Here is a 461373-nt window from a genome sequence, read left to right on the forward strand (position 1 = left end):
ACGCGTTCTGCACGGGCGAGCCGGTGACCGTCGCCGCGAACAGGGTCTCCCGCAGCACCTCCCGCACGTCCAGCGAGGACCGGCCGCGCAACTCGTACTCGGTGTGTGCGAGATGGGCCATCTCCTTGAGCCGCGGCCCGACCACCACGCCGCCCATGTCGCCGACGGTGCACATCATCTTCAGTTCCTCGTCGACGACCATCGAGAGCTCCTCGATCTCCTTGCCGTCGGAGAGGAAGGCGAGCAGGTCCTCGGGCGTCGGGCCGCCGGCCGGGTAGCGGTACGTCCCGCTGATCGGGTTCATCACCACGGTCCCGCCGGACATCCGCACGTGCACCTCCGGGCTCGCCCCGACCAGCGTCCGCTCCCCGGTGTGCACGACGAACGTCCAGTACGCGCCGCGCTCGCCCTCCAGCAGCCTGCGGAACAGGGCCAGCGCGTCCGCCCGCCCGAACCCCGGGATCCGCCCCTCGTACGTCCGCCGGATCACGAAGTTCGCGCCCTCGCCGCTGCCGATCTCCTCGCGCAGCACCCGCCCGACGATCCGGGAGTACTCCTCGTCGCCGACGTCGAAGCCGCCGCCCTCGACCCGCACGTCGTGCGCGGGCAACTGCTCCAGCACCTGCCCGAGCGGCAGTTCGTGGCGCTCCTCGGGGACCAGCACGGCGAGCGGGGTGCCGTCGTCGCGGACGTCGAATGCGCGCTCCCGGATCTGCCGGAACGGGATCAGCGCGAGGCACTCGTCGGGGAGGGCGGCGAGGTGCTCCACCTCGCGCACCGGCCCCAGCAGCAGCTCCACGACGTCGTGGTCGTGGCCCGGGGTGCGACGGCGCAGGAGGGCGAACGGGCGGGGATCGTCCAGCAGCTCGTGCAGGTTCATGCGTGCGGTCCTTCTCTCGGATCGTGCATCTCGGAGAGGAACGACCCGGGTCCGCAAACACCGAAGGCCGCCCCTCGGGCGGCCTTCGCGAAGTGGTGCGTACGCGCAGTCAGTGGGCCGCCGGATGAGCGGTCCACCACCAGTTCTGGTTCGTCGGCGCGTACATGCGCCGCACTTTACCCGACGCCCCGGAACGGGCAACAGCGTGAACCGCTTCCGCGCGGCGTTCCGAGAAGGCGGTCACCGGCCATGGATGGCCAGACAGAAGAACCGACCGAGGAGCGCCCGCCATGCCCCCTGCCCGCTCGCCACAGTCCCGCCGGACCGGAGCCCGCACGCTGACCGTGCTGCTCGCGGCCGCCGCCCTCGCCGCCGGGCCGCTCGGCGCCGCGCGGTCGGCCCCGCGCCCGACCGACTCCGAGGACGTCACCCAGGTCTCCTACCGCGGTCACGCCTTCACCGTCCCCGCCTCCTGGCAGATCGTGGACCTGGAGAAACATCCCGACGCCTGCGTCCGCTTCGACCGCCACGCCGTCTACCTCGGCACCCCGGGCGGCAACCAGAAGTGTCCGGCCCGGGCCAGCGGCCGGACCGAGGCCCTGCTCGTCCAGCCCGCCCGGGCCGCGGCGAGCGCCGTCAGCGAGAACCCCACCGCCCGCACCTACCGGGCCACCGCCGACCGCATCACCGTGACCGCCGCCTACGGCTACGACCGCACCCGCATCCAGGACATCCTGCGCAGCGCCGGGCTGCCCGTCACCGCGACCCCCGGCGCCCCCGCCGCGCTGCCCGCCGTCGCCGCGCTGCCCGCCGACGCGACCTCCTTCCGCGGCGAGGGCTTCGACGCCTGCACCGCCCCGAGCCAGTCCGCGATGGACGCCTGGCGCGACAACTCCGGCTACGGCGCCATCGGCGTCTACATCGGCGGCCTCAACCGCGCCTGCGCCCAGCAGCACCTCACGGCCGACTGGGTGCGCACCCAGTACACGCGCGGCTGGCGGTTCTTCCCGCTCTACGTCGGCCGCCAGCCCTCCTCGGACGGCGGCAGCTGCGGGGGCGGCTGCGCGGCCATCACCAGCCCGGTCGCGCAGGGCACCGCCGCCGCCGACGACGCCGCGGCACAGGCGGCGGCGCTCGGCTTCGGCAAGGGCACGGTGCTCTACAACGACCTGGAGCACTACGAGCCCGGCAAGACGGTCACCGCCCAGGTGCTCGGCTACATCGACGCCTACACCGAGCGCCTGCACGCGCTGGGCTACCGCTCGGGCGCGTACGGCAACACCTCGTCCCTCGTCGCCGACCTGATCGCCAACCGGGCCGACGTCACCCTGCCCGACGTGATCCACTTCGCCCGCTGGAACGGCACGTCGACCACCTCCGACGCGTCGATCTCCTCGACCCTGTGGGCCAAGCACCAGCGCATCCACCAGTACGTCGGCGACACCACCGAGACCCACGGCGGCGTGACCATCTCCATCGACCGCGACCGCCTCGACGTCGACTAGCCCTCCCGTCGGACCGGCTCCGGGGGGCCGCCGCGAGGCGCGTACGGCCACCCGGAGCCGCTCCGATCGAGCGGGGTTCGTCTCAATTGATGAGCATGTGAATGGACGCCCGACACGACCCCGTAATGTTGTGGGGGTGACCGTGAACGCTAAGTCCAGCGCGAGCGCTGGCAACACCTGGCGAGACCTTCCCGCGGCGCAGCAGCCCGAGTACCCCGATGCCGAGGCTCTGCGCGATGTGATCGCGGACCTCGAGTCGTATCCGCCGCTCGTCTTCGCGGGCGAGTGCGACCAGCTGCGCGCCCGGTTGGCGTCCGTCGCCAAGGGAGAGGCGTTCCTTCTCCAGGGCGGCGACTGCGCCGAGGCCTTCGACGGCGTGTCGGCCGACCAGATCCGCAACAAGCTCAAGACGCTGCTCCAGATGGGCGCCGTCCTCACGTACGCCGCCTCCGTGCCGGTCGTGAAGGTCGGCCGGATCGCCGGCCAGTACTCGAAGCCGCGCTCCAAGGGCACCGAGACCCGTGACGGAGTGACCCTGCCGACCTACCGGGGCGACTCGGTCAACGGCTTCGATTTCAACGAGAAGGCCCGCATCCCGGACCCCGAGCGCCTGAAGCGGATGTACAACGCGTCCGCCTCCACGCTCAACCTCGTGCGCGCCTTCGCCACCGGTGGCTACGCGGACCTGCGCCAGGTGCACGCCTGGAACCAGGACTTCGTGAAATCGTCCCCCTCGGGCCAGCGCTACGAGCAGCTGGCGCGCGAGATCGACAACGCGATGAACTTCATGCGGGCCTGCGGCACCGACCCGGAAGAGTTCAAGACCGTCGAGTTCTACGCCTCCCACGAGGCGCTGCTCCTCGACTACGAGTCGGCGCTGACCCGCGTCGACTCGCGTACGGGCCGCCTGTACGACGTGTCGGGCCACATGGTCTGGATCGGCGAGCGCACCCGTCAGCTGGACGGCGCGCACATCGAGTTCGCCTCGAAGATCCGCAACCCCATCGGCATCAAGCTGGGCCCGACGACGACGGCCGAGGAGGCGCTCCAGTACATCGAGCGTCTCGACCCCGACCGTGAGCCGGGCCGGCTGACCTTCATCGTCCGCATGGGCGCCGACAAGGTCCGGGACAAGCTGCCGGAGCTGGTCGAGAAGGTCACCGCCTCCGGCGCGACCGTGGCCTGGGTGACCGACCCGATGCACGGCAACACCTTCGAGGCGGCCTCGGGCCACAAGACCCGCCGCTTCGACGACGTGCTCGACGAGGTCAAGGGCTTCTTCGAGGTCCACAAGGGTCTCGGCACGCACCCGGGCGGCATCCACGTCGAGCTCACCGGTGACGACGTCACCGAGTGCGTGGGCGGCGGCGACGAGATCTTCGTCGACGACCTGCACCAGCGCTACGAGACGGCCTGCGACCCCCGCCTGAACCGCAGCCAGTCCCTGGACCTGGCCTTCCTCGTCGCCGAGATGTACCGCGACCAGTAAGAGACCGGCCCCGTTCGGGCCTGTTACCAGCGCAGAGGGTGGGGCGCGGATCACATACGATCCGCGCCCCACCCCACTTTTATGGCTCTGGCATGCCGGGTAAGGTTAGGTTAGCCTCACCGATTATCGGGACGGCAGTGCCCCATCCATTCGGCGGGAGGTGAACCGCGTGTACGTCTGCAGTTGCTTCGGGATCACCGAACAGCAGGTGAAGAAGCACGCGGAGGACGGCGCCTGCACTCCTCGCCAGATAGCGTCCGCCTCCAAGGCCGGCACGGACTGCGGGTCCTGCGTCCGCCAGATCCAGGCGCTGCTCGGCAGGGGCTCCTGCCCGCGCCGTCAGCTCGCCGACCAGGGCATGCCGGTACTCGCCGAGGTGCGCAGCGCGGTCGAGGCCGCTCAGCACGAAGCCGTCCTGCAGGAGACCGCGCTGCACGACACCGCCGGGCGCGAGGCCGCCTAGCCCGTCCGGCCCTAGCTCTCCGGCTGCTCGATGAGCTGCGCGATGTAGAGCGCCTCGCCGAGCTTCTCGACCAGTTCCAGCTGGGTGTCGAGATAGTCGATGTGGTGCTCCTCGTCCTCCAGGATCGACTCGAAGATGTTCGCGGACGTGATGTCGCCCTTGGCCCGCATCACCTCGATGCCGCGCCGCAGCCGGTCGATCGCCTCGACCTCCACCTGACGGTCGGCCTGGAACATCTCCGTGACCGTCTGCCCCACCCGCACGTGGAAGAGCCGCTGGTAGTTCGGCAGGCCGTCCAGGAAGAGGATGCGGTCGGTGAGGACCTCCGCGTGCTTCATCTCGTCGAACGACTCGTGCCGCGTGTACTTGGCGAGCTTCGTCCAGCCGAAGTTCTCCTGCATCTTCGCGTGCAGGAAGTACTGGTTGATCGCTGTCAGCTCGCCGGTCAGCTGCTCATTGAGGAATTCGATGACCTCGGGGTCGCCCTGCATCGCAGAGGCTCCTTCCAAGCGGGGGGAGGGGCAAGGTTGCGCCGCATCTTTGCACCGGCCACGGAAAACCGTCCAGTAAGTGCACGCTTAGTAGTAGTTGCCCGAATCGACGACCCGCTGGTCATGGGCACGGCCCCCGGTCTGTCAGGATGGAGACATGGGTCAGCCGGCAAAGCGGGAAACAGGAGAATCGGCACTGTCGGAGCTACCGCCGGGACAGCGACTCCAGCGCGGCTGGCCGGTCACCCACTACGGACCCGTCCCCAAGTTCCGCCCCGAACGCTGGGAGTTCCGCGTCTTCGGGGCCACCGCCGACGGTGACAAGCGCTGCTGGACCCATGAGGAGTTCGCCGCCCTGCCGTACGCCTCCGTCGTCGCCGACCTGCACTGCGTCACGAAGTTCAGCATGCTCGGGGCCGAATGGGGTGGTGTCCCCGCCCGCACGATCCTGGAGATCGCCCCGCCCGCGCCCACCGTCACCCACGTGATGGTCTGGGCCGAGTACGGCTTCAGTTCGAACCTGCGCCTCGCGGACTTCGCCTCCGAGCGCACCATCTTCGCCACCCACAAGGACGGCGAACTCCTGACGGCGGAGCACGGTTTCCCGCTGCGCCTGGTGATCCCGCAGCTGTACGCGTGGAAGGGCCCCAAGTGGGTCCGCGGCATCGAGTACATGACGGCCGACCGGCGCGGTTTCTGGGAGGAGCGGGGCTACCACAACGTCGGCGACCCCTGGCGTGAGCAGCGCTACTCCTACCAGGAGGAGCCCGGGGACGGCCCCGAACTCTGAGGTCCGGCGCCGCCTTCTCCGGCGGGGTCAGTGGTAGGCGTGCACCACGGCGTGGCCCTTGCCGCGGCCGATCATCCACTTGTTCACGGGCGTGGTGACCACGAAGGCGATCGCCAGCGAGACCGCCAGCGACACCCAGAACAGGGCGTCGGCCAGCTCCGCGTCCATCGCGGCCGGCCACAGCGCGATCACCCCGTTGTCGATCAGCTCCATCACCGCGATCGACAGGGTGTCCGCGGCCAGCGCCACCCGGAACGCCGTCCGAAAGGCGACGCCCGCCTTCAGGATGCCGCGCAGTGTGAGCGCGTAGCCGAAGAAGAAGGCCAGCACGATCGCGAGGACCGTGGTCGGCACATTGCCCCAGCCGAACGCGGTACCGATCACCATGCCGAGCACCTCGCCGATGGCGCAGCCCGTGAGGCAGTGCAGCGTGGCCTGGGCGGCCGTCTGCCAGCTCGCCCCTGTGTGCGTGTGCGATCCGTGATCCATGAGGGCCCCCGGCGTCCGGTAGCGGTTCCTGTACCTCACCGGAACCGTATACCCCCCAGGGGTATTCCCTCCCGCGTGTCTCAGTTGTCGCGCAGCTTCTTCAGCCGTTCGACGTCCGCCGCGTGCCCCTCCTTGCCTCCCGGCGTCTCGATGATCAGCGGGACGCCCTCGGTGGCGGGGTGGGTCATCAGGGCGCGGAAGGGGTCCTCGCCGATGTGCCCGGAGCCGATGTTCTCGTGCCGGTCCTTGTGCGCTCCGACGACGTCCTTGGAGTCGTTGGCGTGGATCAGCTTGAGCCGGCCCTCGCCGACGGTGTCGACCAGCAGGTCGAGGGTCTGGTGCATACCGGTCGGGCCGGTCAGGTCGTGGCCGGCCGCGAAGATGTGGCAGGTGTCCAGGCAGACGCCCAGCTTCGGGTGGGCGTCGAGGGCCTCGAAGTACGGTCCGAAGTCCCAGGTGCGCGAGCAGAGGGAGGCGCCCTGGCCCGCGGTCGACTCCAGCAGGAGGAACGGGTCGTCGTCGTGGGTCAGTTCGTCGAGCAGCGGCAGCAGATGGGTCCGTACCTGCCGGAGGGCGACGGACCGTTCCCGGCCGCCGGTGGCGCTCCCGGTGTGCACGACGACGCCGAGGGCGCCGATCTCCCGGCCGCGGCGCAGCGAGTGCCGCAGCGACTCCACCGACTTCTCGACCGTGGCCTCGGTGTGCGAACCGAAGTTGATCAGGTACGGCGCGTGGACGTAGGCGGGGATCGACGCGGCGGCGCAGGCGGCGCGGAACTCCTCGTCCTGCTTCGGGTTCCCGACGGGGGTCGCCCAGCCGCGCGGGTTGGCGACGAAGACCTGAACGGTCTCGGCCGCGAGGTCGCGCGCGTAGGACAGGCCGACGGAGCTGAGGCCGCCGGCCACCGGGACGTGGCCGCCGACGGGGTTGCGGAGCTGCTTGCTGGTCACGCCCATCAGGGTGTCACGCGCCGTCGGCCGTCCCGCGGGCGGTCCTCGGGCACCCCCGACGCCACCGCTCCGTGAGCCGCGGGCGCTCGTGGCTCAGCGGATCTGGATCGTGACGGTCGAGCCCTTGGGCGCGGTGTCGCCGCCGTCCACGGACTGTTTCTTGACCGTGTCGCCGAAGAGTCCCAGGAGGCCGCGGTCCTCGTCGACCTCGAATCCGGCGTCCTTCAGCTTCTGCGTCGCGTCGTTCACGCTGTCGCCCACGACGTCGGGGACCTCGATCATCTCGGGCCCCTTGGAGACCGTCAGCGTCACCGTGTCGCCGGTGGCGGCCTCGTGCTCCGGGTTCGGCGACTGCTGGGCGACCTGGCCCTTGTCGAACTCGGAGTTGACCTGCTGCGTGGCGATCTTCACCTTCAGGCCGGCGTCCTCCAGCTCCGCCCTGGCGTCCTCGACGGACGAGCCGGTGACGTCGGGCACCTCCACCGGGCTGCCCTTGCTGACCACGAGCGCGATCGCCGAACCGGCGTGCCGCGAGGTGCCCGTGTCCGGGTCCGTGCTGATCACGGAACCCCGGGGGACGTCCTCACTGAAATCCCGGGTGACCATGCCCGCGGCGAGCCCGGCGTCCTTGAGCTGAGCCCGCGCCTTGGCCAGCGCGACGCCCGACAGATCGGGCACCTTCACCGTCTTCGGCCCGTCCGACACGGTCAGCGTCACCGCGTCGTTGTCACGGATCCGCTCACCGACCCCGGGGTCGGTGCTGATGACGCTGCCCCGCTTCACGGTGTCGCTGTAGGCGTGCTCGACCCGCTTGACGTCCAGCCCGGCGTCCTTGAGATGGTCCCTGGCCTGCCCCTCGGTCTGCGTCAGGACGGGCGGGACCTTCGTGAACTGGCCGGAGTTGATGTACCAGACACCGGCGCCCAGGCCGAGCACCAGCACGAGGGCGGCGACGACGAACAGCATGCCCCGCCGCGGACGCGTGCGTGCAGGCCGCGAGGGTGCCTCGGGCGGGGCCTGGAGGTAGCCGGTGCTCTCGAACCGGCTGGTCCGGTTGACGCCGTGGCCCTCGTCCTCGTTCACCGGCAGCGGGCGCTGCATGGACAGCGAGCGCGGGATCACGCTCGTACGGTCGTGGGCGTTGTCGTGGCCCACGGCGAGCGCGCCCGGCGGTACGGCGTCGAGCTGGTCGGCGGTGAGGGCGGCGCGCGCTTCGAGGACCCGCCCCAGCAGCGCCACGGCGTCGGCCGGGCGCACCTCCGGATTGCGGGCGGTGGAGGTGGTGACCAGCTCGTCCAGCTCGTACGCCATCCCCGGTACCCGGGCCGACGGCGGCGGCACGTCCGCGTTGAGGTGCTGGTAGAAGACCTGGGCGGGGGAGTCCCCGGTGTGCGGCTTGGCGCCGGTGAGCATCTCGTGGAGGACGATCCCGCAGGCGTAGACGTCGACGCGGGGGTCGGCGGTGCCGTGCTCGATCTGCTCCGGTGCCAGGTACGAGACGGTGCCGAGGACGGCGCCCGTCGTGCTCGTCACCGTGTCGATCCCGCGCACCAGACCGAAGTCCGCGACCTTGACCCGGCCGTCGTCCCCTATCAGGACGTTCTCCGGCTTCATGTCGCGGTGCACGAACCCGGCGCGGTGCGCGGCGCCGAGCGCGGCGAGTACCGGTTCCAGGATGTCGAGCGCGGCCCTCGGCTGGAGCGCGCCGCGGTCGCGCAGCACGTCCCGCAGGGTGCAGCCGGCGATGTACTCCATCGCCAGGTAGACGTACGACCCGTCGGTCCCCTGGTCGAAGACCTGCACCACGTTGGGGTGCGCCAGCCGGGCCACCGACTTGGCCTCGCGGATGAACCGGTCGACGAACGAACCGTCCATGGCCAGCGCCGGGTGCATCACCTTGAGCGCGACCACGCGGTCGAGGCGGATGTCCAGGGCCCGGTAGACCGTGGCCATCCCGCCGACCGCGATGCGCGCGTCGACGCGGTAGCGGCCGTCGAGCACGTGTCCGACAAGGGGGTCCTGAAGGGTCGTATCCACGCAGGTGAGTCTACGAGCCACCACCGGCGGACCGCCCCGTTCGGCCGATACCGGGGCATGACTGCGACCGACCTGTGACGCGCACCGCGCGCACCGGGACCCCGCTCTCGCACAGGCGTCCGGCCCGCGCGTGTCCGCTCCGGCGGGCCCGTGACCCGCCGCGCCGAGGCACACATCACATGGTGCGCACCGGGCGGCGTCCCCGCCGAGGGAGCGGGTGCGCGCATGTCCCGGAGGTCAGAACGCGGGACGCTCCGGGTCCAGGGCCGCCATGCCGTCGGTGGGGGAGGACGCCGAGGCGAAGTGCCGGCGCGGGATGCGGCCGGCCCGCCGCGCCAGGCGTCCGCCCTCCACCGCGTGCCGCATGGCCTCGGCCATCAGCACCGGCTCCTGCGCGCGGGTCACCGCCGAGGCGAGCATCACCCCAGCGCAGCCCAGTTCCATCGCGAGCGCCGCGTCCGACGCCGTACCGGCCCCGGCGTCCAGGATCACCGGCACGCGCGCGTGCTCGACGATCAGCTGGAAGTTGTGCGGGTTGCGGATGCCGAGCCCCGACCCGATGGGCGAGCCGAGCGGCATGACCGCGGCGCAGCCGACGTCCTCCAGTTTGCGCGCGAGGACCGGGTCGTCGTTCGTGTACGGCAGCACGGTGAAGCCGTCGTCGACCAGCGTCTCCGCCGCGTCCAGCAGCTCCACCGGATCGGGCAGCAGGGTGCGCTCGTCGGCGATGACCTCCAGCTTGACCAGGTCGGTGCCGAGCGCCTCGCGCGCGAGGCGGGCCGTCAGGACGGCCTCGCCCGCGGTGTAGCAGCCGGCCGTGTTCGGCAGGACCCGGATGCCGAGGCGGTCGAGCACCGACAGGACCGAGCCGTGCACGGAGGCGTCCACGCGCCGCATCGCGACCGTCGTCAGCTCCGTGCCGGACGCCACGAGGGAGCGCTCCAGGACGTCGAGGCTGGGCGCCCCGCCGGTGCCCATGATCAGCCGGGAGCCGTAGGTCGTGCCCCCGAGGACGAAGGGGTCGTCGGCCATGGTTCAGCCTCCTTGTACGGCGGTGAGGACCTCGACGCGGTCGCCCTCGGCCAGCGCGGTGGACGACCACTGCCCGCGCGGGACGACGGTCTCGTTCAGGGCGGCCGCCACCCCCGACGGTGCCGGCGTGAGCGTCGCGACGAGGGTGTCGAGAGCGGTTCCGGCGGTGATCCGCCGCCGCTCTCCGTTGACGACGATGTTCATGCGGGCTGCTCCGTGAAGGCGGTGGCGGCGAAGCGCCGCGGGCTGAAGGGGCGGGCTTCGTCGGGGAGTTCGCCGGTGGTCAGGACGTGCGCCATGGCGTCACCGGTGACCGGCGTGAGGAGCACCCCGTTGCGGAAGTGCCCGGTGGCCAGCAGCAGCCCGTCCAGCGCGGTCGGGCCGAGCAGCGGCGCGTTGTCGGGGGAGCCGGGGCGCAGTCCCGCGCGGGTCTCGGTGAGCGGCAGCTCGGTGATCCCGGGCACCAGCTCGTGGGCGTCGCGCAGCAGCTCGTACACGCCGCCCGCCGTCACCGTGGTGTCCCAGCCGAGCTCCTCGCTGGTCGCGCCCACGACGAGTTCGCCGTTCTCGCGCGGCACCAGGTACAGGTGGCCGCCGCGCACCACGGCCCGCACGGTGCGGTTCAGGAACGGCGCGTACCGCTGCGGCACGGTCAGCCGCAGCACCTGCCCCTTCACCGGGCGCACCGGCGGCAGGACGTCGTCGGGGACACCGGCCAGCTGCCCGCTGAGACTGCCCCCGGCCAGCACCACCTGGCCGGCGCCGCGTTCGGTGCCGTCCGAGGTGACCACTCCGGCGGCCCGGTCACGGACGACCGTCAGACGTTCCGCCCAGGTCCGGTGGATGCTCACCCCGGCCCGCTCGCAGGCCGTGAGCAGGGCCGCCGCGAGGCGTCGCGGGTCGATCTGGTGGTCGCCGTCGACCCGCAGGCCGCCGCGCACCCCGGGGGCGAGCATCGGTTCGAGGCGACGGCACTCCCGGCCGGTCAGCCACTCCGAGTCGAGCCCCGAACGGCTCTGCAGCGCGTGCAGTTCCCGCAGGTGGGCGCGGTCGTCGGCGTCCAGCGCGACGGCCAGCGTGCCGCACCGGCGATAGCCCAGGTCCTGGCCGGTCGCCTCGGTGAGTTCGGCGGCGAAGTCCGGATAGCGGCGCGCGGAGGCGAGGTTGAGGCCGAGCAGGGTCTCCTCGCCGTAGTGCAGCTCGGTGACGGCCGCGAGCATCCCCGCCGCGACCTGAGCGGCCCCGCCACCCGGCTCGGGGTCGACGAGCGCGGTGGTGAACCCGCGCTGCGCGGCCCGCCAGGCCGTGACCAGACCGATGATCCCGCCCCCGATGACGAGGACGTCGGACGAACGTGCAGGCGACATGGGCGTCCAGCCCCTCCCTTCGCCGGCATGACCCGGATCAGGTTCGTACGGTCGGAGGCCGCCCAGCCTCCCTCTCAGCCCGTTGCGTACGGGCTCCCGCGAGTGCTTTACGGTGGCCACCCTAGCCCGCCCTCCCCCGACTCGGTAAGGGAGCCTCCGCCCATGGCACGCTCGCTCGACGGCCTCGTCCTCGCCCCGGTCGCCGACCAGGCACCGGGCCAGGTGGGCACCCGCACCCGCTTCGCCTACCGGGAGCAGGACGGCACGGTCTGGGCCGACTACACGGGCGGCGACGTCGTCCGCGGACACCTCGTCGGGACCCGCGAGGGCGACCGCCTCGACTTCCGCTACGTCCAGCTCAAGACCGACGGCACCACCTCGTCCGGGCACTGCGTGTCGCTGGTGACCGAACTGTCCGACGGCCGGGTGCGGCTGGTGGAGACCTGGGCCTGGGAGTCGCAGGCCGGGTCGGGCACCAGCGTCGTCGAAGAGGTCCCGGAGACGGCCGCTGTGCAGCAGATCACCGAGCACGTCCGCTGACTGACGAATTGTCAGGTGTCTATGGTGATCAGGTGAGCGAGCAGACGCAGGCGAAGGCGCAGGGGTCCCCCGCACGGCGGGTCGTCGTGGTGGGCGCGGGCATGGCCGGGGTGCAGACGGCGGTCGCCCTGCGCGAACAGGGCTTCACGGGAACCGTCACGCTGATCGGCGCGGAGCCCCATCAGCCGTACGACCGGCCACCGCTGTCCAAGGCCGTCCTGCTCGGCAAGGCCGAGGGCTCCGCCTTCGACGTCGACTTCGAGGCCCTCGACATCGACCTGCGGCTCGGCCTGGAGGCCCTCGGCGTGCGCGCCGGGGACCATGAACTCGACACGGCCGGCGGACCCGTCCCGTACGACGTCCTGGTCGTCGCCACCGGCGCCGAACCGATCCGGCTTCCCGGCGCCGAGGGCGTGCCGGGGGTGCATCTGCTGCGCACGCTGGACGACGCCGACCGGCTGCGGCCGGTCCTGCTCCAGCAGCACGACATCGTGGTCGTCGGCGCCGGCTGGATCGGCGCCGAGTTCGCCACCGCCGCCCGCGAGGCCGGCTGCGCGGTCACGGTCGTCGAGGCCGCCGACCGGCCGCTCGCCGCCGCGCTGCCCGCCGAGGTGGCCGCGCCGATGGCCGCCTGGTACGCGGACAGCGGCGCCACGCTGCGCACGCACACGCGCGTGGAGCGCGTCGAGCCCGGCGCCGTGGTCCTGGACGACGGTTCCCGGGTGCCGGCCGGCGCCGTGGTCGTCGGCATCGGGGCGCGGCCCGCGACCGGGTGGATCGCCGCCTCCGGCATCACGCTCGGCGCCGACCGGGAGATCCTCGCCGACGACCACCTGCGCACCTCGCTGCCGGACGTCTACGCCGTCGGGGACTGCGCCTCCTTCCCGTCGGGGCGCTACGAGGACCGCCTCCTCGTCCACCACTGGGACAACGCGCTCCAGGGACCCCGAACCGTCGCCGCGAACATCGTCGGCGAGACGCCCGCCGCCTACGACCCGGTGCCGTACTTCTGGTCCGAGCAGTTCGGCCGCTTCGTGCAGTACGTCGGCCACCACACCCCCGACGACACCCTGGTGTGGCGCGGCGACCCCTCGGGCACCGCCTGGTCGGTGTGCTGGCTCCGCGAGACACGCCTGGTCGCCCTCCTGGCGGTGGGCCGCCCGAGGGATCTCGCGCAGGGCCGCCGGCTCATCGAGGCGGGCGCCCGCATGGATCCGCTGCTGCTCGCGGACCCGTCGAGGCCGCTGAAGACCGCCACGGTCTAGGGCCGGGACACGGGCCGTCGCCCCAGGTCGGACGCCCTCGGCTTCCGACTGTCGGTCCGGGATGGCAGGCTTGTCCCGTGACCGAGATTGACGCAAAGATCGATGCTCTCGTCCCCGCCTGGCTCACCCTCCCCGACATCGCCGAACAGTTCGGCGTCGAGGTGACCCGCGTCCGGCAGCTGGTCAAGGACGGCCAGCTGATCGCCGTACGCCGTGGTGAGAACCGCGCGCTGCACGTCCCCGCCGCCTTCATCGACGTGGACGAGCAGAAGGTCGTCAAGGGCCTGTCCGGCACCCTGACGCTCCTGAGGGACGACGGCTTCTCCGACGAAGAGGCCCTCGAATGGCTCTTCACCCCCGACGCGACCCTGCCCGGTACCCCCGCGCAGGCTCTGAGCGAGAATCGCGGCACGGAGGTGAAGCGCCGCGCCCAGGCGCTCGCCGTCTGACCTGAAACGAGACAGTCCGGCGCGGGGAGAGCGCGGCGGCCCGGGACGAACCCGGCCGTCATGCCTCCCCGCGCACCGACCCCGGGGGATCCACGCATGCCCGCAGCAGCCGCCACTTCCGCCCGCGCCCGGCTCGCCGACGCCCGCGTCTACCTCTGCACCGACGCCCGCAGGCGCCAGGGAGACCTCGCCGACTTCCTCGACACGGTCCTCGCGAGCGGGGTCGACATCGTGCAGCTGCGCGACAAGGGCATGGAGGCCGCGGAGGAGCTGGAGCACCTCCGGATCCTCGCGGACGCGTGCGCCCGCCACGGCAAGCTCCTCGCGGTCAACGACCGGGCCGACGTGGCACACGCCGTCGGCGCCGACGTGCTGCACCTGGGCCAGGGCGACCTGCCGGTCCCCGCGGCCCGCGCCATCCTCGGCGACGAGGTGCTGATCGGCCGCTCCACGCACTCCGGCGCGGAGGCCGAGGCCGCCGCCGTCCAGGACGGCGTGGACTACTTCTGCACCGGCCCCTGCTGGCCCACCCCCACCAAGCCCGGCCGGCACGCACCCGGCCTCGACCTGGTCCGGCACACCGCCGCCCTCGGCACCGACCGCCCCTGGTTCGCGATCGGCGGCATCGACCTCGGCCGCCTCGACGAGGTGCTCGAAGCGGGCGCCCGCCGCGTCGTCGTCGTCCGTGCGATCACCGAGGCGGACGACCCGGGCGCCGCGGCGTCCGAGTTCGCGAAGCGGCTGCGCCAGGCATGACCCCGAGGGGCGGAGCCCCAGCGGCCCCGGGGTCGTCGCGGCCGGGAACGGACGCCCCCGCAGGCCGAGACCAGCCCCCTTGTCCGAGGGGTGGACAAGAAACCGGCAGATGGGACAAATGGCAGCGGTTCGGTTGGGGGAGAGGCACCCTCTGACTAACCTGCGAGTATGGCCCTCGGATCTGCTTCCACCAGGACTGATCGCGCACGCACCGTGCGCGACATGCTCGCGACCGGCAAACAGACATGCTCGTTCGAGTTCTCCGCGCCCAAGACCCCGAAGGGTGAGCGGAACCTGTGGAACGCCCTGCGACGGGTCGAGGCCGTGGCGCCCGACTTCGTCTCGGTGACCTACGGGGCAGGCGGCTCCACCCGGGCCGGCACGGTCAAGGAGACCGAGCAGATCGTGCTCGACACGACGCTCACCCCGGTCGCCCACCTGACCGCCGTCAACCACTCGGTCGCGGAACTGCGCAACATCATCGGGCAGTACGCGGACGCGGGCATCCGCAACATGCTGGCCGTGCGCGGCGACCCGCCGGGCGACCCCATGGGCGACTGGGTGCCGCACCCCAAAGGCCTGACCTACGCCGCCGAACTGGTGCGCCTCATCAAGGAGTCGGGCGATTTCTGCGTCGGGGTGGCGGCCTTCCCCGAGATGCACCCGCGCTCCACGGAATGGGACCTGGACGTCTCCCACTTCGTCGACAAGTGCCGCGCCGGCGCCGACTACGCGATCACCCAGATGTTCTTCCAGCCCGAGTCCTACCTGCGGCTGCGCGACCGCGTGGCCGAGGCCGGCTGCGACACCCCGGTCATCCCCGAGATCATGCCGGTGACGAGCGTGCGGATGCTGGAGCGGCTGCCGCAGCTCTCGAACGCCTCGCTCCCGGACGCCCTGAAAGAGCGCATCCTCACAGTCAAAGACGATCCGGCGGCTGTACGCTCCATTGGCATCGAGTTCGCGACGGAGTTCTGTGCGAGGCTGTTGGCCGAGGGAGTCCCCGGACTGCACTTCATCACGCTGAACAACTCCACGGCGACGCTGGAAATCTACGAGAATCTGGGCCTGCACCACCCACAGCAGGCCTAGACCGGTCGCACCCGCGTACGACAGACTGCGTGCGGCCACTGGGAGAGGGGCGTACATGGGCTTGACGGTCCTCTATCTTGCATTCGGCATCGTCGCGCTGTGGCTGCTCGGCGAGGTGCTGTTGCAGTACAAGGCGCGCCTGCGGTTCCGGCTGCTCGCCTTCGTCGGCTTCCTCGGTGTCGTCCTCGGCGTCCTGATGCACTCCGTCGTGGTCATCGGTCTGGGCGCGATCGCGTTCACCGTCGGCCAGACGTACGTGACGCTCTCCTTCCGCAAGGGCTTTGCCCAGGGCTGGGCCATCAACGGCCGCTCCGCGCAGGAGAAGCCCGCCAAGCCCAGCAAGCGTCGCCGCGGCGAGCCGGACCTCGCGGACCCGCCGCCGGAGGTCTCCGACCTCGAATCGACCGGTGGGCGGTCCTACGCCCACGAGGACCCGTACCCCGGCGAGGACGACGTCTTCACGCCCGCCCAGTCCGACCGGTTCATGCCCCCGGGTGCCGAGCCCACGGCCGCCGAGTCCACCGCGGTCTACGAGCCGCAGCCCCTGCCCGAGGACACCGGCTCCTACGGCGTCTACGACGCCAACGCCTACGCGGCCGCCGCCGACCAGTCCTACACCGGTGCCTCCCAGGACCAGCAGGCGTACGCGCCGACGGCCCAGTCCCAGGACCAGCAGGCCTACGCGTACGACGGCTACACCGGCTACGACCAGCAGCAGTACGGCTACGACAACGGCCAGCAGCAGTACGCCGCCTACTCCGACCCGTACATCGGCACGCAGACGTACTCCGGCGCCTCGTACGACACCACGGGCTACGGCGACCAGCAGCAGTACCCGCAGCAGGGCTACGGCCAGGACCAGTACGGCAACGGCACGTACGGCGGTGAGACCCCGGCCGGTGGTGTCTGGGTGCCGCAGCAGCGCAACACCGACGAGTCCTACGGCGGCGAACTCCCGCCCGAGCAGCAGCAGTACCCCTACCAGGGCAACGGCGGCGGCAACGGCAACACCGGGTACGACGAGCAGTACCGGTACTGACCGGCGCACCGCGCGCGAAGGCCCGTACGGACGCCGGCCCCGACCGGGGTCCCGGCGGCTCCGGTCACTGCGAGCCCTGGAAGTCCGGTCCCTCCACGATCAGTCCCGCCACCAGGGCGCCCGACATGCCCGCGTGCGGCAGACCGCCGCCGGGATGTGCCCACCCCCCTGCCGTGAACAGCCCCGGCAGCCGCGTGCTGTTCGACGGGTGCAGGAGCAGCCCGTCCGCCGCGGCGAGGGCCGGGGCGGGAACCGCGCCCCCCGTGGCACCGGTCGCCCGGGCCACATCGGCGGGTGTCCGGACCTCGTGCCACAACAGCCGGTCCCGCAGGCCCGGCAGGGCCCGCCCGGCGGTGTCGAGAACCCGCTCCACGTCCGCCTCGCGGACCGGAGCGCCCGAGGCCACCGTGACGGTCAGCGTGACCGCCTCGTGGCCGCTGTCGGGCACCAGCGCCGGATCGTCGGGCCGCGAGACCACGACGGTCGGCGCCACCGGGGGACCCGGGCGCTCGCCGAAGATCGCCTCCAACTCCCCGTCCCTGTCGGCCGTGTGGACCACCGTCCGGTGCGCCGTTCCCTCGGGACGACCGCCGCGCAGCGCCAGCAGGACGGTCAGCCGGCTCGCACCCCCGGATCGCGCCGGCACGTCGTCGCCGTTCCGGATCACCGTGCCGTGCAGCAGACCTTCGAGGACCCCGGGGGCCACACCGGCGACCACGAAGTCCGCCTCCTCGAACGTGCCCGTGCCCGGGCCGGAAGCACCGGCGCCGTCCGGGGACACCTCCACGCCGACGGCCCGGCCGTCCTTCTCGACGATCCGCCCGACCGGTGTCCCGAACCGGAACTCGACCCTGCGGGCCACGCACCGCTCGTACACCGCGCGCGCCAACTCCCGGACACCGCCGCGCACATACCAGGTGCCGAAGGCGTGCTCCATGTACGGCAGCACCGCGGCGCTCGCGGGCGTGACGCGCGGGTCGAGCCCGTACGCCAGGGCGTGGCTCTCCAGGAGGGCCGCCAGACGGGCGTCGCGCAGCTCCCAGGCGGCGACCTCGGCGAGCGTGCCGGCCCGGCGGGTGCGCAGCAGCTTCTTGTGCGGCACCGACGGATACGGGTCGCGCTCGGCCAGCACCGGCCAATTGGGCCACAGGGGCTCCTCCAGGAGCGGTCTGCGCGCGCGGTCCCACGCCTCGCGGGCCCGCACCAGGAAGTCGCCCCACCGCGCGCCGACGCCCGCGCCGAGCGCTTCGTCCAGCGCCGAGAGCACCCCCGCGCGCGATGCGTTCGGGAGGGACACCCGGGTGCCGTCGGCGAAGACGTGGTGCGCCGACGGATCGACCTGCACCAGGCCGACGGACTCCTCCAACGGCTGCCGGCCCGTCTTGACGAACAGATCGCGGTAGACCGCGGGCAGTGTCAGCAGGGCGGGGCCCGTGTCGAAGGCGAAGCCGTCGCGCTCGAAGCGGCCCACGGCGCCGCCGTAGGTCTCCGCCCGCTCGTACACCACCACCCGGTGGCCCGCGACGGCCAGCCGGGCGGCGGCCGCCATCGCGCCCATCCCGGCGCCGATCACCGCAATCCGTCCCATGCCGGCGACTTTATCGGCCGCCACCGACAGCCCTCTCCAGGAGGTCAGTCCCGGTGGACGGGCCCGGTCCTGTCGGGTGGCTGCCCGACCCGTTCCGCGAGCCGTCTCTCCTCCCGGCGCTGCGCCCTGCGGCGCATGAACCGCCGGATGCGCGAGACGAGGAAGTAGACCACCACGAGGCCGCTGAACAGCAGAACCGCGGCGATGATCGCCGCCGCCTCCGGATGGAACATGGCGAACGTGAGGATGCCCGCGACCCCGAGATCCTCGGCGGTGCTCATCACGAAGTTGCTGAACGGCTCGGGCGAGGTGTTGATCGCCATCCGGGTCCCGGCCTTGACCGTATGGCTCGCCAGCGCCGTGGAACCGCCGAGCACCCCCGCCCACAGGTCGGAGACGGAACCGCTCTGTCCGGCGAGCAGCGCCCCGACCCAGGCGCCCGCGGCGGGCCGGACCACGGTGTGCACGGAGTCCCAGACCGAGTCGACGTACGGGATCTTGTCCGCGACCGCCTCGAAGAGGAACAGCACGCCGACGGTGATCAGGATCTCGGGGCGCTGGAGCGTCTCCGGGACCTCGTCGGTCAGCCCGGTCGCGCCGAAGATGCCGAGGAGCAGCACCACCGCGTACGCGTTGATGCCGCTGGCCCAGCCGCTGGTGAAGACCAGGGGGAGTACGGACACGGACGCGATCGTAGCCACTCGGCGGGCGCACGTCCTGGGCATCCGTGCGCAGGCCTGAGTATCCGTACCCAGACGTCGATATGAGTAGGCGTACGGATGGGTTCCGACCTGCGGGAACGAGAGAGTGGAGGCACGGAGGGGGCGCGGCTCCGGTACCGCCGACACGGGGCGGCGGAACGGAACACGCGCCCTTGGCCGCTCCTTCCGCCGGCAGGCTCGGCGGGAGTGAGGCACGGGGGAGCCCGGAGGACGACCGAACGGGGTCTCGTCGGGGAACGCACGGGGGAGCACGACGGAGGCGCCGGTTCGCAGGGCCCGCGGGGGACGCGGCCACTGCGGACCGGCGCCTTCGTGTGCTCGTCGGTGGCGGCCGCCCGTCCCCGGAGGGGTCAGCCCCGGCCGCTGACGCGTCCCTGGAGGAGCCGGGAGAGCGCCGCGTGGACGTCGTCCAGGGAGCGCTCCGGCTGGAACGCCTGCCAGTCCAGGGCCGCCACCAGGACCATCCCGACCAGCGCCGCCGCGGTCAGCGGGATGTCGATCTCGTCGCTCAGCTCGCCCTCGGCGACCGCGTCGCGCAGCACGCCCTCCACGACGGCGACCGCCTGCTGCCGCACCACCATCAGCGTGGACTGCCACGCGCGGTTGGTGCGCCACAACTCGGCCACGTACAGCTGGGTGAAGGCCGGGTAGCGGTCGATGAAGACGAGACCGGCGCGGATCATCGCGTCCAGCGCGTCGACCTTGCTGCCGCCGTCCCGCGCGGTGCCCTCCGCCGCCTCCCGCAGCGAGGCGGTGAGGAGTCCCACCCCGTGCCGCAGCAACTCCTCGAAGAGGACGGACTTGCTCGCGAAGTTGTAGTAGACCGTGCCTTTCGCGACCCCGGCACGCTCCGCGATCTCGTCCACCGTGGTGGCGGAGAAGCCCTGCTCGGCGATGAGGGTGACGGCCGCCTCGTAGAGCTTCTGCCGGGTGGCCTCGCGGCGGCCGCCGCCGGCCGCCGTGGTGCTGCTGCTTTCCATGGCCCCGATTCTCACAGGAGCGCCCGCGTGCCGGGTCACAGGCTCAGCTCCGGGTGCAGCCGGTCGAGGGTCCACACCTGTTTGCGACGGGCCGAAAGGGCGGTCAGGGCGAGGGCGCCCGCGGTGAAGGCGGTCAGGACGGCGCAGGCCGGCCAGACGGGTCCCAGGCCGCCGCCGGTGATGAGCCGGCGCAGCGCCTCGACCACGTAACTCATCGGCAGGAAGGGGTGGATCGCGTTGAAGAAGCCCGGACTGGTCTGGACGGGGTAGGTGCCGCCCGCGGACGTCAGCTGGAGCATCAGGAGGGCGAGGACGAGGATCCGTCCGGCCGCTCCGAAGCGCGCGTTCAGCCACTGCACGATCGCCGCGAAACACGCCGTGACGAGGAACAGGAACCCGACCGTTCCGCCGGCCCGCACCATCTGGAGGCCGATCCCCCAGTGCAGCACCGCCATCAGGGCGGCGGTCTGGAGGACGCCGACGGCGACGACCGGGAGCCAGCCGGCCAGCGCGATGCGCCAGGCCGAGGCACCCGCGGCGAGCGCGCGCCGGTTCAGCGGCTGGATCAGCATGTACGCCACCATCGCGCCCACCCACAGCGACAACGGGATGAAGTACGGGGCGAATCCGGTGCCGTAGTTGGGCGCCTTGTGCAGGTCCCTGGAGGCCAGTTGGACCGGGTCGGCCATGACCTGGGTCCGCCGGTCGCGGTCGTCCTTGTCGTAGTCGGGGATCTTCTTGGCGCCGTCGTGCAGCCCGCCGGCCAGTTTGTCGGAGCCGCCGACGAGTTTGTACAGGCCGCCGTCGAGCGTGGTCGCGCCCGTCTTCAGGCGGCCCAGGCCGTCGTCGAGGTCGGCGGCGCCGGTCTCGGCGGTGCCGAGCCCGGAGTGCAGCCGCTTCGCCCCCTTGGCGACCTTCGCGGCGCCGTCGTTCAGCTTGTTGATCTTGGAGACGGCGTCGTCGAGGTCCTCGGAGAGGTGCGGCGAGCGGTCGGCGAGTGCCTGGGCCTGCTTCCCCAGTGTCTTCAGGTTCTTGTCCATCGCGGCGAGGTCGCCGTCCTGGTCGTCGATCAGCGTGTCGAGGTCGTCGGCGACCTTCACGACGTCGGAGGCCGCCTCCTTCGCCTTCTTCAGCTCGGGACACGCCGGGTCGGGGACGGGCAGCGTCGTGCACCGCGCGCGGTAGACGCCGTCGAGCGCGTCGGACGCCGCGTGGGCGCCCTTGGCCGCGAGCGGAGCCGTCGTCACCAGGGTGTCCAGGTTGTGCCGGATCCCCGAGGTCGAGTCGGCGACGAGCTGCGCGGTGTCCCCGATCGACTTCTCGTTGTCCTTCAGGAACGGCCCCACCTTGTCCGCGACCCCGTTGACCTTGTCCGCCAACTGCTGGGTGCCGTCCGCGACCTGGCGCGAACCGTCCTCCAGGTCGCCCGCGCCCGTGGTGAGCTTCTTCAGGCCGCCGGAGAGCTTCCCACTGCCCTTCTTGGCCTCCTTCAGACCGTCGGCCAGGTCCTTGGAGCCCTTCTTCGCCTTGCCGAGGCCGCCGTTGAGCTCGTCGGCCCCCTCGGCCGCCTGCACGGTCTTCCCGTGGATGTCCGAGAACGAGATGAAGATCTTGTCCAGGAACGAGCGCGAGGTCTTCGTGGACGCCGCCGTGCGGACCTCGCCGAACACCGTCCGGGAGATCTGCCCGACGATGTAGTTGTTCGCGTCGTTGGTCCGCACCTGGAGAGCGCTCGTCTCCGGCGAGCTGCCGGAGCTGGACGCGATCCGCTCGCTGAAGTCGCCCGGCATCGTGAGCGACAAGTAGTACGTGCCGTCCTCGACACCCCGGCGCGCCTCGGCCGAACTCACCTCGTGCCACTCGAAGGTGTCGCTGTCGTGCAGCCCCTCGGTGATGTCGTCGCCGACCGCGATCTTCCGGCCGGCGGCCGTCGCGCCCTTGTCGTCGTTCACCAACGCCACGGGTATGCGGTCGAGTCGGCCGTACGGGTCCCAGAACGACCACAGGTAGAGGGCGCCGTACAGCAGGGGCAGCAGCAGGAGAGCGACCAGCGCGGCACGGGGGAGCTTGCCCCGGCCGAAGCGGCGGAGCTCAAGAGCGGCCAGTTTCGGCGAGCGCATCGGCCGACTCCTTGTCGTCGTCGTTGTCTTCGCTGTCGCTGTCGCTGTCGCTGTCGCTGTCGCTGTCGCCGGTGGCCGGGGTGTGGGCGTCGACGGGGGTGTCGGTGTCCGCCGGCGTGGTGGTGGACACGACCGGGACGCCTTCAGGGGCCTCGCTGCACACGGCGAACACCGTGACGCCGGACGCGGCGAGCGAGGACAGCAGGGCCCACGCCTCGGCCCGTTCGGCGTCCGAGAGCTTGAGGTCGGTGTCGTCGACGCCGAGCAGCAGGGGACGGCCGATCAGGGCCAGCGCGATCTCCAGCCGCAGGGCTTCGAGGCGCTCCAGATCCCGTACGGCGGTCCTGGCCCCCTTGGGGAGCGCCTCCGGGTCGAGCCCCGCGGCGGCCAGGGCGGCCTCGATCCGCAGCGCGGCCCCGCGCGCCCGCTCGCCGCGCGGCCGCAGCAGGGACCGCAGCGAGCCGCCGAACCTCCGCTGCAGCAGGGCCCGTTCACGCAGGTGCTCCCCGACGGTCAGCGCCGGGTCGAGGTCCGTGACCCCGGGCACGTGCGCGACCGCGCTCACCCGGCGCACCGCGCCCAACTGCTTCGGCAGCCTCGACGGACCGACGGCCGCCGTCCCCTCGGTGGCCTTCATCCGTCCCGTGAGCGCGAGCAGCAGGCAGGTACGGCCCGACCCGGACGGTCCCTCGATCGCGACGAGCGATCCCGGCTCCACGTCGAACCGGACCCCTCGGAACGCCCAGCCGCGGGGTCCCTTGAGCCCGAACTCCTCGGCCGTGACGCCCAGTCCGTGCGGACCGTCCACAGCTTCCCCATCCCCTGGAACATCGAACTACTTTTGAACTGACTGGTCAGTGCAAAAACTACTCCGAACCTTCGATCGAAGCAAAATCCCAGGTCAGAACGGATTGTCAGTGCCATACCGCACGATGGGCACATACGGCCACAGTGCCGTCACACGACGACAGGAGGTTCGTCATGGCCAGCTCGTCCGCAGCCGCCGCACGCCGGCGCCGCGCCACCGGCCCTGCCCCCTCACTGACCGGCCCCGCCGGCGACGTGCATCCCGTGCTCCGCCGGGCCACCGCGCCACCCGCCGCTCTCGACCTGCTCGCCCAGGCCCGCGCCGGCCTCGACGAGGCGACAGCGCTGGAGACATCGAACGAGCGCTATGCGACTGCCCACTTGGCGGCGCTTCGAACAGCCGCCGCCGTACTCGCCGCCCGCGGCCGTCCGGAGCCCACGTCCCGCCGCAGGGCCCGCATCCGCAGCGCCTGGGAGGTCCTCCCGGAGATCGCACCCGAACTGACCGAGTGGAGCGCGCTGTTCGCCTCGGGGGCGACCCGCCGCGCCCGCGCCGAGGCGGGCATACGGGGAGCGGCCACGACGCGTGACGCCGACGACCTGATACGCGACGTCGCCGTGTTCCTGCGTCTCGTCGAACGCATGCTCGTCCTGCAACCCGTGCTGCCCCAGCCCCGGCAGGACCAGGAGGCCGAGCCGGGGGAGGGGCGGGAGTGGGGGAACCGGAGGAGCCGCGGGGATCAGGTCGGCACCTGATCGGCGTCCGATCCGCACCCGATCCGCCTCCGACCGGTGTCCGATCCGCACCCGGCGGGCGTCCCCCGGGCACGGGATCGGCACCCGGTCGGCACGTGGTCCGGCGCGCGTGAGACGGGGGATCGGCCACGGCGGCGGAGGCAATAGGGTGGAGGCGCCTGCTGCCTCCCGCCGGGGGGCCCGAAGATCGCTCCGCCGTTCACGAGGCGGTGCCGCGCCGAGGAGTCAACTGCCGTGTCGGACCCGATGCGCCCCCGCGCTTCTCTCCGTACCGCCGTGGTCTGGGAGGTCCTCAAGGACGCCCTCGACCGCCGGGTCAAGGCCGCCGGGCGGGAGTCGCTCGACGTCCTGGATACTGGAGGCGGCAGCGGCAACTTCGCCGTGCCGGTCGCCCGCCTCGGACACCGGGTCACCGTCGTCGACCCCAGCCCGAACGCGCTCTTCGCGCTGGAGCGCCGCGCCGCCGAGGCCGGCGTGGACGACCGCGTGCAGGGCGTCCAGGGCGACGCGCACGGACTCTTCGACGTGGTCGACCGCGGCGGCTACGACGCGGTGCTGTGCCACGGCGTCCTGGAGTACGTGGACAGTCCGGCCGAAGGCGTCCGCAACGTGGTGGACGCCCTGCGGCCCGAGGGTGTCCTGAGTCTCCTCGCCGCGGGGCTGGGCGGCGCCGTGCTCTCCCGTGCCCTCGCCGGTCACTTCAAGGAGGCGCGACACGCCCTGGACGACCCGGACGGACGCTGGGGTGAGGGTGATCCTGTTCCGCACCGTTTCACCGCCGAACAGCTCACCGCTCTGGTCACCGGCGCGGGCCTGCACGTGGCCGCCGTGCACGGGGTCCGGGTCTTCGCGGACCTGGTCCCGGGAGTCCTGGTGGACACCGAGCCGGGCGCGCTGGAGGCGCTTCTGAAGCTGGAGGCCGCGGCGGCCGAACTCGCCGCCTTCCACTCCGTGGCCACACAGCTCCATGTGCTCGGTGAGGCCCGCGGGGCCGTCGAGGGCTGAGTGCCGCCCGTGGTGCGCCGCTGATCAGGGGCTCGGCGTCAGATGGAGTACGCCACAGACCACCCGATCGTGTGCTCGGCGCCGTATGATCGAGGGAGACCGTCCGGCATGACGGACCGTTCGCTGGGGAATGCACGCCTCAGTGGATCGGGGTGCCATGGCGGGTTCCGGTTGGCGGATTGGCGTAGAGGGGCGGGTTTCACGGGGGCGATTCCCTGCCTATCCTGAAGGGGACCCCCGGTCGCCCCGGCGACTGCACGATGAGGAGGACTCCGTGCCGCTCTCGGAGCACGAGCAGCGAATGCTCGAGCAGATGGAGCGAGCGCTGTACGCCGAAGATCCCAAGTTCGCGACAGCGCTTGAGGGAAGCGGGCTGCGTACGTACACCCGGCGACGGGTCTACCAGGCGGTCGCGGGCTTCCTGGTGGGTATCGCGCTCCTCATGGCTGGAATGGTCGCAGTTCAGATCTGGCTGAGCGTGGTGGGCTTCCTCGTCATGCTGGGCTGCGCGGTGCTCGCCGTCACCGGCTGGCGCAAAGCTCCCAAGCCGGGTGAACAGCCGACCGCTGCGGGTTCGCCCGCCGCTCGCCGTCAGGGCCGGCAACGCCGGTCCGTGATGGATCGGATCGAACAGCGCTGGCAGCGTCGTCGCGACGAACAACAGGGCGGTCAGTAGACCTCCGGTGTCGTAGCCGAAGACCTTGTACGTGAGGGGGCGTCCACCCGGTCGGGTGGACGCCCCCTCAGGCATGCGTTCACGGCACCTTCCACGCCCCGCGCTGCGGACTCACGGGGGCGTTCTTCCGGCCCGGGCCGGGCCTCGCGACCCCGGCCCACGCCGGGCTCTGGACTCCTGCGCCGATGATCGACGGCCTGTGCGGCCCGCCGCCGAGTGGGGCGCCGCCCTGAGGGCCCACGGGCCACCGCCGTGGGACGCGCGACAGACCGGAGCCCGGCCGCAGATCGTGCGAGATCTGCGGCCGGGCTCCGGTCTGTCGATCAGGGATTCTGGCCCGACGGGCGGGGGCGACGGAGGACGGTGTCCAGACGGGCCGACAGGCGCGTTCTGAACGTGGTCCAGGCTGCCGCCGTGGACCAGGCCACCCGGACGGCCGAACGCGGGGCGAGAAGAGCACGCAATCGTGCGGGACGGCTGGCGGAGGCTCTCAAGGCCCCCTCGATCCGGCGCGCGTCCTCCGCGAGACCCGTCACCGGCCGGGGACGCGGAGCGTAGAGCACCTGCTCCACGGCCGCGGCCAGCCGGTGCACCGAGGCCGAGGCCTCCGGTCCGAACTCGCCCAGCCGGGCGATCCGCTCGGCGGCCTTTCTCGGGGTCTGCGACTCCTCCGGCGGGATCCCGTGGTCCCACGCCGTGTCCGTCACCTCCAGCCAGGCCGCCAGCGTGTACGCCGGGACATCGGCCTCGGTGCGGCCGTGGCCGCCGAGCCGGACGGCACGGACTCTCATCCGCCAGAGCATCGGCAGCAGCGGCAGCCCCAGGACGAGAAGGCCGGCCAGGGTGAGCCCGAGGATCTTGAACCAGGGCCAGTCGTCGTCGGACGGGCCGACCGCCGCCGCCGAGGACTCGCTCGGGCAGGCCTGCAGCTTCCGCAACTGCGTCGAGCAGCTCTCGCTGGCCGACGGGGCCGTGGAGGGTGCCGCGGACGCCGAGTCGGACGGCCTCGGCACCACCGGCAGGTCATTGCCCGGGGTGTCCGACTGCGTGTACGCCGGCACCGTGCCCCGGCTGGGGGTCGGCTCGAAGCGGGTCCAGCCCACCCCCTCGAAGTACAGCTCGGGCCAGGCGTGCGCGTCCCGCAGCCCCACCGACATCGATCCGTCGGCCTGCGGGGTGCCCGGGGTGAAACCGACCGCCACGCGGGCCGGGATCCCCAGCGTCCGTGCCATCGCCGCCATCGCGAAGGAGAAGTGGACGCAGAAGCCCTCCTTCTCCTTCAGGAACCGTGCGATCGCGGCGGAGCCGCTGCCGGCCTGCACCTGGGTGTCGTACCGGAAGTTGCCGCTGACGGCGAAGTAGTCCTGGAGTTTGACCGCTTGCTCGTACTGGTTGGCCGAGCCCCGGGTGACCTTGCGGGCCGTGTTCGCGACGACCGCGGGCAACGACTCCGGCACCTTCGTGAACTCGCGCTTCAGGGAGGCCGGAGGCGGCGGCGCGTCCGCCAGCTGCTGCGCCGTCGGCTGCACCATCAGGCTCGTCACCTGGTACTGCACCCCGCGGGTGTTCTGGCCGTGGTCGCCGACGAGGGTGCGCCCCACGGGCTCGTACCGCCAGGAGCCGCTGATGTCGACCTTGCTGGCCGGGTAGGGCATCGGCAGCCAGTCCTGCCCGTACCACTCGGCCGCCGAGATGCGGGTCTGGATCGCGGACCGCCGGACGTCACCGCCGAGGCCGATCGGCGCCGGGAACGTCTTCGGCACCTCCTGGATGTGCCGCTGGGCCGGCTTCCAGGCCGTGCCGTCGAAGTCGTCCAGCGAGACGATCCGCAGATACAGGTCCTGGGTCTCGTTCGTGTTGGTGCGATAGGTCATGACCGTGCGGTCCTCGTCCACGTTCAGACTGTCGCGGAGCGAGACCAGCGGGTTCACCGCGGAGATGGTGCCGCCGCCTCCGGGGCCGTTCCCCACGCCCCGCCCCGTGCCGTCCAGCAGACCGCCGTCCAGGGAGGGCAGGGCGAGCGGCACGACCAGGGCGATGCCCAGCGCGACCGCGCCGATCCGCCGCCCCGTCCTGACGGGTGCGACGGCGCCGGTGGCGAGGTCCGGGCCGGGCGCGCGCGGGGCCCCGCCGAAGACACGGCCCCACTGCGAGAGCCGGTCGCGGCCCTCGGCCAGCAGAAGCATCAGATAGCCGGCCGCGGCGAGCAGGAACCACAGCCAGGCCGCGCCGCCACCGGCGAGACCGGCGGCGACCGAGTACAGCGCGAGCAGCGGCAGTCCGGCGGGCGCGGCGCTGCGATAGGTCACCGCGAGGGCGTCCACCGCGAGCCCGATCACCAGGACACCGCCGACCAGCATCAACCGGATGCCGTCCGACAGCGGGGCCGGGATCGAGTACCTGCCGACGTCGTCGGTGCCCGCCTGGAGGAGGGTTCCCAGGTGCTGGAACGCCTCCGGGCCGGGCACGATCAGGGCGACGGCCTGCTGGCGGGCGAAGACCAGGGTCAGCATCATCAGCGTCACCAGCGCCTGCGCGGCCACGGTCAGCGGCCGGGCCAGCGGAACCCGCCGCGTCAGGGCACCCACACCGCTCTGGACGGCCAGCAGGAACGCGGCCTGGAAGAGCCAGGTCGCCGGGTCCACCAGCGGCAGCAGCGCGCAGGAGGCCATCAGTGTGGCCGCGGTCGCGCACACGGCCAGTCGGGCCCGCCCGCTCATATGCCACCCCCCGTGGTCGTCCCCGTCGACGCCATGTGCGTGCGCAGGCGGTCCGCCTCCCGCCACAGCTCGGCCAGGGGCACCCCCCGCGGCACCGTGACGGCGGTCCAGCCCGCCTCACGCAACATGCGCAAGCGGTCCTCGCTCCTGTCCAACGGGCCGGACACGTCGGAGGGTTCCCGCACCCAGGACTCACTGTCCAGCAGGAACGCGACGGCCCCACCGCTGCGTTGGCGCATCTTGCCCAGCACCGAGGCCTGTTCCTCGTCGAGGTCCCCGAGGAAGGCGATCAGCAGCCCCTCGTTCCCGCCGCGCAGCACGTCGTACGCGGGGGACAGGCCCGTACCGTCCGAGTGGTCGATCACGGCGAGTGTGTCCATCATCATCCCGGCGGCGTCCGCGGACTCCTGGCTGGCGCCCGTGAAACCCTCGGCGCCCTCGCCGGGGACCGAACTGCCGGTGTCCGTCAACAGCCGCACGGAGAAGCCCCGTTCGAGCATGTGCACCAGCGTCGACGCCGCGCCCGCGACCGCCCACTCGAAGGCCGAGTCGGGGCCCGCGCCGCGGAAGGCGACGCCCCGGGTGTCGAGCAGCACCGTGCAGCGGGAACGCTGGGGCTGCTCCTCGCGACGGACCATCAGCTCGCCGTAGCGCGCGGTGAGCCGCCAGTGCACGCGGCGCAGGTCGTCGCCGTAGCGGTACCCGCGCGGGATGATGTCGTCCTCGCCGGCGAGCGCCAGCGACCGCTGCCGTCCGTCGCCGTACCCCTTGGCCTCGCCGGTCAGCCGCACCGGCGGCAGCGCCTCCACACGGGGGATGACCGTCAGGGTGTCGTACGTCGAGAAGGAACGGGTCAGCTCGCACATCCCGAACGGGTCCGTCAGCCGCAGCTGCAGCGGACCCAGGGGGTACCTGCCGCGCAGGTCCGAGCGCACCCGGTAGGACACCTCGCGGCGCCCGCCCGCCTCCACCCGGTCCAGCACGAACCGGGGGCGCGGACCGAGCACGTACGGCACGCGGTCCTGGAGCATCAGCAGTCCCGTGGAGAGCCGCGAGACGTTCTCCATGCGCAGATGGACGCGGGCCTCCGAGCCGGCGGGCACGCGCGCGGGGGAGAGCCTGCGGCTGCCGGCGACCCGGTAGCGGGTGCGGTACAGCACGGTGGCGCAGACCAGCGGCAGCACGGCGAGGAGCAGGCCGACCCGGAGCAGGTCGCTCTGCCCGAGGACGTAGGCGCAGATCGCGGCGGCCACACCGGCGGCCAGAAAGGACCGCCCGCGTGTGGTGAGCCCGGCGAGCGCGGTGCGCAGCCCGCCCTTGTCCTCCTCGGCGGTGTGCTCCGTGCCCCCGTGGCTCATCACAGCCTCCGGGGCGGCTGCTGGCCGAACGTGGGTGCCCCCCGGCCCATCGTGAGACCGGACTGCTGCTGGGGTGCGGCAGGAATGGCGGTGTGCTGGAGGATCTCCAGGACGACCTGCTCGGCCGTTCGGCGGTTCAGCTGCGCCTGGGCCGTGGGCAGCAGGCGGTGCGCCAGGACCGCGACGGCGAGCGCCTGCACGTCGTCCGGCAGGGCGTAGTCACGGCCGCTGAGGGCGGCGGACGCCTTGGCGGCGCGCAGCAGGTGCAGCGTCGCACGCGGCGAGGCCCCGAGTCTGAGATCCGGATGGGTGCGGGTGGCGGCCACAAGGTCCACCGCGTACCGGCGGACGGGGTCGGCGACGTGGACCGTGCGGACCGCGTCGATCAGCTTGACGATGTCGTGCGCGTGGGCGACGGGCTGGAGGTCGTCCAGCGGGTTCACCCCGCCGTGCACGTCCAGCATCTGCAGTTCGGCCTCGGCGCTCGGGTAGCCGATGGAGACGCGGGCCATGAAGCGGTCCCGCTGGGCCTCCGGGAGGGGGTAGGTGCCCTCCATCTCGACCGGGTTCTGGGTGGCGACCACCATGAAGGGGCTGGGCAGTTCGTAGGTCTGCCCGTCGATGGTGACCTGCCGCTCCTCCATCGACTCCAGGAGCGCGGACTGCGTCTTGGGCGAGGCGCGGTTGATCTCGTCGCCGATCACGATCTGCGCGAAGATCGCACCCGGCTTGAACTCGAAGTCACGCCGCTGCTGGTCCCAGATGGAGACACCGGTGATGTCCGACGGCAGCAGGTCGGGTGTGAACTGAATGCGCCGCACCGAGCAGTCGATGGACCGCGCCAGTGCCTTGGCCAGCATGGTCTTGCCGACGCCGGGGACATCCTCGATCAGGAGATGTCCCTCGGCGAGCAGCACGGTCAGCGAAAGCCGTACGACCTCAGGCTTGCCTTCGATCACTCCTTCCACCGAACTGCGGACACGCTCCGCAACGGCGGTCAGATCAGTGAGGCTCGCTCGATCGTCATAGGTCGTCACCCGGCCCTCCTCGGCCCTTTCACGGGCCGACGCCCTGTGCGGACCGGCCCACCCCGAAACACGGACACCACGCGCGAACAGTTCCGCGTGACGCCACACCCGCATTCTTGTTGCCGTTACCGGTTCGTGTCACTCGCCTGTGGACAACTGGCCGCGATATGTCAGCTCTTACGGTCCTTTGGGCACCGTGAGGCCGGGGTTTTTCGTGAAGAGAGGGTCCCACGCGGTGACGACCGCGGCGACCTGGGGCTTCGCGGGCCGAGGGTCAGGCGGGGTCGATCTCGCGGAGCAGACCCGTGGTCACGTCGAAGACGAAGCCGCGCACGTCGTCGGTGTGCACCAGGAACGGGGAGGTGCGCACGCGCTGCATCGACTGGCGTACGTCCTGGTCGACGTCCCGGAAGGCCTCGACCGCCCACGCGGGGCGCTGGCCGACCTCCATCTCCAGGTCGTGCCGGAATTCCTCGGTGAGGGATTCCAGGCCGCAGCCGGTGTGGTGGATGAGGACCACGCTGCGGGTGCCGAGCGCCCGCTGGCTGATGGTGAGGGAACGGATCACGTCGTCGGTGACCACGCCGCCCGCGTTGCGGATGGTGTGGCAGTCGCCGAGTTCCAGGCCGAGCGCGGCGTGCAGGTCCAGCCGGGCGTCCATGCACGCGACCACGGCGACGTGCAGCACGGGGCGCGCGTCCATCCCCGGGTCGGTGAACGCGGCGGCGTACTGCCCGTTCGCGTCGACGAGCCGGTCCGTGACGGTGCGGTCCGCGGCTATGGCGCCTTCGGGTTCGGTGGGAACGGATGCAGAAGTCGTCATAGCCACGACGTTACTGGTCACGTGCGGAGTAGTCCTGCTGTGAGAGGGGACAAAGAACGCCATCGCGGCTTGTTGTGAGCTAATCCACACGGGCGGTGACGGTCGGCCCGTACGGGTGATTCGTGCCGATATGCGGCTTCGTTCCGAGCGGTGCCCGCGACGCGCAGGCCGGTTGATTGACCGCGCGACACCGTGGACTAAAGTGACGCGAAGCGGGAGGCGAGGCTCTCCCCGCTGGACTGACTTCCCTGGAGACCCGGCGACTTTCCGGCGTCTCCCCACGTGCGCGGCGCGTACGTACGGCTCGGCCTCCTCCCGCTCCCGGTCGGCTGACGCCTCTCATCCGGCGCCAGCAGGCCTCCCCTTCCCGAGCGGGTGGGGACCCGGCGGTGCGTATCGCCGCGCCGGACCTGAGAGGGCCCGGAATGCAAGGGCGCGAAGCGCTTCCGACCGAGGACGGCAGCGGGCGACCGGAGGGACAGCGGCACGTCCCGGTCATGCTCCGGCGGTGCCTGGACATGCTCGCCCCGGCCCTCACCGAGCCCGGAGCCGTGGTCGTCGACTGCACGCTGGGCCTCGGCGGTCACAGCGAGGCACTCCTCACCCGGTTCCCCGACGTACGGCTCGTCGCCCTGGACCGCGACAAGGAGGCGCTGCGCCTCTCCGGGGAACGCCTCGCACCCTTCGGTGACCGGGCCTCCCTGGTGCACGCCGTCTACGACGAACTCCCCGACGTGCTGGACCGCCTGGACATCCCGCGCGTCCAGGGCGTCCTGTTCGACCTCGGCGTCTCCTCCATGCAGCTCGACGAGGCGGACCGCGGGTTCGCGTACGCGCAGGACGCGCCGCTCGACATGCGCATGGACCAGACGACCGGCATGAGCGCCGCCGAGGTCCTCAACACCTACCCGCCCGGCGAACTCGTGCGGATCCTGCGCGCGTACGGCGAGGAGAAGCAGGCCAAGCGGATCGTCTCCGCCGTCGTGCGCGAGCGCGACAAGGACCCCTTCACCAACAGTGCCCGCCTCGTCGAGCTGATCCGTGACGCGCTGCCCCAGGCGGCCAAGCGCACCGGCGGCAACCCGGCCAAGCGGACCTTCCAGGCGCTGCGCATCGAGGTCAACGGCGAACTGAGCGTCCTGGAGCGGGCCGTCCCCGCGGCGGTGAAGACGCTGGCCGTCGGCGGACGCATCGCCGTGCTGTCGTACCACTCGCTGGAGGACCGGCTCGTCAAGCAGGTGTTCGCGGCCGGCGCCGCCAACACCGCGCCGCCCGGACTGCCCGTCGTCCCCGAGCGGTACCAGCCCCGGCTCAAGCTCCTCACCCGCGGTGCCGAACTTCCCACCGAGGAAGAGGTCGCCGAGAACCGGCGAGCGGCACCCGCCCGGCTGCGGGGAGCGCAACGCATCCGTGAGGACGCCGCCGAGTGAGGCGCGGGGAGAAGGAGGGCGAGTGAGCGGAAAACCCGAACTCAGGGGGAGGGCCGCCCGGCTCGCACGGCTTCTGCCGGCCGGCGCCGGACAGGCCGCCCGCACCCCCTTCGTCCTGCTGGTCGTCCTGCTGCTCGGGGGCGGCCTCATCGGACTCCTGGTCCTGAACTCGGCGCTCAGCGAGGGCGCGTTCCGCCTCGACGACCTGCAGAAGGACACCAAGAGCCTGACCGACGAGGAGCAGGCACTGCAGCGCGACGTGGACGCCTACTCCGCTCCCGACGCCCTCCAGCGCCGCGCCCGCGAGCTCGGCATGGTCCCCGGCGGCGACCCGGCCTTCCTCAACCCCGACGGCACGATCCTGGGTGTCCCCGGATCCGCCGCCCGGCAGTCCGCCGCGCGGACGCCGGTGACCCCGCCGCCCGAGGTCCTCGCCCCGGTCGCGGCCGCACCGGCGAGCCCCGCGGCCCCGCCCGCCCCCGGGCAGTCCTCCCCGGGCCCGCTCACCACCCGGGCCCCCGCCCCGTCCACACAGCCCTCCACGATCCCCGGCAGGTGACGGAAGTGTCCGACAGGGAACCGCCCCGCCGCCGTGTGCCCGGCCCCGCCCGGCCCGTGCCCCCCGGCGGCCGGCGCCGACCGGGCCCCGGCGGCCGGCCCGTGCGCCGGCCGGCCTCGCGCCGCCCCGCAGGACCGCGCGTCATCCGGCTCGGCAGCCCGCGCCCCCGGCTGCGCATGGTGAGCCTCGCGCTGACGCTCGTGATGATCGCCTTCGTCGTACGGCTCCTCCAGGTCCAGGCCGTGGACGCGAGCACCTACGCGGCGAAGGCCGAACAGAACCGGTACGTCGGGCGCACGCTGGCCGCCGTACGCGGCGGGATCACCGACCGCGACGGCATCGAACTGGCCACGAGCGTCGACGCGTACGACATCACCGCGGACCCGACGATGTTCACGCAAGCGGCCACCAAGGTGACGGACGCCCCCGAGCAGGCCGCGGCGCTGCTCGGTCCGATCATCGGCCAGGACACCGACACCGTCGCGAAGAAGCTGCGTGCGAAGAACACCCGCTACACCCTCCTCGCGCACCGCCGCACCCCGCAGGTCTGGCAGCAGATCAAGGACCTGAAGAGCACGCTCGCGACCAAGGCGGAGACAGACAAGGGCACCGTCAACGTCCTCGCGGGCGTCCTCGCGGTGCCGGCCAGCAAGCGCGTGTACCCGAACGGCGCTCTCGCCGCCGGGATACTGGGCTGGGTCAACGCCGACGGCAAGGGCGGCGGCGGCATCGAGCAGCAGCTGAACAAGGAGCTCTCCGGCAAGGACGGCAAGATCCGCTACGCCCAGTCCGGCGGCCGTCAGGTACCGACCGTGGGCTCCACCGAGACGCCCGCCGTGGCCGGCTCCGACGTCGAGCTGACCATCGACCGCGACATCCAGTGGGCCGCGCAGGACGCCATCACCGAGCAGGTGAAGAAGTCCAGGGCGGACCGCGGCTACGTGATAGTGCAGGACACCCGCACCGGCCAGGTCCTCGCCATGGCCAACTCGCCCGGCTTCGACCCCAACGACCTCACCCAGGCCAACGCGGCGGCCATGGGCAACGCGGCCCTCCAGGACGCGTACGAACCCGGCTCCACCGCCAAGCTGATGTCGATGGCCGCCGTCCTGGAGGAGAACGCGGCGACGCCGACCACGCATGTCGTGGTGCCCAACCGGCTGCACCGCGGCGACCGGCTCTTCCAGGACGACATCGACCACGCCACCTGGTACCTGACGCTCAACGGCGTCCTCGCCAAGTCCAGCAACATCGGCACCATCCTGGCGACCGGTCAGCTCGGCAAGACGCAGAAGCAGGCCAACCGGGTCCTCTACTCGTACCTGCGCAAGTTCGGCATCGGCAGCCACACCGGGCTCGCCTTCCCCGGCGAGACGGCGGGCATCCTCGCGCCCCCGGACACCTGGTCGACCTCGCAGCAGTACACGATCCCCTTCGGCCAGGGCGTCTCCATCAACGCGATGCAGGCCGCGTCCGTCTACTCGACGATCGCCAACGGCGGCGTCCGGATCGAGCCGACGCTGGTGCGCGGGGCGAAGGGGCCCGACGGGCGCTTCACCCCCGCCGCCGAGCCCAAGAAGACGAGGGTCGTCAGCGAGAAGACGGCGAAGACCCTCGCCCAGATGCTGGAGTCCGTGGTGGACGACGAGCAGGGCACCGGCATCAAGGCGCGCATCCCCGGGTACCGGGTCGCGGGCAAGACGGGTACGGCCAACCGCGTGGATCCCGCCACCGGCAAGTACCACGGCTACACCTCGTCGTTCGCCGGGTTCGCCCCCGCGGACAAGCCCCGCATCACCGTGTACTGCGCGATCCAGAACGCCACCAAGGGCAGCTACTTCGGCGGTCAGATCTGCGGGCCCGTCTACAAGCAGGTCATGGAGTTCGCGCTGAAGACCCTCCAGGTCCCGCCCACCGGCGCCCAGGCCGCCCGGCTGCCCGTCACCTACACGCCGTGACCACCCCCGACCGCACACCCTGATCAGCCCCCACGCACAACGGACCAGGAACCACTCGTGACAACGATCACCCCGGACCCCGGGAACCGCTCCTCGGCGCAGGGCCCGCCCCCGCCCTCGCTTCGCCCCGGCGGGGGTGCGCCCGGTACGCTCACCGCCGTGCCAACCGCTGATCAGTCCCAAACCACCCAGAAGGGCGTTCCTGTGACATATCCGGGGCCGCCGCGACCGGTTCACGTCTCCGCCACACATCTCGGAGAACTGGCCGATCAACTGGGCGCCGAGAAGCCGGGAAGCGACGCGGAGGTCACGGGCATCACCCATGACTCCCGCGCGGTGCGCCCCGGTGACGTGTACGCCGCCCTGCCCGGCGCGCGTCTGCACGGCGCCGACTTCGTGACCCAGGCGGCCGGACTCGGTGCCGTCGCCGTCCTCACCGACCCGACCGGCGCCGAGCGCGCCGCGGCCACCGGTCTGCCGGTCCTCGTCGTCGACGACCCGCGCGGATCGATGGGTGAGCTGGCGGCCACCATCTACGGCCACCCGGGGCGCGATCTCCTGCAGATCGGCATCACGGGCACCTCCGGCAAGACCACGACCGCCTACCTGGTCGAGGGCGGCCTCAAGACCGTCCGCTCCACCGGGCTCATCGGCACGGTCGAGATGCGCATCGGCGACGAGCGCATCAAGTCGGAGCGCACCACCCCCGAAGCCACCGACCTCCAGGCCCTGTTCGCCGTCATGCGCGAGCGCGGGGTCGACTCGGTCGCGATGGAGGTCTCCAGCCACGCGCTGGTCCTCGGCCGCGTCGACGGCTGCGTCTTCGACATCGCCGTCTTCAACAACCTGAGCCCGGAACACATGGAGTTCCACTCCGGCATGGAGGACTACTTCCAGGCCAAGGCTCAACTGTTCACACCGGAGCGCAGCAGGCTCGGTGTGGTCAACCTCGACGACGAGTACGGCCGCCGGCTCACCGTGGAGGCCGGTGTCCCCGTCGTCACCTTCTCCGCCGAGGGCCACCCGGACGCCGACTGGCGCGCCGAGGACGTCGAAGTCGGCCCGATGGACTCGACGTTCACCGCGGTCGGCCCCAAGGGCGAGCGGATCACCGCGCGCTCGCCGCTCGCCGGCCCGTTCAACGTGGCGAACACCCTCGCCGCGATCGTCGCCCTCGCCGTCGCGGGGATCGACCCGCAGACCGCCGCGGACGGCGTCGCCGCCGTCCCGGGCGTCCCGGGCCGTCTGGAGCGGATCGACGAGGGCCAGCCGTACCTCGCCGTCGTCGACTACGCCCACAAGACGGATGCCGTCGAGTCGGTCCTGCGCGCCCTGCGCAAGGTGACCGAGGGCGAGCTGCACGTGGTGCTCGGCTGCGGCGGCGACCGGGACAGGACCAAGCGGATGCCGATGGGCGCGGCCGTGGCCCGGCTCGCCGACACCGCCGTCCTCACCTCCGACAACCCCCGCTCCGAGGACCCGCTGGCCATCCTCGCCACGATGCTCGCGGGCGCCGCCGAGGTGCCGGCGCACGAGCGCGGCGAGGTCCAGGTGTTCGAGGACCGGGCCGCCGCCATCGCCGCGGCCGTCGCGCGAGCAAAGCCGGGCGACACCGTGCTGATCGCCGGCAAGGGACACGAGCAGGGCCAGGACATCGCCGGGGTGGTGCGTCCCTTCGACGACCGCCAGGTGCTTCGCGAAGCTATCCAGCAGACCCAGGGATGAACTTGTGATCGCCCTCTCCCTCGCCGAGATCGCAGCTGTCGTCGGCGGGCAGACGTACGACATACCGGATCCGGCGGTACAGGTCACCGGACCGGTCGTCAGGGACTCCCGTGAAGTGGAGCCCGGCAGCCTCTTCGTCGCCTTCGTCGGCGAACGCGCGGACGGCCACGACTTCGCCGAGGCGGTGGTCGGAGCCGGCGCGGTCGCCCTCCTGGCGTCCCGCCCCGTCGGCGTGCCCGCCATCGTGGTCGACGACGTGCAGGCCGCTCTCGGCGCCCTCGCCCGCCATGTGGTGGAGCGCCTCGGCGCGACCCTCGTCGCCCTCACCGGCTCCGCGGGCAAGACCAGCACCAAGGACCTCATCGCACAGGTGCTGCGGACCAAGGCGCCGACCGTCTTCACGCCCGGCTCCCTCAACAACGAGATCGGACTGCCCCTCACGGCGCTCAGCGCCACCGAGGAGACCCGGTTCCTCGTCCTGGAGATGGGCGCCCGCGGCATCGGGCACATCCGCTACCTCACCGGACTCACCCCGCCGAAGATCGGTCTCGTCCTCAACGTCGGCACCGCCCACATCGGGGAGTTCGGCGGCCGCGAACAGATCGCGCAAGCAAAGGGCGAGATGGTCGAGGGCCTTCCCGAGGAAGGCGCCGCGATCCTCAACGCGGACGATCCCCTCGTCCGCGCGATGGCCTCCCGCACGAAAGCGCGCGTGATCCTCTTCGGAGAGTCCGACGAAGCGGACGTACGGGCCGAGAACGTCCGCCTCACGGAGAACGGACAGCCCGCCTTCAGCCTTCGCACACCCTCCGGGTGCAGTGATGTGACCATGCGCCTGTACGGTGAGCACCACGTGTCGAACGCGCTCGCCGCGGCCGCCGTCGCCCATGAGCTGGGCATGTCCGCAGACGAGATCGCCCGTGCGCTCTCCGAGGCGGGCTCCCTCTCCCGCTGGCGGATGGAGGTCACCGAGCGTCCGGACGGCGTGACGGTCGTCAACGACGCCTACAACGCGAACCCCGAGTCCATGCGAGCCGCCCTGCGCGCGCTCGCGTCGATGGGCAAGGGGAGGCGGACCTGGGCGGTGCTCGGTCAGATGGCCGAGCTCGGGGACGAGGCGCTCGCCGAGCACGACGCGGTCGGACGGCTTGCCGTCCGGCTCAATGTCGGCAAGCTCGTCGCGGTCGGGGGCAGGGAAGCGTCCTGGCTGCAACTGGGCGCATATAACGAGGGTTCGTGGGGTGAGGAGTCGGTGCACGTGTCCGACGCACAGGCGGCTGTCGACCTGTTGCGCAGCGAGCTGCGCCCGGGAGACGTCGTACTCGTGAAGGCGTCCAGGTCCGTCGGGCTGGAACGGGTGGCGCTGGCGCTGCTCTCCGACGGTGCCGAGGGTGAGGTTTCCGCCCGATGATGAAGCAGATCCTGTTCGCGGGAGTCATTGGCCTGTTCCTGACTCTGGTCGGCACTCCGCTGCTGATCAAGCTGCTGGCCCGCAAGGGCTACGGCCAGTACATCCGCGACGACGGCCCGCGCGAGCACGCCAGCAAGCGCGGTACGCCGACCATGGGTGGTATCGCCTTCATCCTCGCGACGATCATCGCGTACTTCCTGTCGAAGGTGATCACGGGTTACACGCCCACGTTCTCCGGCCTGCTGGTGCTCGGCCTGATGGCGGGCATGGGCCTGGTCGGGTTCCTGGACGACTACATCAAGATCATCAAGCGGCGTTCGCTGGGCCTGCGGGCCAAGGCGAAGATGGCCGGACAGCTGATCGTCGGCATCAGCTTCGCGGTGCTGGCCCTGATGTTCGCCGACAACCGCGGCAACACCCCGGCCTCCACGAAGCTCTCCTTCGTCCAGGACTTCGGCTGGTCCATCGGCCCGGTGCTGTTCGTGGTCTGGGCCCTGTTCATGATTCTCGCCATGTCGAACGGCGTGAACCTGACGGACGGTCTGGACGGTCTCGCCACCGGCGCCGCGACGATGGTCTTCGGTGCCTACACCTTCATCGGCGTCTGGCAGTTCCAGGAGTCCTGCGCCAACGCGGCGACCCTGACCAACCCGGGCGCCTGCTACGAGGTACGCGATCCACTCGACCTCGCGGTCGTCGCCTCCGCCCTCATGGGCGCCTGCTTCGGCTTCCTGTGGTGGAACACCTCGCCCGCCAAGATCTTCATGGGCGACACCGGTTCACTGGCCCTCGGCGGCGCGCTCGCCGGTCTCGCGATCTGCTCCCGCACGGAGATCCTGGTCGCCCTGCTCGGCGGCCTCTTCGTCCTCATCACCATGTCGGTGGTCATCCAGGTCGGCTCCTTCAAGCTGACCGGGAAGCGCGTCTTCCGCATGGCCCCACTGCAACACCACTTCGAACTGAAGGGGTGGTCCGAAGTCCTTGTCGTGGTCCGCTTCTGGATCATCCAGGGCATGTGCGTGATCGTCGGACTCGGCCTCTTCTACGCAGGATGGGCAGCCAAGAAGTGACCAACTGGCAGGGCAGGAACGTCACCGTCGCCGGCCTCGGCGTCTCGGGCATCCCGGCGGCCAAGGTCCTGCACGGCCTCGGCGCGGTCGTCACCGTCGTCAACGACGGCGACGACGAACGGGCCCGGGCGCAGGCCGCGGAGCTGGAGGCGCTCGGCGTCGCCGTGCGCCTCGGTGACGGCGCGACCCTGCCCGAGGGCACCGACCTCGTCGTGACGGCCCCCGGCTGGCAGCCCGGCAAGCCGCTGTTCGCCGCCGCCGAAGCGGCGGGCGTCCCCGTCTGGGGCGACGTCGAACTGGCCTGGCGGCTGAGGGACCTGGACGGCCGGGAGCCCGCTCCCTGGCTCGCCGTCACCGGCACCAACGGCAAGACCACCACCGTCCAGATGCTCGCCTCCATCCTGAAGGCGGCGGGCCTGCGCACGGCCGCGGTCGGCAACATCGGCGTCTCCCTGCTCGACGCGGTCCTCGGCGAGGAGAAGTACGACGTCCTCGCCGTCGAACTCTCCAGCTACCAGCTGCACTGGGCACCCTCGCTGCGCGCCCACTCCGCCGTGGTGCTCAACCTCGCGCCGGACCACCTCGACTGGCACGGCTCCATGGAGGCGTACGCCGCCGACAAGGGCCGCGTGTACGAGGGCAATCGGGTCGCCTGCGTCTACAACGTGGCCGACAAGGCCACCGAGGACCTGGTGCGCGAGGCGGACGTCGAGGAGGGCTGCCGGGCGATCGGCTTCACCCTCGGCGCGCCCGGGCCCTCCCAACTCGGCGTCGTCGACGGCATCCTGGTCGACCGCGCCTTCGTCGAGAACCGGCAGAAGAACGCGCAGGAGCTGGCCGAGGTCTCCGACGTCCGGCCGCCCGCCCCGCACAACATCGCCAACGCCCTTGCCGCGGCGGCCCTGGCACGCGCCTACGGGGTACCCGCCCGGGCCGTACGGGACGGGCTGCGGGACTTCACCCCCGACGCCCACCGCATCGCGCACATCGCCGACGTGGACGAGGTCGCCTACGTCGACGACTCCAAGGCGACCAACACGCATGCCGCGGAAGCCTCCTTGGCGGCCTACGAGTCGATCGTGTGGATCGCCGGCGGGCTCGCCAAGGGCGCGACCTTCGACGAGCTGGTCGCCAGGTCGGCGAAGCGGCTCCGCGGCGCCGTCCTGATCGGGGCGGACCGCGCGCTGATCCGCGAAGCCCTGGCGCGACACGCCCCGGAAGTACCCGTCGTCGACCTCGACCGGACCGACACTGGGGCGATGCTCGCGGCTGTCCAGGAGGCCAAGGGGCTCGCCGAGCCCGGGGACACGGTGCTGCTCGCGCCGGCCTGCGCGTCCATGGACATGTTCGCCAACTACAACAAGCGCGGTGACGCGTTCGCGGAGGCGGTTCGCGAACTCGGCGCCTGACCCGGCCGGCTCGCCGGGCGAACCTGGGAGGGACGGACGCGTGACATCGCTGTGGCCCGGAGACGCCGATGCCGACTAGCCGTACCGGACGACCTCCCGTGCAGCGGGCGGCCCGGCGCCCCGCCCTCGCCCGCACCCCCCACGACAACCCTGCGGGCCGGTTCGTCACCCGCGCCCGCAGGGCCTGGGACCGGCCCCTGACGGCCTACTACCTGATCCTCGGCGGCAGCCTGCTGATCACCGTGCTGGGCCTCGTGATGGTCTACTCGGCCTCGCAGATCACCGCGCTCCAGCTGTCGTTGCCCGGCTCGTACTTCTTCCGCAAGCAGTTCCTGGCCGCCGTGATCGGCGGGGTGCTCATGCTGGTCGCCTCGCGGATGCCGGTGAAGCTGCACCGGGCCCTCGCCTACCCGATGCTGGCGGGCGCCGTCTTCCTGATGGCCCTGGTCCAGGTACCCGGGATAGGGGTCGAGATCAACGGCAACCAGAACTGGATCTCCCTCGGCGGCTCCTTCCAGATCCAGCCCAGCGAGTTCGGCAAGCTCGCGCTCGTCCTGTGGGGCGCCGACCTGCTCGCCCGCAAACAGGACAAGCGGCTGCTGACCCAGTGGAAGCACATGCTGGTGCCGCTCGTCCCCGCCGCCTTCATGCTGCTCGGCCTGATCATGCTCGGCGGCGACATGGGCACGGCGATCATCCTCACGGCCATCCTGTTCGGCCTGCTGTGGCTGGCCGGAGCCCCCACGCGGCTGTTCGTCGGTGTGCTCTCCGTCGCACTCGCCATCGGCTTCATCCTCATCAAGACGAGCCCCAACCGCATGTCCCGGCTGGCGTGCATCGGCGCCACCGAACCGGGCCCGCACGACACCTGCTGGCAGGCCGTGCACGGCATCTACGCCCTCGCCTCCGGCGGGTTCTTCGGCTCCGGCCTCGGAGCCAGTGTGGAGAAATGGGGCCAACTGCCCGAAGCGCACACCGACTTCATCTTCGCCATCACCGGGGAGGAACTGGGCCTCGCGGGGACGCTGTCGGTCCTCGCCCTCTTCGCGGCTCTAGGCTATGCGGGTATCCGCGTGGCCGGACGCACGGAGGACCCCTTCGTGAGGTATGCCGCGGGAGGCGTGACCACCTGGATCACGGCGCAGGCCGTGATCAACGTCGGTGCGGTGCTCGGTCTGCTGCCGATCGCCGGTGTCCCGCTCCCGCTGTTCTCCTACGGGGGTTCCGCCCTGCTGCCGACCATGTTCGCCGTCGGGCTCCTGATCGCCTTCGCGCGTGACGACCCCGCCGCGCGGGCGGCCCTCGCCATGCGGCAACCCCGCTTTGGCAGAAAGCGTGCTGCGGTGAGAGGCTCCGCGGGGGCCGCGGGGCCTCGGAGATGGAACACGATGCGACGGCGTGCCTCGGCGGCGCGTTCGTCCGGAGAGCGGTGAATTTCGGTGCATGTCGTACTCGCCGGCGGGGGGACCGCCGGCCACATCGAGCCCGCGCTCGCCCTCGCGGATGCCCTGCGGAGGCAGGACCCGACCGTGGGGATCACGGCCCTGGGCACGGAACGCGGACTTGAGACCCGACTCGTACCCGAGCGCGGCTACGAACTCGCGCTCATTCCCGCCGTACCGCTGCCGCGCAAGCCCACCCCCGAACTGATCACGGTGCCCGGACGGCTGCGCGGCACGATCAAGGCCGTCGAGCAGATCATGGAGCGGACCAAGGCGGACGCGGTCGTCGGCTTCGGCGGCTACGTGGCCCTGCCCGGCTACCTGGCGGCCAAGCGCCTCGGCGTGCCGATCATCATCCACGAGGCCAACGCGCGCCCCGGCCTGGCCAACAAGATCGGCTCGCGGTACGCGGCCCAGGTCGCCGTCTCCACGCCCGACAGCAAGCTCCGCGGCGCCAGGTACATCGGCATCCCGCTGCGCCGCTCCATCGCCACCCTCGACCGTGCCGCGGTACGGCCCGAGGCGCGCGCCGCGTTCGGGCTCGACCCGAACCTGCCGACGCTCCTCGTGTCGGGCGGCTCGCAGGGCGCCCGCCGCCTCAACGAGGTGGTGCAGCAGGCCGCTCCGTACCTCCAGCAGGCCGGAATCCAGATCCTGCACGCGGTCGGCCCGAAGAACGAACTGCCGCAGGTGCACCAGATGCCGGGGATGCCCCCGTACATCCCGGTACCGTACGTGGACCGGATGGATCTCGCGTACGCCGCGGCCGACATGATGCTCTGCCGCGCGGGCGCGATGACCGTCGCCGAACTCTCCGCCGTCGGGCTTCCCGCCGCCTACGTCCCGCTGCCCATCGGCAACGGCGAACAGCGGCTGAACGCCCAGCCGGTGGTCAAGGCCGGCGGCGGACTGCTGGTCGACGACGCGGAACTGACCCCGCAGTGGGTGCAGCAGAACGTGCTGCCCGTGCTCGCCGACCCGCACCGGCTGTACGAGATGTCCCGCGCCGCCAGCGAGTTCGGCCGCCGGGACGCCGACGACCTGCTCGTCGGCATGGTGTACGAGGCGATCGCCTCGCGCCACCGCTAGGACCGCATGAGGGAAGGCAGGGAGCGTGGCCGGACCGACGACCGCCGAGCGCGGTGAACGGCAGAAGCTGGAATCCGGCCCGCCCCGGCCGCCCTTCCTCGGGCGGCTCCGCCGCCCTCATAGGCTCATCATCCTTATCCTCGCGCTGGTGTTGGCCGGTGCCGCGACGCTGTGGGTTCTGTACGGTTCGCCCTGGTTGCGGCTGGAGCACGTATCGGCCTCCGGCACAAAGGTCCTGACACCCGGGCAGGTGCGGAACGCGGCCGACCTCCCGGTCGGATCCCCGCTGATCTCCGTCGACACGGGCGCGATCGAGGCGCGGTTGCGCCGGAAACTGCCACGGATCGACTCCGTCGACGTCGTCCGGTCCTGGCCGCACGGAATCAGCCTGAACGTCACCGAGCGGGCCCCGGTCCTGCTGATCGAAAAAGGGCCAAACTTCATCGAAGTGGACGACGAGGGCGTGCGATTCGCCACCGTCCCCGACGCCCCGAAGAACGTGCCCTCGCTGGAATTGGCCGTGTCCCGCCCCGAGTCGCTGCGCCGTTTCCCCGCGGACCGGCTGGTGCGCGCGGCGGTCCGGATCGCCGGGGACATTCCGCCCTCCGTCGCCCGGGACACCCGCGCGGTCAAGGTCCGTTCCTACGACTCCGTGTCGCTGGAGTTGAAGGACGGCAGGACCGTGGAGTGGGGCAGCGGCGAGAAGGGCCGCGCGAAGGCCAGAACACTCACCGCTCTCATGAAAGCCGCTCCGAAGGCCCGGCACTTCGACGTGAGTGCTCCCACCGCCCCTGCCTCGTCGGGGAGTTGACGCACATCTGTGCAGGCCAGCACCCTGGTTGGGCAGTGACATGCCTGATCACATAGGGTGAAAAGAAAAACGGGAGGTTCGGCGTGTTCGTTGAACGTGCGCCACTTGTCGACTTAGTGTCCTGTTCGGAAGAGTCCAAGGAACAGACACACTGGTAACCCTAAACTTCAGCGTTAGGGTTCGGGTCGGCGTTCGGACCGTCCCATTCGGCATCAGTCGTCGGATCGCGAACACCGCGAGGCGACGACACGTAACTCGAGGCGAGAGGCCTTCGACGTGGCAGCACCGCAGAACTACCTCGCAGTCATCAAAGTCATCGGTGTCGGCGGCGGTGGTGTCAATGCCATCAACCGGATGATCGAGGTCGGTCTCAAGGGCGTCGAGTTCATCGCCATCAACACCGACGCACAGGCGCTGTTGATGAGCGACGCCGACGTCAAGCTCGACGTCGGCCGGGAACTCACGCGCGGCCTCGGGGCCGGAGCCAACCCGGCAGTCGGCCGCAAGGCCGCCGAGGATCACCGCGAGGAGATCGAGGAGGTCCTCAAGGGGGCCGACATGGTCTTCGTGACAGCCGGTGAAGGCGGTGGCACGGGCACCGGCGGCGCTCCGGTGGTGGCGAACATCGCCCGCTCGCTGGGCGCCCTCACCATCGGCGTGGTCACCCGCCCGTTCACCTTCGAGGGCCGGCGCCGCGCCAACCAGGCGGAGGACGGCATCGCCGAGCTCCGCGAAGAGGTCGACACCCTCATCGTCATCCCGAACGACCGGCTGCTGTCCATCTCGGACCGCCAGGTCTCGGTCCTCGACGCCTTCAAGTCGGCGGACCAGGTCCTGCTCTCCGGTGTTCAGGGCATCACCGACCTCATCACCACCCCCGGCCTGATCAACCTCGACTTCGCCGACGTCAAGTCCGTGATGTCCGAGGCGGGTTCGGCCCTCATGGGCATCGGCTCGGCCCGCGGGGACGACCGCGCGGTGGCCGCCGCGGAGATGGCGATCTCCTCGCCGCTCCTCGAGGCCTCCATCGACGGCGCCCGTGGCGTCCTGCTCTCCATCTCCGGTGGCTCCGACCTCGGCCTGTTCGAGATCAACGAGGCCGCCCAGCTGGTGAGCGAGGCCGCGCACCCCGAGGCCAACATCATCTTCGGCGCGGTCATCGACGACGCCCTCGGCGACGAGGTGCGGGTCACCGTCATCGCCGCCGGCTTCGACGGCGGCCAGCCGCCGGCCAAGCGGGACAACGTCCTCGGTTCGACCTCGGCCCGACGTGAGGAGCCCGCCCCGGCGCGCGCCGCCGAGAGCCGCCCGTCCTTCGGGTCGCTCGGCAGCGTCACCCCGAAGGAGGCCGCCCCGGAGCCCGCTCCGGAGCCGGTCAACGAACTCCCCGTCTCCCCGCCGGTCCCGCCGTCCCGTTCCTACTCGGACAGCGCGGCCGAGGAACTGGACGTGCCGGACTTCCTGAAGTGATAGGACAGCGCTCCGCAACGAGCGATGCGAGCGGCGCCCACTTCGCCTTCACCGACCGGTGGGGCGGGGTGAGCGCCGTTCCGTTCGAGGAGCTCAACCTCGGCGGAGCGGTCGGCGACGACCCCGGGGCGGTACGCGCCAACCGGGACCTGGCCGCCAAGGCGCTCGGGCTCGACCCGGCCGGGGTCGTCTGGATGAACCAGGTGCACGGTGCGGACGTCGCGGTGGTCGAGGGACCGTGGGACTCCGCGGACATCCCGTCCGTCGACGCCCTCGTCACGACGCGGCGGGGACTGGCACTCGCCGTCCTCACCGCCGACTGCACCCCCGTTCTGCTGGCCGACCCGGTCGCCGGGGTGGCGGCCGCCGCTCACGCGGGCCGGCCGGGCATGGTCGCCGGCGTGGTCCCCGCCGCCGTGCGGGCCATGGTGGAACTCGGTGCCGATCCGGCCCGGATCACCGCCCGCACCGGCCCCGCGGTCTGCGGCCGGTGCTACGAAGTACCGGACGCGATGCGCGCCGAGGTCGCCGCCGTCGAACCGGCGGCGTACTCCGAGACGAGCTGGGGAACTCCCGCGGTCGACGTGACCGCCGGGGTGCACGCACAGTTGGAACGGCTCGGCGTGCGCGACCGGGAGCAGTCGCCGGTCTGCACGATCGAGTCGGGGGACCACTTCTCGTACCGACGGGACCGCACCACCGGGCGGCTCGCGGGCTATGTCTGGCTGGACTGATGGGGCATGACGGACCGTAAGGCTCAACTCGCCGAAAACCTGGCGAAAGTGGAAGACCGCATCGCGACGGCGTGTACGGCGGCCGGTCGTAAGCGGGAAGAGGTGACCCTCATCGTGGTCACCAAGACGTATCCGGCGAGCGATGTGCGGATTCTCTCGGAACTCGGTGTGCGGCACGTCGCCGAGAACCGGGACCAGGACGCGGCGCCCAAGGCGGCGGAATGCGCCGATCTGCCGCTCACCTGGCATTTCGTCGGGCAGCTGCAGACCAACAAGGTGCGTTCCGTGGTCGGTTACGCGGATCTCGTGCAGTCCGTCGACCGTGCCCGGCTCGTCACGGCCCTCTCGAAGGAGGCGGTGCGGACCGAGCGTCGGATCGGATGCCTGATCCAGGTGGCGCTGGACGCGCAGGAGAGCGGTCGCGGCGAACGCGGAGGCGTGGGAACCGGCGGGATCGAGGAGTTGGGCGAACTCGTCGCCGGGGCTCCCGGGCTCCGGCTCGACGGACTGATGACCGTCGCCCCGCTCACCGGTGAGTACGCGGGCCGGCAACAGGCGGCGTTCGAGCGGCTGATGGATTTGTCGACTGTCCTGCGCCGCGCGCATCCGGCTGCGAACATGGTCTCGGCAGGGATGAGCTCGGACCTCGAACAGGCCGTGGCAGCCGGAGCGACACATGTACGCGTCGGTACTGCGGTACTCGGAGTCCGACCCAGGCTCGGGTAACGTCGCCAAGAAGTCGGACCACAGCAGAAAATATGGTCATTTCCGCCGCAGGCGGGCATAACGACCTCGTGGATCGCAGGCACTTGGCAGTTCGTCAGCCGATCCACCACAGAGCGGAGGACTCAGAGCAATGGCCGGCGCGATGCGCAAGATGGCGGTCTACCTCGGCCTCGTGGAGGACGATGGGTACGACGGCAGGGGATTCGACCCCGACGACGACTTCGAGCCCGAGCTCGACCCGGAGCCCGAGCGGGACCGGCGACGGCACGAGCCGCCCCACCAGTCACATCAGGCGCACCAGTCCCAACGGGACGAATCGGTACGAGTGGTACAGCCCTCGGCTCCGCGCGATCCGGTGCCCCATTCCGCTTCGCTGGCCGCGGAGTCCGGGCGTCCGGCACGGATCGCCCCCGTGGCATCCATCACACAAGAACGTCAGCCCCTGGAGAAGAACGCCCCGGTGATCATGCCCAAGGTCGTGTCGGAACGAGAGCCTTACCGGATCACCACGCTGCACCCCCGGACCTACAACGAGGCCCGTACCATCGGGGAACACTTCCGTGAAGGCACCCCGGTGATCATGAATCTCACCGAGATGGATGACACGGATGCGAAGCGACTTGTCGACTTTGCGGCCGGTTTGGTGTTTGGTCTCCACGGCAGCATCGAGCGGGTGACGCAGAAGGTGTTCCTGTTGTCGCCTGCTAACGTCGATGTCACGGCGGAGGACAAGGCCCGCATCGCAGAGGGCGGGTTCTTCAACCAGAGCTGAGACGCGGGACCGGAACACCGCAGGGAAAACAGGGGAGAGGGAAGCACGGGATCATGAGCGTGGTCGGGCAGGTTCTCTACATCGCGCTGATGTGCTTCCTCATCGTGCTGATTTTCCGGTTGGTCATGGACTACGTCTTCCAGTTCGCCCGCTCATGGCAACCCGGCAAGGCGATGGTGGTCGTTCTGGAGGCCACCTACACTGTCACCGATCCACCGCTCAAGCTTCTGCGGCGGTTCATTCCGCCGCTGCGTCTCGGGGGCGTGGCGCTTGACCTGTCCTTCTTCGTACTGATGATCATCGTCTACATCCTGATCTCCGTCGTGAGCCGGCTGTGAACGATACGGTCTTGCCGAATGCCGACGACTACGTTGAGGTGAAGAGATGCCGTTGACCCCCGAGGACGTGCGGAACAAGCAGTTCACGACCGTCCGCCTCCGAGAAGGCTATGACGAGGACGAGGTCGATGCCTTCCTCGATGAGGTCGAAGCCGAACTGACGCGCCTGCTCCGCGAGAACGAGGACCTGCGCGCCAAGTTGGCCGCTGCCACGCGCGCGGCCGCGCAGAACCAGCAGCAGCAGGGGATGCGCAAGCCGCCCGAGCAGCAGGACCAGCAGCAGCAGGGTCCCCCGCAGGGTATGCGCGGTGGCCCGGGTGCTCCCGTGCCCGCGGGCATATCGGGCCCGCCGCAGCAGCAGATGGGCGGCCCCATGGGTGGCCCGCCCCAGCTGCCCAGCGGTGCGCCGCAGCTTCCCGCCGGTCCCAGCGGCCAGGGTGGCCAGCAAGGTCAGGGCGGTCCGATGGGCCAGGGCCCCATGGGTCAGGGTCCGATGGGCCAGGGCCCCATGGGCCAGGGCGGTCCTATGGGTCAGGGTCCGATGGGCCAGGGTCCCGGCCAGATGCAGCAGATGCAGCAGATGGGCGGCCCGATGGGCGGTCCCATGGGTGGCCCCATGGGCGGCCACGGTCCGCAGATGCCGCAGCAGGGCCCCGGTGGCGACAGCGCCGCCCGTGTTCTCTCGCTGGCTCAGCAGACCGCCGACCAGGCGATCGCCGAGGCCCGTTCCGAGGCCAACAAGATCGTCGGTGAGGCCCGCAGCCGCGCCGAGGGTCTGGAGCGCGACGCCCGTGCCAAGGCCGACGCCCTGGAGCGGGACGCGCAGGAGAAGCACCGCGTCGCGATGGGCTCCCTGGAGTCCGCCCGCGCCACGCTGGAGCGCAAGGTCGAGGACCTGCGCGGCTTCGAGCGCGAGTACCGCACGCGTCTGAAGTCCTACCTGGAGTCGCAGCTGCGCCAGCTGGAGACGCAGGCGGACGACTCGCTCGCCCCGCCGCGCACCCCGGCCGCGGCCTCCCTGCCGTCGTCCTCCGCGCCCTCCATGGCTCCCGCGGGCGCCGGTGCCCCGTCCTACGGCGGCGGCAACCAGGGCATGGGTGGTCCGGCTCCGGCCGCGCCGTCCTACGGCGGACAGCAGCAGATGTCGCCGGCGATGACCCAGCCGATGGCTCCGGTGCGGCCCCAGGGCCCGTCGCCGATGCAGCAGGCGCCCTCGCCGATGCGCGGGTTCCTCATCGACGAGGACGACAACTGACGGCCTTGCGTACGCCTTAGGCGTCGGCAGCGTTCAGGGCGGAGCCCCCGGATCATCCGGGGGCTCCGCCCTTTTGCGCTGTCCGTGAGGCGCCGGCGGCGCGGCGGCTCCCGGGCGGGCGCGCGGGAGCCGCACGGCGGGGGCATGTGCGGGGAGGCGCCGGGACGAGGGTGCCTGAGCGGCAGTGGTCGTCCGCGCGTCCTGAACGGGCGTGCGCGCGCGGGCACTTGTGCGGGGGAGGCAACGCCGAAGGCCCGGGGCCGCCAGGAGATCCTGGCGGCCCCGGGCCTTCGGTCCGTACGGTCCCGGCGGGCCGGTGCCGCGGTGTTACGCCTTGCGGAGGCGGAACGTGAGGGACAGGCCCTCGTCCGTGAACGGCTCACCGTAGGCGCCGTCGGCCTCGCCCTGCGCGAAGTCCGTGGCGAGCACCTCGTCGGAGATGAGCGTCGCGTGCTCGGCGAGGGCCGCGGCGACCGCCGGGTCCGTGGAGGACCAGCGGAGCGCGATGCGGTCGGCGACGTCCAGGCCGCTGTTCTTGCGGGCCTCCTGGATCAGCCGGATCGCGTCACGGGCGAGGCCGGCCTGGCGCAGCTCCTCGGTGATCTCCAGGTCGAGGGCGACGGTGGCGCCGGAGTCGGACGCGACCGACCAGCCCTCGCGCGGGGTCTCCGTGATGATGACCTCGTCCGGCGCCAGCGTCACGGTCTCGCCGTCCACCGTGACCGAGGCGTCGCCCTCGCGCAGGGCGAGCGACAGCGCGGCGGCGTCCGTCTCGGCGATGGCCTTCGCGACCGCCTGGACGCCCTTGCCGAACCGCTTGCCCAGCGCGCGGAAGTTCGCCTTGGCGGTCGTGTCGACCAGTGAGCCGCCGACCTCGGAGAGCGATGCGAGGGAGCTCACGTTCAGCTCCTCGGTGATCTGAGCGTGCAGCTCGCGGTCGAGCGTCTCGAAGCCGGTCGCGGCGACCAGCGCGCGGGACAGCGGCTGACGCGTCTTGACGCCCGACTCCGCGCGGGTGGCCCGGCCGAGCTCCACGAGACGGCGGACCAGGAGCATCTGGCGCGACAGCTCCGGGTCGATGGCGGACAGGTCCGCCTCCGGCCAGGACGACAGGTGGACCGACTCGGGGGCGTCCGGGGACACCGGGACGACCAGGTCCTGCCAGACCCGCTCGGTGATGAACGGGGTCAGCGGGGCCATCAGCCGCGTGACCGTCTCCACGACCTCGTGCAGGGTGCGCAGCGCGGCCCTGTCGCCCTGCCAGAAGCGGCGACGGGACCGGCGCACGTACCAGTTGGAGAGGTCGTCGACGAACGCCGAGAGGAGCTTGCCGGCGCGCTGCGTGTCGTAGGCCTCCAGGGCCTGCGTCACCTGGTCGGTGAGCGCGTGCAGCTCGGAGAGCAGCCAGCGGTCCAGGACCGGGCGGTCGGCGGGGGCCGGGTCGGCCTCGCTGGGGGACCAGTCGGCGGTGCGGGCGTACAGCGCCTGGAAGGCGACGGTGTTCCAGTACGTGAGGAGCGTCTTGCGGACGACCTCCTGGATCGTGCCGTGGCCCACGCGGCGGGCCGCCCACGGGGAGCCGCCGGCCGCCATGAACCAGCGCACGGCGTCGGCGCCGTGCTGGTCCATCAGCGGGATCGGCTGCAGGATGTTGCCCAGGTGCTTGGACATCTTGCGGCCGTCCTCGGCGAGGATGTGGCCGAGGCACACGACGTTCTCGTACGAGGACTTGTCGAAGACCAGTGTGCCGACGGCCATCAGCGTGTAGAACCAGCCGCGGGTCTGGTCGATGGCCTCGCTGATGAACTGCGCCGGGTAGCGGCTCTCGAACAGTTCCTTGTTCTTGTACGGGTAGCCCCACTGCGCGAACGGCATCGAACCCGAGTCGTACCAGGCGTCGATGACCTCCGGGACGCGGGTCGCCGTCAGACCGCAGCCGCCCTCCGGGCACGGGAAGGTGACCGCGTCGATGAACGGGCGGTGCGGGTCCAGGTCCGACTGGTCGGTGCCCGTCAGCTCGGTCAGCTCGGCGCGCGATCCGACACAGGTGACGTGGCCCTCCTCGCAGCGCCACAACGGGAGCGGTGTGCCCCAGTAGCGGCTGCGGGAGAGCGCCCAGTCGATGTTGTTGTTCAGCCAGTCGCCGAAGCGGCCGTGCTTGACGGACTCCGGGAACCAGTTGGTCCCCTCGTTCTCCTCCAGGAGACGGTCCTTGACGGCCGTGGTGCGGATGTACCAGGACGGCTGCGCGTAGTACAGGAGCGCGGTGTGGCAGCGCCAGCAGTGCGGGTAACTGTGCTCGTACGGAACGTGCTTGAAGAGCAGGCCGCGGTTCTGGAGGTCCTCGGTGAGCTTCTCGTCCGCCTTCTTGAAGAAGACGCCGCCCACCAGGGGGACACTCTCCTCGAAGGTGCCGTTCGGGCGGATCGGGTTCACCACGGGCAGGCCGTACGCGCGGCAGACCTTGAGGTCGTCCTCACCGAAGGCGGGGGACTGGTGGACCAGACCCGTACCGTCCTCGGTCGTCACGTACTCGGCGTTGACCACGAAGTGCGCGGCCTCGGGGAACTCGATCAGCTCGAACGGACGTTGATACGTCCAGCGCTCCATCTCGGCGCCCGTGAAGGACTCGCCCGTGGTCTCCCAGCCCTCGCCGAGCGACTTCTCGACGAGCGGCTGCGCGACGACGAGCTGCTCCTCGCCGTTCGTCACGACGACGTAGGTGACGTCCGGGTGCGCGGCGACGGCGGTGTTGGAGACCAGGGTCCACGGCGTGGTCGTCCACACCAGGAGCGCGGCACGGCCGGCCAGCGGACCGGAGGTGAGCGGGAAACGGACGTAGACGGAAGGGTCGACGATCGTCTCGTAGCCCTGCGCGAGCTCGTGGTCCGACAGGCCCGTCTCGTCGCGCGGGCACCAGGGGGCCACGCGGTAGTCCTGGACCAGCAGGCCCTTGTTGAAGATCTCCTTCAGCGACCACCACACGGACTCGATGTACTCGGGGTCCATGGTCCGGTAGGCGTCGTCCAGGTCGACCCAGTAGCCCATGCGGTTCGTCAGCTCGGTGAACGCGTCGGTGTGACGGGTCACCGACTCACGGCACTGCGCGTTGAACTCGGCGATGCCGTACGCCTCGATGTCCTGCTTGCCGGTGAAGCCCAGCTCCTTCTCCACCGCCAGCTCCACGGGCAGGCCGTGGCAGTCCCAGCCGGCCTTGCGCCCCACGTGGTAGCCGCGCATGGTGCGGAAGCGCGGGAAGACGTCCTTGAAGACGCGCGCCTCGATGTGGTGGGCGCCCGGCATGCCGTTCGCGGTGGGCGGGCCCTCGTAGAACACCCACTCGGGGCGGCCCTCGGACTGGTCGAGGCTCTTGGCGAAGATCTTCTGCTCGCGCCAGAAGTCGAGCACGGCGTGCTCGAGGGCGGGCAGGTCGACCTGGGCGGGCACCTGGCGGTACGTCGGCGCTGTCATCGGCGAGCTTCCTCCAACGGACTTTCTGCCTTCCGTCGGAGGGACGAGAGCGTTGCTGCTGCGGACGCCGTGTTCGGCGCGCTCCCGCGGTACCACCCTCCTTGGCCCGCCCGTGCGCCGTTCGCACCGGTGAGCCCCCTCATTGGGGTCGCGATGCCGGGTCTACTGGCCCCTCAGGGGTGTTCTGCCGGCGGCTCCGGGGTGATCTTCACGTCGCGCTGGCCCCCGGGCTTCCACCGTCCCCGGGTCGCTCCTGGCCGCGTACGCCGTTACTCGTCCCCATCCACGCTTCTCGCTGCGCCCAGTGTACGGCGCCCCGGGGACAGGGGCCGACCGGATTTCCCGGGCGCCGCCGTGGCCTGCGCGGTGACCCGAATGGCGCGGGGCGCGCGTCCGGATCCCGGGACGGTGGTCCCGGCGGATTACCCGGCGGGGAGCTGGGCACAACGCTTGCATGCCTGCCACGCGGGACCCGCGGGGCGGGCGATGTGCGGGCGTGCCCCGTTGCCGCGGGCCAGAAGTCGATTTATCGTCCCAGCACGACGCGCGAGCAAGATCACAAAATGTGAAGGGGCCGCGGCCATGGTGGCGAAGAAGACCGCCGTACAGCAGTCGGCGTCCGGCAGATCCACGGGTTCGGCGGCCAAGAATGTGGGTGGGAAGAAGAGCGCACAGGGGGCTTCCGCGACGAGCGAGGCGAAACCGGTGAAGACGACCTCCAGGACAGCGACCCCGGCCGCGACGGTGACCGCGAAGACGGTGACGGCCGAGACCGTCACCGCGAAGACGGCCGACGGGGCCGTCGCCGGGAAAGCCACCGACAAGAAGACCACGGCCAAGAGGAGCACCTCCAAGGCGGCCGACAAGAAGGGCACCTCCGAGGCGGCCGACAGCGGGAAGGCCACCGAGGCCGCTGCCGCCACGACCGCCGCCAAGAAGGTGCCTGCCAGGAAGGCGGCCACGAAGGCCACCGCCAAGAAGGCCGCGGCGAAGAAGGCTCCCGCCAAGAAGGCGGCGGCCGCGGCGAAGAAGCAGGCGTCCGGGAAGGCCGCGGCGAAGAAGACCGCGGGTACGGCGCGGAAGAGCACCAGCACGGCCAAGAAGACGGCCGCGTCCGCGGCCGAGGGCGCGGCGGAGGCCGCGGAGACGACGGGAGCCACGACGGTGGTTGCGAAGAAGACCCCTGGCACGGCCACGGCCGCCAAGAAGGCCACCGCGGTTCCCAAGGCGCGGCCCGCCGCGGCGGAGTCCGGCGAACTCGCCGTGCGCCCCGGTGAGGACCCCTGGACCCCGGAGGAGGTCGAGGAGGCCCGTGCGGAGCTCCAGTCGGAGGCGCTGCGGCTGAGCGCCGAGATCGCGACCTCCGAGGCCGCCCTCGCCGGCCTGATGCGGGACTCCGGTGACGGCGCGGGCGACGACGAGGCGGACACCGGCACGAAGAACATCACGCGCGAGCACGAGATGGCCCTGAACTCCAACGCGCGCGAGATGCTGGAGCAGACCGAGCGCGCCCTGCACCGGCTCGACGCCGGCACGTACGGGCTCTGCGAGAACTGCGGCAACGCCATCGGCAAGGCCCGGATGCAGGCCTTCCCGCGCGCCACGCTGTGCGTCGAGTGCAAGCAGAAGGAGGAGCGCCGGCACTGAACCGCCGGCCGGTCCTCAGGGCGCCGCGCCGCCGTCCCTGTGACGACCGGGGCGGACGGTCCCGGCGCCGCGCAGGAGGTCTCCGCCCGCGCGGCGCGGGAGGCCTCCTGAGCACGGGGGCCCGCGGGGGTGTGCCGTACCCTCGTCCTCAGTCAGGAACCTAGGTCGAGGGACTCACTCACGTGGCAGAGGCGGAGCGCATCATCGGTACGCCGGGCATCCCAGGGGCGGCGTCTGCCGAGCCGGAGCAGTCCGACGGGACCTCCGACGGGAACACGGCGTCGGGAGACCGGTCCGGCGGCGACGGGCAGAGCCCGGCCGAGCGGCCCTCCGGGGACTCCGCCCCGGCGTCCGCGGCGGACGGGACGGGCGAGCGGCCCAGGGGCAGGCGCAAGATCGCCGTGCTCTTCACGGTGGCCGTTCTGGCGTACGCCCTCGACCTGATCAGCAAGATGATCGTCGTGGCGAAGCTGGAGCACCACGACTCGATCGAGATCATCGGGGACTGGCTCAAGTTCGAGGCCATCCGCAACGCGGGCGCGGCCTTCGGCTTCGGCGAGGCGTTCACGATCATCTTCACGGTGATCGCCGCCGCGGTGATCGTCGTCATCGCCCGGCTCGCCCGCAAGCTGTACAGCGTGCCGTGGGCCATCGCCCTCGGGCTGCTGCTCGGCGGCGCGCTCGGCAACCTGACCGACCGGATCTTCCGCTCGCCGGGCGTCTTCGAGGGCGCGGTCGTGGACTTCATCGCCCCCAAGCACTTCGCCGTCTTCAACCTCGCCGACTCGGCGATCGTCTGCGGCGGCATCCTGATCGTCCTGCTGTCCTTCCGGGGCCTCGACCCGGACGGAACGGTCCACAAGGACTGACCGCACGGCCCGACGGCGGGCCGGGGGAGCGCCCCGGCTCCGCTCGTCGCAGGGGGTCGGGAACCGGCGGTGAACCGTCCCCGGAACCGCTTCCACCGGGGCTCCGGGGGTACGCGTGTTCGGGCCGTGGTCCGGGGGTGTCCGGGGCGTCCGGCATACTCGACGGGTGAGCACCATTCCCGAGATCCGCACCCTGCCCGTGCCCGACGGCCTGGAGGGCGAGCGTGTCGACGCCGCCATCTCCCGCATGTTCGGCTTCTCCCGTACGAAGGCCGCAGAGCTCGCCGCGGCGGGGAAGGTCTCGGTCGACGGCTCGGTGGTCGGCAAGTCCGAGCGGGTGCACGGCGGCGCCTGGATGGAGGTCGAGATGCCGCAGGCCCCCGCGCCCGTGCAGATCGTCGCCGAACCCGTCGAGGGCATGGAGATCGTCCACGACGACGACGACGTGGTCGTGATCGTCAAGCCCGTCGGCGTGGCCGCCCACCCCAGCCCCGGCTGGACCGGCCCGACCGTCATCGGCGGTCTCGCCGCCGCCGGCTACCGGATCTCCACCTCCGGCGCCGCCGAGCGCCAGGGCATCGTGCACCGCCTCGACGTGGGCACCTCGGGCCTGATGGTCGTCGCCAAGTCGGAGTACGCGTACACGTCGCTCAAGCGCCAGTTCAAGGAGCGCACGGTCGACAAGCGCTACCACGCGCTCGTGCAGGGCCACCCGGACCCGACCAGCGGCACCATCGACGCGCCCATCGGACGCCACCCGAACCACGACTACAAGTGGGCGGTCACCGCCGAGGGCAAGCCCTCCGTCACGCACTACGACCTGATCGAGGCCTTCCGCGCCGCCTCCCTGCTCGACATCAAGCTGGAGACCGGGCGCACCCACCAGATCCGCGTCCACATGTCGGCCCACCGCCACCCCTGCGTCGGCGACCTGACCTACGGCGCGGACCCCACCCTCTCCAAGCGCCTCGGCCTCACCCGGCAGTGGCTGCACGCGAAGCGGCTCGGCTTCGAGCACCCCGGTGACGGGCAGTGGGTCGAGTTCGAGAGCGGCTACCCCGAGGACCTCCAGCGGGCCCTCGACAAGGTGCGTGAGGAGAGCTACGCGTGACGGGCGCGGATGGGACGGCGGCGGGTTCCCCGGCGACCCCGGGCACCTCGTACGTGGTGAGGGTCGCCGAGGAGGCGACCGACCGCGAGGCCTGCTTCAGGGTCCGCAAGGACGTCTTTGTCGGTGAGCAGGGCGTACCGGAGGACATCGAGTACGACGCGTACGACGCCGGCGCCCTGCATGTGCTGGCGGTCCGCGAGGACGGCGTACCGCTCGGCACCGGGCGGCTCCTGCACGGCGAGGCGGCCGCGGCGAAGACCGGCGGGGACCCGGCCGTGGGTTCCCTCGGACGGCTCGCCGTGACGCGCGAGGCGCGCGGGCTCGGCGTGGGCGCGGCGCTCGTCGGAGCCATCGAGCGGGCCGCACACGCGCGGGGCCTGACCGCTGTCGACCTGCACGCCCAGACCCACGCCCTCGGCTTCTACGAACGGCTCGGATACGCGGCCTACGGCCCGGAGTTCCCCGACGCCGGAATCCCGCACCGCGCGATGCGCAAGGCCCTGTGAGCGGGGTTTGTCCTAGCGGCATGGCACGCTTGAGGTCCGGATCGACCTTGATCGCCTAGACCCCGCCGGAGCGCTGACCGTGGATCAGTTGGCCCTGCTGTTCGTGCTGTTGCTCGGGGCCGTGATCAGCGTCCCGGTGGGAGACCGGCTCGGGCTGCCCTCGCCGGTCCTCATGACGCTGCTCGGCATCGCCCTGGCCCTGCCCAAGTTCGTCCCGAACGTGGACATCCCGCCGGAGCTGATCCTGCCCGCGCTGCTGCCGCCGCTGCTGTACGCGGCGGTGCGGCGGACCTCGTGGAGACAGTTCGCTGCCAACCTGCGGCCGATCTTCCTGCTCGCCGTGGCCCTGGTGTTCGTCACCACGCTCGTCGTGGCGGCCGTCGCCAGCTCCATCGTGCCCGGCCTGCCGATCGCCGCCGCCATCGCGCTCGGCGCGCTCGTGGCACCTCCCGACCCGGTCGCGGCGACCGCCGTCGCCGGTCAGCTCGGCCTGCCCCGCCGGCTGGTGTCGATCCTGGAGGGGGAGGGGCTCTTCAACGACGTGACGGCCATCGTGCTGTACCACGTCGCCATCGCCGCCGCGGTCAGCGGGACCTTCTCGCCCTGGCGGGCCGGCCTGGACCTGGTGCTGTCCGCGGTCGTCGCCGTCGTCATCGGCGTCGCGCTGGGCTGGGCGACGAACAAGCTGATGACCCTGCTCGACGACACCACGCTGCAGATCGGCCTGACCCTGCTGGTGCCGTTCGCCTCGTACGTGCTGGCCGAGGAACTGCACGGCTCCGGCGTGCTCGCGGTGCTCACCACCGCCCTGTTCCTGTCGGAGTACGCGACCGACGCCGACGACGTCATGACCCGGCTCGCCGGTTCCACCGTCTGGGACGTGGTCGACACGCTCGTCACCGGGGTCGCCTTCGGCCTCATCGGGCTCGAACTGCACAACGCGCTCCGCACGGCGGCCGGGCGGTGGGGCGAGATGCTCGGCTGGGCCGGTGCGATCGTGGCCGTGGTCGTGCTGGTCCGCCTCGCCTGGCTGCTGCCCGCGACCTGGCTGACCAAGCGGCTGCACGCCAAGCGGGACTACGACGAGGAGATCCCCACGTCCTGGCGGGAGACCGTGGTGATGTGGTGGGCCGGGATGCGGGGAGTGGCGTCCGTCGCCCTCGCCCTCGCCATCCCGCTGGAGATGGACGACGGTTCACCGTTCCCCGACCGCGACGAGATCGTCTTCATCGCCTTCGGGGTGATCATGGCCACGCTGCTGATCCAGGGACTCACGCTGCCGTGGCTGGTCAGGAAGCTCGGGGTGCGGGCCGACGAGGACGTCGAGAAGGCCTTCGAGAAGGAGCTGGCGCTGCGGGCCGCGAAGGCGGCGAAGAAGCGGCTCCGGGAGATCGAGGACGCGGAGGAGCTCCCGGAGGAGGTCTCCGAGCAGCTGCTGCGCCGGGCCTTCGAGATCGGGGTGCGGATCAGCCCCGACCTGGGGGACGAGGAGCGGCGCGAGGGGCACGAGAAGCGCGTCCGGCGGATCAAGCGGATGCGGCGCATCCAGGCGGAGATGATGAGCGCGGCCCGGCACGAGGTGCTGTCCGCGCGCAGCGAGCCCGGGGCGGATCCGGAGATCGTGGACCGGGTCCTGCGGCATCTCGACGTACGCAGCCTGCGCTGACCGGGCAGGACCCCGCACCGCCTTCTCCGCAGGGCTTTCTCCGGAGGCTCGTAGACGGGGGCCCGTACCGCGTTTTTCCCGGACGGGCGTGGGCAGGCCCGGGCGGCCTGCTCCGAACGGCCGTGGACCCGTGGGCCCGAACAGGTCCGGGCCGCCCGCACGCTTCGGTGCGGGCGACCCGGACCGGGCTCGCGGAGTGGAGAGGGCGGCGCCCCGGGGGTCACCCCCGGCCGGGACCCGTCCTGGGCGGCTCCTTGGAGTACGCGTTGGCGAACGAGTACGAGTAGCGGCTGCGGTGCAGGCGGGACGGCACGCCGTCCCCGCCGTCCGCGCCGTCCCGGTCCTCGTGCCCGGCGCGGCGTCCCTGGCCGGGCGTGAGCACCGCCTCGGCGGTGTTGACCCGGGGCAGCGCGTAGGGGTGCTGTTCGGTCAGCCAGCGCATCATCTGCTCGCGGACCGTGACCCGTACCGTCCAGATGTCGTCCGCGTCCTTCGCGGTGACCAGAGCGCGGACCTGCAGTGTGTTGGGCGTCGTGTCGGTGACGGCGAGACCGTAGTCGCGGCCGTCCCAGGCCGGGCACTCGCGCAGGATGTCGCGCAGCTTCCCGCGCATCGCCTCCACCGGGGCGGAGTGGTCGAGGTGCAGGAAGACGATCCCGGTCATCTGCGGAGTGCCTCGGGACCAGTTCTCGAACGGCTTGGACGTGAAGTACGACACCGGCATGGTGATCCGGCGCTCGTCCCAGGTCCGCACCGTGAGGAAGGTCAGGGTGATCTCCTCGACGGTGCCCCACTCGCCGTCGACGACCACGGTGTCGCCGAGCCGCACCATGTCGCCGAAGGCGATCTGCAGTCCGGCGAAGAGGTTCGACAGCGTGGACTGGGCGGCGACACCGGCGACGATGCCGAGGATTCCGGCCGAGGCCAGCAGCGAGGCGCCCGCCGCCCGCATCGCGGGGAAGGTCAGCAGCATCGCGGAGACGGCGACCACGCCGACGACGGCGGTGACCACGCGCTGGATCAGCGCGACCTGGGTCCGGACCCGGCGCACCCGCGCCGGATCGCGGTGCGCGTTCGCGTAGCGCGAGTACGAGGTGTCCACGATCGCCGTCGTGACGCTCACGACCAGCCAGGCGGCGGCACCGATGAGGATCAGGGTCAGGGTTCTGCCGATGCCGACGCGGTGCTCCATCAGCAGCTTCGCCTGGTCGAAGGAGCCTCTGAGCAGTGCCGCGAACAGGACCAGCTGGAAGGGGATGCGGCCACGGCGGAGCAGACCCCACAGGGAGGTCTCTCTGTGCCGGTCGTCCACCCGACGCAACAGGAGGTCCACGGACCACCCGATGAGCAGTGCGAGCACGACCGAGCCGCCGACGACGATCACCGGGCGCAGTACGTTCTCCATGCCAAGGAACGTAACCGGCTCGCGGCGCTCATGAACATGTGATCTCCGGGCGAAACGGGGTATGCCGCGAGGGCGCCACCGCGTACGCCGCCCGATCAGCGGTGCCACGACGTCGATGTGACACGGGGCACGGCCTCCGTTCTGGGCTGTCGGTCCCGGCTGGCACCATGGAACCCATGGACATCATGCTTTTCCACTCGACGTACGGTCTGCGCCCCGCGGTGCGCGCGGCGGCGGACCGGCTGCGGGCCGCGGGACACGAGGTGTGGACGCCCGACCTCTTCGAGGGGCGCACCTTCGACACCGTGGAGGAGGGCATGGCCTTCAACGAGGAGATCGGCAAGGTCGAGCTGCTCAAGCGCGCCGTGCTGGCCGCCGCGCCCTACTCCGACCGGGGCCTGGTCTACGCGGGCTTCTCCCTCGGAGCCTCCGTCGCGCAGACCCTGGCCCTCGGCGACGAGAAGGCCCGCGGGCTGCTCCTGCTGCACGGCACGTCGGACATCGCGGAGACCGCTTCGGTGGACGACCTGCCCGTCCAGCTCCATGTCGCCGAGCCCGACCAGTTCGAGACCGACGACTGGCTGAGCGCCTGGTACCTCCAGATGCAGAGAGCCGGCGCCGACGTGGAGGTCTACCGCTACGCGGGCGCCGGCCACCTCTACACCGACCCCGACCTCCCCGACTACGACGCCCAGGCGGCCGAGGCCACCTGGAAGGTGGCACTCGGCTTCATCGACAGTCTGTAGCTGTTGCCGGAGGCAGGGGTCTGCGACCCGGTGCTACACCGGGTCGTAGGTGCGCTCCATCGTCTGGGTGCCGCTGCGGGTCCGGTACGAACGGGCCCAGGACGAGGTCGCGTTCGGGTTCGTGCGGTCGGACGTGACGTAGAAGTCCATCTGCGCGCGGGCGGTCGTGATGTCCAGGACGCCGTAGCCGTGGCGGTCGGTGTCGATCCAGTGGACGTGGCGGTTGGCCGCGCGGATGACCGGTGACGCGAGGGCGGAGACGGTGCCCTCGGGGACCTTGACGATGTCGTCGAGGTTGTCGGAGGTCATCGAGGTGACCACGAACTCGGTCGCCGCGGAGGCCGACAGTGGGTACGTGCCGGCGTCCACCGGCACGTCGTTGGCCCAGGCCATGTGGATGTCGCCGGTCAGGAACACCGTGTTGCGGATCGCGTTGGAGCGCAGGTGCGCGAGCAGTTCGCGGCGGTCGTCCGTGTAGCCGTCCCACTGGTCGGTGTTGAGGGCGATGCCCTCCTGCGGCAGTCCGAGCAGCTTGGCGAGCGGCTTGAGCAGGTCGGCGGAGAGCGCCCCCACCGCGAACGGCGAGATCATCACGGAGTTGCCGACCAGCCGCCAGGTGGTGTCCGAGGCCTTGAGCCCGGTCTTCAGCCAGTCGAGCTGCGCGCGGCCGGTGATCGTACGGTCCGGGTCGTCGACCGAGCCGCTGGCCGTGGCCGCCTGCTGCGAGCGGAAGGAGCGCAGGTCGAGCAGGGAGAGGTCCGCGAGCTTGCCGAAGCGCAGCCGGCGGTAGGTGGTGCCGGCGATCGCCGGGCGGACCGGCATCCACTCGAAGTACGCCTGCTTGGCGGCGGACTGACGGGCCGACCAGGTGCCCTCGGCGCCCTCGGTGTGATTGACGGCGCCGCCCGACCAGGCGTTGTCGGCGAACTCGTGATCGTCCCAGATCGCCACGACGGGCGCCTTGTGGTGCAGGGCCTGCAGGTCCGGGTCGGTCTTGTAACGGCCGTGCCGGGTGCGGTAGTCGGCGAGGGTGATGATCTCGTTGGCCGGGGCGTGCGGCCGGACGACCGTGCCCCGGGTGCCGTACTCCCCGGACTTGTACTCGTAGATGTAGTCGCCCAGGTGCAGCCAGGCGTCGAGGTCGCCGCGGGCCGCGAGGTGGCGGTACGCCGAGAAGTAGCCCGCCTCCCAGTTGGCGCAGGAGACCACGCCGAAGCGCAGACCGGGGACCGCCGCGTCCGCCGCCGGCGCGGTGCGGGTGCGCGCCGCCGGGGAGTCGGTGCCTCCGGAGGAGAACCGGAACCAGTAGTCGGTGGCGGGCCGCAGGCCGCGGATGTCCGCCTTGACGGTGTGGTCGGAGGCGGCCGTCGCCACGGTGGAGCCCTTGGCGACGACCGTGGTGAACGCCTTGTCCGTGGCGACGGTCCAGCTCACCTCGGTGTCCGCGCCGAGCCCGGAGCCCGGTACGGCACTGGACTCGGGGGTCACCCGGGTCCACAGGAGGACGCCGTCGGGCAGCGGGTCGCCGGAGGCGACGCCGTGCAGGAAGGCGGGGGCCTCGGTCGCGGCCCGCGCGGGCAGCGCGGCGGCGAGCGGGGCGGCGAGGACGGCGGTGGCGGCCGCGGCCTTGACGACCGAACGGCGGCTGGGGGCACGGGAGTCGAGGACGCCCGCGGAGTCGGATGATCTCTGTCGACTGGTCACGGCCGATCAGGTTACCGACCGGTACAGCCAAAAAGCGGGCGAACTTGTGAAAGTTCGCCCGCTCTTCGCCTACCGGCCGCTCAGATCACCTGGGTCGCCGGGTTACCTGCGGCGGTCAGCCCTTGAGAGCCGCTTCCATCGCCTTGGTGTAGTCGGCGACGGACATCGGCGCGGCCTGGCCGTCCGCTCCGGTGAGCTTCTTGCCGTCCATCACCAGGCTCGGGGTGCCGTTCACGTCGTCCTTGTTCGTGTTGAACGTCTCCGACATGGCCAGGCCCCAGGCGTCGTACTTGCCGTCCTTGACGGCACTCTGGAACGCGGTGTTGTTCTTCAGTGCGGCGACCGTGTTCGCGACCTTGATCAAGTAGGCGTCGCTCTTGAACTTGTCGTCCGTCTCCTCGGGGTGGTACTTCGCCGAGTAGAGCGCGGTCTTGTACTCCAGGAAGGCCTCGGGGCTCACGTTCAGCGCGGCGCCCAGGGCGCTCATGGCGTTCTTGGAGCCCTCGCCGCGGGAACCGATCTGGATCTTGCCCTTGTCGTCGGTGTCGCCGTCGAGGAACGTGCCGCCGATGTACTGGATCTTGAACTTGCCGGCGTCGAAGTCCTTCTTCAGGGTCGGGCCGACGGTCTGCTCGAAGGAGGCGCAGATCGGGCAGCGCGGGTCCTCGTACAGCTTCAGGGTCTTCTTGGCGGTGCTCTTGCCGAGAACGACCGTGGTGCCGTTCGTGCCGGTGGTGTTGGCCGGGGCGACGACCTTGTCGCTCGCGACGGCCTCCCACTGGGACGGCTTGTTGTTCTGCACGACCGCGTAGCCGATGCCGCCGGCTATCGCGAGGACCGCGACCAGGGAGCCGGCCACGATCGCCTGGCGCTTGACCTTGTCGCGCTTGGCCTGACGCTCGCGTTCGACGCGCAGGCGCTCGCGGGCCGCCGTCTTCGCCGACTGGCTGTTCCGCTTGCTCATAGTGGTGATCTCCAAGGGGGACGCGCACGGGTCGTACGCGGAATACGTGAGGGGGACTGCCGGCGCTCGGGGAGCCGTGGCGCGGGGCGGTTGCGGGGAGCCGCCGCTCGGGAGGCGTTCCTCGGGAGCGGTCGCTCAGGCGAGAGCGGCGGCGACGGGTGGTCCGCGTCGGCCCAGGGAGTGCACGAACAGGAGGGTGCGGGCGGCGGTCGTCCGGCGCGGGGCCCGCGGCAGCGGACGGGCCGGGGCGAGCCGGACGGTCACCGCGGCGACCGCGAGCAGCAGCGGCCGGAACGTCGAGGCGGCCACCGCGCGGAGGAGCTGGTCCAGGGCGCGCTCACCGCGCCGCAGCCAGGCGGCCGCCAGCAGGCCGACGGCGAGGTGGGCGCCGAGCAGCAGCCAGGCGGCGGCCGGGTCGGCGTGCGCGATCAGGACGCCGGCGTGGTCGGGCGCCCCGCCGGTCACCCGGGAGAGGGGCGTGCCCACGCTGCCGCCGCCGCACAGGACGTCCAGGCCCACGGCGCGCAGGGGACCGGCGACCGGGCCGCCCGCGCTGCCGTAGCAGACGTGCTGGCCCGTGGTGAAGACCGTGTCGGCGGCCAGCTCCAGCGGGATCAGCAGGGCCGCGATCCGGCCGAAGCCGCGCTCGCGGCCCGCCAGCGCGAAGGCGACGGCGAAGACGGCGGCGGCGATCGCGGCCACGGTCGTCAGCGGCAGCGGGACCCGGGACAGCAGCACGTGCGACGCGGCGGACAGCGTCACGACGACAGCCGTGAACACCGCCGCGCGCACGGCTCTGAGCTGGATCCCGGATATGTCCATAGCGGAGGAGAGTCTCCCACGCGCTGCCGTAAGAGCCCCCTAAAGGGTGCCTGTGCGTTACGGGAGCGTTGTGGTGCGGAGACCCCGCGTGGCCGCCGGGCTACAGGCCCGGGATCCGTCCGTTGCGGAACAGGTCCACGAAGATCTGGTGGTCGGTGCGCGCCCGGGAGCCGTAGCTGTGGGCGAAGTCGACCAGGAGACCGGCGAAGCCCTCCTCGTCACCGGCGATCGCGGCGTCGATGGCCCGCTCGGTGGAGAACGGCACCAGCTCCGAGTGGCCGCTGTCGTCGTCCGCCGCCGCGTGCATCGCCGCGGTGGCCCGGCCGAGGTCCGCGACGACCGAGGCGATCTCCTCGGGGTCGTCGAGGTCGCTCCAGTCGAGGTCCACCGCGTACGGCGAGACCTCGGCGACGAGCTGGCCCGCGCCGTCCAGCTCGGTCCAGCCGAGCCACGGGTCCGCGTGCGCCTGGAGGGCACGCTGCGAGATCACCGTGCGGTGGCCCTCGTGCTGGAAGTAGCCGCGGACCGCGGGGTCCGTGATGTGCCGGGAGACGGCCGGGGTCTGGGCCTGCTTGATGTAGATCACCACGTCGTTCTCCAGGGCGTCGCTGTTGCCCTCCAGGAGGATGTTGTACGACGGGAGACCGGCCGAGCCGATGCCGATGCCGCGGCGGCCCACGACGTCCTTCACGCGGTAGGAGTCGGGGCGGGTCAGCGAGGACTCCGGGAGGGTCTCCAGATAGCCGTCGAAGGCCGCGAGGACCTTGTAGCGGGTGGCCGCGTCCAGCTCGATGGAGCCGCCGCCCGGGGCGAAACGGCGCTCGAAGTCACGGATCTCGGTCATCGAGTCGAGCAGTCCGAAGCGGGTGAGCGAGCGGGCCACGCGCAGCGCGCCCAGCAGCGGGCCGTCGGCGGTGTCCAGCGTGAAGGGGGGCACCTCGTCGTTCTTGGCGCCCGTCGAGAGGGCGTGGATGCGCTCGCGGTAGGCACCCGCGTAGATCCGGACCAGCTCGGTGATCTGGTCGTCGCTGAGCGCCTTCGCGTAGCCGATCAGGGCCACGGAGGCGGCGAAGCGCTTGAGGTCCCAGGTGAAGGGGCCGACATAGGCCTCGTCGAAGTCGTTCACGTTGAAGATCAGGCGGCCCTGGGCGTCCATGTAGGTGCCGAAGTTCTCCGCGTGCAGGTCGCCGTGGATCCACACGCGCGAGGTGCGCTCGTCCAGGTACGGGCCGCCCCGCTTGTCCTGTTCGAGGTCGTGGTAGAACAGGCCGGCCGTGCCGCGGTAGAACGCGAAGGCGGACGCCGCCATCTTGCGGAACTTCACGCGGAACGCGGCCGGGTCGGCGGCCAGGAGCTCGCCGAAGGCGGTGTCGAATACGGCGAGGATCTGCTCGCCGCGTTGCTCGTCGCTGAGCTGCGGGACCGACATCGCTGGGTGCCTCCTGGTGCAGGTGGTGCGGGACATGAGGGAGCGGACGCGCCGCACCCGGGACAAGGGTGTCCGTCCACTTCCAACGGACGAAGATACGCCGGAGTGCCCGGCCTCCGGCGGCGAACGCACACCCCCGGGCCCGGGGCCCCGCCTGAAGGTACGGGTGATGCTCCGCGGAGTGTCAGTCGGGCGTCATAGACTTCGACGCTGTCCCCCCAGACTGTCCGCAGCCTGTCGCCGATCGTTCTTCTTGGAGGCCGCAACCGTGTCGAAGCCGCCGTTCACGCACCTGCACGTCCACACCCAGTACTCGCTGCTGGACGGTGCCGCGCGGCTCAAGGACATGTTCGACGCGTGCAACGACATGGGCATGACCCATATCGCGATGAGCGACCACGGCAACCTGCACGGGGCCTACGACTTCTTCCACACGGCCAAGAAGGCGGGCGTCACGCCGATCATCGGCATCGAGGCGTACGTCGCGCCCGAGTCCCGGCGCAACAAGCGCAAGATCCAGTGGGGCCAGCCGCACCAGAAGCGCGACGACGTGTCCGGTTCGGGTGGTTACACGCACAAGACGATCTGGGCGGCGAACCGGACGGGCCTGCACAACCTCTTCAAGCTCTCCTCGGACGCGTACGCCGAGGGCTGGCTCCAGAAGTGGCCCCGGATGGACAAGGAGACGATCTCCAAGTGGTCCGAGGGACTCATCGCCTCCACCGGCTGCCCCTCCGGCGAGCTGCAGACCCGGCTACGCCTCGGCCAGTTCGACGAGGCACTGAAGTCGGCCGCCGAGTACCAGGACATCTTCGGCAAGGACCGGTACTTCCTGGAGCTGATGGACCACGGCATCGAGATCGAGCGCCGGGTCCGTGACGGGCTCCTGGAGATCGGCAGGAAGCTCGGCATCCCGCCCCTGGTGACGAACGACTCGCACTACACGTACGCGCACGAGGCGACCGCGCACGACGCCCTGCTGTGCATCCAGACCGGCAAGAACCTCTCCGACCCGGACCGCTTCCGCTTCGACGGCACCGGTTACTACCTGAAGTCGACGGACGAGATGTACGCCGTCGACTCCTCGGAGGCCTGGCAGCAGGGCTGCGCCAACACCCTGCTGGTCGCCGAGCAGGTCGACACGGCCGGCATGTTCGAGGCGAAGAACCTCATGCCGAAGTTCGACATCCCCGAGGGCTTCACCGAGATCACCTGGTTCAAGGAGGAAGTCCGGCTCGGCATGGAGCGGCGCTTCCCCGGCGGCGTCCCCGACGACCGCCAGAAGCAGGTCGAGTACGAGATGGACGTCATCATCCAGATGGGGTTCCCGGGGTACTTCCTCGTCGTCGCCGACTTCATCATGTGGGCCAAGAACCAGGGCATCGCGGTGGGCCCGGGCCGTGGCTCGGCGGCCGGTTCGATCGTCGCCTACGCCATGGGCATCACCGACCTCGACCCGATCCCGCACGGCCTGATCTTCGAGCGGTTCCTGAACCCCGAGCGCGTCTCCATGCCCGACGTCGACATCGACTTCGACGAACGTCGGCGCGTCGAGGTGATCAGGTACGTGACCGAGAAGTACGGCGCCGACAAGGTCGCCATGATCGGCACGTACGGCAAGATCAAGGCGAAGAACGCCATCAAGGACTCCGCGCGCGTGCTGGGCTACCCGTACGCGATGGGCGACCGGCTCACCAAGGCGATGCCCGCCGACGTCCTCGGCAAGGGCATCGACCTCAACGGCATCACCGACTCCTCGCACCCCCGCTACGGCGAGGCGGGCGAGATCCGCGCGATGTACGAGAACGAGCCGGACGTCAAGAAGGTCATCGACACCGCCAAGGGCGTCGAGGGCCTGGTCCGGCAGATGGGCGTGCACGCGGCCGGCGTGATCATGTCCAGCGAGCCCATCGTCGACCATGCCCCGATCTGGGTGCGGCACACCGACGGCGTGACCATCACGCAGTGGGACTACCCCCAGTGCGAGTCGCTGGGCCTGCTGAAGATGGACTTCCTCGGCCTGCGCAACCTCACGATCATGGACGACGCCATCAAGATGGTGAAGGCCAACAAGGGCATCGACCTGGAGATGCTCGCCCTGCCGCTGGACGACCCCAAGACCTTCGAACTGCTCTGCCGCGGTGACACCCTCGGTGTCTTCCAGTTCGACGGCGGCCCGATGCGCTCGCTGCTCCGCCAGATGCAGCCCGACAACTTCGAGGACATCTCCGCCGTCTCGGCCCTCTACCGGCCGGGCCCGATGGGCATGAACTCGCACATCAACTACGCGGAGCGCAAGAACGGCCGCCAGGAGATCACGCCGATCCACAAGGAGCTGGAGGAGCCGCTCCAGGAGGTCCTCGCGGTCACCTACGGCCTGATCGTCTACCAGGAGCAGGTCCAGAAGGCCGCCCAGATCATCGCCGGGTACTCCCTCGGCGAGGCCGACATCCTGCGCCGCGTGATGGGCAAGAAGAAGGCCGACGAGCTGGCGAAGAACTTCGTCCTCTTCCAGGCGGGCGCCCGCGAGAACAACTACAGCGACGAGGCGATCCAGGCCCTGTGGGACGTGCTGGTCCCCTTCGCCGGCTACGCCTTCAACAAGGCGCACTCCGCCGCGTACGGACTCGTCTCGTACTGGACCGGCTACCTGAAGGCGAACTACCCCGCCGAGTACATGGCGGCGCTGCTCACCTCGGTCAAGGACGACAAGGACAAGTCGGCCGTCTACCTCAACGAGTGCCGGCGCATGGGCATCAAGGTGCTGCCGCCCAACGTGAACGAGTCCGAGCAGAACTTCGCCGCCCAGGGCGACGACGTGATCCTCTTCGGCCTCTCCGCCGTCCGCAACGTCGGCACGAACGTGGTGGAGTCGATCATCCGCAGCCGCAAGGCCAAGGGGAAGTACGGCTCGTTCCCCGACTACCTCGACAAGGTCGAGGCCGTCGCCTGCAACAAGCGCACCACGGAGTCGCTGATCAAGGCGGGTGCCTTCGACACGATGGGGCACACCCGCAAGGGCCTCACCGCGCAGTTCGAGCCGATGATCGACAACGTGGTGGCGGTCAAGCGCAAGGAGGCCGAGGGCCAGTTCGACCTCTTCGGCGGCATGGGCGACGAGGCCACCAGCGAGCCCGGCTTCGGACTCGACGTGGAGTTCACCACCGACGAGTGGGACAAGGTCTATCTGCTCGCCCAGGAGCGGGAGATGCTCGGCCTGTACGTCTCCGACCACCCGCTCTTCGGCCTGGAGCACGTCCTGTCCGACAAGGCGGACGCCGGCATCTCGCAGCTGACCGGCGGCGAGCACGGGGACGGCGCGGTGGTGACCATCGGCGGCATCATCTCGGGCCTCCAGCGCAAGATGACCAAGCAGGGCAACGCGTGGGCGATCGCCACCGTCGAGGACCTCGCGGGGTCCATCGAGTGCATGTTCTTCCCCGCGACCTACCAGCTGGTCTCGACCCAACTCGTCGAGGACGCCGTGGTCTTCGTCAAGGGACGCCTCGACAAGCGCGAGGACGTGCCGCGCCTGGTCGCGATGGAACTCCAGGTCCCCGACCTGTCCAACGCCGGGACCAACGCGCCCGTGATCCTCACCATCCCGGCGCTGAAGGTCACTCCGCCCATGGTCAGCCGGCTCGGCGAGATCCTCAGCCACCACAAGGGCGAGAGCGAGGTCCGCATCAAGCTCCAGGGCCCGCGCAAGACCACGGTGCTGCGGCTCGACCGGCACCGGGTGAAGCCCGACCCGGCGCTCTTCGGCGACCTGAAGGTGCTGCTCGGCCCGTCCTGCCTGGCGGGCTGAGCGCCCACCGGCCCCTTTGCGGCCGGACCAAGTGACCTGCGCGAGGGGCGCATCCGCATGCGGATGCGCCCCTCGGGTCATGCCCGGGCTCGATCGCCCGGTGGGTCTTGCCACGGACCCTGGACCTCAACGGCCCACGCAGCGACCTCAGTTGTGGCCGAAGCGCTTCTGATGCTTACGGGCGACATCGGCGGGGCTGCCCTGCGCCTGCGATATCGGCGACTGTGCTTCGGTCGACGACCGCTGCGCCTGCTCCTGTGCACGCTCGGCCTGCGAGGAGCGGTCCTGCTGCCCGCCCTGCTTGCGGTTCTTGTTCTTCGCCATGGTGATCAGCCTCCTGAGGGGGATGTAGGGGCCAGGGCCGCGACCAGATTCACATAGGCTGGCAAGTGGCGCATTTCGTAGAATTACCGTGCGTAATAAGCCCTGTCGGTACGTGCTCGCCCGATCCGCCACGCCGAAGATCGAGTTCCGGCCGTTAACCTCCGCACGGTCGGGCAGACTCCAAGGAAGCCCGAAGCAAACCTCCCGGAAAGAGGGTGGACCGCGTGGACCGCTGCATCGTCCTGGTGGACGCCGGGTATCTGCTCGGGGCTGCTGCCAGCCTTCTCGCCGGGGAGCCCTCGCGCTCCCGGATCACGGTCGACCACGCCGCCCTCATCCAGGGCCTGCGCGAGCGCGCCGAGTCCGACACCGAGCGGCCGTTGCTGCGCATCTACTGGTTCGACGGCGCCCCCGACCGCGTACCGCAGCCGGAGCACCGCAGGCTGCGGGTGATGCCCAGGGTGACCGTGCGCCTGGGCGCGCTGACCCGCAGCGACGGACGCTGGGCGCAGAAGGGCGTGGACGCCGCGATGCACGCCGAACTGACCGAACTGGCCCGCAACCGCGCCTGCTCCGACGTGGTCCTGGTGACCGGCGACGGGGATCTACTGCCGGGCATGATGGCCGCCAAGGAGCACGGCGTCGCCGTACACCTGTGGGCCGTGCAGGCCGCTGACGGCGACTACAACCAGTCCGAGGACCTGGTGGCCGAGGCGGACGAGCGCCGGGTCCTCGACCGTGTGTGGATCACCAAGGCGGTTCGCGCGAAGGACTTCGGCGGCGTGTGCGCGCCGCCGCCGGTGCCGCGTCCGGAGATCGCCGCGATCCTCTCCGCGCCGCTGCCCGAGTCGGCTCTCGCTGCGGCGGCCGAGCACTCCGCGCCGGAGCCCGAGCACCATCAGGCCGCCGAATCGCAGAACGGCGTCCAGGAGCGCGTGCCCGCCCCCAAGGGCGTGCCGACCCCCAAGGACCTGGCCGCGCTGCGCGGACCGGGCACCCAGGCCGCCCAGCACCCCACGAACGCCACCCTGCGCTGGTCCTCGGACAAGGGCTGGGTCGACCGGCCCGGGGGAGTGGCGGAGCCGGCCGAGGCCGCCGCGCTGCCCACCCTCGCGCAGCTCACCTCCGCCGAGCAGCGCTGGGCGGACCGCGAGGAGGACATCACCACCGTCGGCGGCGATCCGTACGAGGTCGGTCAGGTCTTCGCCCGCCGCTGGATGGCGCGGCTCACCGACGCGGGTCATCTGCAGAAGCTGTCGGCGATGTACCCCCGCGTCCCGCACCGGGTCGACGGTGAACTGCTGCGTTACGCGGCCCGGTTCGGCCTGCTCGCGCACAAGGACGACCAGATCGACGAGCACGACCGGTACGCGATCCGGGCCGGCTTCTGGCGTGAGATCGACGTGCGCACGACCGCCGAGCACGCGCCCGCAGGGGAGTGATCGCAAGCCTCTGGAGGGCCCTCGCGAGGGCCCTGCCACGGCCCCGGGCGCATAACGGGGCATCGGACCCCGTACTCTCGTCCTTCGTGAGTACGCGCACGGCACAGGCGGTCCGGATGGGGCACAGGGGCGATGTCGTGTGCGCCGTGCGCGGTCTGACCAAGACCTACCCGGCCGTCCGCGGCCGTCGGGGCACCCCGGCGACGCCCGAGGTCAGGGCCACCGACGACGTACGCCTCGACATCCGCCGCGGTGAGATCTTCGGGCTCCTCGGCCCGAACGGCGCCGGCAAGTCCACCCTGGTCCGCCAGCTGACCGGGCTGATGCGCCCCGACAGCGGCAGCGTCGAGATCCTCGGGCACGACATCGTGCGCCACCCCGAACGGGCCGCGCGGATCCTCGCCTACCTCGGGCAGGAGTCCACCGCCCTCGACGAGCTGACCGTCTCCCTGGCCGCCGAGACCACCGGACGGCTGCGCGGACTCGACCTGCGCACGGCCCGGGCCGAGCGGGACGCCGTCCTCGACGAACTGGGCCTGACCGCGCTCGCCTCCCGCCCCCTGAAGAAGCTGTCCGGCGGACAGCGCAGGCTCGCCTGCCTCGCCTCCGCGCTCGTCGGGCGGCGCCCGCTGCTCGTGCTCGACGAGCCCACCACCGGCATGGACCCGGTCGCCCGGCGCGCCGTCTGGGCCGCCGTCGACCGGCGCCGGGTGGACCAGGGCGCCACGGTCCTGCTCGTCACCCACAACGTCATCGAGGCCGAGACCGTCCTCGACCGGGTCGCCGTCATGGACGAGGGGCGGGTCATCGCCTGCGACACCCCGGCCGGCCTCAAGGAACGCGTCGCGGGCGAGGTGCGGGTGGAACTCGTCTGGCGTACGAGCGCCCCGCTGCATGTCCCCGAGGTCGCCGCGCTGCGCGACCGCGCGGTCGAGTCCGGCCGCCGCTGGACGCTGCGGCTCGCGCCGGAGGAGGCCCGCGCGGCCGTGGCCACGGTCACCGGAGGCGCCGCGTTCGCCGCCCTCGACGACTTCACCCTGGCCACACCGAGCCTGGAGGACGTCTACCTCGCCCTCGGCGGGCACGCGACGCAGGGACTGGTGAAGGCGTGAGTGTCCGGGGCGTGGAATCCGTACGGGAGGAGGGCGTCGTACGTGTGCCGAACAGGACGGCTGCCGGAGTGAAGGGAAGCAGCTCGACGTGAGTGTCGTACCCGCCGGAGTTCTGCCGGGCAGTGCGCTGCCGCTGGCAGCGGACACCGGTGCCGCGGAACTGGGGCCGCCCGCGCGGCTCTGGCCGTCGCTGGCCGCCGTGTACCGGGCGCAGCTCTCCCGGGCCCGTGTCGCGCGGATCCCGCTGCTGTTCGTGGCCACCTTCCAGTCCGTCGGCATCATGATCATGATGCGCGGCGTGGTGGACGGCGGCGCCGAGGCGCGGGCCGTGGTGGCCGGGTCGACCGTCCTGGTCGTCGCGTTCGTCGCCCTCAACCTGCTCGCGCAGTACTTCGGACAGCTCCGGGCGAGCGGCGGGCTCGACCACTACGCGACGCTGCCGGTGCCCCCGGCGGCCGTGGTGCTCGGAGCCGCGGGCGCGTACGCGTCCTTCACCGTGCCCGGCACCCTGGTCACCGCCGTCTTCGGCTGCGTGCTCTTCGGGCTGCCGCTCGCCCATCTGTGGGTGCTCGCCGCGGTCGTCCCCCTCGCGGGCGCCGCGCTCGCCGGTCTCGGGGCCGCGTTCGGGCTGCTCGCGCCCCGTCCCGAGCTGGCCACCCTGCTCGGTCAGCTGGGCATGTCGGCCGCGCTGCTGCTGGGCGTGCTGCCCGCGGACCGGATGCCGACCGTGGTCCAGTACGCCCGCGATCTGCTGCCCTCGACCTACGGCGTCGAGGCGTTCGCCCGCACCTTCGGCGCCCATCCCGACTGGGCCGCCGTCCTCGGCGATCTGGCCGTCTGCGCCGGGGTCGGGGTCGTCTCGCTGGCCCTGGCGACCTGGGCCTACCGCCGGGCAGCCGTCCGGTGACGCGGGTGACAGCGGGGCCTGGCACGATGTCAGGGTGACCGCTCCGCTGACTCCACCTCCGCCGCCGCACGAACAGTCCCCCCAGGACCGGCAGCAACCGCACCATGCCTGGCAGGCCCCGCAGACGCACGGACCCGCGGCGCACCCCGCGTACCCGGCGGCGTACGAGGCCTCCTACGGACAGGACGGACCCGGGATGAAGACCGAACTGCGGGAGGCCGCCGTGATCACGGTGGCGGTGGCGCTCGCGGGGGCGCTCCTCGGAGTGCTCTGGTGGTGGCTGGCGCCCCACGTGCCGCTGATCGCGGACGACACCACGGTGTACATCAAGGACACCGAGGGGGAGCAGGCCATCGGCGTCGATGGAACGTTCACTCTTCTCGCCCTGGGCTTCGGGGCCCTGAGCGCGCTGGTCGTGTTCCTGCTGCGCCGGCGCGGTGGTGTGCCGCTGGTGGTGTCGCTCGCCCTCGGCGGTCTGCTGGGCTCGCTGCTCGCCTGGCGCATCGGCGTCTGGCTCGGTCCGACGCAGAACGTGGTCGCGCACGCCAGGGCCGTCGGCAAGGGCGTCACGTTCTCCGCGCCGTTGAAGCTCGGCGCGAAGGGCGCGCTGCTCGCGTGGTCGCTGACCGCTCTGGTGGTCCATCTGGCCCTCACGGCCCTGTTCGGTCCCCGGGACCCCGATCCGTACCAGCAGAGCCCGTACCAGTCGACGCCCTCAGGGCCCCCCGTCTAGTCGTACGGGTCCCCGGGCGGTGGCCGGACCGGCCGGTCCCGGAGTCCCGTGGGGAGACCGGTCCCGGCCGGCGGTGCCGTGCTGCGGGGCGTGGGTCATGCCGGGCGGCGGCCGTGGTTCGGGCGGCCCTTTCTGGTGCGCCACTTGCGTTTGCGCGTTCTCTTCGACATGTCCCTCGTGCTTAACCGAGGACGGGACATCCGTCGAGGGCGCGCGCACGGCGCGTCCGCTGGGGCCTCGCCGAGCGGCACGCGCGCGTGGCCGCGACGGGGACGGCCGGGCAGGCGCGTGCCGGTGTCAGGGGGTCACGCGCGTCCGACGGGCGCGGACACCGCCTCCGTGAGCTGTGCCAGGTCGGCCGGGGACAGTTCGACCTCCAGGCCGCGACGGCCCGCCGAGACACAGATGGTGGCGTGGGTGGCCGCGGAGGCGTCCAGCACCGTGCGGAGCCTCTTGCGCTGGCCGAGCGGCGAGATGCCGCCCCGGACGTAGCCCGTCGTGCGCTCCGCCGCCGCGGGGTCGGCCATCGCGGCCCGCTTGCCGCCCACCGCCGTCGCGAGGGCCTTCAGGTCGAGCGAGCCCGCCACCGGGACCACCGCGACCACCAGCGCGCCGTCCACGTCCGCCACCAGGGTCTTGAAGACCCGCTCGGGGGAGACGCCCATGGCCTCGGCGGCCTCCTCGCCGTAGGACGGGTGGGAGGGGTCGTGCTCGTACGCGTGGACCGTGTACGGCACCCCCGCCTCGGTCAGTGCCACCGTCGCCGGGGTTCCTCCGGGCTGCTGCTTCTTCGCCTTCTTCGCCATCGGCCTTCCCGCGCGCGTCAGTTCAGGCTCGTCGGGCCGCGCGTCAGTTCCGACGCGGGCAACGACGGCAGATTACGGATGATGGCCGTCTCCGTGCGCAGCAGTTTCAGCTCCTCGCGCAGCCGGGACGCCGTGTCGGGGGCCTGGAGCAGGCTCTGCCGGGCCGGGACGTCCAGCATCACGGCGGCGGCGACGAGGTAGGAGACCACGGCCGGCTCGTCCGGCAGGTCCGCCCCGGTCGACAGCGAACGCTCCCGCGCTCCGGCCAGCCGCTTCTGGTACTGGCGGAAGGCACGCAGTACGCCCTCGGCGAGCGCGCCCGCCTCCTCGCCCGGTTCCTCCGGCAGTTCCTCCAGCTCGGCCGTCAGATACGGCCCGGAGGCGTCCACCGAAAGGAGCCGGACGCGGGTCGTGCCGGTCGCCAGCACCTCGAAGCTGCCGTCGGCGCGCTCCCGGACGGTCGCCGCGTCCGCGATGCAGCCGACCGTGTGGAAGGCCTTCACCGGGTCGTCGCCGAAGCCGGCGGCGGGCCCGCGCTCGGGCACGGCGGTCTGGTCCGGCATGCCGGGAGCGGTGGGCGAGACCTCGTGGCCGTCGCGGATGGCGACGACCGCGAAGCGGCGCGGTTCGTCCTCGGCGATCTTGAGCAGATCGCGCATCATCGCGCGATAGCGCTCCTCGAACACGTTCAGAGGAAGCACGAGCCCGGGGAACAACACCGAGTTCAGGGGGAAGAGCGGGAGCCGGACGGTGGTCACGACGCGAAAGCCTAATGGTCGCCGGAGCGATCACGTCCGTCGTGCCCACCGACTGGATGCCGATCAGGGCGCGGAGCCCGCAGCGGAAGCCCCGCCGCGACCTCCAGACGGACGCCGTCGCGCATCTCCAGGAACTGGCCGAGCGGGTCGTCGGAGACCCGGTCCCAGGGGAACGAGGTCGCGTACGGGCCGATGAGGCGCAGCTGTTCCAGGGCGTCCCGCCAGCGGTCGAGGCGGATGAGGACGTAGGTCAGCAGGTTGCGCACCTCGGCGGGCCACGGGTCGGCGGCGGCGTAGGTCGCGGAGAGCTCGATCGCGAGGTCGGCGGCCGCGTCCAGCCGCTTCCGCGGGACGCCGGGACCGCCGCCCTCGGTGAGGTACGCGAAGGCGGCGCGGACGGGCAGCGCCTGGACGAGGGAGCCGGGCAGCGCGTCCGTCGCGGCGGGCTCGGCGAAGTCGAAGCACTCCTGATGCGAGCCGTACCAGGCGGCCGACAGGTACTGGAGGGCTGCGACGTGACAGCCGTAGTGGTGCGGTGAGCGCCGGACGGCCTCGCCCCACAGCCGCTCGAACCCGGTGTGCCCGAGGTTCGTGCCGCGCGCGTGGTCGAGCGCGATCCGCCACGGCACGGGGTCGCGCGGATCGCCCTCGGCCGCGGAGGTGATCAGCGGGCTCGCCTCACGCAGCAGCTCGGCCCGCGCGGGCGACTCCCAGCCGCGTCGCACCGCCAGCTCCGCCCTGACGAGCAGCGCGTCCGGATCGTGCGGGTCGGCGGCCCGCCACTCCCGCAGCCACTGGTCGCGGGAGCGTGCGAAGGCCGCCAGGCGCAGGGCGTACCGGTCGCGGCTCTCCCACTCGGCGGATTCACGGGTGGCGGCGAGCAGCTTCGCGGCGGGGGCGTACTCGCCGCGGCCCGCCGCGACGAGCGCGGGGCCGAGACGTTCGTCGGGCGCGTCGAGCAGCACCTCGTCGTCGGCGGGCAGCCCGACGGCGAGGCGGGAGGTGTTCCGTGCCATCCGGGCCGTACGGATGAGTGCGCGCAGCAGTGCCATGGTGTCGACCATTGAAAACCGCAGGTCGGGGCTGCACCAGAGGGACGCGGTGACGCTTTCGTAACCGTCGATCGGTTGCTTCCGGACCGGTCAAGGACGGGCAAAGAGTGGCTCGTTCCGGTGCTCGGCCTCCGTGCGGGGGCCTGACCTGCTCCGGGACCGTCCCAGGGGTGCCCACGCCGAGTGGCGCGGACGAGGCGGCCCGTGGCGGCACGAAGGGCCCCGGGCGGTACGGGCCGCCGTCTCAGCCGCGTCGCAGCAGCCGGGTCGCTCCGGCCGCCACCGTCGTCGCCAGGATCCAGCCGAGGAGGATCACCGCGGCGGACAGCCACTGCCAGCCGCCGCGCAGCTGCCAGGCCCCGACCTGGCCCAGGTCGATCACCGGCAGCAGCAGGTCCAGGGCGAAGAGCGAGGCGTTCCACTGGGGATGCGAGCCCGCGTCGACCGGCGGATGGTCGGCGTGCGCGAAGGCGACCGACGCCGCCGCCCACAGCACCGCCATCCACAGGGCGGCCCGGCCCGGCCGGTACCCGTAGGCGACCGTCCAGTCCTGCGCGTACCCCCAGAGTTTCGCGGCGAGGGGCAGGGTCTCGCGGCGGCGGCGCTGCTTGGCGAGGAGCACCTCGCGGGCGTCCTCGTCCTCGCCTGAGCCGCGCAGCACGGCGGCCAGCCGCTCGTACGGCTCCGGGTTGTACTCGGCGGTCGCCGCCGCCACCCACTCCAGGCGCCGGGTCAGCGGGAAGGCGCCCTGCGGCACCAGGCTCTCGTAGGCGAAGCCGCCCATGTGCAGCGCGCCGGGGGCGGGCCAGCTGGACGCCCGGTCGACCAGGGTGACGATCCGCGCGCCGGACAGCACGACCTTGCCGCGCTCCGGCGCCTCGCCGAGGAAACGCAGCTCGGGCGTCTGCACCCGGCGCAACGACAGCTCCTGGTCCTCGCCGAGGACGAAACGGGCCCGTTCCAGGTCGAGCGCGTCACCGAACCGTCCGTCGTCCAGGCGGACGCCGCCCTGGCACTCGAACCGCTGCACCAGCGTGCCGCGCGCCGGGGTGGTGCCGCTGGTCAGCACCGGATTGCCCAGGCCGGCGGGGGTCAGGTACACCGTGCGGTTGACGGTCAGCTGGGGGGCGTTGAGGGCGAGCCGGGAGTACGGGTTGCTGAGCCGGCTGCCGCGCAGGCTCAGCGAGACGCCGACGCTGGCGCCGCGCAGACTCAGCTCGCCGTGCGACTCCAGCATCTCCGCCTGGAGGTCCTGCCCGACGGTCATCCCGTCGCCCGTGATCGAACGCCCGCGCCGGTCCCGGTAGACCACGGCCTGGTTCAGCAGCAGGTCCGTACCGATGTGCGCGTCGGTCAGCCGGACACCGTTGTGGAAGCGGCAGCGGGGCAGATGCAGATCACCCTCGGTGTGCAGCCGGGCCGCCTCCAGACGCGGCACCGCGCAGTCCACCAGCCGTACGGTCGTGAAGCGGGACTCCGGCAGCAGGACCTCCTTCTCGAAGCGGCACCCCTTCAGCTCCACGTACGGCACCACCGTGCCGCCCGCGAGGTCGAGCACTCCGGTGATCAGCACGCCGGCCAGCTTCAGGGAGGCGACCCGGCCCTGCAGGGGCGGCGGCCCGTCGAGCAGGAGCCAGGCGACGATCCGGGCCCGCACACTCCGCTCGGGACCCCAGGGATGGCCGCCGTGCGGATCGTCGGCGGTGCCGTCCCCGCACCGCAGGTCGTACACGCTGCCGTTGCGGAACGCCTGCCACATCCCGGCCTCGGCGGCGGTCAGTTCGTCCGGCAGGTCCCCGGTGCGGACGCCGGCACCCTCGGTCACGGCACGTCCCTTCCTCCCCGGCTGTTCGCGGGTTTCGTACATGCGTGCAATGCCCGCTCAGTGACCGCCCGAACGCTATCGGTGAAGGGGATCTTCCGGTGAACCGAAGGTGGCTTGTATCAGCCATTGATACAGGCGTCCGGCGCCTCCGTGCCGTCTGAGAGAATTGTCCCCGTGATCTCTCGAATCGATCTGCGCGGTGACGCCCTCCCCGAGGGCACCGCCCTGCGCGACCTGCTGCCCCGAGCCGACTTCGACGTCTCGGCCGCCCTGGAGAAGGTGCGTCCGATCTGTGAGGCCGTGCATCATCGGGGCGACGCGGCGCTGATCGACTTCGCGGAGAAGTTCGACGGGGTCCGGCTGGACTCCGTACGGGTCCCGGCCGAGGCGCTCACGGACGCGCTGGAGCAGCTCGACCCCGCCGTGCGCGCGGCCCTGGAGGAGTCCATCCGCCGCGCCCGCCTGGTCCACCGCGCACAGCGCCGGACGACGCACACCACCCAGGTCGTGCCCGGTGGCTCGGTCACCGAGAAGTGGGTGCCGGTCGACCGCGTCGGGCTGTACGCGCCCGGCGGCCGCTCGGTGTACCCCTCCTCCGTGATCATGAACGTGGTCCCGGCGCAGGAGGCCGGCGTCGGGTCCATCGCGCTCGCCTCCCCGGCCCAGTCCGCTTTCGGCGGCCTGCCGCACCCCACGATCCTCGCGGCCTGCGCCCTCCTCGGCGTCGACGAGGTGTACGCGGCGGGCGGTGCCACGGCCGTCGCGATGTTCGCGTACGGCACCGAGTCCTGCCCGTCCGTCGACATGGTGACCGGCCCCGGCAACATCTGGGTCGCCGCCGCCAAGCGCTACTTCACCGGCCGCATCGGCATCGACGCGGAGGCCGGACCGACCGAGATCGCCGTCCTCGCGGACGACACCGCCGATCCCGTGCACGTCGCCTCCGACCTGATCAGCCAGGCCGAGCACGACCCGCTCGCCGCCGCCGTCCTGGTCACCGACTCCGTCTCCCTCGCGGACGCCGTGGAGAAGGAGCTGGAACCGCAGGTCGCGGCCACCAAGCACATCGAGGACCGCATCGTCCCGGCCCTGAACGGCCGGCAGTCCGCCATCGTCCTGGTCGACGGCGTCGACGAGGGCCTGCGCGTGGTGAACGCGTACGGCGCCGAGCACCTGGAGATCCAGACCGCGGACGCGGCGGCCGTCGCCGACCGGGTCAGGAACGCCGGAGCGATCTTCGTCGGTCCCTGGGCCCCCGTCTCGCTCGGCGACTACGCGGCCGGCTCCAACCACGTCCTGCCCACCGGCGGGTGCGCCTGCCACTCCTCGGGCCTGTCCGTCCAGTCCTTCCTGCGCGGCGTCCACATCGTCGACTACACGAAGGACGCCCTCGCCGACGTCGCCCACCACGTGGTGACGCTCGCGGAGGCGGAGGACCTGCCCGCGCACGGCGCGGCGGTCAAGGCGCGGTTCGGATGGAAGGTACCCGAGGGCAAGTGACCGGCATCGACGATCTCCCCGTCCGGGACGAGCTGCGCGGCAAGTCCCCCTACGGGGCGCCCCAACTGGACGTCCCCGTACGGCTGAACACCAACGAGAACCCCTACCCGCTGCCCGAGCCGCTCGTCGAGCGGATCGCCGAGCGGGTCCGGGACGCGGCCCGCGGGCTCAACCGCTACCCCGACCGGGACGCGGTGGAGCTGCGCACCGAGCTGGCCGCCTATCTGACGAAGACCGGCGGGCACCCGGTCGGCACCGAGAACGTGTGGGCGGCCAACGGCTCGAACGAGGTCATCCAGCAGCTGCTCCAGACCTTCGGCGGGCCCGGCCGCAGCGCGATCGGCTTCGAGCCCTCGTACTCGATGCACGCGCTCATCGCGCGCGGCACGGGCACGGCCTGGATCCCGGGCCCGCGCACCGCGGACTTCACCATCGACGTCGCCGCCGCCGAGCAGGCCGTCGCCGAGAACCGGCCCGACGTCGTCTTCATCACCACCCCCAACAACCCCACGGGCAACGCGGTCCCGCGCGAGACGGTCCTCGCGCTGTACGAGGCCACGCAGCGGGCCAAGCCGTCGATGGTCGTCGTCGACGAGGCGTACGTCGAGTTCAGCCACGGCGACTCGCTGCTGCCGCTGCTCGAAGGACGGCCGAATCTCGTCGTCTCCCGCACGATGTCGAAGGCCTTCGGCGCTGCGGGACTGCGCCTCGGCTACCTCGCCGCCCACCCGGCCGTGGTGGACGCCGTCCAGCTCGTCCGGCTGCCCTACCACCTGTCGGCCGTCACCCAGGCGACCGCGCTGGCCGCCCTGGAGCACACCGACGTCCTGCTCGGATACGTGGAGCAGCTGAAGGCCGAGCGGGACCGGCTCGTCACCGAACTGCGCGCCCTCGGCTTCGAGGTGACCGAGTCCGACGCCAACTTCGTGCAGTTCGGCCGGTTCGCCGACTCCCACGAGGCCTGGCGGCACATCCTCGACCGGGGCGTCCTGGTCCGGGACAACGGCGTACCGGGGTGGCTGCGGGTCTCCGCCGGAACCCCGGAGGAAAACGACGCGTTCCTCGACGCGGTACGTGACTTGAAGAAGGAGCAGAGCGCATGAACCGCGTAGGACGCGTGGAGCGGGTGACGAAGGAGACGTCCGTCCTCGTCGAGATCGACCTCGACGGATCGGGCAAGGTCGACGTGTCGACCGGCGTCGGCTTCTACGACCACATGCTCGACCAGCTCGGCCGGCACGGCCTGTTCGACCTCACGGTGAAGACCGAGGGCGACCTGCACATCGACTCCCACCACACCATCGAGGACACCGCCCTCGCGCTGGGCGCCGCCTTCAAGCAGGCGCTCGGCGACAAGGTGGGCATCTACCGCTTCGGCAACTGCACCGTCCCGCTGGACGAGTCGCTCGCCCAGGTGACCGTCGACCTGTCCGGCCGCCCCTACCTCGTGCACACCGAGCCCGAGAAGATGGCGCCGATGATCGGCGAGTACGACACGACGATGACCCGGCACATCCTGGAGTCCTTCGTGGCCCAGGCCCAGATCGCCCTGCACGTCCACGTGCCGTACGGGCGCAACGCGCACCACATCGTGGAGTGCCAGTTCAAGGCGCTGGCCCGGGCCCTGCGCTACGCCTCCGAGCGCGACCCCCGCGCCGAGGGCATCCTTCCTTCCACCAAGGGCGCACTGTGAGCGACGCACGCGCGGCCACCGGGCCGCAGACAACGACGATGGCCGCACCGCTGCGCCGTGCGGGCGGAGAAGCGAACGGGACAACACTGTGACCGGTCTTTCCAGCATTCTCATCGTCGTCGGTCTCTTCCTCCTCGGCGGTATCTACTCCTTCGTCAAGCAGCAGATGCCGAAGAGCCTCATCGTGCTGCTCTCCTTCGGTGCCGCGATGTGTCTGGTCGCGGGCGTGATGCGGCTGGCGGTGTGGGCGTGAGCGCGGCCGCCAAGAAGGTCGTCGTCTTCGACTACGGGTTCGGCAACGTGCGTTCCGCCGAGCGCGCCCTGGCCCGCGCCGGAGCCGAGGTGGAGATAACGCGCGACTTCGACACCGCGATGAACGCGGACGGACTGCTGGTGCCCGGCGTCGGCGCCTTCGCCGCCTGCATGCGGGGCCTCAAGGAGGCCCGCGGCGACTGGATCATCGGCCGCCGGCTGGCCGGCGGACGCCCGGTGATGGGCATCTGCGTCGGCATGCAGATCCTCTTCACACGGGGCATCGAGCACGGCGTGGAGACCGAGGGCCTCGACGAGTGGCCCGGCACGGTCGGACCGCTGGAGGCCGACGTCGTGCCCCACATGGGCTGGAACACCGTGGAGACCCCGGCCGGCTCGCGGCTCTTCGCGGGGCTCGACGCCGACGCGCGCTTCTACTTCGTCCACTCCTACGCCGTCCACGACTGGTCCCTGGAGGTCGGCAACCCGCTGATGCGCGCGCCCCTGGTGAGCTGGTCCACGCACGGCAAGCCGTTCGTGGCGGCCGTCGAGAACGGCGCCCTGTGGGCCACCCAGTTCCACCCCGAGAAGTCCGGCGACGCCGGAGCCCAGCTCCTCACCAACTGGATCGGAACACTGTGAGCAAGCTCGAACTCCTCCCCGCCGTCGACGTCCGCGACGGCCAGGCCGTCCGCCTCGTGCACGGCGAGTCCGGGACCGAGACCTCGTACGGCTCCCCGCTGGAGGCGGCACTCGCCTGGCAGAGCGCGGGCGCGGAGTGGCTGCACCTCGTCGACCTGGACGCCGCGTTCGGCACCGGCGACAACCGCGACCTCATCTCCGAGGTCACCCGCGCGATGGACATCAAGGTCGAGCTGTCCGGCGGCATCCGCGACGACGCCTCCCTGGCCGCCGCCCTCGCCACCGGTTGCACCCGCGTGAACCTCGGCACCGCCGCCCTGGAGACCCCCGAGTGGGTCGCCAAGGTCATCGCGGAGCACGGCGACAAGATCGCCGTCGGCCTCGACGTCCGCGGCACGACGCTGCGCGGCCGTGGCTGGACCCGCGACGGCGGGGACCTCTACGAGACGCTGGAGCGCCTCAACTCCGAAGGCTGCGCCCGCTACGTGGTGACGGACATCGCCAAGGACGGCACCCTCCAGGGCCCCAACCTGGAACTGCTGCGGACCGTCTGCGCCGCCACCGACCGCCCGGTGGTCGCCTCCGGCGGAGTGTCCTCGCTGGACGACCTGCGCGCCATCGCCGAGCTGGTGCCGCTGGGCGTCGAGGGCTCCATCGTGGGCAAGGCGCTGTACGCCAAGGCGTTCACCCTCGAAGAGGCCCTGAAAGCGGTGTCCGAGTGAGCGCCGTACGCCGGGTGAACACCGGAGCGCCCTGGGAGGACGCCTTCGGGTACTCCCGCGCGGTGGAGCTGCCGAACGGCCTGGTGCTGGTCTCCGGCTGCACGTCCGTGCTCGACGGCGAGATCACCGAGGGCGGCCCGTACGACCAGGCGATCACCTCCTTCAACGTGGCCTTCGCGGCGCTGGAGCAGCTCGGCCTCGGCCGGGAGGACGTCGTCCGTACGCGCATGTACATCACGCACGCCCGGGACGTGGAGGACGTCGGCCGCGCCCACAAGGAGCTGTTCGACGCCGTCCGTCCCGCCTCGTCGATGATCATCGTGTCCGGGTTCGTGGACTCGCGCCTGGTCGTCGAGGTCGAGGTCGAGGCGTTCCGTCCGGGCGGCCCGGTGGACGAGGAGGCGTCGTGAGCCTGGCGGTTCGGGTCATCCCCTGCCTGGACGTGGACAACGGCCGGGTCGTCAAGGGCGTCAACTTCCAGAACCTGCGCGACGCGGGCGACCCGGTCGAGATGGCCAAGGTGTACGACGCCGAGGGCGCCGACGAGCTGACGTTCCTGGACATCACCGCGTCCTCGGGCAACCGCGAGACCACGTACGACGTGGTGCGCCGCACCGCCGAGCAGGTCTTCATCCCGCTGACGGTCGGCGGCGGTGTCCGTACCGCCGAGGACGTCGACAAGCTGCTCCGGGCCGGCGCCGACAAGGTGGGCGTCAACACGGCCGCGATCGCCCGGCCCGACCTGATCCGCGAGATCGCGGAGCGGTTCGGACGCCAGGTGCTGGTGCTCTCCGTGGACGCGCGCAGGACCGAGAGCGGTTCGTTCGAGGTCACCACGCACGGCGGCCGGCAGGGCACCGGCATCGACGCCGTCGAGTGGGCGCACCGGGCCGCCGAGCTGGGCGCGGGCGAGATCCTGCTCAACTCGATGGACGCCGACGGCACGAAGGACGGCTACGACATCGAGATGATCGAGGCCGTACGCAAGCACGTCACCGTTCCGCTGATCGCCAGCGGCGGGGCGGGCCGGCTCGACCACTTCCCGCCCGCCGTCGGAGCGGGCGCCGACGCCGTACTGGCCGCGTCCGTCTTCCACTTCGGGGATCTGCGGATCGGCGAGGTCAAGGAGACCCTGCGGGAGGCCGGACACCCCGTCCGCTAGTTCCGCTCACCGGACGCCGTACGACGTCAACGGCCCGCACCCGGGCAGCACTTGCTGCCGGGTGCGGGCCGTTCTCGTGCTGCGGCCGTGGGGCGCGGGGGCCCGCCCGGCGGTGACGCCGATCGTGCGTGGACCGATCCGGCCGCTCCCCGGCGTGGGTGGTGCCGGTTCCGTCGGGTGAGGACGCGGCGGGAGTCGCCGTCGCCCGGTCGGACGGGTGCGGCCGGGTGCAAGCCAAGGCCGGTGATTCTGCCGATGTGCGCGGGCGGTCGAGGGCCGGACAGTTGCCCCCGCAACCACCGAGACGGACCCCGCCGTTCCGCGGCGTGCGCCATCCGACACCCACGCCACGGCAGCGCCGTGACGCGGCGCGGGTCCGTCGTCCCTCACCGAGAGGATGCACCCACCGTGCAGCAGAACCGCGCACTCCCCGCCGCTCCCGGCGGCCCCGCCTCGTCCGGACACCGGCCGCACCGGCTCACGAGCCGTCTGGTGCGGGCCGGTCTCGCGGCGCTCCTGGCCGCGGGCGGACTCGTCGCCGCCCAGGCCACCGGAGCGCAGGCCGCCCCGGAACCGGCCGTCGCGGCGCAGCTCGCCGCGAACCCCTACGAGCGCGGCCCCGCCCCCACGACGGCCAGCATCGAGGCGACCCGCGGGTCGTACGCCGTCTCGCAGACCAGCGTCTCCTCGCTGTCGGTGTCCGGCTTCGGCGGCGGCACCATCTACTACCCGACCTCGACGAGCGACGGGACCTTCGGCGCGGTCGCCATCTCCCCCGGATACACCGCGTACCAGTCGTCCATATCCTGGCTCGGGCCGCGGCTCGCCTCCCAGGGCTTCGTGGTCTTCACCATCGACACCCTGACCACCCTCGACCAACCCGACAGCCGCGGGCGGCAGTTGCTCGCCGCACTCGACTACCTGACCCAGCGCAGCTCCGTGCGGACCCGGATCGACAGCACCCGGCTCGGCGTGATGGGACACTCCATGGGCGGTGGCGGCACGCTGGAGGCGGCGAAGAGCCGTCCTTCGCTCCAGGCGGCCATCCCGCTCACCGGCTGGAACCTCGACACCACCTGGCCGGAGATCAAGACGCCGACCCTGGTCGTGGGCGCCGACGGTGACACGATCGCGCCGGTGGCCACGCACTCCGAGCCCTTCTACCAGAGCCTGCCGAGCACCCTCGACAAGGCCTACCTGGAACTGCGGGGCGCCACCCACTTCACGCCCAACAGCTCGAACACCACGATCGCGAAGTACAGCATTTCGTGGCTGAAGCGGTTCATCGACGACGACACCCGCTACGAGCAGTTCCTGTGCCCGCTGCCGCAGGCGTCCCTGACGATCGCCGAGTACCGGGGCACCTGCCCGCACACCTCCTGACCCCGACCCGCACAACCCCGTGCGCGGGTGACGGCCACCGGAAGCGGTGGCCGTCACCCGCGTCCGCGCCCCACCTCGGGAGGGGTGCGACCGCCGGGGTTCCTTGGCGCGGCGGCACTTGTGCCGGTGCACAAGCCTTGCCCCCCAGGCCTGGGAGCCCGCCCAGCCGGCACCCCGTCGGCGCCCTGTCCTTCCTGGTCACAGCGGGTTTCCGGGGTGAGTCGGGCAAGTGAACGCGGGTCTTCCGCCTTCGTTTACGCGGAAGTAACGTGACGGTCGTGACGGGAAACGCGACTGCGCGAAGTCCACTCCGGACAGCGGGCCGGAGCGCCTTACCGCCGCCCTCGCACGGGGCGGCACACGAACCGGGCCGGAGCCGCGACCCCGGCCGCCCCACTCCTCCCGGGTGCCCGGCGGATCCCCCCGACCTGCCGGGCTCCACACCGCCCCGGGCCGCAGCGACCGTTCCCGAGCCGCGCGACCGCGCCGACGACGCCGGTACCGGACCGGCCGCACGCCGTCCCGGGAGCCCCCGGAGCCGGGACCCGCAGGACGGTTCCGAACACCGGGTGCCGCCGGGCGACCCGCGTCGAACGGCGGCCGTATACGACCCCGGCCCGCGGGGCCCCGCCCGGTCCGGTGGACGCTCGGGGCCCGGAGGAGCGCCGGGGGGCGTGCCGACCACCACCGGCGAACTCCCAGGCTCCACAACGGAGTCCGTTACCGGGTCCGCCCGTCCCGGCGAACCGGCGGCCGTGCCTCCGGCCGCCGACGGGCGTACCCGAGCCGCCGAACCTCCGGGCCCCACAGCGCGCCCCCGTGCCGGGTCCGCCCGCCCGGGCGAACCGTCGACTGTGCCTCCCGTCGATGCCGGATGCACGGAATCCGCCGGACTCGCCCTCCCCGCCGGGGGAGCCGAAGCGGGGCCGGCCGGCGGCGACGGGTTCGCGGGCGCGGATTCCGCCGGTCCCGCATCCGGGCCCGGCTCGGGAACCGCCGACGGAACCGCCGACGGAACCGTCGTCGGGACCGGAAGCGCCCTCGGGATCATCGACGCGGCGGAGCGGGCCCGTCTCGCCGGACGTCCGGCCCGGGCGCGGGAGTTGCTCGCGCGCGCCGGGTACGAGGGGGCGCCCGACGTGGTCCGCGGGGCGGCCCAGTTGGTGAACGGGCAGCTCGGCCTCCAGGACGGTCCCGTCGCCGACGCCCGCGAAGTGCTGCTGCTGGCGGCCGAGTTGCTGGCCGAGGCCGAGCCCGCCCGCGCCCTGGCCGCCCGGCTCGCCGCGATGGAGGCCGCCTGGGCGATGGGCGACGCGGCGGCCTGCCTGGAGGCCCTCGACCCCGGGCCCGGACGGCGCGGATCCGACGACGTGAACCCCGTTGCGGGGGCCACGCGTTCCGGGGCACCGGGCCACGTGGCCGGGCCGCCGGAGGGCGACGGCGGGGTCGCCGCGTACCGGGCGGGGATGTCGGCGGTCATGCGGGGCCGGCTGGACACCGGACGGACGCGGCTGCGGGAAGTGGTCGACGGGGCGGGGGCCGCCGGGGTCCCCGACGGTCCCGAGTCCCTGCTGCTGGCCGGGGGAGCCGCGCTCGTGGCCGGGGACCTCGCCGCCGCCTGCCGGGCCAGCTCCCGTGCGCTGGCCGTGGCCAGGGCGCGCGGACCGCGCATCCTGGTCGCCCAGGCCCTGGAACGCCTTGCCTACGGGGAACTGCGGGCCGGCCGGCACGCGCGCGCCCGCGCCCACGCCGAGGACGGCCTGCGCACCGCGCTCGCGGCCGGGCAGAGCAACCTCGTGGCCCACCATCACGCGATCCTCGCGCTGGCGGCGTCCGTCGAGGGGTCGCAGGAGGCCGTCGCGGAGCACGCGTCCGCCGCCGAGCGCATCGCCGCACCGCACGGCCTCGCGCAGGCGGCCACCCTGTCCCAATGGGCGCGGGCCCGTGCCGATCTGGCCCGTGGCCGGCTCCCGGAGGCCGCCGCGCGGCTCGGACCGCTGGTCGGCGCCGGGCCCCGGCACGGGCACTTCGCCCTGCGGATGCTCGCCGTCCCCTGCTTCGTCGAGGCGGCCGCCCGCACCGGCCAGGCGGAGGCCGCCCGGTCGGCGCTCGCCGAGTTCACGCACTGGGCCGCGCAGGGCGCCGATCCCCAGGCACCCGCACAACTGGCCCGCTGTCAGGCGCTGTTGAGCGACGGTGACAGCTGCGAGCCGCTGTACGCCGCCGCGCTCGCCCACCACGAGGAAGCCGGCGGCGACTTCGAGCGCGGCCGTACCCAACTCCTCTACGGCGCATGGCTGAGGCGGCGCCGCCGCCCGGGGGAGGCCCGCGGGCGCCTTCGGGACGCGCTCGTGTCCTTCGAGCGGGGCGGCGCGCTGGGCTGGGCCGCGCAGACGAGAGCGGAACTGCGGGCCACAGGCGACGCTGCCCCTGCCGAACCGGTGGGTCCACTGGCCCTCCTGACACCCCAACAGCTGCGGATCGCCCGCTGTGTGGCGGAGGGAGCGACCAACCGCGAGGTGGCGCTGCGTCTGTCGGTCAGCCCCCGCACGGTGGACCACCACCTGCGGAATGTCTTCGCCGCCCTGGGGGTCCGCTCCCGGGTGGAACTCTCCCGCTGGGTGGACCGCGCGGAGAAGACCACCGCACACCCCTAGGTACCGACTGGGCGGTATGTCATCCTGCGGGATCAGGAGGTCCGGAGCACCCGTGTGCCGCGCGTCGGCCGCCGGGACCGGCCGGACCGAGCCGACTCCGGTGGAGGACAGCGATGCAGCACCTCGTACCCGCCCACGGCCGGCCCCTGCCCGGACGGCGGCCCCTGGTACCGGCCGCGCGCTCCGCCGTCGACGCGGAGGCGCTCTCGGTCCTGCACCGCGCCGCCCGGGCGCTGATGGCGGGCCTGCCCGAACTGACCGAGCGTCTGATGACCCTGCTGAGGGAGCGTGAACCCGCCTACCGCACGGCGATGGAGGCCGACGCGGACGGTGTGCGCGACGAGGTGCAGCGTTCGTTGCGGCTCAACGTCGGCTCCCTGATCCGGCCCGGCGAACTGCGCGAGGACGCCCAGCGCTGCTCCTGGGCCATCGGCAGGGCGCGGGCCGAACGCGGACTCCCGCTGGACGCCCTGCTGCGCGCCTTCCGTCTCGGCGGCGGCATGATCTGGCAGGAACTCGTCGACGAGACGACCCGCCGGCATCCCGCCGACGCCCGTCTGCTCGTCCATGTGGCCGCGGATGTCTGGAACTTCGTCGACGACCACTGCGCCGTGGTGGCCGACGCCTACCGGCAGACCGAGCGCGAACTGATGTGGCGCCGCGAGAACAGGCTGCGCCTGATGACGGCCGCGCTGCTCGACGGCACCGCGCGGATCGCCGACCTGCCCGCCACCGCGGCCGCCCTCGGCCTCCCCGAACAGGGGAGATACGCGGTCGTCCTGGCCCGTCTGCCGGCCGGCCGGGCGTTCGCCGACGCACGGAGCCAGGTGCGCCTCTCGGGCCTGCGGGTCCTGTGGTACCGCGACCGTGACCGCGACGGCGCGGGCAGCTACGGCATCGTGCTGCTCGGCGGCCACCCCCACGACGGGGACGGACCGGGCCACGGCCACGAGAGCGGACTCCTCGACACCGGCGCCGGACCGGCGTACGGCACGGAGGAGCGGCCCTCGGACAGCGGTGACGCCGGCGACGGACCGGACGAGGGGCGCCCATGGGCGTACGGACTCGACGTGGACGCCGGGGAGATCGCCCGTCGGCTGACCGCCCCGCCGGTGGCCCGGATCGGGGTCAGCCCGGTGGTGGAGGGACTCGCGGCGATCGGTGACGCCCGCCGCCTGGCCGACACCGCCCTGCGGGCCTGCCCCCGGTCCGGCGGCACCGTCGTGCTGGAGGAGCACCTGCCCGCGGCGCTCGTCGTCTCCGCGCCGGCCCTCGGCGCCGCGCTCGCCGAGCGGGTCCTCGGGCCGCTGCTGCGGCTGGACCTGTCCGACCGGGACATCATGCTGGACACCCTCACGGCCTGGCTCGCCTGCGACGGCTCCGCCCAGCGGGCCGCAGGGCGGCTCTACTGCCACCGCAACACGGTCCTGAACCGGCTGCGCCGCTGCGAGCAGCTCACCGGCCGCTCGCTGACCCGCCCGGCGGACGTGGTGGAGCTGTCCCTGGCGCTGGCCGCGCACACGCTGCTCGACCCCTGAGCGGCGCCCGGCGTCCTGTCGCGAGCGGAGCCCCGCCCGCGGCGTGAAAGGAAAGTTGCGCAATTTTTATTGCGCAACTTTCCTTTCGTGTCTACGCTGGCGGCATGCCACGCAAGGAAGACCGGCGGATCAGCGACATGGGGACGCTCAAGGCGATCGCCCACCCGCTCCGCATGCAGCTGTACCGCGCCCTGCACGTCGCCGGCGCGGCCACCGCGTCCCAGCTCGGTGAGCAGGTCGACGAGGCGCCCTCGCTCGTCAGTTACCACCTGCGCAAACTCGCCGAGCACGGCCTGATCGAGGAGGCCGAGCCGCGCAGCGGAGACGGCCGTGAACGCTGGTGGCAGGCGGCCTCGGAAGGCGTGAGCGTCCACGACGAGGACTTCCGGAGCGCCCCCGAGAAGGCCGCCGCCCACACCGCCTTCGCCCGGCTCCTCGTCGATCAGCGGGCCGCCCAGTACCGGCGCTTCCTGGACGAGCGGCACGCCTGGGGCGCCGCATGGGGCGACGCCGCGTCCGACTCCGAGTCCAACCTGCGTCTGACACCGGCCGAACTGAGCGCGCTCAACAAGGAGTTGCTCGACGTCATCCGGAAGTACGACGAGAAGGGCCGCACGGACGAGGCGGCAGGCGACACCGAGGGGCGCGAGCACGTCGCGCTGCACACGTACGGCTTCCCGTTCCGCGCCTGACTCCGAGAGGACCCGGTCCGTGACCACGACCGTCATACCGCCCGCCGTCCGGCCCCCCGCCGGGCCCGCCCACCGCGACGGCAACGTACTGCGCTGGCTCGGTGCCTACACGGCCTCGATGATCGGCGACAACGTCTTCTACATCGCCCTGTCCTGGGCGGCCGTCCGGTCCGGCACGCCCTCGCAGGCGGGGCTCGTGATGGCTGTCAGCGCCGTGCCGCGGGCCCTGCTGATGCTGGGCGGGGGAGTGGTCGCCGACCGGTTCGGGCCGCGCAGGGTGGTCATCGGGAGCGACGCGGTGCGGTGCGCGGCCGTCCTGACCGTCGCCGCGCTGCTCTTCGTGGCGCATCCCGGGCTGTGGCTGCTGGCGCTGCTCGCCGTGGTCTTCGGCATCGTCGACGCCGTGTTCATGCCCGCCGTGGGCGCCCTGCCCGCCCGGGTCACCGGCCGGGACCAGCTCGCCCGGGTCCAGGGCATGCGCGGCCTCGCCGTCCGTTTCGCCAACGTGGTGGGCGCGCCCCTCGGCGGACTCGGCGTTGCCCTCGGCGGCTCGGCGACGGCGTTCGCGCTCGCCGGCCTGCTCATCGCGGTCTCGGTGCCGCTGCTGATCTCCGTACGGATGCGGGAGACGCCGCCGGCCGGCGGCGCGAACACGGCGAACACGGCGGACGCGGCGAACACGGCGCCCGCTGGTGCCGAGGCCGTCGGCCCGCCCGGGGACCCGGACGGCAGCCCGGACGGCGTCCCCGCGCGCGGGGACGCGTCCGGCCCGCACGCGCGCGTGCCCGACGCCGAGGACGGTGCGGCCGCGGTACCGGAGCGACCCGCCACCGCGTGGCGCGATCTGCGCGACGGACTGCGCTACATCCGTGGCCACCGGGTGCTCGCCCCGCTCATCGTCACCATCGCCCTCGGCGACCTCGGCTTCGTCGGCCCCCTGAACGTGGGACTGGCCCTGCTCGCCGACCGGCGAGGATGGGGCGCTTCCGGCATGGGCCTCGTGGTCGCCGCCTTCGGCGCCGGCGCGGGAGCCGCCGCGCTGCTGCTGGCCTGGCGCGGCACCCTGCCGCGCGCCGGGAGCGCCGGCGCCGCGGCCCTCCTCGGCGGCTCGGTCGCCATCGGCGCCCTCGCCCAGGTGCCGGGCGTGGGCGCGGCCGTCGGTGTCGCCCTCGCCATCGGACTGCTCGCCGGACTCAGCGGGGCCCTGTGCGGAGCACTCCTGCAGACCCAGTCCGACCCCGCCTACCTGGGCCGGGTCACCGCCGTCGCCGGCATCGTCAGTCTCGGCCTCGCCCCGCTCAGCATGCCGCTGACCGCCGCCGCCATCGGCTGGTGGGGCACCGGACCGGTCTTCGCCGGCAGCGCGGTCGTGTGCGGCCTCGGCGGGGTCGTCGCGCTGGCCGTACGGGACCTGCGGCGGGCCGAGCTGCCCCGCTGACGGGTTCGCGACCGAACGAGCCGGGAGCCCACACCGTCGGCCGGCGAACGACGACCGCCGAAGCGGGGGACTCCCGGCCCGGTGTCCTCAGATCCCCAGCTGCTTCCCTTCCTGAAGCCTGGTGATCGCCTCCTTGTCGCCGTCCAGCTCGACGTCCGCGACGGCCTGCCGGCCGAACGCGAACATCAGCAGCTCGGAGGGCTCGCCGGTCACCGTCACGACCGGCGTGTTCTTGTTCAGGACCGTCGTCTGGCCGTTCGGACGGCGCAGCACCACGCCCGTCGGGGTGCCGCGCCCCATCAGCCGTGCCGTGCGCTCCAGACGCGACCAGAGGGCCTCCTGGAACACCGCGTCCAGCGGGCGCGGAGTCCAGCCGGGCTGCGCCCGCCGCACGTCCTCGGTGTGGACGTAGAACTCGACCACGTTGGACGCCTCGTCGATCTGCTTCAGCGAGAACGGCGAGAACCGCGGCGGGCCCGTACGGACCAGCTGGATCAGTTCCTCGTACGGCTTCGTGGCGAACTCGGCCATCACCCGGTCGAGGCGCGGGGCGAGCTGCTTGACGAGGAGGCCGCCGGCCGCGTCGGGGCGGCGCTCGCGGACCACCACATGGGCCGCGAGGTCCCGGGAGTTCCAGCCCTCGCAGAGGGTCGGGGCCTCCGGGCCCACGGCTTCCAACAGGTCGGCGAGAAGGAGTCGTTCACGCTTCGCATGGGTCGACATGCCAGCCAGCCTACGACCGGGTAGCCGGTCCGCCCAGTGGAGAACAGGGCGGATCCGGCCAGGCGTGCCCCGGGGACGGCCATCAGGTCCGGCCTGTGGACAACGGGCGGGTACGTCCGCCGGGCGCGGCACAATGGCACGCATGACCAGCACGCCTCCGCCCAGCAGCCTCGACCCCGAGATCGCCGCCCGCCTCAAGCGCGGCGCCGACGGACTCGTCCCCGCCATCGCCCAGCAGTACGACACCGGTGAGGTGCTGATGCTCGGCTGGATGGACGACGAGGCGCTGCATCGCACCCTCACCACGGGCCGCTGCACCTACTGGTCGCGCAGCCGCCAGGAGTACTGGGTGAAGGGCGACACCTCCGGCCACGTCCAGCACGTGAAGTCCGTGTCCCTGGACTGCGACGCGGACACCGTCCTGGTGCGCGTCGACCAGGTGGGCGCCGCCTGCCACACCGGAGACCGCACCTGCTTCGACGCCGACGTGCTGCTGAAGGACGCGGGGACCGCACCCGAGGGCGCCGATTCCGGTGCACCCGCCCGGGATCAGTAAGGTCAGCCGCCATGGACCTCGAGACGTTCCGCAAGCTGGCCACCGACCGCCGTGTCATCCCCGTCAGCCGCAAGCTGCTCGCGGACGGCGACACGCCGGTCGCGCTCTACCGCAAGCTGGCCGCCGAGCGCCCCGGCACGTTCCTGCTCGAATCCGCGGAGAACGGCCGCACCTCCCTGTCCTGGTCCCGCTACTCCTTCGTCGGCGTCCGCTCCGCCGCGACCCTCACGGAGCGGGACGGACAGGCGCACTGGCTCGGCACCCCGCCGGTCGGCGTGCCCGTGGACGGCGACCCGCTCGTCGCCCTGCGCGCCACCATCCAGGCGCTGCACACCCCGCACGGCGAGGGCCTGCCCCCGTTCACCGGCGGCATGGTCGGCTATCTGGGCTACGACATCGTGCGCCGCCTGGAGAAGATCGGCCCCGGCGAACGCGACGACCTGAAGCTGCCCGAGCTGACCATGCTGCTCACCAGCGACCTGGCCGTCCTCGACCACTGGGACGGCTCGGTCCAGCTCATCGCCAACGCGATCAACCACAACGACCTCGACACGGGTGTCGACGAGGCCTACGCCGACGCGGTCGCCCGCCTCGACGCCATGGAGGCCGACCTCTCGCGCGCGGTCTCCCAGCCGCCCGCCGCGCTCCCGCCCTCGGAACTGCCGGAGTACACCGCGCTCTGGGGCGGCCCCGACTTCCGGGCGGCCGTCGAGGACGTCAAGGAGCGCATCCGGGCCGGCGAGGCCTTCCAGGTCGTCCCCTCCCAGCGCTTCGAAACGCCGTGCACGGCCAGCGCGTTGGACGTCTACCGCGTGCTGCGGGCGACCAACCCCTCCCCGTACATGTACCTGTTCCGCTTCGACGGGTTCGATGTCGTCGGGTCCTCCCCGGAGGCCCTCGTCAAGGTCGAGGACGGGCAGGCGATGGTGCACCCCATCGCGGGCACCCGGCCGCGCGGCGCCACCGTCCAGGAGGACCAGGCCCTCGCCGACGAGCTGATCGCCGACCCCAAGGAGCGCGCGGAGCACCTCATGCTCGTCGACCTCGGACGCAACGACCTGGGACGGGTCTGCGAGCCGGGCTCCGTCGAGGTCGTCGACTTCATGTCCATCGAGCGGTACTCGCACGTGATGCACATCGTGTCCACGGTGACCGGCCGCGTCGCCGCCGGCCGCACCGCGTTCGACGTGCTCACCGCCTGCTTCCCCGCCGGCACCCTGTCCGGCGCGCCCAAGCCGCGCGCGATGCAGATCATCGACGAACTGGAGCCCTCCCGGCGCGGGTTGTACGGCGGCTGCGTCGGCTACCTGGACTTCGCGGGCGACTCCGACACCGCCATCGCCATCCGCACGGCCCTGCTGCGCGACGGCACGGCGTACGTCCAGGCGGGCGCCGGCATCGTCGCCGACTCGGTCCCGGAGGCGGAGGACGAGGAGTGCCGCAACAAGGCGTCGGCGGTACTGAGGGCGGTCCACACGGCGAACCGCCTCGGCACCTGACCCCCGCGGCCCGGCTCCGCCCCCGGGACCCGGAGGGCGAGCCCCGGGCGTCACGCAGGCCGTGCGCCGCGGTCGTCGCCCCCGGCAGGCCCGGGGACGGCCCACCCGGCGGTGCCGCTCGCGCGCCCGGACCGGCCCCTGGAGCGGTCGGGCAGCGGGCAGTTGAAGGACGTCCGGCCGGGGGCGCGGCCGGGCCGGTGCGGGCAATAGGACGAGGGTCACGTGTGCCCCGGGTGACGGTTCGCCCAGGGTTCAGGCGATAGTGGAGTACGTGACTGCTGTACCTCACCCCCGATCCGAAGCCGCCGGACCCTCCCGGTCCGGCCGCCGCAGCCTTGGCGTGGCCCTGCTGAGCGGTGCGCTCGGCGCGGCCGTGGCCCTGCTGTCCACCCGGCAGAGCTGGGCGGAGGGGACCGCGACCGTGGCCGGCGGCGCCTTTCCGCTGACCGCCAAGGGCAGCGACGTCACGGGTGTGCCCGCGGCGCTCGCGATAGTCGGCCTCGCCGCGCTCGTCGCCGTCTTCGCCGTCCGCCGCTCCGGCCGCCTGCTGGTCTCCGTGCTGCTCGCCCTCTCCGGCGCGGGCACGGTCGTGGCGGCCGTCCTCGGCGCCGGCGACAGCTCCGCCCTCGACGAACAGGCCGCCGCCGCCTCCGGCAACACCGCCGCCACCGCGGTCGGACTCAGCCACACCGCCTGGCCGTACGTGGCCGCGGCGGGCGGCGCGCTGATCCTGCTGGCCGGCCTGCTCGCCGTGCGCTACGGCCGGCTGTGGCCCGCCATGTCCGGCCGCTACGAGCGCGACGGCGCCCCCCGGCCCCGCAGGACGAAGCCGGTGGACCCGGACCGCCCCGAGGACCTCTGGAAGGCCCTGGACCGCGGCGAGGACCCGACCGGCCCCGACCCCGCCGGGACCTGAGCCCCGCCCCGGCAGGCCCTGCGTCCCCGCCCGGCCGGGCCATCCGCCCCGGGCCGTACGTCCCGACCTGGCCGGACCGACGCGCGAGCGGCGACCCCCGGCTCACGGCGGACCCGTCCGTACGGGACAATGGACGGTGAGCGTCCGACTCACACACGCACACAGCAACGAGGAGCAAGTCATGGCGGGCAGCAGCCACGGTCACACCCCGGCCGCCTGGACCGGTGTCATCATCGCCTTCATCGGTTTCTGCATCTCGGGTGCCTTCATGGTGATGGCCGACCCGCTGGGCTTCTGGGCCGGTCTGGTCGTCGTCGCCCTCGGTGGTGTCGTCGGCATGGTCATGCGGAGCATGGGCCTGGGCCAGCCGAAGACCTCCTCCCAGCAGGTCGCGCGCGCCCGGGAGACCGTGAGCGCCGACGCCTGATCCGCGAAGGTCTTCGCCGATAGGCGGTCCCGGCACATCCGCCGGGGCCGCCTTTCGCGTACCGGGCGAGCGTCCGCCCCGCGCGCGGGGCAGAATGCGTCGGGTGAACGCCGAATCCCAGAGGGTGACGCAGACCGGGGGCCCCGCACCCTGGAGCACGTCCGCCACGGAGCCGCACACCGGTCGTGCCGCGCAGGCGCACACGGTCCCCGCTCCGGCCCCGGCGGCCCCCGCGGGCCCCGCGGGCCCCGCGGGTCCTTCCACGGGGACGGGCACCGGCGCGGTGCTGTGGCGGCTCGCCGTCCCGGCCGGGATGCTCGCGGCCGTCGTCGGCGCCTTCGCCTACGTGGGGGCCGTCGATCCCAACCAGCCCGGCCACTACCCGGTCTGCCCGCTGCTGCGCCTCACCGGCGTGTACTGCCCCGGCTGCGGCGGTCTGCGCAGCGCGCACGCCTTCGTCCACGGAGACATCGCCGCCGCGCTCACGGACAACGCTCTCGCCGTCGCCGGCTATGTCGTCTTCGCCGCCGTGTGGGCCTTCTGGGTGATCCGTGTCGCGCGCGGGCGGCCCGCCCGGCTCGACCTCGGACCGGTCCACCTGTGGAGCGTGGGCGCGTTGGTGCTGGTCTTCACGGTTGTCCGGAACCTGCCCTTCGGCGGCTGGTTGCATCCTTGATCAAATGACAAATGTCCAGGTAGTGGGACCGGCGTCAACCGGATGCGAGGGCTACGCCTTCCTCCGGATACCATCGCAGTGACCCACTTTTCCGTCAGCGACGGAGAACCCGGGTCGACTGCTCCACCGCTTCAACCGTCCACCGCAGGGAAGGGGGCCGCTCGCGTGAGTGTGCTCGACGAGATCATCGACGGAGTCCGTGCCGACCTCGCGGAGCGGCAGGCGCGCGTCAGCCTCGACGAGCTCAAGGAGCGCGCGGCGAAGGCTCCTGCGGCCAAGGACGGCGTCGCCGCCCTGCGAGGCGACGGCGTCAAGGTCATCTGCGAGGTCAAGCGGTCCAGCCCCTCCAAGGGCGCGCTCGCCGCGATCGCCGACCCGGCGGCCCTGGCGGCCGACTACGAGGCGGGCGGCGCGGCCGTCATCTCCGTCCTCACCGAACAGCGCCGCTTCGGCGGTTCGCTCGCCGACCTGGAGGCCGTCCGCGCCCGCGTGGACGTCCCGGTCCTGCGCAAGGACTTCATCGTCACGTCGTACCAGCTCTGGGAGGCCCGCGCGTACGGCGCCGACCTGGCGCTGCTCATCGTCGCGGCCCTCGACCAGCCCGCCCTGGAGTCCCTCATCGAGCGCGCCGAGTCCATCGGACTCACGCCGATCGTCGAGGTGCACGACGAGGACGAGGTCGAGCGGGCGGTGGACGCCGGAGCGAAGATCATCGGTGTCAACGCGCGCAACCTCAAGACGCTGAAGGTCGACCGCACCACCTTCGAGCGCGTCGCACCCGAGATCCCCGACGACCTCGTCAAGATCGCCGAGTCCGGTGTCCGCGGCCCGCACGACCTCATCGCGTACGCCAACGCGGGCGCCGACGCCGTCCTCGTCGGCGAGTCCCTCGTCACCGGCCGCGACCCGAAGACCGCCGTCTCCGACCTCGTCGCCGCCGGTGCCCACCCGGCGCTGCGGCACGGACGGGACTGACCCGCCGGTGACCACCCCGACCCTCGCCGCCGCCGTACCCCGTCCGGGCTCCCGCCCCGACGGCGTACCGGCGCGCGCGGGGTCGGCCCTGCCGGACCGGTCCGGCGATCTTCTCCGGTCTCCCGTCGGATCGCCCGTACCGCGCACGGACGACGGGGACTCCGTCCCGTCCGCCGCGCCGGACGGGCCCCTCGACCTTCCCGGCCGCTCCGGGACCGGGCGGCCCCTCGTGCCGTCCGGCGCGGCGCTCCCCGCCGCCTCCTCGGCCCGCGATCCCTACGCGCGGCTGGCCCGCGGCTGCCGTCCGCGCGGCTGCCGGGCCCCCGCCCGCCGCGTCCACGGACGCCGCGTCCGCTACGTCATCGGCGACGAGCCGGGTCAGGTCAACGGCATGCGATGGCCCGAGCGCGTACGCGCGCTCCCGCCCCGTCCGGCCGGCCCCACCTCACAGGCGGGCTGAACACGGTCCTCCCCTCGGGCGGACCGGCCGGTACCGCCACCCCCGTTCCCGTGACAGCACGTCCGTCGCGGTCCGGAGGGACACGCGGCGGGGCGGCGGTGTCACCGACGAGCACGTCGGTGACGGCGGAGCGCGGGTGCGTCCGGCTGCCGTGACCCCTGTCCGACCCGAAACCGGGGCTGTCGCCCCTGCGAGGTAACCGCATGCCCAGCGAGTTCTTCATTCCCGACCCCGAGGGTCAAGTCCCCACCGCCGAGGGCTACTTCGGCGCGTTCGGCGGCAAGTTCATCCCGGAGGCGCTGGTCGCCGCCGTGGACGAGGTCGCCGTCGAGTACGACAAGGCGAAGTCCGACCCCGAGTTCGCCCGCGAACTCGACGACCTGCTCGTCCACTACACCGGACGCCCCAGCTCCCTGACGGAGGTGCCGCGCTTCGCCGAACACGCGGGCGGCGCACGCGTCTTCCTCAAGCGCGAGGACCTCAACCACACCGGCTCGCACAAGATCAACAACGTGCTCGGCCAGGCCCTGCTCACCAAGCGCATGGGCAAGACCCGCGTCATCGCGGAGACCGGCGCCGGCCAGCACGGCGTCGCCACGGCCACCGCCTGTGCGCTGTTCGGCCTCGAATGCACCATCTACATGGGCGAGATCGACACCCAGCGCCAGGCGCTGAACGTGGCCCGGATGCGGATGCTCGGCGCCGAGGTCATCGCCGTGAAGTCCGGCTCGCGCACCCTCAAGGACGCCATCAACGAGGCGTTCCGCGACTGGGTCGCCAACGTCGACCGCACCCACTACCTCTTCGGCACGGTGGCGGGCCCGCACCCCTTCCCCGCCATGGTCCGCGACTTCCACCGCGTCATCGGCGTCGAGGCCCGCCGGCAGATCCTGGAGCGCGCCGGACGGCTGCCCGACGCCGCCATCGCCTGTGTCGGCGGCGGCTCGAACGCCATCGGCCTCTTCCACGCCTTCATCCCCGACAGCGACGTCCGCCTGATCGGCTGCGAACCGGCCGGCCACGGCGTGGAGACCGGCGAGCACGCGGCGACGCTGACCGCCGGCGAGCCCGGCATCCTGCACGGATCGCGGTCGTACGTCCTCCAGGACGAGGAGGGCCAGATCACCGAGCCCTACTCGATCTCGGCCGGACTCGACTACCCCGGCATCGGCCCCGAGCACGCCTACCTCAAGGACAGCGGCCGCGGCGAGTACCGCGCGGTCACCGACGACGCGGCGATGCAGGCCCTGCGGCTGCTCTCCCGCACGGAGGGCATCATCCCGGCCATCGAGAGCGCCCACGCCCTCGCCGGGGCCCTGGAGGTCGGCAGGGAGCTGGGCAAGGACGGGCTGATCGTCGTCAACCTGTCCGGGCGCGGCGACAAGGACATGGACACCGCCGCCCGCTACTTCGGCCTGTACGAGACCGGGGCCGACGCCGTCGTCCCCGCGGACGCCGAGGGCGAGCACGCGGAGATCGAAGGGGACGCCAAGTGAGCGGCAACATCCAGCTGTTGAGCGACACGCTCGCCGCCGCGAAGGCCGAGGGCCGGTCCGCCCTCATCGCCTACCTGCCGGCCGGGTTCCCGACCGTCGACGGCGGGATCTCCGCCGTCAAGGCCGTCTTCGAGGGCGGCGCCGACATCGTCGAGGTCGGGCTGCCGCACAGCGACCCCGTCCTCGACGGGCCCGTCATCCAGACCGCCGACGACATCGCCCTGCGAGGCGGCCTCAAGATCGCGGACGTGATGCGGACGGTCCGGGAGGCCTTCGCGGCCACCGGCAGGCCGGTCCTCGTCATGACGTACTGGAACCCCATCGACCGCTACGGCGTCGAGCGGTTCACCGCCGAGCTCGCCGAGGCGGGCGGCGCGGGCTGCATCCTGCCCGACCTGCCCGTGCAGGAGTCGGCCCTGTGGAGGGAGCACGCCGAGAAGCACGGCCTCGCGACCGTCTTCGTCGTCGCGCCCAGCAGCAAGGACGCCCGGCTCGCCGAGATCACCGCGGCGGGCAGCGGCTTCGTCTACGCGGCCTCGCTGATGGGCGTCACCGGAACGCGCGCCTCGGTCGGGGCGCAGGCCCAGGAACTGGTCGCGCGCACCAAGGCGACCACCGACCTGCCCGTCTGCGTCGGCCTCGGCGTCTCGAACGCCACCCAGGCCGCCGAGGTGGCCGGCTTCGCCGACGGCGTGATCGTCGGCTCCGCGTTCGTGAAGCTGATGCTGGACGCCCCGGACGAGGCGGCCGGTCTCGACGCCGTCCGCGCGCTCGCCGGCGACCTCGCGAAGGGCGTGCGCGGAACGGCGTGACGCCGGAGAGCGTGTCCGTACGTAACGGACAATACGCTCACTCGAACGGGTGGACCTTGGACCGGGGAGGCGCGCTGCGCCTCCCCGGTTCGTTCTGCCGGATGTGAGCGAGAAGAACCGTGACGGAAAGCGCAGCGCCCGCGAGCGGATGGCGGCGGAGCGAGAGAAGCAGAAGACCTCGGAGAAGCGCCGGCGCGCGCTGATCGTGGGGGCCTCGGTGGTCTGCGTGCTGGGTCTGGCGGCCGTGATCGGCGTGGTCGCCGCCAACTCGGGCAAGGACAAGAAGAGCGACGCCGCGGGCCCGGTCGTGACGCCCTCGGGCGCCACCGGCAAGGACAGTCTCGCCATCCCCGTCGGCAAGGACGGCGCCAAGTCGACCCTCACGGTCTGGGAGGACTTCCGCTGCCCGGCCTGCCAGGCCTTCGAGACGACGTACCGCCCGACCATCCACGAGCTGGTCGACGCCGGTCAGCTCAAGGTGGAGTACCACCTCGTCACGCTGATCGACGGGAACATGGGAGGAAGCGGCTCCCGCCAGGCGGCGAACGCCGCGGCCTGCGCCCAGGACGCCGGCAAGTTCAGCGCGTACCACGACGTGCTCTACGAGAACCAGCCCCAGGAGACCGAGGACACCTTCGCCGACAACGCCAAGCTCATCGAGCTCGCCGGCAAGGTCGACGGCCTGGACACCCCCGCGTTCCAGAAGTGTGTGAACGACGGGACGCACGACAGCTGGGTCACGAAGTCGAACGCCGCGTTCCAGAGCAGCGGCTTCAACGGCACGCCGACGGTGCTCCTCGGCGGCAAGAACATCTACGCGGACCAGTCGATGACCCCCGCCAAGCTGAAGCAGATGGTCGAGGCCGAGAACAAGGGCTGAGCCGCCCCTCGGCCCAGGTGCCCCGGCCTGTCGGACGGGCCGGGGGCACCGGCCGTCGGGGGCCCGTGGGTCACAGCACGTTATGGACCCGTTGCAGGGCTGCCCGCCGTCGGTGGCGTCCGGCACGGTAGCGTCGACCCTGCCATGGAACTTGCCTTCATCCCCAGCCCGTCGCGCGGTGTGCTGCACCTCGGCCCCATTCCGCTGCGCGGCTACGCGTTCTGCATCATCATCGGCGTCTTCCTCGCCGTCTGGCTCGGCAACCGGCGCTGGATCGCCCGGGGCGGCCGGACCGGCACGGTGGCGGACATCGCGGTCTGGGCCGTGCCGTTCGGCCTCGTCGGCGGCCGCCTCTACCACGTGATCACGGACTACGAGCTGTACTTCAGCGCCGGCCGTGACTGGGTGGACGCCTTCAAGATCTGGGAGGGCGGCCTCGGCATCTGGGGCGCGATCGCGCTCGGCGCGGTGGGCGCCTGGATCGGTTGCCGCCGCCGGGGCATCCCGCTGCCCGCGTGGGCCGACGCCGTCGCACCCGGTATCGCCTTCGCGCAGGCGGCCGGACGCTGGGGCAACTGGTTCAACCAGGAGCTGTACGGCCGGGCGACGGACCTCCCGTGGGCGCTGCACATCACGTCCTCGACGGACGGCCGCGTCCCCGGCTACTACCACCCGACGTTCCTGTACGAGTCGCTGTGGTGCATCGGCGTCGGCCTGCTGGTCATCTGGGCCGACCGCCGCTTCACGCTCGGCCACGGACGCGCCTTCGCGCTGTACGTCGCCGCCTACTGCGTGGGCCGGTTCTGGATCGAGTACATGCGCGTCGACGACGCCCACCACATCCTGGGCCTGCGTCTCAACGACTGGACCGCGATCGGCGTCTTCCTCCTCGCGGTGCTGTACATCGTGCTCTCGTCCCGGATGCGTCCGGGCCGCGAGGCGGTCGTGGAGCCCGGCGCCGGTCCGGACGCCCCCTCCGACGCCGACACGTCGACGGCCCCCGCCGGGACGGAGGGCGAGACCGGGACGGACGCCGAGAAGGCCGACAGCAAGGACGCGGCCGACGCCGGGGCGGTCGGCCTCGACAAGCCCGCCGCAGAGGACTCCGCCGGTTCCGGGGAGCCCACCGACGCCGACGCGTCCGCCGCTCGGACGGAGTCCGCGACGGAGCCCGACGAGGCGTCCGACGCCCCGTCCGCGTCGTCGGCCTCGTCCCGGGACGAGGCCGGGTCGGCCAAGAAGAGCTGAGTTCCGCCCGTACGCCGAAGGGGGCGCCGCGTTCCAGGACGCGGCGCCCCCTTCGCGTCGTTCAGACCGTGCGCCGGGCCAGGGCGAGGGTGCGACGGGCCCCCGTGACCACCGCAGCGTCGATGAAGCGGCCGTCCGGCAGCGCCTGGGCGCCCGGTTCCGCGGCGGCGGCCGCGACGACCGCCTCGGCCGCGTCGATCTCGGCGGGAGTGGGGAGGTAGGCCCGCTCGATGACGGGGAGCTGGCGGGGGTGGATGGCCGCGCGGCCGAGGAAGCCGAGCGCGCGCCCGTGCGCGCAGGACGCGGCGAGGCCCTCCACGTCGCGGATGTCGGGGTAGACCGTCTGGACGGGCGGCGGCAGTCCGGCCGCCCGGGCGGCCACGATCACCCGGGCCCGGGACCAGTCCAGGCCCGTCTCGCCGCGGATGCCGAGGTCGGCGCACAGGTCCGCCTCACCGATCGCGATGCCCCGCAGCGCCGGGTGCGACGAGGCGATGTCGAAGGCCTGCTCGACGCCGAGGGCCGTCTCCAGCAGGGCGTACAGCGGGATCGCGCCGCCCTCCGCCGGGGTCGCGCTCTCCGCGACCCGGACGACGTCGGAGCGCGAGGTGACCTTCGGCAGCCGCAGACCGGACAGGCCGGGCAGCGGCGAGAGGGTCTTCAGATCGGTGTCGGCGAACGGGCCGTCGAGGGCGTTGACCCGCACGTGCACCGGGACGGGGGGCCGCTGCGCGAGGAGCTCGGCGGTGGCGGCACGGGCGTACCCCTTGCGGTCCGGGGCGACCGCGTCCTCCAGGTCGACGAGCACGACGTCCGCACCGGAGGAGAGGGCCTTGGCCACCACCTCGGGGCGGTCACCGGGCGCGTACAGGTAGGTGAGGGGCGGCAGCTCCGCCGTCACAGCGCGCCCTCCGCTCTGAGCGCCTCGATCTCGGGCCCCGTCAGGCCGAGTTCGGTGAGCACGGCGTCGGTGTCCGCGCCGTGCGGGCGGCCCGCCCAGTGGATCGCGCCGGGCGTGGCCGAGAGCCGGAAGAGGACGTTCTGCATGCGCAGCGGGCCCAGCTCGGGATCGTCGACGGTGGTGACGGAGTCCAGGGCCTGGTACTGCGGGTCGGTCATGACGTCCCGGACGTCCTGGACGGGGGCCACCGCCGCCTCCGCCTTCTCGAACTCCGCGAGGACCTCGTCCCGGCTGTGCCGGGCGATCCAGGCGCCGACCGCCCCGTCGAGGACGTCCGCGTGCCGGGCCCGCTCCGCGCCGGTCGCGAACCACGGCTCGTCGATCACGTCCGGACGGCCGACGAGCCGCATCACCCGCTCGGCGACCGACTGCGCCGACGTCGAGACGGCGACCCAGGAGCCGTCCGCCGTGCGGTAGGTGTTGCGGGGCGCGTTGTTCGCCGAGCGGTTGCCGGTGCGGGCCTGTACGTGACCGAGCTGGTCGTACCAGATGGGCTGCGGGCCGAGCACGGTCAGGATCGGCTCGATGATCGCCATGTCGATGACCTGGCCCTCGCCGGTGCGGTCGCGGGCGTTGAGCGCGGTCAGCACGGCGTACGCGGTCGCCAGCCCGGCGATCGAGTCGGCCAGGCCGAACGGGGGCAGGGTCGGCGGCGCGTCCGGTTCGCCGGTGATCGCCGCGAAGCCGCTCATCGCCTCGGCGAGCGTGCCGAAGCCGGGACGGCGCGCGTAGGGGCCGAACTGGCCGAAGGCGGTGACCCGGGCGAGGATCAGCCGGGGGTTCGCCGCGGACAGCTCCTCCCAGCCGAGGTCCCACTTCTCCAGCGTGCCCGGACGGAAGTTCTCGACGATCACGTCGGCGTCCGCGGCGAGCCGGAGCAGGGTGGCCCGGCCGCCGGGTTTCGACAGGTCGAGCGTGATCGTGCGCTTGTTGCGGCCGAGGAGCTTCCACCACAGACCGATGCCGTCCTTGGAGGGGCCGTGGCCCCGGGACGGGTCCGGCTTGCTCGGGTGCTCGACCTTGACGACCTCGGCGCCGAAGTCGCCCAGCAGGGTGGCGGCGAGCGGGCCCGCGAACAGGGTCGCGAGGTCGAGGACGCGCAGGCCGTCGAGGGAGCCCCCCTCCGGTCGGGCGCTCACGAGCCGGACCGGACGGCGTCGATCTGCGAGCGGTACGGCATCGACGACGTCGCGCCGTGCCGCTGCACCGACAGAGCGGCGGCCGACGACGCCCAGGAGAGCGCCTCCGGCATCGCCCGGCCCTCGGCGAGTGCCACCGCGAGGGTGCCGACGAAGGTGTCGCCGGCGCCTGTGGAGTCCACGGCGGTCACCTCCGGGGCGGGCACGGTGAGGGGTTCGGCGCCCCGGGCCGCGTAGAGGCAGCCGGCCGCGCCCAGGGTGACGACGACCTCCTGGACCTGTTCGAGAAGGGCGGCGGCGGCTCCGGCCGGGTCGGTGAACCCGGTGAGGGCGGCGGCCTCGTGCTGGTTCGGGACCAACAGGTCGACGGAGGACAGCAGCCGGGGCGGCAGGAACTGGGCGGGGGCGGGGGTGAGGATGGTGCGCACGCCGTGCTGCCGGGCGGCCTCGGCGCCCGCGACGACGGCCTCCAGCGGGATCTCCAGCTGCAGCAGGAGCGCGTCGGCGCCGGCGATGAGCCCCTCGTCGCCCGGCGCGAGGGCGGTGATGGTGCCGTTGGCGGCGGGGATGACGACGATCGCGTTGGCGCCCTCGTCGTCCACCACGATGTGGGCGGTTCCGGACGGGCCCTCGATGGTGCGCAGACGGTCGGTGTTCACGCCGAAGTGCTCCAGCGTGGAGCGGAGTTGGGTGCCGAAGGCGTCGGCGCCCACCGCGCCGATCAGCGAGACGTCGGCTCCCGCGTGGGCGGCCGCCACCGCCTGGTTCGCTCCCTTGCCGCCGGGGATCGTGCGGAACTCGCGGCCCGTCACCGTCTCTCCGCGCTGCGGGGCTTTGGCGACGTACGCGACGAGGTCCATGTTCGTGCTGCCGAGCACGGCGATATGGGTCATGGGCGAACGGTCTCCCGTTGTGTGAGGTGGGCGAGGGCGTCGAAGCCGACGCCGTCGAAGTCGCCGATGGAGGTGGCGAGCCGGTTCTTGAGGGGGCTCGTCCACCGGTCGGGCAGGGCGGCGGGGTCACCGGCGAGCAGGCCCGCGACACTTCCGGCCGTCGCGCCGTTCGAGTCGGTGTCCAGGCCGCCGGAGACGGCGCGGCACACGGAGGCGCCGAAGTCGCCGTCCGCGTGGGTGAGGGCGGCGGCGATCAGCGCGGTGTTGGGCACGGCGTGCACCCAGTGGTAGCCGCGGTGGGTGGCGTGCAGTTCGTCGACGACGGCATCGAAGTCGGCCGCGGCGTAGGCCAGTCGGACGGCGTGCCGGACCGCCCGGGCGAGCCGGGAGGCGGGCGGGACGACGGTGAGCCCGGTGCGCAGGCAGGTGTGGACGTCGCTCGCGCCGCCGGCGGCCTCGGCGATGACGGCCGCGATGAACATGGCCGCGTAGACGCCGTTGGCGGTGTGGGTGAGGACGGCGTCGCGGTGGGCCTGTGCGGCGGCCCCGGCCGGGTCGCCGGGGTTGGTCCAGCCGTGCACGTCGGCGCGGATCAGGGCGCCGATCCACTCCCGGAAGGGGTTGCGCCGGCGGGCGGTGTCCGGGGGTTCGACGCCGGCCAGCAGATTGCCGTAGGCGACGCGTTCGGCGGTGAAGGTGCGGCCGGCGGGGAGTTCGTCCAGCCAGAGCCGCGCCACGTCCGCCGTGCTGAAGTCCCTGCCGTGGCGCTGGAGCAACAGGACGTTCAGCAGCGGGTAGTTGAGGTCGTCGTCCTCCGGCATGCCGTCGATGTTCTCGGCGAGGGAGGTGGGGGCGGAGCGCCGGTTCCAGGGGTGCTCGTCCAGCAGGTCCCGCGGGACGCCCCGTGCGGTGAACCAGGAGTCGAGGGGCCAGTTGCCCGCGGCCCGGGCGAGGGCCCGGATGCCGTCGAGGGGGAGTTTCTCCACGGGTTTGCCGAGCAGACAGCCCACGGCCCGGCCCAGCCAGGCGGCCTCCAGCCGGGCCGGGCCGGGAGGGGGCGCGGGTGGGGACGGCGGGGCCGGCCACTGCGGGCAGCGGGCCCTGATCAGGGGCAGTTCCGTCGGCTCGTCGTCGGCCGACGGGGCGGGCAGCGCGTCGAGTTCGTCGAGCAGGTCGAGGGCCAGCCGGCGCAGCGACGGCGATGCCGGGACCGCCGAGGCGCCCGCGCGCGGCGGGGCCTGTCCGCCGCCCGCGGCGCCCCAGCGAGCGGCGACGGAGGTGGCGTCGCGGCCGTCCTGGGCAGCCTGGTGGAGCTCGTGGCCGAGGAGGTCCTCGGGCTGCACCCAGGTCAGCCGGAGCACGGGGTTCCCGTCAGCGTCGCGTACGCCGCCTCGTGGGCCCGGCGGCGTTCGACGTCACGGCCGAAGATCTCCCGCGTCACCTCGGTGAGGGTGCGCGCCGGGGCGTCCAGGTCGAGACGGCTGGCCTCCGCGACCGTCTTCGCCCAGTCGTGCGGAACGGTGGAGCCCAGCGCTCCGGCGACGGCCCCGGCCATGGTGGCGATGGAGTCGCAGTCGCGCCCGTAGTTGACCGAGCCGAGCACCGCGTGCCGGAAGTCGCCGCCGGAGACGATCAACATGCCGAGCGCGACGGGGAGTTCCTCGATGGAGTGCAGGCGGGAGGGCCGTCGCGCGCCGAGGGAGGGGGCCCGGTAGTCGGGGCCGACGGTGTCGTAGGGGGCCACCGCCCGGCGCAGCGGGACGAGCGCCGACTCGAAGTCCGTGTACCGGGACGCGACTTCGCACACCGCCTCGACGGCGTCGCGGGTGCCGTCCTTGGCCAGGGACAGACACGCGGCGACGACCGAGTCGGGGGTCGCGCCGGGTGCGCAGGCGGCGGCGACGGCGGCCGCGAACACCCCCGCCGCCTCGCGTCCGTACGAGGACTGGTGGGCGCCTGCGACGTCCAGCGCCTCCGCGTACGCGCCCGCCGGGTTCGCCGCGTTGACCAGGCCGACCGGGGCCATGTACATCGCGGCACCGCAGTTGACGATGTTCCCCGAGCCCGCCTCGCGGGGGTCGACGTGGCCGTAGTGCAGCCGGGCCACCAGCCACTTCTCGGCGAGGAAGATCCGCTGGAGGGGGAGCGCCTCGGCCTCCAGCTCCGGGATCCAGCGCGGGGTCGTCATCAGGTCCGGGACCAGGTGGGTGGCGACGGAGTAGGCGTCGAGGTGGTCGCGGACGCCGGCGTAGACCCGGACCAGCGCGTGGGTCATGAGGGTGTCGTCGGTGACGTGTCCGTCGCCCTTGTGGTACGGGGCGATGGGGCGGGCGGTGGGCCAGTCGTCGCCGTTCCAGGGGCCCACGACACCGTGCACGCGGCCGCCGTGGCGCTCGGCGATCTGGTCGGGGGAGTACCCCTCGACGGGACCGCCGAGCGCGTCGCCGACGGCGGCTCCGACGAGGGCTCCGGTGATCCGCTCGTCGAGGCTTCCGGTTCCTACTCCTTTGGGCGTCATGCCCGAATCATCCCTCTGGGGTGGCCAGTTCCGGGGAATCGAGCGGGTCGGCGCGTCCCGCCGCTTCGAGGAGTTCGGCGAGCCCGATCAGATCGGTGCCGGTCAGTCGCGGAAGGGCGCAGCCGGAGAGGGTGCGGCAGGCCTCGCGCCAGGAGACGGGGAGCGCCGCGCCCCCGCCGAGCGCCCCGCAGAGCGCCCCGGCGAGGGCCGGGGCCGAGTCGGCGACCCGGGACAGACAGGCGGCGGCCGGTACCGCCTCGGCGATCCGGCCGCGCGAGGCGATCGCGAGGGCCAGCGCGACGGGGACGGTCTCGGCCGCCGCGATGCCGTAGCTGTAGACGTGGTCGACGATCTGGTGCTCCAGCAGGGGCACCAGGGCGAAGGCGTTCTCGCTGCCCTCGGCCAGGGCGAGGGCGTGCCGGGCGTTGCGGCCGATCTCCGTACCGGCCGGGAGTTCGGCGAGGGCGGCGTCCACGCAGGTCTCGACGCGATGCCCGGCGAGCGCGAGGGACACCGCGGCCGCCATCGCGCGGGCTCCGTGCACCCCGTCGCCGTCCTGGGTGTAGCGGGCGTCGAACTCGGCCAGTTCCGCGGCGAGTCGGGGCTCTCCCGGATGGGCGACGGCGAGCACGCAGGCCCGGACGCAGGCGGCGTCGTCGAAGTAGTGCGGGTTGTCGTGACCGGTGGCGGGCGGGCGCAGCCCGGTGGCGAGGTTGCCGAGTCCCGCCCGTACCGAGATGCGGGCCCGCAGGGGGAGCAGGGCGGACTCGACCTCGGGGGCGCGGTCCGCCGCGGCGGCGACCTCGCTGGCCACGGCGTTCCAGGACAGGTCGATGGACGCGCGCATCCGGCGCTCGTGGCCGATGTCGCCGAGGGCCGCGGTCTCGCCGGCCCGCAGTACGGCCTCCGCCGCGAACGCCGCCCACTCGGCGTCGTCCGAGGGTCCGAGCCGCAGCGGCTCCGGGGGCTGGTTCAGGGCGATCGGCACGGGGAGGGTCGTCGTGGCGTTCTGCTCAGCGAAGGTGTCGAGTTCGCGGGTCAGCCGCCGCGTCCACTCCGGCATCCGCGCGGCCCGGTGCCGGGCGGCGGGCCACCCGGCGGCGTCACCGGCGGCCAGCCCGAGCAGCAGCCCCTCGATCCGCCGGGGCGGCTCACCGGGCGTGCCCGGCCCGGCCGGCGCGTCGCCGGTGACCTCCTCCGGGCGAGTCACCCGGTTCCGGGCGTCGCCGGCGTTCGTCGGCGGCTCGGGAGCGCGCAGGGGGGACACCGTATCCGCGGTGAATCCGACCGTCCCGGGCTCGGCACCACCGGCCGGAGCCACCGTCGGCGGGTTCCCCGCGAGGAGGGTCGGCGTCTCCGCCTCTCCCGCCGCGACGGACGGCGGCAGGAAGGCGGCGGCCCCCGCCGGCGCCGCTCCCTCGCCCGCGTGCTCACCGGAGGCGTCCCCGGCCGGGCGGGGCCTCACGACCGCACCTCGCCGTCGAAGGCCGCGTCAGGGGTGCGCGCGCCGGCCCCGGTGCCGAGGAGAGGGGGCCCCGGGGGAGTCGCGGGCGCGCAGGCGTCGGGTGGTCGGGCCACATGAGGGTCGGCGGCCGGAGCGGCCCGCCACTTCTCCCCGGACTCCGGGGTCAGGAGTTCGGCCACGTCCAGGATGTGGTGGCCCTCCATCGAGGGGAGGCAGCTGCCGCGGGCCGGTCCGATGGCGGACGCCCAGGCCGCCGGGATCGCCGACGCGCCCCGGGTCGCGCCCGCCAGCGCCCCGGCGACCGCGGCGGTCGTGTCGGCGTCGCGGCCCATGTTCACCGCGGTGAGCACGGACTCGGTGAACTCGCCGTCCGCGGCCGCGTACGCCCCGAAGGCGAGGGCCACCGCCTCGGGCGCGAGGTCGGTCCAGGGGTAGCCGCCGATCACCACCGCGGAGCGCACCGCCCGTTCGCCGCGGTGGGCCACCGCGACCGCGCGGCGCAGCGAACGGGCCGTCCACGAGTCGTCCGGGATGACGGCCAGCGCGGAGGCGACGACCGAGATCGTGGGAGCGCCGGCCATCGCGGCGGCGACGCCCGCGGCGACGGCCTGGCCGCCGTAGATGCCCTCGCCCTCGTGGCTCACCGAGCCGTCGATCGCCACGAGCCGCGCGGCCTCGGCGGGCCGCCCGGCCGCGAAGACCCCGAAGGGGGCCGCGCGCATGGCCAGACCGTCGCTCCAGGCGTGCCGGTGCTGGGCGGAGATGGGTGCCGCCAGCCCCCGGCGGAGGTTCTCCAGCGTGCCGCGCTCGCTGAATCCGGCCCCGCGGAACGGGCCCTCGTCGAGGTCCGCGATCCACTGGTGCCAGGCGGACTCGACGTGCGCCACGGTGAGCGCCGACCCGTGCCGGGCCAGCAGGAGTCCCGAGAAGATCGCGTACTCGGTGTCGTCCGTGCCGGCCGGATGCTCGGCGACGTACCCGGTGATCCGGCCCCACCGGGCACGGATCTCCGACGGCTTCATGTTCTCGGCGGGGGCGCCCAACGCGTCCCCGACGGCGAGTCCGAGCAGTGCGCCGCGGGCCCGGTCACGGAGACCGGCGGCGCTCCCGGGAACCGGGGCCGAGGGAATGCAGGCGATGGAAGCCATACGTGCCTCTCCTCTCAGGGCCCCTGCAGGTGCGCGGAGTGCGGGCGCGGAACCCTTTGCGGATCTGTCCCACCTTGGCGGTTGACAAGAGCCTCGCGCGCCCCACTGTCACCCGGTCGACATCTGTGCATGTCATGCCACGGATGAGCGGAAAAGGGTAAAGCCCCAGGTTAGCGCAGCCTTTCCTTGCTGGCGGGATGGAATGGCGCGGCGTACTTTTGGGGTTGTCAAAAAGTGGAAGACGTCCAATCAAGCTTTCAGGGGGACCACCGTGGCGATCATCGAGACCGAGGCGACGCTGCACGAGGCGCACCGCGACAACCACACCCACCGCGACGTCAACGGCGGATGGCTGCGCCCGGCCGTGTTCGGCGCGATGGACGGCCTCGTCTCGAACCTCGCGCTGATGACCGGCGTGGCCGGCGGGAACGTCTCGCACCAGACGATCGTCATCGCCGGACTCGCCGGCCTCGCGGCAGGCGCCTTCTCCATGGCAGCCGGCGAGTACACCTCGGTCGCCTCGCAGCGCGAGCTCGTCCAGGCGGAGCTGGAGGTCGAGCGCCGGGAGCTGCGCAAGCACCCCCAGGACGAGGAGCGCGAGCTGGCCGCGCTGTACGAGGGCCGCGGCGTCGAGCCCGAGCTGGCCCGCGAGGTCGCCCGGCAGCTCTCCCGCGACCCCGAGCAGGCGCTGGAGATCCACGCGCGCGAGGAGCTCGGCATAGACCCGGGCGACCTGCCCTCCCCGACCGTCGCCGCCGTGTCCAGCTTCGGCGCGTTCGCCCTGGGCGCCCTGCTGCCCGTCCTGCCGTTCCTGCTCGGCGCGACCGCCCTGTGGCCCGCGCTGCTGCTCGCGATGATCGGCCTCTTCGGGTGCGGCGCCGTGGTCGCCAAGGTGACCGCCCGCAGCTGGTGGTTCAGCGGGCTGCGGCAGCTCGCTCTCGGCGGTGCCGCGGCCGGTGTGACGTACGCCCTGGGCAGCCTGTTCGGTACGGCCGTAGGATGACGCGACGAGCGCTTATGCAAGGGACTGCATAAGTAGTTGTTACTCAGCGGTTTCGATTACTTGACCACTGGGAATGAGCCGTAAGCACCGCAGGCAATGACGCCTGCGCAGCACCCCGTGACAGGCCACGAAGCCTGCCGCGACCAGGTCCGACGAGCAACGATCTGTCCGTCGAGGCCCCATATCTTCCACCGCCGAGCGCGGTGCCGCCGCAACCCCCGCGGTGTCCGCATGCTGGAACGAAGTATCCGGTTCCCGAGAACCGCTCCATCATGTAACCTGCACGAAATTTTGCACCCAGCAGAGGGCCAACGTCGTCCCTCGGCATCAGTCATATGCCACGACGACGACGGGAGAGCCGATGCGTACGCCGCGCCAGCCGTCCCAGCACTCCGTGAACGGCCAGAAGTGGTCCTTCATGGATGCTCGCCCTGCTGCCCAGGGTATGTACGACCCCCGCAACGAGCACGACGCCTGCGGCGTCGGCTTCGTGGCCACCCTCACCGGTGAGGCGAGCCACGCGCTGGTCGAGCAGGCGCTCACCGTTCTGCGCAACCTGGAACACCGCGGTGCCACCGGCTCCGAGCCCGACTCGGGCGACGGTGCGGGCATCCTGTCCCAGGTCCCGGACGCCTTCTTCCGCGAGGTGGCCGATTTCGAACTTCCCGCAGCCGGTGCGTACGCGGTAGGCATCGCCTTCCTGCCCGAGGACGGCACCGACGAGGCCGTCTCACGGATCGAGACGATCGCCGCCGAAGAGGGCCTCACCATCCTCGGCTGGCGCGAGGTCCCGGTCGCCCCCGGACTCCTCGGCGCCACCGCCCGCTCGACGATGCCCGCCTTCCGCCAGATCTTCGTGAGCGACAACGCGAGCGAGGGCATCGCCCTCGACCGCACCGCGTTCGTGCTGCGCAAGCGCGCCGAACGCGAGGCCGGTGTCTACTTCCCGTCGCTGTCCGCGCGGACCATCGTCTACAAGGGCATGCTGACCACCGGCCAGCTGGAGCCCTTCTTCCCGGACCTGTCCGACCGCCGCTTCGCCTCCGCGATCGCGCTCGTGCACTCCCGCTTCTCCACCAACACCTTCCCGAGCTGGCCGCTCGCCCACCCGTACCGCTTCGTCGCGCACAACGGCGAGATCAACACGGTCAAGGGCAACCGCAACTGGATGGTGGCCCGCGAGTCCCAGCTCGCCTCGGATCTGTTCGGCGACAAGGGCCTGGAGCGGATCTTCCCCGTCTGCACGCCGGACGCCTCCGACTCGGCCTCCTTCGACGAGGTGCTCGAACTCCTGCACCTCGGCGGCCGCTCGCTCCCGCACTCCGTGCTCATGATGATCCCGGAGGCGTGGGAGAACCACGACTCCATGGACCCGGCCCGCCGCGCCTTCTACCAGTTCCACGCCACGATGATGGAGCCCTGGGACGGCCCGGCCTGCGTCACCTTCACCGACGGCACCCAGGTCGGCGCGGTCCTCGACCGCAACGGTCTGCGCCCCGGCCGCTACTGGGTCACCGACGACGGCCTCGTCGTCCTCGGCTCCGAGGTCGGCGTCCTCGACATCGACCCCGCCAAGGTCGTCCGCAAGGGCCGCCTCCAGCCCGGCCGCATGTTCCTCGTGGACACCGCCGAGCACCGCATCATCGAGGACGACGAGATCAAGGCCGGCCTCGCCGACGACCTGCCCTACGCGGAGTGGCTGGAGGCCGGCGAGATCGAGCTCTCCGACCTGCCCGAGCGCGAGCACATCGTGCACACCCACGCCTCGGTCACCCGCCGCCAGCAGACCTTCGGCTACACCGAGGAAGAGCTGCGCATCATCCTCGCGCCGATGGCCAAGGCCGCCGCCGAGCCGATCGGCTCGATGGGCACCGACTCGCCGATCGCCGCGCTCTCGGCGCGCCCGCGCCTCCTCTTCGACTACTTCACCCAGCTGTTCGCGCAGGTCACCAACCCGCCGCTGGACGCGATCCGCGAAGAGCTGGTCACCTCCCTGCGCTCCTCCCTCGGCCCGCAGGGCAACATCCTCGAACCGACGGCCGCCTCCTGTCGCAGCGTCACCCTGCCCTTCCCGGTGATCGACAACGACGAGCTGGCCAAGCTCATCCACATCAACGCCGACGGCGACATGCCCGGCATGAAGGCCGCGACCCTCTCCGGCCTCTACCGCGTCTCCGGCGGCGGCGACTCGCTCGCCGCCCGGATCGAGGACATCTGCGTCGAGGTCGACGCCGCCATCGAGAACGGCGCCCGGCTGATCGTCCTGTCGGACCGCCACTCCGACGCCGAGCACGCGCCGATCCCGTCGCTGCTGCTCACCGCGGCCGTCCACCACCACCTCATCCGCACCAAGCAGCGCACCCAGGTGGGCCTGCTGGTCGAGGCCGGCGACGTCCGCGAGGTCCACCACGTCGCCCTGCTCATCGGCTTCGGCGCCGCGGCCGTCAACCCGTACCTCGCGATGGAGTCCGTCGAGGACCTCGTCCGCGCCGGCACCTTCCTCCAGGGCATCGAGGCCGAACAGGCCATCCGCAACCTGATCTACGCGCTCGGCAAGGGCGTCCTGAAGGTCATGTCCAAGATGGGCATCTCGACCGTCGCCTCCTACCGCGGCGCACAGGTCTTCGAGGCCGTCGGCCTGGAGCGGGCCTTCGTCGAGAAGTACTTCAACGGCACCACCACCAAGATCGGCGGCGCCGGCCTCGACATCATCGCCCAGGAGGTCGCCGCCCGGCACGCCAAGGCCTACCCGGCCTCCGGCATCGCGCCCGCGCACCGCGCCCTGGACATAGGGGGCGAGTACCAGTGGCGCCGCGAGGGCGAACCGCACCTGTTCGACCCCGAGACGGTCTTCCGCCTCCAGCACTCGACGCGCTCCGGCAGCTACGAGATCTTCAAGAAGTACACGGACCGGGTCAACGAGCAGTCCGAGCGCCTCATGACGCTGCGCGGCCTGTTCGGCTTCACCTCGGACCGCACCTCGATCCCCCTCGACGAGGTCGAGCCCGTCTCCGAGATCGTCAAGCGCTTCTCCACCGGCGCGATGTCGTACGGCTCCATCTCCAAGGAGGCGCACGAGACCCTCGCCATCGCCATGAACCAGCTGGGCGGCAAGTCCAACACCGGTGAGGGCGGCGAGGACGCGGACCGGCTGTACGACCCGGCCCGCCGCTCCAGCATCAAGCAGGTGGCGTCCGGCCGCTTCGGCGTGACCAGCGAGTACCTCGTCAACGCCGACGACATCCAGATCAAGATGGCCCAGGGCGCCAAGCCCGGCGAGGGCGGCCAGCTGCCCGGCCACAAGGTCTACCCGTGGGTCGCCAAGACCCGTCACTCCACACCGGGTGTCGGTCTGATCTCCCCGCCGCCGCACCACGACATCTACTCCATCGAGGACCTGGCTCAGCTGATCCACGACCTCAAGAACGCCAACCCGCAGGCCCGCATCCACGTGAAGCTGGTCTCCGAGGTCGGCGTCGGCACGGTCGCCGCCGGTGTCTCCAAGGCCCACGCGGACGTCGTCCTCATCTCCGGCCACGACGGCGGAACGGGCGCCTCGCCGCTCACCTCCCTCAAGCACGCGGGCGGCCCCTGGGAGCTCGGCCTCGCCGAGACCCAGCAGACCCTGCTGCTCAACGGCCTGCGCGACCGCATCGTCGTGCAGACCGACGGCCAGCTCAAGACCGGCCGCGACGTCGTCATCGCCGCGCTGCTCGGCGCCGAGGAGTTCGGTTTCGCGACCGCGCCGCTCGTCGTCTCCGGCTGCGTCATGATGCGCGTCTGCCACCTGGACACCTGCCCCGTCGGCATCGCCACGCAGAACCCGGTGCTGCGCGAGCGGTTCGCCGGCAAGGCCGAGTACATCGTCAACTTCTTCAAGTTCATCGCCGAAGAGGTCCGCGAGATCCTCGCCGAGCTGGGCTTCCGCACCATCGAGGAGGCCGTCGGCCACGCCGAGAACCTCGACGTGGAGCGCGCCATCACCCACTGGAAGGCGCAGGGCCTGGACCTGTCCCCGCTCTTCTACGTGCCCGAACTGCCCGAGGGCGCGGCGCTGCACCAGGTCATCGAGCAGGACCACGGTCTGGAGAAGGCGCTCGACAACGAGCTGATCAAGCTGGCCGCCGACGCGCTCGCCGCGGACTCCGCGACCGACGCCCAGCCGGTCCGCGCCCAGGTCGCGATCCGCAACATCAACCGCACGGTCGGCACCATGCTCGGCCACGAGGTGACGAAGAAGTTCGGCGGCGCGGGCCTGCCCGAGGACACCGTCGACATCACCTTCACCGGCAGCGCGGGCCAGTCCTTCGGCGCCTTCCTGCCGCGCGGTGTCACGCTCCGCCTGGAGGGCGACGCCAACGACTACGTCGGCAAGGGCCTCTCCGGCGGCCGGGTGATCGTCCGTCCCGACCGGGGCGCCGACCACCTCGCCGAGTACTCGACCATCGCGGGCAACACCATCGCGTACGGCGCGACGGGCGGCGAGCTCTTCCTGCGCGGCCGCACCGGTGAGCGCTTCTGCGTCCGCAACTCCGGCGCGACGGTGGTCTCCGAGGGCGTGGGCGACCACGGCTGCGAGTACATGACCGGCGGTCACGCGGTCGTCCTCGGCGAGACGGGCCGCAACTTCGCGGCCGGCATGTCCGGCGGCGTCGCCTACGTCATCGACCTCGACCGCGACAACGTGAACGTCGGCAACGTGGACGCCGTCGAGGAACTCGACGACACCGACAGGCAGTGGCTGCACGACGTCGTGCGCCGCCACGCCGAGGAGACCGGCTCGACGGTCGCCGAGAAGCTGCTCGCCGAATGGCCCGTGGCCGTGGAGCGCTTCAGCAAGATCATCCCCAGCACGTACAAGGCAGTGCTCGCCGCCAAGGACGCCGCCGAGCGAGCCGGACTCGACGAGTCCGCGATCACCGAGAAGATGATGGAGGCGGCGACCAATGGCTGATCCCAAGGGCTTTCTGAACCACGGCCGTGAGGTCGCCACCTCCCGGCCGGTCGAGGAGCGCGTCAAGGACTGGAACGAGGTCTACGTTCCGGGCTCGCTGCTCCCGATCATCTCCCAGCAGGCATCGCGCTGCATGGACTGCGGCATCCCGTTCTGCCACAACGGCTGTCCGCTCGGGAACCTGATCCCCGAGTGGAACGACTACGCGTACCGCGAGGACTGGCAGGCCGCGTCCGAGCGACTGCACGCCACGAACAACTTCCCGGAGTTCACGGGCCGCCTGTGCCCGGCCCCGTGCGAGTCGGCGTGCGTGCTCGGCATCAACCAGCCCGCCGTGACCATCAAGAACGTCGAGGTCTCGATCATCGACAAGGCGTGGGACAGCGGCAGTGTCGCGGCCCAGGCCCCGGAGCGCCTCTCCGGCAAGACGGTCGCCGTCATCGGGTCCGGCCCGGCCGGCCTCGCCGCCGCCCAGCAGCTCACCCGCGCCGGCCACACGGTCGCCGTGTACGAGCGTGCCGACCGCATCGGCGGCCTGCTGCGCTACGGCATCCCCGAGTTCAAGATGGAGAAGCGGCACATCAACCGCCGCATCGAGCAGATGCGCGCGGAGGGCACCCGCTTCCGCACGGGCGTCGAGATCGGCCGCGACCTCAAGGCGACGGACCTGCGTAAGCGGTACGACGCCGTGGTCATCGCCGCCGGTGCGACCACCGCCCGTGATCTGCCCGCCCCCGGGCGGGAGTTGAACGGCATCCACCAGGCCATGGAGTACCTCCCGCTGTCCAACAAGGTGCAGGAGGGTGACTTCGTGGCGCCCCCGATCACCGCCGAGGGCAAGCACGTCGTGGTCATCGGCGGCGGCGACACCGGCGCGGACTGCGTGGGCACCGCCCACCGTCAGGGCGCGGCCTCGGTCACGCAGCTGGAGATCATGCCGCAGCCTGGCGAGGAGCGGAACCCGGGCCAGCCCTGGCCCACGTTCCCGATGCTCTACAAGGTCACCTCCGCGCACGAGGAGGGCGGTGAGCGGGTCTACTCCGTCAACACCACCCACTTCGAGGGCGACGAGGACGGCAACGTCCAGTGGCTGCACCTCGTCGAGGTCGAGTTCGTCGCCGGGAAGCTGACCCAGAAGCCGGGCACGGAGCGCAAGATCCCCGCCCAGCTCGTCACGCTGGCGATGGGCTTCACCGGCACCGACGTCGAGAACGGCGTGGTCTCCCAGTTCGGTCTGGAGCTCGACGAGCGCGGCAACATCGCCCGCGACGCCGACTTCGCGACCAACGTGCCCGGCGTGTTCGTCGCCGGTGACGCCGGCCGCGGCCAGTCCCTCATCGTCTGGGCCATCGCGGAGGGCCGCTCGGCCGCCCGCGGTGTCGACCGCTTCCTCACCGGAGCGAGCGACCTGCCCGCCCCGATCCGCCCGACGGACCGCTCGCTGATGGTCTGACCCGGCGGATCGGTGACCCCGATCGCGTGACCCGACGGTCACTCAAGAACGTCCCGCACAATGGCGTGCGGAACACGAGACGGCGCCTGCCTCCCTGTCCCCGACCGGACGACCTGGCAGGCGCCGCCGCATGCCCGCACAACGGCGGCCCCACGCCGCCGTGTTCGCGCGGACGCCACCGGACTAGGGCACCCGGTACGTCTCGCCGTACACCTTCCATACCAGCGGCGTGTCCAGACCGAGGTTCCCCTCGCGCAGGAACACGCGCTGCGCCGTGTCGATGCGGGTGGTGTCGCGGTGCGCGTCCCGGGACCGCATCGCCGCGCGGCGCACGTCCAGGAACGTGTCGAGGTACGCCTTCTCGTCGCCGCCCCGCGAGGGGGGATCCGCCTCGCGCAACGCACGGTCGCGCAGGCCGTAGAAGCCGTAGTCGCCGGTGCCGGGGCCGTGCATGACCATCGCGTCGTAGTAGATGAACTGGCCGAGGGTGCCCAGGCCGTCGCGCCGCGCCTGCCGGACGGCGGGGTCGAAGTAGACCCGGTCGCGCTCGGCGTCCTGCGCCGCGCGGAACGCGGGCACCGTCGCCTCGTGGCGCCAGGCCGCCGGGAAGCCCGGGTCCAGGCCCTCGTGCGAGTCCGACCCGTCCACCCTGCGCAGCGCCGGGAGGTAGCGGGCGAGCCCGTTGTCCGGATGCTTCCTCGTGTAGGACTCCACGAGCGTGAGCAGGTCGTGGGTGCCGGTGCAGAAGCCGATGACGCCCGCCGTGTACCCCTGGCCGTCACCGATGTCCTCGACATAGGCGTACGCCTCACGCCAGTCGAGTGTCGAGTTCTCGGCACTGGCCACCAACTGCTGGGCCAGCTCCTTCTTGCCGGGGGCCGCGAGACCCGCCGGCACGGCGGCGGCCCTCCGGTCGTCCGTGCCGCGCTCGGCCGTCGCTCCGGACCGCCCGGTGGCCTGCCGCGACGCCGGCGCGGACGGCCCGGCATCGGCTCTGGCCGGGTGCTCGGGCAGCGCGCAGTACACCGCTGTCGTGACCAGGACCGGAACAACCGCCAATAACAGGAAACCCGCACGTTTCATGACGGACAGGGTACGCAGGGACGGTGCGCGCGGGGACGGCGTACGGGTGTGCCGCACCCGAAGTTCACGCGCGCACCCGCCCCGGTGGGCACCGTCCCGGCCCGGGGCCGTGACGTAACCTCGGCGTACCGCAACCCTCGTACGACGGGAGCCCCCGCATGGCCGGAATCAGCCTGACCAAGGTCGAGGAGACCGCGCCCGCGCTCGTCGACCTGTACAAGAGCGCCGGGGTCTCCCTCACCAAGCACGGGCTGAGCGGGCAACGGGCCGCCGTCTACCTGGTCGTCGACTACTCCGGGTCGATGAAGCCCTACTACAAGGACGGCAGTGTGCAGGCCCTCGCCGACCGGGTGCTCGGGCTGTCCGCCCACCTCGACGACGACGGCACCGTCCCCGTCGTTTTCTTCTCCACCGACGTGGACGCCGTCACCGACATCGCGCTCGACAACCACGACGGACGGATCGAGCGGATCGTGGCCGGGCTGGGCCATATGGGCAAGACCAGCTATCACCTCGCCATGGACGCGGTCATCGACCACTACCTCGACAGCGGCTCCAAGGAGCCCGCTCTCGTCGTCTTCCAGACGGACGGCGGACCGATCAACAAGCTCGCCGCCGAACGCTACGTGTGCAAGGCGGCCCGGCTTCCGCTGTTCTGGCAGTTCATAGGGTTCGGTGACCCCGCCAGCAAGCAGTTCGAATTCCTGCGCAGGCTGGACGAGTTGGCCGTCCCGCAGAAGCGGGCCGTCGACAACGCCGGGTTCTTCCACGTCGGTTCGGAGCCGCGGAAGCTGACCGACGGGGAGCTGTACGACCGGCTCGTCGCGGAGTTCCCGCAGTGGCTGGCCGCCGCCCGGGCCCAGGGGATCCTCACGTGAGCGTCCAACTCCTGCCCGCCGCCGGGCGGACCGCCGTGCCCTGGAAGAACGGCGGCGGAGTCACCCGGGAGATCCTCGTCCGTCCCGAGGGCGCGGACATGTCCGGCTTCGCGTGGCGGGTCAGCCTCGCCGACGTCCGCGCGGACGGGCCCTTCTCCGCCTTCGCCGGCGTGGACCGGATCCTCACCATGGTCGAGGGCGCCGGGATGGACCTGACGGTCGGGGACGCGCGCCGGCTCGTCGACACCCGGTACGTTCCGCAGCGCTTTCCCGGTGACCTGCCCACCGGGTGCCGGCTGCTCGGGGGGCCTGTCGTGAACCTCAACGTCATGTGGAACCGGGGTGGTTCGGTGGCGCCGGGCGTCGAGGTCCTGCTCCCCGGCGACGGGGTGGCCGTCCCGGCGGGGCCGGCCGTACTGGTCGTGGCACTCGGCTCCTCCGCGGAGCTGGCGGGGCTGTCCCTGGGGTGTTACGACGCCGCCGTGCTGACGGCGCAGCCGGTGACTCTCCGGGGGGCCGGGCCGGTCGCGGTGATCCGGGTGGACGCGTAGACGTTTCTTCGCCCCCTCCGCCCCTTCCCGTCCCGTTCCCGGGGGCGCTGCCCCCGGACCCCCGCTCCTCAAGCGCCGGAGGGGCTGTCACTCGGCCCTTTCTGGTCGCATCAACTCCCCAGTGGCGACGCACCGTTGGCTTGGCGGGGAGGGCGTGGCACCCTGGGGCCGAGGGGGCTGCGTATGAGCGTGCGTGAGGGGCGGCGGGCCGAGACGGCCAAAGGCGAGCGGCTGGCGGACTGGGCCGACGGCCGGCTCGGGATCTACTCGCTGGCCAAGGCCAACATGCGCAAGGTCTTCCCGGACCACTGGTCGTTCATGCTGGGCGAGGTCTGCCTCTACAGCTTCATCGTCCTGATCATCACGGGCGTCTACCTCACCCTGTTCTTCGAGCCCAGCGGGGTGGAGGTCGTCTACCACGGCTCGTACGAGCCGCTGAACGGCATCACCATGACCAGGGCCTACGAGTCCACCCTGGACATCAGCTTCGACGTGCGCGGCGGACTCCTGATCCGGCAGATCCACCACTGGTCGGCGCTGGTCTTCCTCGCCGGGATGCTCGTGCACATGATGCGGGTGTTCTTCACCGGCGCGTTCCGCAAGCCGCGCGAGGTCAACTGGCTGTTCGGCTGGACCCTGTTGATGCTCGGACTGCTCACCGGGCTGACCGGCTACTCGCTCCCGGACGACCTGCTCTCCGGCACCGGCGTCCGCTTCGCGCAGGGCGCGATCCTCTCCATCCCGGTCGTCGGGACGTACATCTCCTTCTTCCTGTTCGGCGGCGAGTTCCCGGGGCACGACATCATCCCGCGGTTCTTCCCGATCCACGTGCTGCTGCTGCCGGGCATCATGCTCGGGCTGGTCGTCGCCCATCTGATCCTGGTCTTCTACCACAAGCACACGCAGTACCCGGGGGCCGGAAAGAACCAGACGTCCGTCGTCGGCATGCCGTTCATGCCCGTCTACATGGCGAAGGCCGGCGGCTTCTTCTTCCTGGTCTTCGGCGTACTGTCGATCATGGGCGCGATCGCCACCGTCAACCCCGTGTGGGCGTTCGGGCCCTACCGCCCCGACCTGGTCACCACAGGCGCCCAGCCCGACTGGTACCTCGGGTTCTCCGAGGGACTGATCCGGGTGATGCCGGGATGGGAGATCAACGCCTTCGGCCACACCCTCCAGCTGGGTGTCTTCATCCCGTTCTCGCTGTTCCCGCTCATCATGGCCGCCATCGCCGTCTACCCGTTCATCGAGGCGTGGATCACCGGCGACCGGCGCGAGCACCACATCCTGGACCGGCCGCGCAACGTCCCCACCCGCACCGCGCTCGGCGTCGCCTGGCTGACGCTGTACGCCATCCTGCTGGTCGGCGGCGGCAACGACCTGTGGGCCACCCACTTCCACCTCTCGATCAACGCGATCACCTGGTTCGTCCGCGTCGGCGTGTTCGCCGGACCCGCGCTGGCCTTCGTCGTCACGCGACGCGTCTGCCTGGGACTGCAACGCGCCGACCGGGACAAGGTGTTGCACGGCCGGGAGTCCGGCACCATCAAGAGGCTCCCGCACGGCGAGTACGTCGAGGTCCACGAACCCCTCACCCCGGCGCAGCGGTTCACCCTCACCCAGCACGAGCAGGCACCGCCCTTCGAGGTCGGCCGGCTGGTCGACGCGAACGGCGTGGCCCGCCGGGCCGGTCCCACCCGGCGGCTGCGGGCCCGGCTGGCGCGCGGTCTCCACGGTCCCGCCGCCCACGTCCCGAAACCGACGGCCGAGGAGTACCGGGAGATCACGAGCGGGGACGATCACCACTGAGACCGGCCAGCACCCGCTCCCGGCACTCGGCCGGAGTACCCCACGCGGTGCGCAGGGCGCGCGCCTTGGTGAGCCAGAGCGACAGGTCGCACTCGGCGGTGTAGCCGATCGCGCCGTGCAGCTGCAACGCGGTCCGCGCCGTGGCGTACGCCGCCTCGACCGCCGTGACCTTGGCGGCGGCCACGTCCGCGGGCGTCATCGACAGGGCGGCTCCGAACAGCAGGGGGCGGGCGAACTCCAGGGCGATCTTCGCGTCCGCCAACCGGTGCTTGACCGCCTGGAACGAGCCGACGGGCACACCGAACTGGGTGCGCTGCCCGACGTACGCGACGGTCCGGTCGAGGAGAGCGAGGCCGACGCCGAGCGCCTGGGCGGCCGTCGCGAGCCGCGCCCACGTCACCGCGTCCCGCGCGGCGCGGACGACCTGCGGCCCGCGCGCCAGGAGTTCGCCGCCGGCCTCCGGCCGGGCCAGGCGCCGGGCGCGGTCCATGGACGCGCGCACGGGGCCGTGACCGGACGCCCGGTACAGGCTCTCGCCCTCCATGGCGAGCAGCACGGTCGCCGCGTCGGCGTCGAGCGCGTACCCGCCGTCCATGGCGAGCGTGGCGACGCTCCCGCCCGCGGCCAGCCCCGGCAGCAGCCGTTCGGCGGGCCCGGTCTCGCCGCGCTCGCCCAGACCGTTCAGCAGAGCGGCCGCCGCCACCGTCTCCACCACCGGACCCGGTACCGCGTGGCGGCCCAACTCCACGTAAGCCACGACGAGTTCGACTGGGAGGGGGCCGACACCTTCGTACTTCTCCGGTACCGCCAGCGCGAAGACCCCGGCCTCGGCGAGGCGCGACCACAGGGCCGAGCCGGGCGCGCGATCGCCCTCGGCCCAGGCCCGCACCGCCGACGGGGTGTCCGCGGCGGACAGCATCGCGTCCAGGGAGGCGGCGAAGGCACGCTGTTCGTCGTCGAGCAGGAAACGCATCAGCGGCGCCCCTTCGGAAGGCCGAGCAGCCGCTCGGCGACGATGTCGCGCTGGATCTCGTTCGTGCCCGCGTAGATCGGCCCCGCAAGCGAGAAGACGTACCCCTCGGACCACGCCGTGTCCGCCAACTCGCCGCCCTCGCCGAGCAGATCGAGGGCCGTCTCGTGCAGCGCGATGTCGAGCTCGGACCAGAACACCTTGTTCATACTCGACTCCGGACCGACGCCCTCCCCGTCGAGGAACCGGGAGGCACCCGCGTACGTGAACAACTGGTAGGCGCGGGCGCCGATCACCGCGTTCGCCACCCGGTCGCGCAGCGCCCGGTCCGCCCGGTCGCCGACGTCGCACCACAGTGCCACCAGCCGGTCGGCGGCCGCGAGGAAGCGGCCGGGTGAACGCAGCGTCAGGCCCCGTTCGTTGCCCGCCGTCGACATCGCGACCCGCCAGCCCTGCCCCGGCTCGCCGATCACGTCCTCGTCCGGGACGAACACGTCGTCCAGGAAGAGTTCCGCGAACGCCGGTTTCCCGTCGAGCCGGCCGATGGGACGCACGGTGACGCCGGGCGCGCGCAGGTCGAACATCAGGTACGTCAGGCCCTGATGGGGTTTCGGCAGGCCGGGCTGGCTGCGGAACAGGCCGAACGCGCGGTCGGCGAACGCCGCCCGCGACGACCAGGTCTTCTGCCCGTTCAGCCGCCAGCCGCCGGCCACCCGCACCGCGCGCGAGGACAGCGAGGCCAGGTCGGAACCGGCCTCGGGCTCGGACCACGCCTGCGCCCAGACCACCTCGCCCGTCGCCATCGGTGGCAGCACCCGCGCCCGCTGCTCCGCGGTGCCGTGGTCGAAGAGGGTCGGCGCGAGCAGGCTGATCCCGTTCTGCCCGACCCGGCCCGGCGCGCCCGCCGCGTGGTACTCCTCCTCGAAGGCCAGCCAGTGCATCAGGTCCGCGTCCCGGCCGCCGTAGGCCGCGGGCCACGACACCACCGACCAGCGGTCCGCCGCGAGTTCGGCCTCCCAGACGCGGTGCGCGGCGAAGCCCTCCTCGGTCTCCAGCGAGGGCAGCGGGACCGTCGGGACATGCGCGCCCAGCCAGGTGCGGGCCTCGGCGCGGAACGCCTCGTCGGCGGGGGAGGGGGTGAGATCCATCGGCTTCACCTCTCGGCTGATGCTGCGACTGCGACTGCGACTGCGACTGCGGGCTGCGGCTGCGACTGCGACTGCGGCTGCGACTGCGACTGCGGCTCTGGCTGTGCCTGCGCCGGCGGGGGCACGGGGGCTTCGCCGGGTGACGCGGCGCTTCCCTAACAAGTGTTTGGTAGGTTAGCTTGGGGTCATGAGCGACGTCGAGAGTCCGGCGTACGTCCCCGGACACGGGCTGCTGCAGGGCCGAACCGCGGTCATCACCGCCGCGGCCGGGGCCGGCATCGGCGGCGCCACCGCACGCCGGTTCCTGGAGGAGGGCGCGCGCGTCCTGATCAGCGACGCGCACGCACGCCGGCTCAAGGAGACCGCCGCGGCCCTGGCCGGGGAGTTCGGTGCCGCCCGGGTCGCCGCACTGCCCTGCGACGTCACCGACGAGGACCAGGTCCAGGCCCTCTTCGACACCGCCGTCCGGCTGCACGGCCGCCTGGACATCGTCGTCAACAACGCGGGCCTGGGCGGGACATCGGCTCTCGTCGACATGACCGACGAGCAGTGGTCCCGCGTACTGGACGTGACCCTGAACGGCACGTTCCGGTGCACCCGGGCCGCCCTGCGCAGGCTCCGGGACCAGGGCGGGGGCGGGGCCGTCGTCAACAACGCGTCCGTCGTCGGCTGGCGGGCCCAGTCCGGGCAGGCCCACTACGCCGCCGCGAAGGCCGGCGTCATGGCGCTCACCCGGTGCGCGGCGATCGAGGCGGCCGCGTACGGGGTCCGGGTCAACGCGGTCTCGCCGAGCCTCGCCATGCACCCCCACCTCGTGAAGGTCACCACGCCCGAACTGCTGGAGGAACTCACCGCCCGCGAGGCCTTCGGCCGGTACGCCGAGCCCTGGGAGATCGCCAACGTGATCGTGTTCCTCGCCTCCGGCTACTCCTCGTATCTCACCGGCGAGGTCGTGTCCGTGAGCAGCCAGCACGCATAGGACGACAATGACCGTGTGCCTACCAAGAAGAAGCCCCAGGTGACCGCCACTCCGGAGCGCCGCCGCGAACTGCTCGGCACCGCCGCCGAGGTCTTCGCCGAGCAGGGCTACAACGCCACCACCGTCCGCAAGATCGCGGACGAGGCCGGAATGCTCGCGGGCAGTCTCTACTACCACTTCGACTCCAAGGAATCGATGCTGGAGGAGATCCTGCGGACCTTCCTCGACGAGCTCTGGGACGGCTACGACACCGTCCTGGAAGCCGGACTCGGCCCCCGCGAGACCCTGGAGGCCCTGGTCACCGAGTCCTTCCGGGAGATCGACCGGCACCGCGCGGCCGTCGCGATCTACCAGAAGGAAGCCCGCCACCTCGCCGTCCAGGAGCGCTTCGCGTTCCTCGCCGAGTCGCAGCGCAACTTCGAGAAGGCCTGGCTGAGCACGCTGGAACGCGGCGTCGACGCCGAGGTCTTCCGCGCCGACCTCGACATCCGGCTGACCTACCGCTTCGTCCGGGACACCGTGTGGGTCGCCGCGTCCTGGTACCGGCCCGGTGGTCAGCACAGTCCCGAGGAGATCGCCCGGCAGTACCTGTCGATGGTGCTCGACGGGATCTCCGTCCGCACGTAGCCGCACGCGAACCACTCATCCTCGCGAGGGAGTCGTCATGGCCGAGGCCTACATCGTCGAAGCGGTCCGCACACCCGTCGGGCGGCGCGGAGGAGGGCTCGGCGCGGTCCACCCGGCCGACCTCGGCGCGCATGTGCTCACCACGCTGGTCGAGCGGTCCGGGGTGGACCCGGCAGCCGTCGAGGACGTCGTCTTCGGCTGCCTGGACACGGTCGGGCCCCAGGCCGGCGACATCGCCCGCACCTGCTGGCTGGCAGCCGGACTGCCCGAGGAGGTGCCGGGCGTCACCGTGGACCGGCAGTGCGGATCCTCGCAGCAGGCCGTGCACTTCGCGGCCCAGGGCGTCCTGTCCGGCACCCAGGACCTGGTGGTCGCCGGCGGCGTGCAGAACATGACCCAGATCCCCATCGCCTTCGCCTCCCGCCGGGCCGCCGAACCGCTCGGCCTCACCGAGGGCCCCTTCGCGGGCAGCGAGGGCTGGCGGGCCCGCTACGGCGACCGCCCCGTCAACCAGTTCCACGGCGCCGAACTCATCGCCGCGAAGTGGAGCATCACCCGCCGCGACCAGGAGGAGTTCGCCCTGCGCTCGCATCAACGCGCGATCCGCGCCGCCGACGAGGGCCGCTTCGACCGCGAGACCGTTCCGTTCGGCGAGGTCACCGTCGACGGGGGGCCGCGCCGCGACACCACGCTGGAGAAGATGGCGGGCCTGAAGCCGGTCGTCGAGGGCGGCACCATCACCGCCGCCTGCTCCTCCCAGGTCTCCGACGGCGCCGCCGCGATGCTGCTCGCCTCCGAGCGGGCGGTCCGCGAACACGGCCTCACCCCGCGCGCCCGGGTCCACCACCTCTCCGTACGGGGCGAGGACCCGATCCGGATGCTCTCGGCGCCCATCCCGGCCACGGCCCACGCCCTGAAGAAGACCGGCATGTCCATCGGCGACATCGACCTCGTCGAGATCAACGAGGCGTTCGCCCCGGTCGTCCTCGCCTGGCTGAAGGAGACCGGTGCGGACCCGGACCGCGTCAACGTCAACGGCGGCGCGATCGCCCTCGGTCACCCGCTCGGCGCGACCGGCGTCCGGCTGATGACCACCCTGCTCCACGAACTGGAGCGCACCGGCGGCCGGTTCGGCCTCCAGACGATGTGCGAGGGCGGCGGCCAGGCCAACGTGACGATCATCGAACGGCTCTGACGACGGCCTCGGGGGACGGTCTCACGACGGCCTCTGAAGATGGCCTGGCGACGGCCTCCGGGGACGGCCTTTGACGGCGGCGGCTGGGGGCGTCCGCCGAGCTCGGCCCGGTGAAGCCCGGACGCGTGACGTCCGGGCCCCGGGGCCGTGGCTGTGCGCGTCAGTCCGGTAGGGAGACTCCCAGGTCCGCGAGCCGGTCGAGGGTTTCCCGGGCTTCTCTCATCACCCTCGCGATCAGTTCCTCGCACGACGGCAGGTCGTCGATCACCCCGGCCACCTGGCCCGATGCCATCACCCCGAGGTCCGTGCGGCCGTCGACCATGGACGATCTGAGGAGCATCGGGGTGTTGGCGGCGAGCAGGACCTGGCTCCAGGTCAGGTCCCTGCCGTGCTTCATGGCGAGGCCGTCGCGGATCATCCGCGACCAGGTCAGGCCGGACAGGCGCCGGAAGCCGGCGGCCCGGCGCACGGCACGGGCGAGGGTTCTCGCGCGACCCGCCCGCTCCAGGGCCTCCACGAGGTCGGTGCGCAGCATGCGGTGCGGCATCCCGTCGACGGCCGTCGTCACCGTGACGTCCTTGACCGTCGCCGCGAGATAGCGCGCCTTGACCGCGTCCGGCACCGTCGAGTCGGAGGTCAGCAGGAACCGCGTGCCCATCGCGATGCCCGCCGCCCCGTAGGCCAGCGCCGCCACCAGCCCCCGCCCGTCGTGGAAGCCGCCCGCCGCGACCACCGGGATGTCCACGGCGTCGACCACCTGCGGCGCCAGCACGCTCGTCGCCACCTCCCCGGTGTGCCCGCCGCCCTCGCCGCCCTGCACGATCACCGCGTCCGCGCCCCAGGCGGCCACCTTCTCGGCGTGCCGCCGTGCTCCGACGGACGGCACGACGACCACGCCCGCCTCCTTCAGCTCGGCGATCAGCTCGCGGGAGGGGGCGAGCGCGAACGACGCGACCCGCACCCCTTCCTCCACGATGATCCGCACCCGGTCGCCCGCGTCCCCGGCGTCGGCCCGCAGATTCACGCCGAACGGCGCGTCGGTGCGGGACTTGACCTCCCGGACGGCGTCCCGGAGGTGGTCGAGGGTCATCGTGGCGGAGGCGAGGATGCCCAGCGCCCCCGCGTTCGCCGTCGCGGAGACCAGGCGGGGACCGGCCACCCAGCCCATGCCGGTCTGCACGACGGGATGCCGGACGCCGACGAGGGCGGTCAGCGCGGTCTCCATCAGCGGCCGTCCCCACGCGCGGGGGACCTGCTCTCGCGGGCCCGCTCGTCCCGGCCCCCGTCGTCCCGGGCCCGGTCGGCGCGGCCTCCGTCGTCTCTCACCGGGGTGCTTGCCGGGTCCGGCACCTCCCGGTCCCGCAGCCCCTTCGGGTCGAGCACCGTCCTGATCAACGCCAGCTCCGCGTCGGTCGGTTCGCGGGTGAACGGCACCTCGTCCGGGATCGTCAGCTCGAACCCCGTGGCCGCGCGGACCTGCTCGACCGTGACGCCCGGGTGGACCGAGGCGAGCCGCATCGAGTGGTCGCGGGACGCGAAGTCGAGGACCGCGAGGTCGGTCACCACGCGGGGGAGGCGGTGGAAGCGGGTGGCGCTCGGGCCCGCGGCGGCCGCCCGGTCGTACCCCACCCCGCACACCACGTCGACCTGCTCCACGAAGACCCGCGGGGAGTGCTTGGGGATCCAGTAACTCGTCGGATTGTTAAGGGTGTTGACCGGGGCCCCGCGCATTCCGAGAAGCTGGCGCCGGGGCCGGGACCAGTCGCCGATGCAGGAGATGTTCTGGTTGCCGAAGCGGTCGATCTGGCTCGCGCCCATCATCACGTGCCGCCGCCCGCCGGTGACCGTCGTCAGATGCCGGCGGTAGGGCAACCAGCCCTCCGTGCTGCCGTCCGGGCCGACGAGCAGTGCCTCGCCGTCGGTCAGCAGCAGGTCGGGCGCGAAGGTGTGCCGGGCCAGGCGGGCCCCGACGGACGGGACGAGGCCCATGGGGCTGGCGAGCACCTCGCCGTTGTCCCGCCAGGCCTCGGCGCAGGCGATCACGCAGTACTCGGCTCGGGTGACGCTCACTGGTCCCGCTCCTTCCGCCAGGCCTGGACGGCGCTCTGATAGGCATGCTCGTCGCCGGAGAGGAAGCGCTCGGCGAACTCCTCGTACGGCGTGGTCGCGTACAGCTTCTGGAAGGCCTCGTCGCGTCCGTGGTCCGGGGCGCAGGAGGTGAAGTGCGCGCCGTTCGGTGTCTCCACCACGCCCGTGACGGCCGACCGCTGGAGGAGCAGGGTCTGCGGCGCGGCCTCCTTGGTCAGCTCCGCCGTGTCGACGATCCGCTCGCACGAGACGTACGCGGCGTCGGCGGCCTCGCAGAACAGGTCGTCGAAGTACGGGTCCGGGCCGAGGTACTGGCCGTTGCCCGCGCGGTCGGCGCGGTTCATGTGGACCAGCGCCGCGTCCAGACGCAGGGCGGGCATGGCGACGAGCTCCTCCCGTACTCCCGACGACGGGTCGGGGTAAGGCGAAGTGACCGTCCTGAGACCTGGGTTGACGCGCATGACGTCGGAGCCGATGCCGGCCCGCACCGGGAGGAACGGCAGCCGGTTCGCGGCGGCGTGCAGGCCCCACATGAACATCGCCTCGTCGACCTCCGTGAGCTCGAACGCGCCGTGCTCGCGGGCCGCGCGGTAGTGCGGTTCGAGCGGGATCGAGTCGAGCGTCGCGAAGGCGGTCACCAGCTTGCGGATCCGCCCGGCCGCCGCGAGCAGACCGACGTCCGGCCCGCCGTACGCGACGACCGTCAGGTCGGTGATGTCGGTACGGAGCAGCGCTCTCACCAGGGCCATCGGCTTGCGCCGCGAACCCCAGCCGCCGATACCGAGCGTCATCCCGCTCTCCAGCCGGCCGACGACGTCCTGCGCCGACATGGTCTTGTCGCTCACCGGGGGGCCTCCTTGCCGAAGGTGTCGCGGACGCGGCCGGCCACTCCGCCGAAGCCGGCCTCGTAGGTGAAGCCCTGCTCGAAGCGGTAGCTGCGGCGCACGTCGACGGGGTCGATGCCATTGATGGCGGCCTTGGCGAGACGGATCAGCCGCCCGTCCTTCGCGGCGATCTCCCGCGCCAACTCCAGCGCCGCCGTGCGGAGTTCCTCGCGCGGGACGACCTTCCAGACCGAGCCGTGCGCGTGCAGCTCGGCGGCGGTGGCCGTGCGCGAGGTGTAGTACAGGGCCCGCATCAGATGCTGGGGGACGAGCCGGGCCAGGTGGGTGGCCGCGCCGAGGGCGCCGCGGTCCAGCTCGGGCAGGCCGAAGGTGGCGTCCTCGCTCGCCACGATCACGTCCGCGTTCCCCACCAGGCCTATGCCGCCGCCCAGGCAGAAGCCCTGCACCGCCGCGACGACGGGCACCTCGCACTCGTACACCGCCGCGAAGGCCTCCGCGCAGCCCTGGTTGGCGCCGATCAGCGCTTCGTGGCCGGTGGGGTCGCGCTGGATCTCCTTGATGTCGACGCCCGCGTTGAAACCGCGTCCCTCCGCCGCCAGGACGACACAGCGGACCCCGGGGTCGCGGCCCGTCGCGCGGACGGCGTCGGCCAGCTCGAACCAGCCGCGCACCGGCAGCGCGTTCACCGGCGGGTAGTCGGCCGTGATGACGGAAATCCCCTTTTCCGGGGACGAGGTGGAGACACCCATGGGCACATCAGCTACCTTTCCACCAAACGTTTGTTAGGTGTGATGCGAAGCTAGCAGCGATCGCGGCCGGGCGGGAGGCCCTGTGGACAACCTGGACACCACCGGCGGCGACGGCGCCGTGGCGGACCTCGACGGACGGACGGTCGTCGTCACCGGCGGCACCCGCGGCGTCGGCGCAGGGATCGCGCGGGCCTTCGCCCGGGCGGGCGCCCACGTCGTGGTCTGCGCGCGCAGACCCCCCGAAGTCCCCCTGGAGAAAGCCCACTTCGTGCCGGTCGATCTGCGGGACCCGGCCGCCGTGCGGGACTTCTTCGCCGCGCTGCCCCGGCTCGACGTCCTCGTGAACAACGCGGGCGGCGCCCCCTACCGGTCGCTCGCCGGGGCGGACGCCGCACGGCACGCCCGGGTCATCGAGCTCAACCTCACCGCTCCGCTCACCGCGTCGCTCGCCGCGTACGACCACCTCAGGCGGGTGCGGGGGTCGATCGTGATGATCGGGAGCGTGAGCGGGTCCCGTCCCTCGCCCGGGTCGGCGGCCTACGGGGCGGCGAAGGCGGGGCTGGAGAACCTGGCCCGTTCCATGGCCGTCGAGTGGGCACCGGAGGTCAGGGTCAACACCCTGGTCGTCGGCATGGTCCGCACCGAACTGGCCCCTCTCCACTACGGCGGCGAGGACGGGGTGGAGGCCGTCGCCCGTACGGTCCCGCTGGGCCGTCTCGCCCGGCCCTCCGACGTCGGCGCGGCCGCCGTCTTCCTCGCCTCGGACGCGGCCGCCTACATCAGCGGAGCGTCGATCCTCGTCCACGGAGGCGGCGAGCGGCCCGCCTTCCTCGACGCCGCGACCGTCAACAAGGACCAGCAGGGAGAACCGTCATGAGCGCACCGTTGCTGTGCCAGGGACGTGTCGTGATCGTCACGGGCGCGGGCCGCGGACTCGGCAGGGCGCACGCCCTCGCCTACGCCGCCGAGGGCGCCCGGCTCGTCGTGAACGACCTCGGGGTCGGCCTCGACGGCGTCCCCGGTCCGGACAGCCCGGCCCGCCGGGTCGTCGAGGAGATCCGCGCGGCCGGCGGCGAGGCGGTGGCCCACGGCGGCGACATCGCGACCACCGACGGCGCCGCGTCCCTCGTCCGCACCGCCCTGGACACGTACGGCCGGCTCGACACCCTGGTCAACAACGCCGGCTTCCTGCGGGACCGGATGCTCGTCAACCTCGACGAGGAGGACTGGGACGCCGTCATGCGGGTCCATCTGAAGGGGCACTTCCTGCCGCTGCGGCACGCGGCCGCGCACTGGCGCTCGGAGGCCAAGGCGGGCCGTACACCGGAGGCCAGGGTCGTCAACACCAGCAGCGGAGCGGGCCTGTCGGGGTCGGTCGGGCAGGGTAACTACAGCGCGGCCAAGGCGGGCGTCATCGGCCTGACCCTGGTCGCGGCCGCCGAGATGGGCCGCTACGGCGTGCAGGTCAACGCCATCGCCCCGGCCGCCCGCACCCGGATGACCGAGCGGACCTTCGCCGGGACGATGACGGCGCCGGACGACGGTTTCGACGCCATGGCCCCCGAGAACGTCTCGCCGCTCGTGGTCTGGCTGGGGTCGGCCGCGAGCGCCGGGGTCACCGGCCGCGTCTTCGAGGCCGAGGGCGGCCGGATCACCGTGATGGAGGGCTGGCGCCCCGGCCCGAGCGCGGACGGGGGAGCGCGCCGGACCCCGGCCGAGGCGGGCGACGCGGCCCGGAAACTCCTGGCGGAGGCGGGGACACCGAGGCCGGTGTACGGCGCGCGGTAGGCGGTAGGCGGTAGGCGGTGGGCGGCAGGGGCGGAGCAGGACGGAGCCGACGTGAGGGGACGTGAGGGGACGTGACGGGGAGGGGAGTGCGGGCACGGGGTGGCCGGGAGCCGCCTTCAGCGCCCGGGCCGTTTCGGGGCAGCCGTCAGCAGCGCGAGGATCGCGGCGTGCCCCGTCTGGAGTTCGTCGCCCGCGAAGGGACTGCCCTGGGCGTCCAGGAGTTCCACCTCGATGGTGATGCCCTCGGCGGATCCGTGGCGGCGGGTGACCGAGCGGTGCCCGGTCCCGTGCGTGCGGGCCAGACCGGCCCGCAGCTCGGCCTCGACACCGACGGTGAGCAGACGGCGCGCCTCCGCGAGTGCCTCGGCCCGTGCTCCCGCGCCGCGCGCGAGCAGAGCCCGCACGCAGCCGACGGAGCCCCGGCGGGCCGCTGTCACCAGCGGCGCCTCGCCCGACGGGCCCGGCCGGTCCGGGTCCGCCCCCGCCCCGAGGAGCAGTTCCGCGACCGTGGTGTGGCCGCACCGCAGCGCCCAGGTCAGCGCGGTGAAACCGAACGCCTCCACCGTGTCCGGCCCCGCCCCGGCGCCGAGCAGGGCCCGCACCACCTCGACGTGCCCGCCGCAGGCCGCGCCGCACAGGGGAGCGTCCGTGCCCAGACTGAGCCGGTCGGGGTCGGCGCCGCCGGCCAGCAGGAGCCGCACGATCCCGGCCCGGTCGCTCACCGCCGCCGCGTACAACGCGCTCTGGCCGTCCTCGTCCACGCTCTCGGCGCTCACCCCGGCGCGCAGCAGCCGTACGACCGTGTCCTCGTCCCCCTCGTAGACGGCGGTGAAGAGGGCGGCGGCCGGGTCGTTGGTGCTCATCCCTCGACCCTCGCCCGCCAAGGACACGCGAGGCAAAGGCTTTTGGAGTGTCCTCTCTCACCCCTTGCCTGCCGGGGCTCCTTCGTGTCCGGGCTCGTCCGCCGACGGTCCCGACCGGTGCGTGCGTCAGGTGTCGCACTCCAGCACCGTCCGGCACAGCCCGCAGCGTGCGCGGACCCGGCCGCGTACCGGTACCCGGATCCGCTGGTGGCAGGTCGGGCAGGGAAACGACACGCGCAGCGGGCCGCCGGCGTCGGGGGCGAACGCGTAGGGAACGCCCGCGAGGTCGGGGGAGTGGTGCTCCTGGGCCTGTCTGCGGTCCTTGGCGTAGCGACGGCGGCCCGCCCAGCCGGCCGCGGTCAGCGGGGGCTGCCGCTCGTCGCGGCGGGCCTGCGCCATGCCCTTGGTGTACGCGGTGTACGCCTGGGGGCTGGTGAACCACACGGACGGGTCCTCGCCGAACACCAGGGCCCGCTTGGCGAGGACGTACCCGAACTCCTCCGGGGTCAGGTAGCCGAGTTTCTGCGAGGAGGCGGCGTCCTCGCGGTAGGCGTCGAGGAGCAGCCAGCCGGCGCCGAGGTAGGCCGCGGCGGTGTCGGTGAGGATCTCGGTGTCGCGGGTGCCGGGGAAGGCGAGGTCGAGGCGGTGCAGGTAGACGTGCATCACCTCGTGGGCGAGGGCGGCGCCGATGTCCCTGCGGTGGGTCCGGAAGCGGTCGTTCAGCTCGATGAAGTACTCGGGCCCGGCGGCGAGTTCGACGTTCGCCGCATGCGTCATCTCGCGGAAGCCGATGATCATCCGGGCGTCCGGGAGCCGGTAGTGCCGCACCATCTCACGGGCCACGCGCTGGGCACCGAGGTGCAGGTCGTCCAGGTCGGCGAAGGCCACGTCGGCGGGGGCCACGCTGGCCGAGAAGGTGTGCACGGTGTCGTACGAGAGCCGTTTCCAGAGCGCGGTGATCGACGCCCGCACCGTGTCCAGGTGAGGGAAGCCGTGCTCGACGGGTCCGCCGTTCGCCACGTCAGCACCCCCTGAAAGCGCCGGAACTCCCCTCCACTGTAAGCGGGCTTCCACCCGGCGGCCGGGGACGCGGTGAGGCCCCTGGCGTGTCTGGCCGGATCGCGGCTCTTGCCCGCACCCGGCGGCGGTCCCCATAATCCCCACCAGCTTGGCAGGAGCATGCCAGCAAGCGTTTCTGTGTCCCTGCCCGGCGGACAACCCCCCACGAAAGGAAACGCGTTGAAGTCTCCGAAGAAGTCCGCTCTCGTCCGAAGACTGCTCGCCGTCGCCGCGGTCGTCCTCGCCGCCGTCTCGCTCCAGCCGCTGACCGCGCAGGCCGCCCCCGCACCCGTCGTCGGCGGCACCCGCGCCGCGCAGGGCGAGTTCCCGTTCATGGTCCGCCTCTCCATGGGCTGCGGCGGCGCCCTCTACACCAAGAGCATCGTCCTCACCGCCGCACACTGTGTGAACGGCTCCGGCAACAACACCTCCATCACCGCCACCGCCGGCGTCGTCGACCTGCAGAGCGGCAGCGCCGTCAAGGTCAAGTCCACGAAGGTCCTCCAGGCTCCCGGCTACAACGGCAAGGGCAAGGACTGGGCGCTCATCAAGCTCGCCAAGCCGATCGAACTGCCCACCCTGAAGATCGCCACCACCACCGCGTTCAACAACGGCAACTTCACCGTCGCCGGCTGGGGCGCGGCCCGCGAGGGCGGCGCGCAGCAGCGCTACCTCCTGAAGGCCACCGTCCCCTTCGTCGACGACGCCACCTGCAAGCAGGCGTACGGCAGCGACCTCGTCCCCGGTGACGAGATCTGCGCCGGATTCGTCGCGCAGGGCGGTGTCGACACCTGTCAGGGCGACTCCGGCGGCCCCATGTTCCGCAAGGACGACACGGGCGCCTACCTCCAGGTCGGCATCGTCAGCTGGGGCGAGGGCTGCGCCGAACCCGGCTACCCCGGCGTGTACAGCGAGGTCTCGACCTTCGCCGCCGACATAGCCAGGGCCGCGGCCGGGCTGTAGCCACCGCCTCCGGTACCGGGGTTCCACCGGCACCGGTACGCGTGGCGCCCGCGGCCCCCCGGTCGCGGGCGCCGTCACGCGCGCCCCGGGGCCCACACCGCGGGGCGCCCGCACGGCGTCAGCCGGCCAGCACCTTGTGGAAGTGAACGTCCTCGTGCCCGCCCGGGATGCCCTCCGTGCGGCCGGTCTCCCGGTAACCGTGCCCGCGGTAGAAGTCGGGGGCCTGGAAGGTGAAGGAGGAGACGATCACCTCGGTGCAGCCGCGCCGGGCGCCCTCCTCCTCGGCGGCCCGGAGCAGCGTGCCGCCCCAGCCCGCGTGCCGCTGGTCGGCCCGCACCCACAGCATGTCGACGGCGCAGCAACTGCCCCACACCCACGCGGTGAGCCCGCCGACGAGCGCCCCCTCGGCGTCGGTCACCCGCACCGAGAGCGGCTCGGGCGCGCCCGCCCCGGTCGCCGCCGCGTTGAAGGCGGTGAGTTCGTCGTCGAGCCGCTGTTCCAGCTCGGCGTCCTTGCCGTCGATCCGCAACGAGGTGCTCACGGGCTGCTGGTCTGTACCGGTCATGCCGGGAGTATGCCAACGCCCTCGCGGAGACCCGAACCGTTTTCCCCCGGCGGGCCGGACCGGCGGCCGTTAGTCCAACTGCTCCCCCTCCTTTGTCCATGGGCACACCGGCCCCGCGCGGCGCAGTCTGGCGCCCCGGAACGTCGCCCCCCAGGAGGAGAGCCTTGCAGCCCTCAGACACGTTCACCCCCACCCGTCGCACCGTCGTCGCGGCCGGAGCTGCCGCCGGGATCGGCGCCGTGCTCGGTCTGCCCGCCGCGGCCTCGGCCGCCCCCGGCGACGACACGGTCACCCTCCGCTCCGCGCACCTCGACGTCCGCGTCGCCACCGCCTTCCCGCAGGTCGTCACGTACACCGACCGCGCCACCGGCGCCGTGCTGCACGCCCAGTCCGACCCGGTCGCCTCCGTCCTCGTCGACGGCACCGCGCACACCCCGGCCGTCACCGTCACCGCGGGCGCCGCTTCGGCCGCCTACCGCCTGGCCTTCACCGGCGGCACCACCATCGACGTGGAGATCGCCGTCACGGACCGGCACGTGACCTGGCGGGTCACCGCCGTCGACGACACGGACACCCTTCCCGTCGGCACCCTGGAGATCCCCGACCTCGCCCTGCTCGCCGTCCGCAGCGACCAGCCCGGCGCCCAGCTCCTCGCCGCACGCGTCCAGCTCGACCAGGCCAAGAGCGGGGACACCCTGGTCACACCGGCCGCGGACACCCCGGCGGAAGCGGCCACCGGATGCGCGTACGCCGTCGTCGCCCACCACGGCCTCGCGGGCGCCCTGGAGACCAACACCGTCTACGACAGGCCCGACTCCAGCACCTCCTGGGAGAACGGCAGGCTCTGGCGCCGCACCGTCCGCAAGGACGGCTTCACCGAGGCCCGCCTCGCCCCCGGCCAGTGGACCCACCGCGCCGCCGGCGCCACCGACACCGAACCGCTCCCGTACGCCACCGTCGTCGTCACCGGCGACCGCAACGGCGACGGGGTGATCGACTGGCAGGACGCGGCGATCGCCTTCCGCGACATCATGGTCACCCCGCTCGGCGCCGAGGACACCTGCCTACGGGTGGTGCCGCACATCCCCTTCAACTTCGCCTCGCAGGCCACCAACCCGTTCCTCGCGACCCTCGACAACGTCAAGCGGATCTCCCTCGCGACCGACGGGCTGCGGCAGTTCACGATCCTCAAGGGCTACCAGTCGGAGGGCCACGACTCCGCCCACCCCGACTACGCGGGCAACTACAACGAACGCGCCGGCGGCCTCGACGACCTCAACACCCTGGTCCGGGCCGGAAAGAAGTGGAACAGCGACTTCGCCGTCCACGTCAACGCCACCGAGTCCTACCCCGTCGCCCACGCCTTCTCCGAGACGCTCGTCGACAAGAACGACCAGCAGTGGGACTGGCTCGACCAGAGCTACCGCATCGACGCCCGCCGCGACCTGGTCTCCGGCGACATCGTCCGCCGCTTCGCCGCCCTGCGCCGCGACGCCGACCCGGCCCTCAACTCGCTCTACATCGACGTCTTCCGCGAGTCCGGATGGAACTCCGACCGCCTCCAGCGCGCCCTGCGCGACCAGGGCTGGCACGTCACCTCCGAATGGGGCCACGGCCTGGAGCGCTCCACCCTGTGGTCGCACTGGGCGACCGAGACGGACTACGGCCCGGACACCTCCCGCGGCATCAACTCACGGCTCATCCGCTTCGTCCGCAACCACCAGAAGGACGTCTTCGCCGACAAGTGGCCCACCCTGCTGGGCGTTCCCCGCATGGGCAACTTCGAGGGCTGGACCGGCAAGACCGACTGGACCGCCTTCCACGACCTGATCTGGACCCACTCCCTGCCCGCCAAGTACCTCCAGGCGTACCCGATCCGCACCTGGGGTGAGCACGAGATCACCTTCGGCACGACCACCACCGTGACCGCCGTGTCCGACACCGACGGCACCCGCCGCATCACCACCGACGGACGCCTCGTCTACGACGGCGGCACCTACCTGCTGCCCTGGGACCCCAGGAAGGCGACCAAGCTCTACCACTACAGCCCCGACGGGGGCAGCAGCAGCTGGCGCCTTCCGAAGACCTGGGAGAGCCTGTCGCGGGTCGCTCTGTACCGGCTCTCCGACCAGGGGCGGGCCTTCCAGGCGTACGTCCCGGTGCGCGCGGGCCGGATCACCCTCGACGCGGACGCCGGACAGCCGTACGTCCTCCACCGCACCCGGGTCGCCGACGCCGCCGACCCCGACTGGGGCGAGGCCACCCCGCTCCACGACCCCGGCTTCAACTCCGGCTCCCTCAAGGGCTGGACGGTCGCCGGACCCGCCTCCGTCGAGCTCAACGCCCTCGGCGACCATGAGCTGGTCGTCGCCGCCGGTTCCGCCGCCACCGTCTCCCAGCGGCTGACCCGCCTCAAGCCGGGAACGTACGCGGCCTCCGTCCAGGTCGAGGTCGGCGTGAGCGCCGACGACCGCCGCGAGGCCTCGCTCCGGGTCCGTACCGCCGACGGTGTCACCGCCGCCAACACCACCAGCACGTCCACCGCCGGCAACTACGTCGCCGCCGACCGCAAGCACGACACCCGGTTCCAGCGGATGTTCACCCACTTCACCGTCCCCGAGGGTGGCGGCCCCGTCCACCTCACGCTCGGGGCGGCGGCCGGACAGGCGCGCGTCCGCTTCGCCGACGTCCGCGTCGTGCCCGCCGTCCGCGCCGCCACCCCGCCCGGCACCCTCGTCCGCGAGGACTTCGAACACGTCCCGCAGGGCTGGGGCCCCTTCGTGAAGGGCGACGCGGGCGGCGTCACCGACCCGCGCACCCACATCGCCCAGCGGCACGCGCCGTTCACCGGACGCGGCTGGAACGGCAAGGTGATCGACGACGTCGTCGACGGCACCCAGTCCCTCAAGTCACGCGGCGAGAACGACGGACTGGTCTACCGGACCGTGCCCCACACGGTCCGGTTCCAGCCGGGCAGGCACTACCGGGTCACCTTCCGCCACGAGAACGAGAAGGCCGGACAGTACGCCTGGATCACCGCCGTCGACGAGGGCACGGTGACCCGCGAACTCAGTCGCACCGACCTCCCCGTCGCGGCCCGACCCGCCACCCACTCCTACGCGTTCACCGCACCCGCCACCGGCGAGGCCTGGGTCGGCCTGCGCAAGACGGGCGACGACGGCACCGCCGAGTTCACCCTCGACTCCTTCGAGGTGACCGAGACCGGCTGACCCGCCGCCTCCAGCTCCAGCACCCACACCTCGTTCACGCCCTCCCGCAGGACCGCACCGGGCACGTACAGCGCCCGCTGCGGTCCCGCGGACCAGTACCGGCCCAGCCCGAACCCGTTGACCCAGACGAACCCCCGCGTCCAGCCCGGGAGTTCGAGGAAGGCGTCCCCGGCCCCCGCCACCTCCGCGGTGCCGCGGTACAGACCGGGGGAGCCGTCCGTGGGCACCTTCCCGAACGGCACCCGCCCCACGTCCCCGTCCAGCGCGTCCAGCCGCAGCGCCCGCGCCCGCACCCCGTGCAGATACTGCCGCTCGTGCAGCACACCCCCGGTGACGCCCTTCGGCTCCCCGGTGCGCGGACCGTAGTTGACCCGCCCCAGCGACTCCACCCACAGCTCCACCCGCGCCGGACCCGCCACCGGCTCCTTCAGCCGCGGCTCGTCCTCGGTGAGCACCCCCGCCCGCACCCCGTCCACCGACACCACCGCCAGATCCCGCAGCCCGCTCACCGACAGCGGATACGGCTGCCGCGGCCCCGGCACGTCCACCACGTACTTCACCAGACCCCGGTCCACGTCCAGTTCCTCGAACGTGGGCGGCACCGCGTACTCGGCCTCCGCGCCGCCCACCGCGTCCAGCACGGTGTCCAGCGACGCCCAGCCGCCGAACCCGGCCTCCACATCCGCGCCCAGCACCTCGGGAGCGGGCGGCACCTCGGGCAGCGGCCCCTCCGCGTACGCGGCGAGGATCTCCCGGAAGAGCCAGAACTTCTCGGTCGGACGCCCCAGTTCGTCGATCGGCGCGTCGTAGTCGTACGACGTCACGTCCGGCTCCAACGGCCCCTCGTGCAGCTCACCGCCCCGGTTGGCGCCCGCCCAGCCCGCGAAGCTCGTCCCGCCGTGCGCCATGTACAGATTGACCGAAGCCCCGCACTCCAGGATCTCCCGCAACGCGTCCGCCGCGTCCCGCGGATCCCGCACGACATGCTCAGCACCCCAGTGATCGAACCACCCGCACCAGAACTCCATGCACATCAGCGGACCCGACGGCCGGTGCCGGCGCAGCGTCGCGAACGCCTCCCGCGCCCCCGACCCGAAGTTCGCCGTCGCCAGCACCCCCGGCACCGACCCGCCCGTCAGCATGTGGTCCTCGGGCCCGTCCGACGTGAACAGCGGCACCCGCACGCCCTCCGCCCGCAACAGGTCCGCCAGCCACCCCAGATACACCTGGTCCGAGCCGTAACTGCCGTACTCGTTCTCCACCTGCACCATCAGCACCGGCCCGCCGCGGTCGACCTGCCGCGCCACGATCTCCGGCAGCAGCACCCGGAACCAGCGCTCCACCTGCCGCAGATACTCCGGATCCCGCGTCCGCGCCCGCCCCGACAGCCAGTGCGGCAGCCCGCCGTTCTCCCACTCGGCGCAGATGTACGGGCCCGGCCGCACGATCGCCCCCAGACCCGCCGCCCGGACCGCGTCCAGAAAACGGCCCACCTGCTCCACGTCGCGCACCTCACCGGGACGCGGCTCGTGGAGATTCCACGGCACGTACGTCTCCACACAGTTCAGCCCGAGCGCCCGCAGCATCCCCAGCCGGTGCGCCCACTGCCCCTCGTGCACCCGGAAGTAGTGCAGCGCCCCCGACAGCAGCCGCACCGGGCGCCCGTCCAGCAGAAAATCGGTGTCCCCCACCGTGAACTCGCTCATGGCCACACGATCACCCCTGGCGGCGGCCGCGTCCATGGACAAAGATCAGCGCTGATTGGACGCAACGCAAAGGAACGACCGGGCGGGACGAAAACGGATGTACCACACCTGGATGCGCTATTTCACCCCCGGGCCCGCGCACCTCCGGCTCGGCCTCGCCTGCCTCGGCGTCGGCCTCCAGCACGGCGAACTGCCTCCCGTCGGCCCCCGCACCCTCGACCACCACGTCGCCGTCGTCGTCAGCGCCGGCAGCGGCTGGTACCGCACCCCCGACGGCCGCCGCCACCCCGTCACCGCCCCCGCCCTCCTCTGGCTCACCCCCGGCACCCCCCACCACTACGGGCCCGACCCCGGCTGGGACGAGTGCTTCGTCGACTTCACCGGCCCCGCCACCACCACGTACACCGAACTCGGCTACATCGAACCCGGCCGCCCCGTCGTCCCCCTCTCCGACGCCGCCGCCGCCCGCGCCGTCGTCGCCCGCATCGCCCGCGCCGCCCGCCGCGGCAACCCCCTCCTGGAGGTCGAGACCGGCGCCGCCGTCCACGAACTCCTCGTCACCCTGCGCCGCGCCCGCGCCGACCTCGCCCCCGACGGCGACGAGGTCCTCCAGGCCCTCGCCCGCGACGCCTTCCAGGCGATGTCCGTCGCCGACCACGCCGCCCGCCACGGCATGACCCCCGCCGCCCTGCGCACCGCCGTCCGCCGCGGCGCCGGCTGCAGCCCCAAGGACTACCTCCTCGGCATCCGCCTCGGCCGCGCCAAGGAACTCCTCGCCGCCACCGACCTGCCCGTCGCCGCCGTCGCCCGCCGCGTCGGCTACGACGACCCCGCCTACTTCTCCCGCCTCTTCACCCGCCGCGTCGGCATCCCACCCGTCCGCTTCCGCGAACAACAGGGCCGCACCGTCCCCGGCGGCTGGAGCAACCGCGTCCCCGACCCCGACGATCCACCCATGATCGAACCCCCGCCCGCCCCGTAGGGTTGGCTCACATGACCACCAGCAAGCCCCAGGAAACCGACCCCGCCGTCCGTGCGGAACTCGCCCGGCTGCGCGACAGCATCGACAACATCGACGCCGCCGTCGTCCACATGCTCGCCGAACGCTTCAAGTGCACCCAACAGGTCGGCCACCTCAAGGCGGCCCACCAGCTGCCGCCCGCCGACCCCTCCCGCGAGGCCCACCAGATCGCCCGGCTCCGCCGCCTCGCCGAGAACGCCAAACTGGACCCGGCCTTCGCCGAGAAGCTCCTCACCTTCATCATCGCCGAGGTCATCCGCCACCACGAACGCATCGCGGACGACGCCGGCACCACCACCCCCGAACCGGGGGAGTGAGACCGGGCGACCGGAGCGGACGGACCCCCGCGGCACACACCGCCCGGCGGACACCGAAAAGGCGCGTTCCCCACCGGAGTGAGAACCACTCTCCCGGAACGCGCCGCGCACGCCCCGCGCACTCCCGCACGAAACTGCCCGACGCATCGCGCCCTCACGGGCATATGCTGGTACGTCCAAACGAGGGGACGCCGGGCCATGCCGTCGGATGCCAAGATCCTCATCGTCGACGACCACGAGGACACCCTGTACGCCCTCGAAAGCGCACTGGCCCCGCTCGGCTACCCAGTGGGCCGCGCCACCGGCGGCGACGAAGCACTGAAGGAAGTCCTGCGCGGTCAGGTCGCCCTGCTCCTCCTCGACGTCCGCATGCCCGGCGTCAGCGGCCTCGACGTCGTCCGCTACATGCGACGCGTCGAACAGACCCAGCACATCCCCGTCATCCTCCTCACCGGATTCGGCCCCGACACCGAACTCACCGCCACCGCCTTCGCCCTCGGCGTCGCCGACCTCCTCATGAAACCCGTCGACCCCTGGGCCCTTCGCACCAAGGTCCGCTACCTCTACGAGGCCCAGCAGCGCCACCACACCCTCGAACGAGAACTGCGCGACCTCCGCGCCCTCGTCAAGGAACACCTCCCCGACACGGCCCCCGCCGACCCCGCCGCCGCCCGCATCCCCGAACAGCCCCGCCGCCCCTCCACCCGCGACGGCGACCGGCTGGAACAGGGCCGCACGCCGTAACAGCGGCTCGTGACCGGACGACGACAAAGCGTACGAACGGGACCACCTCTGTGACCCGGCGACACCATCGGGCAGCATGTCCCCATGTCCGTACTGACGCGCGACGAAGCGCAGACCCGTGCCCAGCTCCTCGATGTCCACCACTACGGGATCGAACTCGACGTGACCCGAGGGGACGAGACCTTCGACTCCCTGACCGTCATCCGGTTCACCGCCCGCGACGACGCGGACACCTTCGTCGAACTGAAGCCCGCCGAACTGCGCTCCGTCACCCTCGACGGCCGGCCCCTCGACCCCGAGACCCTCGACGAGAACCGGCTGCCCCTCAAGGGCCTCACCGCAGGCGAGCACGAACTGCGCGTCGACGCCGCCATGCGCTACTCCCGCACCGGCGAGGGCATGCACCGCTTCACCGACCCCACCGACGGCGAGACCTACCTCTACACCCAGCTCTTCATGGAAGACGTCCAGCGCGTCTTCGCCGCCTTCGACCAGCCCGACCTCAAGTCCGTCTTCGAACTGACCGTCACCGCCCCCGAAGGCTGGACCGTCCTCGCCAACGGCGTCACCGAACACCTCGGAGACGGCCACTGGAAGGCCGCCCCCACCCCCCTGATCTCCACCTACCTCGTCGCCGTCGCCGCCGGCCCCTGGCACTCCGTACGCACCGAACACGCCGGACTGCCCTTCGGCCTGCACTGCCGCCGCTCCCTCGCCCCCCACCTCGACGCCGACGCCGACGAGATCCTCGACGTCACCCGCGCCTGCTACGACCGCTACCACGAGAAGTTCGACGAGCCCTACCCCTTCGACTCCTACGACCAGGCGTTCGTCCCCGAGTTCAACGCCGGAGCCATGGAGAACCCCGGACTCGTCACCTTCCGCGACGAGTTCATCTACCGCTCCGCCGTCACCGACACCGAACGCCAGACCCGCGCCATGGTCATCGCCCACGAAATGGCCCACATGTGGTTCGGCGACCTCGTCACCCTGCGCTGGTGGGACGACATCTGGCTCAACGAGTCCTTCGCCGAGTACATGGGCTACCAGACCCTCACCGAAGCCACCCGCTTCACGGACACCTGGGTCGACTTCGGCGTCGCCCGCAAGTCCTGGGGCTACGACGCCGACCAGCGCCCCTCCACCCACCCCGTCGCCCCCGACCCGGACGCCGTCCCCGACACCGCGTCCGCCATGCTCAACTTCGACGGCATCTCCTACGCCAAGGGCGCCTCCGCCCTGCGCCAACTCGTCGCCTGGCTCGGCGAGAAGGACTTCCTCGCGGGCATCAACACCCACTTCGCCCGCCACAAGTTCGGCAACGCCAGCCTCGCCGACTTCATCGACAACCTCGCCTCCGCCACCGAACGCGACGTCCACGCCTGGGCCGAGGACTGGCTCCGCACCACCGGCGTCGACACCCTCACCCCCACCCTCCGCGAAGCGGACGGCGCATGGCAGCTCACCGTCGACCGCGACGGCAGCCGCCCCCACCGCATCGCCGTCGGCGCCTACGACACCGTCCCCGGCGACGACCGCCGCCTCACCCTGCGCGAGCGCTTCGAACTCGACGTCCCCCAGAGCGAGAGCACCCACTCCGCCCCCGGACGCCGCCCCGCACTCCTCGTCCTCAACGACTCCGACCTCACCTACGCCAAGGTCCGCTTCGACACCGAGTCCTTCACCACCGTCGAAGCCGCCCTCTCCGGCATCCCCGACGCCCTCACCCGCGCCGTCGTCTGGAACGCCCTGCGCGACGCCGTACGCGACGGCGAACTGCCCCCCATGGCCTACATCGACGCCGCCCGCACCCACCTCCCGCACGAGACCGACCTCGCCCTCGTCCAGGGCGTCCTCACCTTCGCCGCCACCCACGTCGCCAACCGCTACCTCGGCCCCGAGCAGCGCCCCACCGCCCTCGCCACCCTCACCGACCTGTGCCGCGACCTCATCCGCCGCACCGAGGACGGCTCCCACCCCGGCCTGCGCCTCATCGCCGTACGCCACCACATCGACGTCGCCGCCCACCCCGACACCATCAGCGCCTGGTTCTCCGAAGGCACCGTCCCCGGCGGCCCCGAACTCGACCCCGAACTGCGCTGGCGCATCCTCGGCCGGCTCGCCGTCCTCGGCGCCGTCGACGACGCCGTCATCGAAGCCGAACTCGTCCAGGACCCCAGCGCCACCGGCCAGGAAGGCGCCGCCCGCTGCCGCGCCGCACTGCCCGACCCCGAGGCCAAACGCGCCGCCTGGGACGCCATGTTCGCCACCGACGACCTCTCCAACTACCTGTTCACCGCCACCGCCCAGGGCTTCTGGCAGCCCGAACAGACCGACCTCGTCGGCGGCTACGTCGAGCGCTACTGGGCCGACGCCGTCGCCGTCGCCGAACGCCGCGGCCCCGCCATCGCCGACGCCGCCGGCCGCTGGGCCTTCCCCGCCCACGCCGTCACCGCCGACACCCTCACCCTCGGCGCGACCTGCCTGCGCGACGCCGGCCCCATCCCCGCCCTGCGCCGCAAACTCACCGACCAGCTCGACGACCTCGCCCGCGCCCTGCGCGTCCGCCAGGCCTGACACCACCAGCGATCCCAGCAGTCCCGACACGCCCACCGGGCCCCGGTTCCCCGTCGCTCACCGACAGGGAACCGGGGCCCGACGGCGTCAGCGGAAGCGGCGCGGGAACGGCGCGGGAACGGGTGCGGGGAAGCGCGCGGGGCGCGCCAACTCCCGCCGCACCACCCCCTAGCACCCCCGTCCGTCCCCCACATTTCCTCCGCACGGCAGTACCCCCTTTTGGGTCGAATCGTTGTCCTTGGCGGGCGCACCTGCCCGAAACGCGTACACGCTGGGACGTACCCCGCCGCGCGTCCACCGGAGGACATCCATGAGCACGCCGCCCCTCGCCTCAGGCCCCGAAGGCCCCGACGCACTGCGGCCGTTGCTCCACACCGTCCTCGACGCCCTCACCCAGGGCGCCGCCGCGCGCGGCGGACCCCTCCCCGCCGGCGGACCCCGACACGTCGCCCGCACCCTCCGCGACCAGGCCGGCGACCTCCTGCCCCGCCACGGCGACGCAGGCGCCCTCCACGACCTCGTCCGCGCCCTCGCCGAAGGCGCCGCCGACCCCGCCGACCCCCTCTGCGCCGCCCACCTGCACTGCCCACCCCTCGCCGTAGCCGTCGCCGCCGACCTCGCCGCCTCCGCCCTCAACCCCTCCCTCGACTCCTGGGACCAGGCACCGGCCGCCTCCGAACTCGAAACACTCCTCACCCGCACCCTCGCCCACGAGGTGTACGGCACCCCCCACAGCGACGCCCTCGTCACCACCGGCGGCACCGAGTCCAACCACCTCGCCCTCCTCCTCGCCCGCGAAGCCCACGGCGGCATCCAACTCGTCCACGGAGCAGGCGCCCACCACTCCCTCCACCGCGCCGCCTGGCTCCTCGGCCTCCCCGAACCCGTCGTCGTCCCCGCCCCCGCCGGCACCCTCGACCCCGCGGCCCTCGACAACGCCCTCACCGCACTCCACGGCCCCCTCCTCGTCGCCGCCACCGCCGGCACCACCGACGCCGGACTCATCGACCCCCTCCCGGACATCGCCGACCTCTGCGCCACCCACGGCGCCCGCCTCCACATCGACGCCGCCTACGGCGGAGGCCTCCTCCTCAGCGACCGGCACCGCCACAAACTCGACGGACTCACCCACGCCCACACCGTCACCCTCGACCTGCACAAACTCGGCTGGCAGCCCGTCGCCGCAGGCCTCCTCGCCGTCCGCGACCCCGCCGACCTCACCCCCCTCGCCCACCGCGCCGACTACCTCAACGCCGACGACGACACCGAAGCCGGCCACCCCGACCTCCTCGGCCGCTCCCTGCGCACCACCCGACGCCCCGACATCCTCAAGATCGCCGTCACCCTCAAAACCCTCGGCCGCGACGGCATCGGCGCCCTCGTCGACCAGGTCTGCGCCCACGCCCACGAACTCGCCGACCTCATCACCGCCCACCCCGGCTTCGAGCTCTACGACCGGCCCACCATCAGCACCGTCCTGTTCCGGCCCACCGGCGCCACCGACGACACCGTCGCCGCCGTCCGCCGCACCCTCCTCGACCAAGGCCTCGCCGTCCTCGGCCGCGCCACCCTCGACGGCCGCCGCTGGCTCAAAGCCACCCTCCTCAACCCCCACACCCGGCCCGGCGACCTGGCCACGCTCCTGAAACTGGTGGAAGGACACACCCCCCGATGAGCCCGACGCCCCACACCCCGCGCCCCGCAGCCGAAGCACCCCGCGACCTGGTCGGCATCGGCATCGGCCCCTTCAACCTCTCCCTCGCCGCCCTCGCCCACCCCCTGACCGAACTCGACACCGTCTTCTACGAACAACGCCCCGGCTTCGACTGGCACCCCGGCATGCTCATCGACGGCGCCACCCTCCAAGTCCCCTTCCTCGCCGACCTCGTCACCCTCGCCGACCCCGCCAACCCCTGGTCCTTCCTCAACTACCTCAAAGCCCGCGAACGCCTCTTCCCCTTCTACTTCGCCGAGCGCTTCCACATCCAGCGCGCCGAATACGACGCCTACTGCCGCTGGGTCGCCGACAACCTCCCCGGACTCCGCTTCGCCCACCAGGTCGACGCCGTCCGCTGGAACCCCGAACGTGACGTCTTCGAAGTCGACTTCACCCAACTCGACACCGACGGCGAAGCCGAAGCCCTCGGCCGCTCCTACACCCGCAACATCGTCCTCGGCGTCGGCACCGCCCCCCACATCCCCGAACCCCTCAAACCCCTCGTCGACGCCCCCGGCGTGCCCGTCATCCACGCCGCCGACTACCTCAAACACCGCGAACAGTTCCTCACCGCCGACCACATCACCGTCATCGGCGCCGGCCAGTCCGGCGCCGAGATCTTCCTCGACCTCCTCCGCAACCGCCCCACCGGACACGAGAAGATCCACTGGCTCGCCCGCACCGAAGCGTTCGCCCCCATGGAGTACTCCAAACTCGGCCTCGAACACTTCACCCCCGACTACACCCGCTACTTCCACGCCCTCACCGAACCCGTCCGCGACCGGCTCGTCGCCGCCCAATGGCAACTCCACAAAGGCATCGACGCCGACACCATCGCCGCCATCCACGACGAGCTCTACCGCCGCACCCTCCACGGCGGCTGGCCCGACGCCGTCCTCACCCCCGCCGTCACCGTCCGCACCGCAGGACGCGTCGCCACCACCAAAGTCGAACTCCACCTCGAACACGTCCAACAAGGCGCCCGCTCCCGCCTCACCACCGACGCCGTCGTCCTCGCCACCGGCTACCGCGAACGCCCCATCGGCCCCCTCCTCGCCGGACTCGACCCCTACCTCCGCCGCGACAGAGCCGAACGACCCGCCATCGACGACCAGTTCCGCCTCGTCCTCGACCCCGCCGTCACCGGACACGTCTACGTCCAGAACGCCGAACTCCACACCCACGGCGTCGGCACCCCCGACCTCGGCCTCGCCGCCTGGCGCAGCGCCACCATCCTCAACACCCTCACCGGCAAGGACCCCTACCCCCTCCCCACCCGCACCTCCTTCACCACCTTCGGCCTCGAACCCACCCCCCGCGTCCCCGCCGCCCGCAAGGAAACCCGCACCCTCACCCCCCTCGTCGACGGCAGATGACCCCTCACCGACGCCGCACGACCCCCCTCATCGACGGCTGAAAAAAGAAGCGGCGCCGACGCGAAACACCGCGCCGACGCCGCACACCCCCACCCGCCGTACTAGAACACCGGCGTGCCCTCACGCGTCAGCTTCCAGTCCACCGAGGCGAACTCCGCCGGGTCCAGCGACCCCTTCGCCGTCACCCACTCCGCGATCCGCGTCCGGATCTCCGTCGACTCCGACCACACCTCGGGCGCCGACGCCACGAACGGGAACGCACCCCCGCCGTTCGCCCGGTAGTTGTTCACCGCGAACACGAACTGCTGCGCATCGTCCAACGGCGCCCCGCCGTACGTCAGGTTCTTGATCCGCGAACCCTCCGCCTGCGCGATGTCGATGTCGTACCGCAGACCCGACACATAGTCGTAGTTGTAGTCCGGCCGGCTGTTCGCGTTCGTCAGCTTCTCCGTGTCGACCACCGCACCCGCCGGCGTCCGCACGAAATAGTTCGCCGAGTACTCCAGATACGCCCGCACCTGAGCACCCGTCAGCACCTTCGCCACCAACGTGTTGTCGTACACGTACAGACTCGACAGATCCCGGATCGTCACATCCCCCGCCGGAATCTCCGACGTCCGCGAGAACGGCGACGCCTGCGCGATCACCGGCAACGACGCATACTGCGTCCCCACCAACGCCGCCCGCACCACGTCCTCCTGGACCTTGGTGATCAGATCGATGATCGGCGCGTCCTTGTACCGCGCCTCCACCGTCGTCAACGTCTCCGTCGCCGACCCCACCACCTGGTTGACATACGCCACGACCACATCGTGCTCGTCCTTCAACAACCGCGTGATCCTCGGATCGTCCGCCACCGCGTTCGTGTTCCGCACCGACGCCGCCACCGACTCCACCCGCCAGCAACCCCGCTCGAAGACCAACTGGAAGTCGAACACCGACATCCGCTCCGCGAACGCCAACGGCTCCGACAACACCACCGTCTTCCCCGACGCCGCGTTCGTCACCTTCAGCTCCGGGATCTCCAGATGCGCGTGACCCACCAGAATCGCGTCGATCCCCGGCACCTGCTGCGCCACCAGCGCCGCCGAGTTCTCCACGTACGGCACCTGGTCACCGTACGACGACGTCCCCGACGCACCCGAATGCGCCGACACCACAACCACGTCCGCACCCATCGACCGCAGCTTCGGCACCCACTTCGCCGCCTGCTCCTCAAGCCCCGGGAACGTCAACTTCCCCTGCACATACGCCTTGTCCCAGATCGCGATCCCCGGGTTCGTCAACCCCAGCACCGCCACCTTCACCGGCGGCGCCCCATGAACGCGGAACGTCTTCATGAAGTACGGGGGGAACGCCGGCTTCAGCGTCTTCGCGTCCAGCGCGTTCGCACCGAGCAGCGGGAAGTCGCACTGCGACTCGAACTTCCGCAGCGTCTCGATCCCGTAGTTGAACTCGTGGTTCCCCAGCGCCACCGCGTCATAGCCGATCGCGTTCATCGCCTGCGCCATCGGATGCACCGGACCACCCTTGGCGGTGATCGGATCCACCTTCGCGTAGTAGTACGTCAACGGCGTGCCCTGGATCGTGTCACCCGCGTCCAGCAGCAGGGTGTTGGCGCGGCCCTTCTCCTTGCGGATCGCGTTCACCAGCGTCGAGATCCGCGCCAGACCCTGCGCGTTCCCCGCCGCGTCCGCGTACTCCGCGTCCTTGAAGTAGTCCCAGTTGAACACGTGCCCGTGCAGATCCGTCGTGCCCATCACCGTCAGCGCGTACCGCTTCACCGGCCGATGCCCCTTCCTCGCCTCCACAGCCTGCGCCGCGGGCGCGCCGACCGCACCCGCGAACGCCACCCCCGCACCCGTCACGGCGGACTTCTTCAGGAACTTACGACGGTTCAACGGCATGTCCGGAACTCCTCGAGAAAGGGTCAACGACGCGCGTAGATTCTGGCCCAACAACCGCCCCCGCAACAGACCCAGAAGGTTTCCATCCGATGACCCGCACCCATCACACACCCCCCGCCCCGGTGACAGAGTGGGACACATGACCCCCACCACCGAAACCGCCACCCCCTACGGCACCCCCGACACCCCCCGCCTCGCCGTCCGCGGCGAAGCCCACCTCGAAGTCGACCCCGAGATCGCCCGCATCGGCATCACCGTCACCGCCCGCGGCAAGGACCGCCGCGAAGCACTCGCCGACCTCACCCGCCGCAACACCCTCGCCCTCGACCTCGTCAAAACCCACGGCGACAGCGTCGAACGCGTCGAAACCGGCCACTTCTCCATCAGCCCCGAACTCGGCCGGCACGGCCGCGGCGAACGCGTCCGCGCCTACCACGGCCACGTCCACATCACCGCCGAGCTCAACGACTTCACCGCCCTCGGCGAACTCACCACCGCCCTCGCCGACCTCGACCTCACCCGCGTCGACGGCCCCTGGTGGGACCTCCGACCCGACTCACCCACCCACCGCGCCGCCCGCCGCCAAGCCGTCCACGAAGCGGTCCGACGCGCCCGCGAATACGCCGAAGCCCTCGGCACCACCCTCGCCGCCCTCGTCGAACTCGCCGACACCGGAGTCGAACCCCCACCCCTCCCCGCACCCGGCGGCGCCCGCTTCCGACGCGCGGCCTTCGCCGCCGACCCCACAGACGACGAACCCGCCCCCCTCGACCTCGAACCCCAGCGTCAACACGTCCACGCCCAGGTCGACGCCCGCTTCACCATGGCCCCACCCCAGCTCTGACCCACGCCCTCCCACGAGCCCGGCGCCCCTCGCCCCGCCCCCTGCGCCGACCCCCAACACGCCACGCACCGTCACCGTCCACATCCGCCCCGCCGCCACCGAATGACCGTACGGACCCCGAATCCCCGCCCACCCGCACCCCGAACCTGCTCATCGGAGCACCCCCGCGCACAATTCAACACTTGTCAAGAGCCCTTCACGCAAAGGTTGTTGAGTAGTCATGCGCGACCAATTCGCTACCCACCGGTAAGGCCTAGGCTCAAACCATGCGCCGAGCAAAGATCGTCTGTACATTGGGCCCCGCCACCGACTCGTACGACCAGATCAAAGCCCTGGTCGAAGCCGGAATGGACGTCGCCCGCCTCAACCTCAGCCACGGCACCCACGCCGAACACGAGGAGCGCTACCAGCGCGTCCGAAAGGCCTCCGACGAAACCGGCCACAGCGTCGGCATCCTCGCCGACCTTCAAGGCCCGAAGATCCGACTCGGCCGCTTCACCGAAGGCCCCGTACTCCTTGAACGCGGAGACACCTTCACCATCACCGTCGAAGAAGGCGCCGAAGGCGACCGCCAGTCCTGCGGAACCACCTACGACGGACTCGCCGCCGACGTCACACCCGGTGAACGCATCCTCGTCGACGACGGCAAAGTCTCCCTCGAAGTCACCTCCGTCGACGGCCCCCGCGTCCACACCACCGTCATCGAAGGCGGCATGGTCTCCGACCACAAAGGCCTCAACCTCCCCGGCGTCGCCGTCTCCGTCCCCGCCCTCTCCGACAAGGACGAAGCAGACCTCCGCTGGGCCCTCCGCTCCGGCTGCGACGTCATCGCCCTCTCCTTCGTCCGCAGCGGACGCGACATCGAAGACGTCCACCGCATCATGGACGAAGAAGGCCGCCGCCTCCCCGTCATCGCGAAAATCGAAAAACCCCAGGCCGTCGACAACATCGACAACATCGTCGCCGCCTTCGACGGCATCATGGTCGCCCGCGGAGACCTCGGCGTCGAAATGCCCCTCGAACAAGTCCCCATCGTCCAAAAGCGCGCCATCAAACTCGCCAAGCGCAACGCCAAACCCGTCATCGTCGCCACACAGATGCTCGACTCGATGATCGACAACTCCCGGCCCACCCGCGCCGAAGCCTCCGACGTCGCCAACGCCGTCATCGACGGCACCGACGCCGTCATGCTCTCCGGCGAGACCAGCGTCGGCAAATACCCCATCGAAACCGTCAAGACCATGGGCCGCATCGTCGAAGCAGCCGAAGAAGACATCCTCGCCAAAGGCCTCCCACCCCTCACCGACCGCAACAAACCCCGCACCCAAGGCGGAGCCGTCGCCCGCGCCGCCGCCGAAATGGGCGACTTCCTCGGCGCTAAATTCCTCGTCGCCTTCACCCAGTCCGGCGACACCGTCCGCCGCCTCTCCCGCTACCGCTCACCCATCCCCCTCCTCGCCTTCACCCCCACCCCCGCCACCCGCTCCCAGCTCAACCTCACCTGGGGCGTCGAAACCTTCCTCGGCCCCCACGTCGACTCCACCGACGCCATGGTCGACCAGGTCGACGAACTCCTCCTCAAATACGGCCGCTGCGCCAAGGGCGACATCGTCGTGATCACCGCCGGCTCCCCGCCCGGAGTCTCCGGCTCCACGAACCTCGTCCGCGTCCACCACATCGGCGAGGACGACAGCCCCAAGTAGCACCCCACCAACGCCGGGCCCCTCCGAGCCGCCAGAGGGGCCCTTTCCGGTACGGGGTCAGTATTTGGGGCCGACGTGGGCGTCGAGCAATGCCACGGAAGCTCTCCGTGCGACCGAGATGTTGTACGGATTCCCGTGGCGGGTGCAGTGCGTCCACGCGACACCGAGCCTGTCCAGGGTGTCGGTGAACAGCTGTCGGATGTCGTCGGAGACGTTGGTGAAGAAGTACCGCGGGTACTCGTAGCGCTTCCGCTCGCCGCCGACGAGCCGCGTCGTCCAGTTGGTGATCCGGCAGCCGTCGGAATGGATGAGACCTCGGACGAAGTCCCACGGGCACGCGTCGACGATGTCCCGCTGCCAGGGTTCGAGCACGATGGGGCGCTCGTGTTTCCTTCCGGGGCCGTGCTGGGGGAAGAGGCACACGAGGTGCTTGAAGTAGACCTTGATGTTGTGCGCTCCCACGGTGCGCACTCGGCATGTGGCGTTGTGGGGGAACACGGCCCGCAGCGCGCGCTCCGCACTGTCCTGGATGCCCGGCCACGCGTCATCCAGAGTGATCACGAGGCTCGGCACTCTGTGCTTCGCGTAGTGACTGATGTGTCCGTCCCCCAGGTAAAGACCGAGGAGGTAGCTGTATGCGGCCTCGTCGAGCTCGCGGCTGTCGCACCGGGGACAGAGGAGCGAGGGGCGGACGGCGACCGGTTCGCCGCGCTTCGCTCTGTCCATGTGCTTCCAGTAGCCGACCGTGCCGAGCGGAATCCCGAAGCGGCGTGCCACCTCGGTGTTCCGGGCGCCGTCGCGCAGGAGGGCCAGCGCCCTCTGTCGTACTTCTGTGCCGTGGCCGTACATGTGACCACTCTGAGTCAATGACCATCACTGAACGCAGCAAAAAGCGGAGGATCACGCGAACGTGGGCCTCCGCTTTGCGGTCGTTGTGCCGGGTGCGGGATTCGAACCCGCAAGCCCTCTCAGGCAGAGGTGTTTGAGACCTCCGTGTATACCGTTCCACCAACCCGGCGTGAAGGAGCTGAGCGGAAGCATACCGGGTCATCACAGCGTGCCGCCGCTAGGTAGTCTTCTTAAGCAGCACTACCTGCCCGGCCCGTAACGAGGAGCCCCCGTGACCGCCCCCGAGTCGCCCCAGCCCGTAGACGCGCCCGACGACGACAAGTCGCACGTGCCTCCGCTGACGACCCGTGTCGTCATCGCCGAGGACGAGGCGCTGATCCGTCTCGACCTCAAGGAGATGCTCGAGGAGGAGGGCTACACCGTCGTCGGTGAGGCGGGTGACGGTGAGCAGGCCGTCGAGCTGGCCCGTGAGCACAAGCCGGACCTGGTGATCCTCGACGTGAAGATGCCGAAGCTCGACGGCATCTCGGCGGCGGAGAAGATCGCCGAGGAGTCGATCGCTCCGGTGCTGATGCTGACGGCGTTCTCGCAGCGCGACCTGGTGGAGCGTGCGCGGGACGCGGGCGCGATGGCGTACCTGGTGAAGCCGTTCAGCAAGAGTGACGTGGTGCCGGCCATCGAGATGGCGGTGTCGCGGTTCACGGAGCTGAAGGCGCTGGAGCAGGAGATCGCGGATCTGACGCAGCGGCTGGAGACGCGGAAGCTGGTGGACCGTGCGAAGTCGGTGCTGCAGACGGAGTACGGGCTGACGGAGCCGGCGGCGTTCCGGTGGATCCAGAAGACGTCGATGGATCGTCGGATGTCGATGCAGCAGGTCGCCGAGGCGGTCATTCAGGACGCCGAGGAGAAGAAGGCGTCGAAGGGCTAGTCGTCGGTTCCTAGGTTCCGAGGCTCCGGGGTTTCGCCGGGAGTACGGAGAGGCCCGCACCCCCCGAGGGTGCGGGCCTCTGCGTGTGTGCGGCGGGGCCGCGTGGGTCAGTCCTCGCCGAGGTAGGCCTTGCGGACGGACTCGTCGTGGAGGAGGTCCTGTCCGGTGCCGGAGAGGACGATGTTGCCGACCTCCATGACGTGTCCCTGGTCGGCGAGGGAGAGCGCGGCCTGGGCGTTCTGCTCGACGAGGAGGATGGTCGTGCCGGACGCCTTGAGTTCGGCGATGGTGGCGAGGATCTTCTGCATCATGATCGGCGAGAGGCCCATGGAGGGTTCGTCGAGCATGAGCAGTTTGGGCTGGGACATGAGGGCGCGGCCCATGGCGAGCATCTGCTGTTCGCCGCCGGAGAGGGTTCCGGCGGCCTGCTTGCGGCGTTCCCCGAGGATGGGGAAGAGGTCGTAGGCGCGCTGGATGTCCTTCTCGATGCCCGCCTTGTCGGTGCGGAGGAAGGCTCCGAGCTGGAGGTTCTCCGCGATGGTGAGGCGGGGGAAGATGTGGCGTCCCTCGGGGGAGTGGGCGAGTCCGAGGGCGACGATCTTGTGGGCGGGGACGCTGGCGAGGGGTTTGCCGTCGAAGGTGATGCGGCCTCCGCTGGGCTTGAGGAGCCCGGAGAGGGTGCGCAGGGTGGTCGTCTTGCCGGCGCCGTTGGTGCCGATGAGGGTGACGATCTGGCCTGCTTCGACGGTGAAGGAGATGCCCTTGACGGCTTCGATCTTGCCGTAGGCGACCTTGAGGTCTTCGACCTCGAGCAGTGCGGTCACTGGGCGTTTCCTTCCTTGCTGGTGGTGCTGCCGTGCGCGTCGGGCTCGTCGGCGTCGGCCGGGGTGACGGCGGGGGCTTCGGGAGCGGTGGTCGCTTCGTCGGCGGTGTCGTCGGTGGGGTCTGCCGCGGGGGTGGCGGGGGTTTTCGTGGCCTCGGTGGTTGCCGGGGTCTCGGTTTCCGCCGTTGCTTCCGTCGGCTCCGTCGGGTCGGCGGCCGGGGTGGTGTCCGCTGCCTCGGTGACCGGGGTGGTCGTCGTGGCGGGGGCGGTTCCGGCGGCTTCGGCTGCTTCGACCTCGGCGAGTTCTTCGTCGCCGGGGGCGCCTTCGAAGGGGGTGCCGAGGTAGGCGGCGATGACGCGTTCGTCGCCCTGGACGACCTCGGAGGTGCCTTCGACGAGCTTCTCGCCCTGGACGAGGCAGGCGACGCGGTCGCTGAGGTTGAAGATGAAGCGCATGTCGTGCTCGATGACGAGGACGGCGATGCCGCGGTCGCGGATGGCGAAGACGAGGTCTTCGGTGGCGCGGGTCTCCTGCGGGTTCATGCCGGCGGTGGGCTCGTCGAGGAGGAGGAGTCCGGGTTCGCTGGCCATGGCGCGGGCGATCTCGAGCTTGCGCTGTTCGCCGTAGGGGAGGTTGCGGGAGAGGTGGTCGGCTTTGTGTTCGAGGCCGATGAACTCCAGCAGTTCCATGGCGCGTTCGCGGGAGGCCGCTTCGGCCTTGCGGAAGCCGGGGCCGCGCAGGAGGGCGGACCAGAGGCCTTCCTTGGTGCGGGTGTGGCGGCCGACGAGGACGTTTTCCAGGACGGTCATGTTGGCGAAGAGCCGGATGTTCTGGAAGGTGCGGGCGATGCCGGCGCTGGTGACGAGGTGGGGCTTGGGGGGCAGGACGGTGCCCTTGTAGGCGACTTTGCCCTCGGTGGGGACGTAGAGGCCGGTGAGGCAGTTGAAGAAGGTGGTCTTGCCGGCGCCGTTGGGGCCGATGAGGCCGACGATCTCTCCGGCGTTGACGGTGAGGTCGACGTTGCGGACGGCGGTGAGGCCGCCGAAGCGCATGGTGACGCCGGTGGCTTCGAGGACGGGGCTGGGGGCCGTGGTGGTGGTCATGGTGGTTACGCCCCTGCCTTTGTGACGCCGACGGTGGAGTCGGGCAGGCCTTGTTCGGGGATGTGGATGGTGTCGTCGCTGTCGTGGAACTCGAGCTGGCGGCGGCGGTTGGCGATGATGCCTTCGGGGCGGAAGCGCATGAGGAGGACGAGCGCGATGCCGAAGGCGAGGAGCTGGTACTCCTTCAGGAAGCTGAGCTTCTCGGGGAGCATGTAGAGCAGGGTGGCGCCGAGGATCGGCCCGTTGACGGTGCCCATGCCGCCGAGGACGACGGCGGCGAGGAGGAACGCGGAGTTCGGGGGCACGGAGCCGGCGAACTGGTACGGGGCCGGGTTGACGCTGTAGCCGACGTGGGCGCTGACCGTGCCGGCGAGGCCGGCGAGGGAGGCGCCGAGGGCGAAGGCGATGAGCTTGACGCGGAAGCCGTTGATGCCCATGGCGGTGGCGGCGGTCTCGTCCTCGCGGATGGCGATCCAGGAGCGGCCGATCCGGGAGTCGGCGGCGCGGTTGAAGACGAGGACGACGATCGCGGTGATGAGCAGCATCAGCAGGAAGTAGTTCGCGAAGCGGCCGAGGGAGAATCCGCCGATGTCGTGGTTGCTTCCGAAGTTGAACCCGAAGATGTTGAGGTCCGGGATCATGGAGATGCCGTTGGGGCCGTTGGTGAGGTTGGGGCCGGAGGTGCCGTCGAGGTTGTTGACGGTGATGCGGAAGATCTCTCCGAAGCCCAGGGTCACGATGGCGAGGTAGTCGCCGCGCAGTCGCAGGGTGGGGGCGCCGATGAGGACGCCGAAGACGAGCGACGCGAGCATGCCGGTGAGCATGGCGGCCCAGAAGGGGAACTGGACGCCGGCGAAGCGGGAGAACTCGGAGCCGGAGACGAGGGCTGCGGCGTAGGCGCCGACGCCGAGGAAGGCGACGTATCCGAGGTCGAGGAGTCCGGTGAGGCCGACGACGATGTTGAGGCCGAGGGCGACGGTGGCGACGACGAGGATGTTCACGCCGAGGTTGGAGTTGTGCTCGTTGTTCTCGACGAAGGGGAAGAGCGCGGCGGCGAGGAAGGCCATGGAGGTGGCGAATCCCTTGTGGCCGGCGTTGAGCTGGGCGAAGCGGTCGAAGAGTCCCGCGGTGAACAGGGACCAGGTGCCGAAGACGACCAGGAGGATGTAGCCCAGGAACGTTTCGCTGGCGTCGGGGTCGACGCCGACGCCGTACGCGAAGACGATCAGCGCGAGGGCGGTGGCGGCGGTGATGACGAGGCGTTCGCCCCAGGCCGGGAGCTTGGCGGCCGGGGGGATGCGTCCGGGCTTGGTGACGAAGTCCTTGAAGGTGTCACCGGGCTTGGGGAGCGCGAGGGCGCCGACCAGGGCGATGGCGGAGCCGACGGCGGCGACGTAGGCGCCGGGATCGAGTGCGACGAGGCCCTTGAGGTCGACGGCGATGGCGATGGCGCTGAACCAGCTGACGGCGAACGCGGCTGCGGTGGCGAGGAGCACGGGCTGGGTGGCGCGTGCGGGGTTGAGCCAGCCGAGGCCGCGGACGTCGAAGAGGGTCAGGGCGAACAGGAGGGTGAGGGCGCCTGCGACGAGGTCGAGGATCTGGAGGCCGGCGGGGGAGCCGTAGTAGGTGAGGTCCCCGGGGAAGTCGGCCGTGTAGGTCCAGGACATGAACGTGCTGGCGATGGTGGCGACGGCGCCGACGGCGATGAGGGCGCGGGCGGCGGTCTGGGGGAGCGCGACGAGGCCGCGTGCGGGGGTGGTGTCGATGGTTGCCATGGTGCTCACGCCCTGTCCGCGACGCGTTCGCCGATGAGGCCTTGTGGCCTGAACAGCAGTACGAGGATGAGGAGTACGAAGGCCCAGACCGCGGACCAGCCGCCGCCGCCGAGCTGCTGCATGCCGGGGATGCCGTCGATGTAGCTGGTGGCCATGGTCTCGGCGAGGCCGAGGACGAGGCCGCCGATCATGGCGCCGTAGATGTTGCCGATGCCGCCGAGGACGGCCGCGGTGAAGGCCTTGAGGCCCATCTGGAAGCCCATGTCGTACTTGACCGTGCCGTAGCGCAGGCCGTAGGAGACGGCTGCGACGGCGGCGAAGAAGCCGCCGATGGCGAAGGCGATGACGATGATGCGGTTGGTGTCGATGCCCATGAGCTGTGCGGTGTCAGGGTCCTGCGCGGTGGCCTGCATGGCGCGGCCGGTGCGGGAGAGGCTGACGAACAGGGCGAGGGCCGCCATGCAAAGGGGGGCGGCGATGATGACGAAGACGCTGCCGCTCTGGATGCTGACGGAGCCGATGTGCACGGGCCCGAAGGGGAGTTGCGGGAACTTGATGTCGTTCTTCGCTTCGGGGTACCAGTTGAAGACGAGTTGCTGGAGCGCGAGCGAGAGGCCGATGGCCGTGATGAGCGGGGCGAGGCGTGGTGCTCCGCGCAGTGGTCGGTAGGCGAAGCGTTCGGCCCCGACGGCGATGAGGACGGAGACGATTCCGCCGCCTATCAGCATCGCGGGGAGGGCTATCCACATGGATGTGCCGTTGGGCAGAACGTAGAGGTAGACCGTGAGTGCGCCGAAGCCGCCGGTCATGAAGATCTCGCCGTGGGCGAAGTTGATGAGCTGGACGATGCCGTACACCATCGTGTAGCCGATGGCGATCAGCCCGTACATCGAGCCGAGGAACAGCCCGTTGGCCAGCTGCTGCGGCAGGGTGTTCACCGCATGGCCTCCATGTGGGTGGGGAGAGGTTGGGCAGGGCGTATGGAGCGGGCCGCGCGGTGACGTGTGGTCATGGCCGCGCGGCCCGGGGGTGGTGCGGGGGCCTGTCCCGGTGGTGTGGACCGGGTCGGCGGTTCGGTCGGGCCGTGGCCCTGGGTGACCGAACCGCCTGATGGCCCGGGGTGGTGCTGATCAGCCGCTGAAGGTGCCGCTCTTCACGGCCTTCCACTTGCCGTCGACGACCTGGTAGACGGTGAGCTGCTTGTTGGTGGTGTCGCCGTACTCGTCGAAGGAGACGGGGCCGGCGATGCCGTCGAACTTGGTCTTCTGGACCTCGGCGACGATCTTGGCGCGGGCGTCGTCCGGGACCTTTCCGTCCTTCACGACGGCGCCGATCGCCTTGATGATGGCGGTGGCGGCGTCGTAGGAGTAGCCGCCGTACGTGCCGTAGTCGCCCTTGAGGCCGGAGGCCTTGTACTTCTTGATGAAGTCCGCGGCGGAGGGCAGGGAGTCGACGGGCTGGCCGACCGAGGTGACGAGGTCACCGGCGGAGGTCTTGCCGGCGGTCTGGATGTAGGTGTCGCTGAACATGCCGTCGCCGCCGAACAGCGGGACCTTGGCGCCGCCGTCCTTGAGCTGCTTGGTGAGCTTCTCGGACTCGTCGTACTGGCCGCCGTAGTAGACGAGGTCGGCCTTGGAGTTCTTGATCTTGGTGACGAGGGCCGAGAAGTCCGTGTCGCCGGTGTTGACGTGGTCCTCGCCCGCGACCTTGCCGCCGGACTTGGTGAAGCCGGCCTTGAAGAGCTTGGCCAGGCCGGCGCCGTAGGTCTGCTTGTCGTCGACCACGAACACCTTGCGCTTCTTCAGGGTGTTGTACGCGTAGTCGGCCGCGAAGCCGCCCTGGAGGGCGTCGGTGGTGGCGGTGCGGAAGTAGGTCTTGAACGGGCGGGACTTGGAGGTCTGCCAGTTCTTGCCCTGGGTCAGCTCGGGCGCCGTGTTGGACGGCGAGATCTCGACCAGGTTGGCGGTGGCGAAGACCTGCTGCATCTGGGTCGCGACACCGGAGTTGAGCGGGCCGACGACGCCGAGAACCTTGTCGTTCTGGACGAGCTGGGTGGCGTTCGACTGACCCTGGGCCGGGATGGCCTTGTCGTCGAGGGCCTGGACCTTGAAGGTCACGCCGGGCACGGTGTTGTTCTTGTTGGCGTCGTTGACCGCGATCTGGACACCGCCCTGGATGCCGAGGCCGGTGGCCGAGTTCTGGCCGGTCAGCGGCGCGTCGACGCCGATGATGATCTCGGTCTTCTTGCCGCTGTCCTTGCTGTCGCCGTCGTCGTCGCGCGAGCCGCAGGCGGTCAGCGTGAGTGCTCCCGTAGTGAGCACGGCGGTGAGTATGACCATGGAACGCTGTCGCACGTTGAATCCTCTCCCTGGCGCGGCACCCCAGGGTGGGGGCCGTGTGTCTCGCCGGGCCGTACTGGATGTAGCAGGGCCGTGCAGTAGACGCGCCCGGCGGCGCGGTGACTGGCCGTGACTATAAGCGCAGGTAGGGGGAGTGGGCAGGAGCGTGGGGAAGGCTGTGACGCTCTTGTTATGCGGGGGCTGCTCTCGCGGGTGTGGGGCGGACGATCGGAGCATTTCGGTGTGCGGGTCGGTGGTGACTGCGTGTTCGCATGGTGAGAACGCCCTGATCCGGGTTCGTGGCGGGGGGCGGCGGGTGTGGGGGAGGTGTCGGGGCGGAGTCGTGCCGGGGGCGTGAGATGTGGCGGCTCGCGGTGCGCGCATTGATTCGTTACGGCAGAGGTAACCGAGTGTTACTGCCGTGTGAGATCGCTCGGGGCCTCTCGTCCGGGTGAAGTGGACGCGGGGGAGGGCGGGTTGGGGTGGCGGAGGGCGTGCGGGCCGCTCCACGGGGCGCGGGGGTGGGTGCCGCCCACGAGAAAACTTTGCTGCTGCTGTGCGGTCCTGTTGCTGATGAGCAGGCCGGGGCGGGGGAGGCCGAGGGCGGGCCGGAGTGTGGCGCACTCGTATACGGAGATACGGACGGTGATCGTCCGGGGCGCGCCCGCCCTCACTGTCCGTGGCAGCCGGGGAATGGTGGCGGCGGTCAACTCGACCTTCCCAGAGCTGATTTGGCGGACGGTGAGGGGCTGCCGCGGGCGACGCCGACTGCGAGGCGGTACGAAGTGGGGTGCGGTGCAGGGCCCTTGCGGTACGGGGAGGTGACGTCGGCGGGTCACGGTGCGGGGCTCGGCAGGGAGCGGCCGGGGAGGGCCGCGGGGCGATGCGGCCGATGGTTGCGGTCGCGACGGCGGCCAGGGGGCGGGAGAGGGGCCGGGAGAGGCGCCGGTGCGTGCGGGAGGTCGGCTCAACGGGCGCCGAGGCGTGCGGGGTTGGACGTCGGCAGGTCGTCGGGCGTGCCCTGGTGAGGGCGGCGGGCCGCGTCGGGGCGGTGGCTCGACGGGCCCGGTGCCGGTCGTGTCGCGGGCTGCGCCTGAGCGGACCGCTCCGTCAACGGGCCGGTGGTCCAGGGGGGTTGGAGGAGGCCCGGCGGTGGTCCGGGAGCGCTCGGCGGGCGTTCCGGTCGTGGGGGGCCGCGGCGCTGTGCCGCGGCCGTCTCGCGTCGGTGCCCGCCCCCCGCCGGTCCGGAATCCGGCGGGCCGTGGTGTGTCAGCTCTGGGGTGCGTCCTTGAGGATGCAGGTCAGGCGGGCGCTGCACACGCGCTTGCCGTCCTCGTCGGTGATGACGATCTCGTAGGTGGCCGAGGTGCGTCCGCGGTGGACGGGGGTGGCGACGCCGGTGACGAGGCCGGAGCGGACGCCGCGGTGGTGGGTGCAGTTCAGGTCGACGCCGACGGCGATCTTGGTGATGCCGCCGTGGAGCATGGCGCCGACGGAGCCGATGGTCTCGGCGAGGACGGCGGAGGCGCCGCCGTGGAGCAGGCCGTAGGGCTGGGTGTTGCCTTCGACGGGCATCGTGCCGACGACGCGGTCCGCGGAGGCCTCGATGATCTGGACGCCCATGCGGTTGCCGAGGTGGCCCGCGGAGAAGAGGGCGGGCAGGTCGACGCCGAGCGCCGCGTACTCGTCGATGACCTCTTGCGGGAACGTCGGGGTGTGCTGTTCGCCCATCGGGTCCTGCTCCGTTCGTCGTGGACCACCGCGTCGTGGCCGCCTCGCTGAGCGAACGCTCAGTCGGCTGTCGATTGTTCCAGACGGACGACCACGGACTTGCTGGCAGGGGTGTTGCTGGTGTCGGCGGTCGCGTCCAGGGGGACCAGCACGTTGGTCTCCGGGTAGTAGGCGGCCGCGCAGCCCCGGGCGGTGGGGTAGTGCACGACGCGGAAGCCGGGCGCGCGTCGCTCCACGCCGTCCTTCCACTCGCCGACGAGGTCGACGTACGAGCCGTCGGCGATCTTCAGTTCGCGGGCGTCGTCGGGGTTGACGAGGACGACGCGGCGGCCGTTCTTGATGCCCCGGTATCGGTCGTCGAGGCCGTAGATGGTGGTGTTGTACTGGTCGTGCGAGCGCAGGGTCTGGAGCAGCAGACGGCCCGCGGGGAGCTCGGGGTACTCGACGGGCGCGGCCGTGAAGTTCGCCTTGCCGGTGGCCGTCGTGAAGCGGCGCTCGTCACGCGGGGCGTGGGGGAGCGCGAAGCCGGCGGGGTCGGCCACGCGCGCGTTGAAGTCCTCGAAGCCGGGGATCACGCGCGCGATGCGGTCGCGGACGCTCGCGTAGTCCTTCTCGAACTCCTCCCAGGGGGTGGCGCTGCTCTCGCCGAGGACCTGGCGGGCGAGGCGGGCCACGATGGCCGGCTCGGACAGCAGGTGCGTGCTGGCGGGCTCCAGGCGGCCACGGGAGGCGTGCACCATGCCCATGGAGTCCTCGACGGTCACGAACTGCTCGCCGCTGCCCTGGAGGTCGCGTTCCGTGCGCCCGAGGGTCGGCAGGATGAGGGCGCGCGCGCCGGTGACGACGTGCGAGCGGTTCAGTTTGGTCGAGACGTGGACGGTCAGCCGGGCGCGCCGCATGGCCGCCTCGGTGACGTCGGTGTCGGGGGAGGCGGAGACGAAGTTGCCGCCCATGGCGAAGAAGACCTTGGCCTCGCCGTCGCGCAGGGCGCGGATGGCCCGGACGACGTCGTAGCCGTGTTCGCGGGGCGGGGCGAAGCCGAACTCCTTCTCCAGGGCGTCGAGGAACGCGGGCGCGGGGCGTTCGAAGATGCCCATCGTGCGGTCGCCCTGCACGTTCGAGTGGCCGCGGACCGGGCAGACGCCGGCGCCGGGGCGGCCGATGTTGCCGCGCAGCAGGAGGAAGTTGACGACCTCGCGGATGGTCGGCACGGAGTGCTTGTGCTGGGTGAGGCCCATCGCCCAGCAGACGATGGTGCGCTTCGAGGCGAGGACCATCCTCAGGGCCTCGTCGATGCTGTCGCGGGTGAGGCCGGTCGCGGTGAGCGTCTCGTCCCAGTCTGCGGCCCGGGCGGCCGCGGCGAACTCCTCGAATCCGTGGGTGTGTTCGGCGACGAACGTCTCGTCGACGGCGCCCTCGGTGGCGAGGATCAGCTTGTTGAGGAGGCGGAAGAGGGCCTGGTCGCCGCCGAGGCGGATCTGCAGGAAGAGGTCGGTGAGCGCGGCGCCCTTGAGCATGCCCTGGGGGGTCTGCGGGTTCTTGAAGCGCTCCATGCCCGCTTCGGGCAGCGGGTTGACGGTGATGATCTTCGCGCCGTTGGTCTTGGCCTTCTCCAGGGCGGAGAGCATGCGCGGGTGGTTCGTGCCGGGGTTCTGTCCGGCGACGATGATCAGGTCCGCTTGGTAGAGGTCGTCGAGGAGGACGCTGCCCTTGCCGACGCCGATGGTCTCGGAGAGGGCGGAGCCGGACGACTCGTGGCACATGTTCGAGCAGTCGGGCAGGTTGTTCGTGCCGAGCTCGCGGGCGAAGAGCTGGTAGAGGAACGCGGCCTCGTTGCTGGTGCGGCCCGAGGTGTAGAAGACGGCCTCGTCGGGAGAGGCGAGGTCCTTCAGTTCCCCGGCGACGATGTCGAAGGCGCGCTGCCAGTCGACCGGCTCGTAGTGGTCGCCGCCCTCGGGGAGGTACATGGGGTGGGTGAGGCGGCCCTGCTGGCCGAGCCAGTAGCCGCTGCGGCCGGCGAGGTCGGAGACGGGGTGCGCGGCGAAGAAGTCCGGGGTGACCCGGCGCAGGGTGGCCTCCTCGGCGACCGCCTTGGCGCCGTTCTCGCAGAATTCCGCTGTGTGCCGGTGCTCCGGCTCGGGCCAGGCGCAGCCGGGGCAGTCGAAGCCGTCCTTCTGGTTGACGCGGAGCAGGGTGAGCGCGGTGCGGCGGACACCCATCTGCTGCTGGGCGATGCGCAGGGTGTGTCCGATGGCGGGCAGTCCGGCCGCGGCGTGCTTCGGCTCGGTGACCTGCGGCGCGTCCTGGACCGGATCGCCGGCCGGCGGCTTGCTGGCCATCGCTGGACCCCCTTCGCGTGCGCACCTCGGTGTGCGTCTCCTGGTAGCCCTCGATCCTCGCACGCGCTGTCGAAGAGGAGACTGGCGGGCCGGGGGATTTCCGGCCGGGGACGGCTGCGGCGGGCCGGGGCGGCTCTCGATGTCAGTGGACCGTGGCAGGATCGGGGGTGTGGCAGAGACAGCATCGAAGAAGACCGAGAAAACCGCAGGTACGGGCCGCCCGCGCCTGATGCTCATGGACGGGCACTCGCTGGCCTACCGGGCGTTCTTCGCGTTGCCCGCGGAGAATTTCACGACCGCGACCGGCCAGCCGACGAACGCCATCTATGGGTTCGCGTCGATGCTGGCGAACACGCTGCGCGACGAAGCGCCCACGCACTTCGCGGTGGCGTTCGACGTGTCGCGCAAGACGTGGCGCTCCGAGGAGTTCACCGAGTACAAGGCGAACAGGTCGAAGACCCCGGACGAGTTCAAGGGGCAGGTCGAGCTGATCGGCGAGCTGCTGGACGCGATGCACGCGCAGCGGTTCGCGGTCGACGGCTTCGAGGCCGACGACATCATCGCGACGCTGGCGACGCAGGCCGAGGCCGAGGGCTTCGAGGTGCTGATCGTCACCGGTGACCGCGACTCCTTCCAGCTGGTCTCCGAGCACACGACGGTGCTGTACCCGACGAAGGGCGTCTCCGAGCTGACCCGGTTCACCCCGGAGAAGGTCGTCGAGAAGTACGGGCTGACGCCCGCGCAGTACCCGGACTTCGCCGCGCTGCGCGGCGACCCGTCGGACAACCTGCCGGGCATCCCCGGCGTCGGTGAGAAGACGGCCGCGAAGTGGATCAACCAGTTCGGTTCGTTCGCGGACCTCGTCGAGCGGGTGGACGAGGTCAAGGGCAAGGCCGGGCAGAACCTCCGCGACCACTTGGAGGCGGTGAAGCTCAACCGCCGGCTGACCGAGATGGTCAAGGACGTCGAGCTGCCTCGGACGGTCACCGACCTGGAGCGCGCCGCGTACGACCGCACGGCCCTCGCGATGGTCCTGGACACCCTGGAGATCCGGAACCCGTCGCTGCGCGAGCGGCTGCTGGCGGTCGATCCGGGTGCGGAGGAGGCCGAGGAGAAGCAGCCGGCCGCCCCGGGCGTCGAGGTCGACGGCGCGGTACTGGGCGCGGGCGAGCTGAAGCCGTGGCTCGCCGAGCACGGCACGGCCGTCCTCGGCATGTCCACGGTCGACACCTGGGCGCTGGGCACCGGCTCCGTCGCCGAGGTGGCTTTGGCCGCGGGAGCGGGCCCTGCCGTCTGGTTCGACCCCACGCAGCTCGACGCCGCCGACGAGAACGCGTTCGCGCAGTGGCTCGCCGACCCCGCGCACCACAAGGTCCTGCACAACGCCAAGGGCGCGATGCGGGTCTTCGCCGAGCACGGCTGGACCATCGAGGGCGTGACGATGGACACCGCGCTCGCCGCCTACCTGGTCAAGCCGGGCCGTCGCTCCTTCGCGCTGGACGCACTGTCCCTGGAGTACCTGGGGCGCGAGCTGGGGCCGGCCGCGGCGGTCGACGGGCAGCTCGCCTTCGGTACGGACGAGCGGGCCGAGGCCGACGCGCTGATGACGCAGGCCCGCACGATCCTCGACCTGGGCGAGGCGTTCGAGGGGAAGCTCCAGGAGGTCGGCTCGGCCGACCTGCTGCGGGACGTGGAACTGCCCACCTCCAGCCTGCTGGCCCGTCTGGAGCGGCACGGCATCGCGGCGGACAGGGCCCATCTGGAGGCCATGGAGCAGATGTTCGCGGGCGCCGTGCAGCAGGCGGTGAAGGAGGCGCACGCGGCGGCCGGGCACGAGTTCAACCTCGGCTCGCCCAAGCAGCTCCAGGAGGTCCTCTTCGGCGAGCTGGCCCTGCCGAAGACGAAGAAGACGAAGACGGGCTACACGACGGACGCGGACGCGCTGGCCTGGCTGGCCGCGCAGACCGACAACGAACTGCCCGTGATCATGCTCCGGCACCGCGAGCAGGCGAAGCTGCGCGTCACGGTCGAGGGCCTGATCAAGACGATCGCCGCGGACGGCCGGATCCACACGACGTACAACCAGACGGTCGCGGCGACCGGCCGCCTGTCGTCGACCGATCCGAACCTGCAGAACATCCCGGTGCGCACCGACGAGGGCCGCGCGATCCGCCGGGGCTTCGTGGTCGGCGAGGGCTTCGAGTCCCTGATGACCGCCGACTACAGCCAGATCGAGCTGCGGGTGATGGCCCATCTGTCCGAGGACGAGGGCCTGTTGGAGGCGTTCGCCTCCGGCGAGGACCTGCACACCACGGTGGCCTCCCAGGTGTTCTCCGTGGAGCGGTCCGGTGTCGACGCGGAGATGCGCCGCAAGATCAAGGCGATGTCGTACGGCCTGGCGTACGGGCTGTCGGCGTTCGGACTCTCCCAGCAGCTGAACATCGAGGCGGGCGAGGCCCGTGCGCTGATGGACACGTACTTCGAGCGGTTCGGCGGAGTCCGGGACTATCTGCGCCGCGCGGTCGACGAGGCCCGTGCCACGGGCTACACGGCGACGCTCTTCGGGCGCCGCCGCTATCTGCCCGACCTCAACAGCGACAACCGGCAGCGCCGGGAGGCGGCCGAGCGCATGGCGCTCAACGCCCCCATCCAGGGCACGGCCGCCGACATCGTCAAGATCGCGATGCTGAACGTGGACCGCGCACTGCGCGAGGCGGACCTCAGATCCCGCATGCTCCTTCAGGTCCACGACGAAATCGTCCTGGAGATCGCACCCGGGGAGCGTGAGCGGACGGAGGAGCTGCTGCGCCGCGAGATGGCGTCCGCGGTCCAGCTCCGCGCCCCGCTCGACGTGTCGGTCGGCTCGGGCCCCGACTGGGAGTCCGCGGCCCACTGACCGACCCTGCGACCGACGGCTGCGGGCCCGGCACCTCCCAGGTGCCGGGCCCGTCCTCGTCGGCCGCCCGACCCGGCCGGGCGCGGCGCCCGCCCCGAGGACAGGGCGCACGGGGGACCGGGCCACCCCGCACTCCACGGGTGCCGCCCCCGTCACCCGCGTTGCCCACAGCCGCCGGCCGTGCTGTCACTCGCGTGGCTCTCGCAGCGGGCCCACCGCGCGGGAGGCCCGTAAGGATGCGGGCATGGGTATACGCACGCTCCACCGCCGCACGGCCATGTCCGCGACCGTCGTGGTCGCGACCGTGACGGTGACCGCGGCCGTCGTCCCGGTGCTGCTCGCGCCGGTGCCCGCGGTCGCCGCGAACGCCGGCACCGCCCAGGTGCCCGCCGTCTGCCGTGCCCCGCGCGATCCCGACCTGGCGGCCCGGATGTCCCGCGACCTCCAGGCGGCGCTGTCGGCCCGCCGGGGCGCGGTGTCCGTCGCGGTGCACGACGACAGGACCGGGCTCAGCTGCGCGCTCGCCGGCGACCGGCAGTACGACGCTGCCAGCGTCGCCAAGGTGATGATCATGGAGGGTGCGCTGCGCCGGGCGGAGACCCTGCGGCGCAGGCTCACCCGCTGGGAGCTGGCCAACGTCCGCCCGATGATCACCCGGTCCGACAACGACTCCGCCGTGCGCCTGTGGTCCGACCTCGGCCACGGATACCTGTCGCGCTTCCTGGGCCGTGCCGGGACGAGCCGCACGGTCCTCGGTCCGAAGGGCTACTTCGGCCTGACCCGCACCACCGCCGACGACCAGATGCGCCTGCTGGACGTGCTCACCGACGCCCACTCGTTCCTCAAGACCCGCGGCTACGGCCTGCGGCTGCTCACCGAGGTGCGGGGCGACCAGCGCTGGGGGGTGCCCTCGGGTATGCCGCGCGGTCTGACCGCCCACCTCAAGAACGGCTGGCTGCCCCGCGCCACGCACGGCTGGCGCGTGCACAGCGTCGGCGCCTTCACCGGACCCGCCCGCACCTACCGCATCGTCGTCCTGACGCACGACAACCCGACGATGGCGTACGGGGTCCGCACCATCGAACGCATCGCGCAGGCCGTGCACCGGGGCCTCGCCCGGGGGCGCGGCCTGCCCCCGGCCCCCGCCCCCGGGACGGCGGTCAGCGAACGGTCGGACGGCTCGGCTCCGTACGGGCCGCTGCCGGGCTGGGACGAGCCGGAGCGGGGCGCCACACCCTGACTCCCATGCTGTACAGACCGAGGCCGAGGACCAGTCCGGCGCCGCCGCCGAAGCACAGGGTCGGAATCAGCTCCCACGGCTTCGCGACAGGCCCCCGGTACGCCCACCAGCGCGACGCCCGCTGCACGCCGCCCGCCAGCGCACAGCCCCCGACGACCCCGCAGGCCAGCCACCGGTCGGCGGCGGACAGCACCGGCACCCCGAGAGCCGGGCCGGCCGGAGTGCGGCGCAGCGCGGCCACCGTGAAGGCCGTGATCACGACGGCGGCCACCGCCGAACTGCCGTACTGGAGGTACCAGTAGAGCGGTGCGCCCGCCAGGTCCCGGCCGAGGACGGGGAGGAGCCGCGTGCCCCACCTGTCGTGATGCGTGAACGCGTCCCACACCACATGGGTCAGCGCGCCGAGCGCGGCCGAGACGTACCACCACAGGGCCGGCCCCGGGCGCGGCCGTTGCCGCGGAGCCCCGCAGCGTGCCAGCCGGGCCGGCCGCCCCTGCACGGCCGCCGGAAGGAGCGCCACGAGCGGTTCCCGCACGCCCAGCCACGCGCCGACCAGGACCCACGCGACGAGGACGTCGACGGTGAACACCCCGGTGAACGCGTGGGTGAAGGAGCCGAACTCCATCGCGCCGGGCAGCACACCCGCCGCGTAGTAGGTCAGATCGGGGGAGAAGGAGCCGGCCACCAGGACGGCGGGAACCAGTCGGCCGCGTCCCGTCCCGTCCCCGCGCAGGCCGGGAAGGACCGCCGCGGCGTGACTGAGCGTGAAAGGCAAGTCGTCCCCCTGTGGCGACTGTTGGACCGGTATGTCCGGCCGGTTGATCACCGACGGCCATTATGGAGGACGGCGGGACATGGCCAAGTGGTGAATATCGGGCGCGAACGGGTCCCCGCGCGACGGAAGTTGACGTAGGGTCGCCTGGGTCGACGTGCCGGGGAGCATGGTCGAACAGCGGACGAACATACGAGAGCGGCGGGACGCGCACCGGGACCTGGAGCGCACGGACATCGGAGAGACGGCGGGCTCGCCCGGTCGTCGGTGGGAGGGGTTCACTCAATGGCGGCGCAATTCGGCAGGAGGCTGCGCACAGGCGCGGCTACCACCGCTGTGGCCGCGGTCGCGGTCGCTGCTCTGTCCGCGTCGCAGGCGCCCGGAGTGACCGCCGACGACCACGGAAGACAGACCACCGGAGCCGACGTCGGCCAGGACGCGAGCGCCACGGGTGGCGACGGCAGCGCGACCGGCAACTCCCGCTACTACACGGACCTGCCGCCGCTCGACAGCCCGAACCCCTCGCCGACCGTCGGCAGCGGGACGCCCGCCGCCACGGGCGACGCCGAGGCGGGCATCCCCGCGAGCGTCCTCGACGCCTACAAGAAGGCCGAGGAGTCGCTGCGCGCGTCCAAGCCCGGCTGCAACCTGCCCTGGCAACTGCTCGCCGCCATCGGCAAGGTCGAGTCCGGCCAGGCCCGCGGCGGCCGCGTCGACGCGAGCGGGACGACCCTGTCACCGATCCTCGGCCCCGTCCTGAACGGCAACGGCTTCGCCAGCATCAGCGACACCGACCACGGCGCGTACGACGGCGACAGCACGTACGACCGTGCGGTGGGCCCCATGCAGTTCATCCCCTCCACCTGGGACTGGGCGGGCCGCGACGGCAACCACGACGGCAAGAAGGACCCCAACAACATCTACGACGCGGCCTTGGCCGCCGGGCACTACCTGTGCCGCTTCGACCACGACATGTCGGTCCCGTCGCAGATGAACCAGTCGATCCTCAGCTACAACAACTCGACGGCGTACCTCAACACCGTCCTGTCGTGGCTGCAGTTCTACCGCAAGGGCACGCACGAGGTGCCGGACGGCACCGGCACGCTGCCCACGCACCACAGCGACGACGCGACCACGCCGAGCCCGGGCACCACGCCGCCCGCCTCCTCGCGCCCCGGTCACCCGTCCAAGCCGTCCAAGCCCACGCAGCCCCCGACGGCGCCGCCCACCACGCCTCCCACCACCCCGCCGACCACGCCCCCCACCACGCCGCCTCCCACCAAACCGCCGACGCCCACCGAGACGGTGGACCACCTGGCGGACGGGGGCAGCGGGAAGCTCACCGCGACCGCCGGGGACACCTTCGCGCAGAAGATCGTGGTGCGGACCGAGGACAAGGCCGACAAGGCCGTGGCGCGGGTCCGGGTCCGCTTCACCATCGTCGGCGACACGGACACCACCTTCACCGGCGGCGAAAGCGTCGCCGTGGTGATGACGAACGGGCTCGGCGCGGCCACCGCCCCCGCCCTCGTCGCGGGCGAGAAGACCGGCGGCTTCACCGTCCGCGCCACCGTCGTGGGCCGCACCCTGGCCGGCCTCGACCACACCGCGACCGTCACCGCCCGCCAGGCCGACGCCCTCGCCCGCACCGCCGACACCGCGCTGACCTGCGTACCCGGCGGCGAGTTCACCGACCAGGTGGAGGTGAAGGCCACCTACAAGGGAGCCGTCGCCGGCAAGGTCGCCGCCACCGCGACCCTCGTGAAGTCCGCCGACGACGCCACCGAGAACGACAAGGGCGCCTTCTTCAAGGATGCCGACGGCAAGACCGTCCGCACCCTGAAGGACCTCACCACGGACGCCGACGGCCTGCTCAAGCTGCCGAAGCTGTACGCCGACGACACCACCGGCACCTTCCTGCTCCGCATCACCACCACGGGCGGCGCGACACTGACCGTCGAACTGACCGTGGCCGCCGCACCCGAGGCGTCCGAGACGCCCGCCGCCTGACCCGGCGCGGCCCGCTCACGCGTTCAGGGCGCCCCTCCGCCATCGGCGGAGGGGCGCCCTGCTGCGTCGAGCGCGTGCGGTGCTGTGCGACGTGTTCTCATCTCGCGCGCCCGTTGCTACGGTGCCGGACCTGACGATGTATCAGCTCCTGGCCCTCGGGAGGCCCGCATGCGCGCCCTCATCGCCGCCGCGACCGGCTTCGCCCTGGCGCTCGCGCTGGTCCTGACCATCACGGCCATGGGCTCGCCGGCCGGCCAGACCTCGCCGAAGCCGATGCTCACCACCGTCCCCAAGCACCCCTGACCAACGCACCGGGAGGGCCGTCGAGATGCGCCGCAAGGCAAGCCTGATCCTGCTCGCGCTCGCCGTGTTCTTCACGGCACTGTCCCCGCTGCTGCGCTGGTACGCGTTCCCGCGGCTGGCCAAGGTCCCCGCCGGCCAGTACCAGGACATGGTCCTGGAGGCGAAGGACGCGACCCTCCTCGACTACGGCACCATGCAGGCGAAGAAGGTCCCCGAGGTCACCATCGTGCAGACCCTCAAGGGCAACGTCGCCGCCTCCGAGCGGATCGAACGCACCGCGGGCCGCGACGTCGTCGTCTGGGACTCCCTCTCCTACGTCCAGGGTCCCGACGGGAAGATGGTCTCCAAGCTTCCCGAGCGCTACATCTTCGACGCCCACAGCCAGGACCCCGTCCACGCCACCGGCGAGTCCGTCGACGGCGACCCTGTCACCCGCGAGGGCATCGAGTTCAAGTGGCCCTTCCGGACGGAGAAACGGGACTACGAGTACTTTGACGCGCAGACCCGCACCTCGGCGCCCATCCACTACAAGGACACCCGGACCTTCCGGGGCGTCACGGTGTACTACTTCGAGCAGACCATCCCCTGGACGAAGGTGACGTTCCCCAAGATCATGCCCGTCCAGGGCATCACCCCGGAGTCCGTCGCCAAGACCGGCACCACCCGCTGGTACACCACCGTCCGCAAATTCTGGGTCGAACCGCTCACCGGAGCACCCGTCTACGGCGAGGAGATCCACAAGGAGGAGCTGCGCGGCGGCACCCTCCTCGGCGGCCGGGACAAGGTGACCGCCTTCTCCGGGCACGTGAAGATGCGCGAGGACTACATCGAGCACACCGTCGACCTCGTCAAGTCCAACCGCACCCTCATCCTGCTGCTGACCTCGTACCTCCCCTGGGGCTTCCTCGTCCTCGGTATCGCCCTGCTGGCCCTGTCCCTCTACCTGGAAGCCCGTGGACGCAGGCCCGGCGACGCCGCACCGGCCCCGGTCACCGACCCCGAACCCGTCAGCGCCTGAGCCGCGCGTTCGTGTACCGCGTCGGCTCCGCCGTCGCCGGGTCCTCGGGCCACGGATGCTTCGGATACCGGCCCCGCAGCTCCGCCCGTACGCCCTTGTACCCGTCCTTCCAGAAGGAGGCCAGGTCCGCCGTCACCGCGGCGGGCCGGCCGGCGGGGGAGAGCAGGTGCACCAGCACGGGGACCCCGGCGACCGCGGGCGACGCCTGCAACCCGAACATCTCCTGCAACTTCACCGCGAGCACCGGCTGTTCGGGATCGCCGTAGTCGACGCGGATCCGTGAACCGCTCGGCACCCCGATCCGCTCGGGGGCCAGCTCGTCGAGTCGGCCCGCCTCGCCCGTGGACCACGGCAGCAGCCGGTTCAGCGCCTGCCCGGCGTCGATCCGCGCAAGGTCCGCCCGCCGCCGCGCCCGGCTCAGCTCCGGCTCCAGCCACTCCTCCACGCGCCCGTGCAGCGCCTCGTCACCGACGTCGGGCCACGGGGCGCCGAGCCGCCGGTGCACGAACGCCAGCCGCTGCCGCAGCACTTCGGCGTCCGCCGACCACCGCAGCAGCCCGAACCCCTCCTCCCGCAGCCCCTCCAGCAACGCCTCCCGTACGAGCCCGGAGCCGGCGTTCCGCAGCGGTCGCACCGCCAGTTCCACCGCACCCAGCCGCTCCACCCGCCGCGCGACGACGTCACCCTGCGCCCAGTGGACCTCGTCGCCCTCGGAGTGCAGCCCGGCGGCGGCCCGCCGTGCCGTGCCCTCGTCCGTGACGGCGGCGAGCCGCACCCGCGCGTGGCCGCTCCCGACGGGACGGTCGGCGACGGCCACCGCCAGCCAGGCAGCACCGCGCAGCGAGGAACCCTCCCCGACATCGGCACGGGTGCCGTTGACCATGAGATGCGAGGCGCCCTGCACGCGCGCGAGGCGCTCGGGGAACGCCAGCGCCGCGACGAGCCCGACCACCCGGTCGTCCCCGGGCGCCCCCTGCTCCGCACCGCCGGACCTCTCGGACCGCTCCCCGTCGCCGCGTTCGGCTCCCGCCCGCGAGGGCACGCCGCCGGACGACGGCCCGCGGCCCGTCGCGGAGCCCGCCTCCGCCGCCGCCGAGCGCAGCCGGCGGGACTCGGTGCGCCAGCGGGACGCGTAGGCGTCACCGCCGCGCCGGGCCGCGCGCCAGGCCGCGGCCAGGTCGTCGCCGTACTCGCGCGGCGGCTCCTCGCTCAGCAGCGCGACCACGTCGGCGGCCCGCGCCGCGCCCACCTCCGGTGCCGCGTCCAGCAGGGCCCGCGCGAGCCGGGGATGCAGGCCCAGCCGGGACATACGGACACCGCGCTCGGTGGCCCGCCCCGAGGCGTCGACCGCGCCCACGGCCGTCAGGACGGACCGGGCCGCCGCCATCGCCCCGCCCGGCGGCGGATCCAGCAGGGCCAGCCCCGTCGCCTCCGGATCACCCCAGCAGGCCGCCTGGAGCGCGAACGCCGTCAGGTCGGCCACCTTGATCTCCGGTGCGGGGAAACGCGCCAGCCGGCCGTCCTCCGCCTCCGCCCAGCACCGGTACACCGCGCCCGGCGCCTCCCGGCCGGCCCGCCCCGCCCGCTGCCGTCCGGCCGCCTGCGAGGCCCGCACGGTCGTCAGCGCGCTCAGCCCGCGCGCGTGATCCACCCGCGGCTCGCGCGCCAGCCCGGAGTCCACCACCACGCGCACCCCGGGAACCGTCAGTGACGACTCGGCCACCGACGTCGCGAGGACCACCCGGCGCCGGGCGGCCGCCGTGAGCACCGCGTCCTGCACGGCCGCAGGCGCCCGCCCGTGGACCTGGAGGACGTCGACGTCGCCGAGACCGCCCAGCTGTCCCGCGACCCGCGCGATCTCCCCGACGCCGGGAAGGAAGCACAGGACGTCACCCGTCCGTTCGGCCAGCGCCCGCCGTACCGTTGACGCCACGTGCGTCAGCAGTGCCGGGTCCACCCGCATCCCGTGCGGCGGCCGGACCGGACGGGCGGGCGGGGCCCACACCACCTCGACCGGATGGGAGACGCCCTGCGCCTCGACGACCGGTGCGTCTCCGAGCAGCCGGGCCCAGCCTCCCGCGTCCGTCGTCGCGGACGCGGCGACCAGCCGCAGCTCGGGACGGAGCGCGGCCCGCACGTCGAGCAGGAACGCGGCCACCGTGTCGGCGTCCAGATGGCGCTCGTGACACTCGTCGAGCACGACGACGTCGACGCCCGACAGCTCCTGGTCCCGCTGGAGACGCTGGAGCAGGACACCCGTCGTGACGACCTCCACGCGTGCGTGGCGACCGACGACGCGCTCCCCGCGCACCGTGAAGCCGATGCTCCCGCCGACCTGCTCGCCCAGCAGCCACGCCATCCGCCGCGCCGCCGCCCGGGCCGCGATCCGCCGCGGCTCGGCCACCACCACCCGGCGCGGCGGGCGCCCGTCGCCCAGCAGCCCGGCCAGCGCCAGCGGCACCAGGGTCGTCTTGCCGGTGCCGGGCGGCGCCACCAGCACCGCCCCGCCGTGCCCCTCCAGGGCGTCGTCGAGACCGGGCAGGGCACCGCGTACGGGCAGGACGTCCAGGGCGTCGTAACGGATCACGCACCCAGTCTCGTACGCGCGTCAAACCGGGTGCTCACGCGCGCGGGCGCTGCGTGTGCGCCCACGCGCGTGCGCGTTCTCCCCTATACAGAGGCCGGCCTCTGTATAGGGGAGAACGCGCGCACGCGGCGGTCTCCTCGTCCCGCCCGGCTCAGTCCCGTTCGCACACGAAGATCGCCGTGCCCGGGATGAGGTTGCCGCGCAACGGGGACCAGCCGCCCCACTCCTGGGTGTTCCAGGCGGGCCATTCCGGTTCGACGAGGTCGACCAGACGGAAACCGCCGGCCACCACGTCCCGGACCCGGTCGCCGACCGTCCTGTGGTGCTCGACGTAGACCGCGCGGCCCTCGTCGTCCTGCTCCACATAAGGGGTGCGGTCGAAGTAGGACGCGGACACCGACAGCCCCTCGGGGCCCGGCTCGTCCGGGAACGCCCAGCGGATCGGGTGGGTGACGGAGAAGACGAAACGGCCGCCGGGGCGCAGCACCCGGCGCACCTCGCTCAGCACCAGCACCTGGTCGGCGATGAACGGCAGCGCCCCGTACGCCGAGCAGGCGAGGTCGAAGGAGGCGTCCGCGAAGGGCAGCGCGCAGGCGTCCGCCTGCACCAGCGGCACCCCGCCGCCGATCCGCAGCGCGTGCTGGAGCTGGCGGTGGGAGAGGTCCAGGGCGACCGGGCGCGCGCCCTGGCCGGCCAGCCAGCGGGAGCACTGCGCCGCACCGGCGCCGATCTCCAGGACGTCCTTGTCCTTGAGGTCCTCCGGCGGGCCGAGCAGTTCGGCCTCCACCTCGTCGAGGCCCTCGGGACTCCACACGAACCGGTCGTCACCGAGGAACGTGCCGTGTTCGATCTGGTACTCGTCCGCGTTCCGGTCCCACCAGCCCCGGTTCGCCCGCGAACTCTCGGTGAGATCGGCGGCGCGTCGGGTGGCTTCCGGTTCGAACGGTTCGGGCTCTTGGATGATCGGCTCCCTCGTCGTACTCTTCCGTCCAACCCGTCTCGGGCGTGTCACGGCAGAGGTGTTCGGCTGCCCGCGTGGCCTCGTGAGACAGGTCTTGTGCCGGGATTGCGGCGATCCGCCCCGGGTGTGCGCCTTCGCGCATTGACCCTGCCCGGCTGCCCCCGTATGCTACAAGTTGCGCTGCGGGCCTGCGCTCCTCAGACGTAGCAGGTAACGCTCGCATCTGTATGTATGTCCCCTCGGTTCTCGAGGCGCCACCGGGTTTTTCCGGTTCGGCGTTTCTTTGGCTGTCCGGCTTCTACAGGGCGAAACGGGCTCCCGGCGTAAGCAGTACCTACGACTCACTGTCCGTACCGGAGCCCTTTCCCACATGACGAGCAGCACCGAGACCACCTCTACCACGCCGCAGGTAGCGGTCAACGACATCGGTAACGAGGAAGCTTTCCTCGCCGCGATCGACGAGACGATCAAGTACTTCAACGACGGCGACATCGTCGACGGCGTCATCGTGAAGGTCGACCGGGACGAGGTCCTGCTCGACATCGGTTACAAGACCGAAGGTGTCATCCCGAGCCGCGAGCTCTCGATCAAGCACGACGTCGACCCGAACGAGGTCGTCAAGGTCGGCGACGAGATCGAAGCCCTTGTTCTCCAGAAGGAGGACAAGGAAGGCCGCCTGATCCTCTCGAAGAAGCGCGCCCAGTACGAGCGCGCCTGGGGCACCATCGAGAAGATCAAGGAAGAGGACGGCATCGTCACCGGCACCGTCATCGAGGTCGTCAAGGGTGGACTCATCCTTGACATCGGCCTCCGTGGCTTCCTGCCGGCTTCCCTCGTCGAGATGCGCCGTGTCCGCGACCTCCAGCCCTACGTGGGCAAGGAGCTCGAGGCCAAGATCATCGAGCTGGACAAGAACCGCAACAACGTGGTCCTGTCCCGCCGTGCCTGGCTGGAGCAGACCCAGTCCGAGGTTCGCCAGACGTTCCTCACGACCCTGCAGAAGGGTCAGGTCCGCTCCGGCGTCGTCTCCTCGATCGTCAACTTCGGTGCCTTCGTGGACCTGGGTGGCGTCGACGGTCTGGTGCACGTCTCCGAGCTCTCCTGGAAGCACATCGACCACCCCTCCGAGGTTGTCGAGGTCGGCCAGGAAGTCACCGTCGAGGTCCTCGACGTCGACATGGACCGCGAGCGTGTCTCCCTGTCGCTCAAGGCGACGCAGGAAGACCCGTGGCAGCAGTTCGCCCGGACGCACCAGATCGGTCAGGTCGTCCCGGGTAAGGTCACGAAGCTCGTCCCGTTCGGTGCGTTCGTCCGCGTGGACGAGGGCATCGAGGGTCTGGTCCACATCTCCGAGCTGGCCGAGCGCCACGTGGAGATCCCGGAGCAGGTCGTCCAGGTCAACGACGAGATCTTCGTCAAGGTCATCGACATCGACCTCGAGCGCCGCCGCATCAGCCTCTCGCTGAAGCAGGCCAACGAGGCCTTCGGTGCCGACCCGGCGTCGGTCGACTTCGACCCGACCCTGTACGGCATGGCCGCGTCGTACGACGACCAGGGCAACTACATCTACCCCGAGGGCTTCGACCCGGAGACCAACGACTGGCTCGAGGGCTTCGAGTCCCAGCGTGAGGTGTGGGAGACGCAGTACGCCGAGGCGCAGCAGCGCTTCGAGCAGCACCAGGCCCAGGTCATCAAGTCCCGCGAGGCCGACGCTCAGGCCGAGGCCGAGGGCGCCAGCACCTCCACCGCGGCTCCGGCCGCGTCCGGTGGCGGCGGCGGTTCGTACTCCTCGGAGTCGGACGACAACTCCGGCGCCCTGGCGTCGGACGAGGCCCTGGCGGCTCTGCGTGAGAAGCTCGCCGGCGGCCAGAGCTGAAAAGCTCCCCGCTAGGCAGTAGCTGAAAGAAGTGGGCCCGCACCGATTCGGTGCGGGCCCACTTCCATGGGGGTCCTGTCGTTCGGGCAGGGTCAGGGCGTCACCGTGACATTGGTGAGCCCCTTGCCGCCCGTCACCATGTTCGACGCGTACACGGTGGTCCGGCACGACGTGCTGTAGTTCGTGACGTTGACCGCGAGCTGCTTGTCCCCGGTGGCGCCCCGCAGGTCCGAGGTGTTGCCGCGGAACACGGTGCCGCAGCCCCAGCCGGACTGCTGGGTGTGGGTCTCGTACCCGTCGTTCGTGGTCGCGGTTCCCTTGTTGTTCTCGACGAGGACGTCGTTGCCCTTCACATCGACCCAGGAGTCGTCGAAGTTGGCGCCGGTCAGCCCGCTGCCGTCGAAGGTGTTGCCGGTGATGCGCGCACCCGTCGTGCCCTCCTTGATGTCGACGTTCTCGCCGCCCACGTCCGGGCCGATCGTGTTGCCGCTGATCTCGATACGGTCGCTCCTGTCCGAGGTCCCGCCGGCCGTGCCCACGTAGACGCCCTCGCCCATACCGCGGCCGTCGTTGCCGGTGTCGTAGATCTTCGAGTTCCTGATCGCGCCGTCCGTGCTGGAGTTGCGGAAGTGGACGCCCTCCATGTCGAGCCCGTGGACGGTGACCGTGTCGACGACGACGCCCTTCGCCGAGTCGATCATGATGCCCTTCTGGCCGCCGGTGACGGTGATGCCCCGGACCGTCCAGTACGAGGCGCCGTTGAGGTGCAGCCCGTAGCCGCCGCCCGCCGTCAGGACGGCCTTCGCCGAGCCGGTGAGCGTGATGCGGGAGCCCGAACTCGCGGCCGTCGTCGTCTTGAAGTTGCCGGTGTACGTGCCGTCCGCGAGGTGAATGGTGTCGCCGGGCGCGGCGGAGGTGAGCGCCGACTTCAGCTGGGCGGCCGTGGCGACCTCGATGGTCTGCGCCGCGCTCGCGGTGGAGGCGGACACGAACACTCCGCCGGTGGCCAGTGCCGTGCCGAGCAGGGGGAGAAGTGTGCGTCGCATACGCATGTGGGGGTGACCTTCCCGTCGGTTCGCAAGAAGACAGTTCTTGTACATGAACGTTGGGCGCCCACATGAACGTAAGGGTGCTTCGGGGTCGCGTCAAGGTCCGTACCAGGCCGGTGTGCGGGGAGGGAAACGTGGCGGATACACGAGTAACCGCCGGGCTGTAACCGGCCGTTGCCAGGATCCCCGGGTCATCCAAGATCGAGAGGGGAGCCGAAGGCATGGCAGCACAGGAGCGATCGAGTGCGTCGAGCCGGCGCGCGTTCTTGCGCACCGTCGGTCTGACCGGCGGTGCGGGCGCGATGTTCGCGACCATGGGAGCCCTCGGCCTCGCGCCGACCGCGCAGGCCGCCCAGCGTGAACAGCCGTACCGGGCGCCGAAGTCGGGCGATTTCACGCTCACCGGGAGAGGTGCCGCAAAGGTCGTGATCGTAGGCGGCGGCATCGCCGGACTCGCCTCCGCCTACGAACTCGGCAAGGCGGGCTACGACTGTACGGTCCTGGAGGCCAGGGACCGCGCCGGTGGCCGCAACTTCACCGTGCGCGGCGGGGACACGACCACCGACCTGTACGGCAACACCCAGACGGCGCGCTTCAGCGACGGCCAGTACATGAACGCCGGACCGGCCCGCATCCCGCAGTGGATGGTCACCCTCGACTACTGCCGCGAACTCGGCGTCCCCGTCGAGGTGTTCACGAACACGAACGCGGATGCGTACATGTACAACGAGTCGTCCGGCATGACCAAGCCGGTCCGTCATCGCACCGCCAAGGCCGACGTGTACGGCTACGTCTCCGAACTGCTCGCCAAGGCCACCGACAAGGGGGCCCTCGACAGGGAACTGACCGCCGCCGACCAGGACCGGCTCGTCGAGTTCCTCAAGGACTTCGGCGAACTCGGCGACAAACTCGCCTACGAGGGCGGACCCCGCCGCGGCTACACCACCGTGCCCGCCGCCGCCGGAACCCCGGGGACCGTCCTCGGAGACGTACCCACCGCCTCCGAGGTCTTCGCGAGCGGCGTCGGCCGCTACTTCTCCTTCGAGTTCGAGTACGACCAGGCCATGCTGATGTTCCAGCCGGTCGGCGGCATGGACCAGATACCCAAGGCCCTCACCCGGGCCGTCGGAGCCCACCGCGTCCGCACCGGAGCCGCGGTCACCCGGATCACCGACAAGGGCCACGGCGTCACCGTCACGTACACCCAGGGCGGCCGGACGAAGTCCGTCGACGCCGACTTCTGCATCGGCGCCCTGCCGCCCAACATCCTCGCCAAGGTCCCGCACAACCTCGACTCCGGCGTCCAGAGCGCCCTGGAGGCGATCACCCCGCAGTCCGCGGGCAAGATCGGCCTCGAATACCGCTCACGCTGGTGGGAGCTCGACCACCGCATCTACGGCGGCATCACCGAGACCGACCAGGACGTCACCCACATCTGGCACCCCTCCTACGGCTTCAACGGCCGGCGCGGCGTCATGATCGGCTACTACAACTACGGCTCCGACGCCGACGCGTACGCCAAGCTCGCCCCCAAGGACCGGGAGAGGCGCGCGGTGGCGGCGGGCGTCAAGATCTACGGCGAGAAGTACCGGACCGAACTCGACTCGTCCTTCTCCCACCACTGGCGCCAGACGCCGCACCTCGAAGCCGCCTGGCACGACACCCCCGGCGGACCCGACGACCCCCGCTACACGCCCCTGAACCGGCCCGCCGGACGCGTCTTCTTCGCGGGCGACTGGCTCAGCTACACCGACGCCTGGCAGCACGGCGCCTTCACCTCCGCCCGCAACGCCGTCAGCGCGCTCCACGCGCGCGTGCTGTCGTCGTGACGCTCCACGCGCGCGTGCCGTCCTCGTAACACGCGTGTGCTGTGCTCGTGGCGGACGGGGAACGCGGCCGGGCGACGGTGCGGAGCACGGAACGGGAATGTCCGTGCTCCGCACCATGTTGTCGAGTACGAACACGAGGAGGAGCGGTCACAGTGCTTGATCCGCAGGGTTTGTACGCATGGGAGCCGAAGGGGCTGGCCGTGGTCGACATGGCACTCGCCGAGGAGTCGGCCGGTCTTGTCATGCTCTACCACTTCGACGGATACATCGACGCGGGTGAGACGGGCGACCAGATCGTCGACCGAGCCCTCGACTCGCTGCCCCACCAGGTCGTGGCCCGTTTCGACCACGACCGGCTCGTGGACTACCGGGCCCGCCGCCCGCTGCTGACGTTCAAGCGCGACCGCTGGACGGAGTACGAGGAGCCGACGCTCGACGTCCGCCTCGTCCAGGACGCCACCGGCGCGCCCTTCCTGCTGCTCTCCGGCCCCGAGCCGGACGTCGAGTGGGAGCGCTTCGCGGCCGCCGTCCAGCAGATCGTGGAGCGGCTCGGCGTCCGCCTCTCGGTGAACTTCCACGGCATCCCCATGGGCGTCCCGCACACCCGCCCGGTCGGCCTCACCCCGCACGGCAACCGCACCGACCTGGTGCCCGGCCACCGCAGCCCCTTCGACGAGGCGCAGGTCCCCGGAAGCGCCGAGTCCCTCGTCGAGTACCGCCTCATGGAGGCCGGACACGACGTGCTCGGTGTCGCCGCGCACGTGCCCCACTACATCGCGCGGTCGCCGTATCCGGACGCGGCGCTCACCGTCCTGGAGTCCATCACGGCCGCGACCGGCCTGGTGCTTCCCGGGATGGCGCACGCCCTGCGGACCGAGGCGCACCGCACCCAGACCGAGATCGACCGGCAGATCCAGGAAGGCGACGAGGAGCTCGTCGCCCTCGTCCAGGGGCTCGAGCACCAGTACGACGCCTCGGCCGGTGCCGAGACCCGCGGGAACATGCTCGCGGAACCGGTGGACATCCCGTCCGCGGACGAGATCGGTCAGGAGTTCGAGCGCTTCCTCGCGGAGCGTGAAGGCGACTCCTGACACCGCCGCCCGGCCGCCGGAACCCGGGTCCCCGGACCGGGGGCCTCCCGGCCCGGCGCGCTGTCGGTGCCAGGCCCTAAGCTGCCAGGCATGCTGAAGGTGGGCCTGACCGGCGGTATCGGCGCCGGCAAGAGCGAAGTGTCCCGGCTCCTCGTCGAGCACGGGGCGGTCCTGATCGACGCGGACCGCATCGCACGCGAGGTCGTCGAGCCCGGAACTCCCGGGCTGGCGGCGGTCGTCGACGCCTTCGGCGAGGACGTGCTGACGGCCGAGGGCACACTCGACCGGCCCCGGCTCGGCTCGATCGTCTTCGCCGACCCCGAGAAGCTCGCCACCCTGAACGCGATCGTGCACCCGCTCGTCGGCACCCGCTCGCGCACCCTGGAGGACGACGCCCCGGCGGACGCCGTCGTCGTGCACGACGTGCCCCTGCTCGCCGAGAACGGCCTGGCCCCGCTGTACGAGCTGGTGATCGTCGTGGACGCCCGCCCCGAGACCCAGCTCGACCGCCTCGTCCGTCTGCGCGGCATGACCGAGGACGACGCCCGCGCCCGTATGGCCGCGCAGGCACCGCGCGAGAAGCGGCTGGCCGTCGCGGACATCGTCATCGACAACGACGTGCCGCTCGCGGATCTGGAGCGACGAGTGGCGGACGTATGGGGCGATCTCGTGCGCAGAGCCCGGCAGCCCCAGGAATAGCGTCCCGCGCGCGGGGCGTTGAACCGTTGCAGCGAGGGAAGGACTCTGCCGTGCCCGAGACCAGCGGACCGACCGGACGCACTCCGGAAACGCATGTCATCGACTTCCGTGCCGCCGAGCAATTGCTCGGCGCGCGTGACCCGCAGGGCGCGGTGAAGCTGCTCGACCGTGTCATCGCCGCGCACCCCGAGAACACGGCAGCGCGGCTGCTGCGCGCGCGTGCCTTCTTCGCCGCCGCGCAACTGCGCCCCGCGGAGCTCGAGTTCACGATCGTCCTGGAGCGCGAACCGGACAACGCGTTCGCGCACTTCGCGCTCGCCCGGACCTACGAGCGCCAGCGGCGCCCCGAGCAGGCGAAGCGCCACTTCAGACTGGCGGCCGCACTCGACCCGAACCCGCAGTACCTGGAAGCGGCACGGTTCGACTCCTAGGACGACGCCCGGCGCTCTCCGTCCGCGTCCGCCCCGCTTCGGGGGCGCGGAGGAGGGTCCCTCAGGGATGCGACGGCTTCGAGTGGCGCTGCGTCGGCGGGCGGGGAGGAGGGTTCGGAGGCGGCGCCGACCGCTCGTCGACCGGTTCGTACGGCGGGACGTCACGGCCCGGCTGGTAGTGCGGCCCCTGCCGGATGTGCCGGACGATCATCACCATGTCGACGGTGACGAGCAGCCACAGCACCGCGCAGGCCGCCGCCCAGCCCGGCCGTCCCGCCAGGACGAAGGCCACGGTTCCGGCGACGGCCCAGACCAGGCCCCACGCGCTCAGCCAGAACCGCAGCCGCAGAGCACTGCGTGCTGTCTCCGGTTCACTGCCCGTACGCATCAGGATCACCGTTCCTATGGGGAAACGTACTCTTCGTGGTGCACGTTCACCAAAGGAGAGCGGCCCCGACGGCGGCCGCCGGGGGAGGCGACAGTGCTGCTGAAGGAGCTGCGGGCGGACGCGAGGCTGGCCGAGTGGCTGAAGGACCTGGAGCGTGAGGGTCCGCCCCGGGAGGCGGTGCCGCTCCCGGACGCCGACGAGCTGCCCGAGGTCCTGCTCGACCTGTCCGTGCCGCACGAACACATCAACGAACTTGTCTCCCTCCGAGGGCAGTTGGCCGCCGACCCGGAGGCCATGACGCTCCTCGCGCGGTGCGTCACCCGTTTCGTCCGCGACATGGGGGAGATCGGCACGGCCTGGGAGCCGCCCGTTCTCCCGGCGTCCACCGGGGCCCTCGGCCGCTGCTTCCCCCTGTTCGTCTTCGTCGCCACCCTCCCGTACGTCCGCGCGCACCACCGGGAGCGCGGCATCCCGGAGGACGTGTCCCGGCGCACCCTCGCCGACCTGGGCCGGCACGTCTCCGTGCACCACCGGCGCGCGGGCGGCCCCGGACTGCTGTTCCCCTGGTGGATAGCCCTGCACTTCCACGGCGAACTGTTCCAGCTGGGCCGGCTCCAGTTCCAGCGGGCGGTGCTGGGGCAGCGCACCGGCCGTGCCGTCGTGGCGGCGGGCCTCGGAGCGGGCCCCGGCGACGTCTGCCTCAGCCTTCACATCACCGACTTCCGCGGCCCGCTCTCCCCGGCCGCCTGCGACCGCTCGCTCACCCTGGCCCGCGCGTTCTTCGCCCGCCACTACCCCGAAGAGCGCCACGAGATCGCCACCTGCCACTCCTGGCTGCTCGACCCGCAGCTCAAGCGGTATCTGCCGGCCGCATCCAACATCATCCGCTTCCAGGACCGCTTCGCCGTCGAGTCCGAGGAGACCGGCGCGGACGACGGGGTGCCGGTCGGATTCGTCTTCGGCGACCCGGATCTGCCCGTCGACACGCTGCCGCGGCGCAGCAGCGTCGAGCGCGCGGTGGGGGACCATCTGCGCGCGGGCGGCCACTGGTACGGGGGAAGCGGCTGGTTCGCGCTGTAGGGCACGAGTCCGCGCCCGTGCGACAACCCCGTGCGGGCTCTGCGCGAGGCCCCGCGTCGGCTCCGCGCAGGCCGTCCCCCACCCCCATCGGGCTCGTCCTGGAGAGCGCGAGGGTGACCCGAACGAGTGACGGGGGAGGGGAACGGCCGTACGCCCGCCGTCCGTTGGACGGACATGAGGATCGAAAAGCGTCAGGGATACGAGGGCACGGGACCCGGGGCCATCACCCCGGACGGCTGCGCGGTCGAGCTCTACGCCCGGCTGCCCGTCGGGAGCGAGCCGGACATCATCACCGCGGCGGTGCCGCCGGCCGCGCGCATCCTCGAACTGGGCTGTGGCGTCGGACGGATGACCCACCCGCTGCTGGAGCTCGGGTTCGCGGTCACGGCGGTGGACGAGTCCGCCGAGATGCTGGAGCACGTCCGCGGCGCGCGCACCGTGCACAGCACCATCGAGGATCTCGACCTCGGCGAGACGTTCGACGTGGTGATGCTGGCGTCGTTCCTCGTCCATGCCGGGGACCTCCGGGTGCGGCGCGCCCTGCTGGACACCTGCGCCCGTCATGTCACCGGCGAGGGCCGCGTGTTGATCCAGCGTGAGGGCCTGGACTGGCACAGCGACGTCCCCCGCGAGCGCGTCGACCCGGCCGGCTTCGTCGCCCGCATCCTGTCCGCCGACCCGGTGGGCGACGGAGTGGACTCGGTGCGCGCCGAGTACGCGTTCCCGGACGCCACCTGGACCCAGACGTTCTTGTCCCGACCGTTGACCAGGGCCGCGTTCGAGGAGGCGCTGGGCGAGGCCGGCCTGAGAGTGGACCGGTACCTGACGGACGACGGGATGTGGGTGAGGGCCGTGAAGGGGTGAGGCGGGCGAGGCGCTGGGAAGGGAAGGACGTGGAAGGGGCCGGGGGGCGAAGGGTGGGGGCGAAGGGCGCGAGCGGGAAGTGCCGGCGGTGGCGAGGTGAAAGCGGTGGCGGGGGACGCGTCGTCACTCCATGCCCTGGGTGAGCGGGAAGGGGTGAGCGGGCCGCGGTGACGGGGTGTCCGGTGTCCTGGGCGAGGGCGGAAGCAGAACCCCGCTCCGCACCGATGAGTTCCCGGTGCCCCCACGGTCTATCTCCTCGAAAGCAGCAACCACCGCTTCCTCCCAGGAGACCACCGTGTCCGAGACCACCCTCCCCGCCGCCACCTCCGCCCCGGCCGCCGCCACCCCGCGCTCCCGCCGCGCCCGCATCGCCCTGACTGCCCTGCAGGTGGTGCTCGGTCTCTTCTACGCGATCGCCAGCGCCCTGCCCAAGCTGATCGCCCACCCCTCGGCGGTCGAGTCGTTCGACAAGCTCGGCTGGGGCCACACGGGCATGTACATCATCGGGGCGCTCGAACTCGCCGGTGGTATCGCCCTGATGGTCCCGCTCCTGGACTCGGTGGCGGCGGTGGCCCTCATGGCGCTGATGGCCGGCGCCTTCATCGTCAACGTCGTCGTCGACGGCCCGTACCCGGCGACCCCGCTCATCCTGATGCTGCCGCTCGCCCTGATCGCCTGGGCCCGGCGCGGCCACACGACCGAGCTGCTCCACCTGGTCCGACGACGGGTGGGACAGCGCGCGTGACGACGGTCCGCGGACGGAGGGCTCCCCCTGAGCAGGGGGAGCCCTCGTCGGCGTGCGGTGGCAGGTGGCAGGTGCGGGCGGCAGCACGCCCGAGCCGCCTCGCCCGGAGGTGACGGAGTTGAGCCGTCTTGCCCGGAGGCGAAGGAGCCGAGCGGCCTCGCCCGGAGATGAAGGAGCCGAGCCGCCTCGCCCGGAGGTGGCGGAGCCGAGCCGCCTCGCCGGAGTTGGAGGGGAGCCGGGTCGCCGAAGCTGTGTGAACCAGGCGGCCCGGCTTCCCGACCCGTTTCTACGATTCGGACGGGCGGCGGCCGGAGGAACGGCGGGACGCTCCCGCGGATCCCGTGGGACCGCCCGCTCCCGTGGCGGGGCCGGAGGACTTGACGGGCCCGGACGAGCCGGCCTCCATGCCCCGCAGGCGTTCCATGTCGCGACGGTCCCGCTTCGTCGGGCGGCCCGCTCCCCGGTCCCTGATACCGGCCGGGGCCACGGCCTCGCGCGGCGGGGGCGGCGGGCTGTTGTCGACGTAGCACTCGACGGCGACGGGCGGCCCGACCCGTTTGCGGATCACGCGCTTCACGACGACGACCCGTTCACGGCCCTCGTGGCGCAGTCTGACCTCGTCGCCGACGCGCACGCCGTACGCGGGTTTGACGCGTTCACCGTTGACCCGCACATGACCGCCGCGGCAGGCGGTGGCGGCCACCGCGCGCGTCTTGACGAGCCGGACGGACCAGATCCAGGCGTCGATCCGCACACTCTGGCCCGCGGCGGGACCCGCACCCGCGGCGGCGATCACGGCGGCGGCCTTCGCGGCCGCAGCGGAATCGGCAGCCGAATCGGCGGGGCGGTCGGACGGGGGACCGGCGTCAGGATCCGGGCCGACGGTGTCCCCGTCGCGTACGCCGTCACGCACCCCCTCGCGTACGCCGTCGTGGCTCGTGGGGCGTCCGGCTGCCGAGCCCGAGCCCGCGCTCGTCGCACCAGCCTTGCCCGCGGCCTGTGCGTCGGCCCTGTCCGCGCCTGCCGAACCGCCCGTGCCCTTGCCGCGAGCGGCGCGCCCGCTTGTTCTCCGCGCGTCGGTGCCGCCGCGGCCGCTGCCGTGGCCCGGGTCGCCGTCGTGCGCTGCGCGCGCGGAACGGCCGCCGCGTCCGGTGCTGCCGCCCGTGCCGGAGCGGGCGTCGGCGCCACGTCCTGTTCGTGCGGCGGTCGCGCCGTCCATCTCCCCGTCAGCGTCCTGAGAAGCCATGTCCCGACTCTAACGCCCGTCGTCCGGGGCATCGCTCGGCTTTTCCGTCGCACGGACCACCCCGGATGCGGCGGCCAGGGAGTGCGCCGAGGCTGGCGGGTGAGGCCGGCCGGTGAGCGACAGAGGGGACCGCGGTGGACACAGCAGCGAAGGTCGACGCGTTGATGGACGGCCTCCGCGCCGATCTGGAACGGCTCGCCGCCATCCCCTCCGTCGCGTTCCCGGGGTTCCCCGCCGAGCCGGTGCGGCAGGCCCACGACCTCCTCGTCGGAATGCTGCGCGACGTCGGGGTCGAGCGCGTCGAGCGGATCGACCTCCCCGACACGGCCCCCGTGATCTTCGCGGAGATCCCGCCGCCGAGCCCCGACGCGCCGACGGTCCTCCTCTACTCGCACTACGACGTGCAGCCGCCCGGCGACGAGAAGCTGTGGCTGTCACCGCCCTTCGAGCCGACCCCCGTCGAAGGAGGCCTGCGGGCGCGCGGTATCGCCGACGACAAGTCCAACGTGATCGCGCACCTGGGCATGCTGCGGGCCTACGAGGGGCGGCCACCGGTCGGCGTGAAGATCGTCTTCGAGGGCCAGGAGGAGTACGGCAGCCCCTTCGACGACTATCCGCCGAGCGACCCCGAACGATTCGCGTGCGACGCGATGGTCATCGCCGACCTGGGCAATCTCCGCCCCGGCACTCCCACCCTCACCACCGGTCTGCGCGGCGCGTCCGAGGTCGTCGTCGAGGTGCGCACCCTCCAGGAACCCCGGCACAGCGGGGAGTTCGGAGGAGCGGCGCCGGACGCCCTGCTCGTGCTGCTGAACGCGCTGTCCACGCTGCACGACGAGCACGGCGACGTGGCCGTGGCGGGGCTGCGGCGCGAGGAGTGGAGCGGGACGACGTACACCGAGGACGAGTTCCGCGACCTCGCGGGGGTGCGCGACGGCGTGCCGCTGATCGGCGGCGGGAGCCTCGGGGAGCGGCTGTGGAGCGGTCCCGCGATCACGGTGATCGGACTGGACGCGCCGAGTGTCGAGCACGCGGCGTCGGCCGTCGTGCCGTACGCCCGCGCCAAGCTCAACCTCCGCTTCCACCCGCGCCAGGACGCGAAGGAGGCGCAGAGTCTGCTGGTCGAGCATCTGCGCGGGCTGCGGCCGTTCGGCGTCCCGCTCACCGTCACTCCGGGCGACACCGGACCCGGCTACGAGGCGTCGACCGGCGGTCCCGCCTACCGGGCGGCGCTCACCGCGCTGCGCGAGGCCTGGGGCGAGGACGCGTCGTACGTGGCGACCGGCGGGTCCATCCCGCTGGTCAACGGGCTCGCGCGGGCCGCTCCGGGCGCCGAGGTGCTGCTGTTCGGCGCCCAGGACAGCATGTGCAACCTGCACGCCCCCAACGAACGCGTCCTCTTCTCGGAGCTGCGCAACACGGTCGTCGCCCTGTGCGCGTTCGTACGGGAGTACGCGGCGGACTTCCGGCCGGGAGCCGCCTCATGACCGCGGGTGCGCCCGGCCCGGCCGCCGGTGACCCTGTCGGCACCGCCGCGTCGGGGGAGGTGGCCGCGCGATGAGCACCCCCACCGAGACCAAGCCGTCGGACACCGAAGAGCCGCCGCACAGACGCAGGTTCACGTTCCCGAGCGCGCTGACCGTCCTCGCGATCGTCACGATCGCCGTGTGGGCGCTGGCGTTCCTGATCCCCGCCGGGCAGTACGACCGCACGCCCGAGGGCAGGCCGATCCAGGGCACCTACCACCGCGTCGACTCCGGCCAGAGCTTCGTCGACCGTCTCAACGACCTCTTCCTGTCACCCGTCAACGGCCTGTACGGCATCCTGGACGAGAAGACGGCGCGGGTCGGGCCCGATTTCGCCGGTGAACTGTACGGCAGCGCGGGCGTGTTCCTCTTCGTGCTCGCCATCGGGGCGTTCATCACCGTGGTGTTCGCGACCGGCGCGCTCGACCGGGGCATCGGTCTGCTCGCCCACCGGCTCAGGACGCGGGGAGCGTTGCTCATCGCGGGCATCATGGTGGTGTTCTCGGTGCTCGGCACGGTCGAGGGATTCGCCGAGGAGACCCTCGGGTTCTACGGCCTGATCGTGCCGTTGATGCTGGCGCTCGGCTACGACCGGATGGTCGCGGTCGGCACGATCATCCTCGGTGCCGGCATCGGCGTGCTGTGCTCGACGGTGAACCCCTTCGCGACGGGCGTCGCCTCGTCCGCCGCCGACATCTCGCTCGGCGACGGCATCGTGCTGCGGTTCGTGATGTGGGTCGTCCTGACGGCGGTCACCGTCGCCTACGTGATCCGGTACGCGCGGCGGGTGCAGAAGCGCCCCGAGCGGTCGATCACCGGCTTCCTGCCGGGGGACCGCGAGCACGCGGCGGACGCGGCCGGTGAGGTGCCCGAACTGACCGGCCTGCACAAGGCGGTCCTCGCCACCACGGTGCTGGTCTTCGCCTTCATGATCTTCTCGGTCGTGCCGTGGTCCAGCGCGCTCACCGGCAAGGCGGACGCGCGCCCCTACGGATTCGAGCTCGGCTGGTCCTTCCCCGAGCTGGCCGCGCTGTTCCTGTGCGCGGCCGTGCTGGTCGGGGTGGTGGCGCGGATGGGAGAGCAGAAGCTCAGCGCGACGATCATCCAGGGCGCCGCGGACTTCATCTCACCCGCGCTGGTGATCGTGCTGGCGCGTGGGGTCACCGTGATCATGAACAACTCGAAGATCACGGACACGGTGCTGCACTCCATCGAGGGGGTCGTGCAGGGCACCTCCTCCAGCCTGTTCGCGATCATCGTGTTCGTCGTGAACCTGCCGCTCGCCTTCCTCATCCCCTCGACCTCCGGCCACGCGACCCTCGCCATGCCGATCCTCGCCCCGCTCGCCGACTTCGCGGGCGTCTCCCGCGCCGTCGTCGTCACCGCCTGGCAGTCCGCCAGCGGCTGGATGAACCTCTGGGTCCCCACCACCGCCGTCACCATCGGCGGCGTCGCCCTCGCCAAGGTCGGCTACGACAAGTACCTCCGCTTCGTCTGGCCCCTCCTCGCCATTCTCTTCCTGCTGATCTGCGGCTTCCTGGCCGTGGGGGCGGCGATCACCTAGGCGCCGGGACGGGTCCGGCGGTCGTACGGTGGAGGCATGGTGATCGGTGATCGCGGGCCGGACGGGGTGGGCGTTGCGGGCGGACTGGAGCGGCTCGACGCGCGGATCGCCGGCTGCCGGGCCTGCCCGCGGCTCGTCGCCTGGCGCGAGGAGGTGGCCGCGACCAAACGGGCCGCCTTCGCCGACGAGACGTACTGGGGGCGTCCGGTGCCCGGCTTCGGACCGGCCGACGCGTCCCTCCTGGTCGTCGGACTCGCACCCGCCGCGCACGGCGGCAACCGCACCGGCCGGATGTTCACGGGGGACCGGTCGGGCGACGTGCTCTACGCGGCCCTGCACGACATCGGCCTGGCCTCGCAGGGGACCTCGGTCCACGCGGACGACGGCCTGGAGCTGTACGGCGTCCGCATCACCTCACCCGTGCACTGCGCGCCGCCCGCCAACAAACCCACGCCCGAGGAGCGGGACACCTGCCGTCCCTGGCTCGTACAAGAGCTGGAGCTGATGCGGCCCACGCTGCGGGCCGTGGTCGTCCTCGGCGCCTTCGGCTGGCAGGCGGCGCTGCCCGCCTTCGCCGCGTCCGGGTGGGAAGTCCCCCGTCCCCGGCCGGTGTTCGGCCACGGGGCCCACGTCACGCTGGACCGGCCACCGGGCCCGGACGGCGCCGGCCCCCTCGAACTCTTCGGGTGCTTCCACGTGAGCCAGCGGAACACCTTCACCGGAAAGCTCACCCCCGCCATGCTCCGGGACGTCCTGCGCACGGCGGCCCGCACGGCGGGGCTGCCGACCCTGCCCGACCCGGGTTAGCCTCGCGCGATGCCCCTGTATCCGGAGACCGAACCGTACGACCACGGCATGCTCGACGTCGGGGACGGCAACCGCGTGTACTGGGAGGTCTGCGGCAACCCCGACGGCAAGCCCGCCCTCATGCTGCACGGCGGGCCGGGGTCGGGCTGTGCTCCGTCCTTCCGGCGCTTCTGCGATCCGGCGAAGTACCGCATCGTCCTGCTCGACCAGCGGGGCAGCGGCCGCTCCACCCCGCACGCGAGCGATTCCGCCACCGACATGTCCGTCAACACGACCGCGCACCTGATCGGCGACCTGGAGGCGCTGCGCGCCCACCTCGGGGTCGACCGCTGGCTGGTGTGGGGTGTGTCGTGGGGGTCGGTGCTGGGACTGCGGTACGCCCAGACCCGTCCGCACGCCGTGTCCGAGCTGGTGCTGACCGGGGTGGCGACCGGCTCCGACGCCGAAGTGGCCCTGCTGACCAGGGGACTCGGACGGATCTTCCCCGAGGCCTTCGACCGGTTCCTCGCCGGGCTGCCCGAGCACGGACGTGCCGGGAACCTCGCCGCCGCGTACAACCGGCTGATCGAGTCGTCCGACCCCGAGGCGCGGGAGCGGGCGGCCCGGGCCTGGACCGACTGGGAGACGGCGACCGTTCCCGCGCCGCCCCGCTCGGTCGAGCGGTACGAGGACCCCGTCTTCCGGATGGGCTTCGCCCGCACCGTCACCCACTACTGGGGCAACGGCCACTTCCTCGGGGACGGCGGCGACGAGGGGGTCGTCCTGCGGGACGCGCCCCTGCTCGACGGCGTTCCCGGCACGCTGGTCCAGGGCAGCCTCGACTTCGGGAACCTGCTCGGCATCGTGTGGCGGCTCCATCAGGCCTGGCCCGGCAGTGAGTTGGTGGTCGTCGACGACGCCGGACACGGCGCGGGCGCCGCCGGCACGGTGGAGGCACTGATCGCGGCCACGGACCGGTACGCGGCCGGGGTGTGACACCGGGCGCGCGGAGCCCGTCCCGCGACCGCCCGCCGCGCTCCGGCCGCCTTCGGCGGTGATCGCCTCAGGCGTCCTCGCCGAACAGATGGCGCACCGTCGAGCGGTAGTTGGCCTGGACGTGGGTGAGGGCCTGGGCGCGGGCCCGTTCCGGGTCGCCGGACGCCACGGCCTCGTACAGCTCGCGGTGCTCGGTGAGGAGTTGGGGCCATTCCTCGTTCTGCCGGGTGAGCCAGCGCAGCCTGCCGTCGACGGGTTCCATGACGGAGATCAGCAGGCTGTTGCCGGCCATCGCGAGAATCCGGTCGTGGAACGCGGTGTTGATGTCCGTGACGGCCTCCGCGTCGTCGGCGTGGGTCGCGACGGCAGCGCGGTCGAGCAACGCCGCGAGGTCGGCCAGCGACTCGGGGGTGGCCCGTGCCGCCGCGAGGCCGGCCGCGTAGACCTCCAACGCCTCGCGCAGCTCGAAGAGTTCGGCGACGTCCGTCGGGGTGAGCCGGCGCACCACGGTACGGCGCGGGGTCTCGAAGAGGACGAAGCCCTCGGCGACCAGCGCGCGGATCGCCTCGCGGACCGGGACCCGGGAGACCCCGAACCGCTCGGCCAGTTCGCGCTCGACCAGCCGGTCGCCCGGACGCAGCCGCCCGGCGATGATCTCCTGCCGCAGGGTCGCCAGGACCCGCTCGCGCACGGCTCCGAGGGGCTCCCGCTCCCCGCCCGTGGGGGGCCGCGCCGACTCGGCACCCGCGGGCGCCTCGCCGGAGCGTTCCGGGCCCGTGCCCAGGGGGTCGATCTTCGTCATGGGCCCATCTTCGCCGACTCCGGGGGTGTTTTACGGAGCCGTAACCGCAAGGACATCGGTCGGAACGGTTGACGGCGGGACCATGTCGGCAGTTTGGTATACCAAACACGCCTCGCTCGGATGCCCGCACCCGCACAGCCACCCTCCGTCCCCTCGTCCATGGAGGCCCCGTGTCCCTCGCCGACCGCGCCGAAGCCACCGGCGCACCAGCGTTCGTCCCCGACCCCCGGCTCACCAACGAAGACCTCGCCCCCGCCGAGAAGCGGAACTGGAAGGTCTTCGACCTCTTTGCCATGTGGATGTCCGACGTCCACAACCTCGGCAACTACACGTTCGCCGCGGGCCTGTTGGTCCTCGGCATGAACGTCTGGCAGATCTTCACCTCCCTGCTCGTCGGCTTCGTGATCATCTACGCCGGGATGAACCTGATGGGCCGCGTCGGACAGCGCACCGGCGTCCCCTTCCCGGTCGTCAGCCGCATCAGCTTCGGCGTCTGGGGCGCCAACATCCCCGCGCTGATCAGAGCCGTCATCGCCATCATGTGGTACGGAATCCAGACCTACCTGGCGTCCGTCGCCGTCAACGTCATGCTGCTCGCGGCGTGGCCCGGCCTGGAGTCCTGGACCCACCACTCCTTCCTCGGCCTGGACGCGCTCGGCTGGACGTCCTTCGTGTCCCTCTGGCTCGTCCAGGCGCTGATCATCAGTCAGGGCATGGAGTCCGTCCGCAAGTTCCAGGACTTCTGCGGCCCCGCGATCTGGCTCGTGATGATCGCGCTCGCCGTCTGGGTCCTGGCGAAGGCCGGCTGGAGCATCTCGCTCACCGCGACCCCGCACCCCGTGTCGGCCGGCGAACAGTGGCGGCAGTGGTTCGGCGCGGTCGGACTGATCCTCGCCACCTACGGCACGCTGATGCTCAACTTCTGCGACTTCTCCCGCTTCGCGCCCAGCTACAAGACCGTGCGGCGCGGCAACTTCTGGGGCCTGCCCATCAACTCCACGGCCTTCGTGATCGTTTCCGTCATCGTCACCGCCGGCTCCATCGAGGCGTTCGGCGAGGCCATCACCGACCCGGCGCTGCTCGTCGCCAAGGTGGGCAACACCTGGGTCCTCGTCCTCGGCGCCCTGACCTTCGCCATCGCCACCATGGGCGTCAACATCGTCGCCAACTTCGTCTCCCCGGCGTACGACCTCGCCAACGTCTGGCCACAGAAGATCACGTTCAAGGTCGGCGGCATGATCAGCACCGTCGCCGCCCTGGTCGTCACCCCCTGGAACCTCTTCTCCAACCCCACCGTCGTCAACTACTTCCTCGGCGGCCTCGGCGCCTTCCTGGGACCGCTGTTCGGCGTGATCATGCTCGACTACTACTGGGTCAAGCGCGGCAACGTCGACGTCGAGCAGCTCTTCAACGCCCAGCCGGGCAGCCGCTACTACTACCGGCGGGGCGTCAACCCCAAGGCACTGTGGGCGTTCCTGCCCTCGGCGGCGGTGGCCGCGGTCCTCGCCCTGGTGAAGGACTTCAGCGACGTCGCCCCGTACTCCTGGTTCATCGGCACGGCGATGGCGGCCGGCCTGTACGCGCTGCTGTGCCGCGCCGAGCGGGCCGCCACCGAACCGGCTCCCGCCTCCGACACCGTTCCCGTGGAGGGCTGAGCGTGCGGATCGTCGTCACCAACTGCAACACGACGCAGGAGATGACCGAGGAGATCGTACGAGGTGCCCGGGCCGCCGCAGGCCCGGGCACCACCGTGCTCGGCCTCACCCCCGCCTGGGGGCCCGAGTCCGCGGAGGGCTGGCTCGACAGCTACCTCTCGGCGGCGGCCGTCCTCGACACCCTGCGCACCTACGAGGGCCCGTACGACGCCGTCGTGCTGGCCGGCTTCGGAGAGCACGGCCGGGAGGGGGCACGCGAACTCCTCGACGTCCCGGTCGTGGACATCACGGAGGCCGCGGCGCACCTCGCCTGCCTGCTGGGCCGCCGCTACGGCGTCGTCACCACCCTGGAACGCTCCCGGGGTCAGATCGAGGACAGCCTGCACGCCGCGGGAGTCGCCCAGAACTGCGCCGCCGTCGTCGGCACCGGCCTCGGCGTCCTCGACCTGGGCGACACCCAGCGCACCCAGGACGCCTTCGTGACCGCGGCGGAACGGGCCCGGGAGGCCGGTGCGGAGGTCCTCGTCCTCGGCTGCGCCGGGATGACCGGCCTGCAACAGGCGGTCGGCGCGAAACTCGGGATCCCCGTGGTCGACGGCGTCGCGGCGGCGGTCAAGCTCGCCGAGTCGCTGGTGTCCCTCGGGCTGACCACGAGCCGGGCGGGCGGCTACGCGCGACCGCTGCCCAAGCGCCGCACCTGGGGCCGTCCGGCGTCCGGAGACCCCCCTCCGTCGGGGTGATCCCGCGGCGACCCGGCGGGCACCGGGCGGCCGGGGGCGGATCCCGGCCGCAGACTCACCGCAGGGCCGGAGACCGGTCCGACGGCCGGACCGGTGACCGCACCGGCGCCACGGAACGGAGCTGCTCGTGCCGCTGGTCAGAGCACTGGTCGCCGCCGCCGTCCTGGCCACGGTGTGCGGCACCGGCGCGGCCTGCGCCACGGCCTCCGGCACCGGACACCGCACGGCCGGGCAGACCGGCACCGGTGACGGAACCGGCCACGACGCCGCCGGACCCACCCGCCCCGAGGCCGCCGGACCCACCCGCCACGACGCCGCCGGACCCACCGGCCGCGGCGGCGCCCCCGACGACGAACCCTTCTTCGTGGCACCCGGCTCGCACGCGGCACGGCAGGCGACCGCGTGGCGCGCCGCCGGTCGCACGGCCGACGCCCACCTGATGGACCGCATCGCCGCCCGCCCGCAGGCGGAGTGGCTCACCGGTCCCCATCCCGAGGCGGCCGTCCGGGACCGCACGACGGCCGCCGCGCGCCACCGGCGCACGGCCGTCCTCGTCGCCTACTACATCCCGCAGCGCGACTGCGGCGCCCACTCCGCCGGGGGAGCCCCGAGCGCGGCGGCCTACCGCGCCTGGATCGACGCCTTCGCCGCGGGCCTCGGCGACCGGGACGCCTACGTCGTCGTCGAACCCGACGCCGTCCCCCACACCGTGGCCGGCTGCGCCCAGGTCGTCCCGGCCGAGCGGTACGCGCTGCTGGCGTACGCCGTCGACCGCCTCGGCCGGCAGTCCGGTACCCGCGTCTACCTCGACGCGGGCAACCCCGGCTGGATCCCGGACCCCGCCCGACTCGTCGGCCCGCTGCGGTCCTCGGGCGTGACGCGCGCGGACGGCGTCACCCTGAACATCTCCAACTTCCATACGGACAGGACGACTTCGTCGTACGGGAAGCGGCTGTCGGGCCTGCTCGGCGGCACGCGTCTCGTCATCGACACCAGCCGCAACGGCAACGGACCCCACCTCGGCCCCGGAACCGACCTCTGGTGCAACCCGCCGGGCCGGGCCCTCGGCCGGCCGCCGACCCGGCGCACCGGAGACCCGCTGATCGACGCCTACCTGTGGATCAAACGGCCGGGCGAGTCCGACGGCACCTGCCGCGGCGGACCCGCCGCGGGCCGCTGGTGGCCGTCCTACGCGCTGGACCTGGCCGCGAACGCGCACGACTGACGGCGCTACAAGCTGTCCGGTACGACCGCGGTCGCCGTGATCTCCACCAGCTGTCCGGCGTAGCCGAGGCAGGCGACGCCGAGCAGGGTCGAGGAGTGCGGGCCGACACGGAGCCCGGACTCCTGGACGACCTCCCATACGGCGGACAGCGCCGCCGTCTCGCCGCTCACGACATAGACGTCGGTCGACACGACGTGGGCCATGTCGCTCCCGACAGCGCGCAGTTGCTCGTCGAGGTTGGCCAGCACCTGCACGGCCTGCCGCACGGGATCGCCCGGCCCGACCAGCTTTCCGTCGACGTCGAGCGGCACCGACCCGGCGAGAAAGGCCAGCCGTGTCCCGGCCTCGACGACGGAGGCGTGCGCGTAGACGGGCGGCGCGAAGAGGGTCGGGACGGTGACACGCTGGATCATGGGGGCTCCGGTCGAGGAGGTGGGGGCGACGGACGAATGCGGTGGTGCCGCGGGGCGCCAGGCCGATGATGCGCCGCGGACCGGGGATCCCGCAGCCGGTTTCCCGGGGATATCCACTCGACGGAGAGGCCGGCGGTGCGCATCCTCGATGCCATGCACACCGAGAACGGGAGGCCGGATCGGCCGACCACGGATGACGACGCGTTCCTCGACCGGGTCGCCGACCGGCTCTTCGCCCTCCCCAGCGTCCGGTCCGTCGCGCTCGGGGGGTCGCGCGCGCAGGGCACGCATCGGCCGGACAGCGACTGGGACCTCGCGGTCTACTACCGGGACGCGTTCGACCCCGAGGACCTCCGGGCCGTCGGCTGGCCGGGAGAGGTCTCCGAGATCGGCGGCTGGGGCGGCGGTGTCTTCAACGGCGGCGCCTGGCTGACCGTCGACGGGCGCCGGATCGACGTCCACTACCGCGATCTCGACGTCGTGGAGCACGAGGTGACGCAGGCGGAGGCGGGCCGGTTCGCGATCGAACCGCTCCTCTTCCACCTCGCGGGCATCCCCACGTACCTGATCGTCGCCGAACTCGCCGTCAACCGTGTCCTGCGCGGTGACGACATCCCGCGCCCCCACGGCTACCCGGCCGAACTCCGCGCGCACGCCTCGGCACGCTGGTTCGGCAGTGCGCGCGCCAACCTCTCCTACGCGCTGGCCAACCACGCCCCCGTCGGCCGCCTCACGGAGGCGCTGGGCGCCCTGGCGACGGCCGCCGTGCAGACCGGCCACGGCGTCCTCGCGGCGCGTGGAGAGTGGGTGACGAACGAGAAGCGGCTGCTGGAACGAGCCGGGCTCAGGGGCGTCGACGAACTGGCCGAGCACGCGCGGCGGGACCCCGAGGCGCTCACCGCCACCCTCACCGCCGCGCAGAGGCTGTTCGCCGCCGCCGAACAGGCCGCACCGCACCCTCCGTACGAATAATGCGTCGAACAAGCCCTGTCGGCGCTGCTACGGTCACCGACGTGGCGAAACTCAATCAGATCATCGCAGTCGAGAAGGGCATCAAGTCCAAGTCCCACCAGGACCTGACGGCTGCTCACCACGGGCTCCAGAAACCGGCGTTGCTCGCCGGTATCTCGCGGACCTACCAGCCGAAGGACGAGGAGGGCGAGCAGCTCCCGCCCGAGTCCACCCGGGTGCAGGTGCAGGCCGAGGACGTGCTGCGGGACACCGCGGCGACCCTGACCCGGCTGTTCGACGTGACCGCCACCAAGGACTGGGCCAACTGCACCGCGCGGGCCGACGTGAAGGTCGACGGACGCGTGCTCGTCCCCGGCGTACCGGTGTCGTACCTCCTCTTCCTGGAGAAGCAGCTCACCGACCTCAACACGTTCGTGCGCAAGCTGCCCGTCCTCGACGCCTCCGAGTCCTGGGTGCGCGACCCGTCCACCGACGCCTGGAAGACCGAGCCGGTGCGGACCCTGCGCACGAAGAAGGTCCCCCGCAACCACGTCAAGGCCGAGGCCACCGAGAAGCACCCGGCCCAGGTCGAGGTGTACTACGAGGACATCCCCGTCGGCTACTGGACGACCGTCAAGTTCTCCGGCGCCCTGCCCGCCCGCCGCGTGAACCAACTCCTGGACCGCGTCGAGAAGTTGCAGCAGGCCGTCAAGTTCGCCCGCGAGGAGGCCAACGGCGAGGACGTCGTCGACCAGCGGGTGGGGGACGCGGTGTTCGGCTACCTGTTCGCACAGGAGTAGCCTCTGAAACTCCCCGGCCAAGGCATCACGGCCGGGGTGCGCGAGGAGCGCAAGCTGAACCTGAAGCTTGTCGTGAATGCACGGTTCCAGTGGAGGTTCGAGTCCTCCCCGCGGCACCAGCGGCACTCCACCGAGTGCCCACGAGCCGCGGTAGCCCAATCGGCAGAGGCAGACCGTGATCAATCTCAGACTCTTGCTCCAGACTCAGCATTCGCCGCCGATCGCCGGATCGACCGGGCCCGGGCCCCAGACGTCGAAATGCTGGTTCAAGTCCAGCCCGCGCAGCTCGATGCGTGGTGGTCCAAAGGCAGGACGCGGCGACATGACACTGACCTGGGTCCTCAAGCGTGCCGGCGTGCGACATGGTGGCACTTCCAGGGTCCGGGGGCCGGCTACGCCCTCGGACCCGCTCCTGCTCCCGCCTCCAGGCCGATCGCGTTCCTGAAGAATCCGGCCCTCCCGTGAACCGTCACACCGCGGACACGTACGCGATCACCTTCCACCGGCCACGCGCAGTACCGTAGACAGCGCACCAGCCCGGCCGACGTCGCCCGCAGGCACCCGCCTCGCCCGACAGGAGCCCCGTGCGCCCCACCCGCGTCGCCGTACCGCTCTGGCTCGCCCACACCCTGCGCGCACAACGCGGACCCGTGCCCTGGAGCGCGGTCCTGCGCGGCGCGCTCACCGCCGGGCCGCTGCTGCTCGCGGCCGTCCTGAGCGGCCGTACCTCCCTCGGAGTCGTAGCCGCCCTCGGCGCCATGTTCGCCGGGATCAACGACCGGCCGGGCAGCCGGCGTGTCGCCGTCGAACGGCTCGGCGTCCCCGCCCTCGCCGGAGCCGCCGGGCTCCTCGTCGGCTCGTGCACCGGACAGCACACCGGCGCCGTCACCCTCACCCTCGTCCTCACCGCGCTCGGACTGCTCGCCGGAGCCGTCAGCGCGATCGGACCCGTCGCCTCCGGAGCCGGGACCCAGCTCCTCGTCGCCTCGGCCATCGGCGCCGGCATGCCGCTCCCCGAACCGGGATGGCAGCGCGCCCTCCTCTACCTCGGCGGCGCGGCCTGGCTCCTCGGCCTGCGCCTCGCCCTGCCGACGACCGCCGTGAACGCGGGCGACTACCGCTTCGACGGCGAGCGGCACGCCGTCGCGGGTGTGTACGACGCCGTCGCCCGGCTGCTGCTCGCCGCCGGGGGACCGGACGCACCGCGGGCCCGTGTCGCGCTGACCGCCGCCCTCGACCAGGCTCAGGACGCCCTCACCGGACCCCGGCTGCGGCGGTACGCGAGCTCCGCCGCCGAACGGCGCCTGCACGCGCAGTACGCCGCCGCTCTGCCCCTCGCCGAAGCCGCCACCGCCCTCGCCTGGGCGGACGAACCCCTGCCCGGACGGGCCGCGGAAGGACCCCGGCGGCTCGCCGACGCCGTCCGCACCGGCGCTCCCACCGGGCCGCTGCCCGCGCCCGCCGTCCCCGGCAGCCGCTCCCGCCCGCGGCACGACACCGCCGTCGCCCCCGCGCTGCGCGCACTCCACGACGCCCTGCTGCACGCCGCCGACTCCTTCGACCGGGGCTCCGGGGCAGCCCTGCACGCCCGGCACCGCACCGCCGTCTCCCACCTGCGCACCGCTCTCGGCTCCGGCGGTCGCGAGTACGGGCTCCGCGTCGCCCTCGGCTTCGGGGCCGCCGTCGCGGTCGCCCAGGCGCTGCACCACGCCCGCTGGTACGGCAACCATCCGCACTGGTACTGGCTCCCCGCGACCGCCGTCTTCCTCGTCAAGCCGGACCTCGGGCCGCTCGCCTCCCGCGTGCTGTGCCGCGCGGCGGGCACCGTGCTCGGCGCGGTCGCCTTCGCCGGCCTCGCGGCCCTGCTGCCCCGTCCCGAGGGGCTCGTCGCCCTCGTCGCGCTCAGCGGCGCCCTCATCCCCGTCGCCACCCGGCACTTCGCCGCCCAGACCGCTGTCGTCACCGTCCTGGTCCTCGCCCTCGTCATGGTCGGCGGGGAACCCCAGGCCTCCTGGAACCGCCTCGGCGAGACCCTGCTGGCCTGCGCGATCGTGCTGGTGGTCGGGCACCTGCCGGCCCTCGGGCAGCGCGGCGGCACCGTACGGGCCCGGCTCACCCGGGCCACCCAGGCGGCCGACGACTACCTCGCCCACGTCCTGGACGACGGAACGGCCGACGACCGCACCGGCCGCTGGGTGCTGCGCCGTGAGGCCTACCGCGCCCTGGCCGAGGCCCGTGCCGCCATCGAACTGGCCGCCGCCGAACTCCCCGCCCTGGCACGGCACTCCGCGGGCACGGACGACGTCGCGGCCACCCTGGAACGCCTCGTCGACACCGCGACCGCGTGCGCCGTGCAGCTCGACGACACCGGCCGGCTCGCACCCCACCACATCGAGCGCGTCACCCAGCTCCTCGGCGAACTGGCCGAGCACCGCGAGCGCGTGGGCCTGCGGCCCGCCCCCACACGGCCGGCACCGGTGACCGCCGGCGGCTGACCTTTTCGGAGAACGGCCTCGCGGAACCACGGAAAGAAATCCACGGAACGCCGATGAGTTCCGCTCCTCCCGCCGGTCACCACAGAGCAGGCACCGTTCCGTTGGAGGGGCACATGACGCTTCCGGAGATCGTCTCGCGCGAGGAGTGGCGCGCCGCACGCGAGGAGTTGCTGGTCAGAGAGAAGGCGGCCACCCGCGCCCGGGACGCGCTGAACGCGGCGCGGCGCGGCCTGCCGATGGTCGAGATCGACAAGGAGTACGTCTTCGAGAGCGGCGACGGCAAGGCGACCCTGCTCGACCTCTTCCGCGGACGGGACCAACTCGTCGTCCAGCACTTCATGTTCGCGCCCGACTGGAACGCCGGCTGCCGCAGCTGCTCGGGATTCCTCGACCAGATCGGCCACCTCGCCCACCTGCGGGCCCGCGGCACCGAGTTCGCCGTCGTGTCCCGGACGCCGTACACGAAGATCCTTCCGTTCAAGGCCCGAATGGGCTGGACGGTGCCCTGGTACTCGTCGTACGACAGCGACTTCAACTACGACTTCCAGGTCTCGTTCGGCGGCGACGAGCCCTTCGAGCGGCCGGGGGTGAGCTGCTTCCTCCGTGACCGGGACCACGTCTTCCACACGTACTCCACGTACGAGCGCGGCCTCGACGGGCTCGGCTCCACGACCTCCCTCCTCGACCTCACCGCGCTGGGGCGTCGGGAGGAGTGGGAGGAGCCCCGGGGGCGCGCGTCCGCACTGGGGGCGCCCGCAGGGAGTGAACGCATCCGGTACCACGACGAGTACGACGACTGATACCACCGGCTCCACCCGGTGGACGAGGCGCCTCCACCCCGCTGAGCTGGGACTTTCGCCCATCCGGTGCTGTGTCGCAGGCCACATCGGGCTCCGTGACCCGGTGTCGGCTTCGTCTCAGTACTGTCACTTCCCGAGTCGTTCACCCCCTGGCAGGCGTTTAACTCTTGAAGAGCAGCGCGACATGGAGGTACAGGGTGAACGGGCGAATGGTGCTGGAGCGCTTTCCGGCCGGCGGACCGCGCGGGTCGTGGCCCGCGGAGGAGTTCGCGCAGGCGCGCCGCAAGGAGGGCCAGACCGTCGAGGTCGTCATGGACCTCACCTCCGACACGTTTCTCGTCGTCGTCGGCGGGAGCGACCTGGGCGAGTGAGGGGGACCGACGTGAGGGACGTGAGCGGGACGCCGGGCGTGCTCCGTACCGGCCGGGACCGTGACGGTCAGCCGCCCCTGGGGGCGGGCAGCTTCACCGTGAACTGGTCGGCCTGCAGCGCGTACAGCTCCGCGTAGACCCCGCCCGTGGCCAGCAGCTCGTCCGGGGTCCCGGACTCCACGAGCCGGCCCTGGTCCAGGACGTGCACGAGATCGGCATGGCGTACGGACGCCAGCCGGTGCGTGATCAGGACGACCGTCTGGCCGGTTCCCGCCAGGGCCCTGATCTTCTCGAACACCTCCAGCTCGGCCCGCGCGTCGAGCGCCGCCGTCGGCTCGTCCACGATCAGGATGCGGCCGCGCCGGTACGCGGCCCGGGCGATGCCGAGCCGCTGCCACTGCCCGCCCGACAGCTCGTGCCCGCCGCTGAACCCGCGGGCCAGCAGGGTGTCCAGGCCCCGCGGCAGGTCCGCGACCACGTCCTCGGCGCCCGCCTCCGCCACCGACGACGCGAGCCGCTCGTCCGTCAGCGGAGCCGACGCACGCCCCACCGCCACGTTGACGCGCGCCGTGAACGGCCACCGCTTGAAGTCCTGCGCCACCATCGCGATGCGCTCCGCGAGCTGCCGCCGGTCCGCCGTCGCCGCGTCGACGCCGTCCCACAGGATCCGCCCGCCGTCCGGCTCGTACAGCCCCGCGAGCAGCTTCACCAGAGTCGTCTTGCCCGAACCGTTCTCCCCGACGAGGGCCACGATCCTGCCGAGCGGCAGACTCAGCGTGACGTCCGCGAGCGCCGGCCTGCTCGCCTCGCCGGGATAGCTGAAGGTGACGTTCTCGAAGCGGATCTCGCTCGGATCGTCGGGCAGCGGAGCCCCGCCCGTGGGGATGGCCCGCTCCGCAGCCTCGACGTGCAGCCGGTGCAGATCGCCCACGAACAGGGCTTCCTCGTGCAGGGAGTTGATCTCCAGGACGAGGGTGTCGAGGCTGGCCGAGCCCGTACGGATCGCGATCACGGCGGTCCCGGCGACGGAGAGCGCCATCGCCCCGCTGAGCAGCAGGCCGCCGAGCGTGGCGTACGTCCCCACCGTCGCGAGCCCGGTCCAGGCGGCCGCGACCAGCCCCGTGCGGGCCGAGAGCCGGGCGAGCCGCGTCTGTTCCGCCTCCGCCGTCTCCGCCATCTCGTGGAAGTGCCGCAGCAGGAACGGCCCGACGTCGTGCACCCGGATCTCCGGCGCCGCCGCGGGCTCCGTCAGCAGATTGCCGATCAGATGTCCGGCACGGGCGTGCTGCACCCACGTGTGGAACGACGCGTAGCGGCGGCGAGCGATGGTCAGCGCGCTCCACGCACTCGGCAGCGTCATCGTCACGAGCAGCGGCAGCAGGGCGGGATGCAGCACGGTGAGGACACCGGCCGCCGCGCTCAGCGACATCAGCGCGTTGACCACCCGGGTGGCGACGCCGATCATGCGGCGGGCGGACTGGGCACCGAACTGCGCGGTGTCCAGCAGCTTGTGGAAGGCGTCGTCCTCGATCGCCGACAGCTCGACCGCCGCCGCCCGCTCCAGATACAGCTCGGTCGCCACCCGCTCGACCTTCGGCTCCAGTCGGCCGGTGGCGTACGTGGAGGCGGCCCGCAACAGCGTGCCGACCAGCATCACGAGCGCCATCGTGACCAGCGCGGGGAGTGCTCCCCGCAGCCGCTCGTCGACCGGACCGCTCGCCGTCAGCCGCCCCAGCACGCTGTTGACGGCGAGCAGACCGACGGCCTGGACGGCGCCCCGCGCCAGCTCGGCCGTCACCACCACCCGGGCCGCGCGCGGATCCGCCGTCCAGGCGAGGCGGAAACTGGACGCGAGCAGCGACGGCAGCCGCGCCACCATCGCCCGGAGGTTCAACTCGAGGAAGCCGTGCTCGTGTTGGGTCCGTCCCAGGTCGTAGCGGAGCGGCCCGCCGAACAGCAGGCGCTCGGACGCGGACGACGGCGTTTCCTCGTCACCGCGTTTCCGCTTCCTTGCGGACCGCCTTCGCCTCGTGCCGCGCTGGGGTGCGGGATTCTCCACCAGTGGCCTCCCGGGGGCTGCGGGCACGACCCCTCCCGGGCAGGCCCGCACGGACCCTTCCCAGGGAACGCGCCGCTCCATCCGCGCGGCCGGTGGCATTCGACTGCGGTCGGCGCACTCCGGGCGCACCCGTGACACCGGGGTCGGTCCCCGCGAGCCCCCGGACCGCAGGGCGGACGGCTGGACCGACGGACGGACGGGTCCACGGAGATGGATCGACGGACGGGTGGACCGGCGGACGCGTGGACCCTGCGACCGAGCGGCTTGCGGTCTGTGGCGTGGTCAGGCGCTGATCGGACGCGACCAGACGGGTGTCGTCCCCGTCACCCGGCACACGGCCAGATACAGGGGGATCGGCGGCGTGTACGGAAGCGTGCCATCCGGTTTGTGGATGAGCCCGGGAATCTGCGGGGCGTCGGGCACGACGGCCCCCGTGGCGTAGTGGGCGGGCGCGGGCCATTCCAGGGCGACGTCGGAGTCGGAAGGAACGATCCACCACCAGTGGGCCGGGTCCGCGTAGACACAGCCCACGCGCGGCAGCCGTGGCAGCAGCAGCGGTCCGAGGCGGGCCGGCACCGACACCGCGTCACAGCCCAGCGGCACCGTCATGCCCTCGGGGACCGGGAGACGTCTCGACGGCCCGGGCACGCGTTGCCCGCGCTTCATCCGGACCAGCGTGTCCAGGCTCATCGCCTGCGTCACGAGTCCCGCCGTCGACGTACGCCTCACAGACTCCTCCGATCCCGATCCCGATCCCGATCCAGGTCCTGATTCCGGCCGTGGGCGGAGGGGTCCCGGGGAACCCCCACGGTTCCTGTCCTCCAGGACCCCTCCGCCTCCTCCGCCCCGGTCCCCCGACCGTCGTTCGGCGGCTTCTTCGCGCTCCAGCCCAGATCGGCCCGCGGGCGGGTGTCCGCGTCGGGCGAGCCGTCCTCCGGACGCGTGTGGTCCGGGCGGGTACGGCCGGGAAACGCCTCGTCCGGCCGGGTGTGGTCCGGCTCCGCGCCGGCCTCCCGCGGATCGCGGGGCCCGGTGTGCGCTGTCGGTGCGGAACCGGTCTCGAAAGCGGCTTCGAGCCGGTCCAGATCGTCCAGGCTGACGTGGTCGGCCGCCTCCGGCACCGCCTCCACGTCGCCCTCGGCGTTTTTGTGGGCCCGGTCTGCCGAGCGCGCGAGCTCCGCCCACACCAGCAGGCCGGGCCCGGTGTCCTGGGCCCCCCAGGCCCTGGACACTGCCGCGACGAGAAGCAATCCCCTCCCGTGCTCCTCGTCCGGCTGGTTCGACGAGGGGCGCGGTTCACCCGGCGCACATCCCTCGTCACACACGGCTATGCGCACCAGGTCGTCGGCGTCGTGCAGCTCGCACACGACGCGTTGCCCGGCGGCGTGCACGATCGCGTTGGTGACCAGCTCGGAGACCACCAAGGCCGCCGTGTCGCAGGTGTCCTCGCACACCGACCAGCCGGACAGACGCGACCGGGTCAGGCGTCTCGCCTGGGCCACGGAGCCGGGATGTGCGGCCAGCTCGAAGCGGAACCGCCGTTCGGCGGCCGCGCCGGGGCGATGCCCTCGGGCGGCACGGAGACCGAACCGGTCTTCGGCGGTGTCTGTTCCTAACGGCGCGGACGGAATCACGCTTGCCACTATCGCCCCGCCGTGAACACTTGGCAAGTGTCACTCTGAAAAATGCAGAGTGCTGTATGACGCCGTGGAGGCGCGTGGCACACTGCTCGCAACAGCATCCCGAGCGGCGCCAGTTGGGATCGTCGAGGAAGACGAGGAAGAACCCGATCGGCGCCGCCCGGGCTGTCCGGATTCAGTGGAGGTGGACGTGAGCGAACCGCGGTCCGCGCCGACGGTCGGCCAGGTCGTCCTCGGTCGGCGACTGCTGGACCTGCGGGAACGCGCGGGTCTCAAGCGTGAGCAGGCCGCACGCATCCTGCGTGTCGCCCCGGCCACGGTCCGCCGGATGGAGATGGCGGAGGTCTCCCTCAAAATTCCGTACCTCCAGCTGCTGCTGAAGTCGTACGGCGTCAGCGACGAGGAGGCGGAGGCCTTCGTCCAACTGGCGGAGGACGCCAACAAGCCCGGCTGGTGGCAGCGGTTCCACGACATCCTGCCGGACTGGTTCTCCATGCACGTCAGCCTGGAGGGCGCGGCGGCCCTTCTGCGGTCCTACGAACCGCACTTCGTGCCCGGCCTGATGCAGACCGAGGACTACGCCCGCGGCGTCATGAAGGCGGGTGCCATCGGGCAGACCCGCCCCGAGGACATCGAGCGCCATGTGGCCCTGCGCATGCAGCGCCAGGACCTCCTCGTCCGGGAGGACGCGCCCCGGATCTGGGCCGTGATGGACGAGACGGCGCTGCTCCGCCCCATCGGCGGCCCCGAGGTCATGCGGGCGCAGATCGACAAGCTGCTGGAGGTCACGGAGCTGCCCAACGTGACGTTGCAGGTGATGCCGTTCTCCAACGGCCCGCATCCCGGCACGTACGGGCCGTTCGTGCTGTTCCGGTTCGCCATGCCGGAACTCCCGGACATGGTCTACAGCGAGTACCTGACCGGCGCCGTCTACCTGGACGCGCGTTCCGAGGTGGCGACCCACCTGGAGGTCATGGACCGCATGGCGGCGCAGGCCGCCACGGCACATCGCACGAAGGAGATCCTCCGGGACCTCCGCAAGGAGCTGTGAATGGAACGCCTCAAGCCGGAACGCCTGCACACGCGGACAGGCCAGTCGCGCATCTACAACGGAATGCCCGCCCGCGAACTGGGCAGCGAGGGCTGGCACAAGCCGTGGAGCGGCGGCAACGGCGGGAACTGCCTGGAGGCGATGAAGCTCGCCGACGGGCGGATCGCCGTGCGTCAGTCGGCGGACCCGGACGGTCCCGCCCTCATCTACACGCCGGGTGAGATGACCGCGTTCATCCAGGGCGCGAAGGCCGGAGAGGCGGACTTCCTTCTCTCCTGAACGACTTGGGTTCTCTTTTCTCCGAACTTCCTGAATGTGATGCCGACATGATCCGTCACCGAGACGCGGACACCTGGAGACTCCGCGACGCACGCAGTCCGTAGCAGCAGGAGCCGCGCGCCCGCCCGTATCGCGGGCGCGCTCACCCCGGCGGCAGCGCGCCGCACAACGCCTCCAGTGCCGCCCCGTAAGCGTGTTCCGCGGGGGTCGCGTACCCCACCACCAGCCCGTCCGGCGCGGACGTCACCGCCTCCGGGTGCCGGAATCCGGCGAGCCCGTCGAGCGCGACTCCCCTCCGTGCCGCCTCCCGCACCGTCGGTCCCTCCGTTCCCGGCGGCAGCCGCAGCACCGCGTGCAGGCCCGCCGCGATTCCCGTGACCGCGACGTGCGGAGCCCGCTCGGCGAGCGCGGCGACGAGCCGGTCGCGCCGCCCCCGGTACCGCTGCCGCATCCGCCGCACATGCCGGTCGTAGGAACCCGAGTCGATGAAGTCGGCGAGGGCCAGCTGTTCCAACGCGCTCGCCCACGCCTCCCGTTCCCCCTTGACGTCCAGTACGGCGTCCACGTACCGCTCCGGCAGGACCATCCAGCCGAGCCGCAGCGCCGGCGACAGGCTCTTGCTGACCGAGCCGATGTGCACGACCCGCTCCGCGTCCAGCCCCTGCAGCGCGCCCACCGGCCGGCGGTCGTAGCGGAACTCCCCGTCGTAGTCGTCCTCCAGGATCACCCCGTCCCGCGCCCGGGCCCAGTCGATCACCGCCGCGCGGCGTTCGGCGTGCAGCGGTCCGCCCGTCGGGAACTGGTGCGCGGGCGTGAGCAGCACCGCCCGCTCCCGGCCCAACGCGCCCACCTGGGCGCCGTCCTCGTCCAGCGGCAGCGGGACGGTCCGCACGGAAGCGGCGGCCAGCAGCTCACGGTGGAAGCCCAGGCCGTACGACTCGACGGCCAGCGGGCCCCGCAGGACCTGGGGGAGGAGCAGCCGCAGGGCGTGCGCGAACCCCGAGCAGATCACGATCCGTCCGGGCTCCGCACGCACCCCACGCGCGCGTGCCAGGTACTCGGCGAGCGCCTCCCGCAACTCGATCCGTCCGGCCGGATCGCCGGGCCCGAAGGCCTCGTTGGACGCCTGTTGCAGTGCCCGGCGGTAGGACGCCAGCCAGGCGGCACGCGGGAACGACGACACGTCCGGGGTGCCCTGCCGCAGGTCGTGCCGGGGTCCCCGCGCACGGGACGCGGCCTTCTCCGGTACGGGCACCGGTGCGTCCCGGCGCCGTCCGCCGGGCGGGGGAGTGACACCGGCGGCGACCCGGGTGCCCGAGCCCTGCCGGGCGGTCAGCCAGCCCTCGGCGACGAGTTCGGCGTACGCGTCGGCGACCGTGTTGCGCGCGACCCCGAGGTCCGCGGCGAGCGAGCGGTACGGCGGCAGCCGGGTGTCCGGCGCGAGCCGCCCGCTGCGCACGGCCTCGCGCAGCGCCCGGGTCAGCGCGGCCCTGCGCCCGCCGGGGCCCGACAGTTCGAGATGCAGGTCGGCGCCGATCCGTTCCGCGGAATTGACCCACGAATCCGTCATGGAAATGCACCCTACCGCCGGTCTTTCCGCCCCGTAGATTCATGGTCATGACGACGAACACGAACACCGCGGCGACGACCGGCACGACCACCACGGGGGCCACCACCACGGGGGCCACCACCACGGGGGCCGTCACCCCGGCCGGGACCGGCGGGGACGCCGGCGGCGGGACCGGGCGGATCGACTTCGCCAAGGCCGCGCCGAAGGTCTTCCGCGCCCTCGTCGGCTTCGACGCGGCGGCCCGGGAGGGCCTCGACCCGGCGCTCGTCGAGCTGATCCAGATCCGTGCCTCACACCTCAACCACTGCGCGTACTGCCTCCACATGCACACCAACGACGCCCGCAAGGCAGGGGAGAGCGAGGACCGGCTGCACATGGTCGCCGTATGGCGCGAGGCCCGTCACTTCTTCACGCCGAAGGAACAGGCCGCGCTCGCCCTGACGGAGGCCGTGACGCGTGTCGCCGACGCGGGCGTGCCCGACGACGTCTACGCCGAGGCCGCCGCCCACTTCGACGACGCCGAACTCGGCCACGTCCTCGCCCTGATCCTCACCATCAACACCTGGAACCGGGTCGCCCTGTCGACGGCCAAGGTGGCCGGAACCGACGAACGCCGCTGAGGCGCGGCATGGTCGTGGTGACGGCCGTGGCCGCGCGGCACCGCCGCGGCCGCACACCGAGGAGCCACGCATCCGCCGCTCACGCGGTCATCGGGCGGTCGTACGGGCCGATCGGAGCCGGCAGGCGCAGGTGGTCCGACCCACTCAGCACACGGTCCACGGCCGCGGCGACCGCCCTGCCCTCGGCGATCGCCCACACGACGAGGGACTGGCCGCGTGCCGCGTCACCGGCGGCGTACACACCCGGGACGTTCGTGGCGAAGTCGGGGCCCCGCGCGATCGTGCCGCGCGGCTCGAGTGCCAGGCCCAACTGGTCGATCAGGCCGTCGTGCCGGTCGGGTCCGGAGAAACCGAGCGCGAGCAGGACGAGGTCGGCGGGCAGCACCCGGTCGGAACCGGGGACCGGCCGGCGCCGCGCGTCGACCTCGACGAGGTGCAGCGACCGCACCCGGCCGCTCTCGTCCCCGGTGAAGCGGAGCGTGGACGCCGCGAAGAGCCGCGCGTCCGCGTGCGCGGTGGGCGCCGTCCCCAGTGCGCCGGCCTCCTCGTGCGCACCGGACAGCCGGTAGATCTTCGGATACGTCGGCCACGGCTCGACGTCCTCGTCGCGCGCGACCTCCGGCTGCGCGTAGATGTCGAGCTGTGTCACCGAGGCGGCTCCCTCGCGCACCGCCGTCCCCAGACAGTCCGCCCCGGTGTCACCGCCCCCCACGATCACCACGTGCCGGCCCGCCGCCGACAGCGGGGAGACCTCCAGATCCCCCTCGCACACCCGGTCGGCCAGCGGCAGATACTCCATCGCCTGATGGATGCCGGACAACTCCCGCCCCGGTACGTCGAGATCACGCCAGGCGGTGGCGCCCGTCGCCAGGATCACGGCGTCGTAGCGGGACACGAGGTCGCGGGCCCCGAGATCGGTGCCGATGACGGTCGACGTCCGGAACTTGGTCCCCTCCGCCCGCATCTGGGCCAGTCTCCGGTTCAGCTGCCGCTTCTCCATCTTGAACGCGGGGATCCCGTACCGCAGCAGTCCGCCGACCCGGTCCGATCCCTCGTACACGGCGACGGTGTGCCCGGCCCGCGTCAGCTGCTGCGCGGCGGCGAGACCGGTGGGCCCCGAACCGACGATCGCCACGGTCCTGCCCGAGAGGCGGTCCGGCGGCCGCGGCGGGGTGAGCCCGTCCTCCCAGGCGCGGTCGGCGATGGCGACCTCGACGTTCTTGATGGTCACCGCGGGCTGGTTGATCGCCAGGACGCAGCCCGCCTCGCACGGCGCGGGGCACAACCGCCCGGTGAACTCGGGGAAGTTGTTCGTGGCGTGCAGGCGATCGCTCGCCGCCCGCCAGTCGTCGCGGGAGACGAGGTCGTTCCACTCGGGGATCAGATTGCCCAGCGGGCACGCTTCGTGGCAGAAGGGGACACCGCAGTCCATGCACCGGTCGGCCTGCCGGCTGACGATCGGCAGCAGGGCCCCGGGGACGTACACCTCGTTCCAGTCCCGCACACGCTCTTCCACGGGCCGGCGCGGGTACTCCTCGCGCGGTGTGGTCATGAACCCCTTGGGATCGGCCATGGCCGTCTCCGTCACGTACGCGGACCGGTGCGGGACCGCACGACCGCAGGGCGTCATCGGCCACGGAAACGGGCGGCACTCCTTTCCCACCACGGTACGTCGCCTCCGCACACCCCGCCGCCCCACTCGGGCGCGGGGACATCGGACGGCTGCCGTGGGGACGGGACCGCGACGGCCGGTTCAGGTGAGGGCGAGGGTGTAGGCCACCGCCGCGGCCGCCGAGGCGATCGTGCGTATGTGGTTCCACATCGTCCACTCGCGCACATAGGTGGGCCACAGCGCTGTCGCCTCGGGCGTCCCGGGGTCCAGCTTCATCAGCGCCTCGTTGCGCGGGACGTTCGCCGCGATCGTCACCCCGAACGACCCGAACAGGTACAGCGCGCTGCCGAGCAGCAACTCCACCGTCGCCCCGCCCGGCCACACCACGAACGTCACCACGGCGAGCACCGCGCACAGCACCGCCGTACCGGCGAACACGAACATGAACGGCGGCCGCACCGCCGCGACGTTGATCGCCTGCATCGCGGCGACCCCCTGCGCGGGAGGCAGCTGGGCGAGCGCCCGCATCACGAACGTGGAGAACCCGCAGAACACCCCCGCCACGAGTCCGCAGCCGAGCACCCCCAGCAGCGTCAGCACGAAATACGGTCCGTCGATCATGTCCACTCCCCGTCACCCGCCACTCGTCGAACCCCCGTCACCAGTCACCAGTCACCCGTCAGCAGTCACGGTCACCCGTCCCCCGTAACCGCCGACACGGTCACGTCACCGCCGCGTCCGCGTCGACGCCGCGCCACAGCTGCGGCGCGCCCGGCCCGCCGCCGAACAGCCGTCGAGACGGCCGAGGTCGAGCCAGTGATCCTGCACAGCGTGGGCCCACATCACAAGTGAAATCCGCCCGGACGACCACGCCCATGGCCGAGTCCCGCACACCCATGCGCGAGCCTCCAGCACCTCCGCGCCGCACCCCGCACCCCCGTTGTCCGAGCCCTCACTCCGCCCCTTCTCCCACGCCCTCCGGCTCCTCGCCGCGCCACTCCCGAAGCCTCGCGTCCACGACGGAGGCGATCCGGCGACGCGCCTCGTACCGCGGCACCCCGTCCATCAGCAGTTCGTCGTACGGGGTCTCCGTGTGCCGGACGGCCGCGCGGACCGCCGCGGTCACCGCCGCCTCGGACAGCGCGCGGCCCGCCGAGCTGCGCCCGACCCGCCCGCTTCCCCGCACCGAGGCGTGCGCGGCGATCGCGTGGGCCCGGTCGGCGGGACAGCCCGGAAACAACCTGCCTGTCTCCCGTGCGAACGCGTCCGTGAACCGCACGTCCTCCGCCTGCCGGCGTCGCGCGTCCCGGGCCCGGCGCCGCCGTCGCGCCTCGGCGTCCGCCAGGCACCGCTGCTCGGCACGGGCGAGCGCCGCCTCCTCGACCAGCAGGCCCTGCCGCTCGTACCGGCCCCGCCGCCGGTGGAACCGCACCACCACGGCACTCAGACCGCTGTCCTCCCTCGATCTGCGTGTCAGCGCGGTGTCACCCCGCGGTAGGAACACCAGGTGACCGAGATCCGCACAGTCCAGACAGCGCGGCGCGCCCTCCTCGAGGACCAGCAGCGCGAGCGGGCCGCTCCGGCACTCGGCACAGTGCCGCTTTCCGAGCGGCTGGACGACGAGCAGGGCACTGGCGAGAAGCGCACCCCTGCTCCGGTGCGGGGGTGTGGCGAACCGTGCCATGTGGAGATCCTTCCCCGCCCCCGACCGCCGTCCACGCGGCGGATCAGGCGGATCAGGTGGTTCGGGTGGCTCCTCCCGTCCGCCCTCCCCGGCGGCCGATGCATCATGGGCCCTGTGCGACTCGAAGCGATCACCTGGGAACGACTCGGCGACCTCCTCGCCGACCGGCTGCTCGACCTGAAACCGGCCGACGGCGGTCCCTGGCCCCGCGTCGCCTTCGACGGAGCCCCGGCCGCCCTCCCCGGTGACCTCGCCCAACGCGTCTCCGAGGCGCTGCGCGTCCGCGGTCGTCCGTCGCTCGTCGTCGGCACCGAGGGCTTCCTGCGGCCCGGCTCGCTCCGGTTCGAATACGGGCACCAGGACGTCGACGCCTACTACGACGGCTGGTTCGACACCCGCGCCCTGTGGCGCGAGGTCTTCGGCCCCCTCGAAACCGGGGGCGACGGCCGGGTCCTGCCCGACCTCTGGGACCCTGCCACCGACCGCGCGACCCGCAGCGCGTACGTCCAACTCCCGCCCGGTGGAATCCTGTTGCTGCACGGCCCCCTCCTCCTGCGCCACTGGTTCCCGTTCGACCTCAGCGTGCACGTCCTCCTCTCCCCGGGAGCCCTTCACCGCCGTACCCCCGAGACGGAGCACTGGACCCTGCCCGCCTTCGCGCGGTACGAGGACGAGGTCGATCCGGCCGGCACGGCCGACGTCCTGGTCCGTGCCGACGATCCCCGCCACCCGGCGTGGAACGGCTGACCCGGCCGGGCATGAACCGCTGGGCGGAGTCCGCCGCACCGGCCCCACCCCCGCGGCCCGCACGGCCGAGGCGAGCCGATCTCCAGGTGCGTAGCCCCTGAAGCGCGGCGAGAATATAGGGCGCCGGGACTAGCGGTGTGTTCGGCGCCGCGCCGGCCGTCCGGCACCGGGAGGTACTCCATGACCACCGCCGGAGACATCATGCACCGTGGTGCCCAGTGGATCCCCGCTCACGAGACCCTGGACCGCGCCGCCCAGCTCATGCGAGAGCTGAACGTGGGGGCGCTGCCCATCAGCGACGAGAACGAACGCCTCTGCGGCATCCTCACGGACCGCGACATCGTCGTCGGCTGTGTGGCCATGGGCCACGACCCGGCGCGGGTGACCGCGGGCGACATGGCCCACGGCACACCCCGCTGGATCGAGTCCGACGCCGACGTCGGCGAAGTGCTCACGGAGATGAAGGGCAATCAGATCCGGCGGCTTCCCGTGATCGAGAACAAGCGGCTCGTCGGCATGATCAGCGAGGCCGACCTCGCCCAGCATCTCAGCGACGAACAACTGGCCGCGTGGGTGGAGAGCGTCTACGCGAGGAGTGCGACGGGCTGAGCCGTCCCCGCGTACGTCCGTCCTCCGCGGCGCGCACTCTCGTCCGGCCGGCCGTGCCGGGCGAGAGGTGTGTCAGAGCCAGCCATTGCGCCGGAAGCCCCGGTAGAGGACGAGACAGGCGACGGATATGACGCCGATGACGATGGGATAGCCGAACCTCCAGTGCAGCTCGGGCATGTTGTCGAAGTTCATGCCGTACACCCCGCAGACCATCGTCGGCACGGCGATGACCGCGGCCCACGCCGTGATCTTCCGCATGTCCTCGTTCTGCGCGACCGTCACCTGTGCCAGGTGGGCCTGCAGGATCGAGTTGAGCAGTTCGTCGAAGGCGGCTATCTGTTCGGTGGCCCGCAGCAGATGGTCCGAGACATCCCGGAAGTACGCCTGTATCTCCGGGTCGACCACGCGGATCGGCCGGGTCGCCAGCTCCTGGACCGGGCGGGCGAGCGGCACCGCGGCCCGCTTCAGTTCGAGCAGTTCACGCTTGAGCTGGTAGATGCGGCCCGCGTCCGTGCGGGCGCCGTTCTCGGCGAACACGTCGGCCTCGACCTGGTCGATGTCCGCCTGGACCGAGTCGGTGACGCTCACGTAGTCGTCGACGACGTGGTCCGCTATCGCGTGCAGGACGGCGGCCGGCCCCTTCGACAACTGCGCCGGATCCGACTCCAGTTCCTCCCGCAGCGGGCCCAGTGAGCCGTGCCGGCCGTGGCGCACGGTGATGACGAAGTCCGGCCCGACGAACACCATGATCTCGCCGGTGTCCACCACCTCACTCGTCGCCGTCAGCTCGGTGTGCTCCACGTAGCAGACCGTCTTGAACACGGCGAACAGCGTGTCGCCGTACCGCTCCAGCTTCGGACGCTGGTGGGCCTCCACCGCGTCCTCGACGGCCAGCGGGTGCAGGTCGAAGAGGTCGGCGATGCCCGCGAACTCCTGCTCCGTCGGCTCGTGCAGTCCGAGCCAGACGAATCCCTCGTCCCGCTTGCGGATCCGCTCCAGGGTGTCGACCAGGTCCCGCCCCTCCGGGACCCGGGCGCCTCCCTGGTAGGCCACGCAGTTCACCACCGCGGAGCCCAGCGGTGACCGGGCGTGGTGACTGAGGTCGACACGGGGCCGCCGCCGCGTCAGCCGCGCCACCTTGCGGAGGCCGCCGACGGCACTCAGCGCCGTCACCCTCCGCAAATTCCCTGCCATGGACATGGGATCTCCTCGTGGAACTCCTCGGGCCGCGATCTGCGCCTGGCGAGCCAGTCTGCCAGTCCCGCTCCGCCACCGGAAAAGGCTGTGGGAATGGAGGATTCCGTTCCGCCGTGCGGGGTGGCCGACCCCTCCGCCCGGCGGGATGGACGGCCCGACAAGCCGGTCAACTGGGAGGATCCCCCCATGACGCGAACCGACGGGTATCTCCTCGACAACCAGCAGGACGAGGCGGGACAGCGCTTCCAGGCCTTCGCCACCCTCTTCGACCCCACGACGTTCCGGCACATGGAGCGCTTCGGCATCGGATCCGGCTGGCGCTGCTGGGAGGTCGGGGCGGGCGGCACGTCCGTGGTGTCCTGGCTCGCCAAGAAGGTCGGGCCCACCGGCAAGGTCGTCGCGACCGACATCGACACCTCGTGGGCGGCCTCGGCGGCCCGTCCCCCGGTCCAGGTCCGCGTCCACGACGTGGGTACCGAGGAGCCGCCCGGCGAAGGTTTCGACCTTGTGCACGCCCGGCTCGTGCTGGTCCATGTGCCGGACCGGGAGCGGGCGTTGCGGTCGATGATCAAGGCCCTGCGGCCCGGTGGCCGACTCCTCGTCGAGGACGCCGACCCGGCGCTCCAGCCCCTCCTCTGCCCCGACGAGCACGGCCCCGAGCAGCAGCTCGCGAACCGGCTGCGCCAGGGGTTCCGCAAGCTCCTCGCCGACCGGGGCGCCGACCTCTCCTACGGCCGCAAACTCCCGCGCCTGCTGCGTGAGGCGGGGCTGCGCGGCGTCGAGGCCGACGCGTACTTCCCCGTCGCCTCTCCCGCCTGCACCGTCCTGGAAGCGGCGACGGTCCGTCAGATCCGCGACCAGCTCGTCACGGCGGGCCTCGCGACCCAGGACGAGATCGACCAGCACCTGGCGAACGTCGCCGCCGGCTCGATGGACCTGGCGACGGCACCCATGATCTCGGCCTGGGGGCGCAAGGGCTGAACGGCCGCCGGCGCCGGGCAGCGACTGCCGCGGTGGTCCGTCCCGATGGCGCCGTCCAGCGACAACGGAGACAGCCGTGACGACCCGTCCCTGCGGGAAGGCGATCCGTGGGGCCGCCCTGTCGTCCGAGGCGTTGACGGCCGCACGTCAACAGTGCGCCGGTGGCCTCCCTCCGACCCGTTCCACCGCCTTCGCTCCCGCCGCGCACCCGGCGACCGCGGCGGACTCCGGCGCGGTTCCCGCGAGCAGTGCGGCGAGGAACGCGCCGGTGAAGGCGTCACCGGCGCCCGTCGTGTCCCGGGGCGTCGCCGACCGTGCCGGGACACGTGCCCGGACGGTCCCGGACCGGGCCACCAGGGCACCGGCACCGCCCTGCTTGACGACGACCAGCGGGAACTGACGGCTCAACTTGGCCGCCGCGTCCGCCGGATCGGGCAGCCCCGTCAGCAGACAGGCCTCGTCCCGGCTGGGCAGCAGCACGTCCGCCCCCGCCGCCAGTTCCAGGAAGCGGTCCACACCCAACGCGGTGAGGAAGCCGGCCGACGCGGGGTCGACGCTCACCGGCACACCGGCCGAGCGGGCCGACTCCAGCACCACCGACACCAGCGCCCTGCTCGGCTCGGAGAAGAACAGATATCCCGACAGATGCAGCCGCCCGACCCCGGCGAGCAGTGCCGGCGACCAGTCCTCCGGAGCGAGCCGCAGCGACGCCCCGCTGTCCGTGAGGAACGTACGCTCCGCCGACGCGCCGGAGTCCACGAGACAGACGACCGTCCCCGTCGGCGCCTCCGGGTCCGTGACCAGGAGCGGCCGCACGCCGCTCGCCAACAGCTCACGCCCGTGCCACTCCGCCGCGTCGGCACCGACCCGGCCGAGCAGCCGTACGTCCGCACAGCCCTCGAACGCGGCCCAGCACGCGACGTTGGCGCCCGCACCGCCCGGCACGGTGCGGATGGCGGCGACCGTGTCCGTGCCGGACGCGAGCGGTCCGCGATGCCGCGCCACGACATCGGTGACCACGTCCCCGACGACGAGCAGGGCGCCGCCATCGGGACGCGAACCCTGGCCGGGTTCCGCGCTGTCCACACCCGCCGGAGGGCGTTCGTGAGCGTCCCGGCCCGCGCCGCTCACGCGCTCGCCCAGGCCGCCGCGATCCGTCCCGCGAGGCGGACGTTGCCCCGGACCGCCGCCAGATTGGCGCTGAGTGAGGCGCCGTCGGTGTGCCGGACCAGATAGCCGAGCAGGAACGGCGTCACCGCCTGCCCGGTGATCCCCTCCGCCTCGCACGCCAGCAACGCGTCGGCGAGCACCCGCGCGTGCAGGGACGGATCGAGCTGCTCCTCCCGCGGAACGGGGTTCGCCACGATCAGCGACGACTCGGGGGAGTCCAGCGCGTCCTGGGCGCGCATCACCTCCGCCACCTGCTCCGGGGACTCCAGCGTCCAGTCGACGGGGTGTCCCGAGTCGGACAGGTAGAAGCCCGGGAACCGGTCCGTGCCGTACCCGGCGACCGCCACGCCCAGCGTCTCCAGACGTTGCAGCGTCGCCGGCACGTCCAGGATCGACTTGACGCCCGCGCACACCACCGTGATCCGGGTGCGTGCCAGCAGCCCCAGATCGGCGGACTCGTCCTGGGTCACCGTCCATTCACGGTGCACACCGCCGAGCCCGCCCGTCGCGAACACCCGTACCCCGGCGCGCGCCGCGAGCAGGGCCGTCGCGGACACCGTCGTCGCCCCGCTCGCCCCCGAGGCAACGGCGAGCGGCAGATCACGGTGGCCCAGCTTGCGGATGCCGTCCTCGTTCGCGACCCGCTCCACCTGCTCCTTGTCCAGGCCGACATGGGGCCGGCCGTCGAGCACGGCGATCGTCGCGGGTACGGCGCCCTGCTCCCGGACGACATCCTCCAGTTCGAGGGCGACCTGCAGATTGCGCGGACGGGGCAGCCCGTGCGCGATGATCGTCGACTCCAGGGCCACCACCGGCCGGCGCGCGTCGAGCGCCTCCCGCACCTCTTCGGACACCACGATCACGCGTCTGTCTCCTGTCGGTCGAGGTTCCCCGTCCCTGGATCTCTGGCGGGCGACGCGTCCTCCCAAACCACCAGGACCCGCGGTGTACGACACCCGGGCGGGCGCCGAGGGCGGACACCGGCTCCGCCGACGGGAGCAGGACAGGGGGAGGGGGTGCTCCCACGCGGGGGAGCACCCCCTCCCCGACGAGATCAGACGGGCCGTACGCCCGCGAGTGCCCCATGGGGATCGATGACGTACTTGCGGCCGGCGCCCTGGTCGAACTCCGCGTAGCCGCGCGGTGCGTCGTCCAGGCTGATCACGGTCGCGTTGACCGCCTTGGCGATGTGTACGCGCTCGTGCAGGATCGCCTTCATCAGCCCCCGGTGGTACCGCATCACCGGGCACTGACCTGTAGTGAACCGGTGGCTCTTGGCCCAGCCCAGACCCAGGCGCACCTTCAGCGTCCCGGTCCGCGCGTCCTGGTCGATCCCTCCCGGGTCGTCCGTCACATAGAGACCCGGAATGCCCAGGGACCCGCCCGCGCGCGTGACGCCCATCAGCGAGTTGAGGACGGTCGCGGGCGCCTCCTCGGCGTCCCTGCCGTGTCCCCGCGCCTCGAAGCCCACCGCGTCGACCGCCGCGTCGACCTCGGGTTCACCCAGGATCTGCGCGATCTGGTCCTCCACACCGCCCTGCGACACGTCGACGGTCTCGCAGCCGAAACTCCGCGCCTGGGCGAGGCGCTCGGCGTTGAGGTCCCCGACGATGACGACCGCGGCGCCCAGCAGCTGCGCCGACGCCGCCGCGGCCAGTCCCACCGGGCCCGCGCCGGCGACGTACACCGTCGAACCCACTCCGGCGCCCGCGGTGACCGCACCGTGGAACCCGGTCGGGAAGATGTCCGACAGCATCGTCAGGTCCAGGAGCTTCTCGAGGGCCTGCTCGCGATCGGGGAACTTCAGCAGGTTGAAGTCCGCGTACGGGACCATGGCGTACTCGGCCTGGCCGCCGACCCAGCCGCCCATGTCGACGTAGCCGTAGGCCGCCCCGGGTCGCGCCGGGTTGACGTTCAGACAGATGCCGGTGTTGCGCTCCTTGCAGTTGCGGCACCGGCCGCAGGCGATGTTGAACGGCACCGAGACGATGTCCCCGACCTCGATGAACTCGACGTCCGGGCCGCGCTCCACCACCTCTCCGGTGATCTCGTGTCCGAGGACCAGTCCTTCCGGTGCGGTCGTACGGCCGCGCACCATGTGCTGGTCACTGCCGCAGATGTTGCTGGCGAGCACCTTGAGAACGACTCCATGCCGGCACATGCGGCCGACGTTGTCGGCAGCCACCCCCGGCCCGTCCTGCAGTTCAAGCGTCGGATGGTCGATGGTCCTGACCTCGACCGCACCCGGCTTGAGATACGCGACTGCCCTGTTTCCGCTTCCGCTCATGCCTGTTCGCCGTCCCTTCGGCTCCGTGACGTCGGACGCCAGCGGCTGTGCGCAGGGCGGAGTCTGCTACCGGGCGGGCCTCCCGGCCACCCCGCGCGTCGGGACTTTCTCGAACGGCAGCGTGACCACCCATGGGCGGGGGAGACCCTCCTCGTCCCGGCGAGGCGACCCTCCTCGTTCCGGCGCGCGGGCGTGCCCTTAGGGTGTGCGCTCATGACCACGAACTCCCAGGCCACCCCGTCCTTCGCCGTCCACATTCCCGACGCCGAACTGGAGACCGAGCCGCTGGACCCGGCCCAGATCGTCTCCGGCGAGCCCGTCGTGACGGGCAAGGTGCTGTGGGAGTCCGCCGACGGCAAGCAGCTGCGCGGCATCTGGCAGATCACGCCGGGCGTGGTGACCGACACCGAGGCGAACGAGCTGTTCGTCGTCGTCAGCGGGCGCGCCACCATCGAGGTCGAGGGCGGTGACGTCATCGAGGTGGGACCCGGCGACGCGGCGGTGCTGCGCGAGGGCGACCGCACGACGTGGACCGTCCACGAGACGCTCCGCAAGGCGTACCACATCAGCCTCTGAGCACCGGAACAGCGGAGAGGATGACGCCGGCCTCAGCAGGGGGACAACGGCGACGGCGGCGTCAGAACAGCGGCTCGGGGAGGACCCCCTCCAGGGCCAGCAATTTCCGCTTGGTCTCCAGACCGCCCCCGAACCCGCCGATCCCGCCATCGCGCTCGACGACGCGGTGACAGGGCACCACGACCGGCAGCGGGTTCGAGCCCATCGCCACCCCGACGGCCTGCGCCGCGCCCGGCTGGCCGACCCGGCCGGCCAGGTCGCCGTACCCGACGACGGAACCGAACGGAACGCCCGAGTTCAGCTCGCGCAGCACCTGGCGGTTGAACCCGGAGATCAAGGACCAGTCGAGCGCCAGGTCGAAGTCGCGGCGTGTTCCGGCGAAGTACGCCTCGACCTGGCGTATCGCCTCGGCGAGCAGCGGGGAGTCCGGTGCCTCGACGGGCGCGCTGCCCAGACGGGACGCGAGCCGGTCGAGCGCCTTGTCCCGAACCGCGTCCGAGGCGTGGAAGACGACGTTCACCAGGCCGTCGCGGGTCGCCGCGAGGAGCAGCGGGCCGATGTCCGTGGCGACGACCGCCCACACGACCTGCTGCCCGTCGGGCCCATGGCTGTTCATGCGCTCCACGGTACGGCCGGCCACTGACAACGCCCGTGGCGGAGCCGGAGGTACCGGTCCACGCCACGGGCGTCGTGCCCTGGGGCCCGCCGCTCCGATCAGCCTCGGGCGTGCGGCCGTCGCGGTACGTCCAGGGTTCTGCTCACCACGTCGGGCACGTTCGTGATGACGCCGTCCACCCCGAAGCCCGCCACGCGGCGGGCGGCGGCCGCGTCGTCCACGGTCCAGGCGAACACCTTCATCCGGCCGTGCGGCCCGTGCAGCGCGTGGACCGCGGAGACGTAGTCGGCCGAGAGCGAGGTGTGGTCCGGGTTGATCTGGTCGGCGAACCGGGCGTACCGGGGCAGGTTCGCGACCGCCGGTGTGCCCAGGAGCGCCGTCGTGATGCCCGGTCGCAGGTCGTGCACGATCCGCACGCTGTCGGCGCTGAAGCTCTGCACGATCAGACGGTCCCTCAGGTGCACCGGGTCGAGCCAGCCCTCGTTGCTCAGGAGCTTGAGGGTCTGCCGCTCGATGCCCGGATACAGCTCGGGGTTCTTGATCTCCAGGACGAGCTTCTGGTGGTTGTGCGAGACACGCTCCATGTACTCCTTCAGCGTCGGCACCCGCACGCCCGCGTACCGGGCGCCGAACCAGCTCCCGGCGTCCAGGCGGGCGATCTCCGCCGCGGTGAAGTCCTTGACCTTCCAGGGGGCGCGGTCGGGGTAGACCTCCTCCACATCGGTCGTACGGGCCAGTGAGTCGTCGTGCAGGACGACCAGTTGCCCGTCCTTCGTGCGCTGGACGTCGTTCTCGACCCAGTCGAATCCCAGCTCGGCGGCGTGGTCGATGGCGGCCAGGGTGTTCTCGGGCGCGTAGGCGGAGGCGCCCCGGTGGGCGACGACCAGCGGGGTCGTGGTCCGGTCGCCGGCCTTGGCGTGCGGGCTGGGCAGTATCAGAACGGCTCCCCCGAGAAGCGCGGCGGTCGTGGCGGCGGCAACGCGCGCAAGCATGCGTACTCCTTGCTTCGAGAGATAACGGACAGCAACAGAGTGACAGCAGAGAGTCAACGAATGTGGTTAGCGAGATGGCCGTGAATTGAATGGAGTTGCCCAAGTCCGCTCACTTGCGCCGCACAGGTGGGGGGAGGTCGTGTTTCTTTGCCGGAAAATCGTTCGACCATTCCGGTGGGGGTCATACTCTCTGCCTCAGCCCGGTCCGCTCCCGCGGTCCCGAGGGTGGGGGCGTTTCGGAGAGTTCACAGAGCGACAGCGGAAGGGCAGCCGCGCATGCAGGGCACGGTCGACGGCTTCAGTTACGGACTCGTCACACCGCTGGTGGCGTACTTCATGGCCTGCCTGGGCGGGGCACTGGGACTGCGCTGCACCACCCGGTCGATACTCGTCGCCGGTCCGTGGCGGGCCGGCTGGCTCGCACTCGGCTCGGTCGCGATCGCATCCGGCATATGGACGATGCACTTCATCGCGATGATGGGGTTCACGGTCGACGAGACCCCCGTCCACTACGACCGGCCGACGACCTTCGCGAGTCTGGGCGTCGCGATCGTGATGGTCGGCATCGGGATCTTCATCGTCGGCTACCAGGGCGCCACCGGGACGGCCCTCTTCACCGGCGGGACCATCACCGGTCTCGGCGTCGCCTCCATGCACTACCTGGGCATGGCCGGGATGCGGCTCAACGGGAACCTCGAATACAACACGTTCACCGTGTCCGCCTCGGTCGTCATCGCCGTGGTGGCCGCGACCGCGGCCCTCTGGGCGGCCGGACAGGTGCGCGGATTCCTGTGGAGCGTGGGAGCGAGCCTCGTCATGGGACTCGCCGTCAGCGGGATGCACTACACGGGAATGGCCGCCCTCAGCGTCCACCTGCACGGCTCGGCGGGCGCCAGCCCCGCCGGGGACTCGGCGGCCTCCCTGCTCGCGCCCATGATGATCGGCCCCCTGGCCTTCCTCTGCCTGGCCGGCGTCGTCGTCCTGTTCGACCCGCTCATGGTCATGGGCAGGGCCGACTGGACCCCCGCGGAGCGCCGGCGACCCGGCATCCCGGCCCACCCGGTCACCGCACGCCCCGCCCGCAGGACGGCCGTCCGCTCCGGACCGGACCGCGGACGCCGCTCCGGAGCCCCGCAGAGCCGCTGATCCGACCCGGTTGTCAGTGCGGGGTCGTACGGTGGATTGCATGCGGCCCGTATCCAAGATCGAACGTTCGGTGGCGCCCTTCGAGGTCGTCAGCTCCTTCCAGCCCGGCGGTGACCAGCCCACGGCCATCGCCGACCTGGAGAAGCGCATCACCGCAGGTGAGAAAGATGTCGTGCTCCTGGGCGCGACCGGCACCGGCAAGTCCGCCACCACCGCGTGGATGATCGAGAAGCTCCAGCGCCCCACGCTCGTCATGGCCCCGAACAAAACCCTGGCCGCCCAGCTGGCCAACGAGTTCCGCGAGCTGCTGCCGAACAACGCCGTCGAGTACTTCGTCTCGTACTACGACTACTACCAGCCCGAGGCCTACGTCCCGCAGTCGGACACCTACATCGAGAAGGACTCCTCGATCAACGAGGAGGTGGAGCGGCTGCGCCACTCCGCGACCAACTCGCTGCTGACCCGCCGCGACGTCGTCGTGGTCGCCTCGGTCTCCTGCATCTACGGCCTCGGCACGCCGCAGGAGTACGTGGACCGCATGGTCAACCTCAAGGTGGGCGACGAGATCGACCGCGACGACCTGCTGCGCCGCTTCGTCGACATCCAGTACACGCGCAACGACGTGGCGTTCGCCCGCGGCACCTTCCGCGTCCGCGGCGACACCATCGAGATCTTCCCGGTCTACGAGGAGCTCGCCGTCCGCATCGAGATGTTCGGCGACGAGATCGAGGCCCTCTCCACGCTCCACCCGCTCACCGGCGAGGTCATCAGCGACGACGAGCAGGTCTACGTCTTCCCCGCCTCGCACTACGTGGCCGGACCCGAGCGCATGGAGCGCGCGGTGAACGACATCGAGAAGGAGCTGGAGCAGCGCCTCGCCGAGCTGGACAAGCAGGGCAAGCTCCTGGAGGCCCAGCGCCTGCGCATGCGGACGACGTACGACATCGAGATGCTCCGCCAGATCGGCTCCTGCTCCGGCGTGGAGAACTACTCGATGCACTTCGACGGCCGCGAGCCCGGCTCCCCGCCTAACACCCTCATCGACTACTTCCCGGACGACTTCCTGCTCGTCATCGACGAGTCGCACGTCACGGTCCCGCAGATCGGCGCGATGTACGAGGGCGACGCCTCCCGCAAGCGCACCCTCGTCGACCACGGCTTCCGGCTGCCCTCCGCCCTGGACAACCGCCCGCTGAAGTGGGAGGAGTTCCAGAAGCGCATCGGCCAGACCGTCTACCTCTCGGCGACCCCCGGACAGTACGAGCTGTCCCGCTCGGACGGCCACGTCGAGCAGATCATCCGCCCCACCGGCCTCATCGACCCCGAGGTCGTCGTGAAGTCCACCGAGGGCCAGATCGACGACCTGGTGCACGAGATCCGCAAGCGGACCGAGAAGGACGAGCGCGTCCTGGTCACCACGCTCACCAAGAAGATGGCCGAGGACCTCACCGACTACTTCCTCGAACTGGGCATCCAGGTCCGCTATCTGCACAGCGACGTCGACACCCTGCGCCGCGTCGAGCTGCTGCGCGAGCTGCGCGCGGGCGAGTTCGACGTCCTGGTCGGCATCAACCTCCTGCGTGAGGGACTCGACCTTCCCGAGGTCTCCCTGGTGGCGATCCTCGACGCCGACAAGGAGGGCTTCCTGCGCTCCGGGACCTCACTGATCCAGACCATCGGCCGAGCGGCGCGCAACGTGTCCGGTCAGGTCCACATGTACGCGGACAAGATCACCCCGGCGATGGCGAAGGCCATCGACGAGACCAACCGGCGCCGCGAGAAGCAGACCGCGTACAACAAGGAGAGGGGCATCGACCCGCAGCCCCTCCGCAAGAAGATCAACGACATCGTGGCGCAGATCGCCCGCGAGGACGTCGACACCGAGCAGCTCCTCGGCTCCGGGTACCGCAAGTCGAAGGACGGCAAGGGCGCCAAGGCCCCCGTGCCCGCGCTCGGCGGCAAGGCCGGCAAGGCGGCCAAGTCCGCGAAGAACGCGGACACCGTGCCCACCGACCGCCCGGCGGCCGAACTGGCCGGGCAGATCGAGGAGCTGACGGAGCGCATGCGCGCGGCCGCCGCCGACCTCCACTTCGAGATCGCGGCCCGTCTGCGCGACGAGGTCTCCGAGATGAAGAAGGAACTGCGACAGATGAGGGAGGCGGGCATGGCCTGACGGCCACGCCGACGGCGCCGGACCTCGGCGGATGCGCTCTGTGTTGCAAGACCGACACAAAGTACGTCCCGGGGTTCGGCGCCGTCACCGCCGCTGCGTAGGGTGCTGCTCATCCGCGGAGTCCGCGGCAACAGGGGACAGTTCGAGAGGGGAACAGCGCGTGACGGTCAACATGACCAAGGGTCAGGCCATCAGTCTGCAGAAGAACGACGGGGGCACGCTGACCGCGGTCCGCATGGGTCTCGGCTGGCAGGCGGCTCCCCGGCGCGGCCTGTTCGGCTCGCGCACCCGGGAGATCGACCTGGACGCCTCCGCCGTGCTGTTCGCGGACAAGCAGCCCGTCGACGTGGTGTTCTTCCGGCACCTCGTCAGCGACGACGGCTCGGTCCGGCACACCGGTGACAACCTGGTCGGCGGCGTCGGCCAGGGCGGCGACGACGAGGCCATCCTCGTCGACCTGCAGCGCATCCCGGTCCACATCGACCAGATCATCTTCACCGTGAACTCCTTCACGGGCCAGACCTTCCAGGAAGTGCAGAACGCGTTCTGCCGTCTCGTCGACGAGACCAACGGCCAGGAGCTCGCCCGCTACACCCTCGCGGGCGGCGGCCAGTACACCGCGCAGATCATGGCGAAGGTGCACCGCGCGGGCAGCGGCTGGCAGATGACGGCGCTCGGCACGCCGGCCAACGGCCGCACGTTCCAGGACCTGATGCCGGCGATACTGCCGCACCTGTAGGCCGGTCGGCACGCCACGCACGAAGCGACATAGGGGGACAGGCGATGACGGCCGAGCTGGTCCGGGGGCAGAACCATCCGCTCTCCCAGGTCCGACTCGAGGTCCGGGTCTCGGCCGGGAAACCGGTCGTGGCGGGGGCCACGCTCAGTGACGAGCAGGGCAGGGTCCGCGGTGTCGAGTGGGTGGCCCATCCGGGCGCGCCCACCCTGCCCGGGCTCGAGGTCTCCCAGCAGGCGGCGGCCGACCACCGTCTCGCCTTCGACCTGGACGCCCTGCCGCCGGCCGTGCACCGGGTCAGCGTGCTGCTCGCGCTGCCCACGGCGACCGGCGGCCCCGTCCGGTTCGGGGCCGTCGCCGCCCCCTTCGTCGCGGTCACCGGTCTCGACGGCGCCGAGATCGCCAGCTTCACCCTCACGGGCCTCGACGCCGAATCAGCCGTCGTGGCCCTGGAGCTCTATCGCAGACAGGACGCCTGGAAGGTCCGCGCGGTCGGCCAGGGGTACGCGGGCGGCCTCGCCGAACTGCTCGGCGACCAGGGCCTTCCCGAGGCCCGGCAACTCGCCGGGACCATCAACGAAGCGGTGGCCCAGGGCGTCGCCCGTTCGGTCGCGGCACCCCCGCCCCGCACACCCGACGGCGACCGTTCCCGGCAGGCGGCCACCTCGGCCCCGAGCCCCGACCAGCCACGCACGGGTCCTGGAGCGCAGGGCGCGCCCGGCGGCACGACTTCGCCCCAGTCCCCGTACGACCTCGCCGGCCCCGGGAGCGCCACCCCGGCCCCGACGGGATATCCGGGCGGCTCCGCGCAGCCCGACCCCTCCGCCGTCACCCAGCCGTCCTCGCCGGCCGGCGGCCCGATCGACTACAGCCACCCCGGCCGCCGGACCTCCGCTCCGCCACCGCCCCCGCCGACCGCGCCGCCCGCCGAGCCGGGCCGGCCGGCCCAACCCGTCGCGGGTGACGCGACCGGCTGGTCCATGGACGAGCGCCTGTACAACCAGGTGTGGGGCATGTTCGAGGACCTGGCGCGGGCCGTCGCCGCGTACCGCAGTGCTGTGGACTTCGCCGACTCGCGCATGGAGAAGGAGCTCGACCACGCCCTGTCCGACCCGCGCAGCCGGATCGGCGGCCAGGGTGACGCCGCCCGCGAGGCCGCCCGCGCCAAGCACGCGGATCTCGTCGACCAGGCCCGCGTGGCCCTGGACCGGGACCTCGCCCAGCTGACCGCGGAGGCGGAGGTCGTGGAGCCCGCGCTGCCCACGGCCTACGCGAGCTGGGACAACCCGGTCTGGCACGGCTACCGGCCGCCCATGGAGATCCCGATGGCGGTCCGCCTCGGTGACCTCTCCCTGCCCGAGAGCGGCACCCTGAGCATTCCGATGCTGATGCGGCTGCCGCTGGAGCGCGGACTCTGGATCGACAGCGGTCGCGCCGCGCTCGACGGCACGCTCGCCGACTCCGACCAACTGCGCCGCCTCGCCATGGACACGGCGGTGGCGCACGCGGCCCGGCTGCTCGCGGTCTATCCCGCGAGCGAGTTCACGGTTCATGTCATCGACGCGGCCGGCGCAGGAGCGTCCTCGCTCGCCCCGCTCGTTCGGTCCGGGGTGCTCGCGGGTCCACCGGCGGTCGGTGCCGCAGGCGTCACGGACGTACTGGCCCGGCTCACCCAGCGCGTCGACCTGGTCCAGATGGCGTTGCGCGGGGGAGCGGCCGACTCGCTGCCGCCGGGCCTCGACACCGCCGAGCAATTGCTGATCGTCAACGACTTCCCGCACGGCTTCGACGACCGCGCTGTGACCCAGCTCCGCTACCTGGCGGACGAGGGCCCGTCCGTGGGCGTCCATCTGATGATGGTGGCCGACCGGGAGGACGCGGCCGCCTACGGGCCGCTGCTCGACCCGTTGTGGCGGGCGCTGCTGCGGATCACCCCGGTGCCGGACGACCATCTCGCCGACCCCTGGGTCGGGCACGCGTGGACGTTCGAGCCCTCACTGATGCCCGCCGGCAGCCAGGTGCTGGAGCGCGTCCTCGCGCAGGTGGCCTCGGCCCGCCGCCCCTGGGACCGCTGACCCGCATCACCCCTCCAAAGCCTTTTACCAAGCATCAGTAAAGGTCTCTGACCTGCACACTTGGTCTTTCTTTTACTCAGCCCTTTACCTTTCCTTGGTGATTCGGGTACTGTCTTTCCATACGGAGGGGAGTACTCCCTACCTGCTGCGGCGTACCCGTCAATACGGATCAGGCCAGATCCCGGGGCGTCGGCCCGCAGGCTCCGGGCGCACCCAGCGTCCCGGCGGCCTCGGGTGGAAGAGACCTCCGGTAGCGACGACGCTGAAATCTGCCGTTACGTACTGCCGGAGGCGCAGTGAATGTTTCCCTGACCCTGTGGGTCCTGACCATCGTCGGGCTTGCCGCACTCATCGCGGTCGACTTCTTCATCGGTCGAAAGCCGCACGACGTATCGATCAAGGAAGCCGGTATCTGGACGGTCGTCTGGATCGCCCTCGCCGGGCTGTTCGGACTCGGCCTGCTCCTTTTCTCCGGAGGCCAGCCCGCCGGAGAGTTCTTCGCCGGCTTCATCACCGAGAAGTCGCTGAGCGTCGACAACCTCTTCGTCTTCGTCCTGATCATGGCCAAGTTCGCCGTGCCCTCGAAGTACCAGCAGCGGGTGCTCCTCGTCGGTGTCCTCATAGCCCTGGTCCTGCGCACGATCTTCATCGCCGCGGGCGCCGCGATCATCGCCAACTTCGCGTGGGTCTTCTACATCTTCGGTGCCTTCCTCATCTACACCGCCTGGAAGCTGATCCAGGAGGCGAGGGCGGACGAGGAGGACGAGGAGTTCGAGGAGAACAAGCTGCTCAAGGCGGCCGAGCGCCGCTTCGGTGTCGCCGACCGCTACCACGGCACCAAGCTGTGGATCCGGGAGAACGGCAAGCGTGTCATGACGCCGATGCTGGTCGTCATGCTGGCGATCGGCACCACCGACGTCCTCTTCGCGCTCGACTCGATCCCCGCGATCTTCGGCCTGACCCAGGACCCGTACATCGTCTTCACGGCCAACGCGTTCGCGCTGATGGGTCTGCGGCAGCTGTACTTCCTCATCGGCGGCCTGCTCAAGAAGCTGGTCCACCTGAGCTACGGCCTGTCGGTCATCCTCGGATTCATCGGCATCAAGCTGGTCCTGCACGCGCTGCACGAGTCCGGCGTCCATGTCCCCGAGATCTCCATCCCGGTCTCCCTCGGCGTGATCTGCGCCGTCCTCGTGGTCACCACGATCACCAGCCTGATCGCGACCAAGAAGCAGGCGCGCGAGGAGGCCGAGCAGACGGAGAAGGACAGCATCGACGTCTGACCCGGCCGACCGACCGACCGCAGGAACCACCAGATCGGGAGCGGTACACCGTGAACTGCCGTCCATCGTCCCCGGCGTCCGCCACCCGGATACCGAGCACCTCCTTCCCGGAGGTGTCCGGCCCGGGCGGCGGGGCCCGCCGGACCGGGCCCGAGCGGCATGTCGCCGGAGTGCGGGGCACGCTTCCGACTGGGACGATCGCGGCATGATCGTTCGGCTCCGGTCACTTCTCACGCAGTGGACCGCCGTGGTGCCCGTCGCCGCGGTGGTGTTGCTGGCCCTCACATGGGGCCGCGACCTGCCCGCCGCGGTCGTGGCGCTGGTGACGCTGGTCCTCGCCGGCGCCGTGCTCGCCGCGGTGCACCACGCAGAGGTGGTCGCGCACCGGGTGGGGGAACCCTTCGGATCCCTCGTCCTCGCCGTCGCGGTCACGATCATCGAAGTCGCCCTGATCGTGACCCTGATGGCGGACGGCGGGGACAAGAGCTCGACACTGGCCCGCGACACGGTGTTCGCCGCCGTGATGATCACGTGCAACGGCATCGTCGGCGTGTGCCTGCTCGTCGCCTCACTCCGTCACGGACTGGCCGTGTTCAACGCGGAGGGCACTGGAGCCGCCCTCGCGACCGTCGCCACGCTGGCCACGCTCAGCCTGGTCTTCCCGACCTTCACCACCAGCAAGCACGGGCCCGAGTTCTCCACGGCACAACTCACCTTCGCCGCGGTCGCCTCCCTGGTCCTGTACGGCCTGTTCGTGGCCACCCAGACCGTCCGGCACCGCGACTACTTCCTGCCGATCACCCGGCAGGGCCAGGTCATCGACGCGGACGACCATGCCGACGCCCCCACCGCCCGTATGACCCGCATCAGCCTGGGGCTCCTCGGCCTCGCCCTCGTCGGCGTGGTCGGCCTCGCCAAGGGCGTGTCGCCGACCATCGAGTCCGGGGTCGAGGCGGCCGGCATGCCGCACTCCGTGGTCGGTGTGATCATCGCGCTGCTCGTGCTGCTCCCCGAGACGATCGCCGCCCTGCGGGCCGCCCGCCGGGACCGGGTGCAGACGAGCCTCAACCTCGCCCTCGGCTCGGCCATGGCCAGCATCGGCCTGACCATCCCGGCCGTCGCCCTCGCGTCCGTCTGGCTCTCGGGACCGCTCGTCCTCGGGCTCGGCCCCACCGAGATGGTGCTGCTGACGCTGACGGTGGTGGTGAGTTCCCTGACCGTCGTCCCTGGACGGGCCACCCCACTCCAGGGCGGCGTCCATCTCGTGATCTTCGCCGCCTATCTGGAACTCGCCATCAACCCCTGATGCCCCTGACCGGCCTTCACTCGGCCGCGCGTACGACGCGCAGACGGGGCACCGGCCGGGTCTCCGGCAGGAGGGCGAAACAGCCGAGGCTCAGCAGCGCGACCGCCGTCAGATAGCCGGCCACCCCCCACGGAACGCGCTCCCCGCTCGCCACCGCCGTCGCCACGACCGGAGTGAGCGCGCCCCCGAGGACGCCCCCCAGGTTGTAGCCGACGGCCGCGCCCGTGCAGCGCACCCGGGGCTCGTACAGCTCCGGGAGGTACGCGGCGATCACCGCGAACACCGCGACGAACGCCAGGAGCGCCACCAGGAATCCGATGAACATCAGCAGGGGCTCGCCCGTCGACAGCAGCCCGATCATCGGGAACATCCACACAGCGGCGCCCGCGCAGCCCGCCAGGCACAGCGGCCGCCGACCGTAGCGGTCGCCCAGCAGGGCCACCAGGGGCGTCAGCGATCCCTGCACCACCACGGCGGCCATGACACACGTGAGCATGACCGTCCGGCTCACCCCGAGCCGGTCGACGCCGTACGCGAGTGCCCAGGTCGTCACGGTGTAGAACACGGCGTACCCGACCGCGAGACCGCCGGCCGTGAGCAGGACGAGCCGCCAGTGGTCGCGCACCACCTCGACGAGCGGCACGCGCGCGTGGTCCCCCACCTCCAGGAACCGCGGGCTCTCCGTGAGCGAGGAACGCAGCCACAGCCCGGCGAGGGCGAGGACCCCGGCGGCCCAGAACGGCACCCGCCAGCCCCAGGCCGCGAACTGCGCGTCGGAGAGCGTCGCGGACAGCAGCAGCATCACCCCGTTGGCGAGCAGGAACCCGACCGACGGACCGATCTGCGGGAAGCTCGACCACAGTCCGCGCCGCTCCGCCGGTGCGTGTTCGGCCGTCAGCAGCACGGCCCCGCCCCACTCCCCGCCGAGCCCGAGTCCCTGGAGGAACCGCAGCACCAGCAGCAGAACCGGGGCCGCCACCCCGATCCGGTCGTACGCCGGGACGCAACCGACCGCGACGGTCGCCGCGCCGGTCAGCAGCAGGGAGGCGACCAGCACGGGCCGCCGCCCGCGCCGGTCCCCGATGTGCCCGAAGAGCATGGAGCCCAGGGGCCGGGAGACGAACCCGACGGCGAACGTCCCGAAGGCCGCCAACGTCCCCGCCAGGGGCGAGAACGTCGGGAAGAACAGCGGCCCGAGCACCAGCGCGGCGGCGGTCCCGTAGACGAAGAAGTCGTAGAACTCGACGGCGGTCCCGGCGAGCGAGGCGGCCGCGAGCCGCAGCATGGAGGGAGCCCTTACGGAGCGTACGTCGTGCATGCCGCCTCAACTACCCACAGTGACGGCGGGTTACGGGGGCGTGCGGGAGTGCGGCGCGGGTCAGTAGGTGACCGTGATGCGCCGGGCGGGACCGTCGACGCGGACCGTCCCGCCGTACGGGATGACGAGCTGCGGATCGGTGTGTCCGAGGTCCACGTCGAACACGACCATCATGTCCGGGGCGTAGCGGTCGACCGCGCGGCGGACCGCTTCCCGCTGGTCGCGGACGTAGCGGGCCCGGTCCGCGGGGGCGAGCGGCCGGTCGAACGACCAGGCCTTCGGCCGGCCCATGAGCAGGGCCGGGAAGCGCCCCAGCAGGCCTCGTTCGCCCATACCGCGCAGGATCCAGTACACGTCGTCGGCGCGGGGCATGTCCTCCGAAGTCTCCAGGAACAGCACATGACCGTCGTACACGGAGAGGTCGTGGGGGATCTCGCGGTCGGCCATCAGCAGCCACGACAGGATCTCCAGGTTGCCGCCCCAGGAGCGGCCCTCGACCACCCGGTCCGGGCGCACCCACGTCCAGCCCGCGCCCGGCTCCGTGCGCGGCTCGCGGGCGAAGGTCTCCGGGTCGTCCCAGGGCAGGTCGACCTCCCGGAACCGCTCCGCGGGCCCCAGCTCGTAGGGCCCGGAGGTGAACAGGGCGGCCCGCACGGACTCGGCGGTCAGCGGGTCCATGGCGCCGGGTCGGCCGAACTCGCACATCACCGTGGCCCCGTGGTACCCGACGATTCCGGCGTTCCACAGGAAGGCGAGGACGTTGGTGTTGTCGCTGAAGCCGAAGAACGGCTTGGGGTTCGCCCGGATCAACTCCCGGTCCAGCAGCGGCAGCACGGTGATCTGGTCGTCGCCCCCGATGGACGCGACGACCGCCTTGACCGTCGGGTCGGCGAACGCCGCGTGGAGGTCGTCGGCCCGTTCCCGCGCCGAGGAGCCCATCGTCCGGGTCGTCGGATACTCGACGGGTTCCAGCCCGAACGTCCCGCGCAGTCGCTCCAGGCCCAGTTCGTACGGCAAGGGGAGCAGCCCCGGCAGGCCGCTGGACGGGGAGAGCACGGCGATGCGGTCGCCGGGCACGGGCTTGGGCGGGTACACGGGCCTGAACATGGCGCGAGGATACGAGCGGTCACCCGTCGGGTGCATCGTGATAAACCGGGTGCGAGCAGCGGTCCTCGACGGGCCGGCCGACCCGAAGGACCGGAGGAACCGTGCCCCGCACCCTCGCCAACGCCCCGATCATGATCCTCAACGGGCCCAACCTGAACCTGCTCGGGCAGCGCCAGCCGGAGATCTACGGCCGTGACACGCTCGCGGACGTGGAGGCGCTGTGCGCCAAGGCGGCGTCGGCGCACGGGGGCACGATCGACTTCCGGCAGTCCAACCACGAGGGCGAGCTGGTGGACTGGATCCACGAGGCCCGTCTGCACCACGCGGGGATCGTGATCAACCCGGCCGCCTACTCGCACACCTCCGTCGCCCTCCTGGACGCGCTCAACACCTGCGACGGGCTGCCCGTGGTCGAGGTCCACATCTCCAACATCCACCAGCGCGAGGAGTTCCGGCACCACTCGTACGTCTCGCTGCGGGCCGACGGGGTCATCGCGGGCTGCGGCGTGCAGGGGTACGCGTTCGCCGTGGAGCGGGTGGCGGCACTGGCCGGTGCCGGGCTGGCCGCCACCTGAGCCTCACAGCCGCCCGGCGTCCACGATCCTCTTGAGGAAACGCCGGGTGCGCTCCTCACGGGGGTCGCCGAAGACCTCCTCGGGCGTGCCGCGTTCCAGGATCACCCCGCCGTCCAGGAAGCACACCTGGTCCGCGACCTCCCGCGCGAAGCCCATCTCGTGCGTGGCGAGGACCATGGTCATGCCGTCCTCCTTGAGGTCCCGGACGACGCCCAGGACCTCGCCGACGAGTTCGGGGTCGAGAGCGGCGGTGATCTCGTCGAGGAGCAGCAGCCTCGGGCGTACGGCCAACGCGCGGACGATCGCCGCCCGTTGCTGCTGACCGCCGCTCAGCCGGTCCGGGTACTCGCCCGCCTTGGCGCCGAGCCCGAGCCGTTCGAGCAGCTCACGCGCGTGTGCCTCCGCCTCCGCGCGCCCCGTGCCGTGCACCCGGCGCGGGGCGAGGGTGACGTTCTCCAGGACGGTCATGTGCGGAAAGAGGTTGTACGCCTGGAAGACCACGCCGATCCGCCGCCGCACCGCGTCCTGGTCGGCGCGCGGGTCGGTGATCTCCTCGCCGTCCAGCCAGATCGCCCCGTCGTCGACCTCCTCCAGGAGGTTGGCGCAGCGCAGCAGGGTGGACTTGCCGGACCCGGAGGCGCCGATGAGCGTGGTCACGGTGTGCGGGGCGACCTCCAGATCGACGTCCCGCAGGACGACCGTGCCGCCGAACGTCTTGCGCACGGACTCCATGCGCAGCATCGGGCCGCCGGGGGCGGATGCCGTGCTCATACGGTGCCTCCCTGGCCGCGGCGCCGGTCCATGCGCGCGGTGACCCAGTCGGTGAAGCGCGTCATGGGGATGGTCAGGGCCACGAAGAGGAGCGCGGCGACGATGTACGCCGTGTAGTTGAGGCTCCGGCCCACGATGATGTCCGCCGAGCGCATCGCCTCGACCGCGCCGCCGATGGAGACGAGGCTGGTGTCCTTCTGCAGGGACACCATGTCGTTGAGGAGCGGCGGGACCTGGCGGCGTACGGCCTGCGGCAGCACGACATGGCGCAGGGTCTGCCGGTTCGTCAGGCCCAGCGAGCGTGCGGCGGCCCGTTGCGAGGGGTGCACGGACTCGATGCCCGCACGGACGACCTCGGCGACGTACGCGGCGTACGTCAGCACCAGGCCCGCACCGCCGAGCAGGACCGGGTCGTCGGTGACCCCCTGCAACTGCAGGGCGGGGACACCGAACACGACGATCGACAGGCAGATGATCAGCGGCAGGCCGCGGAAGAAGTCGGTGTAGGCGGTGGCGAGGGCGCGCACCGGCCAGTACATCGGGCCTCGCAGGGTGCGTGCCACGGCTATGAGGGTGCCCAGCACCAGCACCAGCGCGCCGCACACGACGAACAGCCGGAGGTTCAGCCACAGGCCTTCCAGGATCTTCGGGAAGGCCTCCCGCGCGAAGGACGCGTCGAAGAACGTCTCCTTGGTGCGCGGCCAGCCCGGTGCGCCGACGACGACGAGGTACAGCACCACGGCGACGACCAGCGTGGACAGCGCGGCGACGGCGGCCGAACGGCGGGCCCGGGCGCGCCGGTGCCGCTCGCGCTCGATCCGCCGCGGCGAGGGAACGTACGGGTCGGCGCCGCCGGGCATGTCGCCCTCGGCGGCGTCCCCTCCCGACTCCTCCTTCACTGCTGTCACTTGAGCACCGGGGCGTCGACGGCCTCGGACAGCCACTGCTTCTCGATCCTCGCGAGCGTGCCGTTCTCACGGAGGGCGTCCACGGCCTTCGTCACGCACGAGGTCAGCGCGCTGCCCTTGTCGAGGACGAGCCCGAACTGCTCGGGCGTCCCGCCCTGGTTCTCGAACTGCCCGACGATCTTCGCGTCCGTCACCTCGGCGGCGGTGATGTAGAAGGCGGTCGGCAGGTCGGTGACGATGGCGTCGACCTGGCCGTTCTTCAGCGCGGACTTGGCCTGGTCGTTCTTCGCGTACGCCGCGGGAGACCTGGTGGGCTTCACCACGTCGTCGATGTAGTCGAGGCTCGTGGTGCCGACCTGCGCGCCGAGCTTGAGGCCCTTGAGGCCGGCGAGCCCTGTCGCCTTCGCCGCCTTGGAGCCCTTCAGCGCGATGACGGCCTGGCGCACGTCGTAGTAGCCGGACGAGAAGTCCACGGCCTTCTTGCGCTCGTCGCTGATGGACACCTGGTTGATGTCGAAGTCGAAGGTCTTGCGGCCGGGCGCGAACGCCTTGTTGAAGGGCACGCTCTGCCAGACGACGTCGCCGCGCGCGTAACCGAGCTGCTTCGCCACGGCATAGGCGACCGCCGACTCGAAGCCCTTGCCGTTCGCGGGCTTGTCGTCCTCGAACCACGGTTCGTACGCGGGTTCGTCGGTCGCGACGGTGAGCTTGCCGGCGGTCCGCGTGCCCGACGAGCCCTTGGCGCAGGCCTCGGCACCGCTTCCGGAGGCCTTGCCGGACGCCTTCTCCTCAGGCTGCGGGGCGCAGCCCACGGCGAGGGCGAGCAGGACGACGGTGCCGGCGGACGCGGCGCGGGCCAGGGCGCGTTGAGCGAGATGCATGGCGGGAGAGTGACAGCGAACCGTGCCGTCTGTCGAGGTCACGGCGGTAAATGTCCGCATGGTGGGAACGGGTGTTGCAATCCCGTGAACACGTAGGGCGTGTCCGCCCCCGCACCGCGGCGGGGGCGGGGAACGAGCCCGGGTTCACCAGCCCCGCGCGCGCCACTCCGGCAGGTGGGGGCGCTCGGCGCCCAGCGTGGTGTCGTTGCCGTGTCCCGGGTAGACCCAGGTCTCGTCCGGCAGCACGTCGAAGATCCTCGTCTCGACGTCGTGCAGGAGACTCGCGAACGCCTCCGGGTCCTTGCGGGTGTTGCCCACCCCGCCGGGGAAGAGGCAGTCGCCCGTGAAGACATGGGGGTGACCGTGCGGGTCGTCGTAGACGAGGGCGACCGAGCCCGGCGTGTGGCCCACCAAGTGGCGCGCGGTGAGGCGCACGTTCCCCACGCGGACGGTGTCGCCGTCCTCCAGGAGGACGTCGGTCGGGACGGGGATGCCGTCGGCGTCCTCCCGGCCGGCGTACGTCCGCGCGCGCGTGGCGGCCACGACGTCCGCGAGCGCCTGCCAGTGGTCGCCGTGCTGATGGGTGGTCACGACCGAGGCGATGCCGTCGTCGCCGATCAGGGTGAGCAGGGTCGGGGCGTCGCTCGCCGCGTCGATCAGGAGCTGTTCGTCGGTGGCCCGGCAGCGCAGCAGATAGGCGTTGTTGTTCATCGGGCCGACCGCGACCTTGGAGATCATCAGGTTCTGCAGCTCGTGCACGTCGGCAGGGCCGCCGACCTTCACCGCTCCGCTGTACGTCATGGCGGCCAGCCTATAGCGGGGGCAGGGCCGGCAGCGGCCCGCCGTCGACGGTCAGCGCCGAGCCGTCGCGGCGCCCGCAGAGCCAGCCGAGCAGGTCGGCCGCCGTGCCCCGGACCGCGACGGGGCCGCCCGTGGCGCCTCCGCCGGTGGTCCACGTGCGGCCGGTCTCGGAGGCCAGTTCCGTCGAGGGCACGTCCGGGTGGCCGGCGAACCGCTCCACGAGGAAGTCGATCTCGCGGTCCGTGAACTCCTCCGGCAGGTCCTCCAGCTCGTACCCGGTCCCGAGGTCCACGTGGTGCAGCTCGGCCTCGACCCATCGCCGGAACGGCACCCGGGCCGCGGTGTCGGTGACGCCGTTGCGCAGTTCCACCGTGCGCGACCAGTCGGCCGGCGTGGCCCCCACGTCCTGGAAGCGGGCCGCGCTCTCGCGGACGTCGGCGAACTGTGCGTCGAGGGGTCGCGGGGCGTCCCGCTCGATGTCGGCGTCGCGGGCGGTCGCGGAGGCGTACATGGGCCGGCCCTCCAGGACGTTCACGAGGGCGTCGGCGTTGCGGGCGACGTGGGCGAGCACGTGCCCACGGCTCCAGCCGGGAAGCCGTGACGGTTCCGTCACAGAGGCGTTGTCCAGTCCGGCGGCTGCGGTGAGCAGCCGATCCGTCGCGGCACGTACAGATGCCAGGTCGCGCACATGATCAATCATGGGGCCGACCCTAGCTCCGGCACACGTTCGGGTGAAGGTGGTCGGCCGCCCCCGTAAATCGAATGCACGTGCTATACGCTCGTGAACGGCGTCGGGCATGCTGGACGGTCCGGGATTGTTGTGAACCAACGAAAGCAACCGGCGCTGTCAGTGGCTCGCCCTAGTCTGGGAAAGACGGGGGCCCGCGGCCCCTGTCACCACTCTCAAGAAAGGTGCGGACCGGCGTGGCCGACCGTCTCATCGTCCGTGGAGCGCGCGAGCACAACCTGAAGAATGTCTCGCTCGACCTCCCGCGCGACTCGCTCATCGTCTTCACGGGCCTGTCGGGGTCGGGCAAGTCCTCCCTCGCCTTCGACACGATCTTCGCCGAGGGCCAGCGGCGCTACGTGGAGTCCCTCTCCTCGTACGCACGGCAGTTCCTCGGCCAGATGGACAAGCCGGACGTGGACTTCATCGAAGGCCTCTCCCCGGCGGTCTCCATCGACCAGAAGTCGACCTCGCGCAACCCGCGCTCGACGGTCGGCACCATCACCGAGGTCTACGACTACCTGCGGCTTCTCTTCGCCCGCATCGGGAAGCCGCACTGCCCCGAGTGCGGCCGCCCCATCTCCCGGCAGTCCCCGCAGGCCATCGTCGACAAGGTGCTGGAGCTGCCCGAGGGCAGCCGTTTCCAGGTGCTGTCGCCGCTGGTCCGCGAGCGCAAGGGCGAGTTCGTCGACCTCTTCGCCGACCTCCAGACCAAGGGATACAGCCGTGCCCGGGTCGACGGCGAGACCATCCAGCTGACCGAGCCGCCCACGCTGAAGAAGCAGGAGAAGCACACCATCGAGGTGGTCATCGACCGCCTCACGGTGAAGGACTCCGCCAAGCGCCGGCTCACCGACTCCGTGGAGACCGCGCTCGGCCTGGCCGGCGGCATGGTCGTGCTCGACTTCGTCGACCTCCCCGAGGACGACCCCGAGCGCGAGCGCATGTACTCGGAGCACCTGTACTGCCCGTACGACGACCTGTCCTTCGAGGAGCTGGAGCCCCGCTCCTTCTCCTTCAACTCGCCCTTCGGCGCGTGCCCGGACTGCAGCGGCATCGGCACACGCATGGAGGTCGACCCCGAGCTGATCGTCCCGGACGAGGAGAAGTCCCTCGACGAGGGCGCCATCCACGCATGGTCGCACGGGCACACCAAGGACTACTTCGGCCGGCTGATCGGGGCCCTCGCCGACGCGCTGGGATTCCGCACCGACATCCCCTTCGCCGGCCTGCCGCAGCGCGCCAAGAAGGCCCTGCTCTACGGCCACAAGACACAGATCGAGGTCCGCTACCGCAACCGGTACGGCCGCGAGCGGGTCTACACCACGCCCTTCGAAGGGGCCGTCCCCTTCGTCAAGCGGCGCCACAGCGAGTCCGAGAGCGACGCCAGCCGTGAGCGCTTCGAGGGCTACATGCGCGAGGTGCCCTGCCCCACCTGTCACGGCACGCGCCTGAAGCCGCTCGTCCTCGCGGTGACGGTCATGGAGAAGTCCATCGCCGAGGTCTCCGCCATGTCGATCAGCGACTGCGCGGACTTCCTGGGCCGGATGAAGCTCAACGCCCGTGACAAGAAGATCGCCGAGCGCGTCCTGAAGGAGGTCAACGAACGGCTGCGCTTCCTGGTCGACGTCGGCCTCGACTACCTGTCGCTGAACCGAGCGGCCGGCACCCTGTCCGGCGGCGAGGCCCAGCGCATCCGGCTGGCCACCCAGATCGGCTCCGGACTCGTCGGCGTGCTCTACGTCCTCGACGAGCCGTCCATCGGCCTGCACCAGCGCGACAACCACCGGCTGATCGAGACCCTCGTCCGCCTCCGGGACATGGGCAACACGCTCATCGTCGTCGAGCACGACGAGGACACCATCAAGGTCGCCGACTGGGTCGTCGACATCGGCCCCGGCGCCGGTGAACACGGCGGCAAGGTCGTCCACAGCGGTCCCTTGAAGGAACTGCTCGCCAACTCCGAGTCGATCACCGGGCAGTACCTGTCGCGGAAGCGGGAGATCCCCACCCCGGACGTGCGCCGCCCCACCGACCCGAGCCGCAGGCTCACGGTGCACGGCGCCCGGGAGAACAACCTCCGGGACATCGACGTGTCGTTCCCGCTGGGCGTCCTCACGGCCGTCACCGGCGTGTCCGGCTCCGGCAAGTCGACCCTGGTCAACGACATCCTGTACACGCACCTGGCCCGCGAGCTGAACGGCGCGAGGAACGTGCCGGGCCGCCACACGCGCGTGGCGGGCGACGACCTCGTCGACAAGGTCGTGCACGTCGACCAGTCGCCGATCGGCCGCACCCCGCGCTCGAACCCGGCGACGTACACCGGAGTCTTCGACCACGTCCGCAGGCTGTTCGCCGAGACCACCGAGGCGAAGGTGCGGGGCTATCTGCCCGGCCGCTTCTCCTTCAACGTCAAGGGCGGCCGCTGCGAGAACTGCTCGGGCGACGGCACTATCAAGATCGAGATGAACTTCCTGCCGGACGTGTACGTCCCCTGCGAGGTCTGCCACGGGGCGCGCTACAACCGGGAGACCCTGGAGGTCCACTACAAGGGCAAGTCCATCTCCGAGGTCCTCGACATGCCGATCGAGGAAGGGCTCGCCTTCTTCGAGGCGGTCCCGGCGATCGCCCGCCACCTGAGGACGCTGAACGACGTCGGCCTCGGGTACGTCCGGCTCGGTCAGTCCGCGCCGACCCTGTCCGGCGGTGAGGCCCAGCGCGTCAAGCTCGCCAGCGAGCTCCAGAAGCGTTCCACCGGCCGCACCGTGTACGTGCTCGACGAGCCGACCACCGGTCTGCACTTCGAGGACATCAGCAAGCTCATCACGGTGCTGTCCGGCCTGGTCGACAAGGGCAACACGGTCATCGTGATCGAGCACAACCTGGACGTCATCAAGACGGCGGACTGGGTCGTCGACATGGGCCCCGAGGGTGGCAACGGCGGTGGACTGGTGGTCGCCGAGGGCACTCCCGAGGAGGTCGCCGGCGTTCCGGCCAGCCACACCGGCAAGTTCCTGCGCGAGGTCCTCGGCGCCGACCGGATCAGCGACGCCGCTCCGGTGAAGGCGCCCCGCAAGGCGGCCGCCAAGAGGGCGGTCGCGGCCAAGGCGCCCGCCAAGAAGACGGCCACGAAGACCGTCACCGGCGCGGCCACCAAGGCCGCCGCCAAGAAGACCGCCGCGCAGTCGACGGCGGCGAAGAAGGCGGCACCCGCGAAGAAGACCACGCGGGCACGCAAGGCCTGAGCGGACGCCCGGCCGGGCGGACGGCGACTCACCGACGGCGGCGCCCCGCGGATCTCTCCGCGGGGCGCCGCCATGTCACGCCGGGCCCCGGTTTCGGCGCCGTTGTGGCCGCGGTCCGCCCCGCGCGCGGACCGGACGGCTGCCGCCCGGTGTCAGGCAGCGCCGAGCTCCGAGGCGTACGGCGGTTCCGCACCCGCCCGCGAGCAGGTGATCGCCGCGGCACGGGCCGCGAAGCGCAGCAGGTCGGTCCAGCCCTGCGGGCCCAGCTCCGCCGTCGCCGCGGAGGACAGGGCGTCCCGGGCGGCCAGGCCGTGCAGCAGTGCCGCGTTCACGGTGTCACCCGCGCCGATGGTGTCCACGACCTCCACCGCCTCACCGGGCACGGAGTGCACCGAACCGTCCCGGGTGAAGGCGGTGAGCCCGTCGCCACCCCGGGTGACCACCACGGCCGCCGGTCCCGCGGCCAGCCATTCCCGCGGTGTGCCGCCGAGCCACGCGGCGTCCTCCTCGGACAGCTTCAGCAGGGACACCGAGGGGAGCCAGCTCAGGAACCGGGCGCGGTAGGCGTCGGGATCCGGGATCAGGCCGGCGCGGATGTTCGGGTCGAGCGCGGTGAACACCCCCTGTGCGGCGGACTTGCGCATCAGCTCCTCGTACGCGCTCGCGCCCGGTTCCAGCACGAGGGAGCAGGTGCCGAAGGACACGGCCCGAGCGGCGTCGGGGAGAGCGACGGGAGTCGAGAACAAGCGGTCCGCCGTGCCCTCGACGTAGAAGGAATAGGCGGCCGAACCGTCCGGTCCTATCGTGGCGGCGGCCAGCGTCGTCGGCTCGTCGCCGCGCTGCACGGACGACACGTCGACGCCCGCTCCGGTCAGCCCTGCCAGGAGCGCCTCGCCGAACGCGTCGCGCGAGACGCGGGAACAGAAGGCGGTGGGCGAGCCGAGGCGGCCCAGCGCCACGGCCGTGTTGTAGGGGCCGCCGCCGAGACGCGGCAGCAGGCCCGCCAGGGCGCCCGCGCCCTGCGGCACCAGATCGATCAGGGCCTCACCGGCGACGACGATCACGACGTGGTTCCTTTCCTGGGGGCCTCATGGCTTTCGGGGAGCGTGGAGTTGTCGGGACAGCCGCACGAGGTGCGGTGGACGAACGTGGCGGGCAGCCGCACGGTGCGGCTCTCACGGCCCGGCTCCGCCAGTCGCTCCAGGAGCAGTTCGACGGCGCGGGCACCGATCTCCTTGCTGGGCTGGGCGATCGCGGTGAGCCCGGGGCTGAACAGGTCCGCCCAGGAGAAGTCGTCGAAACAGCACAGGGCCAGGTCCTTCGGCACGGACAGTCCTCGTTCGCGCAGCGCCCGCAACGCGCCGATCGTCATGGCGTTGTTGGCGGTGACGAGGGCGGTCGGCCGCGCCGTGAGGGACAGCAGCCGGTGGGTGGCGTGCTCGGCCGTGTCCGTCCGGGACTCGCCGTGCGCGACGAGCCGTTCGTCGTAGGGGAGCCCGGCGTGGGCGAGGCCGAGCCTGTACCCCGTGACGCGCTCTGCCGTGGTGCTCAGCCCCGGGAGGCCGGCGACGAGCCCGATGTGCCGGTGTCCCCGTCCCGCGAGATGACTGACGAGGGCCGTCATGGGTGCGGTGTTCTCGGTGCCGACCTGGTCGTGGCGGAAGCCGCTCCCGGCGGGGGAGCGCACCGTCCGGTCCAGGAACACGGTCGGTACGGCGTGCTGCCCGAGATAGCGCAGCAACGCCTCCGGGGTCGCGGAGGGGGCGATGATCATGCCGTCCACGCGCCGCTCGTGCAGCAACTGGACGATCTTCCGCTCGTGTTCCGGGTCGTCGTGCGGATCGGCGATGAGCAGGGTGTATCCGCCCTCCAGAGCGCGGGCCTCGACACCCTGCAGGATCTCCGTGAAGTACGGGTTGCTGATCGCCGAGACGGCGAGCCCGATGGACCGGGTGCGCGAGGTGACGAGCGAACGGGCCAGGGTGTTGGGCGTGTAGCCCAGCTCGTCGATCGCGTCGAGGACGGCCTGGCGCGTCCGCGGCAGAACAGGGCGTGTGTCGTTCAGGACGTGCGACACCGTCGCGATGGACACGCCCGCACGCCGGGCCACGTCGACCATCGTCGCCATGGCGCTCCCTCCCCGGGACCTGGTGGCTCGCTCCGGGGACGTCGTCGTCCCCGCGCCGACGGGGCGCCGCTTCGCCCGTGACCCGAGGGTGTCCGGGCGTGCGGAGCCAGCCGTCCGCCCGCGAAGGTATCCCATCCGGCACCGCACGTAAACGCTTACGTAAAGGATCCATGGGCTCGCTCGGTGCGGGCGTAAGCGTTTACGCGGGCCGGCTGGCCGCGCTCACCCGGCGTCGGGCGGAACGATCTGTGCCGGTATCGTCGCCCTGCGCCCCCGTGTCACGCCGGGCGGAGCATCCGCACAGTCACCGAATCACCGACCAGACCAGGGGAGATGCCATGCCGGGGCGTCCGTCCGCGAGCCGTCGCACCGTCCTGAGGGGAGCGGCGCTCACCCCCGTCGCCGGGCTCGGACTCGCCGCGTGCTCCGGAGGCGGCGGCGGGGGAGCCCCCGCGACACCGACCGCCCCGGTCGTGCTGGGTGCCGAGAGCGAGGTCGCCAAGGGCGGTGCCGAGCTCTACCAGGACCAGAACGTCGTGGTCAGCCGCGCCGAGGACGGTTCGCTCACGGCGTTCAGTTCGATCTGCACGCACGCCGGGTGCGCCATCAACAAGCTGGACGGCACGACACTCGTGTGCCCGTGCCACGGAAGCGAGTTCGACGCACGGACGGGCAAGGTGCTGAGGGCGCCGGCCACCGAGCCGCTCAAGGCGCTGACCGTCGAGGCGAAGAACGGCAAGATCGTCGCCGGTCCGGAGGCCTGAGTACCGGTCCTCGGCCCGGGCGAGGTCCGGGTACGCGCTCGGAGGACCAGGGGCTGGCCCGGAGGGGTCCCGCGGGCGGGCTCGGGGGTCCCGGCGGCGGAGGGGGAGTTCCGTGCCGGCTGTCCACCGGTCCGGCCGAGCGGAGACAGGCCCGAGACGGTCACGCCCCGGGACGGCCAGGCCCCGAGACGGTCACGCCCCGAATGGGCGGCCGGTCACTCCCAGTCCCACCCGATGCCCACGATCCCCGACCGCACGCGGGGCTCGACCAGGTGCACGGAGTGATGACGGCCGCTCAGCGCGAGTTCCTGGCGGCCGCTGCGCGGCGCGGCAGCCGAGTGCTGGGTGAAGCGATGGCAGCGCACGGGAAGCGCGTCCTCGGCGAAGTGCACCTGGAGCGCGTACTGTCCGCCGGCGAAGCCGAACCCGCGGACGTACTCGCTGGACGTCCCGGCTGTCCCGTCCTCGAAGCCGTAGCGGAAGAGAAACGTATCGCCTGCTCGGAGCCGGATGTCGAAGAGGAGTTCGGCGACGAGGATCCCCGTGTCGTGGTGCCGGCGCACCCGGCCCGTACGGCAGTTCTCCAGGGCGAGGACCGCCGTGCTCTCCGGGTCGCATCCCGGGTCGCCGTGGTGGACGGCCACATAGCGGTCGACGCCGTCCTTGTGGGCGCGCACGATGTGCTGCGACTCGCGGCCGAGCAGTTCGCGCCGGGCACCGATGCGGACCCGCTCGTGATGGCCGATGGTGTGCAGGCCGCCGTCGAGAGGCGACTCCAGTTCGGCGAGCAGACCCTCCAGGACGCCGGAAGCCTCCACCAGGGAACGGTAGGAGCGGCCGGTGGGACGCTCCGGGTCGGCGCGCTCCTCGGCCTTGGCGAGCAGGCGTATCAGGGATTCGTCGGGCAGCTGAAGTATCTCCTCCAGGGCGCGGACTGCCCGCAGGGACTCGGGGCGCTGCGGCCGCCGGGCGCCCTGCTGCCAGTAACTCAGGCTCGTCACCCCGACCTTGACCCCGTAGCGCGACAGATGGTGCTGGACGCGTTGCAGCGGCAGTCCGCGGGCGGCGATCGCGGCACGCAGCGCGACATGGAACGGGCCGCCGCGCAGGGCCGTGTCCAGTTCCGCCGTGCCGATCTCCGCGTCCGCGTGGTGTGTGCCGTGCCGCATGCAGGGGCCTTTCTGTGAATGTTCACTGCGGCTGACCAGGCCGTTCGTGCGATGGTCGGGCCGCCTGGTGGGCGCGCGGGGACCGTTCACACGCGGGTTGCGCCGTTCACGCCCCAAGTTCCCCCGCATTGAAGCGTGTTGACCAAGTCCCGACAACACCTGATGCTCAACATGGCCGACCTCGGCCCCCGTAGGCGCTCCTTCCCCCTCGACCCCAGCGGGAGCAACGCGATGCGCTCCGTACGACGACTCGCCGTTCTCGCCGCGCTACTGGCCGCTGTCGGTGGCGCCCCGCTGGCCCACGCGGAGGGGCGCGCGGACGTCCGTCACGCCGCACCGGCCTCCGCGGATCGCGGGAACGGGAACTCGGGGTCCGTCAGGACGGCCGACGGGACAGCCGACGGGACCGGCCTCGGAGGGCACGTGGCCGGCGATGGACCGGGGCGGGACGGACGGGCGGGGGAGGAGAGCCCGCGAGGGCGCAGGAACGCGCGGAGCGAGCGGACCGACCCCTTCGTCGTGGTGGCGTCGGCGGCGGCCGGAGCGGGGGCGCTCGTCGCGCTCTTCCTGAGCGTCTCGCGCGCCCTGCGCCGCCGTCGCGGCTGACGGGCCCGCGGCCACCCCGGGAGGGTCCGCGGCGCCCGGGAACGCCACCCCTGTACGGTGCCGTCGGCCGGGAGCCCGCCGCGCTGTCGGCGCACGCCAGTAGGGTGTGTGACATGGCCGACCCCTCCAGCTACCGCCCCAAGCCGGGACAGATCCCGGACACTCCCGGGGTGTACAAATTCCGCGACGAGCACCGCCGGGTGATCTACGTCGGAAAGGCGAAAAGCCTGCGCCAGCGCCTCGCGAGCTACTTCCAGGACCTGGCGAACCTGCACCCGCGCACCCGCACCATGGTCACCACCGCCGCGTCCGTGGAGTGGACGGTCGTGTCCACGGAGGTCGAGGCCCTCCAGCTGGAGTACTCCTGGATCAAGGAGTACGACCCCCGGTTCAACGTCAAGTACCGCGACGACAAGAGCTATCCCTACCTCGCGGTGACGATGAACGAGGAGTTCCCGCGCGTGCAGGTGATGCGCGGCCACAAGAAGAAGGGCGTGCGGTACTTCGGCCCCTACGGGCACGCCTGGGCCATCCGCGACACGGTGGACCTGCTGCTGCGCGTCTTCCCGGTCCGCACCTGCTCCGCCGGCGTCTTCAAGAACGCCGCCCGCACCGGCCGCCCCTGCCTCCTCGGCTACATCGGCAAGTGCTCCGCCCCCTGTGTCGGACGGGTCTCGCCCGAGGAACACCGCGAGCTGGCCGAGGAGTTCTGCGACTTCATGGCCGGCCGCACCGGGACGTACATCCGCCGGCAGGAACAGCAGATGGCGGAAGCCGCCGAGGAGATGGAGTACGAGCGCGCGGCCAGGCTGCGCGACGACATCGAGGCCCTGAAGAAGGCCATGGAGAAGAGCGCTGTGGTGCTCGCCGACGCGACCGACGCGGACCTCATCGCCGTCGCCGAGGACGAGCTGGAAGCCGCCGTGCAGATCTTCCACGTACGCGGCGGACGCGTGCGCGGCCAGCGCGGCTGGGTCACGGACAAGGTCGAGGCGGTCACCACCGGTGACCTCGTCGAACACGCGACCCAGCAGCTCTACGGCGAGGAGACCGGCGACTCCGTCCCCAAGGAGGTGCTCGTCCCGGCCCTGCCCGATCCGGTGGAACCCGTGCAGGAGTGGCTCACCGCGCGCCGCGGTTCGAACGTGTCGCTCCGCATCCCGCAGCGCGGCGACAAGAAGGCCCTCATGGAGACCGTGCAGCGCAACGCGCTCCAGGCCCTCGCCCTGCACAAGACCAAGCGCGCCTCCGACCTCACCACCCGCTCGCGGGCCCTGGAGGAGATCGCCGAGGCGCTCGACCTGGACAGCGCGCCCCTGCGGATCGAGTGCTACGACATCTCGCACCTCCAGGGCGACGACGTCGTGGCGTCCATGGTCGTCTTCGAGGACGGCCTCCAGCGCAAGAGCGAGTACCGGCGCTTCCAGATCAAGGGTTTCGCCGGTCAGGACGACGTCCGGTCGATGCACGAGGTGATCACCCGCCGCTTCCGGCGCTACCTGGTCGAGAAGGAGAAGACGGGGGAGTGGACGGACGGCGCGGACACCTCCGACGAGTCCCCGTCCTCCGTCGCCGCCGGCCCCGAGCCCGGCACGGACGCCGACGGGACCCCCGGGGGCGAGGTTCCCGAGATCACCTTCACCGAGGACGACGGCCGCCCCAAGCGCTTCGCCTACCCGCCGCAGCTCGTCGTCGTCGACGGCGGCCGGCCCCAGGTCGCCGCCGCCAAGAGGGCCCTCGACGAACTCGGCATCGACGACATCGCCGTCTGCGGGCTCGCCAAGCGCCTGGAGGAGGTGTGGCTGCCGGACGACGACGATCCCGTGGTCCTGCCGCGCAGCAGCGAGGGCCTGTACCTCCTCCAGCGCGTCCGGGACGAGGCCCACCGCTTCGCGATCACCTACCAGCGCGCCAAGCGGGCCAAGCGCTTCAGGTCCGGCCCCCTGGACGACGTGCCCGGCCTCGGTGAATCACGCAAACAGGCACTGATCAAACACTTCGGCTCGGTGAAGAAGCTGCGTTCCGCGACGATCGACCAGATCTGCGAGGTTCCCGGCATAGGCCGAAAGACGGCGGAGACCATCGCCGTGGCCCTCGCCCAGGCGGCTCCCGCCGCACCCGCCGTGAACACGGCGACTGGAGAGATCATGGAAGACGACGAAGACGCGGCGCCCGCGACGACGGCGGGCCCCGTGGAGGAGCCCGTGACCGCGGGAGCCTCGGACGAACGACGGGGGCAGGAGACATGAGCGAGAACGACGCGCACGAAGCGGAACGCCCGGCGCAGACCCAGGAGGGCCACGGCGCGCCGGCCGAGGACCGAACAGAGCACGAAGCACCACAGGAAGACGGAGCACACGTGGGTACGGGCACCGAGACGGCCACGACCGCGGTCCCGGACGGGGTCATCCCCGAACTGGTGATCATTTCCGGCATGTCCGGGGCCGGCCGGTCCACCGCGGCCAAGTGTCTGGAGGACCTCGGCTGGTTCGTCGTCGACAACCTGCCGCCCGCGCTGATCCCCACCATGGTGGAGCTGGGCGCCCGCTCCCAGGGGAACGTCGCGCGGATCGCCGTCGTCGTCGACGTACGCGGCCGCCGCTTCTTCGACAACCTGCGCGAATCCCTCGCCGACCTGGAGGCGAAGCACGTCACCCGGCGGATCGTCTTCCTCGAGTCCTCCGACGAGGCCCTGGTCCGCCGCTTCGAGTCGGTGCGCCGGCCGCACCCCCTCCAGGGCGACGGCCGCATCGTGGACGGCATCGCCGCCGAGCGCGAACTGCTGCGCGAGCTGCGCGGCGACGCCGACCTGGTCATCGACACCTCCAGCCTGAACGTGCACGAGCTGCGCGCCAAGATGGACGCCCAGTTCGCGGGCGACGAGGAGCCCGAGCTGCGGGCCACCGTCATGTCCTTCGGCTTCAAGTACGGGCTGCCGGTCGACGCCGACCTGGTCGTGGACATGCGCTTCCTTCCCAACCCGCACTGGGTCCCGGAACTGCGCCCCTTCACCGGCCTGAACGAAGAGGTCTCGGCGTACGTCTTCAACCAGCCCGGCGCCAAGGAGTTCCTCGACCGCTACACCGAGCTGCTCCAGCTCATCGCCGCCGGATACCGGCGCGAGGGCAAGCGTTACGTGACCATCGCCGTGGGCTGCACCGGCGGCAAGCACCGCTCCGTGGCCACCTCGGAGAAGCTCGCCGCCCGCCTCGCCTCCCAGGGCGTGGAGACCGTGATCGTGCATCGGGACATGGGGCGCGAGTGACCGAACGTGCCGTCTCCCGGCTGTACCGGCTGCGCCGGGAGACCCCCGGTGAGCGCGCCGGCCGTCCGGTCGTGGCGCGCGGCGCCAAGCCGCGCCGCCGTGGCGCCCAGCCCAAGGTCGTCGCCCTCGGCGGCGGCATGGGTCTGTCCGCCTCGCTCGCCGCGCTGCGCAGGATCACCGGCGACCTCACCGCCGTCGTCACCGTGGCCGACGACGGCGGCTCCAGCGGGCGCCTGCGCGACGAACTGGGTGTCCTGCCCCCCGGCGACCTGCGCAAGGCCCTGGCGGCCCTGTGCGGCGACGACGACTGGGGCCAGACCTGGGCCCGCGTCATCCAGCACCGCTTCCAGTCCAAGGGCGACCTGCACGAACACGCGGTCGGCAATCTGCTGATCGTGGCCCTGTGGGAGCAGCTCGGCGACCACGTTCAGGCACTCGACCTGGTCGGCAGGCTGCTGGGCGCCCACGGCAGGGTGCTGCCCATGTCGGCCGTGCCCCTGGAGCTGCAGGCCCTGGTCAGAGGGCACGACCCGGACCGGCCCGAGGACGTCGACACCGTCCGGGGCCAGGCGACCGTGGCGCTCACCCCGGGTGAGGTCCAGTCCGTACAGGTCGTGCCGCACGACCCGCCCGCCGTGCCGGAGGCCGTCGCCGCCGTCCTCGACGCCGACTGGGTGGTCCTCGGTCCCGGCTCCTGGTTCTCCTCGGTGATCCCGCATCTGCTGGTGCCCGAACTCCTCGACGCCCTCATCCAGACGAAGGCGCGCCGGGTGCTCTCCCTGAACCTCGCTCCGCAGCCCGGAGAAACCGAAGGCTTCTCCCCGCAGCGTCATTTGGAGGTTTTGGGACGACACGCCCCTAAACTCGCCCTGGACGTGGTGTTGGCCGACGAGGCCGCCGTGCCCGACCGCGACTCTCTCGCCGACGCCGCCAAGCGGCTCGGCGCCGCGGTCGAGCTGGCGCCGGTGGCCCGGACCGACGGATCTCCGCGGCACGACCCGGAGCTGTTGGCCGCCGCGTACGACCGTATTTTTCGGATGCATGGAAGGATCGGCCCATGGCGATGACGGCAGCGGTGAAGGATGAGATTTCCCGGCTTCCCGTCACCCGGACCTGCTGCAGAAAGGCGGAGGTCTCCGCCATTCTGCGGTTCGCCGGCGGCCTTCACCTGGTGAGCGGCCGGATCGTGATCGAGGCGGAGCTGGACACCGCCATGGCGGCGCGCCGCCTGAAGCGGGACATTCTCGAGATCTTCGGCCACAGCTCCGAACTGATCGTGATGGCGCCCGGCGGACTGCGCCGCGGCTCGCGCTATGTCGTGCGGGTCGTCGCGGGCGGTGACCAGCTGGCCCGCCAGACCGGGCTCGTGGACGGCCGCGGCCGTCCCATCCGCGGCCTGCCGCCGCAGGTGGTCTCGGGGGCCACCTGCGACGCCGAGGCGGCCTGGCGCGGGGCGTTCCTGGCGCACGGCTCCCTCACGGAGCCCGGCCGTTCCTCCTCCCTGGAGGTGACCTGCCCGGGCCCGGAGGCCGCGCTCGCGCTGGTCGGTGCCGCCCGCCGGCTGTCCATCGCGGCGAAGGCCCGCGAGGTGCGCGGCGTGGACCGCGTCGTCGTCCGTGACGGTGACGCGATCGGCGCCCTGCTGACCCGCCTCGGCGCGCACGAGTCGGTGCTGGCCTGGGAGGAGCGCCGGATGCGCCGCGAGGTGCGTGCCACGGCGAACCGACTGGCCAACTTCGACGACGCCAACCTGCGCCGGTCGGCGCGCGCCGCCGTCGCCGCCGGGGCCCGCGTGCAGCGCGCCCTGGAAATCCTCGCCGACGAGGTGCCGGAGCACCTCGCCGCCGCCGGACGGCTGCGCATGGAGCACAAGCAGGCCTCCCTGGAGGAGCTGGGCGCTCTCGCCGACCCGCCGCTGACCAAGGACGCCGTGGCGGGCCGGATCCGCCGTCTGCTGGCCATGGCCGACAAGCGGGCGCAGGACCTCGGCATCCCCGGGACCGAGTCGAACCTCTCCGACGAGATGGCCGACAACCTCGCGGTCTGACCTGACGGAAGCTCAACACGCCGGTGCCGACGCCCGCTTGGGACGTCGGCGCCGGCGTTTGACCAGTCTTGAGGCGCTCTTGACTTGACCATGAACTGTCATGAGCCTGGCTCTGTTCGCTGCTGTGGCGGACCAGTGCAAGGGGGGCTCATGAGACGAAGAGCGAGCGCGATCCTCGCTACCGGCGCGCTCCTGCTGGGCGGTGCGGCCGTGGCGCCGATCGCCCAGGCGCAGAACGGGAGTTCGCCCGGGCCCGACACGAACGCCGTCAAGGTGTTCCGCGCAGAGGTCACGAAGCAGCAGGTACCCCTGCTGCTCGCGGCCGGTCAGGACGGACACGAACTCGGCGACGCCACCTGGAAGAACGGGAAGAGCACGGTCGAGGTCTACGTCACCGACCGGCAGGCCCGGAAACTGGAGAAACAGGGCGTCGACCTCACCGAACACACGCTCTCCGCCAAGGCCGAGAACCGCGTCGCCGACGCCGCCCAGGGGGTGTTCCGCCCGTACAGCGGGAAGGGCAACCTCCAGGAGGAGATCATCAGAACGGGTGAGGCCAACCCCGGTCTCACCAAGGTCGTCTCCATCGGCAAGACCCTCGGCGGCCAGGACATCCTCGCGCTCAAACTGACCAAGGGCGCGAAGAAGACCAAGGACGGCGCCAAGCCGTCGGTGCTGTACATGTCCAACCAGCACGCGCGCGAGTGGATCACCCCCGAGATGACCCGGCGGCTGATGCACTACTACCTCGACAACTACGCGACCGACCGGCGCGTCAGGAAGATCGTCGACTCGACCGAACTGTGGTTCGTGCTGTCCGCCAACCCCGACGGCTACGACTACACGTTCCAGGACGAGGACACCCGCCAGTGGCGCAAGAACCTGCGGGACGTCAACGGCGACGGCGTCATCTCCACCGGTGACGGCGTCGACCTCAACCGCAACTTCGCCTACAAGTGGGGCTACGACGACGAGGGGTCGTCCCCGAACGCCACCAGCGAGACCTACCGCGGCGCGAGCCCCGCTTCCGAGCCCGAGACCAAGGCCCTCGACGCCTTCGAGAAGCGCGTCGGCTTCACGTACGGCATCAACTACCACTCGGCCGCCGAACTGCTCCTCTACGGAGTCGGCTGGCAGGTGGCGACGCCGACCCCGGACGACGTGCTCTACAAGGCGCTCGCCGGAACCCCCGAGAACTCGGCGATCCCCGGCTACCACCCGCAGGTCTCCTCGGAGCTGTACACCACCAACGGCGAGGCGGACGGACACGCCGGCAACGTCAACGGCACGGCGATGTTCACCCCCGAGATGTCGACCTGCCAGACCGCCTCGGACCTCGACCCGGACGACGCCTGGAACGCGGCCGACTGCGCCTCCGTCTTCACCTTCCCGGACGACGAGAAGCTGATCAAGCAGGAGTTCGAGAAGAACGTCCCGTTCGCGCTCTCCGTCGCCGAGACCGCGGCCCACCCCGACCGGCCGTCCTCCTCGGTGGGCCTCGACGCCCCCGACTTCACCCCCGCCGCCTTCACCACGTCGTACTCCCGCGGCGCCGACCAGGAGGTCTCCGCCGTCGTCCGCAGGTCGGTGCGCGACAAGGAACTGAAGTACCGCGTCGACGGCGGCCGCACCCGGGACATGGCGCTCCGGCCCTGGAAGGGCGGCGAGACGTACGGCGGCGCCGACAACCTCTACTTCGACGAGTACCGCGCCAAGGTCAAGGACGGCGACCCGGGCGACAAGGTCGAGGTCTGGTTCACCGGCGAGACCAGGAGCGGGAAACCCACCTCCAGCCCGCACTTCACCTACACCGTCGCCGAACGGCCCCGCGCCGACGTCCTCGTCGTCGCCGAGGAGGGCGCCACCGCCACCCAGGCCCAGACGTACGTCGACGCGCTGAAGGCCAACGGGAAGAAGGCCCTCGTCTGGGACGTCGCCACCCAGGGCGCGCCCGACGCGCTCGGCGTCCTCGGCCACTTCGACACCGTCGTCCACTACACCGGCGCCCCGCGCCCCGGCAACGCCACCCAGCTCCAGCTGCGCGCCTTCCTCAACGAGGGCGGCAAGCTGGTCGAGGCGGGCGAACAGGCCGGCGGCAACGTCGACCTCGGCGGCGGCAACCTCTCGAACGACTTCAGCCAGTACTACCTGGGCGCCTACTCCCGTACGTCCACCCCGGGCGCCACCGGTTTCACCGGCTCCGGCCGCCTCGCCGGTGCCGCCGGAACGCTCGGCGACGCGCCCGGCAACCCGCTGAACACGGCGGGAACCTACGGCGTCACCTCGGACTCGCTGTCCGCCGCGCAGTACCCGCAGTTCGCCACCAGCGCGGGAGCGGGCCAGTTCGCCGGGACCGTCAACCCGTACGGGCCCTACGCGGGCTCCTTCATGGCCGCCGCCGTCCACACCGACGACGCCTACAAGCGCCTCACCCGCACCATCGACCTCACCGGTGTCTCCGCCGCCGACCGGCCGGCGCTGCGCTCCCAGCTCCTGTGGGACACGGAGCCCGGCTACGACCACGCGATCGTCGAGGTCCACACGACGGGCGCCGACGACTGGACCACGCTCCCCGAGGCGGGCGGCGCCACCTCGGCCACCGTGCCCACCGAGTGCGAGGCCGGCTTCCTCGCACGGGAACACCCGTGGATCCGGCACTACCTCACCGTGGAGGCGTCCGGCTGCTCCGCCACCGGCACCAGCGGCGCCTGGAACAGCTTCACCGGCGCCTCCAGCGGCTGGCAGCAGGTCTCCTTCGACCTGAGCGCGTACGCGGGCCGGTCGATCGAGGTGTCGTTCAGCTACATCAGCGACCCGAGCGCGGGCGGCCACGGCCTCCTGGTCGACGACGCGTCCCTCGTCGTCGGCGGCACCGCCACCGCGACGGAGGGCTTCGAGTCCTCCTTCGGCCCCTGGGCCGTCGCCGGACCGCCCCCGGGCAGCCCGGCCGTCCTCCGGGACTGGACCCGCACGGGAGAGCTGTTCAAGACGTACGGAGCGGTCACCACCCGCGACACCGTGCTCCTCGGCTTCGGCCTGGAACACGTCACCGCGGCGGCCGACCGCGCGGCCCTGATCGGAAAGGCCCTCTCCGCACTGCGGCGCTGACACTGCGTGACGAACGCGTGAACAGCGCGGGTGGTCCGTACCCCTACTGGCGGGTACGGACCGCCCTGCCGTGTATGGCCCTACTCGATGTCACTCCGTGGGCCTCAGGGAGGTAGGGTCGTAGGCGGTCGGGGACATCCCATACAACTCGCCGACATCTGAGTCGGCGCGTACCTAACGAGGAGATCGGTTCGTGACGATCCGCGTAGGCATCAACGGCTTTGGCCGCATCGGTCGTAACTACTTCCGCGCGCTGCTGGAGCAGGGTGCTGACATCGAGATCGTGGCTGTCAACGACCTGGGTGACACCGCGACCACCGCTCACCTGCTCAAGTACGACACCATCCTGGGCCGCCTCAAGGCCGAGGTGTCGCACACCGCCGACACGATCACCGTGGACGGCCACACCATCAAGGTCCTGTCCGAGCGCAACCCCTCGGACATCCCGTGGGGCGACCTCGGTGTCGACATCGTCATCGAGTCGACGGGCATCTTCACGAAGAAGGCCGACGCCGAGAAGCACATCGCCGGCGGCGCCAAGAAGGTCCTCATCTCGGCTCCGGCCAAGGACGAGGACATCACCATCGTGATGGGCGTCAACCAGGACAAGTACGACGCGTCGAAGCACAACATCATCTCCAACGCCTCCTGCACCACCAACTGTGTGGCGCCGATGGCCAAGGTTCTCGACGAGAACTTCGGCATCGTCAAGGGCCTGATGACGACGGTCCACGCGTACACGAACGACCAGCGCATCCTGGACTTCCCGCACTCGGACCTGCGCCGCGCCCGCGCCGCCGCCGAGAACATCATCCCGACCACGACCGGTGCCGCGAAGGCCACCGCTCTGGTCCTCCCGCAGCTCAAGGGCAAGCTGGACGGCATCGCGATGCGCGTCCCGGTCCCCACGGGCTCGGCCACCGACCTCGTCGTGACCCTCCAGCGCGAGGTCACCAAGGACGAGGTCAACGCCGCGTTCAAGAAGGCCTCCGAGGACGGCGACCTCAAGGGCTACCTGGCGTACACCGAGGACCCGATCGTCTCCTCGGACATCGTCGGCGACCCGGCCTCCTGCACCTTCGACTCCTCCCTGACCATGGTCCAGGAGGGCAACTCGGTGAAGATCCTCGGCTGGTACGACAACGAGTGGGGCTACTCCAACCGCCTCGTCGACCTCACGGTCTTCGTCGGCGGCCAGCTCTAAGTCCCGGAGCAGGCACCTCGATGTGAGACAGGGCCCGGGCAGCGCAGAGCCGCGCTGTCCGGGCCCTGTGCCACGTACTGATCGATCCGCCCTCCGGATCCGAAGAGCCTTCCTAGGAGACCTTTCATGAAGACGATCGACGAACTTCTCGCCGAGGGCGTGGACGGAAAGCGGGTCTTCGTCCGCGCCGACCTCAACGTGCCGCTGGCCGACGGACTCATCACCGACGACGGCCGCATCCGCGCCGTGCTGCCCACCGTCAAGGCGCTCGCCGACGCGGGCGCCAAGGTGATCGTGGCCTCCCACCTGGGCCGCCCCAAGGGCGCCCCGGACCCGGCCTTCTCCCTCCTGCAGCCCGCCGAACGCCTCGGTGAACTCCTGGGCGCCCCCGTGGCGTTCGCGCAGGACACGGTCGGCCCCGCCGCCCACGACGCCGTGAACGGCCTGGAGCCCGGCCAGGTCGCGGTCATCGAGAACCTCCGCTTCAACCCCGGCGAGACGTCCAAGGACGACACCGAGCGCGGCGAGTTCGCCGACCGGCTCGCGGCCCTGGCCGACGTCTACGTGGGTGACGGCTTCGGTGCCGTGCACCGCAAGCACGCCTCCGTGTACGACCTCCCGGCCCGCCTGCCGCACTACGCCGGCCACCTCATCGCCACCGAGGTCGGCGTGCTGAAGAAGCTCACCGAGGACGTCGCGCGGCCGTACGTCGTCGCGCTCGGCGGCTCCAAGGTCTCCGACAAGCTCGCCGTCATCGACCAGCTCCTCGGCAAGGCCGACCGCATCCTGATCGGCGGCGGCATGGCCTTCACCTTCCTCAAGGCCAAGGGCTACGAGGTCGGCAGCTCCCTGCTGCAGGAGGACCAGATCCCGGCCGTCACCGAGTACATGGAGCGCGCCGAGAAGACGGGCGTCGAGCTGGTGCTCCCGGTCGACGTCGTCGTCGCCCCCGGATTCCCGGACCTCAAGGCCAAGGCGTCCACCGAGCACACCGTCGTCGACGCGGACAAGATGCCCGCCGGACAGCTCGGCCTGGACATCGGCCCGAAGACCGGCGCCCTCTACGCAGCCAAGCTCGCCGACGCCGAGACCGTGTTCTGGAACGGTCCCATGGGCGTCTTCGAGCACCCCGACTACGCCGAGGGCACCAAGGCGGTCGCCCAGGCCCTCGTCGACTCCAAGGGCTTCACCGTCGTCGGCGGCGGAGACTCCGCCGCCGCTGTGCGCACCCTCGGTTTCGACGAAAACGCATTCGGCCACATCTCGACCGGTGGCGGCGCCTCCCTCGAATACCTCGAGGGCAAGACGCTCCCCGGCCTCGCCGCACTGGAGGACTGACCTACATGAGCACGCGCACGCCGCTGATGGCGGGCAACTGGAAGATGAACCTCAACCACCTCGAGGCCATCGCGCACGTCCAGAAGCTCGCCTTCGCCCTGGCGGACAAGGACTACGAGGCCTGCGAGGTCGCCGTCCTGCCGCCCTTCACCGACCTGCGCTCCGTGCAGACCCTGGTCGACGGCGACAAGCTCAAGATCAAGTACGGCGCCCAGGACATCTCGGCGCACGACTCCGGTGCCTACACCGGCGAGATCTCCGGCGCGATGCTGGCCAAGCTCAAGTGCACCTACGTGGCCATCGGCCACTCCGAGCGCCGCCAGTACCACGCCGAGACCGACGAGATCGTCAACGCCAAGGTCAAGGCCGCCTACAAGCACGGCCTGACCCCGATCCTGTGCGTCGGCGAGGAGCTGGACGTCCGCGAGGCGGGCAACCACGTCGCCCACACGCTGTCGCAGGTCGAGGGCGGTCTCAAGGACCTCCCGGCCGAGCAGGCCGAGTCCGTCGTGATCGCGTACGAGCCCGTCTGGGCCATCGGCACCGGCAAGGTCTGCGGCGCCGACGACGCCCAGGAGGTCTGCGCCGCGATCCGCGCCAAGCTGGCCGAGCTGTACTCGCAGGAGCTGGCCGACAAGGTCCGCATCCAGTACGGCGGCTCGGTGAAGTCCGGGAACGTCGCCGAGATCATGGCGAAGCCCGACATCGACGGCGCTCTGGTCGGTGGCGCGTCGCTCGACGCCGACGAGTTCGTCAAGATCGCCCGGTTCCGCGACCAGTAAGTATGCGGTAGCGGCGATTCGTCGTACCCTTGCGGGGGTCTGGTGCCCCGGCACCGGGCCCCCGTCGTCCATCCAGTTCCGAGGAAGTTGGTCCAGCCGTGGTTTTGGGGTTCTCGATCGCCCTGATCGTCTTCAGCCTGCTGCTGATGCTGCTCGTGCTGATGCACAAGGGAAAGGGCGGCGGCCTCTCCGACATGTTCGGTGGCGGCATGCAGTCGTCCGTCGGTGGTTCCTCGGTCGCCGAGCGCAACCTCGACCGCATCACCGTGGTGCTCGGCGTGCTCTGGTTCGCGTGCATCGTCGTGCTCGGCGTCCTCATGAAGATCAACAACTGATCGCCCGCCGACAACGGTACGCAGCACAACTGCACATAACGCAAGCACATTCCGCACGTAAGGCCCCATGTCCGGTACGCGCCCCCAAGCGCCGCCTATCATGGGGCTTGCGTCTAGGGGTGGGGATGTAACGCCAATCACTGGACGCGCGTTGGGCCTTACGTAGACTGAGGCGCTCGCAGCGAAGCGTCACGCCGACTCGTTTCGCGGCACCATCACGCAGGGAGTTACGACCGTGGCAAGTGGCAACGCGATCCGAGGAAGCCGGGTCGGGGCGGGGCCGATGGGCGAGGCCGAGCGCGGCGAGTCCGCGCCGCGGCTGCGCATCTCCTTCTGGTGCTCCAACGGGCACGAGACGCAGCCCAGCTTCGCCAGCGACGCGCAGGTCCCCGACACCTGGGACTGCCCGCGCTGCGGCTTCCCCGCCGGACAGGACCGGGACAATCCGCCGGACCCGCCGCGCACCGAGCCGTACAAGACGCACCTCGCGTACGTACGGGAGCGGCGCAGCGACGCGGACGGCGAGGCGATCCTCGCCGAGGCGCTCGCCAAACTGCGGGGCGAGATCTAGAAGTTCACCACCGGCCGGGCACCCAGGTGCCTGGCCGGAGCCGTTTCCCGACGGCCCGCCGGCCGGGGCCCCGCCCCGTCGCCGGCTCCCGGCATGCCCGAACCCCCTGGTGGGACCCGGTTGTCAGTGCCGCCCTCTACGGTTCGTGAAGTGGCCGGACCTGAGGGGGCGTTGTGACGGCGGCGGAGATGACGGGAGCCGGGGCCCCCGCGTGGCGCGGGGGATTCGGGAGGCTGTGGAGCGCGGCCGTGGTGTCGCGTTTCGGGGACGCCCTGCGTACGGCCACGCTGCCGCTCATCGCGGTCGGGCTCAGCGACGATCCGTTCGTCATCGCCTCCGTCACGGCCTGCGGCTATCTGCCGTGGCTGCTGTTCGGACTGCTCGGCGGAGCGCTCGCCGACCGGGTGGACCAGCGTCGTGCCATGTGGGCCGTCGACACCGTCCGCGGAGCGCTGGTCGCCTGTTTCGCCCTCGCCGTCGGACTCGGACACGCCTCGATCGGGCTGCTCGTCACCCTCGCCTTCACTCTGACGACCCTTCAGACCCTTTTCGACAACGCGTCCACCGCTCTGCTGCCCTCCCTGGTGGACCGTGCGGCGCTCGGCAGCGCCAACGCACGACTGATGACCGGGCAGCAGCTCGCCGGCGGTCTGCTCGCGAGCCCCCTGGTGCCAGTGCTGCTGACCGTGGGAGCCGCCCTGCCGTTCGCGGCCGACGCCACCTCCTACCTGCTCGCGGCCGCGCTGGTCGCCTCCCTGCGCGTCCAGGGGCCCGAGCGGGCGCCACGGCCGAGCGGCAGCACCCTGCGCAAGGAGGTGGGCGAGGGGCTGCGCGCCCTGTGGGACGACCGGGTCCTCCGGGCGATCTGCACGGCCACCCTGCTGTGCAACATCGGCATGGGCGCGCTCATCGGCACCCTGGTCCTGCACGTCACACGCTGGCTGCACGCAGGGAACGCGGGATACGCCGCGGCGATGACGGCGTACGCGGCGGGCAGCCTCTGCGGCGGTTTCGTCGCCCAGCGTCTCGCCCGCCGCTTCGGACGGGCCCGCACCCTCCTGCTGGGCGGATCGGTGCAGACGCTCGCGCTCGTGGTCATGGGCACGGTCCGCCGGCTGGACGCCCTCGTCGTGGCCATGCTGCTGCTGGGCCTGATGAACATGGTGTGGAACGTCAACCAGGTCACGCTGATGCAGCAGCGGAGCCCCGCCGCCATGGTGGGGCGCGTCAGCTCGGCGTTCCGCACCGCCTCGACCTCGGGCGCTCCGCTCGGCGCCCTGCTCGGAGGCGCCGCCGCGACGGTCTGCGGACTGAACGGGCCGGCCCTGTTCGCCGCCGCCCTCTTCGCCTTCGCCGTCGTCTCGCTGATACCCGCGGTCCAGCGGGACGTATCTGTTGTTGAGCCGGAGGACGGCGTGACGTCAGCTCATGTCCAGTCCTGATCAATTAGGTTGGAACCGGCAGCGGGGCAAGGCAGGCAAGCGCACACGCAGGAAAGAAGGCGGAAGTCCCAGATGAACGCAGACAGCCGTACCCGGCTCAACCAGACACCCGAGTGGACCGCTCTCGCCAAGCACCGCGAGGATCTCGCGGACACCCACCTGCGGGACCTGTTCGCCGCCGACCCCGGCCGCGCCGAGCGCTACGTCGTCCGGGTCGGCGATCTGCACATCGACTACTCCAAGCACCTGATCACGGACGAGACCCTCGCCCTGCTCCAGGAACTGGCCACCGCGACGGACGTGTTCGGGTTGCGGGACGCGATGTTCCGGGGCGAGAAGATCAACACGACGGAGGACCGGGCGGTGCTGCACACCGCGTTGCGGGCGCCGGCGGACGCGGTGGTGGAGGTCGACGGCGAGAACGTGGTGCCCGGGGTGCACGCGGTGCTCGACAAGATGGCCGCGTTCGCGGGGCGGGTGCGCTCGGGTGAGTGGACCGGTCACACCGGGCGGCCGATCCGCAATGTGGTGAACATCGGTATCGGCGGCTCGGATCTGGGTCCGGCGATGGCCTACGAGGTGCTGCGTCCCTTCACCGACCGCGGGCTGACGGTGCGGTTCGTGTCGAACGTGGACGGTGCGGACCTGCACGAGGCGTTGCAGGGCCTGGACCCGGCGGAGACGCTGTTCGTGATCGCGTCGAAGACGTTCACCACGATCGAGACGATCACGAACGCGACGTCCGCGCGCGAGTGGCTGCTGGAGGGTCTGAAGGCGGGTCAGGAGGCGGTCGCCCGGCACTTCGTGGCGTTGTCGACGAACAGCGGCAAGGTCGCGGACTTCGGGATCGACACGGCGAACATGTTCGAGTTCTGGGACTGGGTCGGGGGCCGGTACTCCTTCGACTCGGCGATCGGCCTGTCCCTGATGATCGCGATCGGTGCGGACCGGTTCCGGGAGATGCTGGACGGTTTCCGTCTGGTCGACGAGCACTTCCGTACGGCTCCGGCGGAGGCCAACGCGCCGTTGCTGATGGGTCTGTTGGGGATCTGGTACGGGAACTTCCACGACGCGCAGTCGCACGCGGTGCTGCCGTACTCGCACTACCTGTCGCGGTTCACGGCGTATCTGCAGCAGCTGGACATGGAGTCCAACGGCAAGTCGGTCGACCGTGAGGGCCGGCCGGTGGAGTGGCAGACGGGTCCGGTGGTGTGGGGGACGCCGGGCACCAACGGGCAGCACGCGTACTACCAGTTGATCCATCAGGGGACGAAGCTGATCCCGGCGGACTTCATCGGGTTCGCGAACCCGGTGGGTGAGCTGAGCGAGATGCTCAAGGCGCAGCACGACCTTTTGATGGCGAACTTCTTCGCCCAGACGCAGGCCCTCGCGTTCGGCAAGACGCCCGACGAGGTCCGCGCCGAAGGGGTCCCGGAGGAGCTGGTCGCGCACAAGACGTTCCGTGGTGACCATCCCACCACCACGATCCTCGCGGCCGAGCTGACGCCGTCCGTGCTGGGCCAGTTGATCGCGTTGTACGAGCACAAGGTGTTCGTCCAGGGCGCGGTCTGGAACATCGACTCCTTCGACCAGTGGGGCGTCGAACTCGGCAAGGTCCTCGCCAAACGCATCGAGCCCGCCCTCACCGACGGCACCGACGTACCGGGGCTGGACGAGTCGACCAAGGCGCTGGTCGCCACGTACCGGGAGCTGCGCGGGCGTTGAGCCCGCGGGCTGCATGAGGAGGACGCGGGCAGCGGGCGGTGGGAGTCCGCCCGCTGCCCGGACGTCCGGCACCGACCCGTACCCGTACCCGTACCCGTACGGCCGGCCGCCCGGCGGGAGCTGACGCCGGAACGCCGAACGCCGGAGAAGCCTGGACGTTCGGCTTCTCCGGCGTTCGGCGTTCGTATCGGTCAGGCGGAGGCCGGCGGGTACAGGGAGCGCGGCAGCTGGGAGGCCGCCGCCGCGTCCAGCAGCCACAGGGTGCGGGAGCGGCCCTGGGCGCCCGCCGCCGGAGCCTGGATCTCACCCGCGCCGGACAGGGCGATGGCGGCCGCCTCCGCCTTGTCCTCGCCCGCCGCGAGCAGCCACACCTCGCGGGCGGAGCGGATCGCGGGCAGGGTCAGCGAGATGCGGGTCGGGGGCGGCTTGGGCGCGCCGTGCACACCGACCACCATTCGCTCCGTCTCCCGCACCGCGGGCAGCTCCGGGAAGAGCGAGGCGACGTGGGTGTCCGGGCCGACACCCAGCATCAGGACGTCGAACTCCGGCACCGTGCCGTGGTTCTCGGGCCCCGCGGCCTTGGCCAGCTCGGCCGCGTACGCCTCCGCCGCCGCCTCGACGTCGTCCCCGTGGGGACCGTCGGACGTGGGCATCGGGTGGACCCGTGCCGCGTCCAGCGGAACCGCGTCGAGGAGGGCCGCGCGGGCCTGCGTGTCATTGCGGTCGGGGTCACCCTCGGGGAGGTAGCGCTCGTCGCCCCACCACAGGTCGAGGCGTCCCCAGTCCACGGCGTCCCGGGCGGGCTGGGAGGCGAGCGCGGCGAGGAGGCCTTTGCCGTTGCGTCCGCCGGTGAGCACGATCGAGGCGTATCCGCGCGAGGCCTGCGCGTCCACGATCTTCGTGATCAGCCGGGCCGCCGCGGCCTGGGCCATCAGTTCCTTGTCGCGGTGGACGACGAGCTGCGGAGTGTTCACTCGGCGGCCGCCTTCTTCGCCGGAGCCTTCTTGGCGGTGGACTTCTTCGCCGCGGAGCCCGACGTCGCCTTCTTGGCCGCGGACGACGAGGCGGTCTTCTTCGCCGCCGGGGCCGCCGTGGACTTCTTGGCGGCCGGAGCCGTCTTCGTGGCCGTCGCCGTCCCGCCCGAGGAGGCCTCCTCGGCGGCCGCGGCCTCCGCGTTCAGCCGGTCCACGCCGTAGCGCAGCGCCGAGGCGTAGGTGTCGTCCGGGTCGAGGCGGCGCAGTTCCTCCGCCATCAGCTCGGCCGTCTCGCGGCGCTTGAGCGCCACCGCACGGTCGGGCTGGCCCTCGATGGAGAGGGTGGCGAGGGAGCCGTCGGCCCGGTCCAGGACGATCGGGCCGCAGCTCGTGTCCATCCGCACCGCGGTGAGACCCGGGCCGGCCGACAGCGAGCGCTTGACGGGGACGTCGAGCCGGTCCGCGAGCCACATCGCCAGCAGCTCGCAGCTCGGGTTGAACTCCTCGCCCTCCACCTCGACCGCGGACACGTCGCACACGACCTGGTCCAGGGCCGCGGCCAGCATCGAACGCCAGGGCGTGATGCGGGTCCACGACAGGTCGGTGTCGCCGGGGGCGTAGGCGTCGGCGCGGGCGTTGAGCTCCCGGACCGGCGACTCCGCGGCGTAGGTGTCGGTCACGCGGCGCTGCGCGAGCGCGCCGAGCGGGTCCTTCGCCGGATCGAGCGGCGCGTTCACCGGCCACCAGGCGACGACGGGAGCGTCCGGCAGCAGCAGCGGCAGCACGACCGACTGGGCGTGGTTGAGGACCTCGCCGTACAGACGCAGCACCACCGTCTCGCCGGTGCCGGCCTCCGCTCCGAGCCGTACCTCGGCGTCGAGGCGCGACTTCGTGCGGTCGCGGGGCGAACGGGAGACGCGCTTGATGACCACGAGGATGCGCGAAGGGTGCTCGCGCGAGGCGTCGTTGGCGGCCCTCAGGGCGTCGTAGGCGTTCTCCTCGTCGGTGACGATGACGAGGGTGAGCACCATGCCGACGGCAGGGGCGCCGATTTCGCGGCGGCCCTGCACCAGCGCCTTGTTGATCTTGCTGGCCGTGGTGTCCGTGAGATCGATCTTCATGGGCGACGCCAGCTCCGTCCGTCTCGCTCGAGCATCTCGTCGGCCTCGACGGGACCCCAGGTGCCCGACGCGTACTGCGCGGGCTTGCCGTGCTTTTCCCAGTACTGCTCGATCGGGTCGAGGATCTTCCAGGACAGCTCGACCTCCTCGGTGCGCGGGAAGAGGTTCGAGTCACCGAGCAGGACGTCGAGGATCAGCCGCTCGTACGCCTCGGGGCTGGACTCGGTGAACGACTCGCCGTAGGCGAAGTCCATCGAGACGTCCCGGATCTCCATCGAGGTGCCGGGCACCTTGGAGCCGAAGCGGACCGTGACGCCCTCGTCGGGCTGGACGCGGAAGACGATCGCGTTCTGGCCCAGCTCCTCGGTCGCCGTGTGGTCGAAGGGGGAGTGCGGGGCGCGCTGGAAGACGACCGCGATCTCGGTGACGCGACGGCCGAGCCGCTTGCCGGTGCGCAGGTAGAAGGGGACGCCCGCCCAGCGGCGGTTGTCCACCTCGACCTTGATCGCGGCGAACGTGTCGGTCTTCGACGTGGGGTCGATGCCGTCTTCCTGGAGGTAGCCGACGACCTTCTCGCCGCCCTGCCAGCCGGCCGCGTACTGACCGCGGACCGTGTCCTTGCCGAGGTCCTTGGGCAGCTTGGCGGCGCCGAGCACCTTGGTCTTCTCCGCGGCGAGCGCGTCCGCGTCGAAGGAGGAGGGCTCCTCCATGGCGGTCAGCGCCATCAGCTGGAGGAGGTGGTTCTGGATGACGTCACGGGCGGCGCCGATGCCGTCGTAGTAACCGGCCCGGCCGCCGATGCCGATGTCCTCGGCCATGGTGATCTGCACGTGGTCGACGAAGGACCGGTTCCAGATCGGCTCGAACATCGTGTTGGCGAAGCGGAGCGCCAGGATGTTCTGGACGGTCTCCTTGCCGAGGTAGTGGTCGATACGGAAGACCTGGTCCGGGGCGAAGACCTGGTGCACGATCGCGTTGAGCTCCTCGGCCGACTTGAGGTCGTGACCGAAGGGCTTCTCGATGACCGCGCGGCGCCAGGAGCCGTTCGCCTGGTCGGCCAGCTTGTGCTTCTTCAGCTGCTTGATGACCACCGGGAACGCGGACGGCGGCACCGACAGGTAGAAGGCGAAATTGCCGCCGGTGCCCTGTGCCTTGTCCAGCTCGTCGATGGTGGAGCGCAGCCGCTCGAAGGCCTCGTCGTCGTCGAAGGTGCCCTGGACGAAGCGCATGCCCTGCACGAGCTGCTGCCAGACCTCCTCACGGAACGGCGTGCGCGCGTGCTCCTTGACCGCGTCGTGGACCTCTTGCGCGAAGTCCTCGTCGGCCCACTCGCGCCGGGCGAAGCCGACGAGGGAGAAGCCCGGCGGCAGCAGACCCCGGTTGGCGAGGTCGTACACCGCGGGCATCAGCTTTTTACGTGACAAATCGCCCGTGACGCCGAAGATGACCAGGCCCGACGGCCCCGCGATACGCGGGAGCCGTCGGTCTGCGGGGTCACGCAGCGGGTTGCTGCTCGACAAGGTTTCAGCCCTCCGAAGGGGCGAGGCGCTTGAGTTCCGCCTCGGTCGACTTGAGCAGGTCGTTCCAGGCCGCCTCGAACTTCTCGACGCCCTCTTCCTCGAGGAGCTGGACCACGTCGTCGTAGGCGATCCCGAGCTTCTCGACGGCGTCGATCTCGGCACGGGACTGGTCGTACGTACCGGCGACGGTGTTTCCGGTGATCCGGCCGTGGTCGTCGGTGGCCTCCAGCGTGGCCTCCGGCATGGTGTTCACGGTGTTGGGCGCGACCAGCTCGTCGACGTACAGGGTGTCCTTGTACGCCGGGTCCTTGACGCCCGTCGAGGCCCACAGCGGACGCTGCTTGTTGGCCTGCGACTTGTCCAGGGCGGCCCAGCGGTCCGAGGAGAAGACCGACTCGTACGCCTCGTAGGCGAGCCGGGCGTTCGCCAGGGCCGCCTTGCCGCGGGCGGCCTTCGCCTCGGGGGTGCCGAGGGCGTCGAGCCGCTTGTCGATCTCGGTGTCCACGCGGGACACGAAGAAGGACGCCACGGAGTGGATCTTCGACAGGTCCAGGCCGCGCTCCTTGGCCTTCTCGAGGCCGGCCAGGTAGGCGTCCATGACCTCGCGGTAGCGCTCCAGCGAGAAGATCAGCGTGACGTTGACGCTGATACCGAGGCCGATGACCTCGGTGATCGCCGGCAGACCCGCCCTGGTGGCCGGGATCTTGATCAGGGTGTTGGGACGGTCCACCAGCCAGGCGAGCTGCTTGGCCTCGGCGACGGTCGCGTGGGTGTCGTGCGCCAGGCGCGGGTCGACCTCGATCGAGACCCGGCCGTCCTGGCCGCCCGTCGCGTCGAAGACGGGCCGCAGGATGTCGGCGGCGTCACGGACGTCCGCCGTCGTGATCATGCGGATGGCCTCCTCGACGGTCACCCTGCGGGCCGCGAGGTCGGACAGCTGCTGGTCGTAGCCGTCGCCCTGGGAGATCGCCTTCTGGAAGATCGACGGGTTGGTGGTGACGCCCACGACGTGCTGCTGGTCGATCAGTTCCGCGAGGTTGCCTGACGTGATCCGCTTGCGGGACAGGTCGTCCAGCCAGATCGCGACGCCCTCCTCGGAGAGGCGCTTGAGTGCGTCTGTCATGGAAATTGCATCTCCTACGTGTCGTATGTCGGCGTCAGCGCTGGGCTGCTGCTGCGATCGATTCACGGGCGGCGTCGGCGACGTGCTCGGCGGTGAAGCCGAACTCGGCGAACAGCGTCTTGGCGTCCGCCGAAGCGCCGAAGTGCTCCAGCGAGACAATCCGTCCGGCGTCCCCGACGAAGCGGTGCCAGGTGAGACCGATACCGGCCTCCACCGAGACACGCGCCTTCACCGACGGCGGCAGGACGCTGTCCCGGTACCCCTGGTCCTGCTCGTCGAACCACTCCACGCAGGGCATGGACACGACCCGCGTGGGGACGCCCGCGGCCTGGAGACGCTCACGCGCCTCGACGGCCACATGCACCTCGGAGCCGGTGCCGATGAGGATGACCTCCGGCGTGCCGCCCTCGGCCTCGAACAGCACGTACCCGCCCTTGGCGGCGTCCTCGTTCGCGTCGTACGTCGGCACGCCCTGACGGGTCAGCGCCAGGCCGTGCGGGGCACCCTTGCCGTACACCTTCGTGTAGCGCTTGAGGATCTCGCGCCAGGCGATCGTGGTCTCGTTCGCGTCCGCGGGACGGACGACGTTCAGGCCCGGGATGGCGCGCAGCGAGGCGAGGTGCTCGACCGGCTGGTGCGTCGGGCCGTCCTCGCCGAGGCCGATCGAGTCGTGCGTCCACACGTACGTCACCGGCAGGTGCATCAGGGCCGACAGGCGGACCGCGTTGCGCATGTAGTCGGAGAACACCAGGAAGGTGCCGCCGTAGACACGCGTGTTGCCGTGCAGCGTGATGCCGTTCATCTCCGCGGCCATGGAGTGCTCGCGGATGCCGAAGTGGATCGTGCGGCCGTACGGGTCGGCCTCCGGGAGCGGGTTGTCCGCCGGGAGGAACGAGCTGGTCTTGTCGATCGTGGTGTTGTTCGAGCCGGCCAGGTCGGCGGAGCCGCCCCACAGCTCGGGGATGACCGGGCCGAGGGCCTGCAGCACCTTGCCGGACGCGGCGCGGGTGGCGACGCTCTTGCCCGTCTCGAACGTGGGGAGGTGCTCCTCCCAGCCGGCGGGCAGCTCGGTCGCGGCGATGCGGTCGTACTCGGCGGCGCGCTCCGGGCTGGCGGTGCGCCAGGCGGCGAAGCCCTTCTCCCACTCGGCACGGGCCTCACGGCCGCGGTCGAGCGCCTGGCGCGTGTGCGCGAGGACCTCGTCGGCGACGTCGAAGGACTTGTCCGGGTCGAAGCCGAGGACGCGCTTGGTGGCGGCGACCTCGTCGTCGCCGAGCGCCGAGCCGTGCGCGGCCTCGGTGTTCTGCGCGTTCGGCGCGGGCCAGGCGATGATCGAGCGCATCGCGATGAACGACGGCCGGTCCGTCACCTTCTTCGCGGCCTCGACGGCGTCGAAGAGAGCGTTCGGGTCGAGGTCGCCGTCCGGCTTCGGGGCGACCCGCTGGACGTGCCAGCCGTACGCCTCGTAGCGCTTGACGGTGTCCTCGGAGACAGCGGTCTCCGTGTCGCCCTCGATCGAGATGTGGTTGTCGTCCCACAGCAGGATCAGGTTGCCGAGCTGCTGGTGCCCGGCCATCGAGGACGCCTCCGCGGAGATGCCCTCCTGGAGGCAGCCGTCACCGGCGATGGCGTAGATGAAGTGGTCGAACGGGGACTCGCCCTGCGCGGTCTCCGGGTCGAACAGGCCGCGCTCGTAGCGGGCGGCCATCGCCATGCCCACGGCGTTGGCGACACCCTGGCCGAGGGGACCGGTCGTGGTCTCCACCCCGGGGGTGTGCCCGTACTCCGGGTGGCCCGGCGTCCTGCTGCCCCACGTCCGGAAGGCCTCGAGGTCCGCCAGCTCCAGGCCGAACCCGGCGAGGTAGAGCTGGGTGTAGAGGGTCAGGGACGAGTGGCCCGCGGACAGCACGAAGCGGTCACGCCCCACCCAGTCGGGGTCCGCCGGGTCATGCCGCATCACCTTCTGGAAGAGGGTGTACGCGACGGGCGCGAGGCTCATGGCCGTACCGGGATGGCCGTTTCCGACCTTCTGTACGGCATCGGCGGCCAGGACGCGGGCGGTGTCGACAGCCCGCTGGTCCAATGCGGTCCACTCGAGGTCTGTGGTGGTCGGCTTGGTGCTCACCCTGGGTCAGGGCTCCTCTCCACATGTCACACATGTCGAATTGCCGGTGCACTGGGCGCCCCGGCCGTTGTCGAGCCTACCCCCGTAAGTACGTGCGTTTTTTCGAGTCATTCCAGACTGCCGGGACTCTTCGGGATCCGCCTCCCGACCGGTCCGTTCCCTGTTCGACACGTGAATACGGAGCCGCTCGTCCGAGTGCTCAATCGAGTGGCGACCGGCTCTTCCAGCGGCACCTCCCAACACGAGCGCACCCCCGCGAATGCCGGGGTCTGGGCAACGTCTACAGTGGCGTGGTACGCGCGAGCCTTTACGGGGAGTTCACACCCCGGGGCTTGCTGGGATGTCTCTGTCAGGGGTGTGCGTGACGGCCGTCGAATCCCGTCCAGCCGGTGTGCTCGGGACGAGCAGCAGCCGGGGTCAGCGGCCATTCGGGGCCCGTGTCAAAGCGTTCGTGGCGCTGACGAAGCCGCGGATCATCGAACTGCTGCTGATCACCACCGTTCCAGTGATGTTCTTGGCCCAGCAGGGCGTACCCGACCTGAAGCTGGTGCTCCTCACCTGCCTCGGCGGCTACCTCTCCGCGGGCGGCGCCAACGCGCTCAACATGTACATCGACCGCGACATCGACGCCCTCATGGAGCGGACCTCGCAGCGGCCACTGGTCACCGGGATGGTCAGCCCCCGCGAGTGCCTCGCCTTCGGCCTTTCGCTGGCCGTCGTCTCGACGCTGCTGTTCGGACTCACCGTCAACTGGCTGTCCGCCTGGCTGTCGCTCGGAGCGCTCCTCTTCTACGTCGTCGTCTACACGATGATCCTCAAGCGCCGTACGTCGCAGAACATCGTCTGGGGCGGCATCGCCGGCTGCCTGCCCGTGCTCATCGGCTGGTCGTCGGTCACCGACTCCCTGTCCTGGGCGCCGGTCATCCTCTTCCTCGTCATGTTCTTCTGGACGCCGCCGCACTACTGGCCGCTGTCGATGAAGGTGAAGGACGACTACGCGCGCGTGGGCGTTCCGATGCTGCCGGTGGTCGCCAGCAACAAGGTCGTCGCCCGCCAGATCGTCATCTACAGCTGGGTGATGGTCGCCGTCTCCCTGCTGCTCACCCCGCTCGGCTACACCGGCTGGTTCTACACCGTCGTCGCGCTCGGCGCGGGCGGGTTCTGGCTGTGGGAGGCGCACGGCCTGCAGAACCGGGCCAAGTCCGAGGTCACGGGCGGCAAGCTCAAGGAGATGCGGCTCTTCCACTGGTCGATCACCTACGTGTCGATCCTCTTCGTCGCCGTCGCCGTGGACCCCTTCCTGCGGTAGGCACCTTCTCCGCCCGACGGGCGGGGTGCGTGGTCAAGGCCACGCACCCCGCCCGTCGCCGTTTGATCTACCCGTCGGTAGCATCCTGCCCATGGCAGACACCGAGCAGATCGACGAGACCCCCGGCACCGCCCAGGACCCCAAGGCCGAGCGCGTGGCCGCCCGGCTCGGACGCGAGATCGACGCCTTCGCCAAGGCGCACGGCGGGGCCGAGGCGCAGATCGCGTACCTCGGCGAGCGCGGCGCCCGCATCGTGCTCGTCGGCGAGGACGGCGGCTGGGGCGACCTCGTGGCGCCGAGCGTCGCCGTCGCGGAGGACGCCGTGAAGAAGGCCGGCGTCACCGTGCACGAGGCGTTCGACGGAGAGTTCGCGGCCAAGGTGAAGACGGGCCCGTACGAGTGGAAGCGCATGGCCGGCATCCAGCTCGGCGGACCCTCCAACGGCTGACCCGTCACCCGTCGCACGGACGGCCGACAACCGTCGGCTGTTCGCACGGGGTGTGCGCGACCAACACCTGACACCCGCTTCACCCGTTAGGACCTGAAAAGGAACGGTCCAGTCGCGGGGAGTCCGGATGATCGAAACGCCGTCCCTGGTGGACCAGTACTGCCACGGCGTACTGCGGACGGAGCTGGGCCTCGGCACGTTCGAGGCCCACCTCGCCAGAACCGAGGGGCCCCCGGCCCCCGGCACCACCTTCTTCGACACCCAGACCGGCTTCGCCGTGCGCCGCTGGTGCCCGCCCCTGCTCGGTCTGGAGCCGCACTGCACGCCGGCCCGCTATCTGGCCCGGCGTCGCGAACTCGGTGTTCTCGAATCGGGCCGCAGGCTGCTGCGCGGCAGCGGCATCACCACGTACCTCGTCGACACCGGGCTGCCCGGAGACCTGACCGGGCCGGGCGAGATGGCCTCCACCGGAGCGGCCGGGGCGCACGAGATCGTCCGCCTGGAACTGCTCGCCGAACAGGTCGCCGACACCTCCGGAACCGTCGAGTCCTTTCTCGCCAACCTCGCCGAGTCCGTCCACGGAGCCGCCGCCAACGCCGTGGCCTTCACCTCGGTCGCCGGGGTGCGGCACGGCCTGGCGCTGGCGCCCGAACCACCGGGACCCGGCGAGGTCCGCGGGGCGGCGGGCCGCTGGCTGGCGGGCCGCCGGGTGGGCGGCCCGCTCTCCGACCCCGTCCTGCTGCGCCATCTGCTGTGGATCGCGGTCGCCTCGGGCCTGCCGCTGCAACTGCACGCCGGACTGGGCGAGCCCGGCCTGCGCATCGACCGCACCGACCCCGTCCTGCTCGCCGACTTCGCCCGCGCCACCGCGGGACTCGGCACCGACCTGGTCCTGCTGCACGGCTACCCGTACCACCGGCACGCGGCGCACCTCGCCGGGGTCTTCCCGCACGTGTACGCCGATCTGGGCGCCGCCCTGGTCCGCACCGGAGCGAGGGCGGCGGCGGTCCTCGCCGAGATCCTGGAGCTCGCCCCCTTCGGCAAACTGCTCTTCTCCAGCGGCGCCCACGGCCTGCCCGAACTCCACGTCATCGGGGCCCGCCTCTTCCGTGAGGCGCTCGCCCGGGTCCTCGGCACCTGGGTCGCGGAGGGTGCCTGGTCGCTGGCCGACGCCCAGCGCGTCGCGGGCCTGATCGCCGCGGGGAACGCCCGGCGGGTGTACGCCGTGGAGTGATGCCGGGGCCCCGCTCCGCCGCGCCCCGCTGGAGGGCGCCCTTCACCGGGGCGCCGCCCGGGGCCCAGACTGTGCGGATGACCGACGACGCCACGGCCCGACTGCTCGACCGGTTCCTCCGCGGGTTGCGCGTCCTGGACCCGGTCGCCGTCTGGGCGCACGGCTCACTGGCCGGCGGGGACTACCGCGAGGGGCGCAGCGACCTCGACCTCATCGCCGTACTGGAGGAGGATCCCTTCCGGCTGCCCACCGCCCGCGCGGTGCTCGGGCTGCACCGGCGGCTGCGGGCAGCCGAGCCACTGGCCCGCAGACTGCACTGCAGCTACCTGACACCCGCGACGGCGGCCGACGCCGAACGGTCGCACCTGACCTGGGCGCACGACGGCCCGATGAGGCGGCCGGTCACCCCGGTCACCCGCTGCGAGCTGCACACCTTCGGGCGCGTCCTGCACGGCACGCCCCCGGCGGGACTGCTGCCGCCCGTTCCCCCGAGCGAGCTGAGGGCCTTCGTCGTCAGGGACCAGAAGGAGTTCTGGCGTCCCGCCGTGGACAAGGCGCGGCTGTGGCGGCAGGACGTGTGGGTCGACCTGGGCACGATCACGTACGCGCGGGCGACGGCGACACTGCGGGACGGGCGACTGATCACCAAGCGGGAAGCGCTCGACCTGCTCCCCGGGCTCGGGGCTCCCCAGGACGTCGTCGACGACATCACGGGACGCCGCTACGGGGAGCCCGGACCGACCGACCCGGCCTGGCGGGACCGCCGGGCCGACCGCACGAGAAGCTACCTGGGACCCGCCATCGACTCCCTCGTGGCGGCCCACGGCACCGCTACGCGCGCGTGAGGGCCGATTCCGTCGCCGGGCCCGGGACGTCCGCCACGATCTCCGGGCGTTCCCGCAGGGCCAGCAGGACGCGCACGACCCCGATCCACACGAGGCAGGAGCCGAGCATGTGGACGGCGACCAGCGCCTCGGGCAGGTCGGTGAAGTACTGCACGTAGCCGATGACGCCCTGGGACAGCAGGATCAGGAACAGGTCCCGGGTGCGGTGCAGCGGGCCGCGCGGCGCGTCGACCGCCTTGAGGACGAACCAGAGCGCGAACGTCAGCGTCACCACGATCCACGCCAGCACGGCGTGCAGCTTGGCGACGTTCTCCCAGCTCACGTGCATCCGGTCGACCTCGCTGGAGTCGCCCGCGTGCGGACCCGCGCCGGTGACGACGGTGCCGACCGCGATCAGCAGGACGGCCGCGACGACCAGGCACCAGACGAGCTGCTGCACCGACCCGCCGACCAGCGGACGCGGCGCGCCGTCGCCCTCGCGGGTGCGCTGCCACATGAGGGCGGCGACCGTGATCAGAGCGGTGGACAGCAGGAAGTGGGCGGCGACCGTGTAGGGGTTCAGACCGACCAGGACGACGATGCCGCCGAGCACCGCGTTGCTCATGACGATCCAGAACTGCGCCCAGCCGAGTCGGGTCAGGCCGCGTCGCCACGGCTTCTGCGAGCGGGCGGCGACGATCGCCCAGCCGACGGCCGCGCACAGCACGTACGTCAGCATGCGGTTGCCGAACTCGATCGCGCCGTGGAAGCCCATCTCGCTGGTCGCGGTGAGCGAGTCGTCGGTGCACTTGGGCCAGGTCGGGCAGCCGAGGCCGGAACTGGTGAGCCGCACGGCACCGCCGGTGACCACGATGACGACGGACATGACGAGCGCGGCGAACGCCGCGCGCCGCACCGTGCGGGTCGTCGGGGTCCAGCGTTCGGCGATGAAGGCGAGCGGGTTGCGCACCGCGCTGAGGGCGTCGGCTCGGGTCAGGTTCGGCACGCGCACCATCGTAGGGGGCTGCTTGTGCACGCTTTCACGAGGGTCCGGTTCACCGGAGTCCACCCGATTACTCCCAGCGGAAGAACTTCCCGGCCGCGCCGAGCCCCAGGACCGCCCAGACGGCCAGGATCCCCAGGTCGGCCCACGGCATCGAGGCACCGTGCTGGAGCACGTCCCGCAGTCCGTCGGAGAGCGCCGAGATGGGCAGCAGACCCAGGACGTCCTGGACGCCGGCCGGGAACTTGTCCATCGGCACGATCACTCCGCCGCCCACCAGGAACAGCAGGAACACCAGGTTGGCGGCGGCCAGCGTCGCCTCGGCCCTGAGCGTGCCCGCCATCAGCAGTCCCAGCCCCGAGAAGGCCGCCGTGCCGAGGACCAGCAGGAGGAGCACGGCGAGCGGGTTGCCGTGCGGCGACCAGCCCAGCGCGAAGGCGATCACGGTCAGCAGGATCACCTGGAGGATCTCCGTGACCAGGACCGCCGCCGTCTTCGCGGTCATCAGGCCCCAGCGGGGGAGCGGTGAGGCCGCCAGCCGCTTCAGGACGCCGTAGCGGCGCTCGAAGCCCGTGGCGATCGCCTGTCCGGTGAACGCCGTCGACATCACGGCGAGGGCCAGGACGCCGGGCGTGAGGAAGTCGACCGCCTCGCCCGCGCCGGTGTCGACGATGTCGACCGTGCTGAACAGCACGAGCAGCAGGGTCGGGATGATCACGGTGAGGAGGAGCTGCTCGCCGTTGCGGAGCAGCATCCTCGTCTCCAGAGCGGCCTGCGCGCCGATCATCCGCGGCAGCGGCGAGGCCCCCGGCTTCGGGGTGTACGTACCGGCGGTGGTCACGAACGCAGCTCCTTGCCGGTCAAGTCGAGGCTGTGCCGTCCCGGGGGACGACCCCCGGACCCCCGGCCGTCGTGCAGTGGGTGCCTGTTCACGAACGCAGCTCCTTGCCGGTCAGCTCGAGAAAGACGTCCTCGAGCGTGTGGCGTTCCACGGAGATCTTCTCCGGCATCACGCCGTGCTGGGCGCACCAGGACGTCACCGTCGCCAGCAGCTGGGGGTCGATCTTGCCGCCGACCCGGTAGGCGCCCGGGGTCAGCTCGGCCGCCGTGCAGTCCGCCGGGAGCGCCTTGAGCAGGGAGCCCACGTCGAGTCCGGGCCGGCCGCCGAAGCGCAGGGTGTTCTCGGCGCCGCCGCGGCACAGCGCCTCGGGCGAGCCCTGGGCGATGACCTTGCCGGCGTCGATGATCGCGACGTCGTCGGCGAGCTGCTCGGCCTCGTCCATGTAGTGGGTGGTGAGGATGACGGAGACGCCGTCCGACCGGAGGTCGCGCACGAGGTCCCAGGTGGCGCGGCGGGCCTGCGGGTCGAGGCCCGCGGTCGGCTCGTCGAGGAAGACGAGCTCGGGCCGCCCGACGACCGCCATGGCGAGCGCGAGGCGCTGCTGCTGGCCGCCCGACAGCCTCCGGTACGTCGTCCGCCCGCAGCTCTCCAGGCCGAGCCGCTCGATGAGGGCGTCCACGTCCAGCGGGTGGGCGTGCAGCTTCGCGACGTGGCGGAGCATCTCGTCGGCGCGGGCGCCGGAGTAGACCCCGCCGGACTGGAGCATCACGCCGATGCGGGTGTGCAGCTCGCCGGACTGTCTCACCGGGTCGAGACCGAGGACGCGCACCGTGCCGGAGTCCGGCTTGCGGTACCCCTCGCAGGTCTCGACCGTGGTCGTCTTCCCGGCGCCGTTGGGTCCGAGTACGGCGGTGACACCCGCCGAGGCCACCAGGTCGAGGCCGTCCACCGCGGTCTTCGTGCCGTACCGCTTCACCAGGGCCTGGACCTGGACCACGGGCTCGCTTCGCATGAGGCGCAAGTCTAGGGACGCCGCCGGGACCCGGAACCGCCGGGGGCGGAGGCCACCTCGACGTACAGGTCCCGCGGCCGGTGCAGCGGAAGCCAGCGCTCCGCGTATGCCACCGCCTCGGCCACCGGGAACAGCCGGGCGGCGGCCGCGCCCACGGTGCCCCGGACGACCGGACGGTCCCGCTCGAAGTCGGCGCCCAGCTCCGCGAACAGCTCGGAGGTGATCGACACCTCGCGCACGGTCCGCCAGCCCTCGGGCGACGGGCGTCCGACCTCGACGACGGGGGAGGGCACCCGGTACTCGGCCAGATGGAAGCTGGTGCACGTGTCGTAGCCCGCGCCGAGGAGCAGGACGCGGGCGCCGCCGGCCTCCAGGCGGGCCAGCGGGCTGCGCTCGCCGAGCCGGCAGTCGGGGGCGTGCCCCTCGACGATCCGCGCCGCGCCCGGGCCCAGCGCCGCGAACGAGGTCTCCGGGTGGGCGCTGCGCAGGGCGCCGGGCCAGGTCCGGACGGTCTCGGGTATCACCCCGACGCCGCGGGAGGGCGTCACCTCGGGGTCGTAGGCGGGCATGGTCGCCCGGATGGTCGGCCACCATTCCTCGGGAACCGGCGGATTGCTCCACAGGGCCGGGTCCGAGAGGTCGCCGGACTGCGTCGGGACCACCAGCGTTCCGTCCGGACCGAGCGCGTCGAGCAGTCCTTGGACCAGGGCGACGGGCCCGCCGTTGACCCATCCGAGGGAACTGAGCGAGGAGTGCACGAGGAGCGTCTCGCCCGCGCGTACGCCGAGGGTGCGCAGGTCCGCGGCCAGGGTGTCCCGGGTGACGAGTGGGCCGGTCGGAGGGGGTGTCGACATGGTTCCGGAGTCTCCCCGAGAGGGGGGCCCGGCGCCACCGAATTGATCGATCAAAGATCGTTTGCGCAGGTCACCTTAGGTATACCTAAGTGATGCAGCGCACCGTCCCTCGTGAGGGGGGTGGGTTGTCAGGCTCTGAGGAATTACGCAACAATGGTGTTGTGAAATACGTTGGCGAGGCTCGGGAGACCCCCACGGGGGCCCCGCAGGAGGAGCTCGCGACCGGAGAGCGCTCGACGCGCAACCGGGTCGCGCGATCCATCCTGGACCACGGCCCGTCGACGGTGACCGACCTCGCGGGACGGCTGGGACTGACCCCGGCCGCCGTGCGCCGTCACCTCGACGCGCTCGTCGCCGACGATGTCGTGCAACCGCGCGAGCAGCGGGTCTACGGAGCGCGTACGCGCGGCCGGCCCGCCAAGGTGTTCGCCCTGACCGACTGCGGCCGCGACGCCTTCGACCAGTCCTACGACAAGCTCGCCGAGGACGCCCTGCGCTGGATCGCCGAGCGCGAGGGCGGGGACGAGGCCATCCTGTCCTTCGCCCGCGCCCGGATCGCCGCGCAGGCCGAGGTGTACCGCGAGGTCATCGAGGCCGCGCCGCCCGAGGAGCGCACCGAAGCCCTGGCCAGGGCCCTGAGCGCCGACGGGTACGCTGCTACGGCGCGTAGCGCACCGGTCGGGGAGCAGCTCTGCCAGCACCACTGCCCGGTCGCTCACGTCGCCGAGCGGTTCCCGCAGCTGTGCGAGGCGGAGACGGAGTTCTTCTCCCAGCTGCTCGGCACGCACGTCCAGCGACTGGCCACCATCGCCCACGGCGACGGGGTGTGCACGACGTTCATCCCCAAGATTTCCCACACAGCTCACAACGCATCTGCAAGCACGGCCGGGAGGAACCCCGCATGACGCTCCCCACGGAGACTGCTCACCCCGAACTCGAGGGCCTGGGCAAGTACGAATACGGCTGGGCCGACTCCGACACGGCCGGCGCCTCTGCCAAGCGCGGCATCAACGAGGACGTCGTCCGTGACATCTCCGGGAAGAAGAGCGAGCCGGAGTGGATGACCAAGCTCCGCCTCAAGGGCCTGCGCCTCTTCGAGAAGAAGCCCATGCCCAACTGGGGTTCGGACCTCTCGGGCATCGACTTCGACAACATCAAGTACTTCGTGCGCTCCACGGAGAAGCAGGCGGAGTCCTGGGAGGACCTGCCCGAGGACATCAAGAACACGTACGACAAGCTCGGCATCCCGGAGGCGGAGAAGCAGCGCCTCGTCGCCGGTGTGGCCGCGCAGTACGAGTCCGAGGTCGTCTACCACCAGATCCGCGAGGACCTGGAGGAGCAGGGCGTCATCTTCCTGGACACCGACACCGCTCTCAAGGAGCACCCGGAGCTCTTCAAGGAGTACTTCGGCACGGTCATCCCGGTCGGTGACAACAAGTTCGCCTCGCTGAACACGGCCGTGTGGTCCGGCGGTTCCTTCATCTACGTGCCGAAGGGCGTGCACGTCGAGATCCCGCTCCAGGCCTACTTCCGTATCAACACGGAGAACATGGGCCAGTTCGAGCGGACGCTGATCATCGTCGACGAGGACGCCTACGTCCACTACGTCGAGGGCTGCACGGCGCCGATCTACAAGTCGGACTCCCTGCACTCCGCGGTGGTCGAGATCATCGTGAAGAAGGGCGCCCGCTGCCGCTACACGACCATCCAGAACTGGTCGAACAACGTCTACAACCTGGTCACCAAGCGCGCCGTGGCGTACGAGGGCGCGACCATGGAGTGGATCGACGGCAACATCGGCTCCAAGGTCACCATGAAGTACCCGGCCGTCTACCTGATGGGCGAGCACGCCAAGGGCGAGACGCTGTCGATCGCCTTCGCGGGCGAGGGCCAGCACCAGGACGCCGGCTCCAAGATGGTCCACATGGCGCCGAACACCTCCTCGAACATCGTGTCGAAGTCGGTGGCGCGCGGTGGCGGCCGTACGTCCTACCGCGGTCTCGTCGAGATCGGTGAGGGCGCCCACGGCTCGAAGTCCAACGTGCTGTGCGACGCGCTGCTCGTCGACACCATCTCCCGCTCGGACACCTACCCCTACGTGGACGTCCGCGAGGACGACGTGTCCATGGGCCACGAGGCGACCGTCTCCAAGGTCTCCGAGGACCAGCTCTTCTACCTGATGAGCCGTGGTCTGACGGAGTTCGAGGCGATGGCGATGATCGTGCGCGGCTTCGTGGAGCCCATCGCCAAGGAGCTCCCCATGGAGTACGCCCTGGAGCTCAACCGGCTGATCGAGCTGCAGATGGAGGGCTCGGTCGGCTAGACCGGCCCGCCCACCAGCAGCCAGCGAAACCTGACGTAGGAAGAGAGCAGACCGACAGCCATGGCTGAGGCCCTTAACATCCCGGTGGGATCCACCACCGCCGGACAGATCGCGGTGGCCGCCGAGTCGACCGTCGCCACGCGCATGAGCGCGCCCCCGTCCTTCGACGTGGCGGACTTCCCCGTCCCCCACGGCCGCGAGGAGGAGTGGCGGTTCACCCCGCTGGAGCGCCTGCGCGGGCTGCACGACGGCACCGCGGTCGCCACCGACGGTGCCGTGAAGGTCGCCATCGGCACCCCCGACGGTGTCACGGTGGAGACCGTCGGGCGTGACGACGAGCGGCTCGGCAGGGCGGGGACCCCCGTGGACCGCGTGGCCGCGCAGGCCTACGCGTCCTTCGACAAGGCCTCCGTCGTGACCGTCCCCAAGGAGACGGTCCTCACCGAGCCGATCCGCATCGTCGTGCACGGTGAGGGCGGCACCGCCTACGGACACCAGGTCGTCGAGCTGGGAGCCTTCGCCGAGGCCGTCGTCGTCATCGACCACACCGGTGACGCGGTCCTCGCCGCCAACGTCGACTACATCCTCGGCGACGGCGCCAAGCTGACGGTCGTCTCCGTCCAGGACTGGGACGACAAGGCCGTGCACGTGGGCCAGCACAACGCCCTCATCGGCCGCGACGCGACCTTCAAGTCCTTCGTGCTCACCTTCGGCGGCGACCTCGTCCGGCTGCACCCGCGGATCGCCTACGCGGGCACCGGCGGCGAGGCCGAGCTGTTCGGCCTCTACTTCACCGACGCCGGCCAGCACCAGGAGCACCGCCTCCTGGTCGACCACAACACCCCGCACTGCAAGTCCAACGTCATGTACAAGGGCGCGTTGCAGGGCGAGGGCGCCCACGCGGTGTGGATCGGCGACGTCCTCATCGAGGCCGCCGCCGAAGGCACGGACACCTACGAGATGAACCGCAACCTGGTTCTGACCGACGGTGCCCGCGTCGACTCCGTGCCCAACCTGGAGATCGAGACCGGCGAGATCGTCGGCGCCGGCCACGCCTCCGCGACCGGGCGCTTCGACGACGAGCAGCTCTTCTACCTGATGGCCCGCGGCATCCCGGCCGAGGACGCCCGTCGCCTGGTGGTCCGCGGCTTCTTCGCCGAACTGGTCCAGCAGATCGGTGTCGACGACATCGAAGAGCGCCTTCTCGCGAAGATCGACGAGGAGCTGGAGGCGTCGGTCTGATGCCCGGCACCTTCGTGCGCGCCTGTGGGCTGAGCGAGCTGGAGGAGGACACCCCGAAGCGGGTGGAACTCGACGGCACGCCGGTCTCGGTCGTGAGGACCGAGGGGGAGGTGTTCGCGATCAACGACATCTGCTCGCACGCGAACGTCTCGCTCTCCGAGGGCGAGGTGGAGGACTGTCAGATCGAGTGCTGGCTGCACGGTTCCGCCTTCGACCTCCGCACCGGCAAGCCGTCCGGCCTTCCCGCGACGCGCCCCGTCCCCGTATACCCCGTACAGATCGAAGGGGACGACGTGCTCGTCTCCCTCAACCAGGAGTCCTGAGGAACCCATGGCAACGCTTGAAATCCACGACCTGCACGTCACCGTCGAGGCCGACAACGCCACGAAGGAGATCCTCAAGGGCGTCGACCTGACCGTGAAGCAGGGCGAGACGCACGCCATCATGGGCCCCAACGGCTCGGGCAAGTCGACTCTCGCCTACTCGCTCGCGGGTCACCCCAAGTACACGATCACCGGCGGCACCGTCACGCTCGACGGCGAGGACGTCCTGGAGATGTCCGTCGACGAGCGCGCCCGCGCCGGCCTGTTCCTGGCGATGCAGTACCCGGTCGAGATCCCCGGTGTCTCCGTCTCCAACTTCCTGCGCACCTCCGCCACCGCCGTCCGCGGCGAGGCCCCCAAGCTGCGGACGTGGGTGAAGGAGGTCAAGGAGACCATGGAGCGTCTCTCCATGGACCCGGCCTTCGCCGAGCGCAACGTCAACGAGGGCTTCTCCGGCGGTGAGAAGAAGCGCCACGAGATCCTCCAGCTGGAGCTTCTCAAGCCGAAGATCGCGATCCTCGACGAGACCGACTCCGGCCTCGACGTCGACGCCCTGCGCGTCGTCTCCGAGGGCGTGAACCGCGTGCGCGAGTCGGGCGAGGTGGGCACCCTGCTCATCACCCACTACACGCGCATCCTGCGCTACATCAAGCCCGACTTCGTCCACGTCTTCTCCGGCGGCCGCATCGTCGAGTCCGGTGGCGCCGAGCTCGCCGACAAGCTGGAGAACGAGGGCTACGAGTCGTACGCACTCGACGCGAAGGGTGGCGTATCCGCGTGACACAGCTGCCGGGCCTCCTCACCGAGTCCAATCTTCTTGGCGAGGCGATCCGCAAGGACTTCCCCATCCTGGACCGACAGGTCCACGACGGCCGGAAGCTCGTGTACCTGGACAACGCGGCGACCTCGCAGAAGCCGCGTCAGGTGCTGGACGCCCTCAACGAGTACTACGAGCGCTACAACGCCAACGTCCACCGCGGTGTGCATGTGCTCGCCGAGGAGGCCACGGCGCTGTACGAGGGCGCGCGCGACAAGGTCGCCGCGTTCATCAACGCGCCGAGCCGCGACGAGGTGATCTTCACCAAGAACGCCTCCGAGTCGCTCAACCTCGTGGCCAACATGCTCGGCTGGGCCGATGAGCCCTACCGCGTCGACCACGAGACCGAGATCGTCATCACGGAGATGGAGCACCACTCCAACATCGTTCCGTGGCAGCTGCTCTCGCAGCGCACCGGCGCGAAGCTGAAGTGGTTCGGCCTCACCGACGACGGCCGTCTCGACCTGTCGAACATGAACGAGATCATCACCGAGAAGACGAAGATCGTCTCCTTCGTGCTGGTGTCGAACATCCTGGGCACCGTGAACCCGGTCGAGGCGATAGTGCGCCGCGCCCAGGAGGTCGGTGCGCTGGTCCTGATCGACGCGTCGCAGGCCGCCCCGCACATGCCGCTCGACGTGCAGGCCCTCCAGGCCGACTTCGTGGCCTTCACCGGCCACAAGATGTGCGGCCCGACCGGCATCGGTGTCCTGTGGGGACGCCAGGAGCTCCTTGAGGACCTCCCGCCGTTCCTCGGCGGCGGCGAGATGATCGAGACCGTGTCGATGCACTCGTCGACGTACGCGCCGGCGCCGCACAAGTTCGAGGCGGGCACCCCGCCGATCGCGCAGGCGGTCGGTCTGGGCGCGGCCGTCGACTACCTCTCGTCGATCGGCATGGACAAGATCCTCGCCCACGAGCACGCCCTCACCGAGTACGCGGTGAAGCGGCTCGCGGACGTCCCCGATCTGCGGATCATCGGCCCCACCACGGCCGAGGACCGCGGCGCGGCGATCTCGTTCACGCTGGGCGACATCCACCCGCACGACGTGGGCCAGGTCCTCGACGAGCAGGGCATCGCGGTCCGGGTCGGTCACCACTGCGCCCGTCCGGTCTGCCTGCGGTACGGAATTCCTGCGACCACGCGAGCGTCGTTCTATCTGTACTCCACGCCGGCCGAGATCGACGCTCTGGTCGACGGTCTGGAGCACGTACGGAACTTCTTCGGCTGAGGGGCTGGCTGAGAACGTGAAGCTGGATTCGATGTACCAGGAAGTCATCCTGGACCACTACAAGCACCCGCACGGGCGCGGTCTGAGGGACGGCGACGCCGAGGTGCACCACGTCAACCCCACCTGCGGTGACGAGATCACGCTGCGGGTGAAGTACGACGGCGAGCGGATCGAGGACATCTCGTACGAGGGTCAGGGCTGCTCGATCAGCCAGGCCTCGGCCTCCGTACTGAACGACCTCCTCGTCGGCAAGGACGTCACCGACGCGCAGAAGATCCAGGAGACCTTCCTGGAGCTGATGCAGTCCAAGGGCCGGATCGAGCCCGACGACGCCATGGAGGAGGTGCTGGAGGACGCGGTCGCGTTCGCCGGTGTCTCCAAGTACCCGGCTCGGGTGAAGTGCGCCCTCCTGAGCTGGATGGCGTGGAAGGACGCGACGGCCCAGGCGCTGGGCGACGAGCCCGAGAAGGCTGTGAGGAAGACGGCATGAGCGAGAACACTGTGACATCGGGCGAGAGCCTGACGACGAAGCCGGCCTCGGAGGAGGAAGTCCGCGAGGCGCTGTACGACGTGGTCGACCCCGAGCTGGGCATCGACGTGGTCAACCTCGGCCTCATCTACGGCATCCACATCGACGACGCGAACATCGCGACCATCGACATGACCCTGACGTCGGCGGCCTGTCCGCTCACCGACGTCATCGAGGACCAGGCCAAGTCCGCCACGGACGGCCTCGTCAACGAACTGCGCATCAACTGGGTCTGGATGCCGCCGTGGGGCCCGGACAAGATCACGGACGACGGCCGCGAGCAGCTCAGGGCGCTCGGCTTCAACGTCTGAGACCCCGGGACCGCGCCGGTCGGCTGCTCCGGCAGTCCGTCCGTCCCGTACTCCGGTACGTCGCAAGGGGCGGCACCTTCGGGTGCCGCCCCTTCGCGTGTTCCCGGGGTCAGGTGCCTATGCCGGGGGAGTGCCGGGCGTGCCTGGCGTGCCGGGTGTGGCGGCCACGCGGGCCAGGATGTCCGCGAGGCCCTCCCGGCGGATGCGCCGGTCGATGTAGAGCAGGGTCGTCACCAGCGGCAGGAACACGGCCGACAGGAGCTGGGTCAGGAACGTCGTGGCCAGCGTGACCGCCAGATAGGGCATCAGGTCGGGCAGCACGTCGTGGAACAGCTCCGCGGCGTCCGCCGGAGGCGCCGCCGCGGGGTCGTAGGAGGAGAAGATCGGCATCGTGAACATGAACGGCATCCGCACCAGCGAGGCCAGCGTCGTCACGATGACCAGGCCGAGCAGCGAGACGCCGAACGTGCGCCACCAGGCCCCGCGCACCAGCCGCACGGACCGCCGCATCGCGGTCACGGGCGAGGCGTCCTCCAGGACGGCGGCTGAGGGGGCGAACGAGAACAGTACGTACAGCCACACCGCCGCCGCGGCGGAGGCGGGCGCGAGCAGGAAGAAGAGCACGGCGGGCAGCGACGACCCGGACGACAGGGCGATCGTGACGGCGAAGAGGACCACGCCGACGACGAGGGGGAGCAGCACGGCCAGGCCCGACAGGACCGTCACGCCGAGCACCGACGGGATCCGCCGCCGCGCCCGCCGCCACACCGCGGCGACCCGGGCGCGCCGGCCGAGCACCGCCTCGTGCAGGGTGGCCACGCAGGCGGCCTGCACCACGGCGTTGGCCAGCGGCATCGTCAGTACGGCGAGGGCCCAGACGAGGCCGAACGCCGCCAGCAGGGGCCGGACGTCCGACCAGTGCGCCGTGCCGTGCGCGTCGGTGAGCCGGTGGACGTGGTCCGCCACCGCGCTGTAGGCGAAGGTGCCGGCGCCGGCCAGGATGATCCCGAGCCCCAGGTAGACGGGGCCGGCCACCCCGAACAGCGGCTTCGCGTAGCGGCCCATCGTGGTGAAGGCGCCGCTGAGGACCGAGTCCACCCCCAGCGGGGCCAGCGGTATCACGCCCGGCTTGGGCGGCGGTGGCGGCGGTGTCCAGCCCCAGCCGCCCGGCGCACCGGCATACGGCCCCTGCGGCCCTTGAGGTCCCCACCCGGATCTGTCCGACATACCTCGTGTGCTCCATCGTCCCGGGAGTCCGTGCGACTCCGCCCCCACTGTGATCGCGAACGATATCCGCTGGTGCGTGCGGCGCCCATGGGATTGATGGACCTGACATGTGTACGGGTGTACGCATCGATGTGTACCCTTGTACGCATGGGATACGTACTGCTCGCCGGAGCCATCGCGGCGGAGGTCGGCGCGACCACCGCGATGAAGTACACGGAAGGCTTCAGCAGGCTCTGGCCCTCGCTGCTGACCGTCCTCGGATACGTCATCGCGTTCGCGCTGCTCGCCCAGACCCTGAAGACCATCTCCGTCGGCACGGCCTACGCGATCTGGGCCGGCGTCGGCACCGCCGCCATCGCCGCGATCGGCGCACTGTTCCTCGGCGAGGGACTCACGGTCGCGAAGGCGGGCGGCATCGTGCTGATCATCGGCGGGGTCGTCCTGCTCAACCTGGGCGGGGCGCACTGATGGCCGCGCGGACGGCTTCGCGCTCCGCCGATTCCGGGGTCGCGTCGGGCCCCGCGGACGGCGGCCGCTGATGGCCCGGCGGTACGACCCGGAGCGGCGGCAGCGGATCATCGACGCGGCGATCCGCGTCGTCGGCGCCAAGGGCATCGCGGGGCTCAGCCATCGCTCCGCCGCCGCCGAGGCCGACGTACCCCTCGGCTCCACCACCTACCACTTCAAGACCCTCGACGAGCTGCTCGTCGCCGCGCTGCGCCAGGCGAACGAGGGCTTCGCCAAGGTGCTCGCGGCGCGCGGTGCGCTGGAGGACACCCGCACCGACCTGGCCGCCGAACTCGCCGGGCTGATCGGCGAATGGCTGGCGGGCGACCGCACCGGCGTGGAGCTGGAGTACGAGCTGTACCTCGCGGCTCTCCGCAGGCCCGCCCTGCGCCCGGTCGCCGCCGAGTGGATCGACAGCCTCGTCGAACCGCTGGCCCGCCGTACGGATCCGGTGACCGCGCGCGCCCTCGTCGCCCTGCTGGACGGCATCTGCCTCCAGGTCCTGCTGACCGGCACGTCCTACGACGAGGGGTACGCGCGCGAGGTGCTGGCGCGCGTCCTGCCCTGAGAGCGGGCCGTCCGTCGCGGCGACGCCAACGCGCGAGGTGGGGGACCGTGGTGCCGGTGGCGCGCCCGGTACCTGAGACACCCCCCGGACCGGTTCGCCCGGGCGGGCCACGCCACGTTAGGTTTCACCCATGACCGACACGACTGCTTCTCGCACCACCGGCGCCGTCGCCGCCGGGCTCGCCACCCTCACCGCCGACGGCAGCGTTCTCGACACCTGGTTCCCCGCGCCCGAACTGTCCGCCGAACCCGGCCCGGCAGGCACCGAGCGGCTGTCCGCCGAGCGGGCCGTCGAGCTGCTCGGCGAGGGCGCCGCCCAGGCGATCGGCCCGGACGCCCGGCGCGGCGTCGAGGTGGTCGCGGTCCGTACGGTCATCGCGTCCCTCGACGACAAGCCGCTCGACGCGCACGACGCCTACCTGCGCCTGCACCTCCTCTCGCACCGCCTGGTCAAGCCGCACGGCCAGAACCTCGACGGCCTGTTCGGCCTGCTCGCCAACGTCGCGTGGACCTCGCTCGGCCCCGTCGCCGTCGACGACATCGAGAAGGTCCGGCTGAACGCCCGCGCCGGCGGCCTGCACCTCCAGGTGACCTCCATCGACAAGTTCCCGCGCATGACGGACTACGTCGCCCCGAAGGGCGTCCGGATCGCCGACGCCGACCGGGTCCGCCTCGGCGCGCACCTCGCCGAGGGCACGACGGTCATGCACGAGGGCTTCGTGAACTTCAACGCGGGCACGCTCGGCACCTCCATGGTCGAGGGCCGCATCTCCGCCGGTGTCGTGGTCGGCAACGGCTCGGACATCGGCGGCGGCGCCTCCACCATGGGCACCCTGTCCGGCGGCGGCAACGTCCGCATCACCATCGGCGAGCGCTGCCTCGTCGGTGCGGAGGCGGGAGTCGGCATCGCCCTCGGCGACGAGTGCGTCGTCGAGGCCGGTCTCTACGTCACGGCCGGCACGCGCGTGACGATGCCCGACGGAGAGATCGTCAAGGCCCGCGAGCTCTCCGGCGCCTCGAACATCCTGTTCCGCCGCAACTCGGTCACCGGCAAGGTCGAGGCCCGCCCGAACAACGCGGTGTGGGGCGGCCTGAACGAGGTTCTGCACAGCCACAACTGACGGCCGGTCACCGGCGGCCCGCCGGTGTCGCACGGTGTGCGGTCGAGGCCCTTCCGCGGGTGCGGGAGGGCCTCGGGCGTGTCCGGGGGGCGTCACCCGGGTCCCGACCGTTCTCCTACGCTCCGGCGTCCAGGGTGGCGGCGAAATCCCGCAGGGCGTCGAAGTCGTCCTCGCGCAGGCCCAGGCGGGGGTTCACGTGCCGCAGCAGGGCGGGCGCGGGATGCCGGGCGGCCACGAACTCCTCGTCCGCCGGGCTCTGTTCGTCGTCCACCCAGGCGAAGGGCCGGTCCTTCGCGTACTCCACGATGCGTTCCGTCTTCCAGTGGACGCCGTCGGGGCGCTCGACGAACAGGGCACCCGTGAAGTCGACGTAGGGCAGTTCGGGGAGGCCGACGACGGGGGCGATCCAGCGGTTGGCGGCGTCCATCCACGTGGTCGCCCAGCACAGGTCGTAGCCGAGGCCGAGCAGCACGCCGCCATGGCCCGGGTGCAGCCAGACGCGCAGCGGCCGACCCGGCTCCAGGGCCGCCCGGATCGTGGTGTACCCCTCGGGCCGGCGTTCCTTCTGGGCCGCGTAGGGGTTGAGGGGGCCGTCGACGTCGAGGAACAGCAGGGGGCGGCTCACCTCGACACGGTACGACAGGGATGATGTCGGCCTTCGGGAATTTCGCGCCGAGTGCGGGCCGCGGGTCCGTTGGATCCCCCCGCCGTGGACGGGTCCCGGAAAAACTCGCCCGGCCGAGGCATAGCGGCGGGCGGTCGCGCGCGTCACAGGGAGCACAGGGGACGGGTGCAGCGCCCGCCGGGGAAGAGAAGGTGACGATGGATGCCGCAGCGCAGGAGAGTTTCAAGGAGTTCGTGGCGAGCAGGTCGTCCGCGCTGCTGAAGACGGCCGTCCTCCTCAGCGGCGGCGACCGGCACACCGCCGAGGACCTGCTGCAGAACGCGCTGATCAAGGTGGCGGGCCACTGGAACCGGGTCGAGGAACCGGAGGCGTACGTCCGCAGGGTCCTCTACCGGCAGCAGATCAGTCGCTGGCGGCTGAAGTGGCCGCGTCGTGAACTCAGCGTCGCCGAGACGCCCGAGGCGGGCACCGGAGCGGACACGGCGTCCGCCGCCGAGCTGCGCCTCGTGATGCGGGGGGCGCTGGCCCGGCTCACCGCCCGGCAGCGCACCGTGCTGGTCCTGCGCTATTTCGAGGACCTTCCGGAAGCCGACGTGGCCCGCATCCTCGGGTGTTCCGTGGGGACCGTACGGTCCACGACGCACCGCTCGCTGGCCCGGCTGCGCACCCTCGCGCCCGAACTCGCGGGGCTGGGCCCCGCCGGGGCGGAGCAGCAGCCGTCCCGCCCCAACTCGCCCGTGGAGGTGCGTCCGTGAACGTCGATGAACTGGTGTCCGACGCCTTCCGCGAGCAGGCCGCCGACAGCATGCCGGCACCCCCGTACTTCGCCGAACGCGTCCTGGCCGTACGGCGCCGCCGCCGCAGCCGCAGGATCGCGTCCGTCGCCGTGGCCACCGTCGCCGCGATCGCCGTCGCGGTGGCCGTACCCCGCCTCGCCGGTGGCGGGGACGACGTACGTCCCGCGAGCGAGATGAACAAGAGCAGCATCATCGCGCACCCGGACCAGACACCGCCCCGGGACCTGATCGCCGCCGGGGACACGGCGCTGGCCGCCTACTACGTCCGGCACAGGGCGGTGAAGTCCGCGACGGACGCCGTCAACGGCCGTATCTACAGCCTTCTCGACCAGAAGACCGGCAAGTACGTGAAGACCACCAAGTGGTCGTATGTCAGTGTGGCTCCCGGCATGCGGACCGCCGCCGTCCTGGAGAAGGAGCTCCCGGCCAGAAGGATCGGCCTGCTCGACCTGCTCACCGGCAGGGTCGAGCGCTGGATCCCCGTGGACCACGGTGTCGCGTCGGTCGAGTTCTCCGCAGACGGCCGCAAGCTGGTCGCGACGACGTACGCCAAGAACCCGGATCTCGTCCACAAGCTGGACTACGACTCCGACGGGGACGGCAAGAAGAACGACTGGGGCGTGCCCTTCGACACCTCGGACCGGACAGGCTTCTGCATCGTCGACGTGGGCTCCGGCAAGAGCACCTGGAACGAAGTCACCGACTCGCAGGACCTGAACGCCCGCCAGGACTTTGCCTTCAGCAACGATGCCCGGCTCGTCTACTCAGGGCTCACCACGGCGCCCGGCACCCGGTTCTACGACCTCCACGGCAACAAGGCCGCCGCTCCAGCGAACGAGAAGCACTTGAATTGGTACGTCGAGGCACGGCTGTCCCCGGACGGCAAGCTCGGCGCGGGTGACTTCGCGGGCGGGCGCAAGACGACGGCGTCGGAGATCATCGACCCTCACAGCGGCAAGCGGGTCGCCAAGGTGCACGGGCAACAACTGCTGGCCTGGGCCGACAACAAGCGACTGATCGCCTGGGACATCGCGCCCGGCACGAACGAGTTCCACAACCGGTTGGTGCTGGTCACCATCGGCAGCGACACAGTGGTCCCGCTCAGTGGCTTCCGCAAGGGCAACGACGGCGCGGGCGGCCGCTGGGATCCGGTCTTCGCGAAGCGCTGAGATGCCGGACCGAGGCGCGCGTGACGGGCGGAGACACCCGTTCGCCCGGCCTGACGGGAGGGGGCGGACGGGGGTCGGCCCCACCCGTCAGGACACCGTGGCGACCAGCTCCGCGTACGTCTTCAGCAGCCCGTCGGCCGTCTCTCGGTCGGCGGGGCGCAGCGGGCGGCGGAGGGGGCCCGCGGGCAGGTCGAGGGCGGTGAGCAGCGCCTTCGACGTGACCGCGCCCGGCAGGCCGGCCGCCATCATCGACTCGATGAGGGGGAGGAGCCGCCGTTGGAGGCGGGCCGCGCCGCCGGTGTCCCCGGCGTCGAACAGGTCGAGCAGCGCGCGGAACTGACACGGCACCACGTTCGCGACCGTGCTCACGTACCCGGCCGCGCCGATCGCGTACAGGGCGAGCACCTGCTCGTCGCAGCCCGCGTAGAACGCCAACTCCGTTTGGGCCAGGACCTTCTGGGTTCCGAGGAGGTCGTACGCGCAGTCCTTGACCGCCACGATCCGCGGGTGACCGGCCAGCCGGATCATCGTCTCCGGTTCGATCCGGGTGCCGGTGCGCCCCGGGATGTCGTACAGCACGAGAGGCAGGCCCGATGCGTCCGCGATCTCCCGGAAGTGCTCCTCGACCGCTTCCTGCGGAGGCTTGCTGTAGTACGGCGCGACCACCAACAGGCCGTCCGCGCCCGCCTTCTCGGCCGCCAGCGCCAGTTCCACGGTGTGCCGGGTGTCGGCGGTCCCCACCCCCGCGACGATCGACGTCCGGTCGCCGACGGCCTCCCGCACCGCGCGCACGAGCGTCGCCTTCTCGGCGTCCGTGGTGGTCGGCGACTCGCCCGTCGTCCCGGAGAGGACCAGGCCCTCGCATCCTTGGGCCACCAGCCGCTCGGCGAGCCGCTGCGCGCCGTCGACGTCCAGGTCACCCGAGTCGGTGAAGGGCGTGACCATCGCGCAGAGGGCCCTCCCGAAGGGGGCGTTCGGCCGGGACGGCGGCCGGGGTGCCGGGAGAGGGGCGGCGGTCGGGGGAAGGGGCGTCGGATCGTTCATGGAAGGAGTGTCGGACGCTCGATGGTGAAGCTCCACTTAATTCTTCTACGAGGTATCGGCAATGAACGCTAACCAGTGGGGAGGGTGACGCGGGTGAGGTGTCGGGGCCGTTCGGCCGCACGGCGCTGTCGTTCGCGTCCGGCGCGCGGCCGGTCGACGAGGGACCGCGGGACCCGGTGGCCGAGGCTCCGTCGTCGCCACGGCCGACCTCGGCGTGTCCGGGCCGGCCGCGAAGACCCCTCCGTTGCGGGCCCGACTCACCTGATTCCAGGGCCGGTTGGCGCGACTCGAAGATCGGGTTTCGCAGGGGTAACGCCGCCCGCCTCGGGTACCCGAGCCTCCGCGAGCGAGAGGAGGCGGGACGACCGTGGCCAGGACCCTGGACCGGAACACCGTGCCGAACAGGCGCGGACGGCCGTCCGTGGACGCACCCGCGGGCCGTGCCGCTCATGTCCTCCACTCGCCGGTACGACGGGAAGTGGGCCCCGCCGGGCACAGGTCGGCGGAGCACCCCCGACGTGCCGGGCGCGGCGGCGGGCCGCTCGGCGCCGCGGACGGCGATGGCTCGACCGAGCCGTCGACCGGGTCCGTGGCGGAAGCCGCCGCGCCCTCGCCGGCACCACCCGGGCGCACGCCACCGTCCCCCGTACCGACAAGGGCGACGCCCGCGTGCGCGCGTGCCGTGCTCGCGGGGGAGAGGCCGACATGGGCGCGGGCGCGGGCGCGGGCGGTTGACGTCCCGACGATCGCCGCCGGTGCGCCCCGCGTCGCTGCACGGCGGTGTCAGGACACCGACGACCGGTTCGAGGAAAGGGCACACCGATGACGGAGAACGACGGGAAGGGCCCGGTCACGGGCCCGGACGCCGCGGGGGCCCCGGACAGGGGGACGGCCGACGGTACGGGAAGGTCCGCCGACCCGGCCGGCGCGGTCGGCCGGGCCGGCGCCACGGGTGCCGACAACCCGGAGGAACTGCGGCGTCAGATCGAACGGACCAGGAGCAGGCTCGACGCCGAGGCGAAGGCGCCGCAGGAGGCCGGGCAGGCCGGGCAGGCCGGGGAGGACGTCACGTCCGGCGCCCGTACCCGCGCCGCCGACCCCAAGGAGCAGGCCGACACGGTCACGGTCCGCATGAAGGACACGGCGACCCAGGCGGGCCAGGCCGCGCAGGACGGCGCGGTGGAGGCCGGACGCGCGGCGCAGGACAAGGCGGTCCGGGCGGGGCATGTCGTCCACGACACGGCGGCCCGGGCCGGTCAGGTGGCCCAGGAGAAGGCCGCCGAGACGGGCCGCGTCCTCCGGGACAACGTTCCGGAGTCGCTGCGCACCGCGGCCACTTCGGTCGTCGAAGCCGGGCGTCGCACCCCCCGCCCGGCGCTCTTCGCGAGCGCGGGCGCCGGTGCGGTGCTCGCCGTGAGCCTGCTCCGCAGGCGGCCCAACGGTCGTCGAGGACGCCGTTGACCACCGCCTGAGGGGTTGGAGGGGAGCGATGCGGCGGCGAACCGGATTCCGGTTCGCCGCCGCATCACGTCTGCCCGGTGGCGGGTGCTGGGCCGGGTTCCCGGCGTGGCGCGCGGCGGGTGGTGGACGCACCGCCGGTGAGCGGCGGCAGGCTCCATCGGCCGCCTTCGACGCCCGCCGACCGGTGGCCCGCCGTGCAACGCGTGCCTCCGCGGGCCGGTGTCACCGGCCCGCGGGTACGAATCCCCGGGGCCGCGCGGCCGTCACGCCCTCCCCGCCGCGTCCCGTTCGGGGCCGCCCTTGCCCAGCGGGACGACACCCGCGTCCACCTTTTCCCGGGCGGCCCGCAGGGCCCGCAGGCGCGGGGGCCACTTGCGGGTGTCGCGCGGTTCGACGTAGGGCTCCTCGGTGGGGAGCCGGCCGTCGCTGCCGATGGCCCTCTGCCGGGCGAGCTCCGCGTCGAACTCCAGGCCCAGCAGGATGGCCAGGTTGGTGAGCCACAGCCACACCAGGAAGATGATGGCGCCCGCGAGAGCCCCGTACGTCTTGTTGTACGAGGCGAAGCCCGCGGCGTAGACCGCGAAGCCGGCGGACGCGGCCAGCCAGATCAGGGTGGCGATGACGCTGCCCGGACTGAACCAACGGAAGCCGTGGCCATGGACGTTGGGGGCGGCCCAGTACAGCAGCGCGATCATCAGCTGGACGAGCACCAGCAGGACGGGCCACTTGGCGACCGACCAGACCGTGATCGCCGCGTCGCCGAGCCCGATGGTGGTGCCGGCCCGCTCGGCCAGCGGACCGGTGAACACGACGATCACCGCGCTCGCGCTGAGCAGCAGCATCAGCGTGACGGTCAGCGCCAGCCGCAGCGGTGTGACCTTCCAGACCGGACGGCCCTCCGGCAGGTCGTACACCGCGTTGGAGGTGCGGATGAAGGCGCCGACGTAGCCGGACGCGGACCACAGCGCCGCGCACAGTCCGACGATCGCGAGCACGCTGCCCGTACCGCCGCTCCGGCCCAGTTGCGTCACCGCGTCCTGAAGGATCTGGCGGACGGGGCCGGGGGCCAGGTCGCCGATGTTGTCGAGGAGCCGGTTGGTGACGCGCTGCCCCATGACGCCCAGCAGGGACACCAGGACGAGCAGCGCGGGAAACAGGGACAGGACGCCGTAGTACGTCAACGCGGCTGCCCGGTCCGAGAGTTCGTCGTCCTGGAACTCCTTCGCCGTGCGCCAGGACACGGCCCACCACGATCGTGCGGTCAGCCGGGCGGGGTCGTCCTTCCCGGTCCGTCCCGCCGTGTCCGTCCCGGGATCCGGGCGTGGATCCGTGCGGGTGCTCGTGTCCTTGCCCGCGTCCGCGTCGGCCCCCGTGTCCGGAAGAGCTCGCTGCTTCGATTCCGGTCGCTTCTCGTCCATGTCCGGCGGGTTGCCCGAATCCCGCCGCTGAAGCCCCCGGGTACCCATGGAACCGGCGGAGATTCCCGAGGAGCGGCCGGAGAGACCGGAGAAGTCGGCCGGACCGGAGCAGCCGGAGAGACCGGCGACGGGATCCCCGGGCGCCCCGCCGACGATTTCAGCCGCCTCGACAAAAAAAGTGTTCGGTGGGAGAGTGGAGTCATGTTGGACGTGACCGTGATCGAGGATGCCGAGGCCGCCGCCGTGTCGCTGGACCCCATCCGGGCCCGGCTGCTGGCCGAGCTGGCCGCCGGACCCGCGTCGGCCGCCATGCTGGCCGGCAAGGTCGGACTGCCCCGGCAGAAGGTGAACTACCACCTCAAGACGCTGGAGCGGCACGGCCTGGTCGAGCTGGCGGGCGAGCGCCGCAAGGGCAACGTCACCGAGCGGCTGATGCGCGCGACCGCCGCGTCGTACGTCATCTCGCCGCTCGCGCTCGCCGCCGTGCAGCCCGACCCCGACCGTTTCCGGGACCAGTTGTCGGCCCGCTGGCTGCTCGCGCTCGGCGCCCGACTGGTCCGGGACGTCGGCACGTTGATCACCGGCGCCACCAAGGCACGTAAAAGGCTGGCCACTTACGCGCTCGACGGCGAGGTGACCTTCGCGTCCGCCGCCGAACGGGCGGCTTTCATCGAGGAGTTGACGGCGGGCGTCGGCGCGCTGATCAGCAAGTACCACGACGGGGACGCGACGGGCGGACGCCCGCACCGGATCGTCGTCGCCGTCCACCCCACGGTCCGTCCCGAAACGGCGGCCGCCCCCGTCGTCGCGGACGGAGCCGACCCCGTCGCCGGGCCCGACACGGTGACCGCCGTGACCGGACCCGGAACCGGGAACGAAGACCCCGCGGGGACCGAGACCACCCGCTGACCACCCAGGAGCCATCACCATGTCCAAGGAATTCGAGATCGCCCGCGAGTACGAGGTGGACGCCACGCCCCAGCAGGTGTGGGAGGCGATCACCGACGGCAGCGGCGGCTGGCTCTGGCCGATCGAGTACGAGCCCCGCGAGGGCGGCGCGGGCCCCTTCGGCAGCACCATCACCGCCTGGGACCCGCCGCACCGGCTGAGCGTGCGCACCGAGGACGTCGGGTTCCCGGGGCAGAGTCTCAACCGGATCGACCACACCATCGAGGCCCGGCACGAGGGCCGCAGTTCCTGGGTGCGCTACGTGCACAGCGGCATCTTCACCGACGACTGGGACAACCAGTACGACGGAGCCGGCAAGCACACCGACTTCTACCTGCACACCCTGCGCGAGTACGTGACCCGCTTCGCGGGCCGTCCGGTCGCCTTCGCCACCTTCGACGGCCCCGGCACGTCTACGGCGGCCGGTTCCTTCGCCGCGGTGGGACGGGCGCTCGGCCTCGCGGACGACACCGCCGCGGGCACCCCGGTGCGCGCCCAGGGGCCCGGCGGAGAGACCTTCGACGCGGTGGTCGACTACCGCAACCCGTACTTCATCGGCCTGCGCACCGACGACGCCCTCATCCGCTTCTTCGGACGCGACCACTGGGGCGCGCCGGTCGGCATCAGCGTCCACGACTTCGCGCAGGGCGCCGACGCCAAGGCCGACGAGACCGCCTGGAAGGGCTGGCTGGACGGCGTCTTCACCGGCTGAGCCGCAGACGGCCGACCGGGCCCGCCGCCGCGCCCGGCGCACGGCCGCCCGCGCACGGCCTGTGGACGGCGAAGAGCCCGGCCCCCCGGACGACGGGGCCGGGCTCTCGCGCACCTGAGCGACTACGGGCGGAACCGCAGCACCTGCGGGTCGTGGTCGCTGATCTGGTCGGAGAACTCCGAGTTGATGTGCACGCTGTCGTACGTCAGGTCGCAGCCCTTGCGGATCGCGGGGCTGACCAGGATCTGGTCGAGGACCTGGGCGTTGCCCTGGTAGTCGTACGTGTAACGCTCGCTCTTCGGCAGCGACTTGATCGCCGACCAGAGTTCGCCGTCACCTTCCAGGATCTTCGCCGTGTCGGAGAACTCGAAGTCGTTGATGTCGCCGAGCGTGATCACGTCGGCGTTCTTCTGCGCCTTCAGGATCTCCTTGACGAAGCCGTTCACGGCGGTCGCCTGCGCGTGCCGCTGCACCTCCGAGCTGCGCGTCGGGGGCTGGTACTGCGCGGTCAGCCCCTGGTCACCGCCCTTGGAGTTCAGGTGGTTGGCTATCACGAACACCGTGCGGCCACGGAAGACGAACTCGCCCGCGAGCGGCTTGCGGCTGTTCGCCCAGGCCGTGTTCGCCGGGTCGACACGGCCGGGGGACGCGGTGAGCTGCGCCTTGCCGTGCGTCTTCGTGACACCGACGGCGGTCGTCGAGTCGCCGCCCGCGCGGTCGGTGAAGGAGACCCGCTCGGGGTTGAAGAGGAACACCTGGCGGATGTTGCCGCCGGGCTCGCCGCCGTCCTGGTCGTTCACCGGGTCGATGGAGCGCCAGTCGTACTTCGGGCCGCCCGCGGCGACGATCGCGTCGATCAGCTTGTTCACCGTGGTGTCGGCGGCGACCGTGCCGTCGTCCGTCGCGCCGTTGTTGTCCTGGATCTCCTCCAGGGACACGATGTCGGGCGACTGCAGGTTGTTCACGATCGCGGACGCGTGGGCGTCGAACGTGGCGTCGGCCGGGTCCAGGTTCTCGACGTTGTACGTGGCCACCGCCAGCTCGCCACGCGCCTGCTTGTGCGTGGTCTCGCGCTCCAGGCCGCCCTTCTTCAGGGTGCCGAGCTGGTTCGCGACGAGGGTGTAGCCGCCGAACTGGTTGTAGTCGAGGGGCCCCGCCGTGGTGCCGGTGAGCCGGTCGCCGACGTTCGCGGTCGGGAAGTCGGCCGTGGCGCCGAGCGACTGGATCTGCAGCCGGCCGGTGTTCTGCGAGGTGTACGAGCCGTACAGCGAGCCACCGCGCCGGGTGTCGTTCTCGTGCGGCTTCACCGTGACCCACAGCTCGGTGTAGGGGTCGGTGGCGGTGATCACGCGGGCGTCGGCGACCTGGACGGCCATGCCCTCGAGGGACTCGTAGTAGTCCAGGGCGTACTTCTTCGGCTCCAGCGTGAGGCCGTTGACCGAGCCGGCCGCCGCGGTGTCGCCGGCGGGGGTGTAGGCGTTCGGTACGGACCGGGCGTCGACGACCGTCGCGGCCGGAACGGCGTTGCCGCTGGAGACCACGGTGACCGTCGCCTTGGTGATCTCCGTGACCGACTGGTTGCCGGTGGAGGCGCCGCCCGGGACGTACTCCGAGACGGTGCCCGTCACGGTGACGGCGTCGCCGACCGCGACCTTCGGGGCGGAGCTGGTGAAGACGAAGACGCCCTCACTGGTGGCCGGGTTGTCGTCCGCGTCGGGGTCCTGGAACCAGAAACCCTTCGACGAACCGTAGGTCCGCACACCGGTGACGACACCGGACACGTCCGTGACCGTCTTGCCCGCCAGCGGGGAGGTCCGGGTGGTGCCCTGGATGTCGTGGATACGGACGGAGTCCGCGTGGGCCGGAGTGGTGAGCACCACGGCGGAAAGGGTGGAACAGACGGCGGCAACGGTCAGCGCGCCGATGCGCGACGTTCTCTTGCTCGGCAAGGGAGTCCTCCGGGGGCGTTCTTGGGCGCCGGGACGAGGGTGGGCTGTGCTGGACGGAGCGCGGCCCGATTCCGGGCCGGTGACGCGCGTAGAAGTGGACGGTCCGCACGGCCGTTGAACTTCTACGCGCGTCAATCTCGTGTGTGGCGTGGGGAGTTGTCAAGGTTTCAGCGGTGTCCTGGAGGTGTCAGGGACATGAACCGGGCGGCATGGGTGGAAATCCGTCTAGGCTGAGCTGTTGGCACGGACGTCCCCGGCGGACTTCGGACCCCTCGGGTCCGTGACGCCCGGCGAGGTCCGGTGTCGGCCGCGGCCGACGGTGGCCCGCCACCGCCCGGCGCGGCCGAGGGCATGTCCGTGACGTCGCGTCGTCCGCCCGCCGGGCAGACGGGACGTTGCGGATGCGCCCTGGGGCGGCAGCCCGCCTGAACCGCTTGCCCTGCTCGTCGTGGTTGTTCGGAGGAGAACCCAGCCGATGTCAGACAGCTCCTTGCCGCCGGTGCGGCTGCTCCCCGAGGCCCAGCTGGCGCGGGACGCGCTCGCGGCGCCCCTGCTCTCCCGCGCCGCGCGGCTGGCCCGCTGGGCGAGCCCCGCCACCCGGGTCGGCGCCGGCGGCGAACTCGTCGAGGAACAGCTCCCCGAGGCCGCGGACGTCCTCGGTCTCACCGGCGACGACGCGGCCGCCTTCGCCGGCGAGGCCTGGCGGGTCGCCGTCGACACCGGACTCGTCGAGATCGTCGACGAGGAGGAAGGGACCGTCGGCGCGGGCGAGGACCTCGCCGTGCTCACCTCCGGCGCCCCGCAGGACGTCCTCGGCGTATGGCTCGGCGCCCTCGACACCGTCCTGGCCGACGCGAGCGTGCCCGACCTGGACGACCTCGTCGAGGCCATGGACGAGAGCGGCGAGATCGACCTCTCGTCCCTGGACTGGGACCCCGAGGCGGAGGCCGAGTTCCTCGACGGGGTGCTCGGCAACCTGTACCTGCTCACCGTCGGCGAGGACACGGCCGGCGAGGTCCCCGTACCGCTGCCCGCGCTCGCCGCCTCCATGATCGTGCCCGACGACATGGGAGAGCCCACCGACGACGTCCTGGAGCAGGTCTCGGACGCCATGATGCGGCTCGACGACCAGTTCCGGCTGCTGGAGCCCATCGGACTCGTCGCCTTCCAGCCCGTCGACGAGGCACTCATGGCCGACGCCGACGAGGAACCGGCCGCCCCCGTCGACGACACCGACATCGCGCGCTACGGCGTCGTCCGGCTGACCCCGCTCGGCCTCTACGGACTGCGCGCGCGGCTGGCTGAGGCCGGCTTCGACGCCCCCGCCGTCGGCGACCTCGCGGACAAGGGCGCCGACACCCTCCTCGACGGCACGTCCGGTTTCCCGCCGGCCGCCGCGCAGGCCGAGATCGAGCAGTGGCTCGCCCGGCGCGCCGTCCTGCCCGCCGCGGAGGAACTGCTGTCCGCGGCGCGCGGCGGCGACGCGGGCGCCCCGCTGCGCCGCCTGCACTGCCAGCAGGCGCTCGCCCTGGTCGGCGCGGAGGCCGAGCCCGCGCTGCGTTCCGTGCTCGACGACCCCGAGCTGGGGGGTCTCGCCCGCGTCTGGCTCTCCGAGAACGGCGCCACCGACGTGCCCCCGCCGTCCGAGGACCTCGTCTTCTGGCTCACCATCGACACGGTCGCGGCCCAGCTCGCCGCCGAGGGGAACTCCGACGAGCTCCAGGCCCTGGTGGAGGGTCTGGCGCAGCAGCACAGCGGCTTCTTCGACACCGCCTGGCGCGTCGGCCACCCGGCCACCCCGGACGTCCTCGACGCGATGGGGCGCCTGCACCCCGACAAGAAGATCGCCAAGGAAGCCCGCAAGGCGGCGTTCAAGGCGCGGTCGCAGCAAGCCGGATGACGACGGTCCGGGGTGCCCGCGCCGGGTGGCCGGGCACCCCGGACGGCCCCCGCCGGGCACCCGCAGCGGGTGGGTCCCGGCGGCGGAGGATCTTGACGGGTGCGGCGGCCTCCCCGCCTCGGAGCCGTGGTTGCCCGGCAGCTGCCCGCGCCGGGGCGGCGGCCCTGAGCGGCCCGTGCGGCCCTGTGCGATGAGAGCTCCGGCCCCGGGGCCCGGCGGTGTGGCCGGCCGTCCGCGCCGGGCGGGGTGCGCGGGCGGCCGGCTCTCATGGCGCGGGGCGGGGCAGCGCGAGCTGCCTTCCGGTGACGCCGATGAGCGCCCCCGCTACGGGTTTCACCTGGGCAGGCCGGTGAAGGTGGCGTCCGTGGCGCGGCAGGGCTGACTCTCCCCGCCGATGGCGCGTTGCCGGGGCTTGTGGGCGGCGGGCGCACTCCTCCGGGCCGGGTGACGGGCGTGTGGCGCCCGCGCCGACGCGTGGGCTCGCCTCGCCGGGTTCGGGCGTCGTGGCACGGTCGGAGCAGCCGGCTGCCGCTGGTGTGAGGGCGTGCGCGTCCCGTGCCGGGGCGGGGTTCGGTGCGGAGCTGCGAGTTCCGGATGCACCGGGTGGGTGGATTCATGGAAGCGGGACCCCTGAAGTCGGCGCGCGTTCAACTCGCGTTCAGCCGGGGGCGGGACGGTGTGGCCGCGTACGAGGTCGCCATCCGCCGCCCACGGCAGCCCGAGTCCACCGTCACAGGAGACATCACATGTCGCTCACCCGCAGGGACTTCGCCAGACAGTCCGCGATCACCGGTGCAGGCGTGGCCCTGGTCGGCAGCGTAGGCGCCCTCGCCACCGCTCCCAACGCGCTCGCGGCCACCGAGACGGAGACGGAGGCCGCGGACTCCGCGGAGGCCCGGCACGGACACGGGCACGGCGGCGTCGGCTACGGGCCGCTCGTCACCGACCCCGAGGGCCTTCTCTCGCTCCCCGCCGGGTTCACGTATCGCGTGATCACGCACAGCGGAAAGACCAAGCTGGAGTCGGGCGAGTTCACTCCCTCCAACCACGACGGCACCTCCACCTTCAGCGGCCCGCGCGGCGCCACCCTCCTCGTCAACAACCACGAACTGGCCGGCCCGCGCGCCAACTGGCCCTACCCCGTGCCGCTCACCGAGGGACTCGTCTACGACCCCGCCGCCGCGGGCGGCTGCACGGTCGTCGAGGTACGCCGCGACAAGGTCGCCGAGTGGGTCGGCATCGCCGGCACGGCCACCAACTGCGCCGGGGGCAACACCCCTTGGGGCACCTGGCTCACCTGCGAGGAGACCGAGGACAAGGCCGGCACCAACGGCTTCACCAAGGACCACGGCTACGTCTTCGAGGTCGACCCCGAGGACCGCCGCCGCAACCGGAACCCCAAGCCGATCAAGGCACTCGGCCGCTACGCGCACGAGGCCGTCGTCGTCGACCCCAAGCGCGGCCGCCTCTACCTCACCGAGGACGCGTCGGGCCCCAACGGCCTGCTCTACCGCTGGACGCCCCCGCAGGGCTTCGAGCACGGCCACGGACAGCTGCGCACCCTCGGCGACACCGACGGCTCGCTCCAGGCCTTCAAGTGCTTCGACTCCGGCGGCCGTTACGTCGACGACCTCTCCCGCGCCACGAAGATCGGCACGGTGTACGGCGTGGACTGGGTCGACGTCCCCGACCGCGACGCCAAGGCGGTCTCCGTCCGCAAGCAGTTCACCGACGGCCAGGTCACCCGCGCCCGCAAGCTCGAAGGCATGTGGTGGGGCGACGGCGGCATCTACATCGTCTCCTCCTACGCCCGCACCGAGAGCCCCGGCCAGGCCCACGACGGCGCCGTCTGGTTCTACGACCCCAAGCGCCGCACCCTGACGCTGAAGGTCCTCATCGGCGTGAACCCGGACCCGTCGGTCGACGGCAACTTCGACGGCCCCGACAACATCACCGTCTCCCCGTACGGCGGCCTCGTCATCGCCGAGGACGGCGAAGGCGTCCAGCACCTCTTCGGCGCCACCGAGAGCGGCCGCACGTACCCCATCGCCCGCAACGAACTCAACATCGGCACCGCCGAGGACCCCGAGTACAGCGAGTTCACCGGCGTCACCTTCTCGCCCGACGGCCGGACCCTTTACGCCAACATCCAGGTGCCGGGCATCATGGTCGCCATCACGGGCCCCTGGAAGCGGCAGAAGCGCGGCTGAACTCCTCCCCTGTAACTCCCCCGTATTCACCGGCGTTTAATTCGCTCGCCCGACCCGCGGCCGCCTGCCTAAAGTGATGAACGTCCAGGTGCGAAGGCAGGACCTACTTCCACTCATAATGGGGCGGCCGCGGGTTCGAGTCCCGTCACCGGCACAACGCGCCGGTGTAGCTCAGGGGTTAGAGCACCTACGTCGGTTCCGCCGACCTGAACTCTGGACACCACAACTTCACGCACCTCCCGGTGCGCGGGCCGCGGCTACTTCTCTTCCAAAGAATCCACGCCGCGGCCGACCTGATCTCGGGAGGCGCAGCTCATGGTGGGTGCCCGGTGCGCAGGCAGCGGATACTTCGGGAACTGGTGGGGCCACAACCTCATGCGGGTTCGAATCCCGTCATCGGCTTCGGGCCGGTGTGGCGGAACGGAAGACGCGCCAGTTTATAAGCAACCGTCGCCGACCCCTGATCTCGGGCACCCTCCATTTTCTGTGCCTCCCTCCGAAACGCTTCTGAATTCGGGGGAATTCATCATGGCACGCTTCAACATCCGCACCGCGAAGGCACAGCCCGCCTCGCGCGTGACCTCCACCGGCCGCGTCCTGCGCACACACCAGGGCGGCCGGGGACACGAGCGCGACGCGCGCTCCGAGCTCTTCCTGCTCGCGATCGCCAACCTCGTTGCGCAGCAGACCTTCTACGAGACCGGCTCCGACCGCGACGACCGGTTCGCCGCGCTCGTCCGGGAGCTCGCCGTCAGCGACCCGTCGTGGACGGCCGCCCTCCTCGGCTGGCTGCGCACCGACGGCAACCTCCGCACGGCCTCGATCGTCGGCGCCGCCGAGTACGTCAAGGCGCGCCTCGACGCGGGGGTCACCGACGGACCCGCCAACCGGCAGGTCGTCGACTCCGTGCTGCGCCGCCCCGACGAGCCGGGCGAGCTGCTCGCGTACTGGACCTCCCGGTTCGGCCGCAACGTGCCCAAGCCCGTGAAGCGGGGCGTCGCCGACGCCGTACGCCGTCTCTACGGCGCCAGGTCCCTGCTGAAGTACGACACCACGTCCAAGGGCTACCGCTTCGGCGACATCCTCAACCTCGTGCACGCGGCGCCCGACCCGGCGAAGCCGTGGCAGGGCGACCTGTTCCGGTACGCGCTGGACCGGCGCCACAACCCGGACCGGGCCGAGGTCCCCACGTCCCTGTCCGCGCTCGTCGCCCACCGCGAGCTGATGGCGCTGCCGTCCGCCGAGCGGCGCGCGGTCGTCACCGGTCCTGACGGGGCGCGGCGGCTCGCCGAGGCGGGCATGACCTGGGAGGCGCTGGCCGGCTGGCTCCAGGGCCCCATGGACAAGGCCGCCTGGGAGGCCGTCATCCCCTCCATGGGGACGATGGCACTCGTCCGCAACCTGCGGAACTTCGACGAGGCGGGCGTGAGCGACGAGGTGGCGGCGCGGGTCGCCGCGAGGATCAGCGACCCGGTCGAGGTCGCGCGCTCGCGGCAGTTCCCGTTCCGGTACCTCGCCGCGTACCAGCACGCACCGTCGCTGCGCTGGGCGTATCCGCTGGAGCAGGCGCTCGGGCACTCGCTGGCCAACGTGCCCGCGCTGCCCGGGCGGACGCTGGTGCTCGTCGACCGCTCGGGGTCGATGTTCTACTCGCGGCTGTCCGACCGCTCCGAGCTGAACCGGGCCGACGCGGCGGCGATCTTCGGTACGGCGCTGGCGCTGCGGGTGGCGGACGCGGATCTCGTCGAGTTCGGCACGAGTCACCGGCGAGTGCCGTTCCGGGCCGGGGAGTCGGTGCTGAAGGTTCTCGAGCGGTTCGGGGATCTGGGGGGTACGAACACGAGCGAGGCGGTGCGGGCGCACTACCGGTCGCACGACCGGGTGATCATCGTCACCGACGAGCAGGCGGCGCACAGCTCGTTCGGTGACCCGACCTCGCAGGTCCCGGGGCACGTGCCGGTCTACACGTGGAACCTCGCGGGGTACCGCGCGGGCCACGGTCCGTCGGGGAAGGGGAACCGGCACACGTTCGGCGGGCTCTCGGACGCGGCGTTCCGGCTGGTGCCGCTGTTGGAGTCGGCGCGGGATGCGGAGTGGCCGTGGGCGGTGGCGTGAGGGCGGCTGCGCGCCGGGCGTTCCGGGTGCCCCCGGCGTCGGCTCCGGCTTCGGCTGCGGTCCGGTGGGTGGGGCGGGGCCGTGCCGGTACATCCGCCCGTCGCCGTTGAATCAGACGTGGGTCGAGAGGCGGGAGCTGCTCGATCCGGGCGTAAGCGACGGGCATGTGATGTACCGGCACGGCCCCTCCCGCCGGATGCCGTCTGCGGGCAGCGACTGGCCGGGGCGCGTCCCTTTCGTCGGGTGCCGGGTGCGGGCGTGAATTTCAGCCCCTCCGGCGTTTGAGGAGCGGGGTCTGGGGCGGAGCCCCAGGTGTGGGTTGGGTAGGGGCGGAGGGGGCGAGAGAAGGCTTGGGGGGCCCACCCCGGGGTCGGGGGAGATGACCTGCCGGGGTGGGGCCGGGGGTCAGAGGGACTGGGCTGCGGGCTTGACCATGCCGCGGACCGTGCGGCCCTTGACGAACTCGCCCATGGCGGTCATCTCCCACTCCCCGGAGAACTGCTTGACCAGCTTCGCCATCATCACGCCCGTCTGCGCCTCCGCGTTGGTGAGGTCGAAGCGGACGAGCTCCTCGCCGGTGGCGGCGTCGATGAGGCGGCAGTAGGCCTTGGCGACCTCGGTGAACTTCTGGCCGGAGAAGGAGTTGACCGTGAAGACGAGGCCGGTGACCTCCTGGGGGAGCCGGCCGAGGTCGACGGTGATCACCTCGTCGTCCCCGCCGCCCTCACCGGTGAGGTTGTCCCCGGAGTGCTTGATCGCGCCGTTCACGATCGACAGCTTGCCGAAGTAGCAGCTGTCGATGTGGTTGCGCTGCGGGCCGTACGCGATGACCGAGGCATCCAGGTCGATGTCCTTGCCGCGGTACGCGGGCTCCCAGCCGAGACCCATCTGGACCTGGGAGAGGAAGGGACGGCCGCCCTTGACCAGGGACACCGTCTGGTTCTTCTGGAGGCTGACCCGGCCCTTGTCGAGGTTGATCTTGCCGGCGCCCGGTGCCGCGGCGGGGGGCGCAGGGGGAGCAGCCGGGGCGGGCGGGGCGGAGAGGCGGGGGTCCGCGGCCGGTGCCGGGGGTGTCACGGGTGCCTGCGGTGCGGGGGCCGGCTGGGCGGCGGGAGCGGGCTCCTCCACGCTCACGCCGAAGTCGGTGGCGATGCCCGCCAGGCCGTTCGCGTACCCCTGGCCGACGGCGCGGGCCTTCCACGCGCCGTTGCGGAGGTAGACCTCGACGATCACCAGGGCCGTCTCCGTGCCCAGCTGGGGCGGGGTGAAGGTGGCCAGCACCGCGTTGTCGTCCGCGTTGCGGATGGTGGCGGTGGGCTCGATGCCCTGGAAGGACTGGCCCGCGGCGTCCGGACTCGCGGTGACGACGATCTTCTCGATGCCCGGCGGGACCGCCGCGGTGTCGACGATGATCGCGTCCGGCGCCGTGCCGCCGCCGGAGCGGTAGGTCACGCCGGGACCGGCGGGCTGGTTGTAGAAGATGAAGTCCTCGTCGGAGCGCACCTTGCCGTCGGCGGTGAGCAGCAGGCTCGACACGTCGAGCCGCACCGGAGCGGTGACGTCCACCGTCACGCGCGAGACGGGGAGAGGGATGTTCGAGCCGGGGGTCATAGCTGTCATGACTGGGGTAACGAGCGGAGGCGCTTTACCGTTCCCTTACCCAAGAGTGACGTGCGGCGGGGGCCCCGGAGACGCCCCGCCGCCCGGTTCTCCGGTCAGGGGACGACGACGATCTTCCGTCCGACGCCCGAGGCGAACTGCTCCAGGGCCTCGGGATAGCTGGTCAGCGGGAGGCGGTCGCTGATGAAAACCGACGGGTCGAGCACCCCTGTCGCGAAGAGCTCCGCCGCGCGCTCGAAGCTGTGCAGCACGGCCATCGAGCCGGTGATGGTGATCTCCTGGTTGTAGATGCGGTACGGGTCGATGGTGACCCGCGTCGCGTAGTCGGCGACACCGAACTGGAGGAAGGTGCCGGCCTTGGCGACCCGGTCGAGGCCGTCCTGGATGGCGGCGGCGTTCCCGGTGGCGTCGATGACCAGGTCCCAGCCCTGGGGGCGGTCCAGCTCGTCGGGGTTCGCGGCGGACGCGGAGACGCCGAGCTGCCGGGCGGTCGCGAGGCGGTCCGCGTTGAGGTCGACGACGTCGACGCTGGCGGCGCCGGTGCGCTTGGCGAGCTCCAGCATCATCAGGCCCATGGTCCCGGAGCCGTAGATGAGGACGTGGGCGCCGAGGCGGGACTGCAGGACGTCGTAGCCGCGGACGGCGCAGGAGAGCGGTTCGACGAGGGCCGCGTCCTGGGTGCGGACGTGCTCGGGGAGCTTCACGCAGTTGGCGACGGAGGCGGTCGCGTACTGGGCGGCTCCGCCCGCGGTGGTGACGCCGATCGCGGCCCACCGCTCGCAGAGGTTGTTGTGGCCCGTACGGCAGTACCGGCACTCGTAGCAGTACAGGGACGGGTCGACGGCGACCCGGTCGCCGACGGAGAGTTCGGTGACCTGGGTGCCGACGCCGACGATCTCGCCCGCGAACTCGTGGCCCGGCACGATCGGCAGCTTGGGCGCGAACTCGCCCTGGAGGATGTGCAGATCGGTGCCGCACAGGCCGCAGGCAGCGACCTCGACCACGACCTCGCGGGGGCCGGGCGTCGGGTCCGGGACCTCGGCGACGACGGCACGGCCGACGGACTCGATGACAGCGGCCTTCATTTCACGGCTCCCAACGACAGGCCCTGGACGAGTTTGTCCTGGGCGGCGAACCCCGCGGCGAGCACCGGCAGGGAGACGACGAGCGACGCGGCGCACACCTTGGCCAGGAACAGGCCCTGGCTGGTGATGAATCCGGTGAGGAACACGGGGGCGGTCTCGGCGACCACCCCCGTGAGCACCCGGGCGAAGAGCAGCTCGTTCCAGCTGAAGATGAAACAGATGAGGGCGGTCGCGGCGATGCCCGGCAGCGCGATGGGGGCGACCACGCGGGCGAGGACGGTCGGCAGCCGGGCCCCGTCGATCTGCGCCGCCTCGATCACCGCCACCGGGACCTCGGCGAGGAAGGACTGCATCATCCACACCGCGATCGGCAGGTTCATCGAGGTGTAGAGGATGACCAGCAGCCAGATGTTGTCGAGCATGCCGGTGTTCTTGGCGAAGAGGTAGATCGGCAGGAGGCCGGCCACGACGGGGAGCATCTTGGTCGACAGGAAGAAGAACAGGACGTCGGTCCACTTCTTCACCGGGCGGATGGAGAGCGCGTACGCCGCCGGGAGGGCGAGGAGCAGCACGCAGAGGGTGGAGACGACCGAGGCCACCGTGGAGTTGAGGAGCGCGGGCCAGGGGCTCGCGCCGCCGCCCGTGCCGAAGAAGTCCCGGTAGCCGTCGAGGGTGAGGGAGGCGCCGAACGCGGGCGGGTTCTTGGCCGCGTCGGACTCGGAGTGGAACGAGGTCAGCGCCATCCAGGCGATGGGCAGGAAGAACACGATGCCGAGCGCCCAGGCGACCAGGCCCAGGCCTGCCCCCTTGGCGCGGCGGGGGCGGGCGTTCGTCGCGGTGGTACTCATCAGCGGGACGCCTCCTCGCGGAACAGGGACGACACGACGCGCAGGGCGAAGGTCGCGATGATGATCGAGCCGATGACGACCAGGACGCCCGCGGCCGAGGCGAGGCCGTTCTCGTGGGCCTGGTAGAAGCTCTGGTAGACGGTGTAGGGCAGGTTCGCGGTGCCCAGGCCGCCGGAGGTGAGGGTGAACACCGCGTCGAAGTTCTGGACGATGTAGATCGAGCCGAGGAGCGCGCCGAGTTCGAGGTAGCGGCGCAGGTGCGGCAGGGTCAGGTACCGGAAGACCTGCCAGTTGCTCGCTCCGTCGACCTGGGCGGCCTCCATCTGCTGGTGGTCGCGGCTCTGCAGGCCGGCGAGCAGGATCAGCATCATGAACGGCGTCCACTGCCAGACGAGCGAGGCCTCGACCGCGAGCAGCGGTGTGGTGGAGATCCAGTCGGGCTGGGGGCCGCCCACGGCGTGCAACAGCCCGTTGAGCAGGCCGTATTCGGGGTTGTAGAGCACGTGCTTCCACAGCAGGGCGGCGGCGACCGGGACGACCAGGAACGGGGCGATCAGCAGCGTGCGGACGATGCCGCGGCCCCGGAACCTCCGGTCCAGGAGCAGGGCGAGGACCAGACCGAGGACGAGGCTGACCAGGACGACGGTGACGGTCAGCAGGATCGTCGTCCAGACGGAGTGCCGCAGGTCCGCGTCGCTCAGGACGTCCGAGTAGTTGCCGAGGCCGGTGAAGTGGCGGGCCTTCGGGTAGAGCGCGTTCCAGTCGAAGAACGAGATCACCAGGGTGGCCACGAAGGGGAGTTGGGTCACCACGATCATGAAGATCAGAGCGGGGAGCAGGGGGCCGCGTCTGGCCCAGGCGCGCAGCCGGGCCGACGGTTGTCCGAGGGTGCGTACGGGTGGGGCGGCCACGCGGGCCGTTGTCGTGGCGGTCATCGTCCCTCGTACTCCTTGGAGATCTTCTCGGCGAGTTTCTGGGACTTGCTCAGGGCCGCGTCGACGGACTGGCGTCCGGCGATGGCCGCGCTGATCTCCTGCGAGACCTTGGTGCCGAGGTCGGTGAACTCGGGGATGCCGACGAACTGGATGCCGGGAGCGGGGCGCGGCTGGACGCCGGGGTCCTTGGGCCGGGCGCCCTCGATGGCCTCGCGGGTCATGTCCTGGAACGCCGCGGCCTCCTTGCGGTAGGCGGCGTTGGTGTACGTGGAGGCGCGCTTGCCCGCCGGTACGTCGGACCAGCCGGCGGTGTCCCCGACGAGTTGCTCGTACTGCTTGCTGGACGCCCAGGAGACGAACTGCCAGGCCTTGTCCGAGTTGTGCGAGGCCTTCTGCATGCCCCAGGCCCAGGTGTAGAGCCAGCCGGAGGACTTCGTCTTCTCGACCGGCGCGGGGACGTAGCCCAGCTTGCCCTTGACCGGGGAGTCCTTGGCCTCCAGCAGGCCCGCGGCGGAGGTGGCGTCGTACCACATGGCGGTCTTGCCCTGCGTCATGTTGTTGAGGCACTCGGCGAAGCCGGCCTGGGCGGCGCCGGACTCGCCGTGCTCGCGGACGAGGTCCACGTAGAACTTGGTGGCCTTCTCGAACTCGGGTGAGTTCAGGCGGGCTTGCCAGTCCTTGTCGAACCAGGTGCCGCCGAAGGTGTTCACGACGGTGGTGAGCGGGGCCATGATCTCGCCCCAGCCGGGCAGGCCGCGCAGGCAGATGCCCTTCATGCCCGACTCGGCGCCGTCCGCCTTCGCCGCGAGGTCGCCGACCTGCTGCCAGGTGGGGTGCGCGGGCATCTTCAGGCCCTTCGCGGCGAACACGTCCTTGCGGTACATGAGGAAGGACGACTCGCCGTAGAACGGCTGCCCGTAGAGCTTGCCGTCGTCGGCGGTCAGCGACTGCCGCATGGGCTTGAGGATGTCCTGCTCGTCGTACGCGCCGTCCTTCGCGACGTAGGAGTCCATCTCGTGCAGCCAGCCGTTGCGGGCGTAGATGGGTATCTCGTAGTTGGACAGCGTGGCGACGTCGTACTGGCCGGCCTGGTTGGCGAAGTCCTGGCTGATCTTGTCGCGGACGTCGTTCTCCGGCAGCACGGTGAAGTTCACCTTGATACCGGTGTCCTTGGTGAAGTGGGCCTTGGTGAGCTTCTGCAGCTCGACCATCTGCGGGTTGTTCACCATCAGGACGTTGATGGAGTTCCCGCCGGAGCCCGCCCCGCCCGCTCCGGCCCAGCAGCCGGAGAGGAGCGGGGTGAGCAGCGTCCCTGCGGCGGCCGCGACGAGCAGTGTGCGCGGCCTCCGTCGGCTCGGGGTTCGCATGGATCACTCCTGGAGGAATGGGGAGACAACGGGCGGTGCGAGGCATGGGGGTGCCCCGGAGGGATGGATGTGGAGCGGGGGCGTTCGGTTGTCAGACGCGGATGACCTGGGGGCCCTGCAGCGAGTAGCGGTGCGCCTCGGACGCCGGGAGCAGCGTGCTCGTGACGATCGCCTCCAGGGCGCTGATGTCGGCGAACCGGCAGAAGCTGACGGCGCCGAACTTGGTGTGCACCCCGGCGAAGACGGTGCGCCGGGACGCCCTGATCGCCTGCGCCTTGACCTCGCTGACGGCCGGGTCGGGGGTGGTGAGGCCGTGTTCGCGGGAGATGCCGTTGGCGCCGATGAAGGCCAGGTCGATGACGAAGCCGGCGAGCATCTTCGTCGTCCAGTGGTCGACGGTGGCGAGGGTGCCGGGCCGGACCCGGCCGCCGAGCAGCAGCACGCTGGTGTTCTCGGCCTCGGCGAGCGCGCCGGCGGTGGCGAGCGAGGCGGTGACGACGGTCAGCTGCCTGTCCCGGGGGAGCGCCTCGGCGATGAGCTGCGGGGTGAAGCCCTCGTCGACGAAGACGGTCTCGGCGTCCCCGAGCAGTTCGGCCGCCGCGGCGGCGATCCGGCGCTTCTCGGGCACGTGGCTGGTGGTGCGGAAGGCGAGCGTGGTCTCGAAGCCGGCGCTCTCCACCGGGTAGGCGCCGCCGTGTGTGCGGCGTACCAGGCCGTGGTCCTCCAGGGTGCGCAGATCGCGCCGTACGGTCTCCTTCGCGACGCCCAGGGTGACGGCGAGTTCCGTGACGTCGACCGAGCCGGTGCGGCGCGCGACCCGGACGATCTCGCGCTGCCGTTCTTCCGCCGTCATGGCCGTCATGGCTCTCACCCGCTCCCTCGCGCTCCGTCGCGCAGTGCCCGTTCGGGCCCGGTGGAGCCCTTCAGGGAAGTTCTACAGCGGGTGACGGTCACTGACCAGGCCTGTTAGCTGCCCGATCCTGCCCGGCTGTGCCCGTTCGGCCTCACCGTCATCGGCGGTCGACCTGGGACGGAGCGTGCGGAGGGGTGTGATCGGGCAGGGTTCGTGCCCGAACAGGGAAGCGGGCGGGCCCGTTCGGTGCCCGCCCGCCGTCTCGCCTGCCGGTCGCCGTGTCAGTACGGCCAGATCGGCGGGTGCGTGGTGAAGTGGCCGCCCAGGTGGGCGTGGTCCGGGTTGTCCGGGTCGAGATCGCCCTGCTCGGCGATGAGCTTCTCGGCGTACGGTTCGGAGTCGTCGTGCGGCTCGTAGCCGAGGGCCCGGGCGGTCGAGAGGTCCCACCACAGGCGCGTGTTGGCGGAGGAGCCGTAGACGACGGTGTGTTCCACGCCCTCGGCGGTGAGGGCGGCGTGGAAGAGACGGGCGCCGTCCTCGGGGCTCATCCAGACCGACAGCATGCGCACGCTGCTGGGCTCGGCGAAACAGGAGCCGATCCGCACCGAGACGGTCTCCAGGCCGTGCTTGTCCCAGTACAGCTGGGCGAGGTCCTCGCCGAACGACTTGGACAGGCCGTAGAAGGTGTCCGGGCGGCGTGGGGTGTCGACCGGGATCAGCGGATCGTCACCCTGCGGGCGCGGGGTGAATCCCACCGCGTGGTTGGAGGAGGCGAAGACGATCCGGCGTACGCCCTCCTCGCGCGCCGCCTCGTACAGGTTGTACGTCCCCTCGATGTTGGCCTTGAGGATCTTGTCGAAGGAGGACTCCAGGGAGATCCCCGCGAGGTGGACGATCGCGTCGACCCCCCGTACGGCCTCGCGCAGCGCGGCCCGGTCCCCGAGGTCGGCGGTGATCGCGCCGGGTTCGCCCTCGACGGGGAGCATGTCGAGCAGCCGGAGCTCGTAGCCGTACCGCGGCAGCAGCCCGCGCATCAGGGTGCCGAGTCCGCCGGCGGCGCCGGTGAGCAGAACGGTGCGGGGAGCGGGCATGCGGGGGTCTCCTCGGTGCGGGCCGGTGTGCCGGGGCGGGGGCTCCGTCGGACGGCCGGCGGGCGTCCGCCAGGCGGCCGTATTCATGTACGAGATTCACATCCGTGGACACGCTAAGGATCGCCGACGTGCCGCGTCAAGTGTCGCGCGGAGGGGCGAAATCCGCCTTCGTGTTGCGCGTTTGCGCGCTTGACCGGCCCGGAGGTGGCGGCTTAGCGTGGGCGCGTTCAGAAATATGGACGTGGATCAGAAGCGTGCACTCGGTGGGCACCTTTTTAGGGAGAGTCCGTGACGTCAGCCCCTCTCGCCGCCCGGCTGAAAATCCCCAGCGGGCCGCTGTTCTTCCCCGTCACCGCGTACGGTCCCGACGGCGCCGTCGATCTCGACGTCTACCGGGAGCACGTGCGGCGCGGCGTCGAGGCCGGAGCCGCCGCGGTCTTCGCGGCCTGCGGCACGGGCGAGTTCCACGCGCTCACGCCGGAGGAGTTCGAGGCGTGCGTGCGGACCGCCGTGGAGGCGACCGCGGGACGGGTGCCGGTGGTCGCGGGCGCCGGATACGGCACCGCGCTCGCCGTCCGCTACGCCCGCCTCGCGGAGGCCGCCGGGGCCGACGGACTGCTCGCCATGCCGCCCTACCTGGTGGTCGCCGGGCAGGAGGGACTGCTGCGCCACTACCGGGAGGTCGCCGCCGCCACCCCCCTGGACGTCATCGTCTACCAGCGCGACAACGCCGTGTTCACCCCCGAGAGCGTGGTCGAGCTCGCCCGCACCGACGGGATCATCGGCTTCAAGGACGGCCTCGGCGACCTGGACCTGATCCAGCGGACCGTGAGCGCCGTCCGCAGCGAGGTGCCCGGCGAGTTCCTCTACTTCAACGGCCTGCCGACGGCCGAACTGACCGGACTCGCCTACCGGGGTGTGGGCATCACGCTCTACTCCTCGGCGGTCTTCTGCTTCGCCCCCGAGATCGCCCTGGCCTTCCACCGGGCGCTGAACTCCGGGGACGACACGACGGTGAACCGGCTGCTGGACGGCTTCTACCGGCCCTTCGTCGACCTGCGGGCCCAGGGCCGCGGCTACGCGGTCGCCCTCGTGAAGGCCGGGGTGCGGCTGCGCGGACTGGACGTCGGCGAGGTGCGGCCCCCGCTGCACGAGCCCACCGAGGACCACGTGAAGCAGCTCGCCCAGCTGACCGACCGCGGGTACGCGCTGCTGGAGGAGATGTGAGGGCGTCCGCGTTCCTGTACCCGTGGGACGTCAACGGAGACCCCGAGGCCGCCGCACGGACCGCCGCGCTCGGCGTGCACCAGGTGACGCTCGCCTCCGCCTACCACTCCACCCGCGCGCTGACCCCCCGCCACCCCCGTCACCGCGTCGTCACGGCCGAACACGCCGCCGTGCTCTACCCGTTGGACGAGGCCCGCTGGGCGGAGCGCGTCCCGCGCCCCTACCCGGCCGGGGACTGGGCGCCCGGTGACGCGTACGGCGAGGCCGCCGCGGCACTGGCCGGCGCCGGGCTCGACGTGCACACCTGGGTCGTCCTCGCGCACAACTCCCGTATGGGGGACGACCATCCGTCGACCTCCGTCGTCAACGCCTACGGGGACCGCTACCCGTGGGCTCCCTGCATCGCCCAGCCCGCCACCCGCGCCTGCCTGACCGACCTGGCGGCGGAGGCCGCGGTCCGCCCCGGCGCCGCCGGTACGGAACTGGAGTCGCTCGGCTGGTACGGACTCGCCCATCTGCACGCCCACGACAAGATCGGCGGCGTCCCGCTCGGGGACGCCGGCCACTACCTCATGTCGCTCTGCTTCTGCCCCGCGTGCGCCGAGGGGTACGACCGGCACGGCCTGGACGCCGAGGAACTGGCGTCCTTCGTGCGGAGCGCGCTGGACCCGGTCTGGCGCGGGGCCCCGTCGGACGGCGGCTGGGCCGGAGTGGAGAAGCTCCTCGGCGCGGAGACCGCCGCGGCCACCCGTGCCTGGCGGGACACGGTGGCCCGCTCGCTCCAGGAGGAGACGGTCCGCGCCGTACGCTCCGCCGCACCCGCGGGCTTCCAGATCCTGCTGCACGCCGACCCCGTCTCCTTCCACTGCGGCGCCAACGCGGGCGTCGACCCGCGGCACATCCTGTCCGTGGCGGACGGCGTGGTCGTCCCGTGCACCGGAGGGACGGGCCTGCTCGCCCCGTTCGCGGAGACGGCCGCCCCCGGCACGGTCCTCGCCGCCAACTTCACCGTGGTGTCCGGAATGGGCGGCCACCCGGACACCCTCTCCAGGGACGCGGCCCGCGCGGCGGACCTGGGCGCGACGGAACTCCGGCTGTATCACGCGGGCCTGGCCTCGGACCAGGACCTGGAGCGGGTGAGGCAGGCACTGGCAGGCTTGTGACCCGGGGGATCCAGCCCCTCCGGGGGCATGTGACGAGCGGGGTCCGGGGCGGAGCCCGGGGGACGGGACGGGCAGGGCTGAGGGGGTGAGACACCGCGGCGCGCTCACCCCCGTACCGCGGCCGGGGCACCCCGCACGAGAGGCCCCAGCGTCACGAGCCGGGCAACACCCAGCACGGGCAACAGGACCCGGAGATCGACGAGTTCGACCAGGCCCGCGCCGAGGGCGAGCCCGACGGCGTTGGGCGCGTACAGCAGTGTGTTCAGCGAGGCGGACGCACGCCCCAGCAGTTCCGCCGGCGTCTCCCGCTGCACCGCCGTGAACGCCGCGACGAGCACGCACGGCAACCCGATTCCCACCCCCACACTGCAGGCGAGCGCCACCGCGTCCACGGGAACGGCCCGCAGGGTCACCGCGACGGCGGTGAGCGCGATCCCGCAGGCGGCGAACCGCCGCTCGCCGAGCCTGCGCAGCAGCGTCCCGGCCGCCGGTCCCACGGCCACGGACCCGGCGCCCTGGGCGACGTACAGCAGCCCGACGTAGGCGGGGGAGTGACCGAGCCCCTCCGCCACCGCGTACACCGTGGCGCCGTTGATCCCGGCGAAGAGCATGGTGGTCCCGCCGGCGAGGACCAGCGGCCACAGACCGGGATGTGACCGCAGATGCCGGACGCCCTCCGCGGTCCGGGCCCGCAGGCTTCCGGTGGGCCCGGCCTCCCCCGACGTCGGGGTCTCACGCACCCGCAACAGCGCGTACACCCCCGCCGCCAGCGCGAACGTCGCCGCGTCCAGCAGAGCGACGCGGGGGCCGCCGTACGCCGCGTAGAGGCCCGCCCCGGCGAGCGGGGCCACCAGCTTCATGCCCTCGGTGGCCGTCATGCGCAGGCCGTTGAAGTCCCCGAGGAGACGCCCGTCGAGCACCGTCGCCAGCAGGGCGGACTCGGCGGCGTCCTGGACGACACCGACGGCGCCGTAGACCAGGAGCACTCCGAACAGGATCCACAGGCCGCCCCGGCCGTCCACGGCGTACAGGACGGGCAGCAGGGCGGCGAGCAGGAGGTTCGTCGCGAGGAGCAGCGGGCGGCGGCGGGTGCGGTCGGCGAGGGTGCCGAGCGCGGGGCCGACGAGCGTGGGAGCCCAGAGGGCGAGGACGCAGAGCGCCGCCAGCCCGTCGGAGCCCGTCAGGTCCTTCACCCAGATGCCCGAGACCAGCCACATCGCCGACGTCCCGAAGCCGGAGACGACCACCGCGGCCAGATACAGGCCGGCGTCGCGGTCACCCAGAACACGCGCTCCTGTCCATGTCATGGCAGGTGATCGTGGTCCTAAGGCGACCGCGCCGGGATCGGGCAACTGCCGTATCCGCGGGGCCGGAGAGCCCTCAGTCCCGCAGCAGCGAGCAGACGAAGTTCTCCTCGACCCCGCGCAGCTTCTCCAGCAGTTCCGGCTTGGTCTCCTTGTTCACCTGGGTGGTGAGGGAGAACGTCAGCGACCGCCGGCCGTCGGGCGTCGCCGCGATCAGCTGCGTGTAGCCGGGGAAGTTGCCGGTGTGGCCGAGGACCACGCCGCAGCGGGTCGTGTAGCGGAAGATCGCCTCGCCCGCCTCGTTCCTGCCCGGGCCCGCGGGCTCCGAGGCGCCGTCGACCCAGCGGCGCTGCTCGCGCAGGGTGGCCGGGGAGATCAGGGACCCGCTCGCGTAGCCGCGGACGAAACGCGTCAGGTCCGCGGGGGTCGAGACGATGCCGCCCGACGCCCAGACGCCCGAGGCGCCGAGCGCCTCGCTGACGTCCTCCGGCGGGTTGGGCGGCACCACGTCGTAGCCGTGCATGTACGGCTCGGGCAGCCGGTAGCCCTGCGGGAGGCTGGTGTCGCGCAGGCCGAGTGGGCGGTAGACGAGGCCGCGCAGCAGGTCCTCGTAGCGCTTGCCTGTCGCTGCCTCGGCCATCAGCGCGACCGCGATGTTGTCGGAGTTCGAGTACATGTACCGCGACCCCGGACGGAACAGCAGCGGTTCGCCGGCCACGTAGTCGAGGAGGCGCCGGGAGTCGAAGCGGTGGTGCGGATCGGCGGTGAGGACCTTGATGAACTCGGGGCTCTGCGTGTAGTCGGGCAGCCCGCTGGTGTGGTTGAGGAGCTGGCGCAGCGTCACCGCGCGCCACTTCTTCGGCAGCGACGGCAGCCGGCGCCCGATGGTGTCCCCGAGCCGGAGCGCGCCCTTGTCGACCAGGCCCAGCGCGACGGCGCCGCTGAACGCCTTCGCCGTGCTGGCGATCCGCATGTGGTCGTCGGGAGAGATCGGACGGCCGCTCGCGATGTCCGCCACACCGGCGCGCACGACGCGGGTGTCGCCGCCCCGGCGCAGGACGGCGATGACACCGGGCGGCCCGCCGGGGCTGCGCACCAGGTCGTCGAGCTGCTTGCGCAGCGCCCGGTCGTGGTCCCGGTCGGCCGACGCGGCGGTGTCCGCGCCGGCGGGTGCGGACACGATGCCGGTCAGGCAGGCGGCGGCCAGCAGCGCGCCGAGCGGCACGCGCCATCGGGGGCGGTGGGACAGGGGTGACGAAGGCATGGGGTTCTCCCGAGTCGGACGGAGCGGAGCACGCCCAGCTTCGATCCCGTGCCCGCCGTCCGCCCGCGCCGCTGCTGCATACGGCGGAGCGGGCGGACGGCATCGGTCCGGCCGGCCCACTGCCCGGCGGCCCGGGCGGGGGCCGTCGCCGGGCGACCGATGAGTTCCGCGCGCCGGCGGGGTCCACATCAGGAGTGGACCCACGTCCCCGGAGACCCCGGGTTCGTACATGCCAAGGAGAAGCGGATGACCGGCCAGACCTTCGACCTCGGGCCGCAGGCCCTGATCGTGGCGCGTCTCGCGGAGGGCGTCACGGACGCGCACCTCGACGGCGCCACCCCGTGCCCGGAGTACGCGGTGCACCACCTCCTCGGACACCTGACGGGCCTGGCCGTCGCCTTCCGGGACGCCGCGCGCAAGGACCTGGGCGCGACCACCGACACCGCCCCCGACTCCGCGCTGCCCGACATCGGGCCCGACTGGCGCGAGGCCCTTCCGAAGGCGCTCGACGAACTCGCCGACGCCTGGCGGGACCCGGCCGCCTGGACCGGCACCACCCGGGCGGGCGGGGTGACCCTGCCGGGTCCGGTGGCGGGTGCCGTGGTCGCCGACGAACTCGTCGTGCACGGCTGGGACCTCGCCCGCGCCACCGGCCAGGAGTACACCCCCGACGAGGCGGCCCTGCAGGCCGCGCACGGCTTCCTCGCCGCCGTGGCCGAGGACCCGACGGGCGGCGGAGGCATCTTCGGTCCCGTCGTGCCGGTGCCCGACGACACGCCCCTCCTCGACCGCGCGATCGGGCTCAGCGGCCGCGACCCCGGCTGGACCCCGTAGGGCGTGTCCGCGGCCCGTTCCGGATCCCCCAACCGGTTTTCCTGTCAGAAGTGTTGACGGGGCGAGGTGCCTCTCCTACTTTCAACGCGTCGTACTTCGTACGTCATATATGAGACGCGATATGTGAGATACGAGAGGCGCGCATGACGGCTGTGCCCATGCCCACCCCGATCCCGTCCCGCACCCAGGTGGTGCTGGACGGGATCAAACACCGCATCCTCACCGGGCAGTTGCCGCCGGGGGCGGCCCTGGTCGAGACCGACCTCGCCGCACAGTTCGGTGTGTCGAAGACACCCGTGCGCGAGGCGCTCAAGACCCTGGCCGGCACCGGGCTCGTGGTGATGAACCAGTACAAGGGCGTCACGGTGCGCATGGTGGACGCGGACATGGCGCGCGAGGTCTACGACGTGCGGCTGCTCCTCGAACCCGAGGCGCTGCGCCGGTCGGTGCGCCTCGGTGCCGGCCTCGACGCCGCCCGGGACGCGCTGACCCGTGCCGACGGCGCCGACGACACCGCCGAACGCTCCCTCGCCAACCGGGAGTTCCACCGCGCCCTCTACGTGTCGTGCGGCAATCCGCTGCTCGGCCGGATGCTCGACGAGGTCCGCGACCAGGCGGCCCTCGTCTCGGCGGTCGCCTGGGCGGCCGACCCCTCCTGGGAACGGGAGGCGAGCGAACACCGGGAGATCCTGCGGCTCGCGCTCGCCGGCGACGCCGACGGAGCGGCGGGAGCGCTGCACGCCCACATCGCGTCGTTCGTGCAACGGGCCTTCCCCCAGGGCCGGGTGGAGGGCGGGCAGGAATGACAGCGACGTTCGAGACCCAGCGGACCGCCCTCGCCGAGGTCGTGGCGATCCCGGTGACACCGTTCGCCGAGGACGGCACCGTCGACCGCGCCGCCCACCGGGCCCTGCTGCGCCGGCTGATCGACGGAGGGGTCCGCACCCTCACCCCCAACGGAAACACCGGCGAGTTCTACGCCCTCACCCCCAAAGAGCGGCGGCTCGTCCTGGAGTCGACCGTCGAGGAGGCCGCTGACCGGGCGGTCGTGCTCGCCGGGGTCGGCCACGACGTGCCGACCGCCGTCGCCTCCGCACGGCACGCCGCCGGCCTCGGCGCCGCGATGGTGATGGTCCATCAGCCCGTCCACCCCTACGTCTCCGAGGGCGGCTGGGTCGACTACCACCGGGCCGTCGCCGAGGCCGTACCCGACCTGGGTGTCGTGCCGTACATCCGCAACCCGCTGCTCCCGGGCGAGCGGCTCGCCGAACTCGCGGACGCCTGCCCGAACGTCGTCGGAGTGAAGTACGCCGTCCCCGACGCCGCCCGCTTCGCCGCCTTCGCGCGGGACGCCGGGCTGGAACGGTTCGTCTGGGTCGCCGGACTCGCCGAACCGTACGCGCCCTCCTACTTCTCGGCCGGGGCCACCGGCTTCACCTCGGGCCTGGTGAACGTCGCTCCGACCCTCTCCCTGAACATGATCGAAGCGCTCCGGTCCGGCGACTACCCCGCCGCGATGAAGGTCTGGGAGCAGATCCGCCGCTTCGAGGAACTGCGCGGGGCCAACGCCTCCGCGAACAACGTGACCGTGGTCAAGGAGGCCCTGGCCTCGCTCGGTCTGTGCCGCCGCGACGTGCGCCCGCCCAGCCGGCCGCTGGCCGAGAGCGAGCGCTCCGAGGTCGCCGCCATAGCCGCCGGGTGGCCCCTGTGAAGCGGCCCGAGGACCTGCGCAGCCATCAGTGGTACGGCACCGAGGGGCTCCGCTCGTTCAGCCACCGGGCCCGGACCCGGCAGCTCGGCTACCTTCCCGAGGAACACCTCGGCAAGCCGGTCGTCGCGATCCTCAACACCTGGTCCGACATCAACCCCTGCCACGTCCACCTGCGGGAGCGCGCACAGGCCGTGAAGCGGGGCGTGTGGCAGGCCGGGGGATTCCCGCTCGAATTCCCGGTGTCCACGCTGAGCGAGACCTTCCAGAAGCCGACCCCGATGCTCTACCGCAACCTCCTCGCCATGGAGACGGAGGAGTTGCTGCGGTCCTACCCGGTCGACGGCGCGGTACTGATGGGCGGCTGCGACAAGTCGACTCCCGCGCTGCTCATGGGTGCGGCCTCGGTCGACCTGCCGGCCGTCTTCGTGCCGGCCGGGCCGATGCTCCCGGGCCACTGGCGCAACGAGGTCCTCGGCTCCGGCACCGACATGTGGAAGTACTGGGACGACCGGCGGGCCGGACTCATCGGTGACTGCGAGATGGCCGAGCTGGAGAGTGGGCTCGCGCGGTCGCCGGGACACTGCATGACGATGGGTACGGCGTCCACGCTGACGGCCGCCGCGGAGGCGCTCGGCGTCACCGTGCCCGGCGCGTCGAGCATCCCCGCCGTCGACTCGGGGCATGAGCGGATGGCCGCGGCCGCCGGCCTCCGGATCGTCGAACTCGTCCGCCAGGAACGCAGGTTGAGCGACATCCTCACCGCCGACGCCTTCGAGGACGCGGTGACCACCGTGCTCGGCCTGGGCGGCTCGACGAACGCCGTGATCCATCTGATCGCCATGGCCGGACGCGCCGGTGTCACCCTCACGCTCGACGACTTCGACCGGATCGCCCGGACCGTGCCGGTGCTCGCCAACGTCCGGCCCGGCGGACGGATGTACCTCATGGAGGACTTCCACTTCGCGGGTGGGCTGCCCGGGTTCCTGTCGCGGATCACCGACCTGCTGCACCTGGACCGGCCCACGGTGTCCCACGACAGCCTGCGCGAGCAGCTGGCGGACGTGCGGGTGCACGACGACGACGTCATCCGCCCCCGGGAGAACCCGGTCGCGGCCGAGGGAGGGGTGGCCGTCCTGCGGGGCAACCTCTGCCCGGACGGCGCCGTCATCAAGCACATCGCCGCCGAGCCGCACCTGCTCCGGCACACCGGTCCCGCGGTCGTCTTCGACGACTACCGCACGATGCAGCGGACCATCGACGACCCGTCGCTCGGCATCACCGCGGACAGCGTGCTGGTGCTGCGGGGCGCGGGGCCCAAGGGCGGTCCCGGCATGCCCGAGTACGGCATGCTCCCCATCCCCGAGTACCTGCTCAAGCAGGGCGTCCGGGACATGGTGCGGATCTCCGACGCCCGGATGAGCGGCACGAGTTACGGCACCTGCGTGCTGCACGTGGCGCCCGAGTCGTACGTCGGCGGCCCGCTCGCCCTGGTGCGCACCGGCGACCCGATCACCCTCGACGTCGCCGCACGGTCACTCCGGCTCGACGTGGACGACACGGAGCTGGAGCGCAGGCGGGCGGAGTGGACGCCGCCCCCCGTCCGGTACGAACGCGGCTACGGCGCGCTCTACACCGAGCAGATCACCCAGGCCGACACCGGCTGCGACTTCGCGTTCCTGGCCCGGCCGGGAACGGTGCAGGACCCGTACGCGGGCTGAGGTGCCCGCACCCGCACGGGGAAGTGCCGGACCCATGGGGTCGTAGCAAGCGCTTCCTGTACTCGCTGTACCCGCCCCACTGCGAACGGAGAAACTGTCATGGCCCAAGCCGCAGCCGTGGCGAAACCGCCCGCGCCACCCCGGCGGCGCCGTGCCTCCGCGACCCCGCGCAGGCTCCCGTATCTGCTGATCGCCCCGGCGGCGCTGCTGATGCTGGGCTTCATCGCCTACCCCGTCGTCAGCGTCTTCTACTACAGCCTGCAGAACTACAACCCCACCAAACCCTGGCGCAACGGATACGCCGGCTTCGACAACTTCGTGCACGCCTTCACCGCCGACCCGCAGTTCTGGGACACCCTCACCTTCAGCGCGAAGTGGGTCGTCGTCGAGGTCGGGCTCCAGCTGCTGTTCGGCCTGGCGCTCGCCCTGATCGTCAACCAGACCTTCGTCGGACGGGCCGTCGGGCGCGCGCTGGTCTTCTCGCCGTGGGCCGTCTCCGGGGTGCTGACCTCGGCGATCTGGGTGCTGCTCTACAACTCCCAGACAGGCATCACCCGTTACCTCGCCGACGCGGGCATCGGCTCGTACGGCACGAGCTGGCTCTCGGACACCTCCACCGTCTTCCCGGCGGCGGTCGTCGCCGACCTGTGGCGGGGTGTGCCCTTCTTCGCGATCCTGATCCTCGCCGACCTCCAGTCCGTCTCCAAGGACCTGTACGAGGCCGCCGAGGTCGACGGGGCGAGCCGGGTCCGGCAGTTCCTGCACATCACCCTGCCGCACCTCAAGGACGCGATCGTCCTGTCCACGCTGTTGCGCGCGGTCTGGGAGTTCAACAACGTCGACCTGCTCTACACGCTGACCGGCGGCGGACCCGCGGGGGAGACGACGACCCTGCCCCTGTACATCGCCAACACCAGCGTCGACGCCCACAACTTCGGCTACGCCTCGGCCCTGACCGCCGTCGCGTTCGTGATTCTGCTGTTCTGCTCGATCGTCTATCTGCGGCTGAGCAAGTTCGGAGGCGGGGACAAGTGATCACCAAGGACGCCGACACGATCGCCCCGGCCGCACCCGCCCCGCCCGCCGAGGAGCCGCCGCCGCGCCCCCGCACGCGGTCCCGGCACCGCGCCTGGGACGAGGTCCCCCGGTGGCACATCTACGTCCCCCTGGGCCTCTACCTGCTCTTCACCCTGATCCCGTTCTACTGGATCCTGCTCTTCGCGCTGCGTCCCGCCGGGTCGACCTCGCTCGTGCCCTGGCCCATGACCTTCGACCACTTCGACAAGGTGTGGACCGAGCGCAGCTTCGGGACCTACTTCCAGAACAGCGTGCTCATCGCCGTCGCCACCCTGGTGATGACGACCCTCGTCGCGCTCGCCGGCGGCTACGCGCTCGCCCGCTTCGACTTCAGGATCAAGCGCGGCTTCCTGCTGGCGCTGCTCTGCTCCCAGTTCGTCCCGGGCGCCCTGCTCCTGGTCCCGCTCTTCCAGATCTTCGCCAAGCTCCAGATGATCAACTCGCTGGCCAGCGTGGTCATCGCGGAGACCGTCTTCCAGCTGCCGCTGTCGATGATCCTGATCAGCGGGTTCATCCGGAACGTGCCGTACTCCCTGGAGGAGGCCGCCTGGGTGGACGGCTGCAACCGCTTCGACGCCTTCAGGATCGTCGTCCTGCCGCTGCTGCGGCCCGGGTTGATCGCCGTCGGCTCGTTCGCCTTCGTACACGCCTGGAACCACTTCCTGTTCGCCCTGATGTTCCTGAGCGACCAGAGCAAGCAGACCATCCCGGTGGGGCTCAACACCCTGATGAGTTCCGACAGCGTCGACCTGGGAGCGCTCGCCGCGGGCGGCATCATCGCCGCCGTCCCCGTGGTCGTCGTCTTCGCGTTCATCCAGAAGTGGCTGATCACCGGGTTCAGCGCGGGGGCGGTGAAGGGATGACGCCCGCGGCGCGGCCCGGCCGGACCGGGCAGGTGAAGGGAGACGCCGAGCGGCGTCCGTCCGCGGGCGGCCCCGCGCCCCGGCGGGCCACCGCACTCCCGCTGCCCGTCGTCCTCGCGGGCGCCCGGGGCCACGGCCGACGGCACCTGGAGAACATCCGCAGGCTCCAGGGCGAGGGGCTCCTGCGTCTCGTCGGCGTGTGCGAGCTGACGCCGCTCGGCGCGGCCGAACTCGACGGGCAGCACGTCCAGCAGTCCGCCGACCTGGGAGCCCTGCTCGACAGCACCGGCGCCGTGATCGCGGTGATCTGCACCCCCATCCCCACCCACACCGACCTGGCGCTGACCGCCGCGCGCCGTGGCGTCCACCTGCTCCTGGAGAAGCCGCCCGCGCCGTCCTACGCCGAGTTCCGGCGGATGGCCGACGGCGTCGCCGCCGCAGGCGTCGCCTGCCAGATCGGCTTCCAGTCCCTCGGCTCGCACGCCGTGCCCGCCGTCCGGGAACTGATCGCCCGGGGCGCGCTCGGCCGGGTGACCGGCATCGGCGCGGCGGGGGCCTGGGCCCGGGACGAGGCGTACTACCGGCGCGCGCCGTGGGCCGGCAGGCGGCGGCTCGACGGGGCGGACGTGGTCGACGGCGTGCTCACGAACCCGCTGGCCCACGCCGTCGCCACCGCCCTCGCCCTGGACGGCTCGACCCGCGCCGAGGACGTCACCGGCATCGTGACGGAGCTGCTGCGCGCCAACGACATCGAGTCCGACGACACCTCCTGCGTGCGGGTCACGACCACGGAGCGCGCGATCACCGTCGCGGCGACGCTCTGCGCCGAGAACCCGGGGGAACCGTACGTCGTCGTGCACGGCACGGAAGGCCGGATCACCTTCTGGTACAAGCAGGACCGGCTCCTGGTGCAGCGCTCCGGGCACGGCCCGGAGGAGACCGTGTACGGCCGCACCGACCTGTTGGAGAACCTCGTCGCACATCTGAGGGACGGCGTCGAACTCCTGGTCCCGCCCGCGGCGACCGGCGCGTTCATGAAGGTCGTGGAAGCGGTCCGGCGGGCACCCGAGCCCGTCGCGCTGCCCCCCGACGCCTGGAGTGTGCCGCCCGGCGAGAACCGCCGTGCCGTACGCGGCATCGACGCGCTCGTCGCCTCGGCGGCCGACACCCTCGCCCTCTACTCCGAACTGGGCGCCCCCTGGGCGCTCCCGAAAGAGGTGAGCACCGGATGAACGACACCTCGCTCGTCCTGAGCGCCGCGGGCCGGCCGGTGGGCCGCCACGTCCACCGGCCCGAACTGCCCGACCGGCTCTCCCCGCGCCCGTACCTCCACCCGGTCACGACCCTGGCCGGCACCCCCGTCACCGAGCTGAGCCCGGCCGACCACGCGCACCACCTCGGCGTCGGTGTCGCGGTCCCCGACGTCGAGGGGCACAACTTCTGGGGCGGGCGCACCTACGTCCGCGACCAGGGACCCACCGAACTCGACAACCACGGCGCCCAGCGGCACGCCACCTTCCGCGAGGCAGGCCCCGGCGGCTTCGTGGAGGACCTGCGCTGGACGGCCGCGGGCAGCGACCTGCTGACCGAACGCCGTACGGTCGCGGTGGTCGAACTCACCGACGCCGCCTGGGCGCTGGACTTCACGTTCGCGCTCACGAACGTCACGGCGCGAACGCTCTCCCTCGGCAGCCCGGCCACCAACGGACGGCCGGGCGCGGGATACGGCGGCTTCTTCTGGCGGGCCCGCAAGGAACCGGACGCCCCGCGGGTGTTCACCGCCGGCGCCGAGGGCGAGGACGCCGTGCACGCGTGCCCCGCGGACTGGCTCGCGCTCGCCGGCGCGAACTGGACGCTCGTGTTCGCGGGGGCCACCGAGGACACGCGCCGCGATCCGTGGTTCGTGCGCACGGCCCAGTACCCGGGCGTCGGTTCCTCCCTCGCCCACCGGGACCGGCTCACGGTCGCGGCCGGTGACACGCTCGTCCGCCGGATCGTCACCGTCGTCGCCGACGGCACCCTCGACCGGGCCGGAGCCGCGGCCCTGGCACGCGAGGCGGTGAGCACCTGATGGCCTTGCCCTCCGCCGACCTGGGTGACGGCACCTACCGGAACCCCGTCCTCGACGCCGACTGGTCCGACCCCGACGTGCTCCGCGTCGGCGACGACTTCTACCTCACCGCCTCCAGCTTCGGCCGGGCACCCGGCCTGCCCCTGCTGCACTCCCGCGACCTGGTCAACTGGACGCTCGTCGGCCATGCCCTCCAACGCCTGGAACCGGCAGCCGAGTTCGCCCGTCCCCGGCACGACCGCGGGGTCTGGGCACCGTCCCTGCGTCACCACGACGACCGCTTCTGGATCTTCTGGGGCGACCCGGACCACGGCATCTTCCAGATCAACGCCCCCGGGATCAGGGGCCCTTGGACTCCGCCGCACCTGGTGAAGGAGGGCAAGGGACTCATCGACGCCTGCCCCCTGTGGGACGAGGAGAGCGGCGAGGCGTACCTCGTGCACGCCTGGGCCAAGTCCCGCGCGGGTGTGAAGAACCGGCTCACCGGACACCGCATGCGCCCGGACGGGACCGGGCTGCTCGACGAGGGCAAGGTGATCGTCGACGCCGACCGCATCCCCGGCTGGTTCACCCTCGAAGGCCCCAAGGCCTACCGGCACGACGGCTGGTTCTGGATCTTCGCGCCGGCCGGGGGAGTCGAGACGGGCTGGCAGGGCGTCCTCCGCTCGCGCGGCTTCTTCGGGCCCTACGAGGAGAAGGTGGTGCTGGAGCAGGGGAACACGCCGGTCAACGGCCCGCACCAGGGCGGCTGGGTGCGCACCCCGACGGGCGAGGACTGGTTCCTGCACTTCCAGCAGCGTGGCGCCCACGGGCGAGTGGTCCACCTCCAGCCGATGCGCTGGGCGGGGGACGACGCCGGCGGGTGCTGGCCCGTCCTGGGTGACGCGGGCGTCCCCGTCGCCGTCCACCGGAAGCCGGACCTGCCCACCCAGCCGCCGTCCGCCCCCGCCACCGACGACGACTTCCCCGGAGGCCGCTTCGGGCGCCAGTGGCAGTGGACCGCCAACCCCCAGGACGGCTGGGCGCCCCAGCACTCCGGCGACGGACTCCGGCTCAGCTGCGTCCGCGCACGCGCCCCCCGCGCCCCTGGTGGCCCCGGTGATCCGTGCGTCCCGTACGACCTGCGCACGCTGCCGCACGTCCTCACCCAGCGGCTGCCCGGCGCGGCCGCCACCGTCGAGGTCGGTCTGCGCCTCGACAGCGAGGAGCCGGGCGCCCGCGCGGGGCTCGCGGTGCTCGGCGACGCCTACCGCTGGATCGGGCTCCGGCGGGAGCCCGACGGATCGGTGCGGCTCGTGCACCGGTTCGCCGAGCCGCTCACCCCGGGTGCGGTCGCCGCGCCCCCGGAGCAGCGCACGGCCGAGCGGGACGCCGCCTCCTCCTTCGAGGCGCCGGGCGGCCGCGCACGGCTGTGGATCGAGATCGGCGCCGACGCCCGCTGCCGCTTCTCGTGCGACGTCGGCGGGGGCCGGCAGCCCACCGGGCAGGTCTTCGCCGCGACGCCCTGGCGCTGGGTCGGCGCCCTGCTCGGGCTCTTCGCCCTGGCGCCGGACGGCGGGGGACCCGCCGGTGCCGCCACGTTCACCCGGTTCCGGGTCACCGCGACCCGCTGAGAGTCACTTCCTGTCGTCCGTCCGCCTGTTGGGAGCCGCAATGACGCACCTCCGTAGCAAGCGCTTGCCGAATGCGGAGGGAAGGGCGTGTCCCTTCCCTGAGCAGCCGAGTTCCGGCCGTCCGGAACAAATCGTCCACCGCACAGCCCTGTTGGAACCGGAAGAAGAGAGCCGACCGATGAAGACCAGCTCCCTGAGGAACAGCACACCGAGGACCGGCCGGTCGTGGACCGGCGGCCGGCGCACGGCCGTGGCGGTCGCTCTCGGCTCGGTGCTCGCACTGACCGCCACCGCCTGCGGGGACGACGGCAGCGGCAGCGCCGGGGACAAGGGCACCGAGGGTTCCGGCAAGGGCGAGATCACCTTCTGGGACACCAACGGCGGTGTCCGTACGGACATCTGGAAGCAGATCATCGCGGACTTCGAGAAGAAGTACCCCGCCATCAAGGTCGACTACGTCGGGATCCCCGCGGCGAGCGCCCAGTCCAAGTACGACACCGCGATCCAGGGCGGCGGGCTGCCGGACGTCGGCGGGGTGGGCACCGCGATGCTCGCCGAGGTCGCCGTCCAGGGCGCGTTGGAGCCGCTGGACGGCCGGCTCGGGAAGAGCCCGCTGAAGGGGAAGCTGAGCGAGAACCTCCTCGACGTGAGCCGGGCCGCCGGCGGCGGGGACACTCTGTACCAGGTGCCGACCTCCGCCAACAACGGCACGCTCTGGTACCGCACCGACCTGTTCAAGGCGGCCGGACTGGACGCGCCGACCACCTGGTCGAAGTTCTACGACGCCGCCGGGAAGCTCAGCGACAAGGGGAAGAACAGGTTCGGGTTCACCATCCGCGGTGGTGAGGGATCCATCGCGCCGGCCCTGGACGCCGCGTACGGACAGTCCGGGATCACGTCGTTCTGGAACGGCGACCGGACCACGGTCAACGACCCCAAGAACGTGGCAGCCCTGGCGAAGTACGTCGCCCTGTACAAGAAGGTCACGCCCTCCGCCGACGTCAACAACGACTTCACCAAGATGGTCGCGCAGTGGGACAGCGGCACCATCGGCATGCTGAGCCACAACCTCGGCTCCTACCAGGACCACCTGAAGGCGCTGGGCGCGGGCACGTTCCGCGGTGTCCCGAACCCCACGCAGGACGACGGCACGCGCGTCCAGGTGTCCAACCCGGTCGACGGCCTGAGCCTCTTCAAGTCCGGCAAGAACAAGGCGGCCGCCTGGAAGTTCATCGAGTTCGCCGTCTCGGCGGCGGAGAACTCCAAGTTCAACGAGTCCGCGGGACAGGTGCCGGCGAACACCGACGCCGCCAAGGACCCGTGGATCCAGCGGGCCGAGCCGACCCGGCTGGCCGCGGAGGCGCTGAACGGCGGCAGCACCAAGATCGTGCAGCTGCCCTACTACCTGCCCGACTGGAACACCATCTCCAAGGCCGACAACGAACCCAACTTCCAGAAGGTGCTGCTCGGCAAGATGAGCGCGAAGGACTTCCTGGACACGCTGGCGGACCAGCTGAACGCGGCCCAGGCCGACTGGAAGGCCCACCGGTAGGACCTGCGAGGAGGCGGCCGGCGACCCGCCGGCCGCCTCCCGGTCGCCCCGTGGCGGGGCCCCGCGCCCAACGCCCACGCCACCCGTCCGATCCACCGAGCCGAAGGAAAGAGAGAGCCGCATCATGAACGCACGTACATGTCATGTACATGAAATAGGTTGGCGTACGGCCGCCGCACGGCGGACCGTCGCGCTGATCGGCTGCACCGCTCTCGTCTGCGCCGTCACCGGCACCACCGCCCAGGCCCGGCCCCGCGACCCCGCCCGCCAGACGCTCCCCGCCCGGGACGGCTGGGCGTCCCAGGGGACCGGAACCACCGGCGGCTCGGCCGCCGCGCCGGCGCTGGTCCGCACCGTCACGACGTGGGCGCAGTTCCGGGCCGCGCTCGCGGCGGGCGGCAGCGAGCCGAAGATCATCAAGGTGAGAGGCACGATCGACGCCGGCGCCGACGGCTGCGACGCCTTCGCCGCCCCCGGCTACGACTTCGCCCGGTACCTGGCCGACTACGACCCGGCCGTCTGGGGCTACGACCAGGTGGTCAGCGGGGAACAGGAGGACCTCCGGGCCGCCTCCGCCGCCCGTCAGGACACCGCCGTCAAGGCCTACGTCCCCGCGAACACCACCGTCGTCGGGGTCGGGCGCGACGCGGGGTTCAAGGGGGCGAGCCTCCAGATCAAGGGAGTCGACAACGTCATCGTCCGCAACCTCTCCTTCGAGAGCCCCCTCGACTGCTTCCCGCAGTGGGACCCGACCGACGGCGACACCGGGAACTGGAACTCCGAGTACGACAGCGCCGTCGTCCACGGCGCCACGCACGTCTGGCTCGACCACAACACGTTCACCGACGGCGCCCACCCGGACAGCTCGCTGCCGACGTACTTCGGGCGGATCTACGAACAGCACGACGGTGAACTGGACATCGTCCAGGGCGCCGACTACGTGACCGCGTCGTGGAACGTGTTCGCGGACCACGACAAGACCATCCTGGTCGGCAACAGCGACAGCGCGGCGACCGCGGCCGTGGACCGGGGCCATCTGAAGGTCACCTTCCACCACAACCTGTTCACCGGTCTCGTCGAGCGCGCTCCGCGGGTCCGCTTCGGTCAGGTCGACTCCTACAACAACCACTTCGTGGCCGGCGCCGGCTACGCCTACAGCTACGGCATCGGGATGGAGTCCCGACTCGTCGCCGAACACAACGCGTTCACCCTGCCGGACGGGATCGGGACCGGGACCGTCCTGAAGAAGTGGAAGGAGGCGCCGGTGACCGCCGCGGACAACGTCGTCAACGGCGTCCGTACCGACCTGATCGCCGTGCACAACGCGCAGATCCCCGCCGAGACGCTTCAGTCCGGCGCCGGCTGGACACCGGTCCTGCGGACGACGGTGAATCGCCCGCAGGCCGTTCCCGCCCTCGTCGACCACGGCGCGGGCGCCAGAAGAATCCACTGAGGACATCGAACTCCCCTGTTTTCAGGGAGAGTTCGCCGCGGTGGGTGCGGAAGCCGGCGCGGCTCCCGCACCCACCGCGACGCATGTCACCTGTGCAGTGTGTATCGATCAGGCAACGGACCTCGCATCCACGGGGGTGACGCGCGTAGAACCTTGTCATGCATAAGCCACTGCGTATCGCGGCCGTCGCCGCCACCTGTGCCGTCGCCGGTGCCGCCCTGTTCGGATCCGGTGCCGCCACCGCCCACCAGTCGACGGCCAACTCGACGCACGAGCCCTACAACATCGGGCTCCTGGTCAAGGACATCGACACCTACTACGGCGCCGCGCTCGACGGCGACGGGGTGTACCAGGCGTCGCCCACCAGCCAGTACGCCAAGGACCTCGCGCGCGTCGACGCCGCCGCCCGGCGGGACATCGACAAGGCCGCCCACAAGGCCCACCACCGGGGCCAGAAGCCCGCTGTGGTCTTCGACATCGACGACACCCTGCTGCTCTCCTTCGACTACGAGAGGAAGACCAACTACACGTACAACTCGACCACCTGGGCCGACTACGTGGCCCAGGCGAACCGCCCCGCCGTCTTCGGCAGTCCCGAACTCGTCGAGTACGCCGAGTCCAAGGGCGTCGAGGTGTTCTACAACTCGGGCCTGAAGGAGTCGCAGCGCGCCTCCGCCGTCGAGAACCTGAAGAAGGTCGGCGTCGACGTCAACCTCGACTCCGCCCACATGTTCCTCAAGGACGCGGCCAACCCGCCCGCCTACCTGAGCGGTTGCGCCACCGCCACCGCCTGGAACTGCACGACCGTGCAGTACAAGGCCGGCACCCGCAAGCACATCGAGGACCTCGGCTACGACATCGTCGGCAACTTCGGCGACCAGTACTCGGACCTCGACGGCGGTTACGCCGACAAGACGTACAAGCTCCCGAACCCGACGTACTTCGTGAGCTGATCCGCCGCGCAAGGACGCCCCCGCCGGTCGTCACCGGCGGGGGCGTCGTGCTGCCGGCCGCGAGGGGGGCTCAGGCCGGCAGGTCCACACCGTGAAGGACGTCGAAAACGAACACGTGGTTGTTTCCAGGGTTCCGTAACACAGCGAAAACCTGAAAGTGGTTGAGGAAGGGAACAATCCAGCCAGCATCCGCACACCAGGCACGCAGGTATCGAGGAGTATCGTCATGTCCGAAGCGCAGAAGGTCGACGACCGGCCAAGTACCGCCCCACCGGCGGCAGGCGGGGTCGACGGGTTCTTCAAGATATCCGCGAGGGGCTCCACCTTCGGCCGGGAGATACGCGGCGGATTCGCCACGTTCTTCACGATGGCCTACATCCTCGTCCTGAACCCGATCATCCTCGGCAGCGCCAAGGACAAGTTCGGCCACCACCTCGACGCCGTCCAACTCACCACCGCCACCGCCCTGGTGGCCGCGGTCATGACGATCATCATGGGCGTCGGCGGCAACCTCCCGCTCGCCCTCGCCGCCGGCCTCGGCCTCAACGCGGTCGTCGCCTTCCAGATCGCCCCGCTGATGAGCTGGGCCGACGCGATGGGCCTGATCGTCCTGGAGGGCCTGCTCATCTGCGTCCTCGTGGTGACCGGCCTGCGCGAGGCCGTCATGCACGCGATCCCCCAGGCGATGAAACAGGCGATCAGCGTCGGCATCGGCCTGTTCATCGCCTTCATCGGCTTCGTGGACGCCGGCTTCGCCACCCGTATCCCGGACGCCGCCAACACCACCGTGCCGGTCCAGCTCGGCGGCACCGGGGCACTGGCCGGGTGGCCGATTCTCGTCTTCTGCCTCGGGGTCCTGCTGACCATCGGACTGCTCGCCCGCAAGGTCAAGGGCGCGATCCTGATCAGCATCGTCACCATGACGGTGGTCGCCGTCGTCATCAACGCCGCGGCCGACGTCAAGAGCTGGGGCCTGACCACCCCGAAGGTGCCCGACGACATCGTAGCCTCACCGGACTTCGGACTGCTCGGTCACTTCAGCCTGTTCGGGGCGTTCGGCGAGACCAGCGCGATCACCGTCGTCCTGCTGGTCTTCACCCTCATCCTCTCCGACTTCTTCGACACGATGGGCACGGTCGTCGGCATCAGCGCCGAGGCCGGTCTGCTCGACGAGGAGGGCAAGGTGCCCAACCTCGGGCGGGTGCTGCTGATCGACGGCGCCGCCGCGGTCGCCGGCGGCGCGGCCTCCGCCTCCTCCTCGACGTCGTACATCGAGTCGGCGGCGGGCGTCGGCGAAGGCGCGCGCACCGGCTTCGCCAACCTGGTCACCGGCGGCATGTTCGCCCTCGCGCTGTTCCTGACGCCAATCCTCACGATCGTCCCGCTGCAGGCCGCCGCGCCCGCGCTCGTCGCCGTCGGCTTCCTGATGATGACCCAGGTCAAGCACATCGACTGGGACAAGTACGAGATCGCCATCCCCGCCTTCCTGACCATCGCCGTGATGCCGTTCACGTACTCGATCACCAACGGCATCGGCGCGGGCTTCCTGGCGTACGTGCTGATCAAGACGGTGCTCGGCAAGGCCAAGGAGGTCCACTGGCTGCTGTGGGCCGCCTCCGCCCTGTTCCTCGTCTACTTCGCGATCGACCCGGTGGAGCAGCTGCTCGGAGTGAAGTGACCGCACCGCCCGGACGACAGGACGGCCCCGCACCTCGGAGGTGCGGGGCCGTCCTGTCGTGCGGACCATGTCGCCGCGGCCGTGACCGCCGGCTCAGTTCTTCAGGGCCGCCCGCATCATCGCCTTGGCGACCGGGGCCGCCAGGCCGTTGCCGCTGACCTCGGAGCGGGCCGCGTCCGACTGCTCGACGATCACCGCCACGGCGACCTCCTTGCCGGTCGAGTCGGACTTCCCGAACGAGGTGAACCAGGCGTAGGGCGTCTTGCTGTTCTTCTCGCCGTGCTGCGCCGTACCCGTCTTGCCGCCGACGGTCACGCCGGGGATCCGGGCGTTCGTGCCCGTGCCCTGCTCGATGACCGTCCGCATCGCCGACTGGAGCTGCTGGGCGGTGTCCGAGCTGACGATCCGCTTGCTCTCGGTGTCGTCGTCGTAGTTCTTCAGGACGTCACCGTCGGCGTCGCTGGTCTGGGCCACCATGTGCGGCGAGACGAGCTCGCCGTCGTTGGCGATCGCGGCGGACACCATCGCCATCTGGAGCGGGGTCGCGGTGACGTCGTACTGGCCGATGCCGGTCAGGGCCGTCGACGACTTGTCCATGTCCGAGGGGTAGACGCTGGTGTACGCCCGTACCGGCACGTCCTGCTTCGTGTCGTTGAACCCGAACTTCTCCGCCATCGCCTTCACCTTGTCCTGCCCGAGGTCGACGGCCATCTTGCCGAAGACGTTGTTGCAGGAGTACTGGAGGGCGACCCGGATCGAGGCGTTCTCGCACGGGGCCGACGCGCTCTCGTTCTTCAGGGGGGTGTGCGTGTTCGGCAGGGTGTACGGATTCGGGCTGTCCGTCTTCGCGTCCACGTCGTCATACAGGCCGCTCTCCAGCGCGGCGGACGCCACGACCAGCTTGAACGTCGAACCCGGCGGCAGCGGCTGCCGCAGCGCGCGGTTGACCAGCGGCTTGTCGGGGTCCTTGGTCAGCTTCTCCCAGAGGCTGCCGTTGCCCTCGCTGATCGACGTCGGGTCGTACGACGGGGTGGAGACGACGCCGAGGATCTTGCCCGTCTTCGGGTCGATCGCGACGGCCGCGCCCTTCTTGTCGCCGAGCGCCTCGAACCCGGCCTTCTGCACGGCCGGGTCGATCGTCGTGACCACGTCACCGGGGTCGGCGCGCTTGTTGGTCAGACTGTCCAGGGGGTTCTTCAGCTGGACGTCCGAGCCGTCCAGGAGGTCCTGGTAGATGCCCTCCAGCTGCGTCGCCCCGTACACCTGCGAGCTGTAGCCGGTGACCGCCGCGTACAGGCTGCCGTCCTTGTACGTGCGCTTGTACTTGAGGTCCCCGCCCTTCGTCTGCGCGGAGCCGGTGATCGCGTCACCGGCCACGATGATGTTCCCGAGCGGATGCGCGTACAGCGAGATCGCGTTCCGTCGGTTGTCCTTGTCTTCCGCCAGTGCCTTGCCGTCGTAGAACTGCACCCAGGTCGCCCTCACCAGCAGGGAGAGGACGAGCAGCAGTGTGAAGACGGCGGCACGCCTGATCGTCTTGTTCATGCCGTACGGAAGGACGAGCGAAAGGGCGTGGTTCGTTCCCGCCCGCACCCATTTCTCATGTGCCCTTCATCGAACGGGCACACGCGCGGGGGAGCCGTCAGAGGCGGCGTGTGGCCAGAGTGAGCCGGTCACGGGCGTCGAACAGCGCGTCCTTGACCATCTGCTCGTGCGCCGGTGTGAGCCGTGCCACCGGCACCGAGCAGCTGATCGCGTCACGAGCCGGCGTGCGGTACGGGATCGCCACGCCGAAGCAGCGCAGCCCCAGCGTGTTCTCCTCGCGGTCCACGGCGAAGCCCTGCTCGTGCACCTGGCGGAGCTCCTCGATGAGCTTCTCCCGGTCCGTGATGGTGTGCTCGGTCAGGGCGGGCAGCGTCTCGGGCAGCATCTTGCGGACCTGCTCGTCGGTGTGCGTGGCCAGCAGGGCCTTGCCGAGCGAGGTGGAGTGGGCGGGGAGCCTGCGGCCGACCCGGGTGAAGGGGCGCAGGTAGTGCTGCGACTGGCGGGTGGCGAGGTAGACGACGTTCGTGCCGTCCAGGCGGGCCAGGTGGATGGTCTCCGTGGTGTCGTCGGAGAGGCGGTCGAGCGTGGGGCGGGCCGCGGCGACCACCTCGTCGCCGTCGATGTACGAGGTGCCGACCAGCAGGGCCCGTACGCCGATGCCGTACCGCGTGCCCGTCGCGTCGGTCTCGACCCAGCCGAGCTCCACGAGCGTGCGCAGCAGCATGTACAGGCTGGACTTGGGGTAGCCGACGGCCTCCTGGACCGCGGCGAGGGAGTGCATTCCGGGGCGGCCGGCGAAGTACTCGAGCAATTCCACGGTCCGTACCGCGGACTTGACCTGTGCCCCGCCGCCTGTCTCGCCTGCCGACATCGCCCTTGACCCCTTCGTTGGACGGGAAATAGTCTCCAACAGCATATTCACCATCAGAGACAGCGTTCAGCATATCGAACGCCCCTGGTGAGTGACACAAGAAGTGCGGCATCACATCTGGAGGGACCCGCGGTGGCAGCAGCACCAGTCTGGAGTGTCGACCCCCGTACCGGGAAGCAGCGGGAACAGGTTGCGGTGGAGGCCACAGCCGAGGAGGTCGACGAGGCCGTCCGTGCCGCACACGCCGCACGCCCCGCCCTCGCCGACCGCACCGTCCGCGCCGCGTTCCTGCGCACCGCCGCCGACCTGCTCGAAGGCTCCAAGGAACACCTCGTCGAGGTCGCCGACGCGGAGACGGCGCTCGGCCCCGTCCGGCTGAACGGCGAACTCGCCCGCACCTGCTTCCAGTTGCGCGCGTTCGCCGGGATCGTCGACGAGGGTGCCTTCCTCGACGTCGTCATCGACCACCCCGACGCCACGGCGACCCCGCCGATCCCGGACCTGCGCCGCTACAAGGTGCCCCTGGGTGTCGTGGCCGTGTACTCGGCCTCCAACTTCCCGTTCGCCTTCTCCGTCGCGGGCGGCGACACCGCGAGCGCGCTGGCCGCGGGCTGCCCCGTCGTCGTCAAGGCGCACCCCGACCACCCCGCCCTGTCGGAACTGGTCGCCTCCGTGCTGCGCCGGGCCGCGGCGCGGCACGACATCCCCGCCGGGGTCGTCGGTCTCGTCCACGGCTTCGAGGCGGGCGTCGAACTGGTCCGGCACCCGCTGGTCGCGGCCGCCGGGTTCACCGGCTCGGTCCGCGGCGGCCGCGCGCTCTTCGACGCGGCGGCACAGCGCCCGGTGCCGATCCCGTTCCACGGCGAGCTGGGCTCCCTCAACCCCGTCGTGGTCACCGAGGCCGCGGCCGCCGAGCGCGCCGAGGAGATCGGCGCGGGCCTCGCCGGCTCGATGACCCTGGGCGTCGGCCAGTTCTGCGTGAAGCCGGGCCTGGTGCTCGCCCCGGCCGGCGCGGCGGGCGACCGGTTCCTGAAGTCCCTGACCGACGCCGTGAGCGACACCGACGCGGGGGTCCTGCTGGACCACCGGATGCGGGACAACTTCATCGCCGGGGTCGCCGAGCGGGCCGCGCTGCCGGACGTCGAGTCGCCCGTGACGCCGGGCGCCGGCGGCGAGCACACGGTGAGCCCCGGTTTCCTGACCGTGCCCGCCGAGCGGCTCACGGCGCAGGGCGAGCACGACCTGCTGCTGGAGGAGTGCTTCGGGCCGCTCACGGTCGTGGCGCGCTACACCGACGCGAGCGAGGCGGGCGCCGTCCTGTCCCGGCTGCCCGGCAACCTCACGGCCACGGTGCAGCTCTCCGCCGAGGAGGCCGCAGGCGAGGGCCGCGGCGCCGAGATCCTCGCCGAGCTGACGCCGCTCGCCGGCCGGGTGCTGGTCAACGGCTGGCCGACCGGCGTCGCCGTCGCCCCCGCCCAGCACCACGGAGGTCCCTACCCCGCGACGACCTCGACGTCCACCTCGGTCGGCGGCACCGCCATCGAGCGGTGGATGCGGCCGGTGGCCTACCAGGGCGTGCCCGAGGCGCTGCTGCCGCCGGAGCTGCGCGACGACAACCCGCTGGGCCTGCCCCGGCGCCACGACGGACGCCTGGAGCGCTGAGCACCACGCGGGGACGGGTCCACGCCCGTCCCCGCACCTCGGCCCACCCACCACCCCGTCCCCGGCGCCGCGGCCCACCTGAGAGACTCGGACCATGGACGTCTCACTCCCCGAACTGCCCTTCTCCCTGCGCACGTACGGCCCGGACGGCCACTGGTCGTACGAGGACGACGTGCTCACCGGCTGGGCCGGCCCGCGGCAGGACCGCTTCGTGCCGCCCACCGGCGAAGGGCTCGACCCGGCGTCGGACGCACCCCGGCTGCTCGGCTCCCCGGAGGGCGACTTCCAGCTCATCGCCCGGGTGACGGTCGGCTTCGGGGCCTCCTTCGACGCGGGCGTGCTCTACGTCCACGTCGGGGAGCGCGCCTGGGCGAAGCTCTGCCTGGAGTACTCCCCGGACGTGGCCACCGTCTGCACGGTCGTCACCCGCGGCCACTCCGACGACGCCAACTCCTTCACTGTGGACGGGAGTTCCGTCTGGCTCCGGGTGAGCCGCACCGGCCGCGCCTTCGCCTTCCACGCCTCCCGCGACGGCAAGCGCTGGACCTTCATCCGTCTCTTCACGCTGGCCGGCGAGGAGGAGAGCGGAGCGGCACTGGTGGGCTTCATGACGCAGTCCCCGATGGGAGACGGCTGCGTGGTGACGTACGACGACATCGAGTTCCGCCCGACCTGGCCCCGCGACCTGCGCGACGGCAGCTGAGGGACGCCGCGCACCGCGCCCGGTCCGGCCGCCGCGGAACCGTGTCGTCCGCCAGGACGTCCTCGGGGGTGTGATCCAGGACCGTGTGAACCCCGTGCACCGGATGATCAGGACCGCGCTGCCCGCCGAGGCGGCGATCGTCGCCGGGTTGCACGCGCGGGCCCGGGCGACGTACCGCCCCGACGGCGTGCCGGAGGACGGCACGGACTGGGTCGCGGCCTGGCGGGGCGCGATCGAGCGGCCCGAGGGCCATGTGCTGTGTCTCGTGCTGGACGGCCGCGTCGTCGGCGTCGCCGCGTTCCGCACCGCCGAGGGCGCGCCCTCCGACACCGTCAGGCTCTTCCAGTTCCACGTCGAGCCCGGGCGGTGGCGGACCGGCCTCGGCACCGCGCTGCACGCGGCCTGCGTGGAGGAGTGGCAGGCGGACGGCAAACGCACCGCGACACTCGACGTGCCGGGCGGCAACCGGCGCGCGCGGGCCTTCTGCGCCCGCCTCGGCTGGGTGCCGGACCCGGGTCACCTGCCCGCCGAGGACGACCACCACGTGTCTCTGCGGTACACGGTCGGGGAATGAAGCCGGCCGATTGAACGTTCACACACCGGCGACCCCGGAGGGTGTCCCGTATCCGCACGACCTGGAGAGAGCCGAAGAATGCGCGTCGAGATCTGGTCCGACATCGCCTGCCCGTGGTGCTACGTCGGGAAGGCCCGCTTCGAGAAGGCGCTCGACGCCTTTCCGCACCGTGACGAGGTCGAGGTCGTGCACCGCTCGTTCGAGCTGGACCCCGGCCGCGCCAAGGGCGACATCCAGCCCGTGCTCACCATGCTCACCAAGAAGTACGGCATGAGCGAGGCGCAGGCGCAGGCCGGCGAGGAGAACCTCGGCACCCAGGCCGCCGCCGAGGGCCTGGACTACCGCACCCGGGACCGCGACCACGGCAACACCTTCGACATGCACCGCCTGCTCCACCTCGCCAAGGAGAAGGGCCGCCAGGACGAGCTGATCGGCCTGTTCTACCGCGCCAACTTCGCCGAGGAGCGCAGCGTCTTCGGGGACGACGAGCGGCTCGTCGAGCTGGCCGTCGCCGCCGGACTCGACGCGGACGACGCCCGGCGCGTCCTCGCCGACCCGTCCGCCTACGCCACCGAGGTCCGCGCCGACGAGCGCGAGGCCGCCGAGCTGGGCGCGAACGGCGTCCCCTTCTTCGTCCTCGACCGGACCTACGGCGTCTCCGGCGCCCAGCCCACCGAGGTCTTCTCCCAGGCGCTGACCCAGGCCTGGGGCGAGCGCCCGCAGCTCACCCTCATCCAGGACGGGAAGAGCGCCGAGGACGGTGCCGAGGCCTGCGGCCCGGACGGCTGCGCCGTACCCCAGCACTGAAAGACGCAGGTCGGGGGCGATCCATAAGCGCCTCTTGGGTGAACCACGCAGAAATCAGCAATGGACCTGGACATCGTCCGGGCCCACAGTGGTCGCATGGAGACCTTCGAGACCCTCGTCCGTGCCGAGTTCGCCGCGAAGAACACCTATCTGAACACCGCGAGCACCGGTCTGCTGCCGGGCCGCACGGTGACCGCGATGCGGGCCGCCGTGGACTCCGTGGCGGCCGGGCGGCCCGCCGACATGTTCGCCGACGTCGAGGCGGCCCGCGCGTCGTTCGCGCGGCTCGTCGGCGTGCCCGGGCGCCGGGTCGCGGCTGGCGCCTCGGTCGCGGTGTACAGCGGACTGATCGCGGCCTCGCTGCCGCCGGGCGCCGAAGTCCTCACCGCCGAGGCCGAGTTCAGCTCGGTCGTGACTCCCTTCCACGTCCGGGGCGACCTCAAGGTCCGGGCCGTACCGCTGGAACGGATGGCCGAGTCGGTGCACTCCGGCACCGCGCTCGTCGCCGTCAGCGCGGCCCAGTCCGCCGACGGCCGGACCGCCGACCTGGACGGGATCCGGGAGGCGGCGCGGGAGCACGGCGCCCGGACGTACGTGGACGCGTCCCAGGCCGCCGGATGGCTGCCGCTGCGCGCGGGCGCCTACGACTTCGTCTCCTCCGTCGCCTTCAAGTGGCTCGTCTGCCCGCGCGGTGTGGCCTTCCTCGTCGTCCCGGAGGACTTCGGCGGTCTCACCCCGGTGTTCGCGGGCTGGGTGGCGGGCGAGGCGCCCTGGGACAGCTGCTACGGCCCGGTCGAGGAACTCGCCCACTCCGCACGGCGGTTCGACGAGAGTCCCGCACTCTTCGCGTACGCCGGGGCCCGGCACTCGCTGGAACTTCTGGAGGAACTGGGCGTGGAGCGGATCCACGAGCACGACCTCGCGCTCGCCGACCGGTTCCGCGCCGGGCTGCGGGAGCGCGGACACACTCCGGTCCCCGCCCCGGACTCCCCGATCGTCTCGGTGCCGGGACTCGGCCGTCTCCAGGGCGAGTTGAGCCGCGCCGGGGTGGAGGTCTCGGACCGGGCGGGCCATCTGCGGGCCGCGTTCCACCTGTACAACACCCCGGACGACGTCGACCGGCTGCTCGACGTCCTGCCCGGCTGACCCCGCACGCGGCGAGGGCCGGGGCCGCTCCCTCCCGTACGTCATGCGTACGTGGGGGAGCGGCCCCGGCCCGGGACCCGAGCGGCGAAGGGGGTCAGCGCACCGGTGTGAAGTCCCGGGCGCCGATGAACTCCGGCCTGCGCACCGGAGCCGAGAAGGGCTCCACCGCGGCGTTCTCCACGCTGTTGAACACGATGAAGACGTTGCTGCGCGGGAACGGCGTGATGTTGTCGCCCGAACCGTGCATGCAGTTGCAGTCGAACCAGGTCGCCGAACCGGCCTTGCCCGTGAAGAGCTTGATGCCGTGCCGGGTGGCGAGACGGGTGAGCGCCTCGTCGGACGGCGTGCCGGCGTCCTGCATCTGCAGCGACTTCTTGTAGTTGTCCTTCGGCGTGGCCCCCGCACACCCGAGGTACGTCTTGTGCGACCCCGGCATGATCATGAGACCGCCGTTGGTGTCGTAGTTCTCGGTCAGCGCGATCGAGACGGACACCGTCCGCATGTTCGGCAGACCGTCCTCGGCGTGCCAGGTCTCGAAGTCCGAGTGCCAGTAGAAGCCACTGGCGCCGAAGCCCGGCTTGACGTTGATCCGCGACTGGTGCACGTACACGTCGGAGCCGAGGATCTGCCGCGCACGGCCCACGACCCGCTCGTCGCGGACGAGCCGGGCGAAGATCTCGCTGATCCGGTGCACCTCGAAGACGGACCGGATCTCCTGCGTCTGCGGCTCGACGATCGAGCGGTCGTCGGCACGGATCGCCGGGTCGGTCACGAGCCGTTCCAGCTCCTGCCGGTAGACGGCGACCTCGTCCTCGGTGATCAGCTCCTCGACGGGGAGGAAGCCGTCGCGCTCGTACGTCTGGAGTTCGGGCACGGTGATCGGGCCGGGTTCACCCGGCGCACCCCACAGGACCGGGTCCTGTCGGGGCGCGGCCACTTCGGTGGCTCCTCGGCTGGGGTACAGATCGGTGAGCGTCGTCATCGGTGTGTCACACCTCCTCGGGTTCGGTGATCAGCGGGTAGACGCCGTTCTCGTCGTGGTCCTCCCGTCCGGTGACGGGCGGGTTGAAGACGCAGACGCAGCGGAAGTCGGTCTTGGGACGGACCGTGTGGCGCTCGTGGCCGTTGAGCAGGTACATCGTCCCGGGCGTGATCCAGTGCTCCTCGCCGGTCTCCCGGTTGATGAGCTGGGCTTCACCCTCCACGCAGAGCACGGCCTCGATGTGGTTCGCGTACCACATGTCGGTCTCCGTACCCGCGTACAGGATCGTCTCGTGCAGGGAGAAGCCGACCTTCTCCTTGGCGAGGACGATGCGCTTGCTCTCCCAGGTGCCGGTCGCCGCCTTCACATGCCGGTCGGTGCCTTCAACATCCTTGAACGAACGGACTATCACGGTGGTGCGATGCCTCTCTCTCGTGTTTCTCGTGGTGTGCGGCGATCTGGTCAGACGGTCTCGCGGACGGCCCGGGCAAGGGTGCGCAGACCCTCGTCGAGCTCGTCGGGGGTGATGGTGAGCGCGGGCAACAGCTTCACGACCTCGCTCTCCGGGCCGGACGTCTCGATGAGCAGGCCGAGTTCGAAGGCGCGCTTGGCCACGCGGCCCGCGCGGTCCTTGTCCTTGAACTCCAGGCCCCAGACGAGCCCGCGGCCCCGGTACTCCTTGACGTCGGCGAGGTTCTCCTCCGTGATGGAGATCATCGCCTGTTCGATCTGCTCGCCGCGGGAGCGGGTCTGCTTCTCCATGGCCGAGCCGTCGGCCCAGTACGCCTCCAGGGCGGCGGCGGCCGTGACGAACGCCGGGTTGTTCCCGCGGAAGGTGCCGTTGTGCTCGCCCGGCTCCCAGATGTCCAGCTCCGGCTTGAAGAGACACAGCGACATCGGCAGGCCGTAGCCGCTGATGGACTTGGACACCGTGACGATGTCCGGCACGACACCGGCCTCCTCGAAGGAGAAGAACGCGCCGGTCCGGCCGCAGCCCATCTGGATGTCGTCGACGATGAGCAGCATGTCGCGGCGCTTGCACAGCTCGGCGAGGGCACGCAGCCACTCGGGCCGCGCGACGTTGATGCCGCCCTCGCCCTGCACGGTCTCGACGATCACCGCGGCGGGCTGGTTGAGGCCCGACCCCTGGTCCTCCAGGAGCCGCTCGAACCAGAGGAAGTCCGGGACCTGGCCGTCGAAGTAGTTGTCGAACGGCATCGGGGTGCCGTGCACCAGCGGGATGCCGGCGCCGGCCCGCTTGAAGGCGTTGCCGGTCACGGCGAGCGAGCCGAGCGACATGCCGTGGAAGGCGTTGGTGAACGACACGATCGACTCGCGGCCCTTCACCTTCCGCGCCAGCTTGAGCGCGGACTCGACGGCGTTGGTGCCCGTCGGGCCGGGGAACATCACCTTGTACGGCAGGTCGCGCGGCCGCAGCACCAGGTTCTGGAAGGCCTCCAGGAAGCCGCGCTTGGCCGTCGTCGACATGTCGAGACCGTGGGTGACGCCGTCCCGCTCCAGGTAGTCGATCAGGGCCCGTTTGAGCACGGGGTTGTTGTGCCCGTAGTTCAGCGACCCGGCCCCGGCGAAGAAGTCGAGGTACGCGTGGCCGTCCTCGTCGTACATGCGGCTGCCCTGGGCGCGGTCGAAGACGGTGGGCCAGTTGCGGCAGTAGCTGCGCACCTCCGACTCCAGGGTCTCGAAGACGCTCAGGTCGGGCTGGGTGATGGTCACGAATCGCTCCTCGAAGCGTGGGGGGCGGAAGAGGAAGGGGGCGAAGGGGAGAAGAAGTTCAGAGGGAGAACGGGCCGATGCGGTACAGCACTTCGGGGTCGTGCGGTCCGTCGGGGAACTGGTCCGTCTCGAACAGCACCTCGCGCTCGACGGCCGCGCCATGACGCTGTGCGTACGACAGGAACAGGCGCTCGGAGGCGGTGTTGCCCGGGGAGATGGTCGTCTCCAGGACGGACAGTCCGCGCTCGGCTGCCACCCGTGCCGTCAGCCCGTCGAGCAGCCGCGCGGCCAGTCCGCGTCCGCGGTACGCGTCGTCGACGGCCACCTGCCACACGAGCAGGGTGCGCGGACGCTCCGGGCGTACGTACGCGGTCACGAAGCCGACGGGACGCCCTTGGGCGTCACGGGCCACGGCCGAGGTGCCGGCGAAGTCACGGCACCACAGCAGGTAGCTGTACGAGGAGTTCAGGTCGAGGGTTCGGGAGTCCTTGGCGATGCGCCAGAGCGCGGCCCCGTCGGCCACCTCCGGACGGTCGATCCGAAGGCCCTCCGGCATTTCCAGGAATTCCGCTGACAGGTCTGGGTGTGCGGCGGTCATGCGGATTGAATTTACCGATGGAAAGCCGAAATTGCATCGTCGGACGGGGTTACGTACGGCGTTCTCATGTGTTATCGCGCGCCGGTGAGGGAGTGGCCGCGCACACAACTTTATGACCGGTTTTGCACGGAAAATACCGGAGAAAACGGGCGGGTTGTGGAGTGCGTCACAGCATCGTAATGCGCCGGAGATCCGTCCGAATTACGTGGGTTGGCGTTCGCGAAATCTTTGCGTTTAGGTGCGGAGATCCCGGGCAGAAGAATACGGGAAGCTGTGCTGGAGCAATTCCGTACCGAATGAACAACAGGATAAGTGCGTGGAGAGGATTTGCAATTCCCGCGATGCCGTCGGTGCGGATCGCCGTGCGCGCGGACCGCGCCCCCCGGGTTTCCGCACGCGCCCGCGCGGTCGAGGGTCTCCGGTGCGCGGGACGGGGGCCCGAGGCCGCCGGAGTACCGGCGGAAGCGCGCACGCCCCCGCCGGTCGACCCGGACGTGGTCCGGGATCAGCCCCAGGCCTGCGCCACGGCGCGGCGCGCCGCCTCCAGATCCACCGGGAAGCCGGACTCGGCCAGCGCGGCGCCCAGGCCCGCGAGGCTGGAGTGGACCGCGCCCCGGGTGGCGTCGGGGCCGTAGTGGTTCACGCGGATCATCGACTGCGCGAGCGCGCCGCCGCCCGCGGCGAGCGGCAGCACCGGGTCCGCGGCCAGCGCCTTGGCGACCAGCTCGGACGCGTCCGCGCCCTCGGGCACCCGCAGCGTCGTGGCGACGGGCGCGGCGTCGGAGGCGTCGTGGACGTACGGCTGAAGACCGCCGCCGAGCGCCACCGCGCCGGCGCGGGTCGCCGCGGCGGCCGAGGCGTGCCGGGCCATCACCGCGTCCAGGCCCTCACCCTCGATCCGCTCGACGCACGCCTCCAGCGCCAGCATCTCCAGCTGCGCCGGCGCGTGCAGCAGCGCCTTGCGGCCCCCGTCCACCCAGCGCTCCTTCCAGTCCAGCAGGGAGAGGTAGGAACGGCGTGGCGCGGCCGGGTTCGCGGCCATCCGCGCCCAGGCCCGCTCGCTCACCGACACCGCGGACACACCCGCAGGCCCGCCCATCGCCTTCTGCGCCCCGATCACGCACAGGTCGACGCCCCAGGCGTCCGGCAGCACGGGCTCCGCGCCGATCGACGCGACGGCGTCCAGGTAGAAGAGCGCGCCGTGCTCCCGGACGACCTCGCCGATCTCCGCGACCGGGTTGGTGTTCCCGGTGGCCGCCTCGGCGTGCACGAGCGACACGAAGTCGATCTCCGGGTGCTCGGCGAACGCCTCCCGGATCTGCGCGGCGGTGACCGCCGTGTGGAAGGGCACCGCCAGATCGATCACGGTGGCCCCGCAGTCCCGCAGCCAGTTCCCGAAGGTCTGCCCGTACGGGCCGGTGACGACGTTGAGGGCGGTGGTGCCGGTGCCCGCGGTGCCGCGGATGGCGCCTTCCAGGGGCAGCAGCGCCTCGCCCTGCATGATCACGACGTCCTGCTCGGTGGAGAGCAGCCGGGCGACGCGGTCCTCGATCGACGCGAAGTGCGCGGCGCTCAGCGGCGCCAGGTCAAGAAAGGGGTGGGTCACGGCGGTGCTCTCTTCGCTCTCAGGGGTCGACGATCAGAGCGTATCCGGCGCCGGTAGGAGCGCTCGGACCGGAGAGTTCCGAGGCCGGACGGCCCAGTGGCCATCGGATTGATTTGAGGAACCCAAACATCTCCTTATAATCGGAACCCTCCACTCCCCCCACAGGAGGTCCCCGTGAACCCCGTCCTCGGACGCAGGCCCCGCATCCTGGCCGCCACCACCGCCGCGGCAGGGCTGCTGCTCGTGGCCGGCTGCTCCTCGGGCGGCGGGGGCGGCAAGACCACCGCCTCCGGCGGGGTCCCGCTGGTCAAGGCAGGTCAGCTCACCACCTGCACCCACCTGCCGTACCCGCCCTTCCAGTCGGAGATCGACGGCACGGTGCAGGGCTTCGACGTGTCGCTCATCGACCTCGTCGCCAAGGACCTGGGCGTGAAGCAGGACATCGTCGACACCCCCTTCGAGAACTTCAAGACGGGTGCCTTCCTCAACTCCGAGCAGTGCGACCTCGCCGCGGCCGGCATGACGATCACGCCCGAGCGCGCGAAGAACGTCGACTTCTCCGACCCGTACTTCGACGCCACCCAGGCCGTCCTGGTCGACAAGAAGAGCGGTATCGGCTCCTTCGCGGACCTCAAGGGCAAGAAGGTCGGCGCCCAGGCGCAGACCACCGGCGAGGAGTACGCGAAGAGCAAGGGGCTCGACCCCGTGTCCTTCGAGTCCTCCGACGCCGTCCTCAACGGACTGCGCACCGGGCAGGTCCAGGCCGTCGTCATCGACTACCCGGTCGTCCAGGGCTGGCTCAAGGACAAGGCCAACGCGGACGCCTTCAAGGTGGTCGACAACCTCAACACCGGTGAGCAGTACGGCTTCACGGTGAAGAAGGGCAACACCAAGCTGGTCGCCGCCATCAACAAGGCGATCAAGGACGCGAAGGCCGACGGGACCTACAAGAAGCTGTACGAGAAGTGGATCGGCCCGTACGACGCGGCCGCGGCCTCCGCTTCGCCCTCCGCCTCATGAGTGATACCGACACCCCGGTCCAGCCCCGCCGCTCTGGCATGAGCAGGCGGCAGAAGCGCTCGCTGTCGCGCGGCGCGCAGTACGTGGTCTTCGTCGCCGTCGTGGTCGCCTTCGCGGTCACGGCGGACTGGGGCCGTCTGAAGAACCAGTTCGCCCAGTGGGACCTGGTCAAGCAGATGTTCCCGGACGTCATCACGCTGGCGCTGAAGAACACCGTCCTCTACACGGTGTCCGGCTTCGCCGTCGGACTCGTGCTGGGCATGGTCATCGCCCTGATGCGGCTGTCGTCGGTGGGCCCCTACCGCTGGGTCGCCGGCGTCTACATCGAGATCTTCCGCGGCCTGCCCACCCTGCTGATCTTCGTCTTCGTGGGCGTCGCGGTACCCCTCGCGTTCCCGGGCACGGAGATTCCCGGCGGAACGTACGGCAAGGTCGCCATCGCGCTCGGTGTGGTGGGGGCCGCGTACATGGCGGAGACGTTCCGCGCGGGCATCCAGGCGGTGCCCAAGGGGCAGATGGAGGCGGCCCGTTCGCTGGGCTTCTCGCACGCCCGGGCCATGGTCTCGATCATCATCCCGCAGGCCTTCCGGATCATCCTCCCGCCGCTCACCAACGAGCTCGTGACCCTCTTCAAGGACTCCTCGCTGGTGCTGATCCTCGGCGTCACGCTGGAGGAGCGCGAACTCTCCAAGTTCGGCCGCGACCTGGCGAGCACGTCGGCCAATTCCACGCCCATCCTCGTCGCCGGCCTGTGCTACCTGCTGGTGACCGTGCCGCTCGGATTCGTCGTCCGGCATCTCGAGGCCAAGGCCGGGGAGGCCAAGTGAGCACACCCGAGATCCAGGTCAAGGACCTCCACAAGTCCTTCGGCGACAACGAGGTCCTGCGCGGCATCGACCTGGAGGTCGGACAGGGCGAGGTCATCTGCGTCATCGGCCCGTCCGGCTCCGGCAAGTCGACCCTGCTGCGCTGTGTGAACCTCCTGGAGGAGCCCACCAAGGGGCAGGTGTTCGTCGGCGGCGCGGAGGTCACCGACCCCGACGTCGACATCGACGCCGTACGCCGCCGCATCGGCATGGTCTTCCAGCAGTTCAACCTCTTCCCCCACCTGTCGGTGACCGGGAACCTCACGCTGCCGCAGCGCCGGGTGCTCCGCAGGGGCAAGGCGGAAGCGGCCCGCGTCGCCGCCGAGAACCTCGACCGGGTGGGGCTCGCCGCGAAGGCCGACGCCTACCCGGCCTCGCTCTCCGGAGGCCAGCAGCAGCGCGTCGCGATCGCCCGGGCGCTCGCCATGGGTCCGCAGGTGATGCTTTTCGACGAACCGACCTCCGCCCTCGACCCGGAACTCGTCGGGGAGGTGCTCGCCGTCATGCGGATGCTCGCGAACGAGGGCATGACGATGATGGTCGTCACCCACGAGATGTCCTTCGCGCGCGAGGTCGCCGACCGCGTCGTCTTCATGGACGGCGGCGTGATCGTCGAGGACGGCACCCCGGCGCAGGTCATCGGCAACCCGGCCCACGAGCGGACGCGGCACTTCCTGTCCCGGCTTCTCGACCCGGCGATGGCCGACGTCGAGGAGACCACGAACGACCCGTCGGACACGCCCTAGCGCGAGTCCTCCCGCGGAAGCGGACACTCCCGGGGGCCGAGCCGCCTCGCCGGGATGCCGCTTCACTAAGGTGCGGTGCATGAGCGAAGACGCTGTGCTGCACGTGAAGGGGCGGGTCCTCGTCGGACCGGACGACGTCCGCGACGAGTTGTGGGTCGTCGGCGGCCGGATCTCGTACGAGCGTCCGGGCGGCGCCCGTGACGTCCGCACCGTCGAGGGCTGGGCCCTGCCGGGCCTGGTCGACGCGCACTGCCACGTCGGGCTCGACGCGCACGGGCCGGTCCCGGACGAGGTCTCGGAGAAGCAGGCGCTGACCGACCGCGACGCCGGCACCCTGCTCGTGCGGGACGCCGGATCGCCCTCCGACACCCGCTGGATCGACGACCGCGAGGACCTCCCGAAGATCATCCGGGCCGGCCGGCACATCGCCCGCACCCGCCGCTACATCCGCAACTACGCCCACGAGATCGAGCCCGAGGACCTCGTCGCGTACGTCGCCCAGGAGGCCCGGCGCGGTGACGGCTGGGTGAAACTCGTGGGGGACTGGATCGACCGCGGCACCGGCGACCTGAGCGCCTGCTGGCCGCGCGACGCCGTCGAGGCGGCCATCGCCGAGGCCCACCGGCTCGGCGCGCGCGTCACCGCCCACTGCTTCGCCGAGGACGCGCTGCGCGACCTGGTCGAGGCCGGCATCGACTGCGTCGAGCACGCCACCGGCCTCACCGAGGACACCGTGCCGCTTTTCGCCGAGCGGGGCGTCGCGATCGTCCCCACCCTCGTGAACATCGCCACATTCCCGCGGCTCGCGGACGGCGGCGAGGCCAAGTTCCCCACGTGGTCCGCCCACATGCGCCGCCTCCACGAACGCCGTTACGACACCGTGCGCGCCGCCTACGACGCGGGCATCCCGGTCTACGTCGGCACCGACGCGGGCGGCACCCTCCCGCACGGCCTCGTCGCCGCCGAGGTCGCCGAACTCGTCACCGCCGGCATCCCGCCCGTCGAGGCGCTCTCCGCCACCTCCTGGGGAGCGCGCCGCTGGCTCGGCCGTCCGGGACTCGACGAGGGCGCGCCCGCGGACCTCGTGGTCTACGGCGAGGACCCGCGCGCCGACGTACGGGTCCTGGCCGCGCCCCGGCGGGTGGTCCTCGACGGACGGATCGTCGGCTGACGGGGACCGTCCGACCGACAGGCGGGCGCGGTTGACGGAACGTGACGATCCGGACGCCGCGCTCGTTACGCACTTCCGTCCCGCTCCGGCGTGTGGCGCGGGGCGTCAACCAGCGCGTTCGTCCTGTGCCGTTGACCGAGTGACGGCGGGGAACAGCCGTGCCTTCGGATTCGAAGACTTGCACGGGAAACCCACGTCCGGGTGAACTCACGCCAGGTTGCTGACTGTTCACTCTCAGTGCGTAATTCTTTCCGGGTCCCAGGCTTTCTCTCATGGGGGTCCCACCCTTGAACAGCACCAACTACCGTATGCCCGCACGCCGTTTCGCCGTCACGGCGGCGGCCACCGTCCTTGCCGCGGGTCCCACCGCGCTGGCCGGTGCGGGTTCCGCCCACGCGACCACCGACCAGGGTCGCGCGAGCGCCGTCGTGCTCCGTACCGGACTCGACGTCTCCCTCCTCAACAAGACCGTGAACGTCCCGCTCGCGGTCTCGCTGAACGAGGTGCAGGCACCGCGGAGCGCCGAGAAGACCGCGCTCACCGCCCAGTTGGACGGCGTCGACCGCGGGCGCCCGTTCAGCGTGCTGCGCGCGGACGTCGCCGACGCCAAGGCCACCGTCGAGGCCGGGAAGGCCGAGGGCTCCACCCACCTCGTCCACGCCGCGGTCCATGTCCCCGGGCTGCCGCTGCTCTCGCTCATCGAGTTGCAGGAGGTCTCCTCGAAGGCGACCTGCGCGGTGGGTGAGAAGCCCGTCGCCACCGCCAACCTGCTGGGATCGGTGAACGTCCTCGGCAAGAAGGTGACGCTGACCGCGGGCGGCCCGACGGAGGTGAAGGTGCCCGGTGTCGGTGAGGTGCGGCTCGACCTGTCCAAGACGGAGACCACGACCCGTACCGCCGCCGCGTCCGCGCTCGAACTCAAGGTGTCCATCAACCCGTTGAAGCTCAACGTGGCCGAGGTCGAGGGCACCCTGACGCTGGCCGGGGCCACCTGCGAGACGCCCGCGGCGCCGGCCGCCCAGCAGGCGGAGCCCTCCGAACCCGCCAAGCCCGCGGACTCCGCCGAGCCGGTGACCGAGGTCAAGCCGCAGGGCGCTCCCGCGGAGGCCGGGCTCGCCGAGACCGGCGGCAGCTCGACGACGCCGTACATCGCGGGCGGCGCGGTGGCGCTGCTCGCCGCGGGCGGCGGAGCGGTCGTCCTCTCCCGCCGTCGGCGCGGCTGACCCCTCCCGGGCCCAGGGCCCGGACCCCGCTCCTCGAACGACGGAGAGGCTGCATCCCAGCCCCTGCGGCGGTCGGGGAGCGGAACCTGCCAGAACTACCGCGAACCGCCAAGTACCGCCGAGAACCTCCGGAATCCGCCGCGATCAGTCCGCGCCGGCCGTCACCGCCCGGTCCAGGGCCTGGAGGAAGCGGTTGACCGTCGCACGGTCCCGCACCGCGATCCGCAGCCAGTCCTCGTCGAGCCCGGGAAACGTGTCCCCGCGGCGCACCGCGAACCCGAGGCGGCGAAGACTCCTCCGCACCCCCGCGGCGCGCGGCAGCCGGATCAGCACGAAGGGACCCTCCGCGGGCTCCACCACCCGCAGTCCGTCGGAGCAGCCGAACTCCCGCAGCCCCGCGACGAGATGGGCCCGGTCCGTGGCGATCCGGTGCGCCGCGTGCGCCGCCTCCGCGAGTGCCTGCGAGGACATGCACGCCTCGGCGGCGGCGAGCGCGGGGGTGGACACCGGCCAGAGCGGCTGGGCACGCTCCAGCGCGCCGATCGTCGCGGGATCGGCGAGCGCGTACCCGATCCGCAGGCCGGCCAGACCCCAGGTCTTGGTGAGGCTGCGCAGCACGACGAGGCCGGGCACGTCCGTGCGGCCGGCCAGCGTCTCGCGCTCCCCGGGCACCGCGTCCATGAACGCCTCGTCGACCACCAGGACCCGCCCGGGGCGGGCCAGCTCGGCGACGGCGGCGGCCGGGTGGAGCACCGACGTCGGATTGGTGGGGTTGCCGATCACGACGAGGTCGGCGTCCTCCGGGACCGCCGCCGGATCGAGCCGGAAGCCGTCCTCCGGGCGCAGCAGGACGCGGCCCACCGTGTGTCCGGCATCCCGCAGCGCGGCCTCCGGCTCCGTGAACTGCGGGTGCACGACGACCGGCCGGCGCACCTTCAGGGCGCGCGCGAGCAGCACGAAGGCCTCGGCGGCTCCCGCCGTGAGCAGCACCCGCTCCACCGGCAGGGCGTGCCGCGCCGCCACCGCGGCCCGCGCGGCCCGGCCGTCCGGATAGGCCGCGAGGCCGGTCAGCGACCCGGCTATCCGTTCACGCAGCCACCGGGGAGGGGTGTCCGCGCGGACGTTCACGGCGAGGTCGGTCAGCGCGGAGCCGTCGTCGCGCACCTCGGCGTCCCCGTGGTGCCGCAGATCGTGCCCGCCCTCGGCGGCCTCGTCAGTGCGCATGGGAGTGTGCGTGGCCGCCGTGGTGGTGCCCGTGTCCGTCGTGGTGGCCGTCGTCGTCCGGGTGGAAGTGCGGCTGCTGGGGGAGCCCCACCTTGTCCTCGAAGCCGGGCAGGGCGATGCGGTAGACGCAGGAGTCGCAGTTCATCCGCAGGTCGCCCCGGACGGCCTCCCGGTAGCGCTCCATGACCAGGTCCAGGAGCTCCGGCTCCGGGCCGATCACGTCGGCGGAGCGCACCTCTACGTCCGGGTGGGCGGCGGCCCAGCCCTCGGTCTGCTGCCGCACGCGCTCCGGGAGGATGCCGGTGAACAGGAAGTAGGGCAGGACCACGATCCGGCGGGCGCCGAGCTTCACGCAGCGGTCGAGGCCGGACGGCACGTCCGGGGCCGCCAGCGACACGAACGCCGTCTCGACGCCCGCGTATCCGCGGCCCTCCCACAGCAGCCGGGCCGCCTTGTGCACCTCGGCGTTGGCGTCCGGGTCGGTGGAGCCGCGGCCGACGAGCAGCACCGTCACGTCGGCGCGGTCCTCGGGCGTGCGCGCCGCGGCGCCGAGCGCCTCGTCCAGCCGCCGCTCCAGCACCGCGAGCAGCGAGGGGTGCGGACCCAGCGGACGCCCGTAGGTGTACGAGATCCCGGGATGCCGCTCCTTCTCACGGTTCAGCGCCGCCGGGATGTCACCCTTGGCGTGCCCGGCGGACACCAGCATCAGCGGAACGGCGGCGAAGCGGCGCACCCCCCGCTCGACCAGCTCGGTGACGGCGTCGCCCAGCGGGGGCGGCGACAGCTCGATGAACCCGCCGGCGACCGGCAGTTCGGGATGGCGGCGTCCCAACTCCCGTACGAAGGACCGGAACGCCTCGGCTCCGGCCTCGTCCCGGGTGCCGTGGCCGGCGATGAGCAGCGCGGGGGGAGGGGTGGTCACGATGTCTCCTTGACGGGCGCGCCGGCCTCGACGGTCGTCGAGGCCTCAGCGGCCGGGGGGGTGGGGGCGGGGTGGTACAGCAGGGCGTTCAGAGCGGCGGCCGCGACCGCCGAACCGCCCTTCTCGGACACGTTGCTGACGGCGGGCAGTCCGCTCGCGCGCAGTGCCGCCTTGGACTCGGCGGCGCCGACGAAACCGACGGGCAGACCGATGACGAGCGCGGGTGCGGCGTCCAGCCGGAGCAGCTCCTCAAGAGCGGTGGGCGCGCAGCCGATCACCCACAGGGCGCCGGGTCCGACCTGTTCGTACGCGAGCCGCACGGCGTGCGCGGAACGCGTCAGACCCGGGCCCGACACGGCCTCCTTGAGGCGGCAGACGGTGGCGCGGCGGGTGATGCCGGCGGCGACCATCTCGACGTCCACCACGACGGGCGCCCCCGCGTGCAGCGCGGCGTGCGCGTGCCGCAGGGCCTCCTCGTCGGTGACGAGGTCGTCGGCGTACTCCAGGTCGGCGGCGGAGTGGATCACCCGCTCCACCACCGCCCGGGTCAGCGGCGGGAGGTGCGAGGTGTCCAGCCGCGAGCGCAGCCGCCGGAACGACTCCTGCTCGATGGGGTGCACGACCCGGCCCTCCGGGAACACCTGGCTCACTCGGACTCCTCCTGCCAGCGGTAGCCGCGCGGCGTGACCATGCGCCCGGCGATCTCACGGGTCGCCGTGTTGCCCACGGTCACCACGGTCATCATGTCGACGATCGCCGGATCCAGGGAACCCAACGTCGTCACCCGGCTCGACTCGTCCGGCCGGGAGGCGTTGCGGACGACCCCGACGGGCGTCACGGGTTCCCGGTGCTCGGCGAGGATCGCGAGGGCCTTCGGCAACTGCCAGTCCCGGCCCCGGCTGCGCGGGTTGTAGAACGTCACGACGATGTCGGCCTCGGCCGCCGCGCGGACCCGCCGCTCGATGACCTCCCACGGTGTGTGCAGGTCGGACAGGCTGATCGACACGTGGTCGTGGCCGAGCGGCGCGCCCAGGATCGCCCCCGCGGCCAGCGCGGCGGTCACCCCCGGCACCCCGACCACGTCGATGTCGTCGGACGCCTCGGCCAGCGCGGGCGACGCCATCGCGTACACGCCCGCGTCACCGCTGCCGATCAACGCCACGGCCCGACCGCGCCGGGCCTCGGCCACCGCCGTGCGCGCCCGCTCCTCCTCGGCGCCGAGCCCCGACTCCAGGACGAGGGTGCCGGGCCGCAGCAGATCGCGGATCTGGTCGACGTACTGGTCGAGTCCGACGAGCACCGACGCCCGGCGCAACTCCCGTGTGGCGCGCGGCGTGAGCAGGTCGCGGGCGCCGGGGCCGAGGCCCACGACGGCGAGCCGTCCCCGGGCCGGCCGGCGCACCACCGCGACGGTCGCCATCGCGGGCGAGCCGTCCGCGCGCACCGACTTCCGCTTGGGGACGAGGAGTTCACCGCCGCCCACGAGGGCCGCGGCCTCCGCCACGGAGGGGGTCCCCACGGCGGCGAGCGGCGCCTCGGACGGGTTGGGCACCGTGACCGCCGCGAGTTCCGCGGCGATGTGGGTGACGACGGGCACGCCGAGCCGGGCGGCGGCCCCGAGGATGCCGGGCTCCTCCGACTTGGCGTCCACGGTGGCGAGTTCGGCGACCGACCGGACGGAGAGACCGGCGTCCGCCAGGGCCTCCCCGACGAGCCCGAGGACCTCCTCCACGGGTGCGCCCCGCGAGGCGCCGACACCGACGACGAGGGACGGCGGGCGCAGCACGACCTCGCGCGCGGCGGGCCCCTCGGCGCGGTCGGAGACGCGGATCACGGCGGCCCCGTCCCCGGCGGGGGCGCCGACGTTCGGCGGCAGCGCGGGCAGCGGCCAGGCCGTCTCCGCGTCCAGCACCACCGGTTCGCCGTCGAGCACGGCCCGCGAGACCCCGGCGACGTCACCCTCCACGGGCAGGCCGAGCGTGTCCAGGCCCGGCATCCCCACCGCGTCGGTCGCCGTCGTCACCACCGGCACGGCACCGAGCACCTCGCCGACCTCGCGCGCGAGGTCGTTGGCCCCGCCCGCGTGGCCCCCGACCAGCGGCACCGCGAACCGGCCCGCCTCGTCGACGCACACCACCCCGGGGTCGGACGCCTTGTCCGCGAGCAGCGGGGCGACGAGCCGGACGACCGCGCCGGTGGCGAGGAAGCACACCAGCTGGTCGCACTCCGCGAAGGCCCGCCGTACGGCGTCCGCCACGGGCCCGTCGTACACCCGGGTGCGCGCGGGCCATGCCGCGGCCAGCCGGTCGCGGGCCGCCGCGCCCGCCGCCGTGGCGGAGATCAGGCCGATCACTGGGGAACTCCTTCGGTACGGGCCGGGGGCCGGACGCCCCACAGCACGAAAACGGGATTGGTCGCCGCGAGCCGGGACACGTCCCCCGGCAGCGGGGCGAGCCGCGACGACTGGAGCAGCACGCCGTCGCAGTCGAACCCGGCGGCGGTCAGGGCGTCGCGGGCGGCCGGCACCCGGTCGAGCGAGGCCATCGCGACGACGACCGCGCGCCGCGCCCGGCGGGCCGACGCCGCGACGATGGCGGGCAGTTCGCGTCCGCCGCCGCCGATGAAGACCGCGTCCGGATCGTCGAGGTCGGACAGCACGGTGGGCGCGGCCCCGTGCACGACATGCACGTCGACGCCGTGCGCGGCGGCGTTGGCGCGGATGCGTTCGCAGCCGTCCGGGGTCTTCTCGACCGCCGTGACGGCCGCGCCGAACCGCGCGCACTCGACGGCCACGGAACCGGATCCCGCGCCGACGTCCCACACCAGCTCGCCGAGGCGGGGTCCGATCCGCGCGAGGGCCAGCGCGCGGACCTCGAACTTGCTGATCATCGAGTCGCGGTGGGCGAACTCGCTCTCCTCCAGGGCCCATCGGGCGGGCCCGGCCGGCGGACCGGCGACGGTCCGCACGGCGCCGAGGGCACGGACCGGGTCCAGGCACAGCACCACACTGACCGCCGTACCCCAGTCACGGGCCGCCGCCTCGGCGGGCGTGACCCGCTCGACGCGTTCACGCTCCGGATCGCCGAGCGCGCTCGCCACGACCAGGACGCGGTCGGCGCCCCGGTGGACGAGGGCGGCGCCCAGTTCGGCGGGCCCGGCGCCCGGACCGGTCAGCACGCCCACCTTCGGCCGCGACCGGCAGACCTGGACGGCCGTCCGCAGATCCCGGCCGTGCGCGCTGACGACCACCGCGTCGTCCCAGGGCAGCCCCACCCGCGCGAAGGCGGTCGCCACCGAGGAGACGCCGGGCCGCACGTCGAGGCGGCCGGCCCCGAACCGTTCGGCCAGCGCCCGCACGATCCCGAAGAACCCGGGGTCGCCCGAGGCGAGCACCACGACCGGTCCGTCCGGCGCCCCGGCGTCCGTGTACCGGGCGATGCCGTCGAGCGCCGGTGCCAGCGGACCGAGCACGATCCGCGCGGTCCGGCCCGCGAGGGGGGCCGCCGCCAGATGCCGCCGGCCCCCCACGACCAGCCCGGCCCCGGCGAGCACCGCCAGCGCCTCCTCGGCGAGCGGCGCCCCCGTGCCCGTACCGACGACGGTGATCACCTCGGAACGGTCCGCCGACGCGGCGCGCACGGCTCCGTCCTCCGCGCCGACGACCTCCACGCTCACGACGCGGGCCCCTGCGCGGCGCTCCGGCGTGCCGCGCGCAGCTCCGCGCGCGCCTCGGGGTCGGCCTTGCGGAACCCGTGGAAGTGGCCGGGGTGGTAGAGGTGCGAGCGGGTCCCGCTCGCGTCCAGCGCCGGGCCGACCAGGAAGAGGGTGTGCTTCCAGAGCTTGTGCTCCTTGACGGTCTCCTCCAGCGTGCCGATCGTGCACGTCACGATCAGCTCCTCCGGCCAGGTCACCTGGTGGGCGACGACGACCGGCGTGGACGTCGGATAGCCGCCCTCCAGCAGCTCCCGTACGAGCTGGCCGCTGCGGGCCGCCGACAGGAACAGCGCCATCGTCGTGCCGTGCTTGGCGAACTCCCGGACCTCCTCGCCGGGCGGCATCGGCGTCTTGCCGCCGCCGAGCCGGGTGAGGATCACCGACTGCGCGACCTCGGGGATGGTCAGCTCGCGTCCCGCGAGCGCCGCCACCGCCGAGAAGGACGAGACGCCCGGCACGATCTCCGTCGCGATGCCGAGCTCCGCGCACCGGTCCATCTGCTCCTGCGTACCGCCCCACAGCGCCGGGTCGCCGGAGTGGATCCGCGCCACCCGCAGACCCTGCTCCCGGGCCCGCTCGTACACGGCGACGACGTCCTCCAGCGACATCGTCGCCGAGTCGAGGACCTCGGCGCCCTCGCGCGCGTGGTCGAGGACCTCGGCCTGCACCAGGCTGGCCGCCCAGATCACCACGTCGGCCTCGGCGATGGCGCGCGCGGCACGGAAGGTCAGCAGGTCGGCGGCGCCGGGGCCGGCACCGACGAAGGTCACTTTGCCGGTGGGGGCATCGGCCATGGGAATCGGTCCTCTCCTACGGAAAAACTGGGGTGATGTGGCACATCAGTGGGCACGGGGCCGTCGCCGAAGGTGCGCGAACGGGGGTTGATCGGATAGCAAGGGCCTATGGCGGTCCTCGTCGCGCTCGGCGCGTTCCTGATGACGCTGGCCGGCGGCTGGACGGCACAGCGGGTGACCGACCGTCGGCACCTGGTCCTCGGACTGGCCGGCGGCCTGATGCTCGGCGTGGTCGGCCTCGACCTGCTGCCGGAGGCACTCGCCACCGCGGGCCGGGAGGTGTTCGGCGTACCGGCCGCGCTGCTGCTCTTCGTGGCCGGCTTCCTGCTGGCCCATCTGGTCGAACGGCTGCTCGCCCACCGGCAGGCCGCGCACGGCGGTGACGAGCACGACGGCCGCGCGCCCGAGGTGGGTCTGACGGCGGCGGGCGCCATGGTCGGGCACAGCGCGATGGACGGCGTCGCGATCGGCGCGGCCTTCCAGGTCGGCGGCGGCATGGCCCTCGCGGTCGCCCTCGCCGTCGTCGCCCACGACTTCGCGGACGGCTTCAACACCTACACGATCACCAGCCTGTACGGGAACGCCCGCCGCAAGGCCCTGTTCATGCTGTTCGCGGACGCGGCGGCCCCGGTGCTCGGTGCCGCCTCCACGCTCCTCTTCACGATCCCGGAGGGGCTGCTCGGCGGCTATCTCGGGCTCTTCGGCGGCGTGCTCCTCTACCTCGCGGCCGCCGAGATCCTCCCCGAGGCGCACCACGAGCACCCGGCCCGCTCGACCCTGCTGTTCACGGTCGCGGGTGTGGGCTTCATCTGGCTGGTGGTGGGCATCGCGAGCTGAGCCCGCGCCGCCCGCCGGACGGGCCGCGGGACGTGCCGGAGAGGTGCCGTTCACAGCTTCCCGCCGCGTTTCCCGTCGCGGGGCGCGGGCGCGATGAGCGTCGAGAGGTACGGCAGCGGTTCGCCGTCGAGGTCGCCGGCCCGTCGGATCGACTCGCCCTCCAGACCGAGCGCCGACCCCCACACCGCGTCCTCGATCCGCCCGCTGTCCCGCAGCGCCTCGGCGACCTCGCGCGCCTGCCGCCCGAACTTGTACGCGACGACCGTGCCCGGCCCGTTCAGCGCGTCCTTCAGCACGGCCGCGCCCGCCGTCACCGGGACGAGCGTGAGCGGCTCGGTGCCCTCGGCGAGCACGGCGCCCGAGCGGGCGGCGAGATCCTGCATGGCGGTGATGCCGGGCACGCTCTCCACGACCGTGCCCGGGACCAGCTCGCCGATGGTGTGCGCGAGATAGGTGAACGTCGAGTACACGTTGGGGTCGCCGATGGTCGCGAAGGCGACCGTGGCGTGCCGGGCGAGGAGATCCGCGACCCGCGCGCCCGCCGCGTCCCAGGCGGCCTCGCGCCGGGCGTGGTCGCTGCGCTCGTTGAGCGCGAAGACCACCCGCAGGACCTTCTCCTCGGGCACGTAGTGCAGGACGGTCGCCTCGGCGCGGCCCCGCTCCCCGGTGTCCATCACGGGGACCACGACGACCTCCGCGGCCCGGAGCGCGTTGACGCCCTTGACGGTCACCAGCTCGGGGTCGCCGGGGCCGACCCCGACTCCGATCAGCTTGCTGCTCATGACGTCAGGCACCTCTCCACGAACCGACGGGCCACACCGGGCTCGGACGCCCAGTGCGTGTGCAGATAACTCGCGTGCACACCGCTCTGCACGAAACCTTCGACGCGCCGCTCCGGCGCGCGCACCCCCCAGGCGGGGGCCGGACCGGCGCCGGGCTCGACGACGGTCCGGTGGAACTCGTGGCCGCGCATCCGCGTACCGGCCGCCGCGAGCACACTGTCGCTGACGGCCACGGCGTCCCGGTAGCCGAGGGTGAGCCGCTCGTGCATCCGGGCCGTGGCGTCGACCACCCCGCACATGGGCTGCCCGTCGAGCTCCCGCGCCAGGTAGAGCAGCCCGGCGCACTCGGCCGCGACCGGTGCCCCGGCGAACGCCAGCTCGGCCACCGCCTTGCGCAGCGGCTCGTTGGCGGACAGCTCGGGCGCGTACACCTCGGGGAACCCGCCACCGATGACCAGCCCGCCCGTCCCCTCGGGGAGCCGCTCGTCCCGCAGCGGGTCGAAGACGACGACCTCGGCCCCGGCGGCGGTGAGCAGTTCGGCGTGTTCTGCGTAGGAGAAGGTGAAGGCGGGACCACCGGCGACGGCGACGCGCCGCACGCCGCCGGAGGCTTCCGGCGGGGTCGAGGGGCGGGCCGTCCCGTCGGGCGCGGTGCGCTGCGCCACGGCCGACGGGACGACCGCCTCGGCCGCGTCCCACGCGGCGCCCGGCAGGGCGCCCGCGCCGCGCGCCAGCGCGAACAGCGCGTCCAGGTCGCATCCGGCGCCGACCTGCGCGGCCAGGGCGGCGACCGCCTCGACGGCCTCCGCGCGCCGCTCGGCGACCGGCACGAGCCCCAGGTGCCGTGACGGGGTGCCGACCTGCGGGGCCCGCCGCAGCGCGCCGAGGACCGGTACCCCGGAGGCGTCCAGCGCCTCGCGCAGCATGGCCTCGTGCCGGTCGGAGCCGACCTTGTTGAGGATCACCCCGGCGACCCGCACCTCGGGGTCCCAGGAGGCGAAACCGTGCACCAGCGCGGCCACCGAGCGCGACTGCGAGGACGCGTCGACGACCAGCACCACGGGCGCGCGCAGCAGCTTCGCCACCTGCGCCGTGGAGGCGAGTTCGCCCTCTCCGGCGGCGCCGTCGTAGAGGCCCATCACGCCCTCGACGACCGCGAGGTCGCAGCCGCGCGCGCCGTGCGCGAACAGCGGCCCGATCAGCTCGGTGCCGCACAGGTAGGAGTCCAGGTTCCGCCCCACGCGCCCGGTGGCGAGCGCGTGGTACCCGGGATCGATGTAGTCGGGCCCCACCTTGTGCGGGGACACGGCGAGCCCCCGCGCGGCGAAGGCCGCCATCAGCCCGGTGGCCACGGTGGTCTTGCCGCTGCCCGAGGAGGGCGCGGCGACGACCAGCCGGGGGACGGAGGACATCACCACTCGATGCCCCTCTGGCCCTTCTGGCCCGCGTCCATCGGGTGCTTGACCTTCGACATGTCCGTCACGAGGTCGGCGACCTCGACGAGCTTCTGCGGGGCGTTGCGGCCGGTGACGACGACGTGCTGGGTGCCGGGCCGGTCCCGCAGCACCTCCACCACCTCGTCGGTGTCCACCCAGCCCCAGTGCATGGGGTACGCGAACTCGTCGAGCACGTACAGCCTGTACGTCTCGGCGGCGAGGTCACGCTTGACCTGCTCCCAGCCCTCGCGGGCCTTCTCCTCGTTGTCCATCTGCGCGTCGCGCTGGACCCAGGACCAGCCCTCGCCCATCTTGTGCCAGTCGACGGTGCCGCCCTCGCCGGAGGCCCCGAGCACGCGCAGCGCGTTCTCCTCGCCGACCTTCCACTTCGCCGACTTGACGAACTGGAACACCCCGATGGGCCATCCCTGGTTCCAGGCCCGCAGCGCGAGCCCGAACGCGGCCGTCGACTTGCCCTTGCCGATCCCCGTGTGCACGACGACCAGCGGACGGTTCCGTCGCTGGCGGGTCGTCAGTCCGTCGTCCGGCACGACACTCGGCTGTCCCTGCGGCACTACGCGGCCCTCCTCGAAGTCCCCTGCACGTCCCGGACGAGCCCGGCGAGGGAGTCGGCCCGCAGCGCGTCCAACGTCACCGCCGTACCGCCCAGTTCACCCGCGAGCTGTCCCGCGAGCCCGAGCCGCACCGGGCCCGACTCGCAGTCGACGACCACCGACGCGACCCCCTCGGCCGCGAAGAGCCGCGCCGCGCGACCCGCCGTCGCGACCGGCTCCGGACCGCCCGTGGCGCGTCCGTCGGTCACCACGACGACGAGCGGCCGCCGCGCGGAGTCCCGCAGGCGCTCGACGCGCAGCACCTCGTGGGCCCGCAGCAGCCCGGCGGACAGCGGAGTGCGGCCGCCCGTCGGCAGCGACTCCAGCCGGACCGCCGCCGCGTCCACCGACGAGGTGGGCGGCAGCGCGACCTCGGCGGCCGACCCGCGGAAGGTCACCAGACCCACCTTGTCCCGGCGCTGGTAGGCGTCGAGCAGCAGCGACAGCACCGCGCCCTTGACGGCGCTCATCCGCTGCCGCGCCGCCATGGAACCGGAGGCGTCCACGACGAACAGCACGAGGTTGCCCTCACGGCCCTCCCGCGTGGCCTGCCGCAGATCGTCCCGCCGCACGACGAGACCGCGTCCCGAGCGCCCTCGCGCCAACTGGTGCGGGGCTGCGGCCTGGACGGTCGCCGCCAGATGCAGCTTGGTGAGGGTCCCCCGGGGACGCCGCGAGCCGGTCGTCCGGCCGTGCTCGGTCCGCGCGCGCGACCGCCGGCCGGCCGCGCCCTCACCGAGACCGGGCACGCTCAGCACCTTGGTGCGGAACGGCTCGGCCGCCCGCACGGGCGACTGCTCCGCGGCGCTCTGGCCGGCCGGGGCCTGTCCGTCCTCCGACGGCTCGCCCTGGGCGGGCACGTCACCCGCGGGGGAGCCGTCGTCCGGCCCCTCCTGCGGCGGCCGACCGCCGCCGCCCGGACCGTCCGGGTCCGGGTCGTCGTCCGGGCCGTCGCTGTCGCCGCCGTCGCCGTCCGAACCGCTGAACTCCTCCAGCGTGTCGTCGAGTTTGTCCTCGTCGAGCCCCGGCGCGTCGAAGGGATTGCGCCGCCTGCGGTGCGGCAGGGCCAGCAGGGCCGCCTGCCGCACATCCTCGGCGAGCACGTCGGTGCGCCCCGCCCACGCGGCGAGCGCGGTCGCCGTCCGGGCCATCACGATGTCGGCGCGCATGCCGTCCACCTCGAAGGCGGCGCAGGTCGCCGCGATCTGCCGCAGCGCCCCGTCCCCGAGCCGCACGGACGGCAGCAGCGCGCGGGCCGCCACGATCCGGGCCCGCACCTCGGCCTCCTCGTCCGCCCAGCGCGCCACGAACGCCGCCGGGTCGTCGTCGTGGGCGAGCCGGCGCCGCACGACCTCGACGCGCTGGTCGGGCTCCCGCGACGCGGCCACCTCGACGGTCAGCCCGAACCGGTCCAGCAACTGCGGCCGAAGCTCGCCCTCTTCGGGGTTCATCGTCCCGACGAGCAGGAACCGCGCCGCGTGCCGTACGGAGACACCCTCGCGCTCGACGTACGAGGCGCCCATGGCGGCCGCGTCCAGGAGCAGGTCGACCAGATGGTCGTGGAGGAGGTTCACCTCGTCGACGTACAGGATGCCGCGGTGCGCGTCGGCGAGCAGGCCCGGCTCGAAGGCCTTGACGCCCTCGGACAGGGCCCGCTCGATGTCGAGGGCGCCGACCAGCCGGTCCTCGGACGCGCCGACGGGCAGTTCCACCATCCGGGCCGGACGCGTCGAGGACGCCTCCACCTCGTGCGGCCCGTCGGGGCAGGCCGGGTCGGGGGCGGCCGGATCACAGGAGAAACGGCAGCCGGTGACCACGTCGACGGCCGGCAGCAGCGCCGAAAGGGCGCGCACCGCCGTCGACTTGGCGGTGCCCTTCTCGCCGCGGACGAGCACGCCGCCCACGGCAGGGGACACCGCGTTCAGCAGCAGCGCGAGCCGCAGGTCGTCCTGGCCGACCACCGCCGTGAACGGGAACGGAGTACTCACTGGTCGTCGCCCTCCAAGTCGCCTTCGAGCTCCAGATAGGTGGTGCGCAGCCGCTCCAGCGTGTCCGCGTCCGGCTCGGCCCACAGACCGCGGTCCGCCGCTTCGAGGAGCCGCTCGGTGATACCGCGCAGTGCCCACGGGTTGGACTTCTTCATGAAGTCCTGGTTCTCCGCGTCGAAGACGTACTCCGCGCTGAGCTTCTCGTACATCCAGTCGTCCACGACACCGGCCGTGGCGTCGTACCCGAAGAGGTAGTCGACCGTCGCCGCCATCTCGAAGGCGCCCTTGTAGCCGTGCCGCCGCATCGCCGCCATCCAGCGCGGGTTGACCACCCGGGCACGGAAGACACGGTGCGTCTCCTCGCCGAGCGTGCGGGTCTTCACCTGGTCCGGCACGGCCGAGTCGCCGACGTACGCCTCCGGGCTGGTGCCCGTCAGATGGCGCACCATCGCGACCATGCCGCCGTGGTACTGGAAGTAGTCGTCGGCGTCGACGAGGTCGTGCTCGCGGGTGTCGACGTTCTTCGCCGCGACCGCGATGCGCTTGAAGGCGGTCTCCATGTCCCCGCGCGCCGCCCGCCCGTCGAGCCCGCGTCCGTACGCGTAGCCGCCCCACACCGCGTACACCTCGGCGAGATCCGCGTCCGAGCGCCAGTTGCGGGCGTCGATCAGCGGCAGCAGCCCGGCGCCGTACGCTCCCGGCTTCGAACCGAAGATACGGGCGGTCGCGCGCCGCCGGTCACCGTGCTCGGCGGTGTCCTCGTCGGCGTGCCGGCGCACGTAGTTGCGGTCGGCCGGCTCGTCCAGCTCGGCGACGGTGCGCACCGCGTCGTCGATCAGACCGACGACGTGCGGGAACGCGTCCCGGAAGAAGCCCGAGATGCGGACCGTGACGTCGATGCGGGGACGGCCCAGCTCGTCGAGCGGGACCACCTCGAAGCCGGTGACGCGCCGCGAGGCGTCGTCCCACACCGGGCGGCAGCCCAGCAGCGCGAGGATCTCCGCGATGTCGTCGCCCTGCGTGCGCATGGCGGACGTGCCCCAGACCGTCAGACCGACGGACGTCGGGTAGTCGCCGGTGTCCTGGAGATAGCGCTGGACCAGCGAGTCCGCGAGGGACTGGCCGACCTCCCAACTCAGCCGGGACGGAATGGCCTTGGGGTCGACGGAGTAGAAGTTCCGGCCGGTCGGCAGCACGTTGACGAGCCCGCGCGTCGGCGAACCCGACGGACCCGCCGGGACGTAACCGCCGTTCAGCGCCTTGAGGATGTGCCCGATCTCGTCCGTCGTCCGGGCGAGCCGCGGCACGACCTCACGGCACGCGAACTCCAGCACCGCCACGGCGTCCGGGAGTTCGGCGCCCAGCACCTCGCGCGCCAGGGCCGGAACGGCGGCCGCGTCCCAGCCGCGCTCCTCCATGCCCAGCGCCGCCCGCCGGCACAGCTGCTCCAGCAGGTCGATCGCGTCCGCCGCGGTACGCGACGGGCCCTCCACGAGATCGCTCAGCTCGACCGGCACCTTCACCGGAGCACCCGGCTCGGCCAGCAACTCCTTCTCCACCAGACCGAAGTGCTCGGCGAGAGCGGCCCGCAGCCCGGGCAGCGCGTTCGCCGCGCCGCCCCACACCTGCGCGGCGCGCAGCACGGCCAGCACCAGGTTCACCCGGGGCTCCGCCTCCGGGCCGCCGCCCAGGATGTGCAGGCCGTCGCGGATCTGCACGTCCTTGATCTCGCACAGATAGCCGTCGATGTGCATGACGAAGGAGTCGAAGTCCCCGTCGTCCGGCTGCTCGTCGACGTGCAGGTCGTGATGGAGCTCCGCGGCCTTCACCAGCGTCCAGATCTGCGCGCGGACCGCCGGGGCCTTCGTCGGGTCCAGGTCGGACACCAGCGCGTACTCGTCGAGGAGCTGCTCCAGCTTCGCGAGGTCCCCGTAGGTGTCCGCGCGGGCCATCGGCGGCACGAGGTGGTCGACGACCGTGGCGTGGCCGCGCCGCTTGGCCTGCGTGCCCTCGCCCGGGTCGTTGACGATGAACGGGTAGACCAGGGGGAGTTCACCGAGGACCGCGTCGGGCGCGCAGCCGCCGCTGAGCCCGAGCCCCTTGCCCGGCAGCCACTCCATCGTGCCGTGCTTGCCCATGTGCACGACGGCGTCCGCGCCGAAACTGTTCTCCAGCCAGCGGTAGGCGGCCATGTAGTGGTGCGACGGCGGCATGTCCGGGTCGTGGTAGATCGCGATCGGGTTCTCGCCGAAGCCGCGCGGCGGCTGGATCATCACCACGACGTTCCCGAACTGCAGGCACGCCAGCACGATGTCCTCGCCGTCCACGTAGAGCGAGCCCGGCGGTTCGCCCCACGTCTCCAGCATGCCCGCGCGCAGGCCGGGGTCGAGCGTGTCGAACCAGGCCCGGTAGTCCGCGAGCGGCACGCGTGCCGGGGCGGCGGCGAGCTGCTCCTCGGTCAGCCACTCCACGTCGTGACCGCCGGCCGCGATGAGCCGGTGGATCAACTCGTCCCCGTTGTCGGGGTATTCGCTGACCCCGTAGCCCGCGTCGCGCAGCGCGTCGAGCACCCGTACCGCCGAGGCGGGGGTGTCGAGACCGACCGCGTTGCCGACCCGCGAGTGCTTGGTCGGGTAGGCGGTGAAGACGATCCCGAGCTTCTTCTCCGCGTTCGGCTTGTGCTTCAACAGGGCGTGCCGCAGGGCGATCCCGGCGACGCGCGCCGCCCGCTCCGGATCGGCGACGTACACCGGGACGTCGTCCGGGCCCTGCTCCTTGAAGGAGAACGGCACCGTGATCAGCCGGCCGTCGAACTCCGGGATCGCCACCTGCATCGCCGCGTCCATGGGGGACAGCGCCGCGTCCGACGCGTCCCAGGCGCTCTTCGACGAGGTCAGGCAGAGCCCTTGGAGGACGGGGATGTCGAGGTCGGCGAGCGCTCCGATGTCCCAGGCCTCCTCGTCGCCGCCCGCGGACGCCTGCGAGGCGTGGGTGCCGCCGGCCGCGAGAACGGTGGCGACGAGCGCGTCGGCCCGGCCGAGGATCTCGTACAGGCCCGCGTCCGCGTCGCGCAGCGAACCGCAGTACACGGCAAGGGCGTTGGCGTCGCGCGCCTCGATCGCGTCGCACAGCGTGTCGACGAACGCGGTGTTCCCGGACAGCTCGTGCGCCCGGTAGAACAGCACGCCGACGGTCGGCCGGCCCTCGACGAACGCGCGCTCGCCGTGGACCCCGAACGCGGCGGTCCTGTGCGGCTCCTCGAACCCCTCACCCGTCAGCAGCACGGTGTCGGAGAGGAACCGGGCCAGCTCGGCGAGGTTGGCCGGGCCGCCCTCGACGAGATAGCGCAGCGCCTCCGCGACCACCCCCGCGGGCACCGACGACTCGGCCATCAGCTCGGCGTCCGGGACGGACTCGCCGCCCAGCAGCACGGTGGGGACACCGGACGCCTTCAGGAAGGCCAGCCCGTCCTCCCACGCCCGCTTGCCGCCGAGCAGCCGTACGACGACGAGGTCGGCCCCCTCGACGAGCGCGGGGAGTTCGTCCGTGACGTCCACCCGGGTCGGATTGCCGATCCGGTAGGCGGCGCCGGAGGCGCGGGCCGCCAGCAGATCCGTGTCGGCGGTCGACAACAACAACACTGTGCTCATGCGGGCGCTCCCGGTGGAATGAAAGGCAGTCCTTGCGGCGCGCCCGACTCGATGAGCCGCCACAGCGCGTCCGTGTCCGCGTGTTCCTCGATCAGGTCGCCGAGCCGGTCCAGCTGCTCCTCGCGCAGCGCCGCGAACGACGTGTCGGCCGCCGGCACGAAGCGGCGGCCCGCGGCGGCGGCCACCTCGCGCAGGAAGGCCCGGCGGAAACCGTCCGACTCCAGTGAGCCGTGCCAGTGCGTACCCCAGACGGCGCCGACCCGGCAGCCGTCCAGGAAGGCGTCCCCGCCGGTCACTTCGGCGACCCCGTGATGGATCTCGTATCCCTCGACGCTCTCGCCGAGGGCCTCGCCGACCGGCCGGGTCAGTGTCTTCTCCCGCGCGAACCGCACGCGGACGGGGAGCAGTCCGAGCCCATCGACCTGCCCGGCCTTCGACTCGACCTCGTCCTCGATGTGCTCCCCGAGGAGCTGGAAGCCACCGCAGATCCCCAGCACCGGGCGGCCCTCGGCGGCCCGGCGGGCGATCGCGTCCGCGAGGCCGCGTTCGCGCAGCCACGCCAGCGCCTTCACGGTGCCCCGGGTCCCGGGCACGACGACCAGGTCCGCGTCGGCCAGTTCCTCGGCCCGGTCCACGAACCGCACGACGACGCCCGGTTCGGCGGCCAGCGCGTCCACGTCGGTGAAGTTCGACATCAACGGGACCGCGCACACCGCGACCCGCAGGAGGTCCGCGCCCACGGGGGAGGAGACGGCCGACTCGCGGACCGTGCCGCGCAGCGAGACCCGCAGCCCGTCCTCCTCGTCGATGCCCAGACCGTGCCGGAAGGGCAGCACGCCGTAGGTGCGGCGCCCGGTGAGACCGTGCAGCATGTCGAGTCCGGGCTCCAGCAGGCTCACGTCGCCGCGGAACTTGTTGACGAGGAACCCGGCGACGAGCGCCTGGTCCTCGGGCGACAGCAGGGCGACCGTCCCGAAGAACGAGGCGAACACCCCGCCCCGGTCGATGTCTCCGACGACGAGCACGGGCAGCCCCGCGTTCCGCGCCACCCCCATGTTCACGATGTCGGTGCGCCGCAGATTGATCTCGGCCGGACTGCCGGCTCCCTCACAGATCACCGCGTCATACGTGCCCCGCAACTGCTCCAGACAGTCGAGAACCGTTCCGAGCAGTGCCTCCCGGTGGCCCCCGACGGACTCCCCGCCGGAGGACGCGGCGGCCGACAGCGGATTCCCGGGCGCCCCGAAGAACCCGCGGGCGCTCATCTCGCCCACCGGCCTGCCCATCAGGACGACCTGGCTGCTGCGGTCGCTGCCCGGCTTGAGCAGCACGGGGTTCATCAGCGCCGTCGGCTCCACGCGGGCGGCCTGCGCCTGCATGGCCTGCGCCCGTCCGATCTCGGCGCCCTCCCGCGTGACGAACGAGTTCAGGGACATGTTCTGCGCCTTGAACGGCGCGACCTTCACACCCCGGCGCACCAGCCACCGGCAGATCCCGGCGGTCACGACGCTCTTGCCCGCGTCGGAGGTGGTCCCGGCGATCAACAGCCCGCCGCTCATACGGTGCGTCCCCCTCTGGCCGGCTGCCCGGTCGGTCTCCCTGTCAGCAGGACACGCGCGGCGGCACTCACGCCGAGCGCCAGCCAGCCGACGCGACGGGAGAGCCGTACGGCCCGCTCGATGTCGGCGACCCGGACAGGGCGCCCGGCGTCGTTGAGCACGGGCCGGTGCTCGACCCGGCCTCCGTACGAGAGGGGCCCGCCGAGCCGTACGCCGAGGGCACCGGCGAAGGAGGCCTCCACCGGCCCGGCGTTGGGGCTCGGATGCCTGCGCGCGTCGGCCCGCCAGGCCCGGACGGCGCCCCGCGGGTCGGGCCCGGCCACGCTCGCGAGGACGGCGGTCAGCCGGGCTCCGGGCCAGCCGGCGACGTCGTCGAGGCGCGCCGAAGCCCAGCCGTAGCGGCGGTACTTGGGGGACTTGTGCCCGACCATCGCGTCGAGCGTGTTCACGGCGCGGAAGGCGACCAGACCGGGCACGCCGGCGGCGGCGCCCCAGACCAGGGCGCCGACCACCGCGTCGGAGGTGTTCTCGGCGACCGACTCGACGACGGCCCGGGCGATCCCGTCGGCGTCCAGCGCCTGCGGGTCGCGTCCGCACAGATGCGGCAGCCGCTCCCGGGCGACGTCGATGTCCCCGGCCGCGAGCGCGCCGCCGACGGCCCGTGCCTCACGGCCGAGGGAGGTGCCCCCGACGACGGCCCAGGTGGCGGCGGCGGTCAGGGCGACGGACCCGGTGCCCGAGGAACGCAGGGCACGGCCGGCGAGCGCGGCGAGGCCGGTGGCACCGCCCACGCACACGGCTGTGTGCAGCGCGCCCCACCCGCGGTGGTCGCGCCACAGGGTCCGCTCGACGGCCCCGGCCGCCCGCCCGAACGCGGCGACCGGATGCGCCCGGCGGGGATCGCCGAGCAGCAGGTCGCCGAGGAGGCCGGCGGCGGCGCCGTACGCGAAGACGCGATCGGCCCGCACGGGGTCAGCCCGCCGTGGGGTGCGGCAGAACTCTCACGGACAACGGGACCGGCAACGGGCAGCCGCGCATGGCGATATGTCCTCACTCAGGGTGTCCACGCCCTGGTTCGACGAGACCGGCGGCGAGAGTTCCTGGCTCCCGGGGAGTTTCCTCCCCGATGACAGTGGCGGGACCGCGCCGGATTCGCACCGGCTTCCTCTCATGCCGCCGTACTTGGCTCCGGCAGTCCACCACGGGGTGAGAAGGGCCGTCAACTTGCTGTTGACCTGCGGAGGGAGAGTGTGCGAAGGCCCACACAGCAGTGGGGTGCGGGACGGAGATCCGTCCCGCACCCCACGTGAAGTGCTGCCCGGGAACGGCCTGTTCGGGGCCGTTCGTCCGGTTACTTGCTCATGATGAGAGAGATGCCGTACGCGACCGCCGCGGCGCAGGCCGCGAAGCAGACGTAGGCGCCGGTGGCCGCCGCGACGGCGGAACCGCCCTGGGCCGACTCCTTCTTGGAGAGGCCGGCGACGCCGAGGGTGAAGAGGCCGACGAGGACGACGGTGGCTCCGAGACTGACCCCGAAGACGGACCCGAGGGCTGACCAGTCGATGTGCATGCTGTTTCTTCCTTCGGTTGTCAGGCCACGCGCGACGGCGCCGACGACGGGTTCGCCGTGGGCTCGGCGGGTGCGGGGATGGTGGCCGTGAGTTCCTCGGCCACGGTGCCGGCCGGGGGCGGGGTGACGGCGGCGATGGCCGTGGTGACCACCCCGGCGGGCTCGTCGGCGTTCACGTTGGTGTGGTCGATGACCTCGCGGCGCGAGCGGCGCCAGATCGCGAAGCTGGAGGCGACCAGGAAGACGGCGACGAGCGTGGTGCCCCAGGCGCCGAAGCCGGTGACCCACTCGGCGAGCGCGGCGACCAGGGCGGCGGCGGGCAGCGTCAGTGCCCAGGCGACGAACATCCGGGTGGCGGTGGACCAGCGGACCACGCCGCCCTTGCGGCCGAGGCCCGCACCCATCACGGAGCCGGAGACGGCGTGCGTGGTGGAGAGGGAGAAGCCGATGTGCGCGGAGGCGAGGATGACCGTCGCGGCGCTGGTCTGGGCGGCGAAGCCCTGCTGCGGCTGGAGGTCGGTCAGGCCCTTGCCCATGGTGCGGATGATGCGCCAGCCGCCCAGGTAGGTGCCGAGCGCGATCGCGAGACCGGCGGAGAGGATGACCCAGACCGGCGGGTCCGAGTCGGGAGCGACGGCGCCACCGGCGACCAGGGCCAGGGTGATGATGCCCATCGTCTTCTGCGCGTCGTTGGTGCCGTGGGCCAGCGAGACCAGGCCCGCGGAGGCTATCTGGCCGGCGCGGTACCCCTTCTCGGTGGCCTTGCCACCGGCGTTCCTGCTGAGCCGGTACGACAGCCGGGTGGCCAGCATCGCGGCCAGACCGGCCACGATCGGAGCCGCGACGGCGGGTATGAGCACCTTGCCGACCAGGACGTCCCCGTGCACCGCGCCGGTGCCGGCCGAGGCGATGGTGGCGCCGACCAGGCCACCCATGAGGGCGTGGGAAGAGCTGGACGGGAGTCCGATGAGCCACGTCACCAGGTTCCAGAGGATCGCGCCCACCAGGGCGGCGAAGATCACTTCTGGCTGGATGCCGGACTCGTCGACGAGGCCTTTGGAGATCGTGTTGGCGACCTCCACCGAGAGGAAGGCGCCGACAAGGTTCAGCACGGCGGACATGGCCACCGCAACCTTGGGCTTGAGTGCGCCGGTCGAGATGGTGGTGGCCATCGCGTTGGCGGTGTCGTGGAAACCGTTCGTGAAATCGAACACGAGAGCGGTAACGATCACGATTCCGAGGAGGAGCGTGATGTGTTCCATTTACCCAGGCTTCTGTTGGACGTCAGTGGCAGGTGGACCGTAAGCAACCTGGATGAACGGAAGATGAACTGGGTCGGGCTTTGTGGTGTCCCGAACGGCGAATCCGCGTTCCGCTTGTCTCCAGGGGGAGATGCCGGGGTTCGAACGGAGGCGGAATGCCGGGCTCCGGTACGGATCGCTATCCCCGCGCCAGCCGTTCGAGGCCGGCCGGGGAGCCGTGGAAGAGATCCTGGTCACCCGGCAGGCCGCCGGTGGTGTCGTACTGCCAGAAGGTCCAGGTGGACCAGCCCGCGGGGAGCGCCCCCGGGTCGGCCGCGCCGTAGCGTGCCAGCCAGAGGGCGTGCCGTGCGGCGAAGGCGCGGCTGGAACCGGTGCAGGTGTTCCACCAGTGCGCGGTCGTGTAGATGACCGGCGTCCGGCCCGTCTCCCGCTCGACCTCGTCGCTGAACTCCCTGATCCAGCGCACCATGGCGGCCGGGCGCAGGCCGTAGCAGGAGCGCCGCCGGGCGTACGGGTCGTACTCGATGTCCAGCGCGGGCGGCAGCGTCCGGCCGTCGGCGCGCCAGGCTCCGCCGTTGCGCACGAAGTACGCGGCCTGGTCGGTGCCGGACGACTTGTCCGGCACGGCGAAGTGGTAGGCGCCCCGCAGCAGCCCGGCCGTTCCCGCTCCGTCGTACTGCCGGGTGAAGTAGGGGTTGCGGTAGGCCGTGGACTCGGTCGCCTTCACGTAGACGAATCCCGCGCCCTTCGCCTTCGCGCTCCGCCAGTCGACGTCCTTCTGGTGCGAGGAGACGTCGTGCCCCCGGACACCGCCGTGAGGCCGGCTCGAGCTCCGGGGCGGGCGCTCGGCCTCGGCAGGGGTCCGGGCCTGCGCGGGGAGGGCGGCGAGCGCGGCACCCGCGACGGTGAGCGCCGCCACGACGGCGGTCACCGCGGCCCTCGAACGCCGACGGAGCAGATGGTGATCACGGGCCATGCGGCGTCCCCCCGGAACGGCTGCGTACGCGGCAAACCCCCGGAGGTTACTGGAAGACGGGGCGATGCCGCCCATCCCGACCGATCCCGGGCGATCTTCGGTGATCCCCTTCCTCCCGGCCCTCAAGGCGTGGCGCACGGAGCATGAGCACCGGCGCCGGCCGGCCAACGGCAAACGCCGTTCGCCCCGAAGTGGATCCGCCCGCGGAGTGTTGACGTCGGCGACTGGCAGGATCGCGGGATCACGGCACGCCCGGACGGACCGGCGAGGCGACGGACGGGACGCCAGGGCCGACGGCGCGGGTGCTGCGGGCCATACAGGCGGGACGGCGGGAGGACGTACGGATGACGGACGGGCATGACGCGCGGGACGGGCAGAACCGGCTCGACGAGGCCGAGCGCGGAGCGGGCGACGCGCGCGGTGACCGGCACGGGCGCGACGACGAGCGGGAGGGGCCGGCCGCCGGGGCCGCCGACGTCACCGGCGAGGGGCCGGACGCGCGGGATGCCGTGATCGCGGCGGCGTGGGAAGAACTCGTCACGACGGCCCGCCGCACGGTGACCGACGGGCTCGTGGTCGGAACCTCGGGGAACGTGTCCGTCCGCGTCGGGGACACCGTCCTGGTCACCCCCACCGGCGTGCCCTACGACCGGCTGAAGCCCTCGGACGCCGTCGGCGTCGACCTCGACGGCCGCCAGGTGCTCGGCTCGCTGCGTCCGACCAGCGAGCTGCCGATGCACCTCACGGTCTACCGCGAGACCGACGCCCGGGCCGTCGTCCACACCCACGCCGCGCACGCCACGGCCGTGTCGACCCTCGTCCCCGAACTGCCCCTGATCCACTACATGGCCGGAGCCGTCGGCGGCCCCGTGCGCGTCGCCCCCTACGCGACGTACGGCACCCCGGAGCTGGCCGCGAACGTGCTCCGGGCGCTGGACGCCCGCGCCGCCTGCCTCCTGCAGAACCACGGCACGCTCGCCCACGGAGCCTCCCTGGACCAGGCGTACGACCGCACGGCCCAGCTGGAGTGGATGTGCCGCGTCTGGCTCCTGGCCTCCTCGGTCCCCGGCCTGGCCCCCACCCTGCTCTCGCCCGCCCAACTCGAGGAGGCGGGGGAGCGCCTGCGGGGCTACGGGCAGCGGGACTAGGACCGCCTTGGCGGCAGCGCCGCACGCGGCGGACGAGGGCGGGCGCGAGCGGAGGGGGTTCTCACCGCCGGCCCCCTCCCACTGGCCGATGGCGGGCTCCCCCGGGAGACTGGTCGGGTGCGCACCCTAAGAGCGACGGCCGCGGCCGTAACTGTCGCCACGGCCGTCGCCACAGCCGCCGGCGCGGCCTCCGTGGCCGCGGGCCGGTTCGCCAGCGACGCCGCGCTGAAGACGCGTCCCGGAAAACCCCTGCCCACCGAACCCCGGCTCACCGTGCACGCCACGACGGCCGGCGGGATCACCCTGACCCGCGCCCTGGCCTCGCGGCGCCCCGGCACCTACGGACTCGCGGGCGACGGCAACCACGCCGTCGTCGGCCCGGTCCAGGACGCCACCCCGCACACCGCCGACACCGTCGTCCGCCGGCTCGACGGCGTCACCCACGGCTCCCTGGAACCCGGCGACAAGGTCTGGCTCGTCCCGAACCTGTACGTGGGGGACCCCCAGTCCGCCCTCGGCCTGGAACACGCCGACGTCGACGTACCCGGCGAACTCGGCGCACTGCCCGCCTGGTTCGTCCCGGCCGTGCGCGACACCTGGATCATCACCGTGCACGGCCTGGGCGCCACCCGGGAACACCCCATGAACGTGATGAGGTTCCTGAACGAGCGGCACTTCCCGGTGCTGGACCTCGCCTACCGCGGCGACCTCGGCGCCCCCCGCTCACCGGACGGCCTGAACCACCTCGGCGAGACCGAATGGCGCGACCTCGACGCGGCCATCCGCTACGCCGTGCGGTACGGCGCCCGGCGGATCATCCTCTACGGCTGGTCCACCGGCGCCACCATGGCGCTGCGCGCCGCCGCGCACTCCGCCCTCCGCGAGCGGATCTCCGGCCTGATCCTGGACTCCCCGGTCCTCGACTGGGAGGCCACGCTGCGCGCCCTGGCCGGCGCCCGGCACACCCCGAACTTCCTGCTTCCGCTGGCCGTGCGCGCCGCCCAGGGCCGCACCGGCGTACGCGGCGACCGCATCGCGCACGCGGCGCACCCCGACCGGCTCACCGTGCCGACCCTGCTGGTGCACGGCCCGGACGACACCATCGCCCCCTGGGGCCCGTCCCGCCGCCTCGCGGCGAGCCGCCCGGACCTGGTCACCCTGTACACCGTCCCGGACGCCCCGCACGCCGCGATGTGGAACGCCGACCCGGCGGGCTACGAAGAGGCGCTCCGCCGCTTCCTCACCCCCCTGATGTGACCCCGGCGGCGATCCCGAGCAGCCCCCGACGTGCCGGGACCGGGCTTCCGGGGCCACCGCGACCGGGGGCGTCCGGGGTGCTTCCGGTTCCGCCCCGGACAACTCCCCGCGGCGCACTTTCCGGTGCGGCGAGCGCCCCGGCGAGGCCGCTCCCGGAGCGCCCCCGGCACCCTCGCGGGCATTCCGTTTGGGTTTTCGGACCGTCAACCGGAAGACTGCACCCGTGACGTCCCGTAACCCGCGCGACTCCAGGCTCCGACTCGTCAGCCCGCGGCCCCTCGCGGCCGCTCCCCGAGCGGTGACCCAGCGCCGCACATCGCGCCCCGCACCGCGACCGCCGGAGGGCACACCGCCGCCCGCGGAACTCGCCCGCATGGCACGCACCGGCCTGTCCGACGCGGCCCGCGTCGCCCGCTGGGCCGACGCCGCACTCCGTCCCGGGCGCGACGACGCGACTCCCGACGGCAAGGGCGCGCTCTCCGACGCGACCGCCGAACGGGCCGCCACCGAACTCGGGCTGACCCCGGTTCAGGTCCGCGCTGACTGGGACACCGCCCGGCTGGCCGGCCTCATCGAGGTGCACGGCGACAGCGCCCGCCCCGGCTGGCGGCTGCGCGCGTGGAGCCGCGACGACAGCGCCGTCCTGCGCGGCTGGGTCGCCCTCTTCGACGCCTGGTCGCTGGCCCACCCCGAACCCTCGGACCGGGAACCGGCCACCGTCGCCGAGGTCGTCTCCGCGATGCCCCAGGTGCTCTCCTTCCTTCAGCTCTCCGCCGGGCCCGTCCCCGTGGAGCAGCTCCTCGACCTGCTCGAACAGCGCGTCACGGAACTGCGCACCGAGCGCTGCGAGGTCGCCTACGGCCCGCAGCCCGAGCCGGCCCCGGAACCCGTCGAGACCCCGGACGCGCCGCTCGCGCCCCTCCTCGACTGGGCCCTGCACGCCCTCGCCTCCGTCGGGGCGCTGACCTACGGCGACGCACAGGCCACCCTCACCCCGCTCGGCAGCTGGGCGGTGTGGGTCAAACTGGAGCAGATCTGCGTCGCCGCGCAGAGCCCCGCAGGGAACATCGAGCAGTCCGCCGAGGACATGCTCCGCGGCTGCGCCCAGCTCCGCCCCAACGCGGCCCGCGCCGAGTACCGCGCCTGGCTCGCCGCCCGCCCCGTCGGCAGCGCCGTCACCGAGCTCCTCGCCGCCGCCCGCGGCGAGGACGCTCTCACCCGCGGCCTGGCCTTCGAGGCGCTGCGCGTGGTCGGTGCCCCCGCCGAGCCCGACGTACGCGCCGTGGCCGACGAGTCGTGGCTGCGCCCCTACGCCCTGCTGTGGCTCGCGGAGCACGAAGGCCACGACCCCGAGGACGCGCACGAGCTGCTCACCCGTGCCGAGTCCACCTGGCTGTGGGTCGACACGGCCGCGGCCGTCGCCGACCACGGCGACGCCCCGCTCCTCGTCCGCCACCTGGAGTCCGCGGTGCAGCCGACCGTGCCCGCGCTCCTCGACGAGGTGCGCGCGGTCGGACATCCGCGCACGGTGCAGGTGCTCGTCGCCCTCGCCGCCGCCCACCCGGACCCGGCCCTCGCCAAGGCCGTACGCCGGGCGGCCTTCCAGGTGCACACCGGCGGAAGCTGACCCGGAAGCCGCCGAAAGCCGCCGGAACCCGTCAGGAGCCGTCGGAACGCAGGGCAGCGGCACGGGCCCGGCGGACAGCGCCCCGAGGCGTCGCCGCGGCGGCTCGCCCCGCGGCGACGGGAGCGCGAGCCGCGGCCCCGCGTAGGAGGCCCCACCCCCGCCCGACGGCGGGGGAGCGACGCCGGAGCGCGGTTCCTACGCGCCTATCTCCGGGGCGTACGTACCGAAGCTCCAGATGTTGCCCTCGATGTCCCGGGCCATGTAGTCCCGCGAGCCGTAGTCCTGGTCGGTCGGGGCCATCAGGATCTCCGCGCCGTGGTCCACGGCGTGCTGATGGTGGGCGTCGACGTCGTCCACGACGATGTACACCCCGCACGGGCCCGCGCTCTTCATCGCCTCGTCGAAACGGCCGCCGCGGCCCTTGGAGCCGAGCATCACCGCGCCGTTCCCCTGCACCAGCTCGGCGTGCATCACCGAACCGTCCTCGCCCTCGTAGACCGACAGCTCGGTGAAGCCGAAGGCCTCGGTGAGCTGCCTGATCGCCGCCTTCGCGTCGGCGTACAGCAGCGAGGGATAGATGCTCGGGCGTCCGCCGTTCGTACCAGCCATGCCGATCACTCCGTCTCGTCACCACGCCGGAATCCGATCCGCTGCCCAGTCTGGCACCGGCCACTGACAACGCCCCGCCGACCGGAGACCGCCGCCCCGGAACCTCTCCGAGGACCGGACGGCCCCCGAGGAGAACCCGCTCAGTTGAACGTGTTGCACTGCGCCATGTCGCCACTGCTGAAGCCCTGGTAGAACCACTGCTGCCGCTGCTGGGCCGAGCCGTGCGTCCAGGTCTCCGGCGTCACCCGGCCCTGGTACCGCTGCTGGATCCGGTCGTCCCCGACCGCGGCCGCCGCGTCCAGACCGTCACGGATGTCGGCGTCCGTCAGCGAGGTCAGCAGCGGCTTGCCCGACGACGTGGACGGGGTGGTCGTCGCATGCCGCGCCCAGACGCCCGCGTAGCAGTCGGCCTGGAGCTCCACCTTCACCGCGTTGCTGTTCGCGCCGGTCACCCCGTCCTGGGACCTGGCCAGCGTGCCCATCAGGTCCTGCACGTGATGCCCGTACTCGTGCGCCACCACGTAGGCCTGCGCGAACGGTCCGCCGCTGGAGCCGAACTTGGTACGCAGCTCGTCGAAGAAGCCCAGGTCCAGATAGACCTTGCGGTCCCCGGGACAGTAGAACGGGCCCACGGCCGACGAGGCGGTCCCGCAGGCCGTGCCCACCCGGCCACTGAAGAAGACGGTGGGGGAGCGGGTGTAGGTGCCGCCCCGGCGCGTGAACTCCTTCGCCCAGTACGTCTGGATGCTGTTGACCACCGCGACGACGCGGCAGTCCTCCTGGGCGTTCGCGTCCCGCCCGGTCCGGCAGGTCTGCTGCAACTGCGCCAGCGACGAGGAGGCCGGCGCCGGCTGGTCGCTGCCGGAGGACAGACCGAGCTGGTCGGGACCGACCCCGAAGAACAGCCCGAGGAGCAGGGCGATCAGACCGGCGAGGCCACCGCCGACGGTCGCCCGGCCACCGGGGATGCGGCTGCCGCGCACATCCTGGACCTCGGACGTGTCCAGGTCCGCGTCGTCGTCGAACTGCATGGACACACCACCCTCTGGCGTACGCCGGTCGGTCGCTCCGTGGCGCCATCCTCGTACGCGCCGGGCCCCGCGGCCCCGGCCCGAGGTCCGAACGGGCTACGCCCGCGCCCGGCGGCCCTCGCGGCGGGATTCCCGGCCGGACGCCCCGCGCCCTCGCGCCCGCTCCGAGGCCCGCGGCGGGGCGAGCGTCACAGTGCCGGAGGCCCGCAGACCGGAAAAGTGGTTGCACGGCCCCGTTAGACTTGGCCCATGGCCATTCTCCTCGCGCATTAGACGGCGGGAACGCCCTCAGCCGTCCACCGACCCCCAGCCCTGGAGTCTGTCCGTGATCTCCGCCTCCGGTATCGAGCTGCGTGCCGGCGCCCGCATCCTCATCGAGTCCGCCACCTTCCGCATCGCGAAGGGCGACCGCATCGGCCTCGTCGGCCGCAACGGCGCGGGCAAGACGACCCTCACCAAGGTCCTCGCCGGCCAGGGCCAGCCCGCCGCGGGCACCGTCACCCGCTCCGGCGAGGTCGGCTACCTGCCCCAGGACCCGCGCACCGGCGACCTCGACGTCCTCGCCCGCGACCGCGTCCTGTCCGCCCGCGGCCTGGACGTCCTGATTCGCAAGATGCGCGAGAACGAACAGCGCATCGCCAACGGCGCGGGCGCCACCCGCGACAAGGCCATGCGGCAGTACGAGCGCCAGGAGACGGAGTTCCTCACCAAGGGCGGCTACTCCGCCGAGGCCGAGGCGGCCACCATCGCCGCCGCGCTCAACCTGCCCGACCGGGTGCTCGGCCAGCCCCTGCACACGCTCTCCGGCGGTCAGCGCCGCCGTATCGAGCTGGCCCGCATCCTCTTCTCGGACGCCGACACCCTGCTGCTCGACGAGCCGACGAACCACCTGGACGCGGACTCGATCGTCTGGCTGCGCGACTACCTGAAGACCTACCGCGGCGGCTTCATCGTGATCTCCCACGACGTGGACCTCGTCGAGACGGTCGTCAACAAGGTCTTCTACCTGGACGCCAACCGCGCCCAGATCGACGTCTACAACATGGGCTGGAAGCTCTACCAGCAGCAGCGCGAGGCCGACGAGAAGCGCCGCAAGCGCGAGCGGCAGAACGCCGAGAAGAAGGCCGCCGCGCTGAACTCGCAGGCGGACAAGATGCGCGCCAAGGCCACCAAGACGGTGGCCGCGCAGAACATGGCCAAGCGCGCCGACAAGCTGCTCGCCGGCCTGGAGGCGGTCCGCGTCTCCGACAAGGTCGCCAAGCTGCGCTTCCCGGAGCCCGCGCCCTGCGGCAAGACCCCGCTCATGGCGGAGGGCCTGTCGAAGTCCTACGGCTCCCTGGAGATCTTCACCGACGTCGACCTGGCCATCGACAAGGGCTCCCGCGTCGTCATCCTCGGCCTGAACGGCGCCGGCAAGACGACCCTGCTGCGCCTGCTCGGCGGCGCCGAGAAGGCCGACACCGGCGAGGTCATCGAGGGCCACGGCCTCAAGCTCGGCTACTACGCGCAGGAGCACGAGACCCTCGACCCCGAGCGCACGGTCCTGGAGAACATGCGGTCCGCCGCCCCCGACCTGGACCTGGTCGAGGTCCGCAAGACGCTCGGCTCGTTCCTGTTCTCCGGCGACGACGTCGACAAGCCGGCCGGGGTGCTCTCCGGTGGTGAGAAGACGCGGCTCGCGCTCGCGACCCTCGTCGTCTCCTCCGCGAACGTCCTGCTGCTCGACGAACCGACGAACAACCTCGACCCGGCCAGCCGCGAGGAGATCCTCGGCGCGCTGCGCACCTACAAGGGCGCCGTCGTCCTCGTCACCCACGACGAGGGTGCCGTCGAGGCGCTCCAGCCGGAGCGGATCATCCTGCTGCCGGACGGCGTCGAGGACCTGTGGGGTTCCGACTACGCCGACCTGGTCGCCCTCGCCTGAGCCCCCGCGAGGGGTCCGCACACCGAGATCGAATGACTGATCCACTGCGTATGGATCATTCGGCCGATCCGTGATCCATCATCTGTGTGAGATCTCCTCGTACCGAGGTGTGTCCTACACCGATTTTCCGGCCGAGCCCTGTGTTCTCCAGGGCTCGGCCGTTCTGCGTCGCTGACCAGGGACTTCGTGGAAGAACCCGTTCGGCGGTACGGAACGCACCAGCCGGAACCACTGATTCCACTCGTGGGGACGGGCTCCTGTCGTCAAAACCTTGTCTTACGGACCTTGCCGAATGGGTGGCCATGACGCCCGGGAGGGGTGATCATGAGAGTCCAGAGCGCACTTCCCATGAGGAGGCACGGGTGGCCGAGACTCTGAAGAAGGGCAGCCGGGTAACCGGCGCCGCGCGCGACAAGCTCGCGGCAGACCTGAAGAAGAAGTACGACTCCGGTGCGAGCATCCGAGCGCTGGCCGAAGAGACCGGCCGTTCGTATGGCTTCGTGCACCGGATGCTCAGCGAGTCGGGCGTCACGCTCCGAGGGCGTGGCGGAGCGACGCGGGGCAAGAAGGCCGCTTCGGCCTGAGGCCGGGCGTCCCCATCGGCTTCGGTGGTGACCACCCGGTCGGTCGGGTGACCGACCGGGTGGTTACTGTGCAGTCACTTAGGTGTGCCCTCGTGCTTCACGAGGTGCACACCTGAACCGACCGCACCCACCGGAGGCACCCCATGGCTTCGCCCGACAAGGATCTCGAACCGGTACTCGACAAGGACGGCGTACGGCTCACCGTCGACGACGCGATCGCCACGGTGACCCTGACCAACCCGGCCAAGCGCAACGCCCAGAGTCCTGCTCTGTGGCGGGCGTTGACGCAAGCCGGCCGGTCACTGCCGGGCTCCGTCCGGGTCGTCGTGCTGCGCGCCGAGGGCCAGTCCTTCTCCGCGGGGCTCGACCGGCAGGCGTTCACGCCCGAGGGCTTCGACGGCGAACCGTCGTTCATCGATCTCGCCCGCGGATCCGACGCCGAGCTCGACGCGACCATCGCCGAGTACCAGGAGGCGTTCACCTGGTGGCGGCGCAGCGACCTCGTGTCGATCGCCGCTGTGCAGGGGCATGCCATCGGTGCCGGGTTCCAGCTCGCCCTCGCCTGTGATCTGCGCGTCGTCGCCGACGACGTGCAGTTCGCCATGCGCGAGACCAGCCTCGGCCTCGTGCCCGACCTCACCGGCACGCACCCCCTGGTGAGCCTCGTCGGGTACGCCCGCGCCCTGGAGATCTGCGCGACCGGCCGCTTCGTCCTGGCCGAGGAGGCCGAGCGCACCGGACTCGCCAACCTCGCGGTGCCCGCGGCGCAGCTCGACGACGCGGTCCGTGACCTCACCGCGGCGCTGCTGGCCGCCCCGCGCGACGCCGTGATCGAGACGAAGGCCCTGCTGCGCGGCGCCCAGGAGCGTTCCTACGAGGACCAGCGCACCGCCGAACGCGCCTCGCAGGCGCGTCGTCTCCGGGACCTCGCCGGCGTCGGCGACTGACCACGACGACCGGGGCGCGTCCGTACGGTCCTGTCCCGCGGACCGTCGTCGCGCCCCCGGCCGGCGAAGTGAAGTGAACGCCCGGCGCCCCGGCGACCCGCTCGTACCGGGTCAGCCGACGGCGGTCACCAGAACCGCCACGGACGGGGTGTCCCGAGCCGCCTCCGCGACCGCCGTCCTGACCGCGCGAGCCACCTCCACCGCCCGGAAGCCGGCCGCGACCGCGAGTTCCACGCGGACGTGACGCCGGGGCACGGCCGACTCCGCGGTGGCGGGAGTCCCGATGTCCACCGATCGGCCCAACGCGTCCGTCAGACGGGTGACACCCGCGACGCCCCGGACGACGGCGGCGATCCGTGCCTCCTCCGGACCGTCCGGGACCTTCGGCTCCACGGGCGCGGCACCCTCCCGTACGTCCTGCTCGTCCTTCCGGGACGTCATCTGCGCGTCCGTCAGCAGGTCCGTCACCTGGAGGTCCACCTCGCTCACGTCGAGGCCGAGGCGCTGTGCCGCCGCGGCCGACAGGGCGAGCCGCAGCCGCTCCGCGGTCGCCGGCAGCGAGTCGGCCCCCGGGGCGGTGGGATCCGCCGCCGCCCCGAACTCCGCCGTCACGCGCAGCGGACCGGGCGCGAGGGCACTCGGCGGGGCCGGCACGGCGGAGGCGTACGGCCCGTCCGGATCGGCGAGCGCGATCCGCAGCGTGCCGAGGCGCACGCCGTCCACGGCCGTCGCCGCCCGCCGCAGCACGGCGTCCGCGGCGCTCTCCGTGATCCACGCGCCGTCGCGCGAAAGGCCCAGCGGCAGCAGCCTGCCGAGTCCGAGCTGATTCCGTACCACCTGCGCCCACCGGTCCGCGGTCATGGCCCCAGCCTGCCCCATCACCGGGCGCGCGACCGCGCGACCCGACCTACTGTGGCCTCAGGAGGACGACCGAAAGGGACGTACGGCAATGACCGATATGACCGAGCGGAACCGGACGGACAGCCCCGACGCCGAGAAGGAGGCCGGGCGCAAGCCCACCAAGCGCGGCGGCGGGGACCCCGCGACGCGCGGGCGGACCACCATCGCCGACGGTGTCGTGGAGAAGATCGCCGGGCTCGCCGCGCGGGACGTCGTCGGCGTCCACGCGATGGGCAGCGGGATGAGCCGGACCATCGGCGCGATGCGCGACCGGGTGCCCGGCACCAGCAGCAGCAAGTCCGTGACCCGTGGTGTGAAGGCCGAGGTCGGCGAGGTGCAGACCGCCCTCGACCTGGAGATCGTCGTCGACTACGGCGTCTCCATCGCCGACGTGGCGCGTGACGTGCGCGAGAACGTCGTCGCCGCCGTCGAGCGTATGACCGGCCTCGAAGTGGTCGAAGTCAACATCGCGGTGAGTGATGTGAAGCTTCCCGAGGAAGAAGACGAGGAACCGGAGTCACGTCTCCAGTGACCCCCGCGTCACCGGAACGTCCCGCCCCACCACCCGGCCACCGGGTCACGCGTGATCACACGGCCGCCGAACCGCTGAGGAGCGCACCATGAGCTTGGCCGTTGTCGGCATGATCGCCGGTATGGCGCTGGCCTTCGCCGGGTACTTCGGCGGATTCGGCGCCTTTCTCCTGGTGGCCGCTCTGGGCGCCGTCGGGTTCTTCGTCGGACGGTTCCTCGAGGGGGACCTGGACGTGGGCGACCTCTTCCGCGCCCGTGACGACCGGCGGCGGTGACCCGTGCCAGGTCAGGTCGACCGGCTCGGTGAGACCCGGCCGGGCGTGACGACCGTGGTGGCGCCCGAGCGGGGCGCCACCCGGATCGCCGACCGGGTCGTCGCGAAGATCGCGTCGCAGGCGGCGCGCGAGGCACTCCCGCCGCTGCCGCCCGACGCCGTGCCCCCGCACGCGACCGTCGTCGTCCGGCGGCAGTCCTCCGGCGCCGGGGGAGAGGGCGACCGCCCGACGCACAGCGCCCAGGTCCGGGTCAGTCTCGAACTGGGATACCCCTCCGACATCGGTGGCCAGTGCAACGCGGTGCGTCGTCATGTCGCGGAGCGGGTAGAGGCGTTGGCGGGAATGGAAGTGCCGGAGGTCGCCGTCCAGGTGGAGCGGCTGCACCTGGCACACGGGCCGGGTTCGGTACAGGGGAGGACGCGATGAGCGAGCCCCAGGGCTCCGAGAACACCCGGAAGCTGCCGGTGCTGGAGAAGTCGGACGACCCCGGCGCGCTCGGCCAGTCCGCTTCGGCGGCGGCCTACGAACCGCTGGAGACGCTGGACGACAAGGACAGCCGCCAGGGCCGCTTCTGGTCCGCGCGACGCGTTCCGGCCTGCGTCCTCGCGATCCTGCTCTTCGTGATCGCCGGATTCTTCCTCTACGACGTCGCGGCCGTCCGCGCCGGTCGCTCCGCCCTCGAACTGCGCAAGTGGTTCGCCCGGCAGCTCGCCGAGCGGCCTCTCGACGACACCGCCGTCCTCGTGGGCGCCGGCGTCGCCGCCGCGCTCGGGCTCTGGCTGATCCTCCTCGCCGCCACCCCCGGGCTGCGCGACGTGCTGCCCATGCGGCGCACCCACCGCGACGTGCGGGCCGGGCTGCACCGGGGAGCCGCCGCGATGGCCCTGCGCGACCGCGCCATGGAGGTCGCCGGCGTCCAGTCGGTCCGGGTCCGCGTGAAGCGGCGCAAGGTCGACGTCCGCGCGGTGTCCCACTTCCGCGAACTCGACGACGTCCGTGCCGACCTGGACTCCACGCTCACCGACGGCATCCAGGGACTGGGGCTGTCCCGCTCACCGGGCCTCTCGGTACGGGTCGCCCGTCCCGGACGGAAGGGGTGATGTCCGTGCGCCGGACCGTCAACCGCGTACTGATCGGGCTGGCCGGACTCGTCCTGCTCGCCCTCGGCGGCTCCGTCCTCGCCATCGGGCTCGGCGTCAAGCCGCCCTCGTGGTGGATCCACGACGGACGTCACGACGTGCTCCTCAGCACCGCCGAACGGACCAAGTGGCGCGACCAGGGCTGGTGGTGGCCCGTCGTCATCGCCGCCCTCGCGGTCCTCGTGCTGTTCGCCCTGTGGTGGCTGTTCGCCGACCTCCGGCGCCGGCGCCTCGCCGAGGTGCTCGTCGACACCGGTGACGGAGAGGGCGCCCTGCTGCGCGGGCGGGCGCTGGAGAGCGTGCTCGCCGCCGAGGCCGACGGGCTGGGCGGCGTCGACACGGCCCGGGTCCGCCTGACCGGCCGCCGCACCCTGCCCGAGGCGCACGTACGGCTCCTGCTGGAACCGCACGTCGACCCCGGGCAGGTGCTGCACCAGCTGACCGTCGAGGCCCTCGCGCACGCGCGGAACTCGGCGGGCCTCGCGGCGCTCCCGGCGGAGGTGCGGCTGCGCGGCGTCAAGCACCGCGCGGAGCGCGTGACCTGAGCGGACCGGTCAGAACCCGCTGCGCATCCCGCCGTCGACCGGGACCATGATGCCGGTCAGGTACGAGGCGGCGGGGGAGAGCAGGAACGCGGCCGTGCGGCCGAACTCCTCCGGGGTGCCGTAGCGGCGCAGCGGGATACGCGACTCGTTGGCCGCCCGGGTGGCCTCGGGGTCGGCCGACAGACCGTCCAGCTCGCGGACCCGGTCCGTGTCGATGCGTGAGGGCAGCAGTCCAACGACGCGGATGCCGCGCGGGCCCAGCTCGTCCGCGAGGGACTTGGCGAAGCCCGCGAGGCCCGGACGCAGTCCGTTGGAGATGGTGAGCCCGCCGATCGGCTCGTACACCGAGCCGGAGAGCACGAAGCCGACGGCGCCGCCCGCGCCGAGTTCCGCGGCGGCCGCGCGGGCCAGCCGCACCGCGCCCAGGAAGACCGACTCGAAGGCGGCCGTCCACTGCTCGTCGGTGTTGTCCGCGGCGAAGCCCGGCGGCGGGCCGCCGACGCTGATGAGGATGCCGTCGAAGGCGCCGAAGTGCTCCCGGGCGGCCGCGATCAGGCGGGCCGGGGCCTCGGGGTCGGCGTTGTCGGCCGCCACCCCGACGGCGTTCGGGCCGAGCGCGGCGGCGGCGTCGGCCGCGCTCTTCGCGTCGCGCCCGCTCAGCACCACCTTCGCGCCGTCGGCGACGAGTTCCCGCGCGGCGGCGTTGCCCAGGCCACGGGTGGCACCCGTGACGACGTACACACGATCCTTCAGTCCAAGATCCATGGCGCCCATCCTCCCCCATGCCGTGAGCCGTCTCCAGGGTGGGCGCCGGCCGGGCGGGCGGGGCGCCCTACGCCCCGTCGGGTGTGCCCTCGCCCTCCACCGGCGGGTTCGCGGGCGGTACCCCGAAGAGGCTGAGGGCGCTCACCACCAGGCCGATGTGGCTGAACGCCTGCGGGAAGTTGCCGAGCTGGCGCTCCGCGACGGGGTCGTACTCCTCGGACAGCAGCCCCACGTCGTTGGTGAGACCGACCAGCCGCTCGAACAGCTCGCGCGCCTCCTGCGTACGGCCCGTCAGATACAGGGCGTCGGCGAGCCAGAACGAGCAGACGACGAAGGTGCCCTCATCGCCGGGGAGCCCGTCGACATCGGTCGTCGCCGCGCTGTAGCGGCGCACCAGGAGGCCGTCGGGGGCGAGTTCGGCACGGACCGCGTCCACCGTGCCGATCACCTTCGGGTCGTCGGCGGGCAGGAAGCCGACGCGGGGGATGAGCAGCAGGGCGGCGTCGAGTTCCGCCGAGCCGTAGGACTGGGTGAAGGTGTTGCGTTCGGCGTCGAAGCCGCGCTCGCACACCTCGCGGTGCACCTCGTCGCGCATCGCCCGCCAGCCCTCCAGGTCGCCTTCGAGCGACGGGTCCTCCTCCAGGGTGCGCACGGCGCGGTCGGCGGCCACCCAGGCCATCACCTTGGAGTAGACGAAGTGCCGGCGCGGGCCGCGGATCTCCCAGATCCCCTCGTCCGGCTGCCGCCACGCCACGCGCAGGAAGTCCATCATGGCGCACTGCACGCGCCACATGTGCGGCCTCGACGGCAGGCCCGAACGCCGCGCGAGCCACAGCGAGTCGATGACCTCGCCGTACACGTCGAGCTGCAACTGCTCGACGGCGCTGTTGCCGACCCGGACGGGCGCGGAGCCCGCGTATCCGGACAGCCACGGGATCTCGTACTCCGACAGCCGGCGTTCGCCCGACAGGCCGTACATGATCTGCAGGTCCGCCGGGTCGCCCGCGACCGCCCGCAGCAGCCAGTCGCGCCAGGCCTCGGCCTCCTCCTGATAGCCGGCCGCGAGCAGCGCCCCCAGGGTGAGCGTGGAGTCGCGCAGCCAGCAGTAGCGGTAGTCCCAGTTGCGGACACCGCCCAGCTCCTCGGGGAGCGAGGTGGTCGGGGCGGCCACGATGCCGCCGGTCGGCGCGTAGGTGAGGGCCTTCAGCGTGAGCAGGGAACGCACGACGACGTCCCGGTGCGGTCCCTCGTAACGGCAGCGGGCGGCCCATGCCCGCCAGTCCGTGACGCTCGTCTCCAGCGACTCGAAGGGATCGCTGAGCGGCGGGCGCGGGCGGTGCGAGGGGTGCCAGGTCAGGACGAAGGCGACCTTCTGACCTGCCTCGACGGTGAACTCGGAGTAGGTGCGGAAGTTCTTGCCCCAGGTGGGGACGGGCGGTTCGCTGCGCAGCCACACCGAGTCCGGGCCCGCGACCGCCACCCGGTGCCCGTCCGACTTCCGCATCCAGGGAACGACCGACCCGTAGTCGAAGCGCAGCTGGAGCCGGCTGTTCATCCTCACCCGGCCGCTGAGTCCCTCGACGACGCGCACGAGATCGGGGGCGTGCTCCCGCTGCGGCATCAGGTCGGTCACCCGGACGGACCCCTCGGCGGTGTCCCACTCGGTGTCGAGCACCAGGGTGTCGGGGCGGTACGCGCGCCGGGTGCACACGTCGGCGCCCTCGGGCGCGATCCGCCAGTGGCCGTTGTCCTCGTCGCCCAGCAGGGCCGCGAAGCAGGCGGCGGAGTCGAAGCGGGGAAGGCACAGCCAGTCGACGGACCCGTCGCGGCCCACCAGAGCGGCGGTCTGTTCGTCCCCGATGAGCGCGTAGTCCTCGATGCGTCGGTGCACGCAGGACCGGTTCCCGACCGGGGCGAGCGCCAATCGGGCCGCCGGAGTGGCAGGAGCGGCGACAGCGGCCGGGGAGCGGGCGCTCCTAGACGCTCGCCGGCTCCGCTTCCTCTTCCGGGGCCGTCTCCGCGGCCGCGGCCTCCGCGCGGTCGCGGCGCTCACGGCGGACCAGGACCACCCAGCCGAAGGGGACGCCCGCGGAGAACAGCCACCACTGGATCGCGTACGCCATGTGCGGACCGATGTCGCTGTGCTCGGGGTCTGGGATGAGTTCGGGGGAGTCGCCCCTGGGGCGCGGCGCCGTCTGCTCGACGTAGCCGCCGAGGACCTGCTTGCCGAGCCGCTGCGCCTGCTGCTCGCTGTTGATCAGCATGACCTGGCGGTCGGGCAGTCCGCGGACGTTCTTGATGCCGCTGTCGGCGGTCGTCTGGTCGGCCATCAGCCGGCCGGTGACGGTGATCTCGCCGCGCTCGGGGGCGGGGATCTTCGGGAAGGCGGTCTGCGCGCCGTCCGCCGGGACCCAGCCGCGGTTGACCATGAGGACCCGGCCGTCGGTCAGCACGAACGGCGTCAGGACGTGATAGCCGACCTCGCCGTCGGAGTTGGTGCGGCGGCGGACGACCTCTTCGTGCGCGGTGTCGAAGTGGCCCTCGGCACTGACCCGGCGGTACAGGTCGTCGTGCCGGATGTGCCGTCCCGGCGCGGTGAGCGTCTCGGCGGGCACCGGCTTCGCCGCCAGCGAGTCGGAGATCACCGTGTTCAGGGCGACCTTGTGCTCGTGCCGGTGCAGCTGCCAGAAGCCCAGCTTGATCATCGTGGGGACGAGCACGAGGGCCACGAGGGTGAGGATCACCCACTGCCGGGACAACAGGAAGCGGTACACCCCATTGACGGTACTCGGCATGGTTTCGGCCCCCGACGGGAGGGTCCCGCCGAGGGCCGCGCGTGGCCTGCTCCCGAGGTGGTCCGAGGCTCAGACCTTGTCGACGACCCCCGTCCTGCCCTCCGCGCGGGCGCAGTGCGCGCCGCAGTACCAGTGGCCCTCGACCTCGACGCCCTGGCCGATGACCTGCACCCGACAGTGCTCGCAGATCGGGGCCATCCGGTGGATCGCGCAGGAGAAGCAGTCGAAGACGTGCACCGCGCCCTGCGCGTGCACCTCGAAGCTCATTCCGTAGTCATTGCCGCATACTTCGCATCTCGCCATGCGCCACAGGGTGGAGTGCCGTGGCGGCGCGGGCGAGCGGGGGCCGGGCGAGTCGCGCGTCAATCACCCGTACGCCCGTCACTCTCCCGTGCCCGTTCGGCCACCCGTACGTCCGTCACCCGCGCGACGCGGGTTCGACGTCGCGCAGCAGCTGTCCGAACGCGGCCTCGTCGATCACCGGCGTCCCGAACTGCCGGGCCTTGACGACCTTCGACGTGGCGGCGTCGGGGTCGTTCGTCACGAGCAGGCTGGTGAGCCGGGACAGGCTCGTCGCGACGTGCAGTCCCGCCTCCACGGCGCGGTCCTCCAGCAGTTCGCGGTCGACGGAGGTGTCGCCCGAGAACGCGACGCGCATGCCCTGCTTGAGCGGTTTGCCCGTCTCGTACCGCCCGGGGTTCGGGTAGGGGCATGCCGGACGCTTGCGCGAGGGGCGCCAACTCCCCGAGGGGTAGCCGCCCGACGCGTACCCTCCGGCCTGCCGTCCGATCCGGGGTGCCGACGTGCTGCCGGACCACTCCTTGAGCGGCAGGCATTCGAGAAGGGGCAGGCGCACCCCGTCACGCGCCGCGGCCCGCAGGCTCGGCCGGAACGCCTCGGCCAGCACGCGGGCGTCGTCCAGCGCGTGGTGCGCGCGCTGCTGCACGACCCCGAAATGCGCGGCCAGCGACTCCAGCTTGTGGTTGGGCAGCGGCAGGCCCAGCTCCTTGGAGAGGGCGATGGTGCACAGCCGCTGACGCACCGGCGCCTCGCGCTCCGCGCGCGCGTACTCGCGGGCGATCATCGACCAGTCGAAGACCGCGTTGTGTGCGACGAGGACGCGGCCGTCGAGCCGTGCGGCGAACTCCTCGGCGATCTCCGGGAAGAGGGGCGCCCCTTCGAGCATGTCGCTGGTGAGCCCGTGGATCCACACCGGGCCCGGGTCGCGCTCGGGATTGACCATCGTGTACCAGTGGTCCTCGACCTCGCCGCGCGCGTCCAGCCGGTAGACGGCGGCGGAGATTATCCGGTCGTCGCGGGCCAGTCCTGTGGTCTCCACGTCAACGACCGCGTATCCCTGCGGATACGCGGCCGGCCAGGAGGCTGGGGACGCTGCGGTCGTGAGGTCTTCGAGCATGGTCACTGAGGATACGGGCCGTGACTGACAGCTCCGCTGCCGCCTTCCCGGAACGCGGCACTCCCCGGGCCCCGGACGTGGCACCGCGCACGGGACCTCCCGCACGGGTGCGCCGCGCCCCGGAGTTGACGCCGCAGCGCTCCCGGGACGGCTCCCGGGACGGGCACCGGTGCGGGCTCGCGGCCCGGTGTCGCCATGACGTCCCCGCCCCCGGCGGCCCGTGTCCGCGGCCGGCGGCCGGGCCGGGCGGCGGCCGCGCGCGGTCCCGGCCGCGCTCTCCGTGCTCCGGGTCAGCCGGCCAGCAGGGCCTCCACCAGCGCCCGTACGGACACGACGAACAGCCTCTCCGGGTCGACCGGTCGGCTCAGTGCCCGCGCCAGGGCCGGGTCGCCCTGTGCGGTCCGCGCGTCCCACAGTTCCTCCTCGGCGGGCCGCTGCACGGGAGCGCGCTCCCGGTTGCGCTCGACGAGGACGAAGCCGACGACCTGGAAGAGCACCGCGCGGACGGCCTCGGCCGCCCGCGCCCCGCGCAGCCCCGCCGCGTGCACCTCGCGCACCAGGGCCTGCCGGGCGGGCAGGAACATCCGCTCGGTGAGGCCGCGTTCGTGGACCATCGCCACGAGGTGGGGATGTTCCCGCAGCTGCCGGCGCAGGGCCCGGGCGACCGAGACGACGCGGGCGGCGGGTGTGCGCCCGGCGGCCCGGATCTCGCCGAGGTCGGCCACGGTGCGTTCGACGAGGGCGTCGAGAAGCGACTCGCGGTTGCCGACGTGCCAGTAGATCGAGGTGACGGCGGTGCCCAGCTCGGCGGCGAGCCCCCGCATCGTCAGGGCGTCCGGACCGTGCCGCTTCACCAGACCTGCGGCGGTCTCCAGGACCTCCTCGCGGGTGAGTGCGGGTCTTCCCATGGCGCTCCCCGATTCCGTGCCTGCACGTGTATTCACCCTTCGAGCAGTCTGCTGTAACTGTGTTACAGGCGCCAGTGACGGGCCATCAGAAAGCTGCTGCTTCCCCGCGAAGGGCGGTACGACATGGCACGAGTGAGGTACGGGGCACGCACCGAGGCGGAGATCGCCGCCGCGCGCACGGCGAACTCCCGGCTCCCCGACATCTGGTCCACCGGAGTGGTGGCCGTCTGGGAGAGCGACCCGGACGCGGTCGCGGCGGTCCTGCCGCCGCCGCTGAAGCCCACCGCGCGGCCCCTGGTCCGCGTGAACATCAGCAAGGTCGATCTGCCCGGATACCCGCTGGGCGCCGGCTCGTTCGCCGTCGCCGCGGCGCACGACGGCGTCGAGGGCTGGTACCCGCTGGTCATGCCGATGACCCACGAGCGGGCCCTGACCGGCGGGCGCGAGGTCTTCGGCGAACCCAAGAAGCTCGGCGAGGTGACGGTCGAGCGCGACGGGCTCGTGGTGCGTGCCGTCCTCGCCCGGCACGGCATCGCCTTCGTCGAGGTGCGCGGCGCGGTGAGCGGCGACCTGCCGCTGCCGGAACCCGCGCGCAAGACCGACTTCTACTTCAAGTTCCTTCCCGCGGTGTACGGTTCGGGATTCGACCTCGACCCGGTCCTCGTGCACTGCGTGCGCAACGAGAAGGTCCGCCGGCTGGAGCGCGTCACCGGTGACGTCGTCCTGCGGGAGTCGATGTACGACCCGGTCGCCGACCTCCCCGTCCGCCGGCTCGTGGAGATCACCATCGGCGAGAAGACCACCGACCAGCAGGGCAGGGTCGTCGAACGGGTCAGCGCGCAGGCCCTGTTGCCGTACGTCCACCAGCGCTACGACGACCCCCGGCAGATCCTCGACGGCCCGCCCGAAGGGAGCGTGTGATGGAACTGCGCGCGGGACAGGTCGCCGTGGTCACCGGAGCCGCGAGCGGCATCGGGCTGGCCATGGCGCGACGGTTCGCCGCCGAGGGACTGAAGGTGGTCCTCGCCGACGTCGAGGAGGGCGCCCTGGACAAGGCCACCGCGGAACTGCGCGAGGACGGCGCGGACGTGCACGCACGCGTGGTGGACGTCGGTGAGCGCTCCGAGGTCGTCGCGCTCGCCGAGGACGCCTACAGCACGTACGGCGCGGTGCACGTCCTGTGCAACAACGCGGGCGTCGGCTCCGGAGCCGAGGGCCGCATGTGGGAGCACGACCCGAACGACTGGAAGTGGGCCTTCGCCGTCAACGTGTGGGGCGTCTTCCACGGCATCCAGGCGTTCGTCCCCCGGATGATCGCCGCCGGCGAGCCGGGCCACGTCGTCAACACCTCCTCCGGCGACGGCGGGATCGCCCCGCTGCCCACCGCATCCGTCTACGCCGTCACCAAGGCCGCCGTGGTGACGATGACCGAGTCGCTCTACGCCCATCTGAAGGCGGAGCACGCGCGCGTGGGCGCCTCCGTCCTCTTCCCCGGACCCCACATGCTCCGCACCGGCCTGTGGGAGTCGCACCGCAACCGTCCCGAGCGCTACGCCAAGGCGCGGCCCCGGAAGACCCCGTACCGCAGCCTCGGCCAGTGGGAGGCCGCGATGAGGGAGTCGGGCCACGACGTCCTGTTCACGCCCGTAGAACAGGTCGCCGACCTCGTCGCCGAGGGAGTCCGCCGGGACCGCTTCTGGCTGCTGCCCGAGAGCGAGCACAGCGACCGGCAGATCCGTGCCCGGTCGCAGTCGATGCTCGACCGGGCCGATCCGTCCTACCTGGAAAGCTTCATCCTCGACTGAGGGGGCGCGGTGACCGCACAGGACCCGTATCTGATCATCTCCTCCGACTGCCACGCCGGCCTCCCCACCGAGGAGTACCGGCCCTACCTGGACGCCCGGTTCCACCGGGACTTCGACGAGTTCCTCGCGGGCCAGGGCCGGCGCCGCGAGGAGATGACCCGTCTCGGCATCCGCAACGAGACGTTCGCCGACAAGTGGTTCGAGGACAACGAGGAAGGCCTGCGCGGCGGTTGGGACACCGCGCAGCGCCTCAAGGAACTCGACGGCGACGGGGTGGCCGCCGAGGTCGTCTTCCCCGACGCGGACGCCGTCGACAGCCGCACCGCCGCGCCCTTCGGGGTCGGCCTCGGCCTCTCCGGCGACCAGGACCCGGACCTCGGCATGGCGGGCGCGCAGGCCCACAACCGCTGGCTCGCCGAGTTCGTCTCCGAACACCCCGAACGGCACTGCGGGGTGGCACTGCTGCCGATCACGGGCGAGACCGGCCGGGTCGTCGCCGAGGTGTACCGGGCCAAGGAGTCCGGCCTCGGCGCCCTGATGATCCCGTCCATGTGGGTCGACAAGGAGCCCTACCACGACCGCCGTTACGACCCGGTGTGGGCGGCGGCCGCCGAGTGCGGGATGCCCGTGCTCACCCACTCCGGAGCGGCTCCCCGCCACGAGTACGGCGACCACCTCGGGATCTACGTCTCCGAGGTCACCTGGTGGCCCGCGCGCCCCCTCTGGTTCCTGCTCTGGTCCGGAGTCTTCGAACGCCACCCCGGACTCCGCTTCGGCGTCGCGGAGTCCGGCTGCTGGTGGCTGCCCAACCTGCTGTGGTTCATGGACCGGCTCTACCTCGGCGCGCACGGCGGCAAGAAGCTCTCGCCCTTCGCCGAACTGAAACGGCCCCCGCACGAGTACCTGGACCGCCAGGTGTTCGTCTGCGCGACCAACACCAAGCGCCGCGAACTCGCCCAGCGCTATGAGATCGGCGTCGACAACATCCTCTGGGGCAGCGACTTCCCGCACCCCGAGGGCACCTGGCCCGACACCCGCGCCTGGCTGAAGAGGACCTTCCACGACATCCCGGTGGCGGAGACCCGCCGCATGCTCGGACTCGCGGCGGCCGAGGTGTTCGGCTTCGACGTCGCCGAACTCGCCCCGCTCGCCCGGAGGATCGGGCCCACGCCCGCCGAACTCGGCCAGCCGGAGGACCAGTCGGCGGTCGAGGCGTCCTGGGCGCGCTCGCGCGAGGTCGGCCGCCACTGGCTGACCGACCACGACTTCCCCGACCTGGGGGTGACCCCGTGACCACCGACGACCGCTACACCGTCATCTCCGCCGACTGCCACGCGGGCGCCGACCTCCTCGACTACAGGCCCTACCTGGAGCGCGCCCACCACGACGACTTCGACGCCTGGGCGGCCACGTACGTCAACCCGTACGAGGACCTCCTCGCCGAGACCGCCGACCGGAACTGGAACTCCGGGCGGCGCCTCGCGGAGCTGGAGGAGGACGGCATCGTCGCGGAGGTGGTCTTCCCGAACACCGTCCCGCCCTTCTTCCCCTCGGCGTCCCTGATGGCACCGGCCCCGACCGCGGCCGAGTTCGAACAGCGCTGGGCGGGGCTGCGCGCCCACAACCGCTGGCTCGCGGACTTCTGCGCCGCGGCACCCGGCCGGCGCGCGGGCGTCTTCCAGATCCTCCTGAACGACGTCGGCCGGGCGGTCGAGGAGATCCACCGGTCCGCCGACGCCGGCCTGACGGGCGGCCTGCTGCTGCCCGGCACACCCCCCGGCTCCGGCCTGCCCGAGCTGTACTCGACGGCGTACGACCCGATCTGGGCTGCCTGCGCCGAACGGGGCGTCCCGGTCAACCACCACGGAGGCTCGGCCTCGCCGCCCCTCGGCGACGAACCGGCGGCCCGCGCGGTCTTCATGGTGGAGACGACCTGGTTCTCCCACCGGGCCCTGTGGCACCTGGTGTTCGGCGGAGCGTTCGGCCGCCACCCCGGCCTGCGGCTGGTCCTCACCGAACAGGGCTCGGGCTGGATCCCCGGGGTGCTCGACATGCTGGACTACTACCACCGCCGGCTGGTCGCGGCGGCCGGCCGGGCGGCGACGGCCGAGTCCCGGTTCGGCGCCGGACTGGGCGAGGCGATGGGCAAGGGCCCCTCCCAGGTGTGGCGCGACCACTGCTTCGTCGGCGCCAGCTTCATGCGCCCCCACGAGGTCCCGCTGCGCGACCGCATCGGCCTCGACAAGATCATGTGGGGCAGCGACTACCCGCACGACGAGGGCACCCACCCCTACACCCGCGAGGGCCTGCGCATCGCGTACGCGGGACTGCCCCGCGAGGAGGTCGCGGCCATGGTCGGCGGCAACGCGGCCCGCGTCTACGGGTTCGACCTCGCCCACCTCGACGAGATCGCCGCGAAGGTCGGCCCCACGGTGGCCGAGATCGCCGAACCCCTCGTCACCCCGCCCGCCGACGCGACGAGCCCGGCGTTCGCGAGAGGAGGCTCGGTCCGCGTGTGGTGAGGGCACCCCGGTGGCGCCCCGGCACCGTACACACGGACCGGAGAACCACCGGGTCGGTACGGCGCGCCCCGACCCCGGGGTGCGATCCTCCCCGTGTGACGGAACCGACGCACGACGAGGCCCACGGCGGCACACTCGGCTCGCGGCTCAACTGGCTCCGGGCCGCCGTCCTGGGCGCCAACGACGGCATCGTGTCCACCGCCGGCCTCGTCGTCGGCGTGGCCGGCGCCACCGACGACCGCTCCGCCCTGCTCACCGCCGGCCTCGCGGGACTGCTCGCCGGGTCGATGTCGATGGCCGCCGGCGAGTACGTGTCCGTCTCCACCCAGCGCGACTCGGAACTCGCCGCGCTGGCCCTGGAGCGACGCGAACTCAGGGACGCGCCCGAGGCCGAACTGGAAGAGCTGACCGGACTCCTCCAACAACGCGGCCTGTCACGGCAGGTGGCCCGCGAGGCGGCCGAACAGCTCACCGAACGCGACGCCCTGAAGGCCCACGCCTCCGTCGAACTCGGCATCGACCCCGACGACCTCACCAACCCGTGGCACGCCGCCTGGGCGAGCTTCCTCGCGTTCACCGCCGGCGCGCTGCTGCCGCTGCTCGCGATCGTCCTGCCCCCGGCGGCCTGGCGGCTCGGTGTCACCGTGGTCTGCGTACTGGCCGCACTCGCCCTCACCGGCTGGAGCAGCGCACGGCTCGGCGCGGCGGACCCGCGCCGCGCGGTGCTGCGCAACATGGCCGGGGGAGCGCTCGCCATGGCCGTGACGTACGTGGCCGGAGCACTGCTCGGAGCGGCGGGCGTGTGAGGGCCCCGCCCGGCACCGGACGCCGCACGGCGAACTCCGGTGGCCGGGGCGGAAGACCGGCGGAAGGCGAACACCCACCGCCGTTCATACTTGTCGGTAACAGCCTCTAGCCGCGGCCGACCAGCGCCTCTACGGTGCATCCATGCCGAACCTGCCCGACGTCGTGCTGTGGTCGATACCCGCCTTCGTGCTGCTCGCCGTGATCGAGATGGTGAGCGTCCGGCTCCATCCGGACGACGACGCCGCGGGCTACGAGCCGAAGGACTCCGCCACCAGCGTCGGCATGGGCCTCGGCAGCCTCTTCTTCGACTTCCTGTGGAAGTTCCCGATCGTCGCGATCTACGCGGCGGTGTACGAGCTGACGCCGCTGCGCGTACCGCTCCTGTGGTGGACGGTCCCGCTGATGCTGCTCGCCCAGGACTTCTTCTACTACTGGGCCCACCGCGGCCATCACGTCGTCCGCGTCCTGTGGGCCTGTCACGTCGTCCACCACTCCAGCCGGAGGTTCAACCTCACCACCGCGCTGCGCCAGCCCTGGACCGGCTGGACGTCCTGGCCCTTCTACCTCCCCGCGATCGCGCTCGGCGTGCACCCCGCCGCCCTCGCGTTCTGCTCGTCCGTGAACCTCGTCTACCAGTTCTGGATCCACACCGAGCGCATCGACAAGATGCCCCGCTGGTTCGAGTTCCTCCTCAACACGCCCTCCCACCACCGTGTCCACCACGCGTCCCAGGGCGGCTACCTGGACCGCAACTTCGGCGGCATCCTCATCGTCTGGGACCGGCTCTTCGGATCGTGGGCGGCGGAGACCGGCCGGCCCGTCTACGGGCTCACCAAGAACATCACCACCTACAACCCGCTGCGCGTGGCCACCCACGAGTACGCCGCCATCGCCCGGGACGTGAAGGCCGCGACGACCTGGAGCGAACGCGCCGGACGTGTCCTGCGCGGCCCCGGCTGGCAGCCCGCGCCCCCGGCCACGACCCCGGTCTCCGAGCCCGCCGCTTCTGCCTCCGCCTCGACGCCCGCCGCCTCTGCCTCGGCCCCGGTCTCCGAGCCCGCCGCGTGACCCCGCGCTCCACCCGGCTGCTGCTCGGCGCCTTCGCCCTGGCGACGGCCGTGGACGTCCTCTCGCTCGCCGTCGGGTACGAGCCCGGGCACCTCGTCGCCAAACCGCTCCTCATGCCCCTGCTCGCCGCGTACGCCGCCGTCCGCGGCGGACCCCGGCTGCTGGTCGCCGCGCTGCTCCTCGGCTGGGCCGGCGACCTGGCCCTCCTCTCCGACGCCGACGCCGCCTTCCTCGCCGGCATGGCCTCGTTCGCGGCGGGACACGTCTGCTACCTCGTGCTCTTCCGGCGGACGGCCCGGGCCCGCGGCCCCTGGCTGCCCATCGGGTACGCCGTCGTCCTGGCCGTCCTCGTCGTCCTGCTCTGGCCCGGGCTGCCGGCGGGGCTCCGTGTGCCCGTCGCCGGCTACAGCCTGCTGCTGACCGCGATGGCCTGCGGAGCCACCCGCCCGGGACCCGTCGCCGGGCTCGGCGGCGCCCTCTTCATGCTCTCCGACACCCTCATCGCCACCGGTGTCGCCGACCGGCCGCAGCCCCCGAACCCCGCCTTCTGGATCATGCTCACGTACGCGGCGGCCCAGTTCCTGCTGGTCCGAGGCGTGCTCGGACCCCTCGGCGGCTCGTCCGCGGCCGCGGCGGCGTACGGTGGTATGCGCTCGACCACCCCCTGAGCACACACCCCGCACACCGCACGAGAGGGACCCTCGCCATGCGCGCCACCACCATCCACGCCCCGTTCGACATGCGGGTGGAGGACGTGCCCGAGCCCATGGTGCAGCTGCCCACCGACGCCGTCGTCCGCGTGCTGCGCTCCTGCATCTGCGGCAGCGACCTGTGGGCGTACCGCGGCGAGGCGGCCCGCCAGGCCGGCCAGCGGATCGGGCACGAGTTCCTCGGCATCGTCGAGGAGACCGGCTCCGAGGTGGCCGGCGTCCGGCGCGGCGACCTGGTCGTGGCCCCCTTCATGTGGTCCGACGGCGTCTGCGACTTCTGCCGCGAGGGACTCACCACCTCCTGCGAGCACGGCGGCTTCTGGGGCTCCGTCGGCTACGACGGCGGCCAGGGCGAGGCCGTCCGGGTCCCCTTCGCCGACGGCACGCTCGTCCAGCTCCCCAAGGAAGCGGCCTCGGACGACCACCTGCTCTCCGCGCTGCTGACGCTCTCCGACGTCCTCGGCACCGGCCATCACGCGGTCCTCGGCGCCGGCGTCCGCAAGGGCTCCACCGTCGCCGTCGTCGGCGACGGTGCCGTCGGCCTGTGCGCCGTACTGGCCGCCAAGCGCCTCGGCGCCGACCGGATCATCGCCCTCGGCCGGCACGCGGCACGGACGGACATCGCGCGCCGCTTCGGCGCCACGGACGTCGTCGCCGAACGCGGTGACGCGGCCGTCGAGGCCGTGCGCGAGCTGACCCGCGGCCAGGGTGCGATGTGCGTCGTCGAGGCCGTCGGCACCGAGCAGTCCATGAGCACGGCCGTGAACATCACCCGCGACGGCGGCGCCATCGGCTTCGTCGGCGTGCCGCACGGCAGCGGGACGGGCCTCGACCTCGGCGTCATGTTCGACCGCAACGTCGCCCTGCGCGGCGGCGTCGCTCCCGTACGGTCCTACATCCCCGAGCTGCTGCCCGACGTCCTCGACGGCACCATCGACCCGTCGCCGGTCTTCGACATGACCGTCGGCCTGGAGGGCGTGCCCGAGGGCTACAAGGCGATGGACGAGCGGACCGCTCTCAAGGTCATCGTCACGAACTGAGGTCCTCCACCGGGCTGCCGGCCGCTCACCAGCGGATGGGCAGCGGCAGCGCCGTCAGCAGACCGGACACCACGACGACCGCCCCCAGCACGACGACCTCCGCACGCGCGGGGGAGCAGGCGCCGAGCGGGTCCCGCGCGCTCCGCAGCCGCAGTCGCGCGCAGAGCGCCAGAACGGCGACGGCGGCCACGAGGAGCACCTTCGCCAGCAGGGTGCGCCCGTACGCCGTCGTCGTCAGCTGGTCCATGACCGTGCCGGCCGGCATCCGGCGCAAAGAGCTCCACACGCCGGTGGCGGTGATCGCCGCGAACAGGACCGCCGCCACGCGCGCGTAGCGGCCGAGCAGCTCGGCACCGGCCGTCGAGCCTTCGCCGGTCCCGAGGGAGCCGACGTCGGCCGACTCCGCCACGCGCCAGGACCGCAGCAGCCGCAGGACGTGCACCAGTCCGCCCGCCCACAGCGCCGCGCAGGTCACATGGACGAGCGTCAGGCCGGAGCCGGTCGGCGCGGTGTGCTCCGCCGCCGGATGCGCGCGCAGCGCCTCCGCCAGCGCCACCGCGGCCAGCGGCCACACCTGGGTGCCCGGCCTGCGCGACCGGGCACAGAACCAGGCCACCGCGAACGCGTTGACCTCCAGGAGCGCCAGCCTGCCGTCGCGGCTCGCGTAGAGGCCGCCCAGGTCCAGGTCGGCGAGGTGACGGGGCAGCAGGTTGCCGGTCGCGACCACGGAGGCGAGTCCCAGTGCGGCGACGAACCCGGCGACCGCCGCGTATGCCGCCCAGCTGCGCGGCGCGTCCACCCGCGGAGCGCCGGGCACCCGCCGCGCCAGCCGGGCCGCGAACAGTTCTCCCACGGGGACGCAGAGCGCGGCGAACAGCACCGCGCGCAGCAGGGCGATGCCGGCGACCCCGGGCGCGGCGGCCTCTCCGGTACCGGTCAGCGCGGTGCGCGGGCCGAGCAGCGGGATCAGGGCCGCGACGGCCACCAGCGTGAGCAGGGCGAGGGCCCTGCGGGTGGCCTGCCGTCTGGCCGCCGCCCCCGCGTCCGCCGCGTCGGCCGTCGGTCGTGTCAACGTCACCCCACGATGCTCACCAGCCGTCGTGTCCCCGGCATCTCACGTTAGCCCGTTCGACGTCGCGGAACCGGGCGCCGGGCAAACCGTCCGTCACAGCCAGCGCGGCGCGTCCGCTCCCCAAGTGCCCGGCGGACGGGCCCAGTCGGTGGGGCCGCCGGCGAAGGCGACCGGGGGGAGGGCGTACCGCAGGTGGCCGGCGGGGCCGTCGCGGTCGGTGAGCCAGGTGTCCGGCACCTCGTACGGGAGACCCGTGGCGGCGTTCTCCGTCCCGAGGCCGGCGGAGTCGCCGGGGTCTCGGGCGACGCCGTCCGTCAGCCACGCCGCCGTCCGGGCCAGCGCCAGGCGTACGAGACGGCCCCGGCCGTCTCCGGACCGCTCGGTCAGGGCGCGGAGCACGGCCGCCGCCAGCAGGTACCCGGTGCCGTGGTCGAGCGCCTGCGCGGGCAGGGCGCCGGGCTGCTCGGCCGACCCCTCCGTGACGGCGATCCCGGTCGCCACCTGCACCAGGCTGTCGAAACCCCGTCGCCCGGACCAGGGCCCGTACGCGCCCCACGCCGACAACTGGGCCACGACCAGGCCGGGCCGACGCTCGGCCAGCGCCTCGGGGGTGAGCCCGAACCGGTCGAGGGCGCCCGGCCGGTATCCGGTCACGACGACGTCGGCCGTCGCGAGCAGCTCCTGGAACTGACGCCGGTCGGTGGCCAGGTCCAGGGTCGTCGAGCGTTTCCCGAAGCCGGTGTCGGCGTGGGCGTCGGCCGCCTCGGGCAGGTGCGGCGCGTCCACCCGCAGCACGTCGGCACCCAGCAGCGCGAGGGTGCGGGTGGCGACCGGGCCCGCGATGACCCGGGTCAGGTCGAGCACCCGTACCCCGGCGGCGGGCAGCAGCGGCCCGGCGCCGCCGGGCGGGGCGAGGGCGCGCGCGGGCGCGGAGTCCAGCAGGCCGCGCTCGATCAGCGGCCGGGCCGCCACCGCGCGCCCCTGTGCGTGGGCGGCCCACTCCTCCGGGGTGCGCAGGGCGACGGCGAGGCCACCGGCCGCGTACACCGTCTCCTCGACCTCCCGCGCGGGGCGCTCCGCGAGCACCGCGGCCACGTCCTCGGGCGTCGCGTCGTCCGCCAGACCCAGTGCCGACGTCAGTCGTGTCCGGTGATGGGGATAGTTCGCGTGCGTGCGCACCCACCCGTCCGCCGTCCGCCAGAAGCGCGACAGCGGCGCGAACGAGACCGGTGCCCGGCCGTCGACGCGCAGATGGCGTTCGCTGACGAACGCCGTGGAGACGGCGCCGTCGTCCACCGTCACGCGCGGGACCCGGGCGCGTCCGGTCCGCTCGGCCGCCAACTCGGCGGCGGCCAGCGCGCATCCGCCCACACAGGCCCGCGCCGTCTCCCGTACGGGCAGCCGGGCCTCCAGCGCCCCCGCCCGCACCACGGTCGAGACTCCGGCGAGCAGCGTGGGGTCCCCGCCCAGCTCCCGCCACACGGCGGCCATCGGTGATTGCGTCATACGGGCACTATGCGGCGTGGATCGGATCAACATGCGTAGCGGCCCCCCGCCGGGTGCCGGGTGCCGGGCGACGTGACGTGGCCCCGGCCACCGCGCAGGGCGGCGGCCGGGGCCACGGAGGCGTCGGCGGAGGCTACTTGACCGCCCGCAGGGCGTTCACGATCCCGAATCCGTAGAAGCCGTTCACGTGCTTGCCGCCCACGCAGGTCGCGTCGACGACACCGTCACCGTTCCCGTCGTACGGCTCGGCCGGGCAACCCGGGTTGTCCGCCTGGGCCTTGAGCAGGAGCTGCAGCTGGGCGGGCGTCGCCCAGGGGTACTTGGACTTGAGCAGCGCGGCCACACCGGCGACGTGCGGCGTCGCCATCGAGGTGCCCTGGAGGTAGCCGTACGTGTTGTTCGGCAGCGTCGAGAGGATGCGGCCGTTCTGCGACGGGGTGTCCGGGATCTGGTACCGGTCGCCGCCCGGCGCCGCGACGTCGATGACGCCCTCGCCGTAGCTGGAGAAGTACGACTTGGCGCCCTTGACGCCGGTCGAGGCGACCGTGACGACACCCGGCAACTGGGTGGGGATGTCATAACACTTGTGCGGGTCGACCGTCCGCGTCGTCGGCGTCGAGTCGTCCGGGCTGGAGGCGTCGGTCAGCGCGTCCGAGTCGAGGTCGTCGTTGGAGTTGCCCGCCGCGGCGACGTTCAGCGTGCCCTTGTGCTGGGCGTACAGCTGGGCCCGGTTGACCGCGTCGACGATCGCCTTCTGGTCGGGGTCGTCGACGCAGTTGTACAGCCACGGGTCCACGTAGTAGCTGTTGTTGGTGATCTCGACGCCGTGGTCGGCGGCGAACACGAAGGCGCAGACGACGCTCTCCGGGTAGAACAGCTGCGTCGAGTCCGGCTGGGCCACGGTGATGCCGGAGACCTTCACGCCGGGCGCGACACCGGCGACACCGACGCCGTTGCGGGCCGCCGCGATCTCACCGGCGACATGCGTGCCGTGGTAGTGGTCCGCGTCCACCGGACGCCAGGAGCCGTACGTCGTGTCGGGCTTGCCGCCCACACAGTTCGCGGACTGCGAGGCGGAGAAGTTCGGCGCGATGTCCGGGTGCGTGTCGTCGACGCCGACGTCGATCACCGCGACGGTCACCTTCTTGCTGCCCGGATTGACCGCGGCCGCCTTGTCGGCGCCTATCGCGCGCAGATCCCACTGGTCGGCCTCCAGGGGCTCCTCGCCCGGCGCGGCCGTCTTCGCGACCTTGGCGGCCTCGGCGGCCGACAGCACCTGTGCCGCGCCCTCGTCCGTCGTCCCCGCGGGCGTCAGGGCCGAGGTGCGGGTGGCACCGGCCGACTGCACTCCGCGCGCCGCCCGGATCCGCTGCCCGAAGTCCGGGTCGGCGGAGTGGACGACGATCACACCGATCTGCTCGTACGCGATGACGACGCTGCCGCCGGCCGCGGTGATCGCCTGCTTCACCGACGCGATGGTGCGGTGGTCCGCCCGCGTGTTGACCACGTAGGAGAGGTTCGGTCCGTCCGCCGTCGTCGCGGCGGGCGCGAGGGCGGGAGCGGCGGACGCGACACCCGGCAGGAAGCCCAGCGAAGCGGTGAGCGACAGAACGACCGGCACGGCGAGGGCGAGACGGCGTCTGGAACGCAGATGAGCCATGGGATCTCCACATCATCCGGAAAACGGAGCTGCCCGAACACAGGTGGTGCCCGGGCAGGTACATGACGGAAATGGCGCAGGCCGAAGCTATCCTCCCGGCGCCCGGGCCAGCAATGACTTCCGGCGACGACTTCCGCGGGAAGGCGACTTCCGAAAGAACGCGGGGGAGTTGAACCGGTCCACGCGTGGCGCCGTGACCTTGGGCAGGGAGCCCGTGGACGATCGAGGCCCCCCCTGGATCACGGAACGGAGCCGCCGTCTCGCACCCCGTCACGTGATCCACGTCACTGTGAGGTCAGCCGCATGTCCGTACCCGAACCGTCCCCGTCCGCGAGCACCGGCTCGCCCCCGCCCACCGTCGCAACCGCACCCGCAACGCGAGGAGACACCGTGGCCACCGACGCACCGCCACCCGCGAACGACGCCCCTCCGCCCGCGAGGACCGGCGCCCCCCTGCCCTCCACCGAGGAGTTCATCGAGGTCCAGCAGAGCGCCGAGTTCGGTGAACTGCGCCGATCCCACCGCTCGTTCGCCTTCCCGCTGACCATCGGCTTCATCCTCTGGTACCTGCTGTACGTCCTGCTCTCGAACTACGCGGGCGACTTCATGGGCACCAAGCTGTTCGGCAACGTCAACGTCGCCCTGGTGCTCGGCCTCGGCCAGTTCCTCACCACGTTCCTCATCGCCTGGTGGTACTCGCGGCACGCGGCCGCGCAGCTCGACCCCAAGGCCGACGCCATCAAGTCCCGGATGGAGGGCGGCGCATGAGCTCCGTACAGACCAGCGTGCACACGACGGTGCTGGCCGCCGGCGAGGCCAGTGAGCACCGGCCGCTGATCATCACCCTGTTCGCGGTGTTCGTCGCCGCGACCCTCGTCATCACCGTCTGGGCGGGCCGCCAGACCAAGGACGCCGCCGACTTCTACGCGGGCGGCCGCCAGTTCACCGGCTTCCAGAACGGCCTCGCCGTCTCCGGCGACTACATGTCCGCCGCGTCCTTCCTCGGCATCGCCGGCGCCATCGCCCTCTTCGGCTACGACGGCTTCCTCTACTCCATCGGCTTCCTGGTCGCCTGGCTGGTCGCCCTGCTCCTGGTCGCCGAGCCGCTGCGCAACTCCGGCCGGTACACGATGGGCGACGTCCTCGCCTACCGCCTGCGCCAGCGCCCGGTCCGCACCGCCGCGGGCACCTCCACCATCGTCGTGTCGATCTTCTACCTGCTGGCCCAGATGGCCGGCGCCGGCGTCCTCGTCTCGCTGCTCCTCGGCATCACCAGCGACGCCGGCAAGATCGGCATCGTCGCCCTCGTCGGCGTCCTGATGATCGTGTACGTCACCATCGGCGGCATGAAGGGCACCACCTGGGTCCAGATGGTCAAGGCCGTCCTGCTGATCGTCGGCGCCCTGCTGCTCACCTTCCTGGTGCTGCTGAAGTTCAACTTCAACATCTCCGACCTGCTCGGCAAGGCGGCCGAGAACAGCGGCAAGGGATCGCCGTTCCTGGAGCCCGGCCTCAAGTACGGCGCCACCTCCACCACCAAGCTGGACTTCATCTCGCTCGGCATGGCGCTCGTCCTCGGCACCGCGGGCCTCCCGCACATCCTGATCCGCTTCTACACCGTGCCCACCGCCAAGACCGCCCGGAAGTCCGTCAACTGGGCCATCGGCCTCATCGGCGCCTTCTACCTGATGACCCTCGCCCTCGGCTTCGGCGCCGCCGCGCTGATCAAACCGGACGAGATCATCGCCTCCAACAAGGCGGGCAACACGGCGGCACCCCTGCTCGCCCTGCATCTGGGCGGCGTCGACTCCAGCTGGGGCGCGATCCTCCTCGCCACCATCTCCGCCGTCGCCTTCGCCACCATCCTCGCGGTCGTCGCGGGACTGACCCTGGCCTCGTCCTCGTCGTTCGCGCACGACATCTACGCGAACGTCATCAAGCGGGGCCAGGCCACGGAGAAGCAGGAGATGCGGGCCGCCCGCTACGCCACCGTCGGCATCGGCGCCGTCTCGATCCTCCTCGGCGCCCTCGCCCGCGACCTCAACGTCGCAGGCCTGGTCGCCCTCGCCTTCGCGGTCGCCGCCTCGGCCAACCTGCCCACGATCCTCTACAGCCTGTTCTGGAAGAGGTTCACCACCCAGGGCGCGCTCTGGTCGATCTACGGCGGTCTGGCCACCGCGGTCGGCCTCGTCCTGTTCTCCCCGGTGGTCTCGGGCAAGCCCACGTCGATGTTCCCGGACGTCGACTTCCACTGGTTCCCGCTGGAGAATCCGGGCCTCATCTCGATCCCGGTCGGCTTCCTGCTGGGCTGGCTCGGCACCCTGCTGTCGAAGGAGGAGCCCGACGCCGGCAAGTACGCCGAGCTGGAGGTCCGCTCCCTGACGGGCACCGGAGCGCACTGAGGCACCGGCATCGCGCGGGCCCGTCGTAGGCCGCTGGTGGATCACCACTAGTAGGTCCCTACGACGGGCCCGCGCCGCGTCTCGTGGGATCGGGCCGCTGTCCTTGTCGGCCGCGTCACGTAGGCTCGCAGATGACCGGAAATCGTGATCAGCATCGAGGGAGGGGGCCCACGTGCTCATCGACACCTTCGGCCGAGTAGCCACCGACCTGCGGGTTTCCCTGACAGACCGGTGCAACCTCCGCTGCACCTACTGCATGCCCGAAGAGGGCCTGCAGTGGCTCGCCAAGCCCGATCTGCTCACGGACGACGAGATCGTCCGGCTGATCGACATCGCGGTCACCCACCTCGGTATCGAGGAGGTCCGCTTCACCGGCGGTGAGCCGCTGCTGCGCCCCGGCCTCGTCGGCATCGTCGAGCGCGTCGCGGCCCTCGCCCCGCGCCCCCAGATGTCACTGACGACCAACGGCATCGGCCTCAAGCGCACCGCCGCGGCCCTGAAGGCCGCGGGCCTGGACCGGGTGAACGTATCGCTGGACACCCTCCGGCCCGACGTCTTCAAGACCCTCACCCGGCGCGACCGGCACAAGGACGTCATCGAGGGACTCGAGGCCGCCCACACCGCCGGCCTGACCCCGGTGAAGATCAACTCGGTCCTGATGCCCGGCCTGAACGCCGACGAGGCCCCGGACCTCCTCGCCTGGGCCGTCGCCCACGACTACGAACTCCGCTTCATCGAGCAGATGCCGCTGGACGCCCAGCACGGCTGGAAGCGCGACGGCATGGTCACCGCGGGCGACATCCTCGCCTCGCTGCGCACCCGCTTCGAGCTCACCGACGAGGGCGACGGCGAGCGGGGTTCCGCACCCGCCGAACGCTGGACCGTCGACGGCGGCCCGCACCGGGTCGGGGTCATCGCCTCGGTGACCCGCCCCTTCTGCGCGGCCTGCGACCGTACGCGTCTCACCGCCGACGGACAGGTCCGCACCTGCCTCTTCGCCACCGAGGAGACCGACCTGCGGGCGGCGCTTCGCTCGGACGCCCCCGACGAGGAGATCGCCCGGATCTGGCGGGTCGCCATGTGGGGCAAGAAGGCGGGAGCGGGCCTGGACGACCCGTCGTTCGTGCAGCCCGACCGTCCGATGTCGGCGATCGGCGGCTGACGCTCCCGCGGGGCGCCCGGTCAGGCCTCCGGGGACTCCCACTCCTCCAGCCGCACCACGTCCTTCAGGAACCCACGGATGCCGAGGAACTCGGACAGGTGCTCGCGGTGTTCGTCGCACGCGAGCCACGTCTTGCGGCGCTCGGGCGTGTGCAGCTTCGGGTTGTTCCACGCGAGCACCCACACGGCGTCCGCGCGGCAGGCCTTGGCCGAGCAGACGGGGGAGGCGGGGTCGGAGCCGGGCACGTTCAGGATCACCCTGCCGACCCTAGCCGAGGCCTCACTTCACGCGTCCCGCGCGGTCGGCCGGCGTCCCCGGAGGAGGTCCTCGACGGGGCCTGCGGAACCCCCGCAAAGGCGACGCCGAGCAGCCACGGGGGGAGCTGCCCGGCGTCGGTCCGTCGCTCCGACGGGGGATGCGGAGCGCGTACGAAGTATGTCACGGCCGACCCGCCGCCCGGCACCTGAACAACATGATTGATCTGAGGTTTTCTTGAGCTTGGCGCGTGGCCGGATTCCGTTTTCGGAGCGGCCTCCGGGGCCCTTTCCGGGCGCGTGACCGGGCCTCTTGGGAAGCGTTCCGGAGACGGCTCCGGCGCTCCCGCGGACCCGCCGGGCGTCAGCTCGGATCGTGCGGATCGGGCCGCAGCGGCATCCCCGGATCGGCGGCGACGTCGTCCGGGAACGGTGCCGCGGGACCCTCCTGGCGCGGCGGCGTGATCATCGGCCGGGAGGGCGCGGCGACGAACGTCGAGGGGAGTCCCGGGGCGTTCTCGCGGCCCGCGTTGGCGATGACGACGGCCACGTAGGGGAGGAGGATGCCGAGCACCAGTGCGGCGATCGCCACGTGTCGTTCGACGTTCCACAGGGCCGCCCCGAGGATCACCGCGACCGTACGGACGGACATGGAGATGATGTAGCGGCGCTGCCGGCCGCGGACGTCCTCGTCCAGTCCCTGCCGTGCTCCGGTGATCCGGAAGACCTGGACCTCGCTCTGCTTCCTGATCACACTCCACCACCCGTCTGTCTCGGACGCTCCCCGGCCCGTACCCGGTACGAACCCGTCGAGAGCGGGCCCGGACCGTTCCCACGGTACGCCGCGGCTGCGCCGCCTTCGAGACCGGGGCAGGTCCGTGACGGGTGGATCGGATGCGCCGTACCGCGTATGGCTCCGCCCGACATGCGACGTATGACCGCCACCACGACACTGGCGGTACTGCTCACGGAGAGCCGTACTAGGAGGCAGACATGGGCTGGTTGTGGGCGATCATCGTCGGGTTCGTGCTGGGCCTGATCGCCAAGGCGATCATTCCGGGCAAGCAGCACAGCCCGCTCTGGCTGACCACGATCTTCGGCATCCTCGGCGCCATCGTCGGCAACGCCATCGCGCGGGGCATCGGCATCGCCGAGACCCGCGGCATCGACTGGGGCCGCCACGCGCTCCAGCTCGCCGCCGCGATCGTCATCGTCTTCCTCGGCGACATGCTCTACATGGCGGTGCGGGGCAACAAGGTGAACACGACCCGGTGAAACCCGCCCGGTGAACGCGAAGGGGCGGCCCCGGTCGGGGGCCGCCCCTTCGTCGTCGTACGTCACATCGCGCGGGGCCGGTGCCTCAGGCGCCGGTGACCTCGACCGCGGCCAGGCTCTTCTTGCCCCGGCGCAGCACCAGCCACCGTCCGTGCAGCAGGTCCTCCACGGCGGGGACCGCGTCCTCGGCGGCGACCTTCACGTTGTTCACGTAGGCGCCGCCCTCCTTCACCGTGCGGCGGGCGGCCGACTTACTGGCCACCAGACCGACCTCGGCGAAGAGGTCCACGACGAGACCCGGCTCGGCGACCCGGATGTGCGGCACCTCCGAGAGGGCCGCGCTCAGCGTCCGCTCGTCGAGCCCGGCCAGCTCGCCCTGTCCGAAGAGCGCCTTCGACGCGGCGATCACGGCGGCCGTCTGGTCGGCGCCGTGCACCAGCGTCGTCAGCTCCTCGGCCAGCGCACGCTGCGCGGCCCGCGCCTGCGGCCGCTCCTCCGTCTGCCGCTCCAGCTCCTCCAGCTCCTCGCGGGACCGGAAGGACAGGATGCGCAGGTACGTCGAGACGTCCCGGTCGTCCACGTTCAGCCAGAACTGGTAGAAGGCGTACGGCGTCGTCATCTCGGGGTCGAGCCAGATGGCGCCGCCCTCGGTCTTGCCGAACTTGGTGCCGTCCGCCTTCGTCATCAGCGGCGTCGCCAGCGCGTGCACATGGGCCCCCGGCTCCAGCCGGTGGATCAGGTCCAGGCCCGCCGTGAGGTTGCCCCACTGGTCGCTGCCGCCCTGCTGGAGCGTGCAGCCGTACCGGCGGTACAGCTCGAGGAAGTCCATGCCCTGGAGCAGCTGGTAGCTGAACTCCGTGTAGCTGATGCCCTCCTCGGACTCCAGCCGGCGGGCGACCGAGTCCTTGGTGAGCATCTTGTTGACGCGGAAGTGCTTGCCGATGTCCCGCAGGAACTCGATGGCCGACAGACCGGCCGTCCAGTCCAGGTTGTTCACCATGACCGCGGCGTTCTCGCCCTCGAAGGACAGGAACGGCTCGATCTGCGAGCGCAGGCGCGTCACCCAGTTCGCGACCGTCTCCGGGTCGTTCAGCGTGCGCTCCGCCGTCGGCCGCGGGTCACCGATCTGCCCCGTCGCCCCGCCGACCAGCGCGAGGGGGCGCAGGCCCGCCTGCTGGAGCCGGCGCATCGTGAGCACCTGCACCAGGTGGCCGACGTGCAGGCTCGCCGCGGTCGGGTCGAAGCCGCAATAGAACGTGACGGGACCGTCCGCGAGCGCCTTGCGCAAAGCATCTTCGTCGGTGGACAGGGAGAACAGCCCCCGCCACTTCAGCTCGTCGACGATGTCCGTCACGATTCTCGTATCTCCTTGGGGTGGTCTCGTGGATCAGGTACGAGGTTATACGCCCTGGCTGACGGAACTCATATTGAAGTCCGGCACCCGCAGCGCGGGCATCGCAGCCCGGGTGAACCAGTCGCTCCATTCACGCGGCAGCGTCTTCTCCGTCCGCCCCGCCTCGGTGGCCCGGCCGAGCAGGCCCACCGGCGACTCGTTGAAGCGGAAGTTGTTCACCGCGCCGACGACCTGGCCCTTCTCGACCAGGTAGACGCCGTCCCGGGTGAGCCCGGTCAGCAGCAGCGTCGCCGGGTCGACCTCACGGATGTACCAGAGGCAGGTGAGCAGCAGACCGCGCTCGGTGGCGGCGACCATGTCCTCCAGCGACCGGTCCTCGCCGCCGTCCAGGACGAGGTTCCCGATCGACGGCGTCACCGGCAGCCCGGTCAGCTCCGCGCTGTGCCGGGTGGTGGACAGGTGCCGCAACTCGCCCTCCCGGATCCAGTCGGTCGCCGTCAGCGGCAGCCCGTTGTCGAACACGGAGGCGTCGTCGCCCGAGGAGTGCGCCAGTACGAACGGCGCGGACTCCAGGCCCGGCTCGTTCGGGTCGCTGCGCAGCGTCAGCGGCAGCTCGGTGAGCCGCTCGCCGATGCGGGTGCCGCCGCCCGGCTTGCTGAACACCGTCCGGCCCTCGGCGGCGTCCCGGGCGGCCGCCGACCACATCTGGTAGATCATCAGGTCCGCGACGGCGGTCGGCGGCAGCAGCGTCTCGTAGCGCCCGGCGGGCAGGTCGACATGCCGCTCCGCCCAGCCGAGCCGCACCGCCAGCTCCGCGTCGAGCGCGGCCGGATCGACGTCCTTGAAGTCCCGCGTCGAGCGCCCCGCCCACGCCGAACGCGTCCGGTCCGGGGACTTGGCGTTCAGCTCCAGCGTCCCGTTCGGCTGGTCGTGCCGCAGCCGCAGCCCGGTCGACGTACCGACGTAGCTGGTGACGAGCTCGTGGTTGGCGAAGCCGTACAGCTCCCGGCCGCCCGCCCGCGCGCGGGCGAACGACTCGCCCAGCGCCGGCGCGAAGTCGGCGAACACCGCGGACGAGGTCTCGGCCGGCGCGTCCGCGAAGTCGGGGGACTCGGCCACGCCCGTCACGAGCGGCCGGCCGTCCTCGGCGGGACCGGCACCCCGTGCCGCCGCCTCGGCCGCCCGCACCAGCGGCTCCAGCTCGTCGGCGGTCACCGCCGAACGCGAGACGACACCCGAGGCGGTGCCCTCGCGGCCGTCGACCGTGGCGATCACGGTGAGCGTGCGCCCGCGGGTGACCCCGTTGGTGGTCAGGGCGTTGCCCGCCCAGCGCAGGTTGGCGGAGGACTCCTCGTCGGCGATCACCACACAGCCGTCGGCCCGGGACAGTTCGAGGGCGCGCTCGACGACCTCGTGCGGCTTGTTGGTACGGGCGCTCATCGACCGGCCTCCTGCGTCGTGTTCAGAATGTTGACGCCCTTGAAGAGGGCGGAGGGGCAGCCGTGCGAGACCGCGGCGACCTGGCCCGGCTGGGCCTTGCCGCAGTTGAAGGCACCACCCAGGACGTAGGTCTGCGGACCGCCCACCGCCGCCATCGAACCCCAGAAGTCGGTGGTCGTGGCCTGGTACGCGACATCACGGAGCTGACCCGCGATCCGGCCGTTCTCGATCCGGAAGAAGCGCTGCCCGGTGAACTGGAAGTTGTAGCGCTGCATGTCGATGGACCAGGAGCGGTCGCCCACGACGTAGATACCGCGGTCGACACCCCCGATCAGGTCCTCCGTCGACAGGCCGCCCGGGTCCGGTTGGAGCGACACGTTCGCCATGCGCTGCACCGGCACGTGCCCGGGGGAGTCGGCGTAGGCGCAGCCGTTGGAGCGGTCGAAGCCGGTCAGCTTCGCGATGCGCCGGTCCAGCTGGTACCCGACGAGCGTGCCGTCCTTGACGAGGTCCCAGGACTGGCCGGCGACCCCCTCGTCGTCGTACCCGACGGTCGCGAGGCCGTGCTCGGCGGTGCGGTCACCGGTGACGTTCATCAGCTCCGAGCCGTACCGCAGCTTGCCGAGCTGGTCGAAGGTGGCGAACGACGTTCCCGCGTACGCCGCCTCGTAGCCGAGCGCACGGTCCAGCTCGGTGGCGTGCCCGATGGACTCGTGGATCGTCAGCCACAGGTTGGACGGGTCGACGACCAGGTCGTACACCCCCGCCTCGACGCTCGGCGCGCGCATCTTCTCGGCGAGCAGCGCGGGGATGCTCTCCAGTTCGGCGTCCCAGTCCCAGCCGGTGCCCCGCAGGTACTCCCAGCCGCGTCCGACCGGAGGCGCGATCGTCCGCATCGAGTCGAACTCGCCGCTCGACTCGTCCACCGCGACCGCGGTGAGCTGCGGATGCAGCCGCACCCGCTGCTGCGTGGTCACGGTGCCCGCGGTGTCCGCGTAGAACTTGTTCTCGTGCACCGACATCAGCGACGCGTCGACGTGGTTGACGCCGTCGGCCGCCAGCAGCCGCGCGCTCCAGTCGGCGAGCAGCCCCGCCTTCTCCTCGTCCGGCACCGAGAACGGATCGATCTCGTACGAGGAGATCCACGTCCGGTCGGCGTGCACCGGCTCGTCCGCCAGCTCGACCCGCTCGTCGGAACCGGCCGCTTTGATCACCTGGGCCGACAGCTTCGCCATCGCCACGGCCTGCGAGGCGACCTTCGCCGCCGCGTCCATCGTCAGATCGACGCCCGACGCGAACCCCCAGGTCCCGCCGTGCACCACGCGCACCGCGTAGCCCAGGTCCGTGGTGTCCGACGACCCGGCCGGCTTGGCGTCGCGCAACCGCAGGGTCGCGCTGCGCACCCGCTCGAACCGGAAGTCCGCGTGCGCCGCGCCGAGCGCCCGCGCCCGCGCGAGCGCGGCGTCCGCGAGGGCGCGCAGCGGCAGCGCCGTGAACGCTTCGTCGATGGAATGAGGCACCGAGGTCTCCCTGCTGTCGTGGCCTGTCGGGTCCGATCATGTCGCGCGGGACGGCTCCGGGGCCACGTCTTTCGGTTGACCGGGCGCTTTTTCGGCCGGGCCTCCCCGGCTTTCTGTAGGGACCCGACAGAGGGCACCCGAACCCACTGTCGGTGCCCGATTCTCTGACAGGCCGGACGGACCGATAGGTTTTCGAGGTAGGCGCCTGTCACGCAGGGGTTCCCGTCCGCTATCGAAAGGGTGATCCGTTGAGCCGCTCGGTTCTCGTCACCGGAGGCAACCGAGGCATCGGCCTCGCCATCGCCCGCGCATTCGCCGACGCAGGCGACAAGGTCGCGATCACATACCGGTCCGGTGAGCCGCCGGCCGCCCTCATGGATCTGGGGTGCCTTGCCGTCAAGTGCGACATCACCGACACCGAGCAGGTGGAGCAGGCCTACAAGGAGATCGAGGCCGAGCACGGCCCGGTCGAGGTCCTCGTCGCCAACGCCGGCGTCACCAAGGACCAGCTGCTGATGCGCATGTCCGAGGAGGACTTCACCTCGGTCATCGACACCAACCTGACCGGCGCCTTCCGCGTCGTCAAGCGCGCCAACCGCGGCATGCTGCGGGCCAAGAAGGGCCGCGTCGTCCTCATCTCGTCGGTGGTCGGACTGCTCGGCTCCGCGGGCCAGGCGAACTACGCCGCCTCCAAGGCCGCCCTCGTCGGCTTCGCGCGCTCGCTCGCCCGGGAACTCGGCTCGCGCAACCTCACCTTCAACGTCGTCGCGCCCGGCTTCGTCGACACCGACATGACGCAGGCGCTCACCGACGAGCAGCGCGCGAACATCGTGTCGCAGGTGCCGCTGGGCCGTTACGCGAAGCCCGAGGAGATCGCCGCGACGGTGCGGTTCCTCGCCTCGGACGACGCCTCGTACATCACTGGAGCCGTCATCCCGGTTGACGGCGGACTGGGAATGGGTCACTGATCACCATGAGCGGAATTCTCGAGGGCAAGCGCGTCCTGATCACCGGTGTGCTGATGGAGTCCTCCATCGCCTTCCACACCGCCAAGCTGGCCCAGGAGCAGGGCGCCGAGATCATCCTGACCGCGTTCCCGCGGCCCACGCTGACCGAGCGCATCGCGAGGAAGCTCCCGAAGCCCACGAAGGTCATCGAGCTCGACGTCACCAACGACGAGCACCTCGCCCGTCTCGCCGACCTCGTCAGCGAGGAGCTGGGCGGCCTCGACGGCGTCGTGCACTCCATCGGCTTCGCGCCGCAGGACGCCCTCGGCGGCAACTTCCTCAACACGCCGTTCGAGTCGGTGGCCACGGCCATGCACGTCTCGGCGTTCTCCCTGAAGTCGCTGACCATGGCCTGCCTGCCGCTGATGCAGAGCGGCGGCTCGGTCGTCGGCCTCACCTTCGACGCGCAGTACGCGTGGCCCCAGTACGACTGGATGGGCCCGGCCAAGGCCGCCCTGGAGGCCACCAACCGCTACCTCGCCCGCGACCTGGGCAAGCAGAACGTGCGCTCCAACCTCATCTCCGCGGGCCCCATCGGCTCGATGGCCGCCAAGTCCATCCCGGGCTTCAGCGAGCTGGCCTCCGTGTGGGACTCCCGCGCCCCCCTGGAGTGGGACCTCAAGGACCCCGAGCCCGCGGGCAAGGGCGTCGTCGCCCTGCTGAGCGACTGGTTCCCGAAGACCACCGGCGAGATCATCCACGTGGACGGCGGCCTGCACGCCATCGGCGCGTAACACCCACGCCCGGTCCGACGCCCCGTTTCCCGCAGCTCGCGGGGGACGGGGCGTCCCCCGTTCGGCCTACTCGGCCGGGCGCCCGGGGTACCCCGGCACGCAGTCTGGGAAGACGCACCGCCCCGCAGCCGTACGGCCGAGGAGGTCCCCTTGTGCGCCTGTCCCGCCGCGTTGCCCCGGCGCTCGCCGCTGTCACCCTGGTGATGGCCGTTCCGACCGACGCGATACCCCGGACGTCGGGCGACGACGACGGCACCGGCCTCGCCCGCTCCGCGCGGGCCCAGCCCTTCGGCGCCGACTGCCGGACCACCGTGACCGGCTCGCACGTCGTGGCGTACTGCCACAACCCCTATGTGGACACCGACACCGTCCGGCTGCACGTCGAGTGCGCCCGCTGGTGGGACGTCGACACGGACAGTGCCCCCGTCGACGTCGCGCCGGCGCTGACCGTCCGGCTGACCGGGCGGTGCTGGAAGGAGATCCGCGCCGTCTGGATCACGCACGGCACCTGACGGTCAGCCGCGGCCGGCCCCCAGCGCCCGCCCCTGGGCGTCCAGCCGCCCCGGCCGGCACATGAACGCGTAGCTCCCCGCCTCCTCGGCCGCGGCCTCCGGGGCGCCCGAGCGGATCGCGTCGACGAGCCGGGCGTGGTCCATGTGACTCTCCGGCGTCAGCTCCGCGCCCACGTCCTCGCGCAGCCAGTCGCGCAGCACCTCGCCCAGGTCCGCGTACATCGCCGTCATGACGTCGTTGTGGGACGCGGCCACCACGGCCAGGTGGAAGGTCGCGTCGGCGGTCACGAAGGCCTCCGTGTCACCCGACTCCCAGGCCTCCTCCCGGCGTACGAGGAGGGCGTCCAGTTGCTTGAGATCGCGCTCGGTGCGCCGCTCGGACGCCAGCGCGGCGGCGCTCGACTCCAGCGTGGACCGCAGCTCGGCGATGTGCCGGGGGTCGGCGTCCGCGAACCTGCGGTGCATCACACCCGCCAGCTCACTGGTCGCCACGACATAGGTGCCCGAGCCCTGCCGGATGTCCAGCAGACCGTTGTGGGCCAGCGCCCGGACGGCCTCGCGCACCGTGTTGCGGGCGACACCGAGCTGGTCGACGAGTTCCGGCTCGGTGGGGATGCGGGAGCCCACCGGCCACTCGCCCGAGGTGATCTGGGTCCGCAGCTCGGCGATGACCTGCTCGGACAGTGCCGAACGGCGGGGGTGGCTCAACGGCATGACGGTCCTTCGTACGGGCCCGGGTGCGGTCGGTCGCGCGGGCCGGAGATTCCGGAGATTAACGCAGCGGGTTCAGCGGGAGTGGACAGCCAATCATCCCATGATTCTATGATGGGCGTCATGGCAAGCGAGGAGACCCGGACGACGATGACGTCCCCACCGACAGACCGGCCCACCGAGAGCACGACGGCCCGGCGGCCCGCCCCGCGCGCGTGGGCGACGCGACTCGTGGTCGTGGGCATCGTCCTCACCGCCCTGAACCTGCGTCCGGCCATCACCAGCCTCGGCGCCCTCCTCGAAGAGGTGCGCGACGGGCTCGGCATGAGCGGCAGCGTCGCCGGACTGCTCACGTCCGTGCCGCCGCTCTGCTTCGCCGTCTTCGGCGTGACGGCTCCCCGGCTCGCCCGCCGCTTCGGGCCCGCCGCGGTCGTCTGCGCCGGCATGGCCGCCATCGCGGCCGGCCTCGCGCTGCGCCCCTTCATCGGGGGGACGGCCGGGTTCCTGGCCGCCAGCGCGCTCGCGCTCATGGGCATCGCCGTCAGCAACGTCCTGATGCCCGTGATCGTCAAGCGCTGGTTCCCGGACCGGGTCGGCTCCATGACGGGCCTGTACTCGATGGCGCTCGCGCTCGGCACCTCGCTCGCCGCCGCCGTCACCGTGCCCATGACCGACGCCCTGGGCGGCTCGTGGAGGTCCGGACTCGTGGTCTGGGCGGGCCTCGCCGCGGCGGCCGTGCTCCCGTGGATCCCGCTCGTCCGCGCGCGGGGCACCGCTCCCGGCTCCGCCGAGCAGGCGCCCGCGGGCGCCCGCCAGGAAGCCCCCGCGCTGCGCATCACCCGCAGCCGTACGGCCTGGGCCCTTGCCGTCTTCTTCGGCCTCCAGGCCACCGCCGCCTACATCACCATGGGCTGGATGGCACAGATCTTCCGCGACGCCGGCGTCGCCGCGGGCACCGCGGGACTGCTCCTCGCGGTCACCATGGTGATGGGCGTGCCGCTGGCCTTCGTCATCCCGCGCCTCGCCACCCGGCTGCCCCACCAGGGCCCCATCGTGGTCGCCCTCGGTGTCTGCGGACTCGCCGGATACGCGGGCCTCTACCTCGCCCCGGCGGGCGGCGCCTGGGCCTGGGCGGTGCTCCTCGGCATCTCCAACTGCGCCTTCCCGCTGGCCCTCACCATGGTCGGCATGCGGGCCAGGACCGGCGCCGGTGTCGTCCAGCTGTCGGCGTTCTCCCAGAGCACCGGCTACCTCCTGTCGATCCCCGGCCCGCTGCTCGTCGGCGTCCTCTACCAGCACAGCGGCGGCTGGGGACTCCCGCTCGCGCTCATGGCCGGGCTGATGATCCCGCAGATCGCGGTCGGCATCCTCGCGGGCCGCAACCGGACGGTCGAGGACGAGCTGGCCGGCTGACCCCGGCCGGCGCGGCCCGCGAACCGGGACCCGGCGGCGGCCGGGCCCACCCGGGGTGCGAGACTGACGCCATGCCTGTGCTCGACCCGAACCCCCAGAACGGCCAGAAGAAGCTGCTGCTCGTGCTCGGCGCGATGCTGGCCATCACGGTGATCATCGGCATCATCGCGTCCATCGCCTCACCGTGAACGACCGCACCCGTCGACCGTCGGACGGCTGACCCCGCGTCGGTCCGCGGCCGACTCCCGCGTCCTGAGCACCACGGCCCCAGGGCCCCCTCCAGCGCTCTCCCGACCCCGCCGCGTCCCGCGCCGGGGCGCCGCGGAGCCCGGGGGTAGGGCTAACCCCCCGTCCCCTAGGGGGCGAGTGTCAGGGTCAAGTGGGTGGATCACCGGATGGGTCGGGGCCCGCGCAGTCCGTACCTTCGAATCGTGGCCGCGACGAGTGGCCCGCGACCACTCGAAGACCCCCGGAGGCGGCATGTCGGCCCGTACGCACACCCGGATCCACCCGGCGGCGCCCGGCCGTGTGGACATCCGCCTGCCCTGGTGGGCCCTCGCTCTCCCCACGCTCGCCTTCATCACGCTGCTGCTGATGATCCTGAACCCGTCGGACGCGCACGCCGCGGGCGGGGACCCGGCCCTCACGCACGTGTTCGAGCGCATCCAGACGGTGCTGCACACGGCACCGTGACGAGGCGCGCTGCTCCGTGACCGTGCCGCACGAGCCCCGGTGACGGAAACCCGCCGACCCGCTGCCCGCCTCGCCCGCCCGATCGCCTCACCACCCGCGCACCTCCCCCGCACCCCCGGCCGCCGCCTCCACCCACCACGACCAGCCATGCCGGCACTCCACGCCACTACGACACCGCATGCCATGGGGACGCGCCGTGCCATCGATGCACACCGGCCGGTGCCGGACCCGCGCGAGGCCCCGCACCCGGCGCCCGCCCACCACCGAGAGCGACCGCTTCGCCCCTCTCGGGTACGGCATCACCCCTGACGGGGGAGGGCGTCACCCGTGCCGGGGGAGCACGTCAACTCCCTGCGCCTCGCGGCATGTTTCGTGCGAAGCTGGGACGCATGAGCGTCGCAGAACCCCGCAGGATCGTCCTCTTCCGGCATGCGAAAGCCGACTGGCCGCAGATGTCCGACCACGAGCGGCCGCTCGCCGACCGGGGCCGCATGGACGCCGCCGTCGCCGGGCGCAGGCTGGGCGAGACCGGCATCCCCCTCGATCTGGCCCTCTGTTCCACCTCGATCCGGACCCGTGAGACGTGGAAGCACGCCGTCCAGGAGCTCCCGCACCGGCCGAAAACGGTCTACGAGGAGCGGATCTACGAAGCCTCGCCCGGCGAGCTGATCGCGGTCCTCAACGAGACCCCGGACGACGTGCGGAGCGTGGTCCTGATCGGTCACAACCCGGGCGTCCACGGCCTCGCCGACGTCCTGGCGGGCCAGGCCGAGGACGACACCCGTGAACGGATGAAGGCCCAGGGCTTCCACACCGCGGCCTTCGCGGTGCTCTCCTTCGACGGCCCCTGGAAATCCCTGGAACCGGGATCGGCCTCGCTGACCGAGTACTGGGCACCCACCGAGGAGACCGGCCACTGACGGCGACGGGGCCCGGCACCACCAGGTGCCGGGCCCCGTCCGCAGTGCGGGCGCCGTGTCAGTGCGCGGCGGCTTCCTCGTCCTCGTGCATGTCGGCGGCCTCGACCTCTTCCCGGGTGACGCCCAGCAGGTACAGCACCGTGTCGAGGAACGGGAAGTTCACCGCGGTGTGCGCGGCCTGGCGCACCACCGGCTTCGCGTTGAAGGCGACCCCGAGGCCGGCGGCGTTGAGCATGTCGAGGTCGTTCGCACCGTCGCCGACCGCCACGGTCTGGGCCAGCGGCACCCCGGCCTCGGCGGCGAACCGGCGCAGCAGACGTGCCTTGCCGGCCCGGTCCACGATCTCCCCGGTCACCCGGCCGGTCAGCTTGCCGTCGACGATCTCCAGGGTGTTGGCGTGGGCGAAGTCGAGCCCGAGCCGCTCCTTCAGATCGTCGGTCACCTGGGTGAACCCGCCCGACACGACGCCGACTTGGTAGCCGAGCCGCTTCAGCGTACGGATCAGGGTGCGCGCGCCGGGAGTCAGCCGGACCTGCTCGCGGACCTTCTGCACGACCGACTGGTCGAGCCCGGCGAGGAGCGCCACGCGGGCGTGCAGCGACTGCTCGAAGTCCAGTTCGCCGCGCATGGCGGCCTCGGTGACCTCCGCGACCTCGTCCTCGCATCCGGCGTGCGCGGCGAAGAGCTCGATCACCTCGTCCTGGATGAGCGTCGAGTCCACGTCCATCACGACGAGTCGCTGGGCGCGCCGGTGCAGCCCCGCCGCCACGACGGCGATGTCGACGCCGAGCGCGGCGGCCTCGGTCACCAGCGCGGTCCGCAGCGCCTCGGTCTCGGCGCCGGACACGGCGAACTCGACTGCTGTCACCGGGTACTTGGCGAGACGGAAGATGCGGTCGATGTTGCCGCCGGTCCTGGTGATCCGGGCGGCGATGGCGGCCGTCGACTCGGCGGTGAGGGGGTGCCCGAGCACCGTCACCAGCGAACGCCCGGAGCCGCGCGGCCGGTTGTCGCCGTGGCCGGAGATGATCTCGGCCTGCATCTTCATCGACTCCGCCCAGCTGTGGACGGTGGCCCTCAGATCACCTTCGAGACCGGGGGTCGGCTCGGTCACGAGCGCGCACAGCACCATGCGGCCCCGGGTGACGACCTGCTCGATGTCGACGACGTCGACGGAGTAGGCGGCGAGGGTGTCGAAGAGTCCGGCGGTTATGCCCGGGCGGTCCTTGCCGAAGATCTTGACGAGGAGAGTGGGCACATCAGAGGTCTGCGAAGCGCTCATGGTGATCCCACCGTATCCGGCACGGCGTGCCGTCCGCCCGCCTGGTCCGCCTGACGGACAGCGAACACTGCCCGACACCCGGGCATCCCCGGGATGACCCCCGCACACCCTCCCGGGACGACCCCGGACGCCCTCCCCACCACACACCACCCCGCGCCGCCGCCACCCGCCGGGCCCGCACCCCCAATCCCCCCACCGACGCCGCCCTCGCCGGACCAGCGCGGCACCACCCTTCTCTCGCCCCCTCCGCCCCTCCCCGTCCCGACCTGGGGCTCCGCCCCAGACCCCGCTCCTCAATCGCCGGAGGGGCTGCATTTTCCCCACCGGATCTTCCAACTGGGCCCCCGCCCGCACCCGGGATCCGGCGGCCGGGGCGGGCCCCGGCCACGACGGCCCGCAGCCGCCCTCCGGCGGGAGGGGCCCTGGACGACGGCCCCAGCCCCCTACGGCCCGCAGCCGCCCTCCGACGGGAGGGGCCGTGCCGGTACATCAGATGCCCGTCGCTTACGTCCGGATCGAGCAGCCCTCGCCGTGCACCCACGTCTGATTCAGCGGCGACGGGCGGATGTACCGGCACGGCCCCGACCCACCCACCGGAGCGGGCGCTCGGCCGGCCTCAACGCTGCGGCCGCCCTCCCGGCGAGGGAGGCACCGGCGGTGGCGGTGGTGGCGGGCGGATGTACCGGCACGGCCCCGACCCACCCACCGGAGCGGGCGCTCGGCGCCTCAACGCCGCGGCCGCCCTCCCGGCGAAGGAGGCACCGGCGGTGGCGGTGGCGGCGGCGGAGGAGGCCCACCGTCACCCCCGTCCGGCCGCCGCTTCGGCAACGGCCCCATCGGCCGCATCACCGTCGGCGCCCCGTACACATCCCCGGACCCCTGTTCCGGCACCGGCCCGCCCTCGCCCCCCGGCCGCCGATCCTCCGGCTCGGCCCGCCGCAACTCCTCCGGCACCCTCAGATACGGATTGGTGTCCGGATTCGGCGCCCGATACGACCCCCGAGGCCGATACGGCCCAGCCTCACCCCCACCACCCGCCCCCGCACCCAGACCCGCCCCCGCATCCAGACCCGCGCCGCCCCCGCCCCCGCCTCCGCCCGAAACGGCCACCGCCCCCAACACGGCCACCCGCCGCCCCGCCGCCCCACTCACGCACGCCAGCAAGGCACCCACGCCCCCGGCCCCCGCCCCCCACACCGCACCGAGGACCAACGCCATCCCCAGTCGGCCGTGGAGCAGGATCCCCGCGCCGAACGCGTCGAACCCGAGGACCGACAGCGACGCGTCCACCGACACGTCCGTCAGCCAGGCGAGCAGCGGCAGTGCCAGTGCGGTCGCGACGCCGAGCCGAACGGCGCAGAGACCGGCGAACCGCAGCGCGCCCCCACCTCGTACAGAGGTGTCACCCGGTGCCCCCGCAACGGCCGCACCCCCGGCCCGTACGAATGGCGTACGGACAGCCGTCAGGACGCCCGCGTACAGCATCATGAGCGCGGTCGCGACGGCCAGCAGCCAGACCCGGCCGTCGAGTTCGGCGAGGCGGCTCAGGGTGACGGGCCGGTCGGTGCCACCGCCGAGGAGCCGGTCGAGCGGATCGGGCAGGAGCTTGGCGAGTTCGCCGGTGGCCCGCCCGTCCCAGGGGACGAAGAGCCCGAGGGGGACGGCGAGCCACGCGCCGTTGGGCGCGCCGAGCAGCGCCGCCCCCGCGATCCGCTTCGGATGGTCGTCGCCTACCGCCGCGTACGCCGCCGCAGCGAGTCCGGCGAGGACCGTGACGAGGAGGACGGTGACGAGGGAGGCGACGGCCGGCCGTACGACGCGGTGCACGGCGTCCCAGCCGGGCGGCAGGGGTGTGCGCCGGGAGGCGAGCAGGGCGATCAGCAGGACGCCGGCGGCCCAGGCGGCTCCGCCGAGGAGGGTCGGCGCGGTGTCGACGGAGAAGCCCACGGCCGCCTTCGCCTTCACGAGGTCGCCGACCTTGTCGGGCAGCAGCCCCCCGAGATCCCCCAGATCGCCCAGTCCGCCCGGAAGTTTGTCGCTGATGTCCCCGAGTCCGCCGCCTCCGCCGGTGACCTTGTCGAGCCCGAGCCTGCCGCCGTCGATGGTGATGACGTCGTGGCCGGCCCAGGCGAGTCCGCCCAGGGTGGCGACGAAGAGGACGATCACCGAGCCCGCGCGCGCGAGGAGTTCGGAGGGCGCGACCACAACTCCGGCCCCGCGCAGGGACCTCAGGAAGAACCACGCCATGAGGAGGGCGCCGACGAGTCCGACGCCGAGCGGGGTGATCTGGATGGCGGTGTGGGCCTGCGCGCCCTGGAGGCCGAAGGCGGACACGTCACCGGACGGGGTCACCGAACCGTTCGCCCCGAGCGCGACGACGGCCGCGGTCATCGGACCGAGCGAGCCAGCGGTGTCCGCGCCGAGGAGATGCAGACCGAGCGCCGCGGTGCCCGCCATGCCGACCAGCGCCCAGCTCACGGAGGCGATCGCCGAAAGGAGCACGTCCCCCCACGGCACCCTCCCGGTGCCTCCGCCGTGCCGCTCGGTCCCGTTGCCCATCGACAGACCCCCCGATCCGCGCCGCGGCGATCCCGCGGATGTCCCCCTCGCGGGGGATTACCACTCTCCGGTCCGGTTTCAACCCCGTCAACGGAAACGGGCAACTCGCCCGTACCCATCGTTCACATGGCCCGACTTTCGGTCGGGGGCCTCCTACTGAAATAGTTCCCCACGATGTTCGACATCCCTAGACTCCCTGTGTTGGGGGTAACTCGGGGGACAACACAGTGGGGCTGGAGTGCCGGAACTCGTACTGGAATTGAATGGACGGACCTGGACGCTCGATGCCTCCAGGTCCTACGCCCTCGGACGCGATCCGCAGGGGGACATCGTGCTCGACGACGCCAGGGTGTCCTGGCGTCACGCCACGATCAGCTGGAACGGCCGTAGTTGGGTCATCGACGACCACGGGAGCACCAACGGCACCTTCGTACACGGGCAGCGCGTCCACCAGACGGAGGTCGGACCCGGTTCGGCCGTGCATCTCGGCAACGCGACCGACGGCCCGCGGGTGAGCCTGTCCGGCACGGCGGCCTCGGTCGCACAGCAGCAGCAGCCGTACGCGGCGCAGGGCGCGGGCCCCGGCTGGTCCCAACAGCCGACGCCGCAGCAGGCTCCGGGCCAGGGCGGGCAGCAGCCGCCGCAGCCCATGGGCATCCCGCAGCAGCAGGGACCCGGTGGGGGCGCGGGGGCGCCGCCGGTCTACGGGGACCGCAGCCCGACGACGTTCCACCAGTTCTCGCTGGGGCGCGTGATGCGCATCGGCCGTGCGCTGGAGAACGAACTGGTGGTCTCGGACCTCCAGGTCTCCCGGAACCACGCCGAGTTCCACGCGACGCCGGACGGCCGCTTCGAGATCCGCGACCTCGGCTCGCACAACGGCACGTACGTCAACGGCATGCCGATCACCAAGGGCGGCTCGACGCTGCTCGGCCCGAACGACATCGTCGGTGTCGGCCACTCCACGTTCCGGCTGGTGGGGGACCGTCTCGAGGAGTTCGTCGACACCGGTGAGGTGTCCTTCTCGGCCCGTCATCTGACGGTCACCGTCGACGGCGGCAAGCAGATCCTCAAGGACGTCTCCTTCGGCGTGCCGGAGAAGTCGCTCGTCGCGGTGATCGGCCCCTCGGGTTCCGGCAAGTCGACGCTTCTGAAGGCGCTCACGGGTTACCGCCCCGCCAACCAGGGCGACGTCCTCTACGACAACCGGAACCTCTACAAGCAGTTCGCCGAGCTGCGCCAGCGCATCGGTCTGGTCCCGCAGGACGACATCCTGCACAAGGAGCTGACCGTCAAGAAGGCCCTCAAGTACGCGGCCAAGCTGCGCTTCCCCGCGGACACCACGGGCCAGGAGCGCGAGGCCCGGATAGACGAGGTCCTGCGCGAGCTGAAGCTGGACATCCACAAGGAGAAGAAGGTCACCTCCCTCTCCGGCGGCCAGCGCAAGCGGGTGTCGGTGGCGCTGGAGCTGCTGACCAAGCCGTCGCTGATCTTCCTGGACGAGCCGACCTCCGGTCTCGACCCGGGCATGGACCGCGATGTCATGCAGCTGCTGCGCGGCCTCGCCGACGACGGTCGTACCGTCCTGGTGGTCACGCACTCGGTGGCCGAGCTGGCGATCTGCGACAAGCTCCTCGTGATGGCGCCGGGCGGCTCCGTGGCCTACTTCGGCCCGCCGGAGGAGGCGCTGAACTTCTTCGGCTACGAGACCTGGGCCGACGTCTTCTCGGCGTTCGAGAACTACCGCGACTACGACTGGGCGGGCCGCTGGAAGGGCTCGCAGCACTACCAGATGTACGCCGCGGACATCGACGCCGTCGCCCCGCAGTCGACGCAGATGCCGTCGGCGCAGGCGATGAAGCCGCCGAAGCCGCAGAGCTGGGGCTCCCAGCTGACGACGCTGATCCGGCGCTACGCCTCGGTCATCGCGTCCGACAAGGGCTTCCTGGCGCTGACGGTGATCCTGCCGGCGGTGCTGGGCTCGGTGAGCCTGCTGATCGACAACGGCAAGACCCTGCTGGTCAACGACAAGGTGCTGCCCTCGGGCGTCCATGTCGCGAACGGCACGGCCACGACGGTCCTGCTGATCCTCGCGGTCGGCGCGTGCTTCGCGGGCGCCGCCAACTCCGTCCGTGAGCTGATCAAGGAACGGGTGATCTACGAGCGGGAGCGGGCGACGGGGCTGTCCCGGTCCGCCTACCTGATGTCGAAGGTGATCGTCCTCGGCGTGGTCACCCTGCTGCAGGGTGCGCTGGTCGGCGCGATCGGGTTCGGCAGCCGCACGGTCCCGGACGAGGGCCTGATCCTCAAGAGCCTGCCCAAGGTCGAGCTCACCATCCCGATCATGGCGCTGGGCTTCGCGTCGATGATGTTCGGCCTGGTCATCTCCTCGCTGGTGAAGACCGCCGAGAAGACGATGCCGCTGCTGGTCATGTTCGCGATCGTCCAGGTCGTCTTCACCGGCTGCCTGTTCATCCTGAACGGCACGGTGGGGGTCAACCAGTTCTCGTACCTGATGCCGGCCCGCTGGGCGGTCGCCGCGTCCGGCACGACGCTGGACTTCAACAACATCTTCCCGAACCCCGACGATCCGACGAACACGGACCCGCTGTGGGACCACACGGCCGGCGCCTGGGCCATGGACATGGTCGCGCTGATCGCGCTCGGTGTGGCCTGCGGATTCCTCGTGGCCCGCTTCCTGCGCCGCCACGAGCCCGAGGTCATGCGCAAGTAGCTTCCGCGTCCGAGGACAGCGCGAGGGCGGCACCCCGGATCGGGGTGCCGCCCTTCGGCGTCTGTGACGGGAGCTCCGCGCTCGGCCCTCAGTACGCGCTGTTGACGTTGTCCATCGAGCCGTACTTGTCGGCCGCGTAGTTGGCGGCGGCGGTGATGTTGGCGACCGGGTCGTAGATGTTCCACGACGTGCCGGCCACGTGGTAGGCGTTGAAGGTCGGCGGGATGACCTGCAGCAGACCCTTCGACGGGATGCCGTTGATGGCGTTGATGTCCCAGTCGTTGATGGCCTTCGGGTTGCCCGAGGACTCGCGCAGGATGTTGCGGTGCAGCCCGTTGTAGGAGCCCGGGATGCCCTTCGACTTCATGATGTCCAGGGACTCGCGGATCCAGCCGTCGAGGTTGTTCGCGTACGTCTTGGCGGAGACGGGCTGGACCTTGATCCGCTCGGAGGAGCGGCTCGCGGCGGCCTTGGAGCGTGCCTGGGCGGCCTTCTTCGCGGCTGCCTTCTTCTTCGCGGCGGCTGCCTCGGCTGCCTTCTTCTTCGCCGCGGCGGCGTCGGCCGCCTTCTTCTTCGCGGCGATGTCCTGGGCCTTCAGCTTCGCGCCGGCCAGCTGGTCGGTGACGCTGGCCTTGACGTCCTTGATCTGCTTGTCGCTGTAGGCGACCTTCGCGGTGGAGACGGCGGCGTCGTTCGTGGTGGTGTGGGAGTTGTCCGGCACCAGGGAGAACGCGAGGGTGGCGGCACCGAGGGTGGCCACGCCGGCGATCGAAAGCTTGTGGAGCTTGGTCAGCTTCGGACTATGTCCAGGAGTGATGATGTTCTTGGGCATGACTGAGACCTCTTCGAATAGCGCGGAGGTCGCTCGCGGTCCGAGGGGACATTGCTTCATTGCGTTTCCGGACGAACGCCCCGGGGTAGAACCCGAGGCGCTGAGCGACGAGGGCAATTCTTAGCGGCCGCAAAATGCTGTGGCAAAGGTGTGACGTACGAAGCCAGGTAGTGGAGACGGAAAGGGCAAAACGGGGCAGACTGGCACGTCTGCCCCGCTCATCTAGGGTCCGGTTGTCTCCTATGTCCGTTCGTACGTGATGTGCACCCTATGTGCGGGCTCACATCGGAGGCGTTGCGATCTCACCAAGAGTTGCGTGCGCAACGCTCTGTGTGAGGGGCCTCCTCCGGGAGGATGAGGTGCACGTCGCCGAACTCGTGCCAGAGGTAGCGCCCAGCCAGCGCGGCCTCGTAGCCACGGTCCACGGCAGCCCTCCCGGCGACCGCCTCCAGCATCAGAAGATGCGAGGCCTGCGGCTCGTGCAGCCCGGTCAGCAGCCCGTCGACGACTCGTACGCCCCGCTCCGGGGTCACCACCAGGTCCGTCCAGCCCCGCGCCGCCCGCACCAGCCCGTCCGGCCCGGTCGCGGACTCCACGGCCCGCACGGCCGTCGTACCGACCGCCACGATTCGGCCCCCACCGGCCCGCGCCGCGTTGATCAGCCGGGCCGACGTCTCCGGCACGGCGTAGGGCTCCGGATACGGCGGCTCGTGCGCCTCCGCCGACGCCACCCCCGTGTGCAGGGTGACCGGCGCGAACTGCACCCCCCGGCTCACGAGCTCCGCCACCATGCGCGCGGTGAAGGGACGGGCCGCGCTCGGCATCTCCGCGCTTCCGGCCCCGTCGTCGGACGGCAAGGCGAACACCGTCTGATAGGCGGACAGCGGCTGGTCCCGGTCCGTGTAGGAGTAGCGGATGGGCCGCCCGTGCCGCCGCAGCAGCCCATGGACGTCCGCGCCGCCCGGCACCCGCGCCCACCACAGCCGCGGTCCGCGCGCGCTCAGCGGCTCCTCCAGGACAAGGCGTACGTCCCCCGGCAGCCGCACCTCCGTCCCGGCGGGCCCGCCCGCACGCGCACGCGTGGTCCCCGTCCCGTCCGGATCCCGCAGCTCGACGGCCCACCGCCCGTCGTCCCCGCGCGTCGAGAAGTGCACCACCACGCGCGCGTGCCCGACCCGCCCGTCCACCGCCGCCGCCAGGGTGGCCGACGTGTTCACGATCAGCAGGTCCCCGGCCGCGAGCTGCCGCGGCAGCTCCACGAACGCGTGATGCGACACCGCACGCCCCCGCGACACCAGCAGCCGTACGGAATCCCGCTCGCGCCCCGCGCCCCGCTGCTCAGCCGGCACCCGCGCGGACAGCTCCTCCGGAACGGCTCCCCACGTCCGGCCGCTCCCGGCCGCAGACACCCCCGTCGCCGTCGTCATCGCTGCTCCAGCAGGGCCGGAGCGGCGTAGCGCCCACTGGCCGGCCGTTCGTCGAGCAGCCGCAGGAACGCCGGCACCACCCGGTCCGGCGCCGGACGCGGACCGTCGTCGTCCGGCACGGCCGCCCGGTACAGGTCCGTTCCCATGTCCCCGGGGTCCACGGCCCAGACCCGCAGCCCGGGCTCCTCCTCGCCGAGCACCGCCGACAGCTGGTCGAGCGCCGCCTTCGAGGCGCCGTAGCCGCCCCACGTCTCGTACGCCTCCGCCGCCGCGTCCGAACTGACGGCCACGACCGCCCCGGCCCGCGCCGCCCGCAGCAGGGGCAGCGCCTCCTGGACCAGGCCCAGCGCGGCGACCACATTGACCTCCAGCGCCCGTCGCAGCCCGTCCAGACCCAGCTCCTCCAGACGCACCAGCGGCTCGGCACCCAACGCGCTCGCGTTGTTCACCAGCAGGTCGACCCCGCCCAGCTTCCGGGCCGCGGCCACGAGCGCGGCCCGGTGACCGGCGTCCGTCACGTCCCCGGGCAACGCCTCCACCCGCGTCCCGTACGCGGACAGGTCCACGGCGCTCTCCTCCAGCGCCCCGGCCGTTCTGGCGTCCAGCACCAGATCCCAGCCGCGCTCCGCCAGGGCCGCACCCAGCGCCCGTCCCAGTCCCTTCGAGGCCCCCGTGATGATCGCTACCGGCATGACGTCCGTCCCCTCGTCCATGACCCGCCCTCCGGCGGATGCCCTCACGCTAGGAACGGGACCCGCCCGGCCGCCTCGTACGCGGGCCGCAATGATCCGGGTCCCTTCGTCCTAGGTCCGCCAAGGGCGCGGGACCGGACCCGACCTAGGCCCAACGACCCAGGTCGGCGCCATCACCGGTCCGATACGCGGTGTCACCGCCCGCCGGTACGTTGGGGGCATGAGCCAAGGACCCCGGTCGGGCCTGTACGCGGTGAGCACCGCGCTGCTGGCCATGAGCCGGCACCTCGAAGTGCGCGACGTCCTCAAGACGATCGTCGCCTCGGCCCGCGAACTGCTCGACGCGCAGTACGCGGCCCTCGGCGTGCCCGACGACCACGGGGGCTTCGCCCAGTTCGTCGTCGACGGCGTCAGCGACGCGCAGTGGAAGGCCATCGGCCCGCTCCCGCGCCAGCACGGCATCCTCGCCGCGATGCTGAGCGAGGCCCGCCCCGAGCGCCTCGCCGACGTCCGCGAGGACCCCCGCTTCGAGGGCTGGCCCTCCGCACACCCCGACATGTCCGACTTCCTCGGCCTGCCCATCCGGGACGGCGACGAGACGATCGGCGCGCTCTTCCTCGCGAACAAGCTGCGCCCCACGGGAGACGACAGCACGGGGTCGGGGGCGCACGCCTGCGGCTTCACGGAGGACGACGAGGAACTCCTCACCATCCTCGCCCAGCACGCGGCGATCGCCCTCACCAACGCCCGCCTCTACGAACGCAGCCGCGAGCTGACCATCGCCGAGGAGCGCTCCCGCCTCGCGCACGAACTGCACGACGCCGTCAGCCAGAAGCTGTTCTCCCTGCGCCTCACCGCCCAGGCCGCCGCCACCCTCGTCGACCGGGACCCCTCCCGCGCCAAGGGCGAACTCCAGCACGTGGCCTCCCTCGCCGCGGAGGCCGCGGACGAACTGCGCGCGGCCGTCGTCGAGTTGCGGCCCGCCGCACTCGACGAGGACGGCCTCGTCGCCACCCTGCGCACCCACATACAGGTCCTCGACCGCGCCCACTCCGCGCGCGTCACCTTCGCCGGCCGCGGCGTCCGGGCGCTGCCCGCCTCCCAGGAGGAGGCGATGCTGCGCGTGGCCCAGGAGGCCCTGCACAACGCGCTGCGCCACTCCGGCGCCGCCCGTGTCGACGTCACCGTGGAGAAGCGCGGCCCCGGCGCCGTCCTGCACGTGGTCGACGACGGCAGCGGCTTCGACCCCACCGCGACACGCAACGCCGGCCGCCACCTCGGCCTGGTGTCGATGCGGGACCGGGCGAGCGGGGTCGGCGGCAGACTCACCGTGCAATCGGCGCCCGGAAAGGGCACCACGATCGAGATGGAGGTCCCTGGTGGCTGACGCAATCAAGGTGCTGCTCGTCGACGACCACCAGGTCGTCCGCCGGGGCCTGCGCACCTTCCTCGAGGTGCAGGACGACATCGAGGTCGTCGGAGAGGCGTCCGACGGCGCCGAGGGAGTCGCCCGCGCCGAGGAGCTGAAGCCCGACGTCGTCCTGATGGACGTGAAGATGCCGGGCATGGACGGCATCGACGCGCTGCGCAAGCTCCGCGAACTCGCCAACCCCGCCCGCGTGTTGATCGTCACCAGCTTCACCGAGCAGCGCACGGTGGTGCCCGCCCTGCGCGCGGGCGCCGCAGGGTACGTGTACAAGGACGTGGACCCCGACGCGCTGGCCGGCGCCATCCGCTCCGTCCACGCGGGGCACATCCTCCTGCAACCCGAGGTCGCGGGCGCCCTGTTGTCCCAGGAGGAGGCGAACACGGGCCAGGGGAGAGGCGGTTCGCTCACCGAGCGGGAACGCGAGGTGCTCGTGCTGATCGCGGACGGCCGCTCCAACCGGGAGATCGCCCGCGCCCTGGTGCTCTCCGAGAAGACGGTGAAGACCCACGTCTCGAACATCCTGATGAAGCTCGACCTCGCCGACCGCACCCAGGCCGCCCTCTGGGCCGTCAGGAACGGCATCGCGGGCTGACCACCCCGGGGCGGTCACCAGCGGCTCCGTGCTCCGGCGCACCCCTCGGGCGCGGCCGGGGCCGCCGGCCGACGAGGGGGTTCCGGTCCGGAATGAGATTCATACCGTCGGGTGTATGTCCCCCGAACGGCGCAACCTCCGGGAGGTGTCGCCGTTCTCCAGTGCGTGCTGCGGCGATCCTGCCGCAGTGTTCGCAAGGAGGGGTTTCAGAAGTGAAGAACCTGAAGAAGGTCACCGCTGTCGCGATGGTCGCCGGTGGCCTGGTCGCCGCCGGCGCCGGTATGGCCTCGGCCTCCGACGGATCGCTGGCGGTCGGCAAGGCCGAGGGTTCCCCGGGCGTCATCTCCGGCAACACCATCCAGGCCCCTGTCCACGTCCCGGTGAACGCGGTCGGCAACAGCGTGAACGTCATCGGCGTGCTGAACCCGGCGTTCGGCAACCTCGGCTTCAACCGCTGAGGTCCGCCATCGGACGGTCGTGACCACCGGCTCCCGGGGATTCCCGGGGGCCGGTCTGCTTGTCGGCTCATCGGTGTAATGCATCGAACGGGGCAATCGCGACGGCCTCCCGTGCCGTCCCGGCCTCCCCGGCGTTGCTCAGCGTACGACCCGCGGGCCGGGTCGGATCCGTATACGCAGGAGGAACGCTTCTCATGAACATCGCCAAGAAGGCCGCCCTGGCCATCACCGTCGCCGGTATCGCCGCCGGTGCTTCCGCCGGTGCCGCTGTCGCCGACTCGGGTGCCGAGGGTGCGGCCATCGGGTCGCCGGGCGTCGCCTCGGGCAACGTCGCGCAGGTCCCGGTCCACGTCCCGGTGAATGTCGTGGGCAACTCCGTCAACGTCATCGGCCTGCTCAACCCGGCCTTCGGCAACGGCGGCGTCAACGGCTGACGCACCACCTGGAGGAGCCCCGCGAACGGAAACGTTTCGCGGGGCTCTTCCGCGTCCCGGCCGGCACCGCGCCGCCCCGGCCGCGTCGACAACCTCCGGGGTCGGCCGCCTGGCCGGCACGGACACCCGCCCCGCCCGACAACCCGGCCGGCCCGGAAAGGTGCGGTGACCATCACCCGCATCCCCGCGAAGGCCGCCGACGCGCGCGCACGGGCGCCGGCGCCACGAAGCGGGCCGGCTCAGCGGACGCCGCGCTCCCGCTCCTCCACGAACGCGTTGTACGCCGCCACCTGCGCCCGCCGCGCCGTCCGCTCCACCGGCCGCAGCGCCTCGGCCCGGGCGGCCATCTCCGAGGCACTCACCGCGCCACCGTGCCCGTTCTCGTACGCCACCGAGATGAGCAGCCCCACCCGCTGCGCCAGTTCCAGCACGCGCACCGCACGCGGCGGGTACCCGGGAGCCAGCACCTCCCGCCCGCGCTCGGCCCGCGCCCGGTACGCGTCCACCGCCGCCTCGGCGACCGGTCCCGACCCGGCCACGTCCAGACGCGACAGCACCTCCGTCGCGTCGCGCAGCGCCTCCGCCAGCTCCCGCTCGGCCTCGCCGAGCGAGGGCACGTCGGCGGGCGGCGCCTCCCGCACGGCGAGGCAGTGCCAGACGACCTCGACATGCACGTCGCCGTCGGGCCCGGCCTCGTACACCTCCGGTACGAGCCCCAGCGCCGACCCGTGGCACACGACGGCCTCCTCGGCCTCCAGGGCGCGCGCGTTGAACGCGGGCGGGCCGCTGAGTCCGAGGGGATGGCCCGGCGCGGGCAGCGCCACCCGCAGCCCGGTCACCCCGAGCGCGCGCAGCCGGCCGAGGGCGAGCGTGAGCCCGACGGGCCCCGACTCGCCCGGCAGCCCCTCGACCCGGTGCACGGCGTCGTCACCGACGATGGCGAGCACGGCGTCGTCCGGCGAAACAAGTCCGGCCAATAGGGCATTTCCCCATGCGGCCAGTTGTCCTGAGCGTGGTTCCGAGAGCATGCCTCCACCCTAAGGACCGGCCGATGGATCGGTGCGGCCGACCGGTGGCGTAGGTTTTCCCTGGGGGCTGCGTCCACAGACGTAAGCGACGGCCGAGACTGCAATGGGAGACAACGCGCTCATGAGCGATGTACTGGAGCTGGAGGACGTATCCGTGGTCCGCGAGGGCCGGGCTCTGGTGGACCAGGTCTCCTGGTCGGTCAAGGAGGGGGAGCGCTGGGTCATCCTCGGTCCCAACGGCGCCGGGAAGACGACCCTTCTCAACGTCGCCTCCAGCTACCTCTTCCCCAGCGCGGGCACCACCACCATCCTCGGCGAGACCCTCGGCAAGGTCGACGTCTTCGAGCTCCGCCCGCGCATCGGCATCGCCGGCATCGCGCTCGCCGAGAAGCTCCCCAAGCGCCAGACCGTCCTGCAGACCGTCCTCACCGCCGCCTATGGCATGACCGCCGGCTGGAACGAGGACTACGAGGACATCGACGAGCGGCGCGCCCGCGCGTTCCTCGACCGTCTCGGTATGAGCGAGTACCTGGACCGCAAGTTCGGCACCCTCTCCGAGGGGGAGCGCAAGCGCACGCTGATCGCCCGCGCGCTGATGACCGACCCCGAACTCCTCCTCCTCGACGAGCCCGCCGCCGGCCTCGACCTCGGCGGACGCGAGGACCTCGTGCGCCGCCTGGGCCGCCTCGCCCGCGACCCGATCGCCCCCTCCATGATCATGGTCACGCACCACGTCGAGGAGATCGCCCCCGGCTTCACCCACGTCCTGATGATCCGTCAGGGCAAGGTGCTCGCGGCCGGGCCCCTGGAGCTCGAACTCACCTCGCGCAACCTCTCGCTCTGCTTCGGCCTCCCGCTCGTCGTCGAGCAGGTCGGCGAGCGCTGGACCGCGCAGGGCCTCCCGATGGCCTGACGCCCCCGGGCGCACGGACGCGCAGATCCCGTCAGGAGCAGGCGAGTTGATCGTGCGCCCTGTCCGCGGGAGGAGCGCGGTCCTACCATGACCACGTGGACGACATCGACGCATGGGTGTGGTGGCTGATCGGCGCCGCAGGACTGGGTATCCCGCTCGTGGTGACGGCGATGCCGGAATTCGGCATGTTCGCCGTCGGAGCGGTGGCGGCATCGGTCGTGGCGGGACTCGGCGGCGGCATCGTCGCCCAGGTCCTCGTCTTCGTGGTCGTCTCGGTCGCCCTCATCGCCGTCGTACGGCCCATCGCGGCCCGGCACAGCGCGCAGCGGCCCCAACTCGCCTCCGGGATCGACGCGTTGAAGGGCAGGCAGGCCGTCGTCCTGGAGCGCGTGGACGGCTCGGGCGACGGCAGGATCAAACTCGCCGGGGAGATCTGGTCGGCACGCGCCCTCGACGCCGGACAGGCCTACGAGGTCGGCCAGGAAGTCGATGTGGTGGACATCGACGGAGCCACGGCGATCGTCATGTGACCTCGGACAACGCAAGTGAACCGAACGCCCCACGCGGCAGACGACGTTCTGTCAGACTCGTCCAGCAAGATCTTCAACAGCCATAAGATCTTTCGGAATTACCGAGTGGAGAAGGGTACGGGGAGCATCGATGGAACCGATCATCATCGTCCTGATCATTCTGGTGGTGTTGGTCTTCATCGCCCTGATCAAGACCATCCAGGTCATCCCACAGGCCAGCGCCGCCATCGTCGAACGCTTCGGCCGCTACACGCGGACACTGAACGCCGGCCTCAACATCGTCGTCCCGTTCATAGACTCGATCCGCAACCGCATCGACCTCCGTGAACAGGTCGTCCCCTTCCCGCCCCAGCCGGTGATCACCCAGGACAACCTGGTGGTCAACATCGACACCGTCATCTACTACCAGGTCACCGACGCGCGCGCCGCGACGTACGAGGTCGCCAGCTACATCCAGGCGATCGAGCAGCTCACCGTCACCACGCTGCGCAACATCATCGGCGGCATGGACCTGGAGCGGACCCTGACCTCCCGCGAGGAGATCAACGCGGCCCTGCGCGGAGTCCTCGACGAGGCCACCGGCAAGTGGGGCATCCGCGTCAACCGCGTCGAGCTCAAGGCGATCGAGCCGCCCACCTCCATCCAGGACTCGATGGAGAAGCAGATGCGCGCCGACCGTGACAAGCGTGCCGCGATCCTCACCGCGGAAGGCATCCGGCAGTCGCAGATCCTCACCGCCGAGGGCGAGAAGCAGTCCGCGATCCTCCGCGCCGAGGGTGAGGCCAAGGCCGCGGCCCTGCGCGCCGAGGGCGAGGCCCAGGCCGTCCGTACGGTCTTCGAGGCCATCCACGCCGGAGACCCGGACCAGAAGCTCCTCTCCTACCAGTACCTCCAGATGCTCCCGAAGATCGCCGAGGGCGACGCCAACAAGCTCTGGATCGTGCCCAGTGAGATCGGTGACGCCCTCAAGGGCCTGAGCGGCGCCATGGGCAACTTCGGTGGCCTGGGCGGCGGTTCAGGGTCGGGCAACAGCGGATCGTCCGGAAACTCCGGCGGCAGGGAACGCCGCGAGAAGCCGTCCATCACGGACTGACGCCGTACGACATCGGGGCCCACCTCCTGGTACGGAGGTGGGCCCCGGTCGTTCACGACGCTACGCGGCGGGCTGTGCCAGCCACTCGGGAAGAGCCTTGAAGTCGTCCTGGCCGAGCGCCAGCAGCATGGCGTCTGCCGGTGTCGGCTCGAACGGCTGCCGCAGCAACGGCATCTCGGCCTGCTCCGGCGTACGGTCCGCCTTGCGGTGGTTGTCCTCGGCGCACGAGGCCACCGTGTTCAACCACGAGTCCTGACCACCCTGGGCCCGCGGCACCACGTGGTCCACGGTCGTGGCACGGCGACCGCAGTAGGCACAGCGGTGCCGGTCACGTATCAGCACACCCCGCCTCGACCACGGCGCTTGTCTTCGGAACGGCACCCGGACATAGCGGCAGAGCCTGATCACCCGGGGCACGGGGATGTCCAGGGCGGCCCCGCGCATGCGCAGTTCGGGGTGGGCCTGCTCGACGACGGCCTTGTCCGTCAGCACCAGAACGACGGCCCGGTTCAACGTCACCGTCGACAGCGGCTCGAAGCTCGCGTTCAGTACCAGCGTGTCCCGCATGCAGCCCACCTCCTCTTGCGCACCGGCCCACCTGCGGCGGGCTGGGATCAACTTTGGCCGGGCACGACGAGATGGACAACGCAATAAAAAATGCCCGCCCCTGATCACTTCCAAGACCAGAGGCGGGCAAACGTTCCGTGAACGTCAGTCTTCCGCGGGAGCCGCGTACTCACCGACGAGCTGGGCGCGCGCCAGCGTGTGGAACCGGAGGTTGAAGCCCACCACGGCCGGCGACGCGTCCGCGTCGGGGCCGAGCTTCTCCTGGTCCACGGCGTACACGGTGAACACGTAGCGGTGGGCGGGGTCCCCGGGGGGCGGCGCGGCGCCGCCGAAGTCCCGCGACCCGTAGTCGTTGCGGGCCTGGACGGCGCCCTCCGGCAGCCCCTCGAACTTTCCACTGCCCGCACCCACCGGCAGCTCCGTGACGGAGGCCGGGATGTCGAACACGACCCAGTGCCAGAACCCGCTGCCCGTCGGGGCGTCCGGGTCGAAGCAGGTCACGGCGAAGCTCTTGGTCTCCGCCGGGAACCCCTCCCAGCCGAGCTGGGGAGAGGTGTTCCCGGCGGCCTGGACCTGCGCGTCCTTCAGCACGGCCCCCGGCGCGACGTCCTCGCTGGTGACCGTGAACGCCGGCACCGGCGGATGGAAAGCGTGCGGGAGCGGCGCCCTGTTGAGCTCGGTCACGTCATACCTCCTGAACGGCGGAATCTGTGAGTCCGAGCCTAGGACAGTCCTAGAACCAACTGCGCTTGCTGCCGACCTCGGACAGCCACTGGTTCAGGTACCCGGCCCAGTCCGTGCCGTGGAAGTCCTGCAGACCCACCTGGAAGGAGCGGAAGGAGTCGCTGCCCTCGCTGAAGAGGCCCGGCTTCTTGTCCATCTCCAGGATGACGTCCATCGCGCGGTCGTCCGCGACGAAGCTCAGCTCGACCTGGTTCAGCCCGCGGTACTGCGACGGCGGGTAGAACTCGATCTCCTGGTAGAACGGCAGCCGCTGGCGCGTGTTGCGGATGTGGCCGCGCTCCATGTCCGCGTTCTTGAAGCGGAAGCCGAGCTGGATGAACGCGTCGAGGATGGCCTTCTGCGCGGGCATCGGGTGCACGTTGATCGGGTCGAGGTCACCCGAGTCGATCGCGCGGGCGATCTCCAGCTCGGTGGTCACCCCGATGTTCATGCCCCGCAGGCTCTGTCCGTCGATCATGGTGATCGGCGTCTCCCACGGGATCTCCAGCCCGAACGGCACCGCGTGCACGGCGCCGGCCTGCAGCTCGAAGGCCCCACCGAGCCGCACCTTCGCGAAGTCGATGTTCTGCTTGTACTCCTGGTCGTCGTGGCCCTCGACCTCGACCCTGGCCTGCAGGCCGACCGACAGACCTTCGATCGCCTGGTTGACCGATCCGCCCTGGATCCGCACCTCACCCTGGACGACGCCGCCCGGAACGGTGTTCGCCTCGGTCAGCACCGTCTCGACCGAAGCCCCACCGGCCCCCATGCTCGCAAGCAGCCGCTTGAACCCCATGTCACTTCCTCCCCAGGCAAAGCCTGTTCCGTCCTGTGTCCGTGTGGATCCCTTGATCCCTACAAACGCGATCCGGCCCCGACCGGTTCCGTGTCCTCACCCTTCCAAGAGAGAGGACACCTGACCACCCCGCCGACAACCGTCCCTCAGTACGGCACTGCGCCGCCCCACCTTCGCCCGGCGGACCGGACGGCTGGACTACGCTCGGACGCCATGATCGCGGCCCCTGACCGTACGCCCCTGACACGGGACTTCTTCGACCGCCCCGTACTGGAGGTGGCCCCCGACCTCCTGGGGCGTCTCCTCGTGCGCGACACCCCGGAGGGCCCTATCGAACTGCGCCTCACGGAGGTGGAGGCGTACGACGGACCGGACGACCCGGGCTCGCACGCCTACCGTGGCCGCACGGCCCGCAACGGCGTGATGTTCGGTCCACCCGGTCACGTGTACGTCTACTTCACCTACGGCATGTGGTTCTGCATGAACCTGGTCTGTGGCCCCGAGGGCAGGCCCAGCGGTGTCCTGCTCCGGGCCGGCGAGGTCACGGTGGGCGCGGAACGGGCCCGCAAACGTCGACTCTCGGCCCGGAACGACAGGGAACTGGCCAAAGGACCGGCCCGCCTCGCCACGGCACTCGACGTCGACCGATCACTCGACGGTACGGACGCCTGCGGTCCCCAGGGCTCACCCCTGACCATGCTGACCGGGACACCCGTGGGTTCCGACCAGGTGAGCAGCGGCCCGCGCACCGGAGTCTCGGGCGACGGAGGCGTCCATCCCTGGCGCTTCTGGATCGCCAACGACCCGACGGTGAGCCCTTATCGAGCCCACGTGCCCCGTCGGCGCTCAACTTGACTCGCCCTTGCGGGAACCGTAATGTAGCCCGAGCCGCTTGACCCGGGTACGGCGTTCAGCCAGCAGCCGGAAGTGGCCAACCCACTACCTACGTCTTCCCCTCCGCCGGGGTCTCTTCGGCATGTCATCATGCCCGAATTCGAACTCGCGGAACTCGATTATGAGTCACCGAGGGAATCGGCTAACGTAGTGAATGTCGAAAGGCCGACGAAACGCGAAAGCTTTCAAAAGCCCAAAGGCAACCCCGGCCGACCGGGAATCGGGCCCGAAAGGATCTGATAGAGTCGGACTCGCCGGAAAGGGAAACGCGAAAGCGAAAACCTGGAAAGCGCCGAGGAAATCGGATACGGAAACGGTCTGATAGAGTCGGAAACGCAAGACCGAAGGGAAGCGCCCGGAGGAAAGCCCGAGAGGGTGAGTACAAAGGAAGCGTCCGTTCCTTGAGAACTCAACAGCGTGCCAAAAATCAACGCCAGATTTGTTGATACCCCGTCTCCGGCCGATCGGCTGGGACGAGGTTCCTTTGAAAAAGTCCTGCCCCCTTGGGGTAGGCGCACAGCGAGGACGCTGTGAACGACCGGTCCTATTCCGACCGGTTGTTCCGCTCTCGTGGTGTCGTCCCGATTACGGGAAAACATTCACGGAGAGTTTGATCCTGGCTCAGGACGAACGCTGGCGGCGTGCTTAACACATGCAAGTCGAACGATGAAGCCCTTCGGGGTGGATTAGTGGCGAACGGGTGAGTAACACGTGGGCAATCTGCCCTTCACTCTGGGACAAGCCCTGGAAACGGGGTCTAATACCGGATAACACTCCTGCCTGCATGGGTGGGGGTTAAAAGCTCCGGCGGTGAAGGATGAGCCCGCGGCCTATCAGCTTGTTGGTGAGGTAGTGGCTCACCAAGGCGACGACGGGTAGCCGGCCTGAGAGGGCGACCGGCCACACTGGGACTGAGACACGGCCCAGACTCCTACGGGAGGCAGCAGTGGGGAATATTGCACAATGGGCGAAAGCCTGATGCAGCGACGCCGCGTGAGGGATGACGGCCTTCGGGTTGTAAACCTCTTTCAGCAGGGAAGAAGCGAAAGTGACGGTACCTGCAGAAGAAGCGCCGGCTAACTACGTGCCAGCAGCCGCGGTAATACGTAGGGCGCAAGCGTTGTCCGGAATTATTGGGCGTAAAGAGCTCGTAGGCGGCTTGTCACGTCGGTTGTGAAAGCCCGGGGCTTAACCCCGGGTCTGCAGTCGATACGGGCAGGCTAGAGTGTGGTAGGGGAGATCGGAATTCCTGGTGTAGCGGTGAAATGCGCAGATATCAGGAGGAACACCGGTGGCGAAGGCGGATCTCTGGGCCATTACTGACGCTGAGGAGCGAAAGCGTGGGGAGCGAACAGGATTAGATACCCTGGTAGTCCACGCCGTAAACGGTGGGAACTAGGTGTTGGCGACATTCCACGTCGTCGGTGCCGCAGCTAACGCATTAAGTTCCCCGCCTGGGGAGTACGGCCGCAAGGCTAAAACTCAAAGGAATTGACGGGGGCCCGCACAAGCAGCGGAGCATGTGGCTTAATTCGACGCAACGCGAAGAACCTTACCAAGGCTTGACATACACCGGAAAGCATTAGAGATAGTGCCCCCCTTGTGGTCGGTGTACAGGTGGTGCATGGCTGTCGTCAGCTCGTGTCGTGAGATGTTGGGTTAAGTCCCGCAACGAGCGCAACCCTTGTTCTGTGTTGCCAGCATGCCCTTCGGGGTGATGGGGACTCACAGGAGACTGCCGGGGTCAACTCGGAGGAAGGTGGGGACGACGTCAAGTCATCATGCCCCTTATGTCTTGGGCTGCACACGTGCTACAATGGCAGGTACAAAGAGCTGCGAAGCCGCGAGGCGGAGCGAATCTCAAAAAGCCTGTCTCAGTTCGGATTGGGGTCTGCAACTCGACCCCATGAAGTCGGAGTTGCTAGTAATCGCAGATCAGCATTGCTGCGGTGAATACGTTCCCGGGCCTTGTACACACCGCCCGTCACGTCACGAAAGTCGGTAACACCCGAAGCCGGTGGCCCAACCCCTTGTGGGAGGGAGCTGTCGAAGGTGGGACTGGCGATTGGGACGAAGTCGTAACAAGGTAGCCGTACCGGAAGGTGCGGCTGGATCACCTCCTTTCTAAGGAGCATCTAGGCCGTCAAGCTTGCTTGGTGGTCCAGGGCCATTACGTCGGCATACGTTCGACGGTGGTTGCTCATGGGTGGAACGTTGATTATTCGGCACTCAAGTCATCTCGGGCTGCAAGTACTGTTCTTCGGAGCGTGGAAAGCTGATCACGAGTGGTGAGGGTGTCGGGCACGCTGTTGGGTGTCTGAAGGTACGGCCGAAAGGCTGCCTTCAGTGCCGGCCCCAGTGAACTCCGGTGGTAACCGGGGGTGATGGGTGGTTGGTCGTTGTTTGAGAACTGCACAGTGGACGCGAGCATCTGTGGCCAAGTTTTTAAGGGCGCACGGTGGATGCCTTGGCACCAGGAACCGATGAAGGACGTGGGAGGCCACGATAGTCCCCGGGGAGCCGTCAACCAGGCTTTGATCCGGGGGTTTCCGAATGGGGAAACCCGGCAGTCGTCATGGGCTGTCACCCACTGCTGAACACATAGGCAGTGTGGAGGGAACGCGGGGAAGTGAAACATCTCAGTACCCGCAGGAAGAGAAAACAACCGTGATTCCGGGAGTAGTGGCGAGCGAAACCGGATGAGGCCAAACCTTGTATGTGTGAGACCCGGCAGGGGTTGCATGCAAGGGGTTGTGGGATCTCTCTTTCACAGTCTGCCGGCTGTGAGGCGAGTCAGAAACCGTTGATGTAGACGAAGGACATGCGAAAGGTCCGGCGTAGAGGGTAAGACCCCCGTAGTCGAAACATCAACGGCTCGTTTGAGAGACACCCAAGTAGCACGGGGCCCGAGAAATCCCGTGTGAATCTGGCGGGACCACCCGCTAAGCCTAAATATTCCCTGGTGACCGATAGCGGATAGTACCGTGAGGGAATGGTGAAAAGTACCGCGGGAGCGGAGTGAAATAGTACCTGAAACCGTGTGCCTACAAGCCGTGGGAGCGTCGCGCATCGAGTTTACTCGGTGCGTCGTGACTGCGTGCCTTTTGAAGAATGAGCCTGCGAGTTTGCGGTGTGTTGCGAGGTTAACCCGTGTGGGGAAGCCGTAGCGAAAGCGAGTCCGAATAGGGCGATTTAGTAGCGCGCTCAAGACCCGAAGCGGAGTGATCTAGCCATGGGCAGGTTGAAGCGGCTGTAAGAGGTCGTGGAGGACCGAACCCACCAGGGTTGAAAACCTGGGGGATGACCTGTGGTTAGGGGTGAAAGGCCAATCAAACTCCGTGATAGCTGGTTCTCCCCGAAATGCATTTAGGTGCAGCGTCGTGTGTTTCTTGCCGGAGGTAGAGCACTGGATAGGCGATGGGCCCTACCGGGTTACTGACCTTAGCCAAACTCCGAATGCCGGTAAGTGAGAGCACGGCAGTGAGACTGTGGGGGATAAGCTCCATGGTCGAGAGGGAAACAGCCCAGAGCATCGACTAAGGCCCCTAAGCGTACGCTAAGTGGGAAAGGATGTGGAGTCGCACAGACAACCAGGAGGTTGGCTTAGAAGCAGCCACCCTTGAAAGAGTGCGTAATAGCTCACTGGTCTAGTGATTCCGCGCCGACAATGTAGCGGGGCTCAAGCGTACCGCCGAAGTCGTGTCATTGCAGCAATAGGGCCAACGCCCGCTGTGATGGGTAGGGGAGCGTCGTGTGCCGGGTGAAGCCGCGCCGGAAGGCAGTGGTGGACGGTTCACGAGTGAGAATGCAGGCATGAGTAGCGATACACACGTGAGAAACGTGTGCGCCGATTGACTAAGGGTTCCTGGGTCAAGCTGATCTGCCCAGGGTAAGTCGGGACCTAAGGCGAGGCCGACAGGCGTAGTCGATGGATAACCGGTTGATATTCCGGTACCCGCTGTGAAGCGTCAAACATCGAGCCCATTAATGCTAAGGCCGTGAAGCCGCCCTGATCTCTTCGGAGTTGAGGGGAGTGGTGGAGCCGCCGGCCCAAGGTGGTAGTAGGTGAGTGATGGGGTGACGCAGGAAGGTAGTCCATCCCGGGCGGTGGTTGTCCCGGGGTAAGGGTGTAGGCCGTGTGATAGGTAAATCCGTCACACATCAAGGCTGAGACCTGATGCCGAGCCGATTGTGGTGAAGTGGATGATCCTATGCTGTCGAGAAAAGCCTCTAGCGAGTTTCATGGCGGCCCGTACCCTAAACCGACTCAGGTGGTCAGGTAGAGAATACCGAGGCGTTCGGGTGAACTATGGTTAAGGAACTCGGCAAAATGCCCCCGTAACTTCGGGAGAAGGGGGCCATCACTGGTGATCCGATTTACTCGGTGAGCTGGGGGTGGCCGCAGAGACCAGCGAGAAGCGACTGTTTACTAAAAACACAGGTCCGTGCGAAGCCGTAAGGCGATGTATACGGACTGACGCCTGCCCGGTGCTGGAACGTTAAGGGGACCGGTTAGTCACTCTTCGGGGTGGCGAAGCTGAGAACTTAAGCGCCAGTAAACGGCGGTGGTAACTATAACCATCCTAAGGTAGCGAAATTCCTTGTCGGGTAAGTTCCGACCTGCACGAATGGCGTAACGACTTCTCGACTGTCTCAACCATAGGCCCGGTGAAATTGCACTACGAGTAAAGATGCTCGTTTCGCGCAGCAGGACGGAAAGACCCCGGGACCTTTACTACAGTTTGATATTGGTGTTCGGTTCGGCTTGTGTAGGATAGCTGGGAGACTTTGAAGTCATGGCGCCAGCCATGGTGGAGTCGTCGTTGAAATACCAGTCTGGTCGTGCTGGATGTCTAACCTGGGTCCGTGATCCGGATCAGGGACAGTGTCTGATGGGTAGTTTAACTGGGGCGGTTGCCTCCTAAAGAGTAACGGAGGCGCCCAAAGGTTCCCTCAGCCTGGTTGGTAATCAGGTGTTGAGTGTAAGTGCACAAGGGAGCTTGACTGTGAGACCGACGGGTCGAGCAGGGACGAAAGTCGGGACTAGTGATCCGGCGGTGGCTTGTGGAAGCGCCGTCGCTCAACGGATAAAAGGTACCCCGGGGATAACAGGCTGATCTTCCCCAAGAGTCCATATCGACGGGATGGTTTGGCACCTCGATGTCGGCTCGTCGCATCCTGGGGCTGGAGTCGGTCCCAAGGGTTGGGCTGTTCGCCCATTAAAGCGGTACGCGAGCTGGGTTTAGAACGTCGTGAGACAGTTCGGTCCCTATCCGCTGTGCGCGTAGGAATATTGAGAAGGGCTGTCCCTAGTACGAGAGGACCGGGACGGACGAACCTCTGGTGTGCCAGTTGTCCTGCCAAGGGCATGGCTGGTTGGCTACGTTCGGGAGGGATAACCGCTGAAAGCATCTAAGCGGGAAGCCTGCTTCGAGATGAGTATTCCCACCCCCTTGAGGGGTTAAGGCTCCCAGTAGACGACTGGGTTGATAGGCCAGATCTGGAAGGCGGGTAACCGCTGGAGGTGACTGGTACTAATAGGCCGAGGGCTTGTCCTCAGTTGCTCGCGTCCACTGTGTAGTTCCCAGACAACGAACGGTTGTGCTGGCTGAACAGTTCCACTTAATTGAAAAGTGTGCTTGTTCGCTGCCCGTTCGAGACCTCTCTTTAGAGAGAGGTGTCTGACAGGGTTTCGGTGGTCATAGCGTGAGGGAAACGCCCGGTTACATTCCGAACCCGGAAGCTAAGCCTCACAGCGCCGATGGTACTGCAGGGGGGACCCTGTGGGAGAGTAGGACGCCGCCGAACAATCTTTGGAGGACCCTTGGTCCCAGCGACTCGCTGGAACCAAGGGTCCTTTTGTTTTTCCGAAGCGCGCCGGGTACCCGGCTGCGCGAGAATGACTTGCGGTACCGATGACAGGAGTCACCCATGTCCACCAACTCTCCCGACGAGCGACCGGAGCGCGACGAGCGCCGTCGTGACAGTGGTGACCGCGGTGGCTACCGCGGGGCTCCGCGTCGAGACAACGACCGCCGTGACAACGACCGTGCCGGCTCCGGCCGTCGTGACGACCGTGGCGGCGATCGCGGTGGTGACCGTGGCGGCTTCCGCCGTGACGACAACCGTGGTGGCAGTGGCGGCAGTGGCGGCGGCTTCCGCCGTGACGACAACCGCGGCGGCGCCGGCGGTGGCCGCCCTCCGTTCCGGCGTGACGACCGTCCCACCGGCGGGCCCCGTCGCGACGACCGGCCGAGCGGGCCGCGCCGTGACGACCGCGGCGGCTTCCGCCGGGACGGCGACCGTCCCGCCTTCAACCGTGACGACCGTCCGAGCGGTGGCCCGCGTCGCGACGACCGGCCCAGCAGCCCCCGCCGTGACGACGACCGCGGCGGCTTCCGCCGCGACGACCGTCGGGACGACCGCGGTGGCGATCGCGGTGGTGACCGTGGCGGCTTCCGTCGCGATGACAGCCGTGGCGGCAGCACCGGTGGCGGTTTCCGTCGTGACGACAGCCGTGGCGGCAGCACCGGTGGTGGCTTCCGTCGCGACGATCGTCGTGATGACCGTGGTGGGGATCGCGGTGGTGACCGTGGTGGCTTCCGTCGCGATGACAGCCGTGGCGGCAGCACTGGCGGCGGTTTCCGCCGTGACGACAACTGCGGTGGCAGCACCGGTGGTGGCTTCCGTCGTGACGACAACCGCGGTGGCAGCACCGGTGGTGGTTTCCGTCGCGATGACAACCGTGGCGGCAGCACCGGTGGTGGTTTCCGTCGCGATGACAACCGTGGCGGCAGCACCGGTGGTGGCTTCCGCCGTGACGATCGTCGTGATGACCGTGGTGGGGATCGCGGTGGTGACCGTGGTGGCTTCCGCCGCGACGACAACCGTGGTGGCAGCGACCGTCGGGGCGACGACCGCGGCTTCCGTCGTGACGGCGACCGTCCGGCCTTCCGCCGTGACGACCGTCCGACCGGTGGCCCGCGTCGCGACGACCGGCCCAGCAGCCCCCGCCGTGACGACGACCGCGGCGGCTTCCGCCGCGACGACCGTCGGGACGACCGCGGTGGGGATCGTGGTGGTTTCCGGCGCGATGACAACCGTGGTGGCGGCGGTGGCGACTTCCGTCGTGACGAGCGCAGGGACGACCGCGGTGGCGATCGGGGCGGTTTCCGTCGCGACGACCGCGGTGGGGATCGTGGCGGTGACCGTGGTGGTTTCCGGCGTGACGACAACCGTGGTGGCGGCGGCGAGTTCCGTCGTGACGAGCGCAGGGACGGCGACCGTCCGGCCTTCCGACGTGACGACCGACGTGACGACCGCGGCGGGGACAACCGGGGTGGTGGCTTCCGTGGCCGCGACGACCGCGGCCACGGTGGACCGCAGCGCGACGACCGGGGCGGGCGCCCCGGCGGCTTCCGTGGCCGGGACGACCGCGGTGGCGACGACCGTCGTGGCGGCGGACGCTACCGCGACGAGCGGGAGCGGGACCGTGAGCCGATCAAGCGGCTGCCGATCCCGGACGACGTCACGGGCGACGAGATCGACAAGGACGTACGACAGGAGCTCCAGAGCCTGCCCAAGGGGCTTGCCGAGGAGGTCTCCCGCAACCTGGTGATGGTCGCCCGGCTGATCGACGAGGACCCCGAGGGCGCCTACGCGTACTCGCGGATCGCCCTGCGGCTCGCGTCCCGCGTCGCCGCCGTGCGTGAGGCGGCCGGGTTCGCCGCGTACGCCAACCAGAAGTTCAGCGAGGCCCTCGCCGAGTTCCGTGCCGCGCGCCGGATGACCGGCAGTGTCGAGCTGTGGCCCGTCATGGCGGACTGCGAGCGCGGTCTCGGCCGGCCCGAGAAGGCACTGGAGATGGCCGGCGCCCCCGAGGTGCAGAAGCTGGACAAGGCCTCGCAGGTCGAGATGCGGCTCGTCGCGGCCGGTGCCCGGCGTGACATGGACCAGCTCGACGCGGCCATCGTCACTCTCCAGAGCCCGGAGCTCGCGTCGAACTCCGTCCAGCCCTGGAGCGCGCGCCTGCGGTACGCCTACGCGGACGCGCTGCTCGCGGCCGGCCGTGAGGGTGAGGCCCGTGAGTGGTTCGCCAAGGCCGTCGAGTCCGACAAGGACGGCAGCACGGACGCCTCCGACCGGCTCGCCGAGATGGACGGTGTCGAGTTCGTCGACGCGTTCGCCGAGGACGAGGACGACGAGGACGGCGAGCGCGCGCAGGTGACGGTCTCCGAGGAAGCCGGCACTCGCGTTCCGGCCGACGATGACGATGCCGACGACGACGCGGACGACGTCGAGCTCGCGGACGTCGCCACGGACGACGTGGACGACGACATCGACGGCGGCGACCTGCAGGACGACCAGGACGACGACCTCGACGACGAGGACGGGGACGACAGCACGGGTGACGCTCCTGCGCGTCCTCAGAGCTGACGTCCGACACAGCGGTTCACCACGTGGGCGGCGGGACTCCGGAAGGGGTACCGCCGCCCACGTGGCGTTTCAGGCGTCCTTGGTGACGTCGTTCTCGGGGTCGGCCCGGCGCGTCAGGAGGTGAGCGCGCGCAGGACCAGGCCCGAGGCCGGCTTGGGGCCGAAGGACGTCGATTTGCGGGGCATGGTGACGCCCTGACGGGCGAGATCGCGTACGACCTCCTCGCGGACCGGGTGCATCAGGACGGCCGTGCCGCCGTCATGCTCGGCCTTCTCCACCGTTGCGACCGTGTCGTGGATGTACGCGATGTGCTCGGGCGAGTCCTCCGGGATGCCCCACACGTGGTCGAGGAGCGTGGCATGCAGAACTGTCGCGTCCAGGGTGCGCCAGGCCTCCGGATGGCCGGCCGGGATCGTACGGGCCAGCAGGTCCGGTGACGGGCGGTCGATCAGGTGGAAGGCGCCGTCCCCGGCGAGCAGGAAGGCGTTTCCGTCGGCGGCCGCCGACGCCAGGGACTCCAGGGCCTCCGCGAGGGGCACGTCGAGGCGGCGGGCACGGAAGGTGTCTCCGAGGGCGGCCAGTGCCTCCGCGACCGGCAGGCGGTGCAGCAGGCGGTGGATCGCCCGGACGCGCAGCGGGTAGCGGGCGGTGTCCACGAGGAGGACGAGGCCGTAGTCCCAGGGGCTCGGCGAGGGATGCTCCGCGCGTAGACGCAGATAGGTCGCCCAGCGGTGATGGCCGTCGGCGATCAGGGCTTGGTGGCGGCCGAGGTCCGCCCGGATCTCCGCGAGGCCGGCCGGATCCGTCACGGCCCACAGCCGGTGGCTGATGCCGTCCTCCGTGGTGGTGGCCAGCAGCGGGGGCAGCGTCGCGGTCTTCTCGACGACGGCGGCCGTCCCGCAGCCGGAGGCGTCGCCGCGATAGGTGAGCAGCAGCGGTTCGAGGTTGGCGGACGTGGCGCGCATCAGGTCCGCGCGGTCCGCGACGATGTGCGGCATCACGTCCTCGTGGGGCAGTACGACGCCGTCCGCCGGCTCCGACAGCCGCAGCGTGCCGATCACACCGCGCTGCAGCAGGTCGCCGTCGCGCTGCTCGTACACGTACAGGCCCGGCTCGGTGTCGGTGGTCAGGACGCCCTCCGCCCGCCAGCGGCGCAGTGTGTCGGCGGCCTGCTGGTTGCGGGCGGCGGGCGAGTGGTCCTGCGGGAGGATCAGCCGCACGATGTTGTACGGGTCGGCGGATTCGAGTTCGAGCAGGCCGTCGGGCCGGACGATCACGTCGTACGGCGGGGATGTCACGGCGGCCAGGCTGCCGACCCGGTCGGGGTCGTAGCGCAGGCCTTGGAACGGGGTCAGCTCGAGGCCGATCCGTGCCGGTGTTTCCTCCTCGGGACCCGCATAGTTCATTGAGGCATCGTAAGTGTGTCGGTGGCATGAGCGATGATCGGGGCAAAGGGATCGAACGAGGAGCGATGCGTAATGAGCCAGACCGTCAGGACGAGGCCCGAAGCCAGCAGTCAGGCCCTGAGCGAGGCGTACGACACGGCGCTGCTCGACCTGGACGGTGTGGTCTACGCGGGCGGGAACGCGATCGCGCACGCCGTGGAGTCCCTCGGGACGGCGAGCTCCGGCGGAATGCACCTCGCGTACGTCACGAACAACGCGCTGCGGACACCCGACGCGGTCGCCGAGCACCTCACGGAGCTGGGCATACCGACGGCGGCCTCCGACGTGATCACCTCGGCGCAGGCCGTGGCGCGGCTCATCAGCGAGCAGGTGCCCGCCGGTTCCCGGGTGCTGGTCATCGGCGGTGAGGGCCTGCGGGTCGCGCTCCGTGAGCGCGGGCTCGAACCGGTCGACTCGGCCGACGACGAGCCGGTGGCGGTCGTACAGGGGTACGGCGGGCCCGACCTGGTCTGGTCGCGCTTCGCCGAGGCCTGTTACGCCATCGCGCGCGGAGTGCCGTGGTTCGCCTCGAACACCGACCTGACGATCCCGAGCGCGCGCGGCATCGCCCCGGGGAACGGCGCGGCGGTGGAGGTCGTCCGGATCGCGACGGGCGCCGAGCCGCAGGTGGCGGGCAAGCCGCTGCCCCCGATGCACCGCGAGACGATTCTGCGGACCGGCGCGAAGCGGCCGCTGGTGGTCGGCGACCGGCTGGACACCGACATCGAGGGCGCGTTCAACGGCGAGGTGGACTCGCTGCTCGTCCTCACCGGGGTGACGGACGGCGCGCAGCTGCTGGCCGCGCCGCCGCGGCACCGGCCGACCTACGTGGACGCCGACCTCCGCGGGATGCTCACCGGTCAGCCGGAGATCGAGGAGGCCGGCGAGGGGTTCCGCTGTGGCGGCTGGACGGCGAAGGCGGGGAGCGAGGAGCTGGAGCTGTCCGGTGACGGCGAGGCCATCGACGGACTGCGCGCCCTGTGCGCCGCCGCCTGGACGGCCGCCGGGGAGTCCGGGTGTGAGCTGGACGGCGGTAAGGCGCTGGCGCGGCTCGGGCTCTAGAGCCGACGGGTCGTCCAGTGCGGTCGCTGACCTGGGCGTTGGTGCGTGGGCGCGGTGCGGAGCCGGATCAAGGGCAAATGCGAGGGTAGGCTAACCTAACCTCGTGTTGGTCGACAGTCCTCCAGAACAGCGCGCGGAAACCGCCCCCGCGCCCCCGACCCGACGGGCGATACGAACCCTCGGACTCCTGCTCTCCGTGGGGCTCCTGGTGCTTGTCGCGTTGGCGAGTATCGCGATCGGCGCGAAGGCGCTGCCGTTGGACCAGGTGTGGCACGGCCTGTTCCACGACTCGGGGACGTTCTCCGATGTCGTGGTCGGTGACCGGATCTCGCGTACTGTCCTCGGACTGCTGGTGGGAGCGGCACTCGGTCTCTCCGGTGCCGTTCTGCAGGCGCTCACCCGCAATCCGCTGGCCGACCCGGGGCTGCTCGGCATCAACGCGGGGGCGTCCGCAGCGGTCGTCACCGCGATCACCTTCTTCGGTGTCACCTCGCTGAGCGGCTACGTCTGGTTCGCCTTCGCCGGCGCGGCGGCCGTCGGTGCGCTCGTCTGGTTCCTGGGCGGCAGCCGGGGTGCCACCCCGGTACGGCTCGCGCTCGCCGGTACCGCGATCAGCGCCGCTCTCTACGGCTATCTGCAGGCCGTGATGATCACGGACGACGCGGCGCTCGGCAAGATGCGCTTCTGGACGGTCGGTTCCCTCGCCTCGGCGACCGATTCGACGATCCGGCAGGTCGCCCCCTTCCTCGCCGTCGGCACCCTGCTGGCGCTGGCCCTGGCCCGGCCGCTGAACGCGATGGCCATGGGTGACGACACCGCCCGTGCCCTCGGCGCCAACCTCAACCGCACCCGTGCGCTGTCCATGGCCGCGGCGACCGTGCTGTGCGGCGCCGCGACCGCCGCCTGCGGGCCGATCGTGTTCGTGGGGCTGATGGTCCCGCACGTCGTCCGGTCCTTCACCGGCCCCGACCTGCGCTGGATCCTGCCGTACGCCACCGTCCTGTCGCCCGTGCTGCTGCTCGGCGCCGACGTCCTCGGACGGATGGTCGCCCGACCGGCGGAACTCCAGGTCGGCATCGTCACCGCGATCCTCGGCGGACCGGTCTTCATCTTTCTCGTACGGCGACGGAGGACGGCGCAGCTGTGACGACCCCACGTATCCGAACCTCCCGCGCGCGGGAGGCCGGCCCCGCTCCGGTCACCCGACGCGTCCGGTCGGTCCGCACGGCGGGCGGCATCTCCGTCCGTCTCGACGTCCGCACGTTCGTCGTGGTCGCCCTGCTGCTGGTGGCCGCGGCCACCGCGAGCGTGGTGCTCATCGGCACCGGCGACTTCCCGATCCCCGTCGCCGACGTCATCAGGACGCTGTTCGGCGAGGGCAACGCGAGGCAGGAGTTCATCGTCAACGACCTGCGGCTGCCGCGGGTCCTGGTCGGACTGCTGGTGGGTGCCTCGCTCGGACTCGGCGGCGCCCTCTTCCAGTCCATCTCCCGCAATCCGCTGGGCAGTCCCGACGTCCTCGGGCTCGGGCAGGGCTCCACGGCCGGCGCGCTCATCATGATCGTGCTGTTCTCGGGCAGTGCGACCGAGGTGGCCCTCGGCGCGCTCGCCGGCGGCCTCGTGACCGGTCTCGCCATCTATCTGCTCGCCTGGAAGCGCGGTGTGCACGGATACCGGCTGGTCCTCGTCGGCATCGGGGTCTCCGCGATCGTGACCGCGGTCAACGGTTATCTGCTGACCAAGGCCGACATCGTCGACGCGGCCCGCGCCGTCGTCTGGATGACCGGCTCGCTCAACGGCCGTGACTGGACACAGGTCTGGCCCCTGCTCATCCTCTGCGGCGTCCTCGTCCCGCTCGTCCTCGGCAACGCGCGCGGGCTGCGCATGATGGAGATGGGCGACGACGTGTCGTACGCCCTCGGCGTGCGCGTCGAGCGCACGCGGCTGCTGCTCATGGTGGCCGCCGTGCTGCTCACCGCGGGTGCCACCGCCGCCGCCGGCCCGGTCGGCTTCGTGGCCCTCACCGCGCCCCAGCTGGCCCGCCGGCTCACGCGGTCGCCCGGACCCAACCTGGTGCCGTCGATGTGCATGGGCGCGACCCTGCTCATCGTCGCGGACTGGGCCTCGCAGCGTGCCTTCGGCGCCGACCAGTTGCCCGTCGGTGTCGTGACCGGAGTCCTCGGCGGCGTCTACCTGCTGTGGCTCCTGGTCACCGAGCGCAAGGCGGGCCGGATATGAGCCGCCCGGCGAAGACGACCCCCGTGACCGCGGACGAGAACATCCCAAGGAGCACTGTGAACCGCCTGTCCGCCGACAACGTCACCCTCGGCTACGACCAGCGCGTCATCGCGGAGAAGCTGTCGGTGGAGATACCCGACCACTCCTTCACGGTGATCGTCGGCCCGAACGCCTGCGGCAAGTCCACCCTGCTGCGCGCCCTTTCCCGCATGCTGAAGCCCTCCGAGGGCCGGGTGCTGCTCGACGGGCAGGCCATCCAGTCGATGCCCGCGAAGAAGGTCGCCCGCACCCTCGGACTCCTGCCGCAGTCGTCGATCGCGCCCGACGGCATCACGGTCGGCGACCTCGTCGGCCGCGGCCGCTACCCGCACCAGGGCCTGCTGCGCCAGTGGTCCACGGAGGACGAGCGGGTGGTCCAGGAGTCGATGGCCTCCACCGGCGTCGCCGAACTCGCCGACCGCTACGTCGACGAACTCTCCGGCGGACAGCGCCAGCGCGTGTGGATCGCCATGGCGCTCGCGCAGCAGACCCCGCTGCTGCTCCTCGACGAGCCGACGACCTACCTCGACATCCAGCACCAGATCGACGTCCTCGACCTGTGCGCCGAGCTGCACGAGACGCAGGGCCGGACCCTCGTCGCCGTGCTGCACGACCTCAACCACGCGGCCCGCTACGCCACCCACCTGATAGCGCTGCGCGACGGCGAGGTCATCGCCGAGGGCGCGCCGAACGACATCGTCACGGCCGATCTGGTCGAGGAGGTCTTCGGCCTGCGCTGCCAGGTCATCGACGACCCGGAGACCGGGACACCGCTCGTGGTGCCCGCGGCCCGGAGGGCCCGCGTGGCGGCCGTCGGGGCTCCGGCGGCTACAGGAGGGTCCTGAGCCGGAACAGGTCCCGCAGGCCCGCCTCCAGCTTCACCCGGCCCGAACCCCACGCCTTCGCGAAGTTCAGCCGGCCGTCCACCATCGCCACCAGATCGTCGCCGGCCATGGCCAGACGGATCTGTGCCTTGTCCGGGGGCGGGCCCTGGAGCGTGTCGAGCACCTCGATCCGGCCGTCCTTGAGGCGGCCCACGAAGGTGACGTCCAGGTCGGTGACACGGCAGCTCAGCGACCGGTCCAGGGCCGCCGCGGTGCGTACGTCCCCTTCCGCGCTCGCCATGTTGTCCGAAAGCTTGTCGAGTGCGGCGCGGCACTCCTCAATCGTCGCCATCGTGATCGACGGTACCGCAGCGCTTCGCGGTAGCGTCGGGGCATGAGCGACTCAGTTCCCGAGGGCGAGGTCCCGCAGGCCGCGATGCCCGCGGAGCCCGGCGCGCCCGCACCGGCACCGCCGGATCCGGCGTACGACCCCGCGGGACCGGCCCCGCTGAACGTCCCGCGCGTGCCCTCGGGCGACGCGGACGTCGACGCCCAACTCGACCGGCTCGCGGACGCCGACCACCTCGCGACGGACGGGCACGTCGAGGTGTACGAGGATGTACACCGGGGGCTGCGCGACGCGCTCACCGCGCTCGACGCCCGCCCGGGACCTCCGGCGCCCCCATCGACGTACCCGAGGAGCTGAACCGAACGTGGCAGGAGTGGCGCGCCGACGCCTCGACGCCGAGCTGGTCCGCCGGAAGCTCGCCCGCTCGCGCGAGCACGCGGGCCAGCTGATCGCCGCGGGGCGGGTCAGCGTGGGCAAGACCCTCGCGACCAAGCCCGCCACCCAGGTGGAGACCGCGGCCGCGATCGTCGTCACGAAGGACGACAACGATCCCGACTACGTCTCGCGCGGCGGGCACAAGCTCGCCGGCGCCCTCGCCGCCTTCGTGCCCCAGGGGCTGAAGGTCGAGGGGCGGCGGGCGCTCGACGCCGGCGCCTCCACCGGAGGCTTCACCGACGTGCTGCTGCGCGCAGGCGTCGCCCACGTCCTCGCCGTCGACGTCGGTTACGGACAACTCGCCTGGTCTCTGCAGAGCGATGAACGCGTCACCGTCAAGGACCGTACGAACGTACGCGAGTTGACGTTGGAGGCGATCGATGGGGAGCCCGTGGACCTTGTTGTCGGGGATCTGTCCTTCATCCCGCTCGGACTGGTGCTGCCCGCCCTCGTGCGGTGCGCGGCGCCGGATGCCGACCTGGTGATGATGGTCAAGCCACAGTTCGAGGTGGGGAAGGACCGGCTGGGCAGCGGCGGAGTCGTGCGCAGCCCGGAGCTGCGCGCCGAGGCCGTGCGCGCGGTGGCCGGCCGCGCCCGCGAGCTGGGGCTCGGAGTACAGGGTGTGACCGCAAGCCCGTTGCCCGGACCCTCGGGCAACGTCGAGTACTTTCTGTGGCTGCGGGCCGGGGCACCCGACCTCGACCCGGCCGACGTTGACCGTGCAGTGGCGGAGGGGCCGCGTTGACACAGACCCGAGCTCGTACTGTTTTCCTGCTGGCCCACACCGGGCGTCCGGCAGCCATCCGCAGCGCCGAACTGGTCGTCGAGGGCCTGCTGCGCTCGGGGATCGGCGTGCGGGTCCTGGAGGCCGAGGCGGCGGACCTGCCGCTCCCCGACCAGGTGGAACTCGTCAAGGAGGCCACCCCGCAGTGCCTCGACGGCTGCGAGCTGCTCATCGTCCTCGGCGGTGACGGCACACTGCTGCGCGGCGCCGAGTTCGCCCGGGCCTCCGGGGTCCCGATGCTCGGCGTCAACCTCGGACGCGTCGGCTTCCTCGCCGAGGCCGAGCGGGACGACCTGGACAAGGTCGTCGACCGCGTGGTGACCAAGGCGTACGAGGTCGAGGAACGCATGACCGTCGACGTCGTCGTCCACCAGAACGGCGACATCGTGCACACCGACTGGGCGCTGAACGAGGCGGCCGTGCAGAAGGTGTCCGCCGAGAAGCTCCTCGAGGTGGTGCTGGAGATCGACGGGCGGCCCGTCACCGGGTTCGGCTGCGACGGGATCGTGTGCGCGACCCCGACCGGCTCGACGGCGTACGCCTTCTCCGCGGGCGGGCCGGTCGTCTGGCCCGAGGTCGAGGCACTGCTCATGGTGCCGATCAGCGCGCACGCCCTGTTCGCCAAGCCGCTGGTCACCTCGCCGGACTCGGTGCTCGCCGTGGAGGTGCTGCCGCACATCCCGCCGGGCGTGCTGTGGTGCGACGGGCGGCGCACGGTGGAGCTGCCCCCCGGCGCGCGCGTCGAGGTGCGGCGCGGGGCCGTGCCCGTACGCCTGGCGCGGCTGCACCACGCCTCCTTCACCGACCGGCTGGTCGCCAAGTTCGCCCTGCCGGTCGCCGGCTGGCGCGGGGCACCCCACTAGCGGTACGAGGACGACCGGGGCTCCGCATGTGCGGAGCCCCACTCCCGCGGGTGACAACGGCCTCTTTGTGCGGCCTTGTCACCTGCGCCTTCGCACCCGCGGGGCGGGGCCCGTCGCACACCCCGCCCCTGACCTCGTAAGGTCGTGTCCGTGTTGGAGGAGATGCGGATACGGTCGCTCGGAGTCATCGACGACGCGGTGGTCGAGCTGTCGCCCGGCTTCACCGCCGTGACCGGTGAGACCGGCGCGGGCAAGACGATGGTGGTCACCAGCCTCGGGCTGCTGCTGGGCGGGCGCGCGGACCCGGCCCTCGTACGGATCGGCGCCAAGAGCGCCGTCGTGGAGGGGCGGATCACCGTTCCCCCGGGCGGGACGGCCGTCGTACGGGCGGAGGAGGCGGGTGCCGAGCTGGACGACGGCGCGCTGCTGTTCAGCCGTACCGTTTCGGCCGAGGGGCGCTCACGGGCCCACCTGGGTGGACGCTCGGTGCCGGTGGGCGTGCTCGCCGAGCTCGCCGACGAACTCGTCGCGGTGCACGGGCAGACCGACCAGCAGGGCCTGCTCAAGCTGTCCCGGCAGCGGCAGGCCCTGGACCGGTACGCCGGCGACGCGGTCGCCGTGCCCCTCGCCAAGTACGCGGGCGCCTACCGCCGGCTGCGGGCGATCTCGGCCGAACTGGACGAGATCACCACCCGCGCGCGGGAACGCGCCCAGGAAGCCGACCTGCTGCGCTTCGGGCTCGAGGAGATCGCGGCCGTGGAGCCGCGCGCCGGCGAGGACACCGAACTGGCGGCGGAGGCGGAGCGGCTCGGCCACGCGGAGGCCCTCGCCTCGGCCGCCACGGTCGCCCACGCCGGGCTCGCGGGCAATCCCGAGGACCCGGAGGGCATCGACGCGGCCACCCTCGTCGCGGGCGCCCACCGTGCCCTGGAGGCCGTGCGCTCGCACGACGCGGCCCTCGCCACCCTGTCCGGCCGGATCGGCGAGATCGCCATCCTGCTCGGCGACGTGGCGGGAGAACTCGCCGGGTACGCCGACGACCTCGACGCCGACCCGCTGCGGCTCGCGGCGGTCGAGGAGCGCCGCGCCGCACTCACCCAGCTGACCCGCAAGTACGGCACGGACATCGACGCCGTGCTCGCCTGGGCCGAACAGGGCGTCACCCGGCTCAACGAACTGGACGGCGACGACGACCGGCTCGGCGAACTGACCGCCGAGCGGGACGCGCTCCGTGCCGAACTGGGCGGACTCGCCCAGGCGTTGACCGACGCCCGGGCGGAGGCCGCCGAACGCTTCGCCGCCGCCGTCACCGCCGAACTGGCCTCGCTCGCCATGCCCCACGCGCGCGTCTCCTTCGAGATCCGGCAGGCCGACGACCCGGAGGGCGTCGAGGTCGGCGGCCGCACGGTGGCCTACGGCCCGGCGGGCGTCGACGAGGTGGAGCTGCTGCTCGCCCCGCACCCCGGCGCGCCGCCGCGGCCCATCGCCAAGGGGGCGTCGGGCGGTGAACTCTCGCGCGTGATGCTCGCGGTGGAGGTCGTGTTCGCGGGCACGGACCCGGTGCCGACCTACCTGTTCGACGAGGTCGACGCGGGTGTCGGCGGCAAGGCCGCCGTCGAGATCGGGCGCCGCCTCGCCCGGCTCGCGAAGACCGCGCAGGTCGTCGTCGTGACGCACCTGCCGCAGGTCGCCGCGTTCGCCGACCGCCAGCTGCTGGTCGAGAAGACCAACGACGGGTCGGTGACCCGCTCCGGCGTGAAGGTCCTGGAGGGCGAGGACCGCATCCGCGAACTGTCCCGGATGCTCGCGGGCCAGGAGGACTCGGAGACGGCCCGGGCCCACGCCGAGGAACTCCTCGCAACGGCCCGCGCGGACGGCTGAGCCGACCACCGCGCGGTTTCGGGCCGGGGTTCCGGTGCCACCGGCGGCGCCGCCGGTGCGCCGACGGCTCAGGCTTTCCATCCGCCGCCTCGGTCGGCCGCCCTCCGAGGCTGCGGCGCACCGGACCGGCTGCCGGCGTGGCCGTGTGGAGGGGCGTGCGGGGTGGCGGATGCGACCCGTGGTGGTCGTGTGAACCAGGTGGGGGTCGGGGCGGAGGGGCCTCTCGGGGGTGGATGGGGTCGGTGTGGCGTCGAAGGGCGTCGGACCGGGGCATTTCTCACTCGTCCGGGTGACCGTCGTCGTCGAGTTGCCTTCTCTGACGTGCCCTCGTCGCGACGGCTGTGCCGGAACACCCGTACGGCCTGGCATCCTTGGCGTAGATACGCCGTGCACGACGTGCGGTCCATCCCCTCCGCGCGATCCTTCTGTACGTTTCTTCGTGACGGTCCACGCCGAACCAGGAGCCCCGGCCACGTGAGCCACGTGAGCAGCCACTCACCGCACGGCCAGTCGCCGCTGCGCACCGTGCAGGTGCTCGGCGGCGGCAGCGCGGGCAGCAGCGCGCACGTGCGGTCGCTGGCCTCGGGACTCGTCGCGCGGGGCGTACGGGTCACCGTGTGCGCCCCCACCGAGGCCGACCGCGCGTACGGGTTCTCCGGAGTGGGCGCGCATCACGTCCCCGTCCCCCGCAGCAGCGATCCCTCCTCCGTGTCCGCGCTGCGGGCGGCCTGCGCCGAGGCCGATCTCGTGCACGCGCACGGGCTGCACGCCGCGCTGCGAGCGGCCCTCGCGCTCAGCGGGCGGCGCGTGCCGCTCGTCGTCACCTGGCACACGCGCGCCGACGCCGAGGGAGCGCGGGCCCATCTCCTGCGCCTCCTCGAACGACGGGTCGCCCGCGCCGCGTCCGTGGTCCTCGGCACCTCCTCCGACCTGGTGGACCGGGCACGCCGCAGGGGAGCGCGCGACGCGCGGCTCGCCGCGGTCGCGCTGCCCGCGCCGCGCCCGCCCGTCGAGCCCGCGGACCCGGACCGCTGCCGACACAAGGCGCGCGCCGAACTCGGTTCGACCGAGCGCCCGTTGCTCATGGCGGTCGGTTCGCTCGACCGGCAGCGCGGCTACGAGACCCTGCTGGACGCGGCGCACGTCTGGTGCCGGCTCGATCCCGTGCCGCTGCTCGTCATCGCGGGGGAGGGGCCGCTCCGCGCGGTCCTCCAGCGCCGTATCGAGGACGAGGAACTGCCGGTCCGGCTCATCGGGCGGCGCGACGACATCACGGAGCTGCTCGCGGCCGCCGACCTCGCGCTCCTGCCGAGCAGTTGGGAATCACGGTCGGTCCTCGCGCAGGAGGCACTGCACGCGCGGGTGCCGCTCGTCGCGACCGCGGTCGGCGGCATCCCCGAACTCGTCGGCGACGCCGCCGAACTCGTCCCGTACGGCGACGCGAGGGCGCTCGGCGAGACGGTCGTACGGCTGCTGGCGGATCCGGTACGCCAGGAGGAGCTGCGTGAGCGCGGCACCCGGCAGGCCGCGAGCTGGCCGACCGAGGACGAGACGGTGGCCCAAGTGCTCAGCGTGTACGACGAGTTGACGCAAGCCCAGCTGTCGCACTGATCCGGGCCGATCCGTGGCCCGCTCCGGGCGGCGGTCCGTGACCCCTGGCGATCCACGCGGTGTCCGCTACGGCACGTGCCTGCGGGCCCGCAGTGCCAGGCTCAACGCCAGGACCGTCTGCGGGTCGTCGAGGTCGGTGCCCAGCAACTCCCCTATCCGGGCCAGCCGGTTGTAGAGGGTCTGCCGGTTGAGGTGCAGTTCACGGGCGGTCTCCGCCTTGCGGCCCGCGTGCGCCAGATAGGTCTCCAGGGTCGGCAGCAACGGCGGCTTGGAGCGGCGGTCGTGATCGCGCAGCGGGCCGATCGCCCGGTCGACGAAGGCGGCCAGGTCGGGATGCTCACGCAGCCGCCACAGCAGCAGGTCGATGTCCAGCCGGCGGGCGTCGTACCAAGGACGGTCGGACAGGCCCTGCGCGGCCGTCGCCGTCTCCGCCGCGTGCCGCAGGCCCGCCGACGCGGCCGCCCAGCCGCCCGCCACCCCGACCACCACGACCGGCGGCTGTGCCCCGGGCCGCTGCATGCCCGCCCGCTCCACACCCGCACGCAGGGCCGCCGCGACCCGGTCGGCGACGGTCGCGCGTTCCGACTCCGCGCGCAGGCCGAGGAGCAGCGGGACACGGCCCTCCACGGGACGGACGCCCAGCAGGACCGGGACGCCGACCGAGGCCAGCTCCTCGGCGACCGCGCGGGCGAGGACCGCCCAGCCGCCGCCCGGCGCGAGACCGTCGGCCAGCCGCATCACGACCGGCAGGAGTGGGCTGGTACCGGGCTTGAAGCCGAGCACGCGGGCCTGTGCCGGGGCGTCCTCCGCCTCGATACGGCCCTCGGCGAGATCCGTGAGGAAGTCACCGCGTCCGCGCGCGGCCAGCTCTTCCTCCTGGCGGGCCTGCATCAGCACGACGGCCAGGATGCCGGCGGCCCGTTCGGCGGCGAGCCGGTGCACCGGGGCGACGGGGGCACTGACCGGCAGCACGACCAGACGTGCCCGCACGGAACCGGTGCCCGGTCCGCCTCCGGGCACGTCCACCAGGGTCGTCCCCGCCGGCGGCTCCTCCTTGTGCTGGCCGCGCATCCCCTCCCAGACCTGGAGCGGGTCGGCGCCCGCGGCTCCGGACCCGGCCGAGTAGAGCAGCTGCCCGTCGGCGGTCTCCAGGAAGACCGGGTTGCCGCTGAAGTCGGCGAGAATGCGCAGCACTTGGGGTACCCCGCCGCCGCCGAGGAGAGCCTCGGTGCAGCGCCGGTGCACCTCTTCGGCCTGCTGCAGCAGGGTGTAGTGGCCGTTGACGATCTCGGTGTGGATCTCCTCCGTGACCGTCACGAAGGGCACCTCGCGGTGCAGCTGGACCAGCGGCAGGCCGGCCGAGCGTGCCGTCTCCACGAGGGCGGCGGGCAGCCGGGTGAAGCGCGGGCCGAGTTCCACCACGAGCGCGGCGATACCCCGTTCGGCGAGGGTGCGGACGAACGCCCGCTGCTCGGCGGGGCGGGTGCCGAGCCCGTATCCCGTGGTCAGCAGCAGTTCGCCGCCCTTGAGGAGCGAGGCGATGTTCGGCACCTCGCCGGCGTGCACCCAGCGCACGGTGCGCTGCAGCCGGTCGGCCCCCGCGAGGATCTCCGGCAGCCCGCTCCGCAGGCCGGGCAGCTCGAGGGCCCGCTGCACGGTGATTCCGGCGCCCTGGGTGTCGTAACGGCTGTCCATGCTGCGGACGCTACCCGCGGACGGGGCGCCGGGGCATCTCCGCCGCCGCACGGTGGTCCGCGCGGGGAGCGGCCACCACCCGGTCCCGGTGGATCGGGCGCGGTGGGGCGGATGCCCGGGTGCGCCCGATCCGGGCGGGATCAGCCGCCGTACGCCCCGCTCGCGGTGAGCCGCAGGGCCGTGTCGATCAGCGGGACGTGGCTGAAGGCCTGCGGGAAGTTACCGACCTGGCGCTGCAGGCGCGGGTCCCACTCCTCGGCGAGCAGACCGAGGTCGTTGCGCAGGGCGAGCAGACGCTCGAAGAGCTTGCGGGCCTCGTCGACCCGCCCGATCATCGCGAGGTCGTCGGCCATCCAGAACGAGCAGGCGAGGAACGCGCCCTCGTCGCCCTCCAGACCGTCCACGCCCGCGTGCTCGCCCGTCGTCGGGTAGCGCAGGATGAAGCCGTCCGCGGTGGACAGCTCGCGCTGGATCGCCTCGATGGTGCCGATCACGCGCTTGTCGTCCGGTGGCAGGAAGCCCATCTGCGGGATCAGCAGCAGCGAGGCGTCCAGCTCCTTGGAGCCGTACGACTGCGTGAACGTGTTCCGCTCCTTGTCGTAGCCCTTCTCGCAGACGTCCCGGTGGATGTCGTCGCGCAGCTCGCGCCACTTCTCCAGCGGGCCGTCCGCGTCACCGGACTCGATGAGCTTGATCGTGCGGTCCACGGCGACCCAGGCCATCACCTTGGAGTGCACGAAGTGCCGGCGCGGGCCGCGGACCTCCCAGATCCCCTCGTCCGGCTGGTCCCAGTGGTCCTCCAGGTAGCGGATCAGCTTCAACTGGAGCAGCGAGGCGTAGTCGTTGCGGGACAGGCCCGTCATGTGGGCCAGGTGCAGGGCCTCGGTGACCTCGCCGTAGACGTCGAGCTGGAGCTGGTGCGCCGCGCCGTTCCCGACGCGGACCGGCGCCGAACCCTCGTACCCGGGCAGCCAGTCGAGCTCGGCCTCGCCCAACTCCCGTTCGCCCGCGATGCCGTACATGATCTGCAGGTTCTCCGGGTCGCCGGCGACCGCGCGCAGCAGCCACTCGCGCCAGGCGCGGGCCTCCTCGCGATAGCCGGTGCGCAGCAGCGAGGAGAGGGTGATGGCCGCGTCGCGCAGCCAGGTGTAGCGGTAGTCCCAGTTGCGGACGCCGCCGATCTCCTCCGGGAGGGAGGTGGTCGGCGCGGCGACGATGCCGCCCGTGGGCGCGTAGGTCAGCGCCTTCAGCGTGATCAGGGAACGCACCACGGCCTCGCGGTAGGGGCCGTGGTACGTACATTGGTCGACCCAGTCGCGCCAGAAGTCCTCGGTCGCCTCGAGGGACTGCTCCGGCTCGGGCAGCGCGGGCGGCACCTTGTGCGAGGGCTCCCACGAGATCGTGAAGGCGATCCGGTCACCCGGCGCGACCGTGAAGTCGGCGTACGTGGTCAGGTCCTTGCCGTACGTCTCGCAGTCCGTGTCGAACCAGACCGAGTCCGGTCCGGCGACGGCGACCGTGCGGCCCTCGTGCTTGTGCACCCAGGGCACCACGCGGCCGTACGAGAAACGCATCCGCAGCGCGGAGCGCATCGGCACGCGGCCGGTGACGCCCTCGACGATCCGGATGAGCTGCGGGGCGCCGTCACGCGGGGGCATGAAATCGGTCACCCGGACCGTGCCCCGCGGGGTGTCCCACTCGGATTCGAGGATGAGCGAGTCGCCGCGGTACCGGCGGCGCGCCGCCGTGGGGGGTTCGGTGTCGGCCGCGTGGGCGGGCCCGAGCCGCCAGAATCCGTGTTCCTCCGTGCCGAGCAGTCCTGCGAAGACGGCATGGGAGTCGAAGCGGGGCAGGCACAGCCAGTCGACTGTGCCGTCCCGGCAGACCAGCGCGGCTGTCTGCATGTCTCCGATGAGTGCGTAGTCCTCGATGCGCCCGGCCACGTGCATCTCCAGTCGAACGGCCACGGCGCCCCTGCGCGGGGCGGTCGCTCTTGCGGTCAAGGGAACGTAGGTAGTGCGGAAAAGTAGGCAATGCGGAACTTCGGTATTGCTGAGGATCGGGGGTGGGGGGACGTAGTTCGTACGTCGCTGCGGAGCGTCCGTTTCAGTGTGAGGGGCGATCCGATTGTCGTCTCGAAACGAACTGACAAGCCCTTTTTGTTCCGGATACGGACGGGATGATGCCGTGTACCGGCGGGACTCGGCAGCGAGTGTCCGAGCAGGATACGACGCACGTGGAAGATCCGCGTGCCGCTCCCGGCAACCCGGCTGGGCCGATCGAGTGAGCGGTGTGCGGGGTGTGTGCCGAGGTGTGCGCGGAGCGTGGCCGGAAGCAGCCTCGTTCGGTCGCTGATACCCTGGTAGCCCGTGGACCGGTGGGCAAGAAACCCCCGAACCGCAGCGACGGCGCCTCCGGAAATCTCCGGACCCCACGCCGGTACGCACCCCAGACCGCGACCACGGGAGCCCCCTCTTGGCCATGCCGCCCGCTGCTTTCCGAAACAGCACTGCCACGACGACCAAGCACATCTTCGTCACCGGGGGTGTCGCCTCCTCCCTCGGCAAGGGACTGACGGCCTCCAGCCTGGGCGCGCTGCTCAAGGCGCGGGGTCTGCGGGTCACGATGCAGAAGCTCGACCCGTACCTGAACGTCGACCCGGGCACGATGAACCCGTTCCAGCACGGTGAGGTGTTCGTCACGAACGACGGCGCCGAGACGGACCTGGACATCGGTCACTACGAGCGCTTCCTCGACGTCGACCTCGACGGCTCGGCCAACGTCACCACCGGCCAGGTGTACTCCACCGTCATCGCCAAGGAGCGGCGCGGCGAGTACCTGGGCGACACGGTGCAGGTCATCCCGCACATCACCAACGAGATCAAGCACCGCATCCGCCGGATGGCCACCGACGACGTCGACGTCGTCATCACCGAGGTCGGCGGCACGGTCGGCGACATCGAGTCCCTGCCCTTCCTGGAGACGGTCCGCCAGGTCCGCCACGAGGTCGGCCGCGACAACGTGTTCGTCGTGCACATCTCGCTCCTCCCGTACATCGGCCCGTCCGGCGAGCTGAAGACCAAGCCCACCCAGCACTCGGTGGCGGCGCTCCGCAACATCGGTATCCAGCCGGACGCGATCGTCCTGCGCGCCGACCGCGAGGTGCCCACCGCCATCAAGCGCAAGATCTCGCTGATGTGCGACGTCGACGAGGCCGCCGTGGTCGCCGCCATCGACGCCAAGTCGATCTACGACATCCCGAAGGTCCTGCACACCGAGGGCCTGGACGCCTACGTCGTCCGCAAGCTGGACCTGCCGTTCCGCGACGTGGACTGGACGACCTGGGACGACCTGCTCGACCGCGTCCACAACCCCGTCCACGAGATCACCATGGCGCTCGTCGGCAAGTACATCGACCTGCCCGACGCCTACCTCTCGGTCACCGAGGCGCTGCGCGCCGGCGGGTTCGCGAACAAGGCCCGCGTCACGATCAAGTGGGTCACCTCCGACGACTGCAAGACCCCCGCCGGTGCCGCGGCCCAGCTCGGGGACGTCGACGCGATCTGCATCCCCGGCGGCTTCGGCGACCGCGGCGTGTCCGGCAAGGTCGGCGCCATCCAGTACGCCCGCGAGAACGGGATCCCGCTGCTCGGCCTCTGCCTCGGCCTGCAGTGCATCGTGATCGAGGCCGCGCGGAACCTGGCCGACATCCCGGACGCCAACTCCACCGAGTTCGACTCCGCCACCGGCCACCCGGTCATCTCCACGATGGCCGAGCAGCTCGACATCGTCGCCGGCGAGGGCGACATGGGCGGCACCATGCGACTGGGCATGTATCCGGCCAAGCTCGCCGAGGGCTCGATCGTGCGCGAGGTGTACGACGGCAAGGAGTACGTCGAGGAGCGCCACCGTC

At 71.7% G+C, this 461373-nt stretch carries 404 protein-coding genes, 3 tRNA genes, 3 rRNA genes, 1 pseudogene and 2 riboswitches (2 of these 413 cut by a window edge); of the genes and pseudogenes, 245 read left to right on the top strand and 166 right to left on the bottom strand.

Features of this window, described 5'->3' with window-relative positions; genetic code table 11:
* Both OG406_RS28730 and OG406_RS39455 read right to left on the bottom strand, forming a co-directional pair.
* On the bottom strand, positions 1–880 hold the start of the coding sequence (locus tag OG406_RS28730; RefSeq protein WP_329188519.1) for an anthranilate synthase family protein. The gene continues 1022 nt to the left of window position 1, outside the view; only the first 880 of its 1902 coding nucleotides appear in the window; its start codon is at positions 878–880; its stop codon lies off the left edge, out of view.
* Positions 881–989: 109 nt separating this feature from the next.
* On the bottom strand, positions 990–1172 hold the full coding sequence (locus OG406_RS39455; protein ID WP_351490481.1) for a trp operon leader peptide: 183 nt from the start codon (positions 1170–1172) through the stop codon (positions 990–992).
* Here OG406_RS39455 and OG406_RS28735 point away from each other — a divergent pair.
* The 3 genes from OG406_RS28735 (at position 1171) to OG406_RS28745 (ending at position 4337) form a co-directional block, all read left to right on the top strand.
* Positions 1171–2385, top strand: a complete 1215-nt coding sequence (locus OG406_RS28735) for a glycoside hydrolase domain-containing protein (RefSeq protein ID WP_329188520.1) — start codon at positions 1171–1173, stop codon at positions 2383–2385. The genes OG406_RS39455 and OG406_RS28735 overlap by 2 nt on opposite strands.
* 136 nt (positions 2386–2521) lie before the next feature.
* A complete protein-coding gene (locus OG406_RS28740) occupies positions 2522–3874 on the top strand; it encodes a class II 3-deoxy-7-phosphoheptulonate synthase (RefSeq protein WP_164373954.1) in 1353 nt (450 codons plus the stop codon).
* A gap of 160 nt (positions 3875–4034) precedes the next feature.
* A complete protein-coding gene (locus OG406_RS28745; RefSeq protein WP_267050569.1) occupies positions 4035–4337 on the top strand; it encodes a (2Fe-2S)-binding protein in 303 nt (100 codons plus the stop codon).
* An 11-nt stretch (positions 4338–4348) separates the two neighbouring features.
* Here OG406_RS28745 and bfr read toward each other — a convergent pair whose 3' ends face one another.
* Positions 4349–4828 (bottom strand): bacterioferritin, encoded by a 480-nt coding sequence (gene bfr, locus OG406_RS28750; RefSeq protein WP_081216766.1) that lies wholly within the window; start codon positions 4826–4828, stop codon positions 4349–4351.
* Positions 4829–4985: 157 nt separating this feature from the next.
* Here bfr and OG406_RS28755 point away from each other — a divergent pair, with 157 nt between their 5' ends.
* Complete coding sequence (locus tag OG406_RS28755) at positions 4986–5618, top strand: sulfite oxidase-like oxidoreductase (protein ID WP_329188522.1); 633 nt, start codon at positions 4986–4988, stop codon at positions 5616–5618.
* Between the two features lie 27 nt (positions 5619–5645).
* On the opposite strand, the gene OG406_RS28760 is transcribed toward OG406_RS28755, so the two are convergent.
* The 6 genes from OG406_RS28760 to thiO all read right to left on the bottom strand — a co-directional run bounded on the left by OG406_RS28760 (position 5646) and on the right by thiO (position 11493).
* Positions 5646–6107 carry a DUF4396 domain-containing protein gene (locus OG406_RS28760; protein WP_266848972.1) on the bottom strand — a complete coding sequence of 154 codons (462 nt, stop codon included), beginning with the start codon at positions 6105–6107 and terminating at the stop codon, positions 5646–5648.
* 80 nt (positions 6108–6187) lie between these two features.
* Positions 6188–7063, bottom strand: a complete 876-nt coding sequence (locus OG406_RS28765; RefSeq protein WP_329188524.1) for a deoxyribonuclease IV — start codon at positions 7061–7063, stop codon at positions 6188–6190.
* Positions 7064–7150: 87 nt separating this feature from the next.
* Entirely contained in the window at positions 7151–9094 is a 1944-nt protein-coding gene (gene pknB, locus OG406_RS28770; protein WP_329188525.1) for a Stk1 family PASTA domain-containing Ser/Thr kinase, read from the bottom strand.
* A 237-nt stretch (positions 9095–9331) separates the two neighbouring features.
* Positions 9332–10126, bottom strand: coding sequence for a thiazole synthase (locus tag OG406_RS28775; RefSeq protein WP_164373959.1), 795 nt, complete (start codon positions 10124–10126; stop codon positions 9332–9334).
* 3 nt (positions 10127–10129) lie between these two features.
* A complete protein-coding gene (gene thiS, locus OG406_RS28780) occupies positions 10130–10330 on the bottom strand; it encodes a sulfur carrier protein ThiS (protein ID WP_164373960.1) in 201 nt (66 codons plus the stop codon).
* The gene (thiO, locus tag OG406_RS28785; protein WP_329188527.1) at positions 10327–11493 is read right to left on the bottom strand and encodes a glycine oxidase ThiO; all 1167 of its coding nucleotides are present in this window, start codon (positions 11491–11493) and stop codon (positions 10327–10329) included. Before thiO ends, thiS begins: the two co-directional genes overlap by 4 nt.
* A riboswitch (TPP riboswitch) is annotated at positions 11491–11603 on the bottom strand. It overlaps the preceding gene by 3 nt.
* Positions 11604–11655: 52 nt before the next feature.
* Here thiO and OG406_RS28790 point away from each other — a divergent pair.
* From OG406_RS28790 to OG406_RS28815, 6 genes are all read left to right on the top strand, one after another.
* Complete coding sequence (locus OG406_RS28790; protein WP_329188528.1) at positions 11656–12033, top strand: hypothetical protein; 378 nt, start codon at positions 11656–11658, stop codon at positions 12031–12033.
* Between the two features lie 32 nt (positions 12034–12065).
* Positions 12066–13298: an NAD(P)/FAD-dependent oxidoreductase gene (locus OG406_RS28795; protein WP_266613033.1), complete on the top strand. Its 1233-nt coding sequence runs from the start codon at positions 12066–12068 to the stop codon at positions 13296–13298.
* Between the two features lie 77 nt (positions 13299–13375).
* A complete protein-coding gene (locus tag OG406_RS28800; protein ID WP_081216756.1) occupies positions 13376–13747 on the top strand; it encodes an Rv2175c family DNA-binding protein in 372 nt (123 codons plus the stop codon).
* A gap of 96 nt (positions 13748–13843) precedes the next feature.
* Positions 13844–14503, top strand: a complete 660-nt coding sequence (thiE, locus tag OG406_RS28805; RefSeq protein ID WP_329188530.1) for a thiamine phosphate synthase — start codon at positions 13844–13846, stop codon at positions 14501–14503.
* Between the two features lie 168 nt (positions 14504–14671).
* On the top strand, positions 14672–15595 hold the full coding sequence (gene metF, locus OG406_RS28810; RefSeq protein WP_081216754.1) for a methylenetetrahydrofolate reductase [NAD(P)H]: 924 nt from the start codon (positions 14672–14674) through the stop codon (positions 15593–15595).
* A gap of 55 nt (positions 15596–15650) precedes the next feature.
* On the top strand, positions 15651–16634 hold the full coding sequence (locus tag OG406_RS28815) for an SCO2102 family sporulation regulator (RefSeq protein WP_164373965.1): 984 nt from the start codon (positions 15651–15653) through the stop codon (positions 16632–16634).
* Positions 16635–16698: 64 nt separating this feature from the next.
* On the opposite strand, the gene OG406_RS28820 is transcribed toward OG406_RS28815, so the two are convergent.
* From OG406_RS28820 to OG406_RS28840, 5 genes are all read right to left on the bottom strand, one after another.
* The gene (locus OG406_RS28820) at positions 16699–18222 is read right to left on the bottom strand and encodes a phytoene desaturase family protein (protein ID WP_329188531.1); all 1524 of its coding nucleotides are present in this window, start codon (positions 18220–18222) and stop codon (positions 16699–16701) included.
* A gap of 44 nt (positions 18223–18266) precedes the next feature.
* Complete coding sequence (locus OG406_RS28825; RefSeq protein ID WP_081221506.1) at positions 18267–18905, bottom strand: DUF4126 domain-containing protein; 639 nt, start codon at positions 18903–18905, stop codon at positions 18267–18269.
* A 389-nt stretch (positions 18906–19294) separates the two neighbouring features.
* Positions 19295–19924, bottom strand: a complete 630-nt coding sequence (locus OG406_RS28830; RefSeq protein WP_081216751.1) for a TetR/AcrR family transcriptional regulator — start codon at positions 19922–19924, stop codon at positions 19295–19297.
* A gap of 35 nt (positions 19925–19959) precedes the next feature.
* Entirely contained in the window at positions 19960–22044 is a 2085-nt protein-coding gene (locus OG406_RS28835; protein WP_329188532.1) for a YhgE/Pip domain-containing protein, read from the bottom strand.
* Positions 22016–22852 carry an ATP-binding cassette domain-containing protein gene (locus tag OG406_RS28840; RefSeq protein WP_329188534.1) on the bottom strand — a complete coding sequence of 279 codons (837 nt, stop codon included), beginning with the start codon at positions 22850–22852 and terminating at the stop codon, positions 22016–22018. The genes OG406_RS28835 and OG406_RS28840 overlap by 29 nt, the downstream gene beginning before the upstream one ends.
* A 173-nt stretch (positions 22853–23025) precedes the next feature.
* Here OG406_RS28840 and OG406_RS28845 point away from each other — a divergent pair, with 173 nt between their 5' ends.
* The 3 genes from OG406_RS28845 (at position 23026) to OG406_RS28855 (ending at position 25288) form a co-directional block, all read left to right on the top strand.
* On the top strand, positions 23026–23607 hold the full coding sequence (locus tag OG406_RS28845) for an SAV_6107 family HEPN domain-containing protein (protein WP_081216748.1): 582 nt from the start codon (positions 23026–23028) through the stop codon (positions 23605–23607).
* 234 nt (positions 23608–23841) lie between these two features.
* On the top strand, positions 23842–24612 hold the full coding sequence (locus tag OG406_RS28850; RefSeq protein ID WP_164373970.1) for a methyltransferase: 771 nt from the start codon (positions 23842–23844) through the stop codon (positions 24610–24612).
* 274 nt (positions 24613–24886) lie between these two features.
* Positions 24887–25288, top strand: coding sequence for a DUF3040 domain-containing protein (locus OG406_RS28855; RefSeq protein WP_081216746.1), 402 nt, complete (start codon positions 24887–24889; stop codon positions 25286–25288).
* A gap of 323 nt (positions 25289–25611) precedes the next feature.
* Here the strand turns inward: OG406_RS28855 and OG406_RS28860 are convergent, their stop codons facing one another.
* The 4 genes from OG406_RS28860 to OG406_RS28875 all read right to left on the bottom strand — a co-directional run bounded on the left by OG406_RS28860 (position 25612) and on the right by OG406_RS28875 (position 31217).
* Entirely contained in the window at positions 25612–28008 is a 2397-nt protein-coding gene (locus OG406_RS28860; protein WP_329188539.1) for a transglutaminase TgpA family protein, read from the bottom strand.
* Positions 28005–29366, bottom strand: coding sequence for a DUF58 domain-containing protein (locus OG406_RS28865; RefSeq protein WP_267050559.1), 1362 nt, complete (start codon positions 29364–29366; stop codon positions 28005–28007). Before OG406_RS28865 ends, OG406_RS28860 begins: the two co-directional genes overlap by 4 nt.
* Positions 29366–30403 (bottom strand): AAA family ATPase, encoded by a 1038-nt coding sequence (locus tag OG406_RS28870; protein ID WP_164373973.1) that lies wholly within the window; start codon positions 30401–30403, stop codon positions 29366–29368. The genes OG406_RS28865 and OG406_RS28870 overlap by 1 nt, the downstream gene beginning before the upstream one ends.
* A 265-nt stretch (positions 30404–30668) precedes the next feature.
* Positions 30669–31217, bottom strand: a complete 549-nt coding sequence (locus tag OG406_RS28875; protein WP_329188541.1) for a beta-class carbonic anhydrase — start codon at positions 31215–31217, stop codon at positions 30669–30671.
* A gap of 425 nt (positions 31218–31642) precedes the next feature.
* Between OG406_RS28875 and rsmH the strand changes: the two genes are divergently transcribed.
* From rsmH to OG406_RS28955, 16 genes are all read left to right on the top strand, one after another.
* Positions 31643–32647, top strand: a complete 1005-nt coding sequence (rsmH, locus tag OG406_RS28880) for a 16S rRNA (cytosine(1402)-N(4))-methyltransferase RsmH (protein WP_164373975.1) — start codon at positions 31643–31645, stop codon at positions 32645–32647.
* 22 nt (positions 32648–32669) lie between these two features.
* Positions 32670–33206: a septum formation initiator family protein gene (locus OG406_RS28885; RefSeq protein ID WP_329188542.1), complete on the top strand. Its 537-nt coding sequence runs from the start codon at positions 32670–32672 to the stop codon at positions 33204–33206.
* A 5-nt stretch (positions 33207–33211) separates the two neighbouring features.
* Positions 33212–35164, top strand: a complete 1953-nt coding sequence (locus OG406_RS28890) for a peptidoglycan D,D-transpeptidase FtsI family protein (RefSeq protein ID WP_323178201.1) — start codon at positions 33212–33214, stop codon at positions 35162–35164.
* A gap of 57 nt (positions 35165–35221) precedes the next feature.
* The gene (locus OG406_RS28895; protein ID WP_329188544.1) at positions 35222–36889 is read left to right on the top strand and encodes a UDP-N-acetylmuramoyl-L-alanyl-D-glutamate--2,6-diaminopimelate ligase; all 1668 of its coding nucleotides are present in this window, start codon (positions 35222–35224) and stop codon (positions 36887–36889) included.
* A 4-nt stretch (positions 36890–36893) separates the two neighbouring features.
* Positions 36894–38300 (top strand): UDP-N-acetylmuramoyl-tripeptide--D-alanyl-D-alanine ligase, encoded by a 1407-nt coding sequence (locus tag OG406_RS28900; RefSeq protein ID WP_267050554.1) that lies wholly within the window; start codon positions 36894–36896, stop codon positions 38298–38300.
* The gene (gene mraY, locus OG406_RS28905; RefSeq protein ID WP_081216736.1) at positions 38297–39370 is read left to right on the top strand and encodes a phospho-N-acetylmuramoyl-pentapeptide-transferase; all 1074 of its coding nucleotides are present in this window, start codon (positions 38297–38299) and stop codon (positions 39368–39370) included. The genes OG406_RS28900 and mraY overlap by 4 nt, the downstream gene beginning before the upstream one ends.
* Complete coding sequence (murD, locus tag OG406_RS28910) at positions 39352–40779, top strand: UDP-N-acetylmuramoyl-L-alanine--D-glutamate ligase (protein WP_267050553.1); 1428 nt, start codon at positions 39352–39354, stop codon at positions 40777–40779. Before mraY ends, murD begins: the two co-directional genes overlap by 19 nt.
* A gap of 68 nt (positions 40780–40847) precedes the next feature.
* Positions 40848–42212: a putative lipid II flippase FtsW gene (gene ftsW, locus OG406_RS28915; protein WP_081216734.1), complete on the top strand. Its 1365-nt coding sequence runs from the start codon at positions 40848–40850 to the stop codon at positions 42210–42212.
* 6 nt (positions 42213–42218) lie between these two features.
* Entirely contained in the window at positions 42219–43310 is a 1092-nt protein-coding gene (murG, locus tag OG406_RS28920; RefSeq protein ID WP_081216733.1) for an undecaprenyldiphospho-muramoylpentapeptide beta-N-acetylglucosaminyltransferase, read from the top strand.
* A gap of 25 nt (positions 43311–43335) precedes the next feature.
* Positions 43336–44121 (top strand): cell division protein FtsQ/DivIB, encoded by a 786-nt coding sequence (locus OG406_RS28925; protein ID WP_329188546.1) that lies wholly within the window; start codon positions 43336–43338, stop codon positions 44119–44121.
* A gap of 276 nt (positions 44122–44397) precedes the next feature.
* On the top strand, positions 44398–45591 hold the full coding sequence (gene ftsZ / locus OG406_RS28930; RefSeq protein ID WP_329188548.1) for a cell division protein FtsZ: 1194 nt from the start codon (positions 44398–44400) through the stop codon (positions 45589–45591).
* Positions 45588–46325, top strand: a complete 738-nt coding sequence (pgeF, locus tag OG406_RS28935) for a peptidoglycan editing factor PgeF (RefSeq protein WP_329188550.1) — start codon at positions 45588–45590, stop codon at positions 46323–46325. The genes ftsZ and pgeF overlap by 4 nt, the downstream gene beginning before the upstream one ends.
* A 6-nt stretch (positions 46326–46331) precedes the next feature.
* Entirely contained in the window at positions 46332–47051 is a 720-nt protein-coding gene (locus OG406_RS28940) for a YggS family pyridoxal phosphate-dependent enzyme (RefSeq protein ID WP_164375675.1), read from the top strand.
* Between the two features lie 130 nt (positions 47052–47181).
* Positions 47182–47823, top strand: coding sequence for a cell division protein SepF (locus OG406_RS28945; RefSeq protein ID WP_081216727.1), 642 nt, complete (start codon positions 47182–47184; stop codon positions 47821–47823).
* A 53-nt stretch (positions 47824–47876) separates the two neighbouring features.
* Positions 47877–48161 carry a YggT family protein gene (locus tag OG406_RS28950; protein WP_028803186.1) on the top strand — a complete coding sequence of 95 codons (285 nt, stop codon included), beginning with the start codon at positions 47877–47879 and terminating at the stop codon, positions 48159–48161.
* 46 nt (positions 48162–48207) lie between these two features.
* Entirely contained in the window at positions 48208–49416 is a 1209-nt protein-coding gene (locus tag OG406_RS28955; protein WP_164375676.1) for a DivIVA domain-containing protein, read from the top strand.
* A gap of 327 nt (positions 49417–49743) precedes the next feature.
* Here the strand turns inward: OG406_RS28955 and ileS are convergent, their stop codons facing one another.
* Positions 49744–52887, bottom strand: coding sequence for an isoleucine--tRNA ligase (ileS, locus tag OG406_RS28960; protein WP_329188559.1), 3144 nt, complete (start codon positions 52885–52887; stop codon positions 49744–49746).
* Positions 52888–53469: 582 nt separating this feature from the next.
* On the opposite strand from ileS, the gene OG406_RS28965 reads away from it, so the two are divergent.
* The 5 genes from OG406_RS28965 to OG406_RS28985 all read left to right on the top strand — a co-directional run bounded on the left by OG406_RS28965 (position 53470) and on the right by OG406_RS28985 (position 58686).
* Positions 53470–54534 (top strand): TraR/DksA family transcriptional regulator, encoded by a 1065-nt coding sequence (locus OG406_RS28965; protein ID WP_329188561.1) that lies wholly within the window; start codon positions 53470–53472, stop codon positions 54532–54534.
* A 182-nt stretch (positions 54535–54716) separates the two neighbouring features.
* Entirely contained in the window at positions 54717–55403 is a 687-nt protein-coding gene (lspA, locus tag OG406_RS28970; protein WP_266849019.1) for a signal peptidase II, read from the top strand.
* Between the two features lie 166 nt (positions 55404–55569).
* Entirely contained in the window at positions 55570–56514 is a 945-nt protein-coding gene (locus tag OG406_RS28975) for an RluA family pseudouridine synthase (RefSeq protein WP_081216723.1), read from the top strand.
* The gene (locus OG406_RS28980; protein WP_329188563.1) at positions 56511–57020 is read left to right on the top strand and encodes a GNAT family N-acetyltransferase; all 510 of its coding nucleotides are present in this window, start codon (positions 56511–56513) and stop codon (positions 57018–57020) included. Before OG406_RS28975 ends, OG406_RS28980 begins: the two co-directional genes overlap by 4 nt.
* A gap of 79 nt (positions 57021–57099) precedes the next feature.
* Complete coding sequence (locus OG406_RS28985; protein WP_267050549.1) at positions 57100–58686, top strand: Na+/H+ antiporter; 1587 nt, start codon at positions 57100–57102, stop codon at positions 58684–58686.
* A gap of 220 nt (positions 58687–58906) precedes the next feature.
* Here the strand turns inward: OG406_RS28985 and OG406_RS28990 are convergent, their stop codons facing one another.
* Positions 58907–60091: a mechanosensitive ion channel family protein gene (locus OG406_RS28990; protein WP_329188565.1), complete on the bottom strand. Its 1185-nt coding sequence runs from the start codon at positions 60089–60091 to the stop codon at positions 58907–58909.
* A gap of 176 nt (positions 60092–60267) precedes the next feature.
* Between OG406_RS28990 and OG406_RS28995 the strand changes: the two genes are divergently transcribed.
* Positions 60268–60837, top strand: a complete 570-nt coding sequence (locus OG406_RS28995) for a dienelactone hydrolase family protein (protein WP_164375682.1) — start codon at positions 60268–60270, stop codon at positions 60835–60837.
* 33 nt (positions 60838–60870) lie between these two features.
* Here the strand turns inward: OG406_RS28995 and OG406_RS29000 are convergent, their stop codons facing one another.
* The 4 genes from OG406_RS29000 to OG406_RS29015 form a co-directional block, all read right to left on the bottom strand.
* A complete protein-coding gene (locus OG406_RS29000; RefSeq protein ID WP_266849028.1) occupies positions 60871–62541 on the bottom strand; it encodes an alkaline phosphatase D family protein in 1671 nt (556 codons plus the stop codon).
* Between the two features lie 115 nt (positions 62542–62656).
* Positions 62657–63505 (bottom strand): thioredoxin domain-containing protein, encoded by an 849-nt coding sequence (locus OG406_RS29005; protein WP_164375684.1) that lies wholly within the window; start codon positions 63503–63505, stop codon positions 62657–62659.
* A gap of 135 nt (positions 63506–63640) precedes the next feature.
* Positions 63641–64327, bottom strand: a complete 687-nt coding sequence (locus OG406_RS29010; protein WP_266849032.1) for a hypothetical protein — start codon at positions 64325–64327, stop codon at positions 63641–63643.
* Positions 64328–64427: 100 nt separating this feature from the next.
* Entirely contained in the window at positions 64428–65756 is a 1329-nt protein-coding gene (locus OG406_RS29015) for a DUF2252 domain-containing protein (RefSeq protein WP_164376069.1), read from the bottom strand.
* Between the two features lie 268 nt (positions 65757–66024).
* On the opposite strand from OG406_RS29015, the gene dnaE reads away from it, so the two are divergent.
* A complete protein-coding gene (gene dnaE / locus OG406_RS29020; protein WP_327410008.1) occupies positions 66025–69564 on the top strand; it encodes a DNA polymerase III subunit alpha in 3540 nt (1179 codons plus the stop codon).
* 147 nt (positions 69565–69711) lie between these two features.
* On the opposite strand, the gene OG406_RS29025 is transcribed toward dnaE, so the two are convergent.
* Positions 69712–69888: a hypothetical protein gene (locus tag OG406_RS29025; protein WP_179165207.1), complete on the bottom strand. Its 177-nt coding sequence runs from the start codon at positions 69886–69888 to the stop codon at positions 69712–69714.
* 224 nt (positions 69889–70112) lie between these two features.
* Here OG406_RS29025 and OG406_RS29030 point away from each other — a divergent pair, with 224 nt between their 5' ends.
* The 4 genes from OG406_RS29030 (at position 70113) to OG406_RS29045 (ending at position 74082) form a co-directional block, all read left to right on the top strand.
* Positions 70113–71330 carry an NYN domain-containing protein gene (locus OG406_RS29030; RefSeq protein WP_081221504.1) on the top strand — a complete coding sequence of 406 codons (1218 nt, stop codon included), beginning with the start codon at positions 70113–70115 and terminating at the stop codon, positions 71328–71330.
* A 137-nt stretch (positions 71331–71467) separates the two neighbouring features.
* Positions 71468–72442 (top strand): ABC transporter ATP-binding protein, encoded by a 975-nt coding sequence (locus tag OG406_RS29035; RefSeq protein WP_081216714.1) that lies wholly within the window; start codon positions 71468–71470, stop codon positions 72440–72442.
* An 88-nt stretch (positions 72443–72530) separates the two neighbouring features.
* The gene (locus OG406_RS29040) at positions 72531–73349 is read left to right on the top strand and encodes an ABC transporter permease (RefSeq protein WP_164376065.1); all 819 of its coding nucleotides are present in this window, start codon (positions 72531–72533) and stop codon (positions 73347–73349) included.
* Positions 73350–73383: 34 nt separating this feature from the next.
* A complete protein-coding gene (locus tag OG406_RS29045; protein ID WP_164376063.1) occupies positions 73384–74082 on the top strand; it encodes an AAA family ATPase in 699 nt (232 codons plus the stop codon).
* A gap of 305 nt (positions 74083–74387) precedes the next feature.
* On the opposite strand, the gene ybaK is transcribed toward OG406_RS29045, so the two are convergent.
* The 4 genes from ybaK to OG406_RS29065 form a co-directional block, all read right to left on the bottom strand.
* Complete coding sequence (gene ybaK / locus OG406_RS29050) at positions 74388–74888, bottom strand: Cys-tRNA(Pro) deacylase (protein WP_329188577.1); 501 nt, start codon at positions 74886–74888, stop codon at positions 74388–74390.
* 17 nt (positions 74889–74905) lie between these two features.
* Positions 74906–75646 (bottom strand): LON peptidase substrate-binding domain-containing protein, encoded by a 741-nt coding sequence (locus OG406_RS29055; protein ID WP_164376059.1) that lies wholly within the window; start codon positions 75644–75646, stop codon positions 74906–74908.
* 11 nt (positions 75647–75657) lie between these two features.
* Entirely contained in the window at positions 75658–76710 is a 1053-nt protein-coding gene (locus OG406_RS29060) for a hypothetical protein (RefSeq protein WP_329188578.1), read from the bottom strand.
* A gap of 232 nt (positions 76711–76942) precedes the next feature.
* A complete protein-coding gene (locus tag OG406_RS29065; RefSeq protein WP_267050541.1) occupies positions 76943–78523 on the bottom strand; it encodes an oxidoreductase in 1581 nt (526 codons plus the stop codon).
* Between the two features lie 174 nt (positions 78524–78697).
* Between OG406_RS29065 and hisD the strand changes: the two genes are divergently transcribed.
* From hisD to OG406_RS29130, 13 genes are all read left to right on the top strand, one after another.
* Positions 78698–80023: a histidinol dehydrogenase gene (gene hisD, locus OG406_RS29070; protein WP_164376053.1), complete on the top strand. Its 1326-nt coding sequence runs from the start codon at positions 78698–78700 to the stop codon at positions 80021–80023.
* A complete protein-coding gene (locus OG406_RS29075) occupies positions 79999–81126 on the top strand; it encodes a histidinol-phosphate transaminase (RefSeq protein ID WP_329188583.1) in 1128 nt (375 codons plus the stop codon). Before hisD ends, OG406_RS29075 begins: the two co-directional genes overlap by 25 nt.
* Positions 81123–81716 carry an imidazoleglycerol-phosphate dehydratase HisB gene (gene hisB, locus OG406_RS29080; RefSeq protein ID WP_081216706.1) on the top strand — a complete coding sequence of 198 codons (594 nt, stop codon included), beginning with the start codon at positions 81123–81125 and terminating at the stop codon, positions 81714–81716. Before OG406_RS29075 ends, hisB begins: the two co-directional genes overlap by 4 nt.
* An 88-nt stretch (positions 81717–81804) precedes the next feature.
* Positions 81805–81969, top strand: a complete 165-nt coding sequence (locus OG406_RS29085) for a hypothetical protein (protein ID WP_179165205.1) — start codon at positions 81805–81807, stop codon at positions 81967–81969.
* Complete coding sequence (gene hisH, locus OG406_RS29090; protein WP_266849040.1) at positions 81966–82610, top strand: imidazole glycerol phosphate synthase subunit HisH; 645 nt, start codon at positions 81966–81968, stop codon at positions 82608–82610. Before OG406_RS29085 ends, hisH begins: the two co-directional genes overlap by 4 nt.
* Positions 82607–83332 carry a bifunctional 1-(5-phosphoribosyl)-5-((5-phosphoribosylamino)methylideneamino)imidazole-4-carboxamide isomerase/phosphoribosylanthranilate isomerase PriA gene (priA, locus tag OG406_RS29095; RefSeq protein ID WP_164376047.1) on the top strand — a complete coding sequence of 242 codons (726 nt, stop codon included), beginning with the start codon at positions 82607–82609 and terminating at the stop codon, positions 83330–83332. Before hisH ends, priA begins: the two co-directional genes overlap by 4 nt.
* The gene (locus tag OG406_RS29100; protein WP_266849043.1) at positions 83329–83742 is read left to right on the top strand and encodes a RidA family protein; all 414 of its coding nucleotides are present in this window, start codon (positions 83329–83331) and stop codon (positions 83740–83742) included. Before priA ends, OG406_RS29100 begins: the two co-directional genes overlap by 4 nt.
* Positions 83739–84494: an imidazole glycerol phosphate synthase subunit HisF gene (gene hisF / locus OG406_RS29105; protein ID WP_081216702.1), complete on the top strand. Its 756-nt coding sequence runs from the start codon at positions 83739–83741 to the stop codon at positions 84492–84494. The genes OG406_RS29100 and hisF overlap by 4 nt, the downstream gene beginning before the upstream one ends.
* Positions 84495–84902: 408 nt before the next feature.
* The gene (gene bdeA, locus OG406_RS29110; RefSeq protein ID WP_443067116.1) at positions 84903–85877 is read left to right on the top strand and encodes a bis(hydroxyethyl) terephthalate hydrolase; all 975 of its coding nucleotides are present in this window, start codon (positions 84903–84905) and stop codon (positions 85875–85877) included.
* Positions 85878–86731: 854 nt separating this feature from the next.
* Positions 86732–88534, top strand: a complete 1803-nt coding sequence (locus tag OG406_RS29115; RefSeq protein WP_443067117.1) for a helix-turn-helix transcriptional regulator — start codon at positions 86732–86734, stop codon at positions 88532–88534.
* Positions 88535–88647: 113 nt separating this feature from the next.
* A complete protein-coding gene (locus tag OG406_RS29120) occupies positions 88648–90072 on the top strand; it encodes a PucR family transcriptional regulator (RefSeq protein WP_239155950.1) in 1425 nt (474 codons plus the stop codon).
* 104 nt (positions 90073–90176) lie between these two features.
* On the top strand, positions 90177–90764 hold the full coding sequence (locus tag OG406_RS29125) for an ArsR/SmtB family transcription factor (protein WP_329188590.1): 588 nt from the start codon (positions 90177–90179) through the stop codon (positions 90762–90764).
* Between the two features lie 19 nt (positions 90765–90783).
* The gene (locus OG406_RS29130; RefSeq protein ID WP_329188591.1) at positions 90784–92202 is read left to right on the top strand and encodes an MFS transporter; all 1419 of its coding nucleotides are present in this window, start codon (positions 90784–90786) and stop codon (positions 92200–92202) included.
* An 87-nt stretch (positions 92203–92289) separates the two neighbouring features.
* On the opposite strand, the gene OG406_RS29135 is transcribed toward OG406_RS29130, so the two are convergent.
* The gene (locus OG406_RS29135; protein WP_164371566.1) at positions 92290–92925 is read right to left on the bottom strand and encodes a TIGR03085 family metal-binding protein; all 636 of its coding nucleotides are present in this window, start codon (positions 92923–92925) and stop codon (positions 92290–92292) included.
* 142 nt (positions 92926–93067) lie between these two features.
* On the opposite strand from OG406_RS29135, the gene hisI reads away from it, so the two are divergent.
* From hisI to lgt, 11 genes are all read left to right on the top strand, one after another.
* The gene (gene hisI / locus OG406_RS29140) at positions 93068–93481 is read left to right on the top strand and encodes a phosphoribosyl-AMP cyclohydrolase (protein WP_164371567.1); all 414 of its coding nucleotides are present in this window, start codon (positions 93068–93070) and stop codon (positions 93479–93481) included.
* 11 nt (positions 93482–93492) lie between these two features.
* A complete protein-coding gene (locus OG406_RS29145; RefSeq protein WP_329188595.1) occupies positions 93493–94980 on the top strand; it encodes an anthranilate synthase component I in 1488 nt (495 codons plus the stop codon).
* Between the two features lie 262 nt (positions 94981–95242).
* On the top strand, positions 95243–95896 hold the full coding sequence (locus tag OG406_RS29150; RefSeq protein ID WP_081216694.1) for a TIGR02234 family membrane protein: 654 nt from the start codon (positions 95243–95245) through the stop codon (positions 95894–95896).
* Positions 95897–96077: 181 nt separating this feature from the next.
* Positions 96078–96323, top strand: coding sequence for an HGxxPAAW family protein (locus OG406_RS29155; protein ID WP_164371569.1), 246 nt, complete (start codon positions 96078–96080; stop codon positions 96321–96323).
* 283 nt (positions 96324–96606) lie between these two features.
* Positions 96607–96999 (top strand): DUF2752 domain-containing protein, encoded by a 393-nt coding sequence (locus OG406_RS29160; protein WP_329191023.1) that lies wholly within the window; start codon positions 96607–96609, stop codon positions 96997–96999.
* A 165-nt stretch (positions 97000–97164) separates the two neighbouring features.
* The gene (trpC, locus tag OG406_RS29165) at positions 97165–97974 is read left to right on the top strand and encodes an indole-3-glycerol phosphate synthase TrpC (protein WP_164371571.1); all 810 of its coding nucleotides are present in this window, start codon (positions 97165–97167) and stop codon (positions 97972–97974) included.
* Between the two features lie 229 nt (positions 97975–98203).
* Positions 98204–98434, top strand: coding sequence for a tryptophan biosynthesis modulator TrpM (gene trpM, locus OG406_RS39460; protein WP_164371618.1), 231 nt, complete (start codon positions 98204–98206; stop codon positions 98432–98434).
* 203 nt (positions 98435–98637) lie between these two features.
* Complete coding sequence (gene trpB, locus OG406_RS29175; protein ID WP_326843381.1) at positions 98638–99930, top strand: tryptophan synthase subunit beta; 1293 nt, start codon at positions 98638–98640, stop codon at positions 99928–99930.
* Positions 99927–100742: a tryptophan synthase subunit alpha gene (gene trpA / locus OG406_RS29180; RefSeq protein ID WP_164371573.1), complete on the top strand. Its 816-nt coding sequence runs from the start codon at positions 99927–99929 to the stop codon at positions 100740–100742. Before trpB ends, trpA begins: the two co-directional genes overlap by 4 nt.
* A gap of 103 nt (positions 100743–100845) precedes the next feature.
* Positions 100846–101622: a DsbA family protein gene (locus OG406_RS29185; RefSeq protein ID WP_081216688.1), complete on the top strand. Its 777-nt coding sequence runs from the start codon at positions 100846–100848 to the stop codon at positions 101620–101622.
* A 144-nt stretch (positions 101623–101766) separates the two neighbouring features.
* Positions 101767–102870: a prolipoprotein diacylglyceryl transferase gene (lgt, locus tag OG406_RS29190; RefSeq protein ID WP_266849065.1), complete on the top strand. Its 1104-nt coding sequence runs from the start codon at positions 101767–101769 to the stop codon at positions 102868–102870.
* A gap of 61 nt (positions 102871–102931) precedes the next feature.
* On the opposite strand, the gene OG406_RS29195 is transcribed toward lgt, so the two are convergent.
* Genes OG406_RS29195 through OG406_RS29225 form a run of 7 tightly spaced genes read right to left on the bottom strand, consistent with a single transcriptional unit; the run spans position 102932 to position 110994 of the window.
* A complete protein-coding gene (locus OG406_RS29195) occupies positions 102932–103771 on the bottom strand; it encodes an HpcH/HpaI aldolase/citrate lyase family protein (protein ID WP_267050533.1) in 840 nt (279 codons plus the stop codon).
* Positions 103768–104970 (bottom strand): CaiB/BaiF CoA transferase family protein, encoded by a 1203-nt coding sequence (locus tag OG406_RS29200; RefSeq protein ID WP_267050532.1) that lies wholly within the window; start codon positions 104968–104970, stop codon positions 103768–103770. The genes OG406_RS29195 and OG406_RS29200 overlap by 4 nt, the downstream gene beginning before the upstream one ends.
* Entirely contained in the window at positions 104967–105863 is an 897-nt protein-coding gene (gene rbsK / locus OG406_RS29205; RefSeq protein ID WP_266612918.1) for a ribokinase, read from the bottom strand. The genes OG406_RS29200 and rbsK overlap by 4 nt, the downstream gene beginning before the upstream one ends.
* A complete protein-coding gene (locus OG406_RS29210; protein WP_267050531.1) occupies positions 105860–107224 on the bottom strand; it encodes an ADP-ribosylglycohydrolase family protein in 1365 nt (454 codons plus the stop codon). Before OG406_RS29210 ends, rbsK begins: the two co-directional genes overlap by 4 nt.
* Positions 107212–108381, bottom strand: coding sequence for an ADP-ribosylglycohydrolase family protein (locus tag OG406_RS29215; protein WP_329188600.1), 1170 nt, complete (start codon positions 108379–108381; stop codon positions 107212–107214). The genes OG406_RS29210 and OG406_RS29215 overlap by 13 nt, the downstream gene beginning before the upstream one ends.
* A 7-nt stretch (positions 108382–108388) precedes the next feature.
* Entirely contained in the window at positions 108389–109846 is a 1458-nt protein-coding gene (locus tag OG406_RS29220; RefSeq protein ID WP_267050529.1) for an ADP-ribosylglycohydrolase family protein, read from the bottom strand.
* Complete coding sequence (locus tag OG406_RS29225; protein WP_266612912.1) at positions 109843–110994, bottom strand: ADP-ribosylglycohydrolase family protein; 1152 nt, start codon at positions 110992–110994, stop codon at positions 109843–109845. Before OG406_RS29225 ends, OG406_RS29220 begins: the two co-directional genes overlap by 4 nt.
* Positions 110995–111265: 271 nt before the next feature.
* Between OG406_RS29225 and OG406_RS29230 the strand changes: the two genes are divergently transcribed.
* The 3 genes from OG406_RS29230 (at position 111266) to OG406_RS29240 (ending at position 118404) form a co-directional block, all read left to right on the top strand.
* The gene (locus OG406_RS29230) at positions 111266–111997 is read left to right on the top strand and encodes a VIT1/CCC1 transporter family protein (protein ID WP_329188602.1); all 732 of its coding nucleotides are present in this window, start codon (positions 111266–111268) and stop codon (positions 111995–111997) included.
* Positions 111998–112358: 361 nt separating this feature from the next.
* Positions 112359–116951 (top strand): glutamate synthase large subunit, encoded by a 4593-nt coding sequence (gene gltB, locus OG406_RS29235; protein ID WP_329188603.1) that lies wholly within the window; start codon positions 112359–112361, stop codon positions 116949–116951.
* Positions 116944–118404, top strand: a complete 1461-nt coding sequence (locus OG406_RS29240; RefSeq protein ID WP_081216679.1) for a glutamate synthase subunit beta — start codon at positions 116944–116946, stop codon at positions 118402–118404. The genes gltB and OG406_RS29240 overlap by 8 nt, the downstream gene beginning before the upstream one ends.
* A 183-nt stretch (positions 118405–118587) precedes the next feature.
* On the opposite strand, the gene OG406_RS29245 is transcribed toward OG406_RS29240, so the two are convergent.
* Positions 118588–119487: a chitosanase gene (locus tag OG406_RS29245; RefSeq protein ID WP_329188605.1), complete on the bottom strand. Its 900-nt coding sequence runs from the start codon at positions 119485–119487 to the stop codon at positions 118588–118590.
* Between the two features lie 158 nt (positions 119488–119645).
* On the opposite strand from OG406_RS29245, the gene OG406_RS29250 reads away from it, so the two are divergent.
* From OG406_RS29250 to qcrB, 3 genes are all read left to right on the top strand, one after another.
* A complete protein-coding gene (locus tag OG406_RS29250) occupies positions 119646–120365 on the top strand; it encodes a vWA domain-containing protein (protein ID WP_329188607.1) in 720 nt (239 codons plus the stop codon).
* Complete coding sequence (locus OG406_RS29255; protein ID WP_266612906.1) at positions 120362–120916, top strand: HutD/Ves family protein; 555 nt, start codon at positions 120362–120364, stop codon at positions 120914–120916. The genes OG406_RS29250 and OG406_RS29255 overlap by 4 nt, the downstream gene beginning before the upstream one ends.
* A gap of 183 nt (positions 120917–121099) precedes the next feature.
* Positions 121100–122725, top strand: a complete 1626-nt coding sequence (qcrB, locus tag OG406_RS29260) for a cytochrome bc1 complex cytochrome b subunit (RefSeq protein WP_266849085.1) — start codon at positions 121100–121102, stop codon at positions 122723–122725.
* Here the strand turns inward: qcrB and OG406_RS29265 are convergent.
* The gene (locus tag OG406_RS29265; protein WP_329188610.1) at positions 122700–123698 is read right to left on the bottom strand and encodes an acyl-CoA dehydrogenase family protein; all 999 of its coding nucleotides are present in this window, start codon (positions 123696–123698) and stop codon (positions 122700–122702) included. The two genes, qcrB and OG406_RS29265, sit on opposite strands and share 26 nt — an antisense overlap.
* On the bottom strand, positions 123698–124843 hold the full coding sequence (locus OG406_RS29270) for an acyl-CoA dehydrogenase family protein (RefSeq protein ID WP_329188612.1): 1146 nt from the start codon (positions 124841–124843) through the stop codon (positions 123698–123700). The genes OG406_RS29265 and OG406_RS29270 overlap by 1 nt, the downstream gene beginning before the upstream one ends.
* Before the next feature lie 187 nt (positions 124844–125030).
* On the opposite strand from OG406_RS29270, the gene OG406_RS29275 reads away from it, so the two are divergent.
* The 3 genes from OG406_RS29275 to OG406_RS29285 are packed head-to-tail and all read left to right on the top strand — an operon-like array spanning position 125031 to position 127644.
* Positions 125031–125822, top strand: coding sequence for an SDR family oxidoreductase (locus OG406_RS29275; protein WP_329188614.1), 792 nt, complete (start codon positions 125031–125033; stop codon positions 125820–125822).
* A gap of 15 nt (positions 125823–125837) precedes the next feature.
* On the top strand, positions 125838–126449 hold the full coding sequence (locus OG406_RS29280) for a TetR/AcrR family transcriptional regulator (protein ID WP_081216672.1): 612 nt from the start codon (positions 125838–125840) through the stop codon (positions 126447–126449).
* 37 nt (positions 126450–126486) lie between these two features.
* A complete protein-coding gene (locus tag OG406_RS29285; protein WP_164371589.1) occupies positions 126487–127644 on the top strand; it encodes an acetyl-CoA C-acetyltransferase in 1158 nt (385 codons plus the stop codon).
* Between the two features lie 160 nt (positions 127645–127804).
* Here OG406_RS29285 and OG406_RS29290 read toward each other — a convergent pair whose 3' ends face one another.
* The 4 genes from OG406_RS29290 to OG406_RS29305 are packed head-to-tail and all read right to left on the bottom strand — an operon-like array spanning position 127805 to position 131326.
* Entirely contained in the window at positions 127805–128869 is a 1065-nt protein-coding gene (locus OG406_RS29290; protein WP_329188618.1) for an NAD(P)H-dependent flavin oxidoreductase, read from the bottom strand.
* Entirely contained in the window at positions 128869–129714 is an 846-nt protein-coding gene (locus OG406_RS29295) for a CoA-transferase subunit beta (protein WP_329188620.1), read from the bottom strand. The genes OG406_RS29290 and OG406_RS29295 overlap by 1 nt, the downstream gene beginning before the upstream one ends.
* Positions 129711–130577 carry a CoA transferase subunit A gene (locus tag OG406_RS29300; protein ID WP_266849099.1) on the bottom strand — a complete coding sequence of 289 codons (867 nt, stop codon included), beginning with the start codon at positions 130575–130577 and terminating at the stop codon, positions 129711–129713. Before OG406_RS29300 ends, OG406_RS29295 begins: the two co-directional genes overlap by 4 nt.
* Entirely contained in the window at positions 130574–131326 is a 753-nt protein-coding gene (locus OG406_RS29305; protein WP_267050520.1) for an enoyl-CoA hydratase family protein, read from the bottom strand. The genes OG406_RS29300 and OG406_RS29305 overlap by 4 nt, the downstream gene beginning before the upstream one ends.
* An 82-nt stretch (positions 131327–131408) precedes the next feature.
* On the opposite strand from OG406_RS29305, the gene OG406_RS29310 reads away from it, so the two are divergent.
* Together OG406_RS29310 and OG406_RS29315 are read left to right on the top strand one after the other, a co-directional pair.
* The gene (locus tag OG406_RS29310) at positions 131409–132203 is read left to right on the top strand and encodes an SDR family oxidoreductase (RefSeq protein ID WP_327410033.1); all 795 of its coding nucleotides are present in this window, start codon (positions 131409–131411) and stop codon (positions 132201–132203) included.
* Positions 132200–133114: an SDR family oxidoreductase gene (locus OG406_RS29315; protein ID WP_329188624.1), complete on the top strand. Its 915-nt coding sequence runs from the start codon at positions 132200–132202 to the stop codon at positions 133112–133114. The genes OG406_RS29310 and OG406_RS29315 overlap by 4 nt, the downstream gene beginning before the upstream one ends.
* 116 nt (positions 133115–133230) lie before the next feature.
* Here the strand turns inward: OG406_RS29315 and OG406_RS29320 are convergent, their stop codons facing one another.
* Together OG406_RS29320 and OG406_RS29325 are read right to left on the bottom strand one after the other, a co-directional pair.
* Entirely contained in the window at positions 133231–133977 is a 747-nt protein-coding gene (locus OG406_RS29320; RefSeq protein ID WP_164371595.1) for an ankyrin repeat domain-containing protein, read from the bottom strand.
* Positions 133978–134103: 126 nt separating this feature from the next.
* Positions 134104–134997, bottom strand: a complete 894-nt coding sequence (locus OG406_RS29325; protein WP_164371596.1) for a hypothetical protein — start codon at positions 134995–134997, stop codon at positions 134104–134106.
* Positions 134998–135216: 219 nt separating this feature from the next.
* Here OG406_RS29325 and OG406_RS29330 point away from each other — a divergent pair, with 219 nt between their 5' ends.
* Positions 135217–135999 carry a serine protease gene (locus tag OG406_RS29330; protein ID WP_329188626.1) on the top strand — a complete coding sequence of 261 codons (783 nt, stop codon included), beginning with the start codon at positions 135217–135219 and terminating at the stop codon, positions 135997–135999.
* A 118-nt stretch (positions 136000–136117) separates the two neighbouring features.
* Here OG406_RS29330 and OG406_RS29335 read toward each other — a convergent pair whose 3' ends face one another.
* Positions 136118–136564, bottom strand: coding sequence for a GNAT family N-acetyltransferase (locus OG406_RS29335; RefSeq protein WP_329188628.1), 447 nt, complete (start codon positions 136562–136564; stop codon positions 136118–136120).
* A gap of 164 nt (positions 136565–136728) precedes the next feature.
* On the opposite strand from OG406_RS29335, the gene OG406_RS29340 reads away from it, so the two are divergent.
* On the top strand, positions 136729–139794 hold the full coding sequence (locus OG406_RS29340) for an endo-alpha-N-acetylgalactosaminidase family protein (protein WP_443067118.1): 3066 nt from the start codon (positions 136729–136731) through the stop codon (positions 139792–139794).
* On the opposite strand, the gene OG406_RS29345 is transcribed toward OG406_RS29340, so the two are convergent.
* Positions 139680–141500, bottom strand: coding sequence for a glycoside hydrolase family 35 protein (locus OG406_RS29345; protein WP_329188633.1), 1821 nt, complete (start codon positions 141498–141500; stop codon positions 139680–139682). The two genes, OG406_RS29340 and OG406_RS29345, sit on opposite strands and share 115 nt — an antisense overlap.
* 97 nt (positions 141501–141597) lie before the next feature.
* Here OG406_RS29345 and OG406_RS29350 point away from each other — a divergent pair, with 97 nt between their 5' ends.
* The 6 genes from OG406_RS29350 to OG406_RS29375 all read left to right on the top strand — a co-directional run bounded on the left by OG406_RS29350 (position 141598) and on the right by OG406_RS29375 (position 149252).
* Positions 141598–142482: a helix-turn-helix domain-containing protein gene (locus OG406_RS29350; protein WP_267050514.1), complete on the top strand. Its 885-nt coding sequence runs from the start codon at positions 141598–141600 to the stop codon at positions 142480–142482.
* Positions 142483–142493: 11 nt separating this feature from the next.
* Positions 142494–142838 carry a chorismate mutase gene (locus OG406_RS29355; protein ID WP_164371601.1) on the top strand — a complete coding sequence of 115 codons (345 nt, stop codon included), beginning with the start codon at positions 142494–142496 and terminating at the stop codon, positions 142836–142838.
* A 198-nt stretch (positions 142839–143036) separates the two neighbouring features.
* Complete coding sequence (locus OG406_RS29360; protein WP_329188637.1) at positions 143037–143582, top strand: response regulator; 546 nt, start codon at positions 143037–143039, stop codon at positions 143580–143582.
* Positions 143583–143666: 84 nt separating this feature from the next.
* A complete protein-coding gene (gene pepN / locus OG406_RS29365; RefSeq protein ID WP_164371603.1) occupies positions 143667–146159 on the top strand; it encodes an aminopeptidase N in 2493 nt (830 codons plus the stop codon).
* A 310-nt stretch (positions 146160–146469) separates the two neighbouring features.
* Positions 146470–147834: a pyridoxal phosphate-dependent decarboxylase family protein gene (locus OG406_RS29370; RefSeq protein WP_329188638.1), complete on the top strand. Its 1365-nt coding sequence runs from the start codon at positions 146470–146472 to the stop codon at positions 147832–147834.
* Complete coding sequence (locus tag OG406_RS29375; protein ID WP_266849115.1) at positions 147831–149252, top strand: lysine N(6)-hydroxylase/L-ornithine N(5)-oxygenase family protein; 1422 nt, start codon at positions 147831–147833, stop codon at positions 149250–149252. The genes OG406_RS29370 and OG406_RS29375 overlap by 4 nt, the downstream gene beginning before the upstream one ends.
* A 101-nt stretch (positions 149253–149353) precedes the next feature.
* On the opposite strand, the gene OG406_RS29380 is transcribed toward OG406_RS29375, so the two are convergent.
* Complete coding sequence (locus tag OG406_RS29380) at positions 149354–151159, bottom strand: 5'-nucleotidase C-terminal domain-containing protein (protein WP_327410041.1); 1806 nt, start codon at positions 151157–151159, stop codon at positions 149354–149356.
* 139 nt (positions 151160–151298) lie between these two features.
* On the opposite strand from OG406_RS29380, the gene OG406_RS29385 reads away from it, so the two are divergent.
* Together OG406_RS29385 and pyk are read left to right on the top strand one after the other, a co-directional pair.
* Entirely contained in the window at positions 151299–152003 is a 705-nt protein-coding gene (locus OG406_RS29385) for an SIMPL domain-containing protein (protein WP_164371607.1), read from the top strand.
* A gap of 266 nt (positions 152004–152269) precedes the next feature.
* Positions 152270–153706 (top strand): pyruvate kinase, encoded by a 1437-nt coding sequence (pyk, locus tag OG406_RS29390; protein WP_164371608.1) that lies wholly within the window; start codon positions 152270–152272, stop codon positions 153704–153706.
* 57 nt (positions 153707–153763) lie between these two features.
* Here the strand turns inward: pyk and OG406_RS29395 are convergent, their stop codons facing one another.
* Both OG406_RS29395 and OG406_RS29400 read right to left on the bottom strand, forming a co-directional pair.
* Positions 153764–154555: a helix-turn-helix domain-containing protein gene (locus tag OG406_RS29395; protein ID WP_267050509.1), complete on the bottom strand. Its 792-nt coding sequence runs from the start codon at positions 154553–154555 to the stop codon at positions 153764–153766.
* 86 nt (positions 154556–154641) lie between these two features.
* A tRNA-Leu gene (locus tag OG406_RS29400) sits at positions 154642–154724 on the bottom strand.
* A gap of 102 nt (positions 154725–154826) precedes the next feature.
* Here OG406_RS29400 and OG406_RS29405 point away from each other — a divergent pair.
* A complete protein-coding gene (locus OG406_RS29405) occupies positions 154827–155483 on the top strand; it encodes an ANTAR domain-containing response regulator (RefSeq protein WP_081223856.1) in 657 nt (218 codons plus the stop codon).
* Positions 155484–155590: 107 nt separating this feature from the next.
* Here the strand turns inward: OG406_RS29405 and OG406_RS29410 are convergent, their stop codons facing one another.
* The 7 genes from OG406_RS29410 to OG406_RS29440 form a co-directional block, all read right to left on the bottom strand.
* Complete coding sequence (locus OG406_RS29410; RefSeq protein ID WP_164371610.1) at positions 155591–156307, bottom strand: ABC transporter ATP-binding protein; 717 nt, start codon at positions 156305–156307, stop codon at positions 155591–155593.
* Positions 156304–157410 carry an ABC transporter ATP-binding protein gene (locus tag OG406_RS29415; RefSeq protein WP_329188640.1) on the bottom strand — a complete coding sequence of 369 codons (1107 nt, stop codon included), beginning with the start codon at positions 157408–157410 and terminating at the stop codon, positions 156304–156306. The genes OG406_RS29410 and OG406_RS29415 overlap by 4 nt, the downstream gene beginning before the upstream one ends.
* A 5-nt stretch (positions 157411–157415) precedes the next feature.
* A complete protein-coding gene (locus tag OG406_RS29420) occupies positions 157416–159185 on the bottom strand; it encodes a branched-chain amino acid ABC transporter permease (protein ID WP_164371621.1) in 1770 nt (589 codons plus the stop codon).
* A gap of 5 nt (positions 159186–159190) precedes the next feature.
* Positions 159191–160123 carry a branched-chain amino acid ABC transporter permease gene (locus OG406_RS29425; protein WP_081223853.1) on the bottom strand — a complete coding sequence of 311 codons (933 nt, stop codon included), beginning with the start codon at positions 160121–160123 and terminating at the stop codon, positions 159191–159193.
* A gap of 192 nt (positions 160124–160315) precedes the next feature.
* On the bottom strand, positions 160316–161524 hold the full coding sequence (locus OG406_RS29430) for a branched-chain amino acid ABC transporter substrate-binding protein (protein WP_329191024.1): 1209 nt from the start codon (positions 161522–161524) through the stop codon (positions 160316–160318).
* A gap of 1269 nt (positions 161525–162793) precedes the next feature.
* The gene (locus tag OG406_RS29435) at positions 162794–163255 is read right to left on the bottom strand and encodes a PaaI family thioesterase (protein ID WP_081223851.1); all 462 of its coding nucleotides are present in this window, start codon (positions 163253–163255) and stop codon (positions 162794–162796) included.
* Between the two features lie 59 nt (positions 163256–163314).
* Complete coding sequence (locus tag OG406_RS29440) at positions 163315–165594, bottom strand: FdhF/YdeP family oxidoreductase (protein WP_329188642.1); 2280 nt, start codon at positions 165592–165594, stop codon at positions 163315–163317.
* Positions 165595–165763: 169 nt separating this feature from the next.
* Here OG406_RS29440 and polA point away from each other — a divergent pair, with 169 nt between their 5' ends.
* Both polA and OG406_RS29450 read left to right on the top strand, forming a co-directional pair.
* On the top strand, positions 165764–168490 hold the full coding sequence (polA, locus tag OG406_RS29445; protein ID WP_266612843.1) for a DNA polymerase I: 2727 nt from the start codon (positions 165764–165766) through the stop codon (positions 168488–168490).
* A gap of 244 nt (positions 168491–168734) precedes the next feature.
* Positions 168735–169730 carry a serine hydrolase gene (locus tag OG406_RS29450; RefSeq protein ID WP_327410046.1) on the top strand — a complete coding sequence of 332 codons (996 nt, stop codon included), beginning with the start codon at positions 168735–168737 and terminating at the stop codon, positions 169728–169730.
* Here OG406_RS29450 and OG406_RS29455 read toward each other — a convergent pair.
* On the bottom strand, positions 169651–170505 hold the full coding sequence (locus tag OG406_RS29455; RefSeq protein WP_329188645.1) for a DUF4184 family protein: 855 nt from the start codon (positions 170503–170505) through the stop codon (positions 169651–169653). The genes OG406_RS29450 and OG406_RS29455 overlap by 80 nt on opposite strands.
* 282 nt (positions 170506–170787) lie before the next feature.
* Between OG406_RS29455 and OG406_RS29460 the strand changes: the two genes are divergently transcribed.
* The 3 genes from OG406_RS29460 to OG406_RS29470 all read left to right on the top strand — a co-directional run bounded on the left by OG406_RS29460 (position 170788) and on the right by OG406_RS29470 (position 173833).
* On the top strand, positions 170788–172512 hold the full coding sequence (locus OG406_RS29460) for a lytic transglycosylase domain-containing protein (RefSeq protein ID WP_329188646.1): 1725 nt from the start codon (positions 170788–170790) through the stop codon (positions 172510–172512).
* 168 nt (positions 172513–172680) lie between these two features.
* The gene (locus tag OG406_RS29465) at positions 172681–172815 is read left to right on the top strand and encodes an SPW_0924 family protein (protein ID WP_107482920.1); all 135 of its coding nucleotides are present in this window, start codon (positions 172681–172683) and stop codon (positions 172813–172815) included.
* A 25-nt stretch (positions 172816–172840) separates the two neighbouring features.
* Positions 172841–173833: a DUF3068 domain-containing protein gene (locus OG406_RS29470; protein WP_329188649.1), complete on the top strand. Its 993-nt coding sequence runs from the start codon at positions 172841–172843 to the stop codon at positions 173831–173833.
* Here the strand turns inward: OG406_RS29470 and hrpB are convergent.
* Both hrpB and OG406_RS29480 read right to left on the bottom strand, forming a co-directional pair.
* Complete coding sequence (gene hrpB / locus OG406_RS29475) at positions 173823–176420, bottom strand: ATP-dependent helicase HrpB (RefSeq protein WP_329188650.1); 2598 nt, start codon at positions 176418–176420, stop codon at positions 173823–173825. The genes OG406_RS29470 and hrpB overlap by 11 nt on opposite strands.
* 151 nt (positions 176421–176571) lie before the next feature.
* The gene (locus OG406_RS29480) at positions 176572–177432 is read right to left on the bottom strand and encodes a class I SAM-dependent methyltransferase (RefSeq protein WP_164375440.1); all 861 of its coding nucleotides are present in this window, start codon (positions 177430–177432) and stop codon (positions 176572–176574) included.
* Positions 177433–177751: 319 nt separating this feature from the next.
* On the opposite strand from OG406_RS29480, the gene rpsA reads away from it, so the two are divergent.
* A complete protein-coding gene (gene rpsA, locus OG406_RS29485) occupies positions 177752–179257 on the top strand; it encodes a 30S ribosomal protein S1 (RefSeq protein ID WP_081223839.1) in 1506 nt (501 codons plus the stop codon).
* A gap of 92 nt (positions 179258–179349) precedes the next feature.
* Here rpsA and OG406_RS29490 read toward each other — a convergent pair whose 3' ends face one another.
* Positions 179350–180309, bottom strand: coding sequence for a right-handed parallel beta-helix repeat-containing protein (locus OG406_RS29490; RefSeq protein WP_329188653.1), 960 nt, complete (start codon positions 180307–180309; stop codon positions 179350–179352).
* A gap of 299 nt (positions 180310–180608) precedes the next feature.
* Between OG406_RS29490 and OG406_RS29495 the strand changes: the two genes are divergently transcribed.
* The 4 genes from OG406_RS29495 (at position 180609) to OG406_RS29510 (ending at position 184356) form a co-directional block, all read left to right on the top strand.
* Positions 180609–182135, top strand: coding sequence for a flavin monoamine oxidase family protein (locus OG406_RS29495; RefSeq protein WP_329191026.1), 1527 nt, complete (start codon positions 180609–180611; stop codon positions 182133–182135).
* Positions 182136–182287: 152 nt separating this feature from the next.
* Positions 182288–183226 (top strand): PAC2 family protein, encoded by a 939-nt coding sequence (locus OG406_RS29500; protein ID WP_329188655.1) that lies wholly within the window; start codon positions 182288–182290, stop codon positions 183224–183226.
* 90 nt (positions 183227–183316) lie between these two features.
* The gene (gene coaE, locus OG406_RS29505; protein WP_329188657.1) at positions 183317–183925 is read left to right on the top strand and encodes a dephospho-CoA kinase; all 609 of its coding nucleotides are present in this window, start codon (positions 183317–183319) and stop codon (positions 183923–183925) included.
* Positions 183926–183975: 50 nt separating this feature from the next.
* Positions 183976–184356, top strand: a complete 381-nt coding sequence (locus OG406_RS29510; protein WP_081223835.1) for a tetratricopeptide repeat protein — start codon at positions 183976–183978, stop codon at positions 184354–184356.
* A gap of 61 nt (positions 184357–184417) precedes the next feature.
* Here OG406_RS29510 and OG406_RS29515 read toward each other — a convergent pair whose 3' ends face one another.
* Positions 184418–184744, bottom strand: a complete 327-nt coding sequence (locus tag OG406_RS29515) for a DUF6343 family protein (RefSeq protein WP_329188659.1) — start codon at positions 184742–184744, stop codon at positions 184418–184420.
* A gap of 93 nt (positions 184745–184837) precedes the next feature.
* Here OG406_RS29515 and OG406_RS29520 point away from each other — a divergent pair, with 93 nt between their 5' ends.
* The 3 genes from OG406_RS29520 to OG406_RS29530 all read left to right on the top strand — a co-directional run bounded on the left by OG406_RS29520 (position 184838) and on the right by OG406_RS29530 (position 187433).
* Positions 184838–185824, top strand: a complete 987-nt coding sequence (locus OG406_RS29520) for an acyltransferase domain-containing protein (RefSeq protein WP_266849158.1) — start codon at positions 184838–184840, stop codon at positions 185822–185824.
* A gap of 174 nt (positions 185825–185998) precedes the next feature.
* Positions 185999–186688, top strand: a complete 690-nt coding sequence (locus OG406_RS29525) for a class I SAM-dependent methyltransferase (RefSeq protein WP_266849160.1) — start codon at positions 185999–186001, stop codon at positions 186686–186688.
* Between the two features lie 295 nt (positions 186689–186983).
* Positions 186984–187433: a DoxX family protein gene (locus OG406_RS29530; RefSeq protein WP_329188662.1), complete on the top strand. Its 450-nt coding sequence runs from the start codon at positions 186984–186986 to the stop codon at positions 187431–187433.
* Between the two features lie 286 nt (positions 187434–187719).
* Here OG406_RS29530 and OG406_RS29535 read toward each other — a convergent pair whose 3' ends face one another.
* Positions 187720–188346, bottom strand: a complete 627-nt coding sequence (locus OG406_RS29535) for an RNA-binding S4 domain-containing protein (protein WP_385393782.1) — start codon at positions 188344–188346, stop codon at positions 187720–187722.
* A gap of 467 nt (positions 188347–188813) precedes the next feature.
* On the opposite strand from OG406_RS29535, the gene OG406_RS29540 reads away from it, so the two are divergent.
* From OG406_RS29540 to pip, 4 genes are all read left to right on the top strand, one after another.
* Positions 188814–190166 (top strand): M20/M25/M40 family metallo-hydrolase, encoded by a 1353-nt coding sequence (locus tag OG406_RS29540; RefSeq protein WP_329188664.1) that lies wholly within the window; start codon positions 188814–188816, stop codon positions 190164–190166.
* 70 nt (positions 190167–190236) lie between these two features.
* The gene (locus OG406_RS29545; protein ID WP_164375448.1) at positions 190237–191769 is read left to right on the top strand and encodes a YfcC family protein; all 1533 of its coding nucleotides are present in this window, start codon (positions 190237–190239) and stop codon (positions 191767–191769) included.
* 36 nt (positions 191770–191805) lie between these two features.
* Positions 191806–192576 carry a uracil-DNA glycosylase gene (locus tag OG406_RS29550; RefSeq protein ID WP_329188666.1) on the top strand — a complete coding sequence of 257 codons (771 nt, stop codon included), beginning with the start codon at positions 191806–191808 and terminating at the stop codon, positions 192574–192576.
* 9 nt (positions 192577–192585) lie between these two features.
* Complete coding sequence (gene pip, locus OG406_RS29555) at positions 192586–193551, top strand: prolyl aminopeptidase (protein ID WP_329188668.1); 966 nt, start codon at positions 192586–192588, stop codon at positions 193549–193551.
* Positions 193552–193618: 67 nt separating this feature from the next.
* Here pip and OG406_RS29560 read toward each other — a convergent pair whose 3' ends face one another.
* Entirely contained in the window at positions 193619–194353 is a 735-nt protein-coding gene (locus OG406_RS29560) for a GntR family transcriptional regulator (RefSeq protein WP_267050496.1), read from the bottom strand.
* 170 nt (positions 194354–194523) lie between these two features.
* On the opposite strand from OG406_RS29560, the gene OG406_RS29565 reads away from it, so the two are divergent.
* The 3 genes from OG406_RS29565 (at position 194524) to OG406_RS29575 (ending at position 197973) form a co-directional block, all read left to right on the top strand.
* The gene (locus OG406_RS29565; RefSeq protein ID WP_266612812.1) at positions 194524–196008 is read left to right on the top strand and encodes an NCS1 family nucleobase:cation symporter-1; all 1485 of its coding nucleotides are present in this window, start codon (positions 194524–194526) and stop codon (positions 196006–196008) included.
* A 2-nt stretch (positions 196009–196010) separates the two neighbouring features.
* Positions 196011–196748 (top strand): aspartate/glutamate racemase family protein, encoded by a 738-nt coding sequence (locus tag OG406_RS29570; RefSeq protein ID WP_329188671.1) that lies wholly within the window; start codon positions 196011–196013, stop codon positions 196746–196748.
* A 133-nt stretch (positions 196749–196881) separates the two neighbouring features.
* The gene (locus OG406_RS29575; RefSeq protein WP_443067154.1) at positions 196882–197973 is read left to right on the top strand and encodes a glycoside hydrolase family 6 protein; all 1092 of its coding nucleotides are present in this window, start codon (positions 196882–196884) and stop codon (positions 197971–197973) included.
* 5 nt (positions 197974–197978) lie between these two features.
* Here OG406_RS29575 and OG406_RS29580 read toward each other — a convergent pair whose 3' ends face one another.
* Positions 197979–198386, bottom strand: coding sequence for a RidA family protein (locus tag OG406_RS29580; RefSeq protein WP_164375453.1), 408 nt, complete (start codon positions 198384–198386; stop codon positions 197979–197981).
* A gap of 153 nt (positions 198387–198539) precedes the next feature.
* On the opposite strand from OG406_RS29580, the gene OG406_RS29585 reads away from it, so the two are divergent.
* The 6 genes from OG406_RS29585 (at position 198540) to OG406_RS29610 (ending at position 203803) form a co-directional block, all read left to right on the top strand.
* Positions 198540–199358, top strand: coding sequence for a nucleotidyltransferase domain-containing protein (locus OG406_RS29585; RefSeq protein WP_329188675.1), 819 nt, complete (start codon positions 198540–198542; stop codon positions 199356–199358).
* A 41-nt stretch (positions 199359–199399) separates the two neighbouring features.
* Positions 199400–200137 carry a DUF7873 family protein gene (locus tag OG406_RS29590; RefSeq protein WP_164375455.1) on the top strand — a complete coding sequence of 246 codons (738 nt, stop codon included), beginning with the start codon at positions 199400–199402 and terminating at the stop codon, positions 200135–200137.
* 144 nt (positions 200138–200281) lie between these two features.
* A tRNA-Leu gene (locus OG406_RS29595) sits at positions 200282–200421 on the top strand.
* A gap of 300 nt (positions 200422–200721) precedes the next feature.
* A complete protein-coding gene (locus OG406_RS29600) occupies positions 200722–202632 on the top strand; it encodes an FUSC family protein (RefSeq protein WP_329188678.1) in 1911 nt (636 codons plus the stop codon).
* Positions 202633–202745: 113 nt separating this feature from the next.
* On the top strand, positions 202746–203432 hold the full coding sequence (locus OG406_RS29605) for a DUF899 domain-containing protein (RefSeq protein WP_329188680.1): 687 nt from the start codon (positions 202746–202748) through the stop codon (positions 203430–203432).
* 197 nt (positions 203433–203629) lie between these two features.
* Positions 203630–203803 (top strand): hypothetical protein, encoded by a 174-nt coding sequence (locus OG406_RS29610; RefSeq protein WP_203661877.1) that lies wholly within the window; start codon positions 203630–203632, stop codon positions 203801–203803.
* Positions 203804–203870: 67 nt separating this feature from the next.
* Here OG406_RS29610 and OG406_RS29615 read toward each other — a convergent pair whose 3' ends face one another.
* The 3 genes from OG406_RS29615 to OG406_RS39465 all read right to left on the bottom strand — a co-directional run bounded on the left by OG406_RS29615 (position 203871) and on the right by OG406_RS39465 (position 207496).
* On the bottom strand, positions 203871–205682 hold the full coding sequence (locus tag OG406_RS29615) for an ABC transporter ATP-binding protein (protein WP_329191030.1): 1812 nt from the start codon (positions 205680–205682) through the stop codon (positions 203871–203873).
* A 462-nt stretch (positions 205683–206144) separates the two neighbouring features.
* Positions 206145–206552: a hypothetical protein gene (locus OG406_RS29620; protein WP_081224085.1), complete on the bottom strand. Its 408-nt coding sequence runs from the start codon at positions 206550–206552 to the stop codon at positions 206145–206147.
* A gap of 35 nt (positions 206553–206587) precedes the next feature.
* A complete protein-coding gene (locus tag OG406_RS39465) occupies positions 206588–207496 on the bottom strand; it encodes an ATP-binding protein (protein ID WP_443067119.1) in 909 nt (302 codons plus the stop codon).
* A gap of 196 nt (positions 207497–207692) precedes the next feature.
* On the opposite strand from OG406_RS39465, the gene OG406_RS29630 reads away from it, so the two are divergent.
* Both OG406_RS29630 and OG406_RS29635 read left to right on the top strand, forming a co-directional pair.
* Positions 207693–208553: a helix-turn-helix domain-containing protein gene (locus OG406_RS29630; protein WP_327410064.1), complete on the top strand. Its 861-nt coding sequence runs from the start codon at positions 207693–207695 to the stop codon at positions 208551–208553.
* Complete coding sequence (locus OG406_RS29635; protein ID WP_164375459.1) at positions 208554–208832, top strand: DUF397 domain-containing protein; 279 nt, start codon at positions 208554–208556, stop codon at positions 208830–208832. It abuts the gene before it with no gap.
* A 142-nt stretch (positions 208833–208974) separates the two neighbouring features.
* On the opposite strand, the gene pdxR is transcribed toward OG406_RS29635, so the two are convergent.
* Positions 208975–210402, bottom strand: a complete 1428-nt coding sequence (pdxR, locus tag OG406_RS29640) for a MocR-like pyridoxine biosynthesis transcription factor PdxR (RefSeq protein WP_329188682.1) — start codon at positions 210400–210402, stop codon at positions 208975–208977.
* A 41-nt stretch (positions 210403–210443) separates the two neighbouring features.
* Here pdxR and OG406_RS29645 point away from each other — a divergent pair, with 41 nt between their 5' ends.
* Complete coding sequence (locus OG406_RS29645; protein WP_404123390.1) at positions 210444–211022, top strand: carboxymuconolactone decarboxylase family protein; 579 nt, start codon at positions 210444–210446, stop codon at positions 211020–211022.
* Between the two features lie 79 nt (positions 211023–211101).
* Here the strand turns inward: OG406_RS29645 and OG406_RS29650 are convergent, their stop codons facing one another.
* From OG406_RS29650 to OG406_RS29660, 3 genes are all read right to left on the bottom strand, one after another.
* The gene (locus OG406_RS29650; protein ID WP_329188685.1) at positions 211102–212595 is read right to left on the bottom strand and encodes a glutamate synthase subunit beta; all 1494 of its coding nucleotides are present in this window, start codon (positions 212593–212595) and stop codon (positions 211102–211104) included.
* A 180-nt stretch (positions 212596–212775) separates the two neighbouring features.
* Positions 212776–213255, bottom strand: coding sequence for an anthrone oxygenase family protein (locus tag OG406_RS29655; protein WP_164375463.1), 480 nt, complete (start codon positions 213253–213255; stop codon positions 212776–212778).
* 331 nt (positions 213256–213586) lie between these two features.
* Positions 213587–214318: a DUF2293 domain-containing protein gene (locus OG406_RS29660; RefSeq protein ID WP_329188688.1), complete on the bottom strand. Its 732-nt coding sequence runs from the start codon at positions 214316–214318 to the stop codon at positions 213587–213589.
* A gap of 105 nt (positions 214319–214423) precedes the next feature.
* Here OG406_RS29660 and OG406_RS29665 point away from each other — a divergent pair, with 105 nt between their 5' ends.
* Both OG406_RS29665 and OG406_RS29670 read left to right on the top strand, forming a co-directional pair.
* Complete coding sequence (locus tag OG406_RS29665; RefSeq protein ID WP_329188690.1) at positions 214424–215065, top strand: uridine kinase; 642 nt, start codon at positions 214424–214426, stop codon at positions 215063–215065.
* Between the two features lie 180 nt (positions 215066–215245).
* Positions 215246–215674, top strand: coding sequence for a CBS domain-containing protein (locus OG406_RS29670; protein WP_081223814.1), 429 nt, complete (start codon positions 215246–215248; stop codon positions 215672–215674).
* Positions 215675–215746: 72 nt separating this feature from the next.
* Here OG406_RS29670 and OG406_RS29675 read toward each other — a convergent pair whose 3' ends face one another.
* Complete coding sequence (locus OG406_RS29675; RefSeq protein ID WP_267050487.1) at positions 215747–216874, bottom strand: magnesium and cobalt transport protein CorA; 1128 nt, start codon at positions 216872–216874, stop codon at positions 215747–215749.
* A gap of 183 nt (positions 216875–217057) precedes the next feature.
* Here OG406_RS29675 and OG406_RS29680 point away from each other — a divergent pair, with 183 nt between their 5' ends.
* Positions 217058–217852, top strand: a complete 795-nt coding sequence (locus OG406_RS29680; protein ID WP_329188693.1) for a methyltransferase domain-containing protein — start codon at positions 217058–217060, stop codon at positions 217850–217852.
* A 147-nt stretch (positions 217853–217999) separates the two neighbouring features.
* Here the strand turns inward: OG406_RS29680 and OG406_RS29685 are convergent, their stop codons facing one another.
* The 3 genes from OG406_RS29685 to fdhA all read right to left on the bottom strand — a co-directional run bounded on the left by OG406_RS29685 (position 218000) and on the right by fdhA (position 221309).
* Entirely contained in the window at positions 218000–218938 is a 939-nt protein-coding gene (locus OG406_RS29685; RefSeq protein ID WP_329188695.1) for a carbohydrate kinase family protein, read from the bottom strand.
* A 41-nt stretch (positions 218939–218979) separates the two neighbouring features.
* Positions 218980–219885 (bottom strand): pseudouridine-5'-phosphate glycosidase, encoded by a 906-nt coding sequence (locus tag OG406_RS29690; RefSeq protein WP_266849194.1) that lies wholly within the window; start codon positions 219883–219885, stop codon positions 218980–218982.
* Between the two features lie 191 nt (positions 219886–220076).
* A complete protein-coding gene (gene fdhA, locus OG406_RS29695; protein ID WP_164375469.1) occupies positions 220077–221309 on the bottom strand; it encodes a formaldehyde dehydrogenase, glutathione-independent in 1233 nt (410 codons plus the stop codon).
* Positions 221310–221522: 213 nt separating this feature from the next.
* Between fdhA and OG406_RS29700 the strand changes: the two genes are divergently transcribed.
* Complete coding sequence (locus tag OG406_RS29700; protein ID WP_081223809.1) at positions 221523–221885, top strand: cupin domain-containing protein; 363 nt, start codon at positions 221523–221525, stop codon at positions 221883–221885.
* A 61-nt stretch (positions 221886–221946) separates the two neighbouring features.
* Here the strand turns inward: OG406_RS29700 and OG406_RS29705 are convergent, their stop codons facing one another.
* Positions 221947–222501: a methylated-DNA--[protein]-cysteine S-methyltransferase gene (locus tag OG406_RS29705; protein ID WP_326843424.1), complete on the bottom strand. Its 555-nt coding sequence runs from the start codon at positions 222499–222501 to the stop codon at positions 221947–221949.
* Between the two features lie 98 nt (positions 222502–222599).
* Positions 222600–223493, bottom strand: a complete 894-nt coding sequence (locus tag OG406_RS29710) for a glycerophosphodiester phosphodiesterase (RefSeq protein WP_267050484.1) — start codon at positions 223491–223493, stop codon at positions 222600–222602.
* A 276-nt stretch (positions 223494–223769) separates the two neighbouring features.
* Here OG406_RS29710 and OG406_RS29715 point away from each other — a divergent pair, with 276 nt between their 5' ends.
* The 6 genes from OG406_RS29715 to OG406_RS29740 all read left to right on the top strand — a co-directional run bounded on the left by OG406_RS29715 (position 223770) and on the right by OG406_RS29740 (position 232212).
* Positions 223770–224639: an MHYT domain-containing protein gene (locus OG406_RS29715; RefSeq protein WP_329188699.1), complete on the top strand. Its 870-nt coding sequence runs from the start codon at positions 223770–223772 to the stop codon at positions 224637–224639.
* 40 nt (positions 224640–224679) lie between these two features.
* Positions 224680–226812 (top strand): excinuclease ABC subunit UvrB, encoded by a 2133-nt coding sequence (uvrB, locus tag OG406_RS29720; protein WP_164375473.1) that lies wholly within the window; start codon positions 224680–224682, stop codon positions 226810–226812.
* A gap of 160 nt (positions 226813–226972) precedes the next feature.
* Positions 226973–227551: a TerD family protein gene (locus OG406_RS29725; RefSeq protein ID WP_081223804.1), complete on the top strand. Its 579-nt coding sequence runs from the start codon at positions 226973–226975 to the stop codon at positions 227549–227551.
* Between the two features lie 44 nt (positions 227552–227595).
* Entirely contained in the window at positions 227596–229623 is a 2028-nt protein-coding gene (locus OG406_RS29730; RefSeq protein ID WP_329188702.1) for a TerD family protein, read from the top strand.
* A gap of 296 nt (positions 229624–229919) precedes the next feature.
* Positions 229920–230906 (top strand): TerC/Alx family metal homeostasis membrane protein, encoded by a 987-nt coding sequence (locus OG406_RS29735; RefSeq protein ID WP_326843426.1) that lies wholly within the window; start codon positions 229920–229922, stop codon positions 230904–230906.
* A gap of 205 nt (positions 230907–231111) precedes the next feature.
* Positions 231112–232212, top strand: a complete 1101-nt coding sequence (locus OG406_RS29740; protein ID WP_164375475.1) for a calcium:proton antiporter — start codon at positions 231112–231114, stop codon at positions 232210–232212.
* Between the two features lie 16 nt (positions 232213–232228).
* On the opposite strand, the gene OG406_RS29745 is transcribed toward OG406_RS29740, so the two are convergent.
* Positions 232229–233530 (bottom strand): MFS transporter, encoded by a 1302-nt coding sequence (locus tag OG406_RS29745; protein WP_329188705.1) that lies wholly within the window; start codon positions 233528–233530, stop codon positions 232229–232231.
* A 60-nt stretch (positions 233531–233590) separates the two neighbouring features.
* Positions 233591–234637: a S66 family peptidase gene (locus tag OG406_RS29750; protein WP_329188707.1), complete on the bottom strand. Its 1047-nt coding sequence runs from the start codon at positions 234635–234637 to the stop codon at positions 233591–233593.
* Between the two features lie 101 nt (positions 234638–234738).
* Here OG406_RS29750 and aroQ point away from each other — a divergent pair, with 101 nt between their 5' ends.
* Positions 234739–235212 carry a type II 3-dehydroquinate dehydratase gene (aroQ, locus tag OG406_RS29755; protein ID WP_266612751.1) on the top strand — a complete coding sequence of 158 codons (474 nt, stop codon included), beginning with the start codon at positions 234739–234741 and terminating at the stop codon, positions 235210–235212.
* Positions 235213–235215: 3 nt separating this feature from the next.
* Here aroQ and OG406_RS29760 read toward each other — a convergent pair whose 3' ends face one another.
* From OG406_RS29760 to OG406_RS29780, 5 genes are all read right to left on the bottom strand, one after another.
* A complete protein-coding gene (locus tag OG406_RS29760; RefSeq protein ID WP_275411120.1) occupies positions 235216–235983 on the bottom strand; it encodes an amino acid ABC transporter ATP-binding protein in 768 nt (255 codons plus the stop codon).
* Complete coding sequence (locus OG406_RS29765; RefSeq protein WP_329188713.1) at positions 235980–236891, bottom strand: amino acid ABC transporter permease; 912 nt, start codon at positions 236889–236891, stop codon at positions 235980–235982. Before OG406_RS29765 ends, OG406_RS29760 begins: the two co-directional genes overlap by 4 nt.
* The gene (locus OG406_RS29770; RefSeq protein ID WP_164375480.1) at positions 236888–237772 is read right to left on the bottom strand and encodes an ABC transporter substrate-binding protein; all 885 of its coding nucleotides are present in this window, start codon (positions 237770–237772) and stop codon (positions 236888–236890) included. Before OG406_RS29770 ends, OG406_RS29765 begins: the two co-directional genes overlap by 4 nt.
* Positions 237773–237916: 144 nt before the next feature.
* Positions 237917–238573, bottom strand: a complete 657-nt coding sequence (locus OG406_RS29775) for an MBL fold metallo-hydrolase (protein WP_164375481.1) — start codon at positions 238571–238573, stop codon at positions 237917–237919.
* Between the two features lie 10 nt (positions 238574–238583).
* A complete protein-coding gene (locus OG406_RS29780; protein ID WP_329188717.1) occupies positions 238584–239273 on the bottom strand; it encodes a maleylpyruvate isomerase family mycothiol-dependent enzyme in 690 nt (229 codons plus the stop codon).
* Positions 239274–239497: 224 nt separating this feature from the next.
* Between OG406_RS29780 and uvrA the strand changes: the two genes are divergently transcribed.
* Positions 239498–242545: an excinuclease ABC subunit UvrA gene (gene uvrA, locus OG406_RS29785; protein WP_266612744.1), complete on the top strand. Its 3048-nt coding sequence runs from the start codon at positions 239498–239500 to the stop codon at positions 242543–242545.
* A gap of 152 nt (positions 242546–242697) precedes the next feature.
* Here uvrA and OG406_RS29790 read toward each other — a convergent pair whose 3' ends face one another.
* Positions 242698–243609 (bottom strand): carbohydrate kinase family protein, encoded by a 912-nt coding sequence (locus OG406_RS29790; protein WP_326843432.1) that lies wholly within the window; start codon positions 243607–243609, stop codon positions 242698–242700.
* Positions 243606–244673 (bottom strand): LacI family DNA-binding transcriptional regulator, encoded by a 1068-nt coding sequence (locus tag OG406_RS29795; RefSeq protein WP_266849217.1) that lies wholly within the window; start codon positions 244671–244673, stop codon positions 243606–243608. Before OG406_RS29795 ends, OG406_RS29790 begins: the two co-directional genes overlap by 4 nt.
* A gap of 338 nt (positions 244674–245011) precedes the next feature.
* Here OG406_RS29795 and OG406_RS29800 point away from each other — a divergent pair, with 338 nt between their 5' ends.
* A complete protein-coding gene (locus OG406_RS29800) occupies positions 245012–245437 on the top strand; it encodes a Rieske (2Fe-2S) protein (RefSeq protein WP_329188721.1) in 426 nt (141 codons plus the stop codon).
* A gap of 215 nt (positions 245438–245652) precedes the next feature.
* Here the strand turns inward: OG406_RS29800 and OG406_RS29805 are convergent, their stop codons facing one another.
* Entirely contained in the window at positions 245653–246606 is a 954-nt protein-coding gene (locus OG406_RS29805; RefSeq protein WP_329188723.1) for a hypothetical protein, read from the bottom strand.
* 135 nt (positions 246607–246741) lie between these two features.
* Here OG406_RS29805 and OG406_RS29810 point away from each other — a divergent pair, with 135 nt between their 5' ends.
* The 13 genes from OG406_RS29810 (at position 246742) to pgi (ending at position 263029) form a co-directional block, all read left to right on the top strand.
* Entirely contained in the window at positions 246742–247212 is a 471-nt protein-coding gene (locus tag OG406_RS29810) for a hypothetical protein (RefSeq protein ID WP_326843435.1), read from the top strand.
* A gap of 113 nt (positions 247213–247325) precedes the next feature.
* Positions 247326–249461 (top strand): excinuclease ABC subunit UvrC, encoded by a 2136-nt coding sequence (uvrC, locus tag OG406_RS29815; RefSeq protein ID WP_329188725.1) that lies wholly within the window; start codon positions 247326–247328, stop codon positions 249459–249461.
* Positions 249458–250477 (top strand): RNase adapter RapZ, encoded by a 1020-nt coding sequence (rapZ, locus tag OG406_RS29820; protein WP_266612731.1) that lies wholly within the window; start codon positions 249458–249460, stop codon positions 250475–250477. Before uvrC ends, rapZ begins: the two co-directional genes overlap by 4 nt.
* Positions 250474–251544: a gluconeogenesis factor YvcK family protein gene (locus OG406_RS29825; RefSeq protein ID WP_081223787.1), complete on the top strand. Its 1071-nt coding sequence runs from the start codon at positions 250474–250476 to the stop codon at positions 251542–251544. The genes rapZ and OG406_RS29825 overlap by 4 nt, the downstream gene beginning before the upstream one ends.
* On the top strand, positions 251535–252524 hold the full coding sequence (gene whiA, locus OG406_RS29830; protein WP_081223786.1) for a DNA-binding protein WhiA: 990 nt from the start codon (positions 251535–251537) through the stop codon (positions 252522–252524). Before OG406_RS29825 ends, whiA begins: the two co-directional genes overlap by 10 nt.
* A gap of 150 nt (positions 252525–252674) precedes the next feature.
* Positions 252675–255632, top strand: coding sequence for a M14 family metallopeptidase (locus tag OG406_RS29835; protein WP_329188729.1), 2958 nt, complete (start codon positions 252675–252677; stop codon positions 255630–255632).
* 193 nt (positions 255633–255825) lie between these two features.
* Positions 255826–256836 carry a type I glyceraldehyde-3-phosphate dehydrogenase gene (gene gap, locus OG406_RS29840; protein WP_164375492.1) on the top strand — a complete coding sequence of 337 codons (1011 nt, stop codon included), beginning with the start codon at positions 255826–255828 and terminating at the stop codon, positions 256834–256836.
* Between the two features lie 126 nt (positions 256837–256962).
* The gene (locus tag OG406_RS29845; protein ID WP_329188731.1) at positions 256963–258174 is read left to right on the top strand and encodes a phosphoglycerate kinase; all 1212 of its coding nucleotides are present in this window, start codon (positions 256963–256965) and stop codon (positions 258172–258174) included.
* Between the two features lie 5 nt (positions 258175–258179).
* On the top strand, positions 258180–258956 hold the full coding sequence (gene tpiA, locus OG406_RS29850; protein ID WP_164375494.1) for a triose-phosphate isomerase: 777 nt from the start codon (positions 258180–258182) through the stop codon (positions 258954–258956).
* Positions 258957–259054: 98 nt separating this feature from the next.
* Entirely contained in the window at positions 259055–259291 is a 237-nt protein-coding gene (secG, locus tag OG406_RS29855) for a preprotein translocase subunit SecG (protein ID WP_107482916.1), read from the top strand.
* 235 nt (positions 259292–259526) lie between these two features.
* Complete coding sequence (locus tag OG406_RS29860; protein WP_003957010.1) at positions 259527–259862, top strand: RNA polymerase-binding protein RbpA; 336 nt, start codon at positions 259527–259529, stop codon at positions 259860–259862.
* Positions 259863–260110: 248 nt separating this feature from the next.
* Entirely contained in the window at positions 260111–261304 is a 1194-nt protein-coding gene (locus OG406_RS29865) for an MFS transporter (RefSeq protein WP_329188734.1), read from the top strand.
* A 72-nt stretch (positions 261305–261376) separates the two neighbouring features.
* A complete protein-coding gene (gene pgi / locus OG406_RS29870; RefSeq protein WP_329188736.1) occupies positions 261377–263029 on the top strand; it encodes a glucose-6-phosphate isomerase in 1653 nt (550 codons plus the stop codon).
* A 191-nt stretch (positions 263030–263220) separates the two neighbouring features.
* Here pgi and pgl read toward each other — a convergent pair whose 3' ends face one another.
* From pgl to tkt, 5 genes are read right to left on the bottom strand one after another with little or no spacing between them, the layout of a single operon-like run.
* Positions 263221–264003 (bottom strand): 6-phosphogluconolactonase, encoded by a 783-nt coding sequence (gene pgl, locus OG406_RS29875; protein WP_329188738.1) that lies wholly within the window; start codon positions 264001–264003, stop codon positions 263221–263223.
* Positions 264000–265124 (bottom strand): glucose-6-phosphate dehydrogenase assembly protein OpcA, encoded by a 1125-nt coding sequence (opcA, locus tag OG406_RS29880; protein ID WP_164370434.1) that lies wholly within the window; start codon positions 265122–265124, stop codon positions 264000–264002. Before opcA ends, pgl begins: the two co-directional genes overlap by 4 nt.
* Positions 265121–266644: a glucose-6-phosphate dehydrogenase gene (gene zwf / locus OG406_RS29885; RefSeq protein ID WP_329188740.1), complete on the bottom strand. Its 1524-nt coding sequence runs from the start codon at positions 266642–266644 to the stop codon at positions 265121–265123. The genes opcA and zwf overlap by 4 nt, the downstream gene beginning before the upstream one ends.
* Positions 266645–266648: 4 nt before the next feature.
* Positions 266649–267767, bottom strand: a complete 1119-nt coding sequence (gene tal / locus OG406_RS29890; protein ID WP_266612712.1) for a transaldolase — start codon at positions 267765–267767, stop codon at positions 266649–266651.
* A gap of 34 nt (positions 267768–267801) precedes the next feature.
* Positions 267802–269892, bottom strand: coding sequence for a transketolase (gene tkt, locus OG406_RS29895; protein WP_266849244.1), 2091 nt, complete (start codon positions 269890–269892; stop codon positions 267802–267804).
* A 355-nt stretch (positions 269893–270247) separates the two neighbouring features.
* Between tkt and OG406_RS29900 the strand changes: the two genes are divergently transcribed.
* From OG406_RS29900 to OG406_RS29915, 4 genes are all read left to right on the top strand, one after another.
* Positions 270248–271201, top strand: coding sequence for a heme o synthase (locus OG406_RS29900; protein ID WP_081223774.1), 954 nt, complete (start codon positions 270248–270250; stop codon positions 271199–271201).
* Between the two features lie 91 nt (positions 271202–271292).
* Positions 271293–271649 carry a hypothetical protein gene (locus tag OG406_RS29905; RefSeq protein ID WP_164370430.1) on the top strand — a complete coding sequence of 119 codons (357 nt, stop codon included), beginning with the start codon at positions 271293–271295 and terminating at the stop codon, positions 271647–271649.
* Positions 271650–271776: 127 nt separating this feature from the next.
* Positions 271777–272883, top strand: coding sequence for an amidohydrolase family protein (locus tag OG406_RS29910; RefSeq protein ID WP_164370429.1), 1107 nt, complete (start codon positions 271777–271779; stop codon positions 272881–272883).
* 77 nt (positions 272884–272960) lie between these two features.
* Positions 272961–273728 (top strand): nucleotidyltransferase domain-containing protein, encoded by a 768-nt coding sequence (locus OG406_RS29915; RefSeq protein ID WP_329188745.1) that lies wholly within the window; start codon positions 272961–272963, stop codon positions 273726–273728.
* Here OG406_RS29915 and OG406_RS29920 read toward each other — a convergent pair.
* The 4 genes from OG406_RS29920 to OG406_RS29935 form a co-directional block, all read right to left on the bottom strand.
* On the bottom strand, positions 273715–274722 hold the full coding sequence (locus tag OG406_RS29920) for a COX15/CtaA family protein (protein WP_329188747.1): 1008 nt from the start codon (positions 274720–274722) through the stop codon (positions 273715–273717). The genes OG406_RS29915 and OG406_RS29920 overlap by 14 nt on opposite strands.
* 58 nt (positions 274723–274780) lie before the next feature.
* Positions 274781–275497: an ABC transporter permease gene (locus tag OG406_RS29925; RefSeq protein ID WP_164370437.1), complete on the bottom strand. Its 717-nt coding sequence runs from the start codon at positions 275495–275497 to the stop codon at positions 274781–274783.
* Between the two features lie 142 nt (positions 275498–275639).
* On the bottom strand, positions 275640–276563 hold the full coding sequence (locus OG406_RS29930; RefSeq protein WP_329188749.1) for an ABC transporter ATP-binding protein: 924 nt from the start codon (positions 276561–276563) through the stop codon (positions 275640–275642).
* 11 nt (positions 276564–276574) lie between these two features.
* Positions 276575–277417 (bottom strand): aminoglycoside N(3)-acetyltransferase, encoded by an 843-nt coding sequence (locus OG406_RS29935; RefSeq protein WP_329188750.1) that lies wholly within the window; start codon positions 277415–277417, stop codon positions 276575–276577.
* Between the two features lie 161 nt (positions 277418–277578).
* Here OG406_RS29935 and OG406_RS29940 point away from each other — a divergent pair, with 161 nt between their 5' ends.
* Genes OG406_RS29940 through OG406_RS29975 form a run of 8 tightly spaced genes read left to right on the top strand, consistent with a single transcriptional unit; the run spans position 277579 to position 284194 of the window.
* Positions 277579–278322 carry a helix-turn-helix transcriptional regulator gene (locus OG406_RS29940; protein WP_164370424.1) on the top strand — a complete coding sequence of 248 codons (744 nt, stop codon included), beginning with the start codon at positions 277579–277581 and terminating at the stop codon, positions 278320–278322.
* Positions 278319–279740 (top strand): Fe-S cluster assembly protein SufB, encoded by a 1422-nt coding sequence (gene sufB / locus OG406_RS29945; RefSeq protein ID WP_081223765.1) that lies wholly within the window; start codon positions 278319–278321, stop codon positions 279738–279740. The genes OG406_RS29940 and sufB overlap by 4 nt, the downstream gene beginning before the upstream one ends.
* 60 nt (positions 279741–279800) lie before the next feature.
* The gene (gene sufD / locus OG406_RS29950; RefSeq protein WP_329188756.1) at positions 279801–280982 is read left to right on the top strand and encodes a Fe-S cluster assembly protein SufD; all 1182 of its coding nucleotides are present in this window, start codon (positions 279801–279803) and stop codon (positions 280980–280982) included.
* Entirely contained in the window at positions 280982–281305 is a 324-nt protein-coding gene (locus OG406_RS29955) for a non-heme iron oxygenase ferredoxin subunit (RefSeq protein WP_081223763.1), read from the top strand. The genes sufD and OG406_RS29955 overlap by 1 nt, the downstream gene beginning before the upstream one ends.
* 7 nt (positions 281306–281312) lie before the next feature.
* Positions 281313–282086 carry a Fe-S cluster assembly ATPase SufC gene (gene sufC, locus OG406_RS29960; RefSeq protein WP_081223762.1) on the top strand — a complete coding sequence of 258 codons (774 nt, stop codon included), beginning with the start codon at positions 281313–281315 and terminating at the stop codon, positions 282084–282086.
* On the top strand, positions 282083–283354 hold the full coding sequence (locus OG406_RS29965; RefSeq protein WP_164370423.1) for a cysteine desulfurase: 1272 nt from the start codon (positions 282083–282085) through the stop codon (positions 283352–283354). Before sufC ends, OG406_RS29965 begins: the two co-directional genes overlap by 4 nt.
* Positions 283355–283370: 16 nt before the next feature.
* Positions 283371–283844: a Fe-S cluster assembly sulfur transfer protein SufU gene (gene sufU, locus OG406_RS29970; protein WP_081223760.1), complete on the top strand. Its 474-nt coding sequence runs from the start codon at positions 283371–283373 to the stop codon at positions 283842–283844.
* Complete coding sequence (locus OG406_RS29975) at positions 283841–284194, top strand: metal-sulfur cluster assembly factor (protein ID WP_081223759.1); 354 nt, start codon at positions 283841–283843, stop codon at positions 284192–284194. The genes sufU and OG406_RS29975 overlap by 4 nt, the downstream gene beginning before the upstream one ends.
* A gap of 117 nt (positions 284195–284311) precedes the next feature.
* Here OG406_RS29975 and OG406_RS29980 read toward each other — a convergent pair whose 3' ends face one another.
* On the bottom strand, positions 284312–285421 hold the full coding sequence (locus OG406_RS29980; RefSeq protein ID WP_329188761.1) for a DUF7847 domain-containing protein: 1110 nt from the start codon (positions 285419–285421) through the stop codon (positions 284312–284314).
* Between the two features lie 147 nt (positions 285422–285568).
* Between OG406_RS29980 and OG406_RS29985 the strand changes: the two genes are divergently transcribed.
* From OG406_RS29985 to dapD, 3 genes are all read left to right on the top strand, one after another.
* The gene (locus OG406_RS29985) at positions 285569–285889 is read left to right on the top strand and encodes a DMT family transporter (RefSeq protein WP_081223757.1); all 321 of its coding nucleotides are present in this window, start codon (positions 285569–285571) and stop codon (positions 285887–285889) included.
* A gap of 70 nt (positions 285890–285959) precedes the next feature.
* Positions 285960–286496, top strand: coding sequence for a TetR/AcrR family transcriptional regulator (locus OG406_RS29990; RefSeq protein ID WP_267050461.1), 537 nt, complete (start codon positions 285960–285962; stop codon positions 286494–286496).
* 130 nt (positions 286497–286626) lie between these two features.
* On the top strand, positions 286627–287616 hold the full coding sequence (gene dapD, locus OG406_RS29995; protein ID WP_081223755.1) for a 2,3,4,5-tetrahydropyridine-2,6-dicarboxylate N-succinyltransferase: 990 nt from the start codon (positions 286627–286629) through the stop codon (positions 287614–287616).
* A gap of 115 nt (positions 287617–287731) precedes the next feature.
* On the opposite strand, the gene OG406_RS30000 is transcribed toward dapD, so the two are convergent.
* On the bottom strand, positions 287732–288241 hold the full coding sequence (locus tag OG406_RS30000; protein WP_329188764.1) for a hypothetical protein: 510 nt from the start codon (positions 288239–288241) through the stop codon (positions 287732–287734).
* A 197-nt stretch (positions 288242–288438) separates the two neighbouring features.
* Between OG406_RS30000 and OG406_RS30005 the strand changes: the two genes are divergently transcribed.
* Together OG406_RS30005 and OG406_RS30010 are read left to right on the top strand one after the other, a co-directional pair.
* A complete protein-coding gene (locus OG406_RS30005) occupies positions 288439–288996 on the top strand; it encodes a SigE family RNA polymerase sigma factor (RefSeq protein ID WP_164370547.1) in 558 nt (185 codons plus the stop codon).
* On the top strand, positions 288993–290207 hold the full coding sequence (locus tag OG406_RS30010) for a WD40 repeat domain-containing protein (RefSeq protein ID WP_164370546.1): 1215 nt from the start codon (positions 288993–288995) through the stop codon (positions 290205–290207). The genes OG406_RS30005 and OG406_RS30010 overlap by 4 nt, the downstream gene beginning before the upstream one ends.
* Before the next feature lie 87 nt (positions 290208–290294).
* Here the strand turns inward: OG406_RS30010 and dapA are convergent, their stop codons facing one another.
* The gene (gene dapA, locus OG406_RS30015; RefSeq protein WP_327410091.1) at positions 290295–291251 is read right to left on the bottom strand and encodes a 4-hydroxy-tetrahydrodipicolinate synthase; all 957 of its coding nucleotides are present in this window, start codon (positions 291249–291251) and stop codon (positions 290295–290297) included.
* An 822-nt stretch (positions 291252–292073) separates the two neighbouring features.
* Here dapA and OG406_RS30020 point away from each other — a divergent pair.
* Positions 292074–292712 carry a hypothetical protein gene (locus OG406_RS30020; RefSeq protein ID WP_329188767.1) on the top strand — a complete coding sequence of 213 codons (639 nt, stop codon included), beginning with the start codon at positions 292074–292076 and terminating at the stop codon, positions 292710–292712.
* A 263-nt stretch (positions 292713–292975) separates the two neighbouring features.
* Here the strand turns inward: OG406_RS30020 and OG406_RS30025 are convergent, their stop codons facing one another.
* On the bottom strand, positions 292976–294130 hold the full coding sequence (locus tag OG406_RS30025) for a YihY/virulence factor BrkB family protein (RefSeq protein WP_266849639.1): 1155 nt from the start codon (positions 294128–294130) through the stop codon (positions 292976–292978).
* A gap of 201 nt (positions 294131–294331) precedes the next feature.
* Between OG406_RS30025 and OG406_RS30030 the strand changes: the two genes are divergently transcribed.
* Both OG406_RS30030 and OG406_RS30035 read left to right on the top strand, forming a co-directional pair.
* A complete protein-coding gene (locus OG406_RS30030; RefSeq protein WP_329188772.1) occupies positions 294332–295039 on the top strand; it encodes an ArsR/SmtB family transcription factor in 708 nt (235 codons plus the stop codon).
* A gap of 19 nt (positions 295040–295058) precedes the next feature.
* Positions 295059–295790, top strand: a complete 732-nt coding sequence (locus tag OG406_RS30035) for an SRPBCC family protein (RefSeq protein ID WP_164370542.1) — start codon at positions 295059–295061, stop codon at positions 295788–295790.
* A 122-nt stretch (positions 295791–295912) separates the two neighbouring features.
* Here the strand turns inward: OG406_RS30035 and OG406_RS30040 are convergent, their stop codons facing one another.
* The gene (locus OG406_RS30040) at positions 295913–297739 is read right to left on the bottom strand and encodes an endonuclease/exonuclease/phosphatase family protein (RefSeq protein WP_164370541.1); all 1827 of its coding nucleotides are present in this window, start codon (positions 297737–297739) and stop codon (positions 295913–295915) included.
* A 475-nt stretch (positions 297740–298214) separates the two neighbouring features.
* On the opposite strand from OG406_RS30040, the gene OG406_RS30045 reads away from it, so the two are divergent.
* From OG406_RS30045 to OG406_RS30060, 4 genes are all read left to right on the top strand, one after another.
* The gene (locus tag OG406_RS30045) at positions 298215–299639 is read left to right on the top strand and encodes a hypothetical protein (protein ID WP_266612669.1); all 1425 of its coding nucleotides are present in this window, start codon (positions 298215–298217) and stop codon (positions 299637–299639) included.
* 746 nt (positions 299640–300385) lie between these two features.
* The gene (locus OG406_RS30050) at positions 300386–301849 is read left to right on the top strand and encodes an alkaline phosphatase PhoX (RefSeq protein ID WP_329188777.1); all 1464 of its coding nucleotides are present in this window, start codon (positions 300386–300388) and stop codon (positions 301847–301849) included.
* 81 nt (positions 301850–301930) lie between these two features.
* A tRNA-Met gene (locus tag OG406_RS30055) sits at positions 301931–302000 on the top strand.
* Between the two features lie 377 nt (positions 302001–302377).
* A complete protein-coding gene (locus OG406_RS30060; protein ID WP_329188778.1) occupies positions 302378–303964 on the top strand; it encodes a TROVE domain-containing protein in 1587 nt (528 codons plus the stop codon).
* 405 nt (positions 303965–304369) lie between these two features.
* Here OG406_RS30060 and OG406_RS30065 read toward each other — a convergent pair whose 3' ends face one another.
* The 7 genes from OG406_RS30065 to OG406_RS30095 all read right to left on the bottom strand — a co-directional run bounded on the left by OG406_RS30065 (position 304370) and on the right by OG406_RS30095 (position 311763).
* On the bottom strand, positions 304370–305575 hold the full coding sequence (locus tag OG406_RS30065; RefSeq protein ID WP_266619901.1) for a TerD family protein: 1206 nt from the start codon (positions 305573–305575) through the stop codon (positions 304370–304372).
* A gap of 104 nt (positions 305576–305679) precedes the next feature.
* The gene (locus OG406_RS30070; RefSeq protein ID WP_329188780.1) at positions 305680–306669 is read right to left on the bottom strand and encodes a zinc-dependent alcohol dehydrogenase family protein; all 990 of its coding nucleotides are present in this window, start codon (positions 306667–306669) and stop codon (positions 305680–305682) included.
* Positions 306666–307517, bottom strand: coding sequence for a carbohydrate ABC transporter permease (locus tag OG406_RS30075; RefSeq protein WP_164370535.1), 852 nt, complete (start codon positions 307515–307517; stop codon positions 306666–306668). The genes OG406_RS30070 and OG406_RS30075 overlap by 4 nt, the downstream gene beginning before the upstream one ends.
* Positions 307517–308452, bottom strand: coding sequence for a carbohydrate ABC transporter permease (locus OG406_RS30080; RefSeq protein ID WP_164370534.1), 936 nt, complete (start codon positions 308450–308452; stop codon positions 307517–307519). Before OG406_RS30080 ends, OG406_RS30075 begins: the two co-directional genes overlap by 1 nt.
* Entirely contained in the window at positions 308449–309819 is a 1371-nt protein-coding gene (locus tag OG406_RS30085) for an ABC transporter substrate-binding protein (protein ID WP_329188783.1), read from the bottom strand. The genes OG406_RS30080 and OG406_RS30085 overlap by 4 nt, the downstream gene beginning before the upstream one ends.
* Positions 309820–309910: 91 nt before the next feature.
* On the bottom strand, positions 309911–310681 hold the full coding sequence (locus OG406_RS30090; RefSeq protein ID WP_081223739.1) for a DeoR/GlpR family DNA-binding transcription regulator: 771 nt from the start codon (positions 310679–310681) through the stop codon (positions 309911–309913).
* A 272-nt stretch (positions 310682–310953) separates the two neighbouring features.
* Positions 310954–311763: an NAD-dependent epimerase/dehydratase family protein gene (locus tag OG406_RS30095; protein WP_329188785.1), complete on the bottom strand. Its 810-nt coding sequence runs from the start codon at positions 311761–311763 to the stop codon at positions 310954–310956.
* Between the two features lie 288 nt (positions 311764–312051).
* Between OG406_RS30095 and OG406_RS30100 the strand changes: the two genes are divergently transcribed.
* A complete protein-coding gene (locus tag OG406_RS30100; protein ID WP_329188786.1) occupies positions 312052–312990 on the top strand; it encodes a 5-dehydro-4-deoxyglucarate dehydratase in 939 nt (312 codons plus the stop codon).
* On the top strand, positions 312987–314153 hold the full coding sequence (locus OG406_RS30105) for a hypothetical protein (RefSeq protein WP_329188788.1): 1167 nt from the start codon (positions 312987–312989) through the stop codon (positions 314151–314153). Before OG406_RS30100 ends, OG406_RS30105 begins: the two co-directional genes overlap by 4 nt.
* Before the next feature lie 104 nt (positions 314154–314257).
* Here OG406_RS30105 and OG406_RS30110 read toward each other — a convergent pair whose 3' ends face one another.
* Together OG406_RS30110 and OG406_RS30115 are read right to left on the bottom strand one after the other, a co-directional pair.
* The gene (locus OG406_RS30110; protein WP_329188789.1) at positions 314258–315460 is read right to left on the bottom strand and encodes an MFS transporter; all 1203 of its coding nucleotides are present in this window, start codon (positions 315458–315460) and stop codon (positions 314258–314260) included.
* A gap of 73 nt (positions 315461–315533) precedes the next feature.
* On the bottom strand, positions 315534–316721 hold the full coding sequence (locus OG406_RS30115) for a serine hydrolase domain-containing protein (RefSeq protein WP_329188790.1): 1188 nt from the start codon (positions 316719–316721) through the stop codon (positions 315534–315536).
* Positions 316722–316967: 246 nt separating this feature from the next.
* Between OG406_RS30115 and OG406_RS30120 the strand changes: the two genes are divergently transcribed.
* The 13 genes from OG406_RS30120 (at position 316968) to OG406_RS30180 (ending at position 332244) form a co-directional block, all read left to right on the top strand.
* Positions 316968–317555 carry a TIGR03086 family metal-binding protein gene (locus tag OG406_RS30120; protein ID WP_329188792.1) on the top strand — a complete coding sequence of 196 codons (588 nt, stop codon included), beginning with the start codon at positions 316968–316970 and terminating at the stop codon, positions 317553–317555.
* A gap of 143 nt (positions 317556–317698) precedes the next feature.
* On the top strand, positions 317699–318361 hold the full coding sequence (locus OG406_RS30125) for a GntR family transcriptional regulator (RefSeq protein WP_164370526.1): 663 nt from the start codon (positions 317699–317701) through the stop codon (positions 318359–318361).
* Positions 318358–319266 carry a dihydrodipicolinate synthase family protein gene (locus OG406_RS30130; protein ID WP_329188794.1) on the top strand — a complete coding sequence of 303 codons (909 nt, stop codon included), beginning with the start codon at positions 318358–318360 and terminating at the stop codon, positions 319264–319266. The genes OG406_RS30125 and OG406_RS30130 overlap by 4 nt, the downstream gene beginning before the upstream one ends.
* On the top strand, positions 319254–320984 hold the full coding sequence (gene araD, locus OG406_RS30135; RefSeq protein WP_329188795.1) for an L-arabinonate dehydratase: 1731 nt from the start codon (positions 319254–319256) through the stop codon (positions 320982–320984). The genes OG406_RS30130 and araD overlap by 13 nt, the downstream gene beginning before the upstream one ends.
* Before the next feature lie 99 nt (positions 320985–321083).
* The gene (locus tag OG406_RS30140) at positions 321084–322019 is read left to right on the top strand and encodes a carbohydrate ABC transporter permease (protein ID WP_081223729.1); all 936 of its coding nucleotides are present in this window, start codon (positions 321084–321086) and stop codon (positions 322017–322019) included.
* Positions 322016–322924: a carbohydrate ABC transporter permease gene (locus OG406_RS30145; RefSeq protein ID WP_266849297.1), complete on the top strand. Its 909-nt coding sequence runs from the start codon at positions 322016–322018 to the stop codon at positions 322922–322924. Before OG406_RS30140 ends, OG406_RS30145 begins: the two co-directional genes overlap by 4 nt.
* Entirely contained in the window at positions 322921–324156 is a 1236-nt protein-coding gene (locus OG406_RS30150) for a Gfo/Idh/MocA family protein (RefSeq protein WP_329188798.1), read from the top strand. The genes OG406_RS30145 and OG406_RS30150 overlap by 4 nt, the downstream gene beginning before the upstream one ends.
* Positions 324153–324995 carry a PmoA family protein gene (locus OG406_RS30155; RefSeq protein WP_327410103.1) on the top strand — a complete coding sequence of 281 codons (843 nt, stop codon included), beginning with the start codon at positions 324153–324155 and terminating at the stop codon, positions 324993–324995. The genes OG406_RS30150 and OG406_RS30155 overlap by 4 nt, the downstream gene beginning before the upstream one ends.
* Positions 324995–326608: a glycoside hydrolase family 43 protein gene (locus OG406_RS30160; protein ID WP_329188800.1), complete on the top strand. Its 1614-nt coding sequence runs from the start codon at positions 324995–324997 to the stop codon at positions 326606–326608. The genes OG406_RS30155 and OG406_RS30160 overlap by 1 nt, the downstream gene beginning before the upstream one ends.
* Before the next feature lie 178 nt (positions 326609–326786).
* Positions 326787–328160 carry an ABC transporter substrate-binding protein gene (locus OG406_RS30165; RefSeq protein WP_329188801.1) on the top strand — a complete coding sequence of 458 codons (1374 nt, stop codon included), beginning with the start codon at positions 326787–326789 and terminating at the stop codon, positions 328158–328160.
* A 124-nt stretch (positions 328161–328284) separates the two neighbouring features.
* A complete protein-coding gene (locus tag OG406_RS30170; protein ID WP_329188802.1) occupies positions 328285–329613 on the top strand; it encodes a pectate lyase family protein in 1329 nt (442 codons plus the stop codon).
* 158 nt (positions 329614–329771) lie between these two features.
* Positions 329772–330566, top strand: a complete 795-nt coding sequence (locus tag OG406_RS30175) for an HAD family acid phosphatase (protein WP_164370516.1) — start codon at positions 329772–329774, stop codon at positions 330564–330566.
* A gap of 226 nt (positions 330567–330792) precedes the next feature.
* A complete protein-coding gene (locus tag OG406_RS30180) occupies positions 330793–332244 on the top strand; it encodes an NCS2 family permease (RefSeq protein ID WP_267050438.1) in 1452 nt (483 codons plus the stop codon).
* 93 nt (positions 332245–332337) lie between these two features.
* On the opposite strand, the gene OG406_RS30185 is transcribed toward OG406_RS30180, so the two are convergent.
* Positions 332338–333789: a peptidoglycan D,D-transpeptidase FtsI family protein gene (locus OG406_RS30185; protein ID WP_329188804.1), complete on the bottom strand. Its 1452-nt coding sequence runs from the start codon at positions 333787–333789 to the stop codon at positions 332338–332340.
* Between the two features lie 97 nt (positions 333790–333886).
* Positions 333887–334660, bottom strand: coding sequence for an IclR family transcriptional regulator (locus tag OG406_RS30190; RefSeq protein ID WP_329188805.1), 774 nt, complete (start codon positions 334658–334660; stop codon positions 333887–333889).
* A 132-nt stretch (positions 334661–334792) separates the two neighbouring features.
* Here OG406_RS30190 and OG406_RS30195 point away from each other — a divergent pair, with 132 nt between their 5' ends.
* The 5 genes from OG406_RS30195 to OG406_RS30215 all read left to right on the top strand — a co-directional run bounded on the left by OG406_RS30195 (position 334793) and on the right by OG406_RS30215 (position 339552).
* Positions 334793–336322, top strand: coding sequence for an aldehyde dehydrogenase (NADP(+)) (locus tag OG406_RS30195; RefSeq protein ID WP_164370513.1), 1530 nt, complete (start codon positions 334793–334795; stop codon positions 336320–336322).
* Positions 336323–336416: 94 nt separating this feature from the next.
* Entirely contained in the window at positions 336417–337025 is a 609-nt protein-coding gene (locus OG406_RS30200) for a DUF1349 domain-containing protein (RefSeq protein ID WP_164370512.1), read from the top strand.
* Positions 337026–337128: 103 nt separating this feature from the next.
* The gene (locus OG406_RS30205; RefSeq protein ID WP_356004776.1) at positions 337129–337599 is read left to right on the top strand and encodes a GNAT family N-acetyltransferase; all 471 of its coding nucleotides are present in this window, start codon (positions 337129–337131) and stop codon (positions 337597–337599) included.
* 78 nt (positions 337600–337677) lie between these two features.
* Complete coding sequence (locus tag OG406_RS30210; protein ID WP_329188810.1) at positions 337678–338406, top strand: DsbA family oxidoreductase; 729 nt, start codon at positions 337678–337680, stop codon at positions 338404–338406.
* Between the two features lie 96 nt (positions 338407–338502).
* The gene (locus OG406_RS30215) at positions 338503–339552 is read left to right on the top strand and encodes an aminotransferase class V-fold PLP-dependent enzyme (RefSeq protein ID WP_266849313.1); all 1050 of its coding nucleotides are present in this window, start codon (positions 338503–338505) and stop codon (positions 339550–339552) included.
* A 94-nt stretch (positions 339553–339646) separates the two neighbouring features.
* Here the strand turns inward: OG406_RS30215 and thpD are convergent, their stop codons facing one another.
* The 5 genes from thpD to OG406_RS30240 all read right to left on the bottom strand — a co-directional run bounded on the left by thpD (position 339647) and on the right by OG406_RS30240 (position 344472).
* Positions 339647–340534 (bottom strand): ectoine hydroxylase, encoded by an 888-nt coding sequence (gene thpD, locus OG406_RS30220; protein WP_164370509.1) that lies wholly within the window; start codon positions 340532–340534, stop codon positions 339647–339649.
* Positions 340535–340541: 7 nt separating this feature from the next.
* Positions 340542–340946 (bottom strand): ectoine synthase, encoded by a 405-nt coding sequence (locus OG406_RS30225; protein WP_081223715.1) that lies wholly within the window; start codon positions 340944–340946, stop codon positions 340542–340544.
* Between the two features lie 50 nt (positions 340947–340996).
* Positions 340997–342268 (bottom strand): diaminobutyrate--2-oxoglutarate transaminase, encoded by a 1272-nt coding sequence (gene ectB / locus OG406_RS30230; RefSeq protein ID WP_164370508.1) that lies wholly within the window; start codon positions 342266–342268, stop codon positions 340997–340999.
* Positions 342269–342326: 58 nt separating this feature from the next.
* On the bottom strand, positions 342327–342866 hold the full coding sequence (gene ectA, locus OG406_RS30235) for a diaminobutyrate acetyltransferase (RefSeq protein WP_081223713.1): 540 nt from the start codon (positions 342864–342866) through the stop codon (positions 342327–342329).
* 505 nt (positions 342867–343371) lie between these two features.
* On the bottom strand, positions 343372–344472 hold the full coding sequence (locus OG406_RS30240; protein WP_329188813.1) for a pyridoxal-phosphate-dependent aminotransferase family protein: 1101 nt from the start codon (positions 344470–344472) through the stop codon (positions 343372–343374).
* Positions 344473–344646: 174 nt separating this feature from the next.
* On the opposite strand from OG406_RS30240, the gene OG406_RS30245 reads away from it, so the two are divergent.
* From OG406_RS30245 to OG406_RS30265, 5 genes are all read left to right on the top strand, one after another.
* Positions 344647–345492, top strand: coding sequence for a transporter substrate-binding domain-containing protein (locus tag OG406_RS30245; RefSeq protein WP_164375414.1), 846 nt, complete (start codon positions 344647–344649; stop codon positions 345490–345492).
* Positions 345489–346319: an amino acid ABC transporter permease gene (locus OG406_RS30250; RefSeq protein ID WP_164375413.1), complete on the top strand. Its 831-nt coding sequence runs from the start codon at positions 345489–345491 to the stop codon at positions 346317–346319. Before OG406_RS30245 ends, OG406_RS30250 begins: the two co-directional genes overlap by 4 nt.
* Positions 346316–347104, top strand: coding sequence for an amino acid ABC transporter ATP-binding protein (locus tag OG406_RS30255; protein WP_164375412.1), 789 nt, complete (start codon positions 346316–346318; stop codon positions 347102–347104). The genes OG406_RS30250 and OG406_RS30255 overlap by 4 nt, the downstream gene beginning before the upstream one ends.
* Positions 347105–347183: 79 nt before the next feature.
* Complete coding sequence (locus OG406_RS30260) at positions 347184–348275, top strand: amidohydrolase family protein (RefSeq protein WP_164375411.1); 1092 nt, start codon at positions 347184–347186, stop codon at positions 348273–348275.
* 308 nt (positions 348276–348583) lie between these two features.
* On the top strand, positions 348584–349498 hold the full coding sequence (locus OG406_RS30265; RefSeq protein ID WP_406377721.1) for an SCO1860 family LAETG-anchored protein: 915 nt from the start codon (positions 348584–348586) through the stop codon (positions 349496–349498).
* 144 nt (positions 349499–349642) lie between these two features.
* Here OG406_RS30265 and cobC read toward each other — a convergent pair whose 3' ends face one another.
* The 6 genes from cobC to cobM all read right to left on the bottom strand — a co-directional run bounded on the left by cobC (position 349643) and on the right by cobM (position 356152).
* Positions 349643–350722 (bottom strand): Rv2231c family pyridoxal phosphate-dependent protein CobC, encoded by a 1080-nt coding sequence (gene cobC / locus OG406_RS30270; protein ID WP_164375410.1) that lies wholly within the window; start codon positions 350720–350722, stop codon positions 349643–349645.
* Positions 350712–351644, bottom strand: a complete 933-nt coding sequence (locus tag OG406_RS30275; RefSeq protein WP_267050429.1) for a sirohydrochlorin chelatase — start codon at positions 351642–351644, stop codon at positions 350712–350714. Before OG406_RS30275 ends, cobC begins: the two co-directional genes overlap by 11 nt.
* The gene (locus tag OG406_RS30280) at positions 351641–352294 is read right to left on the bottom strand and encodes a precorrin-8X methylmutase (protein WP_266612640.1); all 654 of its coding nucleotides are present in this window, start codon (positions 352292–352294) and stop codon (positions 351641–351643) included. The genes OG406_RS30275 and OG406_RS30280 overlap by 4 nt, the downstream gene beginning before the upstream one ends.
* Positions 352291–353997 carry a precorrin-3B C(17)-methyltransferase gene (cobJ, locus tag OG406_RS30285; RefSeq protein WP_329188821.1) on the bottom strand — a complete coding sequence of 569 codons (1707 nt, stop codon included), beginning with the start codon at positions 353995–353997 and terminating at the stop codon, positions 352291–352293. Before cobJ ends, OG406_RS30280 begins: the two co-directional genes overlap by 4 nt.
* Positions 353994–355253, bottom strand: coding sequence for a precorrin-6y C5,15-methyltransferase (decarboxylating) subunit CbiE (gene cbiE, locus OG406_RS30290; protein ID WP_267051594.1), 1260 nt, complete (start codon positions 355251–355253; stop codon positions 353994–353996). Before cbiE ends, cobJ begins: the two co-directional genes overlap by 4 nt.
* A 62-nt stretch (positions 355254–355315) precedes the next feature.
* Positions 355316–356152 carry a precorrin-4 C(11)-methyltransferase gene (gene cobM / locus OG406_RS30295; RefSeq protein ID WP_267050427.1) on the bottom strand — a complete coding sequence of 279 codons (837 nt, stop codon included), beginning with the start codon at positions 356150–356152 and terminating at the stop codon, positions 355316–355318.
* Positions 356153–356260: 108 nt separating this feature from the next.
* Between cobM and OG406_RS30300 the strand changes: the two genes are divergently transcribed.
* The gene (locus OG406_RS30300) at positions 356261–356989 is read left to right on the top strand and encodes a ZIP family metal transporter (RefSeq protein ID WP_164375406.1); all 729 of its coding nucleotides are present in this window, start codon (positions 356261–356263) and stop codon (positions 356987–356989) included.
* 50 nt (positions 356990–357039) lie between these two features.
* Here OG406_RS30300 and cobI read toward each other — a convergent pair whose 3' ends face one another.
* The 10 genes from cobI to OG406_RS30350 all read right to left on the bottom strand — a co-directional run bounded on the left by cobI (position 357040) and on the right by OG406_RS30350 (position 370826).
* Positions 357040–357771, bottom strand: coding sequence for a precorrin-2 C(20)-methyltransferase (cobI, locus tag OG406_RS30305; protein WP_329188824.1), 732 nt, complete (start codon positions 357769–357771; stop codon positions 357040–357042).
* Positions 357768–359183 (bottom strand): cobyrinate a,c-diamide synthase, encoded by a 1416-nt coding sequence (locus tag OG406_RS30310; RefSeq protein WP_267050426.1) that lies wholly within the window; start codon positions 359181–359183, stop codon positions 357768–357770. The genes cobI and OG406_RS30310 overlap by 4 nt, the downstream gene beginning before the upstream one ends.
* Positions 359183–359782 (bottom strand): cob(I)yrinic acid a,c-diamide adenosyltransferase, encoded by a 600-nt coding sequence (gene cobO, locus OG406_RS30315; protein WP_266849332.1) that lies wholly within the window; start codon positions 359780–359782, stop codon positions 359183–359185. Before cobO ends, OG406_RS30310 begins: the two co-directional genes overlap by 1 nt.
* Complete coding sequence (locus tag OG406_RS30320; RefSeq protein ID WP_266849334.1) at positions 359782–361809, bottom strand: putative cobaltochelatase; 2028 nt, start codon at positions 361807–361809, stop codon at positions 359782–359784. Before OG406_RS30320 ends, cobO begins: the two co-directional genes overlap by 1 nt.
* On the bottom strand, positions 361806–365459 hold the full coding sequence (cobN, locus tag OG406_RS30325; protein WP_329188828.1) for a cobaltochelatase subunit CobN: 3654 nt from the start codon (positions 365457–365459) through the stop codon (positions 361806–361808). Before cobN ends, OG406_RS30320 begins: the two co-directional genes overlap by 4 nt.
* The gene (locus OG406_RS30330; RefSeq protein ID WP_329188830.1) at positions 365456–367018 is read right to left on the bottom strand and encodes a cobyric acid synthase; all 1563 of its coding nucleotides are present in this window, start codon (positions 367016–367018) and stop codon (positions 365456–365458) included. Before OG406_RS30330 ends, cobN begins: the two co-directional genes overlap by 4 nt.
* Positions 367015–367986, bottom strand: a complete 972-nt coding sequence (locus OG406_RS30335) for a cobalamin biosynthesis protein (protein WP_329188831.1) — start codon at positions 367984–367986, stop codon at positions 367015–367017. The genes OG406_RS30330 and OG406_RS30335 overlap by 4 nt, the downstream gene beginning before the upstream one ends.
* 107 nt (positions 367987–368093) lie before the next feature.
* A riboswitch (cobalamin riboswitch) is annotated at positions 368094–368234 on the bottom strand.
* 135 nt (positions 368235–368369) lie between these two features.
* A complete protein-coding gene (locus OG406_RS30340) occupies positions 368370–368588 on the bottom strand; it encodes a hypothetical protein (protein ID WP_081223696.1) in 219 nt (72 codons plus the stop codon).
* 20 nt (positions 368589–368608) lie between these two features.
* On the bottom strand, positions 368609–369850 hold the full coding sequence (locus OG406_RS30345) for an inorganic phosphate transporter (RefSeq protein WP_329188834.1): 1242 nt from the start codon (positions 369848–369850) through the stop codon (positions 368609–368611).
* Between the two features lie 178 nt (positions 369851–370028).
* Positions 370029–370826 (bottom strand): lysozyme, encoded by a 798-nt coding sequence (locus OG406_RS30350; protein WP_329188836.1) that lies wholly within the window; start codon positions 370824–370826, stop codon positions 370029–370031.
* 344 nt (positions 370827–371170) lie between these two features.
* Here OG406_RS30350 and OG406_RS30355 point away from each other — a divergent pair, with 344 nt between their 5' ends.
* From OG406_RS30355 to OG406_RS30365, 3 genes are all read left to right on the top strand, one after another.
* Entirely contained in the window at positions 371171–371974 is an 804-nt protein-coding gene (locus OG406_RS30355) for a class II aldolase/adducin family protein (protein WP_329188837.1), read from the top strand.
* 117 nt (positions 371975–372091) lie between these two features.
* Positions 372092–373231, top strand: coding sequence for an alpha/beta hydrolase (locus tag OG406_RS30360; RefSeq protein ID WP_267050418.1), 1140 nt, complete (start codon positions 372092–372094; stop codon positions 373229–373231).
* A gap of 223 nt (positions 373232–373454) precedes the next feature.
* Positions 373455–374858, top strand: a complete 1404-nt coding sequence (locus OG406_RS30365; RefSeq protein WP_267050417.1) for a hypothetical protein — start codon at positions 373455–373457, stop codon at positions 374856–374858.
* Positions 374859–375053: 195 nt separating this feature from the next.
* Here OG406_RS30365 and OG406_RS30370 read toward each other — a convergent pair whose 3' ends face one another.
* Together OG406_RS30370 and ypfJ are read right to left on the bottom strand one after the other, a co-directional pair.
* The gene (locus tag OG406_RS30370; protein WP_081224066.1) at positions 375054–375467 is read right to left on the bottom strand and encodes a VOC family protein; all 414 of its coding nucleotides are present in this window, start codon (positions 375465–375467) and stop codon (positions 375054–375056) included.
* A gap of 140 nt (positions 375468–375607) precedes the next feature.
* Positions 375608–376498 carry a KPN_02809 family neutral zinc metallopeptidase gene (ypfJ, locus tag OG406_RS30375; RefSeq protein WP_164374297.1) on the bottom strand — a complete coding sequence of 297 codons (891 nt, stop codon included), beginning with the start codon at positions 376496–376498 and terminating at the stop codon, positions 375608–375610.
* A gap of 325 nt (positions 376499–376823) precedes the next feature.
* On the opposite strand from ypfJ, the gene OG406_RS30380 reads away from it, so the two are divergent.
* From OG406_RS30380 to OG406_RS30390, 3 genes are all read left to right on the top strand, one after another.
* Positions 376824–378422: an ABC-F family ATP-binding cassette domain-containing protein gene (locus tag OG406_RS30380; protein WP_326843474.1), complete on the top strand. Its 1599-nt coding sequence runs from the start codon at positions 376824–376826 to the stop codon at positions 378420–378422.
* Positions 378423–378784: 362 nt separating this feature from the next.
* Positions 378785–379006 (top strand): helix-turn-helix domain-containing protein, encoded by a 222-nt coding sequence (locus tag OG406_RS30385; RefSeq protein ID WP_006123601.1) that lies wholly within the window; start codon positions 378785–378787, stop codon positions 379004–379006.
* Between the two features lie 143 nt (positions 379007–379149).
* The gene (locus OG406_RS30390; protein ID WP_266612625.1) at positions 379150–379953 is read left to right on the top strand and encodes an enoyl-CoA hydratase/isomerase family protein; all 804 of its coding nucleotides are present in this window, start codon (positions 379150–379152) and stop codon (positions 379951–379953) included.
* 111 nt (positions 379954–380064) lie between these two features.
* Here the strand turns inward: OG406_RS30390 and OG406_RS30395 are convergent, their stop codons facing one another.
* Positions 380065–380814, bottom strand: coding sequence for a nucleopolyhedrovirus P10 family protein (locus OG406_RS30395; RefSeq protein ID WP_327410125.1), 750 nt, complete (start codon positions 380812–380814; stop codon positions 380065–380067).
* Between the two features lie 88 nt (positions 380815–380902).
* Between OG406_RS30395 and OG406_RS30400 the strand changes: the two genes are divergently transcribed.
* The 5 genes from OG406_RS30400 to amaP all read left to right on the top strand — a co-directional run bounded on the left by OG406_RS30400 (position 380903) and on the right by amaP (position 383343).
* Positions 380903–381385, top strand: coding sequence for an Asp23/Gls24 family envelope stress response protein (locus OG406_RS30400; RefSeq protein WP_326843476.1), 483 nt, complete (start codon positions 380903–380905; stop codon positions 381383–381385).
* 88 nt (positions 381386–381473) lie between these two features.
* Complete coding sequence (locus OG406_RS30405; protein WP_081223687.1) at positions 381474–381659, top strand: hypothetical protein; 186 nt, start codon at positions 381474–381476, stop codon at positions 381657–381659.
* A 3-nt stretch (positions 381660–381662) separates the two neighbouring features.
* Positions 381663–382085 carry an Asp23/Gls24 family envelope stress response protein gene (locus OG406_RS30410; RefSeq protein WP_385392630.1) on the top strand — a complete coding sequence of 141 codons (423 nt, stop codon included), beginning with the start codon at positions 381663–381665 and terminating at the stop codon, positions 382083–382085.
* Positions 382082–382759: a DUF6286 domain-containing protein gene (locus OG406_RS30415; RefSeq protein ID WP_326843477.1), complete on the top strand. Its 678-nt coding sequence runs from the start codon at positions 382082–382084 to the stop codon at positions 382757–382759. The genes OG406_RS30410 and OG406_RS30415 overlap by 4 nt, the downstream gene beginning before the upstream one ends.
* A complete protein-coding gene (gene amaP / locus OG406_RS30420) occupies positions 382756–383343 on the top strand; it encodes an alkaline shock response membrane anchor protein AmaP (protein ID WP_329188846.1) in 588 nt (195 codons plus the stop codon). Before OG406_RS30415 ends, amaP begins: the two co-directional genes overlap by 4 nt.
* A 9-nt stretch (positions 383344–383352) precedes the next feature.
* Here the strand turns inward: amaP and OG406_RS30425 are convergent, their stop codons facing one another.
* From OG406_RS30425 to OG406_RS30450, 6 genes are all read right to left on the bottom strand, one after another.
* Positions 383353–384108 (bottom strand): SDR family oxidoreductase, encoded by a 756-nt coding sequence (locus OG406_RS30425; RefSeq protein ID WP_081223683.1) that lies wholly within the window; start codon positions 384106–384108, stop codon positions 383353–383355.
* A 67-nt stretch (positions 384109–384175) separates the two neighbouring features.
* Positions 384176–385999, bottom strand: coding sequence for a glycoside hydrolase family 15 protein (locus tag OG406_RS30430; RefSeq protein ID WP_329188848.1), 1824 nt, complete (start codon positions 385997–385999; stop codon positions 384176–384178).
* An 85-nt stretch (positions 386000–386084) separates the two neighbouring features.
* Positions 386085–386882: an SURF1 family cytochrome oxidase biogenesis protein gene (locus tag OG406_RS30435; protein WP_164374290.1), complete on the bottom strand. Its 798-nt coding sequence runs from the start codon at positions 386880–386882 to the stop codon at positions 386085–386087.
* Between the two features lie 90 nt (positions 386883–386972).
* Complete coding sequence (locus OG406_RS30440; protein ID WP_081223681.1) at positions 386973–387206, bottom strand: hypothetical protein; 234 nt, start codon at positions 387204–387206, stop codon at positions 386973–386975.
* Between the two features lie 115 nt (positions 387207–387321).
* Entirely contained in the window at positions 387322–388320 is a 999-nt protein-coding gene (locus tag OG406_RS30445; RefSeq protein WP_266612615.1) for a DEDDh family exonuclease, read from the bottom strand.
* Between the two features lie 290 nt (positions 388321–388610).
* Positions 388611–389228: a TetR/AcrR family transcriptional regulator gene (locus OG406_RS30450; RefSeq protein WP_164374288.1), complete on the bottom strand. Its 618-nt coding sequence runs from the start codon at positions 389226–389228 to the stop codon at positions 388611–388613.
* A gap of 123 nt (positions 389229–389351) precedes the next feature.
* On the opposite strand from OG406_RS30450, the gene OG406_RS30455 reads away from it, so the two are divergent.
* The 8 genes from OG406_RS30455 (at position 389352) to OG406_RS30490 (ending at position 397180) form a co-directional block, all read left to right on the top strand.
* The gene (locus OG406_RS30455) at positions 389352–390149 is read left to right on the top strand and encodes an acetoacetate decarboxylase family protein (protein ID WP_329188850.1); all 798 of its coding nucleotides are present in this window, start codon (positions 389352–389354) and stop codon (positions 390147–390149) included.
* Entirely contained in the window at positions 390149–391033 is an 885-nt protein-coding gene (locus OG406_RS30460; protein WP_329188851.1) for an SDR family NAD(P)-dependent oxidoreductase, read from the top strand. The genes OG406_RS30455 and OG406_RS30460 overlap by 1 nt, the downstream gene beginning before the upstream one ends.
* A 9-nt stretch (positions 391034–391042) precedes the next feature.
* Positions 391043–392326 carry an amidohydrolase family protein gene (locus OG406_RS30465; RefSeq protein WP_329188852.1) on the top strand — a complete coding sequence of 428 codons (1284 nt, stop codon included), beginning with the start codon at positions 391043–391045 and terminating at the stop codon, positions 392324–392326.
* A complete protein-coding gene (locus OG406_RS30470) occupies positions 392323–393555 on the top strand; it encodes an amidohydrolase family protein (protein ID WP_266612607.1) in 1233 nt (410 codons plus the stop codon). The genes OG406_RS30465 and OG406_RS30470 overlap by 4 nt, the downstream gene beginning before the upstream one ends.
* Positions 393556–393650: 95 nt before the next feature.
* Entirely contained in the window at positions 393651–394361 is a 711-nt protein-coding gene (locus OG406_RS30475) for a VIT1/CCC1 transporter family protein (protein ID WP_329188856.1), read from the top strand.
* A 142-nt stretch (positions 394362–394503) separates the two neighbouring features.
* Entirely contained in the window at positions 394504–395430 is a 927-nt protein-coding gene (locus OG406_RS30480; RefSeq protein ID WP_329188858.1) for a sterol desaturase family protein, read from the top strand.
* Positions 395427–396098 (top strand): lysoplasmalogenase, encoded by a 672-nt coding sequence (locus OG406_RS30485; protein WP_329188859.1) that lies wholly within the window; start codon positions 395427–395429, stop codon positions 396096–396098. Before OG406_RS30480 ends, OG406_RS30485 begins: the two co-directional genes overlap by 4 nt.
* A gap of 38 nt (positions 396099–396136) precedes the next feature.
* Complete coding sequence (locus tag OG406_RS30490; protein ID WP_329188860.1) at positions 396137–397180, top strand: zinc-dependent alcohol dehydrogenase family protein; 1044 nt, start codon at positions 396137–396139, stop codon at positions 397178–397180.
* Between the two features lie 25 nt (positions 397181–397205).
* Here the strand turns inward: OG406_RS30490 and OG406_RS30495 are convergent, their stop codons facing one another.
* The 3 genes from OG406_RS30495 to OG406_RS30505 form a co-directional block, all read right to left on the bottom strand.
* A complete protein-coding gene (locus tag OG406_RS30495) occupies positions 397206–398258 on the bottom strand; it encodes a CopD family protein (RefSeq protein ID WP_329188862.1) in 1053 nt (350 codons plus the stop codon).
* Positions 398259–398345: 87 nt separating this feature from the next.
* Positions 398346–399758 carry a CoA transferase gene (locus OG406_RS30500; protein WP_329188864.1) on the bottom strand — a complete coding sequence of 471 codons (1413 nt, stop codon included), beginning with the start codon at positions 399756–399758 and terminating at the stop codon, positions 398346–398348.
* Positions 399759–399891: 133 nt separating this feature from the next.
* Positions 399892–401418 (bottom strand): S8 family serine peptidase, encoded by a 1527-nt coding sequence (locus OG406_RS30505; RefSeq protein ID WP_329188866.1) that lies wholly within the window; start codon positions 401416–401418, stop codon positions 399892–399894.
* 390 nt (positions 401419–401808) lie between these two features.
* Between OG406_RS30505 and OG406_RS30510 the strand changes: the two genes are divergently transcribed.
* From OG406_RS30510 to moaA, 3 genes are all read left to right on the top strand, one after another.
* Complete coding sequence (locus OG406_RS30510) at positions 401809–402186, top strand: DUF485 domain-containing protein (protein WP_266612588.1); 378 nt, start codon at positions 401809–401811, stop codon at positions 402184–402186.
* On the top strand, positions 402183–403820 hold the full coding sequence (locus tag OG406_RS30515; protein WP_164374276.1) for a solute symporter family protein: 1638 nt from the start codon (positions 402183–402185) through the stop codon (positions 403818–403820). The genes OG406_RS30510 and OG406_RS30515 overlap by 4 nt, the downstream gene beginning before the upstream one ends.
* Positions 403821–403992: 172 nt before the next feature.
* Entirely contained in the window at positions 403993–404982 is a 990-nt protein-coding gene (gene moaA, locus OG406_RS30520) for a GTP 3',8-cyclase MoaA (protein ID WP_266849385.1), read from the top strand.
* Between the two features lie 20 nt (positions 404983–405002).
* On the opposite strand, the gene OG406_RS30525 is transcribed toward moaA, so the two are convergent.
* A complete protein-coding gene (locus OG406_RS30525; RefSeq protein ID WP_164374274.1) occupies positions 405003–405239 on the bottom strand; it encodes a hypothetical protein in 237 nt (78 codons plus the stop codon).
* A 361-nt stretch (positions 405240–405600) separates the two neighbouring features.
* Complete coding sequence (locus OG406_RS30530) at positions 405601–405987, bottom strand: DUF3099 domain-containing protein (RefSeq protein ID WP_329191034.1); 387 nt, start codon at positions 405985–405987, stop codon at positions 405601–405603.
* A 242-nt stretch (positions 405988–406229) separates the two neighbouring features.
* On the opposite strand from OG406_RS30530, the gene OG406_RS30535 reads away from it, so the two are divergent.
* On the top strand, positions 406230–406511 hold the full coding sequence (locus OG406_RS30535) for a GlsB/YeaQ/YmgE family stress response membrane protein (RefSeq protein WP_081223663.1): 282 nt from the start codon (positions 406230–406232) through the stop codon (positions 406509–406511).
* A gap of 85 nt (positions 406512–406596) precedes the next feature.
* Here the strand turns inward: OG406_RS30535 and tyrS are convergent, their stop codons facing one another.
* The 3 genes from tyrS to OG406_RS30550 are packed head-to-tail and all read right to left on the bottom strand — an operon-like array spanning position 406597 to position 410825.
* Positions 406597–407865 (bottom strand): tyrosine--tRNA ligase, encoded by a 1269-nt coding sequence (gene tyrS, locus OG406_RS30540; protein ID WP_164374273.1) that lies wholly within the window; start codon positions 407863–407865, stop codon positions 406597–406599.
* Between the two features lie 45 nt (positions 407866–407910).
* Positions 407911–409305, bottom strand: a complete 1395-nt coding sequence (locus OG406_RS30545; RefSeq protein WP_164374272.1) for a metallopeptidase TldD-related protein — start codon at positions 409303–409305, stop codon at positions 407911–407913.
* The gene (locus OG406_RS30550) at positions 409302–410825 is read right to left on the bottom strand and encodes a TldD/PmbA family protein (RefSeq protein WP_164374271.1); all 1524 of its coding nucleotides are present in this window, start codon (positions 410823–410825) and stop codon (positions 409302–409304) included. Before OG406_RS30550 ends, OG406_RS30545 begins: the two co-directional genes overlap by 4 nt.
* Positions 410826–411073: 248 nt before the next feature.
* On the opposite strand from OG406_RS30550, the gene fabG reads away from it, so the two are divergent.
* The 3 genes from fabG to OG406_RS30565 all read left to right on the top strand — a co-directional run bounded on the left by fabG (position 411074) and on the right by OG406_RS30565 (position 413078).
* On the top strand, positions 411074–411793 hold the full coding sequence (fabG, locus tag OG406_RS30555; protein WP_081223659.1) for a 3-oxoacyl-[acyl-carrier-protein] reductase: 720 nt from the start codon (positions 411074–411076) through the stop codon (positions 411791–411793).
* Between the two features lie 5 nt (positions 411794–411798).
* Positions 411799–412566 carry an enoyl-ACP reductase FabI gene (fabI, locus tag OG406_RS30560; RefSeq protein WP_164374270.1) on the top strand — a complete coding sequence of 256 codons (768 nt, stop codon included), beginning with the start codon at positions 411799–411801 and terminating at the stop codon, positions 412564–412566.
* 152 nt (positions 412567–412718) lie between these two features.
* Positions 412719–413078 carry a hypothetical protein gene (locus OG406_RS30565; protein ID WP_164374269.1) on the top strand — a complete coding sequence of 120 codons (360 nt, stop codon included), beginning with the start codon at positions 412719–412721 and terminating at the stop codon, positions 413076–413078.
* 3 nt (positions 413079–413081) lie between these two features.
* Here the strand turns inward: OG406_RS30565 and OG406_RS30570 are convergent, their stop codons facing one another.
* Entirely contained in the window at positions 413082–413792 is a 711-nt protein-coding gene (locus tag OG406_RS30570; RefSeq protein WP_164374268.1) for a FadR/GntR family transcriptional regulator, read from the bottom strand.
* Positions 413793–413900: 108 nt separating this feature from the next.
* Here OG406_RS30570 and OG406_RS30575 point away from each other — a divergent pair, with 108 nt between their 5' ends.
* The 4 genes from OG406_RS30575 to OG406_RS30590 all read left to right on the top strand — a co-directional run bounded on the left by OG406_RS30575 (position 413901) and on the right by OG406_RS30590 (position 416815).
* A complete protein-coding gene (locus OG406_RS30575) occupies positions 413901–415202 on the top strand; it encodes a CynX/NimT family MFS transporter (RefSeq protein WP_329188870.1) in 1302 nt (433 codons plus the stop codon).
* Between the two features lie 71 nt (positions 415203–415273).
* Positions 415274–415390, top strand: a complete 117-nt coding sequence (locus OG406_RS30580) for an SGM_5486 family transporter-associated protein (protein WP_263974370.1) — start codon at positions 415274–415276, stop codon at positions 415388–415390.
* Between the two features lie 292 nt (positions 415391–415682).
* Positions 415683–415895 carry a hypothetical protein gene (locus OG406_RS30585; protein WP_081223654.1) on the top strand — a complete coding sequence of 71 codons (213 nt, stop codon included), beginning with the start codon at positions 415683–415685 and terminating at the stop codon, positions 415893–415895.
* Positions 415896–416284: 389 nt separating this feature from the next.
* Entirely contained in the window at positions 416285–416815 is a 531-nt protein-coding gene (locus tag OG406_RS30590; protein ID WP_164374267.1) for a SixA phosphatase family protein, read from the top strand.
* A 58-nt stretch (positions 416816–416873) separates the two neighbouring features.
* On the opposite strand, the gene serB is transcribed toward OG406_RS30590, so the two are convergent.
* Both serB and OG406_RS30600 read right to left on the bottom strand, forming a co-directional pair.
* Positions 416874–418097 carry a phosphoserine phosphatase SerB gene (gene serB, locus OG406_RS30595; protein ID WP_329188874.1) on the bottom strand — a complete coding sequence of 408 codons (1224 nt, stop codon included), beginning with the start codon at positions 418095–418097 and terminating at the stop codon, positions 416874–416876.
* 726 nt (positions 418098–418823) lie between these two features.
* A complete protein-coding gene (locus tag OG406_RS30600) occupies positions 418824–420656 on the bottom strand; it encodes a streptophobe family protein (protein WP_329188876.1) in 1833 nt (610 codons plus the stop codon).
* Positions 420657–420894: 238 nt separating this feature from the next.
* Between OG406_RS30600 and OG406_RS30605 the strand changes: the two genes are divergently transcribed.
* Entirely contained in the window at positions 420895–423390 is a 2496-nt protein-coding gene (locus tag OG406_RS30605) for an ABC transporter ATP-binding protein/permease (protein WP_267050397.1), read from the top strand.
* A gap of 88 nt (positions 423391–423478) precedes the next feature.
* On the opposite strand, the gene OG406_RS30610 is transcribed toward OG406_RS30605, so the two are convergent.
* The 3 genes from OG406_RS30610 to OG406_RS30620 form a co-directional block, all read right to left on the bottom strand.
* Positions 423479–424222 (bottom strand): transglycosylase SLT domain-containing protein, encoded by a 744-nt coding sequence (locus OG406_RS30610; RefSeq protein ID WP_081223650.1) that lies wholly within the window; start codon positions 424220–424222, stop codon positions 423479–423481.
* Between the two features lie 302 nt (positions 424223–424524).
* Positions 424525–425649 (bottom strand): S-adenosylmethionine:tRNA ribosyltransferase-isomerase, encoded by a 1125-nt coding sequence (locus OG406_RS30615; protein WP_329188879.1) that lies wholly within the window; start codon positions 425647–425649, stop codon positions 424525–424527.
* Positions 425646–426341 carry an SDR family NAD(P)-dependent oxidoreductase gene (locus OG406_RS30620; RefSeq protein ID WP_329191036.1) on the bottom strand — a complete coding sequence of 232 codons (696 nt, stop codon included), beginning with the start codon at positions 426339–426341 and terminating at the stop codon, positions 425646–425648. Before OG406_RS30620 ends, OG406_RS30615 begins: the two co-directional genes overlap by 4 nt.
* A gap of 220 nt (positions 426342–426561) precedes the next feature.
* On the opposite strand from OG406_RS30620, the gene OG406_RS30625 reads away from it, so the two are divergent.
* The 4 genes from OG406_RS30625 to OG406_RS30640 all read left to right on the top strand — a co-directional run bounded on the left by OG406_RS30625 (position 426562) and on the right by OG406_RS30640 (position 429254).
* Positions 426562–427728 carry a GAF domain-containing sensor histidine kinase gene (locus tag OG406_RS30625; protein WP_329188881.1) on the top strand — a complete coding sequence of 389 codons (1167 nt, stop codon included), beginning with the start codon at positions 426562–426564 and terminating at the stop codon, positions 427726–427728.
* Positions 427721–428362, top strand: coding sequence for a response regulator (locus OG406_RS30630; RefSeq protein WP_081223646.1), 642 nt, complete (start codon positions 427721–427723; stop codon positions 428360–428362). Before OG406_RS30625 ends, OG406_RS30630 begins: the two co-directional genes overlap by 8 nt.
* A 212-nt stretch (positions 428363–428574) precedes the next feature.
* A complete protein-coding gene (locus tag OG406_RS30635) occupies positions 428575–428820 on the top strand; it encodes a chaplin (RefSeq protein ID WP_164371030.1) in 246 nt (81 codons plus the stop codon).
* Between the two features lie 194 nt (positions 428821–429014).
* Complete coding sequence (locus OG406_RS30640; RefSeq protein ID WP_081223644.1) at positions 429015–429254, top strand: chaplin; 240 nt, start codon at positions 429015–429017, stop codon at positions 429252–429254.
* 239 nt (positions 429255–429493) lie between these two features.
* On the opposite strand, the gene OG406_RS30645 is transcribed toward OG406_RS30640, so the two are convergent.
* Positions 429494–430282, bottom strand: a complete 789-nt coding sequence (locus OG406_RS30645; protein WP_164371031.1) for a hypothetical protein — start codon at positions 430280–430282, stop codon at positions 429494–429496.
* Between the two features lie 121 nt (positions 430283–430403).
* Between OG406_RS30645 and OG406_RS30650 the strand changes: the two genes are divergently transcribed.
* The 3 genes from OG406_RS30650 to OG406_RS30660 all read left to right on the top strand — a co-directional run bounded on the left by OG406_RS30650 (position 430404) and on the right by OG406_RS30660 (position 432818).
* Positions 430404–431195, top strand: a complete 792-nt coding sequence (locus OG406_RS30650) for an ABC transporter ATP-binding protein (RefSeq protein WP_329188885.1) — start codon at positions 430404–430406, stop codon at positions 431193–431195.
* Between the two features lie 95 nt (positions 431196–431290).
* Entirely contained in the window at positions 431291–431725 is a 435-nt protein-coding gene (locus tag OG406_RS30655) for an NfeD family protein (protein WP_164371033.1), read from the top strand.
* Positions 431726–431855: 130 nt separating this feature from the next.
* Positions 431856–432818: an SPFH domain-containing protein gene (locus OG406_RS30660; RefSeq protein ID WP_081223641.1), complete on the top strand. Its 963-nt coding sequence runs from the start codon at positions 431856–431858 to the stop codon at positions 432816–432818.
* A 60-nt stretch (positions 432819–432878) separates the two neighbouring features.
* Here OG406_RS30660 and OG406_RS30665 read toward each other — a convergent pair whose 3' ends face one another.
* The 3 genes from OG406_RS30665 to OG406_RS30675 all read right to left on the bottom strand — a co-directional run bounded on the left by OG406_RS30665 (position 432879) and on the right by OG406_RS30675 (position 434904).
* Positions 432879–433385 carry an HNH endonuclease gene (locus tag OG406_RS30665; protein WP_081223640.1) on the bottom strand — a complete coding sequence of 169 codons (507 nt, stop codon included), beginning with the start codon at positions 433383–433385 and terminating at the stop codon, positions 432879–432881.
* Positions 433386–433529: 144 nt separating this feature from the next.
* Entirely contained in the window at positions 433530–434069 is a 540-nt protein-coding gene (locus tag OG406_RS30670; RefSeq protein ID WP_164371034.1) for a YbhB/YbcL family Raf kinase inhibitor-like protein, read from the bottom strand.
* A gap of 49 nt (positions 434070–434118) precedes the next feature.
* The gene (locus OG406_RS30675; RefSeq protein ID WP_164371035.1) at positions 434119–434904 is read right to left on the bottom strand and encodes a sporulation protein; all 786 of its coding nucleotides are present in this window, start codon (positions 434902–434904) and stop codon (positions 434119–434121) included.
* 213 nt (positions 434905–435117) lie between these two features.
* Here OG406_RS30675 and OG406_RS30680 point away from each other — a divergent pair, with 213 nt between their 5' ends.
* The 6 genes and pseudogenes from OG406_RS30680 to OG406_RS30705 all read left to right on the top strand — a co-directional run bounded on the left by OG406_RS30680 (position 435118) and on the right by OG406_RS30705 (position 444234).
* Positions 435118–435759: a DNA-3-methyladenine glycosylase gene (locus tag OG406_RS30680; RefSeq protein WP_267050394.1), complete on the top strand. Its 642-nt coding sequence runs from the start codon at positions 435118–435120 to the stop codon at positions 435757–435759.
* A 637-nt stretch (positions 435760–436396) separates the two neighbouring features.
* Positions 436397–437922 (top strand): 16S ribosomal RNA (locus OG406_RS30685).
* A gap of 311 nt (positions 437923–438233) precedes the next feature.
* A 23S ribosomal RNA gene (locus tag OG406_RS30690) occupies positions 438234–441356 on the top strand.
* A 133-nt stretch (positions 441357–441489) separates the two neighbouring features.
* A 5S ribosomal RNA gene (gene rrf, locus OG406_RS30695) occupies positions 441490–441606 on the top strand.
* Together the 16S, 23S and 5S rRNA genes form the textbook arrangement of a ribosomal RNA operon.
* Before the next feature lie 141 nt (positions 441607–441747).
* A pseudogene (locus OG406_RS39470) lies at positions 441748–443166 on the top strand (hypothetical protein); the annotation flags it as partial.
* 141 nt (positions 443167–443307) lie between these two features.
* A complete protein-coding gene (locus tag OG406_RS30705) occupies positions 443308–444234 on the top strand; it encodes a hypothetical protein (RefSeq protein ID WP_329191037.1) in 927 nt (308 codons plus the stop codon).
* A gap of 113 nt (positions 444235–444347) precedes the next feature.
* Here the strand turns inward: OG406_RS30705 and OG406_RS30710 are convergent, their stop codons facing one another.
* Positions 444348–445640: a DUF1015 domain-containing protein gene (locus OG406_RS30710; protein ID WP_329188888.1), complete on the bottom strand. Its 1293-nt coding sequence runs from the start codon at positions 445638–445640 to the stop codon at positions 444348–444350.
* Between the two features lie 72 nt (positions 445641–445712).
* Between OG406_RS30710 and OG406_RS30715 the strand changes: the two genes are divergently transcribed.
* From OG406_RS30715 to OG406_RS30730, 4 genes are all read left to right on the top strand, one after another.
* Complete coding sequence (locus OG406_RS30715) at positions 445713–446741, top strand: HAD hydrolase-like protein (RefSeq protein WP_329188889.1); 1029 nt, start codon at positions 445713–445715, stop codon at positions 446739–446741.
* Between the two features lie 103 nt (positions 446742–446844).
* Positions 446845–447888 carry a FecCD family ABC transporter permease gene (locus tag OG406_RS30720; RefSeq protein WP_329188891.1) on the top strand — a complete coding sequence of 348 codons (1044 nt, stop codon included), beginning with the start codon at positions 446845–446847 and terminating at the stop codon, positions 447886–447888.
* 11 nt (positions 447889–447899) lie between these two features.
* The gene (locus OG406_RS30725) at positions 447900–448979 is read left to right on the top strand and encodes a FecCD family ABC transporter permease (RefSeq protein WP_329191039.1); all 1080 of its coding nucleotides are present in this window, start codon (positions 447900–447902) and stop codon (positions 448977–448979) included.
* On the top strand, positions 448976–449863 hold the full coding sequence (locus tag OG406_RS30730) for an ABC transporter ATP-binding protein (protein ID WP_329188893.1): 888 nt from the start codon (positions 448976–448978) through the stop codon (positions 449861–449863). Before OG406_RS30725 ends, OG406_RS30730 begins: the two co-directional genes overlap by 4 nt.
* Here the strand turns inward: OG406_RS30730 and OG406_RS30735 are convergent.
* On the bottom strand, positions 449847–450194 hold the full coding sequence (locus OG406_RS30735; protein ID WP_164372598.1) for an SCP2 sterol-binding domain-containing protein: 348 nt from the start codon (positions 450192–450194) through the stop codon (positions 449847–449849). The two genes, OG406_RS30730 and OG406_RS30735, sit on opposite strands and share 17 nt — an antisense overlap.
* Before the next feature lie 42 nt (positions 450195–450236).
* Here OG406_RS30735 and OG406_RS30740 point away from each other — a divergent pair, with 42 nt between their 5' ends.
* From OG406_RS30740 to OG406_RS30760, 5 genes are all read left to right on the top strand, one after another.
* Positions 450237–450548, top strand: coding sequence for a hypothetical protein (locus tag OG406_RS30740; protein WP_329188896.1), 312 nt, complete (start codon positions 450237–450239; stop codon positions 450546–450548).
* 7 nt (positions 450549–450555) lie between these two features.
* Positions 450556–451371, top strand: coding sequence for a TlyA family RNA methyltransferase (locus OG406_RS30745; RefSeq protein WP_266612539.1), 816 nt, complete (start codon positions 450556–450558; stop codon positions 451369–451371).
* Positions 451368–452273 carry an NAD kinase gene (locus OG406_RS30750; protein ID WP_081223629.1) on the top strand — a complete coding sequence of 302 codons (906 nt, stop codon included), beginning with the start codon at positions 451368–451370 and terminating at the stop codon, positions 452271–452273. Before OG406_RS30745 ends, OG406_RS30750 begins: the two co-directional genes overlap by 4 nt.
* 150 nt (positions 452274–452423) lie before the next feature.
* On the top strand, positions 452424–454154 hold the full coding sequence (gene recN / locus OG406_RS30755) for a DNA repair protein RecN (RefSeq protein WP_329188900.1): 1731 nt from the start codon (positions 452424–452426) through the stop codon (positions 454152–454154).
* A gap of 474 nt (positions 454155–454628) precedes the next feature.
* Positions 454629–455765 carry a glycosyltransferase family 4 protein gene (locus OG406_RS30760; RefSeq protein WP_164372594.1) on the top strand — a complete coding sequence of 379 codons (1137 nt, stop codon included), beginning with the start codon at positions 454629–454631 and terminating at the stop codon, positions 455763–455765.
* A 66-nt stretch (positions 455766–455831) separates the two neighbouring features.
* On the opposite strand, the gene OG406_RS30765 is transcribed toward OG406_RS30760, so the two are convergent.
* Positions 455832–457460 (bottom strand): PucR family transcriptional regulator, encoded by a 1629-nt coding sequence (locus tag OG406_RS30765; RefSeq protein ID WP_164372593.1) that lies wholly within the window; start codon positions 457458–457460, stop codon positions 455832–455834.
* A gap of 140 nt (positions 457461–457600) precedes the next feature.
* A complete protein-coding gene (locus OG406_RS30770) occupies positions 457601–459403 on the bottom strand; it encodes a glycoside hydrolase family 15 protein (protein WP_267051589.1) in 1803 nt (600 codons plus the stop codon).
* A 538-nt stretch (positions 459404–459941) separates the two neighbouring features.
* Here OG406_RS30770 and OG406_RS30775 point away from each other — a divergent pair.
* Positions 459942–461373, top strand: the 5' portion of a protein-coding gene (locus OG406_RS30775) for a CTP synthase (RefSeq protein ID WP_164372615.1). Its footprint extends 236 nt past the window's final position; only the first 1432 of its 1668 coding nucleotides appear in the window; the start codon lies at positions 459942–459944; the stop codon falls past the right edge of the window.

The sequence above is a fragment of the Streptomyces sp. NBC_01428 genome (assembly GCF_036231965.1).
Lineage (GTDB): Bacteria > Actinomycetota > Actinomycetes > Streptomycetales > Streptomycetaceae > Streptomyces.

Bases quoted from the DNA above. Each gene is read 5' to 3' on its own strand.
- OG406_RS30585 (WP_081223654.1), top strand. From the start codon at position 415,683: ATGTCGGCCCGTACGCACACCCGGATCCACCCGGCGGCGCCCGGCCGT.
- OG406_RS29490 (WP_329188653.1), bottom strand. From the start codon at position 180,309: ATGCGTATGCGACGCACACTTCTCCCCCTGCTCGGCACGGCACTGGCC.
- OG406_RS29005 (WP_164375684.1), bottom strand. From the start codon at position 63,505: ATGAGCAAGCGGAACAGCCAGTCGGCGAAGACGGCGGCCCGCGAGCGC.
- OG406_RS29395 (WP_267050509.1), bottom strand. From the start codon at position 154,555: ATGTACGGCCACGGCACAGAAGTACGACAGAGGGCGCTGGCCCTCCTG.
- cobM (WP_267050427.1), bottom strand. From the start codon at position 356,152: ATGGCCGATGCCCCCACCGGCAAAGTGACCTTCGTCGGTGCCGGCCCC.
- OG406_RS30300 (WP_164375406.1), top strand. From the start codon at position 356,261: ATGGCGGTCCTCGTCGCGCTCGGCGCGTTCCTGATGACGCTGGCCGGC.
- OG406_RS28945 (WP_081216727.1), top strand. From the start codon at position 47,182: ATGGCCGGCGCGATGCGCAAGATGGCGGTCTACCTCGGCCTCGTGGAG.
- OG406_RS30535 (WP_081223663.1), top strand. From the start codon at position 406,230: ATGGGCTGGTTGTGGGCGATCATCGTCGGGTTCGTGCTGGGCCTGATC.
- OG406_RS30355 (WP_329188837.1), top strand. From the start codon at position 371,171: ATGACGGACGGGCATGACGCGCGGGACGGGCAGAACCGGCTCGACGAG.
- gltB (WP_329188603.1), top strand. From the start codon at position 112,359: ATGCGTACGCCGCGCCAGCCGTCCCAGCACTCCGTGAACGGCCAGAAG.
- OG406_RS28835 (WP_329188532.1), bottom strand. From the start codon at position 22,044: ATGCGCTCGCCGAAACTGGCCGCTCTTGAGCTCCGCCGCTTCGGCCGG.
- OG406_RS29805 (WP_329188723.1), bottom strand. From the start codon at position 246,606: ATGCGGCACGGCACACACCACGCGGACGCGGAGATCGGCACGGCGGAA.
- OG406_RS29710 (WP_267050484.1), bottom strand. From the start codon at position 223,493: ATGCTTGCGCGCGTTGCCGCCGCCACGACCGCCGCGCTTCTCGGGGGA.
- OG406_RS30170 (WP_329188802.1), top strand. From the start codon at position 328,285: ATGAACGCACGTACATGTCATGTACATGAAATAGGTTGGCGTACGGCC.
- OG406_RS29155 (WP_164371569.1), top strand. From the start codon at position 96,078: ATGGCGGGCAGCAGCCACGGTCACACCCCGGCCGCCTGGACCGGTGTC.
- ypfJ (WP_164374297.1), bottom strand. From the start codon at position 376,498: ATGCAGTTCGACGACGACGCGGACCTGGACACGTCCGAGGTCCAGGAT.
- OG406_RS29975 (WP_081223759.1), top strand. From the start codon at position 283,841: ATGAGCGAGAACACTGTGACATCGGGCGAGAGCCTGACGACGAAGCCG.
- OG406_RS30545 (WP_164374272.1), bottom strand. From the start codon at position 409,305: ATGAGCGCCCGTACCAACAAGCCGCACGAGGTCGTCGAGCGCGCCCTC.
- OG406_RS29935 (WP_329188750.1), bottom strand. From the start codon at position 277,417: ATGTCGACACCCCCTCCGACCGGCCCACTCGTCACCCGGGACACCCTG.
- OG406_RS30070 (WP_329188780.1), bottom strand. From the start codon at position 306,669: ATGAAGGCCGCTGTCATCGAGTCCGTCGGCCGTGCCGTCGTCGCCGAG.
- OG406_RS30115 (WP_329188790.1), bottom strand. From the start codon at position 316,721: ATGCCTTCGTCACCCCTGTCCCACCGCCCCCGATGGCGCGTGCCGCTC.
- rsmH (WP_164373975.1), top strand. From the start codon at position 31,643: ATGCAAGGGCGCGAAGCGCTTCCGACCGAGGACGGCAGCGGGCGACCG.
- OG406_RS30345 (WP_329188834.1), bottom strand. From the start codon at position 369,850: ATGGAACACATCACGCTCCTCCTCGGAATCGTGATCGTTACCGCTCTC.
- OG406_RS30680 (WP_267050394.1), top strand. From the start codon at position 435,118: ATGATCGCGGCCCCTGACCGTACGCCCCTGACACGGGACTTCTTCGAC.
- pyk (WP_164371608.1), top strand. From the start codon at position 152,270: ATGCGCCGAGCAAAGATCGTCTGTACATTGGGCCCCGCCACCGACTCG.
- hisB (WP_081216706.1), top strand. From the start codon at position 81,123: ATGAACCGCGTAGGACGCGTGGAGCGGGTGACGAAGGAGACGTCCGTC.
- OG406_RS28845 (WP_081216748.1), top strand. From the start codon at position 23,026: ATGGCCAGCTCGTCCGCAGCCGCCGCACGCCGGCGCCGCGCCACCGGC.
- OG406_RS30765 (WP_164372593.1), bottom strand. From the start codon at position 457,460: ATGGACAGCCGTTACGACACCCAGGGCGCCGGAATCACCGTGCAGCGG.
- OG406_RS29515 (WP_329188659.1), bottom strand. From the start codon at position 184,744: ATGCGTACGGGCAGTGAACCGGAGACAGCACGCAGTGCTCTGCGGCTG.
- OG406_RS29745 (WP_329188705.1), bottom strand. From the start codon at position 233,530: ATGCACGACGTACGCTCCGTAAGGGCTCCCTCCATGCTGCGGCTCGCG.
- dapA (WP_327410091.1), bottom strand. From the start codon at position 291,251: ATGAACGATCCGACGCCCCTTCCCCCGACCGCCGCCCCTCTCCCGGCA.
- OG406_RS29495 (WP_329191026.1), top strand. From the start codon at position 180,609: ATGTTCGCGACCATGGGAGCCCTCGGCCTCGCGCCGACCGCGCAGGCC.
- OG406_RS29910 (WP_164370429.1), top strand. From the start codon at position 271,777: ATGATCGAAACGCCGTCCCTGGTGGACCAGTACTGCCACGGCGTACTG.
- OG406_RS30130 (WP_329188794.1), top strand. From the start codon at position 318,358: ATGACAGCGACGTTCGAGACCCAGCGGACCGCCCTCGCCGAGGTCGTG.
- pip (WP_329188668.1), top strand. From the start codon at position 192,586: ATGCCCCTGTATCCGGAGACCGAACCGTACGACCACGGCATGCTCGAC.
- rbsK (WP_266612918.1), bottom strand. From the start codon at position 105,863: ATGACCCATATCGCCGTGCTCGGCAGCACGAACATGGACCTCGTCGCG.
- pgi (WP_329188736.1), top strand. From the start codon at position 261,377: ATGAACGCAGACAGCCGTACCCGGCTCAACCAGACACCCGAGTGGACC.
- OG406_RS30390 (WP_266612625.1), top strand. From the start codon at position 379,150: ATGGCTTCGCCCGACAAGGATCTCGAACCGGTACTCGACAAGGACGGC.
- dapD (WP_081223755.1), top strand. From the start codon at position 286,627: ATGACCGACACGACTGCTTCTCGCACCACCGGCGCCGTCGCCGCCGGG.
- OG406_RS28860 (WP_329188539.1), bottom strand. From the start codon at position 28,008: ATGAGCGGGCGGGCCCGACTGGCCGTGTGCGCGACCGCGGCCACACTG.
- OG406_RS30455 (WP_329188850.1), top strand. From the start codon at position 389,352: ATGGCACGAGTGAGGTACGGGGCACGCACCGAGGCGGAGATCGCCGCC.
- OG406_RS29380 (WP_327410041.1), bottom strand. From the start codon at position 151,159: ATGCCGTTGAACCGTCGTAAGTTCCTGAAGAAGTCCGCCGTGACGGGT.
- OG406_RS29450 (WP_327410046.1), top strand. From the start codon at position 168,735: ATGGGTATACGCACGCTCCACCGCCGCACGGCCATGTCCGCGACCGTC.
- OG406_RS30425 (WP_081223683.1), bottom strand. From the start codon at position 384,108: ATGGATCTTGGACTGAAGGATCGTGTGTACGTCGTCACGGGTGCCACC.
- OG406_RS29305 (WP_267050520.1), bottom strand. From the start codon at position 131,326: ATGGGTGTCTCCACCTCGTCCCCGGAAAAGGGGATTTCCGTCATCACG.
- OG406_RS29620 (WP_081224085.1), bottom strand. From the start codon at position 206,552: ATGAGCCTGGACACGCTGGTCCGGATGAAGCGCGGGCAACGCGTGCCC.
- OG406_RS30590 (WP_164374267.1), top strand. From the start codon at position 416,285: ATGAGCGTCGCAGAACCCCGCAGGATCGTCCTCTTCCGGCATGCGAAA.
- OG406_RS30675 (WP_164371035.1), bottom strand. From the start codon at position 434,904: ATGGGGTTCAAGCGGCTGCTTGCGAGCATGGGGGCCGGTGGGGCTTCG.
- OG406_RS29440 (WP_329188642.1), bottom strand. From the start codon at position 165,594: ATGGCCAGCAAGCCGCCGGCCGGCGATCCGGTCCAGGACGCGCCGCAG.
- OG406_RS29350 (WP_267050514.1), top strand. From the start codon at position 141,598: ATGTACCACACCTGGATGCGCTATTTCACCCCCGGGCCCGCGCACCTC.
- OG406_RS30190 (WP_329188805.1), bottom strand. From the start codon at position 334,660: ATGTCGGCAGGCGAGACAGGCGGCGGGGCACAGGTCAAGTCCGCGGTA.
- OG406_RS29585 (WP_329188675.1), top strand. From the start codon at position 198,540: ATGCACACCGAGAACGGGAGGCCGGATCGGCCGACCACGGATGACGAC.
- OG406_RS29660 (WP_329188688.1), bottom strand. From the start codon at position 214,318: ATGGCACGGTTCGCCACACCCCCGCACCGGAGCAGGGGTGCGCTTCTC.
- OG406_RS30710 (WP_329188888.1), bottom strand. From the start codon at position 445,640: ATGAACTATGCGGGTCCCGAGGAGGAAACACCGGCACGGATCGGCCTC.
- OG406_RS30400 (WP_326843476.1), top strand. From the start codon at position 380,903: ATGACCGATATGACCGAGCGGAACCGGACGGACAGCCCCGACGCCGAG.
- uvrC (WP_329188725.1), top strand. From the start codon at position 247,326: ATGGCCGACCCCTCCAGCTACCGCCCCAAGCCGGGACAGATCCCGGAC.
- OG406_RS28760 (WP_266848972.1), bottom strand. From the start codon at position 6,107: ATGGATCACGGATCGCACACGCACACAGGGGCGAGCTGGCAGACGGCC.
- OG406_RS29750 (WP_329188707.1), bottom strand. From the start codon at position 234,637: ATGTTCAGGCCCGTGTACCCGCCCAAGCCCGTGCCCGGCGACCGCATC.
- OG406_RS30500 (WP_329188864.1), bottom strand. From the start codon at position 399,758: ATGACGCAATCACCGATGGCCGCCGTGTGGCGGGAGCTGGGCGGGGAC.
- OG406_RS30615 (WP_329188879.1), bottom strand. From the start codon at position 425,649: ATGACGACGGCGACGGGGGTGTCTGCGGCCGGGAGCGGCCGGACGTGG.
- OG406_RS29245 (WP_329188605.1), bottom strand. From the start codon at position 119,487: ATGAAACGTGCGGGTTTCCTGTTATTGGCGGTTGTTCCGGTCCTGGTC.
- OG406_RS30715 (WP_329188889.1), top strand. From the start codon at position 445,713: ATGAGCCAGACCGTCAGGACGAGGCCCGAAGCCAGCAGTCAGGCCCTG.
- OG406_RS30155 (WP_327410103.1), top strand. From the start codon at position 324,153: ATGAACGACACCTCGCTCGTCCTGAGCGCCGCGGGCCGGCCGGTGGGC.
- OG406_RS30450 (WP_164374288.1), bottom strand. From the start codon at position 389,228: ATGGGAAGACCCGCACTCACCCGCGAGGAGGTCCTGGAGACCGCCGCA.
- OG406_RS29385 (WP_164371607.1), top strand. From the start codon at position 151,299: ATGACCCCCACCACCGAAACCGCCACCCCCTACGGCACCCCCGACACC.
- OG406_RS29915 (WP_329188745.1), top strand. From the start codon at position 272,961: ATGACCGACGACGCCACGGCCCGACTGCTCGACCGGTTCCTCCGCGGG.
- OG406_RS30260 (WP_164375411.1), top strand. From the start codon at position 347,184: ATGAGCGAAGACGCTGTGCTGCACGTGAAGGGGCGGGTCCTCGTCGGA.
- OG406_RS28955 (WP_164375676.1), top strand. From the start codon at position 48,208: ATGCCGTTGACCCCCGAGGACGTGCGGAACAAGCAGTTCACGACCGTC.
- OG406_RS29615 (WP_329191030.1), bottom strand. From the start codon at position 205,682: ATGGTGGCGCGGCTGCCGTCGCTGCTCGCGTCCAGTTTCCGCCTCGCC.
- OG406_RS30625 (WP_329188881.1), top strand. From the start codon at position 426,562: ATGAGCCAAGGACCCCGGTCGGGCCTGTACGCGGTGAGCACCGCGCTG.
- OG406_RS29715 (WP_329188699.1), top strand. From the start codon at position 223,770: ATGCAGGGCACGGTCGACGGCTTCAGTTACGGACTCGTCACACCGCTG.
- OG406_RS30075 (WP_164370535.1), bottom strand. From the start codon at position 307,517: ATGAGTACCACCGCGACGAACGCCCGCCCCCGCCGCGCCAAGGGGGCA.
- OG406_RS30200 (WP_164370512.1), top strand. From the start codon at position 336,417: ATGGACGTCTCACTCCCCGAACTGCCCTTCTCCCTGCGCACGTACGGC.
- OG406_RS30440 (WP_081223681.1), bottom strand. From the start codon at position 387,206: ATGGCGAGATGCGAAGTATGCGGCAATGACTACGGAATGAGCTTCGAG.
- OG406_RS30340 (WP_081223696.1), bottom strand. From the start codon at position 368,588: ATGCACATCGACTGGTCAGCCCTCGGGTCCGTCTTCGGGGTCAGTCTC.
- OG406_RS29250 (WP_329188607.1), top strand. From the start codon at position 119,646: ATGGCCGGAATCAGCCTGACCAAGGTCGAGGAGACCGCGCCCGCGCTC.
- OG406_RS28820 (WP_329188531.1), bottom strand. From the start codon at position 18,222: ATGGGACGGATTGCGGTGATCGGCGCCGGGATGGGCGCGATGGCGGCC.
- OG406_RS30650 (WP_329188885.1), top strand. From the start codon at position 430,404: ATGAGCGATGTACTGGAGCTGGAGGACGTATCCGTGGTCCGCGAGGGC.
- OG406_RS30370 (WP_081224066.1), bottom strand. From the start codon at position 375,467: ATGGCTGGTACGAACGGCGGACGCCCGAGCATCTATCCCTCGCTGCTG.
- metF (WP_081216754.1), top strand. From the start codon at position 14,672: ATGGCCCTCGGATCTGCTTCCACCAGGACTGATCGCGCACGCACCGTG.
- OG406_RS29780 (WP_329188717.1), bottom strand. From the start codon at position 239,273: ATGATTGATCATGTGCGCGACCTGGCATCTGTACGTGCCGCGACGGAT.
- OG406_RS30180 (WP_267050438.1), top strand. From the start codon at position 330,793: ATGTCCGAAGCGCAGAAGGTCGACGACCGGCCAAGTACCGCCCCACCG.
- sufC (WP_081223762.1), top strand. From the start codon at position 281,313: ATGGCAACGCTTGAAATCCACGACCTGCACGTCACCGTCGAGGCCGAC.
- OG406_RS30580 (WP_263974370.1), top strand. From the start codon at position 415,274: ATGCCTGTGCTCGACCCGAACCCCCAGAACGGCCAGAAGAAGCTGCTG.
- OG406_RS29770 (WP_164375480.1), bottom strand. From the start codon at position 237,772: ATGCATCTCGCTCAACGCGCCCTGGCCCGCGCCGCGTCCGCCGGCACC.
- OG406_RS30310 (WP_267050426.1), bottom strand. From the start codon at position 359,183: ATGTCCTCCGTCCCCCGGCTGGTCGTCGCCGCGCCCTCCTCGGGCAGC.
- tal (WP_266612712.1), bottom strand. From the start codon at position 267,767: ATGACAGACGCACTCAAGCGCCTCTCCGAGGAGGGCGTCGCGATCTGG.
- bfr (WP_081216766.1), bottom strand. From the start codon at position 4,828: ATGCAGGGCGACCCCGAGGTCATCGAATTCCTCAATGAGCAGCTGACC.
- OG406_RS29430 (WP_329191024.1), bottom strand. From the start codon at position 161,524: ATGGTCATACTCACCGCCGTGCTCACTACGGGAGCACTCACGCTGACC.
- whiA (WP_081223786.1), top strand. From the start codon at position 251,535: ATGGCGATGACGGCAGCGGTGAAGGATGAGATTTCCCGGCTTCCCGTC.
- OG406_RS29275 (WP_329188614.1), top strand. From the start codon at position 125,031: ATGAGCGACGTCGAGAGTCCGGCGTACGTCCCCGGACACGGGCTGCTG.
- OG406_RS30025 (WP_266849639.1), bottom strand. From the start codon at position 294,130: ATGGACGAGAAGCGACCGGAATCGAAGCAGCGAGCTCTTCCGGACACG.
- OG406_RS28775 (WP_164373959.1), bottom strand. From the start codon at position 10,126: ATGGCCGACGACCCCTTCGTCCTCGGGGGCACGACCTACGGCTCCCGG.
- OG406_RS28765 (WP_329188524.1), bottom strand. From the start codon at position 7,063: ATGGGCGTGACCAGCAAGCAGCTCCGCAACCCCGTCGGCGGCCACGTC.
- OG406_RS28950 (WP_028803186.1), top strand. From the start codon at position 47,877: ATGAGCGTGGTCGGGCAGGTTCTCTACATCGCGCTGATGTGCTTCCTC.
- OG406_RS30050 (WP_329188777.1), top strand. From the start codon at position 300,386: ATGTCGCTCACCCGCAGGGACTTCGCCAGACAGTCCGCGATCACCGGT.
- OG406_RS30445 (WP_266612615.1), bottom strand. From the start codon at position 388,320: ATGCTCGAAGACCTCACGACCGCAGCGTCCCCAGCCTCCTGGCCGGCC.
- OG406_RS30350 (WP_329188836.1), bottom strand. From the start codon at position 370,826: ATGGCCCGTGATCACCATCTGCTCCGTCGGCGTTCGAGGGCCGCGGTG.
- OG406_RS29605 (WP_329188680.1), top strand. From the start codon at position 202,746: ATGACGCTTCCGGAGATCGTCTCGCGCGAGGAGTGGCGCGCCGCACGC.
- OG406_RS30120 (WP_329188792.1), top strand. From the start codon at position 316,968: ATGACCGGCCAGACCTTCGACCTCGGGCCGCAGGCCCTGATCGTGGCG.
- OG406_RS30735 (WP_164372598.1), bottom strand. From the start codon at position 450,194: ATGGCGACGATTGAGGAGTGCCGCGCCGCACTCGACAAGCTTTCGGAC.
- ybaK (WP_329188577.1), bottom strand. From the start codon at position 74,888: ATGGCGAAGAAGGCGAAGAAGCAGCAGCCCGGAGGAACCCCGGCGACG.
- hisI (WP_164371567.1), top strand. From the start codon at position 93,068: ATGACCAGCACGCCTCCGCCCAGCAGCCTCGACCCCGAGATCGCCGCC.
- OG406_RS30645 (WP_164371031.1), bottom strand. From the start codon at position 430,282: ATGCTCTCGGAACCACGCTCAGGACAACTGGCCGCATGGGGAAATGCC.
- OG406_RS29740 (WP_164375475.1), top strand. From the start codon at position 231,112: ATGATCGTTCGGCTCCGGTCACTTCTCACGCAGTGGACCGCCGTGGTG.
- OG406_RS30045 (WP_266612669.1), top strand. From the start codon at position 298,215: ATGTCAGACAGCTCCTTGCCGCCGGTGCGGCTGCTCCCCGAGGCCCAG.
- OG406_RS29125 (WP_329188590.1), top strand. From the start codon at position 90,177: ATGCCACGCAAGGAAGACCGGCGGATCAGCGACATGGGGACGCTCAAG.
- OG406_RS30125 (WP_164370526.1), top strand. From the start codon at position 317,699: ATGACGGCTGTGCCCATGCCCACCCCGATCCCGTCCCGCACCCAGGTG.
- OG406_RS29265 (WP_329188610.1), bottom strand. From the start codon at position 123,698: ATGCGTTTCCTGCTCGACGACGAACAGCGTGCCTTCGCCGCCTCCCTG.
- OG406_RS30250 (WP_164375413.1), top strand. From the start codon at position 345,489: ATGAGTGATACCGACACCCCGGTCCAGCCCCGCCGCTCTGGCATGAGC.
- OG406_RS29360 (WP_329188637.1), top strand. From the start codon at position 143,037: ATGCCGTCGGATGCCAAGATCCTCATCGTCGACGACCACGAGGACACC.
- OG406_RS29290 (WP_329188618.1), bottom strand. From the start codon at position 128,869: ATGGAGACCGCGCTGACCGCCCTCGTCGGCGTCCGGCATCCCGTCGTG.
- OG406_RS29415 (WP_329188640.1), bottom strand. From the start codon at position 157,410: ATGACCACCACCACGGCCCCCAGCCCCGTCCTCGAAGCCACCGGCGTC.
- OG406_RS30020 (WP_329188767.1), top strand. From the start codon at position 292,074: ATGACGGAGAACGACGGGAAGGGCCCGGTCACGGGCCCGGACGCCGCG.
- OG406_RS30080 (WP_164370534.1), bottom strand. From the start codon at position 308,452: ATGACCGCCACGACAACGGCCCGCGTGGCCGCCCCACCCGTACGCACC.
- OG406_RS29775 (WP_164375481.1), bottom strand. From the start codon at position 238,573: ATGACGTACAGCGGAGCGGTGAAGGTCGGCGGCCCTGCCGACGTGCAC.
- OG406_RS29635 (WP_164375459.1), top strand. From the start codon at position 208,554: ATGGAACGCCTCAAGCCGGAACGCCTGCACACGCGGACAGGCCAGTCG.
- OG406_RS29545 (WP_164375448.1), top strand. From the start codon at position 190,237: ATGAGCACCCCCACCGAGACCAAGCCGTCGGACACCGAAGAGCCGCCG.
- OG406_RS29655 (WP_164375463.1), bottom strand. From the start codon at position 213,255: ATGATCGACGGACCGTATTTCGTGCTGACGCTGCTGGGGGTGCTCGGC.
- OG406_RS30415 (WP_326843477.1), top strand. From the start codon at position 382,082: ATGAGCGAGCCCCAGGGCTCCGAGAACACCCGGAAGCTGCCGGTGCTG.
- cobN (WP_329188828.1), bottom strand. From the start codon at position 365,459: ATGAGCACAGTGTTGTTGTTGTCGACCGCCGACACGGATCTGCTGGCG.
- OG406_RS28735 (WP_329188520.1), top strand. From the start codon at position 1,171: ATGCCCCCTGCCCGCTCGCCACAGTCCCGCCGGACCGGAGCCCGCACG.
- ectA (WP_081223713.1), bottom strand. From the start codon at position 342,866: ATGACCGCCGCACACCCAGACCTGTCAGCGGAATTCCTGGAAATGCCG.
- OG406_RS29025 (WP_179165207.1), bottom strand. From the start codon at position 69,888: ATGGCGAAGAACAAGAACCGCAAGCAGGGCGGGCAGCAGGACCGCTCC.
- OG406_RS29835 (WP_329188729.1), top strand. From the start codon at position 252,675: ATGAGACGAAGAGCGAGCGCGATCCTCGCTACCGGCGCGCTCCTGCTG.
- OG406_RS29525 (WP_266849160.1), top strand. From the start codon at position 185,999: ATGAGGATCGAAAAGCGTCAGGGATACGAGGGCACGGGACCCGGGGCC.
- OG406_RS30160 (WP_329188800.1), top strand. From the start codon at position 324,995: ATGGCCTTGCCCTCCGCCGACCTGGGTGACGGCACCTACCGGAACCCC.
- OG406_RS30065 (WP_266619901.1), bottom strand. From the start codon at position 305,575: ATGACCCCCGGCTCGAACATCCCTCTCCCCGTCTCGCGCGTGACGGTG.
- ftsW (WP_081216734.1), top strand. From the start codon at position 40,848: ATGCCGACTAGCCGTACCGGACGACCTCCCGTGCAGCGGGCGGCCCGG.
- rpsA (WP_081223839.1), top strand. From the start codon at position 177,752: ATGACGAGCAGCACCGAGACCACCTCTACCACGCCGCAGGTAGCGGTC.
- OG406_RS29270 (WP_329188612.1), bottom strand. From the start codon at position 124,843: ATGGATCTCACCCCCTCCCCCGCCGACGAGGCGTTCCGCGCCGAGGCC.
- thpD (WP_164370509.1), bottom strand. From the start codon at position 340,534: ATGACGACGCTCACCGATCTGTACCCCAGCCGAGGAGCCACCGAAGTG.
- pepN (WP_164371603.1), top strand. From the start codon at position 143,667: ATGTCCGTACTGACGCGCGACGAAGCGCAGACCCGTGCCCAGCTCCTC.
- OG406_RS30740 (WP_329188896.1), top strand. From the start codon at position 450,237: ATGAGCGACTCAGTTCCCGAGGGCGAGGTCCCGCAGGCCGCGATGCCC.
- thiO (WP_329188527.1), bottom strand. From the start codon at position 11,493: ATGTCGCCTGCACGTTCGTCCGACGTCCTCGTCATCGGGGGCGGGATC.
- OG406_RS29700 (WP_081223809.1), top strand. From the start codon at position 221,523: ATGACCACGAACTCCCAGGCCACCCCGTCCTTCGCCGTCCACATTCCC.
- OG406_RS29665 (WP_329188690.1), top strand. From the start codon at position 214,424: ATGGGCCCTGTGCGACTCGAAGCGATCACCTGGGAACGACTCGGCGAC.
- OG406_RS29705 (WP_326843424.1), bottom strand. From the start codon at position 222,501: ATGAACAGCCATGGGCCCGACGGGCAGCAGGTCGTGTGGGCGGTCGTC.
- OG406_RS30110 (WP_329188789.1), bottom strand. From the start codon at position 315,460: ATGACATGGACAGGAGCGCGTGTTCTGGGTGACCGCGACGCCGGCCTG.
- serB (WP_329188874.1), bottom strand. From the start codon at position 418,097: ATGAGCGCTTCGCAGACCTCTGATGTGCCCACTCTCCTCGTCAAGATC.
- murD (WP_267050553.1), top strand. From the start codon at position 39,352: ATGGGCAGCCAAGAAGTGACCAACTGGCAGGGCAGGAACGTCACCGTC.
- OG406_RS29990 (WP_267050461.1), top strand. From the start codon at position 285,960: ATGGCCCGGCGGTACGACCCGGAGCGGCGGCAGCGGATCATCGACGCG.
- OG406_RS29015 (WP_164376069.1), bottom strand. From the start codon at position 65,756: ATGTCGGTCCCGCAGCTCAGCGACGAGCAACGCGGCGAGCAGATCCTC.
- OG406_RS28865 (WP_267050559.1), bottom strand. From the start codon at position 29,366: ATGAGCCACGGGGGCACGGAGCACACCGCCGAGGAGGACAAGGGCGGG.
- OG406_RS29760 (WP_275411120.1), bottom strand. From the start codon at position 235,983: ATGAGCACGGCATCCGCCCCCGGCGGCCCGATGCTGCGCATGGAGTCC.
- OG406_RS29670 (WP_081223814.1), top strand. From the start codon at position 215,246: ATGACCACCGCCGGAGACATCATGCACCGTGGTGCCCAGTGGATCCCC.
- OG406_RS30405 (WP_081223687.1), top strand. From the start codon at position 381,474: ATGAGCTTGGCCGTTGTCGGCATGATCGCCGGTATGGCGCTGGCCTTC.
- rapZ (WP_266612731.1), top strand. From the start codon at position 249,458: ATGAGCGAGAACGACGCGCACGAAGCGGAACGCCCGGCGCAGACCCAG.
- coaE (WP_329188657.1), top strand. From the start codon at position 183,317: ATGCTGAAGGTGGGCCTGACCGGCGGTATCGGCGCCGGCAAGAGCGAA.
- OG406_RS30175 (WP_164370516.1), top strand. From the start codon at position 329,772: ATGCATAAGCCACTGCGTATCGCGGCCGTCGCCGCCACCTGTGCCGTC.
- OG406_RS30090 (WP_081223739.1), bottom strand. From the start codon at position 310,681: ATGACGGCCATGACGGCGGAAGAACGGCAGCGCGAGATCGTCCGGGTC.
- OG406_RS30330 (WP_329188830.1), bottom strand. From the start codon at position 367,018: ATGAGCGGCGGGCTGTTGATCGCCGGGACCACCTCCGACGCGGGCAAG.
- OG406_RS30060 (WP_329188778.1), top strand. From the start codon at position 302,378: ATGGCACGCTTCAACATCCGCACCGCGAAGGCACAGCCCGCCTCGCGC.
- sufD (WP_329188756.1), top strand. From the start codon at position 279,801: ATGGCTGAGGCCCTTAACATCCCGGTGGGATCCACCACCGCCGGACAG.
- OG406_RS29420 (WP_164371621.1), bottom strand. From the start codon at position 159,185: ATGGCAACCATCGACACCACCCCCGCACGCGGCCTCGTCGCGCTCCCC.
- OG406_RS30640 (WP_081223644.1), top strand. From the start codon at position 429,015: ATGAACATCGCCAAGAAGGCCGCCCTGGCCATCACCGTCGCCGGTATC.
- OG406_RS30265 (WP_406377721.1), top strand. From the start codon at position 348,584: ATGCCCGCACGCCGTTTCGCCGTCACGGCGGCGGCCACCGTCCTTGCC.
- ileS (WP_329188559.1), bottom strand. From the start codon at position 52,887: ATGACAGCGCCGACGTACCGCCAGGTGCCCGCCCAGGTCGACCTGCCC.
- OG406_RS29285 (WP_164371589.1), top strand. From the start codon at position 126,487: ATGGCCGAGGCCTACATCGTCGAAGCGGTCCGCACACCCGTCGGGCGG.
- OG406_RS30035 (WP_164370542.1), top strand. From the start codon at position 295,059: ATGTCCAAGGAATTCGAGATCGCCCGCGAGTACGAGGTGGACGCCACG.
- lgt (WP_266849065.1), top strand. From the start codon at position 101,767: ATGGAACTTGCCTTCATCCCCAGCCCGTCGCGCGGTGTGCTGCACCTC.
- OG406_RS29645 (WP_404123390.1), top strand. From the start codon at position 210,444: ATGGTCATGACGACGAACACGAACACCGCGGCGACGACCGGCACGACC.
- OG406_RS30210 (WP_329188810.1), top strand. From the start codon at position 337,678: ATGCGCGTCGAGATCTGGTCCGACATCGCCTGCCCGTGGTGCTACGTC.
- OG406_RS28965 (WP_329188561.1), top strand. From the start codon at position 53,470: ATGGTGGCGAAGAAGACCGCCGTACAGCAGTCGGCGTCCGGCAGATCC.
- OG406_RS28830 (WP_081216751.1), bottom strand. From the start codon at position 19,924: ATGGAAAGCAGCAGCACCACGGCGGCCGGCGGCGGCCGCCGCGAGGCC.
- fdhA (WP_164375469.1), bottom strand. From the start codon at position 221,309: ATGAGCGGAAGCGGAAACAGGGCAGTCGCGTATCTCAAGCCGGGTGCG.
- OG406_RS30505 (WP_329188866.1), bottom strand. From the start codon at position 401,418: ATGGCTCATCTGCGTTCCAGACGCCGTCTCGCCCTCGCCGTGCCGGTC.
- cobC (WP_164375410.1), bottom strand. From the start codon at position 350,722: ATGCGCACTGACGAGGCCGCCGAGGGCGGGCACGATCTGCGGCACCAC.
- OG406_RS29580 (WP_164375453.1), bottom strand. From the start codon at position 198,386: ATGATCCAGCGTGTCACCGTCCCGACCCTCTTCGCGCCGCCCGTCTAC.
- OG406_RS30005 (WP_164370547.1), top strand. From the start codon at position 288,439: ATGGATGCCGCAGCGCAGGAGAGTTTCAAGGAGTTCGTGGCGAGCAGG.
- OG406_RS29320 (WP_164371595.1), bottom strand. From the start codon at position 133,977: ATGAGCACCAACGACCCGGCCGCCGCCCTCTTCACCGCCGTCTACGAG.
- OG406_RS29315 (WP_329188624.1), top strand. From the start codon at position 132,200: ATGAGCGCACCGTTGCTGTGCCAGGGACGTGTCGTGATCGTCACGGGC.
- OG406_RS30030 (WP_329188772.1), top strand. From the start codon at position 294,332: ATGTTGGACGTGACCGTGATCGAGGATGCCGAGGCCGCCGCCGTGTCG.
- OG406_RS29335 (WP_329188628.1), bottom strand. From the start codon at position 136,564: ATGACCGGTACAGACCAGCAGCCCGTGAGCACCTCGTTGCGGATCGAC.
- OG406_RS30610 (WP_081223650.1), bottom strand. From the start codon at position 424,222: ATGCCCAAGAACATCATCACTCCTGGACATAGTCCGAAGCTGACCAAG.
- OG406_RS29930 (WP_329188749.1), bottom strand. From the start codon at position 276,563: ATGCGAAGCGAGCCCGTGGTCCAGGTCCAGGCCCTGGTGAAGCGGTAC.
- OG406_RS30620 (WP_329191036.1), bottom strand. From the start codon at position 426,341: ATGCCGGTAGCGATCATCACGGGGGCCTCGAAGGGACTGGGACGGGCG.
- tpiA (WP_164375494.1), top strand. From the start codon at position 258,180: ATGAGCACGCGCACGCCGCTGATGGCGGGCAACTGGAAGATGAACCTC.
- cobI (WP_329188824.1), bottom strand. From the start codon at position 357,771: ATGAGCAGCAAGCTGATCGGAGTCGGGGTCGGCCCCGGCGACCCCGAG.
- OG406_RS30490 (WP_329188860.1), top strand. From the start codon at position 396,137: ATGCGCGCCACCACCATCCACGCCCCGTTCGACATGCGGGTGGAGGAC.
- thiE (WP_329188530.1), top strand. From the start codon at position 13,844: ATGCCCGCAGCAGCCGCCACTTCCGCCCGCGCCCGGCTCGCCGACGCC.
- OG406_RS29980 (WP_329188761.1), bottom strand. From the start codon at position 285,421: ATGTCGGACAGATCCGGGTGGGGACCTCAAGGGCCGCAGGGGCCGTAT.
- OG406_RS30140 (WP_081223729.1), top strand. From the start codon at position 321,084: ATGGCCCAAGCCGCAGCCGTGGCGAAACCGCCCGCGCCACCCCGGCGG.
- OG406_RS29465 (WP_107482920.1), top strand. From the start codon at position 172,681: ATGCGCGCCCTCATCGCCGCCGCGACCGGCTTCGCCCTGGCGCTCGCG.
- uvrB (WP_164375473.1), top strand. From the start codon at position 224,680: ATGCGGCCCGTATCCAAGATCGAACGTTCGGTGGCGCCCTTCGAGGTC.
- OG406_RS28990 (WP_329188565.1), bottom strand. From the start codon at position 60,091: ATGGAGAACGTACTGCGCCCGGTGATCGTCGTCGGCGGCTCGGTCGTG.
- OG406_RS29345 (WP_329188633.1), bottom strand. From the start codon at position 141,500: ATGAGCGAGTTCACGGTGGGGGACACCGATTTTCTGCTGGACGGGCGC.
- qcrB (WP_266849085.1), top strand. From the start codon at position 121,100: ATGAGCGTGCGTGAGGGGCGGCGGGCCGAGACGGCCAAAGGCGAGCGG.
- OG406_RS29370 (WP_329188638.1), top strand. From the start codon at position 146,470: ATGAGCACGCCGCCCCTCGCCTCAGGCCCCGAAGGCCCCGACGCACTG.
- OG406_RS29550 (WP_329188666.1), top strand. From the start codon at position 191,806: ATGGTGATCGGTGATCGCGGGCCGGACGGGGTGGGCGTTGCGGGCGGA.
- OG406_RS29215 (WP_329188600.1), bottom strand. From the start codon at position 108,381: ATGACGCCCAAAGGAGTAGGAACCGGAAGCCTCGACGAGCGGATCACC.
- OG406_RS29925 (WP_164370437.1), bottom strand. From the start codon at position 275,497: ATGATCGGCGCGCAGGCCGCTCTGGAGACGAGGATGCTGCTCCGCAAC.
- OG406_RS29680 (WP_329188693.1), top strand. From the start codon at position 217,058: ATGACGCGAACCGACGGGTATCTCCTCGACAACCAGCAGGACGAGGCG.
- OG406_RS29795 (WP_266849217.1), bottom strand. From the start codon at position 244,673: ATGGCGACGATGGTCGACGTGGCCCGGCGTGCGGGCGTGTCCATCGCG.
- OG406_RS29985 (WP_081223757.1), top strand. From the start codon at position 285,569: ATGGGATACGTACTGCTCGCCGGAGCCATCGCGGCGGAGGTCGGCGCG.
- OG406_RS29010 (WP_266849032.1), bottom strand. From the start codon at position 64,327: ATGGACATATCCGGGATCCAGCTCAGAGCCGTGCGCGCGGCGGTGTTC.
- OG406_RS30165 (WP_329188801.1), top strand. From the start codon at position 326,787: ATGAAGACCAGCTCCCTGAGGAACAGCACACCGAGGACCGGCCGGTCG.
- OG406_RS29470 (WP_329188649.1), top strand. From the start codon at position 172,841: ATGCGCCGCAAGGCAAGCCTGATCCTGCTCGCGCTCGCCGTGTTCTTC.
- OG406_RS30515 (WP_164374276.1), top strand. From the start codon at position 402,183: ATGAGCTCCGTACAGACCAGCGTGCACACGACGGTGCTGGCCGCCGGC.
- OG406_RS30600 (WP_329188876.1), bottom strand. From the start codon at position 420,656: ATGGGCAACGGGACCGAGCGGCACGGCGGAGGCACCGGGAGGGTGCCG.
- OG406_RS30395 (WP_327410125.1), bottom strand. From the start codon at position 380,814: ATGACCGCGGACCGGTGGGCGCAGGTGGTACGGAATCAGCTCGGACTC.
- opcA (WP_164370434.1), bottom strand. From the start codon at position 265,124: ATGAAGATCGATCTCACGGACACCACGGCCAGCAAGATCAACAAGGCG.
- OG406_RS30570 (WP_164374268.1), bottom strand. From the start codon at position 413,792: ATGCCGTTGAGCCACCCCCGCCGTTCGGCACTGTCCGAGCAGGTCATC.
- OG406_RS29800 (WP_329188721.1), top strand. From the start codon at position 245,012: ATGCCGGGGCGTCCGTCCGCGAGCCGTCGCACCGTCCTGAGGGGAGCG.
- OG406_RS29845 (WP_329188731.1), top strand. From the start codon at position 256,963: ATGAAGACGATCGACGAACTTCTCGCCGAGGGCGTGGACGGAAAGCGG.
- OG406_RS29675 (WP_267050487.1), bottom strand. From the start codon at position 216,874: ATGTCCATGGCAGGGAATTTGCGGAGGGTGACGGCGCTGAGTGCCGTC.
- OG406_RS29135 (WP_164371566.1), bottom strand. From the start codon at position 92,925: ATGTCGACCCATGCGAAGCGTGAACGACTCCTTCTCGCCGACCTGTTG.
- OG406_RS29120 (WP_239155950.1), top strand. From the start codon at position 88,648: ATGCAGCACCTCGTACCCGCCCACGGCCGGCCCCTGCCCGGACGGCGG.
- OG406_RS29060 (WP_329188578.1), bottom strand. From the start codon at position 76,710: ATGGTCGACACCATGGCACTGCTGCGCGCACTCATCCGTACGGCCCGG.
- OG406_RS29650 (WP_329188685.1), bottom strand. From the start codon at position 212,595: ATGGCCGATCCCAAGGGGTTCATGACCACACCGCGCGAGGAGTACCCG.
- OG406_RS29375 (WP_266849115.1), top strand. From the start codon at position 147,831: ATGAGCCCGACGCCCCACACCCCGCGCCCCGCAGCCGAAGCACCCCGC.
- OG406_RS29145 (WP_329188595.1), top strand. From the start codon at position 93,493: ATGGACCTCGAGACGTTCCGCAAGCTGGCCACCGACCGCCGTGTCATC.
- OG406_RS29905 (WP_164370430.1), top strand. From the start codon at position 271,293: ATGGCAGACACCGAGCAGATCGACGAGACCCCCGGCACCGCCCAGGAC.
- OG406_RS29920 (WP_329188747.1), bottom strand. From the start codon at position 274,722: ATGGTGCGCGTGCCGAACCTGACCCGAGCCGACGCCCTCAGCGCGGTG.
- OG406_RS30730 (WP_329188893.1), top strand. From the start codon at position 448,976: ATGAGCCGCCCGGCGAAGACGACCCCCGTGACCGCGGACGAGAACATC.
- sufB (WP_081223765.1), top strand. From the start codon at position 278,319: ATGACGCTCCCCACGGAGACTGCTCACCCCGAACTCGAGGGCCTGGGC.
- OG406_RS29355 (WP_164371601.1), top strand. From the start codon at position 142,494: ATGACCACCAGCAAGCCCCAGGAAACCGACCCCGCCGTCCGTGCGGAA.
- OG406_RS28940 (WP_164375675.1), top strand. From the start codon at position 46,332: ATGACGGACCGTAAGGCTCAACTCGCCGAAAACCTGGCGAAAGTGGAA.
- OG406_RS28995 (WP_164375682.1), top strand. From the start codon at position 60,268: ATGGACATCATGCTTTTCCACTCGACGTACGGTCTGCGCCCCGCGGTG.
- OG406_RS28815 (WP_164373965.1), top strand. From the start codon at position 15,651: ATGGGCTTGACGGTCCTCTATCTTGCATTCGGCATCGTCGCGCTGTGG.
- OG406_RS30575 (WP_329188870.1), top strand. From the start codon at position 413,901: ATGATGGGCGTCATGGCAAGCGAGGAGACCCGGACGACGATGACGTCC.
- OG406_RS29075 (WP_329188583.1), top strand. From the start codon at position 79,999: ATGGAAGGTACCCGAGGGCAAGTGACCGGCATCGACGATCTCCCCGTC.
- OG406_RS29435 (WP_081223851.1), bottom strand. From the start codon at position 163,255: ATGGGCGAACAGCACACCCCGACGTTCCCGCAAGAGGTCATCGACGAG.
- OG406_RS30660 (WP_081223641.1), top strand. From the start codon at position 431,856: ATGGAACCGATCATCATCGTCCTGATCATTCTGGTGGTGTTGGTCTTC.
- OG406_RS30460 (WP_329188851.1), top strand. From the start codon at position 390,149: ATGGAACTGCGCGCGGGACAGGTCGCCGTGGTCACCGGAGCCGCGAGC.
- OG406_RS29955 (WP_081223763.1), top strand. From the start codon at position 280,982: ATGCCCGGCACCTTCGTGCGCGCCTGTGGGCTGAGCGAGCTGGAGGAG.
- OG406_RS29460 (WP_329188646.1), top strand. From the start codon at position 170,788: ATGGCGGCGCAATTCGGCAGGAGGCTGCGCACAGGCGCGGCTACCACC.
- OG406_RS30215 (WP_266849313.1), top strand. From the start codon at position 338,503: ATGGAGACCTTCGAGACCCTCGTCCGTGCCGAGTTCGCCGCGAAGAAC.
- OG406_RS30150 (WP_329188798.1), top strand. From the start codon at position 322,921: ATGACGCCCGCGGCGCGGCCCGGCCGGACCGGGCAGGTGAAGGGAGAC.
- thiS (WP_164373960.1), bottom strand. From the start codon at position 10,330: ATGAACATCGTCGTCAACGGAGAGCGGCGGCGGATCACCGCCGGAACC.
- OG406_RS30205 (WP_356004776.1), top strand. From the start codon at position 337,129: ATGATCAGGACCGCGCTGCCCGCCGAGGCGGCGATCGTCGCCGGGTTG.
- OG406_RS39455 (WP_351490481.1), bottom strand. From the start codon at position 1,172: ATGGCGGGCGCTCCTCGGTCGGTTCTTCTGTCTGGCCATCCATGGCCG.
- OG406_RS28755 (WP_329188522.1), top strand. From the start codon at position 4,986: ATGGGTCAGCCGGCAAAGCGGGAAACAGGAGAATCGGCACTGTCGGAG.
- OG406_RS29240 (WP_081216679.1), top strand. From the start codon at position 116,944: ATGGCTGATCCCAAGGGCTTTCTGAACCACGGCCGTGAGGTCGCCACC.
- fabI (WP_164374270.1), top strand. From the start codon at position 411,799: ATGAGCGGAATTCTCGAGGGCAAGCGCGTCCTGATCACCGGTGTGCTG.
- OG406_RS30095 (WP_329188785.1), bottom strand. From the start codon at position 311,763: ATGCCCGCTCCCCGCACCGTTCTGCTCACCGGCGCCGCCGGCGGACTC.
- OG406_RS29730 (WP_329188702.1), top strand. From the start codon at position 227,596: ATGACGGCCGAGCTGGTCCGGGGGCAGAACCATCCGCTCTCCCAGGTC.
- OG406_RS30185 (WP_329188804.1), bottom strand. From the start codon at position 333,789: ATGAACAAGACGATCAGGCGTGCCGCCGTCTTCACACTGCTGCTCGTC.
- OG406_RS30480 (WP_329188858.1), top strand. From the start codon at position 394,504: ATGCCGAACCTGCCCGACGTCGTGCTGTGGTCGATACCCGCCTTCGTG.
- OG406_RS28875 (WP_329188541.1), bottom strand. From the start codon at position 31,217: ATGACGACTTCTGCATCCGTTCCCACCGAACCCGAAGGCGCCATAGCC.
- OG406_RS29225 (WP_266612912.1), bottom strand. From the start codon at position 110,994: ATGGCTTCCATCGCCTGCATTCCCTCGGCCCCGGTTCCCGGGAGCGCC.
- OG406_RS30085 (WP_329188783.1), bottom strand. From the start codon at position 309,819: ATGCGAACCCCGAGCCGACGGAGGCCGCGCACACTGCTCGTCGCGGCC.
- pdxR (WP_329188682.1), bottom strand. From the start codon at position 210,402: ATGACGGATTCGTGGGTCAATTCCGCGGAACGGATCGGCGCCGACCTG.
- OG406_RS30665 (WP_081223640.1), bottom strand. From the start codon at position 433,385: ATGCGGGACACGCTGGTACTGAACGCGAGCTTCGAGCCGCTGTCGACG.
- mraY (WP_081216736.1), top strand. From the start codon at position 38,297: ATGATGAAGCAGATCCTGTTCGCGGGAGTCATTGGCCTGTTCCTGACT.
- trpB (WP_326843381.1), top strand. From the start codon at position 98,638: ATGCCCAGCGAGTTCTTCATTCCCGACCCCGAGGGTCAAGTCCCCACC.
- OG406_RS28790 (WP_329188528.1), top strand. From the start codon at position 11,656: ATGGCACGCTCGCTCGACGGCCTCGTCCTCGCCCCGGTCGCCGACCAG.
- OG406_RS29560 (WP_267050496.1), bottom strand. From the start codon at position 194,353: ATGACGAAGATCGACCCCCTGGGCACGGGCCCGGAACGCTCCGGCGAG.